Source organism: Leptotrichia sp. oral taxon 847, assembly GCF_001553645.1.
In the GTDB taxonomy this organism is placed as follows: Bacteria; Fusobacteriota; Fusobacteriia; order Fusobacteriales; family Leptotrichiaceae; genus Leptotrichia.
Window position 1 is genome coordinate 115344 of record NZ_CP014231.1, and the last position, 461373, is coordinate 576716.

Consider the following 461373-nt stretch of genomic DNA (forward strand, 5'->3'; position numbering starts at 1 on the left):
TTATACCATTCTCTAACTTCTTCGATTTTGTATTTCATATCAAAATACTCAAGCATTTCAATTACTTCGCTTTCAAGAAGTCCAAAATATTCTGAATAATCCTTACTTAAAATTGTATTCACATAAAGATTGTTTAAACCAGAGAATATCCCTTCTTTTATGATTCTAGTTATTCCTGTTAAAACACCATATTTCAAGGAATTGTTTGTCTTTAGTGCTGAACTGTAAAATGTTTGAAAAAAGTTTATCGCTTCATTATAGTATCCTTTATCAAAAGCATTTATTATTGGAGCATCATATTCATCTATCAAAATTATTACACTTCTTCTATAATATTCGTACAAATAATTTGATAGATTTTTAAGAGAATAAATCCAGTCAGCCTCTTCTTTTTCCATAACTACCTTTTCAAAATCATTTTTAAAAATAGGATTCAATTTATCTTTTAAATCATAAAATTCCATGTATAAGTTTTTTATATGTTTTTTTATCAACATAAAATTTTCTTCCCAAGTATTTCCTTTTAAATCCTTCAGTGAAATGAAAATTACAGGATATTTCCCTTGTTCACTCATATATTCACTATTATATATTTTCAAATTTTCAAAAAGCTTTTTATTTTCTTCTTTATCTTTTACATCAAAAAAATATTTCAACATCGACATATTCAATGTTTTTCCAAATCTACGTGGTCTTGTAAATAATGTAACTTTTGATTTATTCATTAACATTTCATCTATTAATAAAGTTTTATCTACATAATAATATTCATCTTGTATCAACTCTTTAAAATCTTCAATTCCCACAGGAACAGCTTTTTTTCTCATAGAATCACTCCCTCTTTTATTTTCCTATAAATAATTCCAATATATGTTAATTATACCACAACTTGATATTTAAAATAAAGTCGTTTGAACGCTCTGTGACGCTTTCTTTTTAAATTTGAGGATTTGAAATAATTTTATAAATCATTTATTTCAACTTCAAGATAACTATTTATATCTCTCGGCATTTCTAAAAACTTCTTTTTTCCTAATAAAGCTTTTGTAAATTCTTCTATTGCACAACTCCAATCATCATAGTCTCCAAACCAATCTATAAAATCTACTTTATTTTTATACATATAGTAATCCATTGTTTCTGTTCCTGCTTCATAACAAGTTAAAATACCTTTTTCTAATTTGTCTATAATTTTGAGTGATTCATTTATACCTTTATCTGAAATTATAAACAATAATCTTCCTAAATATATCGAATATCCTATATTATATTTTTTCGCATCTACTATAGCACCTGAATTCATATACATTTTCCCAACAGGGTCTAATTCATAACAAAATTTCATTTTCATTTTATACCTCCTTCATAAATAGGCTATCCTAATGTATGATTATAATTAATACATCCTTGCATTTGTATTCTTAATTCTAATTTTTTAAATATACATCATAATTTTTTCTTTATATTCCTTTAATTCTTCTTCTGTCATTTTATTCGGTATTTTTAACTTAGAAAATTCATTAACAAAATATTTAAATAAAAATCTATCTTTCATATTTAATATTTCTATCAAACGATTTTTGTCTTGTTCTTCGCAATATTTTTCTATAAATTTTCTTAATATTGCATATTCTTCTATCCAACCTTTCATAATGTTACCTCTTTTCTCTTAATATTAAATCTATTCTTGGATTTGGTAAAATATCCAATTTATCATATTTTATATCCATTTTATCAACAGGAAGCAATTGAAAAGCACCACCTTGACCATGTTCGGGATACGATATAGTAAACGGTTCCAACTCTTTTCCGGTATCTCCCTTAGTATAGGGTATTCTTACTTTTGGATTTCCTTTACTATCAAATAATTGCAGTGTATCAAAAGTTCCTCTTACAGAAGCATTACTCCAAGTATGATTTTGATTATTATTATAATAATCATACGCTATCTAGTATCTGTCTCTTACCTGATATGCAGTATCAATTTTTTCAAATCCAAAATAGGATAATGGACCAGACATTTCTTTTTTAGTAGCTTCATACTAGTTATACTATTTAGAAATCCATATACCTATATGCCGTTGCTGGCAATGTGCTACTTGCTCCATTTGGACCTACGTAAAAATCTGGTTTAATTATTACTGGTTTAATATACTCATAAAGTTTAGGTACATTAAAATAGTTAGTTGTATTTAATGCTACTGCTATTTAGACCATTATTTTGAGACTTGAATTCATAATTTTGAGTACTGTTATTTCTATGAATATTTTCCCTGTTCGCAAATGGTGGCACTTCATTTGAAGTCTTTCCTCTGTTATAATTTTCAAGATAACTTCCGTTTCCTATTCTTGAAGTTCTTCCCATTCCACCTTTTGCCATATCGTCGATTATGTATGCTGGCGGTCTGTCTGACATATGTTTTTATATTGTTATGGTAGTGTTCTCATCTATTTTTTTTATGATTTTAACATTCTGTCAGTGTTATTGAATTTAAAAATTCCTAAATATTTTATTTTCAATTAATTTGTATATTTTCAATTTTTGTTTCTAATTTTTTTCTTTTTTCATTATTTTTATCCTGTTCTTTTTCAAATTGTGTTACAAATTCTCCTTTTTCTCTATATTCAAAATATTCTTTTGGAATTTTATCTTTAAATAACTTAAATATTTTTTCTACAAATTTCTTTTCATAACTCAGTAAATAAGGACTTTTTTTATGAATTATCTTATTTTCAGTAAATATTGTAAATTCTTCATTAATAGTTGATATAGGATAGTACCCTTCTTCTTCAAAATAATCAAATTTATCATATAGACTTGAAGGAATTACTTTATCAAAGAAATAAACTTTTTTTATTTCAATATCATCTTTATTAATATAATATAATTCTAATTTTGTTGAATTTTTAAATTTTAAATTATCCCAAACTAATTTTCCATATAAAAACTTCTCTCCATTTTTTAGTGGAATATACTCTCTAGAATAATATTCCTCTATTTTTTTAGATAAAAAAAATTTGAGTGCATCATAATTTTTTATATATTCAACACCATACGAATTTTCTGGATTTTCATATACCTTAAAATACATAACATATGTATTAAAATTATCATTGTTTAAAACATAATCAAATCCACCCATTATTTCAGCACCAATTGCTGATTCATCTTTTTTCATACTATGTAATCCCAAATTAATTAACTTATTTGAGTTACAATATACAATACTTTGAAATAAAATAATTAACAATATTATGTATTTTTTCCTCATAAATTACCTCCTATTTTTTTATATTTGATTTTTGTTCTATATAAATTTCTTTTCCATTAAACTTAATAACTTTAGGATTTTTCTGATTGGAACTTTGATTTTTTACAATATTTTTTCAGAAATTATATCTTTAATTATAATTAAGTTCATCTATATCTCTTTTTAAAATTAAAAAAAATTAAATATTTAAAATACTTGTTGAAAAAAATAAAAACAATGGTATAATTAAATCAAATAAGAAAATAAAAAATATTAGAGGTGTTTTTTATGAAAAAGTTATTTAATAAATCGAAAATTTATATTATAAAATTTTTTAAATATTTGTCAAAAGACGAGATCAAACCATATGAAGATATAATAAAAAGTTATTTTAAAAATATTGGTGAAAAAGCAATGAAAAAAGAACTTTTCAGAAAAAAATATAGCAACTCTTCAAAAAAAGAAACTAATGTTGGTTTAAAAATTTTAGTAGCATTTGCTTCATTTTTTATAGCTCTTATATCTTTCCCATTAATATTTATTTTCGGACCTTTTTGGATTATTATATATTTTTCACTAAACACTTCCGTTTTATATGCTTTCTTTTCAAATAAATTTGAGGACTAATTAAGTCCTCTTTTCTAAAATATACCTTATTTTTTACTGACAAATAAAAACTTTTTATTTCCCTTTATGTTTCTGTTTCTTTTTCTCCTGTTTCAATAAAAATTTTCTCTGTTTTTCAAGTTCTTTTTCTTTTTTTGTTTTAATTTTTCTTTCTTTTTTATTTTCTTCATACTGTAGTTTTAAAATTTCTTCCAATTTTTTCAAAAATTTTTTACTTTGAAGTTCTTTTTTTATTTCTCGTTGTCTCCGTTTTGGATTTTTTGCTTTCTCCCCAAAATTTGATTTCATTTCATTACTAAATTGAAGATTATAGAACTTTTTTAATATAAAATTATAAATTTCATATTCTTTAGGTTTTGAACCAAAAGTTACTTTACAAACTGACAAATTATCATTTTCAAAATTTTCAAAAATTCCTACCCAAAACGGATTTTCAAAAAAAATTGTCAATTTTCCTGAAATTTTTTTCATAATTTCAGCCTCCTTTAAAAAATTTATAATAAAGAATGGACAACCTAAGGAGGCAGGTTACTTACATTACTGCGTCTGGACTACCAACCAGAACTGTGTTTTTATCTTTATCATTCTATGTATCAAATAAAACTACTCAACAATCTCATAAATTTCCGAAAGTTCTGTTCTAGTTTTCGGAATAATCTCTTCATCTCTGTATCTAAAATTTATAAGATATGAAATTCTATATTTTTTCAAATCAAACACATCTTTTTTTAGAAAAATATTTCCTATTTTAAAATCTTGTGGCTCTTGCATATTTAGAAAAGCCTTCTTGCAATGCTTTTTTATAATCTTTATCTTCATATTCAATTTCTAAAATATGAGAATGATACATTGACTGACTAATTCGTTTATCTTGTTCTTTGTCAAAAAAAGCAACGAAGATAACTTTAAATTCTATTCCTTTACTTTTACACCATTCTCCGATAGTATCAGTAATATCGGGTCTTTCTATTGCTACTTCTTTCGCAGTTTGTTCTTTGTTTTTAGGATTGGTAACGTATTTACTTATAAAAAATCTGCCATCTTTTGTTACAGCTGTTACTCCTAAATTTTTAAAATTTTTTTTAAGCATTTTTTTTATCTCTTTTATATCATTTTTACTTAATTGTTTTGAATCATCATACCCATTAATTTTTAAATTCATTAATTCTTCTTCATATATTTTTTCTGTTTTATTCTCGCCGCACGACACTGTTAATAATAAAATTAACGCAATTAAAAGTCTTCTTTTCATTCAAAGCTCCTTTTTATTTTTTTCATATCGTAATTTTAGAATTTCTATAAATTATTCAATTATTTCCAAAACTTCTGAAAGCGGTTTTCTTATCTTTTTAGGCTGTTCTTCATCTCTATACCCAAAACTTACCATCACAGAAACTCCGTATTCACTTAAGTCAAGAAGCCCCATATCTGACAAATATTTTTCTACTTTTTCTTTATTAAATCCTTCAATTGCACAGCTGTCAATTCCCAAATAAGCAGCAACAGTCATCATATTTCCAAGTGCAATGTAAGTCTGTTTTGAAGCCCAATCAAAAAGAGTTCTTTCGTTTTCCAACAATTTCATATTTTCTTCCTGTAACATTGAAAAACTATTTTTCTTAATTTCAAAAACATCATCTGGCAATTTTTTTACATCTTTATAGCTATGTCTAAAAAATTCACTATCCGCAGTAATCCCCTTTTTAGCTAAAATTATTACAATTTCTGTCGCTCCATTCAAGCTATTTATAGCTCCAGTTGAGAACTTCTTAAAATCTTCTCTCATCTTTTCATTTCTTAACAATAAAAATTTCCAAGGTTCAAGCCCAAACGAACTTGGTGATAATCTTGCACTTTCTAAAATTATTTTCAAATCTTCATCAGATACTCTCTTTTTTGTACTAAATTTTTTACACGCGTATCTTCTATTGAATATTTCTATAATTTCTTTTCTTTTTAATTCTATATCTTTTGACATTTTTACCACTTCTTTCTTTAATAATATGACTAATTGTTAAAATATATCTGAAAATTTCAGATTTACATTATTTTTAATATTTTTCTCTAAAAAATTTATAAATTATTACTCAACAACCTCATAAACTTCCGAAAGTTTTCTTCTAGTTTTCGGAGTAATATCTTCATCTCTATACCCAAAACTTACGAAATATGAAATTCCATATTCCTTCAAATCAAACACACCTTTTTCAGAAAAGTATTTTTCAGCCATTTCTTTATTAAATCCTTCAATTGCACAGCTGTCAATCCCAAGAGCCGCAGCCATATTCATCATATTTACTAATGCAATGTAAGTCTGTTTTGAAGCCCAGTCAAATAATGCTCTTTCACTTTCTAGCAATTTAAAATGCTCTTTTTGAAATTTTATAAAAAATTCTTTTCTAATCTTAAAATTTTCATCAGAAATATTTATTATTTCCTTCCCAATTCTCTCAAAATACTTGCTATCACCAATAACACCTTTTCTAGCCAGCACCATAACAATATGGCTCGCTCCATTCAAGCTGTTAATTGCTCCCCAAGCAAACTCTCTCATGTCATTCAGCATTTCCTCATTCTTCACAAGAATAAATTTCCAAGGCTCAAGCCCAAATGAACTAGGAGAAAGTCGCCCAGCCTCAATAATTGCCATAAAATCTTCGTCTGAAACAACTTTTGTCTTATTATATTTTTTGCACGCATATCTTCTGTTAAATATTTCAAACATTTCCTTTTTTGTTAATTCATTATTTTTTGTCATTTTTATCACTTCTTTCCTAAAAATTATCCTTTTACTGATTTTTTATTTTCTCCATCACATCTTTGTCAAACTTTCCAGCTCTAAGCATCTCAATCTCAAATTTATACGGCGGAACTTTCTTAGCCTTTTTATCATCGCTCAAAGCCACATAAGGCGTTTCTAGAATTTTTGGCAAATGAGAAAATTTTTCAAAATGTGCAATTTTATTTAACACTTCAAAGCCAATGTTTCCAAATCCCAAATTTTCGTGTCTATCTTTATGCGCACCACACACATTCTTACTATCATTTAAGTGAATTACTGAAATTCTGTCAATTCCGACAATTTTGTCAAACTGTTCAATAACTCCCTCAAAATCATTCACAATATCATAACCAGCATCATGAACATGGCAAGTATCAAAACATACTGTCAGTTTATCCTTTAATTTCACACCATCAATAATTTTTGCAATTTCTTCAAAACTTCTTCCACATTCTGTACCTTTTCCAGCCATCGTCTCAAGTGCTACAGTCGTTTTCTGATCTTTTGTCAAAACTTCATTCAATCCTTCAATAATCTTATTAATCCCAACTTCCTCACCTTCCCCAACATGAGCACCTGGATGAAGAACAATTCTTTTTGCTCCAATAGCATCTGTCCTTTCAATCTCTGTTCTCAAAAACTGCACTGCAATCTCAAATGTTTCAGGCTTTATCGCATTCCCTAGATTAATTATGTAAGGAGCATGCACAACAATATCATCAATGTCAATATGATTCTCCTTCATAAGTTTAAGCCCTGCTTCAATATTCAGTTCTTCAATTGGTTTTCTTCGAGTATTTTGCGGAGCTCCAGTATAAATCATAAATGTATTTGAGCCGTAAGAAATTGCTTCTTTCACAGAACCCAAAAACATATCTTTTCCACCCATTCCCACATGTGATCCTATTTTAAACATTTTAAATTTTTACCTTTCTTTATATTTTAGTTTTTTTCAAATATTTCATAGTAGTATTATACCAAACGATTTTAAGATATGCAAACATATTTATTTTTATCAAAACAAATCTATTGATTTTTTTTCCTTTAAATGTTATCATTTAATTTAGCAGCAAAAAAATATTATTTTAAAAAGATAAGAGCAAAAAATTCGATTTATTCTATAGAAAAGGAGAGATTTTTATGTTATTTTCAAAACAATCGTCAGAAGAACGCCGTGATATGATTTTAAATGGGAATATTTTAAAAACACTTTTATTTTTATCCATCCCAACTCTTATGGTTGGAATAATACAAGCATTAATTCCACTTTCAGACGGACTTTTTTTAAATAATTTAGGCGGTGTACTTGTTGCAAGTTCAGTTTCTTTTAGTCAGCCTATTTTAAATATAATGATAGCACTCTCACAAGGACTCGGTGTCGCCGCAATGGCGATGATTGGAAATCTTTATGGACGTGGAATTATTCGTGCTGTAAAAGAGACATCACTTCAAATTTTTGTATTCAGCTTTTTGGTTGGACTAGGACTAATTCCAGTTTGTATAATTTTGGCTTTTTTTATTGCCGAATATACAACTCCAGAAATAAAAAGCAACGTGTTTATCTATATTTCGCTTTATTCTTTAGTTATTCCATTTAATTTTTTAGCTTCAATTTATAACGCAGCAAAAAATTCAATTGGACGTCCAGAAGTTCCGCTTATAAGAGTTTTTATCCTACTTATATTAAAAATTATTTTTAACACAATTTTTCTATATTTTTTTAAACTAAAAATAGTTGGCGCTGTAATTGCAACACTTTGTTCCTACGTTATTGTAACAATTTGGATGTATCACGATTTATTTATAAAAAAAAGCGATATGCGTCTGGAAATAAAAAATTATAAATTTATTCCTCCCATCGTAAAAAAACTACTTCGAATAGGTTTTCCATCAATGATAAGTTATATGTTAATTCAATTAGGATTTTTCTTAATAAATACAGAAGTGGAAAAATATGGTGCAATATCTTTAAACGCGCAAGGAATTGCAGCAAATATAAATTCAATTTGCTTTATATTGCCATCTTCCATTGGAACAACTGTAACAAGTATGGTAAGTATGAATATGGGAATTGATAACATAAAAAAATCAAAAAACATTTTTTACTACGGAATAGCAACAAGTATAGTCATAGCAATTTTAATAATATCTTTGGTTCTTCCTTTAGATGAAACATTAACACTGTCCTTCACAAGAGAAAAAGCAGTTTTAGATATTGCAAATAAAGCCTTAAATATTTATACGTATTCTGTAATAAGTTTTGGAATTTTCTGTGTCTGTCAAGGAGTTTTTATAGCACTTGGCCGAACAAAAGTACCGATGTTTATGTCAATTTTAAGAATTTGGTTTTTTAGATATTTGTTCATACTTTTTACAAAATCGTTTTTAGGAGTCTACTCTGTTTTTTGGGGAAATTTATTTTCAAATATGTGTGCCGGAATTCTATTTTTCATTTTAGTTTTAAAGCTAGATTGGTCTAAAAAATATGTTTAATTAATAAAAATTGAAATAATAAATGGTGATTTTTTTATTTATAAGGAAATTATACTAAACCCCATTTGAATAGCGAATACATTATAAATCTTTTTAGTAGGTTAAATCTAATATTTATTTTCAAATAATTAGAAGATGGTTTAAAAATTTTAGGGGCAGAATGTTATTTTGTTTAATATTATTTTTTTATTTTTTTACATAAGGGGAAAGGACCGCCATTTCCCCTTATAATCCCCACGCTCGTCTAAGCATTTTTTGGAAGCAAAGCCGAAACTCACTTCGTTCAAACAGTCGTCTTTACTCCCAAAAAATCACGACACTTTTATATGGTAGTAAAATTTAAACCGTCGGAGCATTTTTATGTGCTGACAAAACTGTTTGAGCACGATTAGTGCGAGTTTTTTGTCAGTGCATAAAAATGACTTGAGCCTTGCCGGGGTGCAGGGGTGCGGCGATGAGCACTTCTGCTTAAAAAAGAAAAAAATATTTTAGTAACTTTCTGGATTGAATGAAAAACTTAAAACTAAGATTTTTTATTTGCCTCTATATTTTTTACTCTGTCATAATTAGAATAAATATTCGCTTTTTAAACGAGGGAATAGTATAACATTAAAATATTTATATTTTTAGTTATGTGGTTTTAATATTATTTTTTTATAAAAAATAACGTCCGATAATGTTTGTTTAATTTGAAAAAATTTTTATACTATTAATAAACCTAAAAAAACTCTAGTACATTATTTATAGTCAAATATTAATCTATAAATAACTACTAGAGTTAAAAATTTATTTTATTATTGTATATTATTATTCGTTATCACTCTTGACATAAAATTTGAAATTATTATTTCATATCCGTAAAACAAAATACACATAATTCCTATGATTATTCTCAAAATGGCTGTAATATCTGCGTCAAAGTCCAACCAAATCATTACTGCATTTGAAAAAGTCAACACTGAAATTACTATTAAGAAAAAATTTTTTGTGTTACACATACAAAAGAATAAAGAAATTGAAAAAAATATATATGCCACTCTTACTAATCCTATTCGTGTTGTCAATCCTTGTGAAGAAGTTACTAAATCATTAAAGTATGGTGAACTTTCCAAATAAACTCTTGAAATGTCCACAAGCATTGAAACTACAATAAAAATTAAAAACATTATATTAAATCCCAAATTTTCTCTATTTCCTTTTTTATAAAAAGAAAAAATTGTCCAAAAAAGAAAAATCCAAAAAAGAAAACTTACCATAACTAAATGGCTTGTTATATAATGAATTTTATCATTGGGAAACTCTTTAAAAACAGTGTTATAAAAATCTAAATTTAATGTTATAAAACGAAAAGATATAAGTATTCCCACCAAATTTCTAAATAAATTTAAAAGTTTTTTTATTTCTGATGGATTTTCTCTAAACTTTTTTATTATTTTTTCCTCTATTTTTTTAGTTTTCATAAAAAACTCTCCTGACTAACTTTCTTTTTCAATAAATCTTTTGACCCATTCGACGTAAGTGGAATCAGTAATGTTTAACGCTTCCAAATTAGCCACAAAATTTTCTTCATCGTCAAAAATATTAAAAATAATTGGCGCCAAAACTTTTAATGTCTGGGTTTCAAATATTCCTTCGATATTCATACTGTAAAGTAAAGGCTTTTGCTCTTTTAATAACTGACTGTTCGTTTTTTTTACTTCATATAACAATGACAATAAATTTATTTTTTTTAAATCATTTTTTCTATCTTCCAAAACTACATCAATCTGGTCTGAAAGGAGTTTTTTGTAACGCCAAGATTGATGTTTTTTGTACTCTTTCGGCTCTAACAAAAATTTCATCTTTTGAGAAAATAAAACTAGATTTCCCATATCTTTTTCATATTTTATCGACATATTTCTATCAAAAAATTTGTTTATTTCTTTTAGCAGATCATTTTGCACTTGAAAAAGATTTTTATCATCATACACTTTATTTACAAGCAACAGTTTTTGTTCATTAAAAACATCGTACAAATAAATTGTTATTTCATATTTTTCAACATTTTTAATTTTTGAAATATTTCCTGCTAAAACATAGTTCAAATTTGTGTTTGATTCTCGTATTTTTTTCATATAATCAACGCTGTATCTCGTTTTCGAAACAAATAAATCTTCTTTACGATAAGCGATCGCCACTTGATAATTCAAATTTGTCTTATAATGTAAATTCTCGTTTAAATAAAGTGGCAAAGAAACTGCCAAATTTTCCGCTAACTCGGATTTTTCACCAATTGAAGTAAGCGTCAAAATTAAAATATTCGGTTTCACTCTTTTACTTTGATTCAATAAAAATTCTGGTTTATTAAACTCATAATACCAAAGTGGTTTATTTGTTGAAAAGAATTTATTTTTTGGAAGTAAATTATTTTTTTCGTTTTTATTTTTACTTTCCAATCTAATTTTTAATTTTAAAAATTTTTCTTCCAACTTCATAAACTTTTTACAATATTCAATCCAAGGATATTTTGATACAAACTTACAAAGTTCCAATCCTTTATTATATATTTTTTTAGCACAGTAGTATTCTAACACATTCAAGGTCGTCTGTACCCCATGTTTTTCAGGAACATAATATGGCAAAACATATTTTTCAAATTCTTCGTACATCTCATTTAAAATATAAATACTTGAAGTAAGGCTCATTATTTCAGAATTATAACTGGATTCTTTTAACGCTGCCGTTAAATAAAAATTTCCCATTTCTTTATCTCCGTGTTTAAAAAAAACTACCGCTTCCATAACTTTGGCACGCCAATTTCCCTTTATCGAAGATAATTTTTCCAATTTGCTCTCATATTCTAAATTACTTCTTTTTTTTACAATATCAAAATATTTTTTAAATGCTACTGCTGAATTTGGATTTTTTTCCAGTGCATCTAAATATTTTTTTTCTGCTTCTGAATATTTTTCTTCCATTTCCAACGCTTCAGCATAAGAAATACAAAGTGATTCAGTTATATTTTCACTGTTTAAGTTTCTTTCATAAAGCTCTATTGCCTGCTCTGGAGTACCTGTTTTAATATAAAAAGTCCCCAACAAATTTAACTTTCTCTCAAAATTATGGTCTTTGGCATAAAACCTGAAAACGGCTTCTTTTACTTCGTTGTATAAATTTTTTGAAAAAGCATCTATAATTACTGGATGTAAATTTTCTACATTATTCCAGTTCTTCTTTATCGCAGGCTCTAATTTTTTTTGTATCCATTCTTTCTTTTTCATTTTCATTTCTTTACCGAAGTTGTCATAATATGAAACTTCTTCTAATTCACTAGTATCTCTAGTTATTTTAAATTCATCGACAAACTTTTTTTTGCTGGTTGCAGCTTCATTTTTTTCTTCTTCGGAGTTATGTTTTTTTTCTTCAGCTTTATTAAAAAAATCAAAAATCCCCATACATTTTTTCCTCCTAACTTTTAATTTTAAAATTTTATAATTGACTGCTTTTAATAGCCAACTATTATAATAAGTGAACTAAAACTTTCATTTCTTATTTATTTATCTAAAAATAAAATTTAAACAAGTTTATTTTTATTTTATTTTTTAAATGAATACTCATACTTCATATAACAGTATATCATAAAAAGAAATCTTTTTAAATAAATTTTTAAAAAAAACTTATTTTTTATTTTTCTAAAACTTTTATTTTTTTATTTTTTATCTTCTATTAATTTTGAATTTATGCTAAAATATACAAAAAAGAAAGGAACCTGAATAAAAATGAGTATGTTTGTTGTTATTTCAACTTATAAAAAAAGTTTGGACGAAATTGACAAAAAAAGAGAAGAACACTTAGCCTATGTTAAAAATTTTATTCTTTCTGGAAAATTTTTGGCTGTAGGAAGAAAAAATCCAGTAAACGGTGCTGTTATTATAGCTCACAATGTTACAAAAAATGAATTGGAAAAAATTTTTAGAAATGATCCATATTATTTAAATGGATTAGCAGAATATTCAATAACAGAATTTAATCCCGCATCTTTTGCAAAAGGTATTAAAGAAACTTTAAAAAATTTGGAGAAATAAAAGAAAAAGAAAAAAAACATATATTATTAAATTAGTTTAACTAATAAAATATTATATGTTTTTTATTAATTTATAAAATGTGTTCCATAAAATATCTTATTTGGATTCTCCACCAAGGCCAGTCATGAGCGACATCGTAACCCCAGTAATCAAACCAGGCAGGCACTTGCTTTTCACATAAAATTCTGTCAAGCTCCCTGTTACTAGGTAACAATTCTCCTTCCCATGCTCCTTGTCCAATACAGATAATTATATTTTTTTGTCTGTACAAATCTAAATAAGGGTGATTCCAAGGCATATCTCCCAAGAAATCAACAACTGAGTTGTTATAAACCAAGTCATCCATATAATCGTAAAAAAACATTCTCGCATCAAATTGTCCACTTAAAGAAATTAATGTATCAAACAAGTCTGGTCTACGAAAAAATAAAATTCCAGCGTGCGTTCCACCCATACTGCATCCCGTAACTATTATATCGCTTCTCCAGGAAATATATTGGATTCTAGGAACCATTTCATAACAAATATGTTCAAACCATCTTTCTTGCATCTCAATTCTATGTCGAGGATTGCCGTTTTTATCTGACCAGCTTTCAGTATCAATACTTCCTATACAAAAAACCTGAATTCTCCCCTGTTCGATAAAATCTGACAAGACATCTATCATTCCAAATTCTTCATATTGATTACAATTTCCATCTTGTGATGGAAATACTAAAACTGGCTTTCCAGAATAGCCATATTTTTTAAATTCCACGTCTCTATTAAGTATAGGGCTGTATTCTCTTATGTATTCTATTTGCATCTTCTCTCCTTCTATTTTCTTTCGTGCACCATTTTTTTAAATTCGTTCATTTCTTCTTCAGTCTTAAATTTAGCGGTATACATGTAATTTCCCATCGCTCCTGCAAAAATATCTGGCATTCTTTCATCCATCACAATTTGGTTTGCATATTTTTCTTTTATTTGTTCGTGTGAATAGACATATTCTTTATTATCTCTTCTGCTTGCATAAAAGCAATAATTTTTTTCAATATCTTTATTTAAATCAGCATTTCTTATTTCATCAAAAACTACCATATCAGCCCAAATTTGATAAACATCAGTATTATTTGCATAATTATACATATCCGGCGTATATCCACCTGCAGGACGCATATTTGTCTCAAGTCCCACATAATCACCTTTTTTACCCAAGCCTTTTTTAGCACTTTTCAATTTAAAAAATTCTAAATGAATAAATCTGCTCTTTACTCCAAATGCTTTTACTGTGGCTCTTCCTATTTCCAAAAGTTTTTCGGGCATTTCTTTTTCAACGTAATAATAGACATCCAATTCTTTGTTTACTACATCCATAATTGTCGGCTCAAAAATTCCAGTTTCAAAAATAGGCTCTCCTTTTGAGTTTACAATTGCATCGTAAGAAACTAAATCTCCTTCAATATATTCTTCCATTATATATTTTATATCTTTATTCAATCCTTTAAAAAAATCTTTTAATTCTTTTTCATTCGAAATTTTGTGAGTATCACTTGCGCCAACGCCATTATCAGGCTTTACAATAACAGGATAACCTACTTTTTCAATAAATTTTTTAGCTTTTGCCAAAGTTGTTACCATTGAATAATCCGCTGTAGGAATTCCCCCTTTTTTATAAGATTTTTTCATTTTCGATTTTTCTTTTATTCCTGCAACTTTATTAAATTGTATTCCTGTTGTAACATTAAAATCTGTACGAAGTCTTGAATCGTTAACTAACCAATATTCATTATTTGACTCAATCCAGTCTATTTTACCGTATTTATGGGTAAAAAAGCCCACAGCTTTCAAAACTTCATCGTAATTTTCTAATGATGAAACTTTGTAATATTCAGTTAATGCATTTTTTAATTTAGCATCCAACTCATCATAGTTAACATCGGCTATTCCTAAAACAGTCACTCCATTTTTTTTCAGTCTATCACAAAATTCCCAGTTTGTTTTTGGAAATTGTGGCGAAATGTAAACAAAATTCATATTTTATTCATCTCCTTAAAAATAATTTATTTATTGTTTTTATTATATTCTTCTAAGGCGTATTTTAAAATTTTCATTCCATTTTCAATCTCTATTAAATTATGTGTACAGAATGAAAATCTGGCTTCCTTTGTCCCTTTTCCAGGCGTTGTATAAAATCCGGGTCCTGGTGCAAATGACAAAGTCTGATTTTTATATCTAAACTTGGTAAGCAACCAAATTACAAATTTTTCAATATCATCCACAGGCAATTCTGCAAACAAGTATAAAGCGCTACTAGGTTTATACGTAATCACTCCTGGAATTTTTTTTATGTTGTTATAAATCATATCTCTTCTGACTTTATATTCCAATTTTGTGTTATCGATATAAGTGTCAAGAGTGTTAATCAAATTTGCACTTGCATACTGTTCAATCGTTGACACAGAGAGTCTAGCCTGACAAAATTTTAGTGCTTGCGCCATAAATTCTTTGTTTTTTGAAATGATAACTCCTATTCTTGCTCCACATGCGCTATAATGTTTTGAAATACTGTCAACCAAGATGACTCTGTCTTTAATTTCCTCCATTGTCAAAAATGATTGATATTGTGCTTCAATTTCTTCGTCGTAAATAAACTGTCTATAAACTTCGTCAGAAATTATAAATAAATTATATTTTAACGCAATTTCCTTTATCATTTCCATCTCTTTTTTCGTAAATACAATTCCTGTTGGATTTGAAGGATTAGAAAATAATATCGCTTTTGTCTTTGGTGTAATTAATTTTTCAATTTCTTCTTTTTTAGGAAGGTGATAATGATTTTCAATAACTGTTTCAATCGGAATCAATTTCGCATCAGCTGCTCTCAAAAAACTGTCATAATTTGTGTAATAAGGCTCTGGAACTAAAACTTCATCACCTGGATTACAAATAGTTTGCAGCGAAATTTGGATTGCTTCACTTCCACCTTGTGTTATTAACATTTCATCTACTGAAATATCAATTCCCGATTTTCGGTAAGCTTTTACAAATGTTTCTCTTAGTTCCAATATTCCTGCTGAATTTGCATATTTTACAATTTTTTCCTTATAATTATCCAATCCTTCAAAAAAAGTATCAGGTGTTTCCACATCAGGCTGACCAATATGAAATTGATAAACTTTCACTCCTTGTTTTTTGGCTTCATCAATGTAAGGAACAAGTTTTCTAATCGGTGAATAGTGCATATTTTGTACTCTATCTGAAAATCTTTCTTTCATTTTCCCTCTTTTCTTAATATAAAAATCAACTATTTATTATTATATTTTTCATTTAACGCTTTTAAAATCGCAAATGTTTCTAAATCAATTTTTCCATCATATTTTGACGGTCTAAAATGATGCTGAAATACTTTTATTACATTTTGCGTCTGTTTATCCCATCCGTTTGTAATATCTATTGCATAACCAAATTTTTTTAACTCAGTTTGTACCACTGACGGAGTAACCGTATTCCAAATGCTTGAATATTGAGCTTCATAAGCCTGCTTTTTATCTTCATCATACCACATTCCAAGATTGTATTTTTTGTACAATTCTTTCCATGGAAATAATGGACCTGGATCAGATTTTCTTTGAGGTGCTATATCTTCGTGTCCCAAAATATTTGTTGCTGGTATTTGGTATTTATCAGATAAATATTTTACAAGAACAGCGACATTTTTTATTTGAAAACTTTTATAGGGAACAAATGCTCCATGTGCATCCCCATCATTTACAATTTCTATTCCAACTGAACTGTCATTTAGATTTTTAGATGTTTTCCATTCGCTGAGTCCAGCATGCCAAGCTCTTTTACTTTCGTCTACCAAATAATAAACTGGATCATTTCTATCATCAGAAACTAAGTAATGTGCACTTACTTCCTCTGTTGTCAAAGTTTTTAGTGATCCTTCCCTTCCAATTGCGGTATAGTGAAGGATTATAAATCTTTGTCTATAATTCTGTCCTTGTGAAGTATAATCAGAATTTATTGTAATATTTCCTATTGAGTTTCTAATTGTCTGATTTCCGCTTCTGCCTGGAACTGTGTTTACATTCGATTGTCCGCTACTACGTCCGCTACTACTATTGTTATTACTTCCGCCATTATTTATTATTATTTCATTTGGCTTTTTATTAATATCTTTTGAAGAATCTTTATTATTTGCACTCAAAAGACTTGCAATTGATAATATTGATATTATCATCAAAAATTTTTTCAAAACTTTGTACCTCCTATTTTTTTATAAAATCTTTTACCATTTTTATTTAATGGTATCATTTTTGAAAATTAATTTCAATAAGAATTTTTTATAAAATTTCTTGTTTTCAAAATTTTCATTAAATTACATATTATTCTTATTTTACCAAAATTCTATCGTTCTTTCAAGTCATTTTACAAATTTATTTTAATAATTTTATTTTATTTCAAAGATTTTTATATTTTTAAAAAATTTTAAAGAAAACTATTTTGAAAATTTTCTGAAAGAAAATAAAAAACTTAATCTAAAAAAATAAAATTACTTAATATTCAATAAAAAAATACATTATCAAACACATCTATTGAGAACAGAATAAAATTATGAACAGGAAAAATAAACAGTTACATGAATAAATTTAACACAAATCTTTACTTTTTTCAGTAATTTTTTCTCTCATTTTATATAAAAAAACTCCCGTTGCAACGCTTACATTGAGAGATTCAATATTCCCGCAAATTGGAATTATTGCTTTTATATCTGAATTACCTATCATATAGTTAGATACGCCACCACCTTCATGTCCAAAAATAAAAGCATTTTTTTCTTTTAATTTTATTTTTTCGTACGAAACAGATTCTTTGTGTAACACCGTCGAAATTATTAAATAATTATTTTCTTTCAAAAATTTTACAATATTTGAAGGTGTTTCATAAATAATATTTAATTTGAAAATACCGCTCATAGTTGCTCTCACAGTCTTTGGATTATAAACATCCACTGAACCCTTCGTAAGAATTAAGTTGTAAAAACCTGTTGCAATCATTGTTCTAATAATTGTCCCAACATTGCCAGGATCTTGAATGTCATCTAAAATGACAACATCGCCTTTTATATCCGAAATCGTATTCAAATTCTTGGAGTACAAAAAAATTATTCCTTGACTGTTTTCTTGCGTTGAAACTTCGTCAAATAAATTATCTTTTAAAATTGTCAAATTTTCATTTTTAGAAATACTATATTTTTTTTCAAAATATTCAAATTTTGATTCTTTCACAATAATTTTATTAAAATTTATATTTTCGCCTAAAAATTTTTCACCTTCAGCCTTAAAAATACTGTTTTCATCTCTATACTTTTTTTTATCCAACTTTTTTAACAACTTATAAAATTTATTATCCGAACTCGCTATTATATCTTTCATCAAATTTATTTTCTCTTTCTTTTTCTTTGTAATTAAATTAATCTAAAATCTTTAAATTTTTTTATTTGTCTTTATTATTTAAAACTTTCTGGTAATTTTTCTCCACCTAAAATATGATAATGCATATGAAAAACTGTCTGTCCACCATTTTCATTGATATTTGTGATAACTCTGTAACCATCTTTAGAAATTCCCAAATCTCGTGCAATCTTTGCAATTGTCAACTGCAACTTTCCAAGTAGCAGTGCATCTTTATCAGTCGCTTCATCCAAATTTTTTATTTCTTTTTTAGGTATCACGATAACATGAATTTTTGCTTGTGGCTGTACATCATAAAACGCTAAAAAATCATCATCTTCATAAACTATATTTGCTGGTATTTCTTTATCTATTATCTTTTTAAAAATTGTTGACATATCTTTCTCGTGTGAAAATAAAAATATCACACGCTCCCTTCTAAAAATTTTATTTATTCATCAACTGTAAATTTCTTTCACAATTACAGTAAAGATTTTCTATATTACTGAATTTATACATTTAAATTTACATAAAATTATATACTTTCTTAAAATCTGCTATTTTTGTTAACATTTTTCTATTTTATTTACCCTTCTAGCGTGTCTTCCTCCTTCAAATTCGGTATTTATAAATGTTTCGATACATGCCAGTCCCAATTCATCCCCGATTACTCTGGCACCTAATGCAATGACATTCGCATCATTGTGAAGTCTAGAAAGTCTTGCTGTAAATTCATTGTAAACGAGTGCTGCTCTGATGCCTTTAATTTTATTTGCCGCAATCGAAATCCCAATTCCAGTTCCACAAATGATTATTCCATATTTAGCTTTTCCATCTAATACTTTTTCACATACCAAAGCAGCAATATCAGGATAATCAACGGAATCTAAAGAATTTGTTCCAACATTAATAACTTCGTATCCTTTCTCTTCCAACGCTTTTACTATTTTTTCTTTAAACTCCACTCCTGCATGATCATTTCCAATAACTAATTTCATTTAAAAGTCCTCTTTTCTAAAAAATTTTTTTATTACCCAATAAATTTTACTTTTTTAAAATTTCTAACATTTCTTTTGAAATTCTTTTCAATTTTCCATTTTCATCTACAAATACATTTACTGTACTAGCTTTTGCTTTTAAAATTTTATTAGAATCGTAAATTTCGTAATAAAATTTAATCTTTATATTATTAATTTCTTCAATTTTTACAAAAATCTCAATTTCATCATCGTATTTAGCTGAACTAATATACTCAATATTAAGCGTTTTCACTGGCAAAATAAATCCCATATCTTCTATGTTCTTATATGGAAAAATATCCCTAAAATATTCAGTTCTTGCCACTTCCATCCATTTTAAATAATTTGAATGATAGACAACACCCATTTTATCGGTATCATAGTAATATACTCTAAGTTTAAAACTTTTCATAATTTTTCTTTCCTTACATCTCTTTTATCTCAATTTTTACAGATCTTTTATCTTTTTTGGCAATTGAAGAAATAAGAACACGGAGTGCTGTGATAATTCTTCCATTCTTTCCGATCACTTTCCCCATATCTTCTTTTATCACATTAATTGTAACATCAATATGCCTCCCCCTTTCACTACTTTCAATCGTATAATTTTCCGTAGAATCTAATAAATTTTCAATCCAAAAATTTATGGTTTCAAAATACTTACTCATAATTTTTTTCTCCCATCTATTTTTTTATTTTTCACTCTTAAATAATACAATATTAAAAGTTATTTTGTCAACTTTATTTTATTTATTTTAAATGAAGGTGGAGTAAAAATTTTAAAATAAGATTTTAGTTTTTTATGTTGTGAATTTAAGTATATTAATAAAATATAACGTCCGATAATGTTTTTAAAATTATGCTAAAAATTTAGAATAATTTTTTTAACTTTTAAATATCCTCTTTTTTGCTATAATATTAATAAAAATAATAATTTTTTAGGAAAGGAATAATAAAATATGAAAAAGATGTGGGAAGGACGATTTAATAAAGAAACTGATAAACTACTGGAAAAATTTAATGCGTCTATTACTTTTGATAAGAGAATATATGAGGAAGACATAAAAGGAAGCATTGCTCACAGTAAAATGCTTGCAAAACAAGGGATTATTTCTTTTGAAGAGCAAAAAAAGATTGAAAAAGGATTACTTCAAATAAAAAATGAAATTGAAAATGGATATTTTAAATTTAAAATTGAAGATGAGGATATTCATATGTCAATTGAAAAAAGACTAACTGAAATCATTGGATCTATTGCTGGAAAACTTCATACGGCTCGGAGCCGAAACGATCAAGTGGCACTTGATACAAGAATGTATGTAAGAAAAGAAGCTACTAAAATAAAAAAACTTCTTGTAACTTTTGAAAATGTTATTTTAACATTGTCAGAAAAATACAAAGACATTATCATTCCTGGTTACACACATTTGCAAAGAGCACAGCCTATTTTGTTTTCTCATCATTTGATGGCTTATTTTCAAATGTTTAAAAGAGATATTTTAAGAATTGATGACTTTTTAAAAAGAAGTGATGAAATGCCGCTTGGAGCGGGGGCTTTGGCTGGAACAACTTTTGATTTAGATAGGCATTTTGTCGCAAAAGAACTTGGATTTTCAAAACCAACCGAAAACAGTCTGGATTCTGTGAGCGATAGAGATTTTATAATTGAATTAAGTATGATTATTTCTGTAATTTCAATGCATTTATCAAGATTTTCTGAAGAAATAATCATTTGGTGTACATCAGAATTTTCATTTATAAATTTGGACGATGCTTTTGCGACTGGTTCTTCAATTATGCCACAGAAAAAAAATCCCGATATTGCAGAACTTGTACGAGGAAAAACCGGTAGAATCTATGGTAATCTAATGGCGGTTTTAACAACTATGAAAGCTTTGCCACTAGCTTACAACAAAGATATGCAGGAAGACAAGGAAGGAATATTTGACTCAATTGATAACATAAAGCTTTGTATTGAAATTTTTTATTCAATGCTTGACACAGTTACAGTAAATAAAGAAAAAATCCTGACTTCAATGAAATATGGATTTTTAAATGCGACTGATGTAGCAGATTACCTTGCAAAACATGGTATTCCATTTAGACAAGCGCATAAAATTGTTGGTGAAATTGTATCTTATTGTGAAAATAAAAAAATTGCAATCGAAGATATGACAATGTCTGAATTTCACAAATTTTCAGAAATATTTAAAGACGACATTAAAAATGAAATTACAATTCAAACTTGTGTAAATAAAAGAAATTCTTTTGGTGGAACTTCAATTAAAAATGTAGAAATGCAAATAAAAAATGCAAAATTATTTTTAGAAAATATTTAAAATTTTTATTTTATCTTAAATATCCTGTGATAATGTAAAAATTTTAAGGGCAAGTTTTAATTTCAATATTTTCTAATTTATTTTTGCTCACAAGATATTATTTTGTTTACTATAAGTTTTATATCTTTGTACATAAGGGGAAAAAAACGCCATTTTCCCCTTATAATTTCCAAACTCATCTAAGTATTCTTTATATAACAGAAAAATTTAAACCGTATCTTAATCCTATTGTTTCCTTATCCTATGACAGAGTAAAATATTTAGGGGAAATAAAAACTTCTATTTTAAGTTTCTTATTCAATCCAGAAAGTTACTAAAATAACAATGTTTTCCTATTCCTTTTTTAAGCAGAAGTGCTCATCGCCGCACCCCTGCACCCCGGCTAGTCTTCGTCATTTTTATGCACTGCCAAAAAACTCGCACTAATCGTGCTCAAACAGTTTTGTCAGCACATAAAAATGCTCCGACGGTTTAAAATTCTAATATTATACAAAAGGTGTCGTGATTTTTTTGGAGTAAAGACGACTGTCTGAACGAAGTGAGTTTCGGCTTTGCTTCAAAAAAATGCTTAGACGAGCGTGGGGATTATAAGGGGAAATGGCGGTCCTTTCCCCTTATGTAAAAAAATAAAAAACTATACTAAACAAAATAACATTTTGTAATCGAGAATAACTTAAAAAATTTAAAATTAAAAATCTGCCACTAAAATTTTTAAACCATCCTTATCCTATTGTTTCCTTTTTTTATTTAAAAAAATATGCTATAATAGCGTTAAATAAAAAATTTAGGAGGAAATAAAAAATGTCCGAGGGCAACTTATTATTACAAATAGTAATAATAATTATTTTAACTGGAATTAATGCCTTTTTTTCCGCTGCGGAAATGTCCATCGTTTCAGTTAATAAAAATAAAATAAAAATTTTAATTGAAGAAGGAAATAAAAAAGCAATATTATTAAATAATTTACTCAATGAACCAAGTAAATTTTTATCAACAATTCAAGTGGGAATAACTCTTGCAAGTTTTTTTGCTTCTGCATCAGCTGCAACTGGTTTATCGCATTATTTTTCTGACTTTTTAAAAAAATTTAATGTTCCGTATACTAGCCAGCTTTCTATGATTCTAATGACTTTTTTGCTTTCTTACATAACTCTTGTTTTTGGAGAGCTTATTCCAAAGCGAATTGCACTTAGAGATTCCGAAAAAATCTCACTTCGCACTATCGGTGTGATTGTCTTTGTCTCAAAAATATTTTCACCATTTGTGAAATTTTTGACACTGTCAACAAATTTAGTTTTGACTATTTTGAGAATGAAAGAAGATAATATTGAAGAAAAGGTTTCTAAAGAAGAACTCCGTTCGCTTGTGGAAGTTGGACAGGAACACGGTGTAATTAATGAAGCTGAAAAAGAGATGATAGAAAATATAATTGTGTTTGACGAAAAAATTGCGCGGGAAATTATGATTCCAAGAACAAAAGTTTTTTTGGTTGACAAGAATATTTCAATTCAGAAATTGTTTGAAAATAAAGAAATTGAGCGTTATTCAAGAATTCCAGTCTATGAAGAAGAAGCTGACAATATCATAGGTGTTTTAATGACAAAGGATTTGATGATTGAAGCATACAAAAAAGGATTTGACAACGTAAATATTGCAAATTTGGTGCAAGAAGCCTACTTTGTACCGGAAACTAAAAATGTGAATGAATTATTTAACGAAATGCAGTCTGAAAAAAAACATATTGCTATTTTAATTGATGAATACGGTGGTTTTTCGGGAATCGTTACTCTGGAAGACTTGATTGAAGAAGTTATGGGAAATATATCCGATGAATTTGATGATGAAGACTTAACAATAACAAAATTGCCATTTTCAAAAAACAAATATTTAGTAAACGGGGAAATTTCCTTGAATGACTTAAACGATAACTTTCATTTTAATTTAGAATCTAAATATTATGACACATTAAATGGACTTTTAATTGAAAAGCTGGGGTATATTCCAGAAGATTCAGAAAATATAGAGCCAATACAAATTGACAACATTGTCTTTAAACCACAAAAAGTTAAAAATAAAAAAATTGAAAAAATCATTATGACTTTGAATAACAAACAAAAAAATGAAAAACAAGAAGAAGAGAAAAAAGAAAATGAGTAATACAAATATTACAGTAAAATCTTAAAAATCATCGGATTTTTGACAGCTCTTCCCACTAAAGTTTATAAATATTCAAATATATAAAAATTACTCACTTGGCAAAAATGCTAAGTGAGTAATTTATTTAAATAGCCATGTCATAAAACTTTAAAAGCTTTTACAAATATATATAATAAGTTGTAATTTTTTTATGCTTCCCATATTTTCTTAAAATCTTATTCCGCCTCTAAATTTGTTGTCATATTCTATCGGCTCTGTTCCAGCTTTAAATAACATAGTTCTCTTATTTACGCCGTCCGTATCGAGTAATCCGTTTTCCAAGTCAATTTCTCTTGTTGTCAAATCTTTTCTCTTGATATAATCATCGATAAACTCAAACACTCCAACATTGTAATTTGGCAAATCCACAACTGACTGCATATAATTTTTCCAAATTGGTGCTGCAGCTGATCCTCCTGTCATTCCAGTTCCCATTGACTTGTTGTCATCATTTCCGACATACACGACTGTCGCAAGAGTTGGTGTGTAACCTGTGAACCAAGCTGATACATAATCTGAAGTCGTTCCAGTTTTTCCAGCCATTGGGATTAACTGACCGTTTTTAAATACTTTTGCCGATTGACCAGTTCCGTAATTTACAGCATTTTCTAGCATATATGTAAGAACTGCCACATCTTTTGAATCGTAAACTTTTTTCATTTTAGGTTTCGCTTCATAAATGACTTCACCATATTTATTTTCAACTTTGTAAATATATTGTGGCTCAACTTGATAACCTCCATTTGCAAGTGCCGCATAAAACATCGCCATATCTGAAGGTTTTGTAGAAATTGACCCTAGTGCCAATGTAAAGTTTTTAGGAAAATCTCCTCCAACCACTCCAGCATCTCGCCAGACTTTTTCAGCTTTAGGAATTCCCACATATTGCAATAATTTTACAGGAATTATGTTGTTTGAAATTTCTATTGCTTTGTCTAACGTCATGCTATCTCTGTAACTTCCATCAAAGTTTTTAGGCGACCAATTGTTAATTTTTACTGGTGAATCTTCCATCACGCTTGCCATTGTCATTTTTTTCTGGAGTGCTGCTAAATACACTATTGGTTTAAATGACGAACCTGGTTGCCGTAATGAACTTATAGCACGGTTAAAGTTTCCTTTTTTATAATTTTTTCCTCCAACCATCGCTTTAACAAATCCGTTGCTTGGATCTATTGAATATAGCGCTCCATTTAAACCTGCTCGAGTCTTTAAATTGTAATTGCTGTTAAATGCTTTATATGCAGCTCTTTGTAAGTCTAAGTCAACAGTTGCATAAACTTTGTAACCATCAAATAAAAATTTCTGATCTTCTTCGGATATCTTCAAAATTTTTCTTAGTTCACTTAGCACAATTGTCGTAAATTCTGGCGCAACGTTTGAAGTTGAAATTTGTTCTTCTTCATTTCGACTTTTTATATCCCCATTTTTAAAGGCAATTTTTTCATTAATTGCATCGTTATATTGCTCATCAGTTATAAATCCATATTCTCTCATTTGATGCAAGACTATTTTTTGTCTTTCAAGCGCATATTTTAATTTTGAATATTTTGTCGGAGATTTTGGCAAACTTGCTAAAATTGCTGCTTGTGCAATTGTTAAATTTTTAGGTTCTCTGTTAAAATATTTGATTGCTGCATTTTTTATTCCGTAAGCACCTTGTCCAAAATAAATTGTATTTAAATAATTTTCCAAAATTTCATCTTTTGTATATTTTCTTTCAATTTCTATTGCCAAAATCGCTTCTTTTAATTTTCTTGACACAGTTTGCTCCGGTGATAAAAACGCATTTTTTGCAAGTTGCTGTGTTATCGTACTTCCACCTTCCCGACGTTTTCCTGTTACTGTCAAAAATATTGCTTTAGCTGTACGGACGAAATCTATTCCGTGATGACTTCTAAACTTCCTGTCTTCTATCGCCAAAAAAGCATTTTGCACATCTTCTGGAATATCTCCGATCCCTATTGGATCACGATTTTGAACCATTATTGTGTCAATTTGATTTCCGTTCATATCATAAATAACCGAAGGTGAAACTGGAGCATATCCGTCAATTAAGTCAACCGGTGTGTCTCTGTTTACCGTGTAAACTAAGTATGCTAGTGCTCCAACTCCAATTACACAAAAAAATAAAAAAACTTTAAAAAGAAAAGGGAGAAATCTAAATTTTTTTTTCGGTTTTTTTACTTTTTCTTTTTTTTCTGCTTTCTTCATTTCCATTTTATTTTTCCTACCTTTCAAAACGTTACTTTACTTTTTCTAACTGTTTTTCAGCCTTTAATTGTCCACAAGCTGCTGCAATATCCTGACCTTTTGTTTCTCTAAGTGTCACATTAACATTTTTATCTTTTAATATTTTATAAAACTCTCTTTGTTTAGCTTTTGGTGGCGTCTTATAAACTTTTCCTCCAACTGGATTATATGGAATAAGATTTACAAGGCAGTTAAACGAACTTAAAAATTCCGCTAATTCTCTTGCATCTTTGGGCTCACAATTTAACTCATCAATTAAAATATATTCAAATGTAATTCGATTTTTTGTCTTTTTTTGGTATTCCAAAAGTGCCTGCCTTAATTGACTCACATTCCAGGTTTTATTTATTGGCATAATTTGATTTCTAATTTCATCTCTTATTGAATGAAGAGAAATTGCCAAGTGAATTTGTGATTCATCTAAAGTAAATTTTTTTATTACCGGAACGACTCCGCTTGTTGAAATCGTAAAATTTCTTTTAGAAAAATTTTGTCCTTTTGGGGAATTTAACATATTTATTGATGAAATTACGGCTTCATAGTTTAAAAAAGGCTCTCCCATTCCCATATAAACGACATTTCCAAGTTTTTTACCACGCTTTAAAAGATGTTTCTGAACGTAGTAATATTGAAGCAAAATCTCTGAAACAGACAAATTACGCTCATAACCCATCAGAGCTGTCGCACAAAAATCACAGTTCATAAGACATCCAATTTGTGATGAAACACAGAGCGTGTACCTATTCTTATGGGTTATTAATACGCTTTCAATAAATTTTTTATCTTTTAGCTCAAAAAGAAATTTTTCAGTTTGCTTATCCAATGAGACTTGATGAGCTTTAAATTTCAGTTTTTCCACAAAAAAATTTTTATGTAAAACTTCCCTATCTTTTTTTGAAATATTTGAAAAATTGTCAAAATCAAATTCAAGTTTATTATGAAGCCAATCAAATACTTGAGTTGCGTTAAATTTTTTAAGTCCTAACAAGATAAATTTTTTTTGCAATTTTTCCAAATTTAACTCCAAAATATCAATTTTTTCTGTTTTTTCATTCATTTTTTCTATTTCTTCTCTCTCCCTCTCTCCTTTTGTTTCTTTTCAAGATTTTATATATTTAATATCATATCATATTTTTTCAAATATTTATACAATTTTTTAAATTTTAAAAATATAAATAAATTACTTTGATTATCAAAGTTATAAATTTTATTTTAAAATAAAATAATCCTTGTAAAAGATGTAAAAAATATGGTATTATTTAGAAAAGTGCATAAAAAATGATTTTTTTAATAATTAATTAGGAGGAAATAATGGTAATAAAACCTAGATTAAAAGGTGGATTAGCTCTAACTAACCATCCCATAGGAGCAAAAGAATTTGTAAAAAGACAAATTGACTATATAAAATCACAAGATAAATATAAAGGACCAAAAAAAGTCTTAATAATAGGTTCATCATCGGGATACGGACTTTCAACAAGAATTTCATTAGCTTTCGGTGCGGGAGCTGAAACAATCGGAGTTGCATTTGAAAAAGGTGTGGAAGGAAAAAGAGTCGGTTCTGCTGGTTGGTGGAATACAATTGCTTTTACCCAAGCTGCAAAAAAAGATGGAATACCTGCAAAAAATTTCATTGGAGATGCTTTTTCCAATGAAATGAAAGCTGAAGTCATAAAATATATAAAAGAAGAATTCGGTGGAAAAATTGACTTGTTAATTTATAGTCTCGCAAGTGGAGTGAGAACTGATCCAAAAGATGGTAAAACCTACAGATCAGCGCTAAAGTCTACAAAAGAGGAAATCACAGGTCCTACAATAAATTTTGAAAAAGAAACAATGGAAGAAACTACAATGGGAGTTGCTACACCTGATGAAATCAAAAGTACAGTAAAAGTAATGGGTGGTGAAGACTGGAAATTATGGATCGAAGCTCTTTCTGATGCCAATGTTTTAGCTGACGGTTTTAAGACAGTAGCTTATTCATATTTAGGTCCAAAAGTAACTTACGGAATTTATAAAGATGGGACAATTGGAGCTGCAAAAAGAGATTTAGAACATACTGCCGATATTCTAAATGACTTTTTAAAAGAAAAAGTTAATGGGGAAGCTTATGTATCGTTAAGTAAAGCGTTAATGACAAAAGCTAGTGCAGTTATCCCTATATTCCCACTATATGCCGCTCTTCTTTACAAAGTTATGAAAGAAAAAGGTATCCATGAAGGAACAATTCAACAAAAACATAGATTATTAAAAGATATGGTTTATGGAAATAACCGTGTAATTGATGACGAAAGAAGATTAAGACCTGATAACTTGGAAATGAGAGAAGATGTCCAAGCTGAGGTAGAAGCTTTATGGGACAAAGTAACACCTGAAAATTTTAAGGAAGTTAGTGATTACAAAGGTGCAAGAGAAGAATTTATGCAATTAAATGGATTTGATTTTGACAATGTCGACTACGATGCTGACATTGACATTGAAGAATTAGCAAAACTTCGTCCATAATTTAAAATAAAAATTACGCTGAAAATTTGTAATTTTAACTTTTTAGAAGTCTGAAATTATAAATAATCAGCAATTTTTTTATCCTTTATTTTTTCATTCCATTTTTTTAACTTATCTTTTCAAAATTTTAAAATTTAAATATTTTGATTTTAGTTCAAATTATTTTATTTTTGAACAAAATTCAAATTTATTTAACTCCCCAAGTATTTGGACTTTTACTCCATTCAAGTGCAATTTCTGCTTCTTCTTTTGTCAAATAATCTGTATTTTTAAGTAAATTTATCAAAACATTAAAATTTGATAGAGAACTAAATTTACAGTTAAATTTATTGTAATTTTCTTTTGCAGCGTCAAATCCGTAAGTAAAAATTGATTTTACTTCCATATCAGCCACTTTCTCTTTTTGAAGCACATCAACAGCAATTAAGCTGCTTTTCCCAGTCGTAATCAAATCTTCAATTACAACAACTTTTTTCCCCTTAACTTCGGCACCTTCAATCTGTTTTCCAGCTCCATGATCTTTTGGTTTGTTTCTGACATATGCAAGAGGTTTTTTCATTCTATCCGCAATAAATGAGGCCCAAGGAATTCCTGCCGTTGCAACTCCCACAATGACATCTACGTCACTGTCAATCGCTTGAATAAATCCATCCACAATGACATCTCTCTCGTGAGAAAATCCCAAGACAAATCTGTTGTCGCAATAAATTGGACTTTTTATTCCAGACGCAAATGTAAAAGGTTCATTAACATTGATTTTTACCGCTTTTACATCAAATAACGCCTTTGCTACTCTCTCTTCCAAACTTAAATTTTTACTCATAAAATTCCACTTCCCTTCCATTTTCTAAACTATCACTAAATTTTCCATTTTCAAAAACAATTTTTCCATTAACGATTGTCAAAATATTTTTGCCTTTTAATTTCCAGTTTTCATAAGGTGTCCAGCCACATTTTGACTCAATTGTGTCATCAATTCCAACAGTCCATTCTTTTGATAAATCAACAGCTATAATATCTGCAAAATATCCTTCTTTTAGTTTTCCTCTTTTTTTGATTTTCATTATTTCTGCAGGATTTTCACACATCAGTTTTTGAATTGTTTCCAATTTCACTCTTTTTTCATTATAAGCATTTAGCATTAAAGCAAGTGAAGTTTCCACTCCTGGCATTCCAAAAGTTATTTTTTCTAATTTTTCTGAAATTAAGTGTGGTGCGTGATCCGTTCCAATTGTATCAATTTCACCATTATTTAACGCTTCCCACAAAAATTCATTGTCAGCTTTTGTTCTAAGCTCTGGTTTCATTCTCAAAAGCATTTTATTTCTCTTGGTACTTTCTCTAATTTCTTCATTCAAAAACAAGTGATGTGGCGTAACTTCCGCATAAATGGGATGCTTTTCGTTGTTAAAATCCTTATCTTTTTTTGCGACCAGCACTTTAATCAATTCTTCTTTTGACGGAATGTGGCAAACATAAAGTCCATTTCCATAATCTTTATTAAGTTTTAGTGCTTTGTCAATCATCTCATTTTCAGCGTGGACCAATACCAATTTAGAATTTTCAAACACTTTTTTCAAAATTTCGTCATCTTCGATAAGCATTTCTCCTGTCGAAACATTCATAAATATTTTTACAGTATTTACTTTGCCGCTTTCAAGAACTTTTTTTATTTCGCTGGCGTTATCATTTTTACTTCCACCAAAATGAAATCCATAATTTACAATAGATTTTCTAGCCGCCAATTTCTTTTTTTCTTCCAGCGCTTTTAAAGTTGTCGTCGTTGGAATTGTATTTGGCATATCATAAAATGTTGTAATTCCTGCTTTGGCACACGCTCTGCTTCCTGTTGCAAAATCTTCTTTATAAGTAAATCCCGGCTCTCTCATATGCGTATGAATATCAATAACTCCTGGCATTACTAATTTCCCGTTCAAATCAATAATTTTTAAATTCTTGTCGCTATTTTCTTTCTCAAATTCTTCAATTTCATTTTCCAAAATTTTTTCTCCAATTTTAAAAATTTTATCATCTAAAATTAAAAGCTCAATTTTTTTTCCAAAAACATCAACACCATTTTTCAAAAATAACACTTCTTTCTCCTCTCTATTTCTATTTTACTTTTATATTTTACCACAATAAATAATTTTTGTCTTTTTATTTTTTATTTCTAGAATAATATTTCCTAATTTTTTATTTTTTCATCAAAAATCTCCAAATTTTTTTCAAAAAATAAAACATTTTATTGAAAATAAAAATTATACTAAAATGAAGTTTTATACTCCAATTTATATATTATATATATCAAAATTATAAAAATAATATATTTTACAAATGATTCAAAAAATGATAAAATATTTTTGTTGAATAAGACACGCAGATGTCGAAATATATTTTAAAGGAGGTATCAGTATGGATACAGCAAGTGTAGTTTTTATTTTATTTTCATCAGCATTAGTGCTTTTTATGACGCCGGGACTAGCTTTTTTTTACGGAGGTCTGGGACGAAGAAAAAATGTCATTAATACGATGATGATGGTTATTCTTCCAATTGCTATTGCAGTTGTGATGTGGTTTTTAGTAGGTTATTCCCTAGCGTTTTCTGGAAACGGGAAATTTATAGGAAATTTTGGAAATATTTTATTTAGCGGAGTCAGTGAAACAACGAGTACAAAAGGCTATAAAATTCCAGATGCAGTTTTTGCATTATTTCAAATGATGTTTTCAATAATTACGGTAAGCATTGCAACAGGTGCCGTAACTGGGAGAATAAAGTTTGCACCATTTTTAGTTTTTGCTCCAATTTGGTTAATATTTGTTTATTATCCTTTAGCTCACATGGTCTGGGGCGGAGGACTTCTTGCAAAAATGGGAGCATTAGATTTTGCTGGTGGAGATGTCGTTCACATTTCATCAGGAGTGTCTGGACTTGTTTTAGCGACAATTATCGGAAAGAGAAGAGAATTTACAAGAACCGAGTATCGTCCGCATAATGTGCCTTTTGTACTGCTTGGAACAGGAATTTTGGCATTCGGCTGGCTAGGATTTAATGCAGGTTCAGCTCTTGAAGCAAATAGTACAGCGATTCACGCTTTTATTACGACAATGCTATCACTTGCTGCGGCAACATGCTCTTGGGTAATTATTGAAAAGTTAAGTAACGGAACTCCTACATTAGTTGGAACTTCAACTGGTCTAGTTGCAGGACTTGTGGCAATTACGCCAGGTGCAGGTTATGTTTCGTACGGCTCAGCAATTTTAATGGGATTGTTAGTCAGTCCAATTTGCTATTTTGCAATTTCAAGTTTAAAACATAAATTGCAATACGACGATGCATTAGATGCTTTCGGCTGTCATGGTGTTGGTGGAATTTTTGGAGGAATTGCAACAGCGATTTTTACAACGCCAAGTTTAACGCCAGAAAAGGGAAATTTTGGACTTTTATATGGCGGAACTCATTTATTTGGTGCGACAATTGCTGCCATACTGATAACGGCTATTTGGGCAGGAACTTTTACATTTGTGATAATAAAAGTTATCGGAGTATTTTTACCGCTTAGAGCTACAGATAGAGAAGAAGCTGTGGGAATGGATGACAGTGAACATAAGGAAACTGCTTACCCAACATTTATGGGATTAGATTCTTAATTTAAGGAGAAAAATTATGAAAAAAATAGAAGTTATAATTCGTTCTGATAAATTAGAAGATTTAAAAGACGCATTGACAAAAGCCAAAGTCAAAGGAATGACAGTAAGCCAAGTTTTGGGACACGGAAATCAAAAGGGCTACACGGAAAGTTTTCGTGGACAAAAAATTACGCCGACATTACTGGCTAAATTAAAAATTGAAATAATTACTCAGGATGACAATGTTGAAAAATTAGTTGACATTATAATAGATGCCGTTTACACTGGAGAAGTTGGAGATGGGAAAATATTTATTTTGCCAATAGACGATGTGATTAGAATTAGAACAAAAGAGAGAGGAAAAGACGCTTTATAGCGTAATTAAAGAAGTTAGCTCAAAATGAACTAGCTTCTTTTCTTATTTTTTCAAAAAAAAGTTGCATAAGGTTAAATAAACGAGAAAATTGTGATATAATTTTTAAATAATATTATTTATTTAATAAGAAATCTTAATATTTATTATTTAAAAAATATAAATAACAATAACTATAAATAACAGAAGGGAAAAGAATGATTAACAAAAAAAAATATTTAAAAGGTCTAAAAGCTGGAATTGGAATGGGAATTGCATATATTCCATTTGGTCTGACAGTTGGGCTGATTGCTAAAAATAACGGAATGTATACGATTGTTACAGCAGCGATGTCATTTGGAATTTATGCCGGCGGCTCGGAAGCTATGCTTTTGAAAATGGTTTACGTGCAGCATTCTACAGCGATTGAAGTCATAATTTCAGTACTTATGATAAATTTGAGATATTTGCTTTTAAATTTACTAATTTTTAGGCAATTGAAAAATAGAACTAAACTGTTTGAAAAAATACTGGTTGGAGTTGGACTTACTGATGAAACGATAACTTATGCGATTATAAAGGAAGAAAATTCACCTTGGTATATCATTGGACTAAATACAGTTCCATATTTCTGCTATGCTGGAAGCTCTGTTCTAGGCTCACTTTTTGGAAATATGATACCTGAAGTTTTTCGTGCAAGTCTAAGTTTTATTTTATATTCAATATATTTTAGTTTGCTTGTGATGTCGCTGCAAAAATTGCCAAAATTTTTTGAAGTTGTAATTTATGTAATTGCCGCAAAACTGGCATTTATGTATTTGCCAATTTTAAATAAGGTAAGCAGTGGATGGGCAATGATTTTAATTATGATAGGTTCAAGTTTAATTTATGCGGTAAGACATAGAAAGGATGAGGTAAAAGAAAATGAATAATTTAGCAGTTTTTAAAGTAATCGTCATTTCAGCGTTGGTAACGGTGTCTTTAAGGCTTTTGCCGCTGTTTGTAAAGATTCCAAAAAATCCGATAATGAATAAATTTTTTGAGGCGTTGCCGTATTCAGTACTGGCGCTTATGGTTTTTCCAGACATTTTCACTTCAGGTGGTACAACTCCTTATGACATTGTAAAAATATTGATTGGAATGGGTGTCGTTGCTTTTTTATCACTAAAAAGATTTGGACTTGGAATTATTGTTTCGGTGTCGCTTGTTATGATATTTTTATTTGATTTGGCAAAAATTTATTTGTTAAACTAAAAAAGAAGCGAAGTTTTATTCGCTTTTTTATAAATTTATCTTACGTATGAATAATTATTTTTTCCATCGGTATATCACTTTGGACTACCCATTCAAGCCCTAATCTTGTAAAATACAAAATACTTTCATTTACTATTCTTTCATAGCCTTCCAGTTTTATTTCCACATTTGCCCAATTTAGCCGATACAGGTAATCTAGTGTATCCAAAATCTGATTTTTTGAACGAATTTCACATTTTCTTGCGAGTGATTTTAAATTTTCATTTTCTAAAATCTCAATTATATTCGTCAAATCAGAAAAATTATTCAAATCTGGCATTTCCCCAATTGATAAAACCCACAAAAGCACCTGTGCCGTTTCCAGTCTAAAATAGAATTCAACATTTAATTCGGAATTTTCTACTCTATTTTCTAAAAACTCTTTTTCTCTCTTTGTCAAAATCTCTTTAAACTGATATTTTTCTTCAAAAATTCCAATAATTTCTGCTAAATTTTTTTCCCCTTCTGATTTTTTTTCAAAATAAGTTTGTGCTGCTATTCTTGTAATAGTAATTGCGGCAATTTTTCTTATAATTTCCCACTTTTTTCTTATTTTCACATCTTTTTCAGATATGTTGACTTCCATTTTATCACAAAAAGGCAATTTATTTTCTTTCATCAATTTTATATTTCTTTCCATTCTAGCTGTATCTTCTTTTGTCATCTCAAAATTTTCAAACATTTTTTTGGAAAGCGGCGGAATAAAATCTGAGAAATCCCACTTTTCTTCATCTCTTATAAGATATTTTTTATTGTAATGGTAGTGTTTTAATCTTTTAGCTATCAAAAATTTTTGAAACTCATCAAAAAATTCAATTGACTTTTTCCTTAAAACTTCATTGTCCTTTTCTTCCCTATTTAATGCTTCAACAATTATCAATATTCGAGTATATCTTAAAATTTCATTTTCAGTCAATTCTTTACAACTTTTAAATTTGAATTTTTCTATGAATAATTCTAACAAAAATTCATTTTCTAAAATATATTTAGGACTTGGATTTACTTGAATTATCAATTTTCTATCACTTTTTAATTGTACAAAAAACTTTTTTGTTTTTGAAGTTATTTCTTCATCACGTTCATTTGTAATTGATTTTATTTTATCGGCATACGCTTCAAAAAAATTTTTCATTAACATTTCTGAAGTTTTATCTTTTGAAAAACATATAATCAATTCTTCTCTTCGTTTTTTCCTAAATAAATCTAACATTCCCACAGTACCTCTCACCTCCCTTACATTTGATTTTCAAAATTGTCTAGCTCTTTTTCCAATATAGAAATTATACTCGCTCCTGCGGGTATCATCTGTAATATTTTTTGATACAATTCTTTTCGTTTATTTCGGCACGCTTTTAAAAATATCAAGCAATCTTGTTTTTTTCTAAGTCTTAAATTGTACCCATCCACCAAAAAAATACTAAAATTCATCGTTTGAAAAGTTCCTCTTTTTATAAACATCTTGGTTAATATCGCCATTGTAACCTCATCAATGTTAAAATAAATCTCTTTTTTTCTAATTTGTTTTACAAACGTAAAAATAAATTCGCCGTCTAATTCTTCCAGTTTTTCAGCTTTATATCTTATATTTGACAGTATTCTTCTAAAAATAAAATAAAAAAGAAAAAAAACTAATATAAAAAATGGCATAAAATTTTCCACTATTTCCTCCTTTTACTTTATTAAGTTAATTTATTTAAAAATATTGTTGCTAAACTTAAAAATATCAAAAATCCAAAACAGTCTGTCGCAGTTGTAAGCACTACAGCTGACGCCATTGCAGGATCTATCTTAAGCATTTTTAATGTTATCGGAATCAAAAATCCAATCATACAGGCGATTACCAGATTTCCTACCATAGCTAAAAATACGATAAGACCCATGTAAAAGTTTCCGCAAAATGCCCATATTATTGCACCACATAACAAACCTAAAAGAGCTCCGTTAATTGCCCCAACCAAAAAAGTTTTTGCTACTATGCTAAGTGTATCTTTAAAATCTACTTCTCCTAACGCCAACGCTCGTATTGTTACTGAAAGTGCCTGTGTTCCAGCATTTCCTCCCATTCCACTAATGATTGTCATTATGGAAGATAAAATAACTACTTTTCCCACTGTCGTTGAAAATATTTCTATGACAAATGACGCCAAAAATGCTGTTCCTAAATTTATTACAAGCCAAGGAAACCTTTGTTTTACTGAAAACCAGAAATTTGAATGAATATCTTCTTCTTCAGAAACTCCACCTAATTTTAAAATATCTTCTGTATTTTCTTCTTGAATTACATCTATTATATCATCTACCGTTATAATTCCCAAAATTATTTTTTTGTGATTTGTAACGGGGACCACCTTTAAATCATATCTTGAAACTAGTCTTGCCACTTCTTCCTGATCCTGTTCAACATAAACATATTTTGGATTATCGTCCATAATATCAATTAATTTGGTATCATCAGAAGAAATTAAAATATTTCTCAAATCAACTTCTCCTATAAGTTCCTTTTTTTCGCTTGTTACAAAAATCGTTTCTATCACTTCAGTTTTTGGCGCTATAACTTTCAATTTTTTCATCACATCTTTTACTTCAAGGTTTCCCTTAAACGCTATGTACTGGGTTGTCATAATTCCCCCGGCACTGTCTTCTTCATAACCCAAAAGTTCTCTTATTTTATTTGCTTGCGAACGTTTCATTTTATTAAGTATAGATTTACTTTTTTGAATATCTATAATCCCCAAAATATCGGCGACATCATCTGGCGACATATAGCTTAAAATATCGATAGCTTCTTCATCTGAAAGCAAATCTATAATTCTTGTCTGCAACTCTTCATCAGCCTGCTCCAAAATTCCAGCTTTATTCTCATCGCTCATAAGCTCAAAAATTCGTATTAATTCGTCATCTTCCAGCTCTTTAAAACTTTCAGCGACATCAATCGAATGATTGTCGTCCAAATATTTTTCCAGTTCTTTTTCTGTCTCAATTTTTTGAATTTCTTCCGCCATTTCTTCAGGTGAAAATTTTTCTTCTTCTTCCATTTCTTCATCATCTGAAATACGATCTCTTATTTCTTTTTTTAACTTTTCAACATTTTTTTCCGAAGTTTCTGTATTTTCTATACTTTCTACATTTTTTGTCAAATCTTTTTCAAAATCTTCATTATTTTTTACATCTTTCATTTCGCACCTCTTTTCTTTTAATTGAATATATCAAATTTTATTCACAATTTTGAAAAATACGTTACCGCAAGTACAGTTTTCATATCTCTTGTAATATTCAAAATATCTTTTACATCAACCCACAGCACTTCCAAATCTTCTCCGTGATCTAATGACAACTCTTTTGGTTTGATATTGTCAGATTTTAGTTTTGCACTATAAAAATGCAAACGTTCAGTCGTGTACCCTGGAGACACAAAAAGCCCATGTGGCAATTTTTTTATATCTGTCAAATCGTCCTTTGAGTAGCCCGTTTCTTCTCTAAGTTCCCTAAAGACAGCTTCATCGGGGTTTTCTCCTGGATCTATAAGCCCCGCACAAATCTCTACCATATATCCTTTTGAACCAGGTCTATATTGCTTTACCAAAATTACTTTTTCTTTAGTTTCGTTAAATAATGCAATACAAACCGCATTTGATTTTGCTAAATATTCCAATGTTATCCCCGTTGTTGGGTGTAACATTTTTTCCCCTTTTAAAAATTTAAAACTGTTATCCATCTGCACTCTTCCTTTCTGCAATTTATGTTTTTTTTTAATTTTAATTTTCACTTAAAAACTTTTTTGTTACCATATTTTACCAGTTATTCAAAAAAAAATAAAGTGATTTATTGCAAAATTTAAAATTTTCTTTCTTTTATCAGCTTTTTTTGATATAATGTAGCTAATTATAAAAAATAAACAAGGAGGAATTTATTTGATATCTACAAGTAATTTGTCAGTTCAATTTGGTTCAAGAAAACTTTTTGACGAAGTAAACATAAAATTTACTGAAGGAAACTGTTATGGAATAATTGGTCCGAATGGAGCTGGAAAATCTACATTTTTAAAAGTTTTAACTGGAGAAATGGAATCAACTTCAGGAGAAGTTGTAATAGACAAAGGAAAAAGACTGTCTTTTTTAAAACAGGATCACTTTGCCTATGAGGATGAAGAAGTTCTAAATGTAGTAATGATGGGACATGCAAGACTATACGGCATTATGAAGCAAAAAGAAGCACTATATTCAAAAGAAGAATTTACCGAAGAAGACGGAAATCTTGCTGCAGAACTGGAAGGAGAATTTGCTGAATTAGATGGCTGGGACGCTGAAACAAACGCTGAAAAATTTTTAATTGGACTTGGAATCAATGCCGAATCACATCATAAATTGATGAAAGAATTGACAGAGCCAGAAAAAGTAAAGGTACTACTGGCACAGGCAATTTTTGGAAATCCAGATATTTTATTACTGGATGAACCTACAAATGGACTAGATTTACATGCCGTAAAATGGCTGGAAGACTTTTTGATGGATTTGGAAAATACGACAGTTTTAGTTGTTTCGCACGACAGACACTTTTTAAATAAAGTATGTACTCACATTGCGGACATTGATTACGGAAAAATCAAAATGTTTGTTGGAAACTACGACTTTTGGTATGAATCGAATCAATTAATGCAAGAATTGATAAGAAACCAAAACAAAAAATTGGAACAAAAGAAAAAGGAATTACAGGACTTTATTGCTCGATTTTCTGCCAACGCCTCAAAATCAAAACAGGCAACTAGCCGTAAAAAACAATTGGAAAAACTTCAGTTTGAAGATATGCAAGTATCAAACCGTAAATATCCATACATTGAGTTTAAACCTGAGCGTGAAGCTGGAAACAATATGTTAAAAGTGGAAAATCTATCAAAAACTGTGGATGGAGAAAAAGTAATTGACAATATTTCATTTACAATAAACACTGGCGATAAGGTTGTAATCTTATCCAATAATGACATAGCAAAAACTACTCTTTTCCAACTTTTAGCTGGAGAAATTGAACCTGACGAAGGAAAAATAGAATGGGGAGTTACAACTTCGCAAAGTTATTTTCCAAAAGATAATTCAAAATACTTTGAAGGAGTAGATTTATCGCTAATCGACTGGTTAAGACAATTTTCAAGTGATCAGCATGAAGAATATGTGAGAGGATTTTTAGGAAGAATGCTATTTTCTGGTGAAGAAGCTACAAAAAAAGCAAAAGTTTTATCGGGAGGAGAAAAAGTGAGATGTATGTTATCAAAAATGATGCTCTCAAATGCTAATGTTTTACTTTTGGACAATCCAACTGATCATTTGGATTTGGAAAGTATCACTTCATTAAATAAATCTCTGGAAAGATTTCCTGGAACAATTTTATTTACAACACACGACCACGAATTTATTCAGACAATCGCAAACAAAATAATCGAAATCACACCAAAAGGAATACTTGAAAAAGAAATGGAATATGACGACTATTTAAACGATGAAAACGTACAAGAAAAATTAGAAGAAATGTATAAATAATTCTATTAATCAGTACTATTTCCCATTTAAATAATAAATTTAAGTTTAAGAATGTAAATTTTTTTGTGTAAATAAACTAGAGAATCCTTATATTACTGAATTTGTATATACATTTACATAAAATTATGGACACACCCGTAAGTATTTTACATAAAGTCTTGGCTTTCTCTCAGTAAAAAATATAATTCTTATTCTCTAAAAATGAAATTTATACTAAACCCCATTTGAATAACGGATACATTGTAAATCTTTTTATCAAATTAAACCTGATATTTATTCTTAAATAATTAAAATAAATATTCACTTTTTAAACGGGGAATATTATTAGAGTAAAATAAAAATGTCTTTATTGTAATTAAGAAATTAATCTTTTTTACAAAAAGACATTTTTTAATAAAAAAACTACCTCTAATAACGATTGTGCGAGATAGTTTCTTATATTGTTTATTGTTATTTAATTTACGCTTCCACTCTTTTAGGGTAAATACTAACTCTTTTTTTACCTTTTCCAAATTTTTCAAATTTTACAAATCCATCAGCTACTGCAAATAAAGTGTAATCTTTTCCCAATTTTGCGTTAGTTCCTGCGTAAAATTTAGTTCCTCTTTGTCTTACGATAATATTTCCAGATTTTACAGCTTCTCCATCATATTTTTTAATTCCTAAATATTTAGGATTTGAATCTCTACCATTTCTAGTTGAACCTTGTCCTTTTTTTGAGGCAAATAACTGTAAGTTTAATTTTAATATCATTTCTGACCTCCTTATTTATTTTCATAATTTCATTCAAATTTTACAAACTCTTTGTATTCGTGTACAACATCCTTTAAATAAGAATACATAGATTCTGTTAAAATGTCTACTTTTTTTAACTCTTCTTCTGTCAAATCAGAATTCTGTAAATCACAAGTTAACTTTCCAGCATTGTCTATTTCATATTTCACTTTTCCGTTTAATTTTAAAATCTCTAAAATTCCATTCAAAGTCATCTGTGAAACTGACGAAACTGCAGCACAGACTATATCTTCACCACGTTTTGCATAATCTGCATGTTCATTAATTTGAAAATATACAATTCTCTTTTTTTTCTTTTTATTTTTATTTTTATCATTTTTCTTCTTAAAAAAATTATTATATTGATTTTATTTCAATAGTTGTATATTGTTGTCTATGACCTTTTTTTCTGTAATAAGTTTTTTTGTTGTATTTAAAGTTGACTTTTTTCACACCTTTTCCGTGCTCTTTAACTACTGCTACAACTTTTGCACCTTCTACAAAAGGTGTTCCAACTGTTACATTGTCCCCTTCTCCTACCATAAGAACTTCTTTAATTTCAATTTCTGAATTAACTTCAGCTGCTAATTTTTCTACTTTTAATACAGTTCCAACTTCTACTTTGTACTGTTTTCCACCTGTTTTAATTACCGCAAACATCAAAGTTCACCTCCACATTGTTTTTATTTTTCGCTATATTGGTATTAGCCACCAATTCTAAGCGCACAAGTATTTTACTATATTTTTTTTTATTTGTCAAATTTTTTGTTTTTTTCTGGATTGGAGTAAAATATTTAGGGGAAAATAAAAAGTTCTATTTATAAAAACTTCCATTTCCATTTTAAGTTTCTTAATTTAACTCACAAAGATACTAAAAATAATTTTTTCTTTTTTAAGCAGAAGTGCTCATCGCCGCACCCCTGCACCCCGGCTAGTCTTCGTCATTTTTATGCACTGCCAAAAAACTCGCACTAATCGTGCTCAAACAGTTTTGTCAGCACATAAAAACGCTTCGACGGTTTAAATTTTACTACCATATAAAAGTGTCGTGATTTTTTAGAAGTAAAGACGACTGTTTGAACGTAGTGAGTTTCGGCTTTACTTTCAAAAAATTCTTAGACGAGCGTGGGGATTATAAGGGGAAATGGCGGCCCTTTCCCCTTATGTAAAAAAATAAAAGACTATACTAAACAAAATGACATGTTGTAATCAAGAATAAATCAAAAAATTTGGAATTTAAAATATGCCCTTAAAATTTTTACACCATCAACAATAAAAAATTAGAAAAAAAGATTTTAGTATTGACATTCAAAATCAAAAATGATAATATTAAATTGTAAAGGTAAGAAAAATAAAACTCGTTTTAGAAGGAGAGTAACTATAATGAAAAGAATTGCGATATTAACAAGTGGTGGAGATTCACAAGGTATGAACACTGCTATAAGAGCCGTTACTAAAGCCGCTATAAACAAAGGAATGGAAGTTTATGGTATAAGAAGAGGATATAAAGGTATGCTTGAAGATCAAATCTTTCCATTAACATTGTTGGATGTAAGCGGAATTGCTGATAAAGGAGGAACAATTCTACTATCAGCAAGACTTCCAGAATTTAAAGATCCTAAAGTTAGAGCAAGAGCTGCAGCTAATTTGAAGAAATATGGAATTGACGGACTAGTTGTAATCGGTGGGGACGGTTCATTCCACGGTGCACATTACTTGTACGAAGAACATGGAATTAAAACAATTGGAATACCAGGAACTATTGATAATGACGTAGCTGGGACTGACTATACCGTTGGTTATGATACAGCATTAAATATTATATTGGACGCCATCTCAAAATTAAAGGATACTGCTACTTCTCACGAAAGAACATATTTAGTAGAAGTAATGGGAAGAAACTGTGGAGATTTAGCTCTTTATTCTGCAATAGCAGGTGGAGCAAGTGGAGTTATGATTCCAGAAACTGAAAGTTCAATTGATGACTTGGCAGAAGTAATCAAAAAAAGACGTTCAGAAGGTAAATTATACGATATAATCGTTGTTGCTGAAGGAGTAGGAAATGTTGTCCAAATTAAAGATGAATTGGCTAAAAAAGTTGACACAAGTATAAGAGTAACTATATTAGGGCATATTCAAAGAGGTGGGGCACCTACAGCATTTGATAGAATTTTAGCAACAAGATTAGGAGTTAAGGCAGTTGAATTGATAGAAGAAGGAAAAGGTGGATTGATGGTTGGAATTCAAAGTGAAGAAGTTACAACTCACAAATTATCTTACGCTTGGGAAAACTATTCAAAGACATCTTCAGCCGATTATGCAATAGCAAATATGTTATCACTATAATTTTAGTAAATGAATTTTCCTGTAATTTTACAGGATTCATTGATATAAAGACAATGAAAGATATTTTTTAGGAGGAAAAGACAAAATGAAAATTAAAATGACTAAAGTTGTTTGTACAATTGGACCAAAAACTGAAAGCGTAGAAATGCTTACAAAATTGGTAGAAAGTGGAATGAACGTAATGAGATTAAACTTCTCTCATGGTGATTTTGCTGAACACGGACAAAGAATTAAAAATATTAGAGAAGTTATGAAAAAAACTGGTAAAGAAATAGCAATTTTGCTAGATACTAAAGGTCCTGAAATCAGAACAGGAAAATTAGAAGGTGGAAAAGATGTATTACTAGAAACTGGTAAAAAAGTAATTATAACAACAGATTATGATTTTGTTGGAAATGCTAGTAAATTTGCAGTTTCATATTCTGGAATCGTAGATGACTTGAAAGTTGGAAGCACAGTTTTATTAGACGACGGTTTAGTTGGATTGAAAGTTGAAGCTATTAATAAAGAAGCTGGAGAAATTGAATGTGTTGTAACAAATACAGGTGAATTAGGAGAAACTAAAGGTGTAAACTTGCCAGATGTTTCAGTTGGTTTACCAGCACTAGCTGAAAAAGATATTGCTGACTTAAAATTTGGTTGTGAACAAGGCGTTGATTTTGTAGCTGCTTCATTTATAAGAAAAGCAGCTGATGTTGCTGAAGTAAGAAAAGTATTGGATGACAACGGTGGAAAAAATATTCAAATTATTCCTAAAATTGAAAGCCAAGAAGGTGTTGATAACTTTGATGAAATCTTGGAATTAAGTGATGGAATCATGGTAGCAAGAGGGGATTTAGGAGTAGAAGTTCCTGCTGAAGAAGTTCCATTTATGCAAAAAATGATGATTAGAAAATGTAACAAAGCTGGAAAACCAGTTATTACAGCTACACAAATGCTAGATTCAATGATTAGAAATCCACGTCCTACAAGAGCAGAAGCTGGAGACGTTGCTAATGCGATCTTAGATGGTACTGATGCAGTTATGTTATCAGGAGAATCAGCAAAAGGAAAATACCCAGTAGAAGCTGTCAAAATGATGGCAACAATTTCAAAAAGAACAGATGAATTCAAAAAATTCAAACCAGTTGCAACACCAGATGTATCGAGTATTTCTGTAACAGAAGCAATTTCAAGTGGTGCAGTAAATACTTCGAGTGCATTGGATGCAAAATTAATCGTATGTTGGACAAAAACAGGAAGATCTCCTAAAATGATTAGAAAATATGGACCAACTGTACCTATAATTGCATTAACTGACAACGACCAAACTGCTAGACAATTAGCTTTAGTAAGAGGAGTTAGAGCGTATGTTGAAAAAGGATTGGATAAAACTGATGATTTCTTTGCAAAAGCAAGAGAAATTGCTGCTAACCACGATGAAACAACTAAAGGTGATTTAATAGTGTTAGTAACTGGAATTTCTAAAGAAGGAACAACTAATACATTAAGAGTAGAAAGAGTCGGAGAATAGTTAAGTTTTATTCTAAAAATTAAAAAGATAATTTATTTTGGGAAATAGGTGTAAACTGTTTCCCTTTTTATTTATTAAATTTCCTATACTACAAAAAATTTTAATTTGTCTTTATAAAAAAATTTTGAATTTTAAAAAAATAGGATATAATAATAGTGCAGTACATAAAATTTTCGGGATGTGATAAAAATGAAAAAGTTTTTTTTAATATTAGCACTATTTTTAATGAGCATAAAAATTTATGGATTCACTCAAAAAGAAAAAATTCAAAAGACTTTGTCAAAAATAGGAATAAAACAAGAAATTATTGACGAAACAGTAAAGCTTAACTACGAAATAAGGGATACACAGTATTTTGAAGACGATGAAAAGGTTATTTCTGAAAGGATAAAAAAATTAAAAAAACTTTTTCAAAAGGATGAAAGAAACTATATAGTCTCACAGGATTTAATTACGATTTTTGGAGGAAAATTGGGAAAAGACTATAAAAATTATTTGGATTTATTTATAAAATATACTCCATATGAATATGAAAAGATTTTTTCAAAAATGATGTATTCACTCGATAACAACGACATTTTAAAATTTCAAAATTACATGGCAGAGATTTCAAAAACTTATAAAAATGTTCCTGTAATTATTGAACTTGCAAAACTTTTTACAATAAACAACTTTAATGAAAAGCAGATTCAAACAGAAAAAGTGCTGAATTTACTGGAAGAAGAAAAAGATAGAGAAAAAATAGGTGTTTCAGACGAAGAATATCACTTTATGAAACTTACATATTTTTTAAATAAAATTAGAAATTATTACGATAACGGTGAGATTGAAAAAGCTGTTTCAGAATATCTGAAAAATGTCGATACCATAAAAGTTAGCGAAGAAGTAAAAAATTATAATCTTCGTGCAGAGGTTATCTTATATTTTAACGTTGTACTAATGAATGAACAAATTTCAGACGATTTAAAGAAGGAAGTGAATATTTCCTATTTGGAAGACACTTGGATAGCTCACAAAATTAAAGAAGAAACTGAAAAAGATAGTAAATTTTTAGACAAAATGTTACAATAAACTAAATTTTATTTTTCAAAAAATGTAGTAACCGTCAAAAATAAAAAACAAATTTTAATATGGAGGCAAAAATGAAAAAAAATTTTTTACTTTTAGTATTTTTTATGATTAGTTTAAATGCTTTGGCTTATACAAGAGCTGAAAATATTAAAGATAAACTTTCTAAAATCGGAGTTGGCCAAAAAATAATAGATGAGACTATAGAGCTTGATTATGAAATAAAAGACAATTTTTCAGAAGATTTTGACAACAAAATGGAAAAATTACAAAATCTTTACACACAAGATAAGAAAAATTTTTATATTAGTGATTTAATTGCGGCTGGCTATATGCTTTCTGATAAAAAAGATTTTAATAAAGCAAAAGAATATTTAAGTAAGGGTGAAAAATATAACGAAAGATTTGACAATTTGCTCAATAAAGTTACTTTATACACTATTTTTAATAAAGAGAAAGAAGAAAAAAGATACAAAAATGAGTTAAAAAGAATGTACAATGGAACACCTGTTATGGATTTATTGGAATTTGTTTATTCTGGAATTGATGATTATAGAAAAGAAGAGGTGCCAAGTAACTCTGACGAGCTTCCATTCGGATCCTTTTATGATGAAAACACCGGTGAAATCATAAATACAATTGGAGATATTGACGAAAATAACGACAATGAAGACATTGGATTTGAAGAAAATTTGGACCAAACAAGTAAACTAATTAGAGAAATTTCAAAAGAAGCGGATAAAAATGTAGATAAATTTAGAAGAATTTTAAAATATTTTTCAAGTGAAAAAATGAAACAAAAATTTTCTTTGACAGATGACATTTATAGAAATTTGGAATTGATTGTAGAAACAAGCAACATCGAGAAAATTTCAGCAAACGAAGGAATTTTAAAAGCTTTGGATTATTACATTAAAAATGTTTCAAATAAAGCACAGGAAAAGGAATTTGAATTTACTAAAAATAGTGAAATGATACTTTATTCAATATTATACATCAGCACATCAGCAATTAAAGATGAAAAAGTTTACGAAACTTACAAAAATAAATTAAAAGCTACGAAAGTGGCAAAACTTTTAAGAGAATCTGAAGCAAAAGAAAAGAAATAAATAGAAAAAAAATTTTTTAATGAATGAATAAAAATAAAAAAAAGTAAAAAATTAAAAGGAAATGGAATGAAAACAGTAAAAAAGGAAACAGCAATTGAATTTGAAGAAAAAAAATCTAAATTTATTGGGTATATTAAACCTATTACGACCGTTTTAGAAGCTGACAAATTTATAGAAAAAATTAGACAGATGCACCCAAATGCAACTCATAATGTTCCCTTGTACCGTGTAGTTGAAAATGGACAGGAATATTTTAAATACAACGACGATGGAGAGCCATCAAATACAGCAGGAAAACCTATGGCTGAAATTTTAAATATTTTAGATGTCTACAATGTAGCCATTGTCGCAACGAGATACTTTGGCGGGATAAAGTTAGGTGCGGGAGGACTTATTAGAAACTATGCAAAAACTGCAAAACTGGCAGTAAATGAAGCCAAAATTATAGAATATGTAAAAAAATCAATATTTATAATAGATTATAAATATGAATACACTACAGAAACAGAAGTTTTTTTAAATAACAAAAAAGATGAATATAAGATTGAAATACTGGATAAAAATTATTCAGACAGAGTAACTATGAAAATATCAGCAATTAGCGAAATAGAAAATGAATTAAATAATTTTCAAAATATATTAGTGATAAAATTGTAAAAATTTTTGAATTAAGGAGAAAAGTTAAAAAATGAAAAAATTAGATGATTTGATAGATGTATTTGCAAAATTTCCCGGAATTGGAAGAAAAAGTGCACAAAGAATAGCTTTTGATATATTGGAAAAGAGCGAAAATGAAATTGAGGAAATGCTAAATACGATTAAAACTTCACATTCTGGAATTAAACACTGCAAAATTTGTGGAAATCTATCAGAAAACGAAATTTGTGAAATCTGCTCAAACGACAAAAGAGACAAAAACGTAATCTGCGTTGTGGAAGATGTAAGAGATGTAATAGCTTTCGAAAAATCGGACACTTATTTTGGACTTTATCATATTTTAGGTGGAAAAATTGATCCGCTAAATGGGATAACCATCGAAGATTTGAATTTAGATAGTTTACTTAAAAGACTGGATGGAACAGTCAAAGAAGTTATTTTGGCATTAAATCCAGATTTGGAAGGGGAAACGACAAATTTATACTTAACTAAAATATTAAAAGAAAAAAATATAAAAGTCTCAAAAATTGCAAGCGGGATTCCAATAGGTGGAAATATAGAATATACTGACATTCTAACGCTTGGAAAATCACTGGAAGGTAGAATTGATGTGGAATAAATAAAAAAAACTGTATTTGAATTTATTTATTATTCATTTACAGTTTTTTATTTTCAAATTATTTAATTATTTCAAGTTTTTTATGTATTTTTTCACAAAATCTTGAATTTCACTTTTATCAATCACATCTGAAAATCTAATTTTAGAATTTCTAACTTCGGTCAATTTTTCAGGAAATTTTACTCCAGTAATTTCTGATACTTCATCCAAAATTGCATAAGGTTCTTTTGTATCGTCAATTCCTAACGCTTTTGCAATTGGAGCTGGGAACTTGAATGGATGAGCAGTTGACATTATTACTGTGTGAATGTCCTTGTCCAAATATTTTTCATCCAATTTTTTGTAAACTGAATAGGCAACAGCTGTGTGTGGATCCATTAAATAATGGTAATTTTCATAAATTTCTTTAATCGCACTTACAGTTTCTTCATCGTTTGCAAATTCTCCGTAAAATTCAGTTTGAATATTTTTTAGTTCTTCGTCATTTACTGACAATTCCCCGCCTAAAAGCAAGTTTTTAATTAATTCGCTTACTCTCTTGCTATCTTCATTTAACGCATAATATAAATATCTTTCAAAGTTTGATGAAAGAAGAATGTCCATTGACGGAGAATTTGTCGCATAAAAGTCTCTATTTTTGTTGTATATTCCAGTTTGGAAAAAGTCAGCTAAAACTTTGTTCTTGTTTGAAGCTGAAATAAATTTTTTGATTGGTACTCCAAGTTTTTTGGCGATAAATCCAGCTAAAATATTTCCAAAGTTTCCAGTTGGAACTACTACATTAAATTCTTCCCCAGCTTTAATTGTTCCAGCATTTACCAAATTTACATAAGTCGTAACATAATATATAATTTGTGGAAATAATCTTCCGATGTTAATTGAATTTGCACTTGAAAACATAACATCGTGTCTATTTGCATATTTTTTAAATTCATCGCTTGAAAAAATCACTTTTATAGCGCTTTGAGCATCATCAAAATTTCCGTTAATCGCAACGATTTCTACATTGTTTCCAAGTTGTTTTCTCATCTGTTCTTCCTGCATTGGACTAACTCCATTTTTTGGATAAAAAACGACAATGTTAATTCCATCAACATTCTTAAATCCTTCAAGTGCCGCTTTTCCAGTATCACCAGAAGTTGCCGCTAAAATCAGGATTTTTTTGTCTTCTTTTTGTTTTTCCTTACTCAAAAGCAGTAAATATGGAAAAAGTGATAAAGCTAAATCTTTAAACGCCAGTGTTCTTCCGTGAAATAATTCTCCAAAGCTCACTTTGTCATTTAATTTGTGAACTGGAACAATGTTTTTGTCGTTAAAAGTTGTGCTATTATAAGCATTATTTATAGCAGTTTTTATTTCTTTGTCTGAAAATTCTGTAAAAAATAATTTTATAATTTTTTCTGAAATTTCTTGATAAGATAAGTCTTTTAATTCATCATAAGTCAATTTCACATCTGGCAATTTTTCTGGAATATATAGCCCTCCATCTTCACAAAGTCCGTGAAGTGTCGCAAAAGTAGAACTTTTTACATTATTAGGATCAGTTTCTCTCGTACTTTTATAGTTCATAACATACCTCTTTCATTTTCATTTTTTTACATAGGATAATTATACTATTATTTTTTATAATATGCAAGATGAGAGACAAAAAAAATAAAATTTTAGCTTTTATATAAACGAAAATATGGTATAATTTAAGTAAAAAGAAAAACGTTTTATTGGAAGGATTATAATTTTTATGAAAAAAATATTTTTAATTTTATTGCTGTTATTTACGGTTGTGTCATGTGAATTAGAAGATGCCAGAGAAGCTTATAATAAAAAGGAATATCTAAAAAGTATAGAATTAGTTCTCAATTATTTTGAAACAAATCCCAAAAAAATTAATAAAATCAAGCCTGAAATAAAAAATGAAATTATGGAAAAGTTTTTGAATATTACAAATCATTATAAAGCGATGACAGGGAGTAGTGATTTGAACGAAAGACAGAAAGGTTATGAAGAATTGGTTAAAATTTATGCATTATTTGATACTTATAAAAATTCTTCAGCTTTTTCGGATTTTCAGCAAAAATATCCTTTGGATGAATCTTTGAATAATATTGAAAAAATAATTGCACAAAGATTAAAAAATAATAATTATAATTATGAATATTATGGTTATGACCATTTTAAAGATGTGACACATGATATAAATGATTATTATGAAGATATTTTAAAATTTATTGAATCTATGGAAAAAAATTCAAAAATATCTAATGAAATGGCTTTAAAATATGAACAAATAAGTAAGCAGATAAATAAAAATAAAGCTAATAAATTTATCGAATTTGCTAATGCAAGCGAAAATAAAAAAAATTATAGAGAAGCACAGAGATTTTACGAAGAAGCTGATAAAATTTTTGTAATAACTCGCCAAGATGCAAAAAAAGTCTCAATTAAAACAAAGGAATTAAAAGGAAAGGCTGATTTACAAGCAGCAGAAAACGCATATAGTATAGCTTTATCAAGCCTTAAAAATGCTAAAACTAGAAATGACTATAGAAACGCAGTTTGGGATTTAGAAAGAGCAAATGAACTTGTTCCAAATTATAAAGATTCTGTAAGTTTGATTTCAAAATATAAAGATAAAATTTATGTAAAATACAATATTTTTGGGTGCAGCAATAGCTGGGTTGAAAAATATCTAGATAAAAAATTGGAAAATGTCATTGGTAAGAAAACTTCTGCAAATTCTGCTGAAGTTCAAATAAATTGCAGAGTTACTGATAGCTATAATATCTCTACATTTCCTAGCAATATTGAGAATCTGAGAGAAATAAGGGAAATTGTAAATAATGCTGGTGAAAAGGTTACAAAAGAGTTTATATTTCAAAAAATTAAAAGTCTAGCAATCGAAAAAATAACTTTTAACTATGAAATAGAAGTATCAGGTCTTGTAAAACAAAGATATTCAAATAATCTTTCAGAAAAAAATGAGGTGCATTCACTCCAATATATAGGAGATATTCCAAAAGAATATAAAGATAAGGATAAAATAGAAAAACCTTTAGGTGAAACCAGAATGAAAAATAAAATTTTAGAAAAATCTAATTTAGAAAAAGAATTAAATCAAATAATTGATGCGATAGATAGGTTATAGTTATGAAAAATAAAATAAAAAAATTAGTTAGCGTATTTTTCTTTTTATCAATTATCGAAAAATTCCAAAGTTTAAAAAATATTTCAAGTATTTCAAAATTGTAAAATTTTTCAAAAATAAAAAATATTGAAATAGAAAAAATATTAATAACAGTATACTTAAATTTATATTTTACTAAAGGAGCTTTTAGTGAATTTATAGTAAAAAAATTTAAATGTATTTTTTTATAATGCTTGTATTTTTTTTATTAAAATGTTATTATAATAGACGGGAGAAAGATAAAAACTTATGAATAGGAGTAAAAAATTGAAAACGGTCAAAACAAATTCAAAAGGCGTTGAAAATAAAGAAGTTTCTTTAAAACAGATGCTTAAAAGTGTAGATGACGACTTAAAAAGAGAAGAAATAATACATATGTTATTAGAGCAAAAAGTTTCTAAAGTTATAAAAGAAGAAAAAGATGAAAAAACAAAAATTTCAAATAGACTGTCAAAATTTATTGGAAGTAAAAAATTTGTAAGCTTAGCGGTTGCAACCGTTGCAATTTGGCTTTTTATAAATTTGATGTTTATTTCTAATAAAAAATTTGATTCTTACTCTTTTATAATTTTAAATGCGATTTTATCTTTTGTTATGCTTTTATTTTGTTCACTTATTATAGTTAATCAAAATAAATCAAAAAAACTTGACGAAAAAAAATCGCTGAATGACTATAAAGTGAATTTAAAAAACGAAATCGTAATAGAAGACTTGCACTATAAATTAGATGAATTAATAAAAAAGCAAAACGAAATAGCAAGGCGTGTATCTCAATTAGAAAATAGAAAAAATGCAGTTGGCGGAAAAGAAAAAAGAGCATTTAAATTTATAGATATTACAGAAATGGAAAAGGAACACAATAACTAAAATGAATATTTTTGATTTTGAAAAACTGGAAAATAACGAAGAAATTATAACTATTTTGGAAGAAAATAAAAATATAAAAATTGAAAAAATTATTTCGACAGGACAGACGACTGACTGGCAATCTTCTGACAAAAATGAATTTGTAATTCTAATTCAGGGAGAAGCTGAAATAACATATTTAAAAAATTCTGAAATCGTGAAGCTATCAAGTGGAGATACAATTTTGATAGAAAAAAATAAAAAACACAAGGTAAGTTATACAAGTAAAAATCCGCATTGTGTGTGGATTTGTATTTTTTATAAATAAAAGGGAGATGATTTTATATGGTAATGATGATAATGCTACTTATATTTTCGTTAGTTGTAGCAATTTTAACAGGAATTCCATATGTGAAAAAAAGTGTGGAAGACAACAAGAAATTAAAAGAATTTTTAGAAAATGGAATGGGGAAAAACGAGGCAAAAGGGAAATTGAGAGATGAAAAAACTTCGACAGACAAAATTATCAGAGGTTTATTTTATTTTTCCTTTGCAGTGTTTGTCATAAGTGGTGTTTATAATATTTATTCACTCACTCAAAATAACGGTATGGGACCCGACGGTGTAGCTCAAACTCAATTGCAACCAGCAAACTCGATGCCTGAAGTTTCAACAGGACCAAATGGAGAAAGTGTGCAAAATCAAACTAATCCTGACCAAAATCAAAATATTCCCGCAGTTAATAAAAATTCGAATAATTCTGCTGGAAACAACAATGACGTCGAAATACAAAATAATGTTAGAAGAGAACAAAATAGAATAAATAAAATGTTTGAAGAAAGTGAAAAAAATACAAAAGATTTGTTGGACGCCTTAACTCGTAATGTAAAAAATAAAGAAGCCGAAGAAGGTATAAAAAATGGTGAAAAGGCATTAAAAAATGTAAAAAAATCCAACGAAATGTTTAAAAATGCTCAATGTATTCAGACGGGTGATGCAACTTTTGACAAAGAATGTCCAAAATTATTAAAACAAGGAAAGGATTTATATTCCGCAAAACAAATAACAGTTGAAAAAACGTTGGAAATGTTAAGAAGTATTGAAAAAGGAATAAAAGATATTCAGTCAAGTCAAGTTGGACAAGATGTGATGAAAAAAGGTGAAGAATTATGGGATAGCATCATGAAAAATGTAAATGGTAATCAATAAAGAAATATTTATTAATAAAAAATAAGGGAAACTTAAAAATATAAATTAAGGTTCCCTATTTTATTGATTATTCAAAATTTTGATTTTTTGAAACAAAAACTTCACATTAATTATTATAATTGCCTCTCTCAATTTTTAATTTTTATACATTTTAAATAATTTTTTTGATACTTTCTATTTTACTTAACTACATATTAAAATATTTACAGAACGGTTGTGAAAATACGATTGCACTTACAGATGCTTCAGGATACATCATAAATTCATCAGTAAGTTTTATTCCATAAATTTCAGGTTTTAACAGTTTAAATAATTTTTTTTGATCACTTAAATCTGGACATGCAGGATATCCAAATGAATAACGGTTACCTTGATAATTTGCTTTTAATATATCTTCCATTTTCATTTCCTTATCGATAATTCCCACATCTTTTCTCATAATTTGGTGAATATACTCGGAAGTCGCTTCCGCAAGTTCCAATCCTATTGAATTTACCAAATGTCCTTTATAAAATTCACCTTTTGCTTTTAATTCGTTAGACACAATTCTTGACTTCTCTCCAGCCGTTGCAACAAAGAATCCAACATAGTCAATTCCGCTAGGAGCTACATAATCGTTTAATGACAAATACTGACCGTATTTTTGTCTTGGAAAATTAAATGTTTCGATAATTTTACTCAAATCATCGGATAAAATTTCCAACGAAAATTCATTTTTTTCTTTACCATATTTTCTTTGCACAGGAAAATATTTGTAAATTGCAGTTATATCAAAATATTCATCGCCGTGTTCGATAATATCTTTAATTTCATTATACATTTTTACTGTACGGGGATCTTGTTTTTCAAGCATTTTTCCAACAATCCATTTTAGTCCCAGATGTTTTCCTATAAGCATTTGCAAATTGATAAACGGAAACACATCTTTTGCTTTTATATTTGTGATAATTTGCTTGTTCAAAGTTTCAGGTTTATAAATATTCTCAAAATTATATTTTGGAATTTCAATTTGAGAATAGTCAAAAGTTCCGTCTTTATCTTTAATATCGCTGACTGTCTGTTTTACTTTCAATTTTTTCAACTCTTTTTCATCTTTTATTAAAAGCAAATCTCTTCGTTTTTGCAAATACTCTCTAAATTCTTCAAATTTCTTTTCATCAATCATTTTATTTAAATCAGAAAGCGCTGTCATCGCATCTTTTGAATAAATTACAATATTATTTTCATAAGCTGGTTCAATTTTATTAATTGTGAATTTCTCTGTAAGTGCAGCTCCACCAACAAATATCGGTATAGAAATTCCTGCCTCTCTTAACACAGCGACAGTATTTACCATCTCAGTAGCAGATTTTACTAGAAGTCCTGAAAGTCCTAAAAAATCAGCTTTTTCTTTTACTACAGCATCTCGAATTTTTTCCGCAGGAGTGTTAATTCCTAAGTCAATCACTTCATAACCATTGTTTCCAATAATTATTCCAACCAAATTTTTCCCGATGTCGTGCACATCACCTTTTACAGTTGCCATAATTATTTTACCTTTCACAGATGACTCGTCTTTTTCCATAAACTGCTCTAAATATGCCACACTCGCTTTCATAACCTCCGCACTTTGCAAAACTTCCGCAACAATTAAGTCATTTTTGTTAAAAAGTCTTCCAACTTCGTCCATTCCAGTCATCAAAGGCCCATTTATTATTTCAATTGGAGTATATTTTTTCAAAAGTTCATCTAATAAAACTGTCAAATCCTTTTTACTTCCTTCGACAACCAAATTTGCAACTTTTTCTTCTGCCGTCAAGTTACTTACATCAACTTTTTTCTTAGTCGCTTTTTTATCTCTATAAAAATTTGCAAATTTTGAAACATTTTCATCATTTGTATGAAATAAAATATTTTCTGACAGCTCTTTTTCTTCATCCAACATTTCATCCATCGGAATAATTTTTTCAGTATTTACAATCGCAAAATCAAGCCCAGCTTCATAGGCTTTATTCATGTAATAAGTATTTAGCACTTCTCTTCCCGCAATCGGCAATCCAAATGAAATATTACTTATTCCCAAAATTGTTTTAACATTAGGCATTTCCTTTTTTATTTCGCGAATAGCTTCAATCGTCGCAGTTGCAGAACCAATATATTTTTGATCTCCTGTCGCAACTGGAAAAACAAGCGTATCAAAAATTATATCTCTTTCATCAATTCCATATTTTTTCGTAAGCAGCTCGTAACTTCGTTTTGCTACTTTAACTTTCTTCTCAAGTGAAACGGCCATTCCTTCTTCATCAATAAGCCCCACAACAACCGCAGCTCCAAATTCTTTGATAACTTCAGCCATTTTCTTAAATTTTTCTTCCCCGTCTTCCAAGTTTATCGAATTAATAATCCCTTTTCCCTGAAGATAAGTCAGCCCTTTTTCAACGACATTTATATCAGTCGAGTCAATCATTATCGGCACTTTTGCAAATTTTGAAACCTTTTCCAAAAATGCTTTCATATCGGCAACTTCATCTCTATCTGGATTTGCAAGACAGACATCAATCACATCGGCATCCCCTTTAATTTGAAGCCTTGCAACTTCAGTCGCTTCATCAAATTTTTCTTGTGCAATAAAATTTTTAAAAATTCTTGAACCTATAACATTTGTCCGTTCTCCCACATAAATCGGTCTATCTTTAGGAGTTTCAAGTGAAATTAGACCAGACAAATTATTAAAATTCTTATTTTTATCAATATTTCTAGGCTCATAATTTACAGTTTTAGCTTTAATTTTTCTGATGTAATCAGGTGTAGTCCCACAACATCCGCCCACAATGTTCAAATATTTATTTTTGAAAAAAGGCTCCAATTTATTTGCTAAAGTTACGGGAGTTTCTTCATATTCTCCATCTTCATTTGGAAGTCCAGCATTTGGATAGACGGAGATGTAAGTATTTGAAATATCATTTAATGTTTTTAAAAACTGAGTCATAAATTCAGGTCCTGTTGCGCAGTTTAATCCGACAGAAAATGGATGCATATGATTTACAGCGTAATAAAAGGCATCTGCGGTTTGTCCAGCAAGTGTTGTTCCTGTACTCTCAATTGTAAATGACAACATAAGCGGCACGGTATAGTTCTCTTCCATAGCCTTTTTAAGCCCTAAATATGCGGCTTTTAAGTTTCTCGTATCTTGAATTGTCTCAAACAGGATTAAATCCACTCCACCAGCTAAAAGCCCTGAAACAGCTGTATAATATGTATGGACAAGTTCATCAAAAGTAACTCCTCCAGTAACACTAATTGACTTATTAGATGGTCCCAATGCTCCTGCAACATAAAGATGCCTATTATCATCAGGATTTTCATTTCTGTACTCTAAAATTGCTTCATTTACAAGCTCCGCCGCTCTTTTATTCATTTCAAAAGCTCTATCTTCCAAATCATAATCTTTTAATACAATATCCAAAGCCCCAAAACTGTTAGTTTCTATAATATCACTTCCAGCTTTTAGATACTTTTTGTGAATATCTTTAATAATTTCAGGTTTTGTCAATACAAGGTAGTCGTTACACCCCTCATATTTTTCGCCACCAAAGTCATCGGCAGTTAAGTTTTTTTGCTGTATCATCGTCCCCATTGCTCCGTCCAGCAGTAAAATTCTATTTTTTAAGTCCTTTTGTAACAAATCATATGAATTTTTATATTGTGATATTGCCATTAAATCACTCCTTTTATTTTTTATTGAAATTTAAAAACTATTCCGACAATTGCCGACAGCACAATCAAAAGTATGGGATTAAACTTAAACTTTGTAAGTATTGCAATAACTATTGCCAAAACAATGGATTTATAATCAAACAAATTAGATATATTTTTTGATAAATGATATTTTTCTATGTCCAGCAAAGAACCCTTTGCTACACTAATCCCAGCTGTTACAATAAGTGCAATAGAAGCTGGTCTCAATCCATAAAAAATATCTTGCACTAAAACTGAATCCTGAAATTTTCTTAATGCGTTAGAAATCATAATGATAATAATTATTGACGGCACAACAAGAGCAACTGGCGCAATTACTGCTCCCCATAGCCCCGCTATTGTAAATCCAACCGAAGTTGCCATATTAATTCCCATGGGTCCAGGTGTTGACTGAGAGATCGCTATCATATCCGACACATCATTAGCAGTAAACCAATGTGTTCTCTGTCCCATATGATAAAGAAACGGCAAAGTAGCAAGTCCTCCACCGACTGAAAAAAGTCCCACTTTTCCAAATTCTATCGATAAATGTAATAGTTTTACTATTTCATTCATTATTTTTCACCCCCGTTATCTGTTTTTTGATCAACTCCACTATCTTTTTTTCTTGTAAAGTTTTTAATAATAACTCCTGTTACTCCCGCCAAAATCACAAGTAAAGTCGGATCTAATATATTTGTAACTGAAAATACAATTACAAGAATAAATATTACGATACAAATTAAATCAGGCAGTGATTTTTTTGCCATCATAAATATAGCTTGAAAAACTTGCACACAGACACACGCACGGATTCCATTAAAAGCGTATTTTATAACCATAAGATGAGAAAAATTTTTCAAAAATATAGCAATCAAAGTAATAATTATAATAGGGGGAACAATCATTCCAAGAGTTGCAACTATAGAGCCCACAAGCCCTTTTACTTTGTGCCCTACAAATGTTGCAGTATTTACCGCAATAACTCCAGGAGTTACTTGTCCTATCGCATAATAATCCATAATTTCGTCTTCTGTAGCCCATTTATTTTTTTCAACAACTTCCCTTTTTATCATAGGAAGCATAGCGTACCCACCTCCAAATGTAAAAAGTCCCATTTTAGCAAATGAAAAAAATAATTCAAATAATGTTTTCATTTTAATTTCCTTTCTTTGATTATAAACGTATATTTTATTATACAAAATATAATTTTAAAAATCAATATATTTTTATTAAGTAAAATGTTCACAAAAGCAACACTATCCTACTGCAACATTCAATAAAAAAAGTAGCCTTGTATATCCTTCAAAATTTTTTATTTATAATTTCTACAAAAAATGATATACTTAACTTAAAGAGAAAAAAATTGAAAGGAAAAAAATGAACTCACTTGACGATAATATACTAAAAAATTATAAAAATTTAAAAAATGAAATTGAAAAACATAATAATTTTTATTACAACGAAGATAATCCAATTATTTCAGATATGGAATATGACGGTCTTTTACGAAAATTAAAAGAAATGGAGGAAAAATACCCCGCCCTTTTGCAAATTGATGTTTCTCCAACTGAAAAAATTGGTGGAACTGCAAGCAGTAAATTTTCCAAAGTAAGACATAAAGTCCCTATGTTAAGTCTATCAAATACTTACAATATCGCTGAAATCGAAGATTTTGACAAAAGAGTAAAAAAAATTATTAATTCTTCGCAAAAAATTGAATATATTTTGGAATTAAAATTAGATGGCCTTAGCATAAGCCTTATTTATGAAAACGGCGTTTTGCTAAAAGCTGTCACTCGAGGCGATGGACAAATTGGAGAAGATGTTACAGATAACATTATGGAAATTGAATCCATTCCCAAAAAATTAAAAAATCCAATTTCATTGGAAGTTCGAGGAGAAATTATTTTACCAATTCCAAATTTTAACAAAATAAACGAAGAGCGGGAAGAAAACGGGGAAGAAGTTTTTGCAAATCCGAGAAATGCTGCTTCAGGAACAATAAGACAACTAGATTCTACAATTGTCTCAAAAAGGGGACTTGACTGCTACCTTTACTATTTAGTCAACGCACAAAATTATGGAATTAAAACTCATTTGGAAAGTATTAAATTTATAGAAAAATTAGGATTTAAGACAACCAAAGTCTTTGAAAAATATTCTGACTTTAAAACTCTTGAAAAATCCATTGAAAAATGGCGAACTAAAAGAGAAAAATTGAATTATGAAACCGATGGACTTGTCATAAAAATAAATAATTTTGAATTTTATGAAACTTTGGGCTACACGACAAAAAGTCCCAGATGGGCAATAGCCTATAAATTTCCTGCTGAGCAAGTCAAAACAAGACTTTTGGATGTAACTTTTCAAGTGGGAAGAACAGGTGTTGTAACTCCAGTTGCAGAATTAGAAGCTGTAAATTTATCTGGGTCAATTGTAAAAAGGGCTAGCCTTCACAATTTTAACGAAATCCGTAGGAAAGATATAAAAATTGGAGATAATTTAATTGTAGAAAAAGCCGCTGAAATTATACCGCAAGTGATAAATGTTGTGTTTGACGATAGAACTGGAACAGAAACTGAAATAAAAGAACCTGAAAATTGTCCTGTTTGTGGTAGCCAACTTGTAAAAGAAGAGGGGCTTGTTGCGTTAAAATGCCTAAATCCTCATTGTCCCGAAAAAATAAAAAGAGAAATTTCCTATTTTGTGTCAAGGGATGCTATGAATATTTCAGGTCTAGGAGATAAAATCGTAGAAAAATTTATTGAACTAAAAAAAATAAAGACTGTTGTAGACATTTATTTTTTAGAAAATTATCGCGAAGAATTAGAAAATTTGGAAAAAATGGGGAAAAAAAGTGTTGACAATTTGTTAAACAGCATAGATGAAAGTAAAAAACAAGATTTCTCTAAAGTCTTATACGCACTTGGAATCCCTTTCGTAGGAAAATTTAATGCCAATCTTTTGAGCAAAACTTTTAAAAACATCGACACTTTAAAAGAAAAAACAGTCGAAGAACTCCTGGAAGTAAAAGGAATTGGAGAGAAAGCCGCAATTGCTGTAAACACTTTTTTAAACGATGAAAATAACTGGAAAATTATTACAGAACTTAAAGAAATTGGTCTAAAATTCGGATTTACAGAAAATGAGTTAGAGGAAGTCAAAGATAATCCGATAAAAAATAAAAATTTTCTTGCGACAGGAAAATTACAAAGATATAAACGAAATGAAATAAAAGACATAATTTTAGAAAAAGGTGGAAATTATTTATCTGCTGTTTCAAAAAATTTAGATTTTTTAATTGCCGGAGAAAAAGCGGGAAGTAAGTTAGAAAAAGCTCAAAATTTAGGAATTAGAATACTAAGTGAAGATGAATTTGAAAAAGAATTTTTATAATATAAAAAAGGGAGAAAAATACGTTCTCCCTAATTTTTATCTCAAATTTTGGGTGTGTAAAAATTTTTTGTATGCAAATATTTCAAAAAATCGCTACACTTGACAGTTTTGTATACAAATTTACATAAAAATTCTGAATACTCTCATTTTTTTATTTTAAAATTGTTTTTTTATTCCATTTCTGTCGCTTCCATAAATATTTTACCATTTGAATTTAAAAATACAAGTTTTTGTATTTTTGTATCGTAAGCATAGATCATAGTACTATCGCCATCTTCTTTTACAAGTGCAAAATTTTTATAGACTTTTAATCTTTTTGTATCTTTTTTTGCTTCAGTATTCTGACCATCTTCACCAAAATCGTAATCTACAACATAATATCCCTTTGCATCTTTTTTTATTTCAAATTCATCAGAAGTATCAGTATATCCAAATTTTTTATTCAGAAATTTATCTTCATGAAGTTTTCCATCAGTTGTAAAATTACGGTTTTCTCCATCACCGTAAGAAGATTTTAGTTCCACTTCATTTTTTTTATTTTTATCTACTTTAGAAGAATAATCTTTTATTTTATTATTTTTACTTTGTTTTCCATTCCCACAAGCTATTGCACTTATCAAAATTGCTGAAATAAAAAACATAATTCCAATTTTTCTAATTTTTTTCATGTTTTTTCACTTCCAATCTTAAATTTTTTTAATTTTCAGTTTTATTATACCATATAAATAGAAAAATTAAAAATTTTTAAACAATAATGATGGTTTAAAAATTTTAGGGGCAGATTTTTAATTTTAAATTTTTTAAGTTATTCTCGATTACAAGATGTTATTTTGTTTAGTATAGTTTTTTATTTTTTTACATAAGGGGAAAGGACCGCCATTTCCCCTTATAATCCCCACGCTCGTCTAAGCATTTTTTTGAAGCAAAGCCGAAACTCACTTCGTTCAGACAGTCGTCTTTACTCCAAAAAAATCACGACACCTTTTGTATAATATTAGAATTTTAAACCGTCGGAGCATTTTTATGTGCTGACAAAACTGTTTGAGCACGATTAGTGCGAGTTTTTTGGCAGTGCATAAAAATGTCTTGAGCCTTGCCGGGGTGCAGGGGTGCGGCGATGAGCACTTCTGCTTAAAAAAGGAATAGAAAAAAATTGTTATTTTAGTAACTTTCTGGATTGAATAAGAAACTTAAAATAGAAGTTTTTATTTCCCCTAAATATTTTACTCTGTCAAACAATAATTTTAATACTTTTTTATTTTTAGAACTATATATCAAAATCATCATCGTCGTCGTCATCAAATCCAAAGTCATCGTCATGTAAATGCTCAATTTCCAACGCTTTCTCATAATTTGTAGATTTTTTAGAGAAGAAGTCATGCTGTGTTGTTTCTACATTAAGCCCATTTAACACAATCGGATTTACATTTTTTACTTCAAACTCTTCTTCAAATCCCAAATTCATAAGCGCTTTATTGGCATTGTATCTGATATATTCCTTAACGTCACCTGTAAGTCCAATATCTCCATATACTTCGTCGGTATATCTGCATTCATTTTCATACAAGTCGTAAAGCAATGTCTTTAATTCATCTCTCATTCCCTTTTTAGTTTCTTCATCAAATGAATTATATAATTCTTGGAAAAGCAGTCCGACAAATACTCCGTGAATTGACTCGTCCGCAATAATTTTCTTAATTATATCACAACTTGCCACCATTTCTCCCTGTCCAGCAAGCCAAAGTGGCAAAAAGAATCCGCTGTAAAACAAATAAGTTTCCAAATAAACCGAAGCCGCTAAAGACATTGCAATATCTCTTCTTGAAGCTTCTGGATTATTCATCTTCTGATAATAATTGTCAATTTTATTGGCTTTGTACTGCAAATGTGGATTTTCCTGAACCCAGTTAAATGTTTCATTTATTTCACGAGTTGACGCTACTGTTGTAAATATTGTTGAGTAAGATTTTGCGTGAATCGACTCCATCATGCACATATAAGAAAGCACTGACCGATTCTGCAGTGAATCAATGTGATCAATAATTTTAGGCATTCCGGTATGACTTTGCAATGTATCAAGCATTGTAAGTCCTCCAAGTGCATGTAAATAAGCCAATTTCATTTCAGGCTTAAGCGCATTCCAGCTGTCAATATCCCTTGACGGAATATATTCCGTATCAATCCAAAATTGTCTTATATTTTGTTCCCAGAAAGTTTCCACATAATCATTTTCTGGGGTATTCCAGTTTACTGCTTTGTATATTTTCTTTTCCATTTTTTGTTTTCCTTTCTTGATAAAATTGTTTTATCAATTTATGTTATCTCAACCAACTCCCACATTTTATATAAAATTTAGAATAGTTCACTATGACTACCTGATGCTAATAAAATCAATATTAATTTATCTTCAACTATCTCGTAGATTAATAACCAATCTGGAGTTATATGACATTCTCTTGCTCCATCATAATTATTGACTAATTTATGATCCTTGTTTTTAGGAGGAAGTTTTTCTCCTTTTGCCAATATTGAGATGATACTTTCCAATAATTTTAAATCTTTTTTCTGTTTTTTTAGATTTTTTAAATGTTTTTTAAATTTCCCAGTAAGAATAATAGAATATTTATACTCTTCTTTTTTATCCCTCATAATCTTCTCCCAAGACATCTTTAAACATTTCTTCTGGACTACTGTACGATTTATAATTTGAAGGATTTTTCTTAATTTGTTTAGCTTCTTCAAATGCTTGAGCCAATTCTGAATTTTCAGGTAAAGAATTTATATAAAATGGTATGCCTTTTTCTCTTATAGCCTGTTTTAAAAATATATTAATTGCTGTACTAAGACTTAATCCTAAATCTTTAAATAATTCCTGTGCTTCTTTTTTAGTTTCTTCATCTATTTTTATACTTGTATTAACTGTTGCCATAAAATATCACTTCCTTTTATATTTATTATACATACAAAGTATATCTTTTGTCAATCAATTAGTTTATCATAATTTCTATTTATGCCAATCTTTCAGTTTTTATTCGTAATTTTCCCCCATTTCTTCTATTTAAAATCTCAACTTGTTCCTTAAAAGTTTTTCCCCCTTTTTATCAAAAAAGCCCTATCAAAATTGAAAGAGCTTTTTCTACAGTCTACAACAACGCACAATTAAGTGGGTTATTCTTGTAGTACAATCACTAAAGTTAGTATACTCTGTATTTTGATTTTTGTCAAATATTGATATTTTAAATTAAATTTATTCAACATACCCTATTTTATTTACCCCGATAACTCCTCTTCTAAGAATTTTTATCTTTATTTTGTTATATTCAAATTTATTATAACTAAATTTCTTGAATTTAAATTTTTTATGTTCAAATTTATTATAGCTAAATTTTTCATATTCAAAAACTTTAATTCCAATTTCCTGTAATATCTCTTTCGACAATTCATAATTTTGTTCAACTAAACCAAAAAAAGCAAATCCTGAATCTATACAGTATGATATTATAGCATTATATGATGTTTCGTATATGAAAGTGCCTAAAACTGCTCCCATAAAACTTCCTAACATAAAACCTAATATTGGAATTTCTATTACTCCCTGTGTTATTCCTCCTCCAATTAAAGAGCAGGAAGAAATAAACATTTCTCTAATTAACTCGTTTACTAATTCACGATTATTCATTTCACCTTTAGAAACTTTATAAGAATTTTTTATTGTATTTAGTAATATCACAGAAATTGCTCCAATTACAGAAGAATCTATTGTTTTTAATACATTACCATATATTCCAGATTTACAAGAAATTATTAAAGAAGCCGATAAACTTCCGTATAAAAATCCTTTGGCACCACTTAATAATGTTGCAAATCCATTTTTTTTCAATTCTTCTTTATCTATTTCACCTGTTTTTATTAAATACTCTATAACTGAATATAATTTTGGTGTTACTTCTAAAACCATTTTTATTATTGCAGAACTTAATCCTGCTCTAAATCCTTGTTGTATAATATATTCATATTTCATTAAATCTTCTATATTTATTCCAAAATTTTTCAAATCCACATTACCTAATTTAGATAATTCTGAAAGTTTAAGAGCTTCTTCTGTTGAAAGCGGGATAGACTCGACTCCTTTACCATCTCTTAATCTATCATCTAATAGTTTAAGTGTTTCTTGATAACGAAAAAATTGTTCTGACCTTTTAGAACTTTCTTCATTTATTTTTCTTTTTAACCATTTTATTGCTTCTTCTAACTGTTCTCTTGGAATTACTCTTATTTGTCCCTTATATATTGGATCATTTAATATATTATCATTATTACTTAAATTTCTATTCTTCAAAAATTCTTCTATATTTTCTTTTCCGCCTTTTGCTTTGTATTCAGAAAACTTTTGAAAAATGCTTAATGATTGTGCTTTGACTCCTTCTTCTCCATTTCTATAATACTTTAATCCAAAATCTTTTCCAAAATTTCCTTTTATATCTGGTGATGCAAATTCATGGCTTCTATCAGTATATGCTCTATTTCTAGAATCTTTCAATGCAGCATTTATATTAAAAGTATTTGAATGCCAAAATTCAGCTATATCACCTTTTAATTGTTTATTAGGTGTTTTAAAACCTTCAAAATTACTCAATTCTTTTTCAAATTTTTCTATTTCCAAATTTATATTTTTTAAATAATTTTCACTTAAATTTATTCCATAATCTCTTTCTAGATTATCTATGAAAAATTTATATCCTTTATTAAATGTATTCATTTTACTCACCAATAAATTGATTTATTAATTCAAAATAAAAAGTAAGAACCAAACAAAGATACTGTTGTTTCAATATTTTATTATAATTATTTATTTTATAGACATTCCAAGGTATTAATAGAACTGGAGGTAGTAACAACGGAAAAAGAAACAAAAAAAGACTTGCTACCCCTACCGTTGTCACTACCCCTACCGTCGTCATTATTGTTTCTTTATTTTTATCTAATAAAAAGACTTCTTTATTTTGTTTGATATAATCACCGTACTTTTTTAATTTTTCGAATAATTTTTGGTATTCTCTTTTTTCTAACTTATTTTTATCAACAAAAAGAACTCCAATTTTTCCTACCCACCCATATTTTAATCCATATTCTCCTTTTATTTTAATAAATTCAGTTTCTTTTTTTATATTTTCATCATTTCCTATAAATAATATGTAGTTATCTTTTCCCATTGACATTTTATTTTGTCTATATTCATTATACGAATGTACAACTACATCAACGGTTCCATCTTTTACACCAATAATTTTTTCTTCTGTATCATCATCTTGTGTTAATAAAGCTTTTAAAAAATTTGCATATTTTTCTGTTTCTTTATTATAAACTATGATTAAATTTTTTTCTTCATTCATGATATCTCTCCTATAATTTCAAAATGTTACAATGTATTTCTCTGATTATAATTTAAGAATTTAAATAGGTTATAATTTCTGTTATAAGTAGAACCATTTCTTTATCTAATTTTGATTTACAATCAGTTTTGATTATCTGCATGCTCTTCAATAATTCTTTATTTTCAAAATTACTATGAATTCTATTTTTTATATATAGAAAAAACTGTGATGAAATAATTAAATTTCTAATACTCTTAAGTTTATCATTATCAAAGTATTTTTCGTAAAGAGGATTGAATATCCAATATAAGATTCGTGTAGCTTCATAACTTACAAATAATCCAGATTTAAACTTACTTAAATTAAATCTTTCTCTTGTACCATTTAAATCATTAATTAGACAATTCATATTACTTTCATTATACTTTTCACTTTTTTTTATTCTATCAAAAGTTTCTTCAATATATTTTTGAGCTGTGTCTATCTCATTTGTTTCAGAAATTGTATGAATAATAGAATTTAAATCATACAATAATTCTAAAGCAAAAATTTCGCTTTTTATATCTTTTACATTATCAATCAAAAAGTCATAATTTCCATGTGCGACATTATTTCTTATTAAACTATTAAAATAATATTTAAAATATGCTATCGTATCAAAAAACATATTTAAATTCTTTTTAATTCCAAAATCTATTTTTTGAACTAAATCAATGTTCATTATTTTATTATAAACTTCAATATCTTGACAATATTCATACATTAAAGAATATTTTAAAAAATCTTTGAATAATCCTTCAATTTGAATAGGTAAAATATTTATTACCACTTCATAATCCTTATTTTCAATTCCATTTATAATTTTTTCAATTATTTTTTTCCTTTTTGATAAACAAATTGAATTTGAAATATTATATTTAATATTTTCTATTGCTGTACTAGAATTTTTTCTCAATATGTTTAAATAATCTTTTTCATTTTTATTATATTTTTCTAGATTTATTGGGTTTAATGGATGATTTTCTATTTTTAAGTTAATTTCCTCAATAATAGTATTATTATGTTCTTCATCAGACAACTTTAAATTTCTTCTTCCTATATTTTGAATATTATCATAATACGGAATAAATTTTATATTATAATATATTTTATTTAAAGTACTAATAGGAATTTCCGCTAATAAAAATTTAAATTTCCTTATTATTTGATTATAATATGAAATTCTATAATCAATTTGTTCTTGAGAAAATAAAGAGAGTTTTTTTAGTTCTTTATCAATTTTTTCATTACTAGAAAAGTTTTTAAAAAAAGTTTCTAGTTTTTTCCTATAGAATATTAATAATCCCGATTCTATATTTTTTTGATTTTTGAATAAAACTTCCAATTTTCTTCTTTTTATATAATTTTCTTTAAGTTTGACGACTTCTATATCTTCTAAAATCCCCTTTTTGTTGTATCTAGATTTTTTTAGTTCATTCAATTCTTCTTTTACTTTATCTATTAATTCCTCAATTTTATTTTTTAATATGTCATATTTTTTTAAAATTTTTCCAAATTTTTCATTAACTAAAACATATCTATCAGCTAAATTACCAGTTAAATCAAAACAATTATAAATTTCTTCATAATATTCCTCTTTTGTATGAGGGATTTTTCTTGAATTAAAATCATATTTCCTCATTTTTTTTAAAGTTATTTTTATAAGATTATCATTAGAATTTTCAATTTTTTTATTTATCTTTTTAAATAATAATTTTCCTTTTTTGACATTATTATTCTCTTTAAATAATCCCACTTCAGCTTGATCAAAAACTTCATTTTTTATATTATTTATATAATTTTCAATTTCTATAATTTTATTAAATTTTTTAGAATTTATTTTATATAATAAATAAAAATATTTTTCAAAATTTTCAGATTTGTGACCAATCTCAGAAAAAATAATAATTTTTTCTATCAACTTTTCTAATTTATTTTTATCATCTACTAATTGATAATTTTTAAAATAAATATTATCATTTATTATTTCTAGTAAAAGAACTTCATATTTAAAATATTCAAAATCAGTGTTTATAAAATAATTTACAATTTCTCTCAAAAAATCATTTATTTTTTGTAATTCCTTATTTTCTTCATAAGATAAAATAGATAAAATAATTGCTTTGTATATAATATACTGACCTAATGGATTTTTTTTAGAAAATACATAATTGTTAAGTTCATTTATATCATTTTCATGGCTATTGATTATTTTTGATAAAGTTACTATGAATAATTGAATATTAAATCTATGATTTATAAATTCAAGAATTTCTAATAAAAAATCAAAAGTCTCTCTTATTTTAAATTTTAAAATCAAATTTAATATTATATGAAACTCTTCAATTTCTTGAATTTCTTTTTTTTCTATTATTTTTTTTAATTTTAAAATTAAATGAGATGTAATTTGTGAAATATTATTTTCTATTACATCAAAAGCTTCCTTTGATTCGTTAATATTAAAAATTATATCTATTGCTTCATTTATATTCATTTACACTCCCTTCTCTTATACCGAACAACTTATACACTCCTCAATCGTAGCCTTTCTAGTCCGAGTATAATAAAGTGATTTCAATCCTAATTTATGCGCATAAATATAAAGTTTTGAAATATCTCTTGTAGTATCAGAGCTCTTTGTGTGAAGAATTATTGAAATTCCTTGATCCACATGTCTTTGGATTACTGACATTAATTTTAACACATTTTTTTGATCCATGTCGTAAGCTGATTTATAAAAGAAGAAATTGTCGTTTGTCAAGTATGGCATCGGGTAAAAAGTTTTACTGTCCCCGTATTCTCTCACTTCTATCGTGTCAACTATTGGCATAACTGAAGCTGTCGAATTCATAATATACGATGTCGACTGATTTGGTGCAATTGCCATTCTATAAGCGTTATAAATTCCGTATTTCATAACTTGATCTTTTAATTTTGCCCAGTCTTCTGTCGTCGGAATATACATTCCTTCAAATAATTCTTTTACTTTATCAGTTTTTGGCTCATAATTTTTTTCTAAATATTTTTTGAAATAATTTCCATTTGCGTATTCTGATTTTTCAAAATCTTTAAATTTTTCGCCTCTCTCTTTTGCAATTTCCATTGATCTTTCTAACGAATAAAAATTTACCATCATAAAGAAAACGTTACAAAAATCAAGTGCTTCACGGCTTTCATACATAATGAAGTTTTTAGCTAAAAATCCGTGTAAATTCATTGCTCCAAGCCCCACAGAATGCAATTCCTCATTCGCCTTTTTAATTGTTGGAACAACATCAATGTTTGTTAAATCTGAAACCATTGTAAGTGAATCAATCGCAGCTTTTGTTACTTCTTTAATTCTTTTATTTTCCATAACTGTTGCAATATTTAGTGAACCTAGATTACATGATATTCCTCTTCTTATCGTATCTTCTTCATAGTAAGCATTGATGTCTGAAACTTCTGATAATTGCATTATTTCTGTACAAAGATTTGAAAACTTGACTGTTCCAATTTTTTTTAACGCATGTTCTTTATTCGCATTATCTTTAAAGAAAATATACGGATAACCACTTTCTTTTTGAGATTGTGAGATTTTTACTAAAATTTCTCTTGCATCAACTTTTTTCTTTTTGACATTTGGATTGTCGACTAATTCTTCGTACATTTCATTCATGTCCATTTCGTCCAGATATTTTCCGTATTCCAAAAATACTGTATGTGGATTAAATGTGTAGCAAACTTCGCCTTCCTTGGCAAGTTCCAAAAATTTGTCTGGAATTATTACCCCTGTTGAAAGTGATTTTATTCTCACTTTTTCATCAACATTTATTTTTTTACAGTCCAAAAATTCATTTATATCCGAGTGAAAGACATTCAAATAAACAGCTCCTGCTCCTGCTCTTTGCCCCAATTGATTTGCATAAGAAAAAATATCCTCCAAAATCTTCATAATTGGCAAAACTCCAGATGCTCTTCCTTCCACACCTTTTATCGCTTCTCCTCTAGCTCTTATTTTCGATAAATTAATTGAAACTCCTCCTCCAATCGAAGAAAGCTTCATTGAGGAATCAAAAATATATCCAATTCCGCTCAAATTATCTCCCATTTCATCCAAAAAGCAAGAAACAAGTTCTCCAGCTCTTTTCTTTCCAGAATTTAAAAATGTCGGTGTTGCTGGCTGATATTCCTGATTAATTAACATAAGTGCATATTCCTTCGCTTTTTCCACATTTCCCTGCGCTAAAAATAGCGAGACGATTGCAATTCTGTCTTCATATCTCTCCAAAAATTTTTGTTCCGTGTCATCTTTCATCGCATAACTTTGATAAAATTTTGAAGCACTCATAAATGATGCAAATCTAAATTTTTTATCATATACCAGTTTAAAGACTTCTTTAATTTCATCATGCGAATACATTTTGTAAAAATCAATGTAATAGTCATTTTTTATCAAATATCTCATTTTCTCTTCCAAATTGTGAAAAAATACTGTATTCTTGTTGACATAATCCACAAAATATGAATAAACTGCTTCCTTGTCTTTTTCCAGCTGAAAATCTTCCCCTTTTTTTATCATTATTACGTTATTTAGATAAATCCATTTTTTTGCCCTGCTATCTACCATTATTTATTTTTCTCGCTTTCTTTTTTTATTTTATAAAATTTATAATTTTGTAAATCTTTCCCAGAAAAACTTTTAAATTTTAAAATAAAATTTTTTTATTTATTATTTTTTTCAACATAATCAATAAAATGTTTAACTTCTCTATTTGTTCCAGATAATTCAAATTTCATACAAACTGGAATATCATATTTTTCTTTTATTTTATCTGCCGCAACAGCAAAATACACTCCCCAGTTCATATTTCCACTGGAGCTTATCGACTTTATATATTTACTGTTCTTTTTCAAAAATCTAGCTGTAGTTTCTGGAACTTCGCCTATTTTTGTCGTAAATGTAACAAAATGCCCATCTTTTTTGACTTCCAAATCAGGACTAATTTTAATAATTTCCCAGTTTGGTCTTTCTTTCTTTATTTTTTCCATAAATCTTTGGACATTTCCAGTTTTTGAGTCATAATATATAACCATAAGATTCTCCTCTATAATTCTGAAGCCATTTCGTTTAATTCTTCCATTTTAAACCCCATAACTCTTTTTACTTCGGAGTCATTTTCCATCAAAATCACAGTTGGCACTGTTCTCACTCTAAACTTCATAGCCATTTCTGGATTGTCGAAAGCATTGATTCTTTCATACTTCACACCTTTTTTATCTAAAAACTCCGATACCATTGCACATGGATTGCAGTCACTTTTTTCAAATTTAATTATTTTTTTCATATCCTATTCTCCTTTTCTCATTTTCAAGCATTTTCAAAACGCTTCTCTATATAATATTTATTTCCAAACTAAAAAACACAATATATTGTGTTTTCTTTTTAAAAAGTTTCATATATGTAGTGTATCTTATTTTTTAAAATTTTTCAATAAGATTATTTTTAAAATAAAATTAAAAAGTTTATTATTTATTATAAATAAAGATTTTCTGAAATATATATATTTTATATATTTTTAAAATGAATTTTTGATAACTTGACTAATGAATTAATGTTTATAACTTTCTCAAACATTTTTATAAAAAAATAAATTAAAAAAAGAGAAAATTAATTAAAATCTTCTCCCTGTTAATATTTTATTTTTCAATCTTTCTCAACCTTGATACAACTTCCATATGCTGTGTAAATGGAAACATATCAACTGTAGCTATTTTCACCAGCTCATACCCATTTTCCTGCAAAACCTTCAAATCAGTATTAAATGTTTTTGGATTACACGACACATAAATTATATCCTTTACATCGTATTTCAGCAATTTACTAAGCGTTTTTTCTCCAACGCCTGCACGAGGCGGATCTAAAATTATAATATCTGGCTTGACTCCGTCACTATCGAACTCATCTAATTTTTCAAAAACATCTCCTGCAATAAAATGAGCATTTTCAATACCATTCAATTTCACATTTTCGTTTGCTTTTTCAACAGCTTCTTCCACAAGCTCAATTCCATAAACTTGTTTTGCCTTTTTTGAAACAATTTGCCCAATTGTCCCTGTTCCGCTGAATAAATCAAATACAACTGAATTGTGAATATTTTCCCCTTCTATTTCATCTAAATAATTTAGCACTTTTCCGTATAATTTTTCTACTGTTTTTGAATTTGTCTGAAAAAAACTGTATGGACTAATTTTAAATTTCAATCCTAAGATTTCTTCTTCCAAATCTCTTTTTCCAAAAAGAATTTCCTCGCCTTCAGAAACAACCGAATCAGAAAAATTATCATTAAATGTATGTAAAATTCCAGTTATTTTAAATCCATTTTCAAGCTTCAAAGCCAACAATCCTCCCACTAGACCTTTTTGAAATTCCAATTTTTTCTCATTTTCAACTTGAGTTGTCGTAACCATATTTACCAAAATTTGCTTCGTAAAATCCGCTTTTCTAATAACTAAATTTCTAAAAAAACCTGTATGAATAAGTCTGTGATAAAAATTTAAGCCAGTCTTTTTTGAAAAATCATTACAAAATATATAAATTTTATTAAAATTGTCATCCATTAATTTTAGTCCATCTACTTCAACAATGTCATGAAAACTATTTTGTTTATGAAGTCCCAAAATCATAGGCCCGTCTTTCACAGCATTTCCATAACTAAATTCCATTTTATTTCGATACTTTTCCACCTCAACACTTCTAACTGGCTCTTCAAAAGTAAAATCATATTTTGCAATTTTCTTTACTTCTTTTTCAATATTAGAATTTTTCAACGTAAGTTGTTCGTTATACAAATAATACTGATAATTACAACCACCATTTTGTCTAGCAATTTCGTCATAAATCGCATTTTTTCTACCTGCAAAATCAACGATTTTACAATGAATCAATTCATATTTTCTTCTTCTTTTTACAAAAATTCCTTCCACAACTTGATCTCTAGCAGCATTAATATTAGTAAAAATTTTATTTTCGTAATCTTTATAAAAACCATATGCACGACCTTTCATATTAAGCCCTTCTATCTTTAATTGAATTTTATCACCTTTTCTTAAAAATTTTTTTTCTTTATTTTCCATTCTTTCTCCATTTTTCGTATTTTTTATTCTTTTACTGAAATCTTTTTAAAATAAATTTGGTAACCTCATCATTTTCATAAGATTACCAAAAAAATCTTTTATAATTTTAAAAATCAATTTCTACTTTTATTTAAATTCAATATAATCTTTCAACCTAGCAATAGCCTCTTTTAACACAGGAATATCGTGCACAATCGAAAATCTCAAATATCCTTCCACTTGAAATGTAATTCCTGGAACTATCGCTAACTCCGTTTTTTTCAATAAATTTAAAACAAAGTCAAAAGAATCCACATCTTTAAACTTATCAATTGTTTTATATGTTGCAAACACATAAAATGCCCCTTTAGGTTTCAAGCACTTAAATCCCAACTTTTCTAATTCTTCCATAAAATAAAAAACTCTTTTTTTGTAAACTTCTGACAACTCTGTTGTATCCGAGCAATAATCAAGCGCTGCAATCGCTCCATATTGCGACAATGTCGAAGCACTTGTAACTGTATATTGACTTATTTTTTTTACTTGAGCTTGTAATTTCTTATTTGCAAGTGTATAACCTAATCTGTGTCCAGTCATTGAATGTGATTTTGAAAATCCATTTACAATGATTAACTGCTCTTTTAATTCATTGTAGTATTTTGCAAAAGATGTAAATTTTTCGAACGCTATTGAAGCATAAATTTCATCACTTAAAATATAAATTTCTTTATCTTTCAAAAATTTTACAATTTTAATAATTTCTTCTTCTGGTAATGTAATTCCTGACGGATTATTCGGATAAGTCAAAATTATTAATTTAGTTTTTGGTGTGATGTATTTTTCTAAAATTTTCTCAGTCAAAATAAAATTATTTTCTTCCAAGTCCATAAAAATGGTTTTTGCTCTTGCAACTCTAATTAATGGCTCATATCCAACATACGCTGGAGTTGGAATAAGAACCTCGTCATCTTCTGCAAGAATTGTTTTAAGTGTAGAAGAAAGTCCTTCGGTTGAACCAACTGTAACTAAAACATTGTCTTTTTTGTAATTTCCTTCAAATTTTTCGTTATAAAATTTTGCGATTTTTTCTCTTAATATAGGCATCCCACCCACAGGTGAATATTTAATTGGACTATTTAAAGCGTGGTAAGCAATTGCTTCTTTTACTTTTTGCGGTGTGTCAATATCCGGCTCTCCAATTGTCATATTTATAACATCTTTATAAGCTGATAACCTTTCATGAATTTTTCTTATATCGGATATTTCTATTCCTTTTATTATTGGATCTATGTACATTTTTATTTATACTCCCTTTCTTTTTATAAATTACTTGTTTTAGGTTTTCATTGTAACATATTTTATAATTGTTTTACAATTTTTTTAATGCCTTTAATAAAATAAAAATTATAATGATTTATATATTTTTTTGTTTTATTTAATATTCAATTTTTATCTCTTCTCTTTCAAATAATATCTGGCAATTATTCGCATTTTTTTTACAATTTTTGAAATTCCTTTTAAATGCTTTGCTTCCAAAAATAATCTTGCCTTTAAGCTGCCCCAGCTCTCATTCCACCAATGTATCCCATAAGTCTCAGGCTTTATGCAATCTTTTGTATATTTTTCGTGATAGCCATATGGATAAAAATATTCTTTCGGAAAAATTACAATTTCTCCATCTTTTAAAATATTTTCTCTTTTCTCGCTCAAATTATATTTTTTCTCAAAAACATAAGTAAAAATCTTTGGAATTGTCCAAATTGGCTTTTTCCAAATGTCAGCTTCATAAAACTCCATTATTTCTTTTAAAATTTCATTATGTTTTGTTGTCCCAAAAATCCCTACACTTATATGTTTTTCATCTTCGTAACCTATAAAAAATTTCATTTTTTTTGAAATTTTATCTTTTTGATTTTGAAAAAAAGAAATTTTCTCTTCCAAAACTGGCGTCAAATCTTTTAATATTTCCATATCAGTGTCCACATAGATTCCTGAATTTTCATACATAAAATGCACTCTCATATAGTCTGAAACATATGCCCATAATTTTCTTTCATAACACTCACGAAAAAATCTGTTCTTTTTTAAATGTTTTTCCATATCAAAATTTTTCTCATTAATCTCGATTATTTCAAAGTCTGGCAGCTTCTTTTTCCACGATTCCAGACATTTGTAGAAAATATCTGGCTTTTTTGCATTTCCTATCCAGACATAATATATTTTTTTATCTATCATTTTTTCCTCTTCCGTTTTTTCTCCCATTTTTTTTAATCAAATCACATTCTACTATTTATAATAAAATATTATCGCTTGTAAAAAATATTATAATTTTAAACTTTGATTTTCTCCAAAGCCCTTTTTTTCTCAATTTGCTTATACATATAATCAATACTTGTTATAATTGCGTAAACTGCCACTAATAATCCCATATTTTTGATTAATCCATCTCCAAAAAATGAACCTCTCGGAATGTAAAACAAATTTGGGATAAAATAGTAGCTTGCAAGTAATAAGAAACTGTTTTTTACAACGTATTTTTCATATTTTATAATTGCAATACCTAATAAAATTGAAATTATAATTAGCCAAATATATCCTAAGTCATACATTTCAGCGATATAATTTGAGCCTATTCCTTCTCCTTTTAAATATGCCACTGGATCTAACTCGTATGTCAATTTGTCGGCTAGGGAATTCGTCAAATAAAGCGTGTCCATCGACTGTGGCTTAAATCCAAAAAGTCCTTGTAAAATGTAAGGATATGGACCTGTGCCCACGATTTTCCCTTTAAAGTTGATTGTGTAGCCCAAGACTAAGTAACTTACTCCTTGTGAAAATAAAAAGTTGCAAATTGAGTTTATTAAATCAAAACTAAATATTTTTTTACTTCTAAAAGACACTAAAAATTGGGAAAAAATTACTGTAAAAGCGGTAAGCCTTATCATTGTCTTCGGTTTTATCCTTATTCCATACACCTTTGCATAATACCACATAACGAATAGAAGCTGAGTTAAAAATATCGCTCTTGCACCTTTAAATGAATCCAATAATTTTACCATCAGATAAAGTAATGAGACGAATAAAAATTTCTTTTTTTTCGGAATGGAAACCAAAAATATTAAAAATCCGATTGTCATTATAGTTCCACTTCCCTTGGTAAAAGCCGGATATTCAACATTTTTTAAAATTCCTGTATAATACGCTTCATAACCAGCACTTAAAATTACTTTTAACTGAAGCAACATTTTGTAAGCTAGAGCGGGTAATGAAATTATGAATAAGAACATTCCCACATTTTCAAAAATCGGATTCTTTTTTAGTGTTATGCTACTTTTTAACTCATATATTTCTTCATTCATAATTGCAATAAAAAATCCTAGATGAGTAAACAGTAAAACTAACAAAAACACTGTTATAATTTCTATCCGGACATCGTAAAAGAAATAAAAATTTGCAAACTTTGTAGCCCATCCAAATTCACGATAATTTACAACATCTAAAAAAATTCTCGTAAAATTAAATAAAAACAGTGTATATAAAAAAATCATATAGGAATTGAGCCAATCCAAATACACTTTTGCTGTAAAAAATACATAAATATAAACAAACAAAAGTAAAACTTCCAAAAATTTCATATCTGACTTTATATTTTCAAAATGTACTGCTACTTTTAAAAATAACACAAAAGCTATTACAAATATATGAAATATTAAAAATAACAGTTTGTCTTTTTTCATATTTTCTTTTTCTCCTTTTTTAAATTTTTTTTATCTTTTAACCACATAAAAAATCCCAAAGGACTTCCTAAAACGAAAAATAATTTGCTATTGCATTCTTTAAAAGATTTTAAGTAACTATAGTTTGAAAATCTACAAAATTTATAGTAAACTGCATTATTTAAAAGTCTTTGTTTAAAAGATAATTTTTCAAAATTTATTTCGTTGTGATAAAGTGCTTGCCCTTTTGGATTATTTAACAGTAATTTATTATATTTTGCGGTCAAACCGTCTTTTTGATAATCTTTAATTTCAATTTTTTCATTTACATAAAGCATGTTATAATTTCTACAAATCCTGTTATAAACGACAGCCTCAGTTATAAATTTTTCACCATCAAAAACAGGAAATGGAAAGTTTTTTATGATTTTTGTGAAAAACACAAGCCCTTTATCTCCTGTTACACCGTATTTGTTATAAATTTCAAACTGTGTTGTGATTAATTCATTTTTAGGAAAAAAGCTTCCTATGATTTCGCCGTTTGGATAAGTTGAAAGATAGCCCATTCCAGCTAAGTTTTTGACATTTTCAAATTTTTTTAAATATTTTAAAATCACTTCAAGTCCATAATTTTTATATTCGTCGTCAGAATCAAGGCAGATAAAAAGTTCTCCACTTGCCTTTTCCATTGCAAAATTATACGCTCTTTGCTTTCCGCCATTTTCTTTGAAAAAATATTTTATGTCAAGTTTTTTTTCGCTCAAAAATTTTTCGACAGTTTCTTTTGTTCCATCGCTTGAGCCATCGTCGACAATTAACCACTCAAAATCTTTAAAAGTTTGATTTTGCAATGAAATATATAATTTTTTTAATAATTCTTTTCTGTTGTAAGTCGGCGTAAAAATTGTAAATTTCATAATTTTCTCCTAATTTTATCTTTTCACTAATTTTTTAAAAATTTTTTTTATTTTTTCTGCAACTTCTTTATTAATAAGTATTTTTGCGATGATTCCCAAATAAACTATTTTTAGTACAAATTTTATCCACGAAACTTCGTGATTTGACAGATAAAAAATTGCTGGATTTAATAAAATTATTAAATAAAAAAACATTTTTTTGTAATTAAAAGAAATGTGATATTTTCTTTTTATGACGACCATTTCAGCAACTGCTCTTAATAAAAACGCCAAAATTGTTGTCCAAAGCGCAATAAATACCCCATAATTTTTAAAATTTGGAATTAAAATCAAATTTCCGATTAAATTAAAAGCCATCGCAAAAACTGAAAAATAGAAAATATACATACTATCTTCGTGAAAATGGAAAAAATAATCCAGACAGACAAGCGCCTGTATCACAATTCCCGCAAGAACATATGGGATAAAGTCAATCGCAGCGGCATAACTTTTTGGAAAAATAAGTTTAATCGCTTCTGGCGCAAAAAGCTGTGCAATCACACATGCAAACGAAATTATTCCCAAAAATGTCTCAAGACTTTTTGTAATTTTAGGATTATTTCTATCAGTTTTCATCGCTTCATAAAACTCCGGAGTCCAGCTGTTTATAAATGACCCTGTTATTACCGATAGAGCTCTTCCCCCAGTAAATGCAAGGCTGTAAGCTCCAACAACAGCAATCGGAATAAATTTTCCCAAAACTATTCTGTCACTAAAATTTACAATTTGGTCAGTCAACTCAATGAAAATTAGTGGTAATCCATTTTTTAGCGAATAATTTACATATTTTTTTTTGAATTTAAAATTAAATTTCCCAAAATAATCTTTAAAAAAATAGACCAAAAGCAAAACTACAGCTGCAAAATTTGCAATTTGATTTCCAAGAGCTCCTAATTTCATATATTTTATAAAATATATCGCTAAAAAATAATTTGAAAAAAGCTTGATTAAACTTCCGAATGCAACTTTTCTGTACATCTTTTTCATTCTAAAAAGCGTTATTGCAAGTGTATTTAAAGCATTCACAAATCCTATTACAATTGTCAAAATAATTAATGAATTGTAATCAATTTTGTTTAAGTCAATTATATACGAAAATATTTTTTTGGAAAACGGTGTTATCAAAAATAAAAAAACTAATAAATTAAAAATTATTATAACCGCAAATGAAGAAAATAAAAAACTCCCAAATTCTTTTGGATCATCTTTTAAATCCACATATTTTTTCATTTGCGCATTATAAATTCCAAGTCCCAAAAATACCGCAAAAAGCGTGGCAATTGGTTCTAACATTCCGACAATCCCATATTCTTCGACAGTCAAAAGCCTTGTAATTATTGGTAAAAATACAAGAGAACCCATCTTTGTAACGACATTTGAAAGCGTATAGACAAGCGTCCCTTTTAATAAACTTTTATTATCCATTAGTTTCCTTTCCTATTTTAACCCAATCAAATCGTGTATTCTTATAATACCAATAACTTTCCCATCTTCTACAACTGGAAGCACCCCAATTTCATTTTTTCTATTTTCCATAAGATTTAGTGCTTCTAGCGCCATTGCCTCTTTGTTAATAAAAATAGGTGATTTTGTCATAATGTCCCTTGCACTGTAGCTAAAAAATTTTTCTTTATGCTGCAATGCTCGTCGTATATCCCCTTCAGTTATAATTCCCACCAATTTACCGTTAATTTTACCATTTTCAGAAATACAGACAGCTCCCATTTTTTTCTTAGTCAAAGTCATAACAACCGTTTCTATCGGATCATTTTCAGAAAGTACAGGCAGCTCTTCACCAATGTGCATCAAATCGGATACGTGCAAAAGTAATCTTTTTCCAAGGCTTCCACCTGGATGATATTTAGCAAAGTCATTTTTTGTAAAGTTTCTAAGTTTCATAAGGCATGCAGCAATTGCATCTCCCATAACAAGCGTAGCAGTTGTCGAACTTGTCGGCGCACCTATTGAACACACTTCTTTATCCACTCCGATATTTACCACCACTTCCGAATATTTTGCAAGCGTTGAATTTTTATTTCCTGTAAGGCATACAATTTTTGCTCCAATCTTTTTTATTGGTTCCAAAATACTCAAAACTTCATCCGAATTTCCACTGTTGGAAATTCCTACTACAATATCCCCTTCACTTATCATTCCCAAATCTCCGTGAAGAGCTTCCGCTGAGTTTACAAAAATTGCACTTGTTCCAGTTGAAGCAAGAGTTGCCGCTATTTTTTCCCCAATTATTCCTGATTTCCCAATTCCTGTAATTACAACCTTATTTTTTCCTAAATTAAAAATCATATTTACCAATTTTTCAAAATTTTCATCAACTTTATCTTTAATTTTTTTTAACTCATCTATTTCAATTTCAAAAACTTTTTTTCCTTCATCAATAATACCTATTTTATTTTCCATTTCTCAAACTTCCTTAATTTTATTTTTTTCAATTTTAGATAATATTTTTTTTATTTCCTGACTTTTATTTTTATGACAAACTAAAAGTGCATCTTTTGTATTTACAATAACTATATCTTCAAGTCCAATTGTTGCAATTATTTTATCATTTTCCTTATTAATAATGATGTTTCCTTCAGATTCAATTTTCTCAAACTTTTTAGATTTTACGACATTTCCGCAGTCATCTTTTGAAAAAATATCCCCCAGCGACTTAAAGCTTCCAACATCGTTCCAACCGATATTTACAGGAATTACATTCACCGATTTTGTATGTTCCATCACTCCAAAGTCGATTGATATCTTCTCAAAATTTTTAAACTCATCTTTGACATAGTCGCTTAATTTTTTTCCATAAAATTTCTTCAAATCAACCTTTTCAAGTAATTTTTCAATATTTTCTAAAACAAATTTGTGTGATTCCATATGTTTTTTTATCTCACTCAAAATAAATTTTGTCTTCCAGATAAACATTCCGCTGTTCCACAAAAAATTTCCTTGCTCAATATATTTTTCTGCAAGTTCCTTATTTGGCTTCTCACGAAACCTTTTTACTTTATATATACAAAATTTATCGTTCTTTTCTGATTTTTTGTTCTTCTTAATGTATTCGATGTACCCGTATCCAGTTTCAGGATAAACTGGTCGTATCCCAAGTGTAATAATCCTATCTTCTTTTGCCGCCTCAAATGCAAATTCTAAACTTTTTAAAAACTCTTCTTCCTTTTCGATCAAATGATCCGATGGCAATACCGCCATAATACTATTTTCTACCAATTTATCAATAATTTGTGCAGCATATCCAATACAGGCCGCTGTATCTCTTGCCATTGGCTCAAAAATAATATTTCTATCTGGTATTTGTGGCAACTCTTCTTTTACAATCTTCAGATAATTAATATTTGTTGAAATAAATATATTTTCACTTGGTATCAATTTTAAAATCCTGTCTACCATTTCCTTTATCATTGTTTTTTCCGACACCAAATCCAAAAATTGTTTTGGTTTTTTGCTCGTTGATAGTGGCCAAAATCTCGTTCCACTCCCTCCTGCCATAATCAAGGCAACTTTATTTATCTTTTTTTCTTCCATTTTCAGATTTTCTCCTAATTTTTTGTTAAAATTATACTTTAGTATACCATAAATTATGGAGTTATTCCATCATTTTTAAAAAATAAATCAATTGCAGATAGTGTAAAAATTTTAAGGGAAAATTTTAATTTCAATATTTTTTTATTTTTTTATTAAAAATATTAAGTAAGTTTATTGATTAATTTTTTTACATTTTGTTTTTAGTTTAGTCTTTTTTAACCTGCGGAAAACATCGAATTTTCTCCTATTTAAAGACAACTTTCACTTCTTTTCCATAAAATGCAATTCCAATTTTTAAAATATTCTTTATTCCTCTTGCCTTAAGCTTTGTGTCATATTTCTTTTCATCTATCTGTTTTAATGCTTTGTGTGCTTTTTCTTCCATTCCCTTTTTCGTCTTTGATATTTTAAATTCCATAAGATAAGCCTTTTCATTGCTTTTTATTGGAATCATAGCAAGATCATATCTTCCGTATCCGCTCTCGTCATTTGAGATAATCTCATATTTTCCCATCAAAAATCCAACAAGCCCTATCATAAACACTTGATAAATCTTTTCCATTTCCTTGTCCAGATCAAAGTGGCTCAGCATATTTATCATTATTTCTCCCAAAGTTTTCTCAAATCTTTTAATATCCCCGTTTTCAAGCGCCCTTATCAAAATATCAGTCTTTATTTCTGTTCCAAAAAATCTATTTAAAAACATATTTCCAACGTATTTTCTAATTTCTTTATTTGGTATTCTTAAGTTATAGATGTCTGTATATTCTGAAGTTACATCTATTTCTCTCTGCTTTTCATCCTTTGTCAAATATCCGCTGTATAAAAGTAGCTGCCATATCTCATCATCATTTCTTAAAACACTTTTTATCGTAGTCCCATCCAAAATATATTTTTCAATGCTTTCTCCATCAGTAAACCGTTTTAAGTCATCATAGACACTTTCTCCAGCGTGGTCAAGCATATTTTCTAGAAGCGTATTTCCTGAAACATTTGCCCAATACGCTTTTATTTCTTTTTCCCTTATATAATTTACAATAGACCAGGGATTGTAGACTTTACTTTCTCCAAAAATGTATCCGTCATACCATTCTCTAACCTCTTCAATCTTATATTTCATATCAAAATATTCAAGCATTTCAACCACTTCGCACTCAAGAAGTCCAAAATATTCTGAATAATTTTTACTTAGAATCGTATTTACATAAAGATTATTTAACCCAGAAAATATTCCTTCTTTTATAATTCTTGTTATTCCTGTCAAAACACCATATTTTAAGGAATTATTTGTTTTTAGTGCCGAGCTGTAAAATGTCTGAAAAAAATTTATTGCTTCATTGTAGTATCCTTTATCAAAAGCGTTTATTATTGGAGCATCGTATTCATCAATTAAAATTATGACTTTTTCTCCATAATATTTATTTAAATAATTTGATAAGTCTAAAAGTGAAGTTTTAAAATTTCTCTCATTTCCAGTTATTTCCCAAACTTTATCGAATTGTCTTTTTTCAACAATATTTAACTTTTCTCTTAAAAAACTATACTCATTAAAAATTTTGTACATGATATTCTTAATACTTTCAAGGCATTCCTCCCAAGTGTCTTCCTTTAGATCTTTCAGTGAAATGAAAATCACAGGATATTTACCTTGCTCGCTCATATATTTACTGCTGGATATTTTTAAATTTTCAAAAAGCTTTTTATTTTCTTCTTTGTTCTTTACATCAAAAAAATATTTAAACATTGACATATTCAGCGTCTTTCCAAATCGCCGTGGTCTTGTAAAAAGTGTTACAGGAGCTCTATTTATCAATAAATCTTCTATTAACATTGATTTATCTACATAATAGTAACTTTCATTTATTATTCTTTCAAAATCTTCAATTCCCACGGGAACAGCCTTTTTATCCATAAAATCACTTCCTTGCTTTTTTTTATTTTTTACAAATTTAATATGACTTAGTTAATGCCTTCAAATCGATAATCTCTTCTATACGCATATTATCATATGAAAACAATAAAGTCAATTTTAAAAAATTTTTACTTTTTAGTTGTTTTAAATTTGTTTAACATTATTTTTTTACATAAGGGGAAAAAGCGATGTTTTCCCCTTGTTAAAAACAAAAAAACTATACTAAACAAGATAACATTTTGTAATCAAAAATAAATTTAAAAATATTAAAAAAAATAGTGAAACTATAAAAAGCTCCACTATTTTTTATTTAAATTGAATTTTGTAAAATTTAGCTAAGATTAGTAAATCAATCTAAATCCTAGTCCTCCTCTTACATTTTCTCCCTTAGTGTCGTATCCTAGGTTGGCTGTTACTCCAAATCTTGTGTTGTCTACTCCTAAGTTCAAATCAAATTTACCGCTTCCTCGTCTGTCTTCCTTTTCACTTCTTATTCCAAACCAGTCCGCATCTGTATATCTTACTCTTGCTTGATTCTTAACATTGTTTACTTTTCCTAGTTCATCTGTGTACGCTGCTGTCAAGCCTAATGTTAAGTTTGTTCTGACTGCCATTGGTTGTACATATTTAAACTCTACTCCTACTTCTGGTTTTACTGAGAAATAGTCATTTCCGTCAACTTCCAATCTAACTTCTCCTCTATCTTCCTTAATATTGCTAAATCTTCCGTATTCCATCTTTAATGCTCCGTATGGTCTTAAATGTGTTCTTTCACTCAATCGTACGTCATAGCCTAAATCTGTCTTGAATGCCGCACCATATGATGTATAATCCGCTTTCGCGTTAAAGATGTCGTCTACTACCAAGAATCTACGTTTCATTTCATTTCTTCCTGCAAACACATCTCCTGCTATTGTCCATCTTAGTGATCCATTGTGATCATTTGCTGGCGACATTGTCTTAAATAGTCCTGCTCTTACCATTGTCTGGTTTTCTCTTGATTTTCCTATGTCTTTGAATTTAAATCTGTTGTTTACTGCTCCTGCATACCATCCTTGTGAGTTTCCTAATTTTACTGTTTCATCTTCATGTACATAGGCTACACCATAAGCATTGCTTGTATAATCTATTATTCCTGCCGTATCTGAATTGTATTCATTTCTCATTCCAAATACTTTTATCTTATTGTTCTGTTTTGATGGATTTCTCCATTGATCGTGAAGATATGTAAATTCTTTGTCAAGCAAACTTCCTGTTTCGTTGATTCTTTGCTGTACATTTCCATACTGGTGTCCCATCATTTCATCTGTTGCCTGATAGAATAAGATTTCTTCGTTGTTTCCTATTCCATTTAATTTTTGGAATAACTGTCTTTCTCTTGTTCCTAATTCTTCAACTCCGTATCTTTGTTCCAATCCATCCAAGAAGTTATATGTATCTGTGCTGTCTACTGGTGTATCTTCTTTTCCTGCCCACGCTGTATATGGTATCTTAGCCATATAGATGCTTGTCATTGTTCCATCGGCTGGATTCAATGTCGGTGTTGCTATCCAGTTCAATCCTCCAGAGTAGATATTCCAATTTGAAACTCCACTTGTTCTTATCGCATTGTTATACGGATCTAATATTTTCGGATCTTTAATCAGGATTGACTTGCTGTTTGTCATTTCTGTTGCTTCTGTTCCAATAATTAAGTCTGCTTCCTGTGTTAAATTTCCTAATCCATTTATTGAATTTGTATAGTCTTTTCCTGATGTATTTACATACAATCCTACACTTGACGCTGATACTTCAATCGGATTTTTTGCAAATGTATTTATCACTACCGGATTCTGTTTTACTCCATTTATTGTTACTGTCGCTGTCTGTGCTCCCGCTGGTGCGTCAATTACTGTTCCTCCTACTCCTTTTCCTGTTGGAGGTGTTGTAAATGTATATACAGTGTCACTTGGATTGCTGCTTCCATTTACTGTTATGTTACCGTAGTTGGCTACTGTTCCTCCCTTTAAGTACACACCTACTGCATTTGATCCGTCTATTGTGATACTTCCTGTATTGTTAAGTGTTGCTCCTTTTCCTAAATATACACCTACTACATTTGTGTAGCTTCCTGATCCTGTTGAAATACTACCTGTATTTATTGCAGTTGCTCCGTTATCTGCATAGATACCTGTCGTATTGTTTCCGTTTAGCACGATGTTACTGTTGTTTGTTGCTGTACTTCCTGCTCCACTTGCATACATACCTATACTGTAGTCACCGTTCACATTGATTGTTCCGTTGTTTATTACGTGTCCTGTATCGCTGTTCTGGTATCCCGCTGCCATACCTATTCCAAATGCGTTTGTTGCTGCGTTTGAAGCCCCTACTGTGATTGTTCCGGTGTTTGTCGCTGTTCCTCCACCTATTGAATAGATTCCAACGTTTCCTACACCGTTTCCAAAGTCCATGTTACCTGAGTTTGTTACTGTTCCTGCTGAGTAGATACCGTAGTTTCCTCCTCCTGCTGCACTTAAGTTTGTTGAGTTGTTTACTGTTCCTGCTGCATCATTTGAGTAAACATAGATATTGTTTGTTCCTAATCCTACATTTGATACTGTCGAATTAATTGTGTTTCCATTTCCAGCATTCGCTATCGCAACCGATGTATCTCCCAAGTTAAATGTTGTACCACTGTTTGTTACTGTTTGACCGCTTCCTACTGTGTACACACCTACTGATTCAGACGCTCCTGTTGCAATTGTTCCTCCTGTTAGGTTTACATTTCCACCTTGTGAATATACACCTACACCTTTATCTCCTACTTTTACTGTTCCTCCTGTTACATCAGCGGCATATCCAAACATACCTATACCGTTATTACCTACTGTAATGTTTCCAGAGTTTGATGTTGTGTAGTTTGTAGCTGTATTTTCTCCGTATAGACCTACACTGCTGTCTCCTAAAGTAATGTTTCCTGTATTTCCAAGAACTGCTCCCGCTGCAAGCGATGCGTCAGGTTTAAACAACACACCTACTGATGATGTTCCTGAACTTGTTATTGTTCCTGCGTTTGTTACACCTTGAGTTGTTGAACCTTCAGAGTACATTCCTGTTGACTTGTTACCCATTGTGATTGTTCCTGTATTTGTTAGGATACTGTCTCCCACTCCGTAAAGTCCTGTCGATGTATCTCCTAGTGTAATTGTTCCTGTTGCATTGTTGTTAATAATTCCATATTTAGCATACATTCCTGTTGAGTTTGCACCACTTAAGTTAATTGCTCCATCATTATTCAATGTAACAGCTGCTCTGTTACCTGTCAAGTTTTCTTGTGCAATTGCAGTTTGACCTGCTTGTGTTCCTGTTATGGTATTGCTGTTATTGTTGTCAATTGATGAATTTGAAATTTCCAATTGATTGTATGCATCATTAGGGTCATCCAAGTTAATTGACTGATTTAATTTTAGTTTACTCAAGTAAAGCATAAATGTCTTATAGTCAGTTCCGTTTATAGTTGCTCCCAGAGCGCCAGCTAGACCACTACCTGCTGTATCCGACAAGTTCATTGATACATCAGAAGCGATGAATAATCTTGAACCACTTGCCATATTAAGTGTTAATTTATTTATAGTACCACCAAATGTATTATTTGCCCAAGTTGTTATGTCTGAAGCTGTAAATGGAGAATATCCACTACCTTTATAATAGAACGCAGTACCTCTTGTATTGGCATCAGTACCTCCTGCTATGTTTGCAGTTGTTGGTCCAGTAAAGTTAATGTGACCTGTGTTATCTGCATAGAATGCTAATGATTTTTGTCCTGTATCTATTGCAGTACCGTTTAATTTTACTGTACCGTCTGCTGCAAGTACATTAAATGCTCCTCCCGTAGTTTTTATGGTACCACCTGTGATGTCAACAGTTCCTCCTTTATATCCATATGCACCAGCTGAAGCACCACCATCAACATTTATAGTTCCTCCACCTGTATGAGTAATAGTACCTCCATCCATTGCTGCAAGCCCAGTTGAACCATCTGTTGCACTTGAGGCAGTTCCTGTTACATCTACTTGTCCACTATTTGTAATTGTTGTAGACTTATTAGCCACTATCGCTTTAACAGAAGCTCCTGTTGCTGATATTTTTCCTGTATTTGTAACCGCTCCTGCACTGTTAGCAAAAATACCTGTTGACTTATCAGATGTTATTGTAATATCTGCTGCAGTTGTCATTGGCGCACCTGTGTATATTCCTATATTTTCACTACCAGATGTTATATTAATAGCATGCTCTGTTCCTGAACCTAGATTAACTTTTCCTTGTTTCACTAGAACACCTGTATTTTTACTTCCTGTCACATTTATCTTGTATTCATTCAATGTAAATGTGTTTGGTGAAGCACTTTCAAAATATACACCTGTATTTTTATCTCCTGTTAAATCTAGTCTTATTACAGATGCTCTTGTTGAACCTGGCAATGTCGTTACTATATTATCTGATGTACTGTGACTAAAAGGAGCTCCTCCATCAAGATCCATCCAACCTTTAAATACAACTCCAGCTGAACTTGTTCCTGAAAGAGTTATCGGCTTATTCAGTAATATTTCTGCCGCATCATAAGAATGTTTATTGTCAACTATGATTCCATATTGAGTGTCTCCTGTTAAGTTAATGTTACCGTCATTTATATATGACCAACCACTATTTGCAGCAGCAACAGGAGATTGAATTACCGCAAGGACATCATTTGTACCACCTATATTAATAGTTCCTCCTGTTTCATTATGAAAATAATGCTGTCTGTCCATTGTTCCACCCTCATCAAGAGCGATCCAACCTATATTTTTACTTCCTGCTGTTGTTATTGTTCCTTTATTTACAAATCCGATATTTCCATGTGTCGGAGCATTTCCATGATACTGTGAAGTCCATAAAACTAAGTGATCACCATTCAAACTAATATTTTTATTATTTACCCATGTCGAATCTCCATTATAATTATGACCATCTGTATGGAATAACCATCTTTGATAATTTGGATCCCCTGTACCTGTATATTCAATATCAGAATTTACATTTATTGTATGTCCACCAACCAACTTGAGTACTGAAATATAATCAGCATTTGTAGCAGTAACATCTAATAAACCGGCACCCACATTACCTTGATTATGATTTAAAGCAGGATTAGTAGGATGAGAATATCTTCCTGTAAACGTAATACCTTTAGCTGTATAATCAAATTCACTTCCGTGAGCTTTTACTGTTAATTTACCACCATCCATATCTTGTTGTGCAATAGCTCCTACTATCCTAGTCGCACCTAAAGCGGCAGAACCTACTGAACCACCAGTCCAACCTTTATCCCATTTTACATATGTTGCTCCATTTGCAATCCAAGCATCATCATCATTACCTGTTGATGGAGCCTGTGGTGCTGGAGGTTCTACATTAGGTATATCTGGTGTATTAATTACAGGCACCGCTGGTTTAAAATTAATAGCCTGTGGCAAGTTAGGTTGTGTAGCCGTAGGCGCTGTTACTGTTGGTGCTGTAAATACTCTTGGGTTAATTCCCGCATTTACTTCAAAAGCTACAATTGGTTCACGCGCTGGTAGTGTACTTGCTATACCGTATCCTGATAATCCTTGTCTGTTGTTTGATGATGCTGAACGTGGATTTCTGTCCTTTGATAGCAATGAATAATTTTTGCTGTTAGGTGCAATGTATCTTTCATATGGATCTGCACTTCTGTCAAATACTCCTTCATATGGGTATTTTTCTTTCTTATCTCCTCTACCTTTGTAAACTCCATTCCAGTTGTTGTTGATGTAATTTATTCCGTACTGCCAAGAACTCCAAGGTGATTTAACTACGTGATCTCCCTGTTCCATTAATTGAATTAATTCAAGATTTGTTGTTCTTAACAATTTGTTGTTTTCTTCTCTTGCTCTTCTAAAATCTTTTTTTATCTGTACTATTGATGTATTTATTGCTTGTTCCTGTGCCTTTATTTCATCTTGTGCTGAATAAAGATTAAATGATATACCTGTAAAACTTATCATTCCTGTCAACAGAAAAGTGATAAGTGCTGAATCAGTATATTTGAAATCTTTAACTCTTTTTGCAAAAGACTTCAGTTCTTTTTTTAGAACTTTTAAATTATTAGTCATAAACTTTAACCTCTTTTCTTTATTATTAAAAAAACTAAGAAAGACGGAAAAACTATCAAGAATAGTTTGAGTGAGTGAGTCTAATAGAAGTCCCGCATTTCAAAAGTTTTTATTTCTACTTTTCAAAGCGTTAACATTATAACAAAAAAAAAAAAAAAATGGCAAGTTTTTTTTAAAGAAATCACAAAAAATTTAAAAGGGAAATAGAATTTTTTTATTTATTAGCAAAGAAAAAAACAAACGCAAGACCAATATTAAAGAGGGGAAAGTAAAAGAGTTTTTTATTTATTTCAGTTGAAAAAATTTTTTTTATTTACTCAATATTTTTAAAGCAGGGGTATCATTGCCATACCCCTGCACCCCGGCTAGTCTTCGTCATTTTTATGTACTGCCAAAAAACTCGCTTACGGCGGGGCAGTTTTGTCAGCACATAAAAATGCTCCGACGGTTTAAATTTTACTATTATACAAAAGGTGTCGTGATTTTTTTGGAGTAAAGACGACTGTTTGAGCACGTTTAGTGCGAGTTTCGGCTTTGCTTCAAAAAAATGCTTAGACGAGCGTGGGGATTATAAGGGGAAATGGCGGTCCTTTCCCCTTATGTAAAAAATAAAAAAATAATATTAAACAAAATAACATTTTGTAATCAAGAATGAATTAAAATCTACCTTTAAAATTTTACTAGCTTTTCCGCATAAATAAAGTGAAATATCTAAAAATATGGCGATGATGCCCCTGCTTTAAAACTTGTAATAAAAAAATAAGATTATTATTGCTTTAACCAAAAAAAAATGGTATCATTTTAATGATGAAAAAAATGTAGGATAGTAGGAAGTGAGGAATTTTTATGAAAAAATTGTTAATTCTGTTTACCATTTTGACGTTTATGGTTATCGGATGTGGTAATTCATCGGAAAGTGGGAAAAAAACAGACAAAGAATCAAGTAATTCTAAAAGATTTAAGATAGGAATTACACAAATTGCGTCGCACCCAGCGCTGGACAACGCCAGAAAAGGATTTAAGGATGCTTTTAAAGAAGCTGGAATTGATGCAGACTTTGATGAAAAAAATGCAAATGGGGAAACTGCAAATGCAAATCTTATTGCAAATAACTTTGCCAGTTCAAAAGTCGACCTAATTTATGCAATAGCAACAAGTACAGCACAAACCGCAGTACAATCGACGAATTCCATACCAATTGTGTTTGCAGCAATCACAGATCCCAAATCAGCTGGGATTTTGAGACAAAATGTAACGGGTGTAAGTGACAGAATGGATGTAACAGAACAAATGAAATTACTAAAAAGATTGGACAACAAAATAAAATCGGTAGGTGTCATTTACAATTCATCTGAACCAAATTCAAAGGTTCAAGTGGAAGATTTAAAAAAAGCGGCGGCAACACTAGGACTTACAGTTGTTGAAAAAAGTGTAACTCAGGCAAATGAGATTCCACAAACAGTTGATAATCTGATAAGGGAAGCCGATGCAATCTATTTGCCAACAGATAATTTAGTTGCTTCAGTCGCAAATTTAATTACGGAAAAAGCTACAAATGCTAAAAAAATAGTATTTGGAGCGGAAGCTGCCCACGTGGAAAAAGGAGCTTTAATCACTCAGGGAGTAAGTTATTACGAAATTGGAAAAGAAGCTGGAAAAATGGCAATTGAAATTTTGAAAAATGGTAAAAAACCTAATGAAATTCAATTTAAACAAATGCCATTAAGTGAAATCGTAATTAACGAAAAAACACTTTCAGCACTAAATATTAATTTGCCACAAGACATTAAAAATAGCGCAAAAATGGTAAAATAAAAATAATGAAGTTTTAATTTAAATAAATTTAAATAAAGAGAAAAAGAAAATTTCAAAAAAAGAAAGGTAAAATAAAAACATGAAAAAAATATTATTAGTACTTATAAGTTTAATTTTTGCACTTTCGTGTGGAAGTAAAAATGACACTGTCAATGGAAAAACTCAAAATAGTTCACAACAAAAAGTTAAATTCAAAATTGGAGTAACTCAATTTATGACTCATCCATCGCTTGACTTAGTAAAAAAAGGATTTGAGGATGCAATAAAAGAAGCTGGACTAAATGTTGACTTTGACGAAAAAAATGCAAATGGGGAAGTTTCAACTGCAACGTTAATTGCAAACAATTACAAAGCTGATAAAAAAGACTTGGTATTCGGAATTGCAACTCCGTCAGCACAGCAACTCGCAAACAACATAACTGATATACCGGTACTATTTTCTGCCGTAACAGACCCCGCTTCTGCCAAAATTCTAAATTCAAATGTAACAGGGACAAGCGACAAAGTTGACAACGTTTCACAGCAATTGGACTTACTTTTAAAATTAAATCCAAATGTAAAAAAAATAGGAATTTTATACAATCCATCTGAACAAAATTCACTTGTTCAAATCGCTGAAATTCAAAAAAGAGCAAAAGAAAAAAAATTAGAAGTTGTGCTACAAGGTATTACAAATTTTGGAGAATTGGCTCAAGCTACAAAAAATTTACTTACACAAGTTGACGCTCTTTATTTGCCAACAGATAACTTGGTAGTTTCAGGAATGCAGCTTATCACATCAGAAGCGATAAATGCTAAAAAGATAGTCGTTGTTTCTGAAAACTCATCAGTTGAAATAGGAGCTCTATTTACAATGGGAATTGACTACTATGAATTAGGTAAGAGAACTGGTCAAATGGCAGTTGACATTTTAAACGGAAAACCTGTTTCGCAAGTTCCTTTTGAAACTTCAAAGCAATTAAAGCTTTATGTCAATAAAAAAACTGCAAAAGCACTTGGAATCGATATAAATAATCCGCTATTTAAAGGTGCCGAAATTGTAGGTAAATAAAACAAAAAAACTAATACAAAAAGAAAGAGAGTAAAAAATGAATGAGTTGGTAATTTTCTTACAAAGCTTGCCTGAAGCTTTTAAGATAGGATTTATATATTCAATAATGGTCATGGGAGTCTATTTGACTTATAAAATACTGGATTTTCCAGATATGTCGGTGGACGGAACTTTTCCACTTGGAGGATTTATCTTTGCGGCGTTTTCCCTTTCCACAACAGGATTTTTTGGGATAACAAGTCCTGTTATGGGACTAATTTTAGCCGTTATTGGTGGAATGATAGCTGGACTTATAACAGGAGCACTGCACGTCTATTTAAAAATCAATGGACTTCTTGCGGGAATTCTTGTAATGACTGGACTTTACAGCATAAATTCCCGAATTGTCGGAATGCCAAATGTGTTTATTTCACCAGAAAGAAGTATTTACGAAATAGTGTCATTTGAAAAAAACTTTATTCCATTTGTAATCATATTAATATTTTTACTAATTTTAAAAGGATTTTATGACTACAAGATAAAAGCCAATAAATATATGTTTGTGAGCATGGGAGTTTACATAGTTTCAACAATTGCACTAATTGTCTATGTTGCACTTACAAAAGATGTAAAACTTATGTTAACTATCATAATCGCCTTTGTCATAAAGATGACAATTGACTACATTTTGACTTCAAAATTTGGATTTGCGTTAAGAGCGCTGGGAAATAATGAACAGCTCGTAATCAGTTTGGGAGTCAATCAGAAAAGATTAAAAATATTTGGACTTATGATTTCAAACGGAGTTGTCGCACTATCTGGAGCACTTTTTGCCCAAAACTTAAAGGTTGCGGATTTACAATCTGGAGTTGGGACAATCGTAATCGGTCTTGCCGCAATAATTTTAGGACTTGGAGTATTAAAAAAATCGCAACTCATAAATGAAATTTCAATCGTTACGATAGGTTCACTTATGTACTACTTCATAATAAATTTGGCACTTATGTCAAATACCTGGACAAAATCACTATTTCAAGCGATTAAATTGCCAGATAACTTAATTCAGATTTTGGAAATCAAGCCAACTGATGTAAAAATTATTACAGCAATAATTTTAACGATAATTTTGTGGAATGAATTTGTGAAAAAATCCAAAAAAGGTAAGAAAAAATTGAAAAAAGAAAGTGGAAGATAAAAAATGATAGAGATAAAAAACTTACATAAAACATTTTTCTCAGAACTTGGAACGGAAAAAAAAGTTTTCAGAGGACTAGATTTTACAATAAACGACGGCGATTTTATAACAGTTATTGGAAGTAATGGTGCGGGAAAGTCAACTTTACTTAATGTTTTAAACGGACAAGTGATACCTGACGCAGGAGAAATTATTCTAAATGGACAAAACATCACAACTGTAGAACAGCACAAAAGAGCCAGATGGATTTCTCAAGTTTATCAAAACCCGACAATGGGAACAGCACCTTCAATGACCGTTTTAGAAAATTTGTCAATGGCGAAAAATAAAGGTAAAAGATTTAATTTTACATTCGGACTGGACACAAAAAACATTGATTTTTACAAAGCACAATTAGCTGACATCGGTTTAGGTCTTGAAAAGCAGCTACATACTCAAGTAGGACTTCTATCTGGTGGGCAAAGACAGTGTCTATCACTTATAATGGCAACTCTAAACCGTCCAGACATACTTTTACTAGATGAACATACAGCAGCGCTTGACCCCGAGACTTCCAATAAAATTTTGGAAAAGACAAAGGAGATTATCGAAAAAAACGACATCACAAGCCTTATGATAACTCACAATATGCAAGACGCCATAACCTATGGAAATAGACTGATTATGCTTCACGCAGGAGAAGTTATTTTCGATATAAAAGGCGCTGAAAAACAAAAGTTGACTGTTGAAAAATTATTGGAAATGTTTAAGACAAAAGACGCAAAATTGTCGGATAAGGACGTGTTTTAAAAAGATACTTTAAAAAAAACGAAAGTGGAAATAAAAAATAAGTTTCCACTTTTTTTATAAAAAATTTTTAAATTAAAATTACAAATTTTTAATCTGTAAATTTCAAAATTTTAAATAAAGGTTATTTTGTGATAAAATCTAGTAATTTGAACATAACTTCCTTATTTTCTTTTGGAATTGGAAAATCAATAATTTCTTTTGCAGTCTGTCCTTGAAGCGTATCACAAATATAAGCAAAGTCATTTGTTACAATTTCTCTCACATCGTTTTCCTGCGGCTCAAAGTGAAATTGAAGCCCCAAAATATTGCCATTTAAAAGAAATCCCTGATTTTTTACAAGTTCGCTTGAAAATAAAAGCGTTGCACCTTTTGGAATTTGAAACATATCTTCGTGCCAGTGAAGCGCTGTCAATTCCTTTGGAATTCCAGGAATTATATCACTTTGCAAATATACTTTGTCCCATCCAACTTCTTTTACAGGCGATTTTGAAACCACATACCCCAATGCACGTGAAATTTGTTGTGCTCCAAAACAAGCTCCAAAAATAGGTTTATTTTGTTTCATAAGCTGTCGAATCAAAACTCTTTCCTGAAAAATCCACTCGTCTGTATCATTTGGACTCATAGGCCCTCCCAAAACGACAAGAAAATCAGTTTCATCAGCTTTTGGTAAAACTCCGTTGTAAAAATATGGATGATAAGTATAAACTTCGTGTCCATTCCGCTGTGCCCAATCAGCAATTGAGCCCATATTTTCATTTGGCGTATGCTGTAAAACATTTATTCTCATTTTTTGTCCTCCTAGATTAATTAATATCTTGTATTATTGCACATTCAGATTCAAAAATCAATAATTTTCAAAAAAATTTTTTAATATTCTATTTTTATCACTTCTAATTATTTTTATGAAAAAATTTATTTTAGTCTATTTCCAGTTCTCTTTCCAGTGCCTCCTGTAAAACTTTTGAAAAATTTATATTACTTCTTTTTGCTGCTTCATTAAGCCAACTAGGAATTGTTACATTCTTTCTAATTGATTTCACATTTACATCTTTCAAATATTTTTGAAAATCTAAACCTACTAATGATTTAAAAGAATTTTTTACTGTTTCCTCTACTTCTTTCTCATTTTCAAATATCTCTTTTATATATAACTTAACATTTACATTTTCCAGACTTGTTGCTTTAGGAAACTTTTTATTTTCTTTGTAATAATCTAATAAATTCATTCCCAAATAATCAGTCGCCATATAATATGCATCTTCTAAATTTTCTCCACAGGTTGCTCCACCAAAATCAGGGAATAAAACACTGTATCCTTCTTTTTCTTTTACAAAGATTGCTGGATAAATAACAAACATATTTACACCTCCTTTGTTCTCAAAGTAAGGCGCAGGATTATTTTAATCCTGCCTGTTTTAGGATTACTTTCTCAAGTATTTTCCCTAATTCCTTACTATGACAAGGCACTTCGGTCACCTTACCGGTTACGAAATTTTTCAATCTTCTATGAGAACCTTTTCCACCCTTTATTTCGACGAAACCGTTTCTCTTTAAAAATCGAATCATTTCTTTAGAATTCATAGGCACTCCTAATCACCTCTAACTTATTATACATCAAAATACGCATAAAATCAACACTTTTTTCGATTATTTTTCACAATTACTGGCATTATTTAAAAAAAAAATCCTAAATATATTGTTTTTAAAATTTTTGTTGTAATATCCCAGTTTTTTTGGTAAAATCTTAATTGAGAAAAATAATTTTTAGAAAGGAAATCAAAATGGATACAGAAAATCAAACATTTAATTTAAGCACAATAATCAAAATTATTTACAAAGACAAAGCTTTAATTGCTCTAGTTACAATTATAACAATGATACTTGCGACAGCTTTTGCATTTTTAAACAAATCTTTTAAGACGGAAATAAACTTATATGGAAATGACAAAGTTTTGACGGAAATAGGAGAAAATTCCCAGTATTCACTAAGTTCGTTTGAATTTTTCTCATACATAAAAAGTCATTCCAAAACACTAAAAAACTTAAATTTACCAGAAAACAAATTTTTAAAGGAAATGTCAAATAGACTTACTGCACAAGCTGAAACAGGCGATCCGCTGGTAAAAGTAAAATTTACAACAAAAAGTAAATCTGAAGGAGAAAATTTTTCCAAAGAATATCACACACTTGCACAAGATTATTTAGCGGACAAAAAAAATAACTATTTGGATTCTCAATTAAAATTATTGGATGAACAATATAAATTTATTTCTCAAAATACTGATATAAGAACGACGAAGGACCCTTTGACTGATACTTTGGTTTCAAGACTTTCTTACTACCGTCTGTTAAAAAATGACACAAGTCCAGTTATAAAATATATTAATTCAACCACAAAACCGGCATTAAACAAAAAACTAGTTTTGGCGGCATCACTTTTTGTTGGATTATTTTTAGGAATTTTTGCCGCATTTATTAAAGAGTATTCAAATACACTTGATTGGAAAGAAATAAAAGAAAAAAATAAATTAAAAATAAAAGGAGAAAGATGAATTTTTACTATCATACAATAACAACACTGATTTTAGCATTTTTTTATTATGTAGGTTTTAAATTTCCAGATTACGACTTAAAACTAAAGTTAAGTCACAGAAATATGCTGACACATTCCCCGCTATTAGTCGTTATTCTATTTTTATTACATCAAAACAAGATTCTTACACTAATTTATAAAATGAAATACGATATAACAGATTTTGTAATAGTTGGACTAAGTTTAGGAATTGCGATTCATTTATTGTATGATTTGTTTCCCAAAAGTTTTAAAGGTATGGCACTTTTACAATTTCCAATTATAGAAAAAGGATTAACAGAAGGTGAAACAATAGTGATTATGGTAATTTTTATTACTTTTTTGACAGGATTTTCTGTCTATAAATTAGTAAACTATCTTGATTTGACTACAAGCCTTATTTTAATAATAATCACCTTTATTGTAAAAAGAAAAAGTGAAAAGAAATTTTTTAGAGTAGCATTTCTTTTTGTCATCATTTTTTCGCTTTTAATTTACTTAAAACAAAAATATTTATTATAATTGAAAATTCTTATAATCAAAAAAATTTTTCTAAATACAAAAAACTATCTTACAAATTAAGTTAAAATTTATAAGATAGTTTTTTTAATCTTTTCAAAAAATACAGATTATTTTTTTGTAGCTTTGGCAACTCCATCAGCCAATTTTTTTCCAACTTTAAATTTCACTACTTTTTTGGCAGGTATATGTATTTTTTCGCCTGTTGCTGGATTTCTTCCATCTTTTGCTGCTCTTTCTCTTATCTCAAATGCTCCCCAGCCAACAAACTGAACCGATTCTCCTTTTTCTAAAATTTCCTGCACTGTTTCTAAAAAAGCATTTACTAATTCTTCCGATCTTTTTTTAGTTTCTTTGGTTGCTTTAGCATATGCTTCGACAAATTCTTTTTTTGACATTTTCACTCCTCCTATTTTTTTTTGCCACTATTATGATACCATATTTTCAGCATTTGTCAAGTTTGATAATCTGTTTTTTAAGAATCTTTTAATCATTCTTCTCTTCTAGTTACAACTTTTATAACCTCATTTACCACAAATGGAACTAGTGATAATCCTACTACCATTCCCCAATGACTTGGGTCTATTGCAGTTACTTTAAACATTTTTGCAATTTGTGGAATCGAAGTCAATCCAATTTGTAAAACTATTCCTATGACAATTGAACCAATTAAAAATTTATTTCCAAAAAATCCTACTTCAAAAATAGTTTTTTTATTGTTTCTCATTGACAGAGAATAAAACAATTGTGAAAATGTAAGAACGATAAATGCCATTGTTCTCCCATAAGTTAAAATTTCTCTCACCGATTTATCACTTTCTTTTACAGCTGAAATTGGGACAGTTCCATTATGAATAATTCCCAAATAAAACGCCAAAAGTGTCAGTACTCCAATTAATACCCCTCCAATAATTGCCCTTGTACCAGCACCTTCAGAAAAGAAACTCTCTTTTGGTTTTCTAGGTTTTCTTTCCATAACTTCCTTATCTCCTGGATCCATTCCAAGCGAAATTGCCGGTAACGTGTCAGTTATTAAGTTTACCCATAAAAGTTGAGTCGCAACTAGCGGTATTGCCCAACCAAATAATGTCGCAATAAATACGCACAAAACTTCTCCTAAATTACAAGAAAGTAAAAATATAATTGTCTTTTTGATATTGTTAAAAATATTTCTTCCTTCTTCAATCGCATGGATTATCGTAGTAAAATTATCATCAGTCAAAATCATATCACTGGCACCTTTGGAAACATCTGTTCCAGTAATTCCCATTGCCACTCCTATATCGGCAAATTTTAGCGACGGCGCATCATTCACTCCATCTCCAGTCATCGACACAATATTTCCTTGCTCCTTAAACGCCTTTACTATTTTAACCTTGTGCTCTGGTGAAACTCTTGCAAACACTCTATATTTATTCACTTCTTTGGCAAATTTATCATCTGGAATCTCATCAATCTCAGCTCCAGTTAAACTTTGGCTAATATCTGTCGCAATTCCAAGCTCTTTTGCAATCGCAACTGCTGTATTTTTGTGATCCCCAGTTATCATAATCGGTGTAATTCCAGCTTTTTTTGCTTCCTCAATGGAAGCTTTCACTTCAGTTCGAGGCGGATCTATCATTCCAACGATTCCAACTACAACCAAATCTTTTTCCATCTCTTCAGGTGAAATCTCGCTTTCCACATCTTTAAATGCCACTCCAAGCACCCTTAACGCATCATCTGACATCGTTTCGGCAACTTTCAATATTTTATTTTTTGCTTCTTCTGTAAGTGGCAAAATTTCTCCATTTACAAGAATTTTATTTGCTCTTAAAAGAATATTATCTATTGCGCCTTTTGTATGAACTCTATATTTTTTTCCTTCTTCATTAAGTGTTGACATAAGTTTTCTATCCGAGTCAAATGGATTTTCACCAACTCTTTTATATTTAGCATTCAATGTATTTTTTTCCAAATTAAATTTATTTCCCAAGACAATCAACGCCACTTCTGTCGGATCTCCGATATCCTGTCCATTTTCAACTGACGCATCTGAACAAAGCACAAACGAGCGGATTAACTCAGATTCATCAACATTTGGTTTTTGTCCATTTTCACTAGTTATGTCTCGTAAATTATCTAAGGTATAGGTTTTTACAACCGTCATCTTATTTTGAGTAAGTGTTCCAGTTTTATCAGAACATACAATATTTACTGCTCCCAGTGTTTCAACAGCAGGTAATTTTCTTACAATTGCATTTTTTCTTGACATAGTTTTTACACCAAGTGAAAGTACAATTGCAACAATTGCAACAAGTCCTTCAGGAATTGCCGCCACAGCCAAACTTATTGCAGTCATAAGCATTTCAACTGCTTCTCTTCCTTGAATCAATCCTATGACAAAAATAATTCCACAAATTGCCATCGCTCCGTAACCTAATATTTTTCCCAGTTCTTCCAGCTTTATCTGAAGAGGGGTCAATGTATTGTTATCTTCGTCCAGTATTTGCGCAATTTTTCCAATTTCTGTATTCATTCCGGTTGCAACTACAACTCCTTCTCCTCTTCCATAAGTTGCCATAGTTGACATAAATGCCATATTTTCCTTATCTCCAATAGGGATTTTTGTATCATTGGTAATAAAGTTGGCATCTTTTTCACTTGGGACAGATTCTCCAGTAAGCGCTGATTCTTCGATTTGTAAATTGGCACTTTCGATAAGTCTGACATCCGCTGGAATAAATCTTCCTGCATCAATTACTAAAATATCTCCCGGCACTAACTCTTCCGAACTTACTTCAATCACTTCACCATCTCTTCTAACCAAGCTTTTAGGTGTAGTCATTTGCTGTAACGCTTCCAATGCCTTTTCCGCCTTAGATTCCTGTACAACTCCAACTACCGCATTTATAAGCACTACCGCTAAAATTATCAAAGCATCAGCTATCCCGTCTTTCCCGTGCGCAATAATATTAACAACAGCTGCTCCAATTAACACATAAATAAGTGTATCCTGAAGCTGCGCCAAAAATAACTGTAACAAACTTTTTTTCGGCTTTCCTTTTAATTTATTCGGTCCGTATTTTTCCATCCTCCTTTTAACTTCTTCCGTCGAAAGACCCGTTTTTTCAGAAACATTCAACTCTTTCAAAACATCTTTTGATGACTTGGTAAACCACATATTTCACTATACCTCTTCTTTCTTAAAATCTCTATAACTAAAATTATTATACACTAAAACCAATTTTATTTCTATAATTTGTCATAAAAAAATTGCCCTTTTAATATAAAAAGGACAATTGTATATTACAAAATTATTGTTGATTGTCTTGTTTTATTACTGGTCCAGCATTTTGAAATTGAATTTCTATTCTTCTGTTTTCGAATCTTCCTTCTTCAGTTTCATTTGTATCAATTGGTTGTCTTTCACCCATTGATTCTACTCCAACAATTCTTGCTGGATCCAAACCAAATTCAATTAATTTTTCTCTAACAGCAATAGCTCTTCTCATACCAAGTTTCATATTGTAAGCATCTGAACCTTTAGAATCTGTATGTCCAATAATTACTAAGTTCAAGTTCTTTGCTTCCGCATATTCTTTTATATTTCTTAACAATTCAAAATATCTTTCTTTAACTATAGATTTATCAAAGTCAAAGTTCAACTTACCAGAATTAAGTGTTATTACTTGAGGACCTTCTTCTACAATACCTTGTTTTTTAGCATCTTCTAATTCCAAAGCATTGATTCTTATTGTATTTTCTCTCATTTGAGTTGTAGTTAATCTTCTAGCCATTACTGGCGCTGAAATCATTAAAATTGCAAAGGCCGCAATTATTGTTGATCTGATGTTTGTTCTTGTTTTGGTTGTTGGTCTGCCCATGATTCAGCCTCCTTTTCAAGAGATCTATATTCTTTGCTTCCTGGATTTGGTTTGTTAGCTTTTAAATAGTCTTCAATAGTGTCCAATCTATCTGTATTATAATCTACCAATTTTGCGTTTGTACATGACAAAGCTCCTAATCCTAATGCTAATAATATTAATTTTTTCATACTCTTATCCTTTCCCTTTCTGTAATTCTACATATTTTTATTTTTTAGTCTGTTATTTTACCTTCGATTGAATCCAATCTTTCTTCCATTTTATCTAACAATTCATTAGTTTTATGAAATTTTTCGATGTTATTATTAATTTCATCTACTCTTTTACTAATTCTTGTTATTTCATAATCCATTTTTTCACTTTCAGACATATTTTTTCTATTTACTCTTACTCTTCTTGGTTTTTTTACTTTTACATTTGCAGCAGAAGTACTATCTTTTGTAACAGTTGGCTCAGAAGTTACACCTTGAGCTTTTCTTTGCTTAGCAATTTTTACTAATCTTTGAACTGCAGCATCAGTATTTGTTTCTTTTGATATTGCAACAAATGGAAATTGACTAAGCATTAATACTGCTATTATTCCTATTTTTTTACTCATCTTTTTCCCTTTCTAAAAATAAATTAAAAAAATCTATTTTATTTAATTATTTATTAATTTTTACTTTTCTACCAGAATTTTTATTTGTAACTTTTTTAGAAGATTTCTTTTTACCAAAAACTTCATTAAATCCTTTTAACTCATTTTCTTCTCTTTGAACACTTCTTACCACTCTTTGATAAAAATCCACTCTATCTTTAGCTTTCGCTGTATTGTACTCCAATTTTTCCAATCTAGTTTTTGGTTTGTACACTTCTTCAACAGTTCCATCAGCATTTTCTATTACTGTTAAAGTTTTGTCAACCTTTTTAGGTTTTAAACTATTATAGTAATCTTTCCTTGCATCATTTATTATGGCTTGTGCACTTTTACCAAACATTGGCACAGATGATGCCAATACTATAGCGGATAATAATAATTTACTATTTAATTTCATTTTCACTACCATTCCTTCCATTTTTTAATTCATAACTGATAGAAGAGTTTCTAACTCAGTAATTTTTTGTTCTTTTGCATTTATCATTTTTTCAATATTTTTGCTGTATTTTTCATATTCGTTTAAAACAGCTTTATATTTATCTCTAAGCCATCTAACTTCAGAATCTTTTTTTAACTTTTCTATAGTCTTTTCTCTTGCATCCCTTTTTTGTGTCAGATCTTCTACTTCGGCTTTCAATTGTGCGACTTGTCTTTCATAAGATTCTTTTTGTGCAGCTTCTTTCTTTAATAATTCGTTATACTGGTTTTCGATAGAATTTAAACTATTTTCTATGCTATTTTTGTTCACTGCAGAGTAAGCTGTCGTCGAAACTATCATTATTCCCATTAATAAGAATCCCATCTTTTTCATTCCATTTCCTCCTATTTTAATTTGAAATAAATACTCTCACTCACCTTGAAAGTACAAATTTTCTCAAACTATTCACAACTATCACCACTCATTATCATTATACCAGATATTTTTAAAAAATACAATATTTTTATAATATATTTTTAAGATTTATAATTTCCTTTTTTTACAGGCTTTTTAAGCATTTTTTGTGTTTTTTAATTAAAAACTAATAATTTATTTTGTTAATTTAATAGATTTAAAACCTCTTTAGCTGTTTTTGCAGTTTCTATTTTTTCTAAAATTTCTTCTTCAAAACTAAGCTTTGAAATTTCTGCAAGCAAATCTAAATGTTCACCTTTTGCATCTTCAGGAGCTGCTATCATAAAAATTAATTTTGACGGTTCTCCATCCATACTGTCAAAATCCACTCCATTTTTAGAAACTCCAAGTGCCAAAGACATTTTTTTTATTAAAGCTGTTCTTGTATGTGGAATTGCAAGACCATCCTGCATTCCTGTCGAAGATAATTTTTCTCTTTCATAGATTGAAGTTATAAATTCATCGACATCATCACTGCTCAAAATTCCATCTTTTACAAAAACTTGTGCCATTTCTCTTATAACTTCCTCTTTATTTTTTCCTTTTAGATCCAATTTCACTCTATTTTCTGATAAATATTCCACTATTTTCATTTTTATTTTAAGACTGTATTACAAGCCTTTTCTCCTCTCTTCTAAATTTATTTTATTAAAAATTTTCCCACCTTTTTAAAATATCTTCTATAATTTCTTTTTCAGACATTTCAGAAAGATTGTAAACTATGTAGTCCTTTTCTTTTCTGAACCAGGTCAGTTGCCGCTTTGCATAATTTCTGCTATTTTTTTTTATTAATTCTATGGCGCAATCAAAAGTTATCTTGTTTTCAAAATACAAAAATAATTCCTTGTAACCTATCGAAGATATTTTATAAAGATTTTTTCTATATTTATTATATACTTTTTTTGCTTCATCGACAAGTCCATTTTCAAACATAATTTCCACTCGTCTATTTATTCTTTGATACAATTCATCACGATTTCTAATTAAAAAAAACTTTAAAAATTTATAATTATTATTTTTTATATTTTTTAACCTTAGATCACTAAATTTTCCATTAGTTAAGTAACAGACCTCTATTGCTCTAACAAGTCTTAATCTATTAGACAAATCAATTTCATCGTAAGATTTTTGGTCCAAAATTTTTAAAATTTCCTGTAATTCTTTCAAAGATTTACTGGAAAGTTTTTCTCTAATTTTTTCATCTTTTGACGGCAGATCTGCAAATCCATCGGTTATTGATTTTATATAAAGTCCTGTTCCACCGACGAGCATAATATTTTTATTTTTAGATTCCAAATTATTTTCTTGTTGGATTAAAATTTTATTGACTTCTTTTTCAAAATCCCCGACAGAATAATCGCTGCAAGGATTTACAACATCAATCATATAATGTTTTACTCCCTGCATTTCCTCTGGAGATATTTTAGCTGTCCCAATATTTAACTCTTTGTAAATTTGAGACGCATCTGCAGAAATAATTTCACCATTTATTTTTTTTGCCAGTTTTATTGACAGATCTGTCTTTCCAACTCCGGTAGGCCCCGCTATTACAATTCCTTTTAAGATTTTTTCCACCTCAATTTTTTGTTCCTTTCCTTTTATTTTTTTCCTCTCATTTTTTTCTACCCCACTTTTCATTTTTTAGATTACATATTCAAATTCATATCCAGCGATAAGTATTGTATCTCCTTCTTTTACACCAGCTTTTTCAAGTTCGGCTTCCATGCCCAGACTTCGCATTTTCTGTAAAAAGTTAATAATTCCTTCTTCTCCGATAAACACATACTTCTTAAGCACATCGTCCACAATTCGTCCATCCACTTCAAAGGCGTTTTCACCAGTTTGTCTTATTTCCCATTCCTCTTTTTTATTAATTTCACTTAATAAATCTTCAACTGATTCCACTTCTTCCAACGGTTCTCTAGGAATAGTTTGAATCAATTCCCAAGCTTTTGATAGAACTGGTTTTAAACCATCATTTGCAATAACTGAAATTGGATACACAAATTCAGCTCCATTTTCTTTTACAAATTTTTCAAACTCGTCGTATTTTTTATCTTCATAGAGCATATCAATCTTGTTTGCCACAACAATTTGTTTCTTTTGCGACAATTTTTTGCTATAATTTTTTAACTCCTCATTTATTTTCAAAAAATCTTCTTTCGGATCTCTTCCATCAATTCCAGAAATATCAACAATATGAATAATCGCTTTACATCTCTCAATATGCCTTAAAAACCTATCTCCAAGTCCCACTCCTTCATGAGCACCTTCGATTAATCCCGGAACATCGGCAATTACAAAACTTTCTTCATCTCCCATTCTGACAACTCCCAATTTTGGTTTTAGAGTTGTAAAATGATAACTTGCAACTTTTGATTTCGCTTTTGACACCTTGTTTATGAAACTTGATTTTCCAACACTCGGATAGCCAACTAAAGCAATATCAGCCAGCATTTTTAATTCCATTTTTATTTTTAACTCCACGCCTTCTCTTCCACTTTGAGCAATTTTTGGCGCTTTTGTTACAGAAGATTTGAAGTGGATATTTCCACGACCTCCATCTCCTCCCTTCAAAAATACGACTTTTTCATTTGGCTCGCTTAAATCAAGTAAAAGTCTATTTGTTTCAAAATCCCTAATCATTGTTCCAACTGGTACTTTTATGATTAAATCTTCTCCAGATTTTCCCGTTGCACGAGATGGCATTCCCTTTTGCCCATCCTGAGCCTTAAATTTTTTACTGCTCTTAAAGTCTACCAACGTATTGATATTTGGATCTGCAAGAAAGACGATATCTCCTCCTTTTCCGCCGTCTCCGCCATCAGGTCCACCAAACTGGACAAACTTTTCACGCCTAAAAGTAGCGGCTCCATCTCCTCCTTTTCCAGAAATTACCGTAATTACACTTTCATCAATAAACATCTATTTTATCTTCCTTTTCTATTTCTATCTTTTTTATTTGCTCCACTTTTTTTATCTTCTTTTTCTTTTTTTTATCTTCTTTTCATTTTAATTTTTCTAACATTTTCCTTTTTATTTCTTCTGTAAACCCAAGGCTCAATGTAACCTTTTCTTGAAAATAATCCCAATTTTTTTTGTTTTGCATTTTTTTGATACTCTTCAAATTGCGTATCATTTTTGGCGTATTCCTGATACCACCATGCGTTTCCAGTTTTTACCATTTCTTCATTGATATTTTTACCGTCCACATATATAATTGCAACTGTTCTGCCATATCTATCCTTATTTTTCACTTCTATGCTCAAAGTTTTCCCAGCCACTAATTTTTCTAAGGCTTGTCTACTTTCAGGACCGTAATCCTGTGATTTTTCAGGCGCATCCATTCCATACATTCTGATTCTTAACTCTTCTCCGACAAATTGTCCATTCTCAACTTTTTGAATATTGATTGTGTCTCCATCGCTGACTTTTAGCACTTGATAACCATCAGAAATTTTTGGACTTACTTCTTTTTTTTCTTTAGATTTTTTAATTTTAGTATTTTTAGTTTTTTGGGTATTACTTTTGGCACTTTTTCCATTTTTGTTAAACATCCCAAAGAGCATAAATACTGCAAATACAACAACTGCCACAATTAATATTATTTGAGATTTTCCATCATCAATTTTTTTAGCCATTTTTCTCCTATTTTTCTATTTTTCCAATGCCTGTTTAAAGTCTGCAATTAAATCGTCAATATTTTCAAATCCGACTGCAATTCTAATCAATGAATGTGTAAATCCTCTTGCTTCTTTTTCTTCTTCAGGCATTTCAGCGTGAGTGATTGTACTTGGGTGAGTTACCAATGTTTCAGCTCCACCAAGACTAGCCGCAAATATTGCCACATTCAAACTTTCAAAAAATGTTTTTACTTTTGAGTCACCTTTTAGAGTGAATGAAAATACTGCTCCACCACCAGTTGCTTGACTTTCGTGAATTTTTTTCCCTTTGTTTGTATCCAAAGTTGGATAGTAAATTTTGTCAACCGCATCATGTTTTTGAAAAAACTCTATCAATTTTTCTGTATTTTTTTGTGCAGCTTCCACTCTCAATTTAAGCGTTTTAAGACTTCTCATAAGTAGCCAGCTGTCAAATGGAGAAATTAGCGCTCCTGCCGCAGTCTGAGCAAACTGAATTTTTTCTGCCAATTGTTCATCGTTTGTAACTGCAACTCCCGCAAGTAGATCGTGATGTCCAGATAAAAATTTAGTCGCACTGTGAATTACAATGTCAACTCCAAGTTCAAGCGGTCTTTGTAAATATGGTGTCATAAATGTATTATCCGCAATTGTTATTAAATTATGCTCTTTTGCAAGTTTTACAACTCCTCTTATATCAGTTACATCCAATAAAGGATTTGATGGTGTTTCAATAAGAATTGCTCTCGTATTAGGTTTTATAGCTTTTCTTATATTTTCCAAATCAGTTGTATCAACAAATGTGGATTCCACTCCAAATTTTGAGTAAACATCGTGCAATATTCTATAAGTTCCGCCATAAATATCTTGCCCCAAAATGATGTGATCTCCCGCTTCAAACATTGTAAACACCGAAGCTGTGGTTGCCATTCCAGATGAAAAGGCGTATCCATATTTACCGCCTTCCAAATTTGCAAGTAAACTTTCGAGTTGATTTCTAGTTGGAGCGGACACTCTTGAATATTCAAATTCCTGTGTTACTCCAAATTGTGCAACGGGAAAGGTCGAAGCAAAATTTACAGTTGTTCCCCACAATTCTTTCTTTTTTTCTTTTTTAATTCCATGTATTGTCTTAGTCTCAAATTTCACACTTATCAGCTCACTTTCTTTAAATCTTTTTATTTTCATATTTTTTTTCTAATATCGTTTATCACAGGTTTTTTTTGCAAAATCTTTTCAAACGCAATTCTTTTCGCTCCAATATCTGGCTCTCTGTCCAAAAATATTACTCCACAATACTTAAATTGCTGTTTTTCCAAAATTTTCTTCATCGGCTCGTTATTTTCATGCGTGTCCGCTCTCAAGCTGAAAATATTATTCTTTAGGCAGACATCTTGTGAAAATTCCAAAAGTTTTGTGGCAATTCCCTGATTTTTTACATTTTTATCAACCGCAATTCGATGAATTACCACATAATCGCCAAAAGTCAGCCATTTTCCATCAATTTTACTATATGGTGCCTCTTTTTCAGGTGAGAGTGCAATTGTCGCCACAACTTTATTTTCTCTGTCAATTTGAGTTTCCAGCACATAACTTATCCCTTTTTTTATATCACTTTCAATTGAGTCTCTATTTGGATAGCCATTTTGCCATTGATTTAGCCCCATTTTTTTTAGCTCTTCCTTTGCCATCTCAATAATTTCCAAAATTCTGGTAACATCTTTTGGCTCTGATTTTCTAAAATTCATTTAGCTTTTCTCCTTCCTAAAAAAAGTTATATTTGCCAGTCAATCTCTTTTTTCCCCAATTTTCTCAAAATCTCATTAACTTTCTTGAAATGTCCGCAGCCAAAAAAACCACGACTTGCAGATAATGGACTTGGATGCACACTTTCCAAAATATAATGTTTTTCCAAATTTATAAGCTTTTTCTTACTTTTTGCATTATTACCCCACAAAATAAATATAATTGGATCTTCTCTTTCGTTTAAATAACTTATCACATTGTCAGTAAAAATTTCCCACCCGATTTTTGAGTGAGAATTAGCCTTTCCCGCAACAACTGTAAGAGCTGTATTTAAAAGCAGCACTCCTTGCTTTGCCCACTTTTCTAAATACCCGCTATTACTCATTTGATAACCATATTCATCACTAATTTCCTTATAAATATTTTTTAGCGACGGGGGAAGCATAACTCCCTGTTTTACGGAAAAAGCCAGTCCATGTGCCTGATTTGGCCCATGATAAGGATCCTGACCCAGCAAAACTACCTTACAGTTTTTATAACTTGTAAGTTTAAAAGCCGTAAAAATTTCGTTAGCCTTTGGATAAATCGTCTTTGTCTTATATTCTGACACCAAAAATTTTCTCATTTTCCTGTAATAATCTTTTTTAAACTCATCTTTCAAACTAAAAATCTCATCCCAGTCATTTCCAATATTTACCATTTTTTTCCTCTTTTCAGTTTCTTACATCTTAATTTTAATTTTTTGTCTTTTTAAACTTTACTACATCTAAAATTTTAAAATTTTTTATTTCCTGTATTACTTTTAATTTTAATCCTTCAATCTTTAAAATTTATAACAATTTTTTCTTTTTCCATTTTTAAATTTTCAATTTCTACATTTGCATTTTCTAGTATTTTTTTCGAGGCTTTAGTTGACTCTAAATCTTTGTGTTTATCTGAAAAATAGACAACTTTTTTTATTCCGGACTGCACAATCGCTTTTGCACACTCGTTGCATGGAAAATGCGTAACATAAATTGTACTGCCACTTAAAGACTTTATGCTATTTAAAATTGCATTCAATTCTGCGTGAACGACATACGGATATTTTGTTTCCAAAAAATCTCCTGTTTTTTCCCAAGGCATTTCATCATCAGAACTTCCCACAGGAAATCCATTGTACCCCATTCCAATTATTTTTTTATCCTTGTCGATTATACAAGCTCCCACCTGCGTTGATGGATCTTTACTTCGCATTCCCGATAAAAAAGCAACACCCATAAAATATTCATCCCATGAAAGGTAATCTGTTCTCTTTGGCATTTTTTACACCTCTTTTTATTAAATTTGCTAATCCACTTTCATTTTTCTTCTCATATCGTTAAATTGAACTTCTACAACGTCGCTCTTGCTAAGCTCAATTCCCCTTTTCACAACTTTTCCATTTTTTCTCGTAATCGTATATCCCAAATTCAAAATATCTTGAACGGAATATTTAGAAATTTTCAGTTTTTTATACTGTAAATTCTTTTTTGCATCATTCAAAATACTTTTTATTGCAAAATTTATATTTTTTTCCTTTTCACTCAAATTTTTTCTACGATTTAAAATTTCTTTTTTTAAATCAATTTTTCCAATTTGCTGCTTTCGATATTCTAATTTTTCAGCCGCTTTTTCTAAAACTCTTTTAAGCTCTTTTACCAAAATTTTCTCTTTTTCAATGAGTTCCATCTTTTTGTCATCCAAAATATTCAAGAAATTTTTTATATAATAGTTATTTTTCTTTTGCTCCAATTCTTTTCTCATCAAAGCTACACGATTTTGTAAAATTTTCGTAAGTCCATCTTTTTTATTATTCAACTCATCAATGAGATTTTTCTTTTCAGGAATTAAAATTTCCGCAGCTTGAGTTGGTGTAGCTGCTCTTCTATCAGCCACTAAGTCCGATAATAAATTATCAATTTCATGTCCAACTGATGAAATAATCGGAATTTCGGACTTATAAATCGCTTCTATCACGATTTCTTCATTAAAAGCCCACAAATCTTCAATACTTCCACCTCCACGTCCAACAATGACCGTATCTACACAAATTTTATTCTTGCCTTCAAAATCTTTCGCTCTATTAAAAAACTCAATTCCATTCACAACTTCTTGCGCTGCACCATCACCTTGTACTTTTGCGGGATAAAGAAAAATATTGACATTTGGAAACCTTTTGTGAGTCGTATTTATTATATCTCGAATTGCAGCTCCAGTCGCAGCTGTTACAACTCCCACATTCATCGGCAACTTCGGCAATAATTTTTTTTTACTGCTGTCAAAATAACCTTTTTCATTGTATTTTCGCTTTAACATCTCCATTTTTTCATACAGGGAACCAATCGAATTTGTTCTTTCAAGAAAATCGGCGACAATTTGATAACTCCCGTTTCTCTCGTAAAGAGTAACGCTCCCCCTTATTTTCACTTGCTCCCCCTCTTTCAAATCCACAGGAACCCCACGATATTTGTATCTAAAAATCGCACATTTCACACTGGCCCCAGCATCTTTTAACGTAAAATACAAATGTCCTGAGCTATAATAAGTTATATTTGAAAGCTCACCCTGAATAAAAATATTTTTAAACGTATTTGTCCCTTCCAAATATTGCTTTACTTCAAAATTAATTTCACTTACCGAAAACACTGTCGCTTCCATTGTCTCACCTTCTTTATCTTTCAGCATTTAAATTTTTAATTTCATAGTAAAATTATACTTTACTTTGTTTGTAAAATCAAGATTTTTTTTCTATTCTTCTTAATCTGATGTACCATTACCATATATCTTTAAATATTATACTTCATTCATTTTAAAGCAGAATACCATCACCAAATCTTTAGATACTTTACTTCAGTCATACAGAAAAGATAATAAAAATTTTTTTTATTTTAATTTATTTTTGATTACAAGATGTTACTTTACATAATATAGTTTTTTTTCTTTTTAACAAGGGGAAAACATCGCCTTTTCCCCTTGACCCCGCGCTAGTCTTCGTCATTTTTATGCACTGCCAAAAAACTCGCACTAATCGTGCTCAGACAGTTTTGTCAGCACATAAAAATGCTCCGACGGTTCAAACTTTACTACCATACAAAAGTGTCGTGATTTTTTTGGAGTAAAGACGACTGTCTGAACGAAGTGAGTTTCGGCTTTACTTCAAAAAAATTCTTAGACGAGCGTGGGGATTATAAGGGGAAATGGCGGCCCTTTCCCCTTATGTAAAAAAACAAAAAAACTATATAAGCAAAATTCCATTTTGTAATCAAGAATAAATTTAAAAGTCAAGACCACCCTTCAAAAGGGTGGCTTGCTCTACGGCTATAAGCCGTCGGGTCTCCTACTTCGCCTAAAGACGATACTTGACCTTCGTTCAAGCTACTGTTGTATTTGACTCGTTGCTACCTCTTAAAGAGGTATCCGTACTACTTGCTACCCTTAAAAGGGTCTTCATATTCCTTTACACTTAATTTGTCCATCGCTATATCATGTTTCTCCTGTTCGGCTATATATTTTTTTATTGTTGCTTCATTTAAGCCTACTGTGCTTACATAATATCCTTCTGACCAGAAATGTCTGTTTCCAAATTTATATTTTAAGTTTGCATGCTTATCAAACATCATCAATGCACTTTTCCCTTTCAGATATCCCATAAAACTTGATACACTTATTTTTGGTGGTATGCTTACCAGCATATGCACGTGATCTTTCATCAGATGTCCTTCTATTATTTCAACTCCTTTATATTCACATAATCTTCTTAAAATTTCTCCCACACTTTTTCTGTATTGACTATATACAATTTTTCGTCTATACTTAGGTGTAAATACTATATGATACTTACACATCCATTTAGTATGAGACAGGCTATTAGTTTTATTAGCCATATAAACACCTTCCTTTCATTAATAGTAGCTTGAACAACTCTATTATAACGGAAGGTGTATTTTGTTGCAAACTTACGTTTCCGCACCCGCATAGCAGGTGGTTTTATGTTTCGCACGCTTTGCGTACTCAACTGACTAAAGTCAATAATTAAAAAAAATAGTGAAACTTTAAAAGTCCCACTATTTTTTATTTAAATTTTGTAAAGTTTAGCTAAGATTAGTAAATCAATCTAAATCCTAGTCCTCCTCTTACATTTTCTCCCTTAGTGTCGTATCCTAGGTTGGCTGTTACTCCAAATCTTGTGTTGTCTACTCCTAAGTTTAAGTCAAATTTTCCGCTTCCTCGTCTGTCTTCCTTTTCACTTCTTATTCCAAACCAGTCCGCATCTGTATATCTTACTCTTGCTTGATTCTTAACGTTGTTTACTTTTCCTAGTTCATCTGTGTACGCCGCTGTCAAGCCTAATGTTAAGTTTGTTCTGACTGCCATTGGTTGTACATATTTAAACTCTACTCCTACTTCTGGTTTTACTGAGAAATAGTCATTTCCGTCAACTTCCAATCTAACTTCTCCTCTATCTTCCTTGATATTGCTAAATCTTCCGTATTCCATTTTTAATGCTCCGTATGGTCTTAAATGTGTTCTTTCACTCAATCGCACGTCATAACCTAAATCTGTCTTGAATGCCGCACCATATGATGTATAATCCGCTTTCGCGTTAAAGATGTCGTCTACTACCAAGAATCTACGTTTCATTTCATTTCTTCCTGCAAACACATCTCCTGCTATTGTCCATCTTAGTGATCCATTGTGATCGTTTGCTGGAGACATTGTCTTAAATAGTCCTGCTCTTACCATTGTCTGGTTTTCTCTTGATTTTCCTATGTCTTTGAATTTAAATCTGTTGTTTACTGCTCCTGCATACCATCCTTGTGAGTTTCCTAATTTTACTGTTTCATCTTCATGTACATAGGCTACACCATAAGCATTGCTTGTATAATCTATTATTCCTGCCGTATCTGAATTGTATTCATTTCTCATTCCAAATACTTTTATCTTATTGTTCTGTTTTGATGGATTTCTCCATTGATCGTGAAGATATGTAAATTCTTTGTCAAGCAAACTTCCTGTTTCGTTGATTCTTTGCTGTACATTTCCATACTGGTGTCCCATCATTTCATCTGTTGCCTGATAGAATAAGATTTCTTCGTTGTTTCCTATTCCATTTAATTTTTGGAATAACTGTCTTTCTCTTGTTCCTAATTCTTCAACTCCGTATCTTTGTTCCAATCCATCCAAGAAGTTATATGTATCTGTGCTGTCTACTGGTGTATCTTCTTTTCCTGCCCACGCTGTATATGGTATCTTAGCCATATAGATGCTTGTCATTGTTCCATCGGCTGGATTCAATGTCGGTGTTGCTATCCAGTTCAATCCTCCAGAGTAGATATTCCAATTTGAAACTCCACTTGTTCTTATCGCATTGTTATACGGATCTAATATTTTCGGATCTTTAATCAGGATTGACTTGCTGTTTGTCATTTCTGTTGCTTCTGTTCCAATAATTAAGTCTGCTTCCTGTGTTAAATTTCCTAATCCATTTATTGAATTTGTATAGTCTTTTCCTGATGTATTTACATACAATCCTACACTTGACGCTGATACTTCAATCGGATTTTTTGCAAATGTATTTATCACTACCGGATTCTGTTTTACTCCATTTATTGTTACTGTCGCTGTCTGTGCTCCCGCTGGTGCGTCAATTACTGTTCCTCCTACTCCTTTTCCTGTTGGAGGTGTTGTAAATGTATATACAGTGTCACTTGGATTGCTGCTTCCATTTACTGTTATGTTACCGTAGTTGGCTACTGTTCCTCCCTTTAAGTACACACCTACTGCATTTGATCCGTCTATTGTGATACTTCCTGTATTGTTAAGTGTTGCTCCTTTTCCTAAATATACACCTACTACATTTGTGTAGCTTCCTGATCCTGTTGAAATACTACCTGTATTTATTGCAGTTGCTCCGTTATCTGCATAGATACCTGTCGTATTGTTTCCGTTTAGCACGATGTTACTGTTGTTTGTTGCTGTACTTCCTGCTCCACTTGCATACATACCTATACTGTAGTCACCGTTCACATTGATTGTTCCGTTGTTTATTACGTGTCCTGTATCGCTGTTCTGGTATCCCGCTGCCATACCTATTCCAAATGCGTTTGTCGCTGCGTTTGAAGCTCCTACTGTGATTGTTCCGGTGTTTGTCGCTGTTCCTCCACCTATTGAATAGATTCCAACGTTTCCTACACCGTTTCCAAAGTCCATGTTACCTGAGTTTGTTACTGTTCCTGCTGAGTAGATACCGTAGTTTCCTCCTCCTGCTGCACTTAAGTTTGTTGAGTTGTTTACTGTTCCTGCTGCATCATTTGAGTAAACATAGATGTTGTTTGTTCCTAATCCTACATTTGATACTGTCGAATTAATTGTGTTTCCACTTCCAGCATTCGCTATTGCAACCGATGTATCTCCCAAGTTAAATGTTGTACCACTGTTTGTTACTGTTTGACCGCTTCCTACTGTGTACACACCTACTGATTCAGACGCTCCTGTCTGGATTGTTCCTCCTGTTAGGTTTACATTTCCACCTTGTGAATATACACCTACACCTTTATCTCCTACTTTTACTGTTCCCCCTGTTACATCAGCGGCATATCCGAACATACCTATACCGTTATTACCTACTGTAATGTTTCCAGAGTTTGATGTTGTGTAGTTTGTAGCTGTATTTTCTCCGTATAGACCTACACTGCTGTCTCCTAAAGTAATGTTTCCTGTATTTCCAAGTACTGCTCCTGCTCCAAGTGAAGCATCAGGTTTAAACAACACACCTACTGAAGATGTTCCAGCACTTGTTATAGTTCCTGCGTTTGTTACGCCTTGAGTTGTTGACCCTTCAGAGTACATACCTGTTGACTTGTTACCCATTGTGATTGTTCCTGTATTTGTAAGGATGCTGTCTCCCACTCCGTAAATTCCTGTTGATGTATCTCCTACTGTAATTGTTCCTGTTGCATTGTTATTAATAATTCCATATTTAGCATACATTCCTGTTGAGTTTGCACCTGACAAATTGATAATACCGTTATTGTTTATTGTAACTGCAGCTCTGTTTGTTAATAGATTTTCCTGTGCAATTGCAGTCTGTCCTGTTTGTGTACCAGTTATAGTGTTATTGTTATTGTTATCAATTGATGAATTAGATAATTCAAGCTGATTATATGCATCATTTGTATCATCTAGATTAATAGATTGATTTAGTGTTAACAAGCTATTGTACAACATAAACGTTTTATAATCACTTCCAGTAATATTAGCTCCTAAAGCACTAGCTAATGTTGAACCTGTTGTATCAGACAAATTCATACCTACATCTGATGCTATAAACAATCTTGAACCTGAATTCATATTAAGTGTTAAATTTGATAATCCACTAAATTTAGTTGTCGCCCACGTTGATATATCCCCAGATGTGAACGAACTATGTCCACTTCCTTGATACAGAAAAGCTGTTCCTCTTGTGGCAGGAGTATTTGAACCACCTGATATAGTTGCTGTCATCGATTTAGTTATGTTTATCTTTCCTCCATTATTATAAAATAATAAAGATTTTGCACCAGTACTTGCAGTTCCTGTACCATTCAAGTCAATCACACCATTTGAATCCACAGCATAGTTTACAGCTCCATCTGCTGTAGTTGTATTATGTGTTAATACTTCTACCTTACTATTGGTGTCCTTGGCATATATTCCAACTGAATTTTTACCACTTACATTAGCTGTTATTGCTCCACTTCCAAGAGTAGTGAATTCACTTCCACCTGTAGCTATAATTCCAGCCGTTCCTCTTCCTGAAGATGAAGTTTTACCTGTTACTGTTATTGTTCCTGAGTTGGCTGCATGACCTCCTGATGAAACAACTGCTCCTGTAGCACCATCAGAAGTTACTGTTATTGTTCCCATATTCCCAGCTTGTCCTGCTGCACTTTTTGCCATCATTCCAATATTTTCTCCAGCTGTTACTGTTATTTTAGCATTACTATCATTTGTAACAGTACCATTTGAAGAATACATACCTATATTTTCTGTACCAGTACTGGATATATTAATTTCATTTTTATTTGTTAAAGAAGCATTTGCACCTTCCACTCTCAATCCAATAGATTTATTTTTTGAACCTATTATATTAATAATTCCTTCATTATCATAATTTTTACTGCTTACTTCTGAATACATTCCAAAGGAATTTTCACCTGAAACATTAATTTCTCCTTTTGAAGCATTTTTAATTCCTCCTTGCATATCGTGTAAAATGGCGATTCCACCTGATTCATCCCCTTCTATGTTAATAGTTCCATTATTTGTAGCCGATGAATTTGGTTGAAGTCCAACGTTATCTGTTCCTATTGCAATACCATAACTTTTATTTCCTTTCATTGTTATTAAATTATTATTAATAACAACTGCTGTCCAGTTATTTGTTACTTTTAATCCATAACCTAATGACTGGTCACCATTCATTATAATGGTTCCATTATTTTGAAGTGTATAAGTTCCATCCGAATCACCTTCATCTGTGTAAATCATTGCTATCTGTTTGGCTCCAGTTCCAATTATCTTTCCTGATGCTCCATTTATTCCTATAGTATCATTAGTTCCTGAATCAGCTGGATCTGTCTGAACTTCTATTCCACCTGTCTGTTCTGCAATCAAATTAATAGTTCCATTGTTGGTAAACTTTAAAGCTGTTGTAGAACTATATATAGGATCTAGTGTAACAGCTCTTTTTTTCGTTACATCTACATTCATAACTGAATCAGAAGCAGAATTAAAATCATTAACATTAGAGGTATCTTGAATATATTCTATTATAGCATTTTGCTTAGCAGTAGATGCATCACTAACTTTATATGAATTTCCACCCACATTAATATTCGTTCCTAATAATGTGTTACCGAGAGAATTAGAATAAGAATCTAAATCAAAAACTTCTATACTTATCGCCGCAGGTTGTGGATTAGGTGGTGTTATTTCTGGTGGAACAAAATTAATAGCTTCTGGTAAATTAGGCTGTGTAGCCGTAGGCGCTGTTACTGTTGGTGCTGTAAATACTCTTGGGTTTATTCCTGCATTTACTTCAAAAGCCACAATTGGTTCACGCGCTGGTAGTGTACTTGCTATACCGTATCCTGATAACCCTTGTCTGTTGTTTGATGATGCTGAACGCGGATTTCTGTCCTTTGATAGCAATGAATAATTTTTGCTGTTAGGTGCAATGTATCTTTCATATGGATCTGCACTTCTGTCAAATACTCCTTCATATGGATATTTTTCTTTCTTGTCTCCTCTACCTTTGTAAACTCCATTCCAGTTGTTGTTAATATAATTTATTCCGTACTGCCAAGAGCTCCAAGGTGATTTAACTACGTGATCCCCCTGTTCCATTAATTGAATTAATTCAAGATTTGTTGTTCTTAACAATTTGTTGTTTTCTTCTCTTGCTCTTCTAAAATCTTTTTTTATCTGTACTATTGATGTATTTATTGCTTGTTCCTGTGCCTTTATTTCATCCTGTGCTGAATAAAGATTAAATGATATACCTGTAAAGCTTATCATTCCTGTCAACAGAAAAGTGATAAGTGCTGAATCAGTATATTTAAAATCTTTAACTCTTTTTGCAAAAGACTTCAGTTCTTTTTTTAGAACTTTTAAATTATTAGTCATAAACTTTAACCTCTTTTCTTTATTATTAAAAAAACTAAGAAAGACGGAAAAACTATCAAGAATAGTTTGAGTGAGTGAGTCTAATAGAAGTCCCGCATTTCAAAAGTTTTTATTTCTACTTTTCAAAGCGTTAACATTATAACAAAAAAAAAAAAATGGCAAGTTTTTTTTAAAGAAATCACAAAAAATTTAAAAGGGAAATAGAATTTTTTTATTTATTAGCAAAGAAAAAACAAACGCAAGACCAATATTAAAGAGGGGAAAATAAAAGAGTTTTTTATTTATTTCAGTTGAAAAAATTTTTTTTATTTACTCAATATTTTTAAGCAGGGGTATCATTGCCATACCCCTGCACCCTGGCTAGTCTTCGTCATTTTTATGCACTGCCAAAAAACTCGCTTTCGCTCAGACAGTTTTGTCAGCACATAAAAATGCTCCGACGGTTTAAATTTTACTACCATACAAAAGTGTCGTGATTTTTTTGGAGTAAAGACGACTGTTTGAGCACGTTTAGTGCGAGTTTCGGCTTTGCTTCAAAAAAATGCTTAGACGAGCGTGGGGATTATAAGGGGAAATGGCGGTCCTTTCCCCTTATGTAAAAAAGTAAAAGACTATACTAAACAAGATAACATTTTGTAATCAGAATAAATTGAAATTTTAAAAAAAAGACACATTTTAAGTGCCTCTTAAAATTTAAATTTCTTAATCTACAAACAATAAATCGCTTATCACGTCTATTTTGGGTATGTCAAATTCTTTTCCTAAAAGAGAGTATACCGCTGCTATTGCTTGTAAAATTAATAAAATTCCAATTATTACAAGAAATATTATTGTTCCAACTTTTACTACAATATTTAACGGTAGTGTTATGATTGCTATAACATTTACTGAAAGCGTCTGCTTTGCGTATTTTCTGACAAATTCATTATTTGGCTCTAAAATTAATACAATTAGAGAAAAGATTAATCCCACTCCTGCAAAGGTGCTCAAATTCACTAAAAATGCCACTGCGTTTGCTCTTAATCCCCCTACTGATCTTTGTTCCTTAATATCTAATCCCATTTTATTACCTCCTAATTTTACTCAATTTTTTTATGATTTTAACATAAATTATGCAAAAAATCAATTTTTAAATTATTCTTTTGCCAATGGATGTGTATTCATATAAATATCTCTGAGCAATTTTTTATTTATTTGAGTGTACATCTGTGTTGTTGAAAGGGAGCTATGTCCCAATAACGCCTGTAAATATGTTAAATCTATGCCTTTATTTAATAGCTCTGCTGCAAATGAATGACGAAATACATGCGGTGTTATTTCTTTTTCAATCCCTGCGTTTTTTGCATGCTGTGAAATTATTCTTCTGAGCGATCTAGTTGTCAGTTTTCTTCCTTTACTATTTACGATTATTGCATTTGGTGTGTAATTTTTATATTCTTTCTGCTTTTCTAAAATATATTTTACCAACCATTTTTTTGCCGTTTCACTAAAAAAAGTTATTCTTTCCTTGCCACCTCTTCCAATGACACGAATTTCCCGCTCTTCAATGTCAATCATGTACTCACTTAAATTTATGAGCTCTATCGATCGAATACCGCTGGAATAGAGAAGTTCTATGATAAGTCTGTCCCTTACCCCAAGAATTCTATTCGTATTGATCACATCTCTTAATCTTTGCAACTCACTGCGACTTATCACATCTGGCAGCTCTTTTTCAAACTTTGGCATATTTATATAAATTACTTTATTTGTTTTTATAACTTTTATTTCCTGCAAATATTTAAAAAATGTGCGCAGTGCTGATATTTTACGGTTAATACTTCTTTTAGAAACCGGTTTTACTTCCTTTTTTCTACCTAAAGCATCTTTGTTGTTGGCTTTATTTTTTTTTCTTTCAGGAGAATTCAAATATGCGATAAATGATCTAAAGGTCATCATTTCAATTTGCTCAAAGTCGTAAATATTTTCGTATTCAAAAATGTATTCCATAAACTGAAGCAAATCTCTTTTATAACTTCTTATCGTATTGTGGCTTTTTCCAAGCAGTACTTCTTCATAATACAAAAATTTATCGACATAGGAAAGAAGAGCTTCATTTTTCTGCTGTTTTAAAATGTCATTTTTTTTCTCATTTTCCATTTTTTTAACTCCCCTTTTAAAAAAATTTTTTTAATTTTTACCTTTAAATTAAATACTATTTTGACGAAATAAAATATTTAAGGATAAATAAAAACTTCTATTTAGTTTCTTAATTCAACATCCACAAAATTACTAAAATAATTTATTCTTTTTAAGTAGAAGTGCTCATTGCCACACCCCTGCAACTCCGACTAGTCTTCGACATTTTTATATTATTTTTTTGAAGCTGACTTTTTTGTTGTTTTAGTAGAAGACTTTGTTTTTGATTTAGTTTTTTTTGCTGTCGTTTTCTTTTTAGCTGTCGCTTTTTTTGTTGTTTTAGTTGTTTTAACCGCTGATTTTGTCTTGGCTTTTGTTTCATCTTTTTTATCAGAAGCAACCGTTATTTTTCCAGTTTTTATATTTTTAATCGTCTTACATTCCGGATAACCAGTACACGCCAAAAACTTCCCAAATCGTCCATTTTTTATTTCAAACGGTTTTCCACAATTTGGACAAACTCCAGCTTCTTTTACAATTCTTTCATTTTCTTCCAAAATTTTTGTCATTTCTTCGCTAATTTGCAAAATGTCATCAACTTCAACTAGTGCACCCTTTTTAAATTTTTGTTTTAATTCTGGCGGCAGCGACATTCTATTTTCGTCCTTTTCGTAATCTTCACTTTCCAAATACTCACCAAATCGTCCGACTTTCAGTAAATACCGACTTCCATCCTTCGTAAAAAAATCTGTCAAAATTCCCTTTTTAGTACTTTGAATTTTTTCAACTTTCTCTTTTACAAAAATTTTTCCACTTTCAATCTGTTCTTGCGGAACTGCAATTCTTTTTAGTGAAACAGTTTCTTTTTCGTTACTCTCACTTACCAAATATTTTCCATAAAGTCCAGTCTTTAAAACCATCGGATTTCCTTTACTGTCCATCACATCTGAGACAATCCGCTTGCTTTTTATTTTTTCGATCTCACTTTCAAATTTTTTTATATCTTTTTCCAACGAGTCATAAAAATCATTTAACAGCTGCACCCATTCAACTGAGCCTTCTTCCACCTTATCGAGCTCTTTTTCCATATTTGCTGTAAATTTTACATTTATTATATTTTTAAAATTTTTAACCAGCTCATTTTTTACTTCATATCCCAGATAAGTTGGAAAAAATCTTTTTTCTACAACTTCGACATATTCCCTTGCCTTTAGCGTCTCAACTATCGAAGCATAAGTCGACGGTCTTCCAATTCCTTCGGATTCCAATTTTTTTACGAGAGTCGCTTCTGAAAATCTTGTTGGCGCTTTGGTTATACCTTCGTCCACGTTCAATTTTTCAATTGGATACTTGTCATTTTCTTTTAACTCTGGAAAATTCCCAGTTTTTATTTCATCCTCATCTTTAAAAACTTTGTAATATCCGTCAAAAGTTACTTTATTAATCGTCCCACGAAATCTGTAATCGCCATTTACCGCATTAATTTGCATTTGATCATATTTCATTGCGGCAAACTGTGAAACTAAGAATCTATCCCAAATCAATTTATACAATTTGTACTGCTCATTTGTCAAATAATTTCTTATTGAATCTGGCGTAAGTTCGATGTAAGATGGTCTTATCCCCTCGTGCGCATCTTGTACATTTGATTTTGAGTTTCTGGTTACATACTTTCCAACGTATTTTTCGCCATAATTTTTAGTTATGTAACCTTTTGCCATATTTATTGCGTCAATTGATATTCTTGTTGAATCTGTTCTCATATATGTAATAAGCCCTTTGTTTTCACCATTTATCGAAAGTCCTTCGTAGAGTTGTTGTGCAATTCTCATAGTTTTTGTAGCACCATAACCTAAATACGATGAAGCTAGCTGCTGTAATGTGCTTGTTTTAAAGACAAGTGGTGGTCTTTGAGATTTTTTCTTAACCTCAATTTTATCAAGAGTAAGTTTACCATCTTTCAAATCTTTTTTTAATTTTTTTATCACCTTTTCATCAAAAATTTTGTCGACTTTTTCATCGGCAATTTTTATCAGATTAAGATTAATATCTTTTTGGATAATCGCACTTACTTCCCAGTATTTTTGCGGAACGAATGCCTTTATTTCATCTTCCAGGTCGCAGATTAATTTTAGCGCAACTGACTGAACTCTTCCAGCGCTCGCATTTCTACTTATAATTTTCCACAGAAGTGGACTTATTTTGTATCCGACGATTCTATCCAAAAGTCTTCTTGCCTGCTGTGAATGGACAAGGTTTTCGTTTATGTTTCTTGGATTTTTTATCGCATTTGTCACTGCATTTTTTGTAATTTCGTTAAATTCTATTCTTTTGATTTTGTCTGGCTGATTTATGTAATTTGCGATGTGCCAAGCTATTGCTTCTCCCTCTCTATCCTGATCGGATGCAAGGTACACGACATTAGCCTTTTTTGATTTTTCCTTTAACTTTTTTAAAATTTCTCCTTTCCCTTTTATAACCTTATATTGCGGTTCAAAATTGTTTTCTATGTCGATTCCTAATTTTGTCTTTGGTAAATCTATTACATGTCCATAAGACGCTGTAACTTCATAACCTCTTCCAAGTATTTTTTCAATAGTTTTCGCCTTTGATGGCGACTCCACAATTACTAACTTTTTTGCCAACTTTCTTTCTCCCGTTTTAAATAATTCTTATATATTTTGAGCCATTTGTTTCCGTAATTAAACCCTTTATTTCTAAACTCATTATTATTGAAAATAATTTCATTTTATCCACTTTTTCATTTGTTTTTCTACTTATTTCTTCAAAACTTGTCTCTTCTGTTATCGCTTCAAAGACAATTTTTTCTTCAGCACTCAATTTTTTTAATTTGCTTTTCTCTTTTTTTATGTCCCACAAAAACTCTTTTGCTATATCTTCAGCACTAGCTACAAGTTTAGCTTTGTTATTTTTTATCAAATTATTGCAACCTTCAAACGACGGATAATTGATACATCCCGGTATTGCAAAAACCTCCCTGTCCATAGAAAATCCCAGCTCTGCCGTAATTAACGAGCCACCGGACTTAAAGCTCTCCGCAATCAAAATGCCATCTGACATTCCAGCTATAATTCGGTTTCTTCTGGGAAATGTCCATCTTGTCGGTTGAGTTCCCAGTGGATATTCACTCACAATCGTTCCTATTTCACTGATTTTTTGCCACAATCCACGATTTTCATAAGGATAGACGACATCTATTCCACTTCCTACCACAGCTATAACTTCCATTTCTTTTTCAATGGCCTTTTTAAGAGCGATTGTATCAATACCTTCAGCAAGTCCGCTTATAATCGTAACATCATAATTTGATAGCTCCTTTACTATTTTTTCACACGCACTTTTTCCAAAGCTTGTAAACTTTCTCGTTCCAACAACTGCAATATTTCTTTTATTATCCACAAAAATTTTATCTTTGTCAATTTTTATCTTGTCATATTCCTTTAATTTTTTTCCTTTTAAATACAAAAACACTGGAAAATCTTTTATTTCTTTTAATCTTTTTGGATATTCCTTGTCATTTACACTTATTATTCTAACTTTATTTCTTTTATATAATGAAAGCCTTTCTGATAAATTAATTTTTTGAGCTTCTTCCAGCTTTTTTTTCAGATCATCACTAAATAACTTAAAATTTTCTTCCAAAAACAAATCTTCATAATTTTGAAAAATTGCCATTATCTTTTTTATATGAGAATTTTTCATTCCACTTTCTTTAAGTCTAATCCATTCCACAAAAATCCCCCCTTTATTTTTTATGAATGATTTAGATTAACTGCTTGCCAGCACTTCATTTAAATATTTTATTTCTTTTTGAACTTGTTCGGTTGAATTGAGATCCTCATATTCATTCAAATATTTCAGTGCTTTTGCAAAATCCCCTTTTCCTTTGTAAGCGATAGCAATTCCCAAAAGTGCTTCAGGCTGCGCCTCACCTTGAGAAAGTATCTTGTCATAATATGTAACAGACTGATCAAAATTTCCCATAAGCCGTGACCCAATTGCAACGACATACATTAGAGAAATATCTTGTTCCCCTTCTTTTAGTGCCAAATTTACAGCTTTTTCATAAAGTCCATCTTTAAAATACAACTGTGCCATTCTAAATGTCGCCGATTTTCCTTTTTTTAATGTGGCATTTTCATAACTTCCATACGTGTTGTATTTTTCTTCAGAGGAAACGTCCTCAGTCTGTGTAACAGGCATTGTTCCTGTGTCAACACTCTGCTTACTTGTTTCTTTTTTTACATCATCCTTTTTCTTTGGTTTTTCAACTGGAGCTGACGGTTCTTCCTGCGGCACTTGTGGCGGTTCACTTACAGTACCTTCTTCAACCGGTGTCGAAGATCCTGAATTTTCCACTTCCGCTATGACAATTGTCGTAGTAAACATCAAAACTCCTACTAATCCATATATTATTTTTTTCATCTTTTCACCTTTTTTCTTCTGGTAAATTTAAAACTCAAGATTTTTAGTTGTTCTAGGGAATGGAATTACATCCCTAATATTGGTCATTCCTGTTATATACATAAGCATTCTATCAAATCCAAGTCCAAATCCTGAATGTGGTACACTTCCATATTTTCTAAGATCTAAATACCACCAGTAATCTTTTTCTTTTAATCCCATTTCGTTTATTTTGTCCAAAAGAACATTGTAGTCATCTTCCCTTTGGCTTCCTCCTACGATTTCCCCAATTCCAGGAGCAAGTAAATCAACTGCTCTCACTGTTTTTCCATCTTCGTTAAGTTTCATATAAAACGCTTTTATATCTTTTGGATAATCAGTTACAAACACAGGTTTTTTAAAGTGTTTTTCCGCTAAATATCTTTCATGTTCAGTCTGCAAGTCAATTCCCCATTCCACTTCATACTCAAATTTTTCTTTTGAATTTTTCAAAATTTCAATCGCTTCTGTATAAGTAATTCTGTCAAATTTATTATTTACTAATGTATCAAGTCGTTTAAATAGATCTTTATCCACCCATTTGTTAAAAAATTCCATTTCTTCGGCTGCGTTTTCTCTTACGTAATTTACAATATATTTTATCATTTCTTCAATGATATCCATATTTACATCCAAATCTGCAAACGCAATTTCAGGTTCCATCATCCAAAATTCAGCGGCATGTTTTGGCGTATTTGAACGTTCCGCCCTAAATGTCGGTCCAAAAGTGTAAGTATTTTTAAATGCTGTAGCAAATGTTTCTACATTTAACTGACCACTTACGGTAAGATTTGCTTCTTTTCCAAAAAAGTCGTGCTTGTAATCAACTTCCCCTTTGTCAGTTTTAGGAATATTATTTATGTCCATTGTCGTAAGTCTAAACATTTCTCCGGCACCTTCAGCATCACTTCCAGTAATAATTGGAGTTTGAACGTAAACGAAGTTTTTTTCCTGAAAAAATTTATGAATCGCATAGGATAAAATCGAACGCACTCTAAATGTTGCAAAAAAAGCATTTGTTCTAGGTCTAAGATGTGCTATTGTTCTCAAAAACTCAAAACTATGTCTTTTATTTTGAAGCGGATAATCCGAATCAGCCTTTTGATAAACCGAAATTTTAGTTGCCTTAATTTCATAATCCTGCCCCGCACCTTGTGATTCTACAACAACTCCAGTAACTTTAACAGACGATGAAATCGTAAGCTTTGAAATTTCTGTAAAATTTTCCAACTCTTCTCCAAACACAATTTGAATCCCATTAAAAAAAGTCCCATCATTTAATTCAATAAATCCAAAGTTTTTTTGACTTCTAATCTTTTTAACCCATCCATTTAATGTAACTTCCTTTTTCAGATATTCTTTAGTATTTTTTTGCAATTCTCTCAATTCTAATAACATTTTCTCTCCTTATCTTTTATTTATTTCCCTTAATTGTATCACAATTTAATCATTTTTTTAAATTATTTTTTTGACATTATACTTTCTAAATTTTAAAAAAATTTTTATTTATAAATTGTGAATTTTTAATTTCATAGTAAAATTATACTTTACTTTGTTTGTAAAATCAAGATTTTTTTTCTATTCTTCCTTAAGCAAGGGTACAATTACCATATCTTTAGATATTTTACTTCATTCATTTTAAATCAGGGGTACCATCACTATATCTTTAGATACTTTACTTCATTCATACAGAAAAGATAGTGGTATTTTAATTTATTTTTGATTACAAGATGTTACTTTACATAGTATAGTTTTTTTCTTTTTAACAAGGGGAAAACATCGCCTTTTCCCCTTGACCCCGCGCTAGTCTCCGTCATTTTTATGCACTGCCAAAAAACTCGCTTTCGCTCAGACAGTTTTGTCAGCACATAAAAATGCTCCGACGGTTTAAATTCTACTGTTATACAAAAGGTGTCGTGATTTTTTTGGAGTAAAGACGACTGTCTGAACGAAGTGAGTTTCGGCTTTACTTCAAAAAAATTCTTAGACGAGCGTGGGGATTATAAGGGGAAATGGCGGCCCTTTCCCCTTATGTAAAAAAAGAAAAAAACTATACTAAACAAGATAACATTTTGTAATCAAAAATAAATTTAAAAATATTAAAAAAAATAGTGAAACCACGAAAGCTCGAGAGTGTCCAGAATTTTGTGTAAACTCAAAATATAATATATGGTACAGGATGGTATTTTTATCATCCTGTTTTTAAATCCTTCCTTCAAAATAAATACTTAACTGAGAATATATTTCTCCCCAGCCCGGTATTCTTCCAGTCCATTTCCTTGTTGCTTCCTTTAAACTTAAATATACTGACTTCATCAATGCTTCATCTGTCGGATAAAGTGATTTTGTCTTCGTATACTTTCTTAATTGTCTGTTTAAGCTTTCTATCGGGTTTGTCGTATATATCAGCTTTCTTATCTTTGTATCATATTTAAAGTATGTTGTCAACTCATTCCAGTTACTTCTCCAGGAATTAATTACTGCCATATACTTTTTACCCCATTTTTCTTCTAGTTCATCCAGTTTAAACTCTGCCTGTTCCAGTGTTGGTGCATTGTACATTTCTTTTAAGTCTGATGTAAATTCCCTTACATCTTTGTAAGATATGTATCTTATGCTGTTTCTAATTTGATGAACCACACATTTTTGAATTTCTGTCTTAGGGAACACCGAAGATATTGCTTCGCTGAACCCTTTTAAATTATCAACAGACATAATTAGTATATCCTGAACTCCTCTGTTTTTTAATTCATTTAAAACATTTAGCCAGTACTTGCTTGATTCATTTTCTCCTATCCAAAATCCTAAGACCTCCTTTCGCCCTTCCTTATCTATTCCTATAGCTAAATATACCGCCTTTTTAACAACAACTCCATCTTTTCTTACGCTGTAATGGATAGCATCCATAAAAACTATTGGGTATACATCCTCAAGCTGTCTAGACTGCCATTCCCTAATTTCAGGTATAATTTTATCTGTAATTTTACTGATCATAGATGGCGAAACATCAATTCCATAAAGATTATTGAGATGGTCCTCGATATCTCTATTGCTCATTCCTTTAGCATAAAGAGAAAGAATCTGTCCTTCAATGCCAGTAATTTCTCTTTGATATTTAGGGATGATTTGAGGCTCAAACTCAGCATTTCTATCTCTAGGAATATCTAAATCAAGATTGCCATACTCACTTCTAACAGTTTTCTTGGAATGTCCATTTCTAGCATTAGAAGTAGTCTTATCTTTCATAGAATGTTTAGCATACCCCAGTTCATGCTCAATTTCAGCTTCAAGCATGGTTTGGATAGTACCCGAAAGCAAATCCTTAAGCATATCCTTAATATCATTAGTATCTTTAATATTGTAATCCTCAATCAGTGTTTTAAAAATTTCGTTGTCAATTTTCTTTTTAGTCATAACAAAAACCTCCAAATATTATACAGTTATTTTACCATATATTATTTAGAGGTTTACACAAAAATTTTTACACACCCGAAAGCTCCACTATTTTTTATTTAAATTGAATTTTGTAAAATTTAGCTAAGATTAGTAAATTAATCTAAATCCTAGTCCTCCTCTTACGTTTTCTCCCTTAGTGTCGTATCCTAAGTTTGCTGTTACTCCAAATCTTGTGTTGTCTACTCCTAAGTTCAAGTCAAATTTTCCGCTTCCTCGTCTATCTTCTTTTTCGTTTTTCAAGTTGTACCAATCCGCTGTTGTATATCTTACTTTGGCTTTGTTTAAATTGTTTACTTTTCCTAATTCATCTGTGTACGCTGCTGTCAAGCCTAATGTTAAGTTTGTTCTGACTGCCAATGGCTGTACATATTTAAACTCTACTCCTACTTCTGGTTTTACTGAAACATAGTCGTTTCCATCCACTTTTAATCTGATTTCTCCATCGTCTTCTTTTATGCTTGTAAATCTTCCATATTCCACTTTTAATGCTCCATATGGTCTAACATGTGTTCTTTCTGATGTTCTTATATCATATCCTAAATCAGTTTTTAATGCTGCTCCATATGAATAATAGTCAGATTTTGCGTTAAATGTATCGTCAACTACCCAGAATCTACGTTTCATTTCATTTCTTCCCGCAAACACATCTCCTGCTATTGTCCATCTTAGTGATCCATTGTGATCATTTGCTGGAGACATTGTCTTAAATAGTCCTGCTTTTACCATTGTCTGGTTTTCTCTCGAACCACCTAAATCTTTAAATTTATAGTGATTATTTACTGCACCTGCGTACCATCCTTGACTGTTACCCATTCTCACATCTTCGTCTTCATGAACATAAGCTACTCCGTAAGCGTTACTTTCGTTGTCGATTACTCCTGCGGTATCTGTATTGTATTCATTTCTCATTCCAAATACTTTTATCTTATTGTTCTGTTTTGACGGATTTCTCCACTGATCGTGAAGATAAGTAAATTCTTTGTCCAATAAGCTTCCTGTTTCGTTTATTCTCTGCTGAGTATTTGAATACTGGTAACCTTTCATTTCATTTACTGCTTGTGCAAATATATGTGTTTCTCCTTTTCCTATTCCATTTAATTTGTTAAACAGTATTTTTTCTCTGGCTCCTCTAGCTCCATAATCATCTACACCATATCTTTGTTCCAATCCATCTAAGAAGTTTCTAGTATCTGGATCTTTCTTGCTGGCAAAATCTGTATATGGAACTTTTACTAAGTATACTCTATCAATTCCACTTCCAGATAAATTTCTTACCGGCTGTGCAAGCCAAGTCAAGCTTGATGAATTTACATTTAATGTTCCTGTTACTCCATTTAATGCCTGATTATATGGACTTAATATATTATCTCCCACTTCAATCGCTTTAGCGTTTGAATATTCAGTTGCTTCGACTCCCATAATCAAGTTTATATCTGTCAATCCTGATAAATAATGTAGTCCCTGTATTGGATGAGTAAAGTTAATTCCTGATGTATCTACATACATTGCTACACTTGTAATTTCTCCTGTTTGACTCTTAGTTCTTGAAATAGTTCCTAAGTCAAATGTTTTAAATGGATCATTTAATATTGTGCTGTCCCCTTCTCTTACTTCCACTACTGTCGCATTTGGTGACGCAGCATTCGTATCAACATTTTCTATTTTAACCGCTTCAAACGTTCCATCTGGTTTTCTTACCATTATTGACTGAGGATTTGCCTTTGGCGGAGTTTTGATTGTTACGCTTCCTTCTGTTTTTGCATCTGTTGCTGAAGCCAAATACACTGGTTTATCTGAATTATTTGTTCCCGATCCATCTTCAGCATAAGGTCCAGTGAATACTCCTGTTCCATCTGAGTATACTCCCATTGTGTCTGATCCTGTGATTTCGATATTACCATAGTTTTTAAGAATACCTCCGTTTGCTAATACCACACCTTTCATTTTTGAGCCTGTTGCGACTGTTTTTATGTTTCCATAGTTTATTCCTGTTGCTCCTTGGTCAATGTACATTCCTATTGTATTAGCTCCACTTAAGTTAATTACTCCACTTGCTCCATTTATCGCTTTTGAACCTGCTCCTACTGCATACATTCCTATACTGTTTGGTGTTGTTACGTTGATTACTCCATTATTTACTACTGTACCTACATTTGAAACAGTTCCTGTTGTTTCGTCAAAGTATCCTGTTGCCATTCCAATTCCAAATTCTTTTGTAGTTGTATTTGATGGACCTACGTTAATTGTTCCTGTATTCGTAATTGTTCCACCTGTCGAGTAAAGTCCTATATTTCCTACTCCTGAACCCATATTAATTGTTCCGTTGTTTACTGCGTCTTGCAATGAATAAATTGCATATCCATTAGTTCCTGTCATATTTACAGTACTATTATTAGTTATCAAGCTTCCTGCCTGAATTGGTGAAGCTGAGTAAATGTATACTGATTTATCTCCTACACTAGCTGTAGTCCCTGCTCCTGTTGTCAAGCTTACAGGCTGGCTTGTAATCAAGCTATATCCAAATGACTGATTATTTCCTACCGCCATATTTACGTTTCCTGTAATGTTTATTGGTGTTGGAGAATTTTTATCATCCTGAACATACACTCCTACCGCATTATTGTTTCCGACGTTAACTGTTCCGCTGTTTAATGCAACATTTGGACCTGTTGAATAGATTCCTAATCCACTATCTCCAACGTTTATTGCTCCACCGTTCATATTTACATTTCTTCCGTAAATACCGTATGAATTTTGTCCCACATTTATTGTTCCTGATGTTGTTATTGGAGTATTTATATCTTGTGTAAACATACCAATTGATTCACTTCCAGCTGTTGTTGCTGCAACGTTTATTGTCCCTGTACTTGTATTTTCCATTGTAGAACTGTCTGTAGCATACATACCTGCTGAAACTGGTCCATTTACATTAATTGTTCCCGCATTTGTCAATGTTCCTCGTGAAGTTCCCATTGCAATTGAGTTATTTCCACCGTTCATTGTAATTGTTCCGCCAGCCACATTTGTCGCTTTAATGTCACCTGCTCCTCTTTCGTTGTTGTTTCCAATACCCAAGCTGTTGTTGTAGGCATAGATTCCAACTGAGCTGTCTTTGTTCACTGTGATTTTTCCTGTATTTGTCACATCAACCTTACCATATTGTCCAGCTGCAGCTAAAGTAGGATTATAGTATGCTTCTGTAGTTGGGTCAACTCTTGCTCCGGCATTGTTTATTCTGTATGAAAGTCCTAAAATACCAAATGATTTTTCTCCACCTACTGTCACTTCTCCAGCATTTACAATTGGAGTACTGTTTGTTCCGTAAATTCCAACTGCGTGAGGATTGTTATTTGTAGATTCAACTTCTACTTTTCCACTTGCGTTATTATTGATTTTTCCGTAGTTTACGTAAAGTCCTACTCCACCGTTTCCGTTGTCTGTTCTGTTTACAGTTACATTTCCATCATTATTAATAGCTGTCATATTACTTGCACTCGATTTAGATGAAGCCGCTACTGCAATTCCTACTGGAATGTTTGCTCCACCAATTGAAGTAAGGTCCGCTGTATTTAAGTTTGCAGTAACATTTTTTCCTGCCCCCACATTAATTGTAGAATTTTGTAAAAGTAATCTTCTTGTGAACACATAACCATCTGAAGTAGGTGTATTGTCTCCTTTATTGATGTCAGAGTCAATATTAAATGTAGTTCCATCCATTACCGCATATTTATATTTATATGAAGCACTTCCAGGTGTTACTTGAGCTCCAGATAAAAATCCTCCTGAACCTGTAAAACTATTGTCCAATCCTGTTGAATTTAGTGAAGCTACTCCTCTTAAATCCATTAGTATTACATCATCTGATTTAACATCTATCTTAGTATTATTATTAAACTGAACACCATTTGATCCGCTCATATCTTTTATATATCCAGTTGCTTTTCCACCTAATGTTAATGTACCATCATTTAAAATTATATCACTGGTACCTTCAGTATACAAAGCATACCCTGAACCTGTATAATCCACTTCACCATTTGTCAAATCAATTTTACTACTTGATCCTACAGCCGCTACACCAACTCCTGTGTCAGTTGTCTTAATTTTGTTGTAATCAGCTCTTATATTTGCACCATCTTTTGCAAATAGTCCAAATCCTCCATATACATTAGGATTATTTGCTGCAACTTTTCCTGTTATATCAACATTATATTCACCAGCTGTTGTATTTCCAAAATTATATCCTGTTTGTCTTACATCTACAACTGCACCATTTTTAGCATAAACTCCACCTACATTTTTATCAAGACTAGTACCATTATAAGTAGGATTTGCACTCATATTGGCTTTTACTTTAAGTCCACCAGCTACTGTAGGGGTAGATCCTCCTGTTCTGAAACCTACTCTTACATTTGCACTATTATCGGCAAAAATGAAAACATTGTCCTGTGTATCAGTCCCTGTTTCAATACTTTTAACCATTACGTCATAAGTATTACTACCGTGTCCTTCAGCATAGATAGCAATGTTCTCTTTCCCACCATTTAATACCATTTCACTTGCAGAATATACTTGACCAGAAGCTGGATTTGTACCAGGAGCATTATGTTTTACAACAATACCAGTATTGTTGTTTCCACCTGTAAGTTCAATAGAACCTTTTCCTAAAAAGTAAACAGGAGAGTTAGTAGCTTCAGAAGTTTTTACAGGATATACACCAACATTATTTGAACCTTCTACCTTTATATAATGTCCTTGTAAATCAATATTAGAAGCTGAATAAATTCCCGCTGAACCATCTTCAGCTTTACTTGCATTAGTTTTTATATCTACTGCAAATTGTCCATTTATAAAAGTCTTTGCAGTAAGATCATTTGTACCAGGTGCAGTCTCAGTACTAGTATCGTATTTTGTATATAGTCCTACACTTTTTTTACCACTAATAACTAAAGGAAAGGAATTATTTTTAGCAGTTAATTTATCAACAATTCCATTACCATCTAGTTTATTTATATAAAGACCGTTATTTGCACTTGTTGGCATATCATCAGACTTATATCCAGTACTACTAAGTAGGACTTGACCTACTGTATCACTATTTGCTTTACTGAAATTAAGGTGTAAATTAACAGCTGTGTTACCATCCGTATGCCCATTCTCATGATAACCAACACTTTTATCAATTATTATTCCTGCAGTTCCCTCATTATTTAAATTCATATGACCTTTATTAATAATTGCTATATTTCTTTTTGTTTCGGGAAGAAACGAAAATATAGACGAATTTTTTGAATTAACATTTATATCTCCTGTATTGTAATAATATTGTATAGGTTCATTTGTATTACGTGTATTAGCTGTAATTAAAAATACGGCACGGTTTTCATCTGTTCCATTTAGATTTACTGTTCCACCATTTATAACAACACCATTTCCACCACCATGATTATAACTGTTTACAAGCATAGCTTTTGGTCCTGCTATGTTTATTGTTCCTCCATTAGCAAATACATTATATTGATTTGGTTGAGATTTTGAAGTTTCATAAACAACTGTATTAACAATATCATTAATAACATTTGAATCAAGATTAGTTACTCCTGCTGCAGTTGCTGTATTTATTGCAGTAATTACATCAGCACTTGGCGAACCACCATGAACATCTTGGTGAACAAGTTCATTTAAATTTGAATGACCAGAAATAACTTTATAATCTATATCCGAACCATTTATTGTTATACCATAAGGAGCATGTTCTCCTCCTCTTACCTGAAAAAAAGCATTACTTGCACTAGCACTAGAATTTGAATGAGAAGGAATCAATACTCCATAAGCGAAACCACTTATTGATGAAGTTGCTGCTGTTCCTCTAATATTCTCAACTGTTACATTATTAGCTTTATAGTCATATGAGCCAGTACCTTTTCTATCAATTGTTATTTTCCCACCTTTTAAAGCTACATTTTCTACTACAGCTTCACTATTATCATTAAAAGCGTTAGTATGCTGTCCACTACCTCTTGAAGGACCTGAAACACTTACACTAATATTCAATTTAGGTTCTGGAGCTTTCACTGTAGGAATAACAGGTGGCACAACAGTAGTAGGCTCAAAAGCCGGCAAATTACTTAAATCCACATTAAGTGCCAAATTAGCATTCTTAGCCAACGGTTGAATGGGTTTTAATGCCGCTGCTATTGGTATTGCCGCATTAGGCTCAATTGGGAATGTTATATCAGTCGAACCACCATAACTTAGCTGTCCTCTTCTTTGGTATTGATATTTATCCATTCCTGTGCTTCTTGTATATTTAACGTCTTTTACTTTATCTCCACGTCCTTTATATTCACCATTCCAGTTGTTATTAACATAATTCATTCCATATTGCCAAGAGCTCCAAGGTGATTTAACTACGTGATCTCCCTGTTCCATTAATTGAATTAATTCAAGATTTGTTGTTCTTAACAATTTGTTGTTTTCTTCTCTTGCTCTTCTAAAATCTTTTTTTATCTGTACTATTGATGTATTTATCGCTTGTTCCTGTGCTTTTATTTCATCTTGTGCTGAATAAAGATTAAATGATATACCTGTAAAGCTTATCATTCCTGTCAACAGAAAAGTGATAAGTGCTGAATCAGTATATTTAAAATCTTTAACTCTTTTTGCAAAAGACTTCAGTTCTTTTTTTAGAACTTTTAAATTATTAGTCATAAACTTTAACCTCTTTTCTTTATTATTAAAAAAACTAAGAAAGACGGAAAAACTATCAAGAATAGTTTGAGTGAGTGAGTCTAATAGAAGTCCCGCATTTCAAAAGTTTTTATTTCTACTTTTCAAAGCGTTAACATTATAACAAAAAAAAAAAAAATGGCAAGCTTTTTTTAAAGAAATCGCAAAAAATTTAAAAGGGAAATAGAATTTTTTTATTTATTAGCAAAGAAAAAACAAACGCAAGACCAATATTAAAGAGGGGAAAATAAAAGAGTTTTTTATTTATTTCAGTTGAAAAAATTTTTTTTATTTACTCATTTTTTTAACAAGGGGAAAACATCGCCTTTTCCCCTTGACCCTGCGCTAGTCTTCGTCATTTTTATGCACTGCCAAAAAACTCGCACTAATCGTGCTCAGACAGTTTTGTCAGCACATAAAAATGCTCCGACGGTTTAAATTTTACTACCATACAAAAGTGTCGTGATTTTTTTGGAGTAAAGACGACTGTTTGAACGAAGTGAGTTTCGGCTTTGCTTCAAAAAAATGCTTAGACGAGCGTGGGGATTATAAGGGGAAATGGCGGCCCTTTCCCCTTATGTAAAAAATAAAAAAACTATGTAAGTAAAATGCCATTTTGTAAACAAAAATAAATTAAAAATAAAATTTTAAAAAAAAGGCACAATTATAGTGCCTTTTATAATTTTAAATTTAATTTCATTTATTAAGCTGTTCCATTTACTCTTACACCGTATTTAAATGTTTTATTCCAATAGACGTTTTCAAGCGTAGAAATTACAACTCCTTTTGAAGTTGAGGCATTTAAAAATAATGAATTTCCTAAATATACCGCAGTGTGATTTCCTGAGCCATCTGGTTTGAAAAACACAATATCTCCCGCTTTTAACTGACTTCTTGGAACGTGAGAACCAACTTGAACTTGATCCACAGTTCGTCTTGGTAACTCAAAACTAAACACTTCCCTGTAAACTCTTCGAGTGAACGCTGAGCAGTCTATCCCACTTGCAGAATCTCCACCCATCGCATATTTTGTGCCTTTCCAATGTTTATATGACGCAAGCAATTTGTTTTGTAAATCCACAACTTTTTTCTGTTTAAGTGTTCCTTTGCTAAGTATCCTTTGCTGTTCTTTTTTTAATTCTTTTAATTTTTCCAGTACCAATTGAGAATTTGGCATTTCTTTATCGACCATTTCTTTTTCATCAAATAAGTCATTTGAATCAGAATCAAGGTTGATACTGATATAGTCAGAACTATCTTCCTTTTCTAAATCTTTTTTTGTAATTTTATTTTTAGCGTCATCTTTTTCTTTTACTTTTGATTTTCTTTCTTTTTTAGTTTCATTGCCTTTCTTTATAATGACTTTAATTTCATCATCCTGAGCATTATTTGTTGCCACAACAGAATCATTACTTCTACTTCCTCTTTCTGAATTATTCTGTAAACCTGTACAACTAGCAGTCAGTACCATACAAGCCGATGTAAATACCATCTTTCTTCCCATTTTCTTTTTTCCATTCCTTTCTTTTCTCTCCACTAAATAATGCTAAATTTTATCAATTTTTAAATATTAAGTAAAAGAATTAAAAAGTAATAGAAAGTAATTATTTTACAAAAAAAAATGGCGTTACCAAAAAAATTTTTTAATCTAACTTTCAATTATTAAATTTACAGGCCCATCACTTTCTGAAATAATTTTCATATTTTGTCCAAACTCGCCTGAACCAAATTTTATTTTTTCTTCACTTAATTTTTTTAAAAATAAATCATACAGTTCTTTTGCTTTTTCTGCTTTTGCCGAATCTACGAAACTTGGTCTTCTACCTTTTTTAGTATTTCCATAAATTGTAAAATTACTGACAACCATCACTTCGTAATCCAAATTTTTTAACGACAAATTTAATTTTCCATTTTCGTCGTTAAAAATTCTTAAATTTATCAACTTATCTACACAATATTTCACATCTTCTTGTGTATCTTCATTTTTTATTCCGACAAAAGCTAAAATACCTTTTTTTATCTCTTCCTTAAATCTATCATTGACAAACATTTTAGCATAATTTACTCTTTGAATTATTAATTTCATTTTATATTCTCTCTCTTTTTGTAATTATATCACTTTTTTTTAAATTTGTATAGAGTTATTTTTATCTTTTTTTTTAATAATATCTTTTTTCTTCCCCAATCGTAGTATCAAAGCTGTGTCCTGGATAAACCTTTGTATCTTCGGGATATTGCATAAGTTTTTTTAATGATTTTCCCATTTCTATTGGATTACTTGTAGGTAAGTCAACTCTTCCATAAGTCCCTTTAAAAAGTGTGTCGCCTGTAATCATAATTTTTTCTTTTTCGCTGTAATAGCAAATATCTCCCGAAGTATGCCCTGGTGTCTCTATAATTTTAAAAATGCTTTTATTTTCATCATCTGTAATTCCACTTAGTCCAATCATATCATCTTCTTTTAATTTTCTAATATCCAAATTTTCATTTATCTTAAAATTCGCATCATGCCAACTGGAAAGGGACAATTCTGGATTAAACAAAAATTCATAACCTTTTTCACTCACAAAAAGCGGAACTTTTTTATATTCCAACATCGAATTCACTCCCAAAATATGATCCCAATGTCCATGTGTCAAAAGTACAGCCACCATTTCCAAATCATTTTTTTCCAAAAAGTCAATAACTTCCGTCATTTTTTCTTCTCCTGGATCGACAACAAAACATTTTTTCTCACATTTAACCACATAACAATTACTTCTTGCTAAATTATCGTTTACAAATCTTATTATTTCCATTTTCTCTTTTCCTTTCAAATACAAATTTTTTTATTACTTTTCAAAAAATATTTTAAATAAATAAAGTTTTAAATATTTTTTCAAAATTTTTCAGAAATTAAGTTTTAAAAAATCTAAAACAAAAATTTTTTATTCATTTTCAAATATTTTATCAATTCAAATTACTCATTTTTTATTCTGACATCCATTTGTGGATACGGTATTTCTATTCCCGCCTTTTCAAATTCCAACTTTATTCTTTCGTTTAGTTTTAATTTTAAATCTATGTAATTTTCTGTTCTTGTGTAGACATAGATATAAAAAATTATCGCTGACTCTCCCAACTCCCCAACACCGATAATCGGTTTGTGCGACGGTAAAATCAACTTGTCGTGCTCATTTTTTTCTTTTTCTTTTGTAACTTTATCGATTTCTTCAATTTCTTCGATTTCCTGTTTTAAATCCGAATGTGCTGACTTTTCCGCTTCTTCTAATTTCTTTTTTGAAAATATTGTAGAAAAAATATTTATTTTTTTGTTTTCTTTAGTTTCCAAAACCGTATTTTGCAATTTTTTGAATAAATTTTCTTTTCTTTTGTTTTCTTCGACTATATTCATTGTCTCTTCTTTAATAATTTTCTTAATAACCTTTTTTACCTTTAGAATATCGCTGTTGTAAGATACCCCTACCGTCAAATCTAGCCGTCTTTCTCCATCTTCTTTTATATTTCTAATTTCTGTATTCGTTATAATTCCATTTGGAATAATTACCAGCTCATTTTGTGGATTTATAATCTTTGTGTAGAATAACTCGATTTTTTTTACTGTTCCGATGTAATTGTTGTATTCAATCGTATCTCCCACATGAAACGGCTTAAACGTAAGAATAATAATTCCGCCGCAAAAATTCCCAAGCGTCTCTTTAAAAGCGATCCCAAATACAATCCCTGCCGCTCCTAAAAATGTTGTAATCGAAGTCGTATTAATTCCCAAAATTCCAATTGAAATATAAATTAATATGAAATAGTAAACGACTGAATAAAGAGAAATTAAAAAAGAAGCAATACTCTTGTCCATATTTGACTTTTCAAAAAGTAAATTCAATATTTTTTCAATTCTTCCCTTAAATATTTTTGCAATTTTAAACATAATATAAATAATGAATAGTTTAAAAATATTCGTTTTTAAAAATTTAATTATGTTATCTATTTCCAAAAATTTTTGTAGTGCAGTTAATTTCATAATTTTTCCTCATTTTTTATTTTAGTGAAATATTTAAAACACACCAGAAAAATTATAAATTAAATTTAAAGATATAATTTTCCCAGTGTGACTTAAAAATTTAATATTTTTCTTTTTTTACAAAAAAAATTATTTTCTATGTTACAGAAAATTTATAACTTCTTTATAAATTTTGTTAAACATTAAATCTAAAGAACATAACATCCCCGTCTTGCACAATGTATTCTTTTCCTTCAAGACGCATCGCACCTTTTTCTCTTGCACCACTCCATCCATTTAATTCGATAAATTTATCAAATGAAACGACTTCCGCGCGAATAAATCCTTTTTCAATGTCTGTATGAATTTCACTTGCTGATTTTTGTGCATTTGTCCCCTTTTTTATTGTCCAGGCTCTGACTTCTTTTACACCGGCAGTAAAATATGTAATTAGTCCCAAAAGTTTAAATCCTGCTCTTATAAGTCTATTTAAACTTGGTTCTTTAATTCCAAGTTCATCAATAAACATCTGTCTTTCTTCTTCATCTTCAATTTCAATAAGTTCTGCTTCAACTTTGGCTGAAAAAGTTACAACTTCACTGTCAAACTCTTTTGCAAAATCTCTAACCTTTTTTACATAGTCATTTTCCACTCCATTTGTCAAATCTTCCTCCGAGATATTCGCTGCAAACATCATAGGTTTAATTGTCAAAAACTGGTAAACTTTTATAAGTTCTGCTTCCATTTCTGTAAATTCCAAAGTTTTTAATAACTTAAATTCGTCTAAATGTGCCTTACACTTTTCAAGAACTGCAAGCAATTTTTTCCCTTCAGGATTGCCTCCACGAGCTAATTTCTGATTTTTTTGAATTGCACGCTCCACTGTTTCTAAATCTGCAAAAATTAACTCCGCATTTATTGTTTCAATATCACGGATTGGGTCGACACTTCCTTCCACATGAATTATATTATCGTCATCAAAACATCTGACAACTTGACAAATTGCAGCAGTATTTCTTATATTTGACAAGAACTGATTTCCAAGCCCTTCCCCTTTTGACGCACCTTTTACAAGCCCCGCTATATCTACAAATTCCACAGTTGCACCAACTGTCTTCTGCGGATTAACCACTTTTTCCAAAGCTTTTAATCTTGTGTCAGGCACACTGACTAGCCCCACATTTGGCTCAATTGTTGCAAATGGATAATTTGCCGCTTCCGCATTTTGTGTTTTTGTTATTGCATTAAATAATGTTGATTTTCCTACATTTGGTAATCCTACAATTCCTATTCCTATCATTTTTATTTGTTTTCCTTTCTTAAAAAAAATAAATTTATATATTTCCAAATATATTTGCTATTTTCCATTTTTCTTTATCGGTCATTTTATACAAAAAATATGAAATATCGTAAATTGGAATAACAGTTATTCCAAAATAATCATATTTGTTTCCAAACATTTTTTTCATATCTATTTTTTGATTTTTTATAAGCGCTTTTGTTGGCTTTTCACCTACAGAAATTATATATTTAGGTTTTATAAGAGCAATCTGTGTATCCAAAAAGCCGCTACACGCTTTTATATGTTTTCCTTCGACAATGTTATCATCTTTATAACATTTTGTAAGAGTTGTAAAATAACATCTTTGTATATCCAGATTTGAATATTTAAAAAATTTGTTTAAAAGTTTTCCATTTTTATCTTCCAGTAAAAGTTTATTTTCAGCTTCTTTTTTACTAATTTCATCAAATAAAAAAAATATTTCGGCTTCTTTATTCCCTTGCCCAACTATACGGACATTTTCATGATTTTTCCCCAAATTACATCTCTCACAAATATTTACTTCCACTTCTAAATTTTCCCACATATTTTTTCCTTTTACAACTTGTAAATTTTTGTACCTGACTCCCCAATTATCTCGATATCCAAATTTTTTCTATTTTCTTTTTTCAAAACTTGCTGGAGTGAATTATAAGCTAATTCAGGCGTGTTATTATCCTTACTTATGTGCATTAAATAAACTTTTTTTAATTTGTTGCACAAAACTTGTCCGACTAACTTTGCCGCATCCGCATTTGACAGATGTCCGTGTCTTCCTTTTACCCGATTTTTTAATTCCCAGTGATAAGGTCCTGTCATAAGCATATTGTAGTCATAATTACTTTCTAAAACAATGACATCGCTATTTTTCAAATTTTCTTTAATAATGTTATTCACACAGCCAACATCACTCGCATAAGAAAGCTTCTTTCCACAAAACTCAAAAGTATAACCGAGACATTTTTTTGCGTCGTGCATAACTTCAAAATTTTTTATCACGCAATTTCCAATCACAACTTTTTCATCTCTTATAAAATTAAGATTTTTTTTATCTATTTTCCCAATTTTATTTTTTATTTCATTGTAAGTAAGTTCATGTAAATATATTGGAATATCATATTTTCTGGACAAGACTCCCAATCCTAAAATGTGATCCGTGTGCTCATGTGTTACAAAAATTCCTTCTATATCTTCGATTCGCTTTTCTATGTCATTTAACCTTTGAGCCGTCCTTTTTCCACTAAATCCCGCATCAATCAAAAATTTTTTATTTCCCATCTCAATAAAACTGGAATTTCCGCTACTTCCACTTCCCAAACTTGAAAATTTCATTTTTCTATTCCTTTATCGTTATCTTCTTCTCTAAATTATTAATATTTTTTATTATTAAATATTTGGCGAAATTTTGCCATTTTTTTTGTCGTAAACCCAGCCACCTTTTTTATCTTTTTTTTCTACAATTTGATTACTTTTCTCCCTGTGAAGCTTCAAACTTTCAGGTATTTCATAAATTTTTTCAGTCCCATAAAATGTACTAAAGTTAAATCCATCATTTTTTGGACTTTTAACAAGTGATAAATTATTTTCAAATCCTGCGATTTCAGGATATACCCCTTCTCTTTTATAAAATTCATTTACAGCATTTTGAAGTTTTACCGTTTCCACTTGCACATCAGCTTTTATAAGTTTATCAGCTTTTCTCGACGCCATAATCATTACAATAAAAGCCGCAATAGCTAATGAAAACGCAAAAAAAATACCTCTAATTAATACTTTTTTTAATATTTTCGAACCACTTTCACTATATGTCATATTTTTCTCCATCTTTTAAATTTTTTTAGACTTAAAAATCGCTTCTCGTACAACAACTTTAACCGCTTTTGGATATACAATTTCAATCTTTAGTATCCCTCTTTTGACGTTAATCCATCCAAGTCCCGCAACTACAAGTTCTTCATTTTCTTTTACTTCTACAATTTTTGTTACAAATTCATTTTCAAAATACTTTTCTTTCTCTTCTTTTGACAAAATTTGAAAAAAATCTCCTTTTATCAACTCAGAAACTCTCTCTTGACGAGCTACATGAAATTTCACGTTCTTTGAACCATACGCTGAAAATATTGGTTTAGACTCAGAATCTGAAGTTAGAATTTTAAATCTGCAAAATACATCAAACATAAATACTTGATTTTCTTCGAGTTTAAATGTCTTTCGCGATATTTCCCCAGCTGGAACTAATTTTAATCCAGATTCCACACTTATTAAATCAGAAACTCTTCCAACTGGAATAAGTCCAGGTGTATCAATAATTGTAATTTGAGTGCCTGGTATTTTGTTATTTATTGATTTTAATGTCGTTCCGGAATATTTTGAAGTTGTTATTCTGTTATCTTTTAAAAGTAAATTTATAATCGACGATTTTCCAACATTTGACACTCCCAAAATTGTCGCCCTCACTTTTTTATTTTTAAAAATATTATTTATTTTTCTAATTATCCCGTTTACCCCATATTTACTTTTAACACTTATAAACGCAATATCCATTGGCACTATTCCCTCTTCAGAAAGTCTATTTTTTACCCAGTTTGAAATTTCTGTTGGATGAATAAAATCTGGCAGTAAATCAATCTTATTAATTAAAACTATCGAATTGTAATCTCTTAAATAATCCAAGACTTCATCAGTGAATGAGCCTTCAAAGTCAATAATATCAAAGATTGGAAGTATTATATCAGATTTTTTTACACTTTGTAAAACTTCTTTTTCGTAATCTTTTTTACTAAAATTATTTTTCAAATTTTGTCCATAATTTTTTATTTTATAACATCTTTGACAAAGTAAATTTTCTTGCATCAAAAGTTTTTCTTCTGGAACAAATCCCTCTTTATCTTTGTCTTCGCATTGCAATTCAATCCCGCAACCAAGGCATTTTTTTGTTATCAATTCTTTCCTCCATCATATTTTATACTTTTTATAACCTTCTCTTCTACCTTTCAGGACAGCCCTGTGATAAGCCTTATTTTTGGTAATAAGCATGCCTACAAAGCTTCTAAATAATTTTTTCCAGTATTTAAAAATATACATTTTATTTTTTCTGTATTTTACTTCTTTTTTTACCAAAGCTCCAAATCCTAAAGCGTAGTTATAAGCTCTTGTTAGATCATCATAATTTCCTTTTTTTGCTGGATGAAAAATTATATCATTTGCAAAATATCTACCTTTATATCCTTTGTGAAGTAAGGTTAATACATAATCAGTTTCCTCTCCACTTCCATAAATCGCCCCGACTCCCAATTGTTCGTCAAATAGAATAATTTCATCTCCGTCGTAATTCACAAAAAATGTGATGGATTTTACAGTCACATCAACATTATCGGGTGTAATATTCATATCTTTTGTTTCCATAACACCTGTTCCATAATCTTTTCCACGCTCAAGTGTACGGCATGAATAAATTTTATAATTTTTTTTTCGTTCAAAAAAAGAAACTACTTTTTCTAATGTGTCATCGGCATATTCGCAATCATCATCGGGAAATCCAACTATTTCTCCTTTTCTTAAAATAAGTCCTTTGTTCCGATTAAGACTGAGCCCTTTTTCTTCACTTTTAGTATACTTTATATCAAATAATTTCTCATATCTTTTCAAAATTTTAAACACTTCATCATGTTCATTCTGATCTACCACGACTAATTCAAAATCTTTAAACGTCTGCCGTGCTAAGCTTTCCAAAAATAGTACAAGTTCATCTATCACATTTATTGTAGGCATTATCAAAGATACTTTCATAAAAAACTTCTCCTTTCCCATTTTTTACTTTTCATTTTTTTATATCTCAAAAAATTTTTGTTTTATAAATTAATGAATATCAATTACAGCCATATATGGAAGATGATCCGACAATTTTGTCCAGTCCTGCGTGGCATCATTTATATAATAACTTGCCTTAACTTTCCATTTATTTGATTTATTTCCAAAAATATAGTCGATTCTTGGTTTATTAAGCGATCTAATTTCAGGCGAACGAGCTTCCATATAAGTGTCTTTCCAGTTTTTCATCATTTCGCTGTAATATCTCGTTGTTGGCAAAAAATTAAAATCACCGCTTATAAATTTTATGTCATTTTTGTCAAAAAAACTTGTCAAAACTCCCAGTGAGTCTATTTCTTCTGGTTTCATTTCCTGCTTAAAATCCAAGTGCGTATTCATAATCAAAACTTTTTTCCCAAATACTTTTTTTGGTATTTCTGCAATTACCAACTGCCGTCTTTCTTTTCCCATCGAAGGTAATTCGTAGCTATAAATTTTATCAACAGGATATTTTGAGATAAATGCAATTCCATACTCCCCATTGTCATAATCCATAGCCTTTTGAAAGTAATAGTATCCGTAACCCAGCTCTTTTGCAATATCTGATGTTACGTCTCGAAAATTACTTCTTCTTGTGTATCTGTCAACTTCTTGAAGTGAAACAAAATCTGGTGAATACGGCTTTATACTCTGCCCCAATTTTTGTCCATTTGTAAGTCTTGCTCCGTAAATATTATATGTCATTAATTTCAATTCTTTTGCTGAAAGCATAATGGCATTTACTATCATAAATAATGACATCATCTTTTTTATACTGCTCATTTTAAAAATACTTCTCCCGTTTTTTTTATTATTATATCATTTTTTATTCTATTCGTAAAATTTATTTTAAAAAAAATAATGAAAGTATTATTTTAACTTTCTTCCATTATCTTAAACTATTTTATAATTTTTATTTAAACAATTCATTTATTTTCTGTATGGTCGAATTCACATCGTTTGATTTTGTGATTTCCACTATACTTGTTCCAACAATTACTCCATCCGCAAACTTTCTCATTGTATTCACATTATCATTATTTTTTATACCGAATCCCAATGACACAGGTAAATTTGTCTTTGTTCTGATATTTTTAATAAATTTTTCAAGTCTTTGCAAATCAACTTGTTTACTTCCTGTTACTCCAAGTGAACCTATTGCATAAACAAATCCACTTCCTCGAGATGTGATTTTTTTTATTCTATCTTGAGAAGTTACACTTACAAACGGAATAAAATCAATATTATTCTTTTTTGCTTTCTCAAACAGTTCTTCTGCCTCCTCATAGGGTAAATCAGGCACTAGAAGACCTTTTATGCCACTTTTTACACATTTTTCGATAAATTTGTCAATTCCGTAAGAAAAAATTAAATTGTAATAAATTAAAAATATAAGTGGTTTTGTAACTTTATCTTTAACTTCGGTTACCAAATCAAATACCGTATCTGTCGTAACACCAGCTTCTGACGCTGCAAAAGAAGTTTTGGATATAAGTTTTCCGTCAGCTATCGGATCTGAATAAGGCACTCCGACTTCCAACATATCAATACTCGTCTTATCCAAATTTTCTAAAAAATCTTTTGTAAATTCTAAATTGGGATAGCCTGCAACTATATACCCAATATTTGTTTTTTCTCCATTTTGTTTTTTCTTCTCAAATACATTTTTTATACTATTCATTGACATTTTCTCCTTTCAATACTGAAAATACTGTGTGCATATCTTTGTCTCCACGTCCTGATACATTTACAATTATTGTTTCCCTCTTATCTTTTGACAGCGTTGGACACAATTTTTCCAAATAAGCAAGCGCGTGAGCACTTTCTATTGCTGGTATTATTCCCTCTTTCCGAGTTACTAAAATTAGTGCATCCATCGCTTCCTTATCAGTAATTGGCGCATAAATTGCCTTTTTCATATCATGAAGATAGGAATGTTCCGGTCCTACTCCCGGATAATCAAGTCCTGCGGAAATTGAATGAACTGGTAAAATTTGTCCATATTTATTTTGCAGCACATAAGTCTTCATTCCATGAATAATCCCTTCTCTTCCAAGTGTCAATGTGGCAGCGTGTTTATCAGTGTCAATTCCAAGTCCACCAGCTTCCACACCGTACAATTTTGTGGTGCTGTCATCCAAAAATCCACTAAAAATTCCAATTGCATTGCTTCCACCGCCAACACAGGCAATTACATGGTCAGCGTGCTTTCCCAAAGCTTCTATTTGCTGTCTAGCCTCTTTCCCAATAACCGACTGAAAATTTTTCACAATCGTAGGATAAGGATGAGGCCCTACAACAGAACCAATTACATAAAACACAGTTTCAATTTCAGCAACCCAAGCTTGAATTGCAGCAGTTGTTGCTTCTTTTAGTGTCTTTAGACCATCCTTGACACAAACAACTTTTGCCCCCAAAAGCTCCATTCTAAAAACGTTTAATTTTTGACGCTCAATGTCAACCGCTCCCATATAGACATCGCATTCAAGCCCAAGAAGTGCCGCAGCTGTGGCAGTTGCAACTCCATGTTGTCCAGCACCAGTTTCAGCAATTACTTTCTTTTTTCCCATTTTTTTAGCAAGTAGGACTTGTCCTAGCGCATTATTTATTTTATGTGCTCCTGTATGGTTCAAATCCTCTCTTTTTAAATAAATGTCGTGGTTATAATAGTCGCTCAAACTTTTTGCATAATAAAGCGGCGTCTCTCTCCCAACATAATTTTTTAATAAATCTTCAAAATTTTTGTAAAACTCCTTGTCATCTTTTAATTCATCATAAGCTTTTTCCAGTTCAAACAGCGCCGTCATAACCGTTTCAGGAACAAACTGTCCTCCAAAATTTCCAAAATATGCTTTTTTATTTTCCATAATTATTTCCTTTCCACTTTTATTTTAAATTAAGATTTCACAACTTTAATTACTTCTTCAACTAATTTTCTAGCTTTTCTATCATTAATTTCAACTTTACTATTTACATCCACTACCGCTGGCTTATAAAATAGCGCCACTTCTATATTTTTTGGTGAAATTCCACCAGCCAAGACAAACGAATATGGATTTACCCCTTTTAATATTTTCCAGTCAAAAATTTCTCCATTTCCACCAGCTTTTTCGCCCTTTGTTTCAAAAAGTGGATATTCAATAAGGGACTTGTAATCATTGATATTTGGAAGTTTTTCTTCTACTTTAAAAGTTTTCCAAATTTTTGTCTTATTTCTAATATTTTTCGTCTCATTTTCTAATTCATTCAAATGATTTTTATAAATTCTTTCAAACGCCTTTTTCAGCTCCTCACAATATTCCGCCGTCTCATTTCCATGAAGCTGGACAACATCAAGTTTAAGTGCTTCTACAATCCTTACAACATCCCTTATCATCGCATTCACAAATACCCCAACAACTTTTTTCCCGTTTTTATGTGCAAGTTGCACAATTTGACTTGAAACTTCAATATTTACTCTTCTCGGACTTTCCGCAAAAATACATCCAATGTAGTCAATATCCAGTTCCTTTAATTCTTCCATTTCCTCAACCGACCGAATTCCACAAACTTTTAATAAGGTTTTATTAATTTCCACTTTATCTCCTCTCCAATTCAAAAATTATTTTAATTTTTCAACTTTTTTAAATTCAAATTTCCTCTCATAAGCGCTTCCCCAATCAAAAGCCCATCAACTCCAATAGTTTTTGCATATTCCAAATCATCTTTTGTCATAAAACCGCTTTCTCCAACAAGAATAAGTTTTCTTTTCATTTCAGCTGGAATTTTATCTATCAATTTTTTCGTTGTCGCAATATCCACTTCAAAAGTATCAAGATTTCTATTATTCACTCCCAAAATTTCCAAATTAGGTATTTTTAAAGCTCGTTCCAACTCAACCTCATCATGAACTTCAACCAAAACTTCAAGCTCCAATTCATGCGCCAATTTATGCAACTCACGAAAAGTCTTATCATCCAACATTCTCACGATAAGAAGTATCGCCGAAGCTCCCAAAAATTTAGCATGAGCCACCTGAAACGGAGTATAAATAAAGTCCTTCCTCAAAATCGGCATTTCTGGAAATTTCTCTCTTACAATTTTTATAAAATCATTCTCTCCTTTAAAATATTCCTTTTCTGTCAGTATCGAAAAAGCTGCAACCCCTTTATCCACATAACTTTGAGCCTGTTTTAATAAATCAAAATCATCTTTTGCAATTTTCCCTTTCGATGGAGAAGCCCTCTTAATTTCCCCAATAATTTGAATTCCTTTTTGATTAAGTGCCTTTTTTAAAGATGGCTGTTTAAAAGACTTTAATTCGTCTTCAAGCTGTATATCTCTTTTAATTTTTATTTTTTCTAAAATATCCATATTTTTCCTTTCGTAGTTTAAAAACTTAATATTGTATTAACAATTTGATTTATTAAATTAGTAGAGAGTATTGTGAAAATAACGAAAATTACTATATTTACTAAAAAAATTATTATTTTTAACCTAATTTTGTATTTTTTCTTTTTTTCTTCATCTTCAATTTTATTTATTTTTTTAAACTTTATAGAGCAAAAATACATAGTTGTTATTTTAAATAATAACCAAATTAATGGAATATTGAAAAAAATATTATCAAATATACTCTCAATAACATAAAGAGGTAGTATTATATATACTAGTATTGAAAATTTGAAGAAAAATATAAATAATAGTATTATTTCTGGGATTATAAAATACCTCAAACATTTTTCTTTATATAAAGTTTTTATCATATTTTCAATTTCTTTTACTTTCTATAATTTTATCAATATCTTCAAATGCGTTTTCTAAAGTTTCCGTATGATATTTTTCGTACATACTGTATATTAATTGTGTTATATTAAGTTTATCCCATTCTTTTAAAATATCACTCGCATTTTTATTTTTTTTATCTGCATATTTTTCCAATAAATATATAAAAAAATTCATTTCTTTAGACATAGTAATCATCTCTTATATATAGTGAATTTCTAGGGTTTCCAGTTACCTGCTCATTTTCCCACATATCAAAAATTACAAGAGGGCTAAAATCCCACATTTCTAATTCAAAATCTGAAAGCATTTTATATGTTTCTGAATAAAAAAACTTTCTTAATGCCTCCATTTCATTAAAACCATATTTTTCAACAATTAATCTTATGATTTGAGTATCATATTTCTCCAATATATCTGAAAAAATTGTTTTCATATTCATAATTCCACCTCCAAAAATTTTAAATATTTAAGAGCCTTTTCTGTTTTAAAAGTATACTGGTCTTTAAGATTTTGAGGTAAAAGTCTTTTTAAAGCCTCGTTTTCATCGTAAATTCCATTTAAATAGAGATTGATAACAGGCATTGTATTATCATTTGCAACAGGTCCTATTATAATATCCCAATTTTCATTATTTGTTATATTATTGTTCCTATTTTGAATAACAAATTTAAGCCATTCTCTATTAGCTGATTCAAAATATAAAACTTTCAAATTCTTTAATTGCTCCTTGCTTATTTCATACACGGAAACTGTTGCAATTCCTTGTTGTCTTCGTTTTTGAGTCAGCTTTGCCCATTTTTTAGCCTGTTTAAAATCCGAAGTTAGATAAAAAACATATCCAAAATCTAAGAGCCTAGTATTTGTGATAATTCTAGGATTTTTCACTTTGACATTACTTCCATGATACAATTTCACTTAATCACCCCTTTTTTCTTATTTTTTTATAATTTTAGGAAAACTAAATAATTTTTATTAAAGAAATTTTAAATTTAAATCCTTTTTATAAATTTCAAAATTATATTTTTCTCAGTTATATTTTACAATACTATTTCACTATTTCTAACAATTTATTATATTGAATTTTGTTTATTAGATAAATAGCATTATACGGAACTTCTACATAATATTTTTTATCATTCTCATAAATATAAACATTTAGTTCTTCAATTTTTAATAAATAATATTTTTCTAGATTTGGAAAATCATTTACAGATTCTGTTCTGCTTCTCAATTGTTTCAATATTTTTACAATGTCATCTATTTTATTAGGAGAATTTATATCTTTAATTTTTCTCTCTTTGCTAAAAACTTCTATTCTAGCAATTTTTTCAGGATTAAAATTGATTTTTCTTGTACTGGTACTATAAAGAAAAAATCCTAAAATAGCCAATATTAAAGTTACTAAAATCAAATACTTACTTTGTATAGTTTTCATAAAACTCATAAACCTTCCCACTCTCAATTGCCTCCAAAATCAATTCTTTTGCCTTTGCAGGATGATCCACCACATTCGCAGTATAAAGTCCAAACATCGCATTTAACACGACTATATCAAATTTTGCCGATTTTTCTTCACCTTTTAATATCCTCTTTAAAATTTCAGAATTTTCTTCTGCAGTTCCACCTTCGATTTCAGAATGAAAAGCTCTTTTAAATCCAAAACTTTCAGGCGAAATTGTATATTCTAGAATTTGATCTCCTTTTACTTCGATAATTTTTGTATCGTCGCAAATCGTAATTTCATCAAGTCCATCATTTCCACGAACAACCAACGCATGTTCTCTTTCTAATAATTGTAATGTTTCAGCATACAATCTGTGAACAGGTTCATGATAAAGCCCAACTAATTGATACTTCAATTTTTTGTTAGGATGTAGTAAAGGTCCTAAAACATTGAAAACAGTTCTTATTCCAAGTTGCTGACGAACTTCTCTAACTTCTCCAACTAATTTATGGAAAAACGGTGCATGGAAAAATGCTAAATGTTTTTTCTCCAGTTTATCTAATTGAGTCAACAATGATTTTTCCAAAGGAACTCCCAATTTATCTAAAACATCGCTACTTCCACTCTTACTTGAAACCGCACGATTTCCATGTTTTGCAACAGTTACTCCCATCGCTCCCAAAATAAATGCCACTGCTGTAGAAATATTTATCGTTTTAAATCCATCTCCGCCAGTCCCACAAACATCTATCATATCACTTTCATCCTCAAACGTTGTACTATATTCCAAAATATTTTTTACAAAAGCAGTAAGCGATTCTGGATAAAGACTTTTTTCTGAAATTAATACAAGAAGTGCTCCCAGTTGCACAATATTGTAGTTCTTGCTGTCAATGATTTCACAAATTTCCCTAAAATCAGAATCTGTAAGCGAAATATTATCTTGCAATTTTTTTAAATATTTTTTCAAACTTTCATTTTTTTCCATATTTTTTAACTCCTTTTTTATCTCTAATTCTCTTTTATTTTTATTATCAAGTTTTACAAAATTTTCAATCATTTTTTTACCATATTCCGTAAAAAATGACTCAGGGTGAAACTGTATTCCATAAATGTCTTTAGTTTTATGTTCAATCGCCATAATAACGCCATCTTTTGACTTTGCTGTAACGATTAAATCTGGACTTAGTGTATCTTCATCCACATAAAGTGAGTGATAGCGCATTACATTAAACTCTTTAGGTAAATCACAAAACAATTTTGAATTATCGTAAAGCACCTCAATTTCTGAAGACTTCCCGTGCATAGGATTTTCCATTCTTTTTATTTCTGCACCAGACACATATCCTATCGCCTGATGTCCCAGACAAATTCCTAAAATTGGAATATCTTCGATTTCTTTCAAAATTTCAAGACAAACTCCGCTATCTTTCGGATGCTTTGGTCCAGGCGACAAAACTATTTTGCTTGGATTTAATTTTCTAATTTCTTCTAACGAAATTTCATCATTTCTCACTGTTCTAACTTCTTCACAGGACAACTCCTTTAAATATTGCTCCACATTAAACACGAATGAATCGTAGTTATCTATCATTAAAATCATATTTTCTCCTATTCCACAAAAAATTTTTTTATTTGCAAAATTTTATTTTTTTGATTTTTTATTTTGAAAAAATTTTATTTCTTAAACTTTTTTATAACTTTAATTACAATTTAAAAAAACTATATTTTTTTAGCATTTTTTTCAAAAACACCTACAACAGACGCCCTTTTATTGCAAATTTCCTTGTATTCATTCTCTTTTACTGAGTCAAAAACAATCCCCGCTCCAGCTTGAATAAACACATTTCTTTTTTCATCAATCTTATTAATATCGCAATTTTTATTTTCAAAAAACGCAGTTCTAATCACAATTGCAATTTGCACGTCTCCATTAAACCGCAAAAATCCAATTCCTCCGCCATATACATTTCGCTTGTAGATTTCAAATTCTGAAATTATCTGCATTGCACGAATTTTTGGTGAGCCAGAAAGCGTTCCCGCTGGAAGAGCAAGGGAAATCACGTCAAATACCGACACATCTTTTCTTTTTTTCCCATAAACTTCTGACACAATGTGCATAACATGCTGATAATTCTTAATATGCATAAGATTTTTTACTACAACACTTCCTTCTTCTGAAAATTTTCCCACATCGTTTCGAGCTAAATCCACGAGCATCCTATGTTCAGCACATTCTTTTTCATCGTTCAATAAATCATTTGCCAAAATTTTGTCTTCGTTGGCGTCTTTCCCACGAGGTCGAGTTCCAGCAATCGGAGCAATATAGATGTTATCCGACGTAATTTCCACCAATATTTCTGGACTTGAACCGACCACATCTCCATATTTTGTTGGAAAGTGAAACATATACGGCGACGGATTTGCTTTAGATAAATATTTGTAAAACTCTAAAGAATCCATATTAGTTTTCAATTTCAACTGTTCGCTCAAAACGACTTGAAATATATCCCCAGATTTTATATATTCTTTCGCTTTTTCAACTATTTCATAAAAATGATCTTTTTCAGCACTCAAATCCGTTTCGACAGAATAATAAATTTCTTTTTCTCTCTTATTTTTATTTTCAAAATTTTTTTATTTTCTTTTTCTTTTTCAGCTTCTTTTTTCAAATTATCAAAATATTTCTTATTTCCATAAAATGAGTAATCTTTACTCACCTTTGAATAATGTAAATAAGCCTTTGCATTAGCAAAAATAAATTTGGGAAACTCAAACTGTGAATTTTCAATCTTTTTAATTTTCTCAAAATAATGAACGGTTTCATAGGAAAATGTTCCAAAAAGTCCAGCAAACGGTGCAATTTTACCTTTTTTTATCAATAAGTTATAGTAATTTTTCAACATTTTGAAATCGTATTCATACGAATCCACATAATCACAGTCGATTCCGATAATAATCTGTCTTTCATCTTCCGTAAGATACGAATTTGGAAATCTTTTTCTTATAATTGAATAATAGTAAATTGGTTCTTTTATAAACATAATTCATTTTTCCTTTCTTTGATTGTACAAATATTATAAGACAAAATCTTTATTAATATTTTTCTGTAATTTCCCATAAAACACTTTATTTATAGTGAAGTAAAAACTTTAAAAATTATTTTTAAACATCAAATATTTTTTATTTTCCAATAAAAATTTTTTAGATTAATTTTTTTAAGATTTAAAAATAAGATTTTCTTATTTGCCGTTAGATTTTTACTTTCTGTAATTTTATTAAAATTTATAAAATAAAAATCCTTTAAACCACAAATGTAGAATAAAGGATTAAAAAACAAAAAACATTGATAAAATTAGTTCACCAATGTTTTTTTTATTTTATATTTTAGCAATTAATTAATAAAATTATCCCGAATTTATGGTGAAAAATATTAAATTGTATTTAAAATTTGCCACCACCATAATAATTTTACCATCTTAATCACTCCTATTTTTTAATTTTTTATTTGTCTTAGTATACAACATTTTTTTTAATTTGTAAAGTCTATTTAAAAAATTTTTTATCATTTTTTGAATTATTATATAAAAATAAAGAATGGCATAGTAGTTAAAACACTTTTAAGAAAGGGAATTTCTATTATTTTTACTATGCCATTTTTTTATTTTTTGTTTTTACTGCATATCGGGATGTCTTTCTGGTCTATTTAATAACTGAACTAATTTACTTGATTCTTCTTTTGTTAATTTTTTGTTATTTATTGAATTTACCAAAGAATCAATTTCTTCTTTAGATAATCTAGGTCTTGCATTTTTATCTGCTTTTTTGTCTTTAAATTTTTTATCAAATTCTAATTTACATTCTTCGCTCATTTTATCATCAGGTTTAGGACCATCAAAATGAGGTTTAATCAACTGAGTTAAATTTTCAGCTTCTTTATCTGTCAATGTTACCGCACCTTTTTTTAATTTTGCTTTTAAGCTTTCAATTTCTTCTTTTTTAACTATTTTAACTATTGTTCCATCTGGAGCAATCATATTTCCATTGGCATCTTTTTTTAATTCAAGTTTGTGTGGCGGTTTGCAGTCCGCTTTTTTATTTACAGTTTCATTTGTATTTGTAACTCCTACTGCAACTCCTGCATAAACAGACAGTGAAGCTAATAAAGCCATTCCCATTATTCCTTTTTTTCCTAATCTTTTCATAATATATTCTCCTTACCAATCAAAATATTTTTGATTTATTTATTTCTTATTTTTTCAACATATGTATAGTATCATTTATTTTTGACAAAAAAATGAAAAAATTGTGTCTTTTTTGTGAAATTTTAAAAATTTTTTTTAATATCCTGTTTTATCGCAGAATAAAATATTTAGTGATAAATAAAAAAATGTTAAATTTAAAATTTTTACACTATCCCTACTTTATCTTTTAAAGAGACAGAGTAAAATAGTTAGGGGTAAATAAAAAATCTTATTTTAAGTTTTTCATTCAATCCAGAAAGTTACTAAAATAACAATTTTTTTCTATTCCTTTTTTAAGCAGAAGTGCTCATCGCCGCACCCCTGCACCCCGGCAAGGCTCAAGTCATTTTTATGTACTGCCAAAAAACTCGCTTACACTCAGACAGTTTTGTCAGCACATAAAAATGCTCCGACGGTTTAACTAGTATTATACAAAAGGTGTCGTGATTTTTTTGGAGTAAAGACGACTGTCTGAACGAAGTGAGTTTCGGCTTTGCTTCAAAAAAATGCTTAGACGAGCGTGGGGATTATAAGGGGAAATGGCGGTCCTTTCCCCTTATGTAAAAAAATAAAAAACTATACTAAATTAAAATAACATCTTGTAATCAAAAATAACCTAAAAAATTTGAAATTAAAAAATCTGCCCCTAAAATTTTTAAACCATCCTTTTAAAGAAAAAAACTGGACTAATTCAAAAATTTTGTATATAATTTATTAAAAGAAAGAAAATTTAAGAAATAAAAAAACGAATAATGGGAGAATAATTAACAAAAAAACAAATTATGAAAAAAGAAATATTTTTAAAGCAATTTTCAAAAGAACTGGAATATTTGGCAAGTAAACTTTTTAATGTTTATGAAATTGCCAGCGACTATGAAATAATAAGTTACTCTGAAGAATTTTATACTCCAAATTTTTGGAAAAAATTCCAAAAAAAGGCAAATGGTCTAAATGTGATTACAAATGGCGTCTTTGAAAACAGTGATAGACAGCAAATCGCTTTTGTTCCCGATGATTTTATGCCAAAAAATAACGAAGATTTTGAAAATTTTTTTGATTTTCCACATAAACTACTAAAAATTTCCATTGCTTCAAAATTTAAAGAATACAAGCATAAAGATTTTTTGGGAAGTCTTATGGGATTAAATATAAAAAGAGAATTAATGGGAGATCTGATTTTAGAAAATGGTGCGGGATATATCCCTGTTTCAAATAAAATTGCCAATATTATTTCAAATGAGCTTACGCAAATTGGAAAAGCACCTTGTACGGTCGAAATTGTTAATTTAAAAGAAATAAAAAATTTACCAAAATACAAATATGACGACAAATTAATTACAGTTTCATCAAAACGGCTTGACAACATAGTCTGTGCAATAACAAATATTTCGAGGAACAAAGTCATAGAACCAATTGAAAAAGGAAAAGTCCTGGTCGATTACATGAAAGAAACGGATAAATCAAAATTGCTTGAAATTGGAAGTTTAATTACAATAAAAGGATTTGGAAAATACAAGCTTTTTTCTGAAAAAGGGGAAACAAAAAAAGGTAAAGAAAGACTTCTTATAAAAAAATATATTTAATAGGAGATGAGAATTATGAGAGATGTAACACCAAAAGGAAATTTAGAATTATTTTTAAAATGTTTAGGAATAGCTATAGGAGCAGTTGCAATTATAGCACTTCTAAAACTGGCATTTTCAGTATTTATGTCGGTTGCCGGATGGATTATTCCAATTGCAATAGTGCTTTTTGTTTATAAAAAATTTTTTGATTGATGAATAATAAAAAACAGGAGAAATGATTATAAATGAACAATTAAAAGAAATTTCGCTGCAAGAACAACAACATTTTATCGAAAAAGCTGATAAAATGTTATTTTTAAACAAAAATCTTCAAGAATTATCTCAAAAATTCCAAAGATTATTAACTAGAAAATTTGAATTAGAAAAACTTACAACCAAATTACAAGACTGGTTTTTACTCGACTTTTCATATCTTATAAAAGAATTGAAAAAAGTGAAAATAAAATTGTCGCTAAAAGATGAGGTAGAATGGGAAGAAATATTTTTAGAGAAGAAAGAAGAAGCTGAAAAAGTAAAAAATGAAATTGAAATGACGGATAAAGAGATTGATGGGATGGTTTATGAGCTGTATGGGTTGAATGAGAAAGAAGTTAAAATAATTGAGAAAACTTAAATAATTTAATTTATGAGAAAGGAGTGACCCAAAATGAAAATAAAAAATCTTCATATAAAAAAATACAAAGGACTTGAAAAGTTAGATATAAATTTTGAGTCAGAAGGAAAAGTTTTGGATTTGATAGTTCTGGCTGGGATTAATGGAAGTGGTAAAACTAGAGTTTTGGAAAGTATTCGTTATTGGTTTGAAATGTTTAGAAGCAAAGTTGTTAATGTGGAATTATTTTATGAAAAGAGTGAAAGAGAAGTTTTGGAAAATCTTATGAATAGCGAAGGATTGACAGAAACTGAAAAAGAATTGCAAAAAGATATTGAATTTACAGATTGTTTGAGAAATATAAAATTTTATAATGATGATTGTAAAAATAATAAATTTGAAAATAAAAATTCCAAAATAATAAGCAGAAGTTTTGAAAAGTTAAAAATATTTCCAAAATTAATTTATGTTCCAACTGAAATTAATTTTGAAAAAATAAAAAAAGCTCAAACAAATTTAAAAAAAGAATATAGTTTTATTAATATCGTAGATTCATACGAAATTAAGGATATTCCATCCTACATTGCAACTCGGATTTCAAAAGTTGCGAATGAAGAAGAAAATTTGACAATGGGACAAGTTAGAAAAAAGGTTTTTGCGGAAATTAATGGGATTTTTGAAATTTTGGAGTTGGATGTGAAACTTTCAGAAATATCGAAAGATGAGAATAGTATGCCGATTTTTACTGATTCTAGTGGGAAAAAATTTGGAATAAATGAGCTTTCTTCTGGGGAAAAGCAGTTATTTTTACGGACTTTGGCGATAAAAATGCTGGAGCCTGAAAATTCCATAATTATGATTGATGAGCCTGAATTGTCGTTGCATCCGAAATGGCAGCAAAAAATTGTTGATGTTTATAGAAAAATTGGTAGAAATAATCAGATTATTTTGGCAACTCATTCGCCACATATTTTAGGAAGTGTGGAAAAAGAGAATATAATTTTATTGGAAAAAAATAAAAATGGAATTGTAAAAGTTAAAACGGGAGATGAGTTTGGAAATTCATATGGACAGACTACAGGAAGAATACTTGAAGATATAATGGGATTAGAAACAGATAGAAATCCTAGCGTGAATAATTTGCTTAATTTGGTAAAAGAAATGGTTAAAAATGATAATTATGAAAATTCTGAATTTAAGGAAAAGTATACTAAAATAAAGGATATTTTAGGAGAAGATGATAGAGATTTATTTTTGGTGGATATGGATTTGCAAATAAAAAAGGGGAGAAAAAATGCTGAAAGTAAACAAAATTAGTTAGCCTGATTTTTTTAAAGAATTTAAGAGGAAAAGTAAATTAAAAAATTGGAAGGATTTTGATTATGAAATAAAGACTAAATTAAAGAAATATATGCTTGAAAATGAACAAAAATTCGATGGAATCTATTTTTGTCCTTATTGTGAGAGGGAGATTAATGTTGAAAAAAGTCAGATTGAACATGTGAAACCAAAAGATAAATTTCCTAAATTGTTTCATGAATATAAAAATTTTTTGACAGGCTGTTTGGAAAATCAAACTTGTGGTTCAATTAAGGAAAATAAGTGGAACGATAATTTTATAAATCCAATTGAAATTGATCCTGAAAAATATTTCGAGTACAGTATTAGTACAGGTAAGATAATTCCTAAATATGAAACTGGAATAAAGTACAAAATGGCAATAAAAACGATAGATATATTGAATTTAAATCAGAAAAAATTATGTGAAATAAGAAAAACCATGATTTTGGAAATTTTAAATGTGAATATAGAAAATATAAAATACATCAATAAATTTCCAACACTAAAAAAATTTTTAATCAAAAACATAAAATTTTTATCTAAAAATAAATAATAAATAAAAAAACAGGAGGAAAAAATATGGAAAGAAAAGATATACCAAAAGAATATAAATGGAATTTAGGCGACATTTATAAAAATTATGAAAAATGGAATGAAGATCTTGCAAAAATGGAAAAAATTCAAAAAGAACTTGTTGGATATAAAGGAAAATTTGACAACGAAGATAAACTTCTGGAATTTTTGAAAAAGCAAGAAGAGTCAGAAAAAATTGCTTACAAGCTTTATAGATACCCACAACTTGCGAGAGATCTTGACTCATCGGACAAAAAAGCAACTGAAAATATGCAAAAAATTCAGTTTTTGTTTGCAAAAATGGGAACGGAACTCTCTTGGGTAAATCCAGAACTTATTGAAAATAGAGAAAATATTGAAAAATGGATTCAAAAAAAAGAATTTTCAGATTACAGATTTGGACTTAAAAACTTGTTTAGACTGCAAAATCATGTTTTGGATGAAGATAAGAGTAAGCTTCTTTCTTATTACAGCTCATATTTTTCGGCGCCTAGAAGCATTTATTCCGAAATAACAGTAACTGATGTCGTGTGGCCTTTGGTTACACTAAATAATGGCGAAAAAATTCAAGCGACGGCTGCTAATTATAGTAAAGTTGTGTCTACGAATAGAAATCAAGAAGATAGAAAATTGATATTTGAAAATTACTACGGAATTTTTGAAAAAAGAAAAAATACGATTGCAGCAATTTATAATTCGATTTTGCAAAAAAATATAGCAAGTTCAAAAGCTTATAATTATAAATCATTTTTGGCAAGTGCTTTGGAAGATAACAACATTTCCGAAGATATTTATTTAAATTTGATAAATACTGCAAAAGAAAATACTGCACCGCTAAAACGATATATAAAATTGAGAAAAGAAATTTTGGGCCTTTCTGAATATCATAACTATGACGGTTCGATAAATCTTGTTAAATTTGACAAGGAATATGAATATGACGACGCTAAAAAAATTGTTTTAAATTCAATTGCGCCGCTTGGAAAAGATTATACAAAAAAAATGGAAAAAGCAATTTCACAAGGCTGGCTTGACGTGTTTGAAACTCAAGGAAAACGCTCGGGAGCTTATTCTGCTGGAGTTTACGGGGTTCATCCATATATGTTATTAAATTACAACAAGACTCTTGACAGTGTATTTACATTGGCACATGAATTAGGACATACTTTACACACATTGTACTCTCAAGAAAATCAACCTTTTTCAACATCGGATTACACAATTTTTGTAGCGGAAGTGGCATCAACTTTTAATGAAAGACTCCTACTTGACTATATGCTTGAAAAAACGCAGGATCCGACTGAAAAAATAGCACTTTTGGAACAGGAGATAAGAAATATTACAGGAACATTCTATTTTCAGGCATTACTTGCTGACTACGAATATCAGGCACACAAATTGGCAAAAACTGGAAAGCCGATTACAGCTGATGTTTTGAGCAAGATAACAGAAGATTTATTTAAGGCTTATTACGGCGACGAAATTGAAAAAGATGAACTATTAAATATTTTCTGGGCAAGAGTGCCACATTTCTTTAATTCACCGTTTTATGTGTATCAATATGCAACTTGTTTTGCTTCATCGGCAATACTTTACGATAAAATCATAAAAAATGAAGATGAAAACACTAGAATTGAAGCACTAAAAAAATATATCGAGCTATTAAGTTCAGGTGGAAATGATTTTCCAATGAACCAATTAAAAAAAGCAGGAGTTGACTTGAGTAAAAAATCTACAATTGAAGCAGTTTCTAAACAGCTTGACAGTCTCCTAGATAAACTGGAAACTGAAATTAAAAAATTGAGAAATTAAAATAAAAAATTTCAAAAATATAAGGAGATGATTTTATGAAACTTAAAGAAAAATTTAAAAACTTATTTCCTGATATAAAAAAAGGAATTGAAAGATTTCCTGTAACTGTAATATTTGGTATAATACTTTTTATTATAGCAATATTTTCAATTGAAGGTAGTTATTACGAGCTAGCTTGGATAGAATATTTAATTATAGCAATACCCCTTTCTGCGACACTTGAGCTTGTAAGAGAAAAATATTTTGAAAATAAAAATCGTAAATTCTTTAGAATTATCAATTTTTTTGGAACAATTTTATTTATTTTTGTTTCAAAAATGTTTTTTAAAAATTATTTTGCAGGAGAAGTAATTAACGTTACTGCAACAGTACTGATATTTTATGTACTTTTTTATTTGATTCCGATTATTTATAGAAATGAAAATAGAGAAAAATATTTGCAGTCAGTTGTTGGAAATCAAATAATTACAATAGGTTTTGCTTTAGTTTTATTTTTAGGATTTTCTGCCATAATAGGCACAGTCGATGTTCTTCTTATAAATCTTCCACATACACTATATACTCATGCTTTCGTATTTTCAGCATCAGTTTTCGGAGTAATATTTTTTGTATCAAGATTAAAAGAAAAAGATGAAAGCCTTGCAAATTATGAATTGCCAAAAATTGTGGAAGTTTTAATCTGCTATATTTTAATACCATTAATCTTAATTTATACAACAATTTTATATTTATACTTTGCAAAAATTATATTTACACTAAAGATGCCAAAAGGAGTTGTATCGCATTTAGTTTTATGGTACACAGCTTTTAGTCTGTTTATAATAATTATGGTAACTCCAATAACTTATAAAAATAAATTTGCAAAATTTTATAAAAAATTTTTTCCAATGATTTCAGTACCGCTTATTTTACTGGCACTTTTTTCAATAAATAAAAGAATTTTTCAATATGGAATAACAGAAAATCGGTATTTAGTGATGATCCTTGTAATTTGGCTGTTATTTAATATGATTTTGTACATTGTGAAAAATGATGTAAAATGGGTACTTATTTCATATATTTTTGCAATTTTAATTGCAGTATTTAGTCCATTTAACTTGGTAACTGTTTCGATAAACAGTCAAAATAAACGGCTTGAAAAACTCCTTATAAAAAACGGAATTATTCAAAATGGAAAAATTACAAATAACAATGATAAAGTTTCCATAAAAAATAAAAATGAGATTATGTCAGTAATAGATTATTTTTACAACGATACTTCAGAATTAAAATGGAAAAAAATAAAAATTTTAGGAAAGACATACGAAAAGCCAGAAGATTTTATGAAAGTAATCGGTGCTAATGACTTCTGGAGAAGCTATGAAAGTATTGACAATCAAGAAAAAGGCGTTATTTCTGAAATTAGTTTAAAAATAAACGATGGTATTAAGATGACCGAATCAAAGGGATATGATTACTTAATATATGACTTTAACGTTTCGTATCTATTGGATACAAATGAAACAAAAGAAATTAATAATAACGGCTATAAAATTATATTAAAAAATGAAAATTTAACGATTAAAAATATTCAAAAAAATACTGAAATATTGAACATTAATTTGAACAAAATTGCAAATGAAATCTATTTAAAAATAAAAGAAAAATCTAAAAAACAAAATCAAAGTTACGTCGAACTTCCTGAGAATGATTTAACTTATTTATCTGAAACAAAAAATTCTAAATATAAAATTGTATTTAGCGACATTCATTTTAGTGAAGAAGATAAAATCGATGGTTTGAATCTAAATATTTATTTTAGCGAAAAATAAGGTTTTTTGAGATCACAGATATTTTTACATTATCAATTAAAAACATCAATTAAAAACCAATTTTAAAAGGGAATGTTTCCTTATTTACGAAACACTCCCTTATTATTTTTAATATTCCTAACTTATTATTCAGCGTTTTAAATCTCTCTTTTCACGTGTTACACATATTTTTACGCCAATTAAATATCTATTTTTAACTTGTAAGCATAATCAAGCTTAAAAATGTGCCAACTAACGCTTCACCACCCATCAGGCCATTTGTAAACAGCAACATTTTCCCATAAAAACTTTTTGAAATTCTATTTGCACAAAAACTTAGTAATCCACCAAAAAACACCGTCAATGTAAAATTAAATGGAACATACATCCCTACTCCAAAAATTATAACATTAAAATTGAAAAACTTTAAAATTGCTCCTATTAAAAATCCAGCAAAAAATATATCTAGATGAGGAATTCCATTTATTGAATTTAATATCAGTGAAATTTTTAAATTATAGTCCACATACGTTAAGGTTTTTGATGAAGAAAAAAATAGAAAAAATAAAAATGTTATTATAAATGAACTGGCAACTGCTCCAACCATCTGTGCCAAAAACTGTTCCCTGGGATTAATTCCGACACCGCTGCACATTTTAAAATTATTTAACATATCTCCTGCAAAAGAACATGCAACAGTAACGACACAAGCCATTAAAAACATCAATAGAGGCGTCACACCAGTAACGTACCTCACTCCAGAAATATTTAATCCATTAAATAGTTTATTTAAAAACGATATTATTGAAATTGTAATTATAGCATTGATTTCTATTGGATTTATACTGGTTTTTCCAGTTGAATATCCAGAGATTACTACGGCGAAAACCACCAGAACCATCAAAAGAACTGATAAAAATAGTGGTGTTTTAAAAATTATGTTTACAAAAAAAAGATAAAAAATCATCAAAAGTAACAATTTTATTAAAATTCCTGAATTCTTTTTTACATTTCCAAATGCAAATGTCTTTAAAACTATGCAAAATCCTATTCCAACTATGACACCCATAGCTAAACTATCTTTTACAGCCATAAAATTATTTATTTTAAAAATTTTTGAAAAAATTTCTGAAATAAAAAAAACTAATATTCCACCTAAAAACCAGAGAAAAGTTCTTGCAAGGCCCAAAGTATATCCTACACCAATCAACAGTGGCGAAACATAAAAACTAAAAAAATTATCATTTATAGAAAAAATTGTTGGAAGTAACGGTTTACTCTTATAAAAATTAGCATCTCGTAAAACTGTTATAATTGAGCTTACTCCCAGTCCTAGTCCAACTACTCTTGCATTTTCAATTTTACTTCCAGAATCTATCACATTAAAAGTAGCTTGCCCAACAGGAAATTCAAGTTTGTCTTCTTCTAACATTTTTGCTCTAAAAATAAACGACACAAATCCACCTAAAATGCTTCCAACTAAAATTGTAAAAAACATTGTATTTCTATTTATATTTGAGACATTGCCTCCTAGAAAAATATACGCCGGCATAGTAAAAGCCACTCCTGCTGCAATTGTTGTACCGCTTCCCATAATCATCTGAGTAATTGCTATCTCTTTATTATCAGTTTTCTTTAAAAAATTTAAAAACAAAATAGAAATTGTCGTGACAGTAATTGAAGACCAAGTCAAAATTCCAAATTTTAATACTGTATAAAAAGCACCAGACGAAACTAAAACTGCTCCAAGAACTCCCAAAATTACGGAAGCGATTGTAATATTTAATTTTTTTCCTTCGGCCATTAAGCTTTCTCCTTCTTATGTAAAAAGATTTTATAAATAAAATTGCTGTGTGAATTATCCGCAATCGTTAAAAATAAAATTTTAGAAACAGGAATAATTTTTTACAGCAATTTTTTATTTGTTATATTTTTAATTATTTTAAGTGAAGATTATTGTATGAATTATTCATAAAATGACGGAAAGGAAATTCCATTTTTCAGGAAATCCTTTCAATTTGCACTTTCGTGCAATAAATGCTGAGAAGTAGGAATAACTTTTTAACAATAATCTTTAATTTATTTTAACATAAAAATTGTTACTTATCAAGTTTTTTTTAATAAAAATCTGTCAAAATTTGTGTGAGAGGAAGTGGATTATCCGCATCAATTTTATCAAATACCACATCTGCCACTTCTTTATCAAATACTTTTGTCCCTCTCGCTTTTACATTCATTTCAATCAAATCGTACATCGTAATATATTTTTTGTTTACAAAATACTTTAAAATATCTTCAAGATACGCTTTTTCATTGTTTTGCAATCTATTTTGATTTCTATAGTTTTCAACGACAGGTAAATTTGTATCAATCCAAATGTACTCAGATTTTTTTAAATCCACCAAAATTGTGCTTGTTGTATAATTTTTTGACAAAATTTGAAATCCTTGTGTAATCGCGCTACTATACATATTTTTTTTGTCCTGCGATTCTTCTTTTGTAAGTTCCATCACTCCCGCATACACACTGTTAATTTCTTTAAAATTAAATCCATTATAGCTTCTAACCGTCATTAAAATGTAATTTATATCTTTTTCCTTAACTTTTTTTAAATCATAAATATCAATAAATTCTAGCGCTCCAGAAGGTGCATCTACAATATCTCCACTAAAAGCAAAGCCTTCTTCAACTTGGTTATAATATGCAATTGATTTTAAAAATTTGAACTCAGAATCGAAACAAATTGCTGATAAATCAACATCTGTTCGTATTTTTAAACCATCTTTTTCAAAATTTTTCCAACCCACAAAAAATCTTAAAACCTCGGCATCACTATTAAATTTAATTCTAGAACCTCTAGTCATCGGACGAAGTGAAATATTGCTATCTTTTTCACTCGTTGTAACCATAATATTTTTATAACTTTTATCAACAAATATCTTTTTGAGTGCTTCTTTTTCTTTTAATTTTTGAATAATTCCATCTTTGACAACTTCCATCAAATCTTTGATTAGCTCATCACTCAAAAATATCGTTTCATCTATTTTTCTCCAAATTCCTTTGCTATTTACAACTCTTGGAATTTCCATTTGAAGATTTTTAATTTTCTGTTTTTCAAAATCTTCCAAATTTTCAATCTTACTCTTTGATACTCCATTATTTTTAGGACTTTCTAAATCAGATTCATTTTTCTGTTCTTCTTTAAAAACAAGGTTTCTAAAAACATTTCTAATTTTCGAGTGTTTTTCAGGTAAAGCTTTTTTTAAAGAAAGTTCTTCTGTAATTTTACCTTTTTTAACTTTTTCTAAATTATTGATTTTTTTTATTTCTAATTTTTGAATTTCTTCAAGTCTGTTTTTCTCTTGTAAATTTAAAAGTCTGTCATAAAGCTGGAGTAAAACCCTTGTATTCACATCTTTTATACATTTTTTTAAACCATTTATCAAAATGTGATACTGTTTTTCATTTGAAATATTTAAAAGCGACAAAACTTGTCTTGTGTAATCACCAGAAAATTTTAAATAAAGTCTAATAAATTTTTCCAAATCTACATTTGACATATTTGGAATATTTTTTTTAACTCTGTCAAAATATCCTTTCGGTGTTTCAAATTCAAACTTTGAAAACAGCATATTTACAATTTTTTGAACATTTGGATATTTTTTCAAATTAATTTTTTTTACATTCAATTTAAAAAATTTATGCCACGGTTTTTTATATCTTTTAATATCTGGAAAACTATTTTTTATTTTATCTAATTTTTTTACAATCTGATTTAACTCCGTTCTGCCAAAGTATGCAAAATGAATATATTTTTTATCCAGTTTACTATTTGACAATTTTGCAATAAACCGTAAAATATCTATTGCGGTATCAAAATTTCCAATTAAAATTTTTCTTTTTTCCCAGACATAGCTTGAAAGCGTTGTAAGAGTTTCTTTCATCACAATGTTTTTGGAATATTCCTCCAATTCATCGCCAGAAAATCCATTCGACAAAAAGCAGACATCTTCCAAATACTGACTGGATAATGTAACATTACTCGATAATAAATTGTACATTAGCTTTTCAATATCAGAATCAACTACCAATTTTAAATGAGAAAGTGTAACAAGCTCAGAAGGTTCACAATTTTCATATTCAGGTTTATTTTTTTCATCTTCCAAATTTTCATTTTTTGGAACATATCCAAACCAGTAATGGAGAATCTGATTTATGTAAATATCCGCTTCTTCCATGTTCATCACATCTTTTGGAAAATTTTTATAAAAAACTTTATATCCTTTATCCGATTTAAAATCTTCAATATTTTCGAGCATTTCACTGCACAAATCTATTGCGTATTCCCTGTTAACTTTAAAAAGCTTTTCTGCCAGTTCCTTTTCAAATGTATATCCATATCCTTGGAATTTTTTGATGATTGTAGCCATTTCAGCAATACTTAAAGTGCTTTTTACCTTTTTAATATTTAGTTTTTGCTCTTGGACATAAACCCCGTTTAAATGTCGTAAAGTAATACTGTTTATTGATTTTATCATTCTTATTCCACCTTTTAAAATAGTTTATACTTAATTATACTAAAAAGATTAATATAAGTCCAGCGCTAAATTTATTAGCTTTTTAAACTTTTATTTTTTTAACTTTTATAAATTTTTTAATTTTATAAAAATAAAGTTACCAAACCTTTAATTGCCAAAATATTTCAAAATTTCTTGTACAACTTCATCAGATTTTAAAATACTTGAATGACTTTCCCCATCAATTATTTTAAATTTACAGTTTTCCAATTTTGCACTTTTAACTGGAACCGCTCCGTCACTTTCTCCATCTGTTATTACCGAATATAACGGATTATTTGCTCTATTTCCAACCATGACATAACAGTTGTAATCTGGCTCTTTCAGCTGATTTACAAAACTATCTTTTTGAACATTTATCTGTTTTATCGCTTTCCCCAAATATGGACTTAGTAGTTCTGTAAAAAAATTTCCTGCCATTGAACTTCCGTGAGATGGTGGCGAGAGAAACACTACTTTTCCCAATTCTTCAAAAGTATTTTCTTGTAACTGGTATCTCAAAACGACTGAACCCATTGAATGAACTATAAAGTTTATCTTTAATTTTTTTTTGTTTTCCGATACTCTTTTTTTATTTATTTCATTTAAAATTTTAATTTTTTTCTCAATTTCTGGCTCAATATATTTTTTTGCTATATCTTGAATTTCATCTTTAGTAGTTGGATACTGAATATTAACTCCTGAATATCCATTTTCCTCCAATTTTTTCTCAATATACTCTAAATTGTCCAATTTACTGTAAATACCATGCATCAAAATGACAATATCTTTATCCGTTTTTTCAATATTTCCAAATTCTTTTGTTTCAAATTTGTGTGTCAATATCCCAGCGTCTACATTTGCTGCTATTGACAATAAAAAAAATATTTTTAATATCAACTTTTTCATATTTTTCCTTTTCACTAAGAAAGTCTGTTACGAAAATCCTCATACTTAAATGTACGAATAACTTTTAATCCATCTTTTTCCGTATAAACTGCAATTGACGGAAGATTTATTCCATTGAAAGTATTTGTTTTAACCATGCTGTAATGCGCCATATCGGTAAAAATCAGTTTATCTCCAACTTTTACTGGTTCATCAAAAGAATAATCTCCGATAATATCTCCCGCAAGACAAGTTGGTCCACCAAGTCTATAAGTATATTTTTTCTCATTCGGCAGTCCTGAGCCAAAAATATATGGTCTATATGGCATCTCTAAAACATCTGGCATATGACACGAAGCCGATGTATCAAGTAAAAGTATGTCAATTTCATTTTTTGTAATATCCAACACCTCTGATACTAAAAATCCTGTGTTTAACGCGACAGCTTCTCCTGGCTCAAGATAGACTTCCACATCATATTTATTTTTGATGTGATTTATACATTCCACAAGTTTTTCTATGTCGTAATCTTTTCGAGTGATATGATGTCCACCGCCAAAATTTACCCATTTCATATCATAAAGATATGCTCCAAACTTTTCTTCAAATACTTTTAACACATTTTCCAAAGCGTCCGAATTCTGCTCGCAAAGTGCATGAAAATGAAGTCCAGAAAGTCCAGAAAGCCTTTTTTCGTCAAAATTTTTAATAGTTACTCCAAATCTTGAATATCTTCCCGCAGGATTGTAAATTTCTGTCTCAACTTCTGAAAATTCAGGATTAATCCTAAGTCCACAGCTTATTTTTTTTCCACTGTCTTTTATTTTATTAAAGACTCTGTCTTTAAATTTATCCCACTGATTAAACGAATTAAACACGATGTGATTGGTTAAATCTAATATTTCATCAAATTCATCATCTCTGTAAGCTGGATTAAAAATGTGGGTTTCAATATTTTTATTAGGAACTTTTTTTTCCATTTCTTCGTAGCCAAGCCTTGCTTCAAATAAAGAACTTGCAGTAGTTCCGTCCAAATACTGCGCTATTAACGGATAAAAATAGAACATCGAAAAGCCTTTTTGCGCCAACAAAATTTTACATCCAGTTCTATCTTTAACGTTTTTCAGCACTTCCAAATTTTTTTTCAAAAGCCTTTCATCTACTAAAAATGATGGTGTTGGAAGATTTGTAATATCTATGTCTATATATTTATTTTTTGCCAATTTTCCTCCTAATTTTGAATACGATTTTGATTCAATTTTACCAAAATATTTACCAAAATAACTAAAATAAAATATTTAAATAAGGACTAATCCACTAACACAGGATTAAAATCTTCCACCCAAGGAAGCCCAAATTTATTTAGTGCGTCCATAAATTTATCAGGATCCAGTTCTTCCACATTGTAAACCCCTGGTTTTTTCCATTCTCCAGTCAGCACCATTGATGCTCCAATCATTGCTGGAACTCCAGTCGTATACGAAATTGCTTGTGAACTAACTTCTTTGTAGCATTCTTCGTGTGTGCAGACATTATAAAGATAATAAGTTTTATCTTTTCCATCTTTTTTCCCTCTAAAAATATTTCCTATGTTTGTCTTTCCCTTAGTTCTAGGTCCAAGCGAGGCAGGATCTGGAAGCACGGCTTTTAAAAACTGTAGTGGCACAATTTTTTGACCTTCAAAATCAATTGGCTCAATTGAAGTCATACCAACATTTTCCAATACTTTTAAGTGAGTCAAGTAACTTTGCCCAAAAGTCATAAAAAATCTAATTCTCTTAATACCTTTTATATTTAGCGCAAGAGACTCCAATTCCTCATGATGAAGCAAATACATATCTTTTTTTCCAATTTGTGGAAAATTATACACTCTTTTAATTTCCATTGGCTTTGTTTCCACCCATTTTCCATCTTCCCAGTAACTTCCATTAGCAGTCACTTCTCTTATGTTTATTTCAGGATTAAAGTTAGTCGCAAAAGGATATCCATGATCTCCAGCGTTTGCGTCAAGAATATCAATGTAATTAATTTCATCAAAGTAATGTTTTTGTGCATAAGCTGAAAATACTCCTGTCACCCCTGGATCAAATCCACATCCTAAAATAGCTGTAATTCCAGCATCTTCAAATTTTTTACGATAGTCCCATTGCCATTTATACTCAAATTTTGCTGTATCCAACGGTTCATAGTTTGCTGTATCCAGATAATCTGTCTTAGTTTCAAGACAGGCGTCCATTATTGTCAAATCCTGATAAGGTAGTGCCACATTTATCACGATGTCAGGTTTATATTCTTTTATAAGCGCAACTAATTCCGGCACATTATCAGCATCAACTTTAGCCGTCTGAATATCAATTCTTCCCGCATATTTACTCTTTCCGATTGTTTCTTTAATCGCATCGCATTTAGATTTTGTTCTACTGGCAATCATGATTGAACTAAAAACTTCTGAATTTTGTGCACATTTATGACACACTACATTTGATACTCCACCTGCTCCTATTATTAACGCTTTTTTACCCATTTCTTTCCTCCTGCTTTTATTTAGTGCTACTGAATTTTTTTATTAATCAACAATAATTATCCCATTTTGAATATAAATATTTTTTACTCCATTTTCTCCAACATTAAAACTTATTTTTCTTGGACTGATATCAAATCTTCTTTTATTTTTTGATGTTTTATTTTCATAACTTAATAGTTTTTTACTTTCTGGAATCATTTTTTCAGCTAATGATCTACTAATAACAATTTTTTTTATAGTATTTCCCAAAGGACTCGGTATACTGTTGTTATTTTTTTTGGCTGTACCTGTCATTTTGTATGTACTATAATCAATTTGAACCCTATCACTGTCATACATTTTTATTCCCACTGCATGAACTTCTAATTTATCAAATGAAGACTTTTCTATTTTATTTTCAAACTCTGGTATCCTTTTTAAACCAACACAAGTTTCTGATGTAAATGAGAACGAACTTAAAACTAATGCTACAATTAATAATTTTTTTTTCATTTTTTTCTCCTTTTTCTCCTCAAATTTCTTTATATAATTAAAAAATATAAAAAATTGAGTTGAACTTTTATTTTATTTTTCTCAACTAAATTATACCACAAATGTTTTAAAATTTTAATTATTTTTATAAAAAAATTACAGCATTTGATGCTGTAATTTCATTAATATTTTATAATTTTTATAATTCTTGCTTTAAAATATGCCCCATTTTTTCTTTTTTAGTTTTTAGATATTTTCCGTCAACTTCATTTGCAGGAATTTCAATTTCTTCTCGATTTACGACTTTTATTTTATACTCTTCAAGGCCCTTAATTTTAGCTGGATTGTTTGTCATAAGTGAAATTGACTTTATTCCCAAGTCTTTTATTATTTGAGCTGCCACCGCATAATCTCGCAAATCTCCCTCAAATCCAAGCTTGTGATTGGCTTCCACTGTATCAAATCCTTCATCTTGAAGTTTGTATGCTTTTAATTTATTTAAAATTCCTATTCCCCGACCTTCCTGTCTTAAATAGATAACTAAACCTTGCCCTTTTTTTTCTATTTCGTTTAAGGCTCTGTGAAGCTGAGCTTGGCAATCACATCTTTTTGAGCCAAAAACATCTCCAGTCAAGCATTCAGAGTGAAGTCTGACACTTACGTTTTCTTTGCCTTTCACATCACCTTTAATTACAGCGATGTATTCCTTGTTTTCTATTTTATCGCTATAGCCTATAAAGTCAAATGTCCCATATTTTGTTGGTATTTTGACACTTGCTTCACTTTTTACCAACTTTTCGTTATTTTTTCTGTATAAAATTAATTCATCAACTGTAATAATTTTTATGTCGTGTTTTTCACAAAATGCAAATAAATTATCTCGTCTTGCCATAGTTCCATCGCTGTTTAGCATTTCCATTATGACTGCAACTGGCTCAAATCCAGCAAGTTTGGCTAAATCAACAGCAGCTTCAGTATGTCCCCGTCTTTCTAGAACTCCATTTTTCTTAGCAATCAAAGGAAACATATGTCCAGGTCTTAAAAAATCTTCTGGTTTTTTATTAGGATTTGCCAAATCCAAAGCAGTTTTTAATCTATCGGCTACTGATATTCCTGTTGTCGTACCTTCTGCCGCATCTACTGAAATTGTAAAAGCTGTCCCGTGATGGTCAGTATTGTGATGAGTCATAGGATCCAACATAAGTCTTTCAGCTACTTCGTGGGAAACTGGCACACACATAAGTCCTCTTGCTTCATTTATAATAAATCTCATCCATTCATAGGTTGCAACTTGCGCAGGAAGTATCAAATCCCCTTCGTTTTCCCTATCTTCGTCATCCACAACCACAATTGGTTTTCCAATCTTCAAATCTTCTAAAGCTTCTTCAACACTATTAAAATTTTTTTTCATTTTATCTCTCCATTCAAAACTTATAATTTATTTTAATTATAAAATATAAATTGTTACATTTTGACAAGGAATAAAAAATTCCTTGATTTCACTTAATTTTAATCAATTTTACTCAATTTTTAAAATCCATTTTTTTGTAAAAACTCCATTGTAATTTTTGATTTTTCTTCTTTTTTACCACTTTCTATTTCTTCAAATTTCAAAATTTTCTCAACATATTTTCCAAATAAATCGGTTTCAATATTGACAAAATCTCCCGTCTTTTTTCTCCCAAGCGTAATATTTTCAAGCGTATGCGGAATTAACGACACCGAAAAAGTTCCTAAATCATCATCTACATCAATTACGGTAAGACTTGCTCCATCTATCGTAATTCTACCTTTTTGAACCACATATTTTATATTATTTTTGTGCTTTTCTTCCAGCTGAAATTTATATAATTTTGCTATTCCTTTAGAAGTAATCGACAAAATTTTGGCTTCGCTGTCAACATCCCCCATAACCAAATGACCACCTAAAAATGTTGTAAGAGTCAGTGATTTTTCAAGATTAACTTTATCTCCAATTTTTATTCGTTTAAGTCCACTTCTATTAATTGTTTCATACATCACATCTGCTGTAAAAGCCTTACCGTTCATCTTTGTAACAGTAAGACACACTCCGTTGACCGCAATACTGTCCCCTATTTTTGCTTTTTTAGTAACTTCATTGCCTTTAACGGTTATCCCAAGTCCTGTTTCTTTTTTGGAAATATTTATCACTTCTCCCATTTCTTCGACTAAACCTGTAAATATATGAATCACCTCCCTTTAAATTAGAGAACTTTATTTTCTACGCATTTTAATTTTTACTTTTCTGAATATTTTTTCAAATAAAATTCCATTCCAACATTTTCGCCATAAATATTATTTTTCACATTATTTAATAAAATAGCCTCTTCCATTTTATCTTTTGAAAATCCTGAAATAAAAGGCTTTGCATTTTTATCTCCCAAAATTTTATTGGCAACAAAAATTTCTCCCGCATCTATCACTTCTTCTTTAAACGCAAGTGAAATAAGACTTTCTCCGCCTTCCAATAAAACGCTGTCAATTCCCATTTTTCCAATCTCTTCAAGCATTTTCTTAAAACTAAATTTTTCTTTGTCAAGAAATATAAATTTCACTTTATTATTTTGACTTAGTCTTTTCTGTTTCATCTTAATTTCAAAATCTTTGTCATTAATATTTTCAGAATTTTCAACAAACTGATTTTTTTGCGAAGTGATAATCACAGTTTTTTCATCTTCATTATTTTTTACAACTCTACAATTCTCATCAATCTTTAAATGTGGATCGACAACTATTCTAAAAGGATTTACTCCATTTGAAATTCTTGATGTAAGACTTGGATTATCAAGTATAACTGTATTTATTCCGACCATTATTCCCATAAATTTATTTCGGTAAAATTGAACTTTTTCACGAGCAAGTTCGTTTGTAATCCATTTGGAATTTCCTGTCTTTGTAGCAATTTTTCCATCGAGAGTTATCGCACATTTTAAAAATAAATATGGAATTTTTGTTTTTATATATTTAAAAAAAACTTGATTTAATTTATCGCACTCATCTTTTAATACGTTTTCTACGACTTCAATCCCAGCTTTTTTTAGCATCGCCACACCTTTTCCAGCAACTTGTGGATTTGGATCACTTGAACCTACAAAACATTTTTTTACTCCCATATCAATTATTTTTTTTGCACAAGGTGGCGTTTTCCCATAATGTGAGCAAGGTTCCAATGTAACATAAATTGTAGCTCCACAAGCCTCTTTCCCTGCTTCTTCCAATGCATAAACTTCAGCGTGAGGTCCGCCAAAAAATCTATGATACCCTTTTCCTACCACTTTTCCATCTTTTACAACAACAGCTCCGACCAAGGGATTAGGATTCACTGTTCCTTCTCCTTTTCTAGCCAGTTCTATTGCCATTCTCATATATTTTTTGTCAATATTTTCTTCCATTTTATTTTTTTATTTTCCTTTTTTTATTAATTTTTCTAATTTTATTAATTTTCTAACTTTTTAAAGTTCTTAAAATTTAATTTTAGAAAATTAGAAATATTAAATATTTAAATATTCATTACAAAACTATCCAATATTTTTTATCAAATCAATCATTTCCAGTGCTCCAAACGCCACATCAGATCCTTTATTCCCTGCTTTTGTCCCCGCTCTTTCAATAGCTTCTTCAATATTATTTGTAGTAAGCACACCAAACATAACAGGTAATCCTGTGTGTAGTGAAATTTGAGCAACTCCTTTGGAAACTTCCGCACAAACATAGTCAAAATGAGGTGTTGCCCCCTTTATAACAGCTCCTAGCGCCAAAATTGCGTCATATTTTTTTGACTCAGCCATCTTTTTAGTAATTAAAGGTATTTCAAATGCTCCTGGAACCCAAGCAACATCAATATCGTCGTCATTTACATCATTTCTTTTCAACGCGTCTACTGCTCCTGCAACCAATTTAGATGTAATAAATTCGTTAAATCTTCCTGCAACTATTCCTATTTTTAAACCTTTTCCATTATATTTTCCCTCTAGTGTTCTCATTTTTGTTCCTCCTATTTATTTAGTTTATAATTTTCATAATTTTATTTTTAAAATAAAAAAACTGGATTTTTAACCCAGAGCTTTAAATTATTATAAGAAATTTTTTATAACTTTATGAATTTTTTACTTACGTTAATAGTCAAAGTTTTCTTTTTTTAAATTCACATAATTATACCACTTCTTTCATCCAGACTATACTGTCGGTAACGGAATTACACCGTTTCATGCAGCTAAATAACTTTATATTAAGCTTTGCTCGTGGACTTTACCACCGGTCAGGAATTTCACCTTGCCCTGAAGTTTTACTTGTGAAATTATTATATACTCTTTTTCTTATTTTGTCAAATGATTTCATTTTTAAAATTTTTTTAAATTAAAAAAATTTAATAAATTTAAAGTTTCATTTTTTTTAAATTAATGTTATAATACTGCTAATGTCATTTAAAAAATATGATTATTAATTGGACATTAAAAATATAAATAATTATGTTATTACAGAAAGGATTTTAAAATTTATGAAAAAAAAGGGACTATTAACTACAACTCTTATGATGGTTGCTATGCTTCCTGGAACTTTACAGGCAAAAGTTTCAAAAACTAAAAAAACTATAAAAAAGAAAACTTCAGCAGTAACAAATAAAAAATCAAGAACTGTGTCAAGAAAAAAATCTGTTTCTTCTGGTTCAGGAATTTATTCTATTTCAAGAAATAATAAATCAGAACTTGTTACAGAAAAAATGAGTGAATTAAAAAAATATCACGAAAAAGTTCTTCACTCAGGAACAACTGCTCAAAAGAAAAAAGTTTTTACACAAAAAAAGCTTTTGACATCTTACAGCCACTGGAAAGGGACAAAATATGCACTTGGTGGTGATTCTAGAAGAGGTATTGACTGTTCTGCACTAACTCGTCGTGTCTACCGTGAAGTTTACAAAAAAGAACTTCCTAGAGTTTCAGCACAACAAGTAAAATTAGGAAAAAGAGTTGCGACTAAAAATTTACAACCAGGAGATATTTTATTTTTCAAAACTAATGGTGGAAGAACTAACCACACTACTGTCTACGTAGGAAATACATTATTTATAAATGCTTCTTCTTCAAAAGGAGTTGTTCTTTCCTCGCTAAAAAGTCCATATTGGCATAAAACTTATAGATATGGAGTCAGAGTAAAAAAAGCATAAAATAAATTTATATAATCAATCTCTAAATACAATTGGTGTTTAGAGATTTTTTATTTTTTATACAATGAAAACATCTAGAATTTTTTTAAAGTATACATATAAATTCAGTAATATCGCAACTTTTTATTGAATTTACATAATTTTCAATATGATAACTTTAAATCATAAAAAAATCACAGTTAAATTAATAACTGTGATTTTATCTTTTAGATATTTAACTTTTTTCTTATTTTTAAATATCTAATTTTTTGAGACAATCTATTTCATGAGATAGACCCCTTTTTATTATTTTACACTTCTGTAAACTTATTTGAATTAGTAAATCAATCTAAATCCTACACCACTTCTTACATTCTTACCTTTAGTGTCGTATCCTGCATTTACTGTTACTCCAAATCTTGTGTTGTCCACTCCGATATTTAAGTCAAACTTACCGTTTCCTTTTCTATCTTCCTTGTCCCCTCTTATTCCAAACCAGTCTGCATCTGTATATCTTACTCTTCCTTCGTTGTTCTTACTTGCCATCTTTCCTAGTTCATTTTCATATGCCGCTGTAAGTCCTACTGTTAGGTTTGTTCTCACTGCCATTGGTTGGATATATCTAAACTCTAGTCCTGCTTCCGGTTTTACTGAGAAGTAGTCGTTTCCTTTTACTTCCAGTCTCATTTCTCCAGAATCTTCCTTTATCTTGTTAAATCTTCCATATTCCATCTTCAACGCTCCATATGGTCGCAAGTGTGTTCTTTCACTCAATCTTATATCATATCCCAAATCTGTCTTAAGCGCTGCTCCGTATGAATTATAGTCTGATTTCGCCTGGAATATATCGTCTACAACTAGATATCTACGTTTCATATTGTTAATTCCAAAGAACACATCTCCTCCAATTGTCCATTGTAGTGATCCGTTATGGTCTGTTGCCGGAGACATTGTCTTAAAGATTCCTGCTTTAAGCTGTGTCTGGTTTTCTCTTGAATGTCCTATATCTTTAAATTTAAATCTGTTTGTTACTGCTCCTGCATACCATCCCTGAGAGTTACCCATCTTAACTGTTTCGTCTTCGTGAACGTAAGCTACTCCGTAGGCATTGCTTGTATAGTCAATAACTCCTGCTGTGTCAGTATTGTATTCGTCCCTTTGACCAAATACTTTAATCTTGTTGTTCTGTTTAGATGGATTTCTCCAGTCATGTTTCAAATATTTGAATTCCTTGTCTAACAAGTTTCCTGTCGCATTTATTCTTTGCTGTAGGTTTCCATACTGGTGTCCCATCATTTCGTCTGTCGCCTGATAGAATAATACTTCTTCGTTATTTCCTATTCCATTTAATTTTTGGAATAATTGATTTTCTCTTGTACCTAAGGCTTCCACTCCATATCTTTGTTCCAATCCATCCAAGAAGTTATATGTATCTGTACTGTTTACCGGTGTTTCCTGTGTACCTGCCCATTTTGTATACGGTATTTTTGCCAGATAAGCGTTCTGTATTGTTCCATCTGTCTGATTCTGCGCTACACTTGACATCCATGTAAGTGAACCTGAATAAATGTTCCATTTTCCTATCTGTGGATTGTTTAAAATCATCTGGTTATATGGCGCTAGTATTTGTGGACTTATTTGAATATACTTACTTGTTGTGTTTCGTGCTGCTTCAGTACCTATGATAAGGTCGGCATTCTTTAATGTGCTCAAGCTGCTTAGTCCAACTATTGGTGTTGTAAACCGTTTGTTTGAAGTATCTATATACATTCCTATTGTTGAAACTTCCATAGGCTTGTATTCTTCTGCTGTCGTTGTCGCTAGTTCAGGCACTACTGGAACTCCATTTACTGTTATTGTCGCTGTTGATGAACCTGATGGTGCGTGAATTTTTATTCCACCCATATCTTTTGATATTTCATGTCCTGGCTGCGGAAGCTGAGTATTTACTGATCCTGCTCCTCTTATAGTCAATGTTCCGTAGTTCTTGATTATTCCTGGATTATTTCCTGCCGCATTTCCTTTCGAAAGTAATCCTACCGCTTCATCGGCATTAATATCAATTGTTCCGTTATTTTCTATTGTCGAACCACCTTTAACTACAACTCCAACTACTTTCTTTAACCCTGTTCCATTTGACTTGATTATTCCGTTATTTATTCCTTCTGCTCCATTGTCAAGGTACATTCCTGTTGTGTTGCTTGCATTTAAGTTTATTGTTCCACTGTTTACTACCTTTGTTCCTTTGTTCACTCCGTACATTCCTATACTGTATGGTCCTACTACATTAATTATTCCCTTGTTTTCTATGTTTCCTGTATAAGCCGGTGTTGTCGCATCTCCTATATATCCTGCCGCCATTCCTATTGCATACTGGTTAGCTGTCGGATCAGAATTTGAAGCTCCTACTGTTATTGAGACACCTGGATTATTTACTGCATTTCCGCCATTTATACTGTAAATTCCTACGTTTCCTATTCCTGAGCTGTAGTTAATATCTGCATTATTTACTACATTTCCTGCTGAATAAAGTCCATAGTTTAGTGAACCAGTCGAAGTTAACGGTGTATTGTTTATCACTGTTCCTGATGTATCTCTTGAGAATACAAAGACTGTGTTATCTCCGACTGTCTGTGAAGTCATATTACTTATTATTGTGTTTCCTGTTCCTTCGTTGATGAATCCATATGAACCGTTACCAATTGCCATTGTAGAACCTGCATCCGCTGTTACGTTGTTTCCTGTTCCTTTTGTGTATACCCCAATCGCTTCATCTTCTCCTAGATTAATTACAGAACTGCTTGTTAATCTAACGTTTCCACCTGTACTTAGTATTCCCTTACCTTTGTTTCCAATATTTAGTGTTCCGTTATTTACCACATCTGCACCTTCAGAATAGATTCCATAAGCTTTTCCGCTCTTATCTGTTATTGTCGCTGCATTTGTTAGGGTTCCACCTGTTGTATAAAGTCCAACAACACCTCTGTCGCTACCATTATTTACAATGTTTATATTAGTTGTATTTGTCGCTGTATTGTCATAGAAAATACCAGCTCCAGAACCATTTGCAGAACCTGTGTATTTTATTTCAAAAGTCTTTCCGTTAGGATTTACAATCGAACCGTTTGTAACAGAAATTCCTACACCTTTGTCTTTTACTTCTATTCCTGTATCTGAAGTAAAGTTTACAACACTTTTTGTTCCACTTGCATAAACTCCAATTCCGTTAGTTCCTACTGCAATGTCTGAACTTCCTGTTCCTCCTAGATTAATTGTATTTCCTTTTCCTTCGGACACTATTCCAACAGCGCTGTCTCCAGTCATAACAATTTTACCATTATTTGTAATAACTCCAGTTGAAGTTGAAACTAATCCTGTTCCTGCAACATCATTTGTATTTCCATACAACCCAATTGAACCATTTCCTGCAACTGTTATTGTACCATTATTAGTTAATTCTAAAACCTTATTACTTCCCAAAGTTCCAGTTGTTATCTGTTTGTCAGTTCCATAAGTTTTTAATGTGGAAGCTGAAGCAAATCCTGCCATACCTACTCCGCTTGAAGTAATATTTATAGCACTGTTATTTGTAAGACTACTTCCATTTATTCCATACGCTCCAATTCCGTTATCTACATTAATAGTTCCTTTATTATCAACATATCCAAAACTTGTAGACAATGCTGTTGTATTTGAAGGCGTACCTCCTGTTATATTAATTGTTCCGTTATTTGTATATCCTGTAGTTGTGTTAGTTGTAACACCATCATGAGAAGCCATTGACAAACCTTTTCCAGTTGCAGAACTTACAGTAACTCCACTTGCTATTGTAAATTTTTCATTTGAAAGTCCTATTTTTGTATTAAATTCATCTGCAGGATCATCTAAATTTTGATTATTATTAAGATTAAATATGCCATCTATGTAATATATTTTATAGTCATGCCCCTTATCATTTAAAGCAGCAAGTTTCATATCAGTTTTTACTCCGTTAATTCCTGCTGTTGAACCTGTCCAGTTTGTAACTCTACCTTGATAAGTACGTAATACTGAATTATCTCCAGTAAGATTTACAGTTACATTACTCATTCCGTTATATTTAGTAGCTGTTCCTCCTGTAGCTGCAGTATAATCCGTATCTTCACCAGTCATTAAAATACCATCAGACATATTTATTGTAGTAGCTCCTGTAAAATCTATTACAGAAGAATTATTATCCGCATAAAATGGTGTAGATTTAGAGTGGTCTACTGTAGAAGTTCCACTTGCAACTACACTACTTGAAGTTGCATTATCTTCCTGATAAATAGTTCCACCTGCAAAATTAACTTTTCCTCCGTTTAATGCAATCAATGCACTTGATTCTCCCGTTTGTATAACATTATTTGAAGATGTAATATTTACTGTTGACCCTGTTCCATCAGCAAAACCTGCTGTTCCTGCAATTGTCATTCCTCCATTTAAGTTTACTACTCCGCCACCTCTGGCAAGCCCAGCTATATTTCTAAATTTATAAGGTTTTGTTGCTGCATCTGAAGCGACCCATTCATCTTTAGCCGTTACAGCTCCTGTCGTATTTACTGTTGACCCCGTTCCATCAGCAAAACCTATTATTGAATAAAATCCTTTGGCATCTGTCGTTCCTTCAGCATTGACAAGTCCACCATCTTTTGCAAGATAGGCGATAGGATTTATTCCTGTTTCAGATGAAGTTCCTAACGTACCACCTGTTAATAAATATCTTCCCGTCATTTCAACATTTTTACCAATGTTGATTGTACTTGGCTTACCATTAAGACTACCAGCAGTTGCTGGACTCATTTGATGTTTACCATTATCCCATTTTCCATTTGCATATGCAATAATTGTAGCTGTTGCAGCCTGATTTGTATTATCATCAGCTGAAATATTTCCAGGTGCCACTGTTACTTCACTTCCATAATCTTTTATTGGACCACCCATTATACCAACAATTTTATGTCCATTTGTACTCTTTGCCACATCTATTTGAGTTCCATATTCTGAAGTAATCATTATTCCACTCTTAGAATATTTACCAAATTGAATGTCAATATCATTTACTTGAAGTGCATGAATAGGATCATAATCAAACATACTAGTAGTAGCTCCTGTTGTTTCTACAGGTGCCCCTAAATCTCTAAAAGGAGAAATTCCACTTCTCTGTCCTGAACGCGAAAAAATACCTACATTTGTTTCCACATATTTATCATCACCACCAGGTTTATTTCCTCCAGTCTGATTACCTATATTTAATATATTACGTTGACTTCCAATAGCAGCTTTTGCACTTATTTCCCCTTGATAAATACCTACTATTGATTCTTGCCATTTAGCTACTGAGTTGGCTCCTCCTGTTTTACTTTCCTGAAACGGATCATCTGCTGCATCTTTCGTTTTATTCCCAAAATACAGTATTATATTATCGTCACCATACGATTTAACATATTTTGTTAAATTTATATATGGTACCATCCCTGTCCCACTAGGAGTTGAAGTATCTGCAATTACTGCTGTTCTTGTACCTCCTTCATATCCGGTAAAAGTTTTTCCAACTAAATTTTGATAATTTGGAGAATATCCGTATCCTGAATAAACCATATTTCCTTGACCTTCAAGAGTATAGTCCCCTTCACTTTCTATTTTAAAAGCGGCCTGAACTCCTAATGCATTATAAATTATATTTCGACTAGAATTTCCAGGTACTGTAACATTTACTTCACCTGAAAATTCCCCTCTCTTATTGTAAGTTCCAGGTACACCATATGTCTTTGTATGTAAAACTAGGCTTTCCCAAGCTGCTGGGTAAATAAGAAATACTGTATTATCATCTCCATTAATATTAACCTTTACATTAGTATATTTATTATGTCCTGCATGCCAAGTTTCAATTGAATGAAATGCAGCTTGTCCATAAAGATTAGCTGTTATATCGTAAAGTTTTCCATTTGCAACTGTATGTAATCCTACTTGACCTGCAACCTTTTTAGTCCCTGTACCTATTATTTTATCAGTAACTGAACTCCCACCTTTTATATAAAGATTAACTTTTCCGTACTCATATCCACCGTGACCTAGTACGTCTCCTGAATCATTCAAATATGTAATTATTCCTGGTCTGTTAGAAGTAAAAGACGGAACAACCTGTCCCTTGGTGTCTGTCTCTCCTCCAGCTATATTTCCAGGATTACCGCTGTATCTACTCCAGCCCACAAATTTTCACCTCTACCTTTATAAACCGCGGGTGTAGTAGCTGTTGTAGTATTATTTCTCGTTACCATTTGACCACATCCTGTAAAACAGTAATTAGCAAATGGTTTTGCATTAGGTTCAGGTAAACTTACTGTTATATTTGGCGGTGTAGGTCTAGGTACAGTTACTGCTTTTGGAGGTTCTCCATTTACAGCTAAAGCATTTAACTGTGGCGCTCTTATTCCCAAATCTGGAATTTCTATATTTACTGTTTTTGGTCTAATTGACGCTTCCACGTTCATTTCCACAATTGGTTCTTGTGCTGGGTCATTGCTTGCTATTCCGTATGATGAAGGAATTCCACTTCTTAAATTTGATGAAGCTGAACGTCTGTTTGATCCCAAAGATAAATCTCCGTAATGGCTACTTAGTGGTGAAGTATATCTTTCAAATGAGTTTGTACTTCTCTCAAATCTTCCTTCGTAAGGATATTTTTCTTTCTTATCTCCTCTTCCCTTATACGTTCCATTCCAATTGTTGTTAAAATAATTCATACCATATTGCCAGCTGCTCCAAGGTGATTTTACAACGTGATCTCCCTGTTCCATCAACTGAATTAGCTCTAAGTTTGTATCTCTAAGCAATTTATCATTTTCATTTCTTGCTTTTTTGAATTGCAACCTCATGTCTTTTATTGAACTGTTTATCTGTCTAGTTTGAGTAGCTATCGCGTCTTCGTCAGAAAATGTCACGTTTGAAACTCCTAGCGTTACAAGTCCTGTCAAAAGAAACATAATTAATGCTGAATCTGTGTATTTAAAGTCTTTTACTCTTTTGGCAAAAGCTTTTAAATCTTTTTTTAACTGTCTTAAACTATTGCTTCCCATGATCTTTTTCCTTTCAAAACTGTTTTTATATGTTTTACATTTCAAAGAATTTTTTTGAAAATAAAAAAGTTTCAAGAATAATTTTTTTAGTGAGTGATGAGTGAAATTTTCTATTTCCCCAAAAAAACTTTTTATTATACACTATAATTATACCAAAAAAAGAAAAAAAAACAAGTACTTTTTCTAAGAAATTTTAAAAAAAATATAAAATTTTTATTTATTTTTTAAAGAAAAACTCCAAAATTTAACTAAAATACTGGATTTTCACAAATAATTTTTTTATTTTTTTATAAAAAAGTTTTTTTTTGTTTTTAGTAATTCTTTTCATTTTTTTCTAAGAAATAATATTACTATTATACTACTATACCACACTTAATTCTATTTTTTATTATTTTTCAAAAAAAAATCACAGCACAACACTATGATTTTACTTAATATACTTTTTATAAAAAAACTAAACTTCAATTGTAACTTCGTTTCTTAGACTTGGCTTCATCTGTAAAAATTCACCCCAAAGTTCTAATACAGCTTTGTACTCATCAAAATGGCAACTCCATTCAGGATATTCTTCGCAAATTCCAAAAATTGTATGTTCAAAACTTACCTTATCTTTTGTTATTTTATGCTGAAACGACTGACCGTCCCAATAGGTTTCATTTAATTTCCCAGCTGCCACTTTATTTACCTCATCTAAAAAATCTTCGACCATCTTTTCCTCAGGAAAATCTTCCATAATCGCTGTTATTAAAAACTTTGTGTATTCATTTTGTCTTTTTTCTAAATCTTTAAATTTTATCTTTTTTTTTCCACTAAATTCTTCAACATCAAAAAATTTTACTTCGGAAGTCGGAGTAATCCCAAAATCTCCATCTTTGCAATAACTAAACTTTACTCTCAATTTTGTTCACCTTTCTAATTTATCTATTTTCATAAACAGGATATGCTGTAATTCTAGGACTTTTATAGCCTCTTATTAAAACTTTGCTTTTACTCATACCTTGCCACATATTTTTATCTCTTCCTGGAACATCTTTTCTATTTTCCCAAGCTGAGTTTATTTCATCAATTATTCTAGCTTCATCCCAATCGCTTGGAAACATCGTATTGACTCCGCCATTTGAAGTCTTTTGTTGCCAGTTGCCATCAGAAGTTTTTATTTCAACAGTTGCTCTATAAACACCATTTTTTGCGGGTTCTCCAATTTTTTTTACAATTCTGACATCCCCTCTTAAAAGAGAATGTCCACCGGTAACTTTTCCTAAATGATTTTCATCACCGCCGATTACGTGCTCATAATCTATATCATATTTCCGATTTTCACTAAATTTATTACTCCTGTAATTTTTATTCTTTTTAGAACTAAAAGATTTTTCATTTTTATTGTTATTGCTATTTTTATCAACTAAACTCTTTATATAAGTTTTATCTGTATTATTTTTAGTCATATTGTTAAAATAAGTTTTTCCAAAAACAAATAATGCGACTATAAATACAACTAAAATACTTAAAATTTTATTTTTTTTCATCTTTCCTCCTCACATAATTTTTACAAAAATTTTAATATTTTTCTTTTATATTCTATAAATTTTTCAGTCAATGTCAATTCTTCACTATTTTCGCTTTTTGGCAAATTAATTTCCAATTCTTTTGTAATTTTTCCTGGCCTTCCAGAAATGATATAAATTCTTCTTGAAATTAGAATTGCCTCGTCGATATCATGGGTTATAAACAGCGTTGACATCTTTATTTTTTTCATTATGTTTAAATACCAATTGTGCATTTTATGCTTTGTTATGGCATCCAGTGCACTAAATGGCTCATCTAGTAGAGATACTTCACAAGAAAACATATAAGTTCTTAAAAGTGCCGCACGTTGTCTCATTCCACCTGAGAGTTGACTTGGATATTTTTTTTCTGTTCCTTCTAATCCAAATTCTTTAAAATATTTTTGAGCTTTTTTTCGTGCAACAGATTTTTTTTCTCCTTTTATAATCAAAGGCAATGATACATTGTCAATAATTGTCTTAAACGGCAAAAGTAAATCTTTTTGAAGCATATAACTTATTTTACCCGATGTCTTTATAATATTTTCTCCATTTAGAAAAACCTCCCCACAAGTTGGAGCAATTAACCCGGAAATCACATTAAACAAAGTAGTTTTCCCAACTCCACTCGCTCCCAAAATACAGACAAGTTCTCCCTCTCTCAAATCAATCGAAATATTTTCAATAATTTTTTTGCCATCAAATTCAACAGACACATTTCTAACCTGCAATTTAACATCGTTCATTTTTTCACCTTAAAAATTTTATTCACGAAATTAGATTATCATATGAAAAAAAAAATGTCAATAAAAAAAATCTTTTTTTTGTTAGTTAAAAAATTTTAAAGGCAGATTTTTAATTCCCAATTTTTTAAAGTTATTCTTGATTACAACATGTCATTTTGTTTAGTACAGTTTTTTATTTTTTTTCATAAGGGGAAAGGACCGCCATTTCCCCTTATAATCCCCACGCTCGTCTAAGCATTTTTTTGAAGCAAAGCCGAAACTCACTTCGTTCAAACAGTCGCCTTTACTCCAAAAAAATCACGACACCTTTTTTATAATAGTAAAATTTAAACCGTCGGAGCATTTTTATGTGCTGACAAAACTGTCTGAGCGAAAGCGAGTTTTTTGGCAGTGCATAAAAATGACGAAGACTAGCCGGGGTGCAGGGGTATGGCGATGGTACCCCTGCTTTAAAATAAAAATATTCTTGGATAGAATAATTTGAAATTAAAAATTTGCATTTTTAATAAATATAGGTATAATTCTATTAGATAGTTTGACAATCAAAATTTTTATAAGGAGGAACATACTATGAAAATAAAACTTAATAATATTTCAGAAACTATGCTTATTACTCTGTATATGCGAGCGACCGATGCTAAAAGTAAAAATCCGATTTTAAATGACAAAAAATCTGAAGAAATAATTTCTCAAATAGATTATGACTTCTCGAAATTTAAAAGTGCATGGGCTTCGTATTACGGAGTTCTTTCACGGGCGAAAGTGATGGACAATGAAGTAAAAAAATTTATGAAAAAATATCCAGATTGTGTAATTGTATCGATTGGATGTGGATTAGATACGAGATTTTTACGAATAGATAACGGAAAAATAAAATGGTACAACCTTGACTTGCCAGAAGTCATTGAAAAACGAAAGCTCTTTTTTGAACCAAATGAAAGAGTTATAGATATTGCAAAATCTGCATTTGATTCAGCATGGACAAAGGATATTAAACTGGAAAGGAAAAAATTGCTTATTATTTCCGAAGGTGTATTAATGTACTTTGAAGAACAGCAAATTAAACAGTTTTTGGAAATACTGACTGATAATTTTGATTCTTTTGAAGCTCAATTTGACTTGCTATATAAAGGAACAGTTAAAATGAGTAAAAAACATGATACCTTAAAAAATATGGAAGCAAAATTTAGCTGGGGCGTAAAAGATGGAAGTGAAGTTGTAAAATTAAATCCAAAATTAAAGCAGACTGGACTTATTAATTTTACCGATGAAATGAAACATCATCTTCCTGGCTGGAAAAAATTGTTTATTCCATTCTTTTACATTTTTAATAATAGACTTGGAATTTATACTTTTGAAAAATAAAGAGCGATATTACAAAATGTATACTGAAATGAAAAAAGCGCAGTCAGAATTTGAACTGATTTAAATTAAAATTTTGAGAGTGTAAACTTTTTTGCGTAAATAAACTAGAAAAATCTTATATTACTGGATTTATATATATCTTACACAAAATTCCGGACACTCTCAAAATTTATTATGCAAATTTAATGAATCTCTCAAAATGTACTTTACTAATTTAATGAACTTCTTCCACTTGAATAAAAACTTTCTCTAATATCTATTAAAATTCTCACGATTTTTTTATTTCATTTCAACTATTTTATTCTAAATACTCATTACTAAACCCAAATCCACTCGGAATTTGTTTTTTAATCAATTTATTTTTATATAGCCAACTGTAAAATAAATCCCATCTATTTTTATCTATCTCTCCCCATTTTTTAGCGTTTCCTCTATACTGCGAAACTAGCCACTTTTGACTGGCAAGCGCTAATTTTGGATTTATTTCAGGCGCATTTTTTACCAAAATTTTCGCCGCTTTTTCAGGATTTTGAATTGAATATTCATAGCCTTTTTTTATTGCTTTTAAAACTTTTTTTGCTTCATTTGGATTTTTTTTCAAATAATCGTTGTTTGCAATAATTACAGGACTGTAAAAGTCAAGCTCAGGCCCGTAATCCACAAATTTTAAAAAGTTTGTATTAAGACCCGCAAGCTTCGTTGCAACACCGTCCCACGCATAGTAAACCCAGACCGCGTCAATATTTGTTCTTAGTGCTGTTACAACATCAGTAACTGTATTTGGAATCATTTTTACGTTATTAAAATTTCCATTGTCATCGGTAACCATCTTTTTTAAAATGGCTTTTTCAATTTCATCGTCCCAGGTTGCGTATCTTTTACCCTCCAATTTTTTCGGCGTATTTATTCCTTTCTCTTTCAATGAAATAATTCCAGACGTGTTGTGATTGATTATTGCTGCGACTGCTGTTACTGGAACAGGCGCATCAGACGAAAATGACTTTGCCAGTGTGTCTTGAAAGCTTATTCCAAATTCAGCTCCACCAGCTCCAATTAGTGCTGTTGTACTTCCTTCAGGCGGCTGTACAATCTCTACATCAATTCCCTCATCTTTAAAATATCCCAAATCTTTTGCGACAAATAGTCCTGTGTGATTAGTATTAGGCGTCCAATCCAAAACTATTCTTATTTTTTTAGATTTTTTTACACAAGATACTGACAATATCAGCATTACCATTAAAATTAAAATTTTAACAAAATTTTTTTTCATAAGGCTCTCCTTTTTTTAATCAAATAGCTTCTTCCCAAGGCATACTCAATTTTTGAATTTTTTTTACAACAAACATCAAAAATAAACTAATTATTGAAATTAAAAATATCACGGCAAACATTTTATCAAATGAATACGACTTTCTGACTCTCGTCATATACACCCCAAGTCCATCAAACCCGCCTAGCCATTCAGCAACAACTGCACCTATAATCGAATAGCTGACAGATATTCTAAGTCCCGCAAAAAAATATCCAATCGAACTTGGAAGCTTTATGTGAACAAAATTTTGAAATTGCGTTGCTCCCATCGTTTTCATAAGTTTTAGTGCATCTTTATCCGCCGATTTAAATCCATCCAAAAGTCCTATTGTTATTGGGAAAAATGAAGTTAAAACAATAAGTACAATTTTAGGTAAAATTCCATATCCCAGCCAAAGTACCAAAAGTGGTGCAATCGCAACAGTTGGAATAGTTTGAGTAATTATTAAAATTGGATAGATGGATTTATAAAAAAATTCAAACATATCCATAATAATCGCAACAAAAAAACCTAAAATCACTCCCATCCCCAGTCCTAAGAAAGCTTCTACAAGCGTAACCTTCATGTGGTGCATAAGAAGTGGAAAATCATTTATAAAAGCCTTTATTACATCAAAAGGCGAAGGCAACATAAATTTTGGCACAATTCCTGTAATTGATAATATTTGCCACTTTATTAAGATATATAAAATAATAATTATTGGTGCGATTTTATTTAATACTTTACTGTATATATTTTTTGATTTTTTTCTCAATTGTAATTATCTCTCCTCCCGGTTTATAATTTATTTTGACATATGACATCACACTTTCCGCTCCAGCTTCAACTGCAATAATTTGACACATTTTAACAATGTTCATAAGTTCATCATAATCCCCTTCAATCGTTGTTTCAAAAGGTCCAACTACCATTTTAAAATTTTTACTTTTAATGTACTCGATAACTTTGTCCACTATTCTTATCACTTCTTCATTTTCGCAAGTACTTGGCAAAACTTGAATTGCAACACTTGCATTGATTTTATTAGACATAAAAACATCTCCTTTCAAATTGTATTAAAAACAAAAGGAGATTTATTTATTAATATTAAATTGTAATATTATAAAAATACTCCCTTCGCCGGCATTATCCGTATCAGGTTAAACGGGTTAAGTCAAAAAGACTACTCTCAGCCACTACAGCACCCCTGTATTTATATTTAACTTTGATATCTTTACTTTAAGTATATCCTTATTTTTTCATAAGTCAATATCATTCTAAAAAAAATGTAAAATTGTATCACATTATATTTTTTATATTAAAAATTTATTTTTTTCTGAAAAAATTCAAATTTTCATATTTATCCAAAAACATTTCTAAATACTCAGCTGGATCTACATCTTCCTCTTTTCCATCAATCATTCTTTTAAGTCCCAACTTTTCTAATTCGCTTATTAATTTATCTTTAGTTGTTGGCTCTTTTAATTGTTGCAAAAGTAATAGTTCAATGCCGTCCACAGGGAAAATTTCATTTTTAAAGTTTCCAATTCCGATGTATTGCCCATCTTCACTTAGAATAACTTCCACATATTTGATAAATTTTTCTGGAACATAAGTTTCATTTTCCACAAAACTTACTCTTTCAATTTTTGTCAAATAGAAATTTAGATTTCCTACTATTACGTTATTTAAAATAAATCCTCTTATTTCTTGAACTATTTTACCTTTCTGCTCTTGATCTAAATCTTTGTCTTCCAAAAATTTCTTTGCATCTTCAATTTCAAATTCTCCGTATTTTTTATTAAGCAAATGTTTTAAAGTTTCTTCCAAGACTTTATCTTCAAGTTCCGCTATTTTTATTTCATTTCTTATTACATAGTAAAGGCTGTCAAGTATTGTATTAGGTATGCTTTCAGAAAAATTCAACTTATCTGCCTGACTTTTTTTACACATAAGTGATTTTCTAAATTTTGTATCCAAGATAAAGTCAATACATTGTTCTTTGATTACATTATCTCCGCCAGACAACTGCTGTAATTTTTCCACAGTTTCCTTTTTATAAGAAGTTGCCATTGATAATTTTAGATTTGTGTCAGTAAAATATTTCAATCCATTTTTATCAGCTAGTTCAGCAAATTCGTGAATGTATAAAGGATCGTTAAACATTTCCAAATATTCGTGTCCAAGGTAATAATTTTTATGTTTTAATACACTATCCATCCATTCCAGATAACTTTTGCTTCTATCTTTTAAATCTGGATAAAGTTCTATCTGTTCTTTAAAAATTTCTACAACTAATCTTCCTCTTTCCGTTTTTTCAAGCAGTGAAAGATTTGGATAAAATTTATTTACGTACATCATCATATCTCTTACCTTTGAAGCTTCTTTCCAACCTGGATAAGTATTGTAAGACAAATATGCGATCCCATTTTCATTCAAATTTTGATTGCAAATTTCTATCATTTTGTGCTTTACATCATTCGGAACCCACGAAAAAACTCCGTGAGAAATTATATAATCAAATTTCCCAAAACTTTCATCAATTGTCAAAATATCTTTTTGATGTAACTCAATATTTTTTAATCCCAATTTTTTTATAATTTCATTCCCTTTTTTTATCTGCTCATGCGACAAATCCACACCGACATAATAATTGTCTTCAAAATTAATCGCTTGTGCAATCAAATTTCCTCCAAAGGATGTCCCCAATTCCAGTATTCGAGCTTTTGTAGCTTTCTGTGGATTAAGTCCATAAAAATATGCATATGCTTCCAATTTTATCATCGCTGTATCTGCAAATGGATTTGCTTTATAAACTAACTCATCATAACTTTCTTTGTTTTCTTCGCTATTCATTTTATAATTTCCTTTCTTTGCTTTAATTATTAAAATTATATCATATTTTTAATATTTTTTCATTATTTTTTTGTTATTAAAAAAAATTCCTGTTAATATCAAAATTAACAGAAATTTTATAATCTTTTATTTTTTAGATTTTTTCTTATTTTTTTTATCTTTTTTTGAAGAAGTTTTTTTACTTGATGACTTTTTTCTTCCAGATTTTTTTGACGAGGATTTTTTTCCGTTTCCGCCACTTTTTCTATTACCTGTAGCTTCTTCAACTAGAGGCTTGGAATCTTTTTTGGAATTTAGTGCTCTCATAATGTATTCCGCTTCCTGTAGTGGCACTGTAATGAATGAATATTTATCCATAATTTTTACATCTTTTACTTTTCTTCCTGGAGTTTTTGCCTTTTTATGAAGTAAATCTAATAACCTTCCCACATTATAGCCATCTTTTGAACCAAGTGCGATAAATAATCTTGTTTTATCCGCAATTTTAACTTTCACATCTTGAATTTCACTGTAATTTTCAGGTAAAAACTCATCTTCATAGACATGTCTTAATACAGATGCCAAAACTTGTTTTGGATCTCTTCCTTCAAGCAAATCATTTGCCAATTCATCGTAAGCACTATGGTCATCTTCTTTTATAATTTCTTCAATATAGGCGATTAATGCTTCTTTTTTAGCGTTTAAAATTTCTTCCACATTTGGTATATCTTCTCTTTTGATATCGGTTTTTGTAATTCTTTTAATTTGTGCCAATTTACTAGCTTCCCTAGGTGTTACAAAAGTAATTGCAATCCCCTTTTGACCAGCTCTTCCAGTTCTTCCAATTCTGTGGACATAAGATTCTGCTTCCTGCGGTATTGAGTAATTGATTACGTGTGTTAAGTTACTCACATCTATTCCTCTTGCTGCAACGTCTGTTGCCACAAGGACTGTTAATATTTTTTTCTTGAATAAATCCAACGCTTTTTGTCTTAACGCTTGAGTGATGTCGCCATGAATACATTCAGCATCGTAATTTCTAGCTTTTAATTTATTTGTAACATCGTCAACTTCTGATTTTGTTCTACAAAATACAATTCCGTAAAAATCCTGCTCGTAGTCCAAAACTCTACATAGCGCTTCAAACTTATCTTCCTGTTTAACTTCATAATAAATTTGTTCTGTTAAATTTGTAGTCAATTCCTTTTTTGGAACTTTTAATAATTTATACTCTGGCATAAACTTTTTAGCTATTGCCAAAATTTGTTTAGGGATTGTGGCTGAGAAAAACAACATTTTTTTCCCGTCGTTCGTCTTTTTTAATATTTCTTCAATATCTTCGATAAATCCCATATTTAACATTTCATCCGCTTCGTCTAATACGAAATAATCCAAATTGTCAACTTTTAAGACTTTTTTCTTCATCAAGTCCATAACTCTTCCAGGCGTTCCGACAACAATGTCAACTCCAGATTTTAGCCTTTTAATTTGATTTTCGATAGATGCACCACCGTAAACTGCTAACACTTTTAAATTTTTTTCACCTTTTAATGAATAAATTTCATCTGCCACTTGATTTGCAAGCTCTCTTGTAGGTGCTAAGATTAAAGCTTTAACAGTTTTATCAGATTTAATAGTTTCTAGGATTGGGATACTAAATGCCGCCGTCTTTCCTGTTCCTGTCTGTGCTTGTCCTATTAAGTGCGTTCTCTCTTTTAATAATTCAGGAAGTACCAATTTTTGTATTTCGCTTGGTTCCTCGAATCCTTTTTTACTTAGTGCATTAAGCATTTCTGTGCTTAATCCAAAATCTTCAAATTTTTGCATCTTTTAAAATTACCTTCCTTTTCGTCTTTATATAATGTTTTACCAGATTGCCTAATTTTGCAACTGATTTTTTTATTATTGTAGTGAAAATCTCTTATTTTTTTAATCATTTCATACGACATATTATTATATCACATTTTTTAAAAATTTGATATTTTTTTGTATTTTTAATTTTCTGTTCTTATTTTTTATCTTAAATTATTAACACCTTATTTTACAACTTTTATTTTTGATTTTCTTTCATCAGTTTATAATTTTTCCAATTTTAGTTTTGCTTCATCACTTCCAGCTTCCACTGCTTTTTCATACCATTTTTTAGCTTCTTTAATATCCTTAGGTACACCTTTTCCATCTTTGTACATATCTCCTAATGCGCTAAACATCGGAGCTGCTTCTTTATCTTTTCTATCACCTGCTTTTTCATAAAGTTCTTTTGCTCTTTCAAAATTATTTTGACTTTCATAAATTTTTGCTAAATTGTATTGAGCAACTATATCGCCTGCACTATCCCCCATTTCATAGTAAAAGATTGCATCTTCCAGATTTTTTTTTGTTCCAAGACCATTTTGTGCCATAATTCCCAAATATCTTGGCGCTTTCATTTCAGCGTTCATATTTCCTTTGTCCATCGCTTTATTAAACAGTTCGGACGCTTTTTTGTAATTTTTTTTGACACCAAATCCTTCAAAATATATTATTCCAACATTTGTAGTCGCTATTTCATTCCCTTTTTTCATCGCTTTTGTCGACCACATAAGCGCTTTTTTATAGTCTTTTGGCACTCCCTTCCCAAAAAGGTACATTTCTCCTAATTCAGTTTGTGCCGCAACATCTCCCTTTCGAGCCGCATCTGTCAATTTTTTTACTTTTTCATCTATTGCTGATATAACTTTGGGTTTAGAAGTTGGTTTTACACTTTGATCCTTTTTTTCTCCACAACTTGCAAAAATCATAAGTCCCATTATCAGTAAAATACTTTTTTTATACTTTTTCATTTATCTCTCCTAAATTTTATTTGAAATTTTATTACAATAATTTTTATTAATTCAAGCATAGACAATTTTAAAAATTAAATAAAAATTCTACTTGCACATATTATTTTTATTTAATTCTTTTAAATTTTTTCACAATATTTATCTTTAACTACAAAATACTATTTTTCTATATTTTTTCATAAGGGGAAAGGACCGCCATTTCCCCTTATAATCCCCACGCTCGTCTAAGCATTTTTTTGAAGCAAAGCCGAAACTCGCACTAAACGTGCTCAAACAGTCGTCTTTACTCCAAAAAAATCACGACACCTTTTGTATAATAGTAAAATTTAAACCGTCGGAGCATTTTTATGCACTGCCAAAAAACTCGCTTACGGCGGGGCAGTTTTGTCAGCACATAAAAATGTCGTAGACTAGCCGGGGTGCAGGGGTATGGCAATGATACCCCTGCTTAAAAAATGTATATAAATTAAAATAACTCTCTTAGAGTTAACTAAAAGAGTTATTTTCTTCATTAACTATTTTTGAATGTTTAAAACTACTGTTTCCCCTGCTTTAGCTTCTCCACTTTCAACTGGATTTAATGAACTGTAATCTTCATAGTTTGAGATAATTACTGGTGTAATTATTGATTTTGCATTTGCTTTTAAAAATTCATAATCGTATTTAATTAATGGATCTCCAACTTTTACAACTGCACCTTCTTCAACAACTCTTTCAAAACCTTTTCCTTCTAATTGAACTGTATCCATTCCGAAGTGAACAAAAATTTCTACTCCTGCTGGTGTTACAATACTAAATGCGTGATTAGTATCAAAGATTTTTTCTACTCTTCCCGCAGCTGGAGCTAACATTGAACCTGATCCATTAGGTTCAATTGCAATTCCGTCTCCTACCATTTTTTGAGCAAATACTTCATCAGGAACTTCAGACAAAGGCATAATTCTACCCGAAATTGGTGCAATTATTTTCCCTTCAAATTCCTGTTTTACTTCTTCTTCCTTTTTTCCTTTTTTAAATAAATCAAATAGTCCCATTTTTTCTCCTCCAATATATTTATTTTTTTAATTATATCATAGTAATATGATACCACATATTAGTGAAAAATACAAAACTTTTTACCAAAAAAATTTTATTTTTCTATTAAACTACTTCCATCCATTTCCGAAGGCTTTTCTAAACCTAAGAATTCTAGCATTGTAGGCGCAATATCAGCAAGTCTTCCGCCTTTTCTTAATTTAGCGTCCTTCATATCGTTTGAAATAAAGATGAATGGAACGGGGTTTACAGTATGAGCTGTATGAGGCTCATTTGTTTCAGGATTTACTAATAAATCCGCATTTCCATGATCAGCAGTTATAAATAATACTCCGTCCATTTCCAATACTTTTGTAACAAGTTGTCCTAGACAATTATCCACAGCTTGGCAAGCTTCAATTACCGCATTTACATTTCCTGTATGTCCAACCATATCAGGATTTGCAAAGTTTAAGATAACTGTGTCTACTTTTCCTGTATTTAATTCTTCGATAAGTCTATCTTTTACTTTGTAAGCACTCATTTCAGGCTGCAAGTCATAAGTTGCAACTTTTGGTGAATCTGATAATAATCTTACTTCTCCTGTATAAGGTTCTTCTTTTCCACCATTAAAGAAAAATGTAACATGTGCGTATTTTTCAGTTTCTGCCGTTCTTACTTGAATTAATCCAGCTTTTGAAACTACTTCTCCAAAACAATTTACTATTTTTTCAGGCGGGAATGCAATTGGTGAAGTAAATGTCGCATCGTATTGAGCCATTGTTACAAAATTTACTTTTGGATAAACTTTTCTCTCAAATCCTTTGAAATTATCATCAATAAACATTCTTGTAAGCTGTCTTGCTCTATCTGGTCTAAAGTTTGCAAAAATTACTCCGTCTCCATCTTTGATTAACCCATTATCTTTTGAACCAATTTTAACAGGAACTACAAATTCGTCAGTTACACCTTTTGCATACGACGCTTTAATAGCTTCGTCAGCTGTTGGATAAACTTCACCGTCCCCACTAGTTAGCGCGTCATAAGCTAATTTTTCTCTATCCCAGTTATTGTCTCTGTCCATTCCGTAGTATCTTCCGATTACAGTTGCAATTTTTCCAACGCCTATTTCATCTAGAGCTTTTTGTAATTGTGATAAATAGTTTACTCCACTTTCAGGTGGTGTGTCTCTTCCATCTGTGATAGGATGAACATAAACTTCTGTAAGTCCTTTTTTAGCTGCCATATCAACCAATCCTATGATATGTTCAAGATGGCAATGAACTCCACCATCAGATGCAAGTCCTAAAATGTGTAGTGCTTTACCATTATTTTTTGTTGTCTCCATCACATTTGCCAATACCTCATTTTCCAAAATTGACCCATCTTTAATCGCTTTTGAAATTTTGGGAAGCATTTGAAAAACTGTTCTTCCAGCTCCAATATTTGTGTGTCCAACTTCAGAATTTCCAAATTGTCCATCAGGTAATCCAACATGACCTCCATCTGCACGAAGTTCGGTAAAAGGGTATTCCTCTTTATATCTATTAAAGTTTAATGGATTTGCCATTTTTATTCCATTAACTTGATCGTCATGGTGATTCATACCCCAACCATCTAAAATTACTAAAACTACTGGTCTTTTTTTCATTCTCTCTGTCCTTTCAAGTTATTATGTTAAATTTTACTTACTACTATTTATTATACAAGTTTTTTATTAAATTTTCAAGAAATTATCCACTTTATTTTCATATTTTTTAAATTTTTTTGCAAAATTAATAAATGCAGCAATTTAACTAAATTTACTTTTTTATTTTAAAAATTTATAAAAAAAGAAAGTTCGCTTTTTAAAAATTATTAAGAAAAAAAATAAATTTTATCTCATATAACATATGTTTTTTAAAAATTCAATAAAATTTTGCTAGAAATTTTGGTTTATTTTTGATAGAATATGTGTAAGTAAATTTATCCTAAAAATGACTTTTAGGAAAAAGAAAGGAGTATATGTGAAGAATACTAAATTTTTCACAGAAAAAATATGTTAAAAAAATTATTACTTACGACTATTTTTTCAGTAATTTCAATTATCGGATTTGCTGAAACTGATGTGTCACAGATAGCAGTGGATTATCCTTATAAAGAAAGCGCTATAATGGCTACTGTCTTGGGGACACCGCCAAGTCAATATTATAAATTCAAACACACAAAGGGACCAAAAGTAAAAAGATTTAAAGCTGTTAAAAAAGTACCTGAAATTTTAAGACAATGGAGTACATATGATTACGGAGTTTGGGAACAAAAAGAAAAGGCACCGCTTATGATTGTAATTTCTGGAACAGGATCGCTTTATAACAGTGGAATGTCGCTTTATTTAGCTAATGTTTTTTATGACAAGGGTTATAATGTGATAGCATTCAGTTCACCGACAACAATGCCTTATATAGTATCTCAAGGTAGAAATAACTACGGTGGATATATGAAAGATGAAACTGTCCAGATGTATGATTTAATTTCAAGAGCAATTGCACAAGAAAAAAGAGACGGCATGAAAATTTCAAAAACTTACATTTCAGGATATAGTTTGGGAGGATTTCAGTCGCTTTTGCTACACGAATTAGACGGAGAAAAGAAAAGAATCGGAATAGAAAAATCTTTGCTTTTAAACTCTCCGCTAAGTATTCTTACGGCAACTAAAAAATTGGATAACTATTTGGTAAAAAATGGAATTTTTGATGCTAAAAGTCTGGAAAAATATTTGGATAACATTTTTTCTAAACTTATAAATGATGGTTCTATTAAATTAAATGATTTTTCTTCTACAAATCTTAATGAATCACTTGGAAAATTAGATCTTGGAGAAAAAGATTTCGAGATATTAACTGGACTTTTATTTAGACTTTATTCGGCGAATATGACTTTTGCAGGAGAAGTTTTTAGTGGAAATAACGCTTATGGAAGACTTTCAGAAAAAAAACATTACAAACGTTTTGATTCTGTAACAAAAGAATTTCAGGAAGCACTTTCTGTTTCATTTGAGGAATATGCAAAAGAACTTTTATACCCTTATTTGAAGAAATATAAACATCCTAACTTAACACCGACTGAATTTTTGGAAGATTTTGATTTAAGAAGCCGCAAGGATTTTATTGAAAAAAATAACAAGAATATTGTCTTTATTACTTCAGAAAATGATATTTTACTTTCACAAAATGATTTAGACTACATAAAAAATACTTTTTCAAACAGAGTTTTAGTTCCGTTTGGAGGACACACAGGACTTCTTTGGCATAACGACATGGCAAACTTGATGGTAGAAAAATTGGAGGAAGAATAAGATGACAAAATTTAATAAAAATAAAATTGTGATATTTGGAGCTGTTATTGCTGCTTGTGCAGTATCTTATGCAGACACTGACGAGCTTTATCCAGAAGTAAAAAATGTAGATACGGTCAGTTATTTAGATGAAGCAACAAAAGAAGCAAATGACGACATTTATATAGAATTTGTAGACGAAAAAGAAAATATTCCAGCTGAAAAGAATATGGAAAAATTTAAACTTACAAATTTAAAAAATAAAAACAAAAAAATTGACAAAAATAAATATATTATGTTTGAGCAAGATGACTATGGAGACTTAGCGACTAACATTGAAGGTTTGGACGACGAATACATAGTTTCCAGTAAAATTCTCGATTTAACTGGAGCGGGTGGCACAATAAACGATCCACTTGAGCCGTTTAATCGAAGAATGTACGCATTCAATACTCAATTTGACAAAAAAATTGCTTATCCAGCGTCAAGAATTTACGCAGCAATTGTTCCAAAACCTATAAGAACAGGAATTTCAAACTTCTTTGGAAACTTTAAGGAAATTCCAACTTTTGTAAACTCAATGCTACAGCTAAAACCAGGAAAGGCAGTAAATGCACTTGGAAGATTTGTTGTAAATTCAACTGTCGGAATCTTAGGGGTAACTGATGTTGCAACAAAAATGGGACTAAAAAAAGATTACGAAACAATGGGAGATACTCTTGGACATTATGGAGTTAGAAGTGGAGCTTATTTAGTTTTGCCAGCTTTAGGTCCAAGTAATATCAGAGATGGTATTGGAAGCGGAATAGACGGTGCTATGGAAGGTGCAGCTAGAGGTGTCGTTGAAGATAAGCTTTTCTTTGATACAGGTGTTTTTGACAAAACCACATATGGATTTACACGACCAGTAGTTACAGGACTTAATTTGCGTTCACTTGTAAATTTTAGATATGGAGATTTAAATTCGCCATTTGAATATGACTTAGTAAAAATATTTTATCAAAACTACAGAAAAGTTCAAATAAAAAAATAAATAAATAATAAATTATAAAGGGAGAAAAAGATGAGCTACATAAAAGATTGTGATATAGAAGTTTATAACGCTATAAAAGCGGAAGAAAAAAGACAGGAAGAAGGGATTGAACTAATCGCTTCTGAAAATTTTGTTTCAAAAGCTGTGATGGAAGCTGCGGGATCAGTTTTTACAAATAAATATGCAGAAGGCTATCCAGGAAAAAGATATTACGGAGGATGTGTAAATGTTGACATTGTTGAAACTTTAGCAATTGAAAGACTAAAAAAAATCTTTGGAGCAAAATTTGCAAATGTTCAGCCACATTCAGGTTCTCAAGCTAATATGGGAGTTTATGTCGGACTTTTAAATGCTGGGGATAAAATTTTGGGAATGGGACTTAGTTCTGGTGGACATTTGACTCATGGCTATAAAATTAATTTTTCTGGAAAAAATTATGTTGGGATTGAATACGGATTGGATCCAGAAACTGAATTAATTGATTATGATAAAGTACGTGAGATTGCGTTAAAGGAAAGACCTAGAATAATTGTTGCAGGAGCAAGTGCTTATTCAAGAATTATTGATTTTAAAAAGTTTAGAGAAATTGCTGACGAAGTTGGCGCTTACCTTATGGTGGACATGGCTCATATTGCGGGACTTGTTGCAGCTGGAGTTCATCCAAATCCAATGGAATACGCCGATGTTGTAACTTCTACAACTCACAAAACTCTAAAAGGGCCTCGTGGTGGAATTATTTTGACAAACAACGAAGAAATTGCAAAAAAAATCGATAAAACAATATTTCCAGGAATACAAGGTGGGCCTCTTGCTCACATTATTGCAGCAAAAGCTGTCGCTTTCAAAGAAGCACTGACTCCTGAATTTAAAGAATATCAAATTCAAGTAGCTAAAAATGCTAAAGTTTTGGCCGAAGAACTTACAAAAGGTGGACTTAGAATTGTGAGCGGTGGAACTGATAACCATTTGATGTTAGTTGATTTAAGACCGATGAAAGTTACTGGAAAATTGGCGGAAGAAAAATTGGAAAAAGCTGGGATAACTTGCAACAAAAACGCTATTCCAAACGACCCTGAAAAACCGTTTATCACAAGCGGTGTAAGACTTGGTACTCCGGCAATTACCGCTCGTGGATTTAAAGAGGAAGAAACTAAGCTTGTCGCAAAATTTATTTTAGAAGTGCTAAACAACATTGAAGATGAAAAAATTACTTCCAAAGTTAAAAATCAAGTTTTGGAATTGACTAAAAAATTTCCGCTTTACAAAAATAAATAAAAAATTTAAAAGGAGAAAAAAATCAAATTGAGAAATAATAATAGAAAAAATGATGAGATGCGGGAAGTTAAAGTTACAAAAAATTACATTATCCACCCTGAAGGTTCGGTCTTAATTGAATTTGGAAATACAAAAGTTATCTGTAATGCGACGATTGAAGAAAAAATCCCGAGATGGCTAAAAATGGATAATTCTTCCAAAGGGATTCACTCAGGCTGGATTACCGCTGAATACAGTATGCTTCCCCGTGCAACAAACACCCGTGTCCAAAGGGAATCAATAAAAGGAAAAGTTTCAGGAAGGACAATGGAAATCCAAAGACTTATCGGAAGATCTTTAAGAGCTGTAATTGACCTTGAAAAACTGGGAGACAGAACAATTATGGTCGACTGCGATGTCATTCAAGCTGATGGCGGTACAAGAACTGCTTCAATTACAGGAGCTTATCTAGCTGTGGAGCTTGCAATTGAAAAATTAATTGATGAAAATAAATTAAAAGAAATTCCAATAAAATCAAAAGTTGCCGCAATAAGTGTGGGAAAAGTTCGAAATGAGTTAATTTTAGATTTGGACTATGACGAAGATTCCGCAGCGGATGTCGATATGAACATTATCATGACTGATAAAGGTGAATTTGTGGAAATTCAAGGAACTGGTGAAGAAGCCACTTTTACTCAAGATGAACTCCTAAAATTCATTGAATTATCCAAAAACGCATTTAATAAATTATTTACTTTATAAAATTTATACCCACTTCTTTAAGTGGGTATAGTTGTGAACTACTCCCACTTGTAGAAGAGGGAGCTTCTTGGGAAGTATTTGTTTTTGCTAGCCAAATATATTTACCAAGCTCTTCGGGCAGTCCCTGCCCTGACTATGAGTATTATACCATATAAGAGCTGTTATTTCAAGCTATATTCTGCAATTCATCTCCCACTTATAGAAGAAGGAGACTTCTTGCTAAATATTGTTAAAAAATTTTATGAAAGGGGAAAAAATGGAATTTAACGAAAATACTAAATTATTTCAAAAATATATGGAAAGAATAAGAAATGGCGATACAGAGGCAATGAATGAAATGGGTTTAATCTTCCAAAATAGTAAAGACAATGAAAATGCTAAAAAATGGTATTTACGTGCAATTGAAAAAAATGATTTTTCTTATGCCAATAATTTAGGCTATCTCTATGCTGGAGAAAAAGATTACGAAAATGCCAAAAAATATTATTTAATTGCGATAAAACACAATGATTTCAATGCTTTAACCAATCTTGCCGTTTTACTTCAAGATAATAAAAAATTCGAAGAAGCTGAAAAATTTTATTTAAAAGCTGTGGAAAAAAATTGTGAAAATGCCAAAAATAATCTTTTAATATTTTATAATGAAACTAACCAGACACAAAAAGAGAAAAAAATATATTCTCAAATGGCTTGGGGTGGTGATACAAATGCAATGAACCACTTAGGAATGATATGCGCCAACGAAGGAAACTATAAAAAAGCTGAAAATTGGTTTTTAAAAGCCTCAGTTTTAGGCGATGAACACGCCAAAAAAAATCTAAAAATATTGAAAGAAAACAAAAATAAAATTACAAAAAAATAACAGATTACTTAATTTTAAAATATTTTAAAATATTTTAAATTTCTACTTCCTTGATTTTTTTCAAAATTTTTGATAAAATAATATTCGATGTTTGGGAAAATCCATCGTTAAAAAAAACCTTTTGTAAACACATATTTTCAAAAGGATATGTGTTTTTTTATTTGTAAATTTTTTTTAGGAGGAAATAAATGTTTAATTTTTTTAGTCAGCTTCGATTCGGAGTAAATGAATTGTTGTGGCTTTCATATTTAATTTTAAATTTTACGGCAGTTGTACTTGCTTACAGATTTTGGGGAAAAGGAGGACTGTTGTCAGTTGTGCCGCTGTCAATAGTTTTAGCTAATATTCAAGTTGGAAAATTGATGACCTTGTTTGGTTTTGATGGCATCACAATGGGAAATATCGCATTTGGAGGAATTTATCTTGCGTCTGATATTTTGACGGAAAATGAAGGAAAACATTACTCAAGAAAAGTGGTTTCGCTAGGTTTTGCTGCAATGTTATTTACAACGTTTATAATGCAAATTGTACTAAAAATAAATGTTTCACCTGATGATAAGATGCAAGGTGCTTTATCAGCAGTATTTGGATTTATGCCAAGACTTGCGATTTCAAGTGTGTGCGGATTTGCAGTTTCTCAGTCATTTGATATATGGTCTTATCAATTTATTAGAAAATTTAGACCATCTTATAGAGATATTTGGATTAGAAACAATGCGAGTACAATGATAAGTCAAATTTTAGACAATATTGTATTTTCGTTTTTAGCATTTACAGGAAAATATCCTCTAAAAACAGTAATCGGAATCATATTTTCAACATATTTATTAAAAATCGTAATTTCACTGCTTGACACACCTTTTGTGTATATTGCGACTTTATGGAAAAAACAAGGTAAAATAAGTGATTAATATTGAATTTATATAATTAATAAATTCTTTACAAATTATTGTTAGCATAGAAAAGATAAATTATTTAAAAAATAAAAAGGAACATAAATGGAAAATGGAAAGATATAGTGTAATAAAAGAAAAAAATCCTCGTGAAATCGTGTTATTAAAAGGATTTAGCTGTACGTATGGAAAATGTGCTTTTTGTAATTACATCTTGGATAATACGAATAATGAAAAGGAAATGACGAAAGTAAATTTTGAAGCTTTGAACAAAGTTACTGGAAAATATGGGGTTTTGGAAGTAATAAATTCTGGCTCAGTATTTGAGCTGAATAAATTAACGATGGAAAAGATAAAGGAAATTTGTAAGAAAAAAAATATAAAAATACTTTACTTTGAGGCTTATTTTGGTTATTTAAACAGATTGAACGAGATTAGGAAGTATTTTTCTGAGCAGGAAGTGAGATTTGCGTTTGGATTAGAAACATTCGATAATCATTACAGAACAAAAGTTCTGAAGAAAAATTTTATCTTGAATGAAAAAGTTTTAGAAAAATTGAAAACAGAATATCAGATGTGTCTATTAATGATTTGTACAAAAGGACAGACAAAAAAGCAAATCTTAAATGATATTGAGCAGGGAATAAAGCATTTCAAAGAGCTAGTTGTAAGTGTGTTCGTAAATAACGGTACTCAAATCGAACGAGATGAAGAATTAGTTTCTTGGTTTTTAAAAGAAATCTATCCGAAATATAAAAATAAAAAAAATATTGAAATTTTAATTGATAATAAAGATTTTGGAGTTTATGTGCAATAAAAATATATAAAGTTATGATAAAATAATAAAATTATTTTGTTGTAACTTTTTTATTTGAAAAACTTTTTCAAAAAAATTTGATTACCAAATAATTTGTCTTGACAATTAATATAACATATGTTATATTAATCCGACAAACATATAAGTTACAATTTAAAATCTGTTTTATTTACTATCTTGAAATACTTAACGATTTTTTTAATAACAAACTTATATAAATGAAAAATTAGAAAAAATTAAAGGAGCTTAAAGGAAAAAATGAGATTAAAAATAATATTAATAGCACTCTTAAGTGCTTTGGCATTAAAAGCAGTAAGTATGGACTATCTTTCAAATAATTCAGCTTCATACTTTCAAAATCCATCGCAAACTGGTCAAATAACAGTGGAAGGAATTTTTTACAATCCAGCAGGAACAGTATTTTTAGAAGATGGAAAATATATAAATGCAAATATGCAAAATTCTATAATCCAGGAATCAATGACATTGAATAGAAAAAAATTGGCTTCAAACAGATATGCCGGAGCACCGTCATTTAATTATTTACAAAAAAAAGAAAGGACTTCAATTTTTGCAAATGCAAGTGTTATTGCAGGAGGAGCCACGTTGAAATATGATGAAGGAGTCGCTGGAATAGATTTGGCGGCAGAAACATTTGATAATATGACACGAGGACTATTGAGAGCTAAAGTTACTAAAAATCAATTTAGCGGACAAAATAGATATTATCAATTGATGCTTGGTGGAGCACACAAAATAACAGATAAATTCTCGATTGGCGGAGGAATAAAATATGTTCACGCTTTGAGAAAATTAAATGGACACGCTTCTTTCGGGTACAATCCATTTGTCGGTGCAAGAGTTGGATTGACAGGAAATGACTTGTATTTAGACTCCAGAAGGAAAGCAGATGGTGTTGGAGCAGTATTAAGTTTAGATTATAAAGCGACTGATACATTGAATTTTGCTGTAAAATATGAAACACCTGTAAAATTGAAATTCAAGACAAAAGCGGTTGAAAGTACAAATATGACATTAGCTGGAAAAAAAATTGGATTGTCAGATTTTTACCCTAAATATGCAAATGGTGTAAATTCAAGAAGAGATCTGCCAGGAGTATTGTCATTGGGAGTTTCCAAAGATATTAATGACTGGACTGTTTCTAGCGGATATATTCATTATTTCAATAAAGCGGCAAATATAGACGGAGTAAGTTATAGAGATGGTCATGAAATAAATTTTGGAGTTGACTACAGATTTTCGCCAAAATGGACTTGGCACGCAGGATACAATTATTCTCACACAGGTGCTCCAAAACAATCATACAACGATACAGAATATGCCATAAATGCACAAATTTACACGACAGGATTGACATTCAAGCCGACAGAAAATCACGAATGGAAATTCGGTTTTGGACATGTAAAATATAATTCAGAAAATGGAGAAACAGAAATAACTCATGGAATAAAATTGGATAAATCGAAAGTTAAATATGATAAAAAAGTAAGTGTCTTTTCTTTGGGGTATACTTATAACTTTTAAAGTTTGAATTTTTGAAAAAATGAGAAAATATTGTTTTAAGGGAGTGAAATTTATGCTCCCTATTTTGAATATTTATTTTGGAGGAAGAATTTAAAAACAGGATGATAAAAATACCATCCTGCACCACATATTATATTTTGAGTTTACGCAAAATTCTGGAAACTCTCTTTTTTTTAATTTTTCTGTTAAAATCTTCAATCCCAAAATTCTTCAATTTTAACCTTATTTTTCTCCAAAACATATAATTTCTTTTCCTTCAACTCAACACATCTTAAAACATTAGTAAAAAAACACCCAGCATCCAGATTTATACAATTATTCTCAACAGTTATATCTTCTTGTGGTGTATGTCCGTAATAGACGGTTTTTGCTGTATTATTTTTCTTGTACCAGTCATCCCGAGTCCACAATAAATATTTAATTTCCTGATTTTCTAAGTTTTTGGAAAAATCAATTCCCGCATGAACAAATAAATAATTTTCACTTTCAACAATGTGTGGCATTTTCTCAATAAAATTAAATAGCCATTCTTCTTCATAAAATTTATCATTTTTCCAATATTCATTAATTGTTTTTACTTTATTTTGATGTTTAAAAAATGATCTTATTGTCTTACTCCCGCCATTATATACCCAATTTAAACGATAAGTTTCATCATTTTTTGATTTGAAAAGCATATTTTCGTGATTTCCCATTAAATGAATGATATTGTAACCTTTCTGAATCATCTTTTTATACCAATTATATAACTCAAAAGAAAATTCCCCTCTATCGCAACTATCTCCAAGAATCAATAGCAAATCTTTCTTTTTTAATTTGATTTTTCTTATCATCTTTTTAAATAGATCAAATCTTCCGTGAATATCCGTCAAAACAAAAATTCTTTGATAATCAGATTCTCTAATTCTTTTTATATTCAATTTCATTTTTATCATCTTCCTCAATTCAAACAACCATTCTGACATAATTTATTCTCGTTTTTACCGTCATATCTTTCCTATATTTTGTCAATTTTTGTATTAATAATTTTTTACATCACATTTTAAAATTTCAAAACAAAAATTAGAACAAATTGTTATATTTTTACAAAAACCTCATTTTCCATTAAATTTTCAAGTTCTTCAAAAGTCATATTTTTTCTTTTTTTGCTCTAAACAAATTTTTTATTAATTATTTACATTATTTGCTTTCTTGCTTCTTCCAAAATTTCCATTACAATCAGAGTTTTTTCATTATATTCAAAAAATTTGTTATAATCTTTATTCTTATACAAATTTGAAAATTCTAAAAGTTCGTAGTAAAGTCTATGCTGTCCAGCATTTAACTCATATTCTTTGCTATTTTCACCGTTTCTTACAAAAACAAATTTATCGTAAACATTTGCAGCATCTGTGCTATTTATATACCCCTTATCCCCTTGAATGTTCATTGAAAGTGGTGCTGTACAGTCCTTTGCTCCAACTGCTACGCATTTGAATTTTTTGTAATCTAAAATTAAAACTCCTGAAGTGTCGATATTTCTTTCAATATTTGCCGTGTAAAATACTTTCTCAGGTTTTCCGAATAGTCCTACTGCATAGTAAATATTATAAACATTTAAATCCATTAATGCTCCACCAGATTTTTTTGGATCAAACGCCGGAGCAATATCACCCTTTTTAAATCTGTCGTATCTGCTGGAATATTGTGAATAATTTAACTGTACAATTTTTATATCGCCCAATTCCGAAATCAGTTCCCTAGTTTTTCTATAATTTGGCAAATATTGATTAGAAATGGCTTCAAACAACATTATTTTGTTTTCTTTTGCAAATTTTACAAGCTCTTTTGCTTCTTCATATGTCGACGTAAAAGGTTTTTCCAAAATGACATTTTTCTTTTTTTCCATCGCTTTTTTTGCAAATTCATAGTGTAGATTATTTGGAATAGCAATATATACGACATCTATTTCATCATTTAAAAAACTGTCATAATTTGTATAAATTTTTTTTATCCCGTATTTCTGGGAAAGATTTTTCATTCTTTCAAGCCCATTTTCAGTGGCACAAATGCTCACTATTTCAAAATCCGGTATATTTTTAGACGCTTCCAAAAAATCTGGCACAATATTTCCTGCTCCCACTATTCCTATTTTCATATTTTCCTCACTCACTTTCTGTATTTTTTATTATAATTAATTTTTCTATAAAATTTTCTCTTTATCTTACTTTTAAGATTAGCTTATCGCCATACCACTGCACCCCATTTAATTCATTAATAGTATACCCTTATATAATTTTATTTTACTGATAAAAGAATTAAAAATTATAAAAATATATAAAATTTTTAAATTTCTCTCTTGTTTTTTTCATATTTCAAGTTAAAATTTAGTATAGAGATTTGAATTTTTATTTATTTAATTAGCAAAAAATTGTTAATTGAGAGGAGAAAATTATGAGAATATATGATGGCAGCAGTATTAGAAATGTCGCTTTATTGGGAGAAAGCGGAGCAGGAAAGAGTAATATGACTTCCGCTCTTGAATTTACAGCAAAACTTACGAATAGAATTCCAAGTTTAAATGATAATGCTAAAATAAGCAGCTCCCTTACTTTACATGCAATTGAATACCAGTCTTTTAAATTTAATTTTTTTGACATACCTGGATATGTTGATTTTTTTGGAGAATTGGAATCGGGACTTGCAGCTTGTGATGGAGCAATTATTACGGTTGATGGAACAGATAACTTATCTGTCGGAACCGAAACTGCTCTTGAGCTTACAGATAGCCGAAATATCCCCCGTTTTATCTTTGTCAATAAAATAGACAGCGAAAAAGCTGACTATGAAAAAATTCTCACTCAGTTGAGAAAAAAATATGGTAAAAGAATTGCACCATTTCACGTGCCTTGGGGAGTTGCTTCCAATTTTAAGGGACATATAAATGTTGTTGATATGTTTGCTCGTGAATATAACGGTTCTGAATGTGTCAACGCTGAGATGCCAACTGATATGGACGATAAAATTTTACCAATTCGTGAAATGCTTTTGGAAGCGGTTGCTGAAACAAGTGAAGAATTGATGGAAAAATATTTTAATGGAGAAGAATTTACCACAAATGAAATTCATGCTGGACTTAGAAAAGGAGTGTTAGATTGTAGCTTAATTCCCGTTATCTGCGGTTCAACTACAAAAAACATCGGACTTCACACAACGTTTGATGTAATAAGAGATTATTTGCCAGAGCCAATGGACAATCCTAAAGTTGACGGTAAAAAATCCGAAACTACCTGTCAAATATTTAAAACAGTGATTGATTCATTTTTAGGAAAGGTTTCGTATGCAAAAATTTTATCTGGAGAACTAAAGCCAGATTCAGAAATTTATAATGTGAACAAGAAAAAAGATGAAAAGATTGGAAAACTTGGAACGATTGTAGCTGGAAAAATGGACTTTCTAAAAAAAGGAGTCTGTGGAGATATTGTTTTATTGACAAAACTTGAATACACTCAAACTTCAGACACGCTTTCAACAGATAAAAAAGAAACTCCAAGAAAGAATATTACTTTTCCTAAACCTCAACTTTTGGTTGCGGTAGAACCGTTAAATAAAAATGACGATGAGAAGATGTCAACTGGACTTAATAAACTTATGGAAGAAGATCCGTCTTTTTCCTGGAAAAGAGATATGGAAACAAAACAGACTATTTTGGGAGTACAAGGGGAGCTGCATTCCATCACATTAATTGAAAAGTTAAAATCAAAGTTTGGAGTGGACATTAAAACCGTTGACTTAAAAGTGCCATATCGTGAAACAATTAAAGGAAATTCAGATGTTCAGGGAAAATATAAAAAGCAATCGGGAGGACACGGACAATATGGAGATGTGCTTATCAAATTTTCACCTTGCGATGAACATTTTGTATTTGAAGAAACTATCACTGGAGGAAGAGTGCCAAAATCATATATTCCAGCTGTGGAAAAGGGGTTAAGAGAAGCTTTACTTTGCGGAGTTTTGGCAAATTACCCCGTTACAAATATAAAAGCAGTTTTGTATGACGGCTCTTATCACGACGTCGATTCTTCAGAAATGTCCTTTAAAATTGCGGCAAATATTGCCTTCAAAAAAGGAATGATGGATGCTAAACCAGTTTTACTTGAACCGATAATGGAACTCACAATCTTCGTGCCTGAAAGCTGTATTGGGGATATAATGGGAGATATTAATAAAAAGCGTGGAAAAATTACCGGTATGGACGCTCACAAATCTACAAAGCAAAAAATCACAGCAGAAATTCCAATGGCTGAAACATTTAAGTACGCCAATGACTTAAAAGCAATGACAAAAGGAAGAGGATATTTTGAAATGAAACTTTCAAAATACGAAGAAGTCCCTTTTGAGTTAGCACAAAAAATAATCGAAAGTCGAAAAAAATAGTAAAAACTTTTTTGCGTAAATAAATTATAAAACCCTTGTATTACTGGATTTATATGTACATTTACACAAAATTTTGGACACTTTTAATTAATTATAACTTAAAAAATCACAGTTAAATTAATAACTGTGATTTTATTTTTTAGATATTTAACTTTTTTGTCTAATTTTAAATATCTGATTTTTTTGAGACAATCTATTTTATGAGATAGACCCTCTTTTGCTGTTTTACATTTCTGTAAAAAACTTATTTGAATTAGTAAATCAATCTAAATCCTACACCACTTCTTACATTCTTACCTTTAGTGTCGTATCCTGCATTTACTGTTACTCCAAATCTTGTGTTGTCCACTCCGATATTTAAGTCAAACTTACCGTTTCCTTTTCTATCTTCCTTGTCTCCTCTTATTCCAAACCAGTCTGCATCTGTGTATCTTACTCTTCCTTCGTTGTTCTTACTTGCCATCTTTCCTAGTTCATTTTCATATGCCGCTGTAAGTCCTACTGTTAGGTTTGTTCTCACTGCCATTGGTTGAATATATCTAAACTCTAGTCCTGCTTCAGGTTTTACTGAGAAGTAGTCGTTTCCTTTTACTTCCAGTCTCATTTCTCCAGAATCTTCCTTTATCTTGTTAAATCTTCCATATTCCATCTTCAACGCTCCATATGGTCGCAAGTGTGTTCTTTCACTCAATCTTATATCATATCCCAAATCTGTCTTAAGCGCTGCTCCATATGAATTATAGTCTGATTTCGCCTGGAATATGTCGTCTACAACTAGATATCTACGTTTCATATTGTTAATTCCAAAGAACACATCTCCTCCAATTGTCCATTGTAGTGATCCATTATGGTCTGTTGCCGGAGACATTGTCTTAAAGATTCCTGCTTTAAGCTGTGTCTGGTTTTCTCTTGAATGTCCTATATCTTTAAATTTAAATCTGTTTGTTACTGCTCCTGCATACCATCCCTGAGAATTACCCATCTTAACTGTTTCGTCTTCGTGAACGTAAGCTACTCCATAGGCATTGCTTGTATAGTCAATAACTCCTGCTGTGTCAGTATTGTATTCGTCCCTTTGACCAAATACCTTAATCTTGTTGTTCTGTTTAGATGGATTTCTCCAGTCGTGTTTCAAATATTTGAATTCCTTGTCTAACAAGTTTCCTGTCGCATTTATTCTTTGCTGTAGGTTTCCATACTGATGTCCCATCATTTCGTCTGTTGCCTGATAGAATAATACTTCTTCGTTATTTCCTATTCCATTTAATTTTTGGAATAATTGATTTTCTCTTGTACCTAAGGCTTCCACTCCATATCTTTGTTCCAGTCCATCCAAGAAGTTATATGTATCTGTACTGTTTACCGGTGTTTCCTGTGTCCCTGCCCATTTTGTATACGGTATTTTTGCCAGATAAGCGTTCTGTATTGTTCCATCTGTCTGATTTTGCGCCACACTTGACATCCATGTAAGTGAACCTGAATAAATGTTCCATTTTCCTATCTGTGGATTGTTTAAAATCATCTGGTTATATGGCGCTAATATCTGTGGACTTATCTGAATATACTTGCTTGTTGTGTTTCGTGCTGCTTCAGTACCTATGATAAGGTCGGCATTCTTTAATGTGCTCAAGCTGCTTAGTCCAACTATTGGTGTTGTAAACCGTTTGTTTGAAGTATCTATATACATTCCTATTGTTGAAACTTCCATAGGCTTGTATTCTTCTGCTGTCGTTGTCGCTAGTTCAGGCACTACTGGAACTCCGTTTACTGTTATTGTCGCTGTTGATGAACCTGATGGTGCGTGAATTTTTATTCCACCCATATCTTTTGATATTTCATGTCCTGGCTGCGGAAGCTGAGTATTTACTGATCCTGCCCCTCTTATAGTCAATGTTCCGTAGTTCTTGATTATTCCTGGATTATTTCCTGCCGCATTTCCTTTTGAAAGTAATCCTACCGCTTCATCGGCGTTAATATCAATTGTTCCGTTATTTTCTATTGTCGAACCAGCTTTAACTACCACTCCAACTACTTTCTTTAGTCCTGTTCCATTTGACTTGATTATTCCGTTATTTATTCCTTCTGCTCCATTGTCAAGGTACATTCCTGTTGTGTTGCTTGCATTCAAGTTAATTGTTCCACTGTTTACTACCTTTGTTCCTTTGTTTACTCCGTACATTCCTATACTGTATGGTCCTACTACATTAATTGTTCCCTTGTTTTCTATGTTTCCTGTATAAGCCGGTGTTGTCGCATCTCCTATATATCCTGCCGCCATTCCTATTGCATACTGGTTAGCTGTCGGATCAGAATTTGAAGCTCCTACTGTTATTGAAACACCTGGATTATTTACCGCATTTCCACCATTTATACTGTAAATTCCTACGTTTCCTATTCCTGAACTGTAGTTAATATCTGCATTATTTACTACATTTCCTGCTGAATAAAGTCCATAGTTTAGTGAACCAGTCGAAGTTAACGGTGTATTGTTTATCACTGTTCCTGATGTATCTCTTGAGAATACAAAGACTGTATTATCTCCAACTGTCTGTGAAGTCATATTACTTGTTATTGTGTTTCCTGTTCCTTCATTGATGAATCCATATGAACCGTTACCAATTGCCATTGTAGAACCTGCATCCGCTGTTACGTTGTTTCCTGTTCCTTTTGTGTATACCCCAATCGCTTCATCTTCTCCCAGATTAATTACAGAACTACTTGTTAGTCTAACGTTTCCACCTGTACTAAGTATTCCTTTACCTTTGTTTCCAATATTTAGTGTTCCGTTATTTACCACGTCTGCACCTTCAGAATAGATTCCATAAGCTTTTCCACTTTTATCTGTTATTGTTGCTGCATTTGTTAGGGTTCCACCTGTTGTATAAAGTCCAACAACACCTCTGTCGCTACCGTTATTTACAATGTTTATATTAGTTGTATTTGTTGCTGTATTGTCATAGAAAATACCAGCTCCAGAACCATTTGCAGAACCTGTGTATTTTATTTCAAAAGTTTTTCCATTAGGATTTACAATTGAACCGTTTGAAACAGAAATTCCTACACCTTTGTCTTTTACTTCTATTCCTGTATCTGAAGTAAAGTTTACGACACTTTTTGTTCCGCTTGCATAAACTCCAATTCCGTTGGTTCCTACTGCAATGTCTGAACTTCCTGTTCCTCCTAGATTAATCGTGTTTCCTTTTCCTTCGGATACTATTCCAACGCCACTGTCTCCGGTCATAACAATTTTACCATTATTTGTAATAACTCCATTTGAAAATGAAACTGACCCTTTCCCTGCAACATCATTTGTATTTCCATACAATCCAATTGAACCATTTCCTGCAACTGTTATTGTACCATTATTAGTTAATTCTAAAACCTTATTACTTCCCAAACTTCCACTTGTTATCAGATTGTCAGTTCCATAAGTTTTTAATGTGGAAGCTGAGGCAAATCCTGCCATACCTACTCCACTTGAAGTAATATTTATAGCGCTGTTATTTGTAAGGCTGCTTCCATTTATTCCATACGCTCCAATTCCGTTATCTACATTAATAGTTCCTTTATTATCAACATATCCAAAACTTGTAGACAATGCTGTTGTATTTGAAGGCGTACCTCCTGTTATATTAATTGTTCCGTTATTTGTGTATCCTGTAGTTGTATTATTTGAAACACCATCATGAGAAGCCATTGATAATCCTTTTCCAGTCGCAGAACTTACAGTTACACCATTTGCTATGGTAAACTGTTCATTTGAAAGTCCTACTTTTGTATTAAATTCATCTGTTGGGTCATCTAAATTTTGATTGTTGTTAAGATTAAATTTACCATCTATGTAATATATTTTATATTTTTTATTATTTGTATTCAATGCGGCAAGCTTCATATCATTTTTTATAGCATCTGAACCTGTAGTTCCGCCTGTCCAGTTAGTAGTAACTCCTTTATAAGTACGCAATATCACGTTATCTCCGGTAAGTTTTACAGTTACATTACTCATTCCGTTATATTTAGTAGCTGTTCCTCCTGTAGCTGCAGTATAATCTGTATCTTCACCAGTCATTAAAATACCATCAGACATATTTATTGTAGTAGTTCCTGTAAAATCTATTACAGAAGATTTATCCGCATAAAATGGTGTAGATTTAGAGTGGTCCACAGTATCAGTTCCGCTTGCTACCACATCGCTTGATGTTGCTTTATTTTCATGATAAATAGTTCCACCACTAAAATTAACTTTTCCTCCATCTGTTGCAACCAATCCACCATTTTTACCAGTCTGGATTTTATTACCTGTACCATTGTCAATATTTACAACAGAACCAGCTCCAGAAGCAAATCCTGCAATACCACTTACTTTAATGCTTCCTTTTTTTATATTAACAGTTCCCCCTGTTGTTGCACTGCTCAATGCTTTTGTGTCCAGTGTTGCCAATCCCACGATATTTTCAAATTTATTTGAAGTTGCATTTTTATCTACTGCTTCAATATCTCCGTAGATATTAACAGTCCCTTCATTTCTTGCAAATCCTATTATTGATTTATGGTTTACTGCTGTTGTTTTTACAGGCTTTGCTAAAGTTCCAGTATTTACAATACCTTTATTGTCGCCCATATAGGCGATTCCTCCTTTGGAAGCAAGTATAACTGGTGCAAATATATTAATTTCAGAAGACTTACCTTGTAATGGCACATTACTATCGTCTACAATAGAACTTGGTGGCAATGGCGATCCAGCTAATGATCCCAATTTATGAGTAGCTTGATTCCAAGTTCCTTCAGAATATGCAATAACAGTTCCTGTAGAAGCATTAGTTTCTGATGTATTTGATCCGTCACCACCATCTATACCATCTGTGATACTTGTAGAACGTCCACCATAAGTACGTGTTATATCTTCAGCTACATTCATAACTGTTCCTCTTTTAGATATAAACATAAATCCATCTTTAGAATTTTTTCCAAATCGTATATCAACTTTTCCAACATCAAGTGCATGAATTTTATCATTATCAAGAGTCCCTAACCCAGAATAATCAGTACTTCCAGATGAAGCTCCTATTGGAACTCCCAAATCTCTAGTAGGTTTTATCCCTTCTCTTTGTCCTGACTGTGAAAATATACCTACTCCACCTTCTACCCAATTTACATCTTTACCAGTTAAGTTTCCTTCAGCAGTTTGTGTTGCTCCTCCACCTAATCCATCTCCAATTTTTGCACTAAAATCAATTTCTCCTTGATATATTCCTATATACGAAGCCCTTCTTTCATAACCAGCCTCAGCAACTCTATGTGCTATTTCCCAAGATTTAGGATCTACACCACCCATTTTATCTCCAAAGAATAATCCTACATTTTCATCTCCGTATAAATTTACTTCCCCTTGAGTACCAAGATTAATATACGACTGCATCACATTACTGTCAGTATTATTTTTATCCTTAAATTCTGGTCTTACATAACGTGTCGCACCATGTGAAGCACTAAACTTTGTATTTTCCCAATTTGGCACATAGCTTATACCCGAATAAACTATATTAGAAGCTCCATAAGAATTTATTGTACCTGTATTTTCTATATGTCTTGCACCTGAAATACCAGTTGTTAAATAAGCATTATTTCCTGCTCCACGTAAATTAATATCAGTTTTACCTTTAAGTGCTCCCATATAATGATAGTGTGACAAATGTGATATAATTGTTCCAAAAGCTGAAGGCATAATATAATAAACTGAATTTTGATCATTGTAAACATCTACTTTGGTGTTTGTCATTTGTACAACTCCGTTACGCCATGTTTCCGAAGTAAGGAATCCTGCTCTTCCATATAAATATGCATTTGTGTTGTTTACATTTACATCTAATAAAGTATGAATTCCTATAGTTCCTTGAACAGAACCTGTGCTAGGATCGGCTCCTCCTTCCCGACCTCTACCAGAATCTGCTATGTCAGTTTTACTACCAGGTTTTACCACCTGGTCACTTCCTGTACCATTATAATGACCTCTAACATATACATTCAAGCTATCTAAAGTCAAAGCCTTATTATAATGAGCATCATCATCCATTCCTTCATTTCCTGCTCTATATAAAATATTAGTTGTACGTCCTACATCTTCGCTAGAATCGTTTTTTGTAGAATTATGTACTACACCTCCGTCTATATATCCAGTAACATTTGCATATGCAGGATTGGTATTATTATTGCTCCACGAATTAGCATTTATTCCTGCGTATATTGTTTTTCCATTAGTATGCTGCGTTGAATCTGAAGACCCCCCCAAATCTGGTATCGATTGCTTGGCACCATCAAAGAAAAATCCTGTAAATGGGCTCGCATTTGGCTCAACAATATGTACTTGCTTTGCAGGTGTATCTGGTTCGGGCACTGTTATTGCTGGTGGTTCTGTTCCATTTACTGTCAACGCTTGTAGTTGAGGCGCTCTTATTCCCAAATCTGGAATATCTATGTCTACTTTTCTAGGTCTAATTGACGCTTCTACGTTCATTTCCACAATTGGTTCTTGTGCTGGGTCGTTACTTGCTATTCCATATGATGAAGGAATTCCACTTCTTAAATTTGATGAGGCTGAACGTCTGTTTGATCCCAAAGATAAATCTCCGTAATGGCTACTTAAAGGCGATGTATATCTTTCAAATGAGTTTGTACTTCTCTCAAATCTTCCTTCGTAAGGATATTTTTCTTTCTTATCTCCTCTTCCCTTATATGTTCCATTCCAATTGTTGTTAAAATAATTCATACCGTATTGCCAGCTGCTCCAAGGTGATTTTACAACGTGATCTCCCTGTTCCATCAACTGAATAAGTTCTAAGTTTGTATCTCTAAGCAATTTATCATTTTCATTTCTTGCTTTTTTGAATTGCAACCTCATGTCTTTTATTGAACTGTTTATCTGTCTAGTTTGAGTAGCTATCGCGTCTTCGTCAGAAAATGTCACGTTTGAAACTCCTAGCGTTACAATTCCTGTCAAAAGAAACGTAATTAATGCTGAATCTGTGTATTTAAAGTCTTTTACTCTTTTGGCAAAAGCTTTTAAATCTTTTTTTAACTGTCTTAAATTATTGCTTCCCATGATCTTTTTCCTTTCAAAACTATTTTTATATATATTATATTTCAAAGAATTTTTTTGAAAATAAAAAAGTTTCAAGAATAATTTTTTTAAGTGAGTGATGAGTGAAATTTTTTATTTCCTCAAAAAAACTTTTTATTATACACTATAATTATACCAAAAAAAAAAAAAAAAACAAGTATTTTTTCTAAGAAATTTTTAAAAAAATATGATTTTTTATTTATTTTTTAAAGAAGAATTTCAAAATTTATCTAAATCACTGGACTTTTACAAATGATTTTTTTATTTTTTATTAAAAATTTTTCTATTTACAAAATAGCATACACTTTTAAAAATTTTTTTAAATTTTGATTCTTTCTTTATTAATCTGTTTCTTAGTCTTTATATATTAAAATTATTATAATATTTTATATTAATTTTTTTTCATTATTATTATACCCAATAAAATAAGATTGTCAATATTTTTTGTAAAAATTTTAAACTTTTTTATAATAAATTTCTCTTATAGTTTCTAACAACCTTATATAAAAAAACTATAAAAACAAATTCTTATCAAAAAAACAGTGAAAGCTACAACAAATTTCACTGTTTTTATTCAATCTTAAAAAAATTTTTTTAATTTCTCTAATTTTTTTGTCTAATATTTTGTTCATCTTTTGGAATTCCAATCCCGTTTAAGAATAAATCTATTTCTTTTTCAAGTTCCAATACGTCTTGCCTTGCATAATGTTCGTAGTTATTTCCCAATTTTAGCGTTCTTAGTGCCACTTCCCCACGATAGCTTATTTCAAACATATATTCTTCCACAACTAATTTTGTTTTATTATTTATTTTATCATCACAAAAATCTATAACCAACGTTACCGTAAAGTCAGAAAGGTCTTTTAAATCCACGTTTCTGTCGTTTACAAAATAATGTAAAATGCTTTGCTTTATGATAAATTCCAAATCATTTTCAATAAAATCTCGAGGTTTGTCCATATTATGTGCGACATAAACTAACACTTTATCCAAAAATATCGTATCAATCAACTCCTAACTTTTATTCGTGATTTTTATAAAAATAATTTTATTTAATTTTTTATTCTTAAAATTTATTTTTTATCCTTTTGAAAAAAATTCTTTCGCCAATTCTTTTAGAAAAAAAACATCATAAACTCCGCACAGTTCTCTTGCTGAGTGCATTGCAAGCATAGGAATTCCTACATCTACAGAATCTATTCCCAGATGAGTTGCAGAAATCGGACCTATTGTCGAACCGCCAAGTTCATTTGATTCATTTACAAAAGGCTGGATTTTTATATCAGTTCCCTTTATTATCTGTTTTATTACGGAAACTGAATAAGCATCCGAAGTATACTTTTGTTTTGCACTTATTTTTATCGATAACCCTTCGTTCATTTTCCCACGATTTGTCGGGTCTGTCTTTAAAGTATGTGCAGGATGTGCAGCGTGTGCCGCATCAGCTGAGAGCATAAAAGAATTTTCAATCATTTGTAAAAATTCAATCCTATCAAGTCCCAGTGTCAAACTAATTCTCTCCAGCGTATTTAGTAAATAATTGGAATCCGCTCCCTGTTTTGTTGCACTTCCTATTTCTTCATTGTCAAAGGCGATAAAGACGTTAATTTTATCTTTATTTTTATCGGCCTCAAAAAGTCCCAATAAACCAGTGTAGACTGAAGCCAAATTATCAAGTTTTGGCGAGGAAATCATCTCTTCATCTGCTCCCAGAAGGCATCCTTTTTCATAGCAGTAGACATATAAGTCAAAATCAAGTATATCTTCTTTTTTCACATCGGTATTTTCCAAAATCAAATTTGTAAGAAAATCTTTTTTTTCAAATTTTTCATTTATAAGTGAAATCACTGGTAAAACATCATTTTGTCTGTCTATCCTTACTCCATCATTAACTTTTCTATTTTGATGAATTGCCAAATTTGGTATTGTCATAATAGGCTTATCTATTTTCACTTTCACAGTTTTTGGCGAAAATATGTTTTCCCCTTTTACAATAATCCTTCCTGCAATAGACAGCGGTCTATCAAACCAAGTGTTTAAAATCGGTCCTCCGTAAACTTCTGTATTCAATCTTACAATATTTTCCGTTATCATCGCTGGATTTGGCTTAATTCTAAAACACGGCGAATCCGTATGTGCCGCAAATATTTTAAATCCTTTTTTTATATCGACATTTTTCCCCACAGTAAACGCTACTATTGTGGAACTTGACTTTTTAAAAAAATATTTTCCTCCTTTTTTCAATTTCCATTTTTCGCTAGGCATAAGTCTTAAAAATTTATTTTCTTCCAAAATATCAGAACAATTTTTCACAACGTGAAATGTGCTCACGCCATCGCCAATAAACTCAACGAGTTCTCTTCCAAAACTTTTTACTTCCATATCCAAAAATTTTTTTTGAATATTAAGTAATTCTTTAGTATTATGTATCACCTGCAAGCCCTCCTAACAAATAAATATTCTCTCATACTTATATTATACCCCAAAATTTTAAAATTCCTAAAAATTTTAAATAATTTTATCTCAAAAAAAAACAGGAATTTAAATATTCCTGACTTTTTATTTTTTATTTACAAATACTTCAGTCGCATTGTCCACTTCTTCTCCAAGTGATACCTTTATTGCGACAATTGCTACTTCCAATTGGCTTTCATCTGGCTCCCTAGTTGTAATTTTTTGTAGCCACATTCCTGGAATCGCTATCATTTTTGCAAAGATATTATCTAAATGAAAGCTTGACCATCTTTGGAACTCATACGATATTCCCGCAACAAATGGCACAAAAAGCACTCTTGTGACCAATTTATAAAGCACCATAAATAACTGATTTCCTTTTGGCATTGGCAAAATAAAATCCACCAGTGAAAAAACTATTATACTTACAATCATCACAAGAAGTAAAAAGCTTGTTCCGCATCTCGGATGAAATCTTGTGCAAACTTTTGCATTTTTTGGTGTCAATTCTTTGTGTAATTCATAGTTCATTATACTTTTATGCTCTGCTCCGTGATATTCAAACACTCTTTTTATATCTTTTAAAAACGAAATTCCAAAAATATATCCCAAAAATAGCATTAATTTTATAATTGCCTCTGTTAAATTTTGCATTACAATATTTGAAGGAAATAAAAATCCTCCAACTGCTGACGGCAGCCACATAAATATTGCGATACTTACTAAAACTGAAGTTAAAATTGTAAATCCAATCTGTTTATCGCTTAATTCCTCTTCTTCAAGTCCGGCTTGATTTGATGCGAATATAAGCTCGCTTGTCCCGATAAACATTGCGTCATAAAGAGAAATAATCCCTCTTATAAACGGAACTTTTATCCATTTATTGCTATTTTCTGTTAAAACTCTCTTTTTGTAGACAATACTTCCATCTTGTTTTCTTACCGCTGTTGCAATTGCTTTAGGCCCTCTCATCATGACACCTTCCACAACGGCTTGTCCACCTACTGTAACTCTATTCTCTTTTTGTTTCATTCATTTCTCACTTTCTTAAATTAATTTTATTCTCTGTCCAAGGCAGTTTTATTTTTTATCCTTTTCAGAGCTTTACTAATGTGAAGCGCCTTAAATTTGCTTATCCCTTTTAATTCTGTCACCTTTTGAACAGAAGCCGCCAAAATGGACTGCACTCCCGAAAACTCCTTTACTAAAGTTTCCTTATCCTTTTTAGTAATTTTTGAAATATTATTAAGTAATCCATACCCTCTCGGTTCAATTTTTTCATCTAAATTGGTGGCATTAATGTCATAACCTAATAAATTTAAAATTTTTTCATCATCCAGTAAATCTTCTTTTGTCAAATCCTTTACTTTATTTAAGATTTTTTCAATTTTTGTGCAATCTTTTTGATAATCCTTTATCAGTGCTTCAAAACCTTCATTTTTATTTAGCATAATTTCTTCATATTGAATCTTTATAAGTCTGCCTTCTGTTCCGAGTTCAGACATGTATTCTTTTAGCTCTTCAGACATTCTAAAAAAAAGTCCATACGTTCTAAAACATTCAATCACATCAAATAACATAACTGTATTATCATATTCCAGAATAGATAAATTAGTGCGTATTTTTTCAATATTTATAGAATATTTTTCAAGTGCCGTTATCGCTTGAGAAGCTTTTGTAAGAAGGCTACCTATGTCATTTAACAAATATCTGAATTTTCCCAAATACACCGTTATTTTATTTCTTCTCTCAGAAACTGTTATTACTAAATTGCCTTTTTGCTGCGCTATTCTATGTGCTGCCTGATGCCGTGTGCCACTTTCATCAGTTTCTATGTTATAATTTGGCTGCAATTGAATATTTGCTCCATAAATTGTCTCTATATCTTCAGATAAAATTATTGCACCGTCCATTTTGGAAAGTTCATAGACTCTTTGTGGAGAATATTCGGCATTTAATTCAAATCCACCACCCATAACATCTTTCAACTCTTCAGGATTTCCTAAAACAATTAAAGCTCCAAGTTTTGCTTCTTGAATTCTACCGACGGCTTCCCTTAACTTTGAACCCGGTGATATAATTTCAAATATATATTCTAATATTTTTTTTCTGTTTGTTGGTTTTTTCATTATTTTATTTTATCCTTTCAACTAATTCACTTATATTACTGATGTAATTTAGTTTTATTTTTCTTTTGGATTTATTATTTTCTTCATTTTCCAGCTCTTCTTTGTGACTTTTTGGCAAATAAACTCCTGTAAACCCCAATTTTTCAAGTTCCGTTATTCTATTTTTTATAAACGAAACTTTTCTCACTTCTCCTCTGAGTCCCAGCTCCCCAATTGCCGCTATTTTTTGACTGACAGGTTTTCCACTAATCGAAGATAATAGTGAAAAAACTACAGCCAAATCTGAACTTCTGTCACTTAAATTAATTCCACCAGGAATATTAATGTAAATATCTTTTGAATTCACATCCACTTTTAAGGAACGTGATAAAACTGCACTTAAAATTTCAACTCTATTTTTGTCATATCCTTCCACAGTTCTTCGTGGCATTCCAAAATTTGGTGTTCCAAGTAGTGACTGCACTTCAAACAAAAATACTCTGCTTCCTTCAAAAACTGGAACTATTATACTTCCGATATTTTTTTCATCTCTATCACTTATAAAAAATTCTGACGGATTTTTTACTTCACTTATTCCATTTTCCTTTATATCAAAAATAGAAACTTCGTTTGTTGAGCCATATCTATTTTTTGTTGAACGAATTATTCTGTAATAGTTATTTTCTTCTCCCTCAATTTGCAGCACAGCGTCAACCATATGCTCCAAAAGTTTCGGTCCCGCCAATTTTCCATCTTTTGTTATATGTCCAACTATATAAAAGGAAATTTCTTTTTTTTTCGCAATTTCAATTATTTTTAACGTAGTTTCCCGAATTTGAGAAACTCCGCCAGCAATAGAGGACAAATTTTGTGAATACATTGTCTGAATCGAATCAATTACAACAACTTTAGGTTTTTCCTTCAGAATAATACTTTCGATATTTTCAATTTTTGTGTCGCTCACAATGTATAAATTTTCACTTTTCACATTTACTCTGTCCGCTCTTTGTTTTATCTGGCTTGCCGACTCTTCCCCAGAGACATAAAATACAGCTCCCAACTTTGAATATTCCTGTGATAGCTGAAGAAGAAGCGTTGACTTTCCAATTCCTGGACTTCCTGTCACTAACACCACTTCTCCTTTTATAAGCCCACCGCCTAAAACTCTGTCAAATTCCTCAAATGAAGTTTTCATCCTAAATTCTTTTTCTATTTCTATCTCTGAAATTTTACTTATTGAGATATCTTGGGACACTATATTTTTGCTTGATTTTAACTCCACTTCTTCTTCAAATGTTCCCCATGAATCACAATTTGGACACTTTCCCAGCCATTTTAACGAGCTGTAACCACATTCCGAACATATAAATTTTGTCTTTTCTTTTTTTGCCGCCACCAACTCACACCCCCTTTTTAAACGTTTTATAATTTTTTTAGCTTTTTAGTCACTCATCAATTTTACTTTTTCTATTACCTTTTCTTCCACTTCCTTTGTCACAAAATGACTTAAATCACCTTTATTTCGTGCAATTTCTTTTACCAAACTTGAACTTAAATACAAATACTTTCTTGAAGCCGTCAAAAATACTGTTTCATATTCACTTTTTGCAAGTGTCTTATTTGTTAATGTAAACTGCAACTCATACTCATAATCTGACATCGCTCTTAGTCCTCGAATCAAGATATCCACTTTTTCCCGACAAATAAAATCTACAAGTAATCCATTAAAAATTTTAACTTCAGCATCTATATTTTCTTTTTTCAAAGTTTCTTTTATCATTTCCAGTTTCTCTTCATCAGAAAACCAGGATTTTGATTTTGAAGAATTTTTTAAAATCCCAATTACCACTTTGTCAAATAATTTTGAAGAACGTCTTATAATATCTAAATGACCTTTTGTTATTGGATCAAAGCTACCTGGATATAAAGCCTTTTTTTTCATAATCGTTCTCCTATTTTTTTAATTTACTCAATTTTTCAAGTGCATGTTTTGCCGCATTTTTTTCCGCTTCTTTTTTACTCTTACCTACTCCTACACCAAAAATTTCGTCATTCCATTTCACACAAGTTTCAAAAATTTTGTCATGATCAGGACCTTTTGTCCCAATTAACACATATTCTGGCATTTTTTTATATTTTCCTTGAACAACTTCCTGTAAAATTGTTTTATGATCCCCTGTTCCTTCGATTTCTTCAAGATTGTCTATCTTATTAAGCAAAAATTTTAATGCAACTTTTTTAGCTGTGTAATAGTCAGAATCCTTAAAAATTGCTCCAATTAATGCTTCAAATGCATCTCCTAAAATGGATTTTCTATGTCTTCCACCAGACATAATTTCACCATTACTTAAATATAAATATTCTCCCAGTTCCATATCGGACGAAATTGACGAAAACACTGGCTCACTTATAATCTGACTTTTTAATTTGGCGAGTTCTCCTTCTGTTTTTCCTTCATATCTTTCGTAAATATATTCTGTCGTTATTAAATTTAGGACAGCATCTCCTAGAAATTCAAGTTTTTCGTTGTTATAGCGCTTTGTCTTTTCAATTTCATTTGAGTACGATCTATGTGTCAAGGCTTTTTCCAAATATTTTTTATTTTTAAACTCATAACCTATTTTCCTCATAAGTTCCTCAGAATCTCTTTGTTCTGAATCTTTTTGCATCATTTCACCTCCTTAACTTATTAATAGTCAAACTACAAAATAGCAGTTTGACTATAATTTAATATTATCCTTTATATTTTCTAAATGCAAGTACTGCATTATGTCCACCAAATCCAAGTGAACTTGACATTCCAACTTCAATATCTCTTTTTACAGCTTTATTCGGTACATAATCCAAATCACAAAGTGGATCAGGATTTTCGTAATTTATTGTCGGTGGCATTATTCCTTCATCAATAGCCAGTGCTAAAAATGCAGCTTCTATTCCACCTGCTCCCCCCAATAGATGTCCTGTCGCACCTTTTGTCGAACTTACTGAAAGTTTGTAGGCGTGTTCTCCAAATGCTGTTTTTATCGCTTGTGTTTCATTTTTGTCGTTTGCTGGAGTTGAAGTTCCGTGTGCATTTATATATCCAACTTCTTCAGGTTTTACATTCCCTTGTTCCATTGCCATTTTAAAAGCTCTGGCTGCTCCTTCCCCACCATCTGATGGTGCTGTCATGTGATATGCATCTCCTGTTTCACCGTATCCTACAACTTCTGCATAAATTTTAGCTCCTCTAGCTTTTGCATGTTCCAATTCTTCCAAAATCAAAACACCTGCTCCTTCTCCTAATACAAATCCGTCTCTATCCGCAGTAAATGGTCTTGAAGCAGTTTTAGGATCAGGATTAGTTGATAATGCTTTTAAGTTTGCAAATCCTGCAATTCCAGATGGCGTTACAGTGGCTTCAGTCCCCCCTGCAATCATAGCATCCGCTTTTCCTAATAAAATTGTCTGGAAAGCATCGCCAATTGAGTTTGTCCCTGACGCACAAGCTGTTACTATTGTCTTATTTGGTCCTTTTGCCCCAGTGTAAATCGACGTATTTCCAGATGCCATATTTGCGATAGATGCTGGAATATAAAACGGCGACACTCTTTTTGGACCTTTAGTAACCAATTTTTCCACTTCCTGCTCTATCACATCAAGTCCACCGATTCCTGAACCGATGATTGTCCCAATTCTATCTGCATTTTCTTCGGTTATTTCAAGTTTTGCATCTTCCAGTGCTTCTTTTGACGCCGCTATTGCAAATTGTGAAAATCTGGCAATCTTTTTCATCTCTTTTTTTTCAATAAAATTTTCTGCCTTAAAATCCTTTACTTCAGCTGCTATATGTACAGGATGATTCGAACTATCAAATTGAGTGATCTTATCAATTCCACATTCCCCAGCTAATAAATTTTTCCAAGCCTTTTCTCTTCCTGTTCCCAGTGGCGTTACCAAGCCTATTCCCGTTATAACTACTCTTCTCATTAATACACCTCTCATTTTTATTCTTATCAATTTTAGATTTATAATTTAACTATTATCTACTTGTTTACATTTTAACATTTTTTTTAAAATTTTTCAATAAAAAAGGGGGAAGACTCCCCCTTAAAGTAAATCTAACAACTATTTTTTAGATTTGATATATTCAATTACATCCTTAACTGTTTTAATTTTTTGTGCATCTTCATCAGGAATTTCTACATCAAATTCTTCTTCAAATGCCATAATTAATTCAACTGTATCTAGTGAATCAGCTCCTAGATCATCAACAAATGACGCATCTTCAGTAACTTGGTCTTCGTCAACTCCTAATTGTTCAGCAACTATTGATTTAATTTTATCTAGCATTAAATGCCACCTCCATCTTAATATTCTAAATTATTATATCAAAAGAATTCAAATTTTGCAACTCTTTTAAGCATTTTTTTATCAAAAAGCTATTATTTTCATGTATAAATTATAAATTTTCGATATTTTCTACATTTTCAATATTAATAACTTCTATTTCTTTATTAATTTTTTTGATAAGTCCAGCAAGCACTTTTCCAGGTCCAACTTCATAAATCTTTGTTACACCGTTTTCACTAAGTTTATTAATCGTATCGACCCACTTTACAGGACCAAATGTCTGATTGTAAAGTTCTTTTTTTATTTCATCCGACGAAGTCAATACATTTGCCGTAGTATTTGCAACAATCGGAATTTTTGCGTTATTCCAACTGTAATTTTCAAATTCTTTCTTCAAAATTTCGGCAACTGGTTTCATAAGCGATGAATGGAAAGGTCCTGATACTGCAAGTGGCAGTGCTCTTCTAGCTCCTTTTTCCTTAAAAATTTCCAAACTTTTTTCAATTACAGATTTTTCTCCCGCAACAACTGTTTGCTTAGGCTCATTGTAATTAACAGCTTCAATTGTACCGTCAATTTCCTTACAAATATTTTCTACTTCGCTTGCAGGTAAACCTAAGATTGCTGCCATTGAGCCGTCTATTTTAGCTTTGCTCATTATTTTACCTCTGGCGGAAATTAATTTTAATGTGTCAATTTCATTCAAAAATCCAGCTGCATATAAAGAACTGTATTCTCCCAAGCTGTGCCCTGCCACAAAATCTGGATTTATTCCTTTTTCTTTTAATAATTTTGTCAAAATTACAGAAAATAAAGCTATTGCCGGCTGCGCAAATTTTGTATCTTTCAATTCTTCTTTTGTTCCTTCAAATACAACTTTTTTTACTTCTTCATTGTTTTTAAAAATTTCATCTATTAATTTTTTATTTTCATAACTCACACTGTTGTACAAAATTTCTCCCATTTTTTCATATTGCGTTCCTTGACCAGGAAATACGAAAGCAATTTTTGACATAACTTCTCCTCAATTCATTTAAATTTCTTCTGCTTCTTCTACTCCATCTTCATCTTTCTTTTCTTTAGATTTCGATTTTTTAGGAAATCTATCAAATTTATTTTTGTCCACAATTTCTTTTACACCAAGTCCTGTTACAACAAGTCCTGCTATTAAAAGAAGTATCCAAAATGGTAAATCTTCCCAAATTAATGATAAGTAGGAATAAATTCCCACACCTACAAAAATCCATCCCAAAACTTTTTTCTTAATTACAAAATAAATTCCTAAAAGAATCAATATAACTTGATAATTAAATACATATCTTTGAATATCTTCAGGAATAAACTGAAATAAGCTTAACACTACAATTACTAATCCCCAAAATATTTTTGCGTTCATAGTCATCATCCTTTCTAAAATAATTTTTTATTTTGACCATTCAAATAAAATTGAACCGTAAGTAAGTCCTCCACCAAACCCTGTTATTACAACTTTATCGCCTTTTTTAAGTCTATTTTGTTTGCTAGCTTCATCTATTGCAATTGGAATAGAAGCTCCCGAAGTATTTCCATACTTATCTAGATTTACAAAAAACTTGTCCAAAGGCTGTTTAAATCTTTTTGCAATTGACTCAATTATTCTTATGTTTGCCTGATGCGGTATAAATAAATCTATGTCGTCCGCTGTGATATTTTTTTGTTTTAAAACATTATCAACACTTTCTGGAAATACCTTTACTGCAAATTTAAAAATTTCTCTTCCATTCATCTGTAAATAATTTTCTCTATTTTCTATCACTTCGGCAGTCACAGATTTTCTTGAACCTCCAGCAGGTACAATCAATTCACAGGCGCCAGAACCATCCGCAACAAGATGACTTGCGCAAAATCCTCCTGTCTCCACTTCTCCTAGAATAACCGCTCCAGAACCATCTCCAAACAAAATACAAGTTCCTCTATCACTCCAATCTGTAATTCTTGACATAGTTTCAGCACCGATTACAAGAACTTTTTTATAAACTTTTGATTTTATAAAACTGTACCCTGTCGTAAACGCATAGACAAATCCAGTACACGCTGCACTCATATCAAAGGCCGCAGCTTTTATTCCCAATTTATCTTGAACTAGCGCCGCTGTCGACGGTGTGAAATGATCAGGCGTCATTGTTGCAACGATAATCAGGTCAATTTCATTTTTATCTATTCTGGCATCATCTATAGCTCTTTTCGCAGCTTTGTATGCCAAATCTGAAGTTGCTTCATTTTCAGAGGCAATTCTTCGCTCCTTGATACCAGTTCTCGTTGTAATCCATTCATCGTTAGTATCAACTATTTTTGCCAATTCATCATTCGTCAGCACTTTTTCTGGAACATAAGAACCCGTCCCCAAAATTCCTACTCTCATTTTTATCTCCTTTTCCTAAATTTCATAAAACTTGTTATTTTATCTGTTTTTTCCTGTACTCACAAATTTTAATACTCACACAATAAGTTTATCATAAATTTTAAAATTTTACAACTCAATAAATTTTTTAGGACAGAGTAAAAATTTTAGAAGTAAATTTAAATTTTAACATCAAAATTACTCAATAATTTCCAACACTACTTTTTGCTCTTTAATTTTCTTAGTTTCCAATACGTACGCATCTAAAATCATTTCTTTTGAATTTTTCACATTTTTTTCATCATTATAATAAATCTCCGCCAATTTTTCTCCTTTTTCCACTTTATCGCCAACTTTTTTGAAAATTTTTATTCCGACAGAATGGTCGATTTTATCTTCTTTTTTGGCCCTTCCTGCACCAATTATCATCGCTGCTTTTCCGATTTCTTCTGTCTTTATTTTTGCAACATAACCATTATTTTTTGAAAAAATTTCCAATTTTTCTTTTGCAGCCGGTAAAATTGAATAATCATTTACTAAATTTCCATTTCCTCCACTTTCATTTATAAACTCTTTTAATTTTGAAAGTGCAAGACCGCTGTTTACTACTTCGTCAATTTTTTTATAACCTTCTTCCAATTCTTTTATTTCACCTTTTGCTTTTAATGCAAGTGCTGCAATTGTGTAAACCACCTCTTTTACATCTTTAGCACCATTTCCTTTCAATGTTTCTATTGATTCAATTATTTCATTTGCGTTTCCTATCGAATATCCAAGAGGCTCATCCATATTGCTCAAAACAACTTTTACTTTTCTAGCGGCACCAACCCCAATTTCAATCATCCTTTTTGCCAACTCTTTCGCGTGATTAATATCCTTCATAAAAGCTCCGTCGCCAACTTTTACATCGAGAATTATCACATCGGACTGGATTGCAAGTTTTTTACTCATTATACTGCTTGCAATTAGTGGAATGCTGGGGACCGTCGCAGTAACATCCCTTAATGAATACAATTTTTTGTCAAGTGGAACAATTTTATCACTGTACCCCATTAGTCCGATTCCCGTTTTTCTGGCAATTTTTACTAACTCATCGCTTGTATTTGAAAATCTAAAGCCTTCTATTGCTTCAAATTTATCAATTGTACCTCCAGTATGTCCCAATCCCTTTCCTGATAATTTTGCCGTTCCAAAACCAAGTGCCGCAAGTATTGGAGCTAGTACAACGGTAACTTTATCTCCAACTCCTCCTGTACTGTGTTTATCAACCAAAAATTTATTAATTTTTTCAAATTTTATCACATCTCCTGAATCTCTCATTAAACTTGTAAATTCAAATAGTTCAGACTTTGTCATATCATTGAAATACACAGCCATCAAAAATGCCGACATCTGATAGTCTGGAACGTTCCCTTTTAAGTATTCATTTAACAAAAAATGAATTTCATCTTTAGTCAGTTCTTCTTTTTCTCTTTTTTTTTCAATTAAATCCACTATTCTCATAATTTTTCCTTTCCATAATTAATCTAGATTAATTTTTAAAATAAAGTTTTAAATTTTCTTTTTAACTAAAATAAGCGAGACCAAAATGATCCCGCTTTTTTAAATTTTTACAATTTTATATTTTTGGTTTTACAACAATTTTTCCATTTTTAATATCTTGTTTAATTTGTTCAAGTTTTTTAAGATTTTCTTCTCCAATTTTATCTTTTGTAAATTCAAAGTTTGTTGTTCCAATTCCATCTTCTTTTATTCCATATGTCTTAACTTTCGCGGCAAATTTTCCATCTAAAGTCGTTTTGATTTCATCATAAACTGCAGTATCCACATATTTCATCATAGAAGTTAAAATATTCCCTGGATATAAACCGTCTTGATTTGAATCCACACCTATTCCATAGATATTTTTTTCTTTAACAGCTTGAAATACTCCAAGTCCACTTGCTCCTGCTGCGTGATAAACAACATCTGCACCTTGTTGAATCAAAGTTTCAGTTTTAGCTTTTGCTGAAGCCTGATCATTAAACGCTGATGTTCCACCAATTGTAACTGGTATAACTTTAATATCAGGTTTTACATATCTTGCACCCTGTGCATATCCTGCAAAAAATTTAGCTATTAAATCAGAATTATCGGCACCTACAAATCCTATAGTTCCTGTTTTATCCATCATGGCAGCTAACGCTCCCACTAAAAACGAACCTTCTTCTTCTTTAAACGTAATCGAAGCTACGTTAGGTTTACCATTAACTACGCTGTCTATAATTGCAAATTTTTGTTCAGGAAACGCGTCAGCAACTGCAACTACTGCATCTTGCATTGTATATCCAACTGCAATTATCAAATCATACTGTCCTTCTTCGGCAAATCTTGTAAGTGCATCTTTTGCTTCTGAAGTTGGATCTTTTGGTTCATATTCACTGTAATTTATCCCCAATTCTTTTTTAGCTTTCTCAAGTCCTCTAAAAGTTGAGTCGTTAAATGACTTATCCCCTTTTCCACCAGTTGAATAGACAACTGCTATTCTTTTATTGGCATTTGTTGAATCAGTTGAAGTTTTTCCATCTTTTACCTGATCTGCTGTTGCAGGTTTATTTCCACACGCAACGATAAACATCAATGCGAAAATCACACTAAAAATTGTTAAAATTCTTTTCATCTTTTCCTCCTAAATTTTGTTCCATATTAATACTAATATTATACCTTATTTTTTTCTTTTTCAAAATAAAATTTGTATTTTTTTACTTAAAAAACAATTAAAAAAATGATAATATAATCAAAATATTTTAGATTAATACTTTTTTAGTTCAAAAAAAACTATCTCAAAAGATGAGATAGTTTATTTTATTTATTATTCAGCAACAAAACTTCCTGCCAACAATGGATCAATTTTAATTCCAGGTCCCATAGTTAATGAGATTGCCACTGTTTTTAAATATTGTCCTTTTGAAGATGCAGGTTTTAATTTAACAATTTGGTTTAATGCAACTTTGAAGTTTTCAACTACTGCTTCTTTTGAGAAATCGATTTTCCCAATTGGCAAATGAATTGAACCTAATTTATCTACTTTAAATGCGACTTTTCCTTTTTTAAATTCTTTTACAGTTTGTTCGATATTAGTTGTAACTGTTCCTGATTTAGGGTTTGGCATAAGTCCTTTAGTCCCCAAAATTCTTCCTAATCTTCCCAATTTAGGCATCATGTCAGGTGTAGCTATAACTAAATCAAAATCCATCCATCCGCCTTGAATTTTACTGATGTATTCATCATCTCCAGCAAAATCTGCTCCAGCATCCAATGCTTTTTGAATATTTTCTCCAGAAGTAATTGCTAAAACTCTAACAGTTTTTCCAGTTCCGTTTGGCAATGAAACTGTTCCTCTTACTTGTTGATCAGCGTGTCTTGGATCAACTCCAAGTCTTACAGCTAATTCAACTGTTTCCACAAATTTAGCACTTTTTGTATCAAATATTAATTCCAAAGCTTCCTCTGGAGTGTAAATTTTCATTTTATCTACTTTTTGAGATATTTCTTTATATCTCTTACCTTTTTTTGCCATTTATTATTTCCTCCTCTGTGGTCATTGGTTAGAAAACCTTCCACTTATTTCAATAATGTTTTTTATTTTTTATAATTTATTCAGAAATTTTAATTCCCATACTTCTTGCAGTTCCAGCAACGATATTCATAGCAGCTTCAACTGAACCAGCATTTAAATCTGGCATTTTAGTTTCTGCGATTTCTTGTAATTGAGCTTTAGTTATAGTTCCAGCTACTTCTGTTAATGAGTTCCCGGCACCTTTTTTAACTTTAGCTGCTTTTTTTAATAAATCTGATGCTGGCGGAGTCTTTAATACAAATGTAAAACTTCTATCAGCATACACTGTAATTTCCACTGGAATCACAAATCCCATTTTATCTTGTGTTTGAGCATTAAATGATTTACAAAATTCAGCGATATTTACTCCATGTTGTCCTAATGCAGGTCCTACTGGTGGTGCAGGATTCGCTTTCCCCGCTTCTAATTGTAGTTTAATCTTTCCGATTACTTCTTTAGCCATTTTTCCTCCCTATGTGGTAATTGAATTTTTTAAATCTCCCACTTTTTTCATAAATTTTGCTAATAGTTATTCTTAAATAATACTTTTAATACTATTTCAATAATGATGATTAATTTTTTTGACTTAATAGTCTAATTTTGCAATTTCTGTGTATTCAAGTTCAACTGGTGTCCGTCTTCCAAACACTTCAAGCATAACAGTTACTTTTCCATTTACTTCATCAATAGCTGAAATTTCACCCTCCTGATCCAAAAATGAATCTTTTTTAATAACTACTTTTTCACCAACTTTAAAATCAATATTATATCTGGCTTCTTTTTCAACAGTATCACCACTTATATCAATTCCAACTTTAGTAAGTAATTCTTTTGCTTCATCATCAGATAATGGTATTGGATCACTTCCAACCCCGACAAATCCTGTAACTCCATTAGTATTTCTTATAACGTACCAAGCATCACTGTCCACACGATAACCTAATCCCATTTCATTTTCTTCTTTTACAGATAGCATTTCAATCAGTACATAACTTGGAAATAATTTTCTTGAAACTTTTACCATTTTTCCACGTTTTTCTTCCAAAACTTCTTCCTCAGGTACTAAAATTCTAAAAACTCTATCTGTTAAGTTCAATGATTCGATTCTTTTTTCCAAATCTGTTGCTACTTTTTTTTCGTAACCAGAATAAGTATGAATTATATACCATTTTTTTTCGTATATAATTTCATCATCTTTTTTTTCTTCAGCCAACTTACGCGCCTCCTATAAAATTTTTTATAATATTACTTACATTGGTTAATACAAAACTGAACGCTGTATCAAAAAGAAGTGTGTAAAGTGCTATAAAAATTGTTATTAAAATTACAATTACAGTAACGTGGTATACTTCTTCCTTACTAGGCCAATATATTTTTTTATATTCTTCACGTAAATTTTTTAGACTTTCTCCTAAATTAAATTTTCCCATAAATATTCTCCTAGAATCATTTAAGATATATCTTAAACTTCTATTTTATTTTTCTAAAAAAAAATACTCATATCTTAGATGGCAGGCCAGGCAGGAATCGAACCCGCAACTTTCGGTTTTGGAGACCGACGCTCTACCAATTGAACTACTGACCTATCTTTTTTATATGAGATTATTTTACTTCTCTATAAAGAGAATGTCTTTTTAGCACTGGATTATATTTTCTCATTTCCAATCTTTCTGGATGAGTTTTTTTGTTTTTAGTTGTAACATAATGTCTTAACTTAGTTTCAGTGCATTCTAAAATTACTTGTACTCTCATCTTCTTCTATCCCTCCCAATAAAATATTGGTATTACCAGAATAAACTAGCAGAAAAATTATAACACAGTTTTTTATCTTTGTCAACATCATTTTTTTACTTTGATGGTTTAAAAATTTTAGGGGCAGATTTTTTAATTTCAAATTTTTTAAGTTATTCTTGATTACAAGATGTTATTTTGTTTAATATTATTTTTTTATTTTTTTACATAAGGGGAAAGGACCGCCATTTCCCCTTATAATCCCCACGCTCGTCTAAGCATTTTTTGGAAGCAAAGCCGAAACTCACTTCGTTCAAACAGTCGTCTTTACTCCCAAAAAATCACGACACTTTTATATGGTAGTAAAATTTAAACCGTCGGAGCATTTTTATGTGCTGACAAAACTGTTTGAGCACGATTAGTGCGAGTTTTTTGTCAGTGCATAAAAATGTCGAAGACTAGCCGGGGTGCAGGGGTGCGGCGATAAGCACTTCTGCTTAAAAAAGAAAAAATTATTTTAGTAACTTTCTGGATTGAATGAAAAACTTAAAACTAAGATTTTTTATTTACCCCTAACTATTTTACTCTGTCTTTTTACTTTGCATGACAAACGTGTACAGAATACTGTTATTTTTTTAATAAAATCACTTGACCTTTGTAACATTATATGATAAAATACTTTCAAAGTGGAATGCATGATGATGCCTGAGGGCTGCCATGCTAGCCCGGTATTGCAGGACAATATCGGGTGAATTTTTTTAGTTTTTAGTTTCCCTTTTATTATACCATTTTTATATTTATACCTTTTATATACTCTGTAACCCTTATGAATACTAGCTTTGAACATTAAGCCAAAGAATAATAAAAAGTACCATTATTTGGAATATATGAAAACGTAGGAAAAAAATAACCGCTGTCTTTTGCAACAACGATTATTTTAAAATTTTAATTTATTCTTTTAATAGACTATTTCTTTTGAAATTTCTTTTGATTTTTCATTTCCTAAAAGTTGTGAAATAATTTCAAGTGCAAAATCTATAGCTGTTCCTGCACTTCTGCTAGTTATGATATTTCCGTCTACAACTACTTTTTCGCGAGTCAAAATAGGATTTCCTGCAAGTAAGTTACTTTCACAGGCTGGAAAACAAATAGCTTTTTTATTTTCTAAAATTCCCAATTCTGATAAAATCAATGGAGCTGCGCAAATCGCACCAACTTTTTTATTTTTCACATCTTTAGAAAATTCCAAAACTTTATCTAAAAGTAACTGGGATTTAAAATAATTTTTGTGTCCTGGTCCTCCAGGTAAGACTAACATATCGTATTTATCAAAGTCAAGTTCATTTATAACTTTATCTGCGACTACTTTAACTTTTCTTGCGCTTTGTACTAAATTTTCATCTGTCAATGAAACTGTATCTACGTCAATTTCAGCTCTTCTAAGTAAATCAATCGGAGCGATTGCTTCCACTTCTTCAAATCCGTCTGCTAAAAAGATTGCAACTTTTTTACTCATATTATTTTCCTCTTTTCTATTTTATTTATTTTTTTAATGAAAAAGAGCTAAAAATAGCTCTTTTTTTATTTACTTTTATTTCAATTTTTCAATTACATCTTCAGGTGTATCTTGTTTCAAAATTAAATCTCTGTATTTTTGTGCTTCTACATAATTGCTGTTTCTAATTATTTTTTTAATTGTAAGTCCTGACGAAGCACTCATACTAAATGAATCAAGTCCCATTCCTAAAAGAAGTCTAGTCGCTCTTTTATCTCCTGCGAACTCTCCACACATACTTACACTAATTCCTGCATGATGTGCAGCATCAATTACTTTTTGAATAGCTTCTAAGACTGCTGGGTTAAACGAATTATATAAACTAGATACTAATTCATTTCCTCTGTCTACTGCCAAGAAATATTGAGTTAAATCGTTAGTTCCAATTGAGAAGAAATCAACTTCTTTGGCAAATTTATAAGCAACTATTGCAGTTGAAGGAGTTTCCACCATAATTCCAACTTTTATATTTCTATCATAAATTTTACCAATTTCATCTAATTCTTTTTTACATTCTTCTAAAATAGCATTAGCTTTTCTAATTTCATTTATAGAACTTATCATTGGGTACATAATTTTAATTTGACCATATTGAGAAGCTCTTAAAATAGCTCTTAATTGGGTCTTAAACATATCTTTATTTTCTAGCGATATTCTGATTGCTCTATATCCTAAAAACGGATTCATTTCTTTTGGTAAATCCAAATAAGGTAACTCTTTATCTCCACCTATATCCATTGTTCTTATTGTGACAGGTTTTCCTTGCATTTTTTCAGCTACCACTCTGTACGCTTGGTATTGTTCTTCTTCTGTTGGGAAGTGATCAGAATTCATGAATAAAAATTCTGTTCTGTATAATCCAATTCCTGTCGCTCCTGATTCAATTACCGCATCAACATCGTTAGGACTTCCAATATTTCCCCAAATGTCCACTTTTCTTCCATCTAGTGTAACTGCTTCTTCATGGATTAATTTTTTAAGTTCTTCTTTTTCCACTCTAATTTTTTCTTGTTTTACTTTATATTCTTCAACTAATTTTTCAGTTGGTTCTAGGAAAATTTCTCCTGTTTCTCCGTCCATTACGACTAATTCTCCATCTTTAACTTCCCCTAAAACACCTTTTACTCCAACTACTGCCGGTAATTCAAGCGATCTAGCCATTATAGCCGAGTGAGCTGTCTTTCCTCCAATTTCTGTAATAAATCCAACGCAGTTTTCTAAGTCCAATTGAGCCGTATCTGACGGTGTCAAATCTTTGGTAACAACAATTGTATTTGGTTCTAAATTACTAAAATCGTTAATTTTAATTTCCAATAAATTTTTTAACCATCTTTTTCCTATGTCTTGCAAATCTGCCGCTCTTTCTCTCAAATATGGATCATCTAACTGAGAAATCATTTCACAATATTCATCAATTCCTTCTCTCAGAGCTCTTGCTGCTGGTAATTTATCACCTGTTATTTTAGCTTCCACTTCTTCAATTAAATCTTCGTCTTCAAGAAGCATAATATGACCATCAAAAATTGCAGCTTTATCTTCACCCATTTTTTCTTTTACTTTTTCTCTGATTGCAATTAATTGAGTTTTTGATTTTTTTAATCCGTTTTCTAATTTTGCCAATTCTGCTTCAATAGTCGAATCAGCATCTATTTTTTGAGGAATAACTATATTTTCCTCTACAAAAAGCAATACTTTTCCTATTGATACTCCTTCAGAAGCACCAATTCCTGTCAATCTTTTCATTTTTTTCTCCTCTTTTATATATAAATTTTATTATAAATATATTTTTTTGATAATATCTTCTAATATCCTCTATTAGCTTTTATATTATCACGAAACAACTTAACGATTTGCCCTTTTCCGAATTCCGTTGCCATATCCAGTGCCGTTCCCCCGCTGTAATCTTTTAATTGAGGATTTGCACCTTTTTTCAATAAAAATTTTATTATGTCAATATTAGCTTTTAATGTTGCATCTTGTAGGGCTGTCCAGCCATCAGTTCCACTTTGTTCGTTTATCAATTTTGGATTAGCTGAAAGTAACATTTCTACAGCTTCTTTATTTTCATAATAACAAGCTACATTTAATACACTTCTTCCAAAAAGTGGATGTTTTTCTCTCAAATTTGCACCATTTTTTATGAGATATTCTAAAATTTCATTATTTTGAGATTCGATTGCTACAACGATTGGAGTGTATCCTCTTTCATCTTTGGAATTCACGTCTATCAATGTATTGTTATCCATCCCATAAAGTTGAAGAAAATCTATTGCAACTCCATATTTTCCATTGCCAGGATTATTCTGCTCATTCATTTCTTTTCTTTTATCAAGATTTTCCTTAGTTAATAAAGAAAATTTTACAAAATTGTTATTATGCTGCCTTATAGCTTTAAATAATGCACTTAATCTATTTTCCTGTTTTTTTGAATCACTGATTTCATTTATTTTTTTAGAATTTTCTCTTTTATAATCAAAAACCGACGAAAATGCAAAAAAATTTGTCATTAAAACGCCTACTAAAATACCTTTTAAAGAAAAAAATTTCATCTTAATACCTCACTTTATAATTATACCATATGATTTTTAAAAATCAAAATTTTTTTAAAAAAAATGGAAAAATAACACAATGTTATTTCCCCATTTTCTTGTCATTTATTCCATAAAACTTGGAAGTTTAAAATTATTTTTTTTCTTTTTTTGTTTTGAGGAGCTGTCTTTGTCATCACCGATAAAATTGTTAAAATCATCATTTTGATCATCTTTGTCGCTGTCATTTTTACCCTTGTCTTCAGAGTCGGTGTCTTCTTTTTTATCATTATTGTCATTATTTTTATTGGCCTTGTCGTCGCTATCATCTTCTTTTTCAGTTAAAAAATCATCCTTTTTCAACTTTTCTTCCAAAGTTTCTCCATCTTTTGTCAAGTCTTTGACAGTTTCTTCGAGTTCTTCAATTTTGGATTTTTCTTTTGGTTTTTCGAATTTATCTTCAAAATCAGTTTTTAAATTTTTCTCTGTTTCTATATTTTCTTTTTCATCGGATAGATTTTCTATCTTATCTGGATTCTTATCTTCCGATTCTTTTTCCAAAATTTGTTCAAAAGTTTCACCTTTAATAATTCTTCTAACTTCATCCCCAGTAATTGTTTCTTTTTTTAGAAGCAATTTGGCGACACCTTCTAATATGCTTATATTTTCCTGCAATGTATTAAATGTGTTCAAATATTCATCCATTAAAATTTTTCTGACTTCCAAATCAATCTCTCTCATTGTTTCATCACTTTTATTTGTCATAAATGCATATTCATCGTCTGGATTTTCAAGGTTGATTGGTCCAAATTTTTTGCTCATTCCAACACTTTCCACATACATTCTGGCAACTCTTGTAGCTCTTTTTATATCTGAATAAGCTCCCGTACTTATGTCATCTAACACGATTTCTTCAGCAGCCCTTCCACCGAATAAAACTTTTATTTCGGCAAGCAGTTCTTTACTCGAAGTAACTAATTTTTCTTCTGGAAGTGGCATCATAAACCCTCCAGCTTCACCTCTTGGAATAATTGTTACTTTGTGAACTGGATCCGCTCCATCAGTTAGTTCTGTCATTACAGCATGTCCTGCTTCGTGATATGCAAGTAATTTTTTTTCTTCAGGTTTTATTATCTTTCCTTTTTGTCCGAGTCCCATTCCAATTTTATCCACAGCTTCATCCAAATCTGCCATTGTTATTGTATCTTCAGCTCGACGAGCCGCTAAAATTGCAGCCTCATTTAACAAGTTCGCTAAATCCGCTCCAACAAATCCAGGAGTTATTTTAGCAATATCTTCCAAATTTACATCGCTGGCTAATTTTTTATTTTTTGAATGAACTTTTAAAATTGCGATTCTTCCTTGTAAATCAGGCGCATCAACAGTGATTCTTCTGTCAAATCTTCCAGCACGAAGTAACGCCGAATCCAACACATCTTCACGGTTTGTCGCTGCCAGTACAATAACCTTTGTATCTGTATCGAATCCATCCATTTCGACTAACAGCTGATTTAATGTCTGTTCTCTTTCATCATTGCTTCCACTGTTTTTTCCAGCACTTCTTTTTCTTCCAATCGCATCAATTTCATCTATAAAAATTATTGACGGACTTGATTCTTTCGCCTTTTCAAATAAATCTCTCACACGGGAAGCTCCAACTCCGACAAACATTTCTACAAATTCTGAACCTGAGATGCTAAAAAATGAAGCTCCTGATTCTCCTGCAACAGCTTTTGCAAGCAATGTTTTCCCCGTTCCAGGTCTACCAAGTAAAAGCACGCCTTTTGGAACTCTTGCACCAGCCTTTGTATATTTTTCAGGATTTTTCAAAAAGTCGACAACTTCTTTTAACTCTTCTTTTGCGCCGTCAACTCCTGCAACATCTTCAAACTTTACATCAGGTTTTTTATCAATTTTATTTACACGGGATTTTCCAAATCCGAATATATTTCCTGGACCCCCTTGACCGCCGCCAGTCATTTTTTTAGCCAAATATACCATAAGTCCAATCATCATAATAAGTGGAAGTGCATTTAAAAGTATCGCCAAAAAATATCCCCCACCTGATGGAGGCATCGAATTTAATTTCACATTCTTTTCTTCAATTGCGTTAATTATTTTAGGCTCATTTCCCACACGATCGGTAATTTTTTTTGTATAAAAAAGAACATCTTTTCCTTCACTTCTACCTTTTGCAACCAATTTATCATCTTTTTCGTCTATTTCTTTAAAATCACCTTTTCTAGTCTTATTTAAAAACTCAGAATACGATACATTTTTTTTCTCTTGAAAATAACCTTGAATATCCCTTTGAAATAAAAACGTAAATAAAGATAATAAGACTACGAGTAGTACAAACATAAATCCAGAAAAAGGCGAATTTCCATTTTCTTGTTTGTTTTTTCTATTGTTGTCTTTTCTCAATTCTTCCAGTCTTTTTTTTATGTCATTCTTATCTCTGTCTGCCATTTTTTCCTCCCAATCACTAATAATTTATTATTGCTTTTTAAATTTTTTATATCATTTTTATAAATTTTTTTTAAAAATTTTGAAAATTTTATATCAGAAACTGCTAAAATAATATTTTCTTCCATTTTATCTTCAAAAACTAACTCTATAATTGGAATAAAATCTCTTGCACTTTTTGATATTTTTTCATCTATTAAAATTTTTTTTATTTTTTTTGGTCCCAAATTTTTCAAATAAATTTTATCACCATTTTCACGATTTCTGATAATCAAATTGCTTTTTTTCCCGTTCAAAGTTAAATAGTTTTCAAACTCATCTTCAAATACTAAAAACGAATATTTAAAATTTTTCTTTTCATCAAAAAAATTATTAAAATCCAACATATTTTCAAAAAAATCTATTGTTTCCGAATTATACCACTCTATACTTTGATTTTTCTTTATAATTTCAAATTTCTTTTGCTTTTCTAAATTTTTTTTGTGATTCTCAATGACTTTATAGCCGTCATAATCTTTTTTCAAAACTTTATTTTTCCCCAAATAAAATTCTTTTTCCCCGTCATTTTTCAAATCACCATCACTGTCAAAAAGACTGTTAAAAATCTGGTTAATTTTTTTCCTTGAAATTTCCACATTGTTTTTATTTAAAAATTTTACAAAATTATCTTTTTTTTCATTGATTTTACTAGAACTATTCTCTCGATGGTTAATTTCTAATATCAAATCATTCACTTTATTTTTAAAATTTTTATTTATTTTAAAAAACATTGGAAAAATTTCATTTCTTATATAATTCCTTGAATAGTCACTCTCATTATTTGTATAATCAACTATATAATCTTGTTTAATCTTTTCCAAATAACTTAAAATTTCTCTTTTTTCAAATTGTAAAATTGGTCTTACAATATTTTCTCTTTCACGTGGAATACCTTTTAACCCTCTTATTGAAGTTCCTCTCAAAAGTCTAAAAATAAGTGTTTCCACATTATCATCCAAATTGTGTCCAGTTGCAATTTTGTCAAATTTTAACTCTTTTAATTTTTTATTTAAAATTTTGTATCTAAGTTCTCTTGCACCAAGTTCAATAGACTTTTTACTTATTTTACAATAACTTAAAACATCCAAATTTTCAATAAAAATTTCGACATCATTTTTTTTGGAAAAATCTTTTACAAACTTCAAATCATTTTCAACATCATCTCGCAGATTATGATTTACATAAAGCAAGGAAATTTTAAGTTCATATTTCTTTTTCAAGGAATTTAATAAATAAAATAAAAATACTGAATCAGGTCCTCCTGAAAAAGCGATTAAAATTTTATCTCGTTTTTTTATTAAACCATTTTTCTCTAAATCTTTTATTTTTTCTTTAAAACTAATCATCTGATTCATTCCTAGCTTTCATTTTTACTTCATCTGCCCGCTCTCTTTTCTTTTTTGCAAATGTTCTTCATGAGTTTTGGAATAATAAGTTTTTCCATTGTAGGTAAAAAAGAACAAATTGTCAGTTATCTCGGCATTTTGTACCGCTTTAAATGTTTCATATGGGGGATTTCCAATCGGTGTTGGTGGAAGTCCTGCAAATCTATAAGAGTTATATGGCGACATACTCGCCTTTAATTCTCCACTTTTCGCCTGTCTTCTCAAAACATATTTTAAAGTGGCGTCTGATTCCAGTCTCATTCCAATTTTTAATCTTTTCAAAAATAATCCTGCAACTTTTGGCTTATCTTTTTCATCTGGAACTTCTGCTTCAACTATCGAAGCCAATTTCAAATTATCATAAAATTTTTGTTTATCTGGATATTTTTCAGGCGGAAATCTTCTTAAAAATTCTTTTAATACTGTTTCTAAGACTTCTCTTGTCGTAACATCTTCTGCAAAAATATATGTTTCTGGATAAAAATACCCTTCAAAATTATTATCTTTATGTGGATATGGAAATTTTATTTGCGCAAGACTTTTTTTTATTTCTTCTTCCGTTCCAAGTCCTAATGCATCCATCCGTTCAAAAACCTGCTTTGAAGTAAATCCTTCGGGAATGGTAAGTCTTATTCCACTAATTTCACTTCTTTTTATTTTTCTTATAACTTCATATTTTGAAAGTTTTCCATTAAAACGATAAACACCTATTTTCAAATTATTTTTCCCGCTTAATTTTAAATACACTCTGTCCAAAATACCGTAATTCAACTTCAAACTTTTATAAATTTGACTAAAATTTGTACCTCTTTTCACGTCAATACTAACATTTTTATATTCTTTTTTTGAAACAAAAAAATTGTAAAAAAATATTAAAAAAATAAATAATAATATAAACATAAATATATTAAAGATTTTTATTGTATTTTTCATAACTTTTCTCCCATTTTGCTAATTATTTTACTAAAATTTTAAATAATTTTTTTACTACAAAGATAAAAAAACTTAAATAAAATTTTTATAGATTTTTCAAATAAGTTCTTTAATTAAAAGTGAGATAAACTATCTCTAAAACTAATTTTATAAAAAATTATTCTTTTATTTCACTTCCATCTTTTATTTCTATAACTTTTACATTTTCTAACTTGTTGTTTGGATCTTTTGGATTTTTCTTGATTTTTTTTCGCTCCCTTTCTTTTGCTTTCCAGTAACCTTTTGTGTCAATTTGAAAAACACTTGACGGATCTTTTTTTAACTGCTCTTCTAACTGACTTGTTCTTTGTTTTAATGCCTCTTTTTTTCTATTTTCTTCAGTCTGTTCCAACCCAAATATTTTGGTGTCATAATAGACATTCGTCAAATCACTTCTACTTTGCAAAAGATCCTCAAATTCATTTAATTCCTCTCCCTCAAGTGATATTTTCTCATTATTCGGATATCGGGACAAAACCCGAGTTACCCCGTCAGAAAATTCTATAACCATATATCTGTAATTTTTGTCAAAAAATAAAATTTGATTTTGAAAATGTTTAAAATATTTTTTCTCAACGTCTAAATAAACATTTCCTTTTGATTCTTCAATCCAAGCCCTTTTTATATCTTCTTCCCAAATGTTATTTTTAGGATCTAAATAACTTTTTGACAATCTGTAACCGTTTTGCTCCTGTTTAAAATTGTAAGTTATATTTTGAAAATCTTTTTCTTGGGGGTCGCTTGTCTTTATCACGTACCAAGGACCATAACTTTTATCAACTTTAAATTTTAATATTGGATTTACTTTTTCATCAATTTTTTTTATAAATTTTTCTACTTTATTTAATTTATTCGACTTTTCTTTTTTCACATCATCTTCATCTTCCCGAATCTGATCCAAATAAATGAATTCCCCATCTTCCGGCTCACTAGTTGAGTCATCGTCGTCATAATTATCTTGATTATTACTGTTATCATTTCTATAATTTTCATCTTTGTTAATTATAATATCAACATCTACAACATCGTCTTTAAAATTTTTTTTGCCCACTTTATCATCTTGTTTTGAGAGTGCCACTGTTGAAATTATAAAAAATAAAAGTATCTTATATATTTTATTTTTTTTCAAAATTTTCACCTTTTTATTTCAATTTTTATTAATTATAGCATATATTTTTAATTTTTGATAGAAAAAAAGTTTTCAAGAAAATAAATAAAAAATCCCACAACTACTTTTTGGCAAAAATAAAATAGTTCAGGGACTTTTATAAATTTTTTTATTTCACATTTCCAATATCTTTTCTAAAATACATTCCGGGAAAATTAATTTTTGATAATAATTTATAAGCTTTTTTTCTAGCTTCATCCAATGTTTTTCCAAATGCAACTGCGTTTAAGACTCTTCCACCATTAGTTTTGAATTTCCCGTCTTCAAATTTTGCTCCTGCGATAAATACCAATTCATCATCTGAAGCATTTTCAATTCCAGTTATCACATCGCCTTTTTTATAGCTTTCAGGATAACCTTTTGCCGCTCCTACTACACAGCAAGAATAAAGTAGTTTCCACGAAATTTTTAATTCCGATAATTTTTTGTCAAACGAATATTCTATCAATTCCAACAAATCGTTTTCCAAAAGCGGTAAAACTGCCTGAGTTTCAGGATCTCCTAATCTCATATTGTATTCCAGCAAATAAACACCTTTTTTCGTAATCATAAGTCCAAAGAAAATTACTCCTTCAAAGTCCATTCCTTCCGCTTGAATACCTTTTAAAGTCGGATTCATAATGTCGTTTTTAAAACTTTCAAAAACTTCCTCTGTAACATAAGGATTTGGACTTATAACTCCCATTCCACCTGTATTTAATCCAGTTTCATTTTCTCCAATTTTTTTGTGGTCTTTTGCTGATAAAAGTGGCACGATAACTTTACTATCTGTAAATGACAAAATTGACGCTTCCACTCCATCCAAAAATTCTTCGATTACAACTTGATTTCCTGCACTTCCAAATTTTTCTTCAACCATTATATCTTCAACAGCTTTAATCGCTTCATCGTGTTTTTGAGCGATGATAACACCTTTTCCAGCTGCAAGTCCACTCGCTTTTACGACTACTGGAAAATCACTCCAATTATTTAAAAACTCTTTTGCTTTGTTGGCGTCGTCAAAAATTTCATAAACCGCTGTTTTTATTCCATATTTTTTCATAAAATCTTTTGAAAATGCTTTACTTCCTTCGAGAATTGCTGCTTTTTTATCAGGACCAAATATTTTTAATCCATTTTTTCTAAATTCATCGACAATTCCAGCTACTAATAATTCTTCGCTTCCAACAAATGTCAAATCAATTTTATTATTTTTTGCAAATTTCACATATTCTTCAATGTTGTTTGACAAATTCGCATTTTCAGCTTTTTCTAATAACTCCACTCCCGCATTTCCAGGTGCAATAAATATTTTTTCAACTTTTTTATTTTGTGAAATTTTCCAAGCAATTGCGTGTTCTCTTCCACCTGCTCCCACAATTAGTACTTTCATTAATACCTCCAATTAAAATTTTTTGTTAAATTATACATTTTTATTTAAATACACTTGACAACCTATCTTTTTACAAAGATTGAAGACCGCGTATTCCAAAACATTTTTATTTATTAAACTCTAAATTTTCACAGTTTTTGAACAAAACTATTTTTAAACACTAAAATTTACTTTTTTGTAACAAAAAATAACTTCATTTTTTAAAACAAATTTTTAGTAATATTTTTTATAAAATATAACTTGCAAGTAAATAAGCAGCCAAAATACTTTCTATGCCTTTTAAAACTTTGCTCTGTCTAAAAAATATCCATTTCAACGCTTTTAATTCCATTTTCGCTCCCGCTTATTTTAAAATTTCTTTTAATTCTCTCACAATTTCTTGTATATAAAAATTTACATTTTCATTATTTACAGCAATATTCTTTAATAAATTTTCTATATTTTGAGAAAAATTTTTCGGTAATTTTTTACATTTTTTCAAAGAAATTTCCACAAGTCTTTTTTCTCCTGGATGAGTTAACTCATTTAATGCAAAAATGATATCAAAATATGAAGCCAAAAATTCTGTTATTCTATGATTTATACTCACAACATCATCTCTTCCAGTTGCCTTTTTTATCTGACCTTTATACGCTGGAAGAGCATCAGACAATAAATTCATATTTCGTAAAATTATATTTTCTTTCAACTTTTTAGGATAATCTATGCTGTACTGTTTTTGATATTTTTCAAGCTTTTTGTTTCTGTCAAAAAGAATTTTGCACTTTATCAAATTATGCCACATACAAGTTGTATATCCGTTATGAGAATTACATTTATCGACTACATAAGAAATTCCATTTATAAAATCGTCTAGTTTTCTGTAAACCACATCAAATTCCACTCCGTCATTCAAAACTCCGTTATCTTCATATTCCCAATAATGGTTGCCAATTTCAATTTTTGAACAGATTTCCAAATAAATTTCTTTGCGCTCTTTTTCAGGTATCATTTCATTGTAATAAACATAGATATCGTAGTCCGACTTCTCATCAAAATTTTCTCCCGCTCTTGAGCCACCAAGCGCTATTGCTTCTACTCTATTGTCATTTTTAAATTTTTCTAAAATTTTTTCTATCATTTTTTAAACTCCTAGTTTCTTTATTTTTAAGATTAAATTATTTTATAAATGAGTTGACTAATTAAAAAAATAACATTGGTTTTTAATATATTAAAGCTACGCAGAAAAACTAAACTTTTTTAATCTTTCTGCATAAAGAATTAATGTTTAAAATGTCTAATTCCAGTAAATACCATTGTTATTCCGTGTTCATTACAAGCGTCAATTGATTCTTTATCTCTAATTGATCCACCTGGTTGTATAATTGCTTTAATTCCGGTTTTTGCAGCTGTGTCTACGCAATCTCTGAACGGAAAGAAAGCATCTGACGCCAATACTGCACCTGTCAAGTTCTTTCCAACTTTTTCCTGAGCATGTTGCAATGCGTGTTCTGTTGACCAAATTCTGTTAGTTTGACCAGTTCCTACACCGATTGCCATTCCGTCTTTAACAACTACAATCGCATTTGATTTTACATATTTTACAACTTTCATTCCTAATTCCATATCAGCTTTTTCTTTTTCAGTAGGTTGTTTTTCAGTAACAACATTTATTTCATCAATCATTTTATTATTTGTTCCTTGAACCAAAATTCCACCATCAACTTTTACATAATCGAATTTATCTTGAGGTTTTGGAGTTTTACATTCGATAACTCTCAAGTTTTTCTTAGTTTTTAAGATTTCCAACGCTTCATCTGCAAATGAAGGTGCAATTACGATTTCCAAGAAGATTTTTTTCAATTCTTCGGCAGTTTCTTTATTAACTTCTCTATTAAGTGCCACAATTCCGCCAAAAATCGATACTGGATCACAATCGTGAGCTTTTTTGTACGCTGTGAAAATATCATCTGCAACAGCCACACCACAAGGAGTTGAGTGTTTTATTGCACAAGCCGCTGGACCATCAAATTCTCCAACCACTTTCCAAGCGATGTCCATATCCCTAATATTGTTAAATGACAGTTCTTTCCCGTTTAATTGTTTAATATCTTTCATACTTCCATTCTCAATAGTTGAAACATAGTAAGCTGAAGATTGATGAGGATTTTCCCCATATCTCAAATTGAATTTTTTTTCGTATGAAACATTCAAATATTTAGGGTATTCTTCTTCCAATAAGAAATTAGAAATAGCCGCATCATAAGCTGATGTCAAATTAAATACTTTTCCAGCCAATCTTTTTTTAGTTTTATAAGAAACTTCTCCATCTTTTTCCATTTCTTCCATAACTACTGCATAATCTTCAGTTTCGCAAATAACCGTAACATCTTTAAATGATTTTGCAGCTGAACGAAGCATTGTAGGCCCACCTATATCAATAAATTCAATTTTTTCATCAAAAGTTTTGTCAGTTTGAACTTCCCTAAAGAACGGATAAAGATTAACAACAACATAATCAATTGTTTCAATTCCTTCTTTTGCAATCGTATCCATGTGCTCTTTATTATCTCTAATCGCCAAAATTCCACCATGAATATTCGGATGCAAAGTTTTTACCCTTCCATCCAACATTTCTTTAAAATTCGTAACTTGTGAAACATCTATTACAGAAAGCCCATTTTCCTTCAAATATTTATAAGTTCCTCCTGTTGAGATGATTTCCACACCTTTTTTATCTAAAAACTGTGCAAATTCTAAAATTCCCGTTTTATCAAAAACGCTTATTAATGCTCTTTTTTTCATTTTAAAATTTCCTTTCTTAAATTCTTTGATAACTTTTCTATTTCAAATTTATATTTTTCAAACATTTTTTTTGATTCTTCTTTTCTTCCTTGATCAAACAAAATTACAGACATACAAGAATATGAATTTGGATCTCCTTTTTCAATTCCTAATTTGCAAATTTTTTCTCCTTCTTTTTAGATTAGTATTTTTTATTATTAATCCATAAAAACCATAAGCATAAATATTACCTTTTTCATATTCTTGTTTTACTAATTCCATTACTTCATTATCTAATTTTTTTGATTTATTTGAAATTATAACAATATCATTTATTGAAAATTTATTTCCTTTTTCTAATGCTTTTTTAGAATATTTTAAAGCATTTTTATAGTCTGCATTTTTATAGTACATGTCTTCTAAAAAATAATAAACAAAAATATCATCATTTTTTATTGATCTTAATATTTTTTCCGCTTTTTCCTCTTTATTTTGTTTAACATATAAAAATGCTAAATTATATTTTACTATTTTTTTCTCTTCTTCATCTGTAATAGTATTCAAATCTTTTAAAAAGTAGTATTCTGCCTTTTCAAAATTCCCTTGAACATAATAAAGATAACCTAAAGCATTATAAGCATTTGGGTTCCCTTTTTTTAATGCTTCAAAAAAATATTTCTCAGCCTCTTTATATTTTTTTTGCTCAAGAAAATTATTCGCTTTCAAAAATTCTTCATTCCCATTCACAGCATATCCCATCGAAAAAGCAAATAAAAACATTGCAAATATTAAAAATTTTCTTTTCACAAAAGTCTCCTTTACTTACTGACAATTTCAAATTTTTCTATTTTTAGAAACATAATATGAATAAGAATTCCAACAACTGTACCTAACTGCTTAGCATCTATTTCATCTAAATTAAAAATTAAAATTATTATTACAAAAAGTACTGGAACTAAAAATATCATAGATAAAATGAAAAAATTATATTTAATTTCTACTACAACTTCTTCCTTATTTTCCAAATCCAATCCTAATTTTCTTTTTTTAGATTTTTTTTCTGAAAGTATCACATAATCTTCATTAGTTTCAAAAATTATTTCTGAATTTGGCTTTAATTTCTTCTTTTCATTGTCTATCCAAATAGTTTTTGGAAATAACCTAAACTTAAATTTATCACGTACAATTATTTTTGACATTTACTCTCTCTTTCTTTTTTAATCCTATTTTTCAAGCAACTTTTTAATTCCTTCAATCAGTAAAACATGTTCCTTCTTAAGCACCCTCTTTTGCAAAACTTCAGGCGTATCATCACTAAGAACAGGCACTTTTATCTGCAAAATAATTTCCCCAGTGTCGACTCCTGTGTCAACAAAATGAATTGTGCAACCACTTTCAGTTTCCTTTGCTTCGATAACTGCTCTATGGACATTCATTCCATACATTCCCTTTCCACCAAATTTTGGAAGCAATGACGGATGGATATTTATAATTTTTCTTGACCATCTTTTTATAAATTCTGGCGATAAGATCGACAAATATCCTGCTAATACGATATAATCTGTTTTTTCGTCATCATTTTCAAGAACATTGCTAATTTCATCAGACAATTTTTCTTTTAATACTTTTCTGTCAAGCAAAACATTTTTTATGCCATGTTTTTCTGCTCTTTTAAGTCCATAGCACTCTCTATCTGCAATTACATAAGAAATTTCACAATTCAAGTTTCCTTGCTCAATGTTATCAATAATTGACTGTAAGTTCGACCCTCCGCCAGAAACTAAAACTGCTATTCTTTTTTTATTTTTATTAGACATTTTTTCACTCTCTTTAAATTTATTTTTATTATCTTTATTTTTCAGACAAATCACTAAATTTCAAAAATTATAGATTTTAAGTAAAATTTATAAAAATTTACTAGAATTAAAAGCAGGAACGGTAACTAAAATCAAGTCCCTGCCTTATTCATCAATAATTTTTGTCAATATTTCTTAATACAAATTAATTTTTTCGTCACCTTTAACAATAGTTCCTAATTCATAGGCTTCTTCTCCATTTTCAGCTAAAATATCAATAACTGTCTTCACATCATTTTTATTTACGATAACAACAAATCCAACTCCCATGTTGAATGTTCCCCACATTTCTTCTTCTGGAACTCTTGAGAATGTTTCGTGTTTAAACAACGGATGAACTTTTACTTTCGCTTTTTCGATGTTTGCACAAAGTCCTTCTGGTATAGTTCTTGGAACGTTTTCAATAAGTCCTCCACCAGTTATGTGAGCCATTCCGTTCACTTGTACTTTTTCCATAACCTTTTGAATTGGTTTTACATAAATTTTTGTTGGTGTCAATAAATGTTCTCCAATTGTTTTTCCATTGAATTCTTCGTTAAAATCAGTAAATAATTTTCTTAACAATGAGAATCCATTACTGTGAGCTCCACTTGAAGGAATTGCAACGATTATATCTCCTTCTTGAACTTTACTTCCATTGACCATTTTTTTTTCTTCAACTACACCAACTGCAAATCCTGCAATATCATATTCTCCATCCGCATAAAATCCTGGCATTTCAGCAGTTTCTCCACCTACTAAAGCCGAATCTCCTTGAAGACAACCTTCTACAACACCTTTAATTATTTCAGAGGAAACATTTGAGTCCAATTTTCCACAAGCTAGGTAATCTAAGAAAAATAATGGTTGTGCTCCGTGACACAAAATATCATTTACACACATCGCAACACAGTCAATTCCAACTGTGTCATATTTATTCGTTTCAAATGCAACTTTTAATTTTGTCCCAACTCCGTCAGTTCCAGACACTAAAATTGGTTTTTTATATTCTCCTAATTTGTATAAAGCTCCAAAACTTCCCAATTCGTTCATAACATTTTTGTTGTAAGTTGCTTTTACTCTTTCTTTTATTTTTGCAACACTTCTGTATCCTTCTTCTTTATCTACTCCTGAATCTTTATAAGAAATTGACATTCTTTATCCTCCTGTTTTAAATTAAATCTCTATTTTTTATTTTACAAAATTTGCAAAATCTTCTGCATATTTTGTAGGGAAAAATTCTGTAATTTCATATTCTGCAATTTTATTTATATTAAATGGATCTTCTGAAATTATTTTCTTAACTTTTTCCAAATTTTCTGCATTTAGCAAAATTACACCACCTGTTCTAGGATTTTTTCTTCCTGAACAAATAAATTTGCCCATTCCATAATATTTTTCCAAAAATTTTATATGTTCTTCCAAATATTTTTCAACTTCACCTACTGCTTTTATATAATTTAAACTCACTATATACATTTTTTCTCCTTATTTTTCAATTCTTTATTTCTTCAATTCTTTCAAAGCCTCTTTTTGAATTGGTGTCAACGAAGCGTAAAATTCTTTTTCATAATCTCCCAATCCTGCTGGATAATCGCCATTAAAACATTCCATACAAAGTCCTGTATATGGTGCGTCAAAATTAAGTCCAATCGAATCAATTAATCCATCAATACTCAAGAAAGCCAACGAATCTGCACCAATGTACTCTCTTACTTCTTCAACAGTTTTATTTGCTGAAATTAATTCCGATGAATTCGATGCATCAATTCCGTAAAAAATAGGAAACTTAAATTCTGGCGAGGCAATTCTTACATGAACTTCTTTTGCACCAGCTTCCTTCAATAACTGAACGATACGGCTTGAAGTTGTTCCACGAACTATTGAATCATCAATCATAACGACAACTTTATCTTTTACAACACCTTTTACAGCAGAAAGTTTCATTCTGACACCTTGTTCTCTCAGTTCCTGAGTTGGCTGAATAAATGTTCTTGCTACATACTGGTTTTTGATTAATCCCATTTCATAAGGTTTTCCGCTTTCTTCTGCATAACCACTTGCTGCCGACAATGACGAATTTGGAACTCCGATTATAATATCCGCATTTTCTACAGGTGCTTCCTGTGCCAATCTTCTTCCACATCTTTTACGAGCCGAATGTACATTTACTCCTGAAATATCCGAATCAGGTCTTGCAAAATACACATATTCCATCGCCGCAATCGCAGTCGAAGTATTGTCAGTATATTTTTCAATTCTGTATCCATCTTTATCAATGACTACAACTTCTCCAGATCTAATATTTCTGACAAATTCCGCTCCAACAATTTCCAACGCACAAGTTTCACTTGCCAAAATATACGCTCCATTTTTTGCTTTTCCCAAAATTAAAGGACGAAATTCAAAAGGGTCAACTGCACCGTACAATTCTGTTTGAGTTTGAACTAAGAAAGAAAATCCACCTTTTACCTGTCTTAACGCATCTTTCAATTGACTCAAAAAATCTTTTTCTTTACTTCTTCTAATCAAATGAACCAACACTTCTGTATCCGATGTTGAATGAAAAATAGCGCCTTGTTTTTCCAATTCTTTTTTTAACGTTTTCGCATTAATCAAATTTCCATTGTGTGCCAAAGCGATGCTTCCATCAAAAAATTGAAACAAGAACGGCTGAATATTACGACCATTGCTACTTCCAGAAGTCGCATATCTGACATGCCCAATAGCACTGTTTCCTTCCAATCTATTAAATATCCTATCATCATTAAACACTTCTGACACAAGTCCAGGCCCACGATGACCATTTACACGAACTCCATCACTTACCACAATTCCTGCTGCTTCCTGTCCTCTGTGCTGTAAACTGTGAAGTCCATAATAAGTAAGTCTTGCGGCATTAGGATGTCCAAAAACTCCAAATACTCCGCATTCCTCATTCAAACTCTTAATCATTTTGTTAGTTTCCTCCATTTTTTACAAATTATTTTATACCAAGACCTCATTTTAGAAATACTACTACACTTATTTAACAACAAGGGGTCAAGACCCCTTGCTAGAATTTACACCAAATCTACTATTTAAATAAGAAATAGTATTATTCCTAAAAAACAAAGCTATTAATCACATTTTATACATTGATACTTACTGTTTTTATTTTTTTGAAAATTTTTATTTTAAAACTTCTTCTAAACGACGTAGCACTTCACGGTATGCTCCCATTACATCTCCCAAGTCTTGTCTAAATCTATCTTTATCCAATTTTTTAAGTGTATCTTTGTCCCAAAGTCTCATTGAATCTGGACTAATTTCATCCGCAAGTAAAATATTTCCATCTTTATCTTTTCCAAACTCAACTTTATAATCTACCAAGATTAAATTCATTTTATCAAACAATTTAGACAATAAATCATTAATCAAAAAAGTTTGTTCTTTAATTTTAGCTAGTTCTTCTTCATTAACCAATTCCAATGCCAAAGCATGATCATCATTTAGCAACGGATCTCCCAAATCATCATTTTTGTAAGATAATTCAAAAGTAGGTCTTTTAAAGATTTTTCCTTCTTGAGCCGCATATCTTTTTACAAAACTTCCAGTTGCTCTATTTCTTATAATTACTTCTAAAGGAAAGATTTCCACTTTTTTACAAAGTTGTTCCCTTTCATTCAAAGTTTTAATCCAGTGAGTTTTTACACCATGTTTAATCAAATATCCATAAAGTAATGTAGAAATTTTATTATTCAAAATCCCTTTATCTTCCAATTGATCTTTTTTAACCCCATTAAATGCAGTTGCATCATCTTTAAAATACATAATTATTTCATCCGCTTTGTCTGTTGCAAAAACTGATTTTGCTTTTCCTTCGTAAATTTTTTCTCTTTTTTCCATTTTTATTTCCTCCATTTTTTTATTTAAATTTTTTTATTTTGAAAACTTTTTATATTTTTCTCAAAAATTACAACGTTAAATACGATTTTTTTATTTTAAATTTTTCAAAATATATTTTACATCTTTTAAAAAATTAATTTTACTTTATTTTACAATCTATAATTCAACTTTTTTCTCATTGTCAGCAATAAATTTAGCTTTCATCTCTTTTCTAAAATTAATCAATTTTTCTCTAATTTCAGGATATTTTACCGCAAGAATTTGCACAGCTAGCATTCCTGAATTGTATGAATTATTAATTCCAACAGTTGCCACTGGAATAGATTTTGGCATTTGAACAATCGAATAAAGCGCATCTAGTCCTTCAAGTGCACCATTTAAAGGCACTCCAACTACAGGCAGTATTGTTTTTGAAGCAATAACTCCAGGTAAATGTGCCGCAAGTCCAGCTCCAGCAATAATCACTTCTGCACCTCTTTTTTCAACATCAGCCAAAACTTCCTCCAATTTTTCAGGAACTCTGTGAGCCGACAATACATAAGCCTCAAATTCAATCCCAAATTCTCTTAAGCAATTTGCAGCCCCTCTCATTTTATCAGTATCTGACTGACTTCCAAAAAATATTGCTACTTTCATTTTTTTACTTCTCCTTCTCAAAATGTTATATTACATTTTTTATTTTAAAATATTTTACTTAAAAAATCTCACACCATTTCTAAAAATATTTTGTTCTTTATTTCCATAAATATTTTTGTAAACATTTTTACCTTTTCTTTCAGAATGTCCCATTTTACCGAAGATTCTACCATTATAGGCCAGCATCCCTTCGATTGCATAATACGAGCCGTTTGGATTAAACTGTGAATCCATTGTTGAATTTCCTTCTAAGTCAACATATTTTGTAGCAATTTGGTTATTTTCGAATAACTTTCTGTATTCTTCTTCCGTGATGACAACTCTTCCTTCACCGTGAGAAATTGCGACCGAGTGAATGTCTCCTTCTTTCATTTCAGAAAGCCAAGGTGAATTATTTGTGATAATTTTTGTTTGCACAATTTTTGACATATGCTTGTCGATTGCATTATAAGTTAATGTTGGCGAAGTTTCATTTAATTCACGAATTTCTCCATAAGGTAGTAACCCTGATTTTATCAAGGCCTGAAAACCGTTACAGATTCCTAAGATTAACCCATCTCGTTTCAATAGGTTTTCCACAGCTTCTCTGACTTTTTTATTTTTTAACACTGCAACCATAAATTTAGCTGAACCATCTGGCTCATCTCCCGCACTAAATCCTCCTGGTAACATCAATATTTGTGAGTTATTGATTTCTTTGACAAAAGTATCAATCGAATTTAAAATATTACTACGTGTCAAATTGTTAAAAACTCCAATTTTTGCAAGTCCTCCCTCTTTGTTAAAGGCTCTTTCTAAATCGTATTCTGAATTTGTTCCTGGAAATACTGGGATAAATATTCTAGGTTTTGCGTAAGTGTTTGTTATGTTGCTAATTACATTTTCGTGTTCAATTAATTTTGATTTTTCATAAATCAAATTTTTGTAATGTGCAATTTTATGACTTTTTTCCACTTCCTTTTTGGTTGGAAACACTTTTTCAAGAGGTTTTTCCCATTCAGCAATCAATTCGTCCAAATCCATTACTGTATCATTATTTATAACAATTTTTGCTTGTTTAGTAACTTTTCCTAACAATGTTGCATTTTTATAGTCAATTTTTTCAGAAGTTTCAACTATAAATGCTCCGTAATTAACTTTAAACCATTCATTTTCCGCATTTTCAGCAAAATTTACATTCACACCTAACTTGTTACCAAATGTCATTTTTGCTATACTTTCAGCAATTCCACCATTCTTTACTGCCATTGCTGAAACAATATTTTTGTTTTTTATATTTTCTTCAATAAAATCAAAATTTTCTTTCAATTCTTTAAAATCCGGTAAATCATTTTCAGTAAATTTAGTTGTAATCAAGTAAATATAATTTTCAGCTTTTTTAAATTCGCTCGAAATCACATTTTTGGCACTTACAACGCTTAACGCAAATGATACCAATGTGGGTGGCACCGAAATATCGTTAAATGTTCCACTCATCGAATCTTTTCCTCCAATTGAAGGTAGTTTAAATTCTTTTTGAACATGAAGTGCTCCTAGTAATGCAGATAGAGGTTTACCCCATTTTTTAGGATTGTTTCCCAATCTCTCAAAATATTCCTGAAATGTGAATCTTACATTTTTGTAATTTCCTCCGGCAGCCACAACTTTAGCTAAAGATTCAATTACTGCGTAAGCTCCTCCATGGAATGGAATTTGTTTTGCAATATAAGGATTATAGCCATATCCAACCATTGATGCAACATCTGTTTCAGCGTTCATTACCGAAACCTTTTGCACAGAAACTTCAGACGGGGTCAATTGATATTTCCCACCAAATGGCATTAATACTGTACTTGCCCCAATTGTTGAATCAAATGTTTCAACTAATCCTCTTTGAGAAGCTACATTTAAGTCCTTCAAATTATTAACAAATTTTTCTTTAAATGTATCTCCAGCAATTTTTCTATCCAACACCAATTTATCAGAATTTTCAATTTCAATATTGATATTTGAAGACGCTCCATTTGTATTCAAGAAATCTCTTGAAATATCAACAATTGTTTCTCCATTGTAAGTCATAACCAATCTGTTAGAATCATTGATTTCAGCAACTTTGTAAGCCTCCAAGTTTTCTTTGGTTGCATACTTCACAAATTTATCCAAATCTTCTTTTTTAATTACAACAGCCATTCTTTCCTGTGATTCAGAAATCGCCAATTCAGTTCCAGTAAGACCAATATATTTAACTCTAATTTCATTCAAGTCAATTACCAATCCGTCAGCAAGTTCTCCTATCGCAACTGAAACCCCTCCAGCTCCAAAGTCATTACATTTTTTAATCAATGTCGTAACATTTTTATTTCTAAATAATCTTTGGATTTTTCTTTCAGTTACTGCATTTCCTTTTTGAACTTCAGCACTTGATTTTTCTGATGATTCTGTAGTATGTTCTTTAGATGAACCAGTAGCTCCTCCAATTCCGTCTCTTCCCGTTCTTCCACCTAAAAGCACCACGATATCTCCCGCTTCAGGTTTTTCACGGATGATGTTTTCAGCTGGTGCAGCTCCTACAACAAGTCCTAATTCCATTCTTTTTGCTTTATAACCTTTGTCATAAATCTCATTTACGTGAGTTGTCGCAAGTCCAATTTGATTTCCATATGAAGAAAATCCATGTGCTGCGGTTTTTGTAATAACTTTTTGAGGTAATTTTCCTTTAATTGTATCTTCAATTTTTTCAGTTGGATCAGAAGCTCCACTTATTCTGACAGCTTGATAAACATAAGTTCTTCCTGATAATGGATCACGAATTGCTCCCCCAATACAAGTTGCAGCTCCTCCAAATGGTTCAATTTCTGTCGGATGGTTATGAGTTTCATTTTTAAACTGCAAAATCCATTTTTCTTTGGTTACTTTAATTTTTCCGCTTTCATCAGTTCTTTCCACGGGTACATCAATGTAAATCGAACAAGCATTAATTTCATCAGAAACTTCTAAATCTGGAAGTGACCCATTTTTTCTCTGCTCTTTTCCAAAAACAGTCGCTAAATCCATCAAAGTCATTGGTCTTTTTGCTTCTCTTTCTTCATAAACATATTTTCTACTCTCAACATATTCATTTATCGCTTTTTCAAATAAATTTTTATAAACTTCATTTTCTACTTTTATATCATCAATAATTGTCTCAAAAGTTGTATGTCTACAATGGTCCGACCAGTAAGTGTCAAGCACTCTAATCTCAGTTTCAGTCGGATTTCTTTTTTCCTCATTTTTAAAATATTCCTGAATAAACAACAAATCCTTAGATGTCATAGCTAGTTCCAAGTCATTTCTCATTTTTACAATTTCATCTTCAGTTTTTTCAACAAAGCCATCATAAACAATGACTTTATCTCTATTAGCTGATTCAACATTTTCAGATAAAATATTTAAGTTTTTTTCTCTTGCTTCCACATCATTTATATAATATTTTTTTATTTTATTCAATTCTTCCGAAGAAATATCACCGTATAAAATTATTAATTTCCCACTTTTTACATTGATGTCGTTATCTTCGTCAATAAGTAAATTTGCGCATTGAATTGCAGAATCTGCTCTTTGATCGTATTGTCCCGGCAAAAATTCAACAGAAAAATACACTTTTTTTAAATTTTCATTTTTGTATGCTGCCAGACTCTCTTCCAATGACTTGTAGACATTGTCCACATTTACTTCCGAAAACACAGTCTTTTCCAACTTTTGTAGATCATTTTCACTCAAATTAAAAATGTCATAAATGTTCAAAACTCTTACGTCCGAAAGTCCCGAAAGCCCGATATTTTCTTTCAAATCACTAAATAAATTTTGTGCCTCCACCCTAAAATCTTCTTTTTTTTCCACAAAGATCCTGTAATTCATTTTTTTCTCTTGTATGATAAATATATAAATAATTATATAAAATACCACACACTCCTTTCTTTATATTTCTTATTTTTTTCTTTTCTGTTCCTATTGCTTTTCTCTTCCCTTATTTTGTATAATTATTTTAGGGAAACTGCGGACTTTTTATTTTTCTTAAGGAGCTCTCGCTACTTTTCAAAGGAGATTATTGCCGCTGTTTTATCTTTAACCCTTATAGTTGGATAAGTTTTTAAATTTTTATGTTTAGCAAGAATGCGCCTGATAAAACTTTGCGGTTCCTACAGTTCCCCTATTTCTTCTTAAAGGATGTGATCTTATGTTTTTTTTAGGCATTGATATCGCCAAGCTCAACCACGTTGCTTCACTTGTTTCTGACAATGGAAATATCGTTTTTTCTAATTTTATGTTCAAAAACAGTCTTGAGGGCTTTCTTTCCTTAATTGATAAAGTAAAGTCCATCCCCAAAGACGACATTGTTATTGCTCTTGAATTTACTGGACACTATTCTGACAATTTTGTTAATTTCTTCTTTAACAGAAAGTTTAATGTCACTCTGGTCAATCCTGCAAATGTCGCCAACTTTAGAAAATCTTATGGCAGGGATTCCAAAAACGACAGGATTGATTCCATCAATATCGCTAAAATGCTGCTTTCCCGTGAATACTCTCTCGTTACACAGAGCGATATTGAGTATCTTTCATTGAAAAAACTCAACAGAATCAGAGATTCCCTTGTCAAGCAGAAAAGTAAATGCAAAATTTTGCTGACCAGAAATCTCGATTCCATATTCCCTGAGCTTCACCTGCTGCCTTCAGGCATCCACTCTAAAGCTGTCTATACCCTTTTGAAGAAATATCCTTCTTCAGAAGAAATAGCCGCCTTAGGAATTGATGTTTTAACAAATATTTTAAAAACTAATTCCAGGGGGCATTTCTGTGAAAAGACTGCCTATATTATCAAAAGTCAGGCTAGATCTTCTGTCGGTTTTGAGGACATTTCCTTAAGTTTTCATATTTCACAGCTGATTTCCTCTATTGAGCTGCTGGAAGAGCAGATAAGAAATACTGAAAAGCAGATCAATGCCATCATTGAAAAGCTTAAACCTGTTATCCTGTCTATTCCTGGCATAAGCAATGTTGCCTGTGCCTGCATTCTGGGAGAAATCGGAAATATATCAAGATTCCGTTCCCCTTCAAAGCTATTAGCATTTGCAGGCTTAGATCCTAAAGTCAGACAGTCAGGGCAGTTCAGAGCCTTATCATGCCGAATGTCAAAACGTGGCTCAAAATATTTACGATATTCCCTAATCTACACTGCCTGGAATGCTGTCCGAAACAATGAAGTTTTCAGTAATTACTATGCTCTTAAACGTTCACAGGGGAAAAATCATTACAAGGCACTGGGTCATGTTGCCCATAAGCTCGTAAGAGTTATTTACAAACTTATGAAAGATAATATTCCATTTAATGCTGAGCAGCTTATTTAAAAAAAACTATACAAAATATTTAAGAAAATCTATTTTCAATAGGTTAATTTAAATTCGCCCAAAATTCAAGATCAAAAATTTAAAAATTTTTTTTAAAAAGGGCTTGACAAATCATAGTTGATCTCCTTTTGTATCTTTAAATTAAGAAATTTTCTAAATTTTTTTACAAAAAAAATCCAAGCAAACGAAACTGCTCAGATTTTAACACATATTTTCTCCATAACAAAGCAGACAATTTAACAATTTGTCTGACAATAAAATTTATCTTAATTGTTGCCGTTCTGATAAAAAAATTATTTTTCATCTTCTCCTCCAAATAAAATTAATTTTAAACATTTTACCAAAAATAAAAATTTTTGGATAAAAATTTATTATGGATTTCTCTATTTTTGCAAAAAAACTTATATAAAAAGTATAACAAAAATTTTGGTATTTTTCAAGAAAAAAAACTTTAATGAATCTAAAAAGTAAATTGCAAGTGTAAACGTCTATTTTAAAGAAAAAAAATCAAAAATTTTAGTCTTCACTCTTCTTTTACTATAAATTTTAAAAATATACTGTCTAACCATAAAAAATATCATTTAAAAATATTCAAATTATATACAATATAGAAAAAAATAACCGCTGTCTTTTACAACAACGGTTATTTGAAAATTTTATAAATTTAAATTCCAGCTATTTTTCCATTCCTGCCATTCCTTCGGTGTTACTGTTGCCAAATCAAAATCTTTCATAAAATCATACGGATCTTCATATTTTTCAAGCGGAGTTATGTCTATTAATTCTTTTGGTGCTACTTCATTGTCAATTTCCAAGTCTATTCCATGATATAATGCTATTTTGGCGTATATTATGACATATACATGCAAGTAAAATTCATAGTTTGGATTGTTATCATTTGAAAATTTTCTTGCCACTTTCTGTTCCATCATTCCGTCTATCGCTTTTTTCATTCCATCAATATCTTTATCTGCCAAAGCACTTAAAAATTCATAGTGCAGTTCTCCATATTTATAATAACTATCTTTCAGTGGCTTTTCCAAATATGCAGTACATCTTTTTTTGACTTCTTCAAAATCTCCTCTTATTGCATGAAGAATTACACGAATTAAGAAAAATGTTCCATAATCATTTTTTAAATAACCATATTTATTTTTTTTACTATCATAATCATCAGGCATTATCATATCAATATTATTTTTGAAAAATGTTATAAAATCCGGATTATTAGACATAAACATTTCAAACATTTGAGTTGGGTGAGTAACAAGCATACTTGATCTACTGGTTGATAGTATTCTCAATTTTCCACCTATATGACAATTTAACCTATGTTTTTCAATATTTTTTTCTATTAATAAATTTATTGAAGAGAATTTATTATAATAATTAGATAAAATTTGCATACAAGCAAATTGATTCCCTTTTTTATTTTCTATATACTCCAATTCATCTTTATCAAAATTTTCTTCTTTTCCTAAAAAACTTGAAATTAAACTAATTCCTTTTTCGTATTTTTTCTCTCCTGCTAATATGTTCTTCATAGTTTTTTCCTCTCTTAATTATTTTTTTATATTAGTAATTCTTGTTGGAATAAAAATTAACTTTTCCGTTTTTTTATCTACTCCTACTAATCCTGTGTTTAATTTTCCACTTTTCTTAGCATTTTCAATTGCATGTTTAACAGGATTCCCGTCTTCTAATTTATTTAATACATTATCTACCCAATCAGGAGACATCTGTCTTGTTCCACCTACACCTTTATTTGAAACTCTCATATTTCCTGTTTTTGCAATCTGTTTACTATCAAGTATCCAAACTTCTCCAGTTTTTTTATTTCTGAATACATGGTCAAATCCATTATTAGATCCATATTTACCACCATCTAATAATTCTACATTTGGGTCTCTTTTTAATATCTCATTTACAACCTCTTCTGTTTTAAATCCTTTATAATCACCCTTTTGTGCTATATCAGTAATTTTAGATTTTAAATCTTTAGGAACATCTAATTTAACTCCATTATTTCTTATTTTTGAAGCACTTATATTTCTATTGGATGTAAAAGCAGTTGAATTTGTGTTATTAGTAATTCTAGAATTATGATTCTGTTTAGAGTTATTTTTAGGATTTTTATTTTTTAAAGAATTATTGTTATGAGCATTATTGTTAACATTTGAAGCCACTTTAACTGCATTTGATAATGCTGCTCCTGCTTTAGTTCCTCCTGTTATTGTTATTGCTGGTGTTGAAACTGTTTTCGTTGTTAATGTTACCCCTCTTGTTAAACTTCCAGAAGAATTTATTGATATTGCTGGTTCTACTTGTGGAAATGTTATCTTCCCACTACCTATATTTTTAGGAAGATTAAATGTTACCGTTATATCTGTAGTAGTTTTTACTATAGCATTTTCTGTTGCTTTTCTTTTTTCTACTTCCTTTTTTGTTCCATATTGTACTTCTTCTGGTTTAAATCTTGCATAATTATCTCCAGCCCATGAACCTACTCCTAATGTAAGTGGACTTGTTAAGTTTCCTATTCCTTTTTATTATATTATATTTAATATAGATTAGTCAAATTTAGAATCAACTTTGACAGAGTAAAATAGTTAGGGGTAAATAAAAAATCTTATTTTAAGTTTTTCATTCAATCCAGAAAGTTACTAAAATATTTTTTTATTTTTTAAGCAGAAGTGCTCATCGCCGCACCCCTGCACCCCGGCAAGGCTCAAGACATTTTTATGCACTGCCAAAAAACTCGCACTAATCGTGCTCAAACAGTTTTGTCAGCACATAAAAATGCTCCGACGGTTTAAATTTTACTACCATACAAAAGTGTCGTGATTTTTTTGGAGTAAAGACGACTGTCTGAACGAAGTGAGTTTCGGCTTTGACGCAGAAAAAATGCTTAGACGAGCGTGGGGATTATAAGGGGAAATGGCGGTCCTTTCCCCTTATGTAAAAAATAGGAAAACAATACTAAACAAAATAACATCTTTTTGAAGAAAAAATGACTTTAAAAAAACAATATTTTGAATTTGAGAAGCAATTTAAATTAGAAGAGAAAAATATAAAGAAATTAAGTTCAGGAAAAGAAAATCCTGTTACTAAAATTATGGAATCTGCAACTAGACTTTCCAGCATTCAGAAAGAAGTAAAAGACTATTTTTTAAGTAAAGAATTTAATGAAAAAGTTAAAGATTTAATTTCAAAATTTTTGGAAAGATAAATAAAAAAAAGGGAGTGTCCATTTATAATTTTAGGAGTTTATACAAAAAAATTTATGCTCCCAAGAATTTAAAAACAGGATGATAAAAATACCATCCTGTACCATATATTATATTTTGAGTTTACATAAAATTTTGGACACTCTCACAAATTTTAAACTTGTTTGGTATTAAAATTTGCTTTTCGATTAATGTATCTGAATTTTTTATTTTTATTTTAAGTTTGTTATTATTTATTTCATAATTTCCCTCTTTTAAGTATAATTCTTTTTTATAACTAAAAATTTTTATTCCATAATTAGTTTCAAAGTAACTATATTCTCGCGATTTTAAGCGAATAAAAATAATTAAAACTAAAAAAATCGCTATTTTTATCTTATAAAAAATCCAAAGAACATAAATAATAAAAATAATGTAAGAAAATAAATAATAAAATGTAATTTTAGTTTCTAGTATCTTTTTTTCTGATAATATTTCCTTAAAATTCATTTTTTCAATTAATTTGTTTTTTATATTTTTATAATTTTTTACATTATTTAAAGCAATACTTTTTTTATCATCTAACATTTTTGAACCTAAATTATGAATAATATTATTTGTTGGAAAATTTATCAATATGTCATAACTTCCTAAAATATTTTTTGCGATAAAAATCATTTCAATTTCATTATAAAAAATTTTTTTCTTTTTACTACTGTCAAAAAAAATTTCTAAAAAATCTTCTCTAAAATTAAGTGTCCAATTTCTAGTTCTTAAGTATCCAATATATTCTAAAATTCCTATAGAACCCAATATAAATAAATATAATAAAATCGTAATGATAGTATTCCATATTAACATTTTGATTTCTTTGCCTTTCAAAAAATAAACTGCAAATATTGGATTCACAAAATAAAAATATATACATCCTACAAAATTATAGATTACCAATCCTAAAGATAAATCTATTTTTTTCTTTTTGATTTTAATTTAAATACCTCCTTTTTTAAATCGTTAAAAATTTTTAATCCTTTTGGAATTTTTGATAAATAATCTCTAACTTTTTCTAATGGAATTAACCAAGTATAACCTGGATTATAAGTAATTGTTGCCCCCATCTTTTTAACATTATTAAAATCTTTAAGATCTTTAGGTCCTAATTTAAAAGAACCTGAAATTGTTCCATCAAATCCTGCTGATAATCCTACTGAAAGTCCTGAAAATCCAGCATTTACACTAAAAGATTGTCCAAATCCCGCAAAATTCTTTATTGTTTTAGCATTTGGATTCATACTTGATACTGGAACTAGGACATCTATTCCTCCACCTACTCCAAAACCAAAAGAACCACTCAAACTTTTAAATCCTGTTATTCCACCTTTATCATCTAAAACGACTCCTACTGTTACATTACCACCTATAGAAAGTATTTTTGATGCACTTCCCCCAAATGAAATTCCAGCACTATATGTTGTGTCCCCAACATGAGTACCCAGCTTGCTAGTATCAATCTTCCCGTCAGACTTGTACGTCATATTCTGGTTGCTTCCCTTGTACTCTTCCTTGAAGTAAGCATTTGAAGCTCTTCCTGTGCTTTCAAGCCCTTTTTCATCTGTTCCAGTTGCTATCTGTCTTCCTGCCACTCCATTTACAATATGGCTTGCCTCTTCTGCAAGTGTTCCGATTAATCCTGCCTTTGTTGAGTTCTCTTTTGCATTTATGTTGATTATTATTGTATGTACTCCATCTTTTGAAACATATGCTGTTCCTGCCTTGTTTTTCATTTCAGGAGTATCTTCGCCAGTTGTATATTTTACATCAAGGTTGTATCCTAAATCCTTGTACGCATCTTTCCAAGCTGAAACTACATCTTCTGAATTATCAGCCCTTTTCAACCTTTCCCCAGCAATATTTTCTATAGTCTCAGAAAGTCTAGTTTCTCTCAACTGTCCAAAGAAATTTCTGTTGTCATCTCCTGGGTCATGAATTGAATTATCAAGTGCCTTTGTAACATCCTTTATTTCATCTTTAGCCTTATTCAAATCTTCTTTCAACTTACCAGGATTAGTAGCATACTCAATAGTCTGACTCTCAACATTAATATTAGTCGAATGCTGTACATCTTTTGTAACTTCATTAGCTTTTGTAACATCCTTATTTATTGGACTTCCAGAAGCTTCTCCTATTTCTACATTTCCAACTACTGTATTTCTAGTTACTCCTTGTTTATCTCCTGTTTCTTGATTAAATCCGATATTTGTAACTCTAGGAGATTTTCCTAATGAAGTCCCTACTGAAATTCCAGTTGTTGTCATTGTATCGTAGTTTTGAATATCGTGGCCAACATACTTATCAACTTTAAATGTAGTACCGTTTTCACTCTGTTTTCCAATAATTGCTCCAGTATTTTCAACTGTACCAACATGAAGATTACTTCCCTCTCCAACAATAAAGCTGCTTTGATTATCTACAAATGCTCTACTTCCATTTGTTCTGCTTCCATTTACATTTAAAGAACTAGGAACTCCATTTGCATTTATTCCTACACTTGCACCGCTTGATCTTCCAGTTGTCGTGCTTGTGTTCTGTCTACTTTCTACAACCAACTTGCCGATATTACCTGTAACTTTTCCGCCTTCCTGGTTAAATCCTGAAAGTGTCATTGTACCAGTATTATTGTGAACTTCATTTACATTTTGAAAATTACCATTTTGATAAATAGTTTCATTCGTATTTTGATTACTTCTATTTGCAGAAACACTTCCACCATTTCCAGTAATCTGTGTTCCGTAGCCATATCCAATTGTCGCTCCCGTACTTATTCCAAAATTTGAACTTCTTGAACTGCTGCTGTTATGAAGTTCTACTGCTTCCTTCCGAATATTTTTAACATTGTTGTAAATGAATGTTCCACCTTGAGCCTGTGTTCCTTGATAAGTTATGTTGTTTACATTGTTGTAAGTTATGCTTGAATTTTCATGCATTGGTTTCATTGTCGTAACTACGGCACTTTCATTGTGGGAGTTGTTACTGTTTTTAGAAGTAGAATATCCTGCATTTACTCCAATATTTGCATAAAAGTTATTGTTTGCACTCGCATTTCTTACTTCACTTTGACTTAAATTTCCTGTGTGATAAGCCTGTCTTGTCCCTTGATTTCCTGCAAGTCCTGAAACCATTCCAGTTCCTGCATTTACTCCCGCTACAAGACCACCTATCGTATCTCCCCTTCTAGCTTGCTTTACAGCTCCAGCTGCTTGTTCAATTCTATCTTTAATTGGACTGTTTATTCCAATTGACACACCAAAATTACTACTTCTTGAAGTAGTTTTTACATCTCTTGTATCAATTCTTGCACCATATTTTACGTCACCATTATTAATTTGAATATTTCCATACTCAAAATTTGTGGCAGTAATTTCCGCTCCGTTATTTAGCACACTTCCATCGCCAATTCTTAAATTTGATTTGGCATTTATCGTATCTTTTTCATCATAGGTGCTGCCTGATTTTCCATAATTTAATGAAGCCGTTCCGTGACTAATTCCTGCACTAAATCCTCTGGACGTATTTTTTTCATAAAAACTATTATGTAATTCTCTCGAATCTGTTGTCAATTTCCCGCCAACAAAGGTATTTTCACCTAAATCAATGTTACTTCCGATTCCTGTCAAGTTTCCTTCAATTCTTGCTCCGCTAAGCTGTAAATTTCCTGCAACATTTTCTTCCTGATGAGATTTTATGTATGTACTGCTTTTAGAAACCGTATTCTTACTTGTCTGTTTTGACTCCAAGTCGTAACTGTTTACAGCGGATTCTACATTCACTTTCCCAATTTTCAGACCTTGTGTATCTCCGCCAATAAATGCTGAGCCTGTAAGGTTTAAATCTCCTATTCTTCCTGAAGTAGAATTTGCAGTTACTTCTCCGCCTAAATGTTCTGTTGCACCATATTTTGTGTAATTATTGCTGCCCTTGCCGAATTTATCTTCACCGCTTAAAGACAATGCCGATACATTGAATTTATTTACATCAAGTTCAAGATGATTTGTGTTTAGAATTCCTCCTGTTGACTCATAGCTGTTACCCTTAATAAAAGTTAATCCATTTGAAGAAATTTGCCCAATTGAGCCTATTTCTTCATGCCAGCTTCTGTCAAACTCGCCATTATTGAATCCTACTTTTCTTTTGGTTGTATTGTTGATTACATTTCCATTTTCAGAAATTAAACCTACAACTTCATTTCCCTTTATTTTTCCGCCGATATTTTCAATATTTCCAACTGAACTTATGAATGTTCTATCTCCTGAAATTTCAGAAAGAAGATTTGTTGTAGTCTCATTTCTCACAGTATTCGCTTCAACATAGGTAACTCCGCCGTTACCCCATTTTGTCCCGTCATTTACAAAATCTTTAGTCTTGACATAAGTTCCATTTATTCCACCAATTCTATTTCTAGTGTCATCGCTTATGCTTTCCCTAGTTCTGCTTGACAAGTAAATTTGTGGTGTCAAAACACTGACTCCATTCACTTCCTTTGAGACATACCAGATAATATCTTCATTTAAGGCATTTATCTGATCCTGAGTCAATGCCTGACCGACAACAAGACCAAGCCTTGCTTTTTCATCAGCCGCATTATCCATCATTGACTGAATCAATTCCTGATTAGATTTTCCGTTCAAAAAGCTTGTTCCAAGCTTTTCATTTAAAGCTCTTGTAAGCAATTGATTTTCATAAAAGGCATCTCCTAATCTTTTACTTCTGTCCCAAATTTCCGAATACCCAACTCTTGAAGTGAAGTAGTCGCTTCCATAGTATTGACCTAAACTTATGTATTTTGAACGAGTTTCTAGAAGATATTTTGAAGATGGACTCATATTCATCGTAAACATTGCGCTGCTTAATAGTGGGTTTACATCAATTGTTCCAGTTTTTTTAATATTTTGAATAACTGAATTATTCCCTGAAATTTGTATTGCCCTGTCAAAACTATTATTGCTGCTGCCATTAACCTGTAAATTTCCATTAAAGCCGCTATTTACTTTGGATAGTAAAGCATTTCCAGCAACCTGAACCGCTCCATTTGCTGAACCTGTACCCTTGTTAATTCCTATTGAATTTGAAGAAATCAAGGCTCTACCAGTTGCCCCACCATTATTCAGTACTTTTCCATTTCCTGCCTCAATGGAATTTTTTATGATATTTGGAGCATTTACATTTACTACAGCCCCTTCAATGATGGAAGGCTGTCCACTTTCATATCCGATTCCACCATTTTCTAAATATCTATTGTAAGTTCCATTTGCAGAACTTTTTCTGCTTCCATGTCTATAAGTTAGATACAATTTTTCCTGTCCATTTTTTAGCTGAACAGCATTTCCTAAAGTTACTGAATTTTCAAAATTAGTTGCATTTATGTCAACAAGTCCACCACCTGAAATCAAACTGTCCCTATTTTTAACATTCCCTGAATTAATTATGATATTTCCACTTGCAATTATTTTACCATATTCCGTATCTGCATTACTTTTAATTTTTCCTGTCAGCATATTACCAGGTACTTCTGTTGTATTTGTTTTAGTTGTCTTGCTTCTCTGATACAATTTAGAACGTGCAACATCAGGATATTTTGAAAACATTAATGAGTTTATTTTGGAATTTCCAGTATGTTTTTTTATCATCTCTTCAAGCCAGTTTTTTTGATGTCTTTTCACACTTGACCTATGACTGCTTGAATGTTGAAAATCAGGTTCACTAAATACCCATTCATTGGCAACTTCGGATTCAGACAATCTTATTCCATCCCAAGTTTCATAGTATTTTTCATAGCTTCCAAGATTTGATACTCTTCCGATATTCTGAAAATCATTTGAAGTAACAAAAATATCCCCAGTTGACTGAACAGTTCCAACATTATTAGTGATTTTAGAAGCATTCAGGTCCATATTTCCACCAAGAATCTCACCTTCATCATTCAAAATTTCAGAACCTTTGATTATCAGAGCATTTCCACCATAAATACTTTTATCTTTATTATTTAAGACCTTACTTTTAGCATTCATCTCAAGATAATTGTCAAAAGCAATCAAATCATTGTTAGTAATGCTGTTTCCATTAATTTTACCATCATTTCCAGTAATCATATTATTGTTTACAACATTCCCACGGCCATCAATAATCACAGCATTTGAAGCCAGTTCCTTATTATTTGTAAAATCATTAGAACTTATTTTAATAAGCCCCGCCCCTGTCGTATTTCCATTGTTTGTAATGTTGTTTCCTGAAATTTCAAGCAAACTTTCTCCATGCAGATTTCCAACCAGATTTAGATCCTGGTCAGTTGTAAGAACTGTCTTATTCCCTTTTACAGTTCCAGTATTATCAAATTTTTTCGCATTTTGCATAGAAATTTCTCCAGACAAAATCTGTCCAATATTTGTAATACTCGAATTATTTAGCAGTATTTTACCATTTGAAGCCATTTTCCCTGAATTTGAAACTGTCGCATTATTTGAATTTATGTCGTTTACTGCCAGCATTTCTTTTGTATTTGTTAAAGTATTTGTCGTTAAATCAATGTCATTTGCTGAAGAAATACTTCCATTATTTTTAGTGTCATTAACTCTTGCCCTAATGTTGTCAGCCGATATTTTACCGCTATTTGTGAATTCCCAACCAGTTATATCAAGATTTTTGCCTTCAATATTTCCGCTGTTGATCATTGAATCTGAAGTCGTAATATTCCCATTTGTTGCCAGAACTCCTGAATTTTCAAGCCTTTGCGATGTAACATCACTTCCTGCGGCAATTTTTCCAATATTTTTAACATTTTTAATATTCAATGTTCCATTAGTCAAAATTTTCCCAGAATTATTGACATTTTTTCCTGAAATTTTTCCAACAGCTGTAATATCTTTAGTATTTTCAATATCCGCCGTCTTCAAATCATTTCCAACTTCAACTTTTCCATCATTTTTCAAATTATCAGTTTTAAGATTTTTAGAATACATAGTTCCTGAATTTTGAGTATCTTTCCCTGAAATATCCTCATTTACAGCAATCTTTCCAGTATTCTTAATATTTTTTGAAACAGTCAGACTTTTTCCTGATTCTAAATCCCCACCATTTTCAAGTTCTCCTGAAACTGTAATTTTTCTATTTGCCCTAACTTTTCCTGAAGTTTTTAAATTATTTCCTGATATTGATCCTACAGCCTGAATTTCTCCAGTATTTTTAATATTTCTAGCTTTTACATTCTCATTTGAAGAAATTTTACCATCATTATCCAAATCTTCAGATTCCAAGTTTTTAGCAGAAATTCTTCCCGAAGTTTTCAAATCATCTGTAGATACATCTTCAGCAGCTGAAATCTCTCCTGCATTCTTAACTTTTCTAGCTTTTACTTTTCCATCTGCCAAAATTTTTCCATCATTTTCTAAATCATGGGATTCAAAATTTTTAGAAATGATTTTTCCTTTTGAAACCACATTCTTACCAGAAAAATCACCATTTGTCGCTATCTCTTTAGTGTTTCTTACATTTCCTGAAACCTTTATATCTTCTACAGCTTCCAAATCCCCATCATTTTCAAGCTTCCCTGAAACTGTAACTTTTTTATTAGATTTTATGCCTCCTGAAGTTTTCAAATCATTTGTGGAAATATTTCCAGCAGATGCTATTTTACCAGTATTCGTAACATTTTTAGCCCGAAGATCTTCATTTGTAAAAATTTCTCCATCATTTTTAAGGTCATTCACTCTTAAATTTTTAGAAACTATTTTCCCGCTTGAAACAGCATCTTTTCCTGATAAATTTCCGCCAGCATAAATTTTACCGCTATTTTTAATGTTACTTGAAACCGTAATATCTTTAGCACTCTGTAAAGTTCCGTCATTATCCAAATCACCTGAAATATCAAGAGCTTCATTTGTTCTAATGCTTCCACTTGAAACCATACTGTCGCTTGATATTTTCCCAACGGCTGAAATTTCTCCAGTATTTTTGAAATATTTTGTTTTCAAATCCGCATTAGTAAAGAGTTTTCCATCATTCTGCAAATTACTTGTTGTAAAATTATTTGCAACAATTATACCTGATGAAACTGCATTTTTACTTGACAAATCTCCATTAGTTGAAATATTTCCGGAATTTAAAATATCATTTTTTACAGTTATTTTGTCTATAGAAGTCAAGTTACCTGAATTATTTAACTTCCCGTCAATCCCTGTGCTTTTAGAAACTTGAATGTTGCCACTGTTTTCCAAGTTTTTAACATTCAAATTTCCACCTGTATTAACAGCTGCCAAAACATTTTTAAAATCATCAGCCTTAAAATTCCCAGCAACATTAATATCGCCTGTATTCAAAAGACTTCCTGTATTAAAATTCCCTTCAGAATATATTTTAGAGTTATTTTGAGTATTCCCATTTAAATTAATATCCCCAGCTGCCTGTGTTTCTCCATTTAGCTTAATATTTTTAGCATTGATATTAATTCCTTTATCAGAACTGGCAAGTTCAGCCTGATCGTACTCCGTACCATTAATTTCAATACCGTTCCCTTTAATTTTAGCAACATTAATTTTCCCATCTGCTGTAATTTCAAGTTTTTTATCTCTTGAGTAAACAATTCCCCTTGAGTTTACTCCTGCACCCTTATCAGTACTGATTATGCTGATCTGCCCTGCATACATCGAACCCAGTTTACTTGCGTCAATTGCAACAGAATTTATTCCGTGCTTTGAAGTAACTGCACCATTTTTATCAACTGTATTTTCTCCAAGAGTTACATCAACCTTGTTTCCGACAAGACTTCCCTGCAATTCAAGAGCTTTTGCAATTACATTGACATAATCCGTAGTCGATGCGTCAAACCCATTTGAGCCTATCACGACTCTTCCCTTTTCAACATCAATTCCTACGAAGTCTCCATTCTGAAGCTTTACTCTTCCTGTAGTCGGAACAAAATTTCTAATATTAATGGTTCCCGCACCATTTAAGTAAATACCATTTTCATTACTCAAAATCACATTTACCTTCTGACGGCTCAAAGCTTCCAGATACCCTTCAATATCTGAACGGTTAGACCCGTTTACCTGAAGGATTATCAAGTTTGCAGCCTGGTTGGCAGCCAAATTCGGATTAGCATTAATAATCCCGGCAAGATGGCTACGCCCAATGTTATCAGCATTATTAAGCACTTGCCCTTCATGACCGACATTGTAGTCAAGAAACTCATTAATACTTATTCCACGACCATTCGGAGTAGAAATATTAACGATTGGAGTTCCATTTCGTGACATGTCAAGTTTTGTATTGTATCTTGAGTTAGGATCTAGTTCAAGATTTGCTGCAAAGCTATTCATATTCATTGATAACAATAATAAAAATGCGATTGTTTTTTTTAAAATTTTATTTTCCAAATTTTACCTCCTTTTATATTAATTATTAAAAACTAATTTTCATATTTCCGCTAAAGTATATATCCTGCTTTTTAGGATTTAAATAATCTGAATGTGCCATTGGCTTTGCATATCCAAAATCAAAATCAAGATATTTCGTATTAAGCCTTAATCCTGTTGTAATTCCTGTTACATACCCTCTTGCATATTTTGAATTATCCTTGTTGTATTTTGCCGTTCCATATCCATAACTCAAATATGGTGAAATTATTGCAAATTTTTTTATAGGAATGTTGTATGAAATCTCATTATCAATTTCAACTGCTTTATCCCCTTGTATCGTATCATTCTTGAATCCTCCGACACTTCCGACACCGCCTATTGTCTGTCTTTCGCTTCCGTAAAGCACATCATTTGAATAACTGCTGTAAATATTTGCCCTGTATACAAATTTATTTGTAATAGGCTTATAGTAGCTTACATCAAGAGTATATTTATCGAATTGAGCCTTTGGATTTATATCCAGCTTTCCATTATCCCTTTCTGCCCCAAAAATTTTAAGTCCTCTTTCATATCCTAAATTTACTCCTAGAATACCACTGAATAATGATGTTGTTGTATTTAAGCCAACTGTCCCTATTGACAATTTTCTATTTGATAGAACTGACTTTTCCAAATAGTTCTGATTATGCTTCTGTTTTATCCCCGCTTCAAAACTTACTTTGCTCTTTTGATTTCTGAACAATATTTTTTCCAAATTTGCTTGTGTAGTCCGACTCGATGAGTACATATCATAAACTGTGTTGCCTGAATAGAAACTGCTTTCCTGAATACTTTTACTTGAATTAAGTCTTAAAGTATATGTTCTAAATTTCATCGTATATCCAAAATTAAACATATCAAGCCGTCTTTTATATGGCAATGTATCTCCCTTTGAAGGATCATAACCAACTGGACCAATTGGTAAAATTTCTCCCGGAGCTAAATCTTCTATGTTTTTCTTCCAGCTTCTGTCAGGATCTTTTTTAGGAACTGTCATGTATGTGAAATAGAAGTTGTCCCCAATTCCAAGAGGGCTGTCAATATTAAGGTTTATACCTCTTCTCCAAATTCCGTTCTGCTTATCGTCCCCATAGTTGTTAGTCAAAATTCCAACAGTATATTTATTCTTTAATCTGTTTTTTACTTCAATTCTTGAGTAGTTTTCACGGCTTGAAGGAACAATATCCATCTTCATATTGTTAGCTCCAATAGAGTTAAAATTATCCGTAGCAGTATCCAGATCTCTTATATTCAACACTTTCCCTCTGTTTTTAGGGAACATAAAAAATTCCTTATATTTATCAAGTCCATTGCCAGAATTAATTCTGACGTCTTCAATCTTCCCTGCGATAACTTTTAAATTTAAAGTACCTGTAGTCAAATCATTTTTATCTGAAACTGTCGCAATACTTGTAATATACCCTTTAGAAACTAATTTATTAGTAATTTCAACCAGAATATTTTGAATATCGCTGCTTCCCATTTCCAAATATTCATATTTTTTAAGTATGTTTTTCTTTTCTTTCTTAGAAAGTAGTTTGTCTTTATCTTCAATATCAATTTCATTTATCAAAAACTTTTTAGAATTTTTATCATCAAAGTTGCTATCTTTATCAATTTTTGGAACATCATTAAATCTAGTATTTTCAAATTCTTCTTGACTTTTTTGCTGCTCCATCCTGCTTCTTTCCTGCTCTTGTTGTCTTTGTTGAATATCTAAAATTTTAGTAGCATCATCAACAGGTGCTGAAAAATTAATAGTGGCTAGGGGAAAAATTAGTATTGTTATATATTTTTTTATGTTTTTCACCTCCTGCTAATATAAATTAAATAATTTTAACATAAATCAGAAGGAATGTCAATTAAAAATCTTGCTACTGCAATTCTTCAGATAAATTGTAGTTTTTTTAAGATGGTTTAAAAATTTTAGGGGCAGATTTTTAATTTTAAATTTTTTAAGTTATTCTTGATTACAAAATGTTATTTTGTTTAATATTATTTTTTTATTTTTTACATAAGGGGAAAGGACCGCCATTTCCCCTTATAATCCCCACGCTCGTCTAAGAATTTTTTTGAAGAAAAGCCGAAACTCGCACTAAACGTGCTCAAACAGTCGTCTTTACTCCAAAAAAATCACGACACCTTTTGTATAATAGTAAAATTTAAACCGTCGGAGCATTTTTATGTGCTGACAAAACTGCCCCGCCGTAAGCGAGTTTTTTGGCAGTGCATAAAAATGTCTTGAGCCTTGCCGGGGTGCAGGGGTGCGGCGATGAGCACTTCTGCTTAAAAAATAAATAAATATTTTAGTAACTTTCTGGATTGAATGAAAAACTTAAAATAAGATTTTTTATTTACCCCTAACTATTTTACTCTGTCCAAGTAAAATAAATAATTTGATTTTTAAATCCAAATATTGTAAAATATAAAGAAGTGTTATTTAAGTAAATATTATAAAAAATTTAGGAGGTAAAAAAATGGCTACACCACATATTGGAGCGAATAAAGGAGATATTGCTCAAACTATATTATTACCGGGAGATCCACTTAGAGCAAAATATATTGCAGAAACTTTTTTGAAGGATGTTGTTCAATATAACAATGTCCGTGGAATGCTTGGATTTACTGGAACTTATAAAGGGAAAAAAGTGTCTGTTCAAGGAACTGGAATGGGAGTACCATCAATTGGGATTTACTCACATGAGCTTATTTCTGAATTTGGAGTGAAAAATTTAATCAGAATTGGAACTGCCGGTTCTTATCAAAAAGATGTAAATGTAAGAGATGTCGTACTTGCAATGTCAACTTCGACTGATTCAGCTATCAATAGACTTAGATTTAATGGAGCAGATTACGCACCAACTGCAAATGCCGAAATGCTTTTTAAAGCGTACGAAATTGCAAAACAAAAAGGACTTAATGTAAAAGCTGGAAATGTCTTTACAAGCGATACTTTTTACGGGGATGACCCTAACGCTTGGAAAAAATGGGCAAAATTTGGAGTACTATGTGTAGAGATGGAAACTGCACAGCTTTACACAACTGCTGCAAAATTGGGAGCAAACGCATTGACTTTGCTTACAATAAGCGATTCGTTCATAACTCACGAAGTTACTAGTGCCGAAGAAAGACAAACAACATTTAACGATATGATAGAAGTTGCACTTGAAACTGCAATAACGCTGTAAAGGAGATAAAATGGAGTTTTATAAAAGACTGATTATAAAAATTTTGGAAAAAAGTTCGGTTGGCTCTGACAACAGACTTTTAGAAAAACTGAAAAGTGGTTATGATTTGACTCAAAGAGAAATGAGCGAATTAGAAGAATTATTGGATAGTATTTTATAGCTAGAATTACAAAAAAGGCAGGAATTTAAAATGGAATTAAAAAATTTATATCCTCAAAAAGTTTTTCACTATTTCAGTGAAATTTCAAAAATACCAAGAGGTTCGAGAAGAGAGAAAAAAATCAGTGATTTTCTTGTAAATTTCGCAAAAGAAAGAAATCTTGAAGTTGTGCAAGATAAAGCATTAAATGTTTTAATAAAAAAAGAAGCCACAAAAGGCTACGAAAACTTTTCTCCCCTTATTTTACAAGGACATATGGATATGGTCTGGGAAAAGAATAAAAATACTGACTTTGACTTTGAAAATTGCGGAATTGAACTTGTTGTAAAGGATGGATTTTTAACAGCAAATGGAACTACATTAGGTGCCGATAACGGAATTGCCGTTGCGATGGCTCTTGCAATTTTGGATAGTGATGATATAGCTCATCCAGCGCTTGAAGTTATTTTAACAACTGATGAAGAAGAAGGAATGACAGGAGTAAATAACTTGGATTTCAGCCTTTTTTCAGGAAAAACTTTGATTAATCTAGATACTGAAGAATACGGTCAAGTGTATGTGAGCAGTGCAGGTGGAGCTAGAATTGAAAATGAGTTTGACCTTGTCAAAAAGGACTGTGAAGATGATGACACAGTTTTCTCAATCGAAGTAAAAGGCTTAGATGGAGGGCATTCTGGCGCTGAAATTCATTTGGGACGTGGAAATTCAAACAAGATATTAAATGAAGTGCTGTATCATTTAAACAAAAGATATTTTATGGAATTAATTGACTTTGATGGTGGTGAAAAAACTAATGCAATTCCTCGTGAAGCGATATGCCATATTAGCATAAAATTGGATGAACCAGGACATAGACTTGAAGAATTGGCTCAACTTGCTTTTAAAAATATTATAGCTGATTTTGGTGTAATTGACAAAAATCCAGTTTTAGAAATAAAAAAAATAGGCAACGCTAAAAATTTCAAAAAAATATCAACCGCTGACACAAACAGAGTTCTTTCATTTTTCCACGAATTTCCAAATGGCGTAATTTCGATGAGCAAAGATGTCGAAAATCTTGTGGAAACATCAATTAATTTAGGCGTTATAAAGTCTGAAGAAATTTCAAACCAATTAAGAATAAAAATTCAGTCGCTACCGAGAAGTTCTGTAAATCATTCACTTGAAAAATTAATCGAAGAAATTAAAGAACTTTGTAAAAAATATGATGTGAAAATGAAAGTTAGTGCTCCGTATCCATCTTGGGAATACCGAAAAGATTCAAAAATACGAGAACTTATGATAAATTCATTTAAAAAAATTAATAATTCTGAGCCAGAAATAAAAGCAATTCACGCTGGACTTGAATGCGGAATTTTTGATGCAAATATGGATGTGGATATTACGTCTATTGGGCCTAATATTTATGGTGCTCATACGCCTGAAGAAAGAATGGAAATAAGTTCAGTCGGAAAAACTTGGGATCTACTTTTGACTGTTTTGAAAAATTATGACATTAAGTAAATTAAATTAAAGGGAAAAAATGGAAAAAATTAAGATAAAAGAAATAATCATCGTTGAAGGAAGGGATGACATCACAGCTCTAAAAAGAGTTGTTGATGCACATATTATAGCATTAAATGGATTTTCCGCTCTTTCAAAAAAGACAATAAATAAAATTGTAAATTTAGCCAAAGACAATGAGTTAATTTTATTTACAGACCCTGATTATGCGGGGAAAAAAATTCGCGATACGTTAAGAAAATATATTCCGAATATAAAACATGCTTTTATCTCAAGAAAAGATGCGACTAAAAATAAAAATATTGGTGTGGAGAATGCAAATGATAAAGCCATATTGGAAGCACTACAAAATTTAGTTACAAAAAAAAATGAAGATAATGGTTATACATTTACAGTACAGGATTTACTTAAAAATAATCTTTGTTTGGGTGAAAACGCTAAAAAAAGAAGAATGGAATTAGGAGATAACTTAAAGATAGGCTATTACAATTCAAAACAGCTTTTAAATGCACTAAATTCCTTTAATATAACTAAAGAACAATTTGATTTGGCAGTAAAAAATTTAAAATAATTACTGTTTTTGAGAGTGTAAACTTTTTTTGTAAATAAACTAGAAAAAACTTATACTACTGGATTCATATACAAATTTACACAAAATTGTGGACACTCTCATTTTTGAATACACTTTTATGAGAAACGCCCTTATTGTAGGGCTTCTTTCAAGTATATGCTGCGGAATAATAGGAACTTATATTGTAAATAAAAAAATGGTCTTTATTTCATCAAGTATCAGCCACGCATCTTACGGCGGTATCAGAATAGGAATTTACCTGATTTATTTCTTTAACTTGCCAATAAAAGATCCGCTGTTTTTTGGACTAATTTTTTCAATATTATCAGGTGTACTAATTTTGATTTTAAAAGATGCCCTGCACGTTGACGGTGATTTGGGAATAGGTATCGTTATGTCAATGGGAATGGCTATCGGAATTATTTTTTCCTTCTTGACACCAGGCTATCAGTCCGATATGTCAACTTACCTATTTGGAAATATTCTTTTATCCAATACCCTAAACATAATTTTACTGCTAATACTGGACATAATCACAATCACATTTTTCATCATCTTCTACAAAAGTATCGTCTACACCAGCTTTGATGAAAACTTCTAAAAAATCCACAGCGTCCCAGTAACTTTCATAAACTACTTTATGATAATCCTAATATCCTCCGTCATAATAATAAACATAAAAATAATAGGAATCATCCTAATAATCTCAATCCTGACAATCCCACAGGCAATCGCAGCCTCACTCGCAAGGAAATACTCAACAATCATAATTCTATCCATAATTTTCTCATTCATCGGAATACTATCAGGACTGTATTTTTCCTACACGCTGAATATTCCGTCAGGCCCTTCGATTATTGTGTTACTTACAGTTTTGTTGGCGTTAGTTAAGATGGGAGGATTTGTGAAAGGAAAATTTTTGAATTAATTTTTATTATAAATCAAATTAGAATCAGAACTTTTAAAAAAGTCAAGACTACCTCTAAAAGGGGCTTCATACTTTGCGTACTCAACTGACTGACTAAAGTCAATAATTAAAAACATGAGGTGAGCGACTATTACTCACCTCCTTACAATTACTAGACTTTATTTTTGTAACATTAAGACATTAAACACATTTTCTAAATCTGTTTTTGCACTTAAAATATTGCTGGCGCTCATTACTACATCCTGAATATTCTGATTTTTTACACCTATTAGCATTTTTTGCATATTTTCTGATAACGTTTTTGAACTTTCCTTTATTTTTTTGAAATCTGCCTCGCTTATGTTTTCTTTTTTAGCATTTTCCAGCGTCATTTCAGATACTGCCTTGTATGCGCTTTGTACGTCGTTATTTGCCTTTTCCAGCATTTTTACTTCATTTTCATCAAAGTTTAAATTGTTTTTTCCGAAGGCTGTTTTTCCAAATTTATCTACTGAATTTACAAATTTCAAAATATTTAATTTTACTGTTTTTCCATCCTTCTGTAATTGGTTTTCCATTTTTTGATTGATTATCTGGGCAATTTCATGTAATGAATTAGCAAAAATTTTGTGATTTTCCTGTCTGTTTTGCAGTACAACTTTGTATTTATCATTCAGTTCTCCTGCTTTTGCCAGTTTATCAGTTTTATAATCACCTTTTTCAAAATAATCATTAATTTCTGTCAGTACCTTTTGTTCCTCTATCAATGAATTTATCAGATTTTCAGCATTTTTGTCAATTGCTTCCATTTTTGGACTTTTTTGCATTACATCTGTAATTTCTTTTATATATTCGCCAGTCAGGTTAATTGAATTATTCAGATTTCCCATAAATGCAGGCACTTCTGAAATATTTTTTATATTTCCAGCTTCATTAGTAAATTCCTCTTTTTTTATTTCTGTAAAAAATGTGTTCCATTCTTCAGAATTTGGCACATCGCTTAATTTTGAATATTCATTATATTTCGCAATTTCCTCAGTCGAAATGTCCCTTTTCACATCCGTTACTTCCACTTTATTCTTGTCATTCTTACCACTGCCCTTGTTATCACAACCAGCAAGAACCAGCAATGCCATTATTTCCAATCAAAACATATTTTTTCAATTTCATTGTCTTCCCTCCAGAATATTTTATTTTTACAAACTTATTATTTTCACAATACCTGTTATTATACCAAATTTTTATTTATTTAACAAATTTTATACCAATCCTGCAAGCTTCAAAATGTAAAGCCATCCCGTCAACGTAAAAATGCTCATAATTGTCGTAACCATCACAGTTCCCGAAGTTACAGCCCCATTATGCCCCATCCCTCTTGCCATCGTAAATGAAGTCGGAGTTGTCGGGCTTCCCAGCATTCCAAGCACAGCAACCAGCTTTTCGTCCTTAAATCCAAATTTTATGGCTATTGGCAAAAATATCGCCGTAAGAATTAGGAGCTTGAATGAAGACGAAACTAATACAATCTTCAGTTTTGAAAAAACTTCCTTTACATCAAAACTCGCTCCAAGTGCAAGCAGCCCAAGGGGAGTTGCCGCTGCAGAAAACGTTGAAATTGATTTCTTCATAATTACTGGCTGCGGGATTTTTAATAATGCCCAAACCATTCCATCCAGAATTCCAAGTATCAGAGGATTTCTCATAACTTCCTTTAACGTATTTTTCAAAACTGTTCTATTCAATTTCCCCTGCTTTGGACGCAGCAACATCAAAATTACAACCGAAGCGACATTGTACAAAGGGACAGCTCCGATTACCATAAGTGCTACAATCTTAGCCTCTCCATACACATTCTGCACAAAGGCATAAGCAAGCAGAGCAGCGCTGCTTCTAAATCCCGCCTGAATAAATTCCCCACGGATTGACTTATCTCTTAAAAAAATTGAAACAATGCACATTATCGTTATCGAAAAAAATGTTGCAGAAAAGCAAAAAAGCAAATATTTCAAATCCCAGATTGCCGAAAAATCAGACAACGACAATTCCTTAAATAATAGCACAGGCAAAAGTGCCAGAAATACAAATCTATTCATCTTATCTGCAAATTCCAAGTCTATAATCCCTATTTTTCTAAAGACGTATCCAAGTATCATCAGTAAAAATACAGGCATTGTTGCATTCAAGCAAAATATTAATTCTTTCGTTTTCCTCCTTAACTTCCACACACTACATAAAACACTGGAATTCCGTCTTTTTCATTACCTGAATCCATACCTTCAAAAAATACATGATCTCCTAATTCTTTATTCGCCTGCTGATTATGAACTTTTGTCATTAATTCAAGATTTGTAAAATATTTTCCATTATCAGCCTTTAACAATGCTCTTACATCAATTTGAAAATAACCATTATCTGCATATTCTTCCGACAATCCTTCTTCATCAGTCGTTTCATTTTCCAGCAAGTCTTCTTCTCCCTTTATCCATACCTCATAATCAACATAAATTTCTGACTGGTTAACAGCTATTTCATCAGGATTCCATTCTCTATCAACATATTCACGCATTTTGTCATAATATGCCTTAATATCCTTATTAAATTCTTCTGAATTTTCATAAATTTTCTTACTAAACGTCCACATAACATCATCAAGTGCCATATTTTCTCCACCTTTCAAATTTTTATATTTTACATTAATTATTTTTAACAACTAAATATTTTTAATTCCTGAATCATAAATTTTAAATTTTGAATAAACTCTACTAAACAAAACTATTTTATAATTTTATCAATGACTCCCCCACCAAGACAAACTTCACCATCATAAGCAACCACAATCTGCCCTAGCGTTACAGCCTTTTGAGGCTCATTAAAAATTACTTCATATTCATTTTCGCTTAATTTATTAATTACAGCTTTTGTATCTTTTTGTCTGTATCTAAATTTTACAGTACACTCCAGCGGAAACTGCACTTCATTAATAAAATTAAAATCAGTTGCAATTAAGCCTTTTGAATAAAGCACTGAATTATCACCCTGTGTTACAATCAATTCATTTTTTTCCAAATCCTTGTCCACAACAAACCAAGGCTCTCCAGTTCCTTCCTTTGTATTTCCGATTCCCTTTCTTTGTCCAATTGTGTAATACATAAGCCCATTATGATGCCCCAGCACTTTTCCTTGTGTATTTACAATTATTTCCACCTTTTGCAGGCAAGTATTGCGATAAAAACTTATTAAAGTCACGTTCTCCAATAAAGCAAATTCCTGTGCTGTCTTTTTTTTTCGCCGTTGCCAAGTTATATTTTTCAGCTATTTCACGAATCTGTGGCTTTGTATATTCTCCCAATGGAAACAACACTTTTTCCAGCTGTTCCTGATTTAATTGGCAAAGAAAATACGTCTGATCCTTGTTATCATCAATTCCTCTTAACATGGTCGATTTGATTTTCCCATCTTTTCCCTCGTGAACAATTCTCGCATAATGCCCTGTTGCCACATAATCGGCCCCAATCTTCATCGCATAATCTAGAAATGCACGGAATTTGATTTCCTTATTACACATCACATCAGGATTAGGAGTTCTTCCCTTTTTATACTCATCTAAAAAATACGTAAAAACTTTATCCCAATATTCCTTCACAAAATTCACCGAATAATAAGGTATCCCCAACTGCTCTGCCACAGCAATCACATCCTTATAGTCCTCTTCCGCCATGCAGACTCCATTTTCGTCCTTCTCTTCCCAGTTCTTCATAAAAACCCCAATTACATCGTATCCCTGTTCTTTAAGCAAAATCGCCGCAACTGAAGAATCTACCCCGCCCGACATTCCTAATACAACTTTTTTTCTTCCCATAATATTTCCTTTCCTTATATTTCCAAAAACTTAAACTTCTTTCAAAACCTTTCTTTCTATAAAAATAAGTATATCACAATATATTGCAACAGACAAGGAAAATAATTTAAGTAACAGGATAAACAAATTGATTTTTCCATATTTCAGTGTTATACTTATGTTAGTAGATTATTGTAAAAAATAAATTTAAAATATTATTTAGAGGTGATTAACTATGAAATCAGGCTATGAGATTTTGAACAATCCATTTCTCAACAAAGGAACAGCTTTTACCAAAGAAGAGCGTGAAAAATACGGATTATTAGGACTTTTACCGCCGTATATTCAAACTATAGATGAACAGGCAAAACAGACTTATGGGCAATTTCTGAAAAAAGACAAGTTAATTGAAAAAAGACATTTCTTAATGGAAATTTTTAATACAAACAGAACATTATTTTATTATTTATTTAGCAAACACGTAGTTGAATTTATGCCAATTGTTTATGATCCTGTAATTGCAGAAAGCATAGAAAATTACAGTGAATTATTTGTAAATCCTCAAAATGCGGCTTATTTGTCAGTAAAAGAGCCAGAAAACATAGAAACTATTTTAAAAAATGCTGCTGACAACAGAAAAATCCGTTTAATTGTAGTTACTGATGCAGAAGGAATTCTTGGAATTGGTGACTGGGGAACTAACGGGGTTGACATTTCGGTTGGAAAACTGATGGTTTACACTGCCGCCGCTGGAATTGATCCCGCTACTGTCCTGCCAGTTGTAATTGATGCTGGAACAAATAGAAAAGAATTGCTAGAAAACGACTTGTATCTAGGAAATAGATTTGAGAGAGTTCGAGGAGATGAATATTATAACTTTATAGACAAATTTGTAAAAACAGCTGAAAAACTTTTCCCAAATTTATATCTTCACTGGGAAGACTTTGGAAGATTAAATGCGGCAAATATTTTAAATAAATATGAAAATGAAATCGCAACTTTTAACGACGATATACAGGGAACTGGAATTATCACTTTAGCTGGAATCTTAGGCGCATTAAAAATTTCAGGCGAAAAGCTTACTGAGCAAGTTTATATGTGTTTTGGTGCAGGAACTGCTGGAGCTGGAATTGCTAGACGTATTTTTAATGAAATGGTTACACAGGGTCTTTCTGAAGAAGAAGCAAAAAAGCGGTTTTATCTAGTTGACAGACAAGGCTTATTATTTGAAGACACAGAAGGACTAACTCCAGAACAAACTCCTTTTGCAAGAAAACGAAGCGAATTTACAAATGCAAATGAATTAACTACTTTGGAAGCTGCTGTAAAAGCTGTAAAACCAACTATACTTGTCGGAACTTCCACAGTGCCAAAGACTTTCACAAAGGAAATCGTTCAGGAAATGGCAAAACACACTGCAAGACCAATAATTTTTCCACTTAGCAACCCAACAAGGCTAGCAGAAGCCAGTGCAAAAGATCTTATCGAATGGACAGACGGAAAAGCTCTCGTTGCAACAGGAATACCATCAGATCCAATAGAGCTTAACGGAATCACCTATGAAATTGGACAAGCAAACAATGCTTTAATCTATCCTGGGTTAGGACTTGGAATTATCGCAACAAAATCAAAAATTGTAAACGACAAAATAATCTCAGCAGCCGCACATTCACTAGGTGGAATCATCGACACAGCAAAACCTGGAGCTGCTGTACTTCCTCCAGTATCAAAACTGACAGAATTTTCTGAAACTGTGGCACTGTCAGTTGGACAAAGCGTACTAGATCAAAAATTAAATACAGAACCCATAAGCGATTTAAAAGAAGCAATAAAAAATGCAAAATGGATTCCTGAATACAAGGAGATGATTTTATGAAAATAGCAATGGCTGGAGATCACGCCGGATTTAATTTAAAAAAAGAAATTAAGGAATTGCTGGAGTCACAAGGTTATAGCGATTGCCAAAAAGCATATTAGAAAAGATGTTTAATTAAAGATTTATTTAACAAAAAACGGAAGTTAGGGTGTGTAAAAATTTTTGTGTAAACCTCTAGATAATATATGGTAAAATAACTGTATAATATTTGGAGGTTTTTGTTATGGCTAAAAAGAAAATTGACAACGAAATTTTTTAAACACTGATTGAGGATTACAATATTAAAGATACTAATGATATTAAGGATATGCTTAAGGATTTGCTTTCGGGTACTATTCAAACTATGCTTGAAGCTGAAATTGAGAATGAACTGGGGTATGCTAAACATTCTATGAAAGATAAGATTACTTCTAATGCTAGAAATAGGCATTCCAAGAAAACTGTCAGAAGTGAGTACGGCAATCTTGACTTAGATATTCCTAGAGATAGAAATGCTGTTTGAGCCTCAGATTATCCCTAAAAATATGATACAAAGATAAGAAAGCTGATATATACGACAAATCCAATAGAAAGCTTAAACAAACAATTAAGAAAGTATACGAAGACAAAATCACTTTATCCTACAGATGAAGCATTAATGAAATCGGTATACCTAAGCTTAAAGGAAGCAACAAGGAAATGGACTGGAAGAATATCGGGCTGGGGAGAAATATACTCTCAGTTAAGTATTTATTTTGAAGGAAGAATTTAAAAACAGGATGATAAAACTACCATCCTGTACCATATATTATATTTTGAGTTTACACAAAATTCTAGACACTCTCTTTTTATATATAAAAAATTTTTTATTTCAAAGTTTTTCTTGAATTAATGCGTTCCTTTTTTATTGTAGTCTTTTTGTTTTTCTTTATATTTTCTGACTTGTCTTTCCAATCTATCAGATAATTCATCAATTGCTGCATACAAGTCTTTGTCTTCAGCTTCAATTTTTATTTTTGTACCACTTGCATAAACTAAACCGTCAGCTTTGTGAACTGGTCCTTCAGATTTTGTATCTTCTACAGTCAGAACAACATCGACTTCTGTTATAGCGTCTGAATATTTAGAAATTTTATTTATTTTTTCCTCCGCATATTTTCTGATTGCATCTGTAACTTTAAGTTGTTTTCCGCTAATAATGATTTTCATAAAATCACTCCCTTTCATCTATGTCAATATTATTTTACCCTTAAAAACATAATAAGTCAATAGAAAAATTTAAAAAAAATTAAATTATCTTTTTTTATTTTTTCTAAAAATCTATTCTCATATCGTACCAAACTGCGCCGCCATGCAAAGATTCTGAAATCCCGTAACTTCTAAATCCAAATTTTTCATAATAATTGACCAATTTTTCTTTACAAGTAAGTACAACTCCTTTTCTTTTCTGTTTTTTTGCATCTTTTATAACTCGTTTTAAAAGTAAACCTGCATATCCATTTTTTCTGTATTCAGGCAGTGTATTTACTCCAAAAATCATTTGCCAGTCCCCATTTTCATCATGTAAATTAGGATTTTTAAACATTTCATCTATCAAATTTTTGTTATCCGCTACCATTCCATTCACAAATGAGATTATTTTCCCAAAATCATCTTCCAAAATCCAGAAATAATTTGGATAAACTTTTAATCTTGCCTTAAACTCTTCTTCTGTTGCTGCTTCTTTAGAAGGAAAACACTTTGCCTCAATTTTTGTCAGTTCTTTCAAATCGTTTATTGTCGCTTTTCTAATTTTCATTTTTTCTCCTGATGTTTTTTTATTCTGTTTTGCAAACTTTTTTTATTTCTACCTTCTTCTTTTTAAACAATCTACAAATTTTTATTTCACGTCAAAAACTGCCATATAAGGCAAATGATCTGATAATTTTGTCCAATCTGTCGAATTGTCATTGATATAAAAACTCTCTTTTACTTTGTACTTTGCATCTTTTTGAGCCATTATATAATCAATTCTAGCTGTTTCCATATCTCTTTTTACATTATTTTTATTTCCAAATAAATCTCTTCCTTCAAAATAGCTGTCATTCCACATTTTTCTAATTTTTTCATAATGTTCTGTCGTTGGCAAAAGATTAAAATCACCGCACAAAAATTTTACATCTCCTCTAAATTTACTGATCACGGAAAATAAATCCTCCAATTCCTCGTGTTTATTATCTAGTCTGTTGTCCAAATGAGTATTTACAACCAAAATCTTTCTTTTAAATTTTGTTGTACTTAATTTAGCTGCCAAAACTTGTCTTTTTTCTTTACTTTTTCCAGGTAGTTCGTGAATGTATATAATTTTCACATCATATTTTGAAATAAAGGCAATTCCATATTCTCCTTTGTCAAAATCCATCACTTTTTGAAAATAATAATAATTATATCCCAATTCCTGTGCCATTTCTTGAGTAACATCTCGAAATTTACTTCTTTTTGTATTTCTATCCACTTCCTGTAGTCCAATAAAATCAGGTTTATACTTTTTTATATTTCTTGCAAGTTCTCTTCCATCAGTTAATCTTGCACCAAAGATATTATATGTCATAAGTCTAAATTCCATTTTTGCTTCCTATCCTTCTTTTATTTTTTATATTTTTCACCTTCTACGCTAAGTTCTTTTATTATGTTAATTCCTGAGCTTGTTCCAAGTCTTTCTGCTCCTAATTCAATGTATTTTCTAGCAGTTTTTAAATCTCTTATTCCACCGCTTGCTTTGACTTTTGCTTTGCTACCAACAGCCTCCTTCATCAATTTCACATCTTCAAATGTTGCTCCCCCTGTTCCAAATCCTGTTGAAGTCTTTACAAAATCAGCTTTTGCACTAACTGCTAATTCACAAGCTTTCACTTTTTCTGAATCTGTCAAATAACAAGTTTCTATAATCACTTTTAAAATATTTTTACCAATAGCCTCTTTTACCCCAGCTATTTCTTTTTCTACAAATTCGTAGTCTTTTGATTTTAACGCTCCAACGTTTATAACCATATCAATTTCTGATGCTCCATTTTCTATCGCATTTTTTGCTTCAAAGATTTTACTTTCCATAGACATTGCACCTAGCGGAAACCCTACAACTGTCGCAACCTTCACATTCGTTCCTTTCACTTTGTCATAAGCAAATGCCGTATTTGCTCCATTTACACAAACTGAATAAAATTTATACTCTTTTGCTTCATCACATAATTTTTTTATTTCTTCTTTTGTTGCTGTTGTTTTTAATAACGTATGATCCACATATCTGTTTAGCTCCATTTTTATCACCCTCTCAAAATCATTTTAAAATATGTCTAAAAACTAGTAAAATGCCAAAAATTTTATTTAAAATTTAAATTTTAAAAACACTAAAATTTTAATTTCCAGTTTTTAAAAATTTTTTTAATACTGTCTATTTTACATTTTTTAGGCACTTTTTAAATTATATTTTATAAAAAAATGTTACAAGTATTATTACATTTTTAAATATGTTTTATTATTATATTATACCTTATTTTTTCTCTTTTTCCCAATTTTTTTTATAAAAATTTTTTCAATTCGGTGCTTTTAAAATTTAATTTATCAAAAATAAATTAATATAAAATGTTTAGTAAATCAATCTAATATTTAATAAATTTTGTTGACAAAATAGTTTAAATATTATATTATTAATGTATGAATAGTTGTTCATATATTAACTGATTAAGAGGTGAAGAAAATGGAAAAAAATAACGAATGCACTTTGGGTATAAAAGGTCTCAATTGTCCTAACTGCGCGGCAAAAATTGAAAACAATCTAAATGCTTTAAGCGACATAAAAAAAGCGACCGTCGATATTTTGGGAAAAAAAATTGTAATCAATTCTAATAAAACATTTTCTAGTGAAGATATTACAAAACTTGTTCAAAAAGAAGTTGACAGAATTGAAGACGGTGTTACTGTCCTTATGCCAAATTTAAAAGTTGAAGAAAACAAAGAATCGGAGGAAAATTTTAAAAATATAAGAAACAGATTTATTTTAGGTGTAATTTTATTGGCAGCTGCAATCTTTGTTCCAAAAAATTTGTTTGTCCCAAAACTAATTTTATTTTTGGTAAGTTATTTTACGGTTGGATACGATGTTTTATTTAAAGCTATAAAAAATATAAAAAAAGGACAGATTTTTGACGAAAACTTTTTGATGGTAATTGCAACACTTGGAGCTTTTGCGATAAAAGAATTTCCTGAAGCTGTGTCAGTTATGCTATTTTACCAAATTGGAGAAATGTTTCAAGATATAGCCGTCGGAAAATCAAGAAAATCCATTACTTCACTTATGAATATTAGACCTGACTACGCCAATTTAAAAATCGAGAGTGAAATAAAAAAAGTTTTGCCAAAAGAAGTAAAATTAGGCGATATAATAGTTATAAAACCTGGCGAAAAAGTTGCACTGGATGGAAAAATTATAAATGGAAGCTCAACTTTTGACACATCTGCTTTGACTGGAGAAGCCATCCCCAGAACATTGGAGATTGGAGATGAAATTTTAAGCGGATTTATAAACACTACAAATCTTGTGGAAATAGAAGTTACAAAGTCGTTTGAAAATTCCACAGTTTCAAAAATATTGGATTTGGTGCAAAATGCAAGTTCTAAAAAATCCAAAACAGAAAACTTTATCACAAAATTTGCAAGATTTTATACTCCTACAGTTGTAATAATCGCATTGCTTATTGCAATTTTACCAACTATTTTTATAAAAGATGCACAATTTTCAAATTGGCTTTACAGAGCGCTTATCTTTTTAGTAGTTTCGTGTCCGTGCGCTTTAGTTGTTTCAATTCCACTAGGATTTTTTGGAGGAATCGGTGGAGCTTCAAAAAATGGGATTTTAATAAAAGGGGCAAATTATCTGGAAGCGTTAAATGATTTAGAAACAGTTGTCTTTGACAAGACTGGAACACTTACAAAAGGTAAATTTAAAGTCTCAGAAATAAATGTACAAAATTCTAAATACACAAAAGATGACTTACTAAAATATGCAGCTATTGCAGAAAGTTTTTCAAATCATCCAATAGCGCAGTCAATCGTTTTAGAATACGAAAAAAATAACAAAAAAATTGAAAAAACTAATAGTTCAGAATTTGAGTTTGAGGAAATTGCAGGTCACGGAGTAAAAGTAAAATATGAAAATAGTGAAATTTTAGCAGGAAATCTTAAATTATTAAAAAAAGAAAATGTAGAAGCTGCTGAAAAAGAGGCTGTTGGAACAGTTGTCTATGTCGCAAAAGATGGAGAATATTTGGGAAACTTAATAATTGCGGACGAAATAAAAGAAGACGCTAAAAAAACAGTTGACGAACTTAATAATTTGGGAATAAAAAATGTTGTAATGCTAACAGGGGACAACAAAAAAATTGGAGAAAATGTGGCTAATAAATTAAATATTTCAAAAGTATTTACTGATTTATTGCCGCTTGAAAAAGTTGAAAAAATGGAAGAAATTTTAAAAAACAAAAGTATGAAAGGAAAAGTGCTATTCGTAGGAGATGGAATAAACGACGCACCAGTTCTCGCAAGAGCTGACATTGGAGTTGCAATGGGTGGCGTTGGAAGCGACGCTGCATTAGAAGCCGCTGATATGATTATAATGAACGACGAACCTTCCAAAATAGTAACCGCTTTAAAAATCGCCAAAAAAACAAAAAAAATTGTCTGGCAAAATATAATTTTTGCACTCGGTGTAAAAGCCATTATTTTAATAATGGGTGCATTAGGATTTGCCACAATGTGGGAAGCAGTCTTTGGAGATGTTGGAGTTGCATTAATTGCAATATTAAACGCAACAAGAGCATTGACTTATAAAGAAAATTAGATATCCGTATTATATAAAAAATAGTGAAACTACAAAAGTCTCACTATTTTTTATTTTGTCACTAAACACCCAATAGAAATAATACTTCATAATCCACTTAAACAAAATAAGGGAATTTTATCGTTTACCAAGTTCATTATTAATAACGTCAATTCATCAACAAAAATTAGTAAATCAATCTAAATCCTACACCACTTCTTACATTCTTACCTTTAGTGTCGTATCCTGCATTTACTGTTACTCCAAATCTTGTGTTGTCCACTCCGATATTCAAGTCAAACTTACCGTTTCCTTTTCTATCTTCCTTGTCCCCTCTTATTCCAAACCAGTCTGCATCTGTGTATCTTACTCTTCCTTCGTTGTTCTTACTTGCCATCTTTCCTAGTTCATTTTCATATGCCGCTGTAAGTCCTACTGTTAAGTTTGTTCTCACTGCCATTGGTTGGATATATCTAAACTCTAGTCCTGCTTCCGGTTTTACTGAGAAGTAGTCGTTTCCTTTTACTTCCAGTCTCATTTCTCCAGAATCTTCCTTTATCTTGTTAAATCTTCCATATTCCATCTTCAACGCTCCATATGGTCGCAAGTGTGTTCTTTCACTCAATCTTATATCATATCCCAAATCTGTCTTAAGCGCTGCTCCATATGAATTATAGTCTGATTTCGCCTGGAATATATCGTCTACAACTAGATATCTACGTTTCATATTGTTAATTCCAAAGAACACATCTCCTCCAATTGTCCATTGTAGTGATCCGTTATGGTCTGTTGCCGGAGACATTGTCTTAAAGATTCCTGCTTTAAGCTGTGTCTGGTTTTCTCTTGAATGTCCTATATCTTTAAATTTAAATCTGTTTGTTACTGCTCCTGCATACCATCCCTGAGAGTTACCCATCTTAACTGTTTCGTCTTCGTGAACGTAAGCTACTCCATAGGCATTGCTTGTATAGTCAATAACTCCTGCTGTGTCAGTATTGTATTCGTCCCTTTGACCAAATACTTTAATCTTGTTGTTCTGTTTAGATGGATTTCTCCAGTCGTGTTTCAAATATTTGAATTCCTTGTCTAACAAGTTTCCTGTCGCATTTATTCTTTGCTGTAGGTTTCCATACTGGTGTCCCATCATTTCATCAAAAGCTTGATATAACAACACTTCTTCGTTATTTCCTATTCCATTTAATTTTTGGAATAATTGATTTTCTCTTGTACCTAAAGCTTCCACTCCATATCTTTGTTCCAGTCCATCCAAGAAATTATATGTATCTGTACTGTCTACTGGTGTTGTTTCTTTTCCTGCCCATGCTGTGTATGGAATTTTAGCCATATATAGACTTGTTATTACTCCGTTTGAATCCAATGTTGGAGTCGCTATCCATCCTATTGAGCCTGAATATACATTCCACTTGATATTTGGATTGTTTAACATTGCTCTTCTATATGGATTTATTATGTTAGGATCATTTACTAAAATGTATTTGCTAGTTGTTGATTCTGCAGCTTCAGATCCAATAATTAAATCTGCTTCACTTGTCAAATTTTGCAATCCGTCTATTGATTTTGTATAGTTAACTCCTGAAGTATTTACATATAATCCAATGCTAGAAGCTGATACGGATATTGGATTTTTTGCCATTGTATTTACAACTACTGGTGTTTGAGGTACGCCATTCACAGTAATTGTGGCAGTTGAGGCTCCCGCAGGTGCATCAATTTTTACTCCTCCTACTCCTTTTCCTGTTGCAGGCACTGTATATTCATAAATTGTATCTTCATCTTTTGTGCTTCCATTTACTTTTATAGTTCCGTAGTTCGCCACTGTTCCACCTTTTAAGTAAACTCCCACACCGTTTTTCGCATTTATGTCGATAGTCGCACCTTTATTATTTATCAATTTTGAATTTTTTCCAAGATATACTCCAACTGTATTTGTGTAAGTTCCGGAACCTGTTGTAATTGAGTTATTGTTTATTGCAGTTGCTCCATTATCAGCATAGATACCTGTTGTGTTACTTGCGTTCAACACGATATTTCCGTCATTTGTTGCTGTACTTCCTGCACCACTTGCATACATACCGATACTATGTTTCCCGTTTACATTAATTGTTCCTTTGTTTATTATATCACCTGTATCAGTTGTTTCATATCCTGCACCCATACCTATTGAGTACAGAGGAGCCGGATTACCGCTACTGTCAACAGCTGAAATATCTGATTCTCCTACTGTGATTGTTCCATTGTTTGTTGCAGTTCCACCTTTAATACTGTAAACTGCCACATTTCCTGAACCACTTGAAAAATCAATGTTTCCATTATTTGTTACTGTTCCAGCTGAATAAATACCGTAATTTTGTCCTCCTGTAGAAGTTATATTTGTAGAGTTTGTTACTGTTCCTGATGTATCACTCGAATACACATATACATTCTTGTCTCCTAGTCCTACATTTGAAATTTTAGAATTTATTGTATTTCCTGTCCCAACATTTACAAATCCAAATGAATTGTTTCCAATGTTAAATGCAGTTCCACTATTTGTAACAGTCTGTCCGCTTCCTACTGTATAAACTCCAACTGCCTCATCTGTTCCTGTTGTTATTGTTCCACCTGTCAAATTTACATTTCCACTTTGAGAATATATTCCAATTGCTGCATTTCCTATCTTCAAGTTACCTGAATTTTCTGCATTATATCCATAAATTCCAATTGTATTATTTCCAGAATCTATTGTTCCAGTATTTTCAAGTGTTACAGTATTATGGTCGGTGTAAAGTCCAACGTTAGGACTAGTAATTGAAGCTGAATCCCCCAATGTTATTGTTCCACTATTCTTGGCTGTATATCCTGGTGTTCCAGTTGCATATATTGCCGTATTTCTATCACCTGTCATAGTGATTTTTCCTGTATTTTCCAATATTACCCCTGGAGAAAGTGCCGCATCTGGTTTGTAAGAAATTGCAACCGAATCATTTCCTGCTGATTCTATTGATCCTGGATTGTTTATTGCCTGTGTTGTAGAACCTTCTGAATACAATCCTGTTGAATTAGAACCTATTGTAATCTTACCTGCATTTTCAATCAATGAATCCTCAGTTCCATAGATAGCTGTTGACTTATCACCTATTGTCATAACCCCTGTTGCTTTGTTATATAGTTCTCCAAACTTAGCATACATTCCAGTAGATCCTGCACCACTTAAATTAATTGTTCCTTCATTTGACAAGACAACCTTATTTCTTGCATACAGACCCCTGTTATTTTCCTGAGCCATTGCAACCTGATTAGCCTGTGTTCCTGTAATAGTCTTAGTATTTGCATTCGTTATTGACGAATTTGAAATTTCAAGCTGATTGTATGCGTCGTTGGCATCATCCAAGTTTACATCCTGATTAATTGTAAGTTTACTTAAGTACAACATAAATGTCTTATAGTCAGTTCCATTTATATGTGCTCCTGTAGCTTTTGAGACAGCATCTCCTGTTGTATCAGACAAGTCCATTCCAACATTTTGTGCAATAAACAGTCTTGAGCCTTTATTCATATTTAAAGTTAGATTTCCCAAAGTTGTATTTGTTCCATCTCCAAAATTATTTTTTGCCCATCCTTCAATTTGAGTTTTTCCAAAGTTACCACCATTTCCTACATAATAAAAGGCATTTCCTCTGGTATTAGGAGTAGTTCCACCCTCAATAGTCGCATTCATCTTTCCATCTATCGCAACTTTTCCTGAACCATCTTCACCAAGATAGAATAGTAATGATTTTTGCCCTGTAGTTGCTGTTCCTGTTCCTTTTAATGTAATCTTACCTTTATCAGCATCATAGTTTACTGCTCCTTCATATGCTTTTACAGTGTGGTCTCCAACTTCCAGTGTGGCATTTTCACCTGAATATACCCCAATTGATTCTGCTCCTTTCACATTAGCGTCCACATTTATACTATTTGTACCGCTGCTTATAAGTTTTGAATTTTTACCGGCAACGATACCGTAGGAACCTTTTTTAACTTTATTTCCTGATCCATCTAAATATTCATACACTCCAGCAGAGCCACCTGCACCATCATTTACTTTTACAGTTCCTGTAGATGTAGTTGTTACATCAGCAGTATTAGTTGAATTATCTCCAATAATTAATCCTGTAACCCCATTTCCTTCAGCTGTAGTAGTTCCACCATAATTTAATGTACCATTTGTAATCAACACACCTGTTGAATTATCACCTTTTACACTAATATCACTTGTTGCAGCAAGTGTTCCCGATGGGTTACCAGTTCCTTTAATCATATATACACCAACGTTAGTTGCTGTTCCTGTTCCCTTCAACTCAATTTTTCCTGAGTTATTAAGCTGTCCACCACTGGTTGCCATTCCAATTCCATTGATAATCGCATTACCGCTTATTGTTTTACCTGCATTATTTACAACATCCGCATTTATTCCAACCATTCCTATTGATGAATCGCCATCTAAAGTGATTGTTCCGTTATTTATTGCTTTAGGTGTCCCAGGTGCATCTGTTGATACTATCCCTTTACCTACTCTCATAGCTATATTTTGTCTTTTTTCAGTACTGCTGACATTAATTGTTCCACCCGCATCATTTGTTATATCATCAGCGGCATTCGCAATCAAAACCATACCGGTATTACCTTTACCACCAGAAACATTTATTATTCCATTATTTTTTACTCTTCCTTGATATGCTCTTATTGCACTAGCATTACTGTAACCAGAATCTTCTATAACTGCAATTCCTGATGACAACGAATTTACTGGATTATTCTTGGAATCAACTCCTGCATCCCCACTTACATTAAGCATTCCAGTATTTTCCATCGTACTATTAGGTGCTACACGTGAAGACCATTTCATACCATAGCTCGCTGTACCACCTATATTCATCTTATTTGTATTTGCAACTTCTACAAGCGAAGGTGAACTGGGAGCATAAACTTGAATTCCTATTGATTTTTCACCACCAAAATCAATTGTTCCATTATTTGTTAATACATATTTACTATTAACTCTTCTATCGTCATTCTCATAGGTTAATATCATACCAATTTTATATCCTGTATACCCAGCAGGAGTTCTAGTTATATCAACAGTTGTTCCACCTAGTAATGGTGCAAGAGTTAACGGTGCAGAAGCTCCTTTGGCTAATCCACCAATAGTTGCAAGCGTTGTTTCAGAAGCATCTGTTATTGTTCCTGTATTAACCATTTCTCTTTTACTTCCATTTGGCCCATAATATGTATCAGTTTGAACTTCAAATCCCACTGTCAAAGGTCCAACCAAATTAACTGTTGCCTTGTTATCAAGTTTAATATCTGTATTTGCGGGTGCATTATCCATTGTAGCTGCCCGAGAACCACCAACTAAAAAATTTTGTGCATTATATCCTCTTCCCGCATTTCTTTCAGATTGTTTTTGAGTTTCATTAAGCGGATTTTCTGAATTAACTGTTAAATTAGTTGTTAAATTGTAATTTGTTTCTGTATCAAAGTATGATTTTAATAAAACACTTCCTGTATTAGTCCAAGAATGTCTTAATGATGGATAACCATCTCTAAGTCTTCCTTTAGTACCAGGAGCATTAGCTAAAACCGAAAAAGCATTAAGATCAAAATCATAATTATAAGCTCCACCATCTACACCGCTTCCACAATCTGCCATATAATTACAGTAAGAACCTAGCTGTATATTAAAAGTAGGTGGTGCTGGTAATTTTGGCAATTCTGGCAACCCAATAACTGGTTTTGGTGGTGTAAAGCTAATTGTTTCTGGTAATGTTGGTGTAATCACACTTTTTGCTGCTATTACAATTGGCGATTTATTTACATTTCTTGGACGTATTCCTGCACGTACTTCAAAAGGTATAATTGGCTCTTTTACCGATTTTACACTGGCTATACCATATCCTTTTGCTGAACCTGAAGCGAAATTTGCTTTTCTATTTTTGTCTAATAGTCCATAGTTACTACTGTCTGGAGATATTGCTCTTTCATAAATATTCGAACTTCTTTCAAATACCCCTTCATAAGGATATTTTTCTTTTTTATCTCCTCTTCCTTTGTAAGTTCCATTCCAATTATTATTAAAATAATTAATTCCATATTGCCAGCTGCTCCAAGGCGATTTTACAACATGATCTCCTTGTTCCATTAACTGAATTAACTCTAAATTTGTATTTTTAAGTAATTTATTATTTTCAGCCCTAGCTCTTTTAAACTGAGATCTTATATCTTTTATTGAATTATCTATCTGTCTAGTCTGAGTAATTATCTCATCTTCGGCAGAAAGTGCTGGTCTTGAAATCCCTAGCGTCGTCATTCCAGTCAAAAGGAATGTAATTAATGCTGAATCTGTATATTTAAAGTCTTTGACTCTTTTAGCAAATGTTTTCAAATCCTTTTTTAGTTGTTTCAAATTATTTCCCATTTTTCCTTCTTTCCAAAAAACAAAAACTAAGTGCAAAATAACATTTTTTTTACTTGTTTTTTTTTATTATAAATTAATTTTTTTGAAATATGTTATACAAAACAAAGGATTTTCACTTTATTTTATATCATTTTACAAACTTCAAACAATTATATACAATTTTTAAAAAAAAGTAAAGTACTTTTTTATTTTTCTTTCAAAAAACTTTTTTATTTCTTATTAAAAATTAAAAAAATATTTTGATTTTATATTTTTTAAATACTATAATTATTACATTTTTGAATAAAACACATGTTATACAATATAAAAAATTTAATTATTAATTTTATAAAAATTAATTAATTGTACTTATTTATTTTAATTTTTTTATTCACTAAAATTTATTTTAAAACACAACTTTAATAAAATAAAAAAAGAAACTACCTAAAAATTTAGATAATTTCTTCAAAAATAATATACTTTTTTATTCAAAATTCTTCAATTAAAGGACAAATTATCCAATTAATTTTTATACAAATTAATTGATTCCTTAAATTTGGCAATTTTATTTTCCAACTCTTCTTTTATCCCTTTTTCTTTGTCAATAACTTCTTTTGGCGCTTTGGACAAGAATTTTTCATTTGATAATTTTCCTAAAACTTTATTTAATTCTTTTTCTGTTTTTTCTATATTTTTTGTAAGTTTATCAATTTCTTTTTCCTTGTCAATTAAATCATTAAGTGGTACATAAATTTCAGTAGTTTCAACTAATTTAAAGCCTACTAATTTAGGAATTTCTGTATTAAACTCATATTTTTCGACATTTGCCAATTTATCCAATATTTTGGCATTGTGCTGTAAAATATTTTTTTCTGTGTCATTTACAGTTTTGAAAATCACTTCTATTTTTTTAGCAGGTGAAACATTCGCTTCCCCTCTGATATTTCTAATTGCATTAATGATTTCTCTCAAATAATCAAATTCTTTTTCTGCTTCCAAATCAACAAATTTTTTATCCTCTTTTGGAAAATCCGACAGCATTATTGTTTCTTCGTCTAAATCCAATTTTTGCCAAATTTCTTCTGTAATAAACGGCATAAATGGATGAAGCATTTTTAAACCTTTGTCAAGAACAGTTTTTAATACATACTGTGCAACTCTCTTATCTCTTCCTTCCTGTCCATAAACACGAGTTTTTGCAATTTCAACATACCAGTCACAGAAATTTCCTCTGAAAAATTCGTAAGCAAGTTTTGCCGCAGTGTCAAGCTCATAATTTTCAAAACTTTCATTAACTTGTCTAGCCGTATTTTGTAATTTTGACAAAATCCATCTATCTTCTAACTTAAATTCCGAACTATCAATTTTTGCACTTAAATCAAAATCTTTCAAATTTGACAACACAAATCTTGACGCATTCCAAACTTTATTTGCAAAAGTCGATCCCATTTCAATTAATTTTTCTGAGAAATGGATGTCCTGTCCTTGCGAAGTGTTGTACAAAAAGCTAAATCTTATCGCATCCGCTCCATATTTTGCAATTAAATCCAACGGATCTGGTGAATTTCCAAGAGATTTTGACATTTTTCTACCAAGTTCATCTCTTATAATTCCGTGCAAATATACATAGCTAAATGGAATTTCATCTTTTATGTAAAGACTCATCATAACCATTCTTGCAACCCAAAAAAATAAGATATCCGCTCCTGTCACAAGTGCGTCTGTTGGAAAGAATTTTTTCAAATCTTCAGTTTCCTTTGGCCATCCAAGTGTTGAAAAAGGCCACAATGCCGATGAAAACCAAGTGTCTAGCACATCTTTTTCTTCTGTCAATTCAGTTTCAACACCAAATTTTTCTTTAGCCTGTCTTTTGGCATCTTCCAAACTTTTTGCCACAAAAACTGTACCATCTTGAGCATAATAAGCAGGAATTCTATGTCCCCACCAAATTTGACGGGAAATTGTCCAGTCCCTTATATTTTCAAGCCAGTTATAGTAAACTTTTTCCCATCTTTGCGGAGTTATTTTAATCTGTCCATTTTTTACTACTTCAAGCGCTCTTTTAGCAAGCGGCTTCATTTTCACAAACCACTGTGTTGAAACTCTCGGCTCAATTACTGAATTACATCTATAGCAATGTCCAACCGCGTGATTATGCTCTTTTACTCCAACTAAAAGCCCTTCTTTTTCCAAATCAGCTAAAATAGCATCTCTTGCCTCATATCTGTCAAGACCTTTATATTTTCCTCCGTTTGAATTGATATGCGCATCTTCGGTAAAGATATTTATAAATTCAAGTCCCGTTCTTTTTGCCACTTCAAAGTCATTAGGATCGTGAGAAGGTGTCATTTTTACAACTCCTGTTCCAAATTCCATATCAACATACTCATCGGCAACCACAGGAATTTCTCTATTCATAAGTGGCAAAATTACCTTTTTCCCAACCAAATCTTTATATCTTTCATCATTTGGATTGACAGCAACTCCCGTATCTCCAAGCATTGTTTCAGGTCTAGTTGTCGCAATAATCACATAGTCATCACTATCTTTTATTTTATATTTAATTTCCCAAATTTTTCCTTTTTCGTCAGTGTGGTCAACTTCATCGTCCGCAAGTGCAGTTTTATCAAAAGGACACCAGTTTACAATATATTCTCCACGATAAATAAGCCCGTCGTTGTAAAGTTTTATAAATACTTCTTTTACAGCATCTGAAAGTCCTTCGTCCATCGTAAATCTTTCTCTTGACCAATCCAGAGAAACTCCCAATTTACGAAGTTGCTTAGTTATAAGTCCACCGTGTTTTTCTTTCCATTCCCAAGTTCTTCTTAAAAACTCATCATATCCGATTTCTTCTTTAGAAGTTCCTTCTTCTTTTAACATTCTCTCAACTTTATTTTGAGTAGCAATCCCAGCGTGATCCATCCCTGGAATCCAAAGCGTATCAAATCCGCTCATTCTTTTAAATCTAATAATCGCATCTTGAATGGAATTGTTTAACATATGTCCCATATGCAAAATTCCAGTCACATTTGGCGGTGGGATAGCGATTGAATATCCTGGTTTTTCAGCATTGTGCTGAGCGTTAAAATATCCATTTTCTTCCCATATTTTATACCATTTATCTTCAATTTCGTTTGGTGAATATGTTTTATTTAGTTCTTCTGACATCTTGTCCTCCTATTTTTTTCTATTTTTCATTTTTTTATTATACTACATTTATCCTAATAATTCCATAAGTTCTTTATCACTCATCTCAAATAGCGCTTTTTCACCATCTTTATTTTCCAAAAGATTTTCACTTAACTGCCTTTTTTTCTCCTGAATTTTTATAATTTTTTCTTCAATCGTCCCCTCTGTTACAAGTTTTATAACCTGCACACTTTTTTTCTGCCCAATTCTATAGGCCCTGTCACTCGCCTGGTTTTCCACCGCAATATTCCACCAAGGGTCGTAGTGAATTACAACATCCGCTCCAACAAGGTTAAGCCCTGTTCCTCCAGCTTTTAGTGAAATTAGCACAACTTGCTTTTCCCCAACATTAAATCTGTTACAAATTTCCACTCTCTCTTTGGACTTTACATTTCCATCGATGTAAAAATACTCAATTCCCATATTTATAAGTTCTTTTTCAATTTCTTTTAGCGTTCCCACGAACTGAGAAAAAATCAAAAGTCTATGTCCATTTTCAGTAATATCTGGCATCAAATCTTTTAAAACTTCAATTTTAGCCACTTCTCCACTGTAATCTTCCTTAAATAAAGCTGGAGAATTACAAATTTGACGAAGTTTTGTCAAAATTGCAAGAATTTTTATTCGATTATTTTCATTTCTATCAAATTTCTTCATTTCTTTTTTTGCCTGTTTTACATATGACAAATAAAGCTGTTTTTGTTCACTGCTAAGAGTTACATACACATTTGATTCCATTTTTTCTGGAAGTTCAGTAAGCACTTCTTTTTTTGTTCTTCGCAACAGAAATGGAGATATTATTTCTCTCAAATTATTTATTTTTGAAGAATTTGGATCTGCAATCGCTTCTTTGTAAGTTCTTTTAAATTTAGCAAGAGTATCCAAATACCCTGGAATGACAAAGTCAAAGATTGACCATAATTCCAGAATATTATTCTCCACAGGAGTTCCTGTAAGTGCAAAATTTACTTTGCTGTTAATTTTCATAACAGCTTTTTTAATCTGTGAAGTAGTGGTTTTGATATTTTGCGCTTCATCTAGTACAACGACGTCAAAAATTCTATTTTTATATTCTTCTATGTCGTTTCTAAGCGCCTGATACGTTGTTATCAAAAATCCACTTTTCTGACTTGCGATAATTTTTTTTCTTCTGCTTGCCACACCTTCCACAAGAATTGGAGTAATTCCAGTAAACTTAACAATTTCTTCCTTCCAGTTGTAAAGCAGCGAACTTGGTACGATGATAAGTCCCAAAAAATTTTTGTTTTCCTGATAAGCTTCATTTAACAAAGAAATTGTCTGAAGCGTTTTTCCAAGCCCCATGTCATCCGCCAATATTCCTCCAAATCCAATATCGTACATATTTTTTAACCAGTTAAATCCCAATTTCTGATACGGAAACAAGCTCACTTTTATATTTTTCGGCTCAACTTCCTTTCGATTCTTTATTTTATGAAAAAGCTCCTTAAACTCGTCTAATTTTTCCAAATCTTCTCTAATATTCTTAGAAATTTGTGCCAATTGCAGCGCTTTTACTTTGGAAATCCTATTTTTTCCAACTTTTATATTTCCAATTGAATCAACAATTCCAAGCAGCTCTTCCATACTTTTATTTGCGATTTTAACAAGTTCTCCGCTTGATAGCATTATAAATTTTTTCTCTTTTTTAATCGCTTCTGTAACAATTTCCACATCTTGCGGCTTAATTCCCTCTATTTCAAAATTTACGTCCAAAAAATTATTACTTGCTTTTTTTATCTCAATTCCAACATTGATATTTCTCGCATTTTTTATTTTATTTTCCAAATGAATTTTCACTTTATCCGAATATTTTTTATCAATTATTTCAGAAATTTTACTCAATCCTTCATAATTTAAAATATACGTATCCTTGGTAAAATTTGGATCTGAAATTGTAAAATTTCCGATAAGCTTTTCCAATTTTTCAAAAAGTTTGACATTTCTTCTAGGTATAAAATATTTGTCTCCTTTCTTTATTGCACAAACTGTATTTGAAATATTGACTCTCACAATTTCATCTTCTTCAGTTTCCAGTACGAAAATGTCAATTTTCCCATCTTCTTCGATATATTCAGCAATACTTATATTTTCAAGTTCAAATATTTTTTGTAGTTTTTTACTTTCCTTCTTTGGCAATAGATTAATTAATTCTGAATCAATATAATCAAACTTTTTTAAAAATTTATCTTCACCCTCCGACATTTTAAATATTTTAGTGGTATCGTTTTCAAAATGATAAAAAGGACTTGTCTCATTAATTTTCTCAATTTCCCGCATTTTAATTTTACCGTTTTCAAAAATAAATATTGGTTCATAATTGGGCATAATTTGTTTTGTATCCCCCAAAATCAGAAAATCTTTTCCTTTTTCCATCGCAAAAAGAAGCTTATCTAAAAGCATGTCATACATCTTTAGTCCTTTTTTGTCCTTTATTCCATTTTCAATCACGCTTTGAATCTCGATACTATATTCATAAATTGCTAAAATAATATTTTTATTTATTTCGTTAAAATAGCATTTTTCAGGTTCATACTTAACTTTAGAAGTTATTTCAAAACTTTCTTCCAAAACTACTGCTTTGCAAAATTTTATAATATCTTTAACATAATAAGTTTTTTGAAATCCCGTTTTTATTCTTAGAATATAATCTGGAATATTGTTTTCCTGATTGTAGTCATAGCCGTATTTATAGTCGCTGTAATTCCCTTCATCAATTTCCACTTCCAGTCTTAGCTCTTTTTTATCTTTGTTTAAGATTTTTTCTTTTTGAATGTGAAAATTATAAATTTCATTTATTTTTTCACTTATATTTTTGGTATTTTCTAAATTTTCTGCATTATTAAAGTTTTTATCTTCTAAAAATTCCAAATTTTCTTTTTCATTTTTGGAGATTTTTTCACTTTCTTCAGTTGCAACAAAAATCTCTGCTTTTTTATTTTTTTTCAAAATTTTTTTATCATTTTTTTGAAATTTTATTTTTCTTTTGTTTTCTTCAAATTCTTCAATTTTTTTCTTTTTATTTTTTTCAACTTCTGTTTTCTTATTTTCTTCCTCAAAATCATCTTCAAACAATACCTCAAAATCGTCCGTTCCGACAATGTTATTAATTTTTTCAGATTTGTCCGCCATCAAGCACAACACCACAATATGTTTACAAGCTCCGTGCTGCTTGTTATTCTGAAAAAACATACAGTCGCAAGTCGCTTCTTCAAGCTCGGCCGTTTTCTGATTTAGCGTAAGAGATGTATGATAAAGTTTATTTTCCTGAAATTCCCCATCTAACGTAACAAGATTTCCGTCTGCATAAAGTGCCGTAATTCCTCCAATTTTTTTCTTATAGTACTCTAGTCCAATTAAATAAATTGTCGGTGTAAATTTTTCTTTTAGCTTCATTAAAATATTATTTTTTCTCATTTTTCTCCCTTACTTCTCTCAAATTAAAATTATTATTTTTTAATTTTCAGTACCATTATTGACGCATCTTCATTTTCCCCATAATAGTTTTTTCGCACAGATATTTTTTCAAACCCTGTTTTTTCATACAATCTTATTGCACGAGAGTTTTTTTCATTCACTTCTAAAAAAATGTTTTTTCCAAAAAAATTTATCTCGCTAGAAACACCATTTTCTATTTTATAAAAAAACAAATCTTTTATAGAACTTTCCAAAAGAATTTTTCCCAGACCCTTACCTTGAAAAGTTTTTAAAATAGCAATTTCAAATATATCCGTGTTCTCTATTGTACCATAAAATACAATGTATCCCAAAATTTTTTTTATCTTTTTTTCCAAAAACAATTTTTCAGTTTCAAAAATTTCACATATTTTTTTTTCTTTGTCATCTATAAAATCAAATAAGCAGTATATAGCATACTGCTTATTAAATATCATCTCAGAAAAATATTCAACTTTAACTTTCTTAAAAAAATTTTCGTTGTGAATTTCCACCAATTTTTCCAAAATTTTCATTTTACATTAGTCCTATTCTGTTTAATGGCCACCATCTAAGAAGCAATTCACCTCTTATACGTTTTTTTGCAACTAAACCAAAATATCTTGTGTCCATGCTGTTTGCCGTATTATCCCCCATAGCCATATAGTAATCTTCGTCAAGCGTTATAGTTTCACCATTTAAAAGTTTTGTAAATAACTCGTCATCATATTTAAAGTCCATAATAGGCATTACCATTTCAGGTCTACCTTCAACTTTTAATAAAAAAGTATAATAATTTTCGGCATTGTTTACGTCATCATTTCCAATTATATCTTTAAAATTTTTGGTTGTATTAACGGTTTGTAAAAATTCTTTTCCAGTCATAGTTTTATAATTTTCTCCAAAATTAAATTTTTCCCAGTCAATGTCAAAAATTCTCTCGTTATAAATTGTCATATTTTTCGATTTTGGGATTGCTATAATTTTATCCAATTTAACTTTATCACCTTTTTTTGGAATATAAATTTTGTTGTTTCCCATAAGTCCTTCTGGAAGATAATTTTTCTCAGGTTTAAGTTTCGCCAAAACTTGTGATTTTTCACCATTTATGAGCATTTCTCCTCCGACACTTTTCACTTTTAAGCTGTTAAACGCCTTTGTATCCGCATAATATTTTTTCTCAGCATCTTTAAATGATTTTTTATCCGGAAATTGATTTATGTCAGGATAAAATGGTTGGTTATCCACATTTGCCAACATAAATGACTTTAAATCCTGTTGTCCTTTTGAAATTTGAAGCGTATTTCCAGGTGCTCCAACTATTCTTTTAGTAAACATCAATTTGTTATTTACAGGCTCTCTAAAAGCTATAATTTGTCCAACTTTAGGCGGCTCAAATCTATATTTTATCATATTTGCAAAAACTCTGTCTTTTACTGCGATCGTTGGCTCCATCGAACCTGTCGGGATGACAAAGTTTCCAAGATAAAAAGTTTGAATCAAAAATACCAGAACTATCGCAAGAACAGTGTTATTAATTCTTGTAAAAGCTTTTCCAAGGCTACTTTTTTTTCTTTTTTCCCGTGCCACTACTTCTTCAGTCGTAATATTTTTGTCATTAAATATTTTTTTGAAAATTTCCTGTGTTGATTCATTTTTAATTTTTGCTTCAGTCAACATCTTATCAAGCTTCTTATTATTCTGTGCAATTTCTTTTAAAATCGACTGCTCTGTTACTTTTTCTTTTGCCGGCTTTCTCAAAAAATATACAAGCAATAGCGATAACACAACATTTATTGCAAGATAAACATAATACTTCGTATCTAAAATATTAAACATCGCTTTTCCTAAAAAAAGCATTACCACATTTCCCAAAAAAATCCATTCGTGCTGCTCTCTCAAAACATAAAAAACTAAATTTAATAAAAAAATTCCGTAAATCCCTACAATTTTTATTTTAATGACATCGTCAGGTGTTCTATCAACAATTGAAAAAAACAGCACAGTTATGACTAAACCTATAATAGTCAAAAAATTTCCTAAAAAAAGCTGATTATTTTCTTCTACATCAATATTTTTAAGTATTCCATCTTCTTTTTCTCTCAAAAAACTCATCACTTTCTTTTCTCTAAAAAAGAAATACAACAGACACAATGTAGCAATTACATAAAATGCTACCCATAATACTATATTCACTAATTTTCCCCTTTCTCTCTCATTTTTTTATTTTTATTACAGTTCTAACCTAAAAAGAAAAAGCTAGCAAAAATATGCTAGCTGGCTTGCTATTTTCTAATTTCTTTAATTCTAGCAGCTTTTCCTGATAAATTTCTTAAATAATACAATTTAGATCTTCTTACTTTACCAATTCTCTTAACTTCAATTTTTTCGATTAATGGTGAATTTAAAGGAATGATTCTTTCTACACCGATTCCAGAAGACACTTTTCTAACTGTGAAGTTTTTAGCAACGCTTCCTCCACTTACTCTGATTACTACACCTTCAAAAACCTGTATTCTTTCTTTGTTTCCTTCTTTTACTTTGTAGTGAACAGCAACTGTATCTCCAGATTTAAACTGAGGTACATCAGCTTTCAAATAATCTTTTTCTACTAATTCAATTAATTTCTCTTTCAAGAAATTCACTCCCTTCTTTTTTAAACATTCTTTTTATCTATACCAATTTTTCAAAATATAAAATAAAAACTGGTAGCAACAATAAAAGAGGAATATTCATTTTTTATAACTCAAATAGTATACCATATTTATTTTTATTTTTCAATTTAAATAACAAAAAAAATATAATTTTTTTTAACTTTAATAATTTATTTTCATTTTTTCTGTATTAAAAAAAATTAACCATTGTTTTTTGAATTATATCCAAAAACATAATCTAAATTGATATTTTTCATTGAATTAAAGATACTTTGCTTTATCCCTGGATTTTTTTCTTCCAAAATTGCTAGCATATTCTTAATTTCTTTTCTCTTGCTAGAAGTTTTACCCGCTTCAATTGTACATCCACAATTCATTGCTCTAATTCCATTTGTTCTTGTGTAATCAATGATATCACTTTCCTTAACATAGATTAACGGTCTTATAAGTTCCAATTTTCCTGAAGTTGATAAAACCTTCGGAGTCATCGTCTTTAATGTTCCTCCATAAAACATATTTATTAACGTTGTTTCAATGACATCATCAAAATGATGTCCCAATGTAAGTTTGTTAAATCCCATTTCTTCAACTTTTGTATAAAGTATCCCACGACGCATTTTAGCACATAGAAAGCACGGATAATCCTTAGCTTTTTCATTTGCCACTTTCCAAATGTTTGTAGTTATAATTTCACAATCAATATTTAATTTTTTTAAATTATTTTTAAAATTATTTAAATCATCTTCCCTAAATCCTGGATTTAAACTAACAGCTTTAAACTCAAAATTTCTTCTTCTGTCTTTTTTCAATTCATGAAATAATTTTGCTAAGAGTAAACTGTCCTTCCCTCCTGAAACTCCAATCGCAATTTTATCGCCATCTTTAACCATATCAAAATCATTTACAGCTTTTAAGAATTTTGACCAGATAGTTTTTTTATACGCCGTAGTTATGCTTTTTTCAATTTCGACAACATTTTTCATAGGTCCATCGGGTATAACCGCATCGCAATGTAAATTTATCATTCCTTATTTCCTTTTTTAACTAATTTTTTCATCACTCAAATATTTTTTATATTTATTTTCCAGATATTTTATTTTTTCAGCTAATCCTTCGTCCCTTGAGTCGATGTCATATGCCGCCTTATATTCATCAAGTGCTTTTTTATGTCTACCCATATGTTCATATTTTCTTGCAAAATCAATGTGCGCTATATACATATCAAAATCAAAGAAAATGGCCATTTCATAACATTCCACAGCTTTTGTTATCTTCCCTTTTCTGGAATAAATATTTCCTAACAGAAATAAAACAAAAGGCTCCGTTGGGCATAAATCCAGTGCTTTTTCCAAATTTTTGCAAGCTTTGCTAAAATCTTCATTCTCATAGTGCAAATATCCCAAAAATGCCCAAATTTCATGATTTTCTGACTGTAATTTTATCAATTTCTCATAAATTTCGATAGCCTTGTCATTCTCTTTTAAGGCGTGATATGTTGAAGCCAATGTTTGCAATGTTTTGACATCATTCGGATTATCTTTTAGTTTTTCTATGCTCTCTTTTAACAACTCTTCGTTGTTATCGCTATATCTTATTTCTCTAAAAATTAAAGTTTCTAACATTTTTCTCTCTGCTACTGAAAAAAATTTCTATTAATTTATATTCTATCTATTTTTATAATCTTAGTTCTATACTAAAAATAGCTATTTTGAAAGTAGCCCTTCTCCTTTCTTTTATAAATTTTTTATATTATTTAGTTTATTTTATCATAAATAATAATTTAAGTAAACAATATTTTTTTCCAAAAAATAATAGATTTTTTAATAAAAGAAACGTACTAAAATTTAGGATTTTTTAGTACGCTTTCTTATTTTAATCTTTTTAAATATCTTATTTCAATATTTTTAATACCAGTTTTTCTTTAGCATCTTTTATAATTTCATCTATTTCATTTTTGGAAATATTATCTGCCAAAATAATATAGTAATTTTCTATTTTATTTTCCACTTCAAAAGGGGATTTTTCCACATTGAAATCGTCAGATACCCTTATATAATAAGAACTTTTTATCGTATTTGAATCTACAATTTCAAAAACTTTTGTGGAATTAAAGAAATAATCTGATTCTATATGATTTCTTGTTACAATTTTTACAATATCTGCAACTACTGCTGAAGCAGTTGGATCCATTCCAGCACCTTTTCCATAAAATAATGTCTTATCTGTATATGAACCAATTGTTTCTATTGCATTGTAAACATCATCCACTTTTGACAAAATTCTAGCGTTTGAAACAACTGTCGGCTCCACCGAAATTTGAGCAGAAGTTTCTGACAGCAATTTTGATGACGCAATTAATTTAATTGTTGAATCCAGCTGACCCGCAGCAAAAATATCTATTGTACTAATATCTCTTATTCCTTTAAGCTGCATATCTTTAAATTTAATTGAACCACCATATGCAAGCGACGCCAAAATATTTATTTTATGTCCAGCATCAATTCCATCTACGTCATAAGTTGGATCAGCTTCAGCATATCCTTTTTCAGTTGCAATTTTTAATGCTTCATCAAATGATAAATTTTCATTTTTCATTTTTGTCAAAATATAATTTGATGTTCCATTCATTATTCCACGAATTTCCGTAACTGTATTCGCTACAAGGCTTTCCATAAGTGGTGTTACAATCGGTATTCCTCCACCTACTGCCGCTTCGAATAAAAATGATACTCCGTTTTCTTTAGCAATTTGAAATAATTCCACTCCGTGTTTTGCAATTAGAGCTTTATTTGCAGTAACTACGCTTTTTTTAGCTCTAAATGCTTCTGTTATAATTGTTTTAGCAAGTGTTTCTCCTCCGATTAATTCCACAACTATTTTAATTTCAGGATCTGAAAGTATTTTTTTATAGTCATCTATCAAAATACTTTTATCAAAATCGAAAGAAAATTTACGATTAATATTCAAATCACACGCATATTTCACTTCAACTTCAGCTCTTGATTTTTCAAAAATACTTTCTTTTTCATTTACAAGTACTTTTAACACTCCTTCTCCAACTGTTCCCAGTCCAATAATTCCTATTTTCATATTTTCACAAAGTTTCTATTCTTTAAAGAAACTTTCTCCTTTCATTAATTAGTGTATTTATAATATGTTTATTATATAAATTTTAAGAAAAAAAGTCAATCAATTTTAAAATTTAAAAAATTCTAATCAAAATATAATTTCTTTATATAAATTATAGAAATAAATATTTTTTATATTTTCTTTTTAAGAAAATCTTTCTATTTCTTTTTTAAATAGGGTATCATCGCCATATCCCTGTATCTTGGCTAGTCTTCAACATTTTTATTTTATCAAAATTATAAAATTTTATTTTATTTTTAAATAAAAATATGTTAAAATAATAATAGGATACTTGAATATTACACTTTTAAGAAAGGTGAAAATAATGTTTAAAATATATTAAACATTAGAAAATAACGATGAAAAATTTAAATATTTTAGGAATGGCAACTTTAATTGCAACAAATGTAGCAAATCAAGAACTTAAAGGTGCACAACAGGAGATTGACAAAAAAACAGAAGTAAAATACATTAATAAAAACGAAAATAATCCCACAAACAATACTAAAAAAACTAACACACAAAAAAATATGAAAAAGAAAAACTCTCACAAAAAATTGAAAAACAAAAGAAAAAAGAAACATAGAACACGACAAGAAATTTTGTCAGGAATAGATTTCATTGATGTTGCACAATTTTTTCAAAACGACATGGAAAATGAAAAAGTTGATAAAAGAGAAAGTTTGAACAATAAAGTTGAAAAAGCGGCGTTAAACGAAGAAAACGGTAATAAAAAAAATAAAGTTATTCTCACTTCAAATCCAGATTTAATTGTTATAGATAAAAATTTTAAAAATGAAAAAGTTAAAAATATGGGTGAAAACACAGATAAGCAAGATAAATTACAGAAAAAATTGGATAAAAAAATTTTAAAAGACAAATTAAAAGAATTGAAGAAGAAAAAAGCCGCGCTAAAAAGAAGAATAAAAATGATGGATAGGGATTTAAAAAAAGACAATACTTTTATCACAGAAGAAATTTATGTTCAAAATAAAAAGAATAAAAATAAAAAAGTGGTATCTGCAAAAACAGAAAAAAATCCTCAAAATGAAAAAATACTGAATGCTGATACACTAAATGTAATTACTTTTTCTAATAACTTAGATTAATCTATTAAAAATTTATTGGAAAGGAAATGATATATTATGATAAAAAAATTAGTTTTTTCACTTTTAGTAATCGTAGGAGTAATAAATTGCTCTACGTCTTCGCAAGAATACTCAAATAGAAGATATAGACACAGACACATGGACAATGAATATAGCTGTGGTGGCTACTGTGGTGAAAACCACCATCATTATTCAAATGGCGACATTCCTTGTGGTGGGCATCATCATATGAGAGACCAGAGATATTAATTAATTTACTAAAGGAGATATTTCGAATTTTTTTGAAGTAGCTCCTTTTTGATTTTTTCTAAAATTATCGCAACAAAAATAAAGTATTGAGAATGTAAATTTTTTTATGTAAATAAACTAGAAAACCCTTATATTAATGGATTTATATATCTTTTTGGAGAATCTCCAAGTAAAATTCTTTACTAAGTTTCTTAAATGAACATTTCAACAAATGATTTTAATATCAAATACCCAATTTTTGCAAATAAACCGTTAAAAATTCCTTTTAAAGTTAAATATACGAAAGAAAAAATTATTAAAGTTACAAAACTTGTAACATACATCAGACGAATATTTCTTCTTATATCCTCTGTTTTAAATTCCTTTAATTTTTTTCCTATGGTTGGCTTTTCCACAACTTTTCCAAAATATGAAGTAGGACCTCCAAATTGAACACCTAAAGCTCCAGCGACAGCACTTTCAGAATGAGCAGAATTTGGACTTTTATGTTTTTTTCTATCCCTTTTAAAAGTGTTCCATGCTCTTTTGTAATTGTATCTCAAAATAAAACTTGCAACAGTTATACATACGCCACTGATTCTTGCTGGAATAAAATTTACGACATCATCAAGTATTGCAGCAAATTTCCCAAAATATTCATATTTTTTATTTTTATAGCCAATCATTGAGTCAAGCGTATTAATAGCTTTATAACTCATAGCTAGAGGTAATCCTCCCAAAAACAGAAAAAACATAGGCGCTATTATTCCATCTGTTATATTTTCTGAAATAGTTTCCATTGTACTACGGATTACCGTAATTTTATCCATATTTTCAGTATCTCTCGAAACAAAATTGGATAGTTCCTTTTTTGCTTTTTCCAAATTTCCCATCTTTAAAATTTTGTAAATTTTCTCTCCACATTTACCTAAAGATTTTACCGAAAAAACTGTATACATCAAATAAATTTCAATTACTGTAAAAATTGTTTTATATTTTTTAGAAAGCAGTAAAACAAGAAACATCAAAAAAAATGTACTAATCACAACAATTAAACTCAAAATCGCTCCCCAAAACACCATAACAATTCTATTATTTTTCCCAAATTTATAAAATTTATTTTCCAAAAAAGTTATCATTTTCCCAATTACTTGCACAGGATGTAAAATTTTTTGTGGATCGCCAAAAATTAAATCCAATATAAATGCAATTAAAATTTTAATAATAAAACTCATTTTGTTCACCTTTCAATTTAATTTTATTTTACTTTTTAATATTTTACCATATTTAAAAGGTTTTATCAAAATTTAAAATAAAAAAAGAGACGGTTTAAAAATTTTAGGGGCAGATTTTTTAATTTCAAATTTTTTAGCTTATTTTTGATTACAAGATGTTATTTTGTTTAATATTATTTTTTTACATAAGGGGAAAGGACCACCATTTCCCCTTATAATCCCCACGCTCGTCTAAGCATTTTTTTGAAGCAAAGCCGAAACTCGCACTAAACGTGCTCAAACAGTCGTCTTTACTCCAAAAAAATCACGACACCTTTTGTATAATAGTAAAATTTAAACCGTCGGAGCATTTTTATGTGCTGACAAAACTGCCCCGCCGTAAGCGAGTTTTTTGGCAGTGCGTAAAAATGTCGAAGACTAGCCGGGGTGCAGGGGTGCGGCGATGAGCACTTCTGCTTAAAAAAGAAAAAAAATTTTAGTAACTTTCTGGATTGAATGAAAAACTTAAAATAAGATTTTTTATTTACCCCTAACTATTTTACTCTGTCTAAAAAAAGAAAAAGTATTGACTAATTAACTAAATATGATATAATTATACTGAAATAAGGATTTAAAAACAGGTGTTCCACTACCTTAAAATGAAGCAACTTTAAATGTAAAGCTACCAATTATGGTAGTTTTTTATTATTATTGAAAGAAAAGGCAAAATTATATGAAAAATAATAAAAAAATTTAACTACATTTTGAGAAAGTATGTTAAAATATAGAAAATTTTACAACTAAAGGAGAAAAAATATGGACGGTGTTGGAATAAAAGTTGTCGGAATTGGTACAGCGGGAAATGAAGTTTTGAATAAAATGGTGCAAAAAGAGGTTGCAGAAGTTGAACTTTTGGGAATTGACACCAATCAGGAGAATTTGGATAAATTGAATGTAGGATCAAAAATATTGGTTTCTGAAAACTTAAATGAGAAAGTGCAGGATGCATTGAAAAATACAGATTTAGTATTTATTTTGACGGAAATGTCGGAAAAGAAGAATAACGAGATAGCCTATGTTGTTTCAGAAGTTGCAAAAACAATGGAAATATTGACAGTGATTGTAGTTGCTACATCAATTAATTCAAATGGAGAAACTGAGGAAATCAAGAAATTAGAAGAAGTTTCTGATACTGTTATAGTTTTGCCTCTTAAAAAATTAGTGGAAGCGGATTCTAGTGCAACTTTCGATAAATTATTTGAAAAAAGAGATGAAATTTTTATAAAAAATGTAGAATTTATAACAAATCTAATAAAAAAACAAGGGATAATGAATCTTGATTTTGATGATGTTAAAATAATGCTGAAAAATTCAGGAAAAGGCATAACAGCATTTGGTGAAGGGGAAGGACAGGATAAGGTAAAACTTGTTACAGGACAAATAATAAACAGCCTTTTTGTAAAAAATCTGCCAAAAGCTAAAAGAATACTGTTAAGTATTACAGCAGGATCAGACATTGGGTTAACGGATTTACATAAAGTAATTATGAATATAAATGGAAAATTTGGAGCAGATCAAACAAATATGCTATGGGGATACATTGAGGATGCTGAGCTTGAAGATAAAATTAAAGTGGAAATGCTAATAACGGATTTTTTTTAATAAATGAAATAAAAGAAAAATGCTAGCAAAAATGTTAGCTGAAGAAAGGGAGAACAATGAATAAAATAACTTGTATTTGTTTAGGTGTAAAAAATATGAAAAAAGCATTAAAGTTTTATAGGGATGGTTTGGGATATAAAACAGACTGTAAAGTAGACAATCCTCCAGTATGTTTTTTTGATACGACTGGAACAAAATTTGAATTATTTCCTTTAGATTTACTGGCAAAAGATATTAATGAAACTAATCCTCCGAAAGGTAACGGATTTTCAGGAATTACTTTAACATACAATGTAAAAAATAAGAATGATGTAGATAAAATTGTTGAATTGGTAAAAAAAGCAGGAGGAACTATTGTAAAAGAACCTCAAGATGTATTTTGGGGTGGATACCATGCGTATTTTTGTGATTTAGACGGATACTATTGGGAAGTGGTTTGGGGACCAGATTTTAAATTTGATGAAAATGGATTATTACAATTTTAGTAAATATATTCTAATTTGTAAAATAGATAAAAATTTTATAAATGTTAGGAGAAGTAAAAGCAGTAAGCTTATACTTCTTTTTTTCTTTTTTTTTGATGTTTTTTTTTGATAAAAAATTGTGAGAATATTCTTAAACCTTTTTAAAATCAATAGATGTTGCACTTAATTATACAATATACCGTTAAAAAAAATTGAAAAATTTTTAAATTTTTATGTTGACAAAATAAAAATTTTATGATATAGTATATTTGTTAGCAGCTAAAGATGAAGAGTGCTAACAAAAAGTAAAAGTGAATTTATAATAATATTTAAAAAGGTGATAAATATGGAGCAAAAGTTTACGCAAAAAAGTATGAGTGCTATATCGGAAGCACACAACTTTGCGATTAGATATAAACATTCCGATATGAAAACGGAACATTTGCTACTTGCATTAATTGGTCAAATGGATGGACTTATTCCAAATATTTTACAAAAGATGGGAATTAATACGACCGAATTGACTAAAAAGCTTGAGGCAAAACTTAACAATATGCCAAAAATTGAAGGTGGAGTTGGTGAAGTAAGACCAAACGCTGAAATGAACAGAGTAATTGTAGGAGCTGAAGATTATGCTAAAAAAATGGGTGACACTTATATCAGTACAGAGCATCTGTTTTTAGCAGCTTTTGACAATAACTCCTTTTTGAAAGAAAACGGCATTAATAAAAAACAATTTGAAAATGTTTTAAATGAGATGAGAGGAGGTAGAACCGTTATGACAGATAATCCTGAAAGCACATACGAAGCATTGGACAAATTTGGTAAAGACTTAGTTGAAATGGCAAGAAAAGGTAAACTTGATCCAATAATTGGAAGAGACCAGGAAATTCGTCGTGCAATCCAGATTTTATCGAGAAGAAATAAAAATAATCCAATTTTGATTGGAGAACCAGGAGTTGGAAAAACAGCCATTGCAGAAGGAATCGCTCAGAGAATTTTAAAGGGCGATGTACCTGAAAACTTAAAGGACAAAACGATTTTTTCACTTGATATGGGAGCGTTAGTCGCAGGAGCAAAATACCGTGGAGAATTTGAAGAAAGATTAAAAGCGGTTCTTGAACAAATTGAAAAAAGTGAAGGAAGAATAATTTTATTTATAGATGAAGTTCATAATATCGTGGGAGCTGGAAAAACTGAAGGTTCAATGGACGCAGGTAACCTTTTAAAACCAATGCTTGCTCGTGGAGAAGTAAAAGTAATTGGTGCGACAACTATTGATGAATACAGAAAATATATAGAAAAAGATGCAGCACTTGAACGTAGATTTCAGCCAGTAATGGTTAATGAACCAACTATTGAAGATACAATTTCAATTTTACGTGGATTGAAAGAAAAATTTGAAATTTTTCACGGAATTAGAATTACAGATAATGCGATAGTTACCGCAGCTACAATGAGTGACAGATACATAAATGACAGATTTTTACCTGACAAGGCGATTGACTTAATCGACGAAGCCGCAGCAAAAGTAAAGACTGAAATTAATTCAATGCCTGTGGAACTTGACGAAATTACAAGAAGATTAATGCAACTTGAAATTGAAAAAGTAGCACTTACAAAAGAAACTGACAAAGCTTCTAAAGAAAGATTAGTTACGCTTGAAAAAGAAATCGCTGAATTAAAAGAAGAAGAAACTCAACTAAAATCTCAGTGGGAAAAAGAAAAAGAAGAAGCAGGAAAAGTTGCTAAAATTAATGAAGAAATTGAAAAAGTAAAATTACAAATTGAACAGGCTCAAAGAAAAAATGACTATAATAAACTTGCAGAATTGCAATACGGAAAGCTGCCTGAACTAGAAAAACAAAAACAAGCTGAAGAAGAAAAAGCTGAAAGTAAATCTGGCGTAGCAGGAAAATTATTAAAACAAGAGATCGACAGCGAAGAAATTGCCGAAGTTGTTGGAAAATGGACAGGTATTCCAGTTGCAAAATTACTACAAGGTGAAAGAGAAAAAATATTACACCTTGCGGATCACATAAAAGAACGTGTAATTGGACAAGACGAAGCTATAAAGACAATAAGCGACACAATTATAAGAGCTCGTGCCGGATTAAAAGATCCAAATAGACCTATTGGTTCATTTATATTCTTAGGACCAACTGGTGTGGGAAAAACTTATTTGACTAAGACACTAGCATTTAATCTGTTTGATGATGAAGATAATATTGTAAGAATTGATATGTCGGAATATATGGATAAATTTAGCGTCACAAGACTTATAGGAGCGCCTCCAGGATATGTAGGTTACGAAGAAGGTGGACAACTAACTGAAGCTGTCAGAAGAAAACCTTATTCCGTAATATTATTTGACGAAATAGAAAAAGCACACCCAGATGTGTTTAATGTGCTATTGCAACTTCTTGATGATGGAAGACTTACCGATGGAAAAGGTAAAATGGTAGATTTCAAGAATACAATTGTAATTATGACTTCAAATATTGGAAGTGAAATCATTTTAAATGATCCTATGGTGTCAGAACCAACAAAAGAAGCTGTTTTAGACGAAATGAAACATAGATTTAAACCAGAATTTTTAAACAGAATTGACGATATTATTGTATTTAAGGCATTAGGAAAAGATAGTATCAAAAATATCGTAAATCTTATTTTAGATGGTATCAACGAAAGATTGAAAGAACAATACATCAAAGTAGAATTTACCGACAAAGCGTTGGATTACATTGTAAACGAAGCATATGATCCAGCTTACGGTGCAAGACCACTAAAACGTTTTGTACAAAAAGATATAGAAACTAATTTATCTAAGATGATTTTAGGTGGCGAAGTTCCTGAAAATAGTGTCGTTAAGGTTGATAGTGACGGTAAGGATTTGATTTATAAAGTAGAAAAATAAATTTGTTAATAAGTAAGTTTTTCTAAAAATAGAAAAAGAAGTATCAGAAATGGTACTTCTTTTTTGATTAATAATGTGATCTATTCTAAATAAATAAAATTGCGGACATTTTACAAGGCTTCTTGGAAAAAATCCAAGAAGTCTTTTATTATCTATTTTTTCTCAAATATTCATGAATAGCCTTTGCAGCATTTCTACCTTCACTAATTGCCCAGACAACAAGTGATTGCCCTCGTCTCACATCTCCTGCAGCAAAATATTTTTCTTGAGAAGTTTGGTGGTCGATTACATTTGCACTAACATTTCCACGCCCATCTAATTCAACTTTTGAATTTTCCAAAAGCCCTTCAAAGTATGGATGTAAAAATCCGATTGCTAAAAAGACAAAATCAACTTTCATTATTTCTTCAGAACCTTCAATTTCTCTAAATCCAAGTCTTCCATCTTCATTTACAAAACTTTCAACTTTTGCAATTTTTACTCCACATAAATTTCCATTTTCATCTTTTATAAATTCTTTTGTTGTAACATTCCATTCTCTTGGGTCATTTCCATAAACTTCTGTTGCTTCCTTATGAGAAGTCGAAGTTTTTAGATACATTGGAAATTGTGGCCAAGGATTTTTTGATGTACGAGTTTCAGATGGCTTATTTAAAATTTCAATTTGTTTTACACTTGCAGCACCTTGTCTTACAGATGTTCCAACACAGTCAGAACCAGTATCTCCACCACCGATTACAAGTACATTTTTACCTTTCACATCAATTTCTTCGTTATACAAAGGAATATTGTTTACTTTTCTATTTTGCTGAGTCAAAAAGTCCATTGCAAAATAAACGCCTTTTGCTTCTCTTCCTTTAATATTTAAATCTCTAGCTTGTTTTGAACCACAAGCCATAAGAATTATATCAAACTCTTTTTCTAATTTTTCGTTAGAAATATCTTTTCCAGCTTCAGTGTTGTAAATAAACTTAACACCTTCTTCTTCCATAAGTTTTACTCTTCTGTCAATTATTTTCTTGTCAAGCTTAAAATCAGGAATTCCAAGTGCAAGTAATCCTCCAGCTCTTTCACTTTTTTCGTAAACTGTCACATTGTACCCAAATCTATTTAAAGTTTGAGCGGCAGCAAGTCCAGATGGCCCACTTCCAATTACTGCAATTTTTTTGTCAAATCTTTTTTTCGGAGTTTTTGGTTTTACCCAGCCATTCTCCCATCCTTTTTCAATAAGGGCAAGTTCAATATTTTTAGTAGTTACAGGCTTATCATTTTTTCCTAAAGTACAACTTCCTTCACAAAGTGCTGGACAAATTCGCCCAGTAAATTCTGGAAATGGATTTGTTGACAAAAGCAAGTCCAGAGCCTTTTTCCATTCTCCATTATAGACTAGATCCTGCCATTCAGGACAGTGGTTATCTACAGGACAGGCCCAGTGGCAAAAAGGAACTCCGCAGTCCATACATCTAGCCGCTTGTGTTTTTATATATTCATCGTTTAAAGGGACATCAATTTCATTAAAATCTTTAATTCTGTCAGAAATTTCCCTAATTTTTTTTTCTTCTCTATGTATTTCTAAAAATCCACCTAGTTTTCCCATTTTTAAGCCTCACCTCTCTCAAATATTTCTTTAAATTCAGGTGCAATAACAACTTTAAAGTTTTGTTTTTCAACTTCCCAATTGTTTAAAATTTCCTTTGCAACGACACTTCCTGTATAATTAAAGTGCTTTTCCACATAAGTTTTTATTTCATTTTCGTAAACTTCATTAAGTTCGTCAAAATTGACCATTTCTTTATTCAAATTTTTCTCAAAATTGTTGTTTTTATCATAAACATAAGCAATTCCACCGCTCATACCAGCGGCAAAGTTTTTACCAGTTTCTCCTAAAATAACAGCACGTCCACCAGTCATGTATTCACAACCGTGATCTCCAACACCTTCTACAACAGCAATTGCTCCAGAGTTTCTAACACAGAATCTTTCTCCAACAACTCCGTTTAAATAAGCTTCTCCTCTGATTGCACCGTATAAAATGGCATTTCCTCCAATTATATTTTCATCTGCTTCGTATTTAGAAACTTCGGGTTTTTTAATAATAATTTTTGCTCCAAACAGTCCTTTTCCGATGTAATCGTTTGATTGTCCAGTCAAGTTATAAGTTATACCTTTTGCTCCAAACACCCCAAAACTTTGTCCACCAATTCCTTCTAAGTTTAACGTAATTGTGTCATCTTCAAGAGTGTATCCACCAAATGTTCTAGCAACTTCTCCACTTAACATAGCTCCAAAACTTCTGTCAAAGTTTTCAATTTTTTCATTAATTACAGTTTTTTGAACATTATTTTTATCGCTTTCAAAAGTTGCTTTAGCAAGCTTAATTAATTTTCTGTCAATTATATTTTCCATTTTAAAGTCTTGATTTTGAGTTTTTACATTTGGACTGTCGCTATTTTTGTCAGTATAAAGGATTTTTCCTAAGTTTACATTTTTAACTTTTTCCAAGTTTGAAACTTTGTTAACTTCTAAAAATTCATCAGCTTTTCCAATTAATTCATCAAGTTTTGTAACTCCAAGTTCAGCCATAATTTCTCTTGCTTCTTGTGAGATAAATCTAAAGTATCTGATAATATTTTCATATTGTCCAGTAAATTTCTTACGAAGTTCTTCAGACTGAGTTGCAACTCCAACTGGACACATATTTGTGTGGCATTTTCTCATCATAATACATCCCAAAATTACAAGTGGCATTGTCGCAAATCCAAATTCTTCAGCTCCTAAAATCGCTCCAATTACTAAATCTCTACCAGTTTTTAATTTTCCATCAACTTGAAGAGTAACTCTGCTTCTCAATTTGTGTTCCTTTAAAATTTGGTGAGCTTCAGAAAGTCCTAATTCCCAAGGAAGTCCAGCATGTTTAATTGAAGATAGCGGTGATGCTCCAGTTCCTCCGTCATGTCCAGAGATTAAGATCATTTCAGATTTTGCTTTAGCAACTCCAGAGGCAACGACTCCAACTCCAGCTTCAGACACCAATTTAACACTAATTCTAGCTTTTTCATTTACATTTTTCAAGTCAAAAATTAGTTGTGCCAAATCTTCAATTGAATAAATATCGTGGTGTGGTGGCGGTGAAATCAAGCTAATTCCAGGCGTTGTATGACGAGTAGCTCCAATTTCTTTATTAACTTTAAATCCAGGCAGCTGTCCACCTTCTCCAGGTTTTGCCCCTTGAGCCATCTTAATTTGTAACTCATCGGCATTTACCAAGTAATCAGTTGTAACTCCAAATCTTCCAGATGCAATTTGCTTTGTAGCACTTCTTCTGTTATCTAAAAATCTTTCAGGATTTTCTCCACCTTCCCCGCAGTTAGAACGACCACCAATTGTATTTAAAGCTCTTGCAATCGCTTCATGAGCTTCCTTTGAAATTGACCCAAACGACATTGCTCCAGTAACAAATCGTTTCATAATTGCTTCAACTGGCTCAACTTTGTCAATTGAAACAGGTTTTCTGTCAGAATGGAATTTTAACATTCCTCTTATTGTAAGCAAATGCTGACTTTGGTCGTTTACAATTTTTGCAAATTCCTTATAAGTGTTGTAATCATCTCTATTTGCGGCATCTTGAACTTTTGCAATCGCATCAGGAGTAAGAATTCTATTTGTTCCTTCTTTCATCCAAGAATATTCTCCATCCACATAAAGTGTTTCAGTACCAAGATTTATCGAGTCAATTGCATCATCAAAGTTATTTAGCACTTCATCTTCCAATGTTTTAATTGTAAGTCCTTCGATTCTTGAAACAGTTCCTGTGAAATATTTTTTAACTAACTCAGTTGATAATCCAACAGCTTCAAAAATTTGTGCTCCTCTGTAACTGTCAACAGTTGAAATTCCCATTTTTGACATAGTTTTCAAGATTGATTTTTTCTGAGCTTTCAAATAGTTGTATTGCAAATCTTTTATTTCAGATTCATCGGCATTCAAATAAAGTTTATTTTTTACCATATATTCAATTGAATCAAGTGCCAAGTAAGGATTAATCGCAGTTGCACCGTATCCAATCAGCAATGCAAAATGCATAATTTCCCTAGCTTCCCCAGTTTCCACTAAAATATCAATTTCATTTCGTTTTTTATTTCTAATTAAATAGTGATGAAGTCCAGCAACAGCAAGTAAAGCTGGAATTGCCACATTTTCAGTATCAGCGTTTCTGTCAGATAAAATAATTGATTTTATGCCGCTATCAATCGCATCTTCAGCAAGCTTAAATATTTTATCCAGTCTTTCTTCCAAATTTTCAGTTGGCTTGAAAGTTATATCTAAAATAACAGGTTTTTTGCCATCTCTTTCATAATTTTTCAAAAATTCCATAGTCTTGTTGTCCATAATTGGTGAATCCAAAACTACAGTTTCTCCAGCTTCAGGAACTTCTTCTAAAATATTTGCTTTTCTGTAAAGCTGAGTTCTAAGCGACATAACAAAATTTTCTCTAATTGAGTCAATTGGAGGGTTTGTTACTTGTGCGAATAATTGTTTAAAGTAGCTGTAAAGCAATTTTGGCTTTTTGGAAAAAATAGAAAGTGCTGCGTCATTTCCCATTGAACCAAGCGGTTCTTTTCCAGTTATAGCCATTCTTGAAATCAAGATGTGCAAATCTTCCCTTGAATAGCTAAATAATTTTAATTTGTTGTAAATGTCATCTAAATCGCTAGTTTTGTTATAGTTAAAATTAGCTTCCTTCATCAAATCATTTACATTTTTCTTATCTTTAATCAATTTTTTGAAATCTGTTCCATTTAAAACTTTTTCGTTAACTTCGTCATCGTTATACAATTTTTTCTCTTCCAGATCAATTACAAAAACTTTTCCAGGTTTAACTCTTCCACTTTGGACAATATTTTCAGGTTTAATTGGCAAAGTTCCAACTTCAGAGCCAACTAACATCTGATTGTCATCAGTCAAAATATATCTAAGCGGTCTAAGCCCATTTCTATCAAGTTTTGCAACCAAATATCTAGCGTCAGTCATAATCATGGCCGCAGGTCCATCCCAAGGTTCCATTAATCCTGAATAATAGTCATAAAACGCTTTTAAATCTTCAGATTTAGTATGATCCTTTTCCCAAGCCGCAGGAACTAAAATTGAAATCGCTTCCATCAAAGTTTTTCCAGAAAATACAAGAAGTTCAATAACGGCATCAAGATTAGCTGAATCCGACCACTCTTCATCATTTACAGGAAATAATTCTTTTATATCTTCATAATTAGGCGAAGATAGTGCAATTTCTCTGGCTTTCATCCAGTTTACATTCCCTTTTACCGTATTAATTTCCCCGTTATGTGCCAAAAATCTGAACGGATGTGCAAGTTTCCATGCTGGAAAAGTGTTTGTACTAAATCTTTGGTGAACTAAGCAATATGAACTTACAAGTTTTTTTGATTGCAAGTCGATATAGAAATTTTCAATTTGGTCAGGTTTTACTAGACCTTTATAAATTATTGATTTTGAAGATAATTTTGTTATATAAAATTTATCTTCAGTGTCGCAGTTTGCTTTTTTTACAGCATTTTCAATTTTTCTTCTCAAAATATAAAGATTTTTTTCAAAATCATCTTTTGATGAATTTACTCTTTTTATGAAAAGCTGCCAGATAGACGGCATTGTAGATTGTGCCTGAACTCCTACGGCATCCTTTTTAATTGGAACTTCTCTCCAAGTTAGGATTTCATCTTTTGAGTTTTTCACAGTTTCTTCGATAATTGCCTTTATTTTTTCAAATTCTTCTTTTACAGTTGGGAAAAATATGTTTCCAACCCCATAATCTCCAAATTCAGGAAGATTAGGAATAATTTCAGCAAAAAATTCGTGCGGCACTTCAAACAAAAGCCCAGCTCCATCTCCAGTATCTGAGTCATATCCTTCCGCTCCACGATGTTCTAATCCAGCTAGAATTCTTATTCCGTCTTTTACGATTTGATTAGTTTTCTTGTTGTCAATGTTTGCGATAAATCCCATACCGCAGTTGTCTTTTTCAAAATACGGCTCATAAAGTGAATTTCTTGAAAGCTCGTATTTTTTTAGTTTTACATTTTGAATGTTGTTATCCAAAGTCTGTCCCTCCAATGTTTTAGATTTTATCTAAAATATTTTAAAAAAAATATTTTAGCCTTGTATAGATGAACCAATTATACATTTCGCAAAATCATTTTGCAAATATAAAAAAAAATTTGATTTCCAAAGTAATAATTTTTTATGAATAGTAAAAAATATGATAAATAGTGGCTTTAAAAAGATATTTGAAAAACAAAATATTGTCAAAATTTTCATTTGACTTATAATTTTACACATTGTATAATAAGCTTATGAATAGTTTTGAAAGAGTTTTAGAAAAGTGTATTTTACACATCTTATATTGTTTTTACACATTTTCAATCTTACAAAAAATGAAAATCTTAGAAATTAGGAAAGAGGTAAATTTATGGAAAATGCTATGAAAAGTTTTGGAGAGAATGTCTTTAGGGACAGCAATCTTAAAAAAAGAGTTTCTAAAGAAGTTTTCAAAGAATTTAAAGCATCACAACTTGGTAAAACAGAATTATCGAAGGAAACTGCAGAAGTAATTGCAAATGCTATAAAAGACTGGGCAACTAAAAGAGGAGCAACTCACTACTGTCACTGGTTTCAACCACTAACAGACTTGACAGCTGAAAAGCACGACTCATTTTTGGAACCAACTGAAAGTGAAGAATTAATTTACAAATTTTCAGGAAGCAATTTGATAAAAGGTGAGCCTGATGCTTCATCATTTCCAAATGGAGGTCTTCGTAGCACATTTGAAGCAAGAGGGTACACAATTTGGGATACAAGTTCATATCCTTTCATAAGAGAAAATAAAAATGGAGTTACATTATACATTCCAACTGCATTTATTTCATTTACAGGTGAAGCTCTGGATAAAAAAGTTCCTTTGCTAAGAACAATGAAATATATAAGTGAACAATCACTAAGAGTTTTAAGAACATTGGGAAATACAACTTCAAAACATGTATTTAACACACTTGGGGTTGAGCAGGAATATTTCTTGGTTAAAAAAGAATTGTTTGAAGCAAGAGACGATTTACTTCTTACTGGAAGAACATTATTTGGAGCACCAGCACCAAAAGGTCAGGAATTAAACGACCATTACTTTGGAAAAATTAAAGATAAAGTTATAAACTTTATGAGTGATGTCGACGTAGAACTTTGGAAATTAGGAATTCCATCAAAAACTAGACATAACGAAGTTGCACCAAACCAATTTGAAGTTGCACCATTATTTTCAGTTGCAAACTTGGCTTCAGACCAAAACCAGATTATAATGGAAACAATTGAAAAAACTGCGTTAAAGCATGACTTAGTGGCATTACTTCACGAAAAACCCTTTGACGGCGTAAACGGTTCAGGAAAGCATAACAACTGGTCGCTTGGAACTGATGACGGAAAAAACTTATTTAGTCCAGGAAAAGACCCTAAAACAAATACAAGCTTTTTAATTTTTGTATCTGCTGTAATTGAAGCTGTAGATAGATATTATCCGATGTTGAGATACTCGACTGCAACTGCTACAAATGATCACAGATTAGGAGGACACGAAGCACCTCCAGCAATTATTTCAATCTTTTTAGGCGACGAATTGACAACAATTTTAGATAACATCGCTAACAAAAAAGACACACCTGTGTCAGAAGCTTCAGAAGTAAACTTATCAGTTGATGTACTACCGACATTCAGCATGGATGCAGGGGATAGAAACAGAACTTCACCTTTTGCCTTCACAGGAAACAAATTTGAATTTAGAATGCCAGGTTCAAGCTCAACTCCAGCAACAACAGCGGCAGTAATTAATGCAGCAGTTGGAAAAGTATTGTCAGAATACGCTGATAAACTTGAAAAAGCGACAGAAAAAACTTTGCCTAGAATAACAAACGAAATTATTGCAAGCGCTTATAAAAAACATCACAGAATTATCTTTAATGGCAATGGATATAGCGAAGAATGGGTTAAAGAAGCTAAAAAAAGAGGACTTACAAACGAAGTTTCAGCAAATACGGCACTTAGAAAAATGCTTGATCCCCAAATTTTAAAATTGGTAAATGAAATAGGAATGTTATCAGAACAAGAATCAGCAGCAAGATACAACGCCTATGCTGAAAGATATGTAAAACAGCTTAGCATCGAATCAAGAACATTCATTGAGATAGTAAACAAAAATATTTTTCCATCAGCATTAAAATTTGCAAATTTATTGGCAGATCACATTGAAAAAAATTCAAAATATGGAAAAGCCTTTATAAAAGAGCAGGAAGAATTGTTAAAAGAAGTTTTGGCAAATATAACAACATTAAGAAAAGAGACAAAATCGCTTGAAAAAGAGATTGCAAGAGTTAAGAATGAAGAAAACTTGGAAAAACAAACTGATTTAGCAAAAGAAAAATTGATAACTGGACTTGAAGCATTAAGAGTTCCTTGTGATAATTTAGAAAAAGTTATCGACAAAAGTTTATGGAAATTTCCAACATATACTGATTTATTGTTCAAATTATAACAAAAATTTAAGGGGAGAAAGATTTATCTCTCCTTATTTTTTTATCTTGATTTTATTTTTTCATAGTGTTATACTGTCTATATGTAAAAAATTTTTAATATATCGAAAGGAGAAAAAATGATATTTTTTACATCGCTGGGAAGTATTTTTCCTGTTATATTTATAATTGCATTAGGTTATGTGCTAAAAAAAAGACACTGGTTTCATCATACATTCAGTGAAAATGTATCAAAATTAATTATGAACGTGTCATTACCCGCTTCAATATTTGTCTCAGTATTCAAATATTTAAAATTAGAAGTTTTGGAAAATTTATCTAACAGACTTATTTTTACATTTTTATCAGTAATCATCGGTTATTTAGTTGCTTACTTGATGATAAAGGCGGTAAAGATGAGAGATGGTCGTCGTGGAGTATTTTATAATGCCGTCGTAAACGGTAACACAATTTTTATAGGAATGCCTTTAAATATTGCACTTTTTGGAGAACAAAGTCTACCGTATTATTTAATGTATTATATTACAAATACTATATCAATCTGGACTTTGGGGTACATTTTTTTGGAAAATGATCCTGCAGAAGTGGATTTGGAAAATAGGAAACGAAGTGGAATCAACTGGAAAAAGCTATTGTCTCCCGCACTTGTAGCATTTGTAATATCATTCATATTTTTGGCGTTAAAAGTAGAAATACCAAAGTCAATATTTAATACACTTGACTACGTTGGGGAAATAGTTACTCCACTCGCACTTCTATACATCGGAATTGTATTAGCTGACGCAGGACTTCACAGCATAAGATTTGACAAAGATACAATTTTAGCTCTACTTGGAAGGTTTGTAATCTCTTCAGTTGTAATGATAGTTTTAGTAAAGTTGGCACAGCATCATATAGACATAACTAGAAATGATTTAAATACATACGTAATTCAGTCAGCAACACCAGTATTTGCTGCACTTCCAATATTAACAAATGAAACAAAGGGTGATATTGGATACGCTACAAATGTCGTAACAACAAGTACAATTTTATTTATAATAATGGTACCTTTACTTATGACAATTTTAAAATTTTTATAAAATTAAAATAAATTTAGTAAAATAAAGGAATTCAAGTTTTTGGAATATAAAATTTGAATTTTTTTTATAAATTTAAGAAAAAATATAAAAATAAATATATTGACAAAAAATTAATACAAAGTATAATAAAGTCAAATTTTGTTTATGAAATCAAAGGAGGATTTATGAAAAAGAGAATAGTTGTATTAACTTTAATAATTTCAGCCATAGTAATGGCTTCCAATACGACTATTAATCAAAAAGGATTAATGGAATCAAATAAAAATCAAAAGAGTGACGAAAAAAATAAAAGCGAAGATAAAAAGCCACAAATGGGAGCACCTATGAATAAAAAAGTAATAACCGAAGATATGATAACAAATAAAACAGAAAATGATTACAACTTAAATTTTGATGCAAATAAAAATTATACGACGAAAACAGCAACTGTGAATGGAAAAACAATCACTTATCGTGCTTATGAAAATATAGTTTATGTTGCAAAACCAGTTGATATTGCGTATCAAACTATAAATATCTATATTCCAGAAGAATATTTTAAAAATAAATCAGTTGGAAAATATAATGCAAAAACTGCACCAATATTTTTCCCAAATACTGTTGGAGGATATATGCCTGGAGCCGCTGGAGTTCCTGGAAACGGGAGAGACGGAAATCCTGATGCTTCATTAGTTGCATTGTCAAATGGATATGTTGTGGCAAGTCCTGGAGCTAGAGGTAGAACTTTGGAAAAAGATGGAAAATATACAGGAAAGGCACCTGCTGTAATTGTAGATTTGAAGGCAGCTGTCAGATATTTGCGTTACAATGATGGTAAAATGCCAGGAAGAGCGGATAGAATTATTTCCAATGGTACAAGCGCTGGAGGAGCAGTTTCAGCTCTGTTAGGTGCAACTGGAAATAGCAAGGATTACGAGCCTTATTTAAAGGAAATTGGAGCATTGAAGGCTAGAGATGATATTTACGCCGTGTCAGCTTATTGCCCAATAACTAACTTAGAGAATGCGAATACAGCTTACGAATGGATGTTTAACGATGTGAAAACATATAAAAAAATTGATATTACAATGTTAGATTACAATGTTGAAAGAAAATACACTGAAGGTACATTGACTGATGATGAAATTTCACGTTCAAACGATTTGAAAAAAATGTTTCCTGATTATGTGAATAGTTTGAAATTGAAGGACAAAAATGGTAAACTTTTGACATTGGATAAAGATGGAAATGGAAGTTTTAAAAATCAGATTAAACAGTATTACATTGATTCAGCAAATGCGGCTTTGAAAAAAGGAACTAATTTATCGAAATTTGATTTTTTGACGATAAAAAATGGAAAAGTCGTAGATTTAGATTACGACAAATATATCGCCTATATGGGTAGACAAAAAACGCCTGGAGCCTTTGATAATGTGGATTTGTCAACAGGAGAAAACAATGAATTTGGAGATGAAACTACGAATAATAAGCATTTTACAGAATATATGCTGGAACATTCAACCGTAAATGGAACGATGGCTGATAAGAAAATTATAAAAATGATGAATCCGATGAATTATATTGCAAGTTCAAGAGTAAAATACTGGAGAATAAGACACGGAGCAATTGATAAGGATACTTCGCTTGCAATACCTGCGATACTTGCCATAAAATTGGAAAATCTTGAGAAAAAGGTTGATTTTGCATCGCCTTGGGCGACTCCGCATTCGGGAGACTATGATTTGACAGAACTATTCAAATGGATGGACAAAGTTGTAGCAGAAGGAAAATAAAAATCTAATTAGTACAATTTTAACAAGATAATAGTAAGAAATTATAGGTCGCTATTAGTGGGGGGGGGGGTATCTACAAAAAATTGTGCTAGTTTTTCTACAGAAAAAATTTTTAGAATCCTTGACAAATATAAGAAATTATGATACCATAACTATGTTATTTAAAAGTTTATGATGGGACTGTAGCTCAACTGGTCAGAGCAACCGACTCTTAATCGGTAGGTTGTGGGTTCGATCCCCACCAGTCCCACCATTTTAAGAATGATACAACAAGAGTTTTTTAAGCTCTTTTTTTATTATATTTAATTGACAATACATTAATAATATGATATAACAGTAACATTGATGACGCTGCCAACTTGAATATTCTCAAAATTAGAATTTATAAAAAAAGGAAGGATTGAAATGATTTTAAAAAATGATAAAACTGAAGTGAAATTAAATATTTGGAAAGAAGGACTTGTTGATGAAATTTTTTTTGACAACAATTCAACAGTAGAAAACTTGCCAAAACTAGAGAAATTATTAAACGTTCAAGAATGTGATTTTTTAAGCTTATTTCAAGGAAAGTTCGAAATTGTGATTGAAGGCAATATTATTGCAGTAATGAACGGAAAAGAAACAATAAAATATGACTTTAAGAAAAAATATGAATTTTTAGATAATTATGGAAATATTTTAAATAAATTAAACGATGAACAATTAAAATCAATAGAAACTGCAAAAGATATGCTTGAAAAAGCGATAACTTACATTTCAGAAGAAACAAAATGGATCGCTGACGCATTCAAATTTTTATCAATTTCATTAAAAATATTGAAAGAAAAAAATGACTATAGCAAACAAGAACTTATTAGTTATTTGAAAGAAAATAGATAATTTTAAAAAAATTTTTTTAAAGAGTCTAGTTTAATGAATTGATGTCGAAATTGAATATGAAATTTAATTAATGAAAAAGGATTGATTTTTGTATAAAGCAAGAGTTAATCCTTTTAATTCTTTTTTAGGTTGATTTGTACTAGAAGGCTGATTATTTTAGCTTTTTGTATTTAAATTAAAGCAAATGATTTTTGATGAAGGAGAATTGTGTTTATGAAAAAAGTTTTTAGGATGTTAGGATTAATTATTTTAATTGGAAATATTGGATTTGCAGAATATACAATTAAAGATGGTAAAGTTTATTGGGATGATGAGCTTGTAGTGAAATATGTAAATGGGGTAGTCAGTCAGTACAATAAATTTTTACCTGATGTGGAAAGTTTCAAAATATTAAAAGATGGGTATGCAAGAGATAAAGGAACGATTTATTATAATGGAGAAACGGTGAAAAAACAAAATGGAAATAATGAAGTAGATGTAAAAACATTTGAAATTTTGGAAAAGAATGTGGCAAGAGATAAAAATACGGTTTATATTAATGGAATTGATTATCCTAATGTAGATGCAAATACAGTAAAAATTGTCAAATCTAAAGATGATTTTATTAATTATGTGAAGGATAAAAACGGTATATATTTAATTGGAAGTCCTGATGTAGAAGTAAATCGTTATTATGATAAGGAAACTTTTGAAGATTTAGGAGATTTTTTTGCAAGAGATAAGAATTATATTTATTATTTTGAAAAGCCTTTAAAATTTATTGATAAAGCAAGTTTTAAAAAATTATCAGATAGCTATATATCTGATAAAAATGGGATTTATTATCTTGATAAGATAATTAAAGGAGCTGATAAAAATAGTTTTGAAATAATGGGACGGGGTTATGCAAAAGATAAAAACAATATTTATTACGAGGATAAAAAATTGTCAGGGGCAGATATTAACACATTTGAGGTGAAAGAGGATATTGTGAAAGATAAAAATAGTATTTATTCTAATGGAAAAAAATTAGAAGGAGTAGATATTCAAAGTTTTAGAAAATTAAATGAATATTATGCTATTGATAAAAATAATATATATTATAATTTAGTTTCAGATTCGGATATAAAAAGAATAAAAAATACTGATGGAAATTTTAAAATAATTGAAGAAAAACTTATAAAAAATAAAGATGGTGTGTATTATTTGGGTGAAAAAATAGAAAAAATTGATCCAAATAGTTTTAAAATTATAAGAAAAAATAATTTAAAAAAAGATAATTCATATTATGCAAAAGATAGTAAAAATGTGTATTATATTCAATTAGATCCATCATATATTTTAGATACAGATAATGCTTTAAAAAATGTTGTTAAAGTTTTGAAAGGTGCAAATCCTAACACATTCGAAGTGATAAATGATTATTACAGTAAAGATGATAAAAATATATTTTATATAAGTTGGATTGTTGAAAAAGAGCCTTTGATAAAGGGTGCTAATATAAAAACCTTCGAAGTGTTAAATAATGACTTTTCAAAAGATAAGGATAATGTATATTTTGGAACTGATAGAGAAGAAGATTTAGATTCAAAGAGTTTTAAAATTCTAAATTTAAATAGTCAAAATAGGAATGGCTATTATGTAAAAGATAAAAATGGAATTTATTTTTTAAGAACAGATGATGTAGCAACTTATTTTAATAAAATTACTGATAAAGGTGCATTTTTAAATGATTTCTATATCAAAGATAATGATTACGTATATTGCAATGAAGATGTATTGAATGAGGCGGATCCAAAGACATTTAAAGTGGTAAACCAGCATAGTTCACGAGCTGAGGATAAAAATCATAAGTATGAATACTGTAAGGTTGTGAAATAATAAAAAATAGAATTAGACAGAGTAAAATATTTAGGGGAAATAAAAACTTCTATTTTAAGTTTCTTATTCAATCCAGAAAGTTACTAAAATAATTTTTTTTTTAAAGCAGAAGTGCTCATCGCCGCACCCCTGCACCCCGGCTAGTCTTCGACATTTTTATGCACTGACAAAAAACTCGCACTAATCGTGCTCAAACAGTTTTGTCAGCACATAAAAATGCTCCGACGGTTCAAATTTTACTACCATACAAAAGTGTCGTGATTTTTTTGGAGTAAAGACGACTGTTTGAACGAAGTGAGTTTCGGCTTTGCTTCAAAAAAATGCTTAGACGAGCGTGGGGATTATAAGGGGAAATGGCGGTCCTTTCCCCTTATGTAAAAAAATAAAAAAATAATATTAAACAAAATAACATTTTGTAATCAAGAATAACTTAAAAAATTTAAAATTAAAAATCTGCCCCTAAAATTTTTAAACCATCAATAGAATTAAAATATATTGGAGAAAAATTAAAAATGAGGTATAATTCTAATGAAATATAAAAAATAAAGGAAAGTGAGCTGGTAGTCATGAAAAGAATTAAAATTTTTTTGCTATTTTGTTTAATGTTAATTATTAGCACAAATTTACTGGCAAACGATTATGAATTCAGATCGGAGGGTGGTCATATTGTGCCAATGAATCTGTCTAATATTGCGATAAAAAGTGAAAAACTTCATTTTAAACTGGAAAACAAAAAAACAAAAGATGGAATGACGGATTATGAAATGGTGGTAACTGTTAGATTTGTGTTTGATAGTCCAGATTCAGGAGAAAAATATATTGGATTTATTACGCCTGAAGGTGGAAATGATGAATGGGATGAAAGAGATCATTTCAAAGATTTTAAGACTTCTGTTAACGGAAAAAATGTGAATACAACAGCATATAGATTGACAGATTTTATTCCAAAAGACGTAAAACAGCTCGATGAAGTGAAAAAGTATTTTAAGGAATACGATATACAAAAAGCAAAACAGGAAGCTGAATACTATAAAAAAAGTTATGTTTATTACTTTAAGGCAAATTTTAAAAAAGGTGAAAATGTAGTTGAGCATAGCTACCAATATGACGGAAGTAGCGGTGTTGGGTATACGGATTTTAACTATATTTGGTCGACTATTTCAAAATGGAAAAATCAAAAAGTTGATGATTTTGAGGTGATTGTTGAGCCAGGAAATGCTCTAATTGCAATACCTGAAATAAAAATGAAAAATGGAAAAGTGATAAACTGGAAATTAGTCGGAGAAGGAAACATGGATTATGGATACAAAGATTATTACAATAAAGATGGACAATATAGAACTCTTTATGCAAAATTAAAAAGTGGATATCTGTATTTCAAAACAAAAAATTTCAAACCTAAAGATGAATTTAGCTTAGTAGAAATAATACACTTAAATGGTAATTACATTTTTCCTGAAAAAACTGAGAAGAATTTAAAATTTAAAGACAGCTTAACACAGAAAGTCTACAGTGTAAAATTTTTAACAGCGGATGAATTAAAGAAAATTACTGACAAAGATTTAAAGATAATGAGAAACTATTTTTATGCGGTGGCAGGTTATGATTTTTCAGATAAAAAATTAAAAGATTATTTTTCAAAATTTTTATGGTATGTACCGATTGGAAAAGACGTAGAATTGAATGAATATGAATTTGAAATTATTAAGAATGTGAATAAGGTTATAAATGATAGGAAAAATGAAAAATAGAGTGGTTTCAAACAATATTTTGATTTTTTATTATAAACTCTTTTAGCAAGGGGTCAAGACCCCTTGTCAGTAAATAAATAAAAAAGTTTATATTTTAATATAAGTTAGTATCAGTACTATTAAAGTAGAAAAAGATTACAAGGATTAATTGTAGTCTTTTTGTTATAGTATAAGAAAAATAAAGTAGGAGAAGTGAGGTAAAGTGGAAAAAAATTTAGAGAGAAAAACCATAAAAGATTGGATAAAATATATTCAAAATGAAATTCATAAAAGTAAAAATTATGATGAATATGAACACGTATTTGTAGAATATCGAGATTATTTGGAGAAATGTTTACTGGAAAATCCAAAAAGTGTAGAAAATGTTTGCCAACTAGCTGCGACTTATAATGAACTATGGTATGAATGGCAAAAAATTTATAAATTGTTGAATGATTTTATTAAAAAGTATGGAAATGAATTGACGAATAGAGAAAAATCACGAATTTATACGAATTTAGGATTTTACTATGATGAGGATAGGGAAGGGAGTAAAAGAGCTATTCGAGCATTGAGAAAAGCTGTAGATTTTGATCCGAATAATTTTAAGGCATATTATGGGCTTGGAGCAAATTATTATGGGGCAAAGAAATATGAGAAATCGGAAGAAATGTATAAAAGGGCCTGTGAATTGAAGGATAATCCAATTTATAAGTTTGAATATGCGAATTTGCTGATGATTAATGGAAAATATAAAGAGGCAAAAATAATTTTGGAAGAATTAATAAAAAAAGATTTTGAGTTTGGAAAAGAGGATTTTGCTAAGATAAAATATAGTTATATTGCAAATAAAATTCAATTAAAGGAATTTGAAAATATTGAGGATGAAATTAATGAATTAATGTTGGAAACTGCTAATAATGATGATTTTTTTGTGGAAGAATTTGCAGAGCTATATTATTTGGTGGGAAGTTATGAGAAAAGCCGAAAAATTTATTCAAAGTTAAAAATACAAGATTATCAATTTCCAGCTTGGTGGCTGAGATTCTATTTTTATTCTCTAAAGCAGTTAAATGAAATAGAAAAATTACAAGAAAATTTTAAAATAGTTTTGAAGATTAAAGATGAAGAAGTAGAGAGCATTAAAAATGGAGAATTTTTAACAGAATGTACGAAATCGTATAAAAAAGAAGAAATTAAGGAGATAAGACGACAAGCAAAGCGATTGAAGGCGGAGTATGAGAAAATTTTGAAAACGGATTATAAACCAGAAGTAAAAATTTATCCTAAATTTTTATATGACTGTTTTTTGATAGATTGTCCACGACATCAAAAATTAGATTAAATTATTCTCACTATTTTTATAAAAAACTATTTTATCAAATTAAATTGTCCATAAAAGTTTTATACCATTCATAAACTTTTGACAGAGTAAAATAGTTAGGGGTAAATAAAAAATCTTATTTTAAGTTTTTCATTCGATCCAGAAAGTTACTAAAATAATTTTTTCTTTTTTAAGCAGAAGTGCTCATCGCCGCACCCCTGCACCCCGGCTAGTCTTCGACATTTTTATGCACTGCCAAAAAACTCGCTTACGCTCAGACAGTTTTGTCAGCACATAAAAATGCTCCGACGGTTTAAATTTTACTATTATACAAAAGGTGTCGTGATTTTTTTGGAGTAAAGACGACTGTTTGAGCACGTTTAGTGCGAGTTTCGGCTTTGCTTCAAAAAAATGCTTAGACGAGCGTGGGGATTATAAGGGGAAATGGCGGTCCTTTCCCCTTATGTAAAAAAATAAAAAAATAATATTAAACAAAATAACATCTTGTAATCAAAAATAAGCTAAAAAATTTGAAATTAAAAAATCTGCCCCTAAAATTTTTAAACCATTCATAAACTTTTAAAAATTTGCAGATTTGCTATATTTAGTGTATAATGTAATATGTGAATTTAATATTTAGAAAAAAAGGAGGAATTAAATGAAACTTGACATGATTCAAACGATAGGTCTATCGGTTATTTTACTGCTTATTGGGATGAAATTGAGAAAAAAAGTACCATTTTTTGAGAAGTATTGTATACCCTCTCCAGTTATTGGTGGATTTCTATTTTCAATCATCTCTTTTATTTTGCGTCAGACGAGAATTGTAGAAATTAGTTTTGATGACACACTTCAAAAATTTTTTATGATAATGTTTTTTACAAGTGTAGGATTTAACGCAAGTTTAAAATTGTTAAAAAAAGGTGGAAAAAAGGTACTTATATTTTTATTCGTAGCAATTGGACTTTGTATATTACAAAATGTCGTACCAATACTACTTTCAGGATTAGTTGGTCTAAAACCACTGCTTGCACTTATGACAGGTTCTGTAGCAATGACAGGAGGACACGGTACCTCAGCGGCAGTTGCGCCTGAAATAGAAAATTTGGGTTATACAGGAGCAAAAGCGATAGCAATAGCCTCAGCAACGTATGGACTTATCGCTGGTTCAATGATGGGTGGTCCAATTGCAAGTCGCCTTATCAAAAAACACAACTTACTTCCTAAAAATGTGATAAAAGGAAACTCTGATGACGATATAGATGAAGAAGTATTAAAAAAACAACGACCGTATCTTGATGGTGAAAGATTTTCAATGGCATTTTTTTACATTTTGATTGCTATGGGAATTGGTTCGTATTTATCACTTTTTATAACTCATTTGCTTCCGGCGATGAAATTTCCAGTTTACATAGGACCTATGATTATTGCTGCAATAATTAGAAATATATCTGACAATGTGGAATCACTTCATGCTCCAACAAAAGAAATTAGTATCTTGGAAGATATTTCTCTAAGTTTATTTCTAGCTATGGCATTGATGTCGTTAAAATTATGGGATTTGATAGATTTAGCAGGACCAGTAATTGTACTTTTATTGGCTCAAACTTTACTTATGTACCTGTACTTAAATTTTGTAACATTCAAAACTATGGGTTCAAACTACGACGCGGCTGTAATTGTTTCAGGGCATTGTGGATTTGGAATGGGAGCAACACCTAACGGAATTTCAAACATGAAAGCAATCACAGAAAAATATACTTATTCAAAAATAGCATTTTTTGTAATTCCAATAGTCGGTTCACTTTTTATAGATTTTGCTAATATAAGTGTAATCACTTTCTTTGAGGTTACATTAAAAAGGCTGGCTATGTAATTGATTTTGACAAGGTTTCTTACTGAAACCTTTTTTTATAGCAAATTTTTTCAAAAAATGATATAATTATTAAAAATATAATTAAGGAGCAAAAATATTGAAATCAGGATTCATAACGATTGTAGGGCGACCAAATGTTGGAAAATCCACACTTACAAATAAACTTGTAAATGAAAAAGTGGCAATTGTTTCAGATAAGGCTGGAACGACGAGAGATCAAATAAAAGGAATTGTAAATATAAATGAAAATCAGTTTATCTTTGTCGACACCCCAGGAATTCACAAACCAAAGCATCTTTTAGGAGAACATATGACAAATATCGCAATAGAAGCGCTGGAAAATGTCGACTTAATAATGTTTATGCTGGATGGGACTAAAGAAATCTCAACTGGAGATATGTTTGTAAATGAGCATATAAGAGCGGTAAATACACCAATTGTAGCGATTATCAACAAGATTGACAAAATGACAGACACTGAAATTGAAGAAAAAATAGTGGAAATTAAAGAAAAACTGGGAGATTTTGACGAAATAATTACACTTACTGCGGAATACGGAATTGGAGTTCACAAAATATTTGATGTGGCAAAAAATTATTTGTCGGGCGATATGTGGTTTTATCCCGAAGATTATTATACAGATTTGCCTGTGAACAAAATTGTTGTAGAAACAATAAGAGAAAAAATTCTTCATCATACAAAAGATGAAATTCCACATAGTGTAGCAGTTGAAATAATAAATGTTGAGACAAAACCGACGATAAGAAAATATGATGTAAACATCTATGTAGAGCGAGATAGCCAAAAAGGAATTATTATTGGAAAAGACGGTGCTTTACTAAAAAAAATTGGAATAGAAGCAAGAAAAGAAATAGAGCATCTCATCGATTTAAAAGTGAATTTGAAACTTTGGGTAAAAGTTAAGAAAAAATGGAGAAAAAACAGTAAATTTCTTGATGAATTGGGATATAGCTCAAAAAAGAAAAAATAAAAGGAGAAAAATAAAAAATGGAAGATATTATAAAAAAAATTAATGAATTTACTAAAATTTCAAGAGAACGGGAACTTACCGACGAAGAAAAAATGGAAAGAGAAAAATATAGAAAAATTTATATTGAAAAAGTCAAGAATTCGATGAGAGGACATCTTGACAGCATAAAAATCGTGCGAGTTGACGATAATGGAAATCCTATTGATAAAGATGGAAAAATCATTGAACCAGACGCATAAAAAGATTATTTGATGATTCCGCCTTCTTAAAAAAATTATTTATAAATTTAAAATAAAAAAAATAGATTAAAACGAGAGGATAAAATATGAAATACGAATTAGTGCTTTTTGATATGGATGGAACTCTTCTTGATACTTCGAATTCCATTGCGATGACTGTAAATAGTACGATGAAAGAATTGAGACTTAAAACGTACTCTGTAAACGATTGCGTAAAATTTGCAGGTGGCGGTGTCACTGGACTTACCAAAAATATTTTGGAAAAAGAAAAATGTGATATTGACAAGGAGTTATTTTCTAAAACAATTAGAAAATACTACAATATTTACTTTGACTACAAAGTTAAGCCTTACAAAGAAATTCCTAAAATACTCGATTTTTTGGAGGAAAATAAAATAAAAAAAGGGATTATTACGAATAAAGATCATAATACTGCACTTTCCGTGGCAAAAGAAAAACTTGATAAGTGGGAATTTTGTGAAATAATTGGCTCTGACGAGAAGAAATACCCAAATAAGCCAAATCCATACAATGTTGACAGACTTTCTAAAAAATTTGACATTCCGAAAGAAAAAATTTTATTTGTGGGAGATATGCTCGTCGATGTAAATACGGCAAAAAATGCAAAAATTGATATTGCCTATTGCAAATGGGGATTTGGAGTTATAAAAGGAGAAATGGGAATTGATGAAAGTTGTAAAATTGAAACGGCCGATGATATTATTAAAAAAATAAAAGCGGAATAAAATATAAAACTCTTTTTATCTAACTTTAAAAATAAAAAGAGATAAATAAATTTAAAATAGATGGATAAAAGATGGATTTAAAAAAAGAAAATTTAGAAAATAAAAATTATAAAGATTTGAGAAAATTTGAAAATACAAAATATTTTGGATATTTATTTTTTGTCAAATATGATGGAAAAAAATTTGATTCTTTTGACGAAAATCCGAATAAAAGAAGCGTAAAACTGGAATTTAAAAATCTTCTTTTAAAAAATGGAATTAAAAATTTTTCTTCAGTTCAACAGGCTGGAAGAACAGATGCTTTTGTTAGTGCAAAAGAAAATGTTTTGTATTTGAATCTTAAAAAAATTTTGGATTTTTCACAATTAAAAATAAAAAAAGTGAATGGACTTGAAATAAAAGAAATAAAAAAGACAGTTCCATTTTTAGAATTTCCTGAAATGGTTAAAAAAAGGCACTATATTTATGAATATCCAGAAAAACTTATTAAAAATTACGACAAAAAAATTGAATTGATTTGTGAGAAAGTTTCTGGAAAAAAAGATTTTTCAGAATTTACAAATAAAAAAGGGAAACAATTAAAAGAAAAAATAAGAGAAATTTTTGTTTCGTACAAAAATAAAAAATTATATTTTTCTGGAAATAAATTTTTGCCACAGCAGGTGAGAATTATGAGCAATTTTATTTTGAACGATAAAAAAAGTACTCTTTCTGGAAAATATCTGACACTTGAAAAAGTTGAATTTTCAGATGAGATGAAAAGACTGATTTTTGAAAAAGTTGAAAAGTTTGAAGATTTATTTTGTAAAAAAAATTATTTTGATAAAAACGAATTTGAAGAACTTGAAAAAATTCAAAAAATTGAAAAAAATGCTTATTTTACAGTGCTTTTTGTAAAAAATAAAGACAAAGGGCAATTTATTGGAAAAAAGGGGAAAAATATAAAAAAACTCAAAAAAATGATTGGAAATGTTGTTGTAAAAGAGTTGTGATAAATTTCAAAAAAGGTGTGATAAAATGAATATAATAAAAAAATTTTATGATTATTATTTTCCCAAAATTAATAAAGCTTATATGACTGAGATGACAAAAATTCTTGACGAAAAAGAAAAAAGAATCTTTCTAGAAATGTCTAAATATGACAAATTTCATTCTTTGGAAGTACTAAAAAAAATAAAAAAAACTGAGTTAAAAAATGAAACAGAATATTTGAAACTAGCACTTTTGCACGACTGCGGAAAAGGAAAGGCTTCTTTTTTTAAAAGGGTTTTGCACAAGTTTGGATTTCACACAAAACTTCAAAATCATCCTAAAATCGGAGCAAAAAAATTGGAAAACATAGATAAGGAATTGTCAGTTTTGATTGAGAATCACCACAACAAAAATTATTCACAAAAGATGAAAATTTTTCAAAAATGCGATGACGAAAGTTAGAATTTCAAAATTTTACTAAAAATTACTGAGAAAGGAAAAAATTTGGAAAATCAAAAAGAAAAAATATTTATTTCAAGTGAAAAAGCTGGAACTCGAATTGATAAATTTCTTGCCGAAAAATTGGATTTAACAAGAACAAGAATCCAAAATCTCATAAAAGATCAAAACATTTTGGTAAATGGGAAAACGACGAAAGCTTCTTATAAAATCGAAGAAAACGACGAAATTGAAATGAAAATTCCAAAGCTGGAAGAAATTGAAATTAATCCAGAAAATATTGAAATTAATATAGTTTACGAAGATGAAGATCTGGCAATTATAAATAAAAACGCTGGAATGGTTGTTCATCCAGCTCACGGACATAACAGCGGAACACTTGTAAATGCAATTATGTATCACATTAAAGATTTATCGGGAATTAACGGCAAAATCAGACCTGGAATTGTCCACAGACTTGACAAAGACACGAGCGGACTTATAATTATCGCCAAAAATGACAAATCACATTTAAAATTGTCAAATATGTTTTCTACAAAAGAAATAAAAAAAACATATCTCACAATTGTAAAAGGAAAATTAAATAAAAAAAGTGGGCGAATTGTAACAAATATTGGACGAAATAAATTAGATAGAAAAAAAATGGCAGTTGTCGATGCACCAAATGGAAAAAATGCGATTACAAACTTTGAAGTTTTAGCGCAAAACGAGAGATTTTCATTTGTAAAAGTGAATATTGAAACTGGAAGAACGCATCAAATCAGAGTTCATATGAAATATTTGGGATTTCCAATTTTGGGAGATTCAACTTATGGAAGAAGTGATTCTGAAAAAAGACAGATGTTACACTCTTACAAACTTGAATTTAATCATCCAACTTCAAATGAAAAAATGACGATTTTTGGCGAATTGCCACAGGATTTTAAAAAAGCACTTAAAAAATGTGGATTTGAAGATTTTGAAAAAATTATAGAAGGTTAAATTATGAAAAAAGAAAAAACAGAAAAGAATGCAAAGAGAGAAAAAATTATAAAAGAAGATTTTGAAAAACAAGATTTAAAAAAATTTGACGAAAGTTTTAGAAAAATTGTGCTTGGAGTTGATGAAGCTGGAAGAGGACCTCTGGCTGGACCTGTAGTGGCAAGTGCAGTAATTATAAAAAATGATTTTGATGAAATTATGGAAATTAACGATTCTAAAAAGTTAACTGAAAAAAAAAGAGAAAGACTGTACAAAGCAATAATTTCAAATTGTGTTGTCGGAGTTGGAATTGCTTCAGAGACAGAAATTGACGAAATAAATATATTAAATGCGACATTTCTTGCTATGCGTCGTGCTATTGACAAAGTTAAAAAAATAGCAGATTTTGACATTGTGCTTGTTGACGGGAATCACAAAATAAGAAAGTTTTCTGGAGAACAGGAATGTATCGTAAAAGGGGACGCAACATCATTGGCAATTGCTGCTGCTTCAATTGTAGCTAAAGTTACAAGAGATAAAATGATGTGTGAAATTGCTAAAGAATTTCCCGAATATGGATTTGAAAAGCATAAAGGTTATGGGACAAAAGCTCACAGAGAAATTTTATTTAAAATTGGGGCATGTAAATATCATAGAAAAACGTTTTTGAAAAAAATTCTTGGTAACTAACAAATAAAAAATCAAGACATTTTACTATCTTGATTTTTTTTACTATCTATTTTTATTTTTCTATTTTTCTTCCAAAACTTGCCATTTATTGTCTGAACCTTTTTTAAATTTAACTGTGGAAGTTGCTAAATTTACTTTTGGTGTTTTTGATAAATAGTCGTATTCTAATTTTATGTAAGCGTCTATATCAAGCTCTATTTCATCTTTACTGTCGTCAATTTTTAGGATATATTTTTTAGCATTATCTCCCAAATATTTGTTTAAAGCATTTTCATCGTAACCTTTTATCAAAAATACAACTTCTCCGTCATTTCCTTTTTCATTAACTTTGTAAACAGAAACTACATATGGTTCCAAAAGCATTGTTGTAGCATCCTCCCACTGTTTTTTTATTGTTGGGTTATTTGACTTTGAAACATATTTATCTATGTCTGGATTTATCGACTTTGACATCTCTCTGGAACTATAATTTGCAATTTCCTGTAATACTTTTGCATAATCCTGCGCTGCAGTATTTAACGAGTCATATTTTTTTACAACTTCTTTATTTGACGCCGCAGGTGCTGAAAAAGAATTGGACATAATTCCGAATTGTCCCAATACAAATAGTCCCATTGCTATTTTTTTTAATTTTAACATTAAATTTCCTCCCGATTGACAAAATTGAACTTTTTCTTTTGTCTTTGTAATACTTTTTATTATTTTTTATTTCTGTCATTTTTTTATTCGACAACACATTATAATACAAAACAAAATTATTTACAACAATTTTTTTGACCAAGGACAGAGTAAAATAGTTAGGGGTAAATAAAAAATCTTATTTTAAGTTTTTCATTCAATCCAGAAAGTTACTAAAATATTTTTTTCTTTTTTAAGCAGAAGTGCTCATCGCCGCACCCCTGCACCCCGGCTAGTCTTCGACATTTTTATGCACTGACAAAAAACTCGCACTAATCGTGCTCAAACAGTTTTGTCAGCACATAAAAATGCTCCGACGGTTTAAATTTTACTACCATATAAAAGTGTCGTGATTTTTTTGGAGTAAAGACGACTGTTTGAACGAAGTGAGTTTCGGCTTTACTTCAAAAAAATTCTTAGACGAGCGTGGGGATTATAAGGGGAAATGGCGGTCCTTTCCCCTTATGTAAAAAAATAATATTAAACAAAATAACATCTTGTAATCAAGAATAACCTAAAAAATTTGAAATTAAAAAATCTGCCCCTAAAATTTTTAAACCATCTTTGACCAAGGAGTTAATTTTTAAAATAATGTTTTTATTTTAAAATTTTTCAATTATCGTTTTAATAAAAATCTACTTTTCTTCAATTTCGTCTAAAACATCAAATCCTTGTGATTTTAGTGCTTCAACCAATTTATTGTGTGGATTTTCATAAATTCTTACAATCATTTCTTTGTAAGAAGGTAATTGTGAAGTATTATTTTCTTTTCTCCAAGCGACCATATCTTTTTCGTGTTCTTCCACTCCTTCTTCCACTTTTTTAGCGTCATATTTATCAAAAAATACAAACGAGTCAAATGGCACTCTAGGTTTTAATCTTGAAAGCGGTCTATCTTTAGGTACTCCAATTGCTGCTCCAACTATAGGAATTACATATTTTGGAAGTCCAAGCATTTTGGAAAATTCTTTTAATGAGCTTCTTATAGCTCCAATCACAGTCATTCCATATCCCAAAGCATTTGCAGCCGTTTCTATAGCATTTACCATTATTCCTGCATCAACAGCTCCCACGACAACTCCATCCGCTGTCTTAGGCCCAATATTTCTTTTTCCAACAGAATTTGCAGCGTATGTAGAACGGTAAAAGTCCGCTAATACAAATATAAAAGCATCACATTCTTCGATATGTTTTTGATTGTGAGATAATTCTGAGATTTTTTTCAATTTATCTTTATCTCTTACGACAATCAATGAAATTTGCTGTCCATTTACTGAATTTGCAGCTCTTTGCGCAGTTTTTAAAATTAATTCTAAATCTTCATCTTTAATTTTTCCCCCTGTAAATTCTCTCACAGAACGTCTATTTTGTAATAATTTTATTGTTTCATTCATTTTTAACACATCCTTTATATTTTCTTATTTTTCAAGGCTGATTATATCATATTATATTTTGATTATCAATATTTTTAATTTTTAAAGACAGAGTAAAATAGTTAGGGGTAAATAAAAAATCTTATTTTAAGTTTTTCATTTAATCCAGAAAGTTACTAAAATATTTTTTTCTTTTTTAAGCAGAAGTGCTCATCGCCGCACCCCTGCACCCCGGCTAGTCTTCGACATTTTTGTGCACTGCCAAAAAACTCGCTTACGCTCAGACAGTTTTGTCAGCACATAAAAATGCTCCGACGGTTTAAATTTTACTATTATACAAAAGGTGTCGTGATTTTTTTGGAGTAAAGACGACTGTTTGAGCACGTTTAGTGCGAGTTTCGGCTTTGCTTCAAAAAAATTCTTAGACGAGCGTGGGGATTATAAGGGGAAATGGCGGTCCTTTCCCCTTATGTAAAAAAATAAAAAACTATACTAAATTAAAATAACATCTTGTAATCAAAAATAAGCTAAAAAATTTGAAATTAAAAAATCTGCCCCTAAAATTTTTAAACCATCAATTTTTAAAAAATAGCAGAACTCCAAAAATTCTGCTACCTTTATATTTTTTTCAAATTAATGAGATTTCGCTTCTTCGTATAATTTTACATATTCTTTAGCTGATTTATCCCAAGAAAAATCTAATTCCATATTTCTTTTGACCAATTTTTTCCAAACATCTGGTCTGTCGTAATAAATTCCTTCAGCTACTTTTATTGTGAACAGCATATCGTCCGCATTGAAATTTGTAAATGAAAAACCGTTTCCTTCGTCTGTAAATACGTTATAAGGTTGAACAGTATCTTTTAACCCACCTGTTTCACGTACAATTGGAACAGTTCCAAAACGCATCGCTATCATTTGGCTAAGCCCACACGGTTCATATCTTGAAGGCATCAAGAACATATCGCTTCCCGCATAAATTTCGTTAGCAAGTTCTGCATTGTAACCCAAATAAACTTTAAATTTATTAGGATATTTCCAAGCCAAATAATTGTAATAATCTTCGTAAAATCTATCTCCACTACCCAAAATTATAATTTGAACAGCATCATACTGCAAAAGATTTTCAAGTGCTGCACTTACCAAATCCAACCCTTTTCCTTCAACAAGTCTGGAAATTATTGAAATCACTGCATCATCTGATTTTGGAAGCCCTAATTTTTCTTGCAATTTATATTTATTTTCTTTTTTCTTGTCAAGATGATCTTTGTCAAAAGGAATTACTCCTTTTGTATTTCTAGGATCAAATACATTGACATCAATTCCATTCAAAATTCCATAAATTTTCTTGTGATTTGTAATCCATTCAAGTCCTTCGCTGAAATAAGGATATTTTATTTCTTCAGCATAAGTCGGACTAACTGTATTTACAACATCCCCAGATCCAATTCCTATTTCCATAAAATTCAAGTCATTTCTGTCATTCATATAATATCCCATTCTCTCAAAAGACCGTTTAGAAAATCTTCCTTGATACATCAAATTATGAATTGAATAAACTGTTCTTATATCCCAATAAAATGGATCGTAATTGTATCTCACGTTCAAAAAATACGGAACAGGTCCTGTTTGCCAGTCATTACAATGTAAAATATCTGGCTGCAAATTTATTTCTTTTAAAAATCTAAGTGCTAATTCGGAAAACATTGCGTATTGAATATCTTCGTCATAATCCCCGTAAACTCTTCCACGCTCGTATAGAGCCTTATTTTCAATAAAATAATAGTTAATTTTGTCATCTGGATATCTGACTAAATTGAAAATATCCCCATGACTTTCAAGTCTTGCCACCCATTCCAGCTTTTCTAAAAATTTTAGTGGAATTTTATCATATTTTGGCATTATTATTGAAACCTCGTGTCCCAATTCCTGCATTTTTTTTGGTAGCGCACCCATCACATCTGCAAGACCACCAGATTTGTAAAATGGAGCTACCTCTGATGCTAAATAAACTATTTTCAAATTAAACCACTCCTTTGCTCTTTTATAAAGAAATCGGGGAAAGCCCCGAAATCTTTTTTACATTTTTATCTTACTGTTTCTCCAGTTTCAATAGTTCTGTTATACGGATCAACTCTTACACCACTAAGTATTCTTACATTTTTACCGATGATTGAACCATCAGGTATATGAACACCTTTTCCTATAACAGTAATTCCTGAATATAATAAATCAGGTCTTTCTTTGTTAGGAATATCAGCGTTTCCATTTCCTACAAATGAATTTTTCCCGATATATGTATTTTTATCTGCAATTATAGTATCTAAGTGAGAATTTTCATCTATATAAGTTCCTGAGAAAATTATGCTATTTCTAACTGTCGCTCCTTTTCTCACTGTAACACCTGGTCCTAATACTGAATTTTGAACGCTTCCTTCAATTTTACATCCATCACAGATCAATGAATTTTGAACATTTCCACTTAATCCTATTCTAACTGGTGCTAAGTCTTCACTTCTAGTGTAAATTTTCCAATCTTTGTCGTATAAGTTAATTCCAACTTCTTCAGATTTTTTAATCAAATCCAAGTTTGCGTCAAGGTATGAGTCATAAGTTCCTACATCTTTCCAGTAACTGTCGTAAGTATGAACATAAACTTTTCTATCATTTTGAATCATTGCAGGAATTACGTGCATTCCAAAATCTAAATCGTCATTTGGAAGACCTTCAAGATATTCTAATAAAGTATCAGTGTTAAAAATATAAATTCCCATTGAAGCTAAATTACTCTTTGGTTCAGCAGGTTTTTCCTCAAAACTAATAATTTTTTTATTTTTGTCCACTTCAAAAATTCCAAATCTACTTGCTTCTTCCATTGGCACAGGTTGAACTGCAATCGTAAGTTCAGCGCCATTTTCTATGTGTTCTTTTAACATCCATTTATAGTTCATTTTATAAATATGATCTCCTGATAAGATTAACACATATTTTGGATTTTTATTTCTGATAAATTCTATATTTTGTCTAATTGCGTCAGCTGTCCCTCTGTACCAAGAGTTTCCGCTAAGTTTTTCATGTGGCTGTAACATTGTGATGCTTGTATCTCTTCTATCAAAATCCCATGGTTTTCCCGAACCGATGTGTTCATTTAATGATAACGGCAAATATTGAGTAAGAAGCGCAACTTCATAAATTCCTGAATTTGAACAGTTACTAAGTGCAAAATCTATAATTCTAAATTTCCCAGCAAATGGAACACTAGGTTTAACTCTTTTTTCCGATAAGATGTCAAGTCTAGACCCTCTTCCACCAGCTAATATCATAGCTAACATTTTCATATTTATTACCTCCATTTTTATCTTACACTAAAGTATACCCCCATTTTTGAAAAAATCAAATAGTATTTTCAAATTTTTTTATATTTTTATCATAAAATTTTAGATTTACAAAAATTTTAACAAAAATTCGCTATTTTTTACAAAAAAAGCCTTTAGTTTTAGCTAAAGACTTTTTTTAATCGTATATTTTGTGAAATATTATTTTTTAGAAGTATTTTCAAAATTACTGACTATTTATGTTTTTTATAAGCTCTTATTCTATTTGGAAGTGAGAATAATTTTATAAATCCTTCTGCATCTTTATGGCTGTATAGCTCACTTGCTCCAAATGATGAGATTCCTTCGTCGTAAAGTGCGTAGTCGGTAAATCTTCCAGCAATTTTTACACTTCCTTTGTATAATTTTAATCTTATTGTTCCATTTACATTTTTTGAAGTTTCCTCAACAAAGGCGTCAAGCCCCTCACGAAGCGGTGTAAACCATTGTCCAGCGTAAGTTAAATCAGCATATTTTCTTGAAACTAATTTTTTAAATTCAAATGTATCTTTGTCAAAAATCAATGTTTCCAAATCTTTTAATGCTTCCATAAGAAGTGTTCCACCTGGAGTTTCGTAAATTCCACGAGATTTCATTCCAACAAGTCTGTTTTCAACGATGTCGATTACTCCAACTCCATTTTCTCCTGCAATTTTATTTAATTTTCTAAGTAAGTCAACTGGTTCCAAAACTTCGCCATCAACTTTAACTGGCCAACCTTTCTCGAAAGTTATTTCCACATAAGTTGGTTTATCTGGCGCTTTTTCAGGTGGCGTTGTCATCACATAGACAATATCTTCCTTGTGTTCGTTTTCAAGTCCTTCAATATCCCCACCTTCGTGTGAAATATGCCATAAATTTTGGTCTCTTGAATAGATTTTTTCCTTTGTTACATTAATTTTTATGTCAAATCTTTGAGCATAGTCAATTGCATCTTCTCTTGATGAGATGTCCCAAATTCTCCATGGAGCTATAATTTGAATTGTTGGATCTAATGAAAATACACCAGTTTCAAATCTTACCTGATCATTTCCTTTTCCTGTACATCCGTGACAAATGTATTTTGCTCCTTCCTTATGTGCAACTTCCACAAGTACCTTTGAGATTAGCGGTCTTGCAAACGATGTCCCAAGTAAATATTTATTTTCATAGACCGCTCCTGCTCTTAGTGCACGAAACGCGTAATCTTTTACAAATTCTGCTTTTTTATCTTCCACATAAACTTTAGAAGCTCCTGATTCAATCGCTTTTTGTTTTACAGCACTCATATCTTCGTCTTGTCCCACATCTACACAACAAGCGATTACTTCTAAATCATAGTTATTTTTTAACCAAGGTATAATAATTGACGTATCTAATCCACCTGAATAGGCTAATACTACTTTTTCTTTTGCCATTTTTGATCTCCTTATAATTTTTTTGATAAGTAAAATTTATCATATTTGTAAGTTAAAGTCAACAACATATCACGAATTTCACAAAAATTTATTGCTTTTTTTCATTTTTTTGTGCTAAAATTATATAATAAAAAAATTAATGAAAGAAGGTTAAAAAATATGGAAAATAAAACAAAAAAATTAAAAAATATTTTAAAAAAATTAAATATCGATGGACTTTTTATTACGGATATGTACAATCTTAGATATTTTACGGGATTTACTGGAACTACAGGAGTTGCACTCGTTACAAAAGAAGAAAATTACTTTTTTTCAGATTTTAGATACAAAAAGCAAGCGACTGAGCAAGTTACAAAAATGGGATTTGAATTTGTAGAAAGTAGAACTTTGATCGTTTCAGCTGGAGAGCTTGTAAAAAAATTGGATTTAAAAAATGTGGGATTTGAAGACAACAATGTTTCGTTTGCACTTTATCAGGCAATAAAAGAAAATTTTAGCTCAAAACTTACTCCTGTAGGAAATGAGTTAATTTTACAAAGAATGAAAAAATCTGAAAAAGAGATTGAAACTATTAAAAAAGCCATTGAAATAAGTGATGCTGCTTTTTCTGAAGTGTTAAAAGAAATTAAAGAAGGTGTGTCTGAAAAAGAAATAGCAGCATATCTGGAATACATTCAAAGAAAATTAGGAGCAGAAAACAGATCGTTTGACACCATCATTGCAAGTGGACTAAGATCTGCTATGCCACACGGAGTCGCAAGTGATAAAAAGATTCAAAAGGAAGAATTTATCACAATGGACTTTGGAGCATATTACGACGGCTATGTTTCTGACATCACAAGAACGGTTTACTATGGACAAAATATTACGGATAAACATAAAGAAATTTACAACACAGTTTTAGCTGGACACCTTCTTGGAATCAAGACAATAAAATCAGGGATGTACACAGATGAAGTTGACAAAGCTGTGAGAGATTTTTTTAAAAGCAAAAATTTAGGAGAATATTTTGGGCATGGATTGGGACACGGAATAGGTCTTGAAATTCATGAAATGCCGTATTTATCGAAATCTCAGCACTTAAAACTTGAAGAAAATATGATAGTAACTGTTGAGCCAGGACTTTATTTTGATGGATTCGGTGGAGTTAGAATCGAAGATGATGTCGTTGTGACTAAAAATGGATGTGAAGTTTTGAATAAAAGTCCAAAAGAATTGATTATTATAGAATAATTTTTAGCAATAAAAATACAAAAAAATGAAATAATGTGGTATAATGTACGAAACAGAACTAAATAGAAGGAGAAAAAATACAAAATAGAAATGAGTAAAATTAAAAATATTGCAATTATTGCACACGTTGACCATGGAAAAACTACGCTCGTGGACGCACTTTTAAAACAGGCGGGAACATTCGGAGAACATGAAAAAGTTGATGAAAGAGTGATGGATAGCAACGATTTAGAAAAAGAGAGAGGAATTACAATTTTTTCTAAAAACGCTTCATTTCATTACCAAGGATATAAAATAAATATTGTTGATACACCGGGACATGCTGATTTTGGTGGGGAAGTACAAAGAATACTAAAAATGGTTGATTCTGTTCTGCTTTTGGTGGACGCTTTTGAAGGAGTTATGCCGCAGACTAAATATGTACTAAAACAGGCACTAGAACACGGACTAAGACCAATTGTAGTCGTAAATAAAATTGACAGACCAAATTCTGACCCTGACGCTGTCGTGGATTCAGTATTTGATTTATTTGTTGAACTTGGAGCAAACGATATTCAGCTAGATTTTCCTGTTGTTTACGCTTCAGCCAAAAATGGGTATGCTAAAATTGAGTTAGAAGATGAAAATAAAGATATGAAACCACTTTATGACATGATTATGCAGCACGTTGAAGATCCTGAAGGAGATGCTTCTGAACCGCTTCAAATGTTAATCACTAATACAGAATACGACGAATATGTTGGAAAACTTGGGACTGGAAGAATTTATAACGGAAAAATTTCTAAAAACGAAGAAGTTACTCTTATCAAAAGAAACGGAGATTTGGTAAGCGGAAAAATTTCTAAAATTTACGGATATGATGGACTTAAAAAAATTGAAATGGAAGAAGCACTAGCTGGGGATATTGTTACGATTGCGGGAATTGATAAAATTGATATAGGAGAAACTGTTGCAGCCAAGGAAAATCCTAAACCACTTCCGCTAATTGACATTGATGAGCCAACACTTGCTATGACCTTTTTAGTAAATGATTCACCTTTTGCTGGAAAAGATGGAAAATTTGTAACTTCCAGAAATATTTTAGAAAGACTTCAAAAAGAAGTTAACCACAATGTAAGTATGCGGCTTGAAATGACAGATTCACCTGATGCATTTATCGTAAAAGGTAGAGGTGAATTGCAATTATCTATTTTATTAGAAAATATGAGAAGAGAAGGTTATGAAGTAGCTGTGTCAAAACCAGAAGTTATTTACAAAGAAGAAAATGGTAAAAAAATGGAGCCAATTGAACTTGCCATAATTGATGTTGCTGACGAATTTGTCGGAGTCGTTATTGAAAAACTTGGCCTTCGTAAAGGAGAAATGGTAAATATGAATCAAGGGACTGATGGTTATACAAGACTTGAATTTAAAGTACCATCAAGAGGACTTATCGGATTCACAAACGAATTTTTGACTGAAACAAGAGGAACTGGAATCTTAAACCATTCATTCTTTGACTACGAACCTTTCAAAGGAGAAGTTACAAATAGACATCGAGGAGTTTTAATAGCGATGGAGCCTGGAACAAGTTTAGGTTATGCGCTAAATAATCTTCAAGCAAGAGGTACGCTATTTATCGGACCTGGTGTGGAAGTATACGAAGGAATGATAGTTGGAGAGCATTCAAGAGAAAATGACTTAGTCGTAAATGTCTGCAAAGGTAAAAAGCTTACAAATATGAGAGCTGCAGGAAGTGATGATGCTGTAAAACTGGCACCTCCAAAAGAATTTACCCTAGAATTAGCACTTGAATACATTGAAGCTGACGAACTTGTAGAAATTACACCTAATTCAATAAGACTTAGAAAAAAATATTTAAAAGCTAACGACAGAAAAAAAATTGAAAATGGGACAACAAGCAGAGTGTAAAAATATTTTAAATCTATAAAAAATTTACATAAAAAAAGAGAATAGAAAAATTATTCTCTTTTTTATTTTTTTATTTTAATACTTCCAAAATATCCTCAACAATTTGCTCTTTTGTAAGTCTATTGTTTTCAAAAAATACATCGTAAGGAATTTCATCTGTAAATTCTTTTTTAGCACCCACATTAAGCACTTTCATGTCAGAAGCTCCATAGAAACTAGAGATTTTTGCTCCAAATCCTCCTTCTTTTTGTCCGCTTTCCAATGTAACTACCAATTTGTGATTTTCTTTTAATTCATTTAACAAATTTTCATCGATACCACTTATGAATCTGGGATTTATCAATGTCGCATCAATTCCAGCTTTTTCTTTCAGCAATTCCTTCACTTCTTTACCTAACGAAAAAAATTCTCCCAATCCAACAATCGCCACATCATTTCCTTTTTCCACAACTTTGTAGCTATTCCAATTAGAATAATCTTTATCCACATCAATTCCAGAATGTTGAACTGCTCCACCAGGCACTTTTATAAATACTGGATTTTCATTTTGATCAATCGCCCATTCAAGCATTGCCAAATATTCTTCCTTCGTAGTTGGTGCCAAATACACGATATTCGGTATATTTGAAATCATCGGTATGTCAAAATATCCTAAATGTGTTACATCATTCATACCTTTCAATGTTCCACCAAATACTAAAGTAACCGTTGGCGCTTTATTTATCGCAATATCATGTGAAATTTGGTCATAAGTTCTTTGAACAAAAGTACTAATTACCCCAAATACTGGTTTTGCACCATTTGTAGCCATTCCTGACGAAAAAGTAGTCGCATGTTCTTCGGCAATCCCAACGTCAACATATTGTTTTCTCAATTTATCCAATTTTTCTCTTCTATCTTTTGTAAACCCAAACCCCATCGGAACAGCGGCATTAATAAAGCAAACCCTCGGATCTTTTTTCATTTTTTCAATCATAAAGTCAAAAGTAATATCACCAAAATTTTCTTTTGATTCAGGTTTTGTTTTAGGCTCGCCTGTTTCAGGCACAAAGTTTGAATTATAATGCCAAGTTTCTCTATCTTTTTCAGCATATGAAAGCCCTTTCCCTTTAGTTGTATGAATATGTAAAACTATCGGATGATTAATATTTTTAACTTCTTCAAACACTTCGATTAGTTTATTAATGTCATGTCCATTGGCTACATATCTGTAATCAAGTCCAAGTGCACAAAAATAATTATTTTTCGCTTTTCCTTTTGTATCTCTCAACTCTTTTAAATTTTTGTAAAGTCCTCCGTGATTTTCAGCAATCGACTGCTCATTGTCATTTACGATTATAATCAAGTTTCCACCTTGTTCAGCTGCATTGTTTAATCCTTCAAAAGCTAGTCCTCCACTTAGAGAACCATCTCCAATCACAGCAATTATATTTTCATCACGTCCCTTTAGATCTCTTGCTTTTGCAAGTCCTGCTGCAAGACTTATAGAAGTTGAAGTATGTCCCACTCTAAAAAAGTCGTGTTCACTTTCATCTTGGTCAGTGTATCCATTTACAGTGCTAAATTTATCTTCATACAAAAATCCATCTTTTCTTCCAGTTAAAATTTTATGTGTATAAGCCTGATGCGACACATCATATACTATTTTATCAATCGGAGAATTAAACACATAATGAAGAGCAATTGTCAGTTCAACCATTCCAAAATTAGACCCCACATGCCCTCCTTTTGGATAATTACTGACTCTATTTAACAAAGCTTTTCTCACGTCTGAAGCTAATTTTACCAATTCTTCCCTATTTAATCTTTTCACATCTTTCGGTTCGTTTATTTTCTCTAATATCATTTTTTTTAATTCCTTTCATATTTAAAATTTGCTTATGCAAATTATTATACATCAAAAATAACTTTAAGTCTAATACTTTTTTAAATTGGAGAAGTAAAATATTTAGCGATAAATAAAAACTTCTATTTTAAGCTATAAAGTTACTAAAATAATTTTTTTAAGCAGAAACTCTCATCACCGCGCCCGCACCCCAGCTAGTCTTCATCAGTTTTATGAATTAGGATTATAAGAGAAAATAGCGGTCGTTTTCCTTTATACAAAGAAATAAATAAACTTTAATAAATAAAATGACATCTTGTAGTCAATGATAATTTTAAAAAAAAATAAAATTATAAATGTAACGATTTTATAAGGGAAAAAAAATATTTAATAAAACTTTATATGGTATCATTATATGTAATATATATAAATATTATATTTATTTTGAAAGGGAAATTTATGAAAAAAACGGTTAGTAAAAATCAAATTTCAAAAATAAAAGATAAAAATACCGAAACGTTTACACACGGAGAAGAAATTGGAAATTTTGTAAGTCATACTGTAGGTTCGGGATTATCGATTATTGCACTTTTTGTTCTTACAATAAGAGCCAGCTGGACACATAACATAGGAACCATTATTTCGTTTATGGTATTTGGATTTGGATTGATTGTACTTTATACAATGTCATCTATATATCATGGTCTACATCCAGGTATTGCAAAAAGAGTTTTTGAAATATTAGATCATTCTGCAATTTATATTTTAATTGCGGCATCGTATACGCCATTCTTATATCTTGTTGTAGATTCTCCAACAAATAAAATTATTTTAGCTTTGCAATGGATAACTTGTTTTTTAGGAATTTTATTTAAAGTATTTTTTACTGGAAAATTTAAAATTTTTTCCACTTTACTGTATCTTTTTATGGGATGGATGATTGTAATAGCTTGGGGAAGTTTAATAACAAATATAAATAAAATATCATTAATTTTCCTTATAATCGGTGGTCTTCTGTATTCATTAGGTACCATTTTTTATCAATGGAAAATATGTAAATTTAATCATATGATTTGGCATATTTTTGTCATGCTGGGAAGTATCGCCCATTTTATTTCAGTATTTTATCTAATTTAAATATATTTATTTGTAAATTATACTTAAAAAATTAGCTACTTTTCAGTGAAGTGGTTGTTTTTTTTGAAAAACTAATTGAAAGGAACTTTTTAATGGGAAGAAAATCTAAAATATCCAATGAACTGAAAATCGAACTTATTAAAAAAGTGTTAGAGGAAAACGAAAGTATCAGGAGCATCGCCAAAGAATACGGCATTTCAAAATCTGCTCTGACAACTTGGAAAAAAAAGTACATTGAATTAGGCGAAGAAAGTATCACTACTTCAGGTAAAAATAAGCATTACTCGAAAGAAGTCCGTGAAAAAGCTGTTTTAGAATACTTAAACGGTCAAAGTTCCCTATTCGATATATGCAAACATTATAAAATTTCTTCAGTGAGCGTATTAAATTATTGGATTCGTGATTACAGAAAAAATAGAGATTTAGATGGAAATATTATTCGTCGAAAAAAACATGTAAGAATTGATTTGGAAAGAAAAGTCAGTATTGTAGAATATTGTATTGCTAATTACTATAACTACAATGAAACTATAAAAAAATTTGGTATCTCATACCAACAGATTTATTCTTGGGTAAAAAAATATGAACAAGGTGGCGTTGAAGCCTTAATTGATAATAGAGGAAAAAGAAAATAATAATTTTAAAAATAAAATTCCTAAAAAACTGTCATAATATTTTGATAGTTTTTTTATAATTTCCAATAATTCTTCGATAATCATAAATTTATAAAAAAACTACTTTAAAGTCAAGTTTTTTCTAGCTTTAAAATAGTTTTTTATTTTTTTATATTTCAACTTCTTCTGTTTTATCAGAATCTTTTGTATCATTATTTTCAGTAATTTCATCATCTAAATTATCTTTTTTAGTTTCTTTGGTTTCATTTGGATTTTTTTTAACTTCGTCAACCGGCACAAATTTTCTTTTAGGGTTACTAAAATAGACAATTCCAATTACCGCAATCACAATCATAATAATACTTATTAAATACGGCATTCTTATTGAAGTTCCTGGCACTCTTAAATCTTCTGCTCTAAATGTACTTACAAACATTCTTATAAGTGCATACATTATTAAATAGATCATTGTCAACACTCCAGGATTTTTTTCTTTTTTTCGAAAATAAAACCATAAAATTATAAATGCTATTAAATTCAAAAATCCTTCGTACAGCATCGCCGGATGAAGCGGTAAATTTGGAAATTCCGAACCTGCAGGCGTATCTAAGGGAAATTTTAGTCCCCAAGGTACAACTTCTTTAAATCTTGCCTGCATACTAGCGCTCATTGACTGATATCGCACCCACCATTCGTTAAATCTTCCCGAAAAAATAACGCTAAGCGGTGTAAACGTTGGCACACCATGAATTTCTCCATTTGCCAAATTTCCAAAACGACCTAAAAACTGACCAAATAGCAGTGCTCCCACTGCCATATCAGTCAATACCCATAAATTAATCTTTCTTTTTTTAGCAAATAAATAAGCTCCTATAAATCCACCGATTATTCCACCGTGAATTGCAAGCCCGCCTTGCCAAACATAAAATATGGATAGCGGATTTCCTATATAATCTCCAAATTTGAAGATTACATAATATAGTCTAGCACCAATCAATCCTGAAAGTATTGTTGTAAATGCAAAATCTTCTATAATTTTTCTATCAGTAATTCCCCGCTTTTCTGCCACGTCATCAGCAATTCCGATAAATATTCCGCATAAAAAAGCTAAAATATACATAAGACTATATATTCTAAGTTCAAATCCTCCGATTTTAAATAAATACGGCTTCATTCATTTCTCCTATCTTTTTATCACTTCTTATTTTCCCAACTGTTTATTTAACTCTTCTTCAAAAATCACAAAAAAGTCATCAATTTGAGATTTTGAGATTTCTCCCAAAAGTCCTATTCTCATAAGACTCTGCGCATATTTTCCTTTTCCTCCTGTAACTGTGTAGCCTTTTTCTTCCAAAGCCGAAATTATTGATTTTATGACAACATCTTCCCTGTAAATTGAAACAAGTGTATTTGTTCTATTTTCTTCATTTTTTACAAGCAAGTTAAATCCTAATTTCTTTGCTTTTTCTTCAATATGTTTTCTCAAATCGTGTTTTTGCTGAATAATATTGTCAATACCTTTGTTTACCAAGTCTTTCAATGACGCATTAAGTGCCAAAATTAATGCAATCGCTGGAGTGTATGGAGTTTCTAAATTATTTTCAAAATATTTTTTATACTGTTTTAAATCAAAATAATATTTTGGTAAATCTGAACTTTCCATAGCTTTTTTGGCTTTATCACTAACTGCGACAAAAGCTAATCCTGGTGGTATTAAAAAAGCTTTTTGGCTTCCTGCTATTGCAACATCGACTCCCCACCCATCAAAATCAAAACTGTTTACCACAAGTCCGCTAATTGTGTCAACAACTAATAAAATATCAGTATTTTTAGTCAAATCTCCAACCGCTTTTACATCATTTAAAATTCCTACAGACGTTTCGCTGTGAGTCATTAAAATTCCTTTTAAATCTGGATTTTCTGAAATAACTTTTTTTACGTCATCTAATTTATAACTTTCTCCAAATTCATATTCCAAATTTATCATATCAAGTCCATAAATTTCTCCTATTTTTCTAAATCTATCTCCAAAATATCCAGTATTAATCACTAAAACTTTCTCTCCTTTTGAAAAAAAGTTTACAACTGCGGCTTCCATAACACCAGTTCCTGATGAAGTTACAACTGTTACATCATTTTTTGTCTTAAAAATCTTTTTTAAATATTCATTGTTTTCTTTCATGTATTCCCTGAATTTAGGTGTTCTGTGATGAATGATATCTTTTCCTAAAATTTCTAAATATCTTTCGGGTATGTTTGTAGGTCCCGGTGTCAATAATAATTTTGAACTCATAATAATTTTCCTCCTAAAATTTTATTTATTATAATTCTTTTGTTAATTTATCGTATTTCAATAAATTTGTCAAAATTTCTTCAACATTTTCTAATTTTAACATATTTGGTCCATCTGAAAGTCCTCTGTCGGGATCTGGATGAACTTCTGCAAAAATTCCGTCCACTCCAACAGAAACGGCCGCTCTAGCTAGCGGATAGGCATACTCTCTGTTCCCATCCGTACTGTCGCCTTTTCCACCTGGAATTTGTACTGAATGTGTTGCATCAAACACAACGGGATGCCCAAATTTTCTCATTTCCAAAAGTCCACGCATATCCACAACCAAATTGTTATAGCCAAAAGTCGCTCCTCTTTCACAAAGCATTACATTCTCATTTCCAACTTCACGAAATTTATTCACAACGTTTTTCATATCCCATGGTGCCAAAAACTGTCCTTTCTTTATATTTACAGCTTTCCCAGTTTTTGCCGCTGCCACAAGTAAATCCGTCTGTCTGCACAGAAATGCTGGAATTTGCAATAAATCAATGATTTCTTTAGCTTTTTCACACTGCCAAGGTTCGTGAATATCTGTAGCCAATGCTACACCATATTTTTCCTTAACCCTTGCCAGAATTTCCAAACCTTTATCTAATCCTGGTCCACGAAAAGATGAGATTGAAGAACGGTTAGCCTTGTCAAAAGATGCCTTAAAAATGTAGTCAATACCTAATTTATCAGTAATTTCTTTCATTTTTCCAGCAACTTCCATGACTAAATCTTCGGATTCAATCACACAAGGTCCCGCAATAAGAAATATTTTCTTATTACCAACCGTTATCTTATCAGTAATTTTTACTTTTTTTACTCTATCTATCAACATAACTTTTATCCTTTCTGAAAAACTTCTGTTATATTTTACCACAACATCAATTTTTTTGCTAACTTTTTTTAATTTCTAAAAAACAGAAATTTTACTCTTTCCAATTTTTTTATTCCCATTTTCAAATAATTTTTTAAATTTTGCAATTTCATAAAATGAGCCACAAATGACGATTGCTTTATAATTTCCCATTTCTTTTGCTTTTTCATAAGCGACTAAAATATCATCTTCAAAAACAATGTTTTCTAAAAAAATATCTTTATTTTTTAATTTTTTGATTTCTTTTTTTATTTCCTCAGAAGACATTCCGTAAGTTACATCTTTTAACGAAGTTACAAAAATCTTATTTGAAAACTTTTGGATTTTTTGAAAAATTGGCACAAAATCTTTTGTCTTTAACATCGAAGTTATAAAAATCACTTCATTTTTTCTATACAAAAAAGACAAATTTTCAAACAAAACTTTTATCGAATCTTCGTTATGTGCCACGTCCAAAATTGTAAACGGTTTTTTTGAAAAAATTTCAAATCTACCAGGCAATTTTAAATGACTAATCCCATTTTGAATTTCTTTGTCAGAAATTTCAAACTGTTTTGCAATTTCATAACAAACTAAAAAATTATTTCCTTGAAATTTTCCAAAAAGTGGCAATTCAAATTGTTTGATTTTTCCATCATCTTCAAATTTCACAGTTGTCGTGAAATTTTTTTTATTAAGTTTAATGTCAATATTTTTATATTTTTTTAAAACATTAATAGATTTTTTAGTCTTTTTATCTATCTCATTTTCAAGCTCAATTAAATTTTGTGAATATACACAAAGTTGTCCATTTTTTATAATTCCCGCCTTTTCAAAAGCAATTTCCTTTAATGTATTGCCAAGTATTGCCGTATGGTCAAAACTCACATTTGTTATTACTGAAATCACTGAATTTACAACATTTGTCGCATCAAGTCTGCCACCTAATCCCGTTTCCAAAATTATAACTTCTGCGTTCTCGTCTTCGAAAAATAAAAGCGCAATAAAAGTCGTAATTTCAAAAAAGTTAATTTTTAATTTCAAATCATTTAAAATTTTTTTTAAAATTTCATAATATTTTTGTACTTTTTCATCACAAATCATCTTTTTATTTGAGACAATTCTTTCATTATACTTCAAAATATGTGGAGAAGTAAATTTACAAACAGAATATCCTGAATAAAAAAATATATTTTCCAAAAAAGTACTAGTAGAACCTTTTCCATTTGTCCCAGCAATATGAATTATTTTTTTATTTTTACAAGGTTCTCCCAAAAGTTTATAAATTTTTTTCAGATCATCAATATTTTCCCTGCGATTTTTATTTCTCAAGCTAAAAATTTCTTCTAAAATTTTTTCTATTTTCATATTTTTCCTTTTTATACAAAAAAAGAGCTTTACGCTCTTTTACTATTTTTTCTTAGATTCTTGGAATTTTTCCCATACACCCGCTTTTGTTAAAATACTTTTTATTGTATCAGTTGGTTGAGCTCCATTTGACAAATATTTTAAAATTTCTTCTTCTTTTAACACAACTTGCTTATCATCTTCGGCAAGTGGATTATAAGTCCCTAAATAAGCAACTGCTTTTCCATCTCTTTTAGATAAATTTTCCATTGCAGCTATTCTGTAAAAAGGTACTTTTTTTCTTCCTATTCTAGTTAATCTTATTTTTAACATTAATTTTCCTCCAAATTTTTATTTACTAAAAAGATTATACAAAAAAAATCAATTTATGTCAAGTATTTTTTCTTTACAATATTTTTTAAATGTCAAAAGCTAACTGGGGCACGGGGGTGCGGTGATAAGCACTTCTGCTAAAAAAAGACATAGAAAAATTTTACTCAAAAGAAAATACAAAATCAAATAAATAACAATTTTAATTGTATAATATTCCAAATTTTATCATAAAAAACATTATTATAAATGCAACTAAAAATCCTAGTATCCCACCTGCAATGACTTCTTTTATACTGTGAATTCCAGATTTTACACGACTTTGAGCGACTAATCCTGCCATAAATAACACCAAAAGTAAAACTCTTATATCGCTTATCATAAAAATTAAAATTCCAAAAGTTGCAAAAGCTACTGCACTATGACCACTTGGCATTCCACCTTCAAGCGGAGTTCCCTTGCTATAAAACGATTTTAGGACTATTACAAGAATCGAAACTAGAATTAAAATTAAAATTGAAATATTTCCTTTTCTTCCTGCAATTATATGTAGTTTATTTTGAGTATCAAAAATATCAAGTAATTTGTCATAAAACAGTAAATATCCGACACAAATTGCATTTATTGCTGCGACTAGTACCGCTCCTGCTGCAACATCCTTGGCTAATTTTGCAAGTGGATGCCGCTCTGGCGAAATCAAATCCACAAGTGCTTCAACTGCAGTATTCATAAGTTCTGTTATGATTACAAAAGCAACGGACACTGAAATTAACAAAATTTCAACTTTACTCGCATTTGTCAAAATCGCAAGAATTACTATTAAAATTGCAGAAAGTATGTGAAATTTCATATGCTTTTCATTTTGTAGTGCCGAAGTCAAGCCTTCTATCGCATAGTTAAAGCTATCCACAAGGCGCCTATCGTGCTCACGCTCCTTTCTTATATCCCAGTTATATTTATCTTCCTTATGAAAAAATGAAAAAAATCCTTTTTTCCTTTTATTTTCTTTTTCTTTTTTCCACTATCTTTTATGTCATTTATGTCATTACCCTTTGTTAATTCATTTTCCCTCTTATTTTTCATAAAATTACACCTTCTTTCTATTTTTTAACAGAGTCTAATTTCTTTCATAATTAAATGCAGACAAAATTTCTTCTTCTCTTTTCCTCATAACAACTTTATCATCTGGCTCAATGTGATCGTATCCCAATAAATGCAACATTCCATGACACAACACATAATAAAACTCTCTTTTATCAGAGTGTCCGTACTCACTTGACTGTTCTTTTACTCTGTCAATAGAAATTACAATATCCCCGAGCATATTTATTTCTCCAAAATTTTCCGTTTCGTTGTATGCAAAGGAAATTACATCTGTTGGCATATCTTTATTTCTGTATTCACGGTTAATCTTTTGAATTTCTTCATTTGTCGTAATCAAAATTGACAAATAATATTCATTTTCATCATATTCTTTCTTTTTTTCATCTTTTAAAATATAATTTACAAATTCTTTTATCTTTTTTTCGTCAAAAAAATCATCTATTTTTGGTATATTATAACTTATATCTACATCTAGCATTTTTTTAACCTTTCTTTATTTTTATTTCTTTATTTTTTCATCCATCTTTGGATATTTTATTCTTTCGTGATAAACACCTCTTAATGTTACAACGAATGACTGAATTATTTTTTCAATTTCTCCTAATGTAAGATTTGCGTTCGACAACTGATTATCTTCAATTTTAGTTTTCACTAGATATCTAATAAATCGCTCGATATTTTCCTTACTTTTATTTTCAAGCGTTCGAGTTGCCGCTTCCACTGTATCTGCCAAAAGAATAATTCCAGATTCTTTTGTTGACGGTTTTGGTCCGCTATATCTAAAATTATTTTCGATAACTTCTTCTCCGCTTTCTAGCGCCTTATAATAGAAATATTGCGTCAAAGTTGTACCATGATGTTCCAATATCACATTTAATATTTCTTTCGGAAGTTTATTTTCCTTTCCCATAATGTAGCCGTCTTTTGTGTGAGAAGTCAGTATCAATGCACTTAATGATGGTTTTATCTTGTTGTGTGGATTTACTCCGCCACCTTGGTTTTCCACAAAAAATTCTGGTCTTTTCATTTTTCCAATATCGTGATAATATGAAGCAATTCTTGCAAACGTAGCATTTGCACCTATTGATTCCGCTGCACTTTCTGCAAGAGCTCCAACCATTATGCTGTGATGAAATGTCCCAGATGCTTTAAGTAGCAGCTGCTTTAACAAAGTATGTGAAAAATCGCTTAGTTCCAGCAATTTTATATCGGTCAAAATATCAAACGTATTTTCAAAATATGGAAGAAGTCCCACGGTTAAAACTCCAGTTAGAATTCCAGAACCCACAGATTCGATGATTAAAACTCCGATAAGAGTTATTTCCATCTGGTTTACCATCCCGTAACTAAATGTAATTATTGACTGAAAAATTCCTAAAAATAGACTTATTTTTATGACATCACTTCTATTTGTCAGCTTATCCGCTTTATAAATTGCCGCAAGCGACATCGCTATCATTATAAATAACCAAAATTCTTCTCTTGATAAAATTATCATATCCATAAATGTAATTATTGCCGCAAACATCCGATTTCCCAATATTGTTGTTATAATAGGCAAGGTTGTAAACGGTATTAAATATACAATAAATGGAAATTTATTAAACGTACAAACATATATCAAATTTAGTATTATCATTGTTATACATACCGCAAAATACACATTCGATTCAATTACATCCCTCGAATTTTTTTTCAAAACATAGTAAAGTAAACTCATCGCTATTATAAATGTGCAAGTCAAACCAATAACTTTTTTTACTTTATCTTCTGTTCTTATAAGATTTAATTTTTTTAATTTTAAATAGGCGTTTGCATCTATCACTTCGCCTTTTCTTACAATAATATCCCCTTTATAAATTTTAATTTCTCTATTTTTCAAAAAATCTATACTGTCGGCTACTTTTTTTTCTGTTTCCTTATCATTGATTTTTAAATTTGGTTTTAAAAAATTTTTAAGTAACTTCATATCTAAATAATCTATTTCCAAATCCTTTTTTCTTGCAACTTCTTCCAAATCTTCTTTTTTTAATATTCCTGCACTATAAATTTTTGAAACATAGTCGGAAATATCTCCTGTATATTCATAATCTTCATTTCTTTTTATCAAATTTCGTATATCTTCAGTCGTAAAATCATATTTATTTCTGTGAATATAACTTTGTATTTCCTCGTCTGAAGAAGTTTGCAGCAATTTAATTTCTCTAAAAAATTTATTTATACTGATTATAGTTTGTCTATTTACACCAGGAATTTTATCATATTCTGGCGTTGTTGTCTGAAGAATTCTATCTTGAAGTATATCGTCAACCAAATCTGTCAAATAAATGGCATTTTTGGGAGCAATGATATCTGAAGTTGCCACACTTCCAACTTTGTAATCGACTTTTAACTTCGAATATTCTATGAAAAAACCAAAACAGAAAAATAATACAACTAACCCCAAAAACCTTTTTTCAAAATGTTTTTTTTCTCTTTCTTCCTTCTTCTTCACTTTTTTCATTTCAAATACAAATTCACGACTCAAAATTTTTACTTTCATTTTCTTCCCCTTCTCAATTATTTCATTAATTTTATCATTTCATCTCTATCTTTTATAATAATATTTTTAGGTAAAACTGTTAAAAATTTTCTTCCGTACATTTTTTTTATTACTCTATTGTCTAAAATTATTATATTTCCAGTATCGTTTTTGCTCCTTATAAGCCTTCCAATACCTTGTTTAAATTTAATCACAGCTTGAGGAACTTGATATTCTACAAATGGATTTTGCCCGTTATTTTTGATATTTTCGATTATAGCTTCGGTAACTGGATCGCTTGGAACCCTAAAAGGTAATTTTGTTATAATTACCATTTTTAATTGCTCCCCTTGCACATCCACCCCTTCCCAGAAACTATCCGTTCCAAATAATATGGGGTTTTTTGAATTTTTAAAAAGCGTTATCATCTCATGTCTAGGATAATCATTTTGTTTAATCAAAGTATAATCCTTTTCTGAAAAAATTTTTTTTAATTTACTGTATAAATAATTTAATGCACTGTAAGATGTGAATAGCAAAAAACAGTGCCCTTTTGTCGCTTTTATACTTTTTATAACAAATTCCTGTACGTCATTCATAAATTCCAAATTTGACGGATCAAGCGTATCAGCGGGAATAAAAACTTTCATTTGTTTTTCATAATTAAACGGAGATTTTATTATTTTTTCACCAATTTTTTTATTTTTTTCATTTTTTAATCCAATATTTTTTTTGTAATAATCAAATTTATTGTCAACGGCAAGAGTAGCCGAAGTAAATATCATTCTATCGAGTTTTGAAATCAAATTTTCGTTTAATTCTTTTGATATATCAAATGGCGTCGCATACAATTTAATATTTGAACGTTTTGTTGTAATTCCAACCCAGTAAACATAACCTTCCTCTTCTCCCTCAAAAATAAATTCAAATTTTCTAAAAAATAGTTTCAATCTTTCAAAATATCTTGTAAACTCAAATATATATCCCTCTTTATCCTCCAATTTATATTTATTTACGACATTTAAAAATTTATTTATTTTTAAATTCAAATTTCCATTTTTTTCCTTAAAACTCATATTCATTTTTATTATTTTTTTAAAATCCTTGTCGAAAGCTAGACTTTCTCTATCAATTTTAGCTTTAACTTCGCTCTGATCTTTTCCACGTAAAAAAAATTTAATAAGAGCATTTAAAATTTCCATTCCCTTGTCGTAAAAACTGTTCAATTCTGACACGACATCTTCTTTTAATTCGTCAATTTTTTCATATTCACTCGCATCCAAATTCTCATTCAAATATGACGAAAGTCTTGGAAGCACTCCTGCATTATTCACTCCAGTCGATTTTCTGTTAAAAATCTGCCCTATAAGTCTACCAAAAGCAATTTTTGAAGTTTCTACTGTAAAATAATTTCTAGCTGTATCTTCAACGTTGTGCGCTTCATCGAAAACAACTATATCATAATTTGGCAAAATCGAATAATTTGTATAAAAACCCGATTGATTTCGTATCGCTAAATCTGCAAAGAACATATGGTGATTTACAACCAGAAGCGTCGCATCTGAGACATTTTTTCTAGCTGCGAAAAAATAACATTTTGAGTAATATGGACACTTTGAGCCTTTGCACATATCAACTTCGCTATTCACTTTTTCCCATATTTTATTTGAAACTTCATATTTTAATTCGCCTTTATCGCCATTTTTAGCTATATTTTTATCCCAATCTCTCAAATTTCTTATTATTTTTTTCTCAGTTTTTACCTCTATTGGATCATTTTCAATTTCAGAAATATCAATGTTATATAATTTCCTTTTGCAAAGATAATTCCCACGTCCTTTTACAATCTGATAATTAAAATCAACTCTCACAATTTTTTTTATCAAAGGAATGTCTTTACTCAAAAGCTGTTCCTGCAAATTAATCGTGTTTGTCGAAACTATCACTTTTAAACCATTTTTTAGTGCATACAGCAATGTTGGAAGCAAGTAAGCTATTGTTTTTCCCGTTCCCGTTCCTGCTTCGACTATTAATTTTATGTTTTCATTCATACTTTTTTCAATGCACTTTGCCATTTCATACTGCTCCTGACGCAGCTCAAAATTTGAAATATTTTTTTCAATCACGCCCTTTTCACTAAAAAATTCATCTATATTTATTTTTTCAAATTTTTTCAAGGGAACAATTACATTTATCTCACTAATATTAAGATTAACTATGTAAAATGCCCCACCAGCTTCCCCATAAATTTGCGCAATTTTAACATCGGCGTCGGATGGAACTAATTCTTTAGGATATACTCTTACTATGACTTCATTTTTTTTCATTTTTTTTAACACAGATGCAAAAGAATCAACTTCATCTGCGACAATAATTTCAACATCAGTAATAATTCCATTTTCATCAGGTATTCCACGAAAAATTATATCTTCTCCATCTAGTTTTTTTACTTTTTGCCTCAATATTTTAATCGCTCTCACATCAATAAATTCTGAAATTTCCATTTTTCCTCCTATACTAAAGATTTTACTATATATAAAGCTTTTTTTCAATAAATTAAATGAAATTTTTTAAAAAATTTTAAATAAAAAAATAACTCTAATATAGATTTTTTAAATCTATAAAGAGTTATTCTTTTGTTTTATAATTATGACTAATAATTTAAACCTTTTTTACAAAATAGAAATTAATCTATCTTTTTTTAATAAATTGCTCTAAATCCTATACCTCCTCTTATATTTTCTCCTTTTGTATCATAGCCTGCATTTACTGTTACTCCAAATCTTGTGTTTTCAAAGCCTAAATTTAAATCAAACTTTCCGCTTCCCTTATGATTTTCCTTGTCTCCTCTTAGTTCATAGTATTCTGCATCTGTTCCTCTTAATTTCGCTTTGTTTTTTACATCGTTCACTTTTCCAAGCTCATTTGTATATGCTGCTACTAAACTTGCTCTTATGCTGCTTCTTACTCCCACTGGCTGTCTATAATTAAATGATACTCCTGCTTCCGGCTGTACTGAAATGTAGTCATTTCCTCTTACTTCTAGTGCCATTGGTCCGTCTTCCTTTATTCCTGTGTATCTTCCATATTCCAAGTTTAATGCTCCATATGGTCTTATACTTGTTCTCTCACTTGTTCTAAAGTCTTTTCCAACTTCATTCTTTAGTGCCACTCCATATGTTCCATAGTCTGATTTTGCTTCAAAAGTGTCATCTACTATCCAGTATCTTCGTTTCATATGATTTATTCCTGCAAACGCTTCCCCTGAAATTGTCCACTGTAATGAGCCATTGTGGTCAGAAGCCGGAGACATTTTCTTAAAGATTCCCGCTTTTATCATTGTCTGGTCTTCTCTTGATTTTCCCAGATCCTTAAATTTAAATCTATTTGTTACAGCTCCTGCATACCATCCTGAGCTATTTCCCAATTTAACAGTTTCATTTTCATGAACATAGGCTACTCCGTAAGCGTTGTTTGAATAATCAATTACTCCCGCTGTATCTGTCTTGTATTCTCCTCTATGACCAAACGCTTTTATCTTGTTGTTATCTTTTGTTGGGTTTTCCCATTCAGTCTGCAAATAGTTGAACTCATTGCTCAAAATATCTCCTGTTTCTTTTGTTCTTTGCTGGATATTTGAATACTGGTGTCCTTTCATTTCATCAATCGCCTGAGCCAGTATGTGTCCTTCTCCTCCAGTTAAACTGCTTATCTTGTCAAATATCAATTTTTCCTTAGTTCCTAATCCTTGTACTCCATATCTTTGTTCCAGTCCTGCAAGGAAGTTGTATGTCTGGTCATCTCCATCTTTTGCAAACGCTGTATACGGAACTTTTACTAAGTATACTTTGTCTAATAGTCCTGTTGCAGCATTTTTTGTTGGCTGTGCCATCCAAGTTAGACTCGGTGAAGTTACATACAATGTTGTTCCTGCTGTTACCAGTCCTCTTAACGCGTCATTGTAAGGTTTTAAAATATTATCCCCTATTTCTATCGCTTTAGATGTAGTGTATCTCGAAGCTTCCGGTCCAAAATACAAGTTTATATCTTGAAGTCCAACTAAATTACTAAGTCCCTGTATTGGATTTGTGTAATTTACTCCTGATGTATCCACATACATTCCAAGGCTTGTCGCTTCTGAAGATGATGCAAAGTTTTGCATATTGTTTGCTGCCAAGTTTAACGTTGTTATTCCTGATGGCGATGTTACTGTTACTGACACTGGGGTTGGTGTTGGAGTGTCTGTGTCAACTTTTACTATCGGTATTACGTTTCCGTGTGCATCAGTTACTGTTACCGGTGTCGCTCTAGGCGGAACCTTTATTGTTACTCCTCCCATTTCCTTCATGTCATCTGCTGTAACAACTCTCATTGCTGGAGTTGATGTTCCTGTCTGACTTATTCCTGTTACTGGATTTACTCCACTTGCATTTTCTTCGGCATTTGCTTGCGATTGCGTGTCAGACCATATTCCTGCACTCTTCATATCTGAAGCTGCTATGTTTATTGTTCCGTAGTTTTTAATGTAGCTTCCATTTGCAAGGTAGATTCCTTTTACTGCTGTAAGACCTCCTGCTGTTGTTTGAATAGTTCCCCAGTTTTCTCCTGTTGCTCCTCTGTCAATGTACATTCCAATTGTGTTATTTCCTGAAAGATTAATATTTCCGTAGTTTATTGCCTTAGAACCTGAACCAACTGCATACATTCCCATTGTATTTGGTTTGCTTACTTCAATAGTTCCTCTATTTATTACAGTTCCTTGGTTAGAAGTTTGACCATATGTTGGTGAACCTGGAGTGTCGTCATAATATCCAGTCGCCATACCTACACCATATTCTTTAGCCGCTGTATTAGAAGCCCCTACTTTAATATTTGCAAAGTTAGTTGCAGTTCCACCTGTTGAATAGACACCTACGTTTCCATTACCAGTTGAAAAGTTAATGTCTCCACGATTTTCTATTGTTCCGTTTCCGTATAATCCGTAGTTTCTGTCTCCAGTTGATGTTAATGGTGTATAGTTGAATACATGACCTGTATTATCATTTTGGTAAACATAAACTGCATCAGTTCCTAATGTTACTGGGTTTGTTGTGTTAGATGTCACAGTATTTCCTGATCCAACATTTACAATTCCAAATGAATTATCTCCAATAGTCATACTAGAACCTGCATTTGCATTAATATTTTGTCCAGAACCAACTGCATAAACACCTACTGCTTGATTTTTACCTACTGTAATTGTAGATCCTGAATTTAAGTTAACTGTTCCATTTCCTTGAGTATAGATTGCAACACCATTATCTCCAGCTTTTATCAAGGCACCATTTTCATTGTCAACATCATATCCATAAATTCCTATTGCATTATCTCCAACAGTAATAGATCCTTTATTGACTGTTTTGTTTTTAGCTTTAGAATAAATTCCAACATTGGCATTTGCCTGTGCTGCTGCATTTCCAAGTTCTATTTTATGCCCAGTATCATTAATCACATCTGCTCCATTTGAAACAATCCCAAACTCAAGCGCTGACGATGTTCCAGTTATATCCCCCTGATTAATAAATGTATTACCAGTTCCTGCTGTTGTATATAACCCTATCATTCCACCAGTAGTATTAGTGGCATTATTAAGTTTTACATTCGCTTTATTTGTCTTGATTGGCTGTCCATCCTGATCATAAACAATTCCCATTCCAGTTCCTGTCGTACTTCCATTGTATTTATATTCAAGGGTTCCATTTACATTCGTATCTCCAGAAGCAAATATTCCTATACCTTTTTCCTTAGTTTCAATTACATAATCTCCGCCAGTTAAATTAATATCAGAATCTTCCGCATAAATACCTTTACCATTTACACCAGTTATAATATCAGAACCAGCTCCAGATGCAGTTACCGTAATTGTTCCACCTTGATCTGAACCTGCACCATGATTTACTCCTGCTACTGATACAGGAGGTGTTCCCTGTTTCTGTCCTGTTTCTATTGGACTTGAAAGTACAGCTATTCCTACACCGTTATTTCCAACAGTTAATTGACTGTCATTTTTTACAATTACCTTATCTCTTCCAGCTTGTGTATTATTTTCAGCATAAATTCCAACTGGATTATTTCCTGCAACATTAATTGCACCATGATTTTCTATATTTATTGTATATGGAGTATACGTAAAGTTAGCATCATCAGTACCATAATATTGTTTTGTATTTTTATCTGTTCCTCTTGCTGCTATTCCGGCTCCAGAACCTGTTACATTAATCGTTCCAAAATTTTCCAGTTTACTTCCATTAGTTCCATAAATTCCTGCACCATTATCAATTGTTACTGTTGCAGTTGAACCTTTAGATGTTCCATTTTTAATTGTTCCATAACTTACATTCATTCCTGCAATACCATTTGCAGTTGTTCCTCCTGTAACATTTACAGTCCCTTCATTTTCGAAACCTGAACGTGTATTTGTTGTTTCATTTTTTAAAGAACCCATTGATAATCCTTGTGCTTTTCCTGTCCCAACTAAACTTCCGGTTCCTATATTTCCAGTTACAGCTGTTCCATTGCTAATTTTTACCATTTCATCAGCCATACTCAAATTATTGTACTCATCAGATACATTATCTAATGTTACTGTTGGAGCATTAACATTTAAAATTCCATCGCTTCCACCAATCTTACTTGTCAAAATTATTCTGTAACTTGAACCAGGAGTATTATTAATTGCTGCAAATTTACTAATTCCTGGCAAGGCCTGAAAGAAACTTGATGTGCTTGTTGTACTGTCTGTACTGCTGTTCCAATCTAAAGTTTTACCTTTAAAAGAACCTAATGTTACATCTTTATTCCCAAAAATATTTACTGTAACTTTATTTAGTCCTTGATATTTTGCGGTCGTACTACCTAGTGTTGAATCATAATCTGTATCTTCTCCAGTTATTAATACACCATTATACATATCAATAGTTGTATCATCATTAAATTTTATTTTACTAATAACATTATTTGTATCTTTTCCTTCTGCATAAAATGGAGTAGCATTTTTATGAGAACCTGGTTCATATTCTTTTACTGTTATTTTCCCTTTTTTAAAATTAACAATTCCTCCATCTAATGCTGCCAAACCCGTTTCTTTTCCAGCTGATATCTTATTATCGTCTCCATTTAGATTAACAACACTGGATTCACCTTTAGCTAAACCACCTATTCCATATATCTCTGCACTTTTAGTTAAAGTCGCTGTACCTTTGTTAGTTGCAAAAAGTCCAATATTTGTATATCTATCATCTTTTCTATTTGTTGCAGGATTTAATATTTCATCTTTTGCTGTTATATCACCAGTTATTTCTACAGTTCCTCCATCAGCATATCCAATTGTAGATCCATAACCATATGCTATAGTATCTTTAGTAACAGTAACTTTTCCTCCATCTTTAGCCATAAAAGCTACTCCTTCATCACTAACCATTTTCAACTTTTGATTTACTTTTACTTCTGTTGGTTTATCTTCTAACCCAGTTCCTGTCAATCCAGTTCCTCCTGCTGTCCATTTACCTTCAGCATACACCATTATGTTTCCTTTACCTGTTTTTGCCTGATCAATATTTCCTCCATTTATACTATCTGAAAATTCTGTTTGACCTGTCGTACTTTGTATATCAATAACTGTTCCATTTTTAGCCAAAAACATAAATCCATTCTTAGAATATTTTCCAAAAGTTATTTTGAATTTCCCAAAATTTAAATCATGAATAGGATCTGATGAAAAGAAATTTAAATTACTTAAACTTGAAACATCTACTCCCGTTCTTTGTCCAGAAATAGCATAAACTCCAACATTCCCATCCACTGTTTTAGCTGTATATCCAGTTTTATTTATTTGCCCTTTAGCATCTTGCGCCATTAAACCTGAAGAATTTAATTGGCTTCCTATATCAAAGTATAATTCAAAATATCCTTGGTGTATTCCTACATTATGAGCAAGATCACTTTTTTTATTAAAAAATATACCAACATTTTCATCTCCATATAATTTCATTGGCTTATTTGGATCAAGTTTTACATAAGGGATATATTTATCTAAGCTTCCTTCTCCAGCATTCCCACCATTAATATAATTTGGAAATTGTGAGGCTATATATTTTGATTTATCTGGAACCCAAGTTAAGAAAGAAAAACCTATATTAGATGCTCCGTTGAAGGCTATATCTCCTGTATTTTCTATTCTTAATCCACCTGCGTAATTTTTTACTGCATATACAGTATTCTTTTCTGTATTAATAGTAATATCAGCATTTCCTCCAAAAAGAGTTGAAAATTGTCCTCCCGGATATCCAGCAGCATCTTGTCCTGGTTCAGCACCTTTTATATTAAAAATTGTGTTCCAATCTTTTAAAACATTTATAGTTACATTATGCATTTTTGTTTGTCCACCTCTAAATGCTTCTGCATTTATAAAGGCAGCTCTACCATATAAATTAGCTGTTACATTTTCAATCTCAACATCTGATACTAAGTGAAATACTTCCGTTCCTTCTGCAGTGGCTCCAGAGCCAGAGAGTATATTTCCACCAGCTACATAAAATTTTCCTCCTGTGATGTGATTCCCATGTAAGCCTGTCCATCTACCATTCCATGAATTAATTATACTTTGGTGCCTTCTATCATAAGTCATATTTGCAGGTAAGCCTGTTGCATTCCATATGGTTGTATCTTGCGTAGCATTTTTATATCCTGCTACATTTGCTATTGTTCCATCAGTATTTACTCCAGACCAGAATGTTCCCCCTGAAATATCAATATTATCTCCCATTGAATGAGTGGGACTACTTGATGCATTTGTATTAGGTGTAGCTACATTCGAACTCATCCATCCCCATGCAAAATCTGAAAATGGATTTGCATCTGGGTTTACTGGATTAATATTTTTATTTGGTGCATTTATACTTATATCTCTTATTTCTTCAGGTGCTTTAACACTAATATTCAAATTAGGCGTACTAGGTGCTCCAATTGTTGGCAAATTAATATTTAAAGCTGTTTTTTGAATATTTTTAGGCTTAACCGCCGCATCCACTGGTACCGCTGAAATTGGTTCGATAACCTTTTTATTTAAAGTTGTATTCCCATATTTTCCACCTGTGTAAGTTCCAAATTTATCTTCTGAATTTCTTTTGTATTTTACGTTAGGTGTTTTATCTCCACGACCTTTATAAGTTCCCTGCCAGTCGTTATACACATAATTCATTCCGAACTGCCAGCTGCTCCAAGGTGATTTTACCACTTGGTCTCCTTGCTCCATTAGTTGAATTAGTTCTAAGTTTGTGTTTCTCAAAAGCTTGTTATTTTCCTGTCTTGCCCGTTTAAAGTCCTTTCTAATCTGCGTTATTGACGTGTTTATTGCTTCCTGCTGCGCCTTAATTTCGTCTGAGTAAAGATTAAGTGAAAGACCGCTAAGCATTATTAGTCCTGTAAGTAAAAAAGTGATAAGCGCCGAATCAGTGTACTTAAAATCTTTAACTCTTTTTGCAAAAGATTTCAATTCTTTTTTTAGAATTCTCAAATCATTTGTCATAACTTTTACCTCTTCTTTCCTAAAATTAAAAAATCCAAAAAAACTATCAGGAATAGTTTAAAATGAGTGAGTGAGTGGTTAATAGATTTTTCAGTTTCTTCAATTTAATTTGTTTTTGTCTCATCTGACGTTAATATTGTAACAAAAAAAAAAAAAAAAGCAAGTATTTTTTTAAGATTTTTCAAAAACTTTTTAATAATGACCAATTTTTTATTTATTTGTAAAGGTAAAACAAAAACAAGCTCAACATTTATAAGGATAAAGTAAAAAAGTTTTTTATTTTTTTAATAAAAAAAATTTTTTCAATATTTCAATACTTCAATATCATTTTTAAAAATCTTCTTTAATAAAATTTTATTTTAAAATTTACTATAGATATTTACACATTTATGCTTTTGAAAATTTTTAAAATAAGTTTATTTTCAAAAAAAACCTTTAAATATATACTATTCAAAGGTTTTTATCAAATTTTGTGATTTTTACTAACATTTTTTATAATTTCAAAAATTTTAATCTTAGTGCATTTGCCAAAACTGAAACCGAGCTAAATGACATCGCAAAAGCCGCAATCATTGGGTCTAATTTAGGTCCGTTAAATAAAGCGTAAAAGATTCCTGTGGCAATTGGAATTCCTATTACATTGTAGAAAAAGGCCCAGAACAAATTCTGCTTTATATTTGTAATCGTAGCTTTACTTAGTTTCATTGCACTTACCACATCTTTTAAATCATTTTTGATAAGCACAATATCCGCTGACTCTATCGCAACATCCGTTCCACTTCCTATCGCAATTCCAACATTTGCCTGAGCTAATGCTGGAGAATCATTTATTCCATCTCCCACCATTGCTACAAACTCACCATTTTCCTGTAACTCCTTAATTTTAGAAGCCTTTTGGTGTGGCAGCACATCTGAAATCACTTCGTCTATCCCAGCTTGTTTTGCAATAAACTTTGCCGTTTTTTCATTGTCCCCTGTGAGCATTATTGTCTTTATTCCCATTTTATGAAGTTCACAAATTGCATCAGCACTTGTTTTTTTAATCACATCGGCAACTGCCACAAGTGCCACAAGTTCTTTTTCAATTGACATATACATCGGTGTCTTCCCTTCGCCAGAAAACTCATTGTAATCTTTCTGTGCAATTTCTGTATCAATTTTTCTGTTATCCATCAATTTTTTATTCCCAATTTGCACTTCTTTAACTTCTCCATCAATTTTCACTTTCACTCTAATCCCATATCCCGGCATTGCACGAAAACTTTCGCAATCAAAAAATTCATTTTCCAAAAACTCATTTTTTTCCAAAATTCCATTTACCACAGCTTGTGCCAACGGATGTTCTGATTTTTTTTCCACACTAGCCGCAATTTTTTGTAACTCTTTTTCCGAATAATTTTTACTAAAAGCGACAAAATCCGTCAAAACAGGTTTTCCTTCAGTAATTGTCCCAGTTTTATCAAATACGACTGTTTTTATTTTATGAGTTGTTTCCAGAGCTTCTCCACTTTTAATAAGTATTCCGTTCTCCGCTCCTTTTCCAGTTCCAACCATTATAGATGTAGGTGTTGCAAGTCCCAATGCACATGGACAGGCAATTACTAAAACCGAGATAAAAAACGAAAGTGATGTAACTAATCCAGCGCCAAAAATGTACCACGCAAGTCCAGTAACTAGTGCAATTCCCATAACTATCGGAACAAAATATCCAGCTACAGTATCAGCCATTCTTGAAATTGGCGCTTTTGATCCTTGAGCTTCTTCCACCAATTTTATTATTTGTGACAACATCGTATTCTTCCCAATTTCTGTCGCTTCAAATTTAATGCTCCCATTTTTATTTATACTTCCACCGATAACTTTATCCCCCACATTTTTTGTAACCGGCAAACTCTCTCCAGTCAACATCGACTCATCAACTGATGTAGTTCCTTCTGTTATAATTCCATCAACCGCTATTTTTTCCCCCGGCTTTACAACAACAATATCTCCAACACTCAGATTTTCTATCATAACTTCTTTTTCTACACCATTTTCAATAATTTTCGCTTTTTTTGGCTGCAATCCAATCAGTTTTTTTATTGCTGACGAAGTTTGCCCTTTTGTTCTAGCTTCCAATAATTTTCCTAACGAAATTAAAGTTATTATGATTCCAGCTGACTCATAGTGCAAGTCCATTGCGTAATGATGTGCATTTTTTGGATCTAATATCGCTGTAGCTGTTGAAATTAAACTATAAACTAAAGCTGCCCCTGAACCCATTGCAATAAGTGAATCCATATTTGGAGATTTTCTAAAAATATTTTTTATTCCGTGTATGAAAAAATCTCTTCCCGCATACATAATTGGTATAACAAATACCAGTTGTGCCAATGCAAAATTTAGCGGATGTTCCTTGTGATTTAAAAATCTTGGAACTGGCGCTCCCATCATATGATGTCCCATCGAAATGTAAAGTAGCGGTACAGAAAAAATAATCGCAAGAATCAATTTTTTCTTCATTTCTTTTATTTTATCCTGATACATCTTAACTTTTTCTTCTTCCGAAACATTTTCTATAAGCCCATATCCGCTCTTTTCAACTATTTCTCTAATTTTTGCAAAATTATATTTATTTTCATCAAAGTTCACAGTCATTTTTTCAGTAGCCAAATTTACAGTTGCGTCAAGTCCATCGCATTTATTTACCGCTTTTTCAACTGTCAAAGCACACGCCGCACAATTCATCCCAGTGACTGTGTAAACTTTTTTTGTTTTTTCTGAATTTTCCATTTTTCCATCTCCTTTATTTTAAAAATTTTTAAAAATTTTCTAAATATGCAAATGTCCATTTTTTTCGCAATTACATTGCCCTTTCAGACATTTACACAAAACTTTTGAAACCGCTGTTTTTCTTTTTTTTTCAATTGCTTCTGAAATAATTTCCAAGTCATCAAAACTAAGCTCACTATTTTCAATCACACAAGCTATCATTTTTCCAACTTTTGTATTGCAAATCTTTTTAAAAGTTCCCAAAATATAAATTTTTGCGACTTCCTTTTCCGTGTATTCCGTGGAATAAAGATATTTATTTCCAATTTCCCGCTTTTTTAAAATTTTTCTCTCTAAAAGCCTATTAAGCAATGTTTTAACCGTCGTCCGCTTCCAGTTCATCTTTTCTCCGAGTACTTCAAAGACAAAATTGCTTGTAACTTCATTATTTGCCCACACAACCCTCATTATTTCCCATTCTGAATCAGTTATATGACACTTTTCTTCCATAAAAATCCCACCTTTAAAAAAAAATAAAACGACTACATTTGTAACCTATATAAATAGTTTACAACAGTAATCGTTTTTTGTCAAGTAAAAAATATTTATTTTTTTACATAAAAAATATCATTGTAAGTATAAAAACTACTTTAAACACTACATAAATTTGAAAAAAGCTATTTATTCTAGGAGTTTCTTCACGCCCTTCGTCTTTTATAATTGAGTAATCCAAAGCCCATAACAATATAAGATATACAATTATACTTACAAGCGAAAATGCTCCTGTGAAGAAATAAATTACTTCTAAAAATAAAAATATATATATTTTAAATGTCGTTCTTTTGCTTATAAAAAATATATTTATAAGATTATAATTTGCATATACATACAATAAAATCATAAGTACAATTCCTAGATAATTTGAAACAACATCAATTTTTTTTAACACGAAAACCGCAAAATACGCTATGATTGACATCATTAAAATTCTAGATTTTTCATTTTTATTTTTATTTAATTCTTTTTTTATATTCATTTTTTAATCATCTCCCAACTTTATATTGTTGTAAATTTTTTTTAATTTAGATTTTTTTATGTGAGTATAAATTTCAGTTGTCATATTTGAATTTTCAAATGTTTCTGAAAATTTTTCCTCCTTTTTTAAAAGTTTAATCGTTCCAGTCGGATCATTTTGAGTAAAATTATTTAAGTAACAAAATTTATAAAATGATTTTATCACTGACACTTTTCGTAAAACTGAACTTTCTTTTAATTTTTTTGAAATATATTGTATAAAATCAAATATCTCCTCTTCCAAAATTTCATCAAAACTTTTTTTTAAATAAGAAAAAAATTGTTTTAAATCCCGTTTATAACCTATTAATGTGCTATGTGAATCCCCCTTTTCAAACTCCAAAAAATTTAAAAATTCCTTTATCACCTCGTCATTTTTTCTTTTAATTTTCAAATTTTTCTCAATTATAAAGTTTTTATTACTTTCTAATTTTTTCTCGTTTTCCAAATTTTTTTTCATTTTTAATCATCCATCTTTTTTTATTGTATTTCCATTATTTCTTTTGCGTGATTAATTGACGCTTCTGTTATATTGTCTCCTGAAATTATTCTCGCTATTTCACGGATTCTTTCATTTTCATCAAGTTCACGCACTTTAGTTTCTGTAAAACCATTTTCAATTTCTTTTTTTATCAAAAATTGCTGACTTGCAGAGCCTGCAATTTGTGGAGAATGTGTAACACAGATAATCTGTGTATTTTTTGAAAGCTCCTTTAATTTTTGCGCCACTTTTCTCACCGTTTCGCCAGAAATCCCAGTATCAATTTCGTCAAAAATAAGTACCGAAATATTATCAACTTCTGAAAATACCGTTTTTAGCGCCAACATTATCCGAGAAACTTCTCCGCCAGACGCAATTTTTACAAGCGGCTTAAAATTTTCTCCGACATTTGTCTTAATCAAAAATTCCACTTTATTTATTCCATTTGCCGTAATTTCATCATTTTTTTGAATTGCTACTTGAAATTTTGCACTTTCCATATTTAAATCACAAAGTTGAATATCAATCGTATTTTGAAGCGCATAGGCAATATCCATTCGTATTTTGCTCAACTTTTCACTATTTTCAAAATATTTTTTAATAAGTTCTTTTTTCTCATTCTTTAGATTTTCAAGCTCATCATTCTCAAAGTTTAAAAAATTTAAATCATTTAAAATTTTATTTTTGTATTCTAGGATTTCTTCAATTGTCGCCCCATATTTCAATTTTAATTTATTAATTTTATCAATTCTTTTCACAACTTTTTCAAGCTTCGTGTCATTCACTTCTTCCACATCTCCAATAAAATTATCAATGGAATACGAAACTTCTTCGACTTCATAGACGATGGATTCCACTTTTTCTGACAACTCTCCATAAATTTCTGACAAATCCGACAGCTGCTCCAAATTTTTTCTAACTTTTCCAAGAGCCGATAAAATCGAAAACTCGCCTTCTTTTAACCACTGCGAAGACTCTTCCAGTTTTTCACTAATTTTTCCTGAGTTGAACAAAATTTTGTACTCCTCTTCCAGCTCATTATCTTCATTTAATTTTAAATCCAAATCATTTATTTCATTAAACTGAAATTCCAAAATATCCTTTTTTTCTAAAAGTTTTGCCTTTTGTTCTTCAATTTTTTCAATTTTTAAATTTACTTTTTTTATTTCATCCACATTTTTTTTGACTTCTTTTAACAAATTTTTTCCTGCATCATCCAAGAATCTATCCAGCAAATTTAAATGAAACTCGTTGTTTAAAAGTGATTGATGCTCATGTTGACCAACTAAGTCTATAATATTTTCCATCATCTCTTTCAATTTTGATAATGTAAATCTTGTCCCATTTACTGTAATTTTAGATTTTGAATTTTTATCAAAAGTTCTTGTTACAATAATTTCATTATCGTTTATTTCAAAACCAAGTTCGTTTAATCTTTCTTTTTGTCTATCGGTAATTTCAAAAATTCCTTCAGCAAAAAGACTGTCTTCACCGTTTCTAATCATTTCTAAATGGCTTCTCTCACCTATCAAAAGCGATATTCCATCCAAAATAATGGATTTTCCTGCACCAGTTTCCCCAGTTAACGCAATAAAATTTTTACTAAACTCCAAATTCAAATTTTTGATTATCGCTAAATTGTTTAATCTTAACTCTCTTAACATCCTTTTCCTTTCATTTGCTAAATTTATAAAACAAAATCTCCCCATCTTAATTTTTCTCTCAAAATACCAAAATAATCGCTGTTTATAGGTTTAATTATTTTTATTTTTTTATTTGATAGGGTAGCCAAAAGCTCATCTTCCGGCTTAATTCCAAACCACAAATTCCCATCTATGTTCAAATGAACTTCGGCTTCTCTTGAAACTGCCTTAAAGCTCAATGTTTCACACCCATTTATAACAATTGGCCTAGCGGTTAAACTTTGTGGAGATAATGGCGTTATTGTCAAGGCATTTAAATTTGGATGGACAATTGAACCTCCAGCTGACAGAGAATAAGCCGTTGAACCAGTTGGCGTTGCAACTATAATTCCATCCGCCCTATATTTATTCACAAAAATCCCATTTGAGAAAACTTCCACCTGAATTAAGTGAGCTTCATGGCCACCTTTTGTTATCACAAGCTCATTTAGCGCATAAAATGTATTACCATTGTATTTTACTTCCATAAGTGAACGATTTTCTATCTTATAATTTACATTTTTTATATAATTTTTTAGCATCTCAACCGCATTTTCTGGATTTATTTCAACTAAATACCCAAGCGAGCCAAGATTTATTGCAAGAATTGGAATATCTGATATAATTGCTTCTTTTGCAGCTTTTAACATCGTCCCGTCTCCGCCTAGTGAAATTAACAAATCCGCTTTTTTCACATCTTCCACTTCCAATATTTTACTTTCTTTTAAATAATTGTAAAAATTTTTAAGCAACTCTTCATTCGCATATTCACTTTTTACAATTTTTACTTTTTTTACTAAATTTTCTTTTTTTTCCATAATCATCCGCCTATTTTTTCCCAAAAATTTATTTTCCATAAAAACTAAAAAAATAACCCAAAGACATAGCTATTTTTTACTATATTTCCTTTGAGTAGTTATTTTATAAACTATTTCTAAAATTAGGTCTCGGTATAAGCCGGATTCTGTATTAGTCAATCATTTATCTAAATTAATAATCACTTATTAACTTTAGCGAATTACCCTTCAAAGTAAAGGCGGGGAACCTTTTATCACTTTCCTACTTATTCTTGCTTCAGGAGGGGTTTACCAAGCTAATTTAATTGCTTAAATTACTGGTAGTCTCTTACACTACCTTTTCACCCTTACCTAAACAGGCGGTTTTTTTTCTGTGGCACTTTCCTTAAGATTTCTCTTAACAGCCGTTAACTGTCTCCTTCCCCTGTGAAGTCCAGACTTTCCTCTTAAAAAAATTTTTCAAGCGATTAACTCCGAAACCATCAATATGCAATTATTTTATCATTTTTTATCACTTTTTGTCAATAAATTTACCACTTTAAAATGATTTTTTTATAAAAAATATAAAAATAAAACACTCTAATTTTTAGAGTGTTTTGTGATTTACTGATATTTTACTGATTTTGCCATTTTATAAATTACTTCAAATGTTTATTTTTAAAGGTTTTAAAGCAATTTTACTTTTTAATCCAAGGCATAAGCTGTCTTAATTCAGCTCCAACTTTTTCTACACCATGATTTGCAAACTCTTGTCTTTTTTCTTTTAAGAATGGTTGTCCAGCTTTGTAGTCAGCTAAGAAATCGTTAGCAAATTTTCCTGATTGAATATCTTTCAAAATGTCTTTCATAGCTTTCTTTGTTTCTTTTGTAATAATTTTTGGTCCAGTTAAATAATCTCCGTATTCTGCTGTATTTGAAATTGAATTTCTCATTGTAGCAAATCCACCTTCGTAAATTAAGTCTACGATAAGTTTCATTTCGTGAATACATTCAAAGTAAGCGTTTACTGGGTCATATCCAGCTTCTGTTAATACTTCAAATCCAACTTTCATAAGTTCTACAACTCCACCACACAATACTACTTGTTCTCCAAATAAGTCAGTTTCTGTTTCTTGTTTAAATGTAGTTTCAAGAATTCCACTTCTTCCTCCACCAATTGCTGAGGCCCAAGCTTTAGCTACTTCCATAGCATCTCCTGCTGGATCTTTTTCTACTGCTACTAGACAAGGTACTCCGCTTCCTTCTTGGAAAGTTCTTCTTACTAAGTGTCCAGGTCCTTTAGGAGCTACCATAAATACACTTATATCATCTCTTGGAACTATTTTTTTAAAATGAATGTTAAATCCGTGTCCAAATGCTATGTATGCTCCTTTTTTCAAATTTGGTGCAATATCTTTTGCATAAACTTCTGCCTGTAATTCATCTGGAATTAAAATCATAACGATGTCAGCACCTTTTACAGCGTCTGCTGTTTCTTTTACTGTAAATCCTGCTTCTTCGGCAGCTGACCAAGATTTAGAACCTTTTCTAAGTCCAACAGTTACGTCAAATCCACCTTCTTTTAAGTTTAGTGAGTGAGCATGCCCTTGTGAACCATACCCTAAAACTGTAATTTTCTTACCTTCTAATTTACTTAAATCACAATCAGCATCATAATAAACTGTTGTTCCTAAAATATTTCCTGCCATTTTTATTTTCCTCCTAAATTTTTTTATACATACATTATACACTTTTTAAAAATATTTTCAAATATTTTTTTTTAATATAATGATATATTTTATATATTTTTAAATTTATTTAATTTTTTTGTAAAATAACAAACCTAAAATTTTATCTCAAATTTAATATATTTTAAAATTTTTTATTCAAAGCTTTTATTGTGTATTTACACTGGCGTCTTTCACTTTGCACGCTTTAACATCTCCTGAATTCAAAACTGCCCTAAACTCCCATTTTTTATTTTTATCAATAGAGTCAACACTGTCCACAGCATCTCCAACTTTTTCTCCCTTTTTATCAAAGCAAGGAATTTCAATAGTAACATTTTCCTTTCTGCTTCCACTATTTGTCAAAACTCCTGTTACAATCGTCGTATTTCCATCGTTTTCAACTTTTGCTTTAGAAAATTTATACTTAGTGCCTTTTGCATTAATTTCTCCATCATTTCCGCCAATTATTCCGCCTACAATATTCCCGGCTGTTTTAATTACCGCTCCTGTAACAGTTCCAGCTGCCTTAATCGTTCCACCAGCAATACTTCCTGCCGCTCCGACAACTCCACACGAAGAAAGTACAAATGCTGTTCCCATCATCATTATTATTTTTTTCATATTTTTCAAATCCTTTCAATATTTTTTATGCTCACAGTATTTTAAATTTGTTTTACTGCAATTCCAGCATATCTTATGTATTCTAACACTAAAATTATATATTTCCATTTTTTTATAAATATTTTTTACTTAAAAAATTTTATTTCACAATCAACCAAGGTCTTTCATTTTCCCAAACAATTTTTACTTTCAAATCAAACATCTGCGAAAGAAGTTCCTCTGTCAAAATATCTTTTTTTAGCCCTTTTGCTAAAATTTTTCCATCATAAAGAAGTGCTACATGTGTTACCGATGGCATAATTTCTTCAATCTGATGAGTTACATAAATAAACGGTATCGCATTATCATTTTGGGAATTTTCCTCAAGTACCTTCAAAAAATACTCCCTTGAAGTTACATCAAGCCCTGAACAAGGCTCGTCCAGTATAAGCAAATCAGGCTCATTCATAAACGCTCTTGCAAGTAATGTTCGACGCTGTTCTCCCTGCGACAAAGTCCCAAAACGATTATTTTTTATATATGAAATTCTAAAATCATTAATAATCTTATTGGCTTTTTCCTTATCTTCATCCACAACTTCGTCATAAATCCCTATTGAATTAAATTTTCCTGAAATTACGACATCTTCCAGCTTTTCTGCATTTAATGTGCTTGAAAAATTATTTAATGTGGAACTCACAAATCCAACTCGATTTTTTATTTTTTTCCAAGAATAATTGCCAAATTTATGCCCAAAAACTCTCACTTCTCCAGAAGTTGGAAAAATATAAGCTGGAATCATTCCCAAAAGAGTGGATTTCCCAGAACCATTTAGCCCTAATAAAACCCAGTTTTCTCCTTTATTTATGTGCCAGTCGACACCCTTTAAAATTTCTCTTCCTTCTCGTCTGAAAGTTACGTTTTCATAATGTAAAATTTCACCAGTTTTTTTCATAAAAACTATGTATGATAAATATATGAATAATTATATAAATACCACGTTCTCCTTTCTTCTATTTTTTATTTTGCTTTTGATTTCACTCCCCTTGCTTTTTCTAATTTCAGATAATCATTTTGTTGTTTTCTAATTTTGAGTCCAAAAATAATATTGAAAAATTTCTTCCTTTAATTGACAAAACTAAACCATCCTCAAAACTTATTATTGTTCTCGAATTTAATGGAAATTATTTTATCCTAAGCTTTCTGTACCTATTCACCGCCGCACAAAATTCCTGCTTTCTAGGCAATGCCAAATTTCCTGGATGCCCTGTGTACGAAGAAATCGAATCAAGCCCATCCTTTTCAATTCTTTCATAAATCCTGTCAGCCGCTTGTGAAAGTGTCAGTTTTTCATCCAACACTTTATTTTTAAAATAGTCAATCATTACAGCAATGCAGTTTGTCTGGCTATCATCCACAAGCTGCTCCAGCCCCGAAATGTCGATTAATTCCTTTCCATACAAAATACTGTATTTCCCTTTAGCTTTTGTTTTATCCAGTTTTCCAGATTGTGAAAAACTTTTTTTAAGTGGAATACGCTGTGTAACTCCTTTAAATTTATCATTTGAAGAAAATTCTCTCTTGTTTTCATCCAATTTTGCAATCTCTTTTGCTTTTTCTGTCACATCTTTTGGCACATATTCATCCATCATTATAACGTGATTTGCCACATCAAAATAATCTCCAGAGCCACCAACAATCAATATAGTAGAAACTCCAAAATTGTCATAAAGTTCCTTTACCCTGTCAATAAACGGTGTTATCGGCTCTTTTTCCTTTGCCACAAGTTTTTGCATTCTTGCGTCACGAATCATAAAATTTGTAGCTGAAGTGTCCTCATCTATTAGAAGCAAAGAAGTCCCGTATTCCAGCGCTTCTGCCACATTTGCCGCCTGCGATGTGCTTCCGCTCGCATTTTCAGTCGAAAAAGCCCTTGTATCCTTATTTTGTGGCAAGTTATTTATAAATCCGCTTATATTCACCTTTTCCACATTTCTTCCATCTTCCGCACGTATTTTTACCGCATCCGATTCAGAAATTATAAATTCACGCCCATCTTGAGCAATGTGATTATAAACCCCTCTTTCAAGTGCTGCAAGCAACGTGGATTTACCGTGATAACCTCCACCTACAATTAGCGTAATTCCTTTTGGAATCCCCATTCCACTTACTTCTTTCCCGCTCGGAAGTTTTAACGTAACCTCAAATTTTTCTGGACTTTTAAACTTAACTGCATTTTTCATAGGCTTATCCGAAACTCCACTTTCCCGAGGAAGCACAGAACCATTAGCCACAAACGCAACAAGTCCTTTTTCCTTCAACATTTTTCTTGCATATTCCTGATCCAGCACTAGAATTACCTGCTCATTTAACGCTTTTTTATTCAAATTATCATAAATAATGGATTTTTCTACAATTTTAGGGAGCTGCTCAAAAATAATTTTCTGTGCAGCTTTTCCCATTATCCGTCTGCCTCTGGCAGGCATCCCCATTTCAAACCTCACTTCAACTTTATCTCCCTTTATGAGAACTGAAGTTCTTTCCAAGATTTCCTGTCCGCATCTGTCAATAAAAATTCTTCCACTGCCTCCAATTCCTGTACTGTCATTCCCACTTTTCTGAATTTCCCTGTAAAAATTTCTCGTAAGAAAATCAGAAACTGCGATATTCTTATCCTTCGTATCTGTCAGCTCACAAGGAATCCCACAAATTTTCCTATCCATTATAACCCTCATTTTTGAAGGCGGAGCATAGGGATCTGACTGCACGTGATCAATCGCAAAAATATACTTTTCAAATTTATATTCTCCTTTAAGCGACTTATACGCCGAATAACTTTTCCCATCCATTGAAAATAATATTTTTTCTAATTCTTTATAATTTTTCATCTTTTACAATCTCTCTTTCCATTTATCAAAATGTAAAAAGGTTTGTCCACTAAAATTCACCTTTTTATCGATTTCTTCTGCTTCATTTATAAAAAAAATTTATACATTTCATTGTAAAAGTTCCTTTTCTCTTTTGATAAAATATTTTTTATCAATTTATTAACCATTTCATAAAATTTTTTAAACTTTAAACTTCTACTTTTATTTACATATTCATTTTTAGAAATTCAATTGCTCTCAAACTTGGATTTTTTTAAAATTTTTTAATTAAATCATCTAAAATTATATTCTTTTAACAATTTCATTTCCCATTTCATCAGTTCCAACTTTTTTCAGTCCATCAGTATAAATATCAGCTGTTCTGAATCCATCTTCCAATACTTCTGCAATTGCTTTTTCAATTGCATCTGCTTCTTTTGTCAAGTTAAATGCGTATCTTAACATCATTGCCGCTGATAAAATTGTTGCGATTGGGTTTGCGATGTTTTGTCCTGCGATGTCTGGTGCAGAACCGTGGCTTGGCTCATAAAGTCCAACTTTTCCATCTCCTAAACTTGCTGATGGCAACATTCCAAGTGATCCTGTAAGCATTGAAGCCTCATCTGATAAAATATCTCCAAACATATTGTCTGTCAAAATTACATCAAATTGTCTTGGATTTGCAATCAATTGCATTGCAGCGTTATCCACATACATGTGGGAAACTTCCACTTCTGGATAATTTTTTGCAAGTTCATTTACTGTTTTTCTCCACAATTTTGAAGTATCTAAAACATTGTGTTTATCCACACTTGTAATTTTTTTCCCTCTTAATTTTGCAATTTCAAATGCTTTTTTTGCTATTCTTTCAATTTCCCCTTTTGTATATGGCAATGTGTCGACAGCTTTTTCATCAGAATATTCTCTAGGTCCGAAATAAATTCCTCCTGTAAGCTCTCTAACTATCATTACATCTAGCCCTTCTCCAATTATTTCATCTTTTAGAGGACTCGCACTTTTCAATTGCTTAAACAAAACCGCTGGTCTTAAATTTGTGTAAACTCCCAAGTCTTTTCTTATCGCAAGAAGTCCTTTTTCAGGTCTTTTATCAGGCTCAACATTATCCCATTTAGGCCCTCCAACTGACCCCAACAAAATCGAGTCACTCTCTTTACAAATTTTCGCAGTTTCTTTGGAATAAGGAATCCCATATTTATCAATAGATTCTCCTCCCAAATACCCTTGCGTATACTCAAATTTATGTCCAAATTTTTCTCCAATTTTATCCAAAACTTTTACCGCTTCATCAACGATTTCTGGACCAATTCCGTCCCCTTTTAATAATGCAATTTTGTAGTTCATTTTTTTACTTCCTTTCTTTTAAAATATTTCAACAAATATTTATTTTATAATTTTTTTATACAATCTATCTTATTTAAAAAAATTTTTTCACTTTTTTTTATTTCAACAACAAATTCTTTATAATTAGATATTTCTTGTGGAATTTTAAAAGAAATTTTAAATATTTCTCCACCACATCCATTTAATTGTCCTATTTCATTAGATTCGGATTTGTCTATATCCGGATAGATTACTCCTGATTTTTTACCTTCTATTATATGCAAATAACTTATTAATTGATATAAATCTTCTCTGTAAATTTCTTTTTTGTTTTTTCCTAATTTCTTGTATTTTGCATCTAATATAATTTTTTCATCAAGGTTATAAAAATCAGGATAGACCATTCTTTGCCTATTGCTAAACAAAGAAATACCTTTTTCCGATTTTTTATTTTTAGGGTGAATGAATTTTTTATTTATCAACATAGTGTTTAAATACTCTTCCCAAAGCCAGGCAACATCTATTATTATTCCATGAATTTTATTATCGTTATTTCCAAAATCTATTTTTTCATTTTTTAAAATTTGAATGCATAATTTTTGTAAATCATAATATTCTTCATAATAGCTATGTCTAACTGGATTAAGTATATTATCTTTTAATATTTTGACCAAATCAGAATTTTTATAACTTTTTGTATTTTGTACAAGTATTTGTATATCTTCTTTTAAAAACATATCATTGAAAAAATCAAAGTTATAATTTTGTTTTATTTTTTCTAAAGTATGTCTAATTATCTGAGTTACTCTATTATCAAAACTAAACTCTCTTGTTGTATAAGATATTTTCCCATTAAATGGAATATTTTTATTTATATTTTTTATAATATTTATAGCTCCTCTAACATTCAAATTATTGTATTCTTTAGTTTTATATTCTTTATATAGACCTTTTTTCATAGCTCTCTTTAAATAAAACGGAAATAAATAAATTAATAAATCATAGTACATTCCTAAATTATCACTTTTTGTTTCATTTTTTATAACATTATAATTAAGTACTTTTTGAAACATATATTTAAGAAAATAATCAGATTGTGACTCAGAATTATTAAAAAATCTTGTTTTAATTTTAACTTCATCATGTCCTTTTCCAATTACCCCGACTATATTTCGAGTATATACTTTTTTATTTTTTGATTCAAATATAAAATTACTCTTTTCTAAATCTTCTGATTCTTTTAATATTGGTGGAAAAATTATAAAATTATCTTCATTTAATTGAGATAAAGTAATATTTAATAATTCTTCTATTATTTCGTTCTTTCTAAATTCAGTTATGTCTGCATTATCAGTTAGTATCATTTTTTCCATCATAATATTTTTTAATCTCTCTCAATTTTCCTTCTGAATCTCTTTCTCCTCTAAAATAATCTTTTAATAAAGGTTCTAATTTATTTTTCCAAAGCTCGTCTTGATTAACTTTACCTTCATCCAATGCTTTAAAATAACTTCCACCTATTTGATAATCTTTTGATAAATTACCAATTTTTTGATCTATAATCGCATTATTTAATCTTGTCATCTGTTCTTTTATTTTGCCATTTTTAAGCATTATCTGAGAGTCTTCTGCCATAATCTCTTCAAATAAGAATCTACGTCGCATAGCAAAATCAAAAGTATCTACTGAACGGTCTATATCATTCATTGTTCCTATAATATAAACATTTTCTGGTATATAAAATTTTTCTTGTGAATCTTCATGCATATTAGAATATTGTGTTTTTATAGAACCTTTTTTACCTCGATATTCTGGATCAATTGAGAAAAACAGCTCTCCAAAAATTTTAGAAATTTCTCCTCTGTTAATTTCATCAATAAGAAAAATATAATTTTTATTAACAGAATTATGTTCTTTTTTAATTTCATCATCATATTTTTTTAAATAATTAACAGGTGTTGAATACCAATTACTAAAATTATTTTCTTTATCAAATTTGCTAATTTCTTCGCTATTCTCAAGAATTTCTCTTAAATTTCCATAAGTTTTTATTTCAGATGTTTTATCTCCTGTATATTTTTTTTTCCCAAGCAATTGCTCAATTTGAGGAATATAATTTTTAGCTCTATTTCCCCCTAATTCTTTTAAAAAAATTTCAAAACCTTGTAATGTAAATTCTTTAGAATTTAATTTTCTTAAAACTTCTGATATTTTTGCTATTTCACAAAATTCATAAAATATACCTTTTTTTAATTCAAAACCTAATTGATTATTTTTAATAATTGGTCTCAATCCTTCAATAAAATCAGTATAATCATAACTGGAATGAAATTGAACAAACTCAAACTGTTCATTATTATCTAATTCATCAACATTAATTCCTATCATTTCAGCTGCAATTTGTCTAGCTAAATATGTTTTTCCTGTTCCTGGAGCTCCTCTCAAAATTATATTATAATTTTTTTTTAGTTTCTCTTTTAAGTCAAATATTCTACTATCTTTTAATTTATTTTTAGAATAATTTTCAGATTCTTCTATCATTTTATAAAAATAATCAAATAACTCTTTTACATTTTGATTTGGTTCTTTTTGTTAAGTCCTAATTTACTAATTGATTCTTCAAAGCCTTTAGTATATCCTTTTTCTTGCATATACCTTTTAAATTCTTCAGATTCTTTATTGTCTTCATGATACCCTTTATAATAAGCTACAACTTTTTTATTATCATACTGATAAACAATATTTATCCAACAACCTATATTTTCAATTTTAGATTGATATACAATAAAATTAGTATTTTCTCCTTTATAATGTCCAGATGTTACAAAATTAATATTTATTGAAAAATCACTATATTTTATAAATTTTTCATCAAATTTTGGATTTAAAAATTCTTTTTCTGATCTTTCCAAGCTTTCCATATCCTTGCTTTTTATATTTTTAATCTTTACTCTCTCACCACTATTTGCAATATTTTTATCAGTTTGAGAAATCCAAAATTTTAACATTTCAAAAAAATTTAAATAGTCTTCATCATTAGCTCTATACATTTTTCTTGCTCCTAAAAATTATTCATTTTTTTTAATTTAACAAATTCTTTCTATCCACTTTTTCCTTCAATCTATCAAAATAACCACCTTCAATCAGATTGTTCCTATTCTGCATCCACCATGCCTTTCCATTAATTTGGGCAAAATTTATTATTTCTTTTTTTATTTTATCCCCAACTCTTACTGATATTGTAAATTTATAGTTTACGATTCCTTTTTTTAAATCAATTTTTTCTATATCATCAACATCTATTCTTGTTAAAAGCCCTTTAATTCCACCAAGCATCCCAACTTCGAAAAATAATATTTCATTCTCCTTAAAAAGTATATAACACGGCTTCATTCCTGCTTTCATAATCAATCCAATAAGTCCCATCATCAAAAATGAATTCAAATTTCTTTCTCTTTTAATACCGTAAATAAAATTTTTATCATACTCTATCCCATTTTCCTTAAAATATTCTTCTACTTTCAACTGTTCTTTTGATTTTTCTGCCATCTTTTAAATTTTTCTTTCTAATTTTTATTCTATTATTTCAATAAACAACTTCTTCCTCAGCAACATCATTAACATAATTAACCTTTTTAGTCAATTTCCCATCCTCATCATAGAATTTCCAAATTCCCTCTTTTTTCCCAGCTTTATAATTTCCAGTTATTGCTAAATTATGATTACTATAATAAAATTTTGCCAATCCTTCTCTTGGCTCTCCCCACTTGCTTAACCACATTGAATGTATTTTTGTCTTCTCTCTAAATATCGTAGAAAATTTATCGTTTAATTCCAAATCAACAACAAACTCAAAAAGAGCATTAAAACTTGCAGCCAAAAATCCCTTATCAATGTTCCCTTTTAACCAAATCCAATTATCCCCCACAACTATATAATCATCAACTACTTCAAAATAAAAATTTCCTTCACTTGTTATTTCAATACTTTCAACAAAAATATATTTTTTAAACTTGTCTATTGGAAATATATTATTTTTATATGCCTTTTCAGCTTCTTCTTTTGTAAAATCGTCTTTTAAAATTTCAAATAACATATCATAGCAAGTTGGATACTCTGGAAATGCTCCATCATCAAAAAAATCATCATTCAGCACATCATAAAAATACTTAACCATCGTATCTTTCACTTTTTTATTCCATTCATCCTGATTAAGATACAATTCTTCCAAAATTTTAAACATTTTTTCTTTTTCAAGTTCAACATTATCACATTCTTTATAAATCGTAAGTCTTACTAATGTTTCTTTACCTTTCCAAATAATTTTTCCGTCCCACTCTTTAAAATTTCCCATATATGTATTTTCAACAAAATCCTGAATTTCCATATCTGATTTTCCTTTCTGAAAAAATCTAAGAAAATTAATCCATATAAAACTCGTCTATTTCACCATTAAAATTACACTCAGCATAAAACATTTTATCAACAAAAAACAATCTTTCGTACATAGTAATAGAAAAACTATTTTCATCATCGTCAGTTAAATCAATTGTTATTTCCATATCTTCATTATCAAGTAACTTTTTAAATGCTTCTTTTGTAAGAAAATTATTTTTCATAATTTTTTCTGTATCTTCTTTTCCAATAATTTTAAGTAATTTTTTCTCCACTTCATCAATACTCTTTGTCTCATAGTAAATTTCGGCATATTTAGGCTTTACCCATTTTTCCTCATTAAACCAGTCAACAAATTCATCAGCAAACAAATTTTTACACTTTGTATCCCAGTATTCTTTCTTTTCTAAAATTTTTTCAACCATTTCTTCGACTTTTATTTCATCAATTTTCTTTTCATCAATGTCATCTTCACCATTACAGTACAATTTCATTTCTATTTCATGATTTATCCACATCACTTTACGAGTATGCTCTCCATCTATGATTTCCCAATTTTTCATTTTTACTCCTTTTTTAACTACTTATGACTTTCTTCATATTTTCTAATCTCATCTTCATGCTGTAAAGTCAATCCAATAGAGTCCAATCCCTTAAGCAATCTTTGTTTCCAGCTTTCTTCCAGCTCAAAAACATATTCTTTCCCATTCGCAATCAATTTGTTGTTTTCTAAATCAACTGTTACCTTCGCATCTCCAGGCAATTTTGATAATTCGATTCTATCTGCTTCTGGCAATGTTATTGGCAAATGTCCGTTATTTAACCAGTTCATGTAGAAAATCCCTGAATATCCTCCAGCCACAATCACGTGAATTCCGTAATCTTGCAATGCCCAAGCTGCGTGCTCTCTACTTGACCCACAACCAAAATTGTCTCCAGTAATCAAAATCGTCCCATTTTTGTATTCTGGCTTATTTAAGTTAAAATCCATATTGTCAGACCCATCTTCGTTGTATCTCCACTCATCGAAAACATGTATTCCAAATCCTGTTTTTTCGATACTTTTTAAATATTGTTTTGGAATTAATTGATCCGTATCTATGTTGTCATTCATTATTGGAACGATTGTTCCTTCATATTTTGTAAATGGTTTCATATTTTATTCTCCTTCATTTTTTTGTATAAAAATCCCATTTTTAACTACTTTTTAAAAGGATTTTTCAACTTGTCTTTTATCCCTTTTTTGATTAAATTAAGTACACAATCAAAAATATTGTTTGCTTCGGTTTCACCAATATTTAACTCTTTTACATAACGACTTACAACTTGATCTTTTCCTTTTTGCCCTATTTCTGAGCAACTTTCAAAAATATTTATAACTTTCTGAGAAAAATTTTCATCATATCCAAATTGTTGTTGCACTTCTTTAATCATTTCATTTTTATTCATTTTATTTACCTCTTTCTATTTTGTATAAATTATTTAAAATTCTTTAATATCAAATTATTTCACTTCATCCAATTCCCTTACATCCACAAATTTCCCATAAATTGCAGCAGCAGCAGCCATCGCAGGACTTACCAGATGAGTTCTTGCACCTTTTCCTTGCCGTCCTTCAAAGTTTCTGTTGGAAGTTGAGGCACAATGCTCTCCAGCTGGTATCAAATCAGGGTTCATTCCAAGGCAAGTGGAACATCCAGCTTCTCTCCATTCAAATCCCGCATCTTTTAATATCTGTGCAATTCCATTTTCTTCAGCTGCTTTTTTTACTACTTGCGAGCCAGGAACTACAACTGCTGTAATATTTGGTGCAACTTTTTTACCTTTTACAATTTTTGCGACAATTTCCAGGTCGCTCAATCTTCCATTTGTACAAGAACCAATAAATACGTGCTTTAAAGGTATGTCAAATGGAGTTTGTCCCGGTTTTAAGCCCATGTATTCGTATGCTTTTTCATCATTGTGATCTCTGATTTCTGGAAATTTTTCAGTAACATTAATTCCCATTTCAGGATTTGTTCCCCAAGTAACTTGTGGCTCAAGGTTTGAAACATCAACTTTTATGTATTTGTCAAACGCATCTACAGAATCTGTGTACAATTCTTTCCATTCAGCCACTTTTTTATCAAATTCTTCACCTTTTGGTGCAAATCTTCTTCCTCTTACATATTCAAAAGTTATTTCGTCGGGTGCGATAATTCCAGATTTTCCTCCTCCTTCAATTGCCATGTTACAAATTGTCATTCTTCCTTCCATTGACATATTTCTAATTGTATCTCCAAAAAACTCGAAAGCATAACCATTTCCAAGCCCAATTCCGTAAGTCTTGATTATATGAAGAATTATATCTTTTGCATATACACCCTTTTGCAATTTACCAGTAATTTCAATTCCCATTGTTTTTGGTTTCTTTTGCCAAATTGTCTGTGTAGCCAAAACATGTTCCACTTCGCTCGTACCAATTCCAAATGCCAAAGCTCCAAAAGCTCCGTGAGTCGCAGTGTGGCTATCTCCACAAACTACAGTTTTTCCAGGCTGTGTCAACCCTTGCTCAGGCCCCACCATATGCACAATTCCGTTATTTTCATTAAACATATCCACAAGTTCAATCCCAAATTCTTTGCAATTAGCTGCCAACGCATCTAACTGTGCCTTTGAAACTTTATCTTTAATATTCATTCTGTCAGCCATAATTGTTGGCGTATTGTGATCCATTGTTCCAAATGTCAAGTCAGGTCTTCTAACTTTTCTTCCTGCAAGTCTCAGTCCCGAAAACGCCTGTGGCGAAGTAACTTCGTGAATCAAGTGCAAATCAATATACAAAAGTTGTGCTTCCCCAGGTTCTCCTGTAATCACATGTTTTTCCCAAACTTTATCAAACAAAGTTTTTGGTTTTTTCTCTTTATTTTTAATTTCTGACATTTTTTCTCCTCCGATTTTCTCTCCAAATTTTTGTCTCTAAATTTTTAATTAATTTAATTAATTTATGTATTTATCAAATTTTTCAACTACTTTTAAAATATAAAAATACATTATCGAATCTTTTTTACTAAATAGCTGATACTCCTACTCTGTAATTTCTATTAAATTTCCATCAACATCTTCCACAACGCTTTCGTAATATCCATCTCCCGTTGTTCTTGGTCCACTCAAGCACTTAAATCCATCATTAGTAAGTTTTTTTGTCAAACTGTCTACATTTTTTGCATCTCCTACACTAAATGCAATATGAATAAATCCCATATTCATAATTTTATCCTCTCTATCAGTCAATTCTGGTCTTGACATAATTTCTAATCTCACATCATTGTTAGGAAAGCTCAAAAAATATGTTTGTAATCCCGTTTTAAGATTACGGTACTTATTATTTGCCTTTGCATTAAAATATTTTTCATAAAATTCTCTTGATTTTTCTAAATCTTTTACATAAAGTGCCACATGATTTATTTTCATTTTAATCCTCCTAAATTTTTTTATTCTAAATTTATATTTTTAATCACATAAATATCCAATTTTTGGTCATTCGCAAGTTCAGTCAACATATAGTCAATTGCCTTTTTGTGATTCAAAACTTCAAAAACTTCACGAATACTCTTACCCCCAGGTAGCGTACTATCTAAAATAATCGTAGCAGTTTCATTTAGTGTCAATGTATTTCCTTCAATCGCATTTGAGTGATATGTTATTCTTACTGATAAATCTAAAAAATATTCATAATTTATATTTTTTATATCCATTTTCTCCAAGTTTCTCTACAAGTCTTTTTGTATCTTCCATATTATCATAATCTAGTGATTCTATCTTTTGCGCTCTCATCAATTCTAGTCATTCTAATCTTCCTTTCTTTTAACTTCTTTTATTTCAAACATTCCCATAAAAATTAGAATCAAAATTTCTAAAATAAATATTGGAATTGCAATAAAAACAGCTGCTTGATGTATATTCATAATTAACACTGCCATTAGAATCTGAAAGATAAAAATAATTCCCCATGCTTTAAAATGAAGTGTTATTCTGTAGTTTTGATTATCTGATTCCACATTTATAACTTTTTTAGGAGTCTTTATTAAAAAATTATTGCATACTTGAAGCGTTTGTTCTCCATAGTCTACATCAATTTCTGTTTTTTCATTAAATTTTACTTCTACAATTTTTTCATCATTTATTTTTAATTTAAACTTATCTCCTCCACCATTAGAAGATATTTTTGATTCTATAATTATTTTAGGCATCGGCTTTTCCTTGTATAATATAGTTACATTATACAAGCTCCTTTCTTTAAATTTTTTATATTGAATTTTTATTTCATCTTTCAAGATTACCTTTTCACAATAAAAACATTTATATTTATATTTCGATTTTTTTCAAATTGTTTTATTTTATTTTCTCTCTAATTTTGAGATTTATAACTTTTCTATTTATTTCTTAATCAACAACTGCACTTACTTCTATTTCTATCATCAATTCCTTATCAATTAATAAAGACACCTCTACCATTGTTGCAACTGGTTTAATGTCCCTAAAAAATTCTCCATATGCTCTTCCATATTCTTCCCATTTTGAAATATCTGTAACAAACATTCTTGTTCTAATAACATTTTTTAACTCTAATCCTTCCTTTTCAAGAACTTTTTTTATATTTTCAAGAATATATTTTGTCTGTTCATAAGCATTTCCTGCCGCATAAGGCTTTCCATCCTTGACAGCTGTTGTTCCTGCTATTTCAAAAATATTTCCTATCCTTACTGCTCTCGAATATCCTACAATGTCCTACCAAGGAGAATTTCCACCTAAATAACATTCATATTCTGGTTTTTCAAAAAGTCTATAATAAAATTTTATTATTTTTTATCCTCTTTTAAGTTCAAAAATCACAATCTCAGGCTGTGCAAAAAATCGAATAAACATTTCAAGAAAGGCTCCTCCTAGCCCTGAGGTAATATAAATTTTATGTCCTCCGTACTCTTTCATTCCATAGCCATATTTTTTCTTATCCTTCACTGCTGACATAATGATTTTTCCAAAAAAAGTAACTTGTCCAGCATGACTGTGTCCCGCTAAAATCACATCAGTTTTTTCCTTTTCATATTCTGACATCTGTTCAAAATATTCAGGATTGTGAGTCAAAAATAATACAAAATCTTCTTTTTTTATACCTTCAAGAGCCTTTTTCGCATCAGGCTTTCCGTGCCACAAGTCAGTCACTCCCGCAATATATATATTTTCATTGTTAATTGTTATTTTCCTATTTTCATTTACGAGCAGATTAAATCCAAGTTTTTTCATATTTTCAGCAGTTTCCTTTTCACCTGGATATTCATGATTCCCATAAATCGCATACACTCCAAGTTCTGGAATCTTTATATCCTTCGCATCCTCATAAAACTTAGGAATATTTTTCTCCCAAGTCGCATAATCTCCCCCCAGCAGTATCATATCCTTCTTCTGTGCATTAATCAGCTCAATCGCCTTTTTTTCTTGAACTCGATTAAACCGTGTCATCGTATCATATTGAAAATCCGCTACAAACAATACTCTCTTACCATCAAATTCTTTTGGAATATCTTTCGATTTTATCTCAATCGTCTTAATTTTAATATGCCTATACTCATAATGAGCATCAATTAAAAATATCACAATTAATACTACAAAAACCAACAGAAATTTAATAATCCAACTTTTTGTCTTCATTTTTTCTCCTCGCTACTGTTAAATAAAAAAATATTTTAAGAAACAGATTTATTTTTATCATTTTTGTTTTTACTTTTTTTTCGCTTAAATAGATTAAATAGTAATCCCAGATAAAATATAAAATCCATCATTCCAGCATAACTTCCAAAGCCATATATTATAATAAATACAAAGACTCCTCCCTGTCCCATTTCATCCATTTCAGGACTCGACATAATATAACCAGCCCATATTAAAAATATTGCTGCTTTTATTGTTACTATAATTAATGGTGGAATTAAAAGACTTTTTTACTGACTTTTATTTTTGAAACTAAGTAAGCGAAAATCAAACTAATAATAATGAATAACAACTCCGGTAGCAGCAATAACTTTTCCAAAATCCACTCATTTTTTATATTAAAATTTGACAAAAAGTCATAAAATCTGCTATCAACCATTATCCAAGATGTCCTCGCAATCGTTAAACCAATATCAAAAAATGATAAAAACAATACATAGAATATCCAAAAAAATACTTTTTTCATTTTTATTCTCCATCTAATTTTTTATTTAACTATTTAAAAATTTCAAAAATCAAATTCTTTTTTTCAAAAATATTTTATTCATTAGGATTATCATCAAGAACTATCGCACAAATAATATAAGCCAGTAGACCCGTTCCTGCACAAAGAATCAAAACAAGCCATACTATTCTTACAATACTTGAATCAATATCAAAATATTCTGCAATTCCTCCACATACGCCTGTAAGTTTTCTATCTTTTACTGATTTGTACAATTTCTTTTTCATAATATAAAACTCCTTATTTTATGTAATCATGACCTTAAAAAAATATAAATCAATGTCATAAAAATTGAAACTATAAAAAAGCCAAATATTTTCCAATATCTATAATATAAAGCTTCACACAAAGCATACAAATTAAAGAAAATTAATGCTAAAAATAATAAATATTCTTTTTCTTCAAAGAAAGATGCTATTCCTGTTATAAGAAACAGACATCCGCTTAAAAACATCAACATTACTTTTACTTTAAGTTGCAAAATTGTGATTTCTTCAGGTAATTCTCTATGCTGTAATTTAGCCTTCATTATTTTATCTTTCCCAAAAAGATAATAACCATTTGTCATAATTTCTATTAAGCCGAAAACTACAATTATAATTTTAAATATAAACATTTCTCCCCCTTTTCTCATTCACTCACAAATTTCCCAACCTTCTCAAGAAATTTCTTTCTATCTTCGTCTTCCCCTTGCATTCTCAAACTATAATGAATCCATTTCGTTTTCTTAATCCCAATTCCACCAAGATTAGCCTTTTTCATCGTAATCCCGAAACCTGTTATATTTAACAAAAATTTGGGTGCTGTAGCAGTTGTAATCATTTTTGCTGTTTTTATATTAGTCAAAAAACCTTTTATTCCATTCTGTGTATTTTCGTATGCAAATCCTCTCAACATAACTTTGTCAAAAAATCCTTTTAATATAGCAGGTAATGACATCCACCAAATTGGAAAAATTAATATTAATTCATCTGTATTTTTCAAAATTTCCTGATATTTCAAAACCAAAGGATCAGCACTTTTTCCTTGCGAATATAATTCCAAATCTTTTTCACTCATCACAGGATTGAATCCATCTTTATTCAAATCTATAATTGTATATTTTTCTTTTGTTTCATCAAGTTTTTCCACTACTTTATCTAAAATTGCTTTATTGAAACTTCCATTCCATGGATGTGCAAAAACTATTGTTTTCATTTTAAAATTCCTTCTTTCTGTAAATAATTTCTATAAAATCTAAAAATATATTTATTTTAGAGCCATCTGAAAATTACAATTTTTTTCTTTTAACCAAAATTTATTTAATTTCTATCTCAACTTCTTTTCAAAAAAAACACCACAATTTCAGGCTTTACAAAAAACCTGATAAACACTCCTTTCACAGCTCCTCCTACTCCAGAAATAAAACTCATAATGTGCATAAATTAATGCTAAAATAGGAATTAACAAAAAAATTCCCATCATTAAAACCAATATTTTTATCTTTTTCATTTCTACATATCCACTTCATTATTTATTTCAAACAATATTTTTTGTCTTTCAATTTCATTTATCAATTCTTCTTCACTAGGAAGATAATTTACATATTTACTTGCAAAAAGATTTTTATTATCATTCAAGACTGAATATTTTATAACGGTACTATCTGTATCGGTACAAAGAAGAAGCCCTATTGTCGGATTATCATTTTCCTGTTTTTTCAAATCATCATACATTCTTACATACATATCAAGTTGTCCAATATCCTGATGTGTTAATTTTCCTGTTTTTAACTCTACTATAACAAAACATTTCAAAATATAATTATAAAATACCAAATCAATATAAAAATCTGAATTTTCTGTACGAATATGCTGCTGTCTTTCCACAAATGCAAAACCTTTTCCAAGTTCCATCATAAATTTTTGAATATCGTCTGTTAATGCTTTTTCTAATTCATTTTCTGTATAAGACATATTTGTTGGTAAATCTAGAAACTCCAAAACTACTGGATTTTTTATAAATTCTTCTGCTTGTAGCTTTTTTGTCTTCTCTTTCATTTCATTTTCAACAATTTTTTTATCAATACTTGCAACAATACGATTATAATAAAGTGTAGATATATTTCGATCTAATGTTCTTACAGACCACATATTTTCGGCTGCTTCTGTCAGATAAAATATTCTGGCCTTCTCATTGGAAACTCTTAAAACTTTTTGAATGTGTGTCCAAGTTAATTTGGAAATCAGTGATTTCCATTTTTCATAATCTGAAAATAGCACATAAAACTGTCTAATATTCCGAATATTTCTTTCACCAAAACCTTTTCCAAATTCTTCTGTCAATTCTTTTGATAAATTTTTGATAATTTCTTTCCCATATTCAGCTCTTTCTTTCCCGTTCTGCTCTTCTTCTACAATCCTTCTGCCAATTTTCCAATATGCTTCCACCATTGCCGAATTTACAGCGGTATATGCTTTTTGTCTAGCATTTTTAAGTATTTTCTTTATTTCATTAATGTAATTATTTGATATTTCCATCAAAATCCCCTCCCTTTTAAAATTACTTATTATAAAGTCTATTTATCCCATTAATATAAGCCTTTATACTAGCCTCAACCACATCCGTACTTTGTCCTCTACCAATAAATCTATTTCCATTTTTATCTTTCCAAAATCAATTTTGATTACGGTAAAATCTATTACTCTTATCTTAATTTATTGAGAAATATGCAAAACTTCGTACACTTTTGAATTTTCTACTTCTTTAGGAGCATCTTCAAAAAAATAATACTCTGTCTGTTTCCAATTTTCAGGGTTATATACTAATGCTTTTCCAACAATTTTATCATCTGATATAGAAAATTCCATTCTTTTCATTTTTTCCATCGGTTTTGTTTCGTTCTCTATTTCCAATAAATATTTTGCTTTAGAAAAGTTTTCATTAAACTCTTGCAACAATGGTATTCCAATATTTATAGTCTGCCAGCCAAAAGAATTTAAAATATTATCATAGAAACCATCAAATATGAATTTATTCATTCCTTTGTTATCTTTCCAAAAGTATAATGGCGAATATTCTTTATTTTCCTCAGAGATTAGATAGGCTTTAAAAAATAAATCTTCAAATCCATCTGTTTTAAATCCATTTTCTTGCACTCTTTTTCTAATATTGTTCATATCAAAATCATTTGGAAGTTTTACTTTATACTGCATCATTATCATATCTTTTATCCTCCAATATTTTCTATTTAATTACTATATAATCTATTTATTCCATTAATATAAGCCTTTATACTTGCTTCAACTACATCTGTACTTTGTCCTCTACCAATAAATCTGTTTCCATTTTTCTCGATAATCACAACTACTTGTGCCTGTGCATCCGTATCTCCTGTAATCGCTTCCAATTTATATTCTTCTAAAACAAAAGTGTCGCTCACTGCTAAGTTTACTGCATTGTAAGCTGCATCAACTGGCCCATCTCCCAGAGCTTCTTTAACCAATTTTTCTCCATCCAAGTCGATTGTAACTGTAGCTTTTGGTTTTTTACCTTCCTGTCTTGAAATTTCAAAGTGAGTAAGTTTTATTCTTCCTTCAATTTTTGCCGCATCTCCAGCGACTAATGCGATAATATCTTCATCTAAAACATATTTTTTCTTGTCTGCCAATTTTTTAAACTGTGCAAATAATTCTTCCACTCTGTCACTTCCGACATGATTAAATCCTAGCGATTCTAATTTTTGTACAAAAGCGTGTTTTCCTGAATGTTTTCCAAGTACTAAGCTGTCTGGATTTCTTCCAACAGATTCTGGACTCATAATTTCGTAAGTTTCAGGATTTGCTAAAACTCCGTGTTGATGAATTCCTGATTCGTGTGCAAAGGCATTTGCTCCAACGATTGCTTTATTTGGCTGTGTTGAAACTCCTGTCAAAAGGCTTACTAATTTACTTGTTGGGTAAATTTGCTTTGAATCAATGTTTGTGTAATATTCTTCAAACAAGTCTTTTCTCGTTTTCAAAATCATTGCAATCTCTTCAAGTGAAGTATTCCCAGCTCTTTCTCCCAGTCCATTAATTGTACACTCAATCTGAGTTGCTCCAGCTTGAATCGCCGCAACCGAATTTGCCACAGAAAGTCCTAAGTCATCATGGCAATGCACAGAAATATCCACATTTTCGATTCCTTTTACATTTTTTCTCAAATAAGTTATAAGTTCAAACATTTCATTTGGAGTTCTGTAACCCACAGTATCAGGCACATTAAGTGTAGTCGCTCCAGCTTTTATAGCTGTTTCATACACTTCCACCAAAAATTCCTTTTCAGTTCTAGTCGCATCTTCCGAAGAAAATTCAACATCATCAACAAATGATTTTGCAAGTTCCACCATTTCTTTTACTCTTTCAAGAATTTGCTCTTTTGTCATTTTCAACTTAAATTCCCTGTGAATAGGCGAAGTCGCAATAAACGTATGAATTCTAGGCTTTGCCGCACCTTCTAAAGCTTTTCCCGCTGCCTCAATATCCTTTCTCACAGCTCTTGATAAACTACAAACTGTCGAATTCTTTACATTTTCCGAAATCATCTTAACCGCTTCAAAATCCCCAGGCGATGCCACAGCAAACCCAGCTTCAATTATATCCACTCCAAGACTCTCAAGCTGTTTTGCAATTCTCAATTTTTCCTGTGCGTTAAGATTAACTCTTGGTGTCTGTTCTCCATCTCTTAGTGTTGTATCAAATATTTTAATATGTTTTTTCATTGTCTTCTCCTTATAGATAATACTTTTCATTTTATTTTTATTTTATGGAATAAATCGCCGCCTCTTCTGCATGAATAACCGCTGTATCAAACAATGGAACATCAGTATCCTCATTTTTTATAAGAAGCCCTATTTCAGTACATCCTAGTATTATACCCTCTGCCCCTTTACTTCTAAGTTTATCAACAATTTCTAAAAATTTCTTTTTTGAATTAGAATTGATAGTTCCAAGACAAAGTTCATCATATATTACTTTATTTATGATTTCTATATCATTTTTATCAGGAATTATGACATTTATCTCTTTTTCAATAAGTTTCGATTTATAAAAATCCTGTTCCATCGTATATTTTGTTCCAAGCAATGCTATATTTTTTAATCCTTTTTCTAATATCTTTTCTGCTGTCATTTCGGCGATATGCAATATTGGAATGGAGATTTTTTCTTTAATCTGGTTAATAACTTTGTGCATTGTATTTGTGCAAATAACTATAAAGTCTGCTCCTGCTTTTTCAAGATTATTAGCAGCCTCTCCCAAGATTTCTCCACTTTTTTCCCAGTTGCCGTTTGCCTGACATTCTTCTATTTCCTGGAAATCCACACTATACAATACACATTTAGCAGAATGAAGTCCTCCTAATTTTTCTTTAATAACTTCATTTATTATTTTATAATAAGTTACTGTGCTTTCCCAGCTCATTCCTCCTATTAGTCCTATTGTTTTCAATTTCATCTTCCTCTCCTCTCAAAATAAAAATAACTATTCCTTCACAGCCTCAAATCTCAATCTTACATAATCGGCTATAATTTGTCCATTTTCATTTTTTTCAAGTTCTTTTTCTACTTTTTCAGCTATTTCATCAATCAATTTTTCGTGCATCTCTTTCGGAATATTCACAAAAGCAGGCGCAGAAAAGGTTTGCAGCCATCCTTTTATCCCAGTTGGAAGTAAAGTTGGACGAGAAAAACTTATCATTTTTTTCACTTTTAAGCCATATTTTTTTAATAATTCTGTTTCTTCTTTTTCTGTTGGAAAAAACCAGCATTTTACAGCTTTAAAATTATGTTTTTGGGTAACTTCAAACATTGCATTTTCTATTTTTTCCACATTTCCTTTACAGCCCATTTCGACCACAAAGCGTCCACCTTTTTTCAGTGCCTTTGACACACCTTCCAAAACTTTATTTGAATCTGTCATCCAATGAAGTGCCGCATTGGAAAAAATCGCATCAAATTCATTTTCAAAATTCATATTCTGTGCATCGCCTTGTATTGCGTGAACTCCTAATTTTCTAGTCGCTTCAACAAATTTCTGACTTCCATCTAGTCCCAAAACTTTGCACCCATATTTTGAAATTTCCTTAGTCAATACACCATCTCCACAGCCTAAATCCAAAATATATTCATCCTTTTTCGGATTCAGCCATTCAATCAGTTCCTTCCCATAATCAGAAACAAACCGTGCATTTTTCTCATACTTTTCCTTTTCCCAATGCTGACTTACACTCATTTTTTGTACCTTCTTTCTGTACTATTCCTATTTTATTTTCAACAAGAATTTTTACTTTAGCAAAAAATTTCTATTTTCCTAATATTTAAGCTCAAAACTTATTTCAAAATTTCTAAAATTTTATAATTTTTCTCCACGGCTCATTGCTACAACTCCAGTTTTTGCGATTTCCAAAATTCCGTAATTGTGCATTATTTCCACAAATCCACGCAATTTTTTCACATCCCCTGTAAGTTCGATAACTAACGAAGTTGGCGACACATCTAGCACTTTTCCTCTGTAAATATCAGCAACTTGAACAATTTGTGCCCTAGTTTCTGGAGCAGATTTCACTTTTATCAACATCAATTCTCTTCTTATGACATTTTCAACCGGGAATACTTTTACTTTTACAACATCCACAATTTTATAAACTTGCTTTTGAATCTGATTTAATGTCTTGTCATCTCCGTCAACTGTCAAAGTCAATCTGGCATAACCAGGCTTATTTGTAACTCCTGCCGTCATTTTTAAAACCGAATATCCCCTTCTGTTGAATAAAGACATTATTCTTGACACAATTCCATCGGTATTTTTCGCAATTATTAAAATTTCATGCTCTCTATTCATTTTCTAACTCACCTTTCTTTCCGATCATTTGACTTACAGTTTTTCCAGCTGGAATCATTGGAAATACGTTTTCTTCTTTTTCAACAACACATTCGATTAACACACCTTCATCAGATAATATCAAATCTTTTAATTTTGCTCTCAAATCTTCTTTATTTGTCAATTTCACATTTTTAATTCCATAAGCATCCGCAATTTTTATAAAATCTGGATTTACTTCTAAATTAACAAACGAGTATCTTCTATCCTTAAATAATTCTTGCCATTGTCTAACCATTCCCAAGTAAGAATTGTTTAAAATAACAACTTTTACTGGCAAGTTGTACTGTTTAATCATCATTAATTCTTGCACTGTCATCTGAAAACCACCATCGCCAACAATTAACACAACTTTTTTATCAGGTGCTCCAATTTGCGCTCCAATTGCTGCAGGAAGTCCGAATCCCATTGTACCAGCTCCTCCTGAAGTTACGATTGAATCAGGATTTTGGTAGGTAAAGTATTGAGCAGCCCACATTTGATGCTGACCAACATCGGTTACTATAATTGCGTCCCCTTTCAAAATATCGTCAATCGCTTGTAAAACTTCTTGCGGGAGCAATTTATCCTCTCCAACTTTTCTGTGCCCCAATGGATATTCTTTTTTCCACTCAATAACTTTTTCAACCCATTCTCTATGAGTTTGTGGCTCAACTGCCTGATTAATTTCAGATAACACTTGTTTTAAGTCCCCAACGATTGGCACATCAGCTCTTTTATTTTTATCAATTTCCGCTGGATCAATATCAATGTGAATTACTTTCGCATTTTCAATAAATTTATTAGGATTTCCAGCAATTCTGTCGTCGAATCTGACTCCGGCGGCAATTACTAAATCTGCTTCATCAGTCGCATAATTTGCAGGCACAGTTCCATGCATTCCAAGCATTCCAAGCGACAACTCATGTGAACCAGGAAACGCTCCCAATCCGAGCAATGTCATAGCCACAGGTGTCTGTGTCTTTTCGGCATATTCAAACAGTTCTTTCGACGCTTTCGATTTTAAAACTCCTGCTCCTGCAATTATTAATGGTTTTTTTGCTTCTTTTATCAATTTTATAGCTCTTTTTATTTGAACTGGATGCCCTTCATAAGTTGGTGAATATCCTTCCAGCTCAATTTTTTCCTCAAATAATCTTTCAAATTCAGCATATGGAATTTTGTGAACTTGAATGTCATTTGGAATGTCAATAAGAACTGGTCCCGGTCTTCCTGTTGTTGCGATATAATAAGCTTCTTTTACAATTCTTGGTATTTCTTTTACATTCTGAACAAGATAATTACTCTTCGTAATCGGCATTGTAATCCCTACTGTATCAGTTTCCTGAAAAGCATCTCTTCCCAATAAATTTGATCTAACTTGTCCGGTTATCGCTATCATTGGCACAGAATCCATATGTGCTGTCATTATCCCAGTTACTAAGTTCGTCGCACCAGGCCCTGAAGTTGCAAGACAAACTCCCACTTTTCCAGAAACTCTCGCATAACCATCTGCCGCATGAGATAATCCTTGTTCATGTCTTGCAAAATAGTAATTTATTTTATCATAACTATATATTTCATCAAATATAGGAATTATCGCTCCTCCAGGATACCCAAAAATATCCGTTATTCCTAATCTGTGTAACGATTCCAATAACATTCTTCCACCGTTAATCATTTTAGTTTCACTCATTTTTTAAACCACCTTTTCTTAATTTTTTGTTTTTAATCATCTATTATCGCTTGAGAATTCAATCTTTTTATTCTATATCCTCTTTTCTTAAACTCTTCTGTTATTTTATTTATATGCTCTTCTCCATTAGTTTCAACCGTAACTTGTAATTCAACCTCGTGAAATCTGTCCAGATTTTTGAACTGATTATGTTCCAGTCTTATTACATTTGCATTTTGCTTTGACAGAATTTGCGACACAGCCACCAATTGCCCTGGTTTATCAGGCAAATCTACTGCAAATGTAAAAATTCTTCCTCTGGCTATCAGTCCTTTATTAATCATAGATGAAATAGTTAATACATCTATATTACCACCACTTATTATTGAAATTATTTTTTTGCCTTTGACATTTAATTTTTTTAATCCTGCCACCGACAAAATTCCTGAATTTTCTGCAACAATTTTATGTTTTTCAACCAAAATTAAAAACGCCGCCATCAACTCATAATCAGATACAGTAACTATGTCATCTACATATTTTTCGATGTAATCAAATGTAATTTCACCAATTTTTTTCACAGCCGTTCCATCTGCAATTGTATTTGCTTCAGCCAATTCAACTACATGCTTATTTTTTCTAGCTTCTAGTGCGCTTGCTGCACCTTCTGGCTCAACACCAATTATTTTTATTAGTGGATTTTTCAATTTTGCAGCCGAAGCAATCCCTGAAATCAGTCCTCCACCACCAATTGGCACCAAAATTATATCCGCATCAGGCAACTCATCCAAAACTTCCAGAGCAATCGTCCCTTGCCCTTCAATCACATCTTCGTCATCAAATGGATGTACAAAAGTATACCCTTCTTTTTCCTGCAATCTTTTTGCATACTCGTAAGCCTCGTCATAAACTTCCCCAGTCAAAATCACATCCGCACCGTATCTTTTAGTCGCCTCAACCTTAATAAGTGGCGTATGTTTAGGCATAACAATTACAGCCTTTATTCCCAATTTTTGAGCAGCTAATGCCACTCCTTGCGCGTGATTTCCCGCCGATGCTGCAATTACCCCTCTTTTTTTCTCTTCTTCCGTCAATTTTGCAATTTTATTATAAGCACCTCTTATTTTGAATGCTCCTGTTCTTTGCAAGTTTTCTGGTTTGATATAAACATCATTTCCAGTTTCATTGGAAAAAATGTTGCTATAAATTAATTTAGTTTTAGTAATCACAGTATTTAACCTTTCCCTTGCTTCCATAAAATCATATAGTTTATGCAATTTTTTCACCTTCTTAAAAATTTTTATTTTTTAATTTTTTATCTAAAAATTCTATTATTATCTTTATAATTTCAGGCTGAAACCAATATTCATCGGAATGACCTGCTCCCTTTATCACGTATCTCGTTGACTCTATCCCTCTTTCAATCAATGCCTTATGAAGTTTTTCCGTTTGAACTGGAGGAACTAACGTGTCTTTATCTCCATGCATTAATAGAAATGGTGGAGTTTTGGATGAAATATGTGGTATAGGATTTGTTATTTCTATATTGTTTCTTACGTCGTCTAACCAAAATTTTACTGATAAAAATGTTGCTCTATAACCTTCCTCAACATCATCAGGAATTTCAAAATCCGCTTCTTCTCCAAATTCTGTTACGCCATAAATATCAATAACCGCCTTTATATCGCTATTTTCAGATAAATTTTCCCCTTTGTCAAAATCCCTAGTTCCATTTGTCGCACCAGCCATTGCCACTAGATAACCTCCAGCCGATTCGCCCATTATAGCTATTCTTTCCTTATCTATGCCATACTCATCAGCATTTGCCTTCAAAAATCTTACTGCCGCCTTCACATCTTCCACGCTTTGTGAAAACACTCCATCAGGAATAGTTCTATATTCTATACTCGCAACCACATAACCCGCCTTTGCAATTTCCAATCTTTGCTGCAAATAGTTTTCCTTGTAGCTATGTGCAAATGAACCACCTGGAACAAATAGAACTGCTGGATATTTCTCAGCCTTATACGGTTTCAAAATATCCATTTCCAATTTAATTTTTTTCCCAAAATAGCTGACTGGCTGAGAATAAGTAATATTTACCATTGATTTTATCTTTTCCTGTGTCAGCTCAATATTTAAAATTTTACTTTCACAATCATTTTCCATTTCAACATTTCTCCTTCGTAAAACACACATTAATCCAATATTTCAATAGCTCCTCTATCCGCAGAAGACACGTGCATAGCATATTTTTTTAAATATCCTTTAACTTGAAGTTTAAATGGTTCCAATTTAGCTTTTCTCGCTTCAATTTCTTCATCTGAAATTTTAATATTTATTGTTCTGTTTGGAATATCAATTTCAACAGTATCTCCATCTTGAATTATCGCAATATTTCCACCCGAAGCTGCTTCTGGCGAAACGTGTCCAATCGAAGCACCTCTTGTCGCTCCTGAAAATCTTCCATCAGTAATTAAAGCAACATCTTTATCCAATCCCATTCCAGCAATCATAGCTGTTGGCGATAACATTTCTCTCATTCCAGGTCCACCTTTTGGTCCTTCATATCTGATAACCACAACATCTCCTGCTACAATTTTTCCACCTGTAATAGCTTCGACAGCTTCTTCTTCACTGTTAAATACTTTCGCTGGTCCTGTATGCTGTAGCATTTCTGGATCTACCGCTCCTTCTTTAACAACGCATCCATCTGGTGCCAAGTTTCCTTTTAATACAGCGATTCCTCCAGTCTTATACGCTGGTTTATCCCAAGGTTTTATTACATCTTCATCATTGATGAATGCATCTTTTGCCAATTCTCCTTGTGTTTGCAATGCTACAGTTTTTGCATCTCCATGTAATCTTTCATTTTCAAGTAATCTCTTCATAACTCCAGTAACTCCACCCGCTCTATACAAGTCTTCAATAAAGTATTCTCCAGATGGCGATAATTTACAAATTTGACGAGTTTTTTGCGCAATTTCATTAAAGTCACTTAAAGTCAAGTCAATTCCAGCTTCATGAGCAATCGCAGGTAAATGCAGAGCTGTATTAGAAGATCCTCCAAGTGCCATATCCACTGCAACTGCATTTTCAAACGCTTCTCTTGTCAAAATATCGCTTGGTCTTAAATCTTTTTTTAAAACTTCCATAATTTGTATTCCTGCTTTTTTAGCAAGTCTTGCTCTTTCTGAAAATACTGCTGGAACAGTTCCGTTTCCAGGAAGTCCCATTCCAAGTGCTTCTGTCAAACAATTCATAGTATTTGCCGTATACATTCCAGAACATGATCCACAAGTAGGACAAGCCATTTCTTCGACTGAATTTAACTCTCTTTTAGTAATTTGCCCAGTATTGTAAGCTCCAACCGCTTCAAATACATTACTAAGTCCAATTTTCTTACCTTTATAAACTCCCGCAAGCATTGCTCCTCCACTTACAAATATTGAAGGAATATTCAATCTTGCCGCCGCAATCAACATTCCAGGCACTACTTTATCACAGCTTGGCATAAATACAATCGCATCAAACGGAGTAGCCATAGTAACCGCCTCAATCGAATCTGCAATTATATTTCTTGTAACCAACGAATATTTCATCCCAATATGATTCATCGCAAGTCCATCACAAATCCCAATAGTATTAAATTCCATCGGAACTCCTCCAGCCATTCTAATTCCATCTTTCACCGATTGCACCAAGTTTTTCAAATGAACATGTCCTGGTATAATTTCATTAAATGAGTTTGCAATCCCAATTATTGGTTTTTCCATTTCTTCACTTATAAAGCCTAATCCTTTTAACAACGATCTATGTGGCGCTCTTGCTGCACCTTCTGTTAAATTGTTACTTCTTTTTTTCCCTTGCATTGATTTTCACTCTCCTAGTTTTGTTTCTTTGTTTTGTTTCTTTTAAAATCATAGATTTTCCATTTTGTCTATTTTACCACATTTTTTATATTTTTTTTATCTTTTTTTAAACTAAAAAGGCAGCTCTAAAGAGAACTACCTTAAAAGTCTAGTATTCACAAACATTTACAAAATTTCAAATCTAAATAATTTCATTTCTGAATTGAATTAAATTATTATTGTTTAATCCTATATCCCATTACAGAGTTTTTATGAAAATTATTATAAGAAACTTTCAAGGCACAATATTCTACATTTTGTACAACTTTAATTTCAAAAATTTCTAAAACCAGTAATAATGATAAGACTAGAATCAATAATAACATAATTTTCCTCCAATTTATTAAATTTATTAAAATTTTAACAGAAACTATTTTATTTATTTCACACAGCTATTATAACAAACTTCACATACTTTGTAAAATATATAATATATATTTAACTATTACTCTCATATATATTTTAATATACAAAAAAAACTACCAAATTAATGGTAGTTCAAAAATTTACTATTTTTGATTTGCTACTATGTTTATTTCAACTCTTCTATTTTGCTGTCTTCCAGCCGCTGTTGTATTAGTTGCGACAGGATTTCTGCTTCCATAGCCTGTGGAAGTGATTCTCGAATTAGAAACACCATCTTCCTGTAATAAATTTGCCACCGCATTTGCCCTGTTTACTGATAATGGGTCATTTATTGCGTCATTTCCTGTATTGTCAGTATGTCCTGAAACTATTATTTTTGAATCAGGATAAGCTTTCAAAGTATCCGCAATTGATCTTACTGTCCCTTTAAACTGCGATTTCACAATATAGCTGTTTGTATCAAAAGTTATATTTTCAGGAGCGACTAATTTTATTTCACCTTCTCCGGTTCTCACGACTTTTACTCCTGTTCCACTCAATTTTTCTTTCAATTCCTTTTCCTGTCTGTCAAAAATGTTTCCAATTACTGCACCAACTGCTGCCCCTCCAGCTGTCCCAATAAGTGTCCCTTTTGTATCCTTTCCAATAGCTTGTCCAATTACAGCTCCTGCCGCTGCACCAATTCCTGTTCCAATTCCTGTTTTACTAATTTTTCTAGTTCCATCAGCCGCTGTTGTACATGAAACTGCTGATAATACTAATAACATAATGATTGCCAATATTTTTTTCATATTCCTTCCTCCTTGAAAGTTTTATATGTTTTAATAAATTATACAACATTTTTACTTTTATTTCGGTTAATTTAAAATTTGAAAATGCTTTTTCAAATAAGAAAATCCATTTTTGCTACAAGACATTGTTAAACATGATAATATTTTGTAATCAAAAATAAATTATTAAGAAAAGTAAAAAAATTAGTTAGTTCACAAAATTATTAAATTGTGATAGAATTAATTGATAGAAATAAAATAAGTGGAGAAATATTTATGAATCAAGATGAAAAATTATTTTTTCGATTTGATGTTCTAAAATTTGTTGCGATTATTATGGTTATTTTTATTCACATTGTATGCAGGAAATTGTATGAGATTGAAAATGGGATTTCTTACGAATGGATTGTTTCTAATGTGATTGACAGTTTTTGCAGGAGCTGTGTGCCAATTTTTGTTATGGTCAGTGGATTTTTTTTACTCGGAAAAGATGAAGAAATAACGTTTTTTTTTAAAAAGCGATTTTTGAAGATTATTCCAAAATTTTTGATTTATTCGGTAATTTTTTATCTTTTTACGATAATTTTTCAAAGTAATAATTTTAAAAGTGCTCTATTTTTTAAAAAAAGTTTTTATGTAAATTTTGTAAAACAGTTGTTAAATGGCAAAATTTACTATCATTTATGGTACGTTTATATGATAATTTCAATTTATCTTGTAACACCAATTTTACGAAAAATTATTTTGTGGGATAAAGAAAAAAAATTTAAAAATACAAAATATTTGATATTTATTTGGGGATTTTTTTGGATTTTTATACCGTTTTTGGATACGTTCTTGAAACTGAATACAAATGCTTATAATCAAATCGGACAATATATTGGGTACTTTTTACTTGGATATTTAATTGGGAATAAAAAAATTGAGATTTTTAAAAATAAAAAGGTAAATATGATTTTATTTTTTATATTTAATTTTCTAATTATTTATTTTACTTATATTTTTTCAAAAAAAGACAGTAAACTGTTTGACCATTTTTACAATTATCACTCGATATTTGTATTTGTAGTATCAGTTATGCTTTTTGAATTTATTATAAATTTCGAAGTAAAAAAGAAGCCAAAAAATAAAAATTTGAAATTGAAAAAATTTGTGAAAGCTGTGTCGACTGCGACATTTGATATTTATCTGATGCATCCTATTTTTGTGTATTTTTGTGAAAATTATTTTAAAAACAAAATGGGTTATGGAAAATACATAGCTGTTTCTTTTTTTATTGTATTTTTGGGAGCATTTTTTGTGAGTTTGATTTTTTATTACGTGAAAAAATTATTGGAAAGGAGTATAAAATGGCAGTAAGTGGTGTTAGGAAAAATTATTTGGGATTATTTTGGATACTTACAGTAGTCGTTTATTTAATTGGACTTATTATAATAAATAGAGGGCTTGGCTTTAGGAATGTAGGAATATTTGGAGTTGCACTGATTGCATATTATGTTGGAAATATTTATAATATTGCGGTTGGACGGTACAAACTTAGAGATATGGCAGTTGTTTGTATCGTTAACTTTATTTTTGCCATAGTAGCTAATTTTCTTAAAATATTTACGTTCTATGAAGCAATAGTTTTGTTTGGAATAATTGCGATGTTTCAAATAGTTTTTAGATATATTATCATCGTGGGAGTTGTTGAAAAGCAAAGAATTATGTTTGTTGGAGAAAATGATTACACGAAAGATTTGCTAGTCGGCATAAAAAAAGATGAGCAATATCGATTTATAGAACATTACAAAAATGTTGAAAAAAAGGATTATGGATATGATATTTTAAAAATATGTGATTTAAAAAAAGTAGATATAATCGTAGATTTTTCAGAAAATTTACTTGTAAATCCTAAAATTGTGGACAAACTTTTGAAAAATAAATTAAAAGGGCTTCAGTACTACAATTATCTGGAATTTTATGAAATGTATGAAAGTAAACTTCCTGTTTCACATCTAAGTCCGAAGTGGTTTTTGGAAAATACGGGATTTGAAATTTATCATAACAATTTTAATTTGAAAGTTAAAAGGATACTGGATATTATTTTTGCATTATTAATAGGGTTTTGTGTAATTCCAATTATGATTATTGCAGCAATCATTATAAAGCTGGAATCAAAAGGACCGATATTTTTTATTCAGGAAAGAATTGGCGAAGGAAATAAGCCTTTTAAAATTATAAAATTCCGTTCGATGACAACAGATGCGGAAAAAGACGGACCAAAATGGGCGACAAAAAATGACAACCGTGTTACAAAATTTGGTAAATTTATGCGACTTACGAGAGTGGACGAGTTGCCACAGCTATGGAACGTCATAAAAGGAGAAATGAGTTTTGTTGGACCTAGACCTGAACGTGAATTTTTCATAAAACAATTAGAAAAAGAGATAATGTATTATAATTTGAGACACACTGTAAAACCGGGATTAACAGGTTGGGCACAAGTGATGTATCCATACGGAGCAAGTATCGAAGACGCTTACAGAAAGCTTCAATACGATTTATATTATATAAAAAATCATGACATTTTGTTCGATTTGAAAATTTTATTAAAAACTGTAACAATTGTTATTTTTGGTAAAGGAAGATAGTAAAAAAAGAGATTTTTTATTTTAGTTCTTTTATTCAATTCATAACTTTTTAAAATTATTTTTCTATTTTTTTAGCAAATAATTTTATATAAATTGTTATTAATCATAAAAAAATCTCCTCTATAAGAATAAGCTATGAAAGAAAGGTAAAAAAAAAAGAATTTATTTCAAAATTATTGAAAGAACAAATATAATTTTAATAAAAAAATAAAAAAAACATTTTTAAATTAAAGGATTTGTAATGTCACAGATACTATAATTATTAAGCAAAATAAGTCTTATAAAAAATTCTCTCAATTATTTTAATTTAAAATTAATGTTTATCTGTAATATAATCACTATAAAAATGCTTGTTGATAATTATGGACTATATTAAAATATACCTTGTTTACGTATTATAAATATATTAAAATTAATTATAATTTAATAATATATTTTTTTAGAAAAGGAGAACGATGAAAATGGCAGAAGAATATATTGGAAATGAGGTATTTTATTTTAAGGATATATCAAGTCTTGATACATTTAATCAGACGATTGGGGAAAGATTTTGTATAAACGAAAATAAAACTTTTGATAGGGATATGATTAAGATACAGATAAAAGATTTGATTTTTGGAGTATGTTTTTTGAAGGATGAAAAGCGAAATGGAGATGTGTTGGTAATAAGGACAGACAAGATGATAGATTGTGGAAAAATTGAAATATTTGAGGAAGTAAAAAATTTTTATTCAGATTTATATTTTCTAATTTTTTATTCAAATGAAAAAGCAAAATATGAAAATTTTGAAAAACTTTTGGGAAAAATTGGGAATGATATGTTAAAAAAAAGTATTCAAAAAATTAGAAGTGAAAAAAATGTGATTTGAAACTTTGATAAAATTTAAAATTTAAGTTAAACAAAAAAGACTATTTCAAACTTTTCGAGATAGCCTTTTTTTATTAATTCAACTGAAATTTTTTATGCCACTTTTTTCTTTAATAATCCTAGCAGCACTGCTGATATAATTGCACCAACTACAACTGCAAATAAATACAAGAAAAATCCGTTTCCACCATTTGCAGTCTTACTTAATCCCATTACTAAAATTCCTCCATGAGGTGCTGGTATTTTAACTCTAAATAATCCAATTAAAGCTCCTGCCACTGCTGAACCTACAATACTTGCGGGTATTACTCTTGTAGGATCTGCTGCCGCATAAGGAATTGCACCTTCTGTAATGAATGAGAATCCCATAATGTAATTTGTAAGTCCTGCTTCTCTTTCTTGTGCAGTAAATTTATCTTTAAACAATGTAGATGCCAATGCAATCGCTATTGGTGGAACCATTCCTCCAGCCATAACTGCCGCCATTGAGAAAGTTCCTCCCGAAGTCATTGTTGCCGCTGTCAATGTTCCTGTTCCAAATACATAAGCCACTTTATTTATAGGTCCACCCATGTCTACTGACATCATTCCGCCTAATATTGCTCCTAATAATATTGCACTTGCTCCTTGCATTGAAGATAATCCGTTATTTAACCAAACATTTATAAAAGTAGCTATCGGATTAACGACTACCCACATTATTGTCCCTGTTATTAATACTGATAATACTGGGTACAATAAAATCATCTTTAAACCATTTAACGATCTTGGCAATCCTGACAATACTTTTACTAAAATTTTAACTACTACACCCGCTAAAAATCCACCGATTAATGCACCAATAAATCCTGAAACTGGACCATCTTTTACTATTGGCTGAGTTGCTAAGAATCCTGCAACAAGTCCTGGAGTTAACGCAGCTCTTTCACTCATACTAAGCGCTATGTATCCACCTAAAATTGGCAAGAACAATCCAAATGCCGCTTTTCCAACTGTCATCAACAATTTCGCCATTGCATTTGTTGTACCAAAATTAGATCCTGCATTCGCATGGCCTGTCAACGTATCAACCAAAAACGCCAATGCAATCAAAATTCCTCCACTTATTACCAACGGCAACATATAAGAAACTCCACTTAATAAGTGTTTGTAAAGTCCTTTTTTTTCATTTGAAGCCTCTTCACCTGAAGAAGCTTTTGAAGAACCACTTGCATGGAAAATAGGTGCTTTTCCATCTAAGACTTGTTGAATCAAGGCTTTTGCGTTATTAATTCCTTCTTTTGCTTCCACTTGAATTAACGGTTTTCCATCAAATCTATCCACTTCAATATTTCTATTTATCGCTAAAATAACACCTTTTGCTTTCTTGATGTCATCGCTTGTCAAAACATCTTTTCTACCGTCTGCTCCATTTGTTTCTACTTTTATTTTTACTCCCATTTCTTCAGCTGCTTTTTTTAAGGCTGCCGCTGCCATGTATGTATGAGCAATTCCTGTTGGGCAAGCTGTCGCTGCAATGATATAAGGTTCATCTCCCGAATTTTCAGAAACTTTTATTTGTTTTGCTTCTTCTTTAACTTCTTCTTTTTTTTCGGATTCTTCAGGGAATTTTTCAGCTTCAGTTTTATTTATAATATCTAAAACTGCATCTGCTGTTGGAGCTTTTTCCAAAGCTTCTTTAAAATCATCATCCAATAATAACTGTGAAAGTCTAGCTAATGTCTCGATGTGAGTATTATTTGCCCCGTCTGGCGCTGCAATCATAAAAAACAATGTTGCTGGTTCTCCATCCAATGAATCGTAGTCAATTCCACTCATTTTTCTTCCCATCGCAAGAGCTGGTTGTTTTACAAATTCTGTCTTTGCATGAGGAATAGCAATTCCTTCTCCAATTCCTGTTGAACTTTGTTCTTCTCTTGCTTCAAGCGCTTTTACATATCCGTCGTAATCATTTAAAACACCTGTTTTTTCGTGAAGTCTTGCCAGTTCTCTTATAACACTTGGTTTATCATTTGATTTTATGTCAAGATTTATTCTGTCTTTTATTAATAAATCTGATATTTTCATACTTTTCCCCTTCTTTCCAACTATAATTTTTATTTTTAAACTGTTTCTTTCAAAATTTCAATTTCACTGTATAATTTATCAACTAAATCTTTTTCAGCCATCCCGTAAGAATAAGCTGTAGCACTTCCTGAAGCAACTGCCAATTTAAATGAATCTTCTGTTGACATCCCTTTGACAAATCCTGCCACAAATCCAGCTACCATCGAGTCCCCAGCTCCAATCGAATTAATCAGTTTCCCTTTTGGAACACTAGCTTCCAGTACAAACGCTTTATTCACAAGCAAAGCTCCATCACCGCCACGGGATAAAATGACATTTTTTACTCCTCTGTCCAAGAAATATTTACATTTTTCAACGATTTCCTGTTTAGTTTCCAATTTTTCCCCAAACATATCCCTTAATTCATGAATATTTGGTTTTACAAACAAGTTGTTGTGAATATTTTCCTGTAATAAATTTCCTCTTGTATCAAGCACTATTTCTACATTTTCTTTTACATTTTCAGACAATTCTTTGTAGATTTTGCTGCTAATCGATGCGGGAATACTTCCAGATAGGACTAAAATATCTCCATCTTTTAAGTCTGATACTTTTTTTATTAATTCTTTTAATTTTTCATCTGTTATTTTAGGAGAAACACCGGTTAATTCCGTTTCTTTGTCATTTCCATTAACTTTTACATTGATTCTCGTAATGCCTTCAAGTTCTACAAATTCTGTTTGAATATTTTCTTTTTTTAAATCCTCTTTGATAAAATCTCCAACAAATCCCGCAACAAATCCAATTGCTGTCGATTTTACGTTCAAATTTTTTAATACTTTTGAAACATTAATTCCTTTTCCCCCAGCTCTGTAATTTACTTTGGTAGCAAGGTTCAAATTTTCCACTTCCAAATCATCTTTAAGATACATATCATAATCCAATGCGGGATTTAACGTCAATGTATAAATCATATCTTCCTCCTTAAATTTTATAAATTTTTAAATATTTATTTTTAAAGTTTCATTTTATATTTTATAATTCTGTTGTCTGAAATTAAAATATAAATTTCATCTTCAATTATACATATTTTTTGTATTTTGCTATCTGCGACTTTTTTTCTTATCAATATTTTAAAATTTTTATCTGTAATTATCATCGTTCCGTCAACTAGCCCAATGAAAAATTTCCCCTCGTTTTCTTCGATGTAATTAACTTTTATATCCGCTATTTTTATAGAATTATACAATTCCTTGTCCAAAATATTCCAGATTTCTATCTCGCCGTCCTGTGTTCCTGCAAAATATCTAAGTCCCACAATCTTAGAATATGTGTGGTCGTTATCGGTTCTTATTTCAAATATTTTTTTTAATTTATTTTCAAAAATATATATTGTGTTATCTTCTTTGTTTTTTTCTTTAAATTTAATTATAACATTTTCACCACTCGTAAAAATATCGTAATTGCCGCTATTTTTATTTTTGTTTATTTTTGTGAAAATTAATTCTTTTGTATCCACATCGTAGGAGAACAGCACATTACCTTCGATGTACACAATTCTGCCACTTGTTATAAAATTCATAACACTAACCACTCTGTCTGTGTCAAATACAAGTGCTTTTATTCTTTTTTTGTTTCCATCACATTTATAGACCTTCCCGCTGGAAGTTGACACAAAAAATATACTTGATACAAATAACTGATTTTTTTCTTTTATATATTTTATAATTTTGCTATTTTTTACTTTTCCGCCACTTTCTTTTTCAAATATTCCCTTTTTAAAGAAAATCAACTTTTCACCAGTTGTAATAATTCTCTTATTTACAGGTTCCACGCCAAAATCGTTAACTTTTGTCTTATAGGTAATGTCTTCTTCTAAAGTTATATTCATTTTTTTACCTTCCCGAACATCATTTTAATAAACAATATCTTCGGTTGGCCCATATCCATTTGTTTTAAATATATTAACTACATTACTGTTTACTTTAGAAAAAATTTCATTGTTATAGTACATCTTCCAGTCTCCGTCAGGTTTAGTTGTGTCTAAAATATATTTGAAAAACATAAACGTGTCATTTTGCTTAGCATCATAAATATATAATCTATATGTATAAAATTGTGGTTTATCTTTTAAATTTTTTGCCGGAATATTACTTGGAATCAATTTGGCAATATCATCTTCAAAATCTAGCAATATTTTCATAATATTTTCATAAGTTAATTCTTTTTTTTCTTTTTCATTGTACACAAGCCCAACTTCCAAATTTCCAGAACCTATGTAATATGTCAAAAAATCATTGTCAACATCGCAATAAATATTTCCCTTCAATTCTGTTTTATTTATCAACTCTATTTCTTTTCTTACATAAAAATTAGGATTTTTAATCCAATGACAAGTTCCTGAAAAAGAAAGCCCAGAAATCAGCAATGCTAACGAAATTACAAGTTTTTTCATTATAAATTCTCCTTTAACATCAAAATAAAACTTTTACTTTTTTTTTAATTTTTATATACTAATAAAAAACATTTTTATTCCTTTAATTCACAAAAAAATTTTACCATATTTTTTAATTAATTACAAGGGAAAAAATTAGTAAGCGCGAAGTAAAATATTTAGAGATAAGTAAAAACTTCTATTTCAAGTTTCTTAATTTAATCCACAAAGTTACTAAAATAATTTTTTTTTAAGCAGAAGTGCTCATCGCCGCACCCCTGCACCCCGGCAAGGCTCAAGACATTTTTATGCACTGCCAAAAAACTCGCACTAATCGTGCTCAGACAGTTTTGTCAGCACATAAAAATGCTCCGACGGTTTAAATTCTACTATTATACAAAAGGTGTCGTGATTTTTTTGGAGTAAAGACGACTGCCTGAACGAAGTGAGTTTCGGCTTTGCTTCAAAAAAATTCTTAGACGAGCGTGGGGATTATAAGGGGAAATGGCGGCCCTTTCCCCTTATGTAAAAAATAAAAAAATAATATTAAACAAAATAACATTTTGTAATCAAGAATAACTTAAAAAATTTAAAAGTAAAAAATTTACGAAAAAAATATTGATTTTTATAGAAAATAATTGTATTATTAAACAACGATTATAAAGAAGGAGAATTTTTTTATGAGGAAAAAAAAATTTTTTTTAATTATACTTATTTTTTTGTCGATATTTTCTTGTAAAAATTACGAAAAAATGGGACTTCAAACTAAAACTGCCGTTTATAATGCTGATAATGTTGACTTCTACTACGACTTAACTTACAAAAAAGATGGTGCAACACATTATGAAAGACAAATTTGGGATCAGGCTTATGATATTTTGGACAACGCTCACGACTTTTTTCTTATGGATATTTTTGTTTTTAATGACTGGGTCGGAAAAGGTGTAGAAGAAAAATTGCATCCACTTCCCATTGCAGAAGAATTTGCCCAAAAGATTCTGGAAAAAAAGAAAAGAGAACCAAATGTTGAAATTTATTTGATTCTTGATGAGAGCAACACTTTTTACGGTGCATTTGACAATCCGACTCACAAAAAATTGGAAGAAGCTGGAGTAAAAATAGGCTATGTTGATTTAGCTAAATTGCGTGACCCACTGCATTTGTACTCCACACCTTGGCGACTTTTTATAAGACCTTTTGGAAATCCTAAAAACGTTGGAAAAACCAAAAATCCCGCTTACGAGGGAACTGACCCAGTTACGGTTAGAAGTATTTTAAGAGCGTTAAATGCTAAAGCTGACCACAGAAAATTGATTATGAATGAAAATACAGCTATGTTAACTTCCGCAAATCCACATGCTGAAGGTTCAAAACATTCAAATGTGGCTTTTAAATTTTCTTCACCAATCATACAAAAGATTTATGACGCTGAAAAGCCAGTCGCAAGACTTACAAAAAAAGATGGAAGTTTAAAACAAAGATTGCCAAATAAAAAACTTGATATTCCAACTTCTCAAAATGATAAAATTAAATTACAATACTTTACTGAAGGAGCGACTGGAATTGACATTTCAAAAGAATTAAAAAAAGCGAAATTTGGCGACAAAGTTGTGATAGCGCAATTCTTTTTAGCGGACAGAAAAATTATTAATGATATAAGAAAAGCCGCTAAAAGAGGTGTAAAATTTGAAATAATCTTAAATAATTCAACGGCGGGACTCCCAAACAAAGCGTCTGCTGGTGAACTTATGAAATTTGCACGAAAGCACAATTATGACATCACAGTTAGATTTTACAACAAAGGTGAAGAGATGTATCACGTGAAAATGATGTCTATCTTTAAAAAGGATTATATGATAACTTATGGCGGTTCGACTAATTTTACAAGAAGAAACATGAGAAACTACAACTTGGAAAATGAGTTAAAAATAGTTTCAAATTACGACCAAAAAGTTTCAAAACAAATTTCAGATTACTACGACAGGCTTTGGACAAATAGAGACGGCGATTTTACTTTACCGTACGATGAAAATAAAAATGAAGGTCTCTTTAATGATTTACTTTTTAGATTTATTGAAATGAATGGAATTGGAATTTTTTAAAAAATTGTGGGGAACAAAAATCCCCCACTTTTTTAATGTTATAAAACTTTACCAAAAATAATATTTTACACATCAACCGAAACAACCTTAGTTTCCCCGATCTCCTTATTCATCGTGATTCCATAAAGCCTGTGTGAGCCTTTCATAGTTTCCTTGTTGTGAGTGATTAAGATAAACTGTGATTTATCGGTAAAATTGTGAAGTAATTCCACAATTTTTTTCGTGTTTTTCTCATCGAGAGCCGCTTCAATTTCATCAAAAAAAGTGAAAGGACTTGGTCTAAACATAAAAATTGCCATAATAAATGACACTGCAAGCATCGACTTTTCCCCACCTGATAAAAGTAAAAGCGACTGCTCCGGTTTATTTTTATATTTCACACTAAGCTCAAGCCCTGTTGTCAGAATATCTTCAGGGTTTATCAGCTTTATATTTCCCTTTGCTCCATTCAAAATATTTTCACACATATATTCAAAATTTTTGTTAATTTCTTCGTAAGCGGTTAAAAATTTTACTCTCACTTCATTTTCAATTTCTTCGATAAATTCAAGAAGAGTCTTTCTACTTTCCACCAAGTCTCTTTTCTGATTTACAAGATTTTCATATTCTTTATTTTCCCTTGCAAATTTTTCAATTGACGTCAAATCAACTTCTCCAATTTCCGAACGGCTTTTTTCATTTTTAGTAAGTTCTTTTTTTATTTCAAAATATTCTTTTTCATCGGTTATTTCAAAATATTCTTCATCTTGCATAACTTTATTTTCTTCAATTTCACCAATTTTTTCAATCTCATAATTCAAATCTTTTTCATTTTTTAAAATTTTCTCAGTCAATTTTTCACTTTCGCTTTGAAATTTTACAATTTCGACTTCCAAATTTTTTAACTCTTCCAAGATTTTACGCTCCGTCTTTTCCACTCTTTGGATTTCTTCTTCATTTTCTTTAATTTTACCTAAAATATTTTTATTTTCAGCTTCAAATCTATAAATTTCACTCTTTTTAGAAAAAATTTCGTTTTTCAATTTTCTTTCCAAAATTTCTTTTTCATTTTCAAATTTTACAATTTCTTCAATTTCATCCAAGTTTTTGCTGTAATCAATATAAATCTCGTCATATCGCTTTTTATTGCTCTCCTTTTTAACTTTTAAAATTTCATAATCTTTGTCAATGGCATTTAATTTTTGCAAAAAATCGTCCATATCTTCAATTTTAGAACTTTCAATTTTAAGTTCTTCCAATTTTAAATTATTTTGTCTAATATATTCTTCAATATTTTTTATCAATTCAATATTTTGAGAAATTTTTTTTTCTTTTTCTAAAATAAAATTTTGAATTTGGGAAATTTCGTAATCCAAAGTATCTAATGCTCTTTTTTCTTTTGAAAAGTTTACACTAAAATTGTCATAATTTTTTATAAAATTGTTGTATTCATTTTGAAATTTTTTAAAATTATTTTGCAGTTCATTTTTTCTTATGTCAATTTCTTCAGCTTCTAAAAAAATTTTTTTAGCTTTTGCATCAAATTCAGAAAAATTTTTTTCCTTTTCAAAAATTTTTCCTTCCAATTTTTTTAATTCTTTTTTTTGAAAAAGAAGTTCGTCTCTTCTCTGAGAAAATCCGCCGGTCATTCTCCCACGAGAGGTTATAATATCGCCATTAAGTGTTACAATTCTATCACTAAATCCTTTTTTTAAAACTTCAATTCCAATTTCCAAATTTTGTACAACAACAGAATTTCCATAAACGAACTGAACGACTTTTTCCAAACTTTTGTCAAATTTCACAATATTTTTTGCAAAATCAATTATTCCATTTTGACCTTTTGTACTTAGAGCAATACTTTGCTTTTCGCTTTCATTAAATTCATCTGACAATTTTTTTGTAAAATTTTTTTCGATTTTTGGAAGCAAATTAAAACTTTTTGAAACTTTTATATCATCTATTGGCAAAAACGAAGCTCTTCCCATTTTTTCATTTTTCAAAAGCTCAATACAATTTCGTGCGACGTCTGTGTCTTGAACGACAATATCTTGAAACATTCCACCTGACAAAGTTTGAATTGATTTTTCAAAACCAAAAGGGATTTCAATTAAATTTACAAATGCTCCGATAACTCCATTTATTTTTTTATTTAATATATATTTAATGCTTTTGTTAAAAGTTTCGTTGTTTTCAATCGCATTAGAAATCGCATTTTTTCTAATTTTCAAATTTTGCAGCTCAAAATTTATTTTATTTTTATTTTTAACATTTTCCGAATGTTTTTCACGTAAATTTTCAATTTTGCCTTCCAATTCAAAAATTTCTTTTTCACTTTGCAATTTTTCTTTTTCCTTTTTAGCTTTTTTTATCTCAAAATTTTCTTTTTCACGCACAATTTTTTCAAAATTTTGCTTTAATTTTTGCATTTCCACCGAATTTCTTTTTTTCTCATTTTTTGACAAAAAGATTCTTTTTTCCAAATCCTCATTTTCTCCAGCAATTTTTATTTTGTCGACTTCCAAGTTAGAATTTTTCTGAGTTCTTTCTTTTATCTCTTTTTTTATTTTTTCACTTTTATTTTTTATTTCCAAAACTTTTTTAGAGATTTCATTTTTTTCTTTTTCTTTTTTTAAAAATTCTTTTTCTAAAATTTCAAGTTCATTTTTTGAATTATCCAAAATCTTTTTTTTAGAAGAAATTTCCTCTTTTAAACTTTTTTTTCTCTTTTCTTTTTCCAAAGCTTCAATTTCCAGATTAGAACTTTTGTTCAAAATTTTTGAATATTCATCTTTAAGTTCCTCAATTTTACTAAAATTATTATTTCTTTGAGTTTTTTGCAACACCAGATTTTGTTTAATTTCAGAATTTCGGTCGCTAATTTTTTCTGATTCTTCCTTTTTTTCCACTAAATTTTTCTTCAATTTTTCCAATTCTACCAAGATTTTGTTATTTTTTTCTTCAAAATCACTTTGTAAAAATTTTTTTTCATTAATTCCGTATTCCAACATCATAAACTTCCGAGTGTCAATCTTATTAGAAATTTCTTTGTATAATTTTGCTTTTTTCTGCTCAATTTTAAGCTCTTCCACTCTTTTTGATAAACTTTTTTCCACATAGTCAATTTTCTCAATTTCATTTTTCACATTTGCAAGTTTTTTTGTAGCTTCCTCTTTTTCATTTTTTGCCTTTTTAACCCCTGCAGCTTCTTCAATTATTTCTCTAAGTTCCTTTGGTGAAGAACCAATTATCCTCTCAACTCGTCCCTGTCCGATCACAGAATAAGCCTGTTTCCCAATTCCAGTGTCCAAAAATAAATTATGAATATCTTTTAAACGAATCCTTTCATTGTTCAAAAAATACTGATTTTCCCCACTTTTAAAAATTTTTCGAGTAATTTTTACATCCGAAAAACTGGTGTCCAAATATTTGTCGTCATTATTTATGTAAAGACTCACTTCCGCCTGAGTTTTTGCCTTTTTATTCTTTCCCCCGGAAAAAATCACATCTGAACTCTCTTTTGCCCTAATATTTTTATAGCTCTGCTCCCCCAAAACCCACAAAATTGCATCCAAAATGTTACTTTTTCCACTTCCATTCGGCCCAACAATTGACGTTATTCCACTGTCAAATTCAATTACTGTTTTATTTGCAAACGACTTAAAGCCGTTTATTTCCAGTGCTTTTAAATACATCATTTTTCCTTTCAAAAATTTTATTTGTTATAAAATATATACTTATGTATTTTCTATCTTATGAGGCAGCCTCTGATTTTTTATTTCTAGTATTTATTTTAATCTCATTTTTTTCAAAAATTTAACACTTGATTCACACTTTTCATCTTTTAAAATTAAATTTTTTATTGCCACCATACTATATTTTTACCAAACGAATTATATCACAAAAATTTTCTTTTTTCACTTCTAATTTTTTGAATACTTTTTTTTAACATATCGTTCCCAATTTTTTCCAAAAGCTTTTCAAAATTTTCATATTTTGTTTTTTCATTTGAATAAAAAATTAGAAAATATAAATCTGAATAAAAATTTTTTACTTCCTCAAATATTTCAATTTTTCCACAATCTATCATCTTGTCTGTCCTTATTACCAACACATTTCCATTTCTTTCTTCATCCTTCAAAAAATATACTCCAAAAATCAAATCTTTTATCTGTATCTTAATCATCTTCCCGTCAAAAGTTTCATCTACACAAAATTCTTTTCTAATCCTTTGATTAAATTTATCCAAACTTGATATTTCTTTAAAATAAAATACCTCATTTCCAACATATTCTGACATTTTCATCGTTCTCCTTTTTAAAAAAAATATATTATTAAATTATAATTAATTTTAATATATTTATAATGTTTAAACAAGGTATATTTTAATATAGTTTATAATTATCAATAAACATTTTTACAACATTTATTTTATAAGCTAATGTTAATTTTAAATTAAAATATTTAAGGATACTTTTTCTAAATATTATTTTGTTTAGCAATTACAGTGTCTTGTGTATCATAACGTTTTTAATTTAAAAATGTTTTTCCTCTATTTTTTTATTAAAAATATATTTGTTCTTTTAGTAAATTTGTTCTAATTACTCATCTTCTAAAAAAAGTAATAAAAATCATATTTAAGAATAATAAAACAATAAATTGTAATGAACTTGAAAAATCTGGTGTCGCTAAAAAATGAATATTATGGTATAATTTTAAAATGTTAAATAATAAAAATATTAATTTGGAAAGAGGAAATATGATTTATTTTATAGGTGGCACAAAATTTAGAGAATTTAAATATTTTGAGATATTAAATAAGTTTAGAGAAGAAAAGCAAAATATTTCTGAAAGTTTCTTTGATGCGGAGTTGAAAGAAGATGGAATTTTTTTAGAAAAGGTTAGCACAAATTCTATTTTTTCCGCAAAAGAATTAGTTGTTTTAAAAAGAGCTCAAAAAATCAAAAAATTTGAAGCATTTTTAAAACATATTGCTGACTTGAACATAATGAATAAGCAGATTGTGATTGATTATGAAAAGGAAGATGGAAAGCTAAATAACGAATTAAAAAAAACGCTTGATGAATTGGAAAAAGATAAAAAAATTAAAAGTTTTTTATTTTTAAAAAATGAAGACATTGAAATTCAAAATTATGTTATGCTTGAGTTAAAAATAAATAAAAAAGAGGCTAGTTCACTTTTGGAAATGATTGGACAAAATCCATTTAAAGTGAGAAACGAAGTGAAAAAAATAAAGATTTTCTTAAATGGAGAAAAATTTGATTTGAAAAAAATAAAAAATATTATTTCTTTGGAAAAAGAGTATAAAATTTATGAGATGACAAGGGAAATTTTATCTGACAAAGCGAACAAAATTCTTTTATATTTGGAGCAGACCAAGGAATATATGGGAGTTTTATATTCACTTTACAGCGAATTAGAAATTTTATACAAAATTAAAATGATGAAAAATGATGGCAAAAAATTTAGTTCCAATTACAACACTTTCAAAACTCAGTTTGAAAAAGTGAAAGAGGCATTTAAAGTAAATAACCGAATTCCTAATTCATACGTAATTTTTAAAAAACTGGAACTGGAAAAAAATTACAGTTTGAAAAATCTAAAAAATTTAGTTTATCGTTCTTGGGAAATTGAAAATAATATAAAAATGGGAAAGATTGAAATGAATACCGGAGTTGAAAAATTGATAATGGAAATTTCATCACTTTATCAAAAAAGTTAAAAGACAAAATTTGTATTTTGTCTAAAAATAAAAAAATTTGACAAAAATTTGGAATTTTGTTAACATAAACGGGTAAAAAAATAAAATTTGAGAAAAGAAGGAGAAAATTATGTCAAGTATTTTTATACCAGAAGGTTATGACCCTAAATATGGGATAATGGAAACAGAAATTGCAATTAAGTTTGTAAAAGACTTTTTTGAAAAAGAACTTTCAAAAGAATTAAATTTAACAAGAATATCAGCGCCGCTATTCGTAAAAAGAGCTTCAGGATTAAATGACAACTTAAACGGTGTGGAAAGACCAGTTGCATTTGAAACAAAAGAAGTTCCAAATGAAACATTAGAAATCGTACATTCACTTGCAAAATGGAAAAGAATGGCACTAAAAAGATATAAAGTTCCAGTAGGACAAGGAATTTATACTGATATGAACGCAATCAGAAGAGATGAAGATATGGATAATACTCACTCAATTTATGTAGATCAGTGGGACTGGGAAAAAGTTATCACAAAAGAAGATAGAAACTTTGACTTTTTACAAGAAACTGTAAGAAAAATATACAAAGTCTTTTTAAATACAGAAAAAGAACTTAGTGCTAAATTTGAAAAAGTAAAAATAGATTTGCCAAATGAAATTACTTTTATAACTTCACAAAAATTGGAAAATTTGTATCCAAATTTGACTCCAGAAGAAAGAGAAAATGAATTTGCAAAAAGTAGAGGTGCAATTTTTGTTATGCAAATTGGAAAAGTTTTAGCTTCAGGACAAAGACACGATGGTCGTGCACCTGATTACGATGATTGGGAATTAAATGGGGATTTAATTTTATGGAATCCTGTTTTAAATCACTCACTAGAATTATCTTCAATGGGAATCCGTGTAGATAAAAAAGCTCTAGAAAAACAATTAAAAGAATTAAATTTAGAAGAAAGAAAAGAATTAGACTTTCACAAACAACTTTTAAATGGAGAATTACCACTAACAATCGGTGGTGGAATAGGACAGTCAAGAATTTGTATGTTCTTTTTGCAAAAAGCACACATTGGAGAAGTTCAAGCTTCCTTTTGGACTGAAGATATTAAAAAAGCTTGTTGTGAAAATGAAATAAACTTGTTATAAAAAGTTAAGTTTTAAATTTAGTTAATAAAAAATTACTCACTTAAAAATTTTAAATGGGTAATTTTTTTGTTTTGTAATAATTTTTATAAATTATTTTATTTTAAAGGAAGTTTTTTCGATTTAATTTGTCCAAATATTTTTATTTATTACAACTTTTAATAAATTTATCAAATATTTTTTTCATTTCTAAATTTCCTCTGGAAGCCATCATTTCGGGATGCCATTGAACTCCATAAAAAAATGGATGATTTTTATTTTGAATGGCTTCTACAACTCCGTCATTCGCAGTTGCAATTGTAGTTAATTCGCTTCCCAAATCTTTTATCATCTGATGATGAAATGAATTTGTACGAGTTTTGGCACCAAAAATTTCAAATAAAATGTTGTCTTCTTCCAAAATATTCACGTCATGTGTCGGCAAATCAGCAAGCCATCTTTGTCTGTGCTGAATACTTGTATTTAGATATTTTATATCTTGATAAAGCGTTCCACCGTAAAATACATTCATTAATTGAAGTCCACGGCAAATTCCCAAAATAGGTTTTTTTGCCTTTAAAAACACATCTAAAATTGTTAGTTCAAAAGTATCCCGCTCAGGCGTAACGTTTCCTAGTTCTTGAAGACAGTCCTCGCCGTATAAATTTGGGTCAGGATCTCCGCCTCCTGATAAAATTAGACCATCAAAATATTTTGCTTGCTCTTTTATAACTTCAAGGTTGTCCGTAATTGGAAGAATTATAGGAATTCCGCCTGAATTTATAACAGAATTGCTATAATCAAGCGAAACTAAAGCTCTATTGTCATTTAATCTATCGGGATTTAAGTCCATTGAAGAAGTTATTGCAATTATTGGTTTTTTCATTTTTTGTATGATAAATTATCATATTCTCCTTTCATAAGTTTTTTTATTTAAGTTTTTTATTTATTTTCAACTCTTTTATAAAAATTAATAAAATTTTTGTAAGTTACCATGTCTATTTCATCTTGAGAATATCCTCGTTTTTTTAGAGCCAAAATTATATTGTTTAACTTAGTTACATTTTCAAGTTCGCTAAGTCCTTCGCAACTTTCACTTAAAGGTGTATAATATTCATCAAAATCAAGTCCAAATCCTACTTTATCAAGTCCAATTTTTCCTGCAACATATTCCATATGCTCAATTAGAGTATTGAGATTTTTTTTGTTTTCATCACAACTCACAAAATTGTGGTAGCTGTTCATTCCAACCATTCCACCACGTTCTCCAATACACTTAATCTGATCATCAGTTAAATTTCTAAGAGATGGACAGAGTGCTCTGGAATTCGAGTGTGAAGCAAAAAATGGCTTTTTCGAATGTTCTGCCACATCCCAGAAAGTTTTATCGTTGGCGTGAGATAAATCCAGTAAAATTCCAAGTTCGTTTATTATTTTTATAGCGTCTATTCCAAGTGGTGTAAGGCCTCTATTTTTATTCCCACTTTGTCCAGTTGCAAAAGCGTTTGTTTCATTCCAAGTCAGTCCGATGTGACGAATTCCCAACTGATGAAGTAAATAGATATAGTTTAGGTTATCACCAATTCCGATTAATCCTTCAATCCCGAGAACAACTCTAAATTTATCGCTCTTTTCCCTTTTCAAAATATCAAAATCTTCTGAGCTTTTTACGACATGAATTAAATCTTTAGAATAATACAGTTCTCTAGTCATAGCACAAAGATCTTCCAAAAAGTATTTTTCAATATTTTCAACTTTTCTAAAATCAATGTAAATGACAAAAATTCCACCAAAAAGTCCACCTTTTAAAAATTTTTCTTTATATTTTTTTCTAATTATGTCAAAATTTCCTTTTTGGTATTCCCAAAAATTATCAGTCCAAACATCAGCATGCATATCAAAAATCATAATTTTCCTTCTTTCATTTTTTTATTTTTGACAAAAGTTGTTTTTTAAAATCAATTTTTTATTTTTTAAAATAAATTTCAACTTTACTCAAATTTGAATGAATATCGATTGTACATTCAGCTCCTAGTGGTAAAGTTACCAAATCTGGTTTTTTATGTCCACACTCAATTCCAGTAATAACAGGTTTTTTATAGTCTTTAAAAAAACTATTTAAAAAATTATCCAAAGTGTAACTAGGATTATAAGTGTTTTCGCAGCCATCAAAATTTCCAAATAGAATGGCACGGCAGTCGTCAAGTTTTCCAGAAAGTTTCAAATGCGTCATCATTCTGTCAATTCGACTAATTTCTTCTTCAATTTCTTCAATAAATAAAATTTTATCTTTCGTGTCAATTTCATAATCCGTTCCAAGTGTTGTAACCAGCAAAGATAAATTTCCTCCAATCAATTCACCTTTTATTTCTCTAATTTTTTCTTTTTTTTCAATTTCACTAAAATTATTTCTATTTAATAAAATAATTTTTTTACCACTTGGATTTTCAAGTTTCCATTTTTTACCATTTTCATAATTTAACGCAGAAAAAAAAGAATTTTTGGTAAATTCATTAAAATCATTAAGCATATTTGATCTTACCATTGGACCGTGATATGTTCCAAGTCCGCATTTTTGATTAAAAACAATATTTAGGTTAGTAACGTCGCTGTAGCCGACAAAAACTTTTGGATTTTTTTTTATTAATTTGTAGTCAATTTTGTCAAGAAGCTGCGAGGAAGAAAAGCCGCCTTTCACACAAAAGATACTTTTTATTTCAGGATTTGAAAAAGCGCTGTGTAAATCATTTACTCTAACATCGGCATTTCCTGCCATATATCCTCCTATATTTTGGGAAAGACTTTTTCCAAGAACAGTTTTAAATCCAAGATTTTCTACAATTTGTTTACACTTTTCTATTTCTTCTGGCAAAATAGGCGAAGAAGTGCAAATTAAAAAAACTTTATCGCCATATTTAGGCGCTTGTGGAAATTTTGTCATTTTAATTCTCCCTTTTAATCTTACAATCTTTTTATTAAATTTTGTTTTTTGATAAAATCTTTTTCAATAATAATTTTTCCAATTTTATTTTTAAAATCATAAACTTCATTTTGAAATTTCAAAAAGTATGGCTTCAAAAATTTATTTATCTCAAGAACAGCTTTTATGTCCCCTTTATTTTCAAAAATATTTTCCAAATGTTCCAAAACAATTTCTTTTGTATTATCAAATGTCTTAACAGTCTTTATTTCCCCAGTTTGTAAAAATTCCCTTGCCTGTGCAATTAACCAGGGATTTCCAATTACTCCTCTTGAAAGCATAATTCCATCTAAATTACATTTTTCAACTCGATTTTTTATAACTTCTGGTTCAAATAAATCCCCATTTCCAAAAAACTTCGTATTTCGCAGAAGCTTGCTCAAATTTGAAGTGATTTCCCAATCTGCCGAACCAGAATAAAATTGCTTTTGTGTTCGACCGTGAACGCAGATAAAATCAAGATTGTATTTGTTTGCTAAATTCAAAAAAATTTCTGGATTATTAAAATTTTTGTAGCCAGTTCGAATTTTTATTGAAATTTTTGTGCCGGAATTTAATTTTGGCAACAATTCTGAAAAAAGTTCGTCCATCAAATTGTAATTTTCCAAAAGTGCTGAACCCGCTCCATTTTTTATAATTTTTGGCTGCGGACAACCCATATTTATATTAATTTTTTTAAATCCAATTTCTTCCAGTTTCAAAATTCCCATAAGCAGTTCATTTTTATCACCACCAAAAATTTGTGTTCCAGTTTTTTCTTTGTCATCACACTTCAAAAGTTCGTTTATTGTGGCGTCATTTTCACGATTTAGAAGATTTGCATTGACCATTTCTGTAAATAAAAAATCTGGGTTAAATTTTTCTAATATTTTTCTAAAAGCGTAATCAGTAATTCCTGACATTGGAGCAATGTATATTTTCATTTTTTCTCCTAGATTTTTTTGTTTATTATATACTTAAAGATAAAAAAAATCAAATTAAAATTTTAAAACAACAGAATGAAATATTAAATTAAGAGGTAGATTTTAAATTTATTTTTGATTACAGAATACTTCTCTAGTTAATTTTTCCATAAATATTCTCTTTCGTCTCTTGTTCAACTCAATTCACGATAATACTTCTACTTAAAAAATACTAAACTAAAAATATAAAATTATAAAAGTAGACAAATAAATTGCCACTTAATTAAAAATTTAATTATAATTTACAGATATTAAAAAATTTTAATTATTAATTATTGACAAAAGGGGGGAAAATGATGTATAATTATAACTAAATATGAGCCTTTCCCACAAAGGACCGTTATCCGAATAAAATTAAATAGAAAAAACTAGGAGGATGAAATAGTGAGTAAGTACACTACAATGCAAAAAAAAGAAGAAGTTACAAGAAATTGGTATGAAATAGACGCTGAAGGAAAAATACTTGGTAAAGTTGCTACAGAAATTGCAGTAAGACTTATGGGTAAACATAAACCAAGTTACACACCACACGTTGACGGAGGAGATTTTGTTGTTGTAATAAATGCTGAAAAAGTTGCAGTTACAGGAAAAAAATTATTAGATAAAAAATATTACAGACACAGTGGTTATCCAGGTGGATTAAAAGTGAGAAATTTGCAAGAAATGTTACAAAAACAGCCTACTGAAGTAATAAGAAAAGCCGTTGAAAGAATGTTACCAAAAAATAAATTAGGAAGTCAGATGATTGGTAGACTTAAAGTATTTGTAGGAAATGAACATGCACATTCAGCACAAAAACCAGAAAGAATAGATTTATAGGAGGTAAAAATTCGTGGCAAATAAAATTCAATATTTAGGAACAGGAAGAAGAAAAACATCAGTAGCAAGAGTAAGATTAATCCCTGGAGAAACAGGAGTTACAATTAATGGAAAAGATATGAGAGAATATTTTGGTGGAAGAGAAATCTTGGCTAAAATCGTAGAACAACCTTTAGAATTAACAGAAACTTTAAACAAATACGGAGTAAAAGTTAACGTAAACGGTGGAGGAAATACTGGACAAGCGGGAGCTATAAGACACGGTGTTTCAAGAGCATTACTTCTAGCAGACGCTGAATTAAGAGGTGCGCTAAAAGAAGCTGGATTCTTAACAAGAGATTCAAGAATGGTTGAAAGAAAAAAATACGGGAAAAAGAAAGCAAGACGAAGTCCACAATTTTCAAAAAGATAGGGTGTGTAAAAATTTTTGTGTAAACCTCTAGATAATATATGGTAAAATAACTGTATAATATTTGGAGGTTTTTGTTATGACTAAAAAGAAAATTGACAACGAAATTTTTAAAACACTGATTGAGGATTACAATATTAAAGATACTAATGATATTAAGGATATGCTTAAGGATTTGCTTTCGGGTACTATCCAAACCATGCTTGAAGCTGAAATTGAGCATGAACTGGGGTATGCTAAACATTCTATGAAAGATAAGACTACTTCTAATGCTAGAAATGGACATTCCAAGAAAACTGTTAGAAGTGAGTATGGCAATCTTGATTTAGATATTCCTAGAGATAGAAATGCTGAGTTTGAGCCTCAAATCATCCCTAAATATCAAAGAGAAATTACTGGCATTGAAGGACAGATTCTTTCTCTTTATGCTAAAGGAATGAGCAATAGAGATATCGAGGACCATCTCAATAATCTTTATGGAATTGATGTTTCGCCATCTATGATCAGTAAAATTACAGATAAAATTATACCTGAAATTAGGGAATGGCAGTCTAGACAGCTTGAGGATGTATACCCAATAGTTTTTATGGATGCTATCCATTACAGCGTAAGAAAAGATGGAGTTGTTGTTAAAAAGGCGGTATATTTAGCTATAGGAATAGATAAGGAAGGGCGAAAGGAGGTCTTAGGATTTTGGATAGGAGAAAATGAATCAAGCAAGTACTGGCTAAATGTTTTAAATGAATTAAAAAACAGAGGAGTTCAGGATATACTAATTATGTCTGTTGATAATTTAAAAGGGTTCAGCGAAGCAATATCTTCGGTGTTCCCTAAGACAGAAATTCAAAAATGTGTGGTTCATCAAATTAGAAACAGCATAAGATACATATCTTACAAAGATGTAAGGGAATTTACATCAGACTTAAAAGAAATGTACAATGCACCAACACTGGAACAGGCAGAGTTTAAACTGGATGAACTAGAAGAAAAATGGGGTAAAAAGTATATGGCAGTAATTAATTCCTGGAGAAGTAACTGGAATGAGTTGACAACATACTTTAAATATGATACAAAGATAAGAAAGCTGATATATACGACAAACCCGATAGAAAGCTTAAACAGACAATTAAGAAAGTATACGAAGACAAAATCACTTTATCCGACAGATGAAGCATTGATGAAGTCAGTATATTTAAGTTTAAAGGAAGCAACAAGGAAATGGACTGGAAGAATACCGGGCTGGGGAGAAATATATTCTCAGTTAAGTATTTATTTTGAAGGAAGGATTTAAAAACAGGATGATAAAAATACCATCCTGTACCATATATTATATTTTGAGTTTACACAAAATTCTGGACACTCTCAAAAGATAATTTTATTATTTTATATACCCTTGAAAACACTAGTTTTCAGGGGTTTTTATTTTGGAAAAAGTATGGAAAAGTACAGAAATGTATACCTACAATATACACACAATATACAAGCAATATACAAAATACTATATCTTTTCCACTGCTTTTCTCAGCTCTTCAATGTCCTTATGAGTATAAAATTTTTCAGTTGTTGTGTAACTGTTGTGTCCTATTAATTTTTTAACTGATGTTTTGTTTGCGTCTGCATTACTAAGTAATGTTGCAAATGTATGTCTAGTATCGTGTGGCTTATGTTCCATTCCAAGTTCTTCCATGATAGGCTTAAATTTCTCTCTGTAATAATTGTCATATTTCATTTTATCCCCTTTGAAATTTACAATGAAATATTCGTTCTTGGTATTCATTCTATTTTTAATAAGTTCCAGTATTTTAGAATGGATAGGAACCAATCTATCTTTACCAGCTTCTGTTTTCAGCCCACCTTTAATAATTCGATTTTCTAAATCAATATCTCTATTTTTAATTTCCAATAACTCTCCAATTCTAAATCCTGTGTAAATTAGAATCAGAATAGTATCAATCCATTCGTTTTCGTCTAGCAAATCCCACAATCTTTCGATTTCTTTATTTGTAAAAGGCTTTCTTGCACTTTCTTCTGTATTTTTTCCGATATTGATGTATTTACTATAATCTTTGGAGACAATATCATTCTTCATGGCGTAGGCGTATAGTTGATTAAACAACACTTTGATTTTTCGCTTAGATCCATGTTTGATTTCAGGTTTACTTACAATTTCTTGTAAATTCGACGATTTCAAGTCAACAAATCGCATCTGATATAAACTTTCACAAGCTTTAAATGCAGCAATATATCCTAATTGCGATGAATGCCCGACCATTTCAAATTTTTCTATTTTCCATTTTTCGTATACTTCTGCAAATGTGATATTCTGAGCATCTATATTATGTGGATTTTCATTATAATAAAATAATTGCTGGTTAGCTTCTTTTTGAGTTTTATAATAACCTATATACTTATATCGCTGTTTACCATTCTTGTCCCAATGAGTTGTAACTCTTACAGCAAAAGGTTTTCTTCTTTTGCCTTTTAATCTAATTACGGATCCGTAACCATTTGGATTTCTCATTTTCATACTACTACCTCATTTTTAAAAAGTCTTCATAACTTATTCCCATGTATCTTTCAGCTCTTTTTGTAGGAATGTGGTACTTATATCTAGGTTTATTATTTATAACTTTTGTAACTATTGCACTTCCTATGTCCAAAGTTCCACTAATTAATCCACTTTTTAAAGTTCTCTCATTCATCTGAAGAAATGAACAAGCTTCTTCTACACTTAATAGTAATTTCATTTTTTATTATCCCTCCATTCTGTCATATCAAAGTAATTCGATATAACACAATCTTTCAAAATATGTTTAGCAGTTTCTTCAAATGTTGAACTGCTAAAACTTTCATCTTCTATTTCTTCTCTACCAATATAAACTTTTGCTATATATCTTATTTCATTTTCAATTTTGATTTTGTGTATTTCAGCATATTTTATCAATTGTTTTCCTCCAAAAGGTTTTTGCTTTCGTAAATATTCCCAACAACTTCTAAAAATTTAGCTTCCACATTTGATAAATCCTCCCTCAGACTCCAACCTTCTAATCTGTAGCTGTTATGTTCGTATCTAACAATACACATATTATCAATTTTGATATTGTTAAGCACCACAACATCCCCCTCATAAATTTCTTTGTCGTTTTTGTCTTTTAATCCTGTATATTGCATTAATTCCAAATTTTGCATTCTGAAAAAATGGTATGTTCCATTTTCTCTAACTGCTATTTCTTTGTTTTCTAAACTTAACGATGAAACTTTCATCATTTTTTCGTTTTCTTTATCCCAAGCTCTAAATTTTATTTCTCTACTCATTTTATCCTCCCGTTTCTCTCAAACATTCCCCCACTTTTATTATTTTACTAATAAACTTTGAGTTGTTTCTAAATGCACTCCTGGTATTTCCACACCGTTTTTAATTTCTTTTTTTATCTCATTTTTCTCAATTTTTTTAGTTTGCACAAAAGTTGTAAACTTTTGCGGTATTAAATTCTCGTCATCAATTATTAAAGACGGTGTGTTATTTCTAATTGTAAATGTTCCTGTTGCAGTTTCTATTTTCTTAGCATTGAGTTTTTGCATTGCTTCTAAGATTAATTCCTTGAACATTTTTTTCTTTTCGTTTGCATATTTTGCTTTTTTAGAATAAAAATCAGCAATTTCTTTGCACTTTTCTTCTTTTGCTTCAAGTTCTTTTAATATCAGCTCTAACTGCTCCGATTTTTCTTCTAAAAGCAATTCTATGCTTTCTTTTGTGTCGTTTATTGTTTTTTCGTCTAATTCATTATTTTCGCTATCTAAAAAATTTGCAATATTATTTATTTCTTTTAATTCATATTTTATTAAACTTAAATTACTCATATCTTTTTCTCCTGTTTTTATTTTTTAACCCCCTATTTTTTAGCTGAAAGGAAATTCGTCGTCATCATCATATTCCTTTTCACTTTGCTTGTTACTTTCAACGAATTCAAATCGGCTTACTAAAATATCAGTTGTGTAAATAGTTTGACCATTTTTTTCATAACTTCCTGTTCTAATACTTCCTTGAACTAAAATTCTTTGACCTTTTTTGAAATACTCAGCTATTGTTTCAGCTGTTTTCTCCCAAGCAACGCAGTTTATAAAATCAGCTCCTTCTCCGATTCTGTTTACTGCTATGTTAAATCTTATAAATGCTTTACCTCCCGAAGTGTAATTCAATTCAGGGTCTTTCGTCATCCGACCCATCAAAATTGCATTGTTCATTTTATTTTTCTCCTTTTTCTCTTTTTAATATTCCACGTGCTAAGTTGCTCACTTCCTCATCAGTTAAATCTTTTATTGATTCGGCTTTATTTATTTCCAAAAAATTATCTATCAACTGCTGATATTTTTGAGTATGTTTTGCTATGTAATCTTCCATATTTTTTCTTTTTTCCTCAGCAGTAGCGGCTTTTTTTGTATGTTGTTTCTTATCTTTGTTAATTGTTGCATTTATTTCATCATCTTCAATGATTTCTAAAGCATTTAAATAGCAATATCTTTTTAAGTATGTGTGTGTCGAGCCTATCATTTGCAAAGCATTTTGTCCTTTCAATGTTATTTCCGCTTTAGGTGATTCAAAAATCACAAGTTCGTCTATTTTTTCAGCATTAATTATAGTCAAAGTTGCCTTTTCTTCTAACAAATCAAATTTTGAAAAAAGTTTTAATTTGTTAAAGATAGTGTTTACTTCTGGTAAAAAATCTTTTAAATCATAATATTTAAAATTAGCAAATTTATTAAATCCACTTTTTTTTAAGTTCATCTCTTGCAATTCAATTCTTGCTTGTTGTATTTTTTCGTAAATATTCATATCTTTATCCTTTCATTTCTTTCAATTTTTCTATTAAATTATCTAATTTTTCAACACAATCGTCTTTGTCCAAATATAAATAACTTTCATTTAATTTTTTTCTTCCTTCTCCATTTTCTCTCCAGTATTCCCAACCTTTTTCGTAAACTTTAGCACAAATTTCGTTCGTGTGACCAAAATACTCAACAAAAATTGTATTTTTCTCTCTCGAATTAATCTCGAGAGCTAAATCCATTATTTTCATAACTTTTTCCTTAATTTCTTTTTTCATTTATCCACTAATCCTTTCATATTTTTTCTTTATTCTTAAAGCTTCTTTTCTGCTATATCCTACCCATTTAATTTCTATTCCAGCTTCTTCAAATTCTAGCAAACTTAAAGCTTCTTCTTCGTGATTAACTTCCCCACCTTCTGTTAAGACCTCTAGCATTTCGTTGAATTTATTCTTTGTTTTAGTTATAAAAGTTTTAACATATCTGCTTGTTAGATTCGGGAATCCTATTTTTTCCGCATTTTCTCGAAAAATATTAAAAATTCCATATAAATCTAAAAAATTTAATGTTTCCATCTCTGTCTCTGGATAAGCTCGATTAATAAAACCACCATATTTTATCCCTAATTTTGCTGATTCCATCATATGTTTTTCTTCAAATCTTTTCACAATTTCATCGTCATCAAATATTTTAATAAACAATTTTTCTTTATCCGAACCTAAAATCTCATCTAAAATTCTTTTTAAACTCCTACATGCCCTTAGTATGATTTCTTCTAGGTGAAAATCAAACCACAGTGTATTTTTCTCTGTCATCTTTTCAACTTTTCCTTCACCTTTTTTCATCTTATCAAAATCAATATTCAAGTGAAAATATGCTTTGTAATATCCACATAGCTTTGCTAATGAATAAATTGCCATTAACTGTACCTCCTTTGCGGAGTCTTTTAAAACTTCTTTTGCAAGTTTTGATTTTTCCTTTTTTTGAAACTTCTTGATTTTTCTCAAACTACTCATAATTTTCTCCTACTTTCTCAACATTTCTTTAACCATTGAAGGCAAAAGCCAAAACAGGATTCCGCACAGCGCTGGAATAAAAGTTTCTCCACCGCCAATTATTCCTAAGTAATATCCTCTCTCAGTTGCCGCATATCTGTATGCTATAATAGTTAAAATAGCTGTTAAAATTAGTTTTAAAGTATTTTTAAATATTCTCTTTTTCATTTTTCCTCCTAAATATATTTTTTGATTTCGTTAATTACATTATCGTAATATCTAAAACTTTCCACCTGCTTGTTGCTATGTCTTGATTTGTCTAAAGCCCAATAACCATATTCATCAGTTTTAAGATTATGCTCATTCGTTAGCCTTCCAATTCTATTACCTGAAATTTTTATGCCATGCTCATTCATTATTAATTGTGATAATTCGTTTGCACTATATGATTTCTTATTTACTTCAGGCAATGCTAAAATGGGTTCATCATAAAGAACATTCGCACTATAAATTTGTAAAGTTTGTTTGTATTTATCATTTGTAATGCTTTGAGACAATTCTTTTAAAATTCTGCTCTTTTCTAGTCTGATTTTATCTTTTTCAATGTTGATTAAATCATTTTTAAATGTATTTTCTTTATTTTCAACAGTTTCCTTTTTTGTTACTTTTTCAATTAATTTGTATCTAACATCAGCACTATATCTTGCTCCCAACTGTAATATTCCTTGTATATTCAAAACATACATAGGTAATATTCTGCCCGTTGTATCTTTATATTCACTCAAGCCAAAAATGGCTTCAGCTCTTTCAGTTCCAATCTTGTTTGTTTCATCTCTTATATCCCTTAAGACTTTATTATGCTCCTTACCTGTAATTTCTGCAATTTCCAATGATGTCATTGTTCCTTTTGTTTCTAATAATTGTAATTCTTTCATTTTTCCTCCTGTTTTCCTTTATTTTCTATCAAATCAGTTCTTAGCTTCATTAATACAAAAAATGCTTCCGCCTTAGTTTTAAAATAATTTCCTTCTTCTTTTCGCTCTTTATCTGATGTTCTGTCTTTATCCACAGTTGAAGAAATAACAAATCTGTTTTTGTGAAGATTAATAAACCAGTAAAGATTTTTATAGTCTTCTGAATAAATAAGGCTTAATTCATCATCTAAAATAATACGTATAATGCCTAGCACGCCATGCAAATTTTGCGATTCAGGATCTTTAAAAGTTTTTCCTTGTCTCATTAACAAATCAACTTCTCTGTGCAGTATTTCTTCCATTTCTCTAATTTGTTCTTCTGTTTTCATAAGTTCCTCCTAAAATAAATTTAATTGTTTCACTTTTTCCTCTTTTAACATTTCTGTAGTCGCTTTTTTATAAAATTCCTTTTCCACTTCAAATCCATAACTGTTTCTTTTTAGTTCTTTTGCCGCTCTTAATGTGCTGCCGCTTCCTGCGACTGGATCAATTACTGTATCATTAATATCCGTAAATATTTTAATTAGTGTTTTTAACAGATTCACTGGCTTTTGTGTCGGATGTACTTTTGGGTATATTGATTTCGGATCAGGTTTCCATTCAAACCAGTTTTTTATCATTTTGCCATTATTATTGAATTTTGGTAATTTATTTCTGTAAAATACTAGTGCATATTCTGTTGCTCCAACTATTTTCATATTAGCCTTTAACACCTGCGAACTGCTATGCTTTATAAATACTAACGGATAATAGTTGTTAAATCCGTGCTTTTTAGCATACTTTACTAACGTGCTGATTTGTTGGAATGCACAGAATATTATCATTGCTGGTGCTTTTCCTTTTTCCTTTGGTTCCTTTATCAGAAGTTTTGAGCAAAAGTGCATATATTCGGCAAGGTTAAAGTTCACATCAGTTTTGAAAAAACTTGAGTTTGCCTTTTTGCTTTCGCCTTTTTTGTTATCTCCGTCAACATACCACTCTGGACTGCTTGCAAAAGCATTATTTCCTAAATTATATGGAATATCTGCTATTACAAGCTGTGCCTTTTTAGGTATGTGATATTTTTTATAGTTTTGAAAATTATCATTATATAGTTCACATTTTATTTTTTTAACATATTCTTTTTTTTCGTCCATATTCCTCCTATTTTTATCTCAAACCAGCAATTCTAGACTTGCTTAATTGTTTAATTGATTTGATAAAAACTCAACAGTTTAATTATTTTTTTCTTTTTATGTGGGTATCTATTATAAAATCATCATCGCTAAAGTAAATATCCAAAAACGGTTCGTAAAATGTAGCCACACATCCGTCAATTTCATCTGAGTATCTTTTTAGCAATTTGTTAAATATTCTTGCTCTTTTATCAGTTAAAAAATACCATTTTGAAATTCCCGAATCTTGCCTTCCTTTGAAACCTTTTAAAAATTTTGTAAATTCCTCTTTTGTCATACTTTCTTTAATTTTGTTGTTCCAGATCCAAGTTGAGTAGTGTGTTTCTCCTATATTGAACAAATACGGATAATTTCTTTTTTCGTCGTTAATTTCTTTGTAAATTCTTTTTAACGTTTCTTTTTCAAATTTTCTTTCTTTAATTGTTACAGCCATTTTTTCCCTCCTAAATTTTAATATCTTATCCAAACTCACTAACTAACGCTAATGAGCTTGGTAAAACATTAATTACTTCTTGAATAATTTTTTTATTCTGTTCACTAACTTTTTGCTGTTTTCTTTTCTCACTTTGCTACTGTTCTTATTCACCATTTCCAACACTTCATATTTCATTTTAAATTCCTCCTTTATCTAACTTTGTTGATTTTTGTTATCGGAAAGCCTTTTTCTGTAATATATGTAACCAAAGCTACAAGGCTTTCGGAAGTTACACTTTCATCCTCAAGTTCTTCCCCGTCTTTATAAAAATATCCCTGATATTTTACAGAGGGAATACTGAAAGAATAGTCTTCTTCTACTCTTTCGTACACTAAACTTTGAACTTCTTCAGAAAGTTCAACCTGATCTATCTCGGCATATTTTTCTAATTTAGTCAATTTCTTTGTGTTTTTCATTTCTATCGTCATCTCCCTTCAATTCTTTTCATTTCAAAATAATTTATTCTCGTTTCCCCTGTATCATACCAATCAATTCCACCATTGCAGTCTTTATAAGATATGCTGATTTCCTCTTCCTCTTCAAAATTGTAATTTTCAAAAGCCTCTTTTACAACTTCTATTTCTTCTGAATCCCATCCGTTCTCTGCAAATTCTTCAAGAGTTTGTTCAAGCTGTTCATCAGTAAATTCTATTATTCCTTCATCGTAATTTTTAACGAGAGTACCGTTTGAAATCTGTCTTTGTATTTCGTCAGAGACAATATCTTTTATTTCTTTTAGTTCTATCATTTTTATCACTCCTTTTTTAAATTTTTCTTGCGGTAATGCAAGATATATTTTAAAAAAATTTAGCTATTTATTAGCTTTTCCATCATTCACATAAATATTATAGCACAAAACTTGCAGCATTGCAAGATATTTTTTTGGAAAAAGTTGCAACTATGCAATTTTTTGAGGTATAATATATTATAAAATATTGGTTAGGAGTGTCAGATATGGAAGATAAAGAAAAATTAAGAAAACTTATAAAAGACACAAGAATACAAAAAAATATAGCTAGAGAAAAAATATCTGAACTGTTAAAATTAAAGGGAATTAATTATGCAGAATCTTCATTATCACGTTATGAAAATGGCATAACGGAAAGCATAAAAGCAGAAGTCTTAAAAGGTATTTCCGAAATACTTGGACTCGATGTTATTGAAATGTATAAGTTGGCAGGATTATTGAATGAAAACGAAGACACAAGATTTATTAAATTGAATAAAAGAGAACGTAATCAGTTTAGCGAAATTGAAAAAGGAGCAGCATATTTTTTTAATGATAACAGTATAAGCGATGAGGATAAGAAAAGATTACATGATAGTTTACAAGAACTTTTTTTCGATGCAAAAATGAAAAACAAAAGAAAATAGAGGTTTTATATGAGAAAATGTAAAAATATGAAACTTAGAGTAAAAAATTTGGTAGAGAAATATAATACTAGTAATCCATATGTATTGTGTGAAAAACTAAACATCGAAATAAGATACTTTTATTACGAAGGTATAAAAGGTTTCTTTAGACGAATATTAAAAAGAAAATACATTATTATAAATGAAAAACTGGATGAATATTCGCAGTTAGTTGTACTATGCCACGAATTAGGACATGCGATTTATCACAGTTCAAAAAACAAACTTCTTATGAAAATTAATTTTTTTAATTATAATCCAGAGTTGGAAAGCGAAGCAAATGAGTTTGCTGTAGAATTAATGAAGTATCAAGAAGAAGTTAGTTATGAAACTGCTAGGAGTTGCGATTTGGGATTGCAAGTATTGGAAGAAATGAAAAGGTATAAAAATATAGAGGGTTAATTTTGGTTTTGAAAAATAAAGAGATGGAGGAATCAAAATGAAAAAATTATTTGTAATTTTAACATTAGCATTTGTTAGTGCTAACACATTTACAGAAACATTGTACTTTAAAAACTGTAAAGAAGCAAAAGCGAAAGGGTACAAAAATATCAAGAGAGGGCAACCAGGATACAGACCTAAATTAGACAGAGATAAAGATGGAATAGCTTGTGAAAGCAAATAAATTTTTAAAAACAGGAAATGGTAAAAAAATTATTCATATATTTTTATCAATATTCGCTGGTTCAATAATTTATATATTATTTCGAGAAAAAAATTTGTTAATGTTTAAATGGTTTAAATTTTTGAAATTGAATTTTATAATAAATTTTTTGAGAGATAATTTTTATAAATACAGAATATATATTCCCAAAAGTGTCTTATTTTCTTTACCTGACGCTTTGTGGGTATATTCATTTACAATGTTTTTAAGTATTTATTTTAAAAATAGAATTATACTTTCATCAATATTTGCTGGAAGTATAATAACAGAAATATTACAACTTTGGTTTGTAACTGGAACATTTGATATATATGATGTTATATATATGTTTGCATTGTATTTAATCGCAATGTATTTTATAAAAAAATTTGAGGAGGAAGAAAAAATATGAAAAAGAAAATAGGTTTATTGATTGGATGTGCTTTGTTTGTAATTTTAGCAGTTGGAAGTGTTGGGGGTAATGATTCAAAATCAGATTCAAATTCTGGCACAAATAATGCAAGTACTGAGAAAAAGGCGGTTACGTATGAAAAAATAACGGCTAAACAATTAGTTAGTGACTTGGAAGGAAATGCTTTAAAAGCTGCTCAAGCTCATAAGGGTAAAGATTATGAAATTACAGGAGTTTTAGGTAATATTGACGCACAAGGAGACTATGTAACGATCGAACCTTCAGGTGATGACCTTACACTTACAGGAGTTCAGGCATTTGTAAAAAATGATGATCAAAAAAAAGCGATTGCTGAACTTTCTAAAGGCGATAAAATAACTGTAAAAGGTAAAGTTAAAGACGTTGGAGAAGTTATGGGATATTCAGTTGATATTGATGAAATATCTAAAGCTACAAGTAAAAAATAATAAATTTATAAAGAAGCTTAAAATGCTTCTTTTTATTTTTTTATTTTTCTTGCGTTATTGCAAGAAATGTGATAAAATAAAAAAGAGGTGATAAAAATATGAAAGTAGATAAGTATACAGAAATTAGAATGAAAATGGTAGAAAAAAAAGTTTTTTGGAAAGATATATACAGCAAACTTGGATATTCAGACTGGGGACTAAGATTGGCTATAAAAAACAATAATAAAGATATAATTAAAAAAGTTGAAGAAATAATTGCAAGTTCTTAATTTTTTTACAATTTTCATTGCAATAATGCAAGAAAAATATTGAGAGAGGAGGTGTGGAATGAAATATGGAATAGACAAATACAATTTTATATTCGTGTTATGTGCTTATCAGGCATTTAAAGTGATAAAAAAGGGAGCGAATGTTCAAAATATATTAATAGGCATTGGATATATAACAGTTGCTGCAATATATTTTAAATACGAAAGCATAATAAAAAAGGCAATATATAAAATACTACCTTTTTTAATATTTTATACTTTACTTGGACTTCTTTTTGAAAGTTTTGTTGAAACTCTTTTTGAACAAATAAAATAAAAATACTTTTGTTAAGTCAAACAATCCTTCGGATAATAAATCTGATAAGAAAAAAAGAAAGCAAGAAAATTCAAAAATAAAGTTAGGAGGCACGAGATGAACGAGAAAATAAATTCTTATGATTATAATGACAGAATTGACAAAGTAAGGAAACTTACAAAAGAATTTAGAGAAATTATAGAGAAAAAATTCCCAGAAATAACGGAAATAGATGTTGAATTAATAACCGAAACACTGGGAATTGAATTGAAACATTATTTTAGGAAATTTTAAATTACATACCAGGAACCCATTCTTTGGCTTCTTTAAGCATTTTGTAGGCTTTTTTCATAGCGGTGTTATTTTCTAGAAAGTCCATACCGTCTAAAGTCAATCTGGGATTATTGATACTGATATGTATATAACCAGTTACTGAATTTACTGTTGAAATACCTGTTATATAATTTTTTTCTTTAAGTTGCTCCAGCATTAAAATTAGTCTTCTTTCAGAAATTCCTAATTTTTCTAAGTTTAGAGTTTCTTCAAGATTAAAATTATTATTTTCATAAGCAACATCGATAGCTTTTAATATTCTAAAAATAGTTTTGTCTAAAGACATTAAACAACACCTCCTTTCTTGTGGATTTAATTTATTTGGTGATAATATTATAACTCAAAAGGGGGTAAAAATGAAATAAGGAGGTTAGAAATGCAAACAAGAGGTACAAATCCTAAGCCAACAACTTCCAAACCGTCGAATCCGAGGGTGCAACGATTATATATTGAACCAGAAAAAAATATAAAAAGAATATATGATATAAGTCTAAAAGTTTTGAAGATAATTGAAGATGAAAGAGTAACTGAAGATGAGTTTTATATAATAGAAAAAATGATAAAAAATGAGTTTAAAAGATTAAAAGAATAAAGCAAAAAAAGCACTCCGAAGAGTGCTAACAAAAATTTATAAAATACTATATCTTGTGTTAATTATAACATAAATTTAATAAAAACACAAGATGTAGGGAGAGGAAAAAGATGGAAAAACCTAATTATTATGGAATATTACCAGCGAATGTAAGATATGATAAAGAATTAAAACCAATGGAAAAAATATTATTTACTGAAATTTCATCACTTACAAGCAAAGAAGGATATTGTTACGCCAAAAATTCGTATTTTGCCGAACTATATGATGTTCATAAAAATACAGTAGGAAACTGGATAAACAATCTTGTAAAAAGAGGTTATTTAAAATCAGTAATTATTTATGAAAAAGGAACTAAAAACATACAGGAAAGAAGATTATACATTACTACCCCTACAAACAAAAAGATTGATACTCCTATCAATGAAAAAATTGATACCTATCAATCAAAAGATTTAGAGGGTATCAACGAAAAAATTGATACCCCTATCAACGAAAAGATTGAGGATAATAATACAAGTATTAATAATACAAGTTTATTATTAAATAATAATAATATACATGTGAAAAATGAATTTTCACAATCGTGTGAAAAAATAAAAAACCAATGGATAAAAATTGCTTACGAATTTGATTTATCAGGTAAACAATTAAAAATAACTGACAAGCGAAAGAGAGCTATTAACAATTTGCTAAAAGAGTATTCGCTGGAAGAAATGTTACAGGCTATGGGAAAAATCCGTACATCTAATTTCTTGCAAGGAAACAATAAAACAGGGTGGCAAATATCATTCGACTGGTTTACTAACAAATCAAATTTTTTGAAAGTGCTCGAAGGAAATTATGACGATAAAGCAGGTATTAATAATTCTGAAAAAGAAAAAAAATCTAAAAATTATCAAGAAAAAGACTTTGTTGGAGTAACTAACGAAAGCATTGCAAATTTATTAGGAGGATTGACGGGAAATGAATAATCAAGAATTTAACGAAGTATTTAAACTGCTTTTAGCAGCTTACCCAAACACAAAAGACAAGGAAAGTGTCGCAACTATTTATTTTTTGACAATTGCAAATGAGTTGACTAAAAAAGAATTTGCAGAAGCAGTTGTTAAAATCTTAAAAACCAGAAAAAGCGGATTTATACCGCAACCGGCAGAGATTTTGGAAGTTGCTAAAAAAAATACTAACATCGAACATCAAGTGATTTTAGCTAAAAAAATGTTGATTGAAGGGGTTAGAAAAGTCGGCAGTTCAGGAATGGTGGCTTTTGAGGACAAAGGTCTTCACGCTGTAATCGATTTTCTTGGGTGGCATAGAATTTGCACAATGGACAAAGTCGAATTTGATAATTTTTTAAATTTTCAGTTTGACGGAATTTACAAGGATTTTTTAGAAAATCCATACAAAACAAAAAATTATTACACAGGTACATACAAAATTATTGGGCAAACACAACCAAAGCTCGTTACTTATGCAAGTGTTGGTGTAAAAAATACTAAAAATCTTAAATTTGTTAAACTAGAATATAAGCCACAAAATGAAGTTAGAGCAGTTGATTTTAGTGAACTTAGAGAAAAAATGCTGATAGGAGGATAAATAGAAATGACAAAAGAACGATTGAAATTGATGAAGCAAATCAGTTCTGAAACGGCGAAAAAAGTCGAAGAAAAAGTTGTAAATATAACGAATTTTGAAATTGATTTTTTTGTTGAGCATTTGAGAAATGAATTAAAAAAAATGAGACATGGAGGAATAAATGCTAAAAGAAAATGTAAAAGCGAAAGTAATAGTGATAGATTTTGAAAATAAAAAAGGTTGGAAATTGTATCACAATGAGGACTTGTATGGAAACACAGAGATTGCAGATGACAGATTCTGGAACGATGTGCAGGAAGGGTATTACAAGTTCGGCAAGGGCACAACTTTAATTGCTGATATTAAATGCCCCTGGAGAATAGAAGAGCCTTTAAAAATTTTGAAAGTACATGAGGTGATTTACAGTGATTAAGCTGGAATTATCCACAATGCCGCCATCTGTAAATTCTTTATGGATAAATAAACCGAGTGGAAGATACAAGTCCAAAAGGGGCAAAATCTTTGAAAATTTAGCTTGTGGCGAACTTAAAAAGCAATTTAGGTATAAACCTTTGGCTAACAGTTTGAAAGTCCGCATAAGGCTTTATTTCAAAGATAAGAGAAAAAGGGATATAGATAACTACAATAAGGCGATTTTGGATTCAATGACTAAAATTATTTATGAAGATGATTCGCAGATTGAAGAACTAAATGTTAAAAAATTAGTTGGCTGTGGATTTAATAAAGTAGAAATTGAAGTGGAGGGAATTAAATAATGGATAAAATATTATATCTTGTATCATTTAAATATGGAGATAGATTTGGTGATACAAATTCTGGAAATTGCACGGTTTTTATTAAAAAAGGGGACTATTCGGAAAGCGAAGTTCTCGAAATGTTTATTGAAGGCATAAAAACGAATTTTGGTTTTGAAAACGAAGAAATAGTGATAACAAATATAATTAACTTGGAAAAAATAAGAAGGGAACTGGAAGAATAATGGAACAATGGAACAAATTGGTTGGATCAGTAAAAGAATTTTATATTGCATTTGGGCAGCAGGAATTTTTGGAAAAAGAAATGACTGACGAGAGAATGAAGTTAAGAGAAAAATTATTTGAAGAAGAATTAAAAGAATATGAGGTGGCAGAAAAAAATAATAACAAGGTTGAAATGCTGGATGCAGTATGCGACATGTGTTATATCTTAATAGGGACATTGTTAGAAAAATGTAAAGGCGATGTTAAGGCTGTTACAAATATGATTTATTTTGGATGTGATGATAAAAGCGAATTTATTTTTGAAAAAGTCTTTAAAAATGAATTTAATGATATTTTTGTAAGAGCATTCGAGGAAGTCCACAGAAGCAATATGTCAAAACTGGAAAATGGGAAAGCAATTTTCAGGGAAGATGGAAAAATATTGAAAGGTAAAAATTATTTTAGACCAAATCTGGAAAATTTTTTTTAATAACTTATGTATACACAAGTTAAAGTGCATAAAAAAAATTAGGAGGAATATTAATGAATGAATTAATGAACATAGAAAGCAGAAACACATTGACAAGTTTGGAAGTAGCACAAATAGTAGGAAAAGAACATAAAAATATTTTAGCTGATATTAGAGATGAAATCAGTAAATTAGGAGAGGAAAGAGGTCGGCTAATTTTTCAGCCAACCACCTATATAGATAATTTTAACAGAAGTCAACCGATGTTTCTTTTGAATTACAAAGGAGTGCTGCAACTTGGGGCAAGATATAATGCTGAAACAAGATTTAGACTTATTGAAAAGATTGAACAACTTCAAAAACCAATGACAATAGAAGATATGATCATATTGCAGGCAAATGAAATGAAGAGTGTTAAACATAGAATTGACGTTGTAGAAAACAAAGTTGACAATGAGATAAGAATAGACCATACGGAACAAAGAAAATTGCAGAAAACAATAGCAACAAGAGTTTATCAAAGACTAGATGTGATAGATGCTGACAGAAATTTAATGTTTCCAGCAATTTACAGAGATTTAAAGGACAGGTTTGGAGTTGCAAGTTATCGTGATATTAAGAGAAAAGACTTAACCGAGGCATTGGCATATGTACAGAACTGGATAGAAAAAGCGGAATTGAGGAACTGATATGGAAGAGATTGATTAAATTAATAAAAGGACAATGACAACTGAATAATAACTGTGATAAATAATTTTGAAATTTTTAGATTTTTAGGTATAATAAATATTATCAGAAACAGGAGGTAATTAATGAAATATAAGAAATTTAGAATAAGAAATTATAAGGCGATTAAAGATCTAACAATAGAATTGGATAATCAAAATTTGGTTCCAATAATAGGTTTAAATGAAACGGGAAAGAGCTCTATCTTACAAGCAATATTTGCATTTGATTGCTTTAATGACAAGCAATATAGTGGCGAGTTTATAAATTATGACTATATAAAAAATAAATTCGAAAATAAACAAAATCCTATTATCGAAGCCGAAATAGAAAATATAAATAAAAACGATTTGATAGAGAACGCAATAGGATATATAATTACGCAAAAAGAAGATTATTTTATTTCTAACAGCCGATACAAAGATAATAGTGAATTTAAAAAGCATCAATATTTAAATTTTATTCGAGATAAATTATTGAATTTTATGGAAAATGTATTTTTTAATATAAAAGAAAATAATTTAAAAATCGCAAGAGAATTTTCAATTACTCAAAATGGTATGTACAATAATAGATATTTAATTTCACAATTAAAAATCAAGGAGTTTAATGAAACAATATCAGTAAATGGTTATTCAATCGAAGAGCTCTTATTTTATATACCAAAAGAAGAAATAGAACAATTAATAGGAGAATCAATTTTAAAATATTTACCTCATATAGTATATATTGATGATTTTAAAGATGCGATTCCAAATAGAATCAAAGAAAACGATGATTGGTATTTGTACATCAAGGAAATATTTTCTAGAAATAAAATGAATGTAAATGACTTTTTGAATAGCACTTTATCAGATAAAGGGACAATGCTGGAAGATATAAAATATGAACTTAATGAAAATCTAGCCAATTTATGGGATAAAATGCACGAAAACAGAATAAAAGAAGAATTTAAAACTATAGAAATTGATTTAAAATACGGAGATAAAGAATTTCAATTTTTAATAAATGATTTGAGAGAAAAAAGAGAAAACGGAAGACCAAGAACAGTGGTATTTCCAGTAAATATGCGTTCTAAAGGATTTCAGTGGTTTTTCAATTTTTTCATTAAAATGAAATATAATTGGAAACATATAAGTGATGAAAATTATGGGAGTATAATTTTATTGGATGAGCCAGGAGTATATTTACATACAACTTTTCAGTCAGAATTAGTAAAAATATTGAAAGAATTATCGTTAGAAAACAAAATATTCTATACAACACATTTAGAAAATATGGTTAATCCAAAAGTAATAAAAATAAATCAAGTTCATATAGCAAAAAGAAAAAATGAAAAAGTGATATTAGAAAGAATCACTAAAATTGAAGACAATAAAAATTTAGGAGAAATGACACCGATAATAAATGCTTTAAAAATAGATAATTTTCCATTATTACATTTTAATGAAAAAATTATAATAACAGAAGGGATGACAGATAAAATATTTCTAGAGATGCTAAAAGAAATTGAATTGCTGGATACCAATATAAAGATTATTCCTGGTGTAGGAGTTACAAATCTTAGTATTTTAATAGGTTTATTTAGTGGAATAACAGATAATTATACTGTAATTTTTGATAATGATGATGAAGGAAGAAAATTTTTTGAAAAATATAAAAATGAATATGGTGAAAGAGAAAGCAAGAAATGGATATTGCATAAATCAAGGGATAAAGAAAAAAAAGATATTGTATTAGAGAGTTATTACAGTCCCAAAATAAAAGAAATTTTAGAAAAATATCCAAATGGAATAAAGACAGGATTAATAGAGTTTTATTACTATGCAACATCCGAAGAAAAAGAAATATTTTATAAAGAATTAAAAGATTTAAATAGAAAAGGAGAGGATATCCATATTCTTATAAATCAAATAAAATCAAAATTGAAGTAAATTGAAGTCACAGTTATTAATTTAGCTGTGATTTTTTTATGCAAACAGCAAATAAAATATAAAAATAGTAAAATTTATATAATAAGAACGATAAAAATGTATCATAAGTGTGAAAAAACACTAAAATTATATTTTAAAGTTTTAAAATGGAGGGAAAATGGAAAATAAAATAAATAAAATTACGAGAAAGAAAATAAGTTTTGTAAAAAGGAAATTAAGAGAAGGTGAACATTTATCAGAAAGTGAAATATTTTTTTGTCAGTATAATCCGAAATATTTTGAAAATATAAAATTCATAAGAAGGAAAGGATTAAAAAATGGCAGACGCTCAAATTTTAAAAGATGAGTTAGTGGTAACAATAGCTGTTGAAAAAATTTATCCTGGTCTGAAAGAACGTCTTGAAGAGCATTTAAAAAAACTCAAAATTAGAGTTATTCCGATCAAAAAACTTACAAAAGCACAAAACGGATTAATTCATGTGCTTTTAAAACAGTTTGCAGATGAGCTTGGATGGACAATGCAGGATATGAAAGAATATCAAAAAGAACAATTTGCATTAAGTAAAGATTTAGAAAAGTTTTCGACAGCAAGTTGTGATATAGAAACGGCAAGCGATTTTATAGCGTTTATAATAGAACAGGCTCTAGAAAATGAAATAAATTTATATATACTTGGAAAACACGATAAAAGATATAAACATATACTGGAAATTGACAATATAACACAAAGATATGTGATTGCCTGCTTGAGAAAAAGAGTTTGCTGTATCTGCGGAAAAGAGCATAATGAGTACAACGAAATACAGCTGGATCATTACGATACTGTAGCAAATACTGTCGGAACTTATGAAAATGATGACGGATTACACGGTAGGTTTTTACCTTTGTGCAGCTATCATCATTTTGAAAAACATTCAAAAAGTTTAAAAGAATTTGAAGAGGAGTATCATATAGAAGGCGTTTATCTGAATCCCCAATTAGTTTATGATTTATTACCAGTTTATAAAAATCATTTTAAATTATTTAGAAAAAGGCTTAAAGATGGGTATTATAGGGGGATTATTAAGGAGGTGGAATAATGGAAATAATAATAAGAATCATAAACACTTTAATCACAGCAACAGCTACTTTAATGCTGGTAAGATACATCTATGGATTAGTTATCGTATTTAAAGATAAAGTAAGAACATTTAAATTCAACATAAGCAATTTGATAGTGCTTTTAATTGCTATGATTGTAATTTTATCCGTGATTTACGGCTTGGTTTGGATTATAAAGTTTTTTGCGATTAGAGTGTGAAAAAGGTTGCAAATACATAAAAAATAAGGTATAATTAGGAGGTAAAATTGAACATAAAAAAAGAACTTACACAAGAGGATATTAATGAGCTTTTAAAGGAGAAAGAAGTTTTGTATTTATTGCAAGATTTAAAAACAGCAAAAACTTTTGAGGATAATATCAAAATTACTTTATACATAAAAAAAGGCGAAATAAGAGATAAAGAATATAAAACAAAAAAATATCATAGGGGCAAATAAACCTCAGATGAGTGAGCCACTGAATAGATAGATTAGAAATAGTCTATTTGTTTAGTGGCTCTTTTTGTTTTTAAGTATAAAAATAGCAAAATTTATATGAAAGAGATGATAAAAATGTATATTAAATGTGAAAAAATTAAAGAATTAGCAGAAAAAATAGAAAAAGAAACATTGAATGACTGCGAAGTAAAAGATGAAGGAAATGAGGATGAACGCATTGAAATATGGACAAAAACTTATGAGTGTTTTTCATATACTTCTAAAAGAGGATTAATATTTGAAATGCAAGATGGTTATTTAACTGAAGAAGAAATAGAGTATTTATTTAACGAATATAAAAAAATAAAAGAAGTAATTCAAAATTTTTTAGAACAAAAGGAAAAATAAAATGGGTATTATGATAACTATAATGGGTTTTATTATTTATATCATAGTAATGTTAATAGCATTTGAGGTTATCAATTATAATTTGAAGAAATATTTAAATGAAAGAATAAAAAGAAGTTTAGAATTATTAAATAAATTACAAGATATAAGTAAAGATATTAACAATGAAATAGATGGATTGAAGATAATGATATATGATAAGTGTCTTGATAGGTGCAAAGAGGGGATGAAGAAAAAGAGAGAAGAAGACAAAGGATTGAGAGATAAGCTAGCAGAAATAGAGAGCAAATACTCAAAATAGTGAGTATATCAAGTAAATATTAAAGTGGAAACAAAGAAAAAAATAAAATTTTGATTAAAAAGGTACTTCTGAGAGGTCGAAAAAGAGCGAACGGGTTCGAAGCCCCGAAAAAAATATGTACGACGACTTTTTTTTGTTTAATGTCGTGTCGGAAAGGGATAAATAAAAATGAAATGAAGATAGATAATGAAACGATTGTTAGTTTAAAAATATTATCAAAAATGATAGGTTTGAGTGAAAGGCAAATACAGAGACTCGTTAAAGAAGGTGTAATAAAGAAAAACGACAACGGGAAATATTTACTAGTTGAAAGTGTGCAAGGATATTTAAGTTATGTGGTAGATAAAAATGATACAAATGTGGACTTGAAAGACGAAAAAATTAAGGAAGAGATAAAGAGAATAAAAAAAGACACAGAATTAAAAGATTTAAAAATCAAGGAAACTAAAAATCAATTACATTTAGCAACTATTGTCGAAAAAGTGATGACTGATATGCTTATGAATATTAAAGGGAAGCTGCTTTCTATATCTAGTAAGGTAGCGCCGGCTGTAATTGCAGCGGATAATCTTGGGGAAATTCAAGATGTCATCCAAGATGAAATATTCGAGGTTTTGGAGGAACTTAGTGAATACGATCCAGATATGTTTAAAAATAATAAAATTTTTATAGAAAACGAGGAAGATATGGAAGTGAAAGTTGAAAGTGAAAAAAGAATTAGAGGAAGACCTAAAAAGAACAGTTAAATTATTTAAAAAAATTGCTTTGGTTTTAAAGCCACCACCAAAATTAACAATTGATACTTGGGCGGATATGTATAGAGTTTTATCAACTAAAAGCTCAGCAATTCCAGGAAAATGGAAAACTGACAGAGTGCCATTTCAAAGAGAAGTAATGAGGGCAATTTCTGATAAAAATACAGAAAAAGTTGTGATGATGTATGGGGCTCAGTTATCAAAAACAGAAATTCTTATGAATACAGTTGGATATTTTATGGACTACGAACCTTCTCCAATTATGTTTTTAATGCCCACGAAAGATATGGCAGCTGATTTTTCAACAACAAGGCTTAATGACATGATTCAATCGACACCACAACTTAGGAGCAAAGTTATCGAAAGTACTGATGCCAGGGATACAAAAAGGCAAAAAGAATTTTCAGGCGGATACATTGTTTTAACCGGGAGTAATTCAGCTTCAGAATTAGCAAGTAGACCAATTAGAGTTTTATTGGCAGATGAAATTGACCGTTTCCCTCGAAGTGCTAAAAAAGATGGAGACCCATTGAATTTGGCGATTGAAAGGGTAAAAACTTGGCCAAACAGTAAAATAGTTTTAACAAGCACACCAACTATCAAAGGTGGGAGCAGGATAGAACTTGAATACGAGAATAGCTCAAAAGACGAGTATTATATTCCTTGTCCAAAATGTGGAGAGATGCAAACTTTGAAATGGGGAAATATCGTTTTTGAAGATGTGTCACATAAATGTGAGAAATGTATGGAAACTTCAACAGAGTACGAGTGGAAACGAAACCTTATTAAAGGTGAATGGAGAAGTACCAATCCTGATGTAGACCCACATATTTCAAGAGGATTTCATGTATCAGAGTTATATAGTCCGTTTACCAAATGGGCTAGCATGATTCGTAAATTTAGAGCAGCAAAAGGCGATGAACAGCTTATGAAAGTATTCGTAAATACAGCTCTTGGGGAATGTTGGGAAGAAAAAGTTGAAAGATTTGATTTTGAAAAAATACAAGCGAGAGCTGAGAATTATGGAGAATATATAAACGAAGAAGATGGTACGATAAATGATATTGAAATACCTGATAAAGTTACTGTATTAACTGCTGGAGTGGATGTTCAAGACAATAGGCTTGAAGTCGAAATTGTTGGATGGGGACCAGGAGAAGAAAGCTGGGGGATTTATTATAGAGTTATTATGGGAAATCCTGCATTGCCGTATGTATGGAATACATTGGATGAATTTCTTATGAGAGATTTTGAATATCAGAATGGAGAGAAAATAAGAGTTGCTTGTACTTGTATTGATACAGGTGGACATCATACTGACGATGTTTACAGGTATGTAAAAGCAAGAGAACAGTTGAATATTTTTGGAATAAAAGGAAGTGGAGAAGCTGGAAGACCTCTTATTTCACGACCTAGTAAAAATAATAAAGGAGGAATCTCTTTATTTGTGTTGGGAGTTAATACTGGAAAGGATACTATAATGAGCAATCTTAAAGTAACAGAACCAGGAGCTAAATATATGCACTATCCAAATGACCCTAAACGTGGATATGATGAAGTTTATTTCAAGGGACTTACTTCTGAAATAAAGGTTGTTACATTTAGCAAAGGGCAAGCTAAAATCGAGTGGAAAACAATCGGAGATAAAAGAAATGAGCCTTTGGACATTCGGAATTATGCGCAGGCGGCATTAAGAATAGCGAATCCTAACTTAAATATACGGTATTCAACGGATGTGCTTAATAATTTTAGGACACAACAAAGAAATAATGGTAGGCGAATAATTCGTAGCGGAATATAGGGAGGTAAAAATGTATAGTGTAGAAACTTGCAAAGAAATGATAAATTCATATATTGAGGCTGAAAAGTCTGTATTGTTGGGACAGAGCTATAAAATTGGAAGCAGAGAACTGACTAGGGCAGACTTAACCGAAATTATAAAAGCTAGACAATTATGGGAGCATAATTTAACGCTTGCACAAAACAGTGGACGGCGTACACAGTCTGTACAGGTTATAATAAGAGATTTGTAATAGTTAGGAGGTGGAAATGATTGAATTTATTTGATAAGGCAGTAGGAGTATTCAATCCAGAAAAAGCATTAAAAATGGCTGGAGCAAGAGAAAGGCTAAAGCTGTTTAACCAAAATCAAAAAATAATGAATAAAGGTTATGGAGAACATGGAGCAAGTACCCGTAAAAAATCTTTGAGAGGATGGTTTGCTTCTCTCGGTGGAGTAAAGAACGACATTTATAACTACCGTGAAAAACTTGTGGCTCGTTCCAGAGACTTGTATATGGGAGCACCTCTAGCTAATGGAGCTTTGAATACAATGAAAATGAATGCTGTTGGTTCAGGATTAAAATTAAAATCAAGTATTGATTCAGATATTATAAACTTATCCGAAGATGAGATAGAAACGTTAGAAACTAAAATTGAAAAAGAATTTAATTTGTGGAGTAATTCTAAAATAGATCAAACAGGTTTACTCAACTTTTATGAAATTCAAGATTTAGTTTTCTTAACAACATTGTTAAATGGAGAATGTTTTATTCATTTGAATTATTTTGAAACTCCAGAAAATCCGTATAGCTTGAAATTATCCATAATTGAGCCTGACAGAGTAAATACTCCAAGCAATAAAACAAGCGATGCCTCTATTGTTCAAGGAGTACAATTGGACAAAAATGGGCGTGTTAATGGTTATTATATTCAAGAGCATAATCCAAATGATGAAATTAGAGGTATGAATCAGTATAAATATGTAAAGATGTACGGAAGCGAAAATCAGTTAAATATAATTCATTTGACAACTGCGGAGCGTCCAGGACAGGTGAGGGGTGTACCGATATTAGCTCCTGTAATGGAAAGCTTGAAACAGCTCGACAGATACACGAATGCAGAATTAACGAGTGCAATCATCAGCAGTATGTTTACAATTTTTATTGAATCGGCTGATATACCTCAAACAAATCCAGGGGATTTATCGAACGTCGGACAAAAAGATGCCATAGCAAATGAAGAATCTGGAACGCTGGAACTTTCAAGCGGTGCAATAGTATCTCTTAACAAAGGCGAAAAAGCTACATCAGTAAATCCAGCAAGACCTAATGCACAATTTGACCCATTTATGACAGCTATAATACGGCAAATTGGAAGCAGCTTGGGCATTCCTTATGAACTTATGATAATGCACTTTACAAGTAGTTATTCGGCGAGTAGAGCAGCTTTATTAGAAGCGTGGAAGACTTTTAGAAAAAAGCGTGAATGGTTTGCAAAAAATTTTTGTCAACTTATTTATGAAGAGTGGCTAAGAGAGGCTGTTTTGCTTGGAAGAATAGAAATAAAAGATTTTGAAAATGACATTTTGATTAGAAAAGCATACAGTAATGCAATTTGGAGTGGAACTTCACAAGGACAGTTAGATCCTATAAAAGAGGTTAATGCGGCAATTTTGAGAATAAATGCTGGATTATCCACAAGAAGCCGTGAAACTATCGAATTAAATGGAGGAGATTTTGAGCAAAATATAAAAATACTGGCAAAAGAACAAAAAATAGCAAATGAGAAAGGAGTGATTTTGGATGGGACAATCTATACCGAACCACCAAACGATGAACCAGAGGAATAAAACTATATGGAATTTAGTCAAAAATGATGATAAAAGTGCTGAATTAATGCTTTATGGAGATATAGCTGAAAGTTTTTGGGGAGATACGGTAAGTGCTAAAGAAGTAACGGAATATTTGGCTGGCTTAGATGTAGAAAATATTGACGTTTATATTAATTCAAACGGCGGAGTAGTTGACACTGCTATTGCAATTAGTAACGCTTTGAGAAGACACAAAGCTAAAGTAACTGTAAATATTGACGGTATTGCAGCAAGTGCAGCCACTTTAATCACATGTGCTGGAGATACAGTTAGAATGCCTAAAAATGCTTTGTTTATGATACACAATCCTTCAACAATTGCAATGGGGGATTCAGAAGAGATGAGAAAACAGGCAGATGTGCTTGAGAAATACAAAAATTCAATAACGGAAACCTATTTACAAAAGGTTAATATTGATAAAGAGAAATTATCAGAATTAATGGACAACGAAACTTGGTTAAACGCCGAAGAAGCATTGAAATATGGATTTATTGACGAAATAACCGAAAATACAGATATTCAAGTAGTTGAAAATAAGGTAATTTCTAATAATATGGTATTTAATATGGCGGAGTTTAAAAACTTTAATGTTGATAAAAATATAAAAAATAATGGAAAAGGAAGTGGAAAAATGACAAAAGATGAAATAAAAGCACAATTTCCTAACATTTATGCCGAAATTGTAAATGAAGGAAAAGAAATTGGAGTAAAGGAAGAAAGAACAAGGATACAGGAAATTGAGAATTTAGGATATAACCACGAAGTAGTTGATAAAGCTAAATTTGAAGAGCCTAAAAATGCTAGAGATTTAGCATTGGAAATTGTAAGTTTAATGAAACAGGAAAATCAAAATAAACTTAACAGAATACAAGATGAAGGAAAACCACTTAACAATACGCCGAAAGGTAATGATGATGGGGTTAATGATGAGCAAAAAGCAGCAAATAAAATTTTAGCATTTTTTAAGAAAGGTGGTAAATAAATATGAAATATGATTATACAAATGAGCCAGATCATTTGATTGTTGGGAAAAAGGAACTGGTTGTAGCAGAACTTGTTTTACAGGTTGGAAAAACTGTGAAAAGAGGGGATATTGTGGATAAAGATGGTGCAATAATAACTGATACTGGAAAAGTGTTTGGAATTGTTACAAGAGATGCCGATGCAACTGGAGCTACTACGAAAACAACTGTTTATACTGAAGGAGAATTTAATATTGAAAAAGTAAACTTCGGTACAGCGACAAAAGAAAAAGTAATTGAGTTATGCAGCGACAGAAATATTTATTTAAGAACATTAGGAGGTAAGGAATAACAATGAGCATGAATTTAGATTTGAGTTTAAGAACATTATTTTTAGTAACAGAGGCAATGCCGAGACCGAGAACATTTTTATTTGATACGTTTTTTGGAAACAGAGAAAATTTGGATACTGAAACAGTAACTATTGAATTTAAAAATGGTAGAAGATTGATGGCTCCATTTGTCGATAGATATGTTGACGGAGAGGAAATGCCAAAAGATACATTTTCAGGAAGAACATTCAAACCGTATGCAGTGGCTCCTAAAAAGACGTTTCATGCAGATGAACTGACCTTTGAAAGATTGCCAGGAGAAAATCCGTTTTCACAAAGTGATCCTGATACAAAAAGACAGAAAAAAATTGCTGAAACTTTGCAGGAACAAAGCGAACAGATTGCAAGACGTTGGGAAGCGATGGCAGCTGAAACATTATATAAATTACAAACTACAATCGACGGAGAAGGAATATCAGACACAATCAAATATTATGATAACTCTTCTACGGAACATCATACAACCGTTGCTTCAACTTGGGACAATGCTAATTCTGACCCAATTAAAGATATAAAGGCTGTATTAAGCGAAATTAATAAAGCTGGAGGAACTAGACCAGAAGCAATAATTCTTGATCCGTTGGCAGCGGAATTATTTATTAATAATAAAGCTGTACAAAATATGATGAATCTTAGAAATGCTTATTTTGGGGACATAAGACCTGAAGTTGAGGGTGTAAATGGTGCGAATTATATTGGTACATTGACTGGATTAGGAATTGATGTTTTTGAATATCAGGAATATTACGATTATGTGGATGAAGCTACAAAACAAACTAAAACAAAAGCAATTATTCCAGACTATACAGCTTTATTTGCACCGAAAGGCAATTTAGTAAAATTTGGAGCTGTAAGTACAATTAATGATGGACTTTTGGAAGGGGATTTGATTCCTAGAACTCACACAAAGGAAGAAAACGATACTATCACAATCCGTACAATGTCAAAACCAGTAACAATTCCTTTGAACACAAAATCATTGAAAGTTCTAAAAGTTAAGTAGGTGATGGTTGATGACAGCGTATATAGTTAAAGAATCGTTTATTTATGGTGGGAAAATACAAAATATCGGTGAAGAAGTTCAAATACTGGAAAAAGATGTGATTGAAAATTGTATCGATAGAGGACTGATAGAGAAAAAAGACAATAAAGAAGCAGACACAAATGACATTCCTGAAGAAACAGGAGTGTCAGATTCTGAATCTAAATCAGATAAAAATAAGAAAAAATAGGTAAAAAACATGAATTTTAAAGATATTTTAGAAAACGATATACAAAATACATTTTTAAATTCAGAAGAGTTTGGTGAAACACATAATTTGAACGGCACTGATGTTATTTGTGTGACAGATGAGGACAGTTTTCAGGAAAAGGAAATTAGTGGAAAATTAACAATAGAAAGTGGATTTTACAAGGAAGGGATTACGGTGTTTATTGACAAAAAATATTTGAAGTATAAGCCTGAAGGCAATGTGAGGATAGATTTTGACAATAAAGAATGGATAGTTGCAAACTGTAAAGAAAACTTTGGTATGTATGAACTTGATTTGTATAGATACACTGATTATTAGGAGTTGATTTAGATGTTTACAATTCAATTTGATGAAAGTGTCCTTAATGATATTGAGAATAAGTTCGTTGAATTTCCACAACAAGCTCCAAGGGCTTTAGCAAGTGCTTTGAACAGGGTTTCAACTATGAGTAAAACTCGTATGGTTAGAAATGCAACTAAGACCTATACGGTTAAATATGGGGATTTATTAAGCGGATTGACTATGAAAAGGGCTAATCCCGGTAAGCTTATGGCTGAAATTAATTCTAATGGAGGTTATTTGGGATTAGACCATTTTCAATTGAATCCTAGTGTGAGAACAGGAAGAACATCAGTAACGGCTACGGTAAAGAATGGTAACGGAATAATGCTTAATGATAAAACATTTATAGCATATAAAGACGGTCATTTAGGGGCATTTGAAAGAGAAGGAAGTGGACGATTGCCAATCAAAAGAAAATATGGACCGTCTGCTCCGCAAATGTTAGGACCTACAACGTGGTTACCTGATCTCGATGAATTTATGTCTCAAAAGTTAAATGAAAGGTTTGAACATGAGTTGAATAGGCTCTTGTCAATGTAATTTATGAGCATTAAAGTGATTGAAAAAAGTTTATATGACTTTTTGTGTGAAGAATTTAAAGATACTGATTATCAGATATTTCGAGGAGCGTTGCCAGTTAGGAGATACGGCGAAATTGACAAAAATACAGGACAGAAAAAGCCGTTTTTCCCTTGTGTGACATTAAGAGCTTTGAGTTCTAGGCAAGTTACAGAAGGAATGGATAGTTATGATTGCGATGCTACTTTTGAAATAATAGTTGGTACTAAAAATGAAGATTATATTGATAATCTTTACAAAGGTGAAGAAATTAGAAGCAAACTTTTAACTAAAGTTTATGATGAAAGAGGATGGGCAATACGGGAAGATAAAGAATTTAAGTGCGATTTATATAGTGACGAGTTTGGAGATTTTATATTTTCAAGAATTACATTTACAGTTTGGGATTATCCTGTTGAGTCTGAAATTTTGAAGGAGGAATAATGGAAGATAAAAAGCAATATATTTATTTAGGAGATACGCTTGAATTTAAAGATATTAGATTTACAAAAGGTGTTATTTACTACAGTAATGAAGTGATTGAAGAAAAATTTGAGAAATATCCGCTTTTGAAAAGAACTTTAGTGGATGTTAATCGAGCTAGTGAAGCATTACAAAATGAAAAATTGCTTGAAACGGTAACACAGCAAATTAAAGACCAAATAAGGGAGGAGGTTGAATAATGGGGTATAAACACGGAACTTATCAAACTGAGACATCGAGTGATATATCACTGCCAATAGTGCTTGATTATGGACATTTTATCGTAGGGACTGCACCGATTAATAAAGTAAAAAAAGAAAACAGAAGAGTGAATGAGATTGTAAGATTAGGAACTTATAAAGAAGCTATTCAGTATTTTGGAGATACTTACGACTTGGATTTTTCAATTTCACAAGCGATAAAAGTATTTTTCGAGTTGTATAAAGTAGCACCGCTTTATGTTGTGAATATCTTGGATCTTGAAAAGCACAAAACAGCTAAAAAGACTCAAAATGATTTGAGTTTAACAAATGGTAAAGTTGTTATTCCAAATCACAAACTTATAACAGATACATTAGTAGTTAAAGAAAATGCAACATCACAAGTTATTTCAGACGCTGTAACGATGTGGACGAACGAAGGGCTTGAAATATATGCTAAACCATCGAATGGGACTAAAATTGATATTGAATATGAAGAAATTGACTTGTCAAAAGTAACGAAAGCACAGGCTTTAGGTGGATATGATATTTCAACAATGAAAAGAACTGGATTAGAATTATTAGATGAAGTTTATTTAAAATATTCGGAATTACCAGCTTTCATTGATATTCCAGATTTTTCAAGTGATAGTGAAGTTGCAGCGATTATGCAAACAAAAGCTAAAAACATAAATGGGAATATGTTTGAAGCGGTTGCATTGATTAATGCACCGATAGACAAGCCTTATGACCAAATCCCAAAATGGAAAGATGATAATAATATTAACGGAAATGACCAAATTGTGTTGTATGGAACATTAGGATTAGCTGGTAAGAAATATATTCAGTCTATTCAGTATGCTGCTTTGTCGTTGCTAGTAGACGACGAGAAGAGTGGTGTGCCTTCACAGGTGCCGTCTAACTTCGCATATAAATGTGACAGTTTATATTGGAAAAATTCAAATGGAAAATTAGAGGAAATAATTTTAGATAAAGAACAACAGGCTAACTTTTTAAATAAAAATGGAGTAGTTACAGCTATCAATTTCAAAGGTTGGCGTTGCTGGGGGTCTGAAACTGCACTTAATCCGATGGCAACAGATCCAAAGGACAAATTTATAAACACTCGTAGAATGTTTAAATATGTCGGGAATGAACTAGTTATAAGTCTTTTTGATAAAGTGGATAAAACATTCTCTAAAAAATTAGCTGAAACAGTAACAAAATCAATGAATATTAGATTGAATGCTA

At 30.4% G+C, this 461373-nt stretch carries 409 protein-coding genes, 2 tRNA genes, 1 other RNA gene, 4 pseudogenes and 2 riboswitches (2 of these 418 running past the window's edge); of the genes and pseudogenes, 128 read left to right on the forward strand and 288 right to left on the reverse strand.

What is annotated here, in order from left to right; genetic code table 11:
- The 6 genes from AXF11_RS00535 to AXF11_RS00555 all read right to left on the reverse strand — a co-directional run.
- Positions 1 to 827, reverse strand: partial view of an AAA family ATPase gene (locus tag AXF11_RS00535; protein ID WP_068154015.1) — the 5' portion only. Its footprint begins 838 nt before the window's first position; the window shows 827 of its 1665 coding nt (coding positions 1–827); the start codon lies at positions 825 to 827; the stop codon falls past the left edge of the window.
- 134 nt (positions 828 to 961) lie between these two features.
- Positions 962 to 1351, reverse strand: coding sequence for a hypothetical protein (locus tag AXF11_RS00540; RefSeq protein ID WP_068154016.1), 390 nt, complete (start codon positions 1349 to 1351; stop codon positions 962 to 964).
- A gap of 84 nt (positions 1352 to 1435) precedes the next feature.
- Positions 1436 to 1651: a hypothetical protein gene (locus AXF11_RS00545; protein WP_068154017.1), complete on the reverse strand. Its 216-nt coding sequence runs from the start codon at positions 1649 to 1651 to the stop codon at positions 1436 to 1438.
- 4 nt (positions 1652 to 1655) lie between these two features.
- On the reverse strand, positions 1656 to 1802 hold the full coding sequence (locus AXF11_RS10515; protein WP_156440353.1) for a hypothetical protein: 147 nt from the start codon (positions 1800 to 1802) through the stop codon (positions 1656 to 1658).
- A 380-nt stretch (positions 1803 to 2182) separates the two neighbouring features.
- A complete protein-coding gene (locus AXF11_RS00550; RefSeq protein ID WP_068154018.1) occupies positions 2183 to 2416 on the reverse strand; it encodes a hypothetical protein in 234 nt (77 codons plus the stop codon).
- A 100-nt stretch (positions 2417 to 2516) separates the two neighbouring features.
- Complete coding sequence (locus tag AXF11_RS00555; protein WP_068154019.1) at positions 2517 to 3272, reverse strand: hypothetical protein; 756 nt, start codon at positions 3270 to 3272, stop codon at positions 2517 to 2519.
- A 393-nt stretch (positions 3273 to 3665) separates the two neighbouring features.
- Here AXF11_RS00555 and AXF11_RS10520 point away from each other — a divergent pair, with 393 nt between their 5' ends.
- On the forward strand, positions 3666 to 3878 hold the full coding sequence (locus AXF11_RS10520) for a hypothetical protein (RefSeq protein ID WP_156440354.1): 213 nt from the start codon (positions 3666 to 3668) through the stop codon (positions 3876 to 3878).
- A gap of 54 nt (positions 3879 to 3932) precedes the next feature.
- On the opposite strand, the gene AXF11_RS00565 is transcribed toward AXF11_RS10520, so the two are convergent.
- From AXF11_RS00565 to AXF11_RS00585, 6 genes are all read right to left on the reverse strand, one after another.
- Complete coding sequence (locus AXF11_RS00565) at positions 3933 to 4349, reverse strand: YjdF family protein (protein WP_068154021.1); 417 nt, start codon at positions 4347 to 4349, stop codon at positions 3933 to 3935.
- Positions 4350 to 4481: 132 nt separating this feature from the next.
- A complete protein-coding gene (locus tag AXF11_RS10525) occupies positions 4482 to 4649 on the reverse strand; it encodes a hypothetical protein (protein WP_156440355.1) in 168 nt (55 codons plus the stop codon).
- The gene (locus AXF11_RS00570) at positions 4627 to 5130 is read right to left on the reverse strand and encodes a hypothetical protein (protein WP_068154022.1); all 504 of its coding nucleotides are present in this window, start codon (positions 5128 to 5130) and stop codon (positions 4627 to 4629) included. Before AXF11_RS00570 ends, AXF11_RS10525 begins: the two co-directional genes overlap by 23 nt.
- A 51-nt stretch (positions 5131 to 5181) precedes the next feature.
- The gene (locus tag AXF11_RS00575; RefSeq protein ID WP_068154023.1) at positions 5182 to 5856 is read right to left on the reverse strand and encodes an NAD(P)H-dependent oxidoreductase; all 675 of its coding nucleotides are present in this window, start codon (positions 5854 to 5856) and stop codon (positions 5182 to 5184) included.
- 105 nt (positions 5857 to 5961) lie between these two features.
- Positions 5962 to 6636 (reverse strand): NAD(P)H-dependent oxidoreductase, encoded by a 675-nt coding sequence (locus AXF11_RS00580; protein ID WP_068154024.1) that lies wholly within the window; start codon positions 6634 to 6636, stop codon positions 5962 to 5964.
- 31 nt (positions 6637 to 6667) lie between these two features.
- Complete coding sequence (locus tag AXF11_RS00585; RefSeq protein WP_068154025.1) at positions 6668 to 7576, reverse strand: deoxyribonuclease IV; 909 nt, start codon at positions 7574 to 7576, stop codon at positions 6668 to 6670.
- 224 nt (positions 7577 to 7800) lie between these two features.
- Here AXF11_RS00585 and AXF11_RS00590 point away from each other — a divergent pair, with 224 nt between their 5' ends.
- Complete coding sequence (locus AXF11_RS00590; protein WP_068154026.1) at positions 7801 to 9153, forward strand: MATE family efflux transporter; 1353 nt, start codon at positions 7801 to 7803, stop codon at positions 9151 to 9153.
- Between the two features lie 794 nt (positions 9154 to 9947).
- Here the strand turns inward: AXF11_RS00590 and AXF11_RS00595 are convergent.
- Both AXF11_RS00595 and AXF11_RS00600 read right to left on the reverse strand, forming a co-directional pair.
- Positions 9948 to 10613 (reverse strand): hypothetical protein, encoded by a 666-nt coding sequence (locus tag AXF11_RS00595; protein WP_068154027.1) that lies wholly within the window; start codon positions 10611 to 10613, stop codon positions 9948 to 9950.
- Positions 10614 to 10628: 15 nt separating this feature from the next.
- Entirely contained in the window at positions 10629 to 12587 is a 1959-nt protein-coding gene (locus tag AXF11_RS00600; RefSeq protein ID WP_068154028.1) for a tetratricopeptide repeat protein, read from the reverse strand.
- 324 nt (positions 12588 to 12911) lie between these two features.
- Between AXF11_RS00600 and AXF11_RS00605 the strand changes: the two genes are divergently transcribed.
- Positions 12912 to 13217 carry a YciI family protein gene (locus AXF11_RS00605; RefSeq protein WP_068154029.1) on the forward strand — a complete coding sequence of 102 codons (306 nt, stop codon included), beginning with the start codon at positions 12912 to 12914 and terminating at the stop codon, positions 13215 to 13217.
- Between the two features lie 70 nt (positions 13218 to 13287).
- Here the strand turns inward: AXF11_RS00605 and AXF11_RS00610 are convergent, their stop codons facing one another.
- From AXF11_RS00610 to AXF11_RS00650, 9 genes are all read right to left on the reverse strand, one after another.
- Complete coding sequence (locus AXF11_RS00610) at positions 13288 to 14022, reverse strand: esterase family protein (protein WP_068154030.1); 735 nt, start codon at positions 14020 to 14022, stop codon at positions 13288 to 13290.
- Between the two features lie 11 nt (positions 14023 to 14033).
- Complete coding sequence (locus AXF11_RS00615) at positions 14034 to 15233, reverse strand: ATP-grasp domain-containing protein (protein WP_068154031.1); 1200 nt, start codon at positions 15231 to 15233, stop codon at positions 14034 to 14036.
- Between the two features lie 26 nt (positions 15234 to 15259).
- The gene (locus AXF11_RS00620; protein WP_068154032.1) at positions 15260 to 16474 is read right to left on the reverse strand and encodes a pyridoxal phosphate-dependent aminotransferase; all 1215 of its coding nucleotides are present in this window, start codon (positions 16472 to 16474) and stop codon (positions 15260 to 15262) included.
- A 29-nt stretch (positions 16475 to 16503) separates the two neighbouring features.
- Positions 16504 to 17457, reverse strand: a complete 954-nt coding sequence (locus AXF11_RS00625) for an N-acetylmuramoyl-L-alanine amidase (RefSeq protein ID WP_231724717.1) — start codon at positions 17455 to 17457, stop codon at positions 16504 to 16506.
- A 394-nt stretch (positions 17458 to 17851) separates the two neighbouring features.
- Positions 17852 to 18637: a TrmH family RNA methyltransferase gene (locus tag AXF11_RS00630; protein ID WP_068154033.1), complete on the reverse strand. Its 786-nt coding sequence runs from the start codon at positions 18635 to 18637 to the stop codon at positions 17852 to 17854.
- Between the two features lie 74 nt (positions 18638 to 18711).
- On the reverse strand, positions 18712 to 19053 hold the full coding sequence (locus AXF11_RS00635; protein ID WP_068158086.1) for a histidine triad nucleotide-binding protein: 342 nt from the start codon (positions 19051 to 19053) through the stop codon (positions 18712 to 18714).
- A 168-nt stretch (positions 19054 to 19221) separates the two neighbouring features.
- The gene (gene rpiB / locus AXF11_RS00640) at positions 19222 to 19653 is read right to left on the reverse strand and encodes a ribose 5-phosphate isomerase B (RefSeq protein ID WP_068154034.1); all 432 of its coding nucleotides are present in this window, start codon (positions 19651 to 19653) and stop codon (positions 19222 to 19224) included.
- Positions 19654 to 19699: 46 nt separating this feature from the next.
- Positions 19700 to 20086, reverse strand: coding sequence for an acyl-CoA thioesterase (locus AXF11_RS00645; RefSeq protein WP_068154035.1), 387 nt, complete (start codon positions 20084 to 20086; stop codon positions 19700 to 19702).
- Between the two features lie 13 nt (positions 20087 to 20099).
- On the reverse strand, positions 20100 to 20342 hold the full coding sequence (locus AXF11_RS00650) for a KH domain-containing protein (protein WP_068154036.1): 243 nt from the start codon (positions 20340 to 20342) through the stop codon (positions 20100 to 20102).
- A 291-nt stretch (positions 20343 to 20633) separates the two neighbouring features.
- Between AXF11_RS00650 and argH the strand changes: the two genes are divergently transcribed.
- Together argH and AXF11_RS00660 are read left to right on the forward strand one after the other, a co-directional pair.
- Positions 20634 to 22013: an argininosuccinate lyase gene (argH, locus tag AXF11_RS00655; protein WP_068154037.1), complete on the forward strand. Its 1380-nt coding sequence runs from the start codon at positions 20634 to 20636 to the stop codon at positions 22011 to 22013.
- 801 nt (positions 22014 to 22814) lie between these two features.
- Positions 22815 to 24170, forward strand: coding sequence for a hemolysin family protein (locus AXF11_RS00660; protein ID WP_068154038.1), 1356 nt, complete (start codon positions 22815 to 22817; stop codon positions 24168 to 24170).
- A gap of 207 nt (positions 24171 to 24377) precedes the next feature.
- Here the strand turns inward: AXF11_RS00660 and AXF11_RS00665 are convergent, their stop codons facing one another.
- Positions 24378 to 26429: a transglycosylase domain-containing protein gene (locus AXF11_RS00665; protein WP_442915257.1), complete on the reverse strand. Its 2052-nt coding sequence runs from the start codon at positions 26427 to 26429 to the stop codon at positions 24378 to 24380.
- Between the two features lie 25 nt (positions 26430 to 26454).
- The gene (gene rlmN / locus AXF11_RS00670) at positions 26455 to 27519 is read right to left on the reverse strand and encodes a 23S rRNA (adenine(2503)-C(2))-methyltransferase RlmN (protein ID WP_068154039.1); all 1065 of its coding nucleotides are present in this window, start codon (positions 27517 to 27519) and stop codon (positions 26455 to 26457) included.
- A gap of 254 nt (positions 27520 to 27773) precedes the next feature.
- On the opposite strand from rlmN, the gene fabV reads away from it, so the two are divergent.
- On the forward strand, positions 27774 to 28967 hold the full coding sequence (fabV, locus tag AXF11_RS00675) for an enoyl-ACP reductase FabV (protein WP_068154040.1): 1194 nt from the start codon (positions 27774 to 27776) through the stop codon (positions 28965 to 28967).
- A 187-nt stretch (positions 28968 to 29154) separates the two neighbouring features.
- Here fabV and pyrE read toward each other — a convergent pair whose 3' ends face one another.
- Both pyrE and AXF11_RS00685 read right to left on the reverse strand, forming a co-directional pair.
- Positions 29155 to 29790 (reverse strand): orotate phosphoribosyltransferase, encoded by a 636-nt coding sequence (gene pyrE / locus AXF11_RS00680; protein WP_068154041.1) that lies wholly within the window; start codon positions 29788 to 29790, stop codon positions 29155 to 29157.
- Entirely contained in the window at positions 29783 to 31060 is a 1278-nt protein-coding gene (locus AXF11_RS00685; RefSeq protein WP_068154042.1) for a dihydroorotase, read from the reverse strand. The genes pyrE and AXF11_RS00685 overlap by 8 nt, the downstream gene beginning before the upstream one ends.
- 319 nt (positions 31061 to 31379) lie before the next feature.
- Between AXF11_RS00685 and AXF11_RS00690 the strand changes: the two genes are divergently transcribed.
- The 4 genes from AXF11_RS00690 to AXF11_RS00705 all read left to right on the forward strand — a co-directional run bounded on the left by AXF11_RS00690 (position 31380) and on the right by AXF11_RS00705 (position 34200).
- Entirely contained in the window at positions 31380 to 32615 is a 1236-nt protein-coding gene (locus AXF11_RS00690) for an ammonium transporter (protein WP_068154043.1), read from the forward strand.
- A gap of 16 nt (positions 32616 to 32631) precedes the next feature.
- A complete protein-coding gene (locus AXF11_RS00695; protein ID WP_068154044.1) occupies positions 32632 to 32970 on the forward strand; it encodes a P-II family nitrogen regulator in 339 nt (112 codons plus the stop codon).
- Between the two features lie 194 nt (positions 32971 to 33164).
- Positions 33165 to 33878 carry an AzlC family ABC transporter permease gene (locus AXF11_RS00700; RefSeq protein WP_068154045.1) on the forward strand — a complete coding sequence of 238 codons (714 nt, stop codon included), beginning with the start codon at positions 33165 to 33167 and terminating at the stop codon, positions 33876 to 33878.
- Positions 33871 to 34200, forward strand: coding sequence for an AzlD domain-containing protein (locus tag AXF11_RS00705; RefSeq protein WP_068154046.1), 330 nt, complete (start codon positions 33871 to 33873; stop codon positions 34198 to 34200). Before AXF11_RS00700 ends, AXF11_RS00705 begins: the two co-directional genes overlap by 8 nt.
- A 40-nt stretch (positions 34201 to 34240) precedes the next feature.
- Here the strand turns inward: AXF11_RS00705 and AXF11_RS00710 are convergent, their stop codons facing one another.
- Genes AXF11_RS00710 through AXF11_RS00725 form a run of 4 tightly spaced genes read right to left on the reverse strand, consistent with a single transcriptional unit; the run spans position 34241 to position 37954 of the window.
- On the reverse strand, positions 34241 to 35449 hold the full coding sequence (locus AXF11_RS00710) for a DUF4272 domain-containing protein (protein ID WP_231724791.1): 1209 nt from the start codon (positions 35447 to 35449) through the stop codon (positions 34241 to 34243).
- 23 nt (positions 35450 to 35472) lie between these two features.
- Entirely contained in the window at positions 35473 to 35898 is a 426-nt protein-coding gene (locus AXF11_RS00715) for a hypothetical protein (RefSeq protein WP_231724718.1), read from the reverse strand.
- Between the two features lie 20 nt (positions 35899 to 35918).
- A complete protein-coding gene (gene mgtE / locus AXF11_RS00720; protein WP_082729354.1) occupies positions 35919 to 37415 on the reverse strand; it encodes a magnesium transporter in 1497 nt (498 codons plus the stop codon).
- Between the two features lie 41 nt (positions 37416 to 37456).
- The gene (locus AXF11_RS00725; RefSeq protein WP_068154048.1) at positions 37457 to 37954 is read right to left on the reverse strand and encodes an NUDIX hydrolase; all 498 of its coding nucleotides are present in this window, start codon (positions 37952 to 37954) and stop codon (positions 37457 to 37459) included.
- Positions 37955 to 38150: 196 nt separating this feature from the next.
- Between AXF11_RS00725 and AXF11_RS00730 the strand changes: the two genes are divergently transcribed.
- Complete coding sequence (locus AXF11_RS00730; RefSeq protein ID WP_068154049.1) at positions 38151 to 39770, forward strand: ABC-F family ATP-binding cassette domain-containing protein; 1620 nt, start codon at positions 38151 to 38153, stop codon at positions 39768 to 39770.
- A gap of 459 nt (positions 39771 to 40229) precedes the next feature.
- On the opposite strand, the gene rpmA is transcribed toward AXF11_RS00730, so the two are convergent.
- Genes rpmA through rplU form a run of 3 tightly spaced genes read right to left on the reverse strand, consistent with a single transcriptional unit; the run spans position 40230 to position 41204 of the window.
- A complete protein-coding gene (gene rpmA / locus AXF11_RS00735) occupies positions 40230 to 40523 on the reverse strand; it encodes a 50S ribosomal protein L27 (protein WP_068154050.1) in 294 nt (97 codons plus the stop codon).
- Between the two features lie 29 nt (positions 40524 to 40552).
- Positions 40553 to 40846 (reverse strand): ribosomal-processing cysteine protease Prp, encoded by a 294-nt coding sequence (locus tag AXF11_RS00740; protein ID WP_068154051.1) that lies wholly within the window; start codon positions 40844 to 40846, stop codon positions 40553 to 40555.
- A gap of 55 nt (positions 40847 to 40901) precedes the next feature.
- On the reverse strand, positions 40902 to 41204 hold the full coding sequence (rplU, locus tag AXF11_RS00745; protein ID WP_068154052.1) for a 50S ribosomal protein L21: 303 nt from the start codon (positions 41202 to 41204) through the stop codon (positions 40902 to 40904).
- 723 nt (positions 41205 to 41927) lie between these two features.
- Between rplU and pfkA the strand changes: the two genes are divergently transcribed.
- The 6 genes from pfkA to recR all read left to right on the forward strand — a co-directional run bounded on the left by pfkA (position 41928) and on the right by recR (position 47856).
- The gene (gene pfkA, locus AXF11_RS00750; protein WP_068154053.1) at positions 41928 to 42890 is read left to right on the forward strand and encodes a 6-phosphofructokinase; all 963 of its coding nucleotides are present in this window, start codon (positions 41928 to 41930) and stop codon (positions 42888 to 42890) included.
- 85 nt (positions 42891 to 42975) lie between these two features.
- On the forward strand, positions 42976 to 44403 hold the full coding sequence (gene pykF, locus AXF11_RS00755) for a pyruvate kinase PykF (protein WP_156440356.1): 1428 nt from the start codon (positions 42976 to 42978) through the stop codon (positions 44401 to 44403).
- 189 nt (positions 44404 to 44592) lie between these two features.
- Entirely contained in the window at positions 44593 to 45474 is an 882-nt protein-coding gene (locus AXF11_RS00760; protein ID WP_068154054.1) for a hypothetical protein, read from the forward strand.
- A 71-nt stretch (positions 45475 to 45545) separates the two neighbouring features.
- Positions 45546 to 46580: a hypothetical protein gene (locus AXF11_RS00765; RefSeq protein WP_068154055.1), complete on the forward strand. Its 1035-nt coding sequence runs from the start codon at positions 45546 to 45548 to the stop codon at positions 46578 to 46580.
- Positions 46581 to 46646: 66 nt separating this feature from the next.
- Positions 46647 to 47237 carry an IMPACT family protein gene (locus tag AXF11_RS00770; RefSeq protein WP_068154056.1) on the forward strand — a complete coding sequence of 197 codons (591 nt, stop codon included), beginning with the start codon at positions 46647 to 46649 and terminating at the stop codon, positions 47235 to 47237.
- Between the two features lie 31 nt (positions 47238 to 47268).
- Entirely contained in the window at positions 47269 to 47856 is a 588-nt protein-coding gene (recR, locus tag AXF11_RS00775; protein ID WP_068154057.1) for a recombination mediator RecR, read from the forward strand.
- Positions 47857 to 47922: 66 nt separating this feature from the next.
- On the opposite strand, the gene thrC is transcribed toward recR, so the two are convergent.
- On the reverse strand, positions 47923 to 49425 hold the full coding sequence (thrC, locus tag AXF11_RS00780) for a threonine synthase (RefSeq protein ID WP_068154058.1): 1503 nt from the start codon (positions 49423 to 49425) through the stop codon (positions 47923 to 47925).
- A gap of 169 nt (positions 49426 to 49594) precedes the next feature.
- Here thrC and AXF11_RS00785 point away from each other — a divergent pair, with 169 nt between their 5' ends.
- From AXF11_RS00785 to AXF11_RS00800, 4 genes are all read left to right on the forward strand, one after another.
- Positions 49595 to 50998 (forward strand): hypothetical protein, encoded by a 1404-nt coding sequence (locus AXF11_RS00785; protein WP_068154059.1) that lies wholly within the window; start codon positions 49595 to 49597, stop codon positions 50996 to 50998.
- Between the two features lie 288 nt (positions 50999 to 51286).
- A complete protein-coding gene (locus AXF11_RS00790; RefSeq protein WP_068154060.1) occupies positions 51287 to 51904 on the forward strand; it encodes a DUF1003 domain-containing protein in 618 nt (205 codons plus the stop codon).
- A 1-nt stretch (position 51905) separates the two neighbouring features.
- Complete coding sequence (locus AXF11_RS00795; RefSeq protein ID WP_068154061.1) at positions 51906 to 52211, forward strand: cupin domain-containing protein; 306 nt, start codon at positions 51906 to 51908, stop codon at positions 52209 to 52211.
- 17 nt (positions 52212 to 52228) lie between these two features.
- The gene (locus AXF11_RS00800) at positions 52229 to 53092 is read left to right on the forward strand and encodes a hypothetical protein (RefSeq protein ID WP_231724719.1); all 864 of its coding nucleotides are present in this window, start codon (positions 52229 to 52231) and stop codon (positions 53090 to 53092) included.
- Between the two features lie 187 nt (positions 53093 to 53279).
- Here AXF11_RS00800 and metH read toward each other — a convergent pair whose 3' ends face one another.
- Genes metH through AXF11_RS00815 form a run of 3 tightly spaced genes read right to left on the reverse strand, consistent with a single transcriptional unit; the run spans position 53280 to position 57966 of the window.
- Positions 53280 to 56789, reverse strand: coding sequence for a methionine synthase (gene metH, locus AXF11_RS00805; protein WP_068154062.1), 3510 nt, complete (start codon positions 56787 to 56789; stop codon positions 53280 to 53282).
- A 20-nt stretch (positions 56790 to 56809) separates the two neighbouring features.
- Entirely contained in the window at positions 56810 to 57385 is a 576-nt protein-coding gene (locus AXF11_RS00810) for a chromate transporter (protein ID WP_068154063.1), read from the reverse strand.
- Positions 57385 to 57966 carry a chromate transporter gene (locus tag AXF11_RS00815; protein ID WP_068154064.1) on the reverse strand — a complete coding sequence of 194 codons (582 nt, stop codon included), beginning with the start codon at positions 57964 to 57966 and terminating at the stop codon, positions 57385 to 57387. Before AXF11_RS00815 ends, AXF11_RS00810 begins: the two co-directional genes overlap by 1 nt.
- A gap of 223 nt (positions 57967 to 58189) precedes the next feature.
- Between AXF11_RS00815 and ligA the strand changes: the two genes are divergently transcribed.
- Complete coding sequence (gene ligA, locus AXF11_RS00820) at positions 58190 to 60208, forward strand: NAD-dependent DNA ligase LigA (protein WP_082729355.1); 2019 nt, start codon at positions 58190 to 58192, stop codon at positions 60206 to 60208.
- Positions 60209 to 60378: 170 nt separating this feature from the next.
- On the opposite strand, the gene AXF11_RS00825 is transcribed toward ligA, so the two are convergent.
- The 20 genes from AXF11_RS00825 to AXF11_RS00920 all read right to left on the reverse strand — a co-directional run bounded on the left by AXF11_RS00825 (position 60379) and on the right by AXF11_RS00920 (position 89005).
- Positions 60379 to 60876 carry a hypothetical protein gene (locus tag AXF11_RS00825; protein WP_068154066.1) on the reverse strand — a complete coding sequence of 166 codons (498 nt, stop codon included), beginning with the start codon at positions 60874 to 60876 and terminating at the stop codon, positions 60379 to 60381.
- A gap of 599 nt (positions 60877 to 61475) precedes the next feature.
- Positions 61476 to 62483: a class 1b ribonucleoside-diphosphate reductase subunit beta gene (gene nrdF, locus AXF11_RS00830; RefSeq protein WP_068154067.1), complete on the reverse strand. Its 1008-nt coding sequence runs from the start codon at positions 62481 to 62483 to the stop codon at positions 61476 to 61478.
- Between the two features lie 77 nt (positions 62484 to 62560).
- On the reverse strand, positions 62561 to 62857 hold the full coding sequence (locus AXF11_RS00835) for a type II toxin-antitoxin system YafQ family toxin (protein ID WP_068154068.1): 297 nt from the start codon (positions 62855 to 62857) through the stop codon (positions 62561 to 62563).
- On the reverse strand, positions 62847 to 63137 hold the full coding sequence (locus AXF11_RS00840) for a type II toxin-antitoxin system RelB/DinJ family antitoxin (RefSeq protein ID WP_068154069.1): 291 nt from the start codon (positions 63135 to 63137) through the stop codon (positions 62847 to 62849). Before AXF11_RS00840 ends, AXF11_RS00835 begins: the two co-directional genes overlap by 11 nt.
- Before the next feature lie 318 nt (positions 63138 to 63455).
- Complete coding sequence (locus AXF11_RS00845) at positions 63456 to 64967, reverse strand: hypothetical protein (protein ID WP_068154070.1); 1512 nt, start codon at positions 64965 to 64967, stop codon at positions 63456 to 63458.
- A gap of 1 nt (position 64968) precedes the next feature.
- Positions 64969 to 65601: a hypothetical protein gene (locus AXF11_RS00850; RefSeq protein WP_068154071.1), complete on the reverse strand. Its 633-nt coding sequence runs from the start codon at positions 65599 to 65601 to the stop codon at positions 64969 to 64971.
- A 52-nt stretch (positions 65602 to 65653) separates the two neighbouring features.
- The gene (locus AXF11_RS00855; RefSeq protein WP_068154072.1) at positions 65654 to 68116 is read right to left on the reverse strand and encodes a hypothetical protein; all 2463 of its coding nucleotides are present in this window, start codon (positions 68114 to 68116) and stop codon (positions 65654 to 65656) included.
- 15 nt (positions 68117 to 68131) lie between these two features.
- Positions 68132 to 70231, reverse strand: a complete 2100-nt coding sequence (nrdE, locus tag AXF11_RS00860) for a class 1b ribonucleoside-diphosphate reductase subunit alpha (RefSeq protein ID WP_068154073.1) — start codon at positions 70229 to 70231, stop codon at positions 68132 to 68134.
- A gap of 95 nt (positions 70232 to 70326) precedes the next feature.
- Entirely contained in the window at positions 70327 to 70698 is a 372-nt protein-coding gene (nrdI, locus tag AXF11_RS00865) for a class Ib ribonucleoside-diphosphate reductase assembly flavoprotein NrdI (protein ID WP_068154074.1), read from the reverse strand.
- Positions 70699 to 70709: 11 nt separating this feature from the next.
- On the reverse strand, positions 70710 to 70949 hold the full coding sequence (locus AXF11_RS00870) for a thioredoxin family protein (protein ID WP_068154075.1): 240 nt from the start codon (positions 70947 to 70949) through the stop codon (positions 70710 to 70712).
- Positions 70950 to 71301: 352 nt separating this feature from the next.
- Positions 71302 to 72738, reverse strand: coding sequence for a 23S rRNA (uracil(1939)-C(5))-methyltransferase RlmD (rlmD, locus tag AXF11_RS00875; RefSeq protein WP_068154076.1), 1437 nt, complete (start codon positions 72736 to 72738; stop codon positions 71302 to 71304).
- A 126-nt stretch (positions 72739 to 72864) separates the two neighbouring features.
- On the reverse strand, positions 72865 to 74013 hold the full coding sequence (locus AXF11_RS00880) for a pyridoxal phosphate-dependent aminotransferase (RefSeq protein WP_068154077.1): 1149 nt from the start codon (positions 74011 to 74013) through the stop codon (positions 72865 to 72867).
- 153 nt (positions 74014 to 74166) lie between these two features.
- Positions 74167 to 74979: a glycosyltransferase gene (locus AXF11_RS00885; protein WP_082729356.1), complete on the reverse strand. Its 813-nt coding sequence runs from the start codon at positions 74977 to 74979 to the stop codon at positions 74167 to 74169.
- 68 nt (positions 74980 to 75047) lie between these two features.
- On the reverse strand, positions 75048 to 76454 hold the full coding sequence (wzy, locus tag AXF11_RS00890) for an O-antigen polysaccharide polymerase Wzy (protein WP_068154078.1): 1407 nt from the start codon (positions 76452 to 76454) through the stop codon (positions 75048 to 75050).
- The gene (locus tag AXF11_RS00895; RefSeq protein WP_068154079.1) at positions 76451 to 77350 is read right to left on the reverse strand and encodes a glycosyltransferase family 2 protein; all 900 of its coding nucleotides are present in this window, start codon (positions 77348 to 77350) and stop codon (positions 76451 to 76453) included. The genes wzy and AXF11_RS00895 overlap by 4 nt, the downstream gene beginning before the upstream one ends.
- 15 nt (positions 77351 to 77365) lie before the next feature.
- Positions 77366 to 78814: a lipopolysaccharide biosynthesis protein gene (locus AXF11_RS00900; RefSeq protein ID WP_068154080.1), complete on the reverse strand. Its 1449-nt coding sequence runs from the start codon at positions 78812 to 78814 to the stop codon at positions 77366 to 77368.
- Positions 78815 to 78826: 12 nt separating this feature from the next.
- Positions 78827 to 79807: a KpsF/GutQ family sugar-phosphate isomerase gene (locus AXF11_RS00905; RefSeq protein WP_068154081.1), complete on the reverse strand. Its 981-nt coding sequence runs from the start codon at positions 79805 to 79807 to the stop codon at positions 78827 to 78829.
- A 3-nt stretch (positions 79808 to 79810) separates the two neighbouring features.
- Positions 79811 to 80923, reverse strand: a complete 1113-nt coding sequence (locus AXF11_RS00910; RefSeq protein ID WP_068158101.1) for a mannose-1-phosphate guanylyltransferase — start codon at positions 80921 to 80923, stop codon at positions 79811 to 79813.
- Between the two features lie 259 nt (positions 80924 to 81182).
- Positions 81183 to 82850, reverse strand: a complete 1668-nt coding sequence (locus tag AXF11_RS00915; RefSeq protein WP_068154082.1) for an AAA family ATPase — start codon at positions 82848 to 82850, stop codon at positions 81183 to 81185.
- A gap of 341 nt (positions 82851 to 83191) precedes the next feature.
- Complete coding sequence (locus AXF11_RS00920) at positions 83192 to 89005, reverse strand: autotransporter-associated N-terminal domain-containing protein (RefSeq protein ID WP_068154083.1); 5814 nt, start codon at positions 89003 to 89005, stop codon at positions 83192 to 83194.
- An 846-nt stretch (positions 89006 to 89851) separates the two neighbouring features.
- Between AXF11_RS00920 and AXF11_RS00925 the strand changes: the two genes are divergently transcribed.
- From AXF11_RS00925 to AXF11_RS00940, 4 genes are all read left to right on the forward strand, one after another.
- Positions 89852 to 90820, forward strand: coding sequence for an ABC transporter substrate-binding protein (locus tag AXF11_RS00925; RefSeq protein ID WP_068154084.1), 969 nt, complete (start codon positions 89852 to 89854; stop codon positions 90818 to 90820).
- Positions 90821 to 90899: 79 nt separating this feature from the next.
- Positions 90900 to 91871: an ABC transporter substrate-binding protein gene (locus AXF11_RS00930; protein WP_068154085.1), complete on the forward strand. Its 972-nt coding sequence runs from the start codon at positions 90900 to 90902 to the stop codon at positions 91869 to 91871.
- A gap of 37 nt (positions 91872 to 91908) precedes the next feature.
- The gene (locus tag AXF11_RS00935; protein ID WP_068154086.1) at positions 91909 to 93045 is read left to right on the forward strand and encodes an ABC transporter permease; all 1137 of its coding nucleotides are present in this window, start codon (positions 91909 to 91911) and stop codon (positions 93043 to 93045) included.
- 3 nt (positions 93046 to 93048) lie between these two features.
- The gene (locus AXF11_RS00940) at positions 93049 to 93834 is read left to right on the forward strand and encodes an ABC transporter ATP-binding protein (RefSeq protein WP_068154087.1); all 786 of its coding nucleotides are present in this window, start codon (positions 93049 to 93051) and stop codon (positions 93832 to 93834) included.
- Between the two features lie 121 nt (positions 93835 to 93955).
- Here the strand turns inward: AXF11_RS00940 and AXF11_RS00945 are convergent, their stop codons facing one another.
- From AXF11_RS00945 to AXF11_RS00955, 3 genes are all read right to left on the reverse strand, one after another.
- Positions 93956 to 94624, reverse strand: coding sequence for a type 1 glutamine amidotransferase (locus tag AXF11_RS00945; protein ID WP_068154088.1), 669 nt, complete (start codon positions 94622 to 94624; stop codon positions 93956 to 93958).
- 130 nt (positions 94625 to 94754) lie between these two features.
- On the reverse strand, positions 94755 to 95195 hold the full coding sequence (locus tag AXF11_RS00950; RefSeq protein WP_068154089.1) for a type II toxin-antitoxin system HicB family antitoxin: 441 nt from the start codon (positions 95193 to 95195) through the stop codon (positions 94755 to 94757).
- Between the two features lie 37 nt (positions 95196 to 95232).
- Positions 95233 to 95418, reverse strand: a complete 186-nt coding sequence (locus AXF11_RS00955) for a type II toxin-antitoxin system HicA family toxin (protein WP_231724720.1) — start codon at positions 95416 to 95418, stop codon at positions 95233 to 95235.
- 200 nt (positions 95419 to 95618) lie between these two features.
- Here AXF11_RS00955 and AXF11_RS00960 point away from each other — a divergent pair, with 200 nt between their 5' ends.
- The gene (locus AXF11_RS00960) at positions 95619 to 96389 is read left to right on the forward strand and encodes a lipopolysaccharide biosynthesis protein (RefSeq protein ID WP_068154091.1); all 771 of its coding nucleotides are present in this window, start codon (positions 95619 to 95621) and stop codon (positions 96387 to 96389) included.
- Positions 96386 to 96931, forward strand: coding sequence for a hypothetical protein (locus AXF11_RS00965; protein ID WP_068154092.1), 546 nt, complete (start codon positions 96386 to 96388; stop codon positions 96929 to 96931). Before AXF11_RS00960 ends, AXF11_RS00965 begins: the two co-directional genes overlap by 4 nt.
- Before the next feature lie 107 nt (positions 96932 to 97038).
- Here AXF11_RS00965 and AXF11_RS00970 read toward each other — a convergent pair whose 3' ends face one another.
- The 49 genes from AXF11_RS00970 to AXF11_RS01210 form a co-directional block, all read right to left on the reverse strand.
- Positions 97039 to 97326: an HU family DNA-binding protein gene (locus tag AXF11_RS00970; protein WP_068154093.1), complete on the reverse strand. Its 288-nt coding sequence runs from the start codon at positions 97324 to 97326 to the stop codon at positions 97039 to 97041.
- A 92-nt stretch (positions 97327 to 97418) separates the two neighbouring features.
- Positions 97419 to 100091: a cation-translocating P-type ATPase gene (locus tag AXF11_RS00975; protein WP_068154094.1), complete on the reverse strand. Its 2673-nt coding sequence runs from the start codon at positions 100089 to 100091 to the stop codon at positions 97419 to 97421.
- Positions 100092 to 100224: 133 nt separating this feature from the next.
- Positions 100225 to 100794, reverse strand: a complete 570-nt coding sequence (locus tag AXF11_RS00980) for an OmpA family protein (RefSeq protein ID WP_068154095.1) — start codon at positions 100792 to 100794, stop codon at positions 100225 to 100227.
- Positions 100746 to 100964, reverse strand: a complete 219-nt coding sequence (locus AXF11_RS00985; RefSeq protein WP_068154096.1) for a hypothetical protein — start codon at positions 100962 to 100964, stop codon at positions 100746 to 100748. The genes AXF11_RS00980 and AXF11_RS00985 overlap by 49 nt, the downstream gene beginning before the upstream one ends.
- Positions 100965 to 101008: 44 nt before the next feature.
- Complete coding sequence (locus tag AXF11_RS00990; RefSeq protein WP_068154097.1) at positions 101009 to 101392, reverse strand: FAD-I family protein; 384 nt, start codon at positions 101390 to 101392, stop codon at positions 101009 to 101011.
- A 46-nt stretch (positions 101393 to 101438) separates the two neighbouring features.
- Positions 101439 to 101828 carry a hypothetical protein gene (locus AXF11_RS00995; RefSeq protein ID WP_068158102.1) on the reverse strand — a complete coding sequence of 130 codons (390 nt, stop codon included), beginning with the start codon at positions 101826 to 101828 and terminating at the stop codon, positions 101439 to 101441.
- A 24-nt stretch (positions 101829 to 101852) separates the two neighbouring features.
- Positions 101853 to 102242, reverse strand: a complete 390-nt coding sequence (locus tag AXF11_RS01000; protein ID WP_068154098.1) for an adhesion protein FadA — start codon at positions 102240 to 102242, stop codon at positions 101853 to 101855.
- 224 nt (positions 102243 to 102466) lie between these two features.
- Positions 102467 to 102916, reverse strand: coding sequence for a PTS sugar transporter subunit IIA (locus AXF11_RS01005; protein WP_068154099.1), 450 nt, complete (start codon positions 102914 to 102916; stop codon positions 102467 to 102469).
- A gap of 55 nt (positions 102917 to 102971) precedes the next feature.
- On the reverse strand, positions 102972 to 103889 hold the full coding sequence (gene miaA, locus AXF11_RS01010) for a tRNA (adenosine(37)-N6)-dimethylallyltransferase MiaA (protein ID WP_068158104.1): 918 nt from the start codon (positions 103887 to 103889) through the stop codon (positions 102972 to 102974).
- A 75-nt stretch (positions 103890 to 103964) separates the two neighbouring features.
- Entirely contained in the window at positions 103965 to 105248 is a 1284-nt protein-coding gene (gene obgE, locus AXF11_RS01015; RefSeq protein WP_068154100.1) for a GTPase ObgE, read from the reverse strand.
- A gap of 71 nt (positions 105249 to 105319) precedes the next feature.
- Entirely contained in the window at positions 105320 to 105964 is a 645-nt protein-coding gene (locus AXF11_RS01020) for a thermonuclease family protein (protein WP_068154101.1), read from the reverse strand.
- Positions 105965 to 105979: 15 nt separating this feature from the next.
- Positions 105980 to 107152 carry a trans-sulfuration enzyme family protein gene (locus AXF11_RS01025; RefSeq protein WP_231724721.1) on the reverse strand — a complete coding sequence of 391 codons (1173 nt, stop codon included), beginning with the start codon at positions 107150 to 107152 and terminating at the stop codon, positions 105980 to 105982.
- Positions 107149 to 107712, reverse strand: coding sequence for a GNAT family N-acetyltransferase (locus AXF11_RS01030; RefSeq protein ID WP_068154102.1), 564 nt, complete (start codon positions 107710 to 107712; stop codon positions 107149 to 107151). The genes AXF11_RS01025 and AXF11_RS01030 overlap by 4 nt, the downstream gene beginning before the upstream one ends.
- Positions 107713 to 107738: 26 nt before the next feature.
- Positions 107739 to 108410, reverse strand: a complete 672-nt coding sequence (locus AXF11_RS01035; protein ID WP_068154103.1) for a uracil-DNA glycosylase — start codon at positions 108408 to 108410, stop codon at positions 107739 to 107741.
- Between the two features lie 116 nt (positions 108411 to 108526).
- Positions 108527 to 109012 carry a deoxycytidylate deaminase gene (locus AXF11_RS01040; protein WP_068154104.1) on the reverse strand — a complete coding sequence of 162 codons (486 nt, stop codon included), beginning with the start codon at positions 109010 to 109012 and terminating at the stop codon, positions 108527 to 108529.
- 27 nt (positions 109013 to 109039) lie between these two features.
- Positions 109040 to 110389 carry an exodeoxyribonuclease VII large subunit gene (xseA, locus tag AXF11_RS01045; protein WP_068154105.1) on the reverse strand — a complete coding sequence of 450 codons (1350 nt, stop codon included), beginning with the start codon at positions 110387 to 110389 and terminating at the stop codon, positions 109040 to 109042.
- A gap of 764 nt (positions 110390 to 111153) precedes the next feature.
- Positions 111154 to 111615, reverse strand: coding sequence for an IS200/IS605 family transposase (gene tnpA / locus AXF11_RS01050; protein WP_068154106.1), 462 nt, complete (start codon positions 111613 to 111615; stop codon positions 111154 to 111156).
- A gap of 217 nt (positions 111616 to 111832) precedes the next feature.
- Positions 111833 to 117397: an autotransporter-associated N-terminal domain-containing protein gene (locus AXF11_RS01055; RefSeq protein WP_068154107.1), complete on the reverse strand. Its 5565-nt coding sequence runs from the start codon at positions 117395 to 117397 to the stop codon at positions 111833 to 111835.
- Positions 117398 to 118099: 702 nt separating this feature from the next.
- On the reverse strand, positions 118100 to 118459 hold the full coding sequence (locus AXF11_RS01060; protein WP_068154108.1) for a hypothetical protein: 360 nt from the start codon (positions 118457 to 118459) through the stop codon (positions 118100 to 118102).
- 72 nt (positions 118460 to 118531) lie between these two features.
- Positions 118532 to 119536, reverse strand: coding sequence for a tyrosine-type recombinase/integrase (locus tag AXF11_RS01065; RefSeq protein ID WP_068154109.1), 1005 nt, complete (start codon positions 119534 to 119536; stop codon positions 118532 to 118534).
- Between the two features lie 212 nt (positions 119537 to 119748).
- On the reverse strand, positions 119749 to 122160 hold the full coding sequence (topA, locus tag AXF11_RS01070) for a type I DNA topoisomerase (protein ID WP_068154110.1): 2412 nt from the start codon (positions 122158 to 122160) through the stop codon (positions 119749 to 119751).
- A gap of 16 nt (positions 122161 to 122176) precedes the next feature.
- Complete coding sequence (dprA, locus tag AXF11_RS01075; RefSeq protein WP_068154111.1) at positions 122177 to 123268, reverse strand: DNA-processing protein DprA; 1092 nt, start codon at positions 123266 to 123268, stop codon at positions 122177 to 122179.
- A 36-nt stretch (positions 123269 to 123304) separates the two neighbouring features.
- The gene (locus AXF11_RS01080) at positions 123305 to 123961 is read right to left on the reverse strand and encodes a tetratricopeptide repeat protein (protein ID WP_068154112.1); all 657 of its coding nucleotides are present in this window, start codon (positions 123959 to 123961) and stop codon (positions 123305 to 123307) included.
- 27 nt (positions 123962 to 123988) lie between these two features.
- Entirely contained in the window at positions 123989 to 125377 is a 1389-nt protein-coding gene (gene asnS / locus AXF11_RS01085) for an asparagine--tRNA ligase (protein WP_068154113.1), read from the reverse strand.
- Between the two features lie 804 nt (positions 125378 to 126181).
- Positions 126182 to 127393, reverse strand: a complete 1212-nt coding sequence (locus AXF11_RS01090) for an IS256 family transposase (protein ID WP_068153993.1) — start codon at positions 127391 to 127393, stop codon at positions 126182 to 126184.
- Positions 127394 to 127522: 129 nt separating this feature from the next.
- Positions 127523 to 134146: an autotransporter-associated N-terminal domain-containing protein gene (locus tag AXF11_RS01095; RefSeq protein WP_068154114.1), complete on the reverse strand. Its 6624-nt coding sequence runs from the start codon at positions 134144 to 134146 to the stop codon at positions 127523 to 127525.
- A 721-nt stretch (positions 134147 to 134867) separates the two neighbouring features.
- Positions 134868 to 135668 carry an NlpC/P60 family protein gene (locus tag AXF11_RS01100; protein ID WP_068154115.1) on the reverse strand — a complete coding sequence of 267 codons (801 nt, stop codon included), beginning with the start codon at positions 135666 to 135668 and terminating at the stop codon, positions 134868 to 134870.
- Between the two features lie 144 nt (positions 135669 to 135812).
- Positions 135813 to 136250 (reverse strand): D-aminoacyl-tRNA deacylase, encoded by a 438-nt coding sequence (gene dtd, locus AXF11_RS01105; RefSeq protein ID WP_068154116.1) that lies wholly within the window; start codon positions 136248 to 136250, stop codon positions 135813 to 135815.
- A gap of 73 nt (positions 136251 to 136323) precedes the next feature.
- Positions 136324 to 136962, reverse strand: a complete 639-nt coding sequence (locus AXF11_RS01110; protein ID WP_068154117.1) for an MBL fold metallo-hydrolase — start codon at positions 136960 to 136962, stop codon at positions 136324 to 136326.
- A 161-nt stretch (positions 136963 to 137123) separates the two neighbouring features.
- Positions 137124 to 138182, reverse strand: a complete 1059-nt coding sequence (locus AXF11_RS01115; protein WP_068154118.1) for a mechanosensitive ion channel family protein — start codon at positions 138180 to 138182, stop codon at positions 137124 to 137126.
- Positions 138183 to 138357: 175 nt separating this feature from the next.
- Positions 138358 to 139461, reverse strand: a complete 1104-nt coding sequence (gene ychF / locus AXF11_RS01120) for a redox-regulated ATPase YchF (RefSeq protein ID WP_068158108.1) — start codon at positions 139459 to 139461, stop codon at positions 138358 to 138360.
- Positions 139462 to 139495: 34 nt separating this feature from the next.
- On the reverse strand, positions 139496 to 140029 hold the full coding sequence (locus tag AXF11_RS01125; RefSeq protein ID WP_068154119.1) for a uracil-DNA glycosylase family protein: 534 nt from the start codon (positions 140027 to 140029) through the stop codon (positions 139496 to 139498).
- 11 nt (positions 140030 to 140040) lie between these two features.
- Complete coding sequence (locus tag AXF11_RS01130; protein WP_068154120.1) at positions 140041 to 140814, reverse strand: MBL fold metallo-hydrolase; 774 nt, start codon at positions 140812 to 140814, stop codon at positions 140041 to 140043.
- A 54-nt stretch (positions 140815 to 140868) separates the two neighbouring features.
- Positions 140869 to 141294, reverse strand: a complete 426-nt coding sequence (locus tag AXF11_RS01135) for a competence protein ComE (RefSeq protein WP_231724722.1) — start codon at positions 141292 to 141294, stop codon at positions 140869 to 140871.
- 15 nt (positions 141295 to 141309) lie between these two features.
- Complete coding sequence (gene yqeH, locus AXF11_RS01140; RefSeq protein WP_068154122.1) at positions 141310 to 142425, reverse strand: ribosome biogenesis GTPase YqeH; 1116 nt, start codon at positions 142423 to 142425, stop codon at positions 141310 to 141312.
- A gap of 12 nt (positions 142426 to 142437) precedes the next feature.
- Positions 142438 to 143271 carry a glycosyltransferase family 2 protein gene (locus AXF11_RS01145; protein ID WP_068154123.1) on the reverse strand — a complete coding sequence of 278 codons (834 nt, stop codon included), beginning with the start codon at positions 143269 to 143271 and terminating at the stop codon, positions 142438 to 142440.
- Positions 143272 to 143340: 69 nt separating this feature from the next.
- A complete protein-coding gene (locus AXF11_RS01150; protein ID WP_068154124.1) occupies positions 143341 to 144114 on the reverse strand; it encodes an endonuclease/exonuclease/phosphatase family protein in 774 nt (257 codons plus the stop codon).
- A gap of 130 nt (positions 144115 to 144244) precedes the next feature.
- Positions 144245 to 145012: a tryptophan synthase subunit alpha gene (gene trpA / locus AXF11_RS01155; RefSeq protein WP_197416831.1), complete on the reverse strand. Its 768-nt coding sequence runs from the start codon at positions 145010 to 145012 to the stop codon at positions 144245 to 144247.
- Complete coding sequence (gene trpB, locus AXF11_RS01160; protein WP_197416854.1) at positions 145005 to 146204, reverse strand: tryptophan synthase subunit beta; 1200 nt, start codon at positions 146202 to 146204, stop codon at positions 145005 to 145007. The genes trpA and trpB overlap by 8 nt, the downstream gene beginning before the upstream one ends.
- Before the next feature lie 23 nt (positions 146205 to 146227).
- Positions 146228 to 146908 carry a phosphoribosylanthranilate isomerase gene (locus AXF11_RS01165; protein WP_231724723.1) on the reverse strand — a complete coding sequence of 227 codons (681 nt, stop codon included), beginning with the start codon at positions 146906 to 146908 and terminating at the stop codon, positions 146228 to 146230.
- Between the two features lie 29 nt (positions 146909 to 146937).
- Positions 146938 to 147684, reverse strand: a complete 747-nt coding sequence (gene trpC / locus AXF11_RS01170) for an indole-3-glycerol phosphate synthase TrpC (protein WP_068154128.1) — start codon at positions 147682 to 147684, stop codon at positions 146938 to 146940.
- A gap of 396 nt (positions 147685 to 148080) precedes the next feature.
- Entirely contained in the window at positions 148081 to 148284 is a 204-nt protein-coding gene (locus tag AXF11_RS01180; protein WP_068154129.1) for a DUF3791 domain-containing protein, read from the reverse strand.
- Complete coding sequence (locus tag AXF11_RS01185; protein ID WP_068154130.1) at positions 148277 to 148537, reverse strand: hypothetical protein; 261 nt, start codon at positions 148535 to 148537, stop codon at positions 148277 to 148279. The genes AXF11_RS01180 and AXF11_RS01185 overlap by 8 nt, the downstream gene beginning before the upstream one ends.
- A complete protein-coding gene (locus AXF11_RS01190; protein WP_068154131.1) occupies positions 148534 to 149013 on the reverse strand; it encodes a DUF3990 domain-containing protein in 480 nt (159 codons plus the stop codon). The genes AXF11_RS01185 and AXF11_RS01190 overlap by 4 nt, the downstream gene beginning before the upstream one ends.
- A 130-nt stretch (positions 149014 to 149143) precedes the next feature.
- On the reverse strand, positions 149144 to 149533 hold the full coding sequence (locus tag AXF11_RS01195) for a DUF5301 domain-containing protein (protein WP_197416832.1): 390 nt from the start codon (positions 149531 to 149533) through the stop codon (positions 149144 to 149146).
- Positions 149514 to 151145 carry an anthranilate phosphoribosyltransferase gene (gene trpD / locus AXF11_RS01200; protein ID WP_068154133.1) on the reverse strand — a complete coding sequence of 544 codons (1632 nt, stop codon included), beginning with the start codon at positions 151143 to 151145 and terminating at the stop codon, positions 149514 to 149516. The genes AXF11_RS01195 and trpD overlap by 20 nt, the downstream gene beginning before the upstream one ends.
- Positions 151146 to 151264: 119 nt before the next feature.
- Positions 151265 to 152119, reverse strand: a complete 855-nt coding sequence (locus AXF11_RS10750; protein ID WP_231724724.1) for an anthranilate synthase component I family protein — start codon at positions 152117 to 152119, stop codon at positions 151265 to 151267.
- Complete coding sequence (locus AXF11_RS10755; RefSeq protein WP_231724725.1) at positions 152116 to 152586, reverse strand: hypothetical protein; 471 nt, start codon at positions 152584 to 152586, stop codon at positions 152116 to 152118. Before AXF11_RS10755 ends, AXF11_RS10750 begins: the two co-directional genes overlap by 4 nt.
- Positions 152587 to 153216: 630 nt before the next feature.
- A complete protein-coding gene (locus AXF11_RS01210) occupies positions 153217 to 153747 on the reverse strand; it encodes a hypothetical protein (RefSeq protein WP_068154134.1) in 531 nt (176 codons plus the stop codon).
- Positions 153748 to 154568: 821 nt separating this feature from the next.
- Here AXF11_RS01210 and AXF11_RS01215 point away from each other — a divergent pair.
- From AXF11_RS01215 to AXF11_RS01245, 7 genes and pseudogenes are all read left to right on the forward strand, one after another.
- The gene (locus AXF11_RS01215; protein WP_068154135.1) at positions 154569 to 155369 is read left to right on the forward strand and encodes a YlmH family RNA-binding protein; all 801 of its coding nucleotides are present in this window, start codon (positions 154569 to 154571) and stop codon (positions 155367 to 155369) included.
- Positions 155370 to 155384: 15 nt separating this feature from the next.
- Positions 155385 to 155564: a hypothetical protein gene (locus tag AXF11_RS01220; protein WP_068154136.1), complete on the forward strand. Its 180-nt coding sequence runs from the start codon at positions 155385 to 155387 to the stop codon at positions 155562 to 155564.
- 22 nt (positions 155565 to 155586) lie between these two features.
- Positions 155587 to 155985: a hypothetical protein gene (locus AXF11_RS01225; protein ID WP_068154137.1), complete on the forward strand. Its 399-nt coding sequence runs from the start codon at positions 155587 to 155589 to the stop codon at positions 155983 to 155985.
- Between the two features lie 33 nt (positions 155986 to 156018).
- A complete protein-coding gene (locus tag AXF11_RS01230) occupies positions 156019 to 157281 on the forward strand; it encodes an AAA family ATPase (protein WP_068154138.1) in 1263 nt (420 codons plus the stop codon).
- Positions 157282 to 157336: 55 nt separating this feature from the next.
- A pseudogene (locus AXF11_RS01235) lies at positions 157337 to 157858 on the forward strand (retron system putative HNH endonuclease); the annotation flags it as partial.
- Positions 157859 to 157884: 26 nt separating this feature from the next.
- Positions 157885 to 159690 carry an oligoendopeptidase F gene (gene pepF, locus AXF11_RS01240; RefSeq protein ID WP_068154139.1) on the forward strand — a complete coding sequence of 602 codons (1806 nt, stop codon included), beginning with the start codon at positions 157885 to 157887 and terminating at the stop codon, positions 159688 to 159690.
- Positions 159691 to 159725: 35 nt separating this feature from the next.
- Entirely contained in the window at positions 159726 to 161501 is a 1776-nt protein-coding gene (locus AXF11_RS01245; protein WP_068154141.1) for a DUF4153 domain-containing protein, read from the forward strand.
- A gap of 193 nt (positions 161502 to 161694) precedes the next feature.
- Here the strand turns inward: AXF11_RS01245 and AXF11_RS01250 are convergent, their stop codons facing one another.
- The 10 genes from AXF11_RS01250 to ribH form a co-directional block, all read right to left on the reverse strand.
- Positions 161695 to 163284, reverse strand: coding sequence for an OPT/YSL family transporter (locus AXF11_RS01250; RefSeq protein WP_068154143.1), 1590 nt, complete (start codon positions 163282 to 163284; stop codon positions 161695 to 161697).
- A gap of 313 nt (positions 163285 to 163597) precedes the next feature.
- Entirely contained in the window at positions 163598 to 166018 is a 2421-nt protein-coding gene (locus AXF11_RS01255; RefSeq protein ID WP_068154145.1) for a TerD family protein, read from the reverse strand.
- A 147-nt stretch (positions 166019 to 166165) separates the two neighbouring features.
- Positions 166166 to 166945: an esterase/lipase family protein gene (locus tag AXF11_RS01260; RefSeq protein WP_082729357.1), complete on the reverse strand. Its 780-nt coding sequence runs from the start codon at positions 166943 to 166945 to the stop codon at positions 166166 to 166168.
- A 14-nt stretch (positions 166946 to 166959) separates the two neighbouring features.
- A complete protein-coding gene (gene nspC, locus AXF11_RS01265) occupies positions 166960 to 168147 on the reverse strand; it encodes a carboxynorspermidine decarboxylase (protein WP_068154147.1) in 1188 nt (395 codons plus the stop codon).
- Positions 168148 to 168233: 86 nt separating this feature from the next.
- On the reverse strand, positions 168234 to 169448 hold the full coding sequence (locus AXF11_RS01270) for a saccharopine dehydrogenase family protein (protein WP_068154157.1): 1215 nt from the start codon (positions 169446 to 169448) through the stop codon (positions 168234 to 168236).
- 42 nt (positions 169449 to 169490) lie between these two features.
- Complete coding sequence (locus AXF11_RS01275; RefSeq protein WP_068154158.1) at positions 169491 to 169940, reverse strand: hypothetical protein; 450 nt, start codon at positions 169938 to 169940, stop codon at positions 169491 to 169493.
- Positions 169941 to 170118: 178 nt separating this feature from the next.
- On the reverse strand, positions 170119 to 171330 hold the full coding sequence (locus AXF11_RS01280) for a bifunctional 3,4-dihydroxy-2-butanone-4-phosphate synthase/GTP cyclohydrolase II (protein ID WP_068154162.1): 1212 nt from the start codon (positions 171328 to 171330) through the stop codon (positions 170119 to 170121).
- 119 nt (positions 171331 to 171449) lie between these two features.
- Positions 171450 to 172124: a riboflavin synthase gene (locus AXF11_RS01285; protein ID WP_068158114.1), complete on the reverse strand. Its 675-nt coding sequence runs from the start codon at positions 172122 to 172124 to the stop codon at positions 171450 to 171452.
- Positions 172125 to 172177: 53 nt separating this feature from the next.
- Complete coding sequence (gene ribD, locus AXF11_RS01290; protein ID WP_197416833.1) at positions 172178 to 173332, reverse strand: bifunctional diaminohydroxyphosphoribosylaminopyrimidine deaminase/5-amino-6-(5-phosphoribosylamino)uracil reductase RibD; 1155 nt, start codon at positions 173330 to 173332, stop codon at positions 172178 to 172180.
- A gap of 126 nt (positions 173333 to 173458) precedes the next feature.
- Positions 173459 to 173923 (reverse strand): 6,7-dimethyl-8-ribityllumazine synthase, encoded by a 465-nt coding sequence (gene ribH, locus AXF11_RS01295; RefSeq protein WP_068154164.1) that lies wholly within the window; start codon positions 173921 to 173923, stop codon positions 173459 to 173461.
- Between the two features lie 171 nt (positions 173924 to 174094).
- A riboswitch (FMN riboswitch) is annotated at positions 174095 to 174229 on the reverse strand.
- 209 nt (positions 174230 to 174438) lie between these two features.
- Here ribH and AXF11_RS01300 point away from each other — a divergent pair.
- Entirely contained in the window at positions 174439 to 175104 is a 666-nt protein-coding gene (locus AXF11_RS01300; RefSeq protein ID WP_068154166.1) for a C40 family peptidase, read from the forward strand.
- Between the two features lie 315 nt (positions 175105 to 175419).
- Here the strand turns inward: AXF11_RS01300 and AXF11_RS01305 are convergent, their stop codons facing one another.
- The 5 genes from AXF11_RS01305 to AXF11_RS01325 all read right to left on the reverse strand — a co-directional run bounded on the left by AXF11_RS01305 (position 175420) and on the right by AXF11_RS01325 (position 184470).
- Positions 175420 to 181314 (reverse strand): autotransporter outer membrane beta-barrel domain-containing protein, encoded by a 5895-nt coding sequence (locus AXF11_RS01305; RefSeq protein ID WP_068154168.1) that lies wholly within the window; start codon positions 181312 to 181314, stop codon positions 175420 to 175422.
- On the reverse strand, positions 181275 to 182180 hold the full coding sequence (locus AXF11_RS01310; protein ID WP_068154170.1) for an autotransporter-associated N-terminal domain-containing protein: 906 nt from the start codon (positions 182178 to 182180) through the stop codon (positions 181275 to 181277). The genes AXF11_RS01305 and AXF11_RS01310 overlap by 40 nt, the downstream gene beginning before the upstream one ends.
- A 454-nt stretch (positions 182181 to 182634) precedes the next feature.
- Entirely contained in the window at positions 182635 to 183078 is a 444-nt protein-coding gene (locus AXF11_RS01315) for a hypothetical protein (RefSeq protein WP_068154171.1), read from the reverse strand.
- Positions 183079 to 183097: 19 nt separating this feature from the next.
- A complete protein-coding gene (locus AXF11_RS01320; RefSeq protein ID WP_068154175.1) occupies positions 183098 to 183706 on the reverse strand; it encodes an EndoU domain-containing protein in 609 nt (202 codons plus the stop codon).
- Between the two features lie 20 nt (positions 183707 to 183726).
- Entirely contained in the window at positions 183727 to 184470 is a 744-nt protein-coding gene (locus AXF11_RS01325) for an ABC transporter ATP-binding protein (protein WP_068154177.1), read from the reverse strand.
- Positions 184471 to 185040: 570 nt separating this feature from the next.
- Here AXF11_RS01325 and AXF11_RS01330 point away from each other — a divergent pair.
- Positions 185041 to 185835 carry a class I SAM-dependent methyltransferase gene (locus AXF11_RS01330; protein WP_068154179.1) on the forward strand — a complete coding sequence of 265 codons (795 nt, stop codon included), beginning with the start codon at positions 185041 to 185043 and terminating at the stop codon, positions 185833 to 185835.
- Between the two features lie 298 nt (positions 185836 to 186133).
- Here the strand turns inward: AXF11_RS01330 and AXF11_RS01335 are convergent, their stop codons facing one another.
- The 8 genes from AXF11_RS01335 to gpmI all read right to left on the reverse strand — a co-directional run bounded on the left by AXF11_RS01335 (position 186134) and on the right by gpmI (position 195448).
- Positions 186134 to 187105 carry an ABC transporter substrate-binding protein gene (locus tag AXF11_RS01335; protein WP_068154181.1) on the reverse strand — a complete coding sequence of 324 codons (972 nt, stop codon included), beginning with the start codon at positions 187103 to 187105 and terminating at the stop codon, positions 186134 to 186136.
- A gap of 19 nt (positions 187106 to 187124) precedes the next feature.
- A complete protein-coding gene (locus AXF11_RS01340) occupies positions 187125 to 187901 on the reverse strand; it encodes an ABC transporter permease (RefSeq protein WP_068154184.1) in 777 nt (258 codons plus the stop codon).
- On the reverse strand, positions 187870 to 188178 hold the full coding sequence (locus AXF11_RS01345) for a thiamine-binding protein (protein WP_197416834.1): 309 nt from the start codon (positions 188176 to 188178) through the stop codon (positions 187870 to 187872). Before AXF11_RS01345 ends, AXF11_RS01340 begins: the two co-directional genes overlap by 32 nt.
- Before the next feature lie 63 nt (positions 188179 to 188241).
- A riboswitch (TPP riboswitch) is annotated at positions 188242 to 188345 on the reverse strand.
- A 107-nt stretch (positions 188346 to 188452) separates the two neighbouring features.
- Positions 188453 to 189982 (reverse strand): methyltransferase regulatory domain-containing protein, encoded by a 1530-nt coding sequence (locus AXF11_RS01350; RefSeq protein WP_068154186.1) that lies wholly within the window; start codon positions 189980 to 189982, stop codon positions 188453 to 188455.
- Positions 189983 to 190108: 126 nt separating this feature from the next.
- Positions 190109 to 191788, reverse strand: coding sequence for a DEAD/DEAH box helicase (locus tag AXF11_RS01355; protein ID WP_068154188.1), 1680 nt, complete (start codon positions 191786 to 191788; stop codon positions 190109 to 190111).
- Between the two features lie 248 nt (positions 191789 to 192036).
- Positions 192037 to 192783, reverse strand: a complete 747-nt coding sequence (locus AXF11_RS01360; RefSeq protein ID WP_068154190.1) for a tetratricopeptide repeat protein — start codon at positions 192781 to 192783, stop codon at positions 192037 to 192039.
- Positions 192784 to 193298: 515 nt separating this feature from the next.
- Positions 193299 to 193817 (reverse strand): PTS sugar transporter subunit IIA, encoded by a 519-nt coding sequence (locus AXF11_RS01365; protein ID WP_068154191.1) that lies wholly within the window; start codon positions 193815 to 193817, stop codon positions 193299 to 193301.
- 95 nt (positions 193818 to 193912) lie between these two features.
- Complete coding sequence (gene gpmI, locus AXF11_RS01370) at positions 193913 to 195448, reverse strand: 2,3-bisphosphoglycerate-independent phosphoglycerate mutase (RefSeq protein WP_068154193.1); 1536 nt, start codon at positions 195446 to 195448, stop codon at positions 193913 to 193915.
- A gap of 387 nt (positions 195449 to 195835) precedes the next feature.
- On the opposite strand from gpmI, the gene AXF11_RS01375 reads away from it, so the two are divergent.
- The 8 genes from AXF11_RS01375 (at position 195836) to AXF11_RS01415 (ending at position 204276) form a co-directional block, all read left to right on the forward strand.
- On the forward strand, positions 195836 to 197131 hold the full coding sequence (locus tag AXF11_RS01375) for an alpha/beta hydrolase family protein (RefSeq protein WP_068154196.1): 1296 nt from the start codon (positions 195836 to 195838) through the stop codon (positions 197129 to 197131).
- 1 nt (position 197132) lies between these two features.
- Positions 197133 to 198143: an MlaA family lipoprotein gene (locus AXF11_RS01380; RefSeq protein WP_068154198.1), complete on the forward strand. Its 1011-nt coding sequence runs from the start codon at positions 197133 to 197135 to the stop codon at positions 198141 to 198143.
- A 30-nt stretch (positions 198144 to 198173) separates the two neighbouring features.
- A complete protein-coding gene (gene glyA / locus AXF11_RS01385) occupies positions 198174 to 199418 on the forward strand; it encodes a serine hydroxymethyltransferase (protein ID WP_068154200.1) in 1245 nt (414 codons plus the stop codon).
- A 27-nt stretch (positions 199419 to 199445) separates the two neighbouring features.
- Entirely contained in the window at positions 199446 to 200159 is a 714-nt protein-coding gene (gene rph / locus AXF11_RS01390; protein ID WP_068154202.1) for a ribonuclease PH, read from the forward strand.
- A 256-nt stretch (positions 200160 to 200415) separates the two neighbouring features.
- Complete coding sequence (locus AXF11_RS01400) at positions 200416 to 201021, forward strand: tetratricopeptide repeat protein (RefSeq protein ID WP_068158122.1); 606 nt, start codon at positions 200416 to 200418, stop codon at positions 201019 to 201021.
- A 188-nt stretch (positions 201022 to 201209) separates the two neighbouring features.
- Positions 201210 to 201932 (forward strand): queuosine precursor transporter, encoded by a 723-nt coding sequence (locus AXF11_RS01405; RefSeq protein ID WP_068154204.1) that lies wholly within the window; start codon positions 201210 to 201212, stop codon positions 201930 to 201932.
- Between the two features lie 94 nt (positions 201933 to 202026).
- The gene (locus AXF11_RS01410; protein WP_068154210.1) at positions 202027 to 202731 is read left to right on the forward strand and encodes a radical SAM protein; all 705 of its coding nucleotides are present in this window, start codon (positions 202027 to 202029) and stop codon (positions 202729 to 202731) included.
- A gap of 258 nt (positions 202732 to 202989) precedes the next feature.
- Positions 202990 to 204276 (forward strand): OmpP1/FadL family transporter, encoded by a 1287-nt coding sequence (locus tag AXF11_RS01415; protein ID WP_068154211.1) that lies wholly within the window; start codon positions 202990 to 202992, stop codon positions 204274 to 204276.
- A gap of 194 nt (positions 204277 to 204470) precedes the next feature.
- On the opposite strand, the gene AXF11_RS01420 is transcribed toward AXF11_RS01415, so the two are convergent.
- Together AXF11_RS01420 and AXF11_RS01425 are read right to left on the reverse strand one after the other, a co-directional pair.
- Positions 204471 to 205241 (reverse strand): metallophosphoesterase, encoded by a 771-nt coding sequence (locus tag AXF11_RS01420; protein ID WP_082729358.1) that lies wholly within the window; start codon positions 205239 to 205241, stop codon positions 204471 to 204473.
- Positions 205242 to 205450: 209 nt separating this feature from the next.
- Positions 205451 to 206413 (reverse strand): Gfo/Idh/MocA family protein, encoded by a 963-nt coding sequence (locus AXF11_RS01425; protein WP_068154218.1) that lies wholly within the window; start codon positions 206411 to 206413, stop codon positions 205451 to 205453.
- A 296-nt stretch (positions 206414 to 206709) separates the two neighbouring features.
- Here AXF11_RS01425 and AXF11_RS01430 point away from each other — a divergent pair, with 296 nt between their 5' ends.
- Positions 206710 to 208692 (forward strand): elongation factor G, encoded by a 1983-nt coding sequence (locus AXF11_RS01430; RefSeq protein ID WP_068154224.1) that lies wholly within the window; start codon positions 206710 to 206712, stop codon positions 208690 to 208692.
- A 253-nt stretch (positions 208693 to 208945) separates the two neighbouring features.
- Here AXF11_RS01430 and AXF11_RS01435 read toward each other — a convergent pair whose 3' ends face one another.
- The 40 genes from AXF11_RS01435 to AXF11_RS01630 all read right to left on the reverse strand — a co-directional run bounded on the left by AXF11_RS01435 (position 208946) and on the right by AXF11_RS01630 (position 256895).
- Positions 208946 to 215791 (reverse strand): autotransporter-associated N-terminal domain-containing protein, encoded by a 6846-nt coding sequence (locus AXF11_RS01435; RefSeq protein ID WP_068154226.1) that lies wholly within the window; start codon positions 215789 to 215791, stop codon positions 208946 to 208948.
- A gap of 621 nt (positions 215792 to 216412) precedes the next feature.
- Complete coding sequence (locus AXF11_RS01440; protein ID WP_231724727.1) at positions 216413 to 216820, reverse strand: hypothetical protein; 408 nt, start codon at positions 216818 to 216820, stop codon at positions 216413 to 216415.
- Between the two features lie 69 nt (positions 216821 to 216889).
- Positions 216890 to 218242, reverse strand: a complete 1353-nt coding sequence (locus AXF11_RS01445; protein ID WP_068154228.1) for a M18 family aminopeptidase — start codon at positions 218240 to 218242, stop codon at positions 216890 to 216892.
- A 126-nt stretch (positions 218243 to 218368) separates the two neighbouring features.
- Positions 218369 to 219295, reverse strand: coding sequence for a DUF1385 domain-containing protein (locus AXF11_RS01450; RefSeq protein ID WP_068154230.1), 927 nt, complete (start codon positions 219293 to 219295; stop codon positions 218369 to 218371).
- A 26-nt stretch (positions 219296 to 219321) separates the two neighbouring features.
- On the reverse strand, positions 219322 to 220392 hold the full coding sequence (gene disA, locus AXF11_RS01455; protein WP_231724728.1) for a DNA integrity scanning diadenylate cyclase DisA: 1071 nt from the start codon (positions 220390 to 220392) through the stop codon (positions 219322 to 219324).
- Positions 220393 to 220396: 4 nt separating this feature from the next.
- Positions 220397 to 221767 (reverse strand): DNA repair protein RadA, encoded by a 1371-nt coding sequence (gene radA, locus AXF11_RS01460; RefSeq protein WP_068158127.1) that lies wholly within the window; start codon positions 221765 to 221767, stop codon positions 220397 to 220399.
- Positions 221768 to 221812: 45 nt separating this feature from the next.
- Complete coding sequence (gene coaD / locus AXF11_RS01465) at positions 221813 to 222313, reverse strand: pantetheine-phosphate adenylyltransferase (protein WP_068154237.1); 501 nt, start codon at positions 222311 to 222313, stop codon at positions 221813 to 221815.
- A 10-nt stretch (positions 222314 to 222323) separates the two neighbouring features.
- Complete coding sequence (gene rnc, locus AXF11_RS01470; RefSeq protein WP_231724729.1) at positions 222324 to 223043, reverse strand: ribonuclease III; 720 nt, start codon at positions 223041 to 223043, stop codon at positions 222324 to 222326.
- Positions 223044 to 223104: 61 nt separating this feature from the next.
- Positions 223105 to 224340 carry a beta-ketoacyl-ACP synthase II gene (gene fabF / locus AXF11_RS01475; protein WP_068154242.1) on the reverse strand — a complete coding sequence of 412 codons (1236 nt, stop codon included), beginning with the start codon at positions 224338 to 224340 and terminating at the stop codon, positions 223105 to 223107.
- A 138-nt stretch (positions 224341 to 224478) separates the two neighbouring features.
- Positions 224479 to 224703 carry an acyl carrier protein gene (gene acpP, locus AXF11_RS01480; RefSeq protein ID WP_068154245.1) on the reverse strand — a complete coding sequence of 75 codons (225 nt, stop codon included), beginning with the start codon at positions 224701 to 224703 and terminating at the stop codon, positions 224479 to 224481.
- 109 nt (positions 224704 to 224812) lie between these two features.
- The gene (gene fabD, locus AXF11_RS01485) at positions 224813 to 225718 is read right to left on the reverse strand and encodes an ACP S-malonyltransferase (protein WP_068154248.1); all 906 of its coding nucleotides are present in this window, start codon (positions 225716 to 225718) and stop codon (positions 224813 to 224815) included.
- A gap of 18 nt (positions 225719 to 225736) precedes the next feature.
- Complete coding sequence (locus AXF11_RS01490; protein WP_068154250.1) at positions 225737 to 226099, reverse strand: hypothetical protein; 363 nt, start codon at positions 226097 to 226099, stop codon at positions 225737 to 225739.
- Positions 226100 to 226126: 27 nt separating this feature from the next.
- The gene (locus AXF11_RS01495) at positions 226127 to 227104 is read right to left on the reverse strand and encodes a beta-ketoacyl-ACP synthase III (protein ID WP_068154252.1); all 978 of its coding nucleotides are present in this window, start codon (positions 227102 to 227104) and stop codon (positions 226127 to 226129) included.
- 177 nt (positions 227105 to 227281) lie between these two features.
- Positions 227282 to 228586, reverse strand: a complete 1305-nt coding sequence (locus tag AXF11_RS01500; RefSeq protein ID WP_068154255.1) for a thymidine phosphorylase — start codon at positions 228584 to 228586, stop codon at positions 227282 to 227284.
- Between the two features lie 115 nt (positions 228587 to 228701).
- Positions 228702 to 229742 carry a BMP family lipoprotein gene (locus tag AXF11_RS01505; protein WP_068154257.1) on the reverse strand — a complete coding sequence of 347 codons (1041 nt, stop codon included), beginning with the start codon at positions 229740 to 229742 and terminating at the stop codon, positions 228702 to 228704.
- A 192-nt stretch (positions 229743 to 229934) separates the two neighbouring features.
- Positions 229935 to 230642, reverse strand: a complete 708-nt coding sequence (gene rplA / locus AXF11_RS01510) for a 50S ribosomal protein L1 (protein ID WP_068154259.1) — start codon at positions 230640 to 230642, stop codon at positions 229935 to 229937.
- A gap of 76 nt (positions 230643 to 230718) precedes the next feature.
- On the reverse strand, positions 230719 to 231144 hold the full coding sequence (gene rplK, locus AXF11_RS01515) for a 50S ribosomal protein L11 (RefSeq protein WP_068154262.1): 426 nt from the start codon (positions 231142 to 231144) through the stop codon (positions 230719 to 230721).
- Positions 231145 to 231267: 123 nt separating this feature from the next.
- Entirely contained in the window at positions 231268 to 231894 is a 627-nt protein-coding gene (nusG, locus tag AXF11_RS01520; RefSeq protein WP_082729359.1) for a transcription termination/antitermination protein NusG, read from the reverse strand.
- 1 nt (position 231895) lies between these two features.
- On the reverse strand, positions 231896 to 232111 hold the full coding sequence (secE, locus tag AXF11_RS01525; protein WP_068154263.1) for a preprotein translocase subunit SecE: 216 nt from the start codon (positions 232109 to 232111) through the stop codon (positions 231896 to 231898).
- Positions 232112 to 232190: 79 nt separating this feature from the next.
- Positions 232191 to 232266: transfer RNA gene (locus AXF11_RS01530), tRNA-Trp, on the reverse strand.
- Positions 232267 to 232283: 17 nt separating this feature from the next.
- The gene (rpmG, locus tag AXF11_RS01535) at positions 232284 to 232433 is read right to left on the reverse strand and encodes a 50S ribosomal protein L33 (RefSeq protein ID WP_006807173.1); all 150 of its coding nucleotides are present in this window, start codon (positions 232431 to 232433) and stop codon (positions 232284 to 232286) included.
- Positions 232434 to 233370: 937 nt separating this feature from the next.
- Positions 233371 to 233928, reverse strand: a complete 558-nt coding sequence (locus AXF11_RS01540; RefSeq protein WP_068154265.1) for a DJ-1 family glyoxalase III — start codon at positions 233926 to 233928, stop codon at positions 233371 to 233373.
- Between the two features lie 75 nt (positions 233929 to 234003).
- Positions 234004 to 235710 (reverse strand): phosphoenolpyruvate--protein phosphotransferase, encoded by a 1707-nt coding sequence (gene ptsP / locus AXF11_RS01545; RefSeq protein WP_068154268.1) that lies wholly within the window; start codon positions 235708 to 235710, stop codon positions 234004 to 234006.
- A 59-nt stretch (positions 235711 to 235769) separates the two neighbouring features.
- Positions 235770 to 236474 carry an ankyrin repeat domain-containing protein gene (locus tag AXF11_RS01550; protein ID WP_197416835.1) on the reverse strand — a complete coding sequence of 235 codons (705 nt, stop codon included), beginning with the start codon at positions 236472 to 236474 and terminating at the stop codon, positions 235770 to 235772.
- 147 nt (positions 236475 to 236621) lie between these two features.
- Entirely contained in the window at positions 236622 to 238964 is a 2343-nt protein-coding gene (ftsH, locus tag AXF11_RS01555; RefSeq protein ID WP_068154273.1) for an ATP-dependent zinc metalloprotease FtsH, read from the reverse strand.
- On the reverse strand, positions 238937 to 240346 hold the full coding sequence (gene tilS, locus AXF11_RS01560) for a tRNA lysidine(34) synthetase TilS (protein WP_068154275.1): 1410 nt from the start codon (positions 240344 to 240346) through the stop codon (positions 238937 to 238939). Before tilS ends, ftsH begins: the two co-directional genes overlap by 28 nt.
- A 24-nt stretch (positions 240347 to 240370) precedes the next feature.
- Positions 240371 to 241318, reverse strand: a complete 948-nt coding sequence (mltG, locus tag AXF11_RS01565; protein ID WP_068154278.1) for an endolytic transglycosylase MltG — start codon at positions 241316 to 241318, stop codon at positions 240371 to 240373.
- 157 nt (positions 241319 to 241475) lie between these two features.
- Positions 241476 to 242486 carry a hypothetical protein gene (locus AXF11_RS01570; RefSeq protein ID WP_068154283.1) on the reverse strand — a complete coding sequence of 337 codons (1011 nt, stop codon included), beginning with the start codon at positions 242484 to 242486 and terminating at the stop codon, positions 241476 to 241478.
- Positions 242487 to 242634: 148 nt separating this feature from the next.
- The gene (gene purD, locus AXF11_RS01575) at positions 242635 to 243897 is read right to left on the reverse strand and encodes a phosphoribosylamine--glycine ligase (RefSeq protein ID WP_068154285.1); all 1263 of its coding nucleotides are present in this window, start codon (positions 243895 to 243897) and stop codon (positions 242635 to 242637) included.
- A gap of 343 nt (positions 243898 to 244240) precedes the next feature.
- Positions 244241 to 245017: a nucleotidyltransferase domain-containing protein gene (locus AXF11_RS01580; protein WP_068154289.1), complete on the reverse strand. Its 777-nt coding sequence runs from the start codon at positions 245015 to 245017 to the stop codon at positions 244241 to 244243.
- Positions 245018 to 245157: 140 nt separating this feature from the next.
- Positions 245158 to 246681 (reverse strand): bifunctional phosphoribosylaminoimidazolecarboxamide formyltransferase/IMP cyclohydrolase, encoded by a 1524-nt coding sequence (gene purH / locus AXF11_RS01585; RefSeq protein WP_068154291.1) that lies wholly within the window; start codon positions 246679 to 246681, stop codon positions 245158 to 245160.
- Positions 246682 to 246822: 141 nt separating this feature from the next.
- Positions 246823 to 247467, reverse strand: a complete 645-nt coding sequence (locus tag AXF11_RS01590; RefSeq protein WP_068154295.1) for a tetratricopeptide repeat protein — start codon at positions 247465 to 247467, stop codon at positions 246823 to 246825.
- An 11-nt stretch (positions 247468 to 247478) separates the two neighbouring features.
- Complete coding sequence (locus AXF11_RS01595) at positions 247479 to 247859, reverse strand: antibiotic resistance protein VanZ (protein ID WP_068154300.1); 381 nt, start codon at positions 247857 to 247859, stop codon at positions 247479 to 247481.
- Positions 247860 to 247883: 24 nt separating this feature from the next.
- The gene (purN, locus tag AXF11_RS01600; protein WP_068154303.1) at positions 247884 to 248477 is read right to left on the reverse strand and encodes a phosphoribosylglycinamide formyltransferase; all 594 of its coding nucleotides are present in this window, start codon (positions 248475 to 248477) and stop codon (positions 247884 to 247886) included.
- A 174-nt stretch (positions 248478 to 248651) separates the two neighbouring features.
- Entirely contained in the window at positions 248652 to 249650 is a 999-nt protein-coding gene (gene purM, locus AXF11_RS01605; protein ID WP_068154305.1) for a phosphoribosylformylglycinamidine cyclo-ligase, read from the reverse strand.
- Between the two features lie 36 nt (positions 249651 to 249686).
- Positions 249687 to 249974, reverse strand: a complete 288-nt coding sequence (locus AXF11_RS01610) for a YciI family protein (protein ID WP_068154307.1) — start codon at positions 249972 to 249974, stop codon at positions 249687 to 249689.
- Between the two features lie 24 nt (positions 249975 to 249998).
- On the reverse strand, positions 249999 to 251450 hold the full coding sequence (purF, locus tag AXF11_RS01615) for an amidophosphoribosyltransferase (protein WP_068154310.1): 1452 nt from the start codon (positions 251448 to 251450) through the stop codon (positions 249999 to 250001).
- A 216-nt stretch (positions 251451 to 251666) separates the two neighbouring features.
- Positions 251667 to 252383 carry a phosphoribosylaminoimidazolesuccinocarboxamide synthase gene (gene purC, locus AXF11_RS01620; RefSeq protein ID WP_068154312.1) on the reverse strand — a complete coding sequence of 239 codons (717 nt, stop codon included), beginning with the start codon at positions 252381 to 252383 and terminating at the stop codon, positions 251667 to 251669.
- A 156-nt stretch (positions 252384 to 252539) separates the two neighbouring features.
- Complete coding sequence (gene purE, locus AXF11_RS01625) at positions 252540 to 253019, reverse strand: 5-(carboxyamino)imidazole ribonucleotide mutase (RefSeq protein ID WP_018497852.1); 480 nt, start codon at positions 253017 to 253019, stop codon at positions 252540 to 252542.
- A 54-nt stretch (positions 253020 to 253073) separates the two neighbouring features.
- Positions 253074 to 256895, reverse strand: a complete 3822-nt coding sequence (locus AXF11_RS01630; protein WP_068154315.1) for a phosphoribosylformylglycinamidine synthase — start codon at positions 256893 to 256895, stop codon at positions 253074 to 253076.
- Positions 256896 to 257214: 319 nt separating this feature from the next.
- On the opposite strand from AXF11_RS01630, the gene AXF11_RS01635 reads away from it, so the two are divergent.
- The gene (locus AXF11_RS01635; protein ID WP_068154317.1) at positions 257215 to 258384 is read left to right on the forward strand and encodes an IS110 family transposase; all 1170 of its coding nucleotides are present in this window, start codon (positions 257215 to 257217) and stop codon (positions 258382 to 258384) included.
- 163 nt (positions 258385 to 258547) lie between these two features.
- On the opposite strand, the gene AXF11_RS10685 is transcribed toward AXF11_RS01635, so the two are convergent.
- The 3 genes from AXF11_RS10685 to AXF11_RS01645 form a co-directional block, all read right to left on the reverse strand.
- Positions 258548 to 258688, reverse strand: a complete 141-nt coding sequence (locus AXF11_RS10685) for a hypothetical protein (RefSeq protein WP_197416836.1) — start codon at positions 258686 to 258688, stop codon at positions 258548 to 258550.
- A gap of 352 nt (positions 258689 to 259040) precedes the next feature.
- On the reverse strand, positions 259041 to 259928 hold the full coding sequence (locus tag AXF11_RS01640) for an Imm49 family immunity protein (protein ID WP_068154319.1): 888 nt from the start codon (positions 259926 to 259928) through the stop codon (positions 259041 to 259043).
- Positions 259929 to 259946: 18 nt separating this feature from the next.
- Positions 259947 to 260570, reverse strand: coding sequence for a hypothetical protein (locus tag AXF11_RS01645; RefSeq protein ID WP_068154322.1), 624 nt, complete (start codon positions 260568 to 260570; stop codon positions 259947 to 259949).
- Between AXF11_RS01645 and AXF11_RS01650 the strand changes: the two genes are divergently transcribed.
- Together AXF11_RS01650 and AXF11_RS01655 are read left to right on the forward strand one after the other, a co-directional pair.
- A complete protein-coding gene (locus AXF11_RS01650) occupies positions 260551 to 260868 on the forward strand; it encodes a hypothetical protein (protein ID WP_068154330.1) in 318 nt (105 codons plus the stop codon). The genes AXF11_RS01645 and AXF11_RS01650 overlap by 20 nt on opposite strands.
- Positions 260869 to 261394: 526 nt before the next feature.
- Entirely contained in the window at positions 261395 to 261613 is a 219-nt protein-coding gene (locus AXF11_RS01655; protein WP_068154333.1) for a hypothetical protein, read from the forward strand.
- Positions 261614 to 261734: 121 nt separating this feature from the next.
- Here the strand turns inward: AXF11_RS01655 and AXF11_RS01660 are convergent, their stop codons facing one another.
- The 3 genes from AXF11_RS01660 to AXF11_RS01670 form a co-directional block, all read right to left on the reverse strand.
- On the reverse strand, positions 261735 to 262451 hold the full coding sequence (locus AXF11_RS01660) for a hypothetical protein (protein WP_156440359.1): 717 nt from the start codon (positions 262449 to 262451) through the stop codon (positions 261735 to 261737).
- A 104-nt stretch (positions 262452 to 262555) separates the two neighbouring features.
- A complete protein-coding gene (locus AXF11_RS01665; protein WP_068154338.1) occupies positions 262556 to 271015 on the reverse strand; it encodes a two-partner secretion domain-containing protein in 8460 nt (2819 codons plus the stop codon).
- 25 nt (positions 271016 to 271040) lie between these two features.
- A complete protein-coding gene (locus AXF11_RS01670) occupies positions 271041 to 272837 on the reverse strand; it encodes a ShlB/FhaC/HecB family hemolysin secretion/activation protein (RefSeq protein ID WP_068158134.1) in 1797 nt (598 codons plus the stop codon).
- A 676-nt stretch (positions 272838 to 273513) separates the two neighbouring features.
- On the opposite strand from AXF11_RS01670, the gene deoD reads away from it, so the two are divergent.
- From deoD to AXF11_RS10375, 5 genes and pseudogenes are all read left to right on the forward strand, one after another.
- Entirely contained in the window at positions 273514 to 274224 is a 711-nt protein-coding gene (gene deoD / locus AXF11_RS01675) for a purine-nucleoside phosphorylase (RefSeq protein ID WP_068154340.1), read from the forward strand.
- A 10-nt stretch (positions 274225 to 274234) separates the two neighbouring features.
- On the forward strand, positions 274235 to 274384 hold the full coding sequence (locus AXF11_RS10690; RefSeq protein ID WP_197416837.1) for a hypothetical protein: 150 nt from the start codon (positions 274235 to 274237) through the stop codon (positions 274382 to 274384).
- A gap of 30 nt (positions 274385 to 274414) precedes the next feature.
- On the forward strand, positions 274415 to 275887 hold the full coding sequence (locus tag AXF11_RS01680; protein ID WP_068154343.1) for an aminoacyl-histidine dipeptidase: 1473 nt from the start codon (positions 274415 to 274417) through the stop codon (positions 275885 to 275887).
- A 19-nt stretch (positions 275888 to 275906) separates the two neighbouring features.
- The gene (gene rnmV / locus AXF11_RS01685) at positions 275907 to 276458 is read left to right on the forward strand and encodes a ribonuclease M5 (protein WP_068154345.1); all 552 of its coding nucleotides are present in this window, start codon (positions 275907 to 275909) and stop codon (positions 276456 to 276458) included.
- Between the two features lie 118 nt (positions 276459 to 276576).
- Positions 276577 to 277386: pseudogene (locus tag AXF11_RS10375) on the forward strand (metal ABC transporter permease).
- A gap of 158 nt (positions 277387 to 277544) precedes the next feature.
- On the opposite strand, the gene AXF11_RS01690 reads toward AXF11_RS10375, so the two are convergent.
- The 5 genes from AXF11_RS01690 to mnmA all read right to left on the reverse strand — a co-directional run bounded on the left by AXF11_RS01690 (position 277545) and on the right by mnmA (position 281224).
- Entirely contained in the window at positions 277545 to 278501 is a 957-nt protein-coding gene (locus tag AXF11_RS01690) for a DUF3829 domain-containing protein (RefSeq protein WP_231724730.1), read from the reverse strand.
- A 123-nt stretch (positions 278502 to 278624) separates the two neighbouring features.
- Positions 278625 to 279536 carry an AEC family transporter gene (locus AXF11_RS01695; protein WP_068158136.1) on the reverse strand — a complete coding sequence of 304 codons (912 nt, stop codon included), beginning with the start codon at positions 279534 to 279536 and terminating at the stop codon, positions 278625 to 278627.
- Between the two features lie 41 nt (positions 279537 to 279577).
- Positions 279578 to 280075 carry a hypothetical protein gene (locus AXF11_RS01700; RefSeq protein ID WP_068154349.1) on the reverse strand — a complete coding sequence of 166 codons (498 nt, stop codon included), beginning with the start codon at positions 280073 to 280075 and terminating at the stop codon, positions 279578 to 279580.
- A gap of 62 nt (positions 280076 to 280137) precedes the next feature.
- Positions 280138 to 280539, reverse strand: a complete 402-nt coding sequence (locus AXF11_RS10760; protein ID WP_335338993.1) for an aminomethyltransferase beta-barrel domain-containing protein — start codon at positions 280537 to 280539, stop codon at positions 280138 to 280140.
- Positions 280523 to 281224: a tRNA 2-thiouridine(34) synthase MnmA gene (gene mnmA, locus AXF11_RS10765; protein WP_231724732.1), complete on the reverse strand. Its 702-nt coding sequence runs from the start codon at positions 281222 to 281224 to the stop codon at positions 280523 to 280525. The genes AXF11_RS10760 and mnmA overlap by 17 nt, the downstream gene beginning before the upstream one ends.
- Before the next feature lie 214 nt (positions 281225 to 281438).
- On the opposite strand from mnmA, the gene AXF11_RS01710 reads away from it, so the two are divergent.
- From AXF11_RS01710 to AXF11_RS10995, 3 genes are all read left to right on the forward strand, one after another.
- Positions 281439 to 283079, forward strand: coding sequence for a malolactic enzyme (locus AXF11_RS01710; protein WP_068154351.1), 1641 nt, complete (start codon positions 281439 to 281441; stop codon positions 283077 to 283079).
- A 280-nt stretch (positions 283080 to 283359) separates the two neighbouring features.
- Entirely contained in the window at positions 283360 to 283581 is a 222-nt protein-coding gene (locus AXF11_RS10695) for a transposase (protein WP_257720981.1), read from the forward strand.
- A 33-nt stretch (positions 283582 to 283614) separates the two neighbouring features.
- Positions 283615 to 283830, forward strand: coding sequence for a transposase (locus AXF11_RS10995; RefSeq protein ID WP_197416856.1), 216 nt, complete (start codon positions 283615 to 283617; stop codon positions 283828 to 283830).
- A 116-nt stretch (positions 283831 to 283946) separates the two neighbouring features.
- Here the strand turns inward: AXF11_RS10995 and hpf are convergent, their stop codons facing one another.
- From hpf to deoC, 4 genes are all read right to left on the reverse strand, one after another.
- On the reverse strand, positions 283947 to 284267 hold the full coding sequence (gene hpf, locus AXF11_RS01720; RefSeq protein ID WP_068154355.1) for a ribosome hibernation-promoting factor, HPF/YfiA family: 321 nt from the start codon (positions 284265 to 284267) through the stop codon (positions 283947 to 283949).
- Between the two features lie 103 nt (positions 284268 to 284370).
- Positions 284371 to 284856, reverse strand: a complete 486-nt coding sequence (locus tag AXF11_RS01725) for a GNAT family N-acetyltransferase (protein WP_068154359.1) — start codon at positions 284854 to 284856, stop codon at positions 284371 to 284373.
- A gap of 81 nt (positions 284857 to 284937) precedes the next feature.
- Entirely contained in the window at positions 284938 to 285663 is a 726-nt protein-coding gene (locus AXF11_RS01730) for an endonuclease/exonuclease/phosphatase family protein (RefSeq protein ID WP_068154361.1), read from the reverse strand.
- Between the two features lie 20 nt (positions 285664 to 285683).
- Positions 285684 to 286355: a deoxyribose-phosphate aldolase gene (deoC, locus tag AXF11_RS01735; protein WP_068154364.1), complete on the reverse strand. Its 672-nt coding sequence runs from the start codon at positions 286353 to 286355 to the stop codon at positions 285684 to 285686.
- Positions 286356 to 286794: 439 nt separating this feature from the next.
- Here deoC and AXF11_RS01740 point away from each other — a divergent pair, with 439 nt between their 5' ends.
- Positions 286795 to 288933 (forward strand): heavy metal translocating P-type ATPase, encoded by a 2139-nt coding sequence (locus AXF11_RS01740; RefSeq protein ID WP_068154366.1) that lies wholly within the window; start codon positions 286795 to 286797, stop codon positions 288931 to 288933.
- Between the two features lie 166 nt (positions 288934 to 289099).
- Here the strand turns inward: AXF11_RS01740 and AXF11_RS01745 are convergent, their stop codons facing one another.
- From AXF11_RS01745 to AXF11_RS01785, 9 genes are all read right to left on the reverse strand, one after another.
- The gene (locus AXF11_RS01745; protein WP_068154368.1) at positions 289100 to 295369 is read right to left on the reverse strand and encodes an autotransporter-associated N-terminal domain-containing protein; all 6270 of its coding nucleotides are present in this window, start codon (positions 295367 to 295369) and stop codon (positions 289100 to 289102) included.
- Positions 295370 to 295870: 501 nt separating this feature from the next.
- The gene (locus AXF11_RS01750; RefSeq protein ID WP_068154371.1) at positions 295871 to 298519 is read right to left on the reverse strand and encodes a valine--tRNA ligase; all 2649 of its coding nucleotides are present in this window, start codon (positions 298517 to 298519) and stop codon (positions 295871 to 295873) included.
- Between the two features lie 48 nt (positions 298520 to 298567).
- Positions 298568 to 301975, reverse strand: coding sequence for a DEAD/DEAH box helicase (locus AXF11_RS01755; RefSeq protein WP_068154373.1), 3408 nt, complete (start codon positions 301973 to 301975; stop codon positions 298568 to 298570).
- Between the two features lie 32 nt (positions 301976 to 302007).
- Positions 302008 to 302529, reverse strand: a complete 522-nt coding sequence (locus AXF11_RS01760) for a GNAT family N-acetyltransferase (protein ID WP_068154374.1) — start codon at positions 302527 to 302529, stop codon at positions 302008 to 302010.
- A 1-nt stretch (position 302530) separates the two neighbouring features.
- Positions 302531 to 304189: a signal peptidase I gene (gene lepB, locus AXF11_RS01765; RefSeq protein ID WP_068154376.1), complete on the reverse strand. Its 1659-nt coding sequence runs from the start codon at positions 304187 to 304189 to the stop codon at positions 302531 to 302533.
- 89 nt (positions 304190 to 304278) lie between these two features.
- Entirely contained in the window at positions 304279 to 304629 is a 351-nt protein-coding gene (gene rplS / locus AXF11_RS01770; protein ID WP_068154378.1) for a 50S ribosomal protein L19, read from the reverse strand.
- Positions 304630 to 304847: 218 nt separating this feature from the next.
- Complete coding sequence (locus AXF11_RS01775; RefSeq protein WP_068154379.1) at positions 304848 to 305672, reverse strand: tRNA lysidine(34) synthetase; 825 nt, start codon at positions 305670 to 305672, stop codon at positions 304848 to 304850.
- A gap of 15 nt (positions 305673 to 305687) precedes the next feature.
- Entirely contained in the window at positions 305688 to 306269 is a 582-nt protein-coding gene (locus AXF11_RS01780) for a tetratricopeptide repeat protein (protein WP_068154381.1), read from the reverse strand.
- A gap of 268 nt (positions 306270 to 306537) precedes the next feature.
- Entirely contained in the window at positions 306538 to 307737 is a 1200-nt protein-coding gene (locus AXF11_RS01785) for a homoserine dehydrogenase (RefSeq protein WP_068154383.1), read from the reverse strand.
- Positions 307738 to 308135: 398 nt separating this feature from the next.
- On the opposite strand from AXF11_RS01785, the gene AXF11_RS01790 reads away from it, so the two are divergent.
- Positions 308136 to 308885 carry a hypothetical protein gene (locus AXF11_RS01790; RefSeq protein WP_068154385.1) on the forward strand — a complete coding sequence of 250 codons (750 nt, stop codon included), beginning with the start codon at positions 308136 to 308138 and terminating at the stop codon, positions 308883 to 308885.
- A gap of 440 nt (positions 308886 to 309325) precedes the next feature.
- Here the strand turns inward: AXF11_RS01790 and cbiB are convergent, their stop codons facing one another.
- Positions 309326 to 310348 carry an adenosylcobinamide-phosphate synthase CbiB gene (gene cbiB, locus AXF11_RS01800; RefSeq protein ID WP_068154389.1) on the reverse strand — a complete coding sequence of 341 codons (1023 nt, stop codon included), beginning with the start codon at positions 310346 to 310348 and terminating at the stop codon, positions 309326 to 309328.
- A gap of 795 nt (positions 310349 to 311143) precedes the next feature.
- On the opposite strand from cbiB, the gene AXF11_RS01805 reads away from it, so the two are divergent.
- The 3 genes from AXF11_RS01805 (at position 311144) to clpB (ending at position 315370) form a co-directional block, all read left to right on the forward strand.
- Positions 311144 to 311989: a cell division protein FtsZ gene (locus AXF11_RS01805; protein WP_068154392.1), complete on the forward strand. Its 846-nt coding sequence runs from the start codon at positions 311144 to 311146 to the stop codon at positions 311987 to 311989.
- Between the two features lie 56 nt (positions 311990 to 312045).
- The gene (locus AXF11_RS01810) at positions 312046 to 312474 is read left to right on the forward strand and encodes a VOC family protein (RefSeq protein WP_068154393.1); all 429 of its coding nucleotides are present in this window, start codon (positions 312046 to 312048) and stop codon (positions 312472 to 312474) included.
- Between the two features lie 325 nt (positions 312475 to 312799).
- Positions 312800 to 315370 (forward strand): ATP-dependent chaperone ClpB, encoded by a 2571-nt coding sequence (clpB, locus tag AXF11_RS01815; RefSeq protein WP_068154395.1) that lies wholly within the window; start codon positions 312800 to 312802, stop codon positions 315368 to 315370.
- Between the two features lie 148 nt (positions 315371 to 315518).
- Here the strand turns inward: clpB and AXF11_RS01820 are convergent, their stop codons facing one another.
- Positions 315519 to 316967 carry a glutamate synthase subunit beta gene (locus AXF11_RS01820; protein ID WP_068154397.1) on the reverse strand — a complete coding sequence of 483 codons (1449 nt, stop codon included), beginning with the start codon at positions 316965 to 316967 and terminating at the stop codon, positions 315519 to 315521.
- 2 nt (positions 316968 to 316969) lie between these two features.
- Positions 316970 to 321481, reverse strand: coding sequence for a glutamate synthase large subunit (gene gltB / locus AXF11_RS01825; RefSeq protein WP_068154399.1), 4512 nt, complete (start codon positions 321479 to 321481; stop codon positions 316970 to 316972).
- Positions 321482 to 321851: 370 nt separating this feature from the next.
- On the opposite strand from gltB, the gene AXF11_RS01830 reads away from it, so the two are divergent.
- The 16 genes from AXF11_RS01830 to AXF11_RS01905 all read left to right on the forward strand — a co-directional run bounded on the left by AXF11_RS01830 (position 321852) and on the right by AXF11_RS01905 (position 339535).
- Entirely contained in the window at positions 321852 to 323957 is a 2106-nt protein-coding gene (locus AXF11_RS01830; protein WP_068154402.1) for a glutamine synthetase III family protein, read from the forward strand.
- A 117-nt stretch (positions 323958 to 324074) separates the two neighbouring features.
- Positions 324075 to 325037 carry an AEC family transporter gene (locus tag AXF11_RS01835; protein ID WP_068154404.1) on the forward strand — a complete coding sequence of 321 codons (963 nt, stop codon included), beginning with the start codon at positions 324075 to 324077 and terminating at the stop codon, positions 325035 to 325037.
- A 164-nt stretch (positions 325038 to 325201) separates the two neighbouring features.
- Entirely contained in the window at positions 325202 to 326809 is a 1608-nt protein-coding gene (locus AXF11_RS01840; protein WP_068158143.1) for a subtype B tannase, read from the forward strand.
- Between the two features lie 176 nt (positions 326810 to 326985).
- Positions 326986 to 327062 (forward strand) — tRNA-Lys (locus AXF11_RS01845).
- 152 nt (positions 327063 to 327214) lie between these two features.
- Entirely contained in the window at positions 327215 to 327688 is a 474-nt protein-coding gene (locus AXF11_RS01850; protein WP_068154406.1) for a hypothetical protein, read from the forward strand.
- 213 nt (positions 327689 to 327901) lie between these two features.
- The gene (locus AXF11_RS01855) at positions 327902 to 329548 is read left to right on the forward strand and encodes a DKNYY domain-containing protein (protein WP_068154408.1); all 1647 of its coding nucleotides are present in this window, start codon (positions 327902 to 327904) and stop codon (positions 329546 to 329548) included.
- A gap of 674 nt (positions 329549 to 330222) precedes the next feature.
- Entirely contained in the window at positions 330223 to 331299 is a 1077-nt protein-coding gene (locus tag AXF11_RS01860; protein ID WP_231724778.1) for a YARHG domain-containing protein, read from the forward strand.
- A 202-nt stretch (positions 331300 to 331501) separates the two neighbouring features.
- Positions 331502 to 332623: a hypothetical protein gene (locus tag AXF11_RS01865; protein ID WP_068154411.1), complete on the forward strand. Its 1122-nt coding sequence runs from the start codon at positions 331502 to 331504 to the stop codon at positions 332621 to 332623.
- Between the two features lie 637 nt (positions 332624 to 333260).
- Positions 333261 to 334478, forward strand: a complete 1218-nt coding sequence (gltS, locus tag AXF11_RS01870) for a sodium/glutamate symporter (protein WP_068154413.1) — start codon at positions 333261 to 333263, stop codon at positions 334476 to 334478.
- 97 nt (positions 334479 to 334575) lie between these two features.
- On the forward strand, positions 334576 to 335469 hold the full coding sequence (gene era / locus AXF11_RS01875) for a GTPase Era (protein WP_068154415.1): 894 nt from the start codon (positions 334576 to 334578) through the stop codon (positions 335467 to 335469).
- A 17-nt stretch (positions 335470 to 335486) separates the two neighbouring features.
- On the forward strand, positions 335487 to 335708 hold the full coding sequence (locus AXF11_RS01880; protein ID WP_068154416.1) for a DUF896 domain-containing protein: 222 nt from the start codon (positions 335487 to 335489) through the stop codon (positions 335706 to 335708).
- Between the two features lie 86 nt (positions 335709 to 335794).
- Positions 335795 to 336454 carry an HAD family hydrolase gene (locus AXF11_RS01885; RefSeq protein ID WP_068154418.1) on the forward strand — a complete coding sequence of 220 codons (660 nt, stop codon included), beginning with the start codon at positions 335795 to 335797 and terminating at the stop codon, positions 336452 to 336454.
- A 71-nt stretch (positions 336455 to 336525) separates the two neighbouring features.
- Complete coding sequence (locus tag AXF11_RS01890) at positions 336526 to 337446, forward strand: pseudouridylate synthase (RefSeq protein WP_068154419.1); 921 nt, start codon at positions 336526 to 336528, stop codon at positions 337444 to 337446.
- A 25-nt stretch (positions 337447 to 337471) separates the two neighbouring features.
- Positions 337472 to 337888 carry an HD domain-containing protein gene (locus tag AXF11_RS01895; protein WP_068154421.1) on the forward strand — a complete coding sequence of 139 codons (417 nt, stop codon included), beginning with the start codon at positions 337472 to 337474 and terminating at the stop codon, positions 337886 to 337888.
- Positions 337889 to 337930: 42 nt separating this feature from the next.
- Entirely contained in the window at positions 337931 to 338866 is a 936-nt protein-coding gene (locus AXF11_RS01900; RefSeq protein ID WP_068154423.1) for an RluA family pseudouridine synthase, read from the forward strand.
- A gap of 3 nt (positions 338867 to 338869) precedes the next feature.
- On the forward strand, positions 338870 to 339535 hold the full coding sequence (locus AXF11_RS01905; RefSeq protein WP_068154425.1) for a ribonuclease HII: 666 nt from the start codon (positions 338870 to 338872) through the stop codon (positions 339533 to 339535).
- Positions 339536 to 339595: 60 nt separating this feature from the next.
- On the opposite strand, the gene AXF11_RS01910 is transcribed toward AXF11_RS01905, so the two are convergent.
- From AXF11_RS01910 to AXF11_RS01930, 5 genes are all read right to left on the reverse strand, one after another.
- Positions 339596 to 340174: a hypothetical protein gene (locus AXF11_RS01910; protein ID WP_068154427.1), complete on the reverse strand. Its 579-nt coding sequence runs from the start codon at positions 340172 to 340174 to the stop codon at positions 339596 to 339598.
- A 674-nt stretch (positions 340175 to 340848) separates the two neighbouring features.
- Positions 340849 to 341607: a nitroreductase family protein gene (locus tag AXF11_RS01915; RefSeq protein ID WP_068154429.1), complete on the reverse strand. Its 759-nt coding sequence runs from the start codon at positions 341605 to 341607 to the stop codon at positions 340849 to 340851.
- 612 nt (positions 341608 to 342219) lie between these two features.
- The gene (locus tag AXF11_RS01920) at positions 342220 to 343608 is read right to left on the reverse strand and encodes a glycogen synthase (protein ID WP_068154430.1); all 1389 of its coding nucleotides are present in this window, start codon (positions 343606 to 343608) and stop codon (positions 342220 to 342222) included.
- Positions 343609 to 343673: 65 nt separating this feature from the next.
- Positions 343674 to 344924, reverse strand: coding sequence for a glucose-1-phosphate adenylyltransferase (locus AXF11_RS01925; protein WP_068154432.1), 1251 nt, complete (start codon positions 344922 to 344924; stop codon positions 343674 to 343676).
- A gap of 230 nt (positions 344925 to 345154) precedes the next feature.
- A complete protein-coding gene (locus tag AXF11_RS01930; RefSeq protein ID WP_068154434.1) occupies positions 345155 to 346357 on the reverse strand; it encodes an argininosuccinate synthase in 1203 nt (400 codons plus the stop codon).
- 159 nt (positions 346358 to 346516) lie between these two features.
- On the opposite strand from AXF11_RS01930, the gene AXF11_RS01935 reads away from it, so the two are divergent.
- Positions 346517 to 347590 (forward strand): M24 family metallopeptidase, encoded by a 1074-nt coding sequence (locus AXF11_RS01935; protein ID WP_068154436.1) that lies wholly within the window; start codon positions 346517 to 346519, stop codon positions 347588 to 347590.
- A gap of 90 nt (positions 347591 to 347680) precedes the next feature.
- Positions 347681 to 349501 carry a translational GTPase TypA gene (typA, locus tag AXF11_RS01940; protein ID WP_068154438.1) on the forward strand — a complete coding sequence of 607 codons (1821 nt, stop codon included), beginning with the start codon at positions 347681 to 347683 and terminating at the stop codon, positions 349499 to 349501.
- Between the two features lie 70 nt (positions 349502 to 349571).
- On the opposite strand, the gene AXF11_RS01945 is transcribed toward typA, so the two are convergent.
- Positions 349572 to 351347 carry a 1-deoxy-D-xylulose-5-phosphate synthase gene (locus AXF11_RS01945; protein WP_068154440.1) on the reverse strand — a complete coding sequence of 592 codons (1776 nt, stop codon included), beginning with the start codon at positions 351345 to 351347 and terminating at the stop codon, positions 349572 to 349574.
- 438 nt (positions 351348 to 351785) lie between these two features.
- On the opposite strand from AXF11_RS01945, the gene trhA reads away from it, so the two are divergent.
- A complete protein-coding gene (gene trhA, locus AXF11_RS01950; RefSeq protein WP_068154442.1) occupies positions 351786 to 352463 on the forward strand; it encodes a PAQR family membrane homeostasis protein TrhA in 678 nt (225 codons plus the stop codon).
- A gap of 92 nt (positions 352464 to 352555) precedes the next feature.
- On the forward strand, positions 352556 to 353098 hold the full coding sequence (locus AXF11_RS01955; RefSeq protein ID WP_068154445.1) for a helix-turn-helix domain-containing protein: 543 nt from the start codon (positions 352556 to 352558) through the stop codon (positions 353096 to 353098).
- A 148-nt stretch (positions 353099 to 353246) separates the two neighbouring features.
- Here AXF11_RS01955 and lgt read toward each other — a convergent pair whose 3' ends face one another.
- The 53 genes and pseudogenes from lgt to AXF11_RS02210 all read right to left on the reverse strand — a co-directional run bounded on the left by lgt (position 353247) and on the right by AXF11_RS02210 (position 408694).
- The gene (lgt, locus tag AXF11_RS01960; RefSeq protein ID WP_082729361.1) at positions 353247 to 354251 is read right to left on the reverse strand and encodes a prolipoprotein diacylglyceryl transferase; all 1005 of its coding nucleotides are present in this window, start codon (positions 354249 to 354251) and stop codon (positions 353247 to 353249) included.
- 27 nt (positions 354252 to 354278) lie between these two features.
- Positions 354279 to 355370: a pyridoxal-phosphate-dependent aminotransferase family protein gene (locus AXF11_RS01965; RefSeq protein ID WP_068154447.1), complete on the reverse strand. Its 1092-nt coding sequence runs from the start codon at positions 355368 to 355370 to the stop codon at positions 354279 to 354281.
- Positions 355371 to 355398: 28 nt separating this feature from the next.
- Positions 355399 to 356235: a 3-deoxy-8-phosphooctulonate synthase gene (gene kdsA / locus AXF11_RS01970; protein WP_068154448.1), complete on the reverse strand. Its 837-nt coding sequence runs from the start codon at positions 356233 to 356235 to the stop codon at positions 355399 to 355401.
- 75 nt (positions 356236 to 356310) lie between these two features.
- The gene (locus tag AXF11_RS01975) at positions 356311 to 357621 is read right to left on the reverse strand and encodes a bifunctional folylpolyglutamate synthase/dihydrofolate synthase (protein ID WP_068154450.1); all 1311 of its coding nucleotides are present in this window, start codon (positions 357619 to 357621) and stop codon (positions 356311 to 356313) included.
- 42 nt (positions 357622 to 357663) lie between these two features.
- Complete coding sequence (gene rpsP / locus AXF11_RS01980) at positions 357664 to 357933, reverse strand: 30S ribosomal protein S16 (protein ID WP_068154452.1); 270 nt, start codon at positions 357931 to 357933, stop codon at positions 357664 to 357666.
- 199 nt (positions 357934 to 358132) lie between these two features.
- Positions 358133 to 358840, reverse strand: a complete 708-nt coding sequence (locus AXF11_RS01985; protein ID WP_231724733.1) for a diacylglycerol kinase — start codon at positions 358838 to 358840, stop codon at positions 358133 to 358135.
- A 29-nt stretch (positions 358841 to 358869) separates the two neighbouring features.
- Positions 358870 to 359013, reverse strand: coding sequence for a hypothetical protein (locus AXF11_RS10535; RefSeq protein WP_156440361.1), 144 nt, complete (start codon positions 359011 to 359013; stop codon positions 358870 to 358872).
- Positions 359014 to 359047: 34 nt separating this feature from the next.
- The gene (gene ybeY, locus AXF11_RS01990; protein ID WP_068154456.1) at positions 359048 to 359512 is read right to left on the reverse strand and encodes an rRNA maturation RNase YbeY; all 465 of its coding nucleotides are present in this window, start codon (positions 359510 to 359512) and stop codon (positions 359048 to 359050) included.
- A 21-nt stretch (positions 359513 to 359533) separates the two neighbouring features.
- On the reverse strand, positions 359534 to 361576 hold the full coding sequence (locus tag AXF11_RS01995) for an HD family phosphohydrolase (RefSeq protein WP_068154458.1): 2043 nt from the start codon (positions 361574 to 361576) through the stop codon (positions 359534 to 359536).
- 17 nt (positions 361577 to 361593) lie between these two features.
- Positions 361594 to 364059, reverse strand: coding sequence for an ATP-dependent DNA helicase (locus tag AXF11_RS02000; RefSeq protein ID WP_068154460.1), 2466 nt, complete (start codon positions 364057 to 364059; stop codon positions 361594 to 361596).
- 197 nt (positions 364060 to 364256) lie between these two features.
- The gene (locus tag AXF11_RS02005; RefSeq protein ID WP_068154462.1) at positions 364257 to 371120 is read right to left on the reverse strand and encodes an autotransporter-associated N-terminal domain-containing protein; all 6864 of its coding nucleotides are present in this window, start codon (positions 371118 to 371120) and stop codon (positions 364257 to 364259) included.
- Positions 371121 to 371612: 492 nt separating this feature from the next.
- Positions 371613 to 373892: a heavy metal translocating P-type ATPase gene (locus tag AXF11_RS02010; protein WP_068154464.1), complete on the reverse strand. Its 2280-nt coding sequence runs from the start codon at positions 373890 to 373892 to the stop codon at positions 371613 to 371615.
- Between the two features lie 39 nt (positions 373893 to 373931).
- Positions 373932 to 374381, reverse strand: coding sequence for a CopY/TcrY family copper transport repressor (locus tag AXF11_RS02015; protein ID WP_068154466.1), 450 nt, complete (start codon positions 374379 to 374381; stop codon positions 373932 to 373934).
- 103 nt (positions 374382 to 374484) lie between these two features.
- Positions 374485 to 374907: a phospholipid phosphatase gene (locus AXF11_RS02020; RefSeq protein ID WP_068154468.1), complete on the reverse strand. Its 423-nt coding sequence runs from the start codon at positions 374905 to 374907 to the stop codon at positions 374485 to 374487.
- Positions 374908 to 374910: 3 nt separating this feature from the next.
- A complete protein-coding gene (locus tag AXF11_RS02025) occupies positions 374911 to 375405 on the reverse strand; it encodes a tyrosine-type recombinase/integrase (protein WP_068154471.1) in 495 nt (164 codons plus the stop codon).
- A 20-nt stretch (positions 375406 to 375425) separates the two neighbouring features.
- Positions 375426 to 377090: a DNA repair protein RecN gene (gene recN, locus AXF11_RS02030; RefSeq protein ID WP_068158146.1), complete on the reverse strand. Its 1665-nt coding sequence runs from the start codon at positions 377088 to 377090 to the stop codon at positions 375426 to 375428.
- A gap of 23 nt (positions 377091 to 377113) precedes the next feature.
- Complete coding sequence (locus AXF11_RS02035) at positions 377114 to 377965, reverse strand: NAD(+)/NADH kinase (protein ID WP_335338994.1); 852 nt, start codon at positions 377963 to 377965, stop codon at positions 377114 to 377116.
- Positions 377966 to 378045: 80 nt separating this feature from the next.
- Positions 378046 to 378388: RNase P RNA component class A (rnpB, locus tag AXF11_RS02040), an RNA gene on the reverse strand.
- A gap of 194 nt (positions 378389 to 378582) precedes the next feature.
- On the reverse strand, positions 378583 to 379593 hold the full coding sequence (gene ilvC / locus AXF11_RS02045) for a ketol-acid reductoisomerase (protein ID WP_068154475.1): 1011 nt from the start codon (positions 379591 to 379593) through the stop codon (positions 378583 to 378585).
- A gap of 186 nt (positions 379594 to 379779) precedes the next feature.
- On the reverse strand, positions 379780 to 380235 hold the full coding sequence (locus AXF11_RS02050) for an FxLYD domain-containing protein (RefSeq protein ID WP_068154477.1): 456 nt from the start codon (positions 380233 to 380235) through the stop codon (positions 379780 to 379782).
- Positions 380236 to 380374: 139 nt separating this feature from the next.
- A complete protein-coding gene (locus tag AXF11_RS02055; protein ID WP_068154479.1) occupies positions 380375 to 381169 on the reverse strand; it encodes an ABC transporter ATP-binding protein in 795 nt (264 codons plus the stop codon).
- Between the two features lie 229 nt (positions 381170 to 381398).
- A complete protein-coding gene (locus AXF11_RS02060; RefSeq protein WP_068154481.1) occupies positions 381399 to 383102 on the reverse strand; it encodes an ABC-ATPase domain-containing protein in 1704 nt (567 codons plus the stop codon).
- A gap of 282 nt (positions 383103 to 383384) precedes the next feature.
- Complete coding sequence (gene leuB / locus AXF11_RS02065) at positions 383385 to 384443, reverse strand: 3-isopropylmalate dehydrogenase (protein ID WP_068154483.1); 1059 nt, start codon at positions 384441 to 384443, stop codon at positions 383385 to 383387.
- Between the two features lie 44 nt (positions 384444 to 384487).
- Positions 384488 to 385798, reverse strand: coding sequence for a 5-methylcytosine restriction system specificity protein McrC (locus AXF11_RS02070; protein WP_068154486.1), 1311 nt, complete (start codon positions 385796 to 385798; stop codon positions 384488 to 384490).
- On the reverse strand, positions 385773 to 386963 hold the full coding sequence (locus AXF11_RS02075) for an McrB family protein (RefSeq protein ID WP_068154488.1): 1191 nt from the start codon (positions 386961 to 386963) through the stop codon (positions 385773 to 385775). Before AXF11_RS02075 ends, AXF11_RS02070 begins: the two co-directional genes overlap by 26 nt.
- Before the next feature lie 26 nt (positions 386964 to 386989).
- Positions 386990 to 387472 (reverse strand): hypothetical protein, encoded by a 483-nt coding sequence (locus tag AXF11_RS02080; protein WP_068154489.1) that lies wholly within the window; start codon positions 387470 to 387472, stop codon positions 386990 to 386992.
- Positions 387473 to 387503: 31 nt separating this feature from the next.
- On the reverse strand, positions 387504 to 387971 hold the full coding sequence (locus AXF11_RS02085; RefSeq protein WP_068154492.1) for a hypothetical protein: 468 nt from the start codon (positions 387969 to 387971) through the stop codon (positions 387504 to 387506).
- Positions 387972 to 388008: 37 nt separating this feature from the next.
- Positions 388009 to 388809 (reverse strand): DUF2262 domain-containing protein, encoded by an 801-nt coding sequence (locus tag AXF11_RS02090; protein WP_068154494.1) that lies wholly within the window; start codon positions 388807 to 388809, stop codon positions 388009 to 388011.
- A gap of 34 nt (positions 388810 to 388843) precedes the next feature.
- Positions 388844 to 389380 carry a hypothetical protein gene (locus AXF11_RS02095; RefSeq protein WP_068154496.1) on the reverse strand — a complete coding sequence of 179 codons (537 nt, stop codon included), beginning with the start codon at positions 389378 to 389380 and terminating at the stop codon, positions 388844 to 388846.
- A 17-nt stretch (positions 389381 to 389397) separates the two neighbouring features.
- Positions 389398 to 389973 (reverse strand): 3-isopropylmalate dehydratase small subunit, encoded by a 576-nt coding sequence (leuD, locus tag AXF11_RS02100; RefSeq protein WP_068154498.1) that lies wholly within the window; start codon positions 389971 to 389973, stop codon positions 389398 to 389400.
- Positions 389974 to 390017: 44 nt separating this feature from the next.
- A complete protein-coding gene (locus AXF11_RS02105; RefSeq protein ID WP_021745440.1) occupies positions 390018 to 390266 on the reverse strand; it encodes a hypothetical protein in 249 nt (82 codons plus the stop codon).
- Positions 390267 to 390320: 54 nt separating this feature from the next.
- The gene (gene leuC / locus AXF11_RS02110) at positions 390321 to 391739 is read right to left on the reverse strand and encodes a 3-isopropylmalate dehydratase large subunit (protein WP_068154500.1); all 1419 of its coding nucleotides are present in this window, start codon (positions 391737 to 391739) and stop codon (positions 390321 to 390323) included.
- A 144-nt stretch (positions 391740 to 391883) separates the two neighbouring features.
- The gene (locus AXF11_RS02115) at positions 391884 to 392270 is read right to left on the reverse strand and encodes a VOC family protein (RefSeq protein ID WP_068154502.1); all 387 of its coding nucleotides are present in this window, start codon (positions 392268 to 392270) and stop codon (positions 391884 to 391886) included.
- Positions 392271 to 392293: 23 nt separating this feature from the next.
- Positions 392294 to 392554 (reverse strand): annotated as a pseudogene (locus AXF11_RS02120) (Fic family protein); the annotation flags it as partial.
- 93 nt (positions 392555 to 392647) lie between these two features.
- Positions 392648 to 393049: a hypothetical protein gene (locus AXF11_RS02125; RefSeq protein WP_006803822.1), complete on the reverse strand. Its 402-nt coding sequence runs from the start codon at positions 393047 to 393049 to the stop codon at positions 392648 to 392650.
- A gap of 193 nt (positions 393050 to 393242) precedes the next feature.
- The gene (locus tag AXF11_RS02130; protein ID WP_257720982.1) at positions 393243 to 393584 is read right to left on the reverse strand and encodes a RidA family protein; all 342 of its coding nucleotides are present in this window, start codon (positions 393582 to 393584) and stop codon (positions 393243 to 393245) included.
- Between the two features lie 81 nt (positions 393585 to 393665).
- Positions 393666 to 394508 carry a metallophosphoesterase gene (locus tag AXF11_RS02135; RefSeq protein ID WP_068154504.1) on the reverse strand — a complete coding sequence of 281 codons (843 nt, stop codon included), beginning with the start codon at positions 394506 to 394508 and terminating at the stop codon, positions 393666 to 393668.
- Positions 394509 to 394543: 35 nt separating this feature from the next.
- Complete coding sequence (locus tag AXF11_RS10770; protein WP_231724734.1) at positions 394544 to 394723, reverse strand: hypothetical protein; 180 nt, start codon at positions 394721 to 394723, stop codon at positions 394544 to 394546.
- A gap of 385 nt (positions 394724 to 395108) precedes the next feature.
- Positions 395109 to 395300, reverse strand: a complete 192-nt coding sequence (locus tag AXF11_RS02145; RefSeq protein ID WP_068154506.1) for a PspC domain-containing protein — start codon at positions 395298 to 395300, stop codon at positions 395109 to 395111.
- Between the two features lie 26 nt (positions 395301 to 395326).
- The gene (locus AXF11_RS02150; RefSeq protein WP_156440363.1) at positions 395327 to 395689 is read right to left on the reverse strand and encodes a hypothetical protein; all 363 of its coding nucleotides are present in this window, start codon (positions 395687 to 395689) and stop codon (positions 395327 to 395329) included.
- Between the two features lie 14 nt (positions 395690 to 395703).
- Positions 395704 to 396270 carry an NAD(P)H-dependent oxidoreductase gene (locus tag AXF11_RS02155; RefSeq protein ID WP_068154511.1) on the reverse strand — a complete coding sequence of 189 codons (567 nt, stop codon included), beginning with the start codon at positions 396268 to 396270 and terminating at the stop codon, positions 395704 to 395706.
- A 296-nt stretch (positions 396271 to 396566) separates the two neighbouring features.
- Positions 396567 to 397592 (reverse strand): PDDEXK nuclease domain-containing protein, encoded by a 1026-nt coding sequence (locus AXF11_RS02160; protein WP_068154512.1) that lies wholly within the window; start codon positions 397590 to 397592, stop codon positions 396567 to 396569.
- Between the two features lie 22 nt (positions 397593 to 397614).
- Positions 397615 to 397719 (reverse strand): annotated as a pseudogene (locus AXF11_RS11070) (alpha-isopropylmalate synthase regulatory domain-containing protein); the annotation flags it as partial.
- A gap of 50 nt (positions 397720 to 397769) precedes the next feature.
- Positions 397770 to 398276: a DUF4865 family protein gene (locus tag AXF11_RS02165; RefSeq protein WP_068154514.1), complete on the reverse strand. Its 507-nt coding sequence runs from the start codon at positions 398274 to 398276 to the stop codon at positions 397770 to 397772.
- 26 nt (positions 398277 to 398302) lie between these two features.
- A complete protein-coding gene (locus AXF11_RS02170) occupies positions 398303 to 399814 on the reverse strand; it encodes a 2-isopropylmalate synthase (protein ID WP_068154516.1) in 1512 nt (503 codons plus the stop codon).
- Between the two features lie 37 nt (positions 399815 to 399851).
- Complete coding sequence (locus AXF11_RS02175; RefSeq protein ID WP_197416857.1) at positions 399852 to 400541, reverse strand: aspartate/glutamate racemase family protein; 690 nt, start codon at positions 400539 to 400541, stop codon at positions 399852 to 399854.
- Positions 400542 to 400574: 33 nt separating this feature from the next.
- Positions 400575 to 401324 (reverse strand): class I SAM-dependent methyltransferase, encoded by a 750-nt coding sequence (locus tag AXF11_RS02180; RefSeq protein WP_068154520.1) that lies wholly within the window; start codon positions 401322 to 401324, stop codon positions 400575 to 400577.
- 120 nt (positions 401325 to 401444) lie between these two features.
- Positions 401445 to 401933 (reverse strand): acetolactate synthase small subunit, encoded by a 489-nt coding sequence (gene ilvN, locus AXF11_RS02185; protein WP_018498824.1) that lies wholly within the window; start codon positions 401931 to 401933, stop codon positions 401445 to 401447.
- Positions 401926 to 403647, reverse strand: coding sequence for a biosynthetic-type acetolactate synthase large subunit (gene ilvB, locus AXF11_RS02190; RefSeq protein ID WP_068154522.1), 1722 nt, complete (start codon positions 403645 to 403647; stop codon positions 401926 to 401928). Before ilvB ends, ilvN begins: the two co-directional genes overlap by 8 nt.
- A gap of 32 nt (positions 403648 to 403679) precedes the next feature.
- A complete protein-coding gene (gene ilvA / locus AXF11_RS02195) occupies positions 403680 to 404903 on the reverse strand; it encodes a threonine ammonia-lyase (RefSeq protein ID WP_068154524.1) in 1224 nt (407 codons plus the stop codon).
- A gap of 13 nt (positions 404904 to 404916) precedes the next feature.
- Positions 404917 to 405795, reverse strand: a complete 879-nt coding sequence (locus AXF11_RS02200) for an alpha/beta hydrolase (RefSeq protein WP_068154526.1) — start codon at positions 405793 to 405795, stop codon at positions 404917 to 404919.
- A gap of 29 nt (positions 405796 to 405824) precedes the next feature.
- Positions 405825 to 407498 (reverse strand): dihydroxy-acid dehydratase, encoded by a 1674-nt coding sequence (gene ilvD, locus AXF11_RS02205; RefSeq protein ID WP_068154528.1) that lies wholly within the window; start codon positions 407496 to 407498, stop codon positions 405825 to 405827.
- Positions 407499 to 408046: 548 nt separating this feature from the next.
- A complete protein-coding gene (locus AXF11_RS02210; RefSeq protein ID WP_068154530.1) occupies positions 408047 to 408694 on the reverse strand; it encodes an OmpA family protein in 648 nt (215 codons plus the stop codon).
- Positions 408695 to 408949: 255 nt separating this feature from the next.
- On the opposite strand from AXF11_RS02210, the gene AXF11_RS02215 reads away from it, so the two are divergent.
- The 3 genes from AXF11_RS02215 (at position 408950) to AXF11_RS02225 (ending at position 412175) form a co-directional block, all read left to right on the forward strand.
- Positions 408950 to 410032, forward strand: coding sequence for an acyltransferase (locus AXF11_RS02215; RefSeq protein ID WP_068154533.1), 1083 nt, complete (start codon positions 408950 to 408952; stop codon positions 410030 to 410032).
- A complete protein-coding gene (locus AXF11_RS02220; protein ID WP_068154534.1) occupies positions 410023 to 411306 on the forward strand; it encodes an exopolysaccharide biosynthesis polyprenyl glycosylphosphotransferase in 1284 nt (427 codons plus the stop codon). The genes AXF11_RS02215 and AXF11_RS02220 overlap by 10 nt, the downstream gene beginning before the upstream one ends.
- 461 nt (positions 411307 to 411767) lie before the next feature.
- Positions 411768 to 412175, forward strand: a complete 408-nt coding sequence (locus tag AXF11_RS02225) for a hypothetical protein (RefSeq protein ID WP_156440364.1) — start codon at positions 411768 to 411770, stop codon at positions 412173 to 412175.
- A 92-nt stretch (positions 412176 to 412267) separates the two neighbouring features.
- Here AXF11_RS02225 and AXF11_RS02230 read toward each other — a convergent pair whose 3' ends face one another.
- Genes AXF11_RS02230 through AXF11_RS02245 form a run of 4 tightly spaced genes read right to left on the reverse strand, consistent with a single transcriptional unit; the run spans position 412268 to position 416675 of the window.
- On the reverse strand, positions 412268 to 414241 hold the full coding sequence (locus AXF11_RS02230; RefSeq protein ID WP_068154538.1) for a PTS fructose transporter subunit IIABC: 1974 nt from the start codon (positions 414239 to 414241) through the stop codon (positions 412268 to 412270).
- A 35-nt stretch (positions 414242 to 414276) separates the two neighbouring features.
- Entirely contained in the window at positions 414277 to 415194 is a 918-nt protein-coding gene (pfkB, locus tag AXF11_RS02235; RefSeq protein ID WP_068154540.1) for a 1-phosphofructokinase, read from the reverse strand.
- 41 nt (positions 415195 to 415235) lie between these two features.
- On the reverse strand, positions 415236 to 416111 hold the full coding sequence (locus AXF11_RS02240) for a hypothetical protein (RefSeq protein ID WP_068154542.1): 876 nt from the start codon (positions 416109 to 416111) through the stop codon (positions 415236 to 415238).
- Positions 416112 to 416135: 24 nt separating this feature from the next.
- Positions 416136 to 416675 carry a hypothetical protein gene (locus tag AXF11_RS02245; protein WP_068154545.1) on the reverse strand — a complete coding sequence of 180 codons (540 nt, stop codon included), beginning with the start codon at positions 416673 to 416675 and terminating at the stop codon, positions 416136 to 416138.
- Between the two features lie 659 nt (positions 416676 to 417334).
- Here AXF11_RS02245 and AXF11_RS02250 point away from each other — a divergent pair.
- Positions 417335 to 418756, forward strand: coding sequence for a phospholipase D-like domain-containing protein (locus AXF11_RS02250; RefSeq protein WP_068154547.1), 1422 nt, complete (start codon positions 417335 to 417337; stop codon positions 418754 to 418756).
- Positions 418757 to 418821: 65 nt separating this feature from the next.
- On the opposite strand, the gene smc is transcribed toward AXF11_RS02250, so the two are convergent.
- Both smc and AXF11_RS02260 read right to left on the reverse strand, forming a co-directional pair.
- Complete coding sequence (gene smc, locus AXF11_RS02255) at positions 418822 to 422430, reverse strand: chromosome segregation protein SMC (RefSeq protein WP_068154548.1); 3609 nt, start codon at positions 422428 to 422430, stop codon at positions 418822 to 418824.
- Between the two features lie 203 nt (positions 422431 to 422633).
- Positions 422634 to 423035 (reverse strand): hypothetical protein, encoded by a 402-nt coding sequence (locus AXF11_RS02260; RefSeq protein WP_197416838.1) that lies wholly within the window; start codon positions 423033 to 423035, stop codon positions 422634 to 422636.
- Between the two features lie 459 nt (positions 423036 to 423494).
- Between AXF11_RS02260 and AXF11_RS02265 the strand changes: the two genes are divergently transcribed.
- Together AXF11_RS02265 and asnA are read left to right on the forward strand one after the other, a co-directional pair.
- Positions 423495 to 424478, forward strand: a complete 984-nt coding sequence (locus AXF11_RS02265) for a DNA polymerase III subunit delta (protein WP_068158149.1) — start codon at positions 423495 to 423497, stop codon at positions 424476 to 424478.
- A 109-nt stretch (positions 424479 to 424587) separates the two neighbouring features.
- Entirely contained in the window at positions 424588 to 425598 is a 1011-nt protein-coding gene (asnA, locus tag AXF11_RS02270) for an aspartate--ammonia ligase (RefSeq protein ID WP_068154552.1), read from the forward strand.
- 139 nt (positions 425599 to 425737) lie between these two features.
- Here asnA and AXF11_RS02275 read toward each other — a convergent pair whose 3' ends face one another.
- The 4 genes from AXF11_RS02275 to AXF11_RS02290 are packed head-to-tail and all read right to left on the reverse strand — an operon-like array spanning position 425738 to position 429477.
- A complete protein-coding gene (locus tag AXF11_RS02275; protein ID WP_068154553.1) occupies positions 425738 to 426460 on the reverse strand; it encodes a gamma-glutamyl-gamma-aminobutyrate hydrolase family protein in 723 nt (240 codons plus the stop codon).
- 56 nt (positions 426461 to 426516) lie between these two features.
- Positions 426517 to 427482, reverse strand: a complete 966-nt coding sequence (locus tag AXF11_RS02280) for a dipeptidase (protein WP_068154556.1) — start codon at positions 427480 to 427482, stop codon at positions 426517 to 426519.
- A 58-nt stretch (positions 427483 to 427540) separates the two neighbouring features.
- Complete coding sequence (locus AXF11_RS02285; protein ID WP_068154558.1) at positions 427541 to 428515, reverse strand: S66 peptidase family protein; 975 nt, start codon at positions 428513 to 428515, stop codon at positions 427541 to 427543.
- Between the two features lie 20 nt (positions 428516 to 428535).
- Positions 428536 to 429477: a tRNA dihydrouridine synthase gene (locus tag AXF11_RS02290; protein ID WP_068154559.1), complete on the reverse strand. Its 942-nt coding sequence runs from the start codon at positions 429475 to 429477 to the stop codon at positions 428536 to 428538.
- Between the two features lie 423 nt (positions 429478 to 429900).
- Between AXF11_RS02290 and rplM the strand changes: the two genes are divergently transcribed.
- The 3 genes from rplM (at position 429901) to AXF11_RS02305 (ending at position 432035) form a co-directional block, all read left to right on the forward strand.
- Positions 429901 to 430335, forward strand: coding sequence for a 50S ribosomal protein L13 (gene rplM, locus AXF11_RS02295; RefSeq protein ID WP_068154562.1), 435 nt, complete (start codon positions 429901 to 429903; stop codon positions 430333 to 430335).
- Between the two features lie 13 nt (positions 430336 to 430348).
- Positions 430349 to 430747: a 30S ribosomal protein S9 gene (gene rpsI / locus AXF11_RS02300; RefSeq protein ID WP_068154564.1), complete on the forward strand. Its 399-nt coding sequence runs from the start codon at positions 430349 to 430351 to the stop codon at positions 430745 to 430747.
- Between the two features lie 76 nt (positions 430748 to 430823).
- Complete coding sequence (locus tag AXF11_RS02305) at positions 430824 to 432035, forward strand: IS256 family transposase (protein WP_068153993.1); 1212 nt, start codon at positions 430824 to 430826, stop codon at positions 432033 to 432035.
- A gap of 207 nt (positions 432036 to 432242) precedes the next feature.
- Here AXF11_RS02305 and AXF11_RS02310 read toward each other — a convergent pair whose 3' ends face one another.
- The 16 genes from AXF11_RS02310 to AXF11_RS02385 form a co-directional block, all read right to left on the reverse strand.
- Positions 432243 to 433271, reverse strand: a complete 1029-nt coding sequence (locus AXF11_RS02310) for a tyrosine-type recombinase/integrase (RefSeq protein ID WP_197416839.1) — start codon at positions 433269 to 433271, stop codon at positions 432243 to 432245.
- A 4-nt stretch (positions 433272 to 433275) separates the two neighbouring features.
- Positions 433276 to 433491 (reverse strand): hypothetical protein, encoded by a 216-nt coding sequence (locus AXF11_RS02315; protein ID WP_068154566.1) that lies wholly within the window; start codon positions 433489 to 433491, stop codon positions 433276 to 433278.
- Entirely contained in the window at positions 433488 to 433688 is a 201-nt protein-coding gene (locus AXF11_RS02320) for a hypothetical protein (protein ID WP_068154568.1), read from the reverse strand. The genes AXF11_RS02315 and AXF11_RS02320 overlap by 4 nt, the downstream gene beginning before the upstream one ends.
- The gene (locus AXF11_RS02325; protein ID WP_068154570.1) at positions 433685 to 434059 is read right to left on the reverse strand and encodes a YopX family protein; all 375 of its coding nucleotides are present in this window, start codon (positions 434057 to 434059) and stop codon (positions 433685 to 433687) included. The genes AXF11_RS02320 and AXF11_RS02325 overlap by 4 nt, the downstream gene beginning before the upstream one ends.
- A gap of 39 nt (positions 434060 to 434098) precedes the next feature.
- The gene (locus tag AXF11_RS02330; protein ID WP_068154572.1) at positions 434099 to 434605 is read right to left on the reverse strand and encodes a siphovirus Gp157 family protein; all 507 of its coding nucleotides are present in this window, start codon (positions 434603 to 434605) and stop codon (positions 434099 to 434101) included.
- Positions 434606 to 434644: 39 nt separating this feature from the next.
- Complete coding sequence (locus AXF11_RS02335; RefSeq protein WP_068154574.1) at positions 434645 to 434989, reverse strand: single-stranded DNA-binding protein; 345 nt, start codon at positions 434987 to 434989, stop codon at positions 434645 to 434647.
- 1 nt (position 434990) lies between these two features.
- A complete protein-coding gene (locus tag AXF11_RS02340) occupies positions 434991 to 435578 on the reverse strand; it encodes an ERF family protein (RefSeq protein WP_068154575.1) in 588 nt (195 codons plus the stop codon).
- Between the two features lie 4 nt (positions 435579 to 435582).
- On the reverse strand, positions 435583 to 435849 hold the full coding sequence (locus AXF11_RS02345; protein ID WP_068154578.1) for a hypothetical protein: 267 nt from the start codon (positions 435847 to 435849) through the stop codon (positions 435583 to 435585).
- On the reverse strand, positions 435850 to 436587 hold the full coding sequence (locus AXF11_RS02350; protein WP_068154580.1) for a hypothetical protein: 738 nt from the start codon (positions 436585 to 436587) through the stop codon (positions 435850 to 435852).
- 9 nt (positions 436588 to 436596) lie between these two features.
- Positions 436597 to 436794 (reverse strand): hypothetical protein, encoded by a 198-nt coding sequence (locus AXF11_RS02355; protein WP_068154582.1) that lies wholly within the window; start codon positions 436792 to 436794, stop codon positions 436597 to 436599.
- An 8-nt stretch (positions 436795 to 436802) separates the two neighbouring features.
- The gene (locus tag AXF11_RS02360) at positions 436803 to 437501 is read right to left on the reverse strand and encodes a Rha family transcriptional regulator (protein WP_068154585.1); all 699 of its coding nucleotides are present in this window, start codon (positions 437499 to 437501) and stop codon (positions 436803 to 436805) included.
- Positions 437498 to 437869, reverse strand: a complete 372-nt coding sequence (locus tag AXF11_RS02365; protein ID WP_068154587.1) for a hypothetical protein — start codon at positions 437867 to 437869, stop codon at positions 437498 to 437500. Before AXF11_RS02365 ends, AXF11_RS02360 begins: the two co-directional genes overlap by 4 nt.
- A gap of 9 nt (positions 437870 to 437878) precedes the next feature.
- On the reverse strand, positions 437879 to 438676 hold the full coding sequence (locus AXF11_RS02370) for a DNA-methyltransferase (RefSeq protein WP_068154589.1): 798 nt from the start codon (positions 438674 to 438676) through the stop codon (positions 437879 to 437881).
- An 82-nt stretch (positions 438677 to 438758) separates the two neighbouring features.
- Entirely contained in the window at positions 438759 to 439148 is a 390-nt protein-coding gene (locus AXF11_RS02375) for a hypothetical protein (protein ID WP_068154591.1), read from the reverse strand.
- Between the two features lie 191 nt (positions 439149 to 439339).
- Positions 439340 to 439606, reverse strand: a complete 267-nt coding sequence (locus AXF11_RS02380) for a hypothetical protein (RefSeq protein WP_068154593.1) — start codon at positions 439604 to 439606, stop codon at positions 439340 to 439342.
- 8 nt (positions 439607 to 439614) lie between these two features.
- Positions 439615 to 439938, reverse strand: coding sequence for a hypothetical protein (locus tag AXF11_RS02385; RefSeq protein ID WP_068154596.1), 324 nt, complete (start codon positions 439936 to 439938; stop codon positions 439615 to 439617).
- A 206-nt stretch (positions 439939 to 440144) separates the two neighbouring features.
- Between AXF11_RS02385 and AXF11_RS02390 the strand changes: the two genes are divergently transcribed.
- The 8 genes from AXF11_RS02390 to AXF11_RS10545 all read left to right on the forward strand — a co-directional run bounded on the left by AXF11_RS02390 (position 440145) and on the right by AXF11_RS10545 (position 442983).
- Entirely contained in the window at positions 440145 to 440564 is a 420-nt protein-coding gene (locus AXF11_RS02390; RefSeq protein ID WP_068154598.1) for a transcriptional regulator, read from the forward strand.
- A 9-nt stretch (positions 440565 to 440573) separates the two neighbouring features.
- The gene (locus AXF11_RS02395) at positions 440574 to 441005 is read left to right on the forward strand and encodes an ImmA/IrrE family metallo-endopeptidase (protein WP_068154600.1); all 432 of its coding nucleotides are present in this window, start codon (positions 440574 to 440576) and stop codon (positions 441003 to 441005) included.
- Positions 441006 to 441042: 37 nt separating this feature from the next.
- Entirely contained in the window at positions 441043 to 441228 is a 186-nt protein-coding gene (locus AXF11_RS02400; protein ID WP_082729362.1) for an excalibur calcium-binding domain-containing protein, read from the forward strand.
- Positions 441215 to 441658, forward strand: coding sequence for a hypothetical protein (locus tag AXF11_RS02405; RefSeq protein WP_068154601.1), 444 nt, complete (start codon positions 441215 to 441217; stop codon positions 441656 to 441658). Before AXF11_RS02400 ends, AXF11_RS02405 begins: the two co-directional genes overlap by 14 nt.
- Complete coding sequence (locus AXF11_RS02410) at positions 441655 to 442125, forward strand: OB-fold protein (protein WP_082729363.1); 471 nt, start codon at positions 441655 to 441657, stop codon at positions 442123 to 442125. The genes AXF11_RS02405 and AXF11_RS02410 overlap by 4 nt, the downstream gene beginning before the upstream one ends.
- A gap of 98 nt (positions 442126 to 442223) precedes the next feature.
- Positions 442224 to 442394: a hypothetical protein gene (locus tag AXF11_RS10540; protein ID WP_156440366.1), complete on the forward strand. Its 171-nt coding sequence runs from the start codon at positions 442224 to 442226 to the stop codon at positions 442392 to 442394.
- A 58-nt stretch (positions 442395 to 442452) separates the two neighbouring features.
- The gene (locus AXF11_RS02415) at positions 442453 to 442710 is read left to right on the forward strand and encodes a hypothetical protein (protein WP_068154604.1); all 258 of its coding nucleotides are present in this window, start codon (positions 442453 to 442455) and stop codon (positions 442708 to 442710) included.
- A 96-nt stretch (positions 442711 to 442806) separates the two neighbouring features.
- Complete coding sequence (locus AXF11_RS10545; RefSeq protein ID WP_156440367.1) at positions 442807 to 442983, forward strand: hypothetical protein; 177 nt, start codon at positions 442807 to 442809, stop codon at positions 442981 to 442983.
- A gap of 1 nt (position 442984) precedes the next feature.
- On the opposite strand, the gene AXF11_RS02420 is transcribed toward AXF11_RS10545, so the two are convergent.
- Complete coding sequence (locus tag AXF11_RS02420; protein WP_068154607.1) at positions 442985 to 443308, reverse strand: YjcQ family protein; 324 nt, start codon at positions 443306 to 443308, stop codon at positions 442985 to 442987.
- Positions 443309 to 443398: 90 nt separating this feature from the next.
- On the opposite strand from AXF11_RS02420, the gene AXF11_RS02425 reads away from it, so the two are divergent.
- The 29 genes from AXF11_RS02425 to AXF11_RS02565 form a co-directional block, all read left to right on the forward strand.
- Positions 443399 to 443614, forward strand: a complete 216-nt coding sequence (locus tag AXF11_RS02425; protein ID WP_068154609.1) for a hypothetical protein — start codon at positions 443399 to 443401, stop codon at positions 443612 to 443614.
- Positions 443615 to 443724: 110 nt separating this feature from the next.
- Positions 443725 to 444588 (forward strand): helix-turn-helix domain-containing protein, encoded by an 864-nt coding sequence (locus AXF11_RS02430; RefSeq protein WP_068154611.1) that lies wholly within the window; start codon positions 443725 to 443727, stop codon positions 444586 to 444588.
- Complete coding sequence (locus AXF11_RS02435; protein WP_068154612.1) at positions 444581 to 445210, forward strand: hypothetical protein; 630 nt, start codon at positions 444581 to 444583, stop codon at positions 445208 to 445210. Before AXF11_RS02430 ends, AXF11_RS02435 begins: the two co-directional genes overlap by 8 nt.
- Before the next feature lie 6 nt (positions 445211 to 445216).
- The gene (locus AXF11_RS02440) at positions 445217 to 445417 is read left to right on the forward strand and encodes a hypothetical protein (protein ID WP_068154613.1); all 201 of its coding nucleotides are present in this window, start codon (positions 445217 to 445219) and stop codon (positions 445415 to 445417) included.
- The gene (locus AXF11_RS02445) at positions 445371 to 445622 is read left to right on the forward strand and encodes a hypothetical protein (protein WP_068154615.1); all 252 of its coding nucleotides are present in this window, start codon (positions 445371 to 445373) and stop codon (positions 445620 to 445622) included. Before AXF11_RS02440 ends, AXF11_RS02445 begins: the two co-directional genes overlap by 47 nt.
- Positions 445615 to 445965, forward strand: a complete 351-nt coding sequence (locus tag AXF11_RS02450; RefSeq protein ID WP_068154617.1) for a RusA family crossover junction endodeoxyribonuclease — start codon at positions 445615 to 445617, stop codon at positions 445963 to 445965. Before AXF11_RS02445 ends, AXF11_RS02450 begins: the two co-directional genes overlap by 8 nt.
- Positions 445965 to 446189 carry a hypothetical protein gene (locus AXF11_RS02455; RefSeq protein WP_068154619.1) on the forward strand — a complete coding sequence of 75 codons (225 nt, stop codon included), beginning with the start codon at positions 445965 to 445967 and terminating at the stop codon, positions 446187 to 446189. The genes AXF11_RS02450 and AXF11_RS02455 overlap by 1 nt, the downstream gene beginning before the upstream one ends.
- Positions 446189 to 446659 carry a hypothetical protein gene (locus AXF11_RS02460; protein WP_068154622.1) on the forward strand — a complete coding sequence of 157 codons (471 nt, stop codon included), beginning with the start codon at positions 446189 to 446191 and terminating at the stop codon, positions 446657 to 446659. The genes AXF11_RS02455 and AXF11_RS02460 overlap by 1 nt, the downstream gene beginning before the upstream one ends.
- 53 nt (positions 446660 to 446712) lie before the next feature.
- Positions 446713 to 447327: a Rha family transcriptional regulator gene (locus tag AXF11_RS02465; RefSeq protein ID WP_068154623.1), complete on the forward strand. Its 615-nt coding sequence runs from the start codon at positions 446713 to 446715 to the stop codon at positions 447325 to 447327.
- 123 nt (positions 447328 to 447450) lie between these two features.
- Entirely contained in the window at positions 447451 to 449298 is a 1848-nt protein-coding gene (locus tag AXF11_RS02470) for an AAA family ATPase (protein ID WP_068154626.1), read from the forward strand.
- A 157-nt stretch (positions 449299 to 449455) separates the two neighbouring features.
- On the forward strand, positions 449456 to 449644 hold the full coding sequence (locus tag AXF11_RS02475) for a hypothetical protein (RefSeq protein WP_068154628.1): 189 nt from the start codon (positions 449456 to 449458) through the stop codon (positions 449642 to 449644).
- Positions 449616 to 450377 carry a putative HNHc nuclease gene (locus AXF11_RS02480; protein ID WP_068154629.1) on the forward strand — a complete coding sequence of 254 codons (762 nt, stop codon included), beginning with the start codon at positions 449616 to 449618 and terminating at the stop codon, positions 450375 to 450377. The genes AXF11_RS02475 and AXF11_RS02480 overlap by 29 nt, the downstream gene beginning before the upstream one ends.
- Complete coding sequence (locus tag AXF11_RS02485) at positions 450377 to 450598, forward strand: hypothetical protein (RefSeq protein ID WP_068154632.1); 222 nt, start codon at positions 450377 to 450379, stop codon at positions 450596 to 450598. Before AXF11_RS02480 ends, AXF11_RS02485 begins: the two co-directional genes overlap by 1 nt.
- A 47-nt stretch (positions 450599 to 450645) precedes the next feature.
- Positions 450646 to 450837 (forward strand): hypothetical protein, encoded by a 192-nt coding sequence (locus tag AXF11_RS02490; RefSeq protein ID WP_068154633.1) that lies wholly within the window; start codon positions 450646 to 450648, stop codon positions 450835 to 450837.
- A gap of 114 nt (positions 450838 to 450951) precedes the next feature.
- Positions 450952 to 451224, forward strand: a complete 273-nt coding sequence (locus AXF11_RS02495; RefSeq protein WP_068154634.1) for a hypothetical protein — start codon at positions 450952 to 450954, stop codon at positions 451222 to 451224.
- Between the two features lies 1 nt (position 451225).
- Positions 451226 to 451525: a hypothetical protein gene (locus tag AXF11_RS02500; protein WP_068154636.1), complete on the forward strand. Its 300-nt coding sequence runs from the start codon at positions 451226 to 451228 to the stop codon at positions 451523 to 451525.
- Positions 451526 to 451698: 173 nt separating this feature from the next.
- Positions 451699 to 452271 carry a MerR family transcriptional regulator gene (locus tag AXF11_RS02505; protein WP_068158158.1) on the forward strand — a complete coding sequence of 191 codons (573 nt, stop codon included), beginning with the start codon at positions 451699 to 451701 and terminating at the stop codon, positions 452269 to 452271.
- A complete protein-coding gene (locus AXF11_RS02510; RefSeq protein ID WP_231724736.1) occupies positions 452231 to 454081 on the forward strand; it encodes a phage terminase large subunit family protein in 1851 nt (616 codons plus the stop codon). The genes AXF11_RS02505 and AXF11_RS02510 overlap by 41 nt, the downstream gene beginning before the upstream one ends.
- Positions 454082 to 454091: 10 nt before the next feature.
- Positions 454092 to 454313 (forward strand): DUF6148 family protein, encoded by a 222-nt coding sequence (locus AXF11_RS02515; RefSeq protein ID WP_231724737.1) that lies wholly within the window; start codon positions 454092 to 454094, stop codon positions 454311 to 454313.
- 20 nt (positions 454314 to 454333) lie between these two features.
- Positions 454334 to 455911 carry a phage portal protein gene (locus AXF11_RS02520; protein WP_068154640.1) on the forward strand — a complete coding sequence of 526 codons (1578 nt, stop codon included), beginning with the start codon at positions 454334 to 454336 and terminating at the stop codon, positions 455909 to 455911.
- On the forward strand, positions 455865 to 456914 hold the full coding sequence (locus AXF11_RS02525; protein WP_231724738.1) for a head maturation protease, ClpP-related: 1050 nt from the start codon (positions 455865 to 455867) through the stop codon (positions 456912 to 456914). Before AXF11_RS02520 ends, AXF11_RS02525 begins: the two co-directional genes overlap by 47 nt.
- 2 nt (positions 456915 to 456916) lie before the next feature.
- Positions 456917 to 457246 carry a hypothetical protein gene (locus tag AXF11_RS02530; protein WP_068154643.1) on the forward strand — a complete coding sequence of 110 codons (330 nt, stop codon included), beginning with the start codon at positions 456917 to 456919 and terminating at the stop codon, positions 457244 to 457246.
- Positions 457247 to 457248: 2 nt separating this feature from the next.
- Positions 457249 to 458289 carry a major capsid protein gene (locus tag AXF11_RS02535; protein ID WP_068154645.1) on the forward strand — a complete coding sequence of 347 codons (1041 nt, stop codon included), beginning with the start codon at positions 457249 to 457251 and terminating at the stop codon, positions 458287 to 458289.
- A gap of 10 nt (positions 458290 to 458299) precedes the next feature.
- A complete protein-coding gene (locus tag AXF11_RS02540; RefSeq protein ID WP_068154648.1) occupies positions 458300 to 458518 on the forward strand; it encodes a hypothetical protein in 219 nt (72 codons plus the stop codon).
- 9 nt (positions 458519 to 458527) lie between these two features.
- Positions 458528 to 458857, forward strand: coding sequence for a hypothetical protein (locus AXF11_RS02545; protein ID WP_068154650.1), 330 nt, complete (start codon positions 458528 to 458530; stop codon positions 458855 to 458857).
- 12 nt (positions 458858 to 458869) lie between these two features.
- Positions 458870 to 459421: a phage tail protein gene (locus AXF11_RS02550; protein WP_068154651.1), complete on the forward strand. Its 552-nt coding sequence runs from the start codon at positions 458870 to 458872 to the stop codon at positions 459419 to 459421.
- A gap of 15 nt (positions 459422 to 459436) precedes the next feature.
- Entirely contained in the window at positions 459437 to 459883 is a 447-nt protein-coding gene (locus tag AXF11_RS02555) for a hypothetical protein (RefSeq protein ID WP_068154652.1), read from the forward strand.
- Positions 459883 to 460122 (forward strand): hypothetical protein, encoded by a 240-nt coding sequence (locus tag AXF11_RS02560; protein WP_068154653.1) that lies wholly within the window; start codon positions 459883 to 459885, stop codon positions 460120 to 460122. Before AXF11_RS02555 ends, AXF11_RS02560 begins: the two co-directional genes overlap by 1 nt.
- A protein-coding gene (locus tag AXF11_RS02565) for a phage tail sheath protein (protein ID WP_068154654.1) crosses the window boundary here: on the forward strand, positions 460122 to 461373 show its 5' portion. The gene runs 194 nt beyond the window's last position; the window shows 1252 of its 1446 coding nt (coding positions 1–1252); the start codon lies at positions 460122 to 460124; the stop codon falls past the right edge of the window. Before AXF11_RS02560 ends, AXF11_RS02565 begins: the two co-directional genes overlap by 1 nt.

Coding starts and splice junctions, on each gene's coding strand:
- AXF11_RS00540 (WP_068154016.1), bottom strand. CDS start 1,351: ATGAAAATGAAATTTTGTTATGAATTAGACCCTGTTGGGAAAATGTAT.
- AXF11_RS00545 (WP_068154017.1), bottom strand. CDS start 1,651: ATGAAAGGTTGGATAGAAGAATATGCAATATTAAGAAAATTTATAGAA.
- AXF11_RS00550 (WP_068154018.1), bottom strand. CDS start 2,416: ATGTCAGACAGACCGCCAGCATACATAATCGACGATATGGCAAAAGGT.
- AXF11_RS00555 (WP_068154019.1), bottom strand. CDS start 3,272: ATGAGGAAAAAATACATAATATTGTTAATTATTTTATTTCAAAGTATT.
- AXF11_RS10520 (WP_156440354.1), top strand. CDS start 3,666: ATGAAAAAAGAACTTTTCAGAAAAAAATATAGCAACTCTTCAAAAAAA.
- AXF11_RS00565 (WP_068154021.1), bottom strand. CDS start 4,349: ATGAAAAAAATTTCAGGAAAATTGACAATTTTTTTTGAAAATCCGTTT.
- AXF11_RS10525 (WP_156440355.1), bottom strand. CDS start 4,649: ATGCAAGAGCCACAAGATTTTAAAATAGGAAATATTTTTCTAAAAAAA.
- AXF11_RS00570 (WP_068154022.1), bottom strand. CDS start 5,130: ATGAAAAGAAGACTTTTAATTGCGTTAATTTTATTATTAACAGTGTCG.
- AXF11_RS00575 (WP_068154023.1), bottom strand. CDS start 5,856: ATGTCAAAAGATATAGAATTAAAAAGAAAAGAAATTATAGAAATATTC.
- AXF11_RS00580 (WP_068154024.1), bottom strand. CDS start 6,636: ATGACAAAAAATAATGAATTAACAAAAAAGGAAATGTTTGAAATATTT.
- AXF11_RS00585 (WP_068154025.1), bottom strand. CDS start 7,576: ATGTTTAAAATAGGATCACATGTGGGAATGGGTGGAAAAGATATGTTT.
- AXF11_RS00590 (WP_068154026.1), top strand. CDS start 7,801: ATGTTATTTTCAAAACAATCGTCAGAAGAACGCCGTGATATGATTTTA.
- AXF11_RS00595 (WP_068154027.1), bottom strand. CDS start 10,613: ATGAAAACTAAAAAAATAGAGGAAAAAATAATAAAAAAGTTTAGAGAA.
- AXF11_RS00600 (WP_068154028.1), bottom strand. CDS start 12,587: ATGGGGATTTTTGATTTTTTTAATAAAGCTGAAGAAAAAAAACATAAC.
- AXF11_RS00605 (WP_068154029.1), top strand. CDS start 12,912: ATGAGTATGTTTGTTGTTATTTCAACTTATAAAAAAAGTTTGGACGAA.
- AXF11_RS00610 (WP_068154030.1), bottom strand. CDS start 14,022: ATGCAAATAGAATACATAAGAGAATACAGCCCTATACTTAATAGAGAC.
- AXF11_RS00615 (WP_068154031.1), bottom strand. CDS start 15,233: ATGAATTTTGTTTACATTTCGCCACAATTTCCAAAAACAAACTGGGAA.
- AXF11_RS00620 (WP_068154032.1), bottom strand. CDS start 16,474: ATGAAAGAAAGATTTTCAGATAGAGTACAAAATATGCACTATTCACCG.
- AXF11_RS00630 (WP_068154033.1), bottom strand. CDS start 18,637: ATGAAAGATATAATAGCGAGTTCGGATAATAAATTTTATAAGTTGTTA.
- AXF11_RS00635 (WP_068158086.1), bottom strand. CDS start 19,053: ATGTCAACAATTTTTAAAAAGATAATAGATAAAGAAATACCAGCAAAT.
- rpiB (WP_068154034.1), bottom strand. CDS start 19,653: ATGAAATTAGTTATTGGAAATGATCATGCAGGAGTGGAGTTTAAAGAA.
- AXF11_RS00645 (WP_068154035.1), bottom strand. CDS start 20,086: ATGAAAAGTTTTAAACTTAGAGTATATTACTATGATACCGATAAAATG.
- AXF11_RS00650 (WP_068154036.1), bottom strand. CDS start 20,342: ATGAGTAAGTATTTTGAAACCATAAATTTTTGGATTGAAAATTTATTA.
- argH (WP_068154037.1), top strand. CDS start 20,634: ATGAAAAAGATGTGGGAAGGACGATTTAATAAAGAAACTGATAAACTA.
- AXF11_RS00660 (WP_068154038.1), top strand. CDS start 22,815: ATGTCCGAGGGCAACTTATTATTACAAATAGTAATAATAATTATTTTA.
- AXF11_RS00665 (WP_442915257.1), bottom strand. CDS start 26,429: ATGGAAATGAAGAAAGCAGAAAAAAAAGAAAAAGTAAAAAAACCGAAA.
- rlmN (WP_068154039.1), bottom strand. CDS start 27,519: ATGAATGAAAAAACAGAAAAAATTGATATTTTGGAGTTAAATTTGGAA.
- fabV (WP_068154040.1), top strand. CDS start 27,774: ATGGTAATAAAACCTAGATTAAAAGGTGGATTAGCTCTAACTAACCAT.
- pyrE (WP_068154041.1), bottom strand. CDS start 29,790: ATGAGTAAAAATTTAAGTTTGGAAGAGAGAGTAGCAAAGGCGTTATTT.
- AXF11_RS00690 (WP_068154043.1), top strand. CDS start 31,380: ATGGATACAGCAAGTGTAGTTTTTATTTTATTTTCATCAGCATTAGTG.
- AXF11_RS00695 (WP_068154044.1), top strand. CDS start 32,632: ATGAAAAAAATAGAAGTTATAATTCGTTCTGATAAATTAGAAGATTTA.
- AXF11_RS00700 (WP_068154045.1), top strand. CDS start 33,165: ATGATTAACAAAAAAAAATATTTAAAAGGTCTAAAAGCTGGAATTGGA.
- AXF11_RS00705 (WP_068154046.1), top strand. CDS start 33,871: ATGAATAATTTAGCAGTTTTTAAAGTAATCGTCATTTCAGCGTTGGTA.
- AXF11_RS00710 (WP_231724791.1), bottom strand. CDS start 35,449: ATGTTAGATTTATTTAGGAAAAAACGAAGAGAAGAATTGATTATATGT.
- mgtE (WP_082729354.1), bottom strand. CDS start 37,415: ATGAAAGATGTAAAAAATAATGAAGATTTTGAAAAAGATTTGACAAAA.
- AXF11_RS00725 (WP_068154048.1), bottom strand. CDS start 37,954: ATGGATAACAGTTTTAAATTTTTAAAAGGGGAAAAAATGTTACACCCA.
- rpmA (WP_068154050.1), bottom strand. CDS start 40,523: ATGATATTAAAATTAAACTTACAGTTATTTGCCTCAAAAAAAGGACAA.
- rplU (WP_068154052.1), bottom strand. CDS start 41,204: ATGTTTGCGGTAATTAAAACAGGTGGAAAACAGTACAAAGTAGAAGTT.
- pfkA (WP_068154053.1), top strand. CDS start 41,928: ATGAAAAGAATTGCGATATTAACAAGTGGTGGAGATTCACAAGGTATG.
- pykF (WP_156440356.1), top strand. CDS start 42,976: ATGAAAATTAAAATGACTAAAGTTGTTTGTACAATTGGACCAAAAACT.
- AXF11_RS00760 (WP_068154054.1), top strand. CDS start 44,593: ATGAAAAAGTTTTTTTTAATATTAGCACTATTTTTAATGAGCATAAAA.
- AXF11_RS00765 (WP_068154055.1), top strand. CDS start 45,546: ATGAAAAAAAATTTTTTACTTTTAGTATTTTTTATGATTAGTTTAAAT.
- AXF11_RS00770 (WP_068154056.1), top strand. CDS start 46,647: ATGAAAACAGTAAAAAAGGAAACAGCAATTGAATTTGAAGAAAAAAAA.
- recR (WP_068154057.1), top strand. CDS start 47,269: ATGAAAAAATTAGATGATTTGATAGATGTATTTGCAAAATTTCCCGGA.
- thrC (WP_068154058.1), bottom strand. CDS start 49,425: ATGAACTATAAAAGTACGAGAGAAACTGATCCTAATAATGTAAAAAGT.
- AXF11_RS00785 (WP_068154059.1), top strand. CDS start 49,595: ATGAAAAAAATATTTTTAATTTTATTGCTGTTATTTACGGTTGTGTCA.
- AXF11_RS00790 (WP_068154060.1), top strand. CDS start 51,287: ATGAATAGGAGTAAAAAATTGAAAACGGTCAAAACAAATTCAAAAGGC.
- AXF11_RS00795 (WP_068154061.1), top strand. CDS start 51,906: ATGAATATTTTTGATTTTGAAAAACTGGAAAATAACGAAGAAATTATA.
- AXF11_RS00800 (WP_231724719.1), top strand. CDS start 52,229: ATGGTAATGATGATAATGCTACTTATATTTTCGTTAGTTGTAGCAATT.
- metH (WP_068154062.1), bottom strand. CDS start 56,789: ATGGCAATATCACAATATAAAAATTCATATGATTTGTTACAAAAGGAC.
- AXF11_RS00810 (WP_068154063.1), bottom strand. CDS start 57,385: ATGAATGAAATAGTAAAACTATTACATTTATCGATAGAATTTGGAAAA.
- AXF11_RS00815 (WP_068154064.1), bottom strand. CDS start 57,966: ATGAAAACATTATTTGAATTATTTTTTTCATTTGCTAAAATGGGACTT.
- ligA (WP_082729355.1), top strand. CDS start 58,190: ATGAACTCACTTGACGATAATATACTAAAAAATTATAAAAATTTAAAA.
- AXF11_RS00825 (WP_068154066.1), bottom strand. CDS start 60,876: ATGAAAAAAATTAGAAAAATTGGAATTATGTTTTTTATTTCAGCAATT.
- nrdF (WP_068154067.1), bottom strand. CDS start 62,483: ATGGAAAAGAAAATATACAAAGCAGTAAACTGGAATACCCCAGAAAAT.
- AXF11_RS00835 (WP_068154068.1), bottom strand. CDS start 62,857: ATGAGGGATAAAAAAGAAGAGTATAAATATTCTATTATTCTTACTGGG.
- AXF11_RS00840 (WP_068154069.1), bottom strand. CDS start 63,137: ATGGCAACAGTTAATACAAGTATAAAAATAGATGAAGAAACTAAAAAA.
- AXF11_RS00845 (WP_068154070.1), bottom strand. CDS start 64,967: ATGAATACATTTAATAAAGGATATAAATTTTTCATAGATAATCTAGAA.
- AXF11_RS00850 (WP_068154071.1), bottom strand. CDS start 65,601: ATGAATGAAGAAAAAAATTTAATCATAGTTTATAATAAAGAAACAGAA.
- AXF11_RS00855 (WP_068154072.1), bottom strand. CDS start 68,116: ATGAATATAAATGAAGCAATAGATATAATTTTTAATATTAACGAATCA.
- nrdE (WP_068154073.1), bottom strand. CDS start 70,231: ATGGTAGATAGCAGGGCAAAAAAATGGATTTATCTAAATAACGTAATA.
- nrdI (WP_068154074.1), bottom strand. CDS start 70,698: ATGGTTATATATTATGACTCAAAAACTGGAAATGTCCAAAGATTTATG.
- AXF11_RS00870 (WP_068154075.1), bottom strand. CDS start 70,949: ATGAAAAAAATAATTAAATTTGAAAAAAGTGACTGCAATCCATGTGCA.
- rlmD (WP_068154076.1), bottom strand. CDS start 72,738: ATGGAAAATAAAGAAAAAAAATTTTTAAGAAAAGGTGATAAAATTCAA.
- AXF11_RS00880 (WP_068154077.1), bottom strand. CDS start 74,013: ATGTACATAGATCCAATAATAAAAGGAATAGAAATATCCGATATAAGA.
- AXF11_RS00885 (WP_082729356.1), bottom strand. CDS start 74,979: ATGGGAGAAAAAACGGAAGAGGAAAAAATGATAGATAAAAAAATATAT.
- wzy (WP_068154078.1), bottom strand. CDS start 76,454: ATGAAAAAAGACAAACTGTTATTTTTAATATTTCATATATTTGTAATA.
- AXF11_RS00895 (WP_068154079.1), bottom strand. CDS start 77,350: ATGAAATTTACAATTTTTACGCCGACTTACAACAGAAAAGAATTATTA.
- AXF11_RS00900 (WP_068154080.1), bottom strand. CDS start 78,814: ATGGATAATAAAAGTTTATTAAAAGGGACGCTTGTCTATACGCTTTCA.
- AXF11_RS00905 (WP_068154081.1), bottom strand. CDS start 79,807: ATGGAAAATAAAATAGGTATTATTGATGAAGGAAAAAAAGTTTTTGAA.
- AXF11_RS00915 (WP_068154082.1), bottom strand. CDS start 82,850: ATGGATAAAAAGGCTGTTCCCGTGGGAATTGAAGATTTTGAAAGAATA.
- AXF11_RS00920 (WP_068154083.1), bottom strand. CDS start 89,005: ATGACTAATAATTTAAAAGTTCTAAAAAAAGAACTGAAGTCTTTTGCA.
- AXF11_RS00925 (WP_068154084.1), top strand. CDS start 89,852: ATGAAAAAATTGTTAATTCTGTTTACCATTTTGACGTTTATGGTTATC.
- AXF11_RS00930 (WP_068154085.1), top strand. CDS start 90,900: ATGAAAAAAATATTATTAGTACTTATAAGTTTAATTTTTGCACTTTCG.
- AXF11_RS00935 (WP_068154086.1), top strand. CDS start 91,909: ATGAATGAGTTGGTAATTTTCTTACAAAGCTTGCCTGAAGCTTTTAAG.
- AXF11_RS00940 (WP_068154087.1), top strand. CDS start 93,049: ATGATAGAGATAAAAAACTTACATAAAACATTTTTCTCAGAACTTGGA.
- AXF11_RS00945 (WP_068154088.1), bottom strand. CDS start 94,624: ATGAGAATAAATGTTTTACAGCATACGCCAAATGAAAATATGGGCTCA.
- AXF11_RS00950 (WP_068154089.1), bottom strand. CDS start 95,195: ATGTTTGTTATTTATCCAGCAATCTTTGTAAAAGAAAAAGAAGGATAC.
- AXF11_RS00955 (WP_231724720.1), bottom strand. CDS start 95,418: ATGAATTCTAAAGAAATGATTCGATTTTTAAAGAGAAACGGTTTCGTC.
- AXF11_RS00960 (WP_068154091.1), top strand. CDS start 95,619: ATGGATACAGAAAATCAAACATTTAATTTAAGCACAATAATCAAAATT.
- AXF11_RS00965 (WP_068154092.1), top strand. CDS start 96,386: ATGAATTTTTACTATCATACAATAACAACACTGATTTTAGCATTTTTT.
- AXF11_RS00970 (WP_068154093.1), bottom strand. CDS start 97,326: ATGTCAAAAAAAGAATTTGTCGAAGCATATGCTAAAGCAACCAAAGAA.
- AXF11_RS00975 (WP_068154094.1), bottom strand. CDS start 100,091: ATGTGGTTTACCAAGTCATCAAAAGATGTTTTGAAAGAGTTGAATGTT.
- AXF11_RS00980 (WP_068154095.1), bottom strand. CDS start 100,794: ATGGGCAGACCAACAACCAAAACAAGAACAAACATCAGATCAACAATA.
- AXF11_RS00985 (WP_068154096.1), bottom strand. CDS start 100,964: ATGAAAAAATTAATATTATTAGCATTAGGATTAGGAGCTTTGTCATGT.
- AXF11_RS00990 (WP_068154097.1), bottom strand. CDS start 101,392: ATGAGTAAAAAAATAGGAATAATAGCAGTATTAATGCTTAGTCAATTT.
- AXF11_RS00995 (WP_068158102.1), bottom strand. CDS start 101,828: ATGAAATTAAATAGTAAATTATTATTATCCGCTATAGTATTGGCATCA.
- AXF11_RS01000 (WP_068154098.1), bottom strand. CDS start 102,242: ATGAAAAAGATGGGATTCTTATTAATGGGAATAATGATAGTTTCGACG.
- AXF11_RS01005 (WP_068154099.1), bottom strand. CDS start 102,916: ATGAAAATAGTGGAATATTTATCAGAAAATAGAGTGAAATTGGATCTA.
- obgE (WP_068154100.1), bottom strand. CDS start 105,248: ATGTTTATTGATGAAAGTGTAATTACGGTAATTTCTGGAAAAGGAGGA.
- AXF11_RS01020 (WP_068154101.1), bottom strand. CDS start 105,964: ATGGCTAAAAAAATTGATGATGGAAAATCTCAAATAATATTAATTGTG.
- AXF11_RS01025 (WP_231724721.1), bottom strand. CDS start 107,152: ATGAAAATAAAAAGATTTAAAGAAAGTGAGCTGATAAGTGTGAAATTT.
- AXF11_RS01030 (WP_068154102.1), bottom strand. CDS start 107,712: ATGAATTTTAGAAAATCAGAGCCAAAAGATGTTACCAGAATTTTGGAA.
- AXF11_RS01035 (WP_068154103.1), bottom strand. CDS start 108,410: ATGGTAAATATTGGAAATGACTGGGATGAGATTTTTAGTTTGAAAGAT.
- AXF11_RS01040 (WP_068154104.1), bottom strand. CDS start 109,012: ATGCCAAAGAGAACAGATTACCTTTCATGGGATGAATATTTTATGGGT.
- xseA (WP_068154105.1), bottom strand. CDS start 110,389: ATGGAAGCGACAGTGTTTTCGGTAAGTGAAATTAATTTTGAAGTAAAG.
- tnpA (WP_068154106.1), bottom strand. CDS start 111,615: ATGGCTAATAAAACTAATAGCCTGTCTCATACTAAATGGATGTGTAAG.
- AXF11_RS01055 (WP_068154107.1), bottom strand. CDS start 117,397: ATGACTAATAATTTAAAAGTTCTAAAAAAAGAACTGAAGTCTTTTGCA.
- AXF11_RS01060 (WP_068154108.1), bottom strand. CDS start 118,459: ATGGGATTAGATATTAAGGAACAAAGATCAGTAGGGGGATTAAGAGCA.
- AXF11_RS01065 (WP_068154109.1), bottom strand. CDS start 119,536: ATGGAAAATGAGAAAAAAAATGACATTTTAAAACAGCAGAAAAATGAA.
- AXF11_RS01080 (WP_068154112.1), bottom strand. CDS start 123,961: ATGAAAAAAATAATATATGGATTAGTAGGAGTTTTGATGTTTACTACG.
- asnS (WP_068154113.1), bottom strand. CDS start 125,377: ATGTTATTAGAATTGAGAGAATTGCAAAAAAATACTAAAGAATATCTG.
- AXF11_RS01090 (WP_068153993.1), bottom strand. CDS start 127,393: ATGACTAAAAAGAAAATTGACAACGAAATTTTTAAAACACTGATTGAG.
- AXF11_RS01095 (WP_068154114.1), bottom strand. CDS start 134,146: ATGACTAATAATTTAAAAGTTCTAAAAAAAGAACTGAAGTCTTTTGCA.
- AXF11_RS01100 (WP_068154115.1), bottom strand. CDS start 135,668: ATGGGAAGAAAGATGGTATTTACATCGGCTTGTATGGTACTGACTGCT.
- dtd (WP_068154116.1), bottom strand. CDS start 136,250: ATGAAATTAATAATTCAAAGAGTAAATTATGCTAAAATGTTTGTCAAT.
- AXF11_RS01110 (WP_068154117.1), bottom strand. CDS start 136,962: ATGGAAATAATAAGATTTGTAAACGATAATTTAGCAAGAAGTAATTGT.
- AXF11_RS01115 (WP_068154118.1), bottom strand. CDS start 138,182: ATGAAATTAACTGCACTACAAAAATTTTTGGAAATAGATAACATAATT.
- ychF (WP_068158108.1), bottom strand. CDS start 139,461: ATGATAGGAATAGGAATTGTAGGATTACCAAATGTAGGAAAATCAACA.
- AXF11_RS01125 (WP_068154119.1), bottom strand. CDS start 140,029: ATGTGGGAAAATTTAGAAGTGGAAGTAAATATTTGTGAGAGATGTAAT.
- AXF11_RS01130 (WP_068154120.1), bottom strand. CDS start 140,814: ATGAAATTTTCAAGTTTGGGAAGTGGAAGTAGCGGAAATTCCAGTTTT.
- AXF11_RS01135 (WP_231724722.1), bottom strand. CDS start 141,294: ATGACATATAGTGAAAGTGGTTCGAAAATATTAAAAAAAGTATTAATT.
- AXF11_RS01145 (WP_068154123.1), bottom strand. CDS start 143,271: ATGAAAGTATCTTTGATAATGCCTACAATAAATGTGATAGATGAACTT.
- AXF11_RS01150 (WP_068154124.1), bottom strand. CDS start 144,114: ATGAGCAGTATAAAAAAGATGATGTCATTATTTATGATAGTAAATGCC.
- trpA (WP_197416831.1), bottom strand. CDS start 145,012: ATGAATAGTATAAAAAATGTATTTGAGAAGAAAAAACAAAATGGAGAA.
- trpC (WP_068154128.1), bottom strand. CDS start 147,684: ATGGATATTTTAGAAAAAATAAAAATTAAAAGAGATATACAGCTTGAA.
- AXF11_RS01180 (WP_068154129.1), bottom strand. CDS start 148,284: ATGTCTAAAGAAATGAATTTTTTTATATATTTATTGGAAAAATATGCA.
- AXF11_RS01185 (WP_068154130.1), bottom strand. CDS start 148,537: ATGAATATGAAAACAATTTTTTCAGATATATTGGAGAAATATGATACT.
- AXF11_RS01195 (WP_197416832.1), bottom strand. CDS start 149,533: ATGAAAACTATACAAAGTAAGTATTTGATTTTAGTAACTTTAATATTG.
- trpD (WP_068154133.1), bottom strand. CDS start 151,145: ATGATTTTAATGATAGATAACTACGATTCATTCGTGTTTAATGTGGAG.
- AXF11_RS10755 (WP_231724725.1), bottom strand. CDS start 152,586: ATGTTTATAAAAGAACCAATTTACTATTATTCAATTATAAGAAAAAGA.
- AXF11_RS01210 (WP_068154134.1), bottom strand. CDS start 153,747: ATGAAAAGATTAGGAAAAAAAGGAATAATGGGAATGGCTTTATTAGCT.
- AXF11_RS01215 (WP_068154135.1), top strand. CDS start 154,569: ATGAAAAAAGAAATATTTTTAAAGCAATTTTCAAAAGAACTGGAATAT.
- AXF11_RS01220 (WP_068154136.1), top strand. CDS start 155,385: ATGAGAGATGTAACACCAAAAGGAAATTTAGAATTATTTTTAAAATGT.
- AXF11_RS01225 (WP_068154137.1), top strand. CDS start 155,587: ATGATTATAAATGAACAATTAAAAGAAATTTCGCTGCAAGAACAACAA.
- AXF11_RS01230 (WP_068154138.1), top strand. CDS start 156,019: ATGAAAATAAAAAATCTTCATATAAAAAAATACAAAGGACTTGAAAAG.
- pepF (WP_068154139.1), top strand. CDS start 157,885: ATGGAAAGAAAAGATATACCAAAAGAATATAAATGGAATTTAGGCGAC.
- AXF11_RS01245 (WP_068154141.1), top strand. CDS start 159,726: ATGAAACTTAAAGAAAAATTTAAAAACTTATTTCCTGATATAAAAAAA.
- AXF11_RS01250 (WP_068154143.1), bottom strand. CDS start 163,284: ATGGCCGAAGGAAAAAAATTAAATATTACAATCGCTTCCGTAATTTTG.
- AXF11_RS01255 (WP_068154145.1), bottom strand. CDS start 166,018: ATGATAAAATCAATAAACAGTATTACTTTACGACATTTAAACGGGGTT.
- AXF11_RS01260 (WP_082729357.1), bottom strand. CDS start 166,945: ATGAAAAAGTTGATATTAAAAATATTTTTTTTATTGTCAATAGCAGCA.
- AXF11_RS01270 (WP_068154157.1), bottom strand. CDS start 169,448: ATGGGTAAAAAAGCGTTAATAATAGGAGCAGGTGGAGTATCAAATGTA.
- AXF11_RS01275 (WP_068154158.1), bottom strand. CDS start 169,940: ATGAAAAAAAAATTATTAATTGTAGCATTAGTTTTAAGTTCGTTCTCA.
- AXF11_RS01280 (WP_068154162.1), bottom strand. CDS start 171,330: ATGAAAAAAAATTTTAATAGTGTTGAAGAAGCTTTAGAAGATTTGAAG.
- ribD (WP_197416833.1), bottom strand. CDS start 173,332: ATGGAAGAAAATATTGACAAAAAATATATGAGAATGGCAATAGAACTG.
- ribH (WP_068154164.1), bottom strand. CDS start 173,923: ATGAGAACACTAGAGGGAAAATATAATGGAAAAGGTTTAAAAATAGGA.
- AXF11_RS01300 (WP_068154166.1), top strand. CDS start 174,439: ATGAAAAAAAAGGGACTATTAACTACAACTCTTATGATGGTTGCTATG.
- AXF11_RS01310 (WP_068154170.1), bottom strand. CDS start 182,180: ATGGGAAGCAATAGTTTAAGACAGTTAAAAAAAGATTTAAAAGCTTTT.
- AXF11_RS01320 (WP_068154175.1), bottom strand. CDS start 183,706: ATGAAAAAAAATAAAATTTTAAGTATTTTAGTTGTATTTATAGTCGCA.
- AXF11_RS01325 (WP_068154177.1), bottom strand. CDS start 184,470: ATGAACGATGTTAAATTGCAGGTTAGAAATGTGTCTGTTGAATTTGAT.
- AXF11_RS01330 (WP_068154179.1), top strand. CDS start 185,041: ATGAAAATAAAACTTAATAATATTTCAGAAACTATGCTTATTACTCTG.
- AXF11_RS01335 (WP_068154181.1), bottom strand. CDS start 187,105: ATGAAAAAAAATTTTGTTAAAATTTTAATTTTAATGGTAATGCTGATA.
- AXF11_RS01345 (WP_197416834.1), bottom strand. CDS start 188,178: ATGTCTAATAAAATCAATGCAAGTGTTGCAATTCAAGTTTTGCCAAGT.
- AXF11_RS01350 (WP_068154186.1), bottom strand. CDS start 189,982: ATGAATAGCGAAGAAAACAAAGAAAGTTATGATGAGTTAGTTTATAAA.
- AXF11_RS01355 (WP_068154188.1), bottom strand. CDS start 191,788: ATGCAAAAATTTGAAGATTTTGGATTAAGCACAGAAATGCTTAATGCA.
- AXF11_RS01360 (WP_068154190.1), bottom strand. CDS start 192,783: ATGAAAAAGTATAAAAAAAGTATTTTACTGATAATGGGACTTATGATT.
- AXF11_RS01365 (WP_068154191.1), bottom strand. CDS start 193,817: ATGGGACTATTTGATTTATTTAAAAAAGGAAAAAAGGAAGAAGAAGTA.
- gpmI (WP_068154193.1), bottom strand. CDS start 195,448: ATGAAAAAAAGACCAGTAGTTTTAGTAATTTTAGATGGTTGGGGTATG.
- AXF11_RS01375 (WP_068154196.1), top strand. CDS start 195,836: ATGTTAAAAAAATTATTACTTACGACTATTTTTTCAGTAATTTCAATT.
- AXF11_RS01380 (WP_068154198.1), top strand. CDS start 197,133: ATGACAAAATTTAATAAAAATAAAATTGTGATATTTGGAGCTGTTATT.
- glyA (WP_068154200.1), top strand. CDS start 198,174: ATGAGCTACATAAAAGATTGTGATATAGAAGTTTATAACGCTATAAAA.
- AXF11_RS01400 (WP_068158122.1), top strand. CDS start 200,416: ATGGAATTTAACGAAAATACTAAATTATTTCAAAAATATATGGAAAGA.
- AXF11_RS01405 (WP_068154204.1), top strand. CDS start 201,210: ATGTTTAATTTTTTTAGTCAGCTTCGATTCGGAGTAAATGAATTGTTG.
- AXF11_RS01410 (WP_068154210.1), top strand. CDS start 202,027: ATGGAAAGATATAGTGTAATAAAAGAAAAAAATCCTCGTGAAATCGTG.
- AXF11_RS01415 (WP_068154211.1), top strand. CDS start 202,990: ATGAGATTAAAAATAATATTAATAGCACTCTTAAGTGCTTTGGCATTA.
- AXF11_RS01420 (WP_082729358.1), bottom strand. CDS start 205,241: ATGTCAGAATGGTTGTTTGAATTGAGGAAGATGATAAAAATGAAATTG.
- AXF11_RS01425 (WP_068154218.1), bottom strand. CDS start 206,413: ATGAAAATAGGAATAGTGGGAGCAGGAAATATTGTGCCAGATTTTTTG.
- AXF11_RS01430 (WP_068154224.1), top strand. CDS start 206,710: ATGAGAATATATGATGGCAGCAGTATTAGAAATGTCGCTTTATTGGGA.
- AXF11_RS01435 (WP_068154226.1), bottom strand. CDS start 215,791: ATGGGAAGCAATAATTTAAGACAGTTAAAAAAAGATTTAAAAGCTTTT.
- AXF11_RS01450 (WP_068154230.1), bottom strand. CDS start 219,295: ATGAAACAAAAAGAGAATAGAGTTACAGTAGGTGGACAAGCCGTTGTG.
- disA (WP_231724728.1), bottom strand. CDS start 220,392: ATGAAAAAACCAACAAACAGAAAAAAAATATTAGAATATATATTTGAA.
- coaD (WP_068154237.1), bottom strand. CDS start 222,313: ATGAAAAAAAAGGCTTTATATCCAGGTAGCTTTGATCCAATAACAAAA.
- rnc (WP_231724729.1), bottom strand. CDS start 223,043: ATGATGCAAAAAGATTCAGAACAAAGAGATTCTGAGGAACTTATGAGG.
- fabF (WP_068154242.1), bottom strand. CDS start 224,340: ATGAGAAGAGTAGTTATAACGGGAATAGGCTTGGTAACGCCACTGGGA.
- acpP (WP_068154245.1), bottom strand. CDS start 224,703: ATGCTAGATAAAATTAAATCAATAGTTGCTGAACAATTAGGAGTTGAC.
- fabD (WP_068154248.1), bottom strand. CDS start 225,718: ATGTCAAAAATTGCTTTCGTATTTCCTGGTCAAGGAACGCAATATGAA.
- AXF11_RS01490 (WP_068154250.1), bottom strand. CDS start 226,099: ATGAACGCAAAAATATTTTGGGGATTAGTAATTGTAGTGTTAAGCTTA.
- AXF11_RS01495 (WP_068154252.1), bottom strand. CDS start 227,104: ATGAGAGTAGGAATTTTGGGGACGGGTTCTTATGTTCCAGAAAAAGTG.
- AXF11_RS01500 (WP_068154255.1), bottom strand. CDS start 228,586: ATGAGAATAGTGGATTTAATTGAAAAAAAAAGAGAAAAAGAAGAACTG.
- AXF11_RS01505 (WP_068154257.1), bottom strand. CDS start 229,742: ATGAAAAGAATTTTAACAATTTTTAGTGTGATTTTCGCATTGATGTTT.
- rplA (WP_068154259.1), bottom strand. CDS start 230,642: ATGGCAAAAAAAGGTAAGAGATATAAAGAAATATCTCAAAAAGTAGAT.
- rplK (WP_068154262.1), bottom strand. CDS start 231,144: ATGGCTAAAGAAGTAATCGGAAAGATTAAACTACAATTAGAAGCGGGG.
- secE (WP_068154263.1), bottom strand. CDS start 232,111: ATGGGAAAATTTAATTTAGGAGAAAGTCTAAAAAATTTACGTGAAGAA.
- rpmG (WP_006807173.1), bottom strand. CDS start 232,433: ATGAGAGTACAAGTAATTTTAGAATGCACTGAAACTAAGTTAAGACAT.
- AXF11_RS01540 (WP_068154265.1), bottom strand. CDS start 233,928: ATGAGTAAAAAAGTTGCAATCTTTTTAGCAGACGGATTTGAAGAAGTG.
- ptsP (WP_068154268.1), bottom strand. CDS start 235,710: ATGAAAAGATTGACAGGAATTGGTGCTTCTGAAGGAGTATCAATAGGA.
- AXF11_RS01550 (WP_197416835.1), bottom strand. CDS start 236,474: ATGACAAATTTTTTTGCATTTTCGTCGGTTTTTGATTATAAAAGAGAA.
- ftsH (WP_068154273.1), bottom strand. CDS start 238,964: ATGGCAGACAGAGATAAGAATGACATAAAAAAAAGACTGGAAGAATTG.
- tilS (WP_068154275.1), bottom strand. CDS start 240,346: ATGATTAGTTTTAAAGAAAAAATAAAAGATTTAGAGAAAAATGGTTTA.
- mltG (WP_068154278.1), bottom strand. CDS start 241,318: ATGAAAAATACAATAAAAATCTTTAATATATTTATGTTTATATTATTA.
- purD (WP_068154285.1), bottom strand. CDS start 243,897: ATGAAAGTACTAATTGTGGGAGCAGGTGGAAGAGAACACGCAATTGCT.
- AXF11_RS01580 (WP_068154289.1), bottom strand. CDS start 245,017: ATGATAGAAAAAATTTTAGAAAAATTTAAAAATGACAATAGAGTAGAA.
- purH (WP_068154291.1), bottom strand. CDS start 246,681: ATGAAAAAAAGAGCATTAATAAGCGTTTTTGATAAAACGGGAATTTTA.
- AXF11_RS01595 (WP_068154300.1), bottom strand. CDS start 247,859: ATGTCAAAAATAATTGTACGTGATAAATTTAAGTTTAGGTTATTTCCA.
- purN (WP_068154303.1), bottom strand. CDS start 248,477: ATGTCTAATAAAAATAAAAAAAGAATAGCAGTTTTAGTTTCTGGCGGA.
- purM (WP_068154305.1), bottom strand. CDS start 249,650: ATGTCAATTTCTTATAAAGATTCAGGAGTAGATAAAGAAGAAGGATAC.
- AXF11_RS01610 (WP_068154307.1), bottom strand. CDS start 249,974: ATGTATATAGTGAGTTTAAATTATATAAAAGCAGTAGGTGAAGTTGAA.
- purF (WP_068154310.1), bottom strand. CDS start 251,450: ATGATTAAGAGTTTGAATGAGGAATGCGGAGTATTTGGAGTTTTTGGA.
- purC (WP_068154312.1), bottom strand. CDS start 252,383: ATGGAAAAAAGAGAAAAAATTTACGAAGGAAAAGCAAAATCAGTTTTT.
- purE (WP_018497852.1), bottom strand. CDS start 253,019: ATGAAAGTAGCAATATTTTTTGGAAGTCAGTCAGATACTGATAAAATG.
- AXF11_RS01630 (WP_068154315.1), bottom strand. CDS start 256,895: ATGAATTACAGGATCTTTGTGGAAAAAAAAGAAGATTTTAGGGTGGAG.
- AXF11_RS01635 (WP_068154317.1), top strand. CDS start 257,215: ATGTTTTTTTTAGGCATTGATATCGCCAAGCTCAACCACGTTGCTTCA.
- AXF11_RS10685 (WP_197416836.1), bottom strand. CDS start 258,688: ATGAAAAATAATTTTTTTATCAGAACGGCAACAATTAAGATAAATTTT.
- AXF11_RS01640 (WP_068154319.1), bottom strand. CDS start 259,928: ATGAAGAACATATTAGCAGGAGAGAAAAAATACGAAAAAGGAATTAGT.
- AXF11_RS01655 (WP_068154333.1), top strand. CDS start 261,395: ATGACTTTAAAAAAACAATATTTTGAATTTGAGAAGCAATTTAAATTA.
- AXF11_RS01660 (WP_156440359.1), bottom strand. CDS start 262,451: ATGTTAATATGGAATACTATCATTACGATTTTATTATATTTATTTATA.
- deoD (WP_068154340.1), top strand. CDS start 273,514: ATGGCTACACCACATATTGGAGCGAATAAAGGAGATATTGCTCAAACT.
- AXF11_RS10690 (WP_197416837.1), top strand. CDS start 274,235: ATGGAGTTTTATAAAAGACTGATTATAAAAATTTTGGAAAAAAGTTCG.
- AXF11_RS01680 (WP_068154343.1), top strand. CDS start 274,415: ATGGAATTAAAAAATTTATATCCTCAAAAAGTTTTTCACTATTTCAGT.
- rnmV (WP_068154345.1), top strand. CDS start 275,907: ATGGAAAAAATTAAGATAAAAGAAATAATCATCGTTGAAGGAAGGGAT.
- AXF11_RS01690 (WP_231724730.1), bottom strand. CDS start 278,501: ATGGCATTGCTGGTTCTTGCTGGTTGTGATAACAAGGGCAGTGGTAAG.
- AXF11_RS01695 (WP_068158136.1), bottom strand. CDS start 279,536: ATGCCTGTATTTTTACTGATGATACTTGGATACGTCTTTAGAAAAATA.
- mnmA (WP_231724732.1), bottom strand. CDS start 281,224: ATGGGAAGAAAAAAAGTTGTATTAGGAATGTCGGGCGGGGTAGATTCT.
- AXF11_RS01710 (WP_068154351.1), top strand. CDS start 281,439: ATGAAATCAGGCTATGAGATTTTGAACAATCCATTTCTCAACAAAGGA.
- hpf (WP_068154355.1), bottom strand. CDS start 284,267: ATGAAAATCATTATTAGCGGAAAACAACTTAAAGTTACAGATGCAATC.
- AXF11_RS01725 (WP_068154359.1), bottom strand. CDS start 284,856: ATGAAAATTAGAAAAGCGACAATAAACGATTTGAAAGAACTGACAAAA.
- AXF11_RS01730 (WP_068154361.1), bottom strand. CDS start 285,663: ATGGAATTTAGACTTATGACATATAATATCTTTGGTGCAAGATTAACT.
- deoC (WP_068154364.1), bottom strand. CDS start 286,355: ATGGAGCTAAACAGATATGTGGATCATACGTTATTAAAAACAACAGCA.
- AXF11_RS01740 (WP_068154366.1), top strand. CDS start 286,795: ATGGAAAAAAATAACGAATGCACTTTGGGTATAAAAGGTCTCAATTGT.
- AXF11_RS01745 (WP_068154368.1), bottom strand. CDS start 295,369: ATGGGAAATAATTTGAAACAACTAAAAAAGGATTTGAAAACATTTGCT.
- AXF11_RS01750 (WP_068154371.1), bottom strand. CDS start 298,519: ATGTCAGAAGAACTAAATAAAACATATTCACCAAACGAAATTGAAGAT.
- AXF11_RS01755 (WP_068154373.1), bottom strand. CDS start 301,975: ATGAGAAAAAATAATATTTTAATGAAGCTAAAAGAAAAATTTACACCG.
- AXF11_RS01760 (WP_068154374.1), bottom strand. CDS start 302,529: ATGAAAATTTTGGAAAAATTGGTGGAAATTCACAACGAAAATTTTTTT.
- AXF11_RS01775 (WP_068154379.1), bottom strand. CDS start 305,672: ATGATAAATTTACATTGCGATGCGGTTATACCCGATGGACCTATGAAA.
- AXF11_RS01780 (WP_068154381.1), bottom strand. CDS start 306,269: ATGTTAGAAACTTTAATTTTTAGAGAAATAAGATATAGCGATAACAAC.
- AXF11_RS01785 (WP_068154383.1), bottom strand. CDS start 307,737: ATGAAAATAGGAATTATTGGACTGGGAACAGTTGGAGAAGGAGTGTTA.
- AXF11_RS01790 (WP_068154385.1), top strand. CDS start 308,136: ATGAAAAATTTAAATATTTTAGGAATGGCAACTTTAATTGCAACAAAT.
- cbiB (WP_068154389.1), bottom strand. CDS start 310,348: ATGAGTTTTATTATTAAAATTTTAATTGCATTTATATTGGATTTAATT.
- AXF11_RS01805 (WP_068154392.1), top strand. CDS start 311,144: ATGGACGGTGTTGGAATAAAAGTTGTCGGAATTGGTACAGCGGGAAAT.
- AXF11_RS01810 (WP_068154393.1), top strand. CDS start 312,046: ATGAATAAAATAACTTGTATTTGTTTAGGTGTAAAAAATATGAAAAAA.
- clpB (WP_068154395.1), top strand. CDS start 312,800: ATGGAGCAAAAGTTTACGCAAAAAAGTATGAGTGCTATATCGGAAGCA.
- AXF11_RS01820 (WP_068154397.1), bottom strand. CDS start 316,967: ATGGGAAAACTAGGTGGATTTTTAGAAATACATAGAGAAGAAAAAAAA.
- AXF11_RS01830 (WP_068154402.1), top strand. CDS start 321,852: ATGGAAAATGCTATGAAAAGTTTTGGAGAGAATGTCTTTAGGGACAGC.
- AXF11_RS01835 (WP_068154404.1), top strand. CDS start 324,075: ATGATATTTTTTACATCGCTGGGAAGTATTTTTCCTGTTATATTTATA.
- AXF11_RS01840 (WP_068158143.1), top strand. CDS start 325,202: ATGAAAAAGAGAATAGTTGTATTAACTTTAATAATTTCAGCCATAGTA.
- AXF11_RS01850 (WP_068154406.1), top strand. CDS start 327,215: ATGATTTTAAAAAATGATAAAACTGAAGTGAAATTAAATATTTGGAAA.
- AXF11_RS01855 (WP_068154408.1), top strand. CDS start 327,902: ATGAAAAAAGTTTTTAGGATGTTAGGATTAATTATTTTAATTGGAAAT.
- AXF11_RS01860 (WP_231724778.1), top strand. CDS start 330,223: ATGAATCTGTCTAATATTGCGATAAAAAGTGAAAAACTTCATTTTAAA.
- gltS (WP_068154413.1), top strand. CDS start 333,261: ATGAAACTTGACATGATTCAAACGATAGGTCTATCGGTTATTTTACTG.
- AXF11_RS01880 (WP_068154416.1), top strand. CDS start 335,487: ATGGAAGATATTATAAAAAAAATTAATGAATTTACTAAAATTTCAAGA.
- AXF11_RS01885 (WP_068154418.1), top strand. CDS start 335,795: ATGAAATACGAATTAGTGCTTTTTGATATGGATGGAACTCTTCTTGAT.
- AXF11_RS01890 (WP_068154419.1), top strand. CDS start 336,526: ATGGATTTAAAAAAAGAAAATTTAGAAAATAAAAATTATAAAGATTTG.
- AXF11_RS01895 (WP_068154421.1), top strand. CDS start 337,472: ATGAATATAATAAAAAAATTTTATGATTATTATTTTCCCAAAATTAAT.
- AXF11_RS01905 (WP_068154425.1), top strand. CDS start 338,870: ATGAAAAAAGAAAAAACAGAAAAGAATGCAAAGAGAGAAAAAATTATA.
- AXF11_RS01910 (WP_068154427.1), bottom strand. CDS start 340,174: ATGTTAAAATTAAAAAAAATAGCAATGGGACTATTTGTATTGGGACAA.
- AXF11_RS01915 (WP_068154429.1), bottom strand. CDS start 341,607: ATGAATGAAACAATAAAATTATTACAAAATAGACGTTCTGTGAGAGAA.
- AXF11_RS01925 (WP_068154432.1), bottom strand. CDS start 344,924: ATGAAAATGTTAGCTATGATATTAGCTGGTGGAAGAGGGTCTAGACTT.
- AXF11_RS01930 (WP_068154434.1), bottom strand. CDS start 346,357: ATGGCAAAAGAAAAAGTAGTATTAGCCTATTCAGGTGGATTAGATACG.
- AXF11_RS01935 (WP_068154436.1), top strand. CDS start 346,517: ATGGAAAATAAAACAAAAAAATTAAAAAATATTTTAAAAAAATTAAAT.
- typA (WP_068154438.1), top strand. CDS start 347,681: ATGAGTAAAATTAAAAATATTGCAATTATTGCACACGTTGACCATGGA.
- AXF11_RS01945 (WP_068154440.1), bottom strand. CDS start 351,347: ATGATATTAGAGAAAATAAACGAACCGAAAGATGTGAAAAGATTAAAT.
- trhA (WP_068154442.1), top strand. CDS start 351,786: ATGAAAAAAACGGTTAGTAAAAATCAAATTTCAAAAATAAAAGATAAA.
- AXF11_RS01955 (WP_068154445.1), top strand. CDS start 352,556: ATGGGAAGAAAATCTAAAATATCCAATGAACTGAAAATCGAACTTATT.
- lgt (WP_082729361.1), bottom strand. CDS start 354,251: ATGAAGCCGTATTTATTTAAAATCGGAGGATTTGAACTTAGAATATAT.
- AXF11_RS01965 (WP_068154447.1), bottom strand. CDS start 355,370: ATGAGTTCAAAATTATTATTGACACCGGGACCTACAAACATACCCGAA.
- kdsA (WP_068154448.1), bottom strand. CDS start 356,235: ATGTTGATAGATAGAGTAAAAAAAGTAAAAATTACTGATAAGATAACG.
- AXF11_RS01975 (WP_068154450.1), bottom strand. CDS start 357,621: ATGAAAATAGAAAAAATTTTAGAAGAAATTTTTAGCTTGAGAAATAAA.
- rpsP (WP_068154452.1), bottom strand. CDS start 357,933: ATGTTAAAAATAAGATTAACTAGAATAGGAAGAAAAAAAGTACCTTTT.
- AXF11_RS10535 (WP_156440361.1), bottom strand. CDS start 359,013: ATGAAAAATAAGAGGGAAAATGAATTAACAAAGGGTAATGACATAAAT.
- ybeY (WP_068154456.1), bottom strand. CDS start 359,512: ATGCTAGATGTAGATATAAGTTATAATATACCAAAAATAGATGATTTT.
- AXF11_RS01995 (WP_068154458.1), bottom strand. CDS start 361,576: ATGAAAGTAAAAATTTTGAGTCGTGAATTTGTATTTGAAATGAAAAAA.
- AXF11_RS02000 (WP_068154460.1), bottom strand. CDS start 364,059: ATGGAAATTTCAGAATTTATTGATGTGAGAGCGATTAAAATATTGAGG.
- AXF11_RS02005 (WP_068154462.1), bottom strand. CDS start 371,120: ATGACAAATGATTTGAGAATTCTAAAAAAAGAATTGAAATCTTTTGCA.
- AXF11_RS02010 (WP_068154464.1), bottom strand. CDS start 373,892: ATGGAAAATTCAGAAAAAACAAAAAAAGTTTACACAGTCACTGGGATG.
- AXF11_RS02015 (WP_068154466.1), bottom strand. CDS start 374,381: ATGGAAGAAAAGTGTCATATAACTGATTCAGAATGGGAAATAATGAGG.
- AXF11_RS02020 (WP_068154468.1), bottom strand. CDS start 374,907: ATGAATATAAAAAAAGAATTAAATAAAAATAAAAATGAAAAATCTAGA.
- AXF11_RS02025 (WP_068154471.1), bottom strand. CDS start 375,405: ATGAAAAAAAATTTGGAAAACGAGAAAAAATTAGAAAGTAATAAAAAC.
- recN (WP_068158146.1), bottom strand. CDS start 377,090: ATGTTAAGAGAGTTAAGATTAAACAATTTAGCGATAATCAAAAATTTG.
- AXF11_RS02035 (WP_335338994.1), bottom strand. CDS start 377,965: ATGGAAAATAAATTTTTGGGAAAAAATAGGCGGATGATTATGGAAAAA.
- ilvC (WP_068154475.1), bottom strand. CDS start 379,593: ATGGCAGGAAATATTTTAGGAACAACAGTTTATTATGATGCTGATTGT.
- AXF11_RS02050 (WP_068154477.1), bottom strand. CDS start 380,235: ATGAAAAAAATAATAATGATGATGGGAACAGCATTTGTACTTTCTTCG.
- AXF11_RS02055 (WP_068154479.1), bottom strand. CDS start 381,169: ATGAAAAAAACTGGTGAAATTTTACATTATGAAAACGTAACTTTCAGA.
- AXF11_RS02060 (WP_068154481.1), bottom strand. CDS start 383,102: ATGAAAAATTATAAAGAATTAGAAAAAATATTATTTTCAATGGATGGG.
- leuB (WP_068154483.1), bottom strand. CDS start 384,443: ATGAACTACAAAATTGCATTATTAAAAGGGGACGGAATTGGTCCAGAA.
- AXF11_RS02070 (WP_068154486.1), bottom strand. CDS start 385,798: ATGATGGAAAAAATGATACTAACTGATAATGCAGACATAACTGAATTT.
- AXF11_RS02075 (WP_068154488.1), bottom strand. CDS start 386,963: ATGATAGAAGAATCTGAAAATTATTCTAAAAATAAATTAAAAGATAGT.
- AXF11_RS02080 (WP_068154489.1), bottom strand. CDS start 387,472: ATGTATAGAGCTAATGATGAAGACTATTTAAATTTTTTTGAAATGTTA.
- AXF11_RS02085 (WP_068154492.1), bottom strand. CDS start 387,971: ATGGCAGAAAAATCAAAAGAACAGTTGAAAGTAGAAGAATATTTTAAG.
- AXF11_RS02090 (WP_068154494.1), bottom strand. CDS start 388,809: ATGGAAATTCAGGATTTTGTTGAAAATACATATATGGGAAATTTTAAA.
- AXF11_RS02095 (WP_068154496.1), bottom strand. CDS start 389,380: ATGAAAAATTGGGAAATCATAGATGGAGAGCATACTCGTAAAGTGATG.
- leuD (WP_068154498.1), bottom strand. CDS start 389,973: ATGAAACCATTTACAAAATATGAAGGAACAATCGTTCCAATAATGAAT.
- AXF11_RS02105 (WP_021745440.1), bottom strand. CDS start 390,266: ATGAATAAAAATGAAATGATTAAAGAAGTGCAACAACAATTTGGATAT.
- leuC (WP_068154500.1), bottom strand. CDS start 391,739: ATGTCAGAAATTAAAAATAAAGAGAAAAAACCAAAAACTTTGTTTGAT.
- AXF11_RS02115 (WP_068154502.1), bottom strand. CDS start 392,270: ATGAAAATAAATCATGTGGCACTTTATGTAAAAGATTTAGAAAAATCA.
- AXF11_RS02125 (WP_006803822.1), bottom strand. CDS start 393,049: ATGCCTAAAATAATTATAGAATCAAAAATATCTTCTAATGGTGGAGGA.
- AXF11_RS02135 (WP_068154504.1), bottom strand. CDS start 394,508: ATGAAGACAAAAAGTTGGATTATTAAATTTCTGTTGGTTTTTGTAGTA.
- AXF11_RS10770 (WP_231724734.1), bottom strand. CDS start 394,723: ATGTCGAGTCCTGAAATGGATGAAATGGGACAGGGAGGAGTCTTTGTA.
- AXF11_RS02145 (WP_068154506.1), bottom strand. CDS start 395,300: ATGAAAAAGAAATTGTACAAATCAGTAAAAGATAGAAAACTTACAGGC.
- AXF11_RS02150 (WP_156440363.1), bottom strand. CDS start 395,689: ATGTTTATATTTAAAATTATAATTGTAGTTTTCGGCTTAATAGAAATT.
- AXF11_RS02155 (WP_068154511.1), bottom strand. CDS start 396,270: ATGAAAACAATAGTTTTTGCACATCCATGGAATGGAAGTTTCAATAAA.
- AXF11_RS02160 (WP_068154512.1), bottom strand. CDS start 397,592: ATGGAAATATCAAATAATTACATTAATGAAATAAAGAAAATACTTAAA.
- AXF11_RS02165 (WP_068154514.1), bottom strand. CDS start 398,276: ATGATAATGATGCAGTATAAAGTAAAACTTCCAAATGATTTTGATATG.
- AXF11_RS02170 (WP_068154516.1), bottom strand. CDS start 399,814: ATGAAAAAACATATTAAAATATTTGATACAACACTAAGAGATGGAGAA.
- AXF11_RS02180 (WP_068154520.1), bottom strand. CDS start 401,324: ATGAGTGTAAGTCAGCATTGGGAAAAGGAAAAGTATGAGAAAAATGCA.
- ilvN (WP_018498824.1), bottom strand. CDS start 401,933: ATGAATAGAGAGCATGAAATTTTAATAATTGCGAAAAATACCGATGGA.
- ilvB (WP_068154522.1), bottom strand. CDS start 403,647: ATGAGTGAAACTAAAATGATTAACGGTGGAAGAATGTTATTGGAATCG.
- AXF11_RS02200 (WP_068154526.1), bottom strand. CDS start 405,795: ATGGAAAATGATTGTGAAAGTAAAATTTTAAATATTGAGCTGACACAG.
- ilvD (WP_068154528.1), bottom strand. CDS start 407,498: ATGCAAGGGAAAAAAAGAAGTAACAATTTAACAGAAGGTGCAGCAAGA.
- AXF11_RS02210 (WP_068154530.1), bottom strand. CDS start 408,694: ATGAAAAAAATATTGGCAATCATTATGTTATTAGTATTATCAGCAGTT.
- AXF11_RS02215 (WP_068154533.1), top strand. CDS start 408,950: ATGAATCAAGATGAAAAATTATTTTTTCGATTTGATGTTCTAAAATTT.
- AXF11_RS02220 (WP_068154534.1), top strand. CDS start 410,023: ATGGCAGTAAGTGGTGTTAGGAAAAATTATTTGGGATTATTTTGGATA.
- AXF11_RS02225 (WP_156440364.1), top strand. CDS start 411,768: ATGGCAGAAGAATATATTGGAAATGAGGTATTTTATTTTAAGGATATA.
- AXF11_RS02230 (WP_068154538.1), bottom strand. CDS start 414,241: ATGAAAATATCAGATTTATTAATAAAAGACAGAATAAATCTTGACATA.
- pfkB (WP_068154540.1), bottom strand. CDS start 415,194: ATGATTTATACATTGACGTTAAATCCCGCATTGGATTATGATATGTAT.
- AXF11_RS02240 (WP_068154542.1), bottom strand. CDS start 416,111: ATGAATATAACTTTAGAAGAAGACATTACCTATAAGACAAAAGTTAAC.
- AXF11_RS02245 (WP_068154545.1), bottom strand. CDS start 416,675: ATGAAAAAACTTGTAATTTCGTTAGCATTGCTGATTTCTGGGCTTTCT.
- AXF11_RS02250 (WP_068154547.1), top strand. CDS start 417,335: ATGAGGAAAAAAAAATTTTTTTTAATTATACTTATTTTTTTGTCGATA.
- smc (WP_068154548.1), bottom strand. CDS start 422,430: ATGTATTTAAAAGCACTGGAAATAAACGGCTTTAAGTCGTTTGCAAAT.
- AXF11_RS02260 (WP_197416838.1), bottom strand. CDS start 423,035: ATGTCAGAATATGTTGGAAATGAGGTATTTTATTTTAAAGAAATATCA.
- AXF11_RS02265 (WP_068158149.1), top strand. CDS start 423,495: ATGATTTATTTTATAGGTGGCACAAAATTTAGAGAATTTAAATATTTT.
- asnA (WP_068154552.1), top strand. CDS start 424,588: ATGTCAAGTATTTTTATACCAGAAGGTTATGACCCTAAATATGGGATA.
- AXF11_RS02275 (WP_068154553.1), bottom strand. CDS start 426,460: ATGAAAAAACCAATAATTGCAATAACTTCTTCAATGGACTTAAATCCC.
- AXF11_RS02280 (WP_068154556.1), bottom strand. CDS start 427,482: ATGATTTTTGATATGCATGCTGATGTTTGGACTGATAATTTTTGGGAA.
- AXF11_RS02285 (WP_068154558.1), bottom strand. CDS start 428,515: ATGACAAAATTTCCACAAGCGCCTAAATATGGCGATAAAGTTTTTTTA.
- AXF11_RS02290 (WP_068154559.1), bottom strand. CDS start 429,477: ATGAAAATATACATTGCTCCAATGTCAGGAATTACTGATTACGCTTTT.
- AXF11_RS02305 (WP_068153993.1), top strand. CDS start 430,824: ATGACTAAAAAGAAAATTGACAACGAAATTTTTAAAACACTGATTGAG.
- AXF11_RS02310 (WP_197416839.1), bottom strand. CDS start 433,271: ATGAAAATGAGAAATCCAAATGGTTACGGATCCGTAATTAGATTAAAA.
- AXF11_RS02315 (WP_068154566.1), bottom strand. CDS start 433,491: ATGAAATTACTATTAAGTGTAGAAGAAGCTTGTTCATTTCTTCAGATG.
- AXF11_RS02325 (WP_068154570.1), bottom strand. CDS start 434,059: ATGAGTAGAGAAATAAAATTTAGAGCTTGGGATAAAGAAAACGAAAAA.
- AXF11_RS02330 (WP_068154572.1), bottom strand. CDS start 434,605: ATGAGTAATTTAAGTTTAATAAAATATGAATTAAAAGAAATAAATAAT.
- AXF11_RS02335 (WP_068154574.1), bottom strand. CDS start 434,989: ATGAACAATGCAATTTTGATGGGTCGGATGACGAAAGACCCTGAATTG.
- AXF11_RS02340 (WP_068154575.1), bottom strand. CDS start 435,578: ATGAATATTTACGAAAAAATACAACAAGCAAGAATTGAATTGCAAGAG.
- AXF11_RS02345 (WP_068154578.1), bottom strand. CDS start 435,849: ATGAAAAAAGAAATTAAGGAAAAAGTTATGAAAATAATGGATTTAGCT.
- AXF11_RS02350 (WP_068154580.1), bottom strand. CDS start 436,587: ATGAGTAGTTTGAGAAAAATCAAGAAGTTTCAAAAAAAGGAAAAATCA.
- AXF11_RS02355 (WP_068154582.1), bottom strand. CDS start 436,794: ATGAAAAAGAGAATATTTAAAAATACTTTAAAACTAATTTTAACAGCT.
- AXF11_RS02360 (WP_068154585.1), bottom strand. CDS start 437,501: ATGAAAGAATTACAATTATTAGAAACAAAAGGAACAATGACATCATTG.
- AXF11_RS02365 (WP_068154587.1), bottom strand. CDS start 437,869: ATGAAAACAGAAGAACAAATTAGAGAAATGGAAGAAATACTGCACAGA.
- AXF11_RS02370 (WP_068154589.1), bottom strand. CDS start 438,676: ATGGACGAAAAAAAAGAATATGTTAAAAAAATAAAATGTGAACTATAT.
- AXF11_RS02375 (WP_068154591.1), bottom strand. CDS start 439,148: ATGGCTGTAACAATTAAAGAAAGAAAATTTGAAAAAGAAACGTTAAAA.
- AXF11_RS02380 (WP_068154593.1), bottom strand. CDS start 439,606: ATGAAAAACACAAAGAAATTGACTAAATTAGAAAAATATGCCGAGATA.
- AXF11_RS02385 (WP_068154596.1), bottom strand. CDS start 439,938: ATGATAGAACTAAAAGAAATAAAAGATATTGTCTCTGACGAAATACAA.
- AXF11_RS02390 (WP_068154598.1), top strand. CDS start 440,145: ATGGAAGATAAAGAAAAATTAAGAAAACTTATAAAAGACACAAGAATA.
- AXF11_RS02395 (WP_068154600.1), top strand. CDS start 440,574: ATGAGAAAATGTAAAAATATGAAACTTAGAGTAAAAAATTTGGTAGAG.
- AXF11_RS02400 (WP_082729362.1), top strand. CDS start 441,043: ATGAAAAAATTATTTGTAATTTTAACATTAGCATTTGTTAGTGCTAAC.
- AXF11_RS02410 (WP_082729363.1), top strand. CDS start 441,655: ATGAAAAAGAAAATAGGTTTATTGATTGGATGTGCTTTGTTTGTAATT.
- AXF11_RS10540 (WP_156440366.1), top strand. CDS start 442,224: ATGAAAGTAGATAAGTATACAGAAATTAGAATGAAAATGGTAGAAAAA.
- AXF11_RS02415 (WP_068154604.1), top strand. CDS start 442,453: ATGAAATATGGAATAGACAAATACAATTTTATATTCGTGTTATGTGCT.
- AXF11_RS10545 (WP_156440367.1), top strand. CDS start 442,807: ATGAACGAGAAAATAAATTCTTATGATTATAATGACAGAATTGACAAA.
- AXF11_RS02420 (WP_068154607.1), bottom strand. CDS start 443,308: ATGTCTTTAGACAAAACTATTTTTAGAATATTAAAAGCTATCGATGTT.
- AXF11_RS02425 (WP_068154609.1), top strand. CDS start 443,399: ATGCAAACAAGAGGTACAAATCCTAAGCCAACAACTTCCAAACCGTCG.
- AXF11_RS02430 (WP_068154611.1), top strand. CDS start 443,725: ATGGAAAAACCTAATTATTATGGAATATTACCAGCGAATGTAAGATAT.
- AXF11_RS02435 (WP_068154612.1), top strand. CDS start 444,581: ATGAATAATCAAGAATTTAACGAAGTATTTAAACTGCTTTTAGCAGCT.
- AXF11_RS02440 (WP_068154613.1), top strand. CDS start 445,217: ATGACAAAAGAACGATTGAAATTGATGAAGCAAATCAGTTCTGAAACG.
- AXF11_RS02445 (WP_068154615.1), top strand. CDS start 445,371: ATGCTAAAAGAAAATGTAAAAGCGAAAGTAATAGTGATAGATTTTGAA.
- AXF11_RS02455 (WP_068154619.1), top strand. CDS start 445,965: ATGGATAAAATATTATATCTTGTATCATTTAAATATGGAGATAGATTT.
- AXF11_RS02460 (WP_068154622.1), top strand. CDS start 446,189: ATGGAACAATGGAACAAATTGGTTGGATCAGTAAAAGAATTTTATATT.
- AXF11_RS02465 (WP_068154623.1), top strand. CDS start 446,713: ATGAATGAATTAATGAACATAGAAAGCAGAAACACATTGACAAGTTTG.
- AXF11_RS02470 (WP_068154626.1), top strand. CDS start 447,451: ATGAAATATAAGAAATTTAGAATAAGAAATTATAAGGCGATTAAAGAT.
- AXF11_RS02475 (WP_068154628.1), top strand. CDS start 449,456: ATGGAAAATAAAATAAATAAAATTACGAGAAAGAAAATAAGTTTTGTA.
- AXF11_RS02480 (WP_068154629.1), top strand. CDS start 449,616: ATGGCAGACGCTCAAATTTTAAAAGATGAGTTAGTGGTAACAATAGCT.
- AXF11_RS02485 (WP_068154632.1), top strand. CDS start 450,377: ATGGAAATAATAATAAGAATCATAAACACTTTAATCACAGCAACAGCT.
- AXF11_RS02495 (WP_068154634.1), top strand. CDS start 450,952: ATGTATATTAAATGTGAAAAAATTAAAGAATTAGCAGAAAAAATAGAA.
- AXF11_RS02500 (WP_068154636.1), top strand. CDS start 451,226: ATGGGTATTATGATAACTATAATGGGTTTTATTATTTATATCATAGTA.
- AXF11_RS02505 (WP_068158158.1), top strand. CDS start 451,699: ATGAAGATAGATAATGAAACGATTGTTAGTTTAAAAATATTATCAAAA.
- AXF11_RS02515 (WP_231724737.1), top strand. CDS start 454,092: ATGTATAGTGTAGAAACTTGCAAAGAAATGATAAATTCATATATTGAG.
- AXF11_RS02525 (WP_231724738.1), top strand. CDS start 455,865: ATGGGACAATCTATACCGAACCACCAAACGATGAACCAGAGGAATAAA.
- AXF11_RS02530 (WP_068154643.1), top strand. CDS start 456,917: ATGAAATATGATTATACAAATGAGCCAGATCATTTGATTGTTGGGAAA.
- AXF11_RS02535 (WP_068154645.1), top strand. CDS start 457,249: ATGAGCATGAATTTAGATTTGAGTTTAAGAACATTATTTTTAGTAACA.
- AXF11_RS02540 (WP_068154648.1), top strand. CDS start 458,300: ATGACAGCGTATATAGTTAAAGAATCGTTTATTTATGGTGGGAAAATA.
- AXF11_RS02545 (WP_068154650.1), top strand. CDS start 458,528: ATGAATTTTAAAGATATTTTAGAAAACGATATACAAAATACATTTTTA.
- AXF11_RS02550 (WP_068154651.1), top strand. CDS start 458,870: ATGTTTACAATTCAATTTGATGAAAGTGTCCTTAATGATATTGAGAAT.
- AXF11_RS02560 (WP_068154653.1), top strand. CDS start 459,883: ATGGAAGATAAAAAGCAATATATTTATTTAGGAGATACGCTTGAATTT.